This window comes from Pseudomonas sp. LBUM920 (genome assembly GCF_003852315.1).
Lineage (GTDB): Bacteria > Pseudomonadota > Gammaproteobacteria > Pseudomonadales > Pseudomonadaceae > Aquipseudomonas.
This window is the reverse complement of record NZ_CP027762.1, coordinates 3,751,486-4,212,858: the sequence shown is the minus strand read 5'-3', so window position 1 is coordinate 4,212,858 and position 461,373 is coordinate 3,751,486. Positions and strand designations below refer to the sequence as shown.

Below are 461,373 nucleotides of genomic sequence, written 5' to 3'. Positions count from 1 at the left end.
GATTATCGGCCCGCAACTGAGCGGCTATGTGTATGAAGTGCCGGTGCAGGACTTCCAGTTCGTCAAGGCCGGCGACCTGCTGGTGCGCCTGGATGATCGCATCTACAAGCAGCGCCTCGACCAGGCGTTGGCGCAACTGGCGGTGCAGAAAGCCTCGTTGGCCAACGTGGTGCAGCAACGCAACAGTGCCGAAGCCACCATCAAGCTGCGCCAGGCCGCGCTGGTCGACAGCCAGGCCCAGGCGCGAAAAAGCACCGCTGACTTGCGCCGTAACGAAGAGCTGATCAGCGATGGCTCGGTGTCCAAGCGTGAACTGGACGTGACGCGCGCCGCCAATGCCCAGACCATCGCCGCCGTGGCCCAGGCCCAGGCCAGCCTGGAAATCGCCCGGCAGGACCTGCAAACCGTGATCGTCAACCGCGGTTCACTGGAGGCCGCCGTGGCCAGTGCCGACGCGGCAGTGGAGCTGGCGCGTATTGACCTGTCCAACACCCGCATCCTCGCGCCGCGTGACGGCCAGCTCGGGCAGATCGGCGTGCGCCTGGGCGCCTTCGTCAACTCCGGTGCGCAGTTGATGGCATTGGTGCCGCCCCAGCTGTGGGTGATCGCCAACATGAAAGAAACCCAAATGGACAATGTGCAGGTGGGCCAGCCGGTAACCTTCACGGTGGACGCGCTGAACCACCGCAAGTTTCACGGCACGGTGCAGCACATTTCCCCGGCGACCGGTTCGGAATTCAGCCTGTTGCAGGCGGACAACGCCACCGGCAACTTTGTGAAGATCGCCCAGCGCGTGCCGGTGCGGATCACCGTTGACCCGGATCAGGCCGAGAGCGAGCGCCTGCGGCCGGGGTTATCGGTGGTGGTGAGTATCGACACGGCGGGGCGCCTGAAAGACACCCCGCCCTGACACAGCACAGGTCACCCTGCGGACGCGGGCGTGCTCGCAAAAGCGCAGTGCCGGAGAGCGCGTGGTTACCGACCCACGGCTTTCGCGGGCAAGCCCGCGTCCCCATGGGCACTGTATTTGAGGGTGAAATCGAGTTGGGTCGACTGGCCTTGCTCCAATAACCTCAGCCCCGGCCTGCCGGGCAGGTGATGGGCATTCACCGGATGGCTCACCGGCTCGATGCAAAAGAATGCCAACCCCGGCGGGCAATACAGCAGGAAGTAATCCGCCCCGGTCGCCCGGCATTCCAGGGTGTAGCCCAAGTGCGGCTGCTCGATCCGGCAATGCCCGTCCCACTGGCAGAACCCATTGTCCACCAGGCCTTCGGGCAGGGTGTTCAAAGTGCTGAAATCCCAAGCCTGCGGCACTGGCGCCAATCCTGTGGGCAGCTTTGAGGCATCACTCATCCACACCTGCCCAGCCTTGGCCTGCAACCGCGTGCCCGACGTACGCGGCAAGTACGGGTGCAAACCCAAGCCATGCCACGCCGCCTGTTCGGCCAGATGCGTTACGCGCAACGCGATGCTCAGCTCACCGTCGCGCAAGGCAAAGCGCTGTTCGGCGTGATAGGCGAACGGCGTGTCGCACCGCAGCCCCAGCACCACTTCATCCGCCGCCTGGCTGACCACGTGCCACGCCTGTTGCCAGGCCGAACCGTGAATCGGCAACGGATCGGTCAGGCTGTTGGCGGTGAGCGCCAGCCAGCCGTCGGGGTTATCGAAACCGCCTTGGGCGATCCGGTTGGACCAGGGCGCCAACGGGTAGCACCCCAACTTGCCCGGTAAACCGGTATTTACCGCGTGCTCGTCACTGTGTCGCAACAACGGCTGCCCGGTGGCGCGCACCGACCAATTGACGATGCTGCCACCCAGGGCCGGGGCCAGGGTGAGGTGGGTGAGTGGGTCGCTGAGCTCGATCAAGTCTGAAAGCATGGGTGTCCCGCCGCATGAATAAACCAACACAGAGGTGATTTGTGGACGCTGGCAAGCCTGCGTCCACCGTTGAACCTCGGCCTCGGATAAAGGGTTACAGCACCAGGCCCGGCAGCCACAGCGACAGCGCCGGAATGTAGGTGACGGCCATCAGCACCAGAAACAGCACGCCATAAAACGGCAGCAGGGCTTTGACGGTTTTCTCGATACTGACCTTGCCCACCGCCGCGCCGACAAACAGCACGGCGCCCACTGGCGGGGTGATCAGGCCGATGCCCAGGTTCACCAGCATGATCATGCCGAAGTGCACGGGGTCGACACCGATGCCGAGAATCACCGGCAGCAGGATGGGCGTGAGGATGAGGATCAGCGGCGCCATGTCCATCACGGTGCCGAGCAACAGCAGCATCATGTTGATGCAAATCAGGATCACGTAGCGGTTGTCCGACAGGGTCAGGAACATCGTGGTGATCTTCGCCGGGATCTGCATCAGGGTCATGATGTAGCCGAAGCTGGCGGCGAAGGCGATCAGGATCATCACGATGGATATGGTGCGCACCGTGCGGTGCATCAGCTTGGGCAACTCGCGCCATTTGTAGTCGCGGTAGATGAACATGGTCACGAAAAACGCCCACAGCACGGCAATCGCGGCGGACTCGGTGGCGGTGAAAATACCCGAGAGGATGCCGCCAAGAATGATCACCATCGCCATCAGGCCCCACAGCGCGTCGGCGCAGATTTTCAGCGCCTGCTTCAGCGGGATGACTTCACCTTTGGGGTAGTCGCGTTTCTTCGCGAAGATCAGGCACAGCACCATCAGGCACGCGCTCATCAGCAGGCCCGGGACCACGCCGGCCATGAACAGCGAGGCGATCGACACCGTGCCGCCGGCCGCCAGGGAATAGAGCACCGAGTTGTGGCTGGGCGGGGTCAGCAGCGCCTGTACCGAGCCGCTGATGGTCACCGCCGTGGCGAACTCCCTGGGGTAGCCGCGGCGTTCCATTTCCGGAATCAGCACCGAGCCGACCGAGGCGGTGTCTGCCTCTGATGAGCCGGAAATAGCGCCGAAAAACGTCGAGGCCATGATGTTGACCAACGACAGGCCGCCGCGCACAAAGCCCACCAGCACGCCGGCAAACGCCACCAGCCGGCGCGACATGCCGCCTTCGGCCATGATCGCCCCGGCGAGCACGAAGAACGGAATCGCCATCAGCGAAAACTTGTTCACCCCGCCTGCCACCTGAATCATCAAGGCCTGGAACGGAATGTCGATCCACCACGCGCCGATCAGCGCCGACAGCCCCAGGGCGTAAGCGACCGGCATGCCGATCAGGATCAACGCGATAAAGCTGCCCAACAGAATCAATGCGTCCATGTCAGGCAGCCCCTTCGCTTTCTTCAACCAGGTCAAAGCGCACCACGCGCCGGTGGCTCTGGTCGCCGAGCAGGAGTTTTTCCAGCACGAACACCAGGGTCAGCAAGCCGCCAATCGGGATCGGCATATAGGTGATGCCCACGCGCAGGGTGGGGATGGCGCTCATGAACTGGTTCCAGGTAGACAGGCACAGCTTGCTGCCCCAAATCGTCATGAACAGGCAGATGGTCGCCATCAACAGTTGCGAGACGATGCCGACGAGTTGGCGTTGGCGCGGTGGCAGGCGGTCGGTGATCATGGCCACCGACATATGCGCCCCGGCGCGGTAGCTGGCGGCGGCGCCGATAAAGGTAAACACCAGCATCAGCAGGATGGCGCTGGGCTCTGGCCAGCTTGCGCCTGTGCCGAGGATGTAGCGGGCGAAAATGCCCCAGGGGATGATCAGCGCGACGCCTAATACCGAGAGGCCGGCGACCCAGATGCAGGTCATGTAGAGGCGGTCGTTGAAGCGCAGCAGTTGATTCTTCATGGCGTTCACCGTAACCGGGCACGTCAAAGCGGACCGCGCCGGGCCTGACTAAGAGGAGGAGGGGGCTTACTCGACGGCGTCGATGCGCTCGATGATGTCGGCGTAAGCTGCGCCGTACTTCGCGCGAACAGGCGCGGTGGCCTCATAGAAGGGCTTTTTGTCGACAGTGATGAACTCTACGCCGGCGGCCTTGAGCTTGGTTTCGCTGCTGGCGGACTTGGCGTCCCACAGCACGCGCTCATCGGCCTGAGCAACCTTGGCGGCGTTTTTCACCATGTCCTGTTGCACGGGGGTGAGTTTGTTCCAGGTGATTTTCGACATCACGATGGGTTCGGGCAGGATCAGGTGTTCGGTGAGGGTGTAGAACTTGGCGTTCTGGAAGTGGTTGTGCTCCAGCAGGGTCGGCGGGTTGTTTTCCGCGCCGTCAATCACGCCGGTCTGCAATGCGCTGAAGATCTCGCCGGTGTCCATGGCAATGCCGTTGGCGCCCATTTCATTGAAAGCGTCGATAAACAGCGGGTTGCCTTGTACGCGAATCTTCATGCCCTTGAGGTCTTCGATCGTACGCACCGGTTTCTTGGTGTAGATATTGCGCGTGCCGCCGTCCATCCAGGCCAAGGCTACCAGGCCGAATTCGGAGTCGGTGATCTTGGCGAGGATCTCGTCGCCGATCGGGCCATCGATGACCTTGCGCATGTGCGCCTGGTCGCGGAACACGAACGGCAGGTTGAACACGTTCACGTCCGGCACCACCGGGCCGACGATGCCGAGGCTGACCCGGGTCATCTGGATCGCGCCGACCTGGGCCTGTTCGACGACTTCTTTTTCAGAGCCCAGGACACCGCCTGGGAAGTACTTGAAGGTCAGTTCGCCGTTGCTTTGCTGGGTCAGGGCTTTGCCCATGTTCTCTTCAGCGACGACGGTGGGGTAGCCGGCGGGATGGATGTCGGCGAACTTGATTTCCAGCGCGTGGGCGGCGCTGCTGAGGGCAACGAGTGTGGCGGCGAGCAAAGTGCGTTTGAAGTCCATGGAATGTCACTCCTGTGTTGTTATTTTTGTATTCAAGGCACAGCCATGCAGCTAGAGGGTGAAGCGGGGTTCGGGCAGTCCTTGTACGCCAGGGTTGAGGGCGAAGACGCCGCCGGACAGCGACTGTTCACTGTGGTCATCACGGATCGAGGTGACAAACAAGGTGTCCAGGCGGCTGCCGCCAAAGGCGCACATGGTGGGTTTTTTCACCGGCACGGTGAGGGAACGGTCCAGGCGACCGTCGGGGGTAAAGCGATGAATCAGCCCCGCGTCGTTGGCGCAGATCCAGTAGCAGCCGTCGGCGTCGACGGCCGCGCCGTCGGGGCGACCGAGAAACTGATGCATGTCGACAAACACGCGACGATTGGAGGGCGTGCCGGTCTGGGTGTCGTAATCGAAGGCCCAGATCTGCTGCACCAGCGGGTGTGAGTCCGAGGCATACATCGTGCGGCCGTCCGGGCTGAATGCCAGGCCGTTGAGGGTGATAAACCCGTCCAGTTGGGCATGCGGCGCGCTACCGCAGGCGTAGCGGTAGAGCGTGCCCTGGGCCGCATTCAAGCCCATGTTCAACACCATGCTGCCGGCCCAGAAGCGACCCTGGCGGTCACAGCGGCCGTCGTTGAGGCGCATGTCGGGGCGCGGGTGCTCGACGCTCGCCAGCGCGGTGGTGTCCAGGCTGCCGTCATCGTGTGGCGTGAGTTGGAAAAACCCGGTTTCCATCCCGGCGACCCAGTTGCCTGCTGTGGTGCGCGCAATGCAGGCGAGCATCTGCGGGGCTTTCCAGGCGGCACTGTGGCCGCTGGCAGCGCTCCAGCGCTGCAGGCCGCCGTTGGGGATGTCCACCCAGTACAGCGCGTTTTCCTCAGGCACCCACACCGGGCATTCGCCCACGGCATTGCGGGCGTCAACAATCAGTTCAGCAGTCATGGCAACTCATTCCCTTGGGTGTGCAGTCAGTCACCGAACGGCCCCGCCGCGCAGAAGGCGCCGCCCTGATAGACCTTGGCCGGGTCATCGGCGGCGACCGGTGGCTGGGTTTCGACCTGGGCGCGGAACACTTCGGAGCTGTCCTTGGGGGTGAAACCCAAGTGCGCGGCGTAGCGGTTGTCCCACCAGGTATCGAGGTTGTCCGACATGCCGTAGACCACCGTGTGACCGACGTTCGGCGTGTACAGCGCGCGCTCGAGCAGCTGAGTGAGGTCATCGAAGCTCAGCCAGGTGTGCATCATGCGGCGGTTCTGCGGTTCGGGGAACGAGGAGCCGATGCGGATGCTCACGGTCTCGATGCCGTAGCGGTCGAAGTAGAAACTTGCCATGTCTTCGCCATAGGATTTGGACAAACCGTAGTAGCTGTCCGGGCGGCGAGGCGAGCGGGCGTCGAGGGTTTCGCCTTGCTTGTAGAAGCCGATCACGTGGTTGGAGCTGGCGAAGATCACCCGTTTCACGCCGTGGCGGCGAGCGGCTTCATAGATGTGGAACACGCCGCTGATATTGGCGCCGAGGACCTCTTCGAAGGAGCGCTCCACTGACACGCCGCCGAAGTGCAGGATGGCGTCGACGCCTTCCACCAAGTGGTGCACGGCTTGTTTATCGGCAAGGTCGCAAGGTTGCACTTCCTCGGATGCATCGGCCGCTGGCGCCATGTTGGCGATGTCCGACAGGCGCAGGACTTGGGCGTAAGGGCGCAGGCGTTCGCGCAAGACTTTGCCCAGGCCGCCGGCGGCACCGGTGAGCAGCAGGCGGTTGAATGGAACAGGCGTGATGGTAGAGGTGGTCATGAGGGTTCCATTGTTGTTGTAGGTTGTCGTATGACTTGCTGGAAGTATCGTTAGGGATTCCCCAGGTTGTCAACGCTGCCAGACGACAGGTTTGAAAAAAGTGAGAGCTGGCTTGCCTGCGATAGCCGTCTGTCAGTGGATAGGCGTTTTGCTGAAACACCGCTATCGCAGGCAAGCCAGCGGCCACATTCATCGCATTACAGCAGCGAAATCGGATAGCTGATAAAAATCCGATTCTCATCAAATTCATTGTTGCTGAAGTCCCGACGCAGGGTCGAATTCCTCCATCGCACGTTCAAGTCCCTCAGCGCGCCGCTTTGCACGGTGTAGGCCAGTTCCGATTCGCGTCCCCACTCCTTGCCGTCGGTGATCGCCCCGGTGTGCACGTTACTGCCGCTGATATAGCGGTTCATCATGGTCAGCCCCGGAATGCCAAGCACCACAAAGTTGAAGTCATGACGCACCTGCCAGGATTTTTCCTTGGCGTTATCGTAGCTGGCGTTGTAACTGTCGTTGGCGAGTGTGCCGCCGCTGGTGCCGTTGACCCGCATCCACAGGCTGTCACCGGTGAGTTTTTGCAGGCCGACATAAAACGTGTTGCCGTTGTAGCGTGCCGAGAGCAGGGCGGACACGGTCTTGTTGTCGAGGTCTCCGGCCAGGGCGCTGCCGTCTTCCTTGCCGTTGAAATAACCGAGGTTGGCGCCCAGGGTCCAGTTGCCTACCGGCTGGCTGTGGGTCAGGTTGAAATACTGCTGCTGGTAGATATCCGTCAGCTCGGCATACCAGACGCCGACCTGTGTGCGCTTGTCGTTGAAGCTGTACTCGCCGCCGCCAAAGTTGAAACGGTCGGAGGTGAACGCGGCTTTACCGTTCATGAACATGTCTTCCATGCTCGCGTCATTACGGGGGCTGTTGCCGCGAAACTGTCCGCCGTAGAGCGTCAAGCCGGCAATTTCATTGGACGTGACCTGACCACCGCGAAAGGTCTGGGGCAGCGAGCGGCCGTCGTCCGATCGCAGGATCGGCAGCACCGGCATCCATTCGCCGACTTTCAGTTCGGTCTTCGACAGTTTGGTTTTCAGGGCCACGCCCAGACGGCCGAAATTGTCGGCGGGGCGGCCGTCGCTGTGGATCGGCAGCAGCTGCGTGCCGCCGGTGCCTTTGCCGCCATCGAGCTTTTGCGAATACAGGCCCAGCACATCAATCCCAAAACCCACAGTGCCCTGGGTGAAGCCGGATTTGGCATCGAGGATGAAGTTTTGCGTCCACTCTTCGGCCTTGGCCTGCGGGTAGGTCGGGTTGGTGAAGTTACGGTTGAAGTAGGCGTTGCGCAGGTTGAGCGTGGCTTTGGCATCTTCAAGGAAACCGTCGGCCTGGGCGCTGAGGGGCAGGGTGAACGCCAGGCTGCCGAGACCGATAAGGCCGATACGCGAGGAGGAATTGCGGGCGAATTGATTCACAGAGAAGCTCCCTTTTTCTTTTGTTGTTTTTATTATTTGTTATACGTTGTCGTACAACATTGGGCGGGATATTTACGGGGTTTTCGTGGGGTGTCAAGCGGAAGTTGTACGATGACGTGGTGTGTTTCGATCAAAAGCAGGCACAGTTAATGTAGGTGCTGGCTTGCCTGCGATGTAGACACCTCGGTGCATCAGGTGCACCGAGTGGATGCCATCTCAGGCAAGCCCGCTCCCACATCGATTGCATGTCAAAAGAGATGTTCAGTTGGCCATGACCATCGGCGGAAGGGTGCCCAGGAGCGAAACGGCGGCAACTGCACACACCCCCAATCCCCACTCCAGCATCACACTGGCCTTCAAACTGGCCCGGCGCTCTTCGCAGCGCTCAATACGCAACCGGTTCAGCAACGCCAACGCCAGCATGCCCAGCACTAGCAGCACTTTGATCAACAGAATCAGCGCGAACCCGTTGAACAGCGGTGTGGGCCACAGGTGCCCGGTCAGTACGCGCACGTTGATCAAGCCCGTCACCAGCAACCCGCCGACCAGGCCATAACCCACGCCGCTGAAGCGCTTGAGGATCGGCTGCAGCGCGTAGCCCTGCGGCTGCCTGAAGATCAGCACCAGCACGAGCAGCCCGCCGAGCCACGCGCCGACGCACACCAGGTGCACTACCTGGTTGAGGATCAGCAATTGTCCGCTCAAGCCATTGAGCATGGCGCCATGGCCCACAGGTGCCAGCGTTGCCAACAGCAGCGCAGTCAGTGGCAGGCGCAGGGCGGGCCAGGGTTTGATCAGCGCGATCACCAGCAACAGGTTCAGCAGCAGATGCCAGACCCACACCTGGCCGAAAAAGGTCTTGCCCAGCACCAACTGCACGGTGGCCGGTTGCAAGGCCGCGTCCCAGCTGCCGGCCATGCTGGCGGTGATCAGCAGCAGCCAGGCTACGCCAGAGCCCAGCCCCAGCCAGGCCAGCGCGCGGGTGAGGCGCAGCAGTTGCCGGTCCAGCGCCGGCTGCGGTTCAGCGCCAACTAGCCAGGGCCTGAACACACAGGCCCCGAACATCAACAGCACGACGATGAAATGCAGGAAGCGGCACAGCACCAGCAGGGTCGCCATGGGTTATTGGCCGACCTTGAAGCTGTAACTGCCTTCACTCTTGTGGGTGTCCACGGACACGGCGTGCCATTCCACTTTGTAGGTGCCGGCCGCTAGCGGTGCCGCCGGCGTGACCACCAGGACTTTCTTGTCGGCGTCCGGGGTTTCCAGGCCTTTGATCGCGACTTCGGTGCCGTCCTTGCTCAGGGACACTTTGGTGAACGTCGCTTCAACGCCTTCGGTGAAGGTCAGGCGCAGGTCGGCGGGCGCGGCGACGGAGCTGTCAGCCGCCGGTGTCGAACTCTTGAGGTGGGCATGGGCAAAGGCTGCCGAGGCGCCCAGCAAGGAGGCGAGCAGGGCGACGGTGGTCAGGGTTTTCTTGATCAACATTGTTCAATACCTTCAGGTTTAGGGAGTCGGTAAGGCCATGTGCAGCAAGGGAAAGGGTTTGCCTTCGCCATCCAGCGGCGAGCGCGCGACCTGGATAAAACCATAGTGCAGGTAGAAGCCCACGGCCTGCGGGTTTTGTTCGTTCACATCCACCGTCAGCGTGTCGTGGCGTGCGCGGGCGTGGTCGAGCAATTGGCGGCCGATGCCCTGGCCACGGCGATCGGGGTCGATAAACAGCATTTCTACATTGTGGCCGCCGGTGCCGATAAAACCGGCGATGCCGTTCTGGTCTTCATAGACCCAAACGTCGAGGGCCGGCATCGGCAGGTAAGCGTCGCGTACCAGTGGCAGCAAACGCTGGATGTCATCCTCGGGGAGGAAGTCATGGGTGGCCCGCACCGAGCGCTCCCACAGTGCTCCCAGCACTGGGTCGTCGGCGGCCACGCGAGGTCGGATAGTCATGGCAATGATCCTTCATGGGGATCGCGATCCTAACCAATCCGTTTTGCAGGGGAAAGGTTCGCGTAAGAAGTTTCATTATGCCCTGTCGCCGCGATCTAGAGCCGATGGTAGTCTTGAGGCCATGTTGTTGTCGGGGAGCCCTTATGGGCAATCACAAGATCGGAATTCGGCGGGTCAACGTCGAAAAAATCCTGCTGGCGGCGGAGAAAATCTTCGCTGAAAAAGGCTACGGCAGCACCGCCATGGCTGACATCGCTGAAGAAGTGCAACTGCCACGCTCCAACCTGCATTACTACTTCACCACCAAAAGCGAACTGTACAGCGCAGTGCTGTTCGACCTGCTGGAGCTGTGGAAGCAGGATGCCCTGAGCTTTGAAACCTTTGATGATCCGCGGGTGGTGCTCAGCAGCTACATCCGCGCCAAGATGCAGCGCTCGCGTACGCGGCCCTATGGCTCGAAAGTCTGGGCCAATGAAATCATCCACGGTGCGCCGACGCTCGGTGAGGCGCTGGACGAAAGCCTGTACGACTGGGCCAAGATGAAAGAAGCGAAAATTCGCCAGTGGGTGGAGGACAAACGCATCCTGCCGGTGGAACCGTCGAGCCTGCTGTACATGATCTGGGCATCCACCCAGCACTATGCCGACTTTGACCACCAGGTGAAGATTCTGAATGATCACCAGCCGTTGTCGGACATGCAGTTCGAAAAGGCGATTCAGACCGTGACCGCGGTGATTTTGCGCGGGATTGGGTTGGAGCCTTGAGCCTTGTGTGAGGGCTTATGGCCCTATCGCAGGCAAGCCAGCTCCCACAGTTGACCGCGTTTTGCCTGAAGGAATGCTGTCGGCTGTGGGCGCAGGCTTGCTCGCCAAGGCGGTCCAGTTGGGTTGGAGCCTTGAGCCTTGTGTGAGGGCTGATGGCCCTATCGCAGGCAAGCCAGCTCCCACAGTTGACCGCGTTTTGCCTGAAGGAATGCTGTCGGCTGTGGGCGCGGGCTTGCTCGCCAAGGCGGTCCAGTGGGGTTGGAGCCTTGAGCCTTGTGTGAGGGCTTATGGCCCTATCGCAGGCAAGCCAGCTCCCACAGTTGACCGCGTTTTGCCTGAAGGAATGCTGTCGGCTGTGGGCGCGGGCTTGCTCGCCAAGGCGGTCCAGTGGGGTTGGAGCCTTGAGCCTTGTGTGAGGGCTGATGGCCCTACCGCAGGCAAGCCAGCTCCCACAGTTGATGGGTGAACACATTCAAGTGTGGGAGCTGGCTTGCCTGCGATAGCGGTCTACAGGACTACACCGCCTCCCGATACGGATTACGTGGGTCCTGCGTCCAATTCAAAAACGGCTTGCCCGTCTCCATCGGCACCATCTCGATGCAATCGGCCACCGGGCAGGTGATCTGGCACAAATTGCAGCCCACGCACTCATCATCGATCACCTCGTATTTATGCGTGCCATCCAGTTGCTTCAAGCTCGCGATAGCCTGGTGCGACGTGTCCTCACAGGCAATGTGGCAACGCCCACAGCCAATGCAGGCTTGCTGGTCAATCTTGGCGATCACCTGATAATTGATATCCAGGTACTTCCAATCGGTGGTATTGCCCACCGCCCGCCCGGAAAATTCCTGCAGGCTTTTGTAGCCTTGGCTGTCCATCCACCGCGATAGGCCGTCCTTCATCTCTTCCACAATCCGAAAGCCATGCAGCATCGCCGCCGTGCACACCTGCACCGCGCCGCAACCCAGTGCGACGAATTCCGCCGCGTCGCGCCAGTTGCCGATGCCGCCAATCCCGCAGATCGGCAGGCCTTGGGTCTGCGGGTCGCGGGCGATTTCCGCGACCATGTTCAACGCGATCGGCTTGACGGCCGAGCCGCAATACCCGCCATGGGTACTTTGGGTGCCGACCACCGGCAGGGCGACCATGCGCTCAAGGTCGACACTGGTGATGGAGTTGATGGTGTTGATCAGCGATACCGCGTCCGCACCGCCGCGATACGCCGCACGCGCGGCCACGCGGATGTCAGTGATATTGGGCGTGAGCTTGACGATCACCGGCAGCGAGCAATACGTCTTGCACCAGCGCGTCACCTGTTCCACGTATTCCGGCACCTGGCCGACCGCTGCGCCCATGCCTCGCTCGGGCATGCCGTGGGGGCAACCGAAGTTCAGCTCGATGCCGTCGCAGCCGGTGGCTTCCACCAGCGGCAGGATGTTTTTCCAGGATTCTTCAACACAGGGCACCATCAGCGACACAATCAGCGCGCGGTCCGGCCAGTCCTTTTTCACCTGGGTGATTTCGCGCAGGTTGATCTCCAGCGAGCGGTCGGTGATCAACTCGATGTTATTGATGCCCAACACTTCACGGTTGGCGCCGAAGTGCGCCGAGTAGCGTGACGACACGTTAACCGCCGCCGGGTCTTCACCGAGGGTTTTCCAGACCACGCCGCCCCAGCCGGCTTCAAAGGCGCGGACCACGTTGTAGGCCTTGTCGGTGGGCGGTGCGGAGGCCAGCCAGAACGGGTTGGGGGCTTTGATACCGGCGAACACAATCGAGAGATCGGCCATTACGCAGCCTCCACATTCAGCATGAGTTGGGCGTGCATGGCTTCAGCCGCCAGCTTGCCGTGTTGTACCGCCTGCACGGTGAGGTCCTGGCCAAGGCTGACGCAATCGCCGCCGGCGTACACCCCGGGAATACTGGTGCGCAGGTGTTCGTCAACAAAGATGCGTTCGCCCACGCGATGCAGTTGCTGGGCCAGCGGGTCGTGCAATGCTTCGTTGTCGAAGCCCTGACCGATGGCTTTGAAAATCGCATCGGCAGCCAGTTCGAAGGTCTCGCCGGTAGGGTGCAGGCGGCCGTTGTCCAGGCGTGTGCGAGCGAAGCGCATGCCGCGCACGTGGCCTTGATCATCGAGCAACACTTCTTCGGGTTGGGCCCAGGTCAGCAGGCGCACCTGATTGGCCTTGGCGATGTCCTGCTCATGGTGGGTGGCGCCCATGTCCGCCAAGCCACGGCGGTACACCAGGTTCACATCGCGGGCGCCAAGGCGGGCCATTTGCACGGCCATGTCGATGGCGGTGTTGCCCGCGCCAAGCACGATGCAGCGGTCGGCCAGCGGCAGTTGGGTAAGGTCATCGGCCTGGCGCAATTCGCGGATGTAGTCGGTGGCGGCCAGCAGGCCGGGGGCGTCCTCGTGTGGCAGGCCGAGCTGTTTGCTGGCGGCGAGGCCGAGGCCAAGAAACACGGAGTCGAATTGCTGGTGCAGCTCGCTCAAGGTCAGGTTGTCACCCAGGCGCTGGCCGTGGCGGATCTCGATGCCGCCAATCTGCAGGAGGAAATCCAGTTCCTTCTGGGCAAAGTCATCCACCAGTTTGTACTTGGCGATTCCGTATTCATTCAGGCCGCCGGCTTTTTCCCGCGCTTCGAAAATCACCACGTCATGGCCGTGCAGGGCGGCGCGATGCGCACAGGCCAACCCCGCAGGCCCGGCGCCGACCACGGCGATGCGCTTGCCGGTGGGCGCGGCGCGCTGGAAGGGGTGTTCGCTGAAGTGCGCGTTGTCGATGGCGTAGCGTTGCAACAGGCCGATCAGCACCGGCGCGCATTCTTCGGCGTTGTTACGCACGCAGGCCTGCTGGCACAGAATTTCGGTGGGGCAAACCCGTGCGCAACTGCCGCCGAGGATGTTGGCCGAAAGAATCTTCTGCGCCGCGCCCTGAACGTTTTCAGTGTGGATATTGCGAATGAACGACGGGATATCGATCTCGCTGGGGCACGCATTGACGCACGGCGCGTCGTAGCAATACAGGCAGCGCGACGCTTCAAGTGCAGCCTGGCGCGCATTGAGGGGCGGCGCCAGGTCGGTGAAATGGCTGGCGAGTGTCGGCCCATCTTCATGGGGATGGGGGAGGTGGGTCAGGGTCTGGATCACGGTTTTGGCCTCACGGTTATTGAGGTGCTGCCTCTGATGGGCATTGGTTTTTGTGTTGCCTGGGCTGGCCTTGTCGCAGGCAAGCCAGCTCCCACAGTTGGATTGTGTAAACCCGATCGAATGTGGGAGCGGGCTTGCCCGCGATTGGCGGTATCAGCGTTTCACAGCGACAGGCCTGGAATGCTCCGCCCGCTTGCTCAACTGCTCGAACACCGACGGGTACGCCGGGCGTTCTACATACCGCCCGGCGCCGCGTTCGGCGCGCAGGTCGCCATCGGCCCAGACCAGCTTGCCCTGGCTGACGGTGTGGCTCGGCACGCCGCGTACGGTCTTGCCTTCGAAGATATTGAAATCGACTTTCTGGTGGTGGGTCTTGGCCGAAATCGTCCGCGTACCCTCGGGGTCCCACAGCACCAAGTCAGCATCGGCACCCACGCGAATCGCGCCTTTGCGTGGGTAAAGATTGAAGATCTTTGCAGTATTGGTGGAAGTCAGCGCGACAAATTCCTGCATCGACAGGCGCCCGGTGTTGACGCCTTCGTGCCACAGCAACGCCATGCGGTCTTCGATACCGGCAGTGCCGTTGGGGATTTTGCTGAAATCGTCACGGCCGGCGGCTTTTTGCTCGGCGCAGAAGCAGCAATGGTCGGTGGCGGTGGTGTGCAGGTTGCCCGATTGCAGGCCGTGCCACAGCGCCTCCTGATGCCCGCGCGGGCGGAATGGCGGGCTCATCACGTAGCCGGCAGCGGTTTGCCAGTCAGGGTGTTGGTAAACGCTGTCGTCGAGCAGCAGGTGGCCGGCGAGCACTTCGCCGTACACCGCCTGGCCCTTGCCACGGGCATAGGTGATTTCATCCAGCGCCTCCTTGGTCGATACGTGCACCAGGTACAGCGGCGTGCCGATGGTTTCGGCGATACGAATCGCACGGCTGGCGGCCTCGCCTTCGACCTGGGACGGGCGCGACAGCGGGTGCGCCTCCGGCCCGGTGATGCCCTGGGCCATCAGCTTGCGTTGCAGGTGATACACCAGCTCGCCGTTTTCTGCGTGCACCGTCGGCACTGCGCCGAGTTCAAGGCAGCGCTCGAAGCTGGCGACCAGGGTGTCATCAGCCGCCATGATCGCGTTCTTGTAGGCCATGAAATGCTTGAAGCTGTTAATGCCGTGGTGGCTGACCAGTTCGGCCATTTCCTCGCGCACCTGTTCGCTCCACCAGGTGATCGCCACGTGAAAACCGTAGTCGGAGGCAGACTTTTGCGCCCAGCCGCGCCACTGGTGGAAGGCTTCCATCAAGGATTGCTGCGGGTTGGGAATCACAAAGTCGATGATCGAGGTGGTGCCGCCCGCCAGGCCTGCCGCGGTGCCACTGAAAAAGTCTTCACTGGCCACAGTGCCCATGAAGGGCAATTGCATGTGCGTATGCGGATCGATGCCGCCGGGCATCAAATATTGGCCACCGCCATCGAGTATTTGAGTGCCGGCGGGAATATCCAGATCCGTGCCAATAGCGCGAATTAGACCGCCTGCGCAAAACACATCGGCGCGGTAACTTTCATCATGGGTAATAACGGTGGCGCCACGGATCAACAGCGACATGTCGAGTTCCTCACAGGCTTGACCGGCTTGTGCCAGTTCTAAGTGTTGTAATGCTGCTTGCCGATGAACAATTAAATCCTGTCATCGGTGACAGGAATAGAAACTAGCCGGAGTTTTTCGAATGAGCAAGAAGATTTTTTATAAGCTTATATTGGTTTTAACTCATTGATTAATAACGATAAAAATATAAATTCACCAAAATGTGGCGACCGTTAACCATTTTGACGCACTTGACAGGTTCTTGATTTGAGCAACATTTCTTATTGCAAATCAGACGCTTGAGACATGCCCCTTGACGGCGACAGGAAATAAAAATAATTGTGTTGCACCAGATTGAGTCCTGACAGTTCGGCAACTTCGCATTATGTAGCCTGAGTGAGGCGGCAAGTTCCGAAGGCGCAATCGGAAAGCTGATTAACATCAGCACGTTATATAAGCGGTGCGGGTTCAAGGTGGCAGGTCGGCACGGTTATTGAGTGCAGTGGCGGCTGGCCGGGCCCGTGATGTCATGTTGTTTACGAGGTACTCCGGCCACCCTGCGCTTAGCGTCGGGTGAGCAACAATAATTCGAAAAAACCGTGGAGCGGCCATGCAACAGAACAGATCGCAAGTCATTGAACGCAACGGCCTGTACGAACTCGACGCCGGCGCCGACGTCCTCGACAGCCCCCGCTACAACCACGACATGGCACCGACCAAGGTGCATGAACGCACCTGGAACACGTGGCACATCACCGCGCTGTGGATCGGCATGTCGATCTGCGTGCCCACCTACACGCTCGGCGGGGTGCTCACCGCCTACTTCGGCTTGTCGGTGGGCGAGGCGCTGATGGCGATTTTGCTGGCCAATATCGTGGTGCTGATCCCGCTGACCCTTAACGCGTTTCCCGGCACCAAGTACGGCATTCCGTTTCCCGTCTTGTTGCGTTCTTCGTTTGGCATCCTCGGCTCCAACGTGCCGTGCCTGATTCGCGCGCTGGTCGCGTGCGGCTGGTTTGGCATTCAGACAATGTTCGGCGGGCTGGCAATTCACCTGTTTCTGGGCTCGATTTTCGAGGGTTGGAAATCCCTTGGCGGTACCGGTGAAGTCATCGGTTTCATGATTTTCTGGTGCCTGAACCTGTGGGTGGTGCTGCGCGGCGCCGAGTCGATCAAACGCCTCGAAACCCTGTCTGCGCCGTTGCTGGTGGCGGTGGGGATCGGCCTGCTGGTGTGGGCAATGCCGAACGTGTCAATCAGCGAGCTGATGGCGATTCCACCCAAGCGCCCCGAAGGCGCGAGCCTCACCGGTTACTTCATGGCGGGGCTCACGGCGATGGTGGGTTTCTGGGCGACATTGTCGCTGAATATTCCCGACTTCAGCCGCTACGCCAAAAGTCAGAAGGACCAGATTCTCGGGCAGATTTTCGGCCTGCCGCTGACCATGTTCCTGTTCGCTGCCCTTGGCGTGATCATGACCGCCGCGTCGGTGAAACTGGTGGGCGTCAGCGTCTCCGACCCGGTGACCTTGATCGGGCACATCCAGAGCCCGGTGTGGGTGGCCATCGCCATGCTGCTGATCATCATCGCCACCTTGTCCACCAACACTGCGGCGAACATCGTCTCACCGACCAACGACTTCCAGAACATCGCGCCCAAGCTGATCAACCGCACCACTGCGGTGATCCTCACTGGCCTGGTGGGGCTTGCGTTGATGGGCCATGAACTGCTGAAAAAACTCGGGCTGATCGTCTCGGACGTGAGCCTGGAAACCGTGTATTCGAACTGGTTGCTGGGCTATTCAAGCCTGCTGGGGCCGATTGCCGGGATCATGGTGGTGGACTACTTCATCACCCGCAAACAGCAGCTCGACCTGGCCGGTTTGTACCGTGACGACGTGTACCCGGCGTGGAACTGGAGCGGTTTTATCGCCTTCGGCGTGCCCGTGGTGCTGACCTTGCTGTCGCTGGGCAGTGATGCGTTCAGCTGGTTCTACAGCTATGGCTGGTTTACCGGATCGGCGCTGGGTGGGTTGTTGTATTACGGGTTGAATGCCAAACGTGGTATCAGCCCAGTCACCGCTAAATCACCTTTGTAAAAACGGCCAATGTAGGAGCTGGCTTGCCTGCGATTGCATCACCTCGGCTCTGCAGGAATATCGAGCCGCCTGGAGCGCAGGCAAGCCAGCTCCCACACATACCGGCTCCCCCTATTTGAGCGAGTCAATTCATAAGAACAGTAGCCTGAGGAGATCCCCATGAACGCTGCCATCGACGTGCTGCAATCCACCCATCAGCACATCAACCGCGACCGCTTGTGGCAGTCGCTGATGGACCTGGCCAAATTCGGCGCCACACCCAAAGGCGGTGTGTGCCGACTGGCCCTCACCGACCTTGATCGCAAAGCCCGTGACCTGTTTGTGCAGTGGTGCGAGGAAGCCGGTTGCACCGTGACCATCGACGGCATCGGCAACATCTTCGCCCGTCGCCCGGGTCGCAATCCCAACTTGCCGCCAGTGATGACGGGCAGCCATATCGACACCCAGCCCACGGGCGGCAAGTTTGACGGTTGCTTCGGCGTGTTGGCGGGCGTGGAAGTGCTGCGCACGCTCAATGACCTCAAGATCGAAACCGAAGCACCGCTGGAAGTGGTGGTGTGGACCAACGAGGAAGGCTCACGCTTTCCGCCGTGCATGATGGGCTCTGGCGTGTTTGCCGAGAAATTTACCCTGGCCGAGACCTTGGCCAAGCTGGATGTGGAGGGCGTGAGCGTGGGGGATGCGCTCAATGCCATTGGCTATGCGGGCACGCGGCCGGTCAGCGGGCATAAAGTCGGGGCTTACTTCGAGGCGCATATCGAACAAGGGCCGATTCTTGAGGATGAAAAGAAAACCATCGGCGTGGTGTTGGGGGCATTGGGACAGAAGTGGTTCGACCTGAAACTGCGCGGTGTTGAGGCGCATGCCGGGCCTACGCCGATGCACTTGCGCAAGGATGCGTTAGTGGGCGCGGCGGCCGTGGTGGCGGCGGTGAATGCGGCGGCGCTGGGGCATCAGCCGCATGCGTGTGGCACTGTCGGTTGCCTGCAGGCGTATCCCGGCTCGCGCAACGTGATTCCGGGTGAGGTGCGCATGACCCTGGACTTCCGTCACCTGGAACCGGCACGCCTGGATTCGATGATTGCCCAAGTGCGCAAGGTGATTGACGAAACCTGTGCCAAGCATGGGCTGACGTTTGAGCTGGAACCCACCGCCGATTTCCCGCCGCTGTATTTCGATAAAGGCTGCGTGGACGCTGTGCGGGATGCGGCGAATGGGCTGGGGCTGTCGAACATGGACATTGTCAGCGGGGCAGGGCACGACGCGATCTTCGTCGCCGAACTCGGCCCGGCCGGGATGATCTTTGTGCCGTGCGAAGGCGGCATCAGCCACAACGAAATCGAGAACGCCGCACCGGATGACCTGGCGGCGGGGTGTGCGGTGTTGTTGAGGGCGATGGTGGCGGCTTCGGCGGCGATCGCCAGCGGCAAGCTGGCTGCCTGACCGGCGGTTGAAAAATGTGGGAGGGGACTTGCCCCCGATGGCAGTGGGTCATTTAGCTGAGCTGGCTCTGATACACCGCGATCGGGGGCAAGCCCCCTCCCACCTTTGAACGGGTTTGCTGGGCGCTAGATCCAAATCGCGTCCCATAAAGGGTAGTCGCCAATCCGTTCCACCAACCCGGCCCGCAGTGGATTGGCCACCACATACCTGGCCATCTTCACTACGTCATCTTCCTTGCGTAGCGCTCGGTCATGGAAACTTTCCTGCCAGAGCCTTCCCTTGCGCCCACTTGCGCCATTGACGGACCGCGTGCTCTTGGATTTCACATGCCGCATCAAATCCGCCAGCGAGCTTTTTTGCAGTTCGATAATCCAGTGGAAATGGTCCGGCATGATCACCCACGCCAGGGAGTTGGCGAGTCCTTGGTATTGGGCCAGCCGAAATTGCCAGACCACCAGGCGACCCAGATGGAAATTGCTAAAGATGGGAAGGCGTTCGTGAGTGTTGGTGGTGATGAGGTAGATGCGGTTGAGTTCGCTGAAGCGTCCAATGCGCAGGCGGTGTGAAGCGGGTAAGTCAGGCATTCCTTGGCCTCTCTCTGGATGGGTGTTGAGAGGCTAGATCGAGTAATCCAGGAGTGATCGACAGGCTTTTGGCAGGATGTGTCTGGAGGGACGCCATCGGGGGCAAGCCCCCTCCCACATTGGATCTGAGGTGTTCATACATTCTGTGTCTGGCGCAGAACCCCTGTGAGAGGGGCAAGCCCCCAACCAAATTGGATCTGAGGTGTTAATACATCGTGTGCCTGGCGCAGGCCCCCCTGTGGAAGGGGGCTTGCCCCCGATAGCGGTGTATCAGATACAAATAAGCCTTATGGCACACCGCCATCGGGGGCAAGCCCCCTCCCACATTGGCTCTGAGGTGTTCATACATGCTGTGTCTGGCGCAGAACCCCTGTGAGAGGGGCAAGCCCCCAACCAAATTGGATCTGAGGTGTTAATACATCGCGTGCCTGGCGCAGGCCCCTCTGTGGAAGGGGGCTTGCCCACGATAGCGGTGTATCAGATACAAATAAGCCTTATGGCACACCGCCATCGGGGGCAAGCCCCCTCCCACATTGGATCTGAGGTATTCATACATTTTGTGTCTGGCGCAGAACCCCTGTGGGAGGGGGCTTGCCCCCGATTGCGGTGTATCAGTTACAAATAAGCCTTATGGCACACCGCCATCGGGGGCAAGCCCCCTCCCACATTGGATCTGAGGTGTTCACACATTGTGTGTCTGGCGCAAAACCCCTGTGGGAGGGGGCTTGCCCCCGATTGCGGTGTATCAGTTACAAATAAGCCTTATGGCACACCGCCATCGGGGGCAAGCCCCCTCCCACATTGGATCTGAGGTGTTCACACATTGTGTGTCTGGCGCAAAACCCCTGTGGGAGGGGGCTTGCCCCCGATTGCGGTGTATCAGTTACAAATGAGCCCTATGGCGCACCGCCATCGAGGGCGAGCCCTTTCTCACCTTTACAACCGAGCTGAACCTCCAAGCGATCTCAGGCGCCCGGTTGCCACCCACCACCCAGCGCTGTGACCAACCCCACACTCGCCTGCAACTGCCGCGTCTGTACCGCTTGCAAGGTCCTTTGCGCCTGCAACGCCGCTGTCTGCGCCGTCACCACATCCAGGTAACTCACGGCTCCGGCCTGATAGCTGTTCATCGCCAGAGATTGCGTGTGCTGCGCCGCATCTGCCGCCGCTTGCTCATCCTGCGCTTCCTGCTGCAAATCCCTTAGCTGCGCCAGGTTGTCTTCCACCTCGCGCACGGCTTTGAGCACGTGGCTGCGGTACTGCGCCGAAGCCTCTTCAAACTCGGCTTTGGCCTGACGTTCATTGGCACTTAAGCGCCCGCCATCAAAGATCGGCAAGTTCACCAAAGGCCCCAGCGCCCAGTAGCGGTTACCGGCGGACAGCAGGTTGCCAACTCCCTGAGTTTGCCCGCCAATCAACCCGGTCAAGCTGAAGTCTGGGTACCATGCGGCCTTCGCCACGCCGATATTGGCATTGGCAGCAAACACTCGGCGTTCCGCCGCCGCAATGTCTGGGCGCCGTTGCAACAGGTGGCTGGGCAACTGCGACGGAATCCCTGGCAGCGCAATCAATTGCTGGCTGGGCGGCAAGCTGAAGTTACTGGCTGCCACACCCACCAATTCGCCAATCGCATGCTCGGTGAGGTTGCGTTGCCCGCGCACTTCGTCGAGTTGCGCCTTGGCTTCGGCCAGTTGGTTTTGCGCACGGGTGAGGTCCAGCTCTGAAGCAATCTGGCCCTCGTAACGGCTGCGCGTGAGTTGCAATGCCTGGTTGAAATCATCCAGTGAGCTGTTCAGAATCCGGCTCTGCGCATCCAGCCCGTTGAGCTGCACATACAGCGTCGCCAATTGATGTTGCAGGCTCAGGCGTGCCACCGCCAAGTCATCGCCGGATGCTTGCGCCTGGGCATCGCCGGCCGCGACCTGGTTGCGGATTTTACCCCACAGGTCCAAGTCGTAGCTCAGCGAGAAGCCCGCCGTATTGCTGTTGTACACCGACGGCTGTGTGTCCCCGCGCAGCGGCCGCGAATCCGATTGCCGCTGACGCAGCGGCTGCGCACTGGCGGTAATTTGCGGGAACAACCCGGCGTGCAACTGGCTGGCATACGCCTGGGACGCATCGAAATGCGCCAATGCCGCCGCCAGGTCCGGGTTGGCCTTGAGCAGTTGCTGTTGCAGGTCAGTCAGGCGCGGATCGTTGTAGAGCTTCCACCACTCGGGCGCCAGTTGGTCGGACGGTTGCGCGCTGTGCCACGGGCCATCGCTGGTCTGTTCGCGATAGCCGGCCGGCAGGTCCACCGACGGCACCTTGTAGGTGGGCGCCATCGAGCAGCCCTGCAACAGCAGCAGCATCAACGCCGCCAGGGGTTTAAGCCTTGGGCGCATGCGCACCTCCGGCGTCGGCCAGTTGCACGGGGTCGCCTTCGCGCAGGGCATCGGGCGGGTTGTCGACCACGCGGTCGGCGGGTTTCAGGCCTTGGTCGATCACCAGGCGTTCGCCGAGGTCGAGGCCGATGTGGATGTCTTGCAAGTGCACGTGATTTTGCGCGTCCAGCACCGCAACCTGGGTACCTTGGGCGCGGAAGATCAGTGCGCTGGCCGGGATGCTCACGCCGTGGGTGTCCGCCGGAATCGGCAGGGTGGCTTCGGCGTAATCACCGGGCAGCAATTCGCCGTTGGGGTTGTCGGCGACGAACTGCGCAAGCAGGGTGCCGGAGCGGCGGTCGATGGCGGTGGAGTCGCCGATCAGGCGCGCCTTGAAGTGTTCGCCGGGGTGCTCGGGCACCGTCAGCTCGGCTTCTAACCCTGGATGAATCACGGCTGCATAGTTCTGCGGCACCGGCACGTAGAGTCTGAGTTGATGGGTATCGGCAATGTTGAACAGCTCCAGGTCGCTGTCGGTGTCGGCCTTGATCAACTGGCCGATGTCGGTGTTGCGCGCGGTGATGGTGCCGGCGAACGGCGCGCGGATGGTCTTGTAGCTTTCCAGTGCCGACAGCCGTGCGTAGTCGGCGGCGGCCGCCTCGGCGTTGGCTTTGGCGGCGGCAGCGTTGGAGGTTTTTTCATCGGCCTCCTGACGCGACACCGAATGGCTGGCCAACAGGTTCTGCCAGCGCGTGGCGGTGGTTTCGGCCAGGCGTGCGTTGGCCTGCTCCTGCACCAGGCGCGCGTGGGTCTGCGCCATTTGCTGGTCGAGGTCGGGGCTGTCGATTTCGGCGAGCACTTGCCCGGCTTTGACCTGGGTGCCGATGTCGGCTTTCCAGTCCTTCAAGTAACCGCTGACCCGCGCGTGGATCGGCGCCTTGCTCCACGCCTCAAGGTGCGCGGGCAGGCGCAAGGTATCGCCGGCCACGTTCTGTTTGGGTTGGAACACCATCACTTGCGGGATCGCGGCGGTTTCGGTCCAGGCACTCACCGATTGTTCGTGCATCGTGCGGGCGTGCAGGCCGTTGGCGACCAACAGGGCGGCCAGTGTCAGGCCGCCGACACCCATGAGCATCAGACGCTTGCGCGAGGGTTTGTGATCAGACGACATGTGAAGTTTCTCCAGCAGCAGCGCGAGTAGGGTGACGACCGTGGACCAGGCTGAAGACCACGGGTACAAACAACAGGGTGGCGACGGTGGCGAAGATCAAGCCGCCGATCACCGCCCGGCCAAGGGGCGAGTTCTGCTCTTCGGACAACGCCAGCGGCAACATGCCGATGATCATCGCCAGGGCCGTCATGCACACCGGCCGGAAGCGCGTGTAACCGGCCTCCATGGCGGCCTTCAACGCATCGCCATGTTCGGCCAGGCGTTCACGGCAGAAGCTCACCACCAGGATCGAGTTGGCGGTGGCCACGCCCATGCACAGGATGGCCCCGGTCAACGCTGGCACCGACAGCGAGGTGCCGCTGAGGAACAGCATCCACACGATGCCCGCCAGCGCGGCCGGCAAGGCGGTGATGATCACGAACGGGTCAGCCCAGGATTGGAAGTTGACCACGATCAGCAAGTAGATCAGCACCACGGCGCCGAGCAGGCCGAAGCTCAAACCACTGAAGGCTTCGTGCAGCGCATCGATCTGCCCATGCAGGCTGATCACCGCGCCTTTGGGGCGCATGGAGGCGGTGTCATCCAGCACTTTTTGCACGTCGCGCGCCACGCCGCCGAGGTCGCGGCCCTGCACGTTGGCATACAGGTCCAGGGTGGGTTCGATGTTGTAGTGGGTCACCACCGCCGGGCTTTGCACGCGGGAGATGGTGGCAACGCCGCCGAGGATCTGCGACTGGCCATCGGCCCCGGTGACCGGCAAGGCTTCCAGTGACGGCAGGCTGTCGAGGCGGTATTGCGGCGTTGCGGCCACGATGGAGTACGACACGCCGTTGGCCGGGTTGAGCCAGAAGGTCGGCGCGGTTTGCGAGCTGCCGGCGAGGGAGGCGACCATGCTGTTGGTCACGTCCCGCTCGGTGATGCCCAGACCATTGGCGCGCATGCGATCAACATTGACTTGCAGCGACGGGTAGCCGGTGGACTGCTGGATGCGCAGGTCGGCGATGCCCGGAATGTGCGAAAGGCGACGTTCGAGTTCCACCGCGTAGGTGCGGTTTTCTTCATCGCTGCGCCCGGAGATTTTTACGTCCAGCGGGGCCGGTGCGCCGAAGTTGAGGATCTGGCTGCTGATGTCTGCCGGCAGGAACGCGAAGTGGCTGCCGGGGAAGCTTTCGGGCAAGGCTTCACGCAGTTTTTTCACGTAGTCGGCGGTGGGCGCGTGGTCCTTTTTCAGCGTGACCTGGATGTCGCCATCCTGCGGGCCGATGGTGCCGCTGCTGCTGTAGGCCATGTCGATGCCGCTGAGCGGAATGCCGATGTTGTCGACGATGGTGTCGAGTTCTTCGGCGGGTATCACTTCGCGAATCCGCGCTTCAATCCGGTCGAACGCCGCCGCGCTTTCTTCAATCCGCGTGCCCAGCGGCAAACGCACATGAAGGGCGAGGGCGCCGGCGTCGGTGGCCGGGAAGAAGTCCTGGCCCAGGCTGGGCAACAGCAGGAACGAGGCGAGCACGCAGGCCAGGAAACCGACGATAAAGCGCTTGCGGTTGCCCAGCGCAAGAATCAGCAAGCCGTGGTAGCTGTCGCGGATATTCGAGAAGTGGCGCTCGAAGCCTTGCTGAAAATTAAGCACCGATTGCAGCACGGCGTTGCGCGGTTTTTTGTGCTGATCGCCTTCGTGGTGGTTGATGAATGCATCTTCGGGGTGATGCCCGGCGCCTTGTTCCGGGGTGTGCGGCTTGAGCAGGAACATCGCCAGGGTCGGCACCAGGGTGCGCGAAAGGATGAACGAGCTGGCCATGGCGAAAATCACCGCCAGCGCCATTGGCCGGAACAGGTAGCCGGCGATGCCTTGCAGCAGGAACATCGGCACGAACACGATGCAGATGCACAGCAGCGAGACGAACGCCGGGCCGACGATTTGTGCGGCGCCGTCGAGGATCGCGGTCTTCACCGCCTTGCCTTGTTCCAGGTGCCAGTTGATGTTTTCGATGGTGACCGTGGCGTCGTCCACCAGAATCCCCACCGCCAACGCCAGCCCGCCCAGGGTCATGACGTTGAGGGTTTGCCCGGTGACCGCCAGCAGCGCGATCGCCGACAGCACCGCCAAGGGAATCGACGCGGCGATGATCAACGTCGAACGCCAGCTGCCGAGGAAAAGCAGGATCATCGCACTGGTCAGCAGTGCGGCGATGATGCCTTCCTGGGCCACGCTGCCCACCGATTGCTTGACGAACACCGAGGCGTCGCCCAGCAGCGAGGTCTTCAGCGACGGTGGCAGGGTTTCGTTGATGCGCGGCAACATCTGGCGGATGCCGTCGATGATCGACAGGGTCGAGATGCTGCCGTTTTTCAACGCCGGCATGAGCACTGCGCGGTGGCCGTCGACGCGCACGATGTTGGTCTGCGGCGGCGAGCCGTCACGCACGTGGGCCACTTGGCCGATGGTGATCAGTGCGCCATCGACGGTCTTGATCGGCAGGTCGTTGAGCTCATCAATCGCCTTGGGGCTGTTGTTGAGCAGGATCGTGTATTCGTCGGGGCCGAGTTTGGCGGTGCCCACCGGGATGATCTGGTTCTGCAGCGCCAGGGCGTTGCCCACGTCCTGCGCCGACAAGCCTTTGGCCGCCAGGGCTTGCGGGTCGAGGTCGAGGGTGATCTGGCGCTGCTTGCCGCCCATGGGCGTGGGCATGGCCAGGCCGGGCAGGGCGCTCAGCGGCAGGCGAATATTGTTCTGCACCAGGTCACGGATCTTGGCTTCCGAAAGGCTGGGGCTGGAGAACGCCATTTGCAGGATCGGCACCGTGGAGGCGCTGTAGTTGAGGATCAGCGGTGGCGTGATGCCCGGTGGCATCTGCTTGAGCACGGTTTGTGACACCGCGGTCACTTGCGCGTTGGCGGTGCGAATGTCCACACCGGGCTGGAAGAAGATCTTGACGATGCCCATGCCGGGCAGCGATTGCGATTCGATGTGTTCGATGTCGTTGACGGTGGTGCTCAGGGAGCGTTCGTAGGTGTAGATCACCCGACCGGCCATGGCGTCCGGCGACAAGCCGTTGTACTGCCAGACCACCGCGACGACGGGGATGCCGATATCGGGGAAAACATCCGTAGGGGTTTTCAGGGCCGCCATCGGCCCGACGATACAGATGAATATGGCCAACACGATAAACGTGTACGGCTTTTGCAGTGCGGTCTTTACCAGCCCGAGCATGCGTGAACCTCCGAGGGAGCAGGATTGCAAACCCCGGCAGTCTTGCCCGACCCACCTAACACGCACCTTTCAGCCAGGTGAAGGAACATTTAGTTAACGGCTGAAGATCGTTTCATATGTATTCATTTGTTCTACAAAGGGCAGCTCTCCAAGCTTGTCTCCCATCGGACGCGACACATTTGTACGCCGTCCAACGTTTTTTTCTGATGTCCTTTGGAGCCCTGCCATGTCACTTAAACCGTTGTTGTTGATTCCAGCCCTTGGTGCTGTTTTGTTGTTGTCGGCCTGCGCCGGTCCGATTCCCAAGGCTGACCCGAGCGAAGCCTGGATTGGTTTGAAAGAAGAGGCGCCGAACGACCTGATGGCCGAGCGTGTCGACGGCAAGCGCGTGGACGACGGGCGCTTTTTCGAGGTGACACCGGGTGACCATCGCCTGGATGTGACCTTATTCGAGGAGGAGGCAGGCGATGACAATCAGCAGGACTGCCAGGGCCGGGTCGAGTACAAGCATTTCCAGGCGGGTGAGCATTACACCCTGACCGAATCGAGCCTGGGCACCACCGTGCGTGCCGTCCTCAAGGACGGGCACGGCAAGGAAGTGGCAGCGACTCAAGACTTCAATTGCATGCCCGGCTAGGCGTGATGCGCTGCTGCCTTGGGGTGTTCGGCCGGTGCCGCGGGTTTGACGTGGGGGTGGTGATGCCGGCGAGTTACGCGCATGACCCCCCACAACATGGCGCTGGCTACCGCCAGCCAACCGCAGATCAACAGGAAAATCGTTGTTGCAAGGCTCATTAGGGCCTCCTTTCGCCCCGCAGGGGGCACACACAGTCTTCTCAATGGACAGTCTAGCTACCTGACGGTTGCCTGCTATTGACCAATGGTCGAGTCCATCCAACTTGTTTGCTCTATCCAGCGCATTTTACTGACGCCTCGGGCTATACCCGCCTTGCGGAGCATCCTATGATCAGGGCCCTTACCGGCAGTTGATCAAGAGAGTAAAAAATTGCGGTTACGGTCGAACGTTAAAACATCCCTGCTGCTGGCCTGCGCCCTGGGGCTCGCGGCCTGTTCCGGGCATCCGTCGAGGCTGGCGGGTCTGCCGGAGCGTGTCGAACTCAACGGCGTGCCGACCTTTCGCAGCGAGGCTTACCTGAGTGGCCCCTCGGCTTTAGCCAGCATGCTGTCGCAACAAGGCATTGTCATGACACCCGGTTTGCTCGATAAGCCCCTGCACTTGCCAGGCGGCGAGGCGGACCTGGAGCGCAACATGCAGGTGCTGGCGCGTGAATACGGGCTGATGGTGTATCCGCTGGACAACCAGCTGACGGCCGTGCTGGCGCAGGTGGCGGCCGGTTACCCGGTGATGGCGCGGATTAACCCGAGCTTTTGGTCTGGCACGCGCTATGTCGTGGTGGTGGGGTTCAATCAACAGAAGAGCACGGTGCTGTTGCGCTCGGGCATGGACCGGCGTTTGTTGATGAGCTTCAGCGACTTTGAGTCAGCGTGGAAGAGCGCAGGCAACTGGGCCATCCTGACTCAGCGCCCGAGCCAGTTGCCGGCGAATGTGGATGCGCAGCGCTGGCAGGCGGCGGCGAACGCCACCGCCCAAGCCGGCCAGGAGCAGGCGGCGGCGCAGGCGCTCAAGGTGTTGGCGGAAAGGAAGTAAAACTGCACAACGTCTGAAAATACTCTGAGCCCCATGTGGGAGCGGGCTTGCTCGCGAAAGCCGAGTGTCAGTCGATACATTCATGACTGATCCACGCGCCTTCGCGAGCAAGCCCGCTTCCACATTGACACTGTGGTGCCTAGCGACGCACTTCTGCGGCGTTAGGGCGGTTCTTCAGGTTTTTGTCAGCCTTGTAGCGCAGCGCTACGTCCGGCACTGAGCCGCTCTTGCCGGTTTCAACCCAGTTGCGAATACGCCCGGCATCGGCAAAGTGGGTGAACTTGCCAAAGGCATCCAGAATCACCAACGACACTGGGCGGTTACTCATGCTGGTGACCAGCACCAGGCAGTGGCCGGCCTGGTTGGTGAAACCGGTCTTGGTCAACTTGATGTCCCAGTTGGCGCGGTTGATCAGGTGGTCAGTGTTGGAGAAACCCAGGGTGTAGTTGGGTTTGCGAAACGACACGGTCTTCTCCTTGGTGGTGCTCAACTGACTCAGCATCGGAAACTTGCGCGCATAGGCCAGCAGCTTACTCAGGTCGCGCGCAGTGGACACGTTGTGAATCGACAGCCCGGTGGGTTCGACATAGTGCGTGCTGGTCATGCCCAGGGCTTTGGCCTTGGCGTTCATTGCGGCAATAAAGGCTGGATAGCCGCCTGGGTAGTGGTGGGCCAGGCTGGCGGCGGCGCGGTTTTCCGAAGACATCAGGGCAATCAGCAGCATTTCCTTGCGCGGCATTTCGCTGCCGATTTTCACGCGCGAGAACACGCCTTTCATTTCTGGCGTGTCTTTGATGTTGATGTCGATGTACTCGTCCATGTTCTGCTTGGCTTCAAGCACGATCAGGCCGGTCATCAGTTTGCTGACGGATGCGATGGGCACGACCACGTCGGGGTTGCTGGAATAGATGACTTTGTTGGTCTGCAGGTCAACCAGCATGGCGCTGCCGGAAGCGATCTGCAGTTTGGAGGTGTCGCGCGGCGCCAGAGTGGTTTCGGCTGCGTGCGCGAAGGTGCCTGTAAATACAAAAAATAGGCTGACAATAGAGAGACGAATTTTCACGCGGGTGAACTCGCTAAAAAGTAAGGAAATACCGTTCAGGAACGGGTTATATGACAAATGCCGTTACATTTTAGGAGTATGGATCAGAAAGCGATAGAGGCCTTTAAATAAAGGCTGTAAGCCGATGATTGGTCAGGGTTGTACTGATTTTTAGAAATCCTGCTAATCGCGCCAGCTTTTTTCAAAGCGGCTTTAGGCCGACGATTTCACCAGTGTGTGCCGGGTGAAGTTGCCCACAAAGTTAGGCAGGGTGCTTAAACATAAATAGCCCACTTTCAGGTCGAGCTCAAACGCTCGGTCATAGAGTGTTTCGATGAGGGGATCGGTGCTCTCCGGGCTGCGCGCCTGGTCCAGAGTGAACAGGCGTGTAAACGCGGTTCTGCCAGTGCCACCGGCGATAATGACGCCATCGTTGGAAGCGAGGCTGGCCAGGGGAGAGCATTGCGACCCGCTGAACAAGCTGCCAAGGCAGGTACGACGCATCGTCGTTCGTTAATTGCGCCCAATAAAAAGCCCCGCGATCAGGCGGGGCTTTTTATAACAGGCACTTATCAGTCGTGCAGTGTTTCTGCCGCGTACAAGGTGTTCTCCAGCAGGCATGCTCGAGTCATCGGGCCCACCCCGCCTGGCACTGGCGTAATCCAGCCGGCGCGGGGCAGGGCGGTTTCGTACACCACGTCGCCGACGAGCTTGCCGTCTTCCTGGCGGTTGATACCCACGTCGATGACGATGGCACCTTCTTTGATCCACTCACCTTTGACCAAGCCGGGTTTGCCGGCAGCCACGACTACCAGGTCGGCGCGGCCGACATGGCCAGCGAGGTCTTTGGTGAAACGGTGAGTGACGGTCACGGTGCAGCCAGCCAGCAGCAACTCCATGGCCATCGGGCGCCCGACAATGTTGGACGCGCCGACCACGACGGCATCGAGGCCGTACAGGTCGACACCGGTGCTTTCCAGCAGGGTCATGATGCCTTTCGGGGTGCACGGGCGCAGCAGCGGGATACGCTGGGCCAGGCGGCCGACGTTATAAGGGTGGAAACCGTCGACGTCTTTGTCGGGGCGGATGCGCTCAAGCAGTTTGGAGGCATCCAGGTGCTCGGGCAGTGGCAGCTGCAGCAGGATGCCGTCGATGCCCGGGTCGTCATTGAGGCTGTCGATCAGGTCGGTCAGGGCCTGCTGGGTGGTGTCTTCCGGCAGGTCGTAGGCCTTGGAAATAAAGCCGACCTCTTCACAGTCTTTACGCTTGTGCGAGACATAAACCTGAGAGGCAGGATCGCTGCCGACCAGGATCACCGCGAGGCCAGGCGTGCGCAGGCCTTGCTGGCTACGCTCGGTGACTCGTTTGGCGATCTGCTGGCGCAGGCTGGCGGCGATTGATTTGCCGTCGATAAGTTGTGCAGTCATTACGCGTGATTAACCATCGAGAGGGGGAAGAAAAGTGCGCGCATTCTCGCATGCCAAGACGTGAGGGCAAAGGCGCTTGGTCTGCAAATTGCCCTAACCCCTTAAATAAAATGAATTTTTTTCAAAAAAGATTTGACGGGTTTCCGAGGCGTCTATACTATTCGTCGCACTTGTCGGGCACAGCCTAGCACTGGTTAAGAAGGTCGAGCACAATTGTTGTCGTGCAAGGCTGGAAGCACTTAGTTTGTAATCCTCCAAGAGTACAGATTAATCAGGCGCCCGTAGCTCAGCTGGATAGAGCATCCGCCTTCTAAGCGGATGGTCGCAGGTTCGAGTCCTGCCGGGTGCGCCATTAGGCAGCTTTGGCACAAGTAGCGCTATATGGTGGGCGTAGCTCAGTTGGTAGAGCACGGGATTGTGACTCCCGTTGTCGAGGGTTCGATCCCCTTCGTCCACCCCATATTTTAAAAGGCGCCAGATTAATCATCTGGCGCCTTTGCTTTAAGAGCTTCAAGCGCGGATGTGGTGGAATTGGTAGACACACTGGATTTAGGTTCCAGCGCCGCGAGGCGTAAGAGTTCGAGTCTCTTCATCCGCACCAATTAAAGCTTTGCATCGCCGTCACGGGATGCGAAGTTCGACAAAGAAGATGGTTGAGTTCTTTGTTAATGCAATATGGTGGGCGTAGCTCAGTTGGTAGAGCACGGGATTGTGACTCCCGTTGTCGAGGGTTCGATCCCCTTCGTCCACCCCATATTCAGAAAAAGCGCCAGATCAATGATCTGGCGCTTTTTTTTGTGCTCAGAATTTCCTGTCTGTCGACGCTGTGGCTTGACGCCAAGAAAAAGCAAGCATTCTCAATGCCTTGGCGTTAGAATCGTTGCCGGTTTTGAGCGTGTAGAACTGATTCCCGGCTCTTTCGGGGTCAGTGCAGCTATTTAATAGCGAATAACGGCGCAGTACCTGAAAAGGGCTGTGCCGTTTTTGTTTAAGTGTCTTGAGTTTCCAGGGTGGGGCGTTTCGTCGTATTTGTGTTTCTCGATGCTGCTGCCGCGCCCTTCGGCCTTGCGTGCAAGGTCGGTCGCCAAGGTTGGGCGTCCACGCTCTTCTATATATAGAAGGCTGATGCAGAGCCTCGGCGTGATGAGCTGTATTTGCTAACGGGATGAAGTGCATGCGTGCACTTGAACCTATAAATGGCCTGCTGTTTTTCTACCCGTTTTCAGTAGGGTGACTTCTTGAGTTTGACCCACTAGAATGCATGCCCTTGATTCTGGGGTCGGAAACGGCCGGCTAACGTCTGTGCAACGAGGAATATCCATGCAAGTTTCTGTTGAAAATACTACTGCTATCGAGCGCCGCCTGAGCATCACCGTGCCGGCAGAGCGTATTGAGACTGCGGTCAACAAGCGTCTGCAGCAGACTGCCCAAAAGGCCAAGATCGCTGGTTTCCGTCCAGGCAAAGTGCCAATGAGCGAAATCAAGCGTCGTTTTGGCGCCGATGCGCGTCAGGAAGCTGTAGGTGACGTGATCCAGGCTTCGTTCTACGAAGCTGTTGTCGAGCACAAGCTGAACCCGGCTGGCTCGCCTTCGATCGAACCTAAATCCCTGGAAGCCGGCAAAGACCTGGAATACGTTGCCGTATTCGAAGTGTTCCCGGAATTCACCGTTGCCGGTTTCGAAGACATCGCTGTAGAGCGCCTGAGCGCTGAAGTGGCCGATGCCGACCTGGACAACATGCTGGAAATCCTGCGCAAGCAGAACACCCGTTTCGAAGCGGTCGATCGCGCTGCTCAGAATGAAGACCAGTTGAACATCGATTTCGTTGGCAAGGTTGACGGCGAAGTATTCGCTGGCGGCTCCGCCAAGGGCACTCAGCTGGTGCTGGGTTCCAACCGCATGATCCCTGGCTTCGAAGACGGCCTGGTTGGCGCCAAAGCCGGCGAAGAGCGCGTTCTGAACCTGACGTTCCCTGCTGACTACCAGAACCTGGACCTGGCCGGCAAAGCCGCCGAGTTCACCGTGACCGTCAACAGTGTTTCCGAGCCTAAGTTGCCAGAGCTGAACGAAGAGTTCTTCGCTCAATTCGGTATCAAGGAAACCGGGATCGACGGCTTCCGCACCGAAGTTCGCAAGAACATGGAGCGTGAGCTGCGTCAGGCCATCAAGTCCAAGGTCAAGAACCAGGTCATGGACGGTCTGCTGGCCGCCAACCCGATCGAAGTGCCTAAGGCTCTGCTGTCCAACGAAGTGGATCGCCTGCGCGTTCAAGCGGTTCAGCAGTTCGGTGGCAACATCAAGCCTGACCAACTGCCGGCCGAGCTGTTCGAAGAGCAAGCCAAGCGCCGCGTCGTGCTGGGTCTGGTCGTGGCTGAAGTGGTCAAGCAATTCGACCTCAAGCCTGACGAAGATCGCGTTCGCGAAATGATCCAGGAAATGGCTTCCGCCTACCAGGAGCCAGAGCAGGTCGTGGCTTGGTACTACAAGAACGACCAGCAACTGAACGAAGTACGTTCGGTTGTGCTGGAAGAACAAGTTGTGGATACTGTTCTGCAGAAGGCTAAGGTGACCGACAAAGCGGTCTCTTACGAAGAAGCAGTCAAACCGGCGGAAGCAGCACAAGCCGACTGATTGTCCAACTCGTTCGAAATACAACCATAAGCCAGCCTCGCGCTGGCTTATGCGTTTTCAAGACATGACTATTTGGGAGTAACTGCAGAGCATGTTCCGTAATTCCTATATTCAGCAGAACTCTGATATCCAGGCCGCTGGCGGCCTGGTCCCGATGGTTGTCGAGCAATCTGCTCGTGGCGAACGCGCCTATGACATCTACTCGCGCCTGCTCAAGGAACGAGTGATCTTTCTGGTCGGCCCTGTAGAGGACTACATGGCCAACCTGATCTGCGCGCAGCTGCTGTTCCTTGAAGCGGAAAACCCGGACAAGGACATCCATCTTTACATCAACTCCCCGGGCGGTTCGGTGACGGCGGGTATGTCGATCTACGACACCATGCAGTTCATCAAGCCAAACGTGTCGACGACCTGCATCGGTCAGGCCTGCAGCATGGGCGCGTTCCTGCTCACCGCGGGCGCCGAGGGCAAGCGTTACTGCCTGCCTAACTCGCGCGTGATGATTCACCAGCCGCTGGGCGGCTTCCAGGGCCAGGCGTCGGACATCGAAATTCACGCCAAGGAAATCCTGTTTATTCGTGAGCGCCTCAACACGTTGATGGCCAAGCACAGCGGGCACACCCTGGAAGAAATCGAGCGTGACACCAATCGCGACAACTTCATGAGCGCGGAAGCTGCACGCGCGTATGGGTTGATCGACGCAGTGATCGAAAAGCGCCCCGCTTAATATAAGCACCTCAAAATAGGGCTGGTCGGCATGTCCGACCACCGGCGGGCTTGAAAAAGCCCGCATAAGCCTTCATCTTGTGTTGCAAGCCTATCGGATTTGGATCGAACGAATGACTGACACCCGCAACGGCGAGGACAACGGCAAGCTGCTCTATTGCTCCTTCTGCGGCAAAAGCCAGCATGAAGTACGCAAATTGATTGCCGGCCCCTCGGTGTTTATCTGCGACGAGTGCGTCGACCTGTGCAATGACATCATCCGCGAGGAGGTGCAGGAAGCTCAGGCCGAAAGCAGCGCGCATAAATTGCCTTCGCCTAAAGAAATCAGCGGCATCCTTGATCAGTATGTGATTGGTCAAGAGCGTGCAAAAAAGGTTTTGGCCGTAGCGGTGTACAACCACTACAAGCGCTTGAACCAGCGTGACAAGAAAGGCGACGAAGTCGAACTCGGCAAGAGCAACATCTTGCTGATCGGCCCTACAGGCTCGGGTAAAACCTTGCTTGCAGAAACCCTCGCTCGCCTGTTGAACGTTCCGTTCACCATCGCCGACGCCACCACCCTCACCGAGGCTGGCTACGTGGGTGAGGACGTCGAGAACATCATTCAGAAACTGCTGCAGAAGTGCGACTACGACGTAGAGAAGGCCCAGATGGGTATTGTCTACATCGACGAAATCGACAAGATTTCGCGCAAGTCCGACAACCCGTCGATCACCCGCGATGTATCGGGTGAAGGCGTGCAGCAGGCTCTGTTGAAACTGATCGAAGGCACGGTTGCTTCCGTACCGCCTCAAGGTGGCCGCAAGCACCCGCAGCAGGAATTCCTTCAGGTTGATACGCGCAACATCCTGTTCATCTGTGGCGGTGCGTTCTCCGGTCTGGAAAAGGTTATTCAGCAACGTTCCACGCGTGGCGGCATCGGTTTCGGTGCGGAAGTGCGCAGCAAGGAAGAAGGCAAGAAGGTGGGCGAGTCCCTGCGTGAAGTCGAGCCTGACGATCTGGTCAAGTTCGGTCTGATCCCGGAATTCGTTGGCCGTCTGCCGGTCCTGGCCACGTTGGACGAGCTGGATGAGGCTGCTTTGATTCAGATCCTCACCGAGCCGAAAAACGCCCTGACCAAGCAATACGCCAAGTTGTTCGAGATGGAAGGTGTAGACCTCGAGTTCCGTACCGACGCACTCAAATCAGTGGCCAAGCGGGCACTGGAGCGCAAGACCGGTGCACGTGGTTTGCGCTCGATTCTCGAAGGCGTTTTGCTCGACACCATGTACGAAATCCCCTCGCAGTCCGAGGTGAGTAAAGTGGTGATCGACGAAAGCGTTATCGAAGGCAAATCCAAGCCACTGTATATCTACGAAAACAGTGAGCCGGCTGCCAAGGCTGCACCTGACGCTTAAGCGTTTTGCAGTTGCAGTACAAGCAAGGGGCCTTTCGGGGCCCCTTCTTTTTTGGGGCTGTTTTTTGCAGCAGTTTTTTTAATTCGCGTTTATTCATGCGTTTAACTGCTGGCATTGAGCTTGTTTTTTTTGCATGCAGCCCCCATCTTGTTTTCAAGCTTACTTTTCAACTGTCATAGAGGCGAAATCATGAAGACAACCATCGAATTGCCTCTCCTGCCGTTGCGTGATGTCGTCGTCTATCCGCACATGGTTATCCCGCTGTTCGTGGGGCGCGAGAAGTCTATCGAAGCCCTCGAGGCCGCGATGACGGGCGACAAGCAGATCCTGCTGTTGGCCCAGAAAAATCCTGCTGATGATGATCCAGGCGAAGACGCCCTGTATCGCGTCGGTACCGTTGCTACTGTCCTGCAATTGCTCAAGCTGCCTGATGGCACCGTCAAGGTGCTGGTGGAAGGTGAGCAACGTGGTGCGGTCGAGCGTTTCATGGAGGTGGATGGCCACCTGCGCGCCGAAGTGGCGCTGATCGACGAAGTCGAAGCCCCTGAGCGCGAATCTGAAGTGTTTGTGCGCAGCCTGCTCTCGCAGTTCGAGCAGTATGTGCAGTTGGGCAAAAAAGTCCCGGCTGAAGTCCTGTCCTCTCTCAACAGCATTGATGAGCCAAGCCGCCTGGTCGACACCATGGCCGCGCACATGGCGCTGAAAATCGAGCAGAAGCAAGACATCCTCGAAATCATCGACTTGCCGGCCCGTGTTGAACACGTACTGGCTTTGCTGGATGGCGAGATCGACCTGCTGCAGGTTGAGAAACGCATTCGCGGTCGCGTGAAAAAACAGATGGAGCGCAGCCAGCGCGAGTACTACCTGAATGAGCAGATGAAGGCCATTCAGAAAGAACTCGGCGACAGCGAGGACGGCCACAATGAAATCGAAGAGCTGAAAAAGCGCATCGATGCTGCCGGCCTGCCAAAGGACGCGCTGACCAAGGCCACCGCTGAGCTGAACAAGCTCAAGCAAATGTCGCCAATGTCCGCCGAAGCCACCGTGGTGCGTTCCTACATCGACTGGCTGGTGCAGGTGCCATGGAAGGCTCAGACCAAAGTGCGCCTGGACTTGGCGCGCGCTGAAGACATCCTCGATGCCGACCACTACGGCCTCGAAGAAGTCAAAGAACGCATCCTCGAATACCTTGCCGTGCAAAAGCGCGTGAAGAAAATTCGTGGTCCGGTGTTGTGCCTGGTTGGGCCTCCTGGGGTCGGTAAAACGTCTCTGGCTGAGTCCATCGCCAACGCCACTAACCGCAAATTCGTGCGCATGGCCCTCGGCGGTGTGCGTGATGAAGCGGAAATTCGTGGCCATCGCCGTACTTACATCGGTTCGATGCCAGGAAGATTGATTCAAAAGATGACAAAGGTGGGCGTGCGCAACCCGCTGTTCCTGCTTGATGAAATCGACAAAATGGGCAGCGACATGCGCGGCGATCCAGCCTCTGCATTGCTCGAAGTGCTTGACCCCGAGCAGAACCATAATTTCAACGACCATTACCTGGAAGTCGACTACGACCTGTCCGACGTAATGTTCCTGTGCACCTCCAACTCCATGAATATTCCGCCAGCGCTGCTGGACCGGATGGAGGTGATTCGTCTGCCGGGTTACACCGAAGACGAGAAGATCAACATCGCCGTCAAATACCTCGCGCCTAAACAGATTTCAGCCAACGGCTTGAAAAAAGGCGAGATCGAGTTTGAGGTCGAAGCGATTCGCGACATCGTGCGTTATTACACGCGAGAGGCGGGTGTACGGGGCCTTGAGCGCCAGATTGCGAAGATTTGCCGCAAGGCGGTCAAAGAACACGCGCTGGAAAAACGCTTCTCTGTGAAGGTTGTCGCCGACTCCCTTGAACACTTCCTGGGTGTGAAGAAATTCCGTTATGGTTTGGCCGAGCAGCAAGACCAGGTAGGGCAGGTGACGGGCCTGGCGTGGACGCAGGTGGGCGGCGAATTGCTGACCATCGAAGCCGCCGTGATCCCGGGCAAAGGCCAGTTGATCAAGACCGGTTCGCTGGGTGATGTGATGGTCGAATCCATCACTGCCGCGCAGACCGTGGTGCGCAGCCGCGCCAAGAGCCTGGGGATTCCCCTGGACTTCCACGAGAAGCACGACACCCATATCCATATGCCGGAAGGGGCGACGCCCAAAGACGGTCCCAGCGCTGGCGTAGGCATGTGCACGGCACTGGTATCGGCACTGACCGGCATCCCTGTGCGAGCCGATGTGGCAATGACGGGGGAAATCACCCTGCGTGGCCAGGTATTGGCCATTGGCGGTCTTAAAGAGAAATTGCTCGCTGCACACCGGGGTGGTATCAAGACGGTGATCATTCCTGAAGAGAATGTTCGCGACTTGAAGGAAATTCCGGACAACATCAAGCAGGATCTTCAGATTAAACCGGTTAAATGGATTGACGAGGTCCTGCAAATTGCGCTGCAATACGCGCCGGAGCCCTTGCCAGATGTGGCTCCGGAGATAGTCTCGAAGGATGAAAAACGCGAGTCTGATTCCAAGGAAAGAATTAGCACGCATTAATGCGATTAAGCCGGGTGGCTTCCTTGACAGCTTTTTAGAGCCCTTGTTATAAAGCGGCTCTTAAGTGTCTGTAGGCCATTCAGCACTGGTTTTTGCTTTCACCAAAAAACTTAGAATCATACTCAATAGATATATAAGGGGACTTAGAGTGAACAAGTCGGAACTGATTGATGCTATCGCCGCATCCGCTGATATCCCGAAAGCTGCTGCTGGCCGTGCGCTGGACGCAGTAATCGAATCCGTCACTGGCGCTCTGAAGGCCGGCGACTCTGTAGTACTGGTAGGCTTCGGTACTTTCTCTGTGACCGACCGCCCAGCTCGCACTGGCCGTAACCCACAGACTGGCAAAGCACTGCAAATCGCTGCTGCCAAGAAACCAGGTTTCAAAGCCGGTAAAGCCCTGAAAGAAGCCGTTAACTAAGCTTCGCTCAAGCCTTACCTACCCGGGTCAGACGCAGGTCTGGCCTGGCAGCGGAGCGGCAGCTGACCCACGTATCCATCGGGTCGCCAGGGCTTGGGGTGTGGTTTCAAACCCCCGTCCGCTCCGCCAGTTACGAGAAGGCGCATCCTCGGATGCGCCTTTCTTCTATCCGGACTCTACCCACGCTCCACGGTTGCCTAATTTTTGAAGATCAACCGTTTCTGGGGGACGCATGCTGCAAAATATCAGGGACAATTCACAAGGCTGGATTGCCAAGACCATTATCGGGATCATCGTCGCATTGATGGCGTTCACCGGTATCGAGGCCATTTTTCAGGCTTCGACCAACAACAAACAGGACGTGGCCAAGGTCAACGGTGAAGAGATCACCCAAACCGAATTGAGCCAGGCCGTCGACATGCAACGTCGCCAGCTGATGCAACAGCTGGGCAAGGATTTCGATGCTTCCCTGCTGGACGAAAAACTGCTGCGCGATGCAGCCCTCAAGGGTCTGATCGATCGCAAACTGCTGCTGCAAGGTGCTGCCGACTCCAAGTTCGGCTTCTCTGAAGCGGCGCTTGACCAAGTGATCCTGCAGACGCCGGAATTCCAGGTGGACGGCCAGTTCAACGCTGAACGCTTTGACCAGGTGATCCGTCAACTGGGCTATAGCCGTATGCAATTCCGTCAGATGCTGACCCAGGAAATGCTGATCGGCCAGGTTCGCGCAGGTCTCGCCGGCAGCGGCTTTGTCACCGACGCTGAAGTGCTGGCATTCGCCCGTCTGGAAAAACAGACCCGCGATTTCGCCACCGTCAACATCAAGGCCGACCCTGCGGCGGTGAAGCTCACCGACGATGAGGTCAAGGCTTACTACGACCAGCACGCCAAAGAGTTCATGACCCCCGATCAGGTGGTTATCGACTATCTGGAGTTGAAGAAGTCTTCGTTCTTCGATCAGGTCACGGTCAAGGACGATGAGCTGCAGGCTGCCTATCAGAAAGAAACCGCCAACCTCGCTGAACAGCGTCGTGCCGCGCACATTTTGATTGAAGTCAACGACAAGACCACCGACGCGCAAGCCAAGGCCAAGATCGAGGAAATCCAGGCACGCCTGGCCAAGGGTGAGAAGTTCGACGCCCTGGCCAAGGAGTTCTCCCAGGACCCAGGTTCGGCCACCAATGGCGGTGACCTCGGCTTCGCGGGCCCTGGCGTCTACGATCCTGACTTCGAAACTGCCCTGTATGCCTTGAACAAGGACCAGGTGTCAGCGCCGGTACGTACCACCTTCGGTTGGCACCTGATCAAGCTGTTGGGCGTTGAAGCACCGCAAGTGCCATCGTTCGCCAGCCTGAAAGACAAGCTGACGCGCGAGCTCAAGACTCAGCAGGTTGAGCAACGTTTTGTCGAGGCTACCAAGCAATTGGAAGATGCGGCATTCGAAGCCTCCGACCTGGCTCAGCCGGCGTCTGACCTGAAGCTGACCGTGCACACCTCGGCGCCGTTTGGCCGTGAAGGTGGCGAAGGTGTTGCCGCCAACCGCGCGGTGGTCACAGCTGCATTCAGCCCGGAAGTGCTGGATGAAGGTGCCAACAGCACCGCCATTGAGCTGGACCCGGAAACCATCATTGTGCTGCGGGCCAAAGAGCATCTGAAGCCTACGCAATTGCCGCTGGAAAGCGTCTCTGCCGCTATCCGTGCGCAGATGACCAAGGAGCGCGCCAGCGCGGCTGCCAAGGCTCATGCTGACGAGTTGATCGCCAGCCTGCGTGATGGCAAAACTGCGCTGAACCAGCCGATCGACGGCCAGGCCTGGAAAGTTACTGAAGCGGCTACCCGTAGCCAGGAAGCGATCGACCCGGCCGTGCTGCAAGCCTTGTTCCGCATGCCCAAGCCTGCGAGCAAGGACAAGCCGACCTTCACTACCGTGACCCTGGCGGACGGTAGTCTGGTGATCGTGCGCTTGAACGGCGTCAACGAAGCCGCTGCGCCTACGGACGAAGAAAAGGCGCAATACCGCCGCTTCCTCGCTTCCCGTATCGGCCAGCAAGACTTTGCTGCCTACCGCAAGCAGTTGGAAAGCAAGGCTGACATCAAGAAATTCTGATGTCGGTTTGCAGTATAAAGCCCCCGCTCTGAAAGGACCGGGGGCTTTTTATTACCTGCTCTTCAGACTGGCGATCACGGCCAATAGCATCAGCAGCACAACCGCCCACGCAAAGGCACCGACGCCCCAGCCTTGAAGTAATACACCACCGACCAACCCGCCGCCGGCAATGCCAAGGTTCCACACCGTGACCAGCATCGACTGCGCTGCATCCGCCGATGCACCGGCCGCCTTGGCCAGTGCGGTTTGCAGCAACGCTGGCAGGCCGCCGAACGCCAGGCCCCATAGCGCCACGGCGGCGTAGACAACCCCTGGCGACTCGATCCAGAACGCCAGCGCCAGGGCGATCAAACCAAACAGCGCACAGCTGGCCACGAGCAACACCCGCAACCATCGATCAATCAATACGCCCGCCAGCCAGATGCTCAGCAGCGCGGCGAGGCCAAATACCAGTAGCACACGATCAATCTCGGCGGCGATTCCGGCGGGCCCCAGCAGTGGCGCCACGTAGGTATAGAGAATGTTGTGGGCCAGCACGTAGGTAAAGGTCACCCACAGCACCGGACGAATGCCTGGCAAATTCAGGACCTGGCGCAGCCCCAGCCGTTCTCCCACAGGTTCGCCGGCAAAATCCGGCAGCTGCCAGCGCGCCCAAATCAGCAGTAACAGCGTGAGCCCGGTCATGATTGCGAAACTCAGGCGCCAGCCGACGGTGGTGCCCAGGAATGTGCCCGCCGGCACACCCAGAGACAAAGCCAAGGGCGCGCCGAGCATCGCCACGGCAATCGCCCGCCCTTGCAGGTTTGGCGCAACCATGCGGCTGGCATATCCCGCCAGCAGCGCCCAGAGTAGACCGGCGAAGACCCCGGCGAAGAAACGTGCCACCAGAGTCACCCCGTAATGGCTGGAAAACGCTGTCACGCTGTTGACCAAAGCAAAGCCGCCGATCGCAATCAGCAGTAACGGCCGTCGTCGCCAGCCTCGGGTCAGCAGCGTGAGAGGAATGGCTGCGAGCAATGAGCCGAGGGCATACAACGTGACCAGCTGGCCCACCAGGGCTGGCGAGACGCCCAGACCGTCGCTCATCTGCGGCAGGAGCCCGGCGGGCATTGCCTCGGTGAGGATGGTGATAAAACCGGCCGAAGCCAACGCCAGCAAGCCACCCAGCGGCAGAGCCTGACATGGGTTGGCAGAGGCGGAATCGGTTAATGCAGGGCTGTTGCTCATCGCACGCTATCCATGAAGAAAGACAAGGAAGCAGGGTAGGGGGCTGTGAGCTGCGGAAAAACAGGCTAAGGTTCCGAACTTATCGGACACCCACGTCCGCAATTGATAGGTAGCCCATTGGACAGCCTGAGCAGTCTTTTCGGTATTCGTGCAGGTCGCGGAAACCCGCAGCTTCACCGCCGCTGGCCGTGTGCTTGGCGTGTCTTCCTCGGCGGTGGGCAAGAGCATCGCACGCACCGAGGAGCGCCTGGGTGTGCGCCTGTTTCACCGCAGTACGCGCAGCATCACCTTGACCAGCGAGGGGGCGTTGTTTCTCGAGCGTTCGCGACGGATTCTCGCCGAAGTCGAGGCCGCGGAGCAGGAGCTGACCGAGGCCACTCTCACGCCGCGCGGCAAGTTGCGGATCAGCGTGCCGCAGGTGCGTGGGCTGTTGATGCCGGTGCTCAGCGATTTCATGCGTGCGTACCCGGACATTGAACTGGATGTGGATTTTTCCGACCGCATGGTGGATGTGATTGAAGAAGGCTTCGACGCGGTGATTCGTACAGGCAGGCCGGAAGATTCGCGCTTGATGGCGCGTCATCTGGGGCACTACCGTTTGGTGCTGGTGGGGACGCCAGGCTATTTCGAGCAACATGGCACCCCGCAGCAGCCCCGGGACTTGACCGGCCACGCGTGCCTGCGCCACAAATTCTGCGCCACCGGCAAGCTGGAACCATGGCCATTGCGTCCTGTGCCAGGCGCCGTAGAACCCGTTTTGCGCACACCGTTGGTCAGCACCACCATTGAATCGCTCAACCATGTGGTGCACGAAGGCCTGGGCATCGCTTGCCTGCCGGATTACATGGTCAGGGACGCGGTGCAGCAAGGGCATTTGCAGCGGGTGCTGGATGACTTTCTCGAGCACCGCGGCAGCTTCTGGATGTTATGGCCAGCAAGTCGCCATGCCTCAGCCAAACTGCGCGTGTTCATTGACCATATGGGCGCCGGGCTTTTTCCTGCGGGCACCGTCCTGTAGGCCTGTGACGTTTTACCGACAGGAATGCGCGCGCCAGGACCCCGTTCTGTTGCACAATACCGCCCGGACTGTTTTCCTCAGGATTTTCGATGTCGACATCATTTCACTTGCGTAGCCTCGGGTTGGCGCTGGTGCTGGCGGGCGCCGCGGGCTGCTCGTCACCCAAGACCGCTATTTATGAACATGAGAATTTCGACGACTCCGGTACGTTCTCCCGTGATTACCCGGTCAGCGACGTGGCGGCCTGCGAAGCGGCGCGGCGTGCCCTGCTGAGCCAGGGTTACATCATCACCAGCAGCGATCCGAAGCTGGTCGTGGGTAACAAGAGCTTTCAGCAGACCGGCGAGACGCACCTGCAGATCAGCTTCAACGTGGTGTGTGCCGATGACGGCAAAGGCAATAACCACTCGACGATGTTTGCCAACGCCTTGCAGGATCGCTATGCGCTGAAGAAGGTCAACAACTCCGCAAGCCTCGGTGTGGGTGTGCTGGGCTCGGTGTCGATGCCGATCGGCTCCACCGATGACTCGATGGTCAAGGTGGCGAGCGAGACGGTCTCGGCGCCCAAGTTCTACGACCGTTATTTCGCGCTGGTGGATGTATTCCTGCCGCAGGAAGTGAAGAAGGCCGAGCATATCCCCGAGAAGCCCAAGGCTGACCTCGGTGTGCCGGAACCCAAGGCGGCGCCGGTAGCCGAGAAGGTCGAGGCACCGAAGGAAGAACCGGCAGCGCCGGCTGCTTCGCAAACGGTGACGCCGCCCGCCGAGACGACACCGATTGCACCCAAGGAAGAGCCGGCCCCGACCCCGGCAAGCGAGCCGGCCCCGGCGCCGACCAATCCGAGCCTGCCGGCGCCGACAGAGGCGATTCCGCCGCTGCCCACGCCCGCGCAGTAACTCAGACCGTTACGGGATCCGCCTTGTCGACGTTGATCCCGTAGCGACTGATGGCCTGAGTGATGTTGTCCCGGCCGATCACGCCGTCATCGGCCAGTGCCTTCAAGGCCGCCAGCACGATAAAGTGCCGGTCCACTTCGAAAAACTCACGCAAGGTTTCGCGGGTATCCGATTGCCCGAACCCGTCGGTGCCCAGCGCTACAAAGCGACGGCCGTGGACGAAGGGGCGAACCTGATCGGCGAATAACTTCATGTAGTCCGTGGCCACCACCACCGGCCCGGGTTGCCCGGCGAGGCATTCCTCAACGTAACTCGCGCGTGGCTCGCTTTGCGGGTGCAGCAGGTTCCAGCGCTGCGCCGCGTGCCCGTCACGGCGCAGCTCGGTCAGGCTGGTGACGCTCCACACGTCGCTGTGCACGGCGAAGTCCTTTTCGAGCAAGTCGGCCGCGGCGATCACTTCGCGCAAAATCGAGCCACTGCCCATCAATTGCACCTGCGCTTGCGGGTGGCTGCTGAGTCGATACATGCCCTTGAGAATCCCGTGCTCCACGCTATCGGGCATGGCAGGGTGTGGGTAGTTCTCGTTGAGCAGGGTGATGTAGTAGTAAATGTCCTCTTGCTCGACGTACATGCGCCGCATGCCTTCGCGAATGATCACCGCCAGCTCGTAGGCAAACGTCGGGTCATACGATACGCAGCACGGGATCACTGACGACAGAATATGGCTGTGGCCGTCGTCATGCTGGAGGCCTTCGCCCATCAGCGTGGTACGCCCCGCCGTGGCCCCCAGCAGGAACCCGCGCGCCCGCGCATCGCCCGCCGCCCAGGCCAGGTCGCCGACGCGCTGGAAGCCGAACATCGAATAGAAAATGTAGAACGGCACGGTCATCAGGCCGTGGTTGCTGTAGGACGTACTGGCCGCGATCCACGAGGAAATGGCGCCGGATTCGTTCAGGCCTTCCTGCATTATCTGTCCGTCCTTGCTCTCCTTGTAGTAGCTCAGTTGCCCGGCATCCTGTGGGGTGTAAAGCTGACCCACCGCTGAATGGATGCCGATCTGACGGAACAGGCTTTCCATGCCGAAGGTGCGCGATTCATCCGGCACGATTGGCACGATCAGCTTGCCCAGGTGCGGGTCTTTGAGCAGCGTGCCAAGGATGCGCACAAAGGCCATGGTGGTGGAAATGGCGCGCTCGCCCGTGTCTTTGAGTTGGGACGCAAATGCGCTCAGTTCGGGGATTTGCAATGACTCGATGGCACTGTGGCGTGCGGGCACATAGCCGCCCAAGGCTTGGCGACGCGCGGCGAAGTAGCGGGCTTCTTCGCTGTCGGCAGCGGGCTTGAGGTAGGGGATGTCGTCGAGCTGGTCATCCGCCACTTCCAACCCGAAGCGGTCTCGGAAGGCTTTTACCGCCTCGGCGCCCATTTTCTTCAGCTGGTGGTTGATGTTCTGGCCTTCGCCGGCTTCACCCATGCCGAAGCCCTTGACGGTTTTGGCCAGGATCACCGTCGGTTGGCCCTGGTGGCGCACGGCAGCGGCGTAGGCGTTGTAGACCTTGTCCGGGTCATGGCCACCGCGTGAGAGTTTCCAGATTTCGTCGTCGGACATGTCTGCAACCAGTGCCAGCAACTCCGGGTATTTACCGAAGAAATGCTCGCGTACATAGGCGCCGTTCTGCGATTTGTAATTCTGATAATCGCCGTCCACGCATTCCATCATGCGCTGGCGCAGCAGGCCGCTCTGATCCTTTTCCAGCAGCGCGTCCCAGCCACCGCCCCAGATCACTTTGATCACATTCCAACCGGCAGCGCGGTACAGGCTTTCGAATTCCTGAATCACTTTGGCATTGCCGCGCACCGGGCCGTCCAGGCGTTGCAGGTTGCAGTTGACCACGAAGATCAGGTTGTCGAGTTTCTCGCGACCGGCGAGGGAGATGGCGGCGAGGGACTCCGGCTGGTCCATTTCGCCATCACCGAGGAAGGCCCAGACCTTGCGGCCCTGGTGTTGCTTGAGGTTGCGAAATTCCAGGTAACGCATGAATCGCGCCTGGTAGGCCGCCGTGATCGGCCCCAGCCCCATGGAGACGGTAGGGAATTGCCAGAAGTCCGGCATCAAGCGCGGGTGCGGGTAGGACGATAAACCTTTGCCACCGGCCTCACGGCGGAAGTTGTCCAACTGCGCTTCGCTGATGCGCCCCTCCAGATACGCGCGGCCATAGATGCCAGGAGAGGAGTGGCCCTGGATGTACACCAGGTCGCCGTCGAACGTGTCGGTGCGCCCACGGAAAAAGTGGTCAAAGCCTACGTCGTACAGCACAGCAGCTGACGCATAAGTCGCGATATGCCCACCCACACCGGAATGTTTGCCTGCGCGCAAGACCATGGCCATGGCGTTCCAGCGGATAAACGCATTGGTGCGACGCTCGATAGCCAGGTTGCCGGGGTAGGGCAACTGGCGGTCGGCGGGAATGGTGTTGACGTAGGGTGTGGTCACCCGCCCGTAGAAGTCACCATGGCGCGCTACGTCGAAATCCAGCAACTGATCTATCAGGTAATGGGCGCGCGGGCGGCCTTCGGTGGACAGCACCGATTCGATGGACTCCAGCCACTCGCGGGTTTCCTGTGGATCGTCGTCCAGTCTTACAGCGTTATTGGGGGTCATGTGAAGCTCCAGGGTAGGCGGATTTGAAGCAGCGAGCTCCTTGTGGGAGTAGCGCCAATGTAGTTGCAATTGCAACTACATGCCTGAATCTAGCGCGGGATGAGCTACTATTGCAACCTTCTTGAAATTTCCCGGATGGTGTTGCATGTCGTCGAATGAGCCTGATGTATGGTTCCGTTTTGTCAGGGCCCACAGGACGGTCATCCGTGAAATCGAGCGCCGGCTGGCTGAGGCGGGCCTGCCGCCGTACGCCTGGTATGACGCGCTGTGGGGCCTGGAAAGCGGCCCCGAGGGCACTCGCCGGATGCACGAACTCGCCGATGTGCTGGCGATCGAGCGCTATAACCTGACGCGCCTGGTGGACCGTCTGGAAAAGGACGGCCTGGTGGTGCGTTCACGTTCAGACGGCGACGGCCGAGCGGCGTTTGCCTCGATCACCGACGCGGGTCGGGTGCTGCGCAAAAAAATGTGGACGATCTACGAAAGCACCGTCGACGAGTTGTTCCTGTCGCAAATCGAGCCCGAGCAGCGCCAATTGTTTGCCGATGCCCTGGAGCGTACGGCGGGGTTGGCGGTGGAGGCGGGTGTGCACACCCGCAACCGACGCAAGATCTGAGATACGGTGCAGATCCAATGTGGGAGCGGGCGTGCTCGCCAAAGCGGTGTGTCAGAACCCTACCGGTTAACTGAACCACCGCATTGGCGAGCAAGCCCGCTCCCACATGTTTATGCCGTTTCTCATTCATTCAAGTGGATACCGTTTCATCGCTATTTCCACCTGGTGTGCGTCAATACACCCTTCATCCGCCAACGCCCTCAACGCACACACCACGATCCAAAAACGACTCGGCGCACATGCCTGCACTGAGCCGGCGCCCAGCGCCACAAAACGCGCGTCAACATACGGCCCCAGCTGATCGACAATCGGCTGCGGATAACCGGTGACGGCGATTACCGGCGTGGTATCCCCGGCCAAGCAATCACGCAAATGGCAGCTCTGCCGGGGCGCGATGGGGTGCAGCCGATTCCAGCGCGCAGCGGCCGCAGCCTCGCGGGCCAGTCGCGTGTAGCTGGGGCAACTCCACAGCTGCACCGTGATGCTCCAGTCCTGTTCAAGCAACTGAGCAGCATGAGCAACTTCCACCAGTGCCCGACCTGCACCGAGCAATCGCACGTCCCCTTGGCGACGTTGGATCGGGTACATGCCTCTGAGCGCATCTTCACGGTCTTGCGCATCCAGCGTCACGGCGGTCTCTTGATCATGCAGCGCCAGGTAATAAAACCCGGGCTGGCCGTCGACGTACAACGTGCGCAACCCGGCCAGTACTATCGCGCGGGCTTCTTCACCCGAGGCCGGATCATACGGTGTGCAACGCGGCTGGTTTGCCAGCCACAGCGGTAGCGAGGGTTGCGCGCCTTTGGGCCAGGGCGAAGGTTGGTTCTCGATGTCGTTGCACAGGATGCCGCGCTGCGCGGTCTCATCCGACAACGCACACAGCTGCGCCGACGACGCCGCGCTGTGCAGGTACAGCAGTGGTTTTTCGCCGGTATTACGCGCGAACCAGGTAGGCCAGCTCCCCACGCGTCGGCTGCGTGACTGGCCGCGAATTACCCAGGCTTGCTGGCTGAATTCCAGGGTATTGGCCATGGTCATCACCGTGTACAACGGCGAACTTCGCGATGGTTCGGCGGCGTTCAGTGCGTCAATACACAGCTGCGCGGCGTTAGCGGTAGAGGCGGGCATGGGTTGAAGCTCCAGGCAACAGAGGTTCGTACCCTAATAGAAATGTAGTTGCACATGCAATGATTGCAATCGCACGTCAAACGTTAAACGCTAAATCAACCCAGCGCTGCTACGTTTAATCAGGATGTGCAGGAACGTCATGGCGCAGACATTTTTTCGTCATCACGGCACTTTAGGCTGGCTGTGCGGGTCATTTATTGGCAGCCGCTTTAACTTCACAAGGAGTCCACCATGGACGATTACCAAGAAGAACTGCTGGAGTACCATGCGTTTGAATTGGACCCGCTGGATCCGGTCGATGACGCCACCGAGCTGTAATACCGACTTCAGGCGGAATGCCGCTGACTGCGGCGAAATTCCCCTGGGGTCTGGTTGTTCCATCGCCTGAACGCCCTTTGAAAGGCTTGGGCTGAGGCAAAACCGAGCAAGTAGGCGATTTCGCCGAACGCCAACTCCGTATCACGAATGTAGGTCATGGCCAGATCGCGACGGGTGTCGTTGAGAATCGCGCGAAACTGCGTGCCTTCTTCGGCCAGTTTGCGGCGCAGGGTCCAGGTGGGCAGCTTCAAGCGTGCCGCCACTTCCTCCAGGTCGGGTTCCCGGCCGCCATTGAGCATCGGCCCCAGCAAACGGGTAATGCGCTCGCGCAGGCTGCGGGTGCGCGTCAACTGCTCCAACTCTGCTTCACACAACTTCAACAACAGCTGCCAGGTACTCGGGCAATGCTGCGGGTTGCGCATCGCCAGGGTTTGCTGGCTCAGGCGCAATTGATTGGCGTCGGCGCCAAAATGCACCGGGCCGTCACCCAGCACGGCGTACTGGTCACAATACGGGGGCGCGTCAAATTCGATGTCGATGCGCTGCGCCTGCACCGGTTGTTGGGCCAAACTGGACAATTGCTGCAGCCAGCCGGCGATGATCGAATCCACCACAAAGCGGTTGTAGGCATTGTAGGGGCTGATGGAATAGAACCGCAGCCACGCCCCTTCGGCATCTTCGTGAAAACTCGACTGCCCGCGATAGTTGGAGCCGTACAGCGCCTCGAACCGGGTCAATGTGCGCGCCGCTTCACGCACGTTGGGCGCCTGCGCGGCGGTGACCCCTGCAAGGCCCGCCTGGCTCAAGCGGCTGAGCTGGCCCATGCGCAAGCCCAGGCCCGGGTCACCGGTCAGTTGGATGGCCGCATGGCCCAGGCGCATGTAACGCGGGATCGACAGACGCGCACCGGCTTCGGCGAGGCGCGCTGCGTCCAGGCCGTATTGCAGCAGCAGCGGTTGCGGGTCCAGGCCGTGGCTTTGAATGGCGTCCGCCAGGGTGTGCACGAAGCCCACTGACAAATCCCCGAGGCGCACCGGCTTCAAGGCGTTACAACCAGATATTCAGCAGGCGTGCGCCACGGGCGCCGCTGTCGGCGTTGACTCGCCCGTTGCTGCTGAGAAAGCTGTGCCCGGCAGTGCCCAGATCCCAGAACTGCCCACGCAGGAACACGCTCATGCCGGCGCTTGCCTGGCTGATCGGTTGTTGGCTGATCAGGGTCAGACGGTGCCAGGCTTCGCCTTCGCTGAGTTCCTCGGGCTTGAGGCTGATTTCGGGTGGCGTCGACACGCTTTTAAACCCGCGCCATGGGCGATCCCATGTCTCGCGGCCGGTCACAAACGCCGGCACGGCGACCAACTGCGCGCCTTGCTCGTTGAGTTTGCGGTAGTTGTCCGGGTACCAGCTGTCGCTGCCGATCAGGATGCCCAGGCGCCCGGCCGGGGTATCGACCACGTTGACGATATTTTCGTCGCCCGGTTGGATAAAACCGCGCTCATCATAGATCGGGTAGAACTGGCGCTGTGGCTGGCCCACTGGCAAACCGTCGGCACCGAACACCAGGCTGGCGTTATACAGCGGGCCATGACCGACATGCAGCTGGCCTTGTTCGACACTCGGGTTGGGCAGGGTGATGGAGCCGGCCACCAGCGTGACGCCAAACTCTTTGGCCAGGCCGCCGAACAACAGCTGGTAGTCGCGCGCCATCGCGGAGGCTTTCATACGCAGGTAGGCGTCATCCATGCGGTTGTCGCCGGTGGCGCTGATCCATGCGCGCGCAAACTGCAGAGGGTTGCTGGCCGACAGCCAGTTCATCGCGTCTTTTAAATGGACCGCCTGGTATAACTCGTTTTTTTCGCCGCTGAGCATCAGCCAGGTGCCGATATGTTCGGGCAGGACCACGATGGTCTTTTGATTGATCAGCCCCTGATCACGGGCCTTTTGCAGGTACGCCGCGAGCTTCAGGTGCAGGCGTTCCAGGCTCTGGTAATCGGCGGGAAACAACTCCGGCTGAATGCCGAGCAAGTTGCCACGATCGGCAGGTTCGCCTTCATTGACGGCCAGGGAAATGCGCAGGTCCGACAGGTAGTGCGCCACAGGGCGCTCCTGGGTCCAGACCAGATACGCGGTGACGGCGGCAACCAGGGCCATGACGAGGGTGAACGCTAGAAGTTTACGCATGGGGCAACAGACAACAGACCGTGTGCAGGGTTCGCCGACTAGGGTAGGGCCCAGGCACCTGCTTGCCAAGGGGCGCTGTGCATTTGGATCAATAAGTTGTCAGTTTCAGTCATTGAGCGGCAGTCCATCGCCTCTTAGTCTGTGGGACATAAACCGATGGCGGGCCATTCGAGCCTGCCACGTCCCGTGATGATCCGTTGTGGAGCTGTACCATGACCGCTGCTGCCTACCCGCACCTGCTGGCCCCGTTGGACCTGGGTTTCACCACCTTGCGCAATCGCACCCTGATGGGCTCGATGCACACAGGCCTTGAAGAAAAGCCAGGTGGTTTCGAGCGCATGGCCGCCTATTTTGCCGAGCGCGCCCGTGGCGGTGTCGGCCTGATGGTCACCGGCGGTATTGGCCCGAATGACGAGGGCGGCGTGTATGCCGGTGCAGCCAAGCTGACCACTGATGAGGAAGCGCAGAAGCACAAGATCGTGACTCAGGCCGTGCACGAAGCAGGCGGCAAGATCTGCATGCAGATCCTTCACGCCGGGCGGTATGCCTACAGCCCCAAGCAGGTCGCACCGAGCGCGATCCAGGCGCCGATCAACCCGTTCAAGCCCAAGGAGCTGGACGAGGAAGGCATCGAGAAGCAGATTCAGGACTTTGTCACCTGTTCGCTGCTGGCCCAGGTCGCCGAATACGACGGCGTGGAAATCATGGGCTCCGAGGGCTACTTCATTAACCAGTTCCTCGCCGCCCACACCAACCACCGCACCGACCGTTGGGGTGGCAGCTACGAAAACCGCATGCGCCTGGCGGTCGACATCGTGCGCCGCGTGCGCGAAGCCGTGGGCCCGAACTTCATTATTATTTTCCGCCTGTCGATGCTTGACCTGGTCGAAGGCGGCAGCAGTTGGGAAGAAATCGTGCAGTTGGCCAAGGCCATCGAGCAAGCCGGTGCGACCCTCATCAACACCGGTATCGGCTGGCACGAAGCGCGTATCCCGACCATCGCCACCAAAGTGCCGCGTGGCGCGTTCAGTAAAGTCACCGCCAAGCTGCGCGGTGCGGTGCAGATTCCGCTGATTACTACCAACCGTATCAATACGCCGGAAGTTGCCGAGCAGATCCTCGCCGAGGGCGATGCCGACATGGTCTCAATGGCGCGGCCGTTCCTGGCAGACCCGGATTTCGTCAACAAGGCCGCTGCCGGCCGCGCCGATGAAATCAATACCTGCATCGGCTGCAACCAGGCCTGCCTGGACCACACCTTTGGCGGCAAGCTGACCACCTGCCTGGTCAACCCGCGCGCTTGCTACGAAACCGAGCTGAACTATCTGCCGGTCAAGCAGATCAAGAAAATCGCCGTGGTCGGCGCCGGTCCTGCGGGCCTGGCAGCGGCTACCGTGGCGGCGGAGCGCGGCCATCAAGTGACCTTGTTCGATTCCGCCAGCGAAATCGGCGGTCAGTTCAATATCGCCAAGCGCGTGCCGGGCAAAGAGGAGTTCTTTGAAACCCTGCGCTACTTCAAGCGCAAACTGCAGACCACCCACGTCGAGGTGTGCCTCAACACCCGTGTGGATGTCGCGCAACTGGCGGCGGGCGGGTATGACGAGATTATCCTGGCCACCGGCATTGCGCCGCGTACGCCAGCGATTCCAGGCATCGACAACGCCAAGGTGCTGAGCTACCTGGACGTGATTCTTGAGCGCAAGCCGGTGGGCAAGCGCGTGGCGGTGATCGGCGCTGGCGGTATCGGCTTTGACGTCTCTGAATTTCTGGTGCACGCAGGCGTGTCCACCAGCCTGGACCGCGAAGCGTTCTGGAAAGAGTGGGGCATCGACACGCAACTGCAAGCCCGTGGCGGCGTGGCCGGCATCAAGCCTGCGCCGCATGCGCCGGCGCGTGAAGTGTTCCTGCTGCAACGCAAAACCTCCAAGGTCGGCGACGGCCTGGGCAAGACCACCGGCTGGATCCATCGCACAGGCCTGAAGAACAAGCGTGTGCAGATGCTCAACAGCGTCGAATACCTGAGCATCGATGACCAGGGTCTGCATATCCGCATCGGCGCCGACGGCGAGCCGCAGCTGCTGGCGGTGGACAACATCGTCATCTGCGCCGGGCAAGACCCGCTGCGCGAATTGCAGGACGGCCTAATCGCCGCAGGCCAGAACGTGCACCTGATCGGCGGCGCCGACGTGGCGGCCGAGCTGGATGCCAAGCGCGCCATCAACCAGGGCTCGCGCCTCGCTGCCGAGTTGTAAGACGAAAAAAGGGGCGGTGGTAGACTGCCGCCCCTTTTTTCGTTCAGAGGCCTCCCGATGGGCCCTTTCGACTGGCTTCCCCACGCGCCCCTTGAACTGTTGCAGCTGGATTGGCTGAACGGCGTCGAGGTGGCAGTGCTGCGCCTGGATTGCATCGACCCGCTGATCAGCGGCAACAAGTGGTTCAAGCTTACCCAGCACCTGGCCGATGCCCAGGCGGCCGGAGCCCGCGGAGTCATCAGCCTCGGCGGCGCGCACTCCAACCACCTGCACGCGCTGGCGGCAGCCGGCAAACGCTTCGGTTTTCCGACCGTGGGCCTGTTGCGCGGCCATCCTCAAGACACACCCACTGTGCTCGACCTGAAAGCCTTTGGCATGCAGCTGCATTGGCTCGGCTACGGCGGCTATCGCGCGCGGCATGCGGCGGATTTCTGGTTGCCGTGGCACGCACAATACCCGCAACTTCACCCAGTGCCGGAAGGCGGCGGTGCAATGGCCGGTGCCCTGGGTTGCGCGGTATTGGTCGATCAAGTGCACGCGCAATTGAATACCCTAGGCTGGGCCGACTACGACGCCTGGTGGTTGGCGGCGGGCACCGGTACGACCCTGGCCGGGTTGACGTTGGCCGAGGCGGGCGCGCACGCAGTCTTTGGCGCGATGGCGGTGCCGGATGACTACGGCGTCGCTCAAAACGTGCAGGCTATCGTGCAGCAAGGGTATGAATTGGTGGACGCAAGCCGAGGCGGTTTCGCCAAGGTCGATCCGTTATTGCTTGAGTTCATGCACGCCACGGAGCAGGCCAGTGGTTTGCCGCTGGAGCCGCTTTACACCGCCAAGGCCTTGGTGGCGCTGAAGCAGCAAATCGAGGCCGGGCGTTTTCCCCCCGGCACTCGTCTGATCTTCGTGCATACCGGCGGCCTGCAAGGTCGCCGTGGGTTTACTGCCTAGCGCAAATCCGTGGGGGGGAGCGGGCGTGCTCGCCAATGAGGTGGGTCAGTACAAATGAGCTGACTGACCCAACGCATTCGCGAGCAAGCCCGCTCCCACATTGGCTTTTCATTGCAGCCAGGTATATCCGGTGTTGCTGTGCTTTTTTCCAGCCATTGCTTCACTCCGGTCGGCTACCCGGCCGCGATTGCGCTGCATCAATCGACCCATTTGGTGGCTGATCCACCGCCCTTGCGCCCAAGCCCGCTTCCACCCGGCATCATGCGCAGCGCCGTGTTATCGCGGATCACGTAATGGTGCAGGATCCCCGCCAATGCATGCAGCCCGATCAGCCAGTAGCCGATCTTGCCGAACAGCACGTGCCAGCCCTCGATTTCTTTGGCCAGCGCCTTGTTTTCAGCGATCAACGGCGGCAGCTCAATGCCATAGAACATCACCGAATGCCCCTCGGCACTGACGATCAGCCAGCCAGCGATCGGCATGCCGATCATCAACGCGTACAGCGCAACGTGCATCAGCGTGGCCAACAGGCTTTGCCATTGCGGGGGCGCTGGCACGATTTTCGGCGCAACGCCCAGGCTGCGCGCGAACAGGCGTAGCCACACCAGCACGAATACAGTGAGGCCAAACATGAAGTGCATTTCGACGATCAACGTACGCGCGCCACTGCCTTTGGGAAACTGGCCGCGTAACTCTATGCAGGCGTAAACCACCGCCAGTAGCACCACCATCAACCAGTGCAGCGCAATCGACATGGTGCTGTAGCGTGTATCGGAGTTTTTCCACGGCATCGCTGTGTTCCTCACTCATCAGGGCAAACCTCCGTTCTTGGTGACGGAGTCCTTTAACTGTATGCCGGTTTTGAGCGCTTTGCCTGGCGTAAATGCCGTTGTTTTGACCTCTGTCAGTGGCTTTGCGGCATTTCACCGCGCGCCAGGCGCTGGTTGATATCGGTGATAACGGCGGGCAGGTCGTTGAGGGTGTCGATCAGATAGTGCGGGCGCGCGCCTTTGAACATCGCCTCGATGCGCTCGCGTTCGCGGGCCAGGGTGCTGCTGTCCAGGGCACGAAATTGCTCGTAGGTCAGGCCCAGGGCATTGCCCGAGCAGGTCAGCGCCACAGTCCACATTCCGGCGCGACGGCCTTCGAGAATGCCGGGCACGGTGTCGTCGACCTTCACGCAGGCCGCCACATCATCGATGCCCAGCGCGATCACGTTGGCCAGTGCCTGGGCCGGCCATGGGCGACCGTTGGGCACTTCATCGGTGGCGACCACGTGATCGGCGAGGTAGCCGTTGGTGGCGGCCAGGGCGACGACCTTGTCCATCACTTGCTTGGGGTAGCCGGAGCAAGAGCCGATCTTGATGCCTTGCGCACGCAGCCGGGCGATGGTGTCGAGTGCGCCTGGGATCAGCGCCGAGTGTTCGGCGATTTTCTCGATCTGCAGCGGCATGAAGCGCTCATAGAGGGCGGTCACGTCGTCGTCGGTCGGTGTGCGACCGAAGGCTTTGCGATAACGTTCGGCCACTTGCGGCTGATCGCAGAGGGTGCGGATATGGTCCCACTTGCCCATGCCCATCGGGCCTCGGGCTTCTTCGATGGACACGTGCACGTCGAACTCGGCGAAGGCTTCGACAAAAATCTGCGTGGGGGCGAAGGAGCCAAAGTCGACCACGGTGCCGGCCCAATCGAGGATAACGGCCTGGAGGGTGTTGGGGTTCTGGTAATTCATGGTGCAGATCCTGGGGGTAATGGGGGAAATCAAATGTCCAGCACTTCCATTTCTTGCAGCACCTGCGCGATCGCCTTGACCGCGGCGCGCATGCCGGCCGCATCGACGTGGCCGATACAGCCCACGCGGAAGGTTTCCACTTGGGTCAATTTGCCGGGATACAGGATGAAACCCTTGGCCTTGACCCGCTCATAGAACGCCTTGAACTGGTAACGCGGGTCCTTTGGCGCATGAAAGGTGACGATGATCGGCGCCTGGATCGCTGCCGGCAGGAAGCTGCGCAGGCCCAGTTCGGCCATGCCATCGAGCAGCGCCTGACAGTTGCGTGTATAGCGCTGGTGACGCGCAGGCAGGCCGCCTTCTTCGTGATATTGCAGCAACGCTTCGTGCAGGGCGGCGACCACGTGCGTTGGCGGGGTGAAGCGCCATTGCCCGGTCCTGGCCATGTAGCTGTGCTGGTCGAACAGGTCCATCGCCAGGGAGTGGCAGTGACCTTGGGCGGCGGCCAGCGACTGTTTGTCGGCAAACACAAAACCCATGCCCGGCACGCCCTCCAGGCATTTGCCCGAGGCTGCTATCAGTGCCTCGAACGGCACTTCGCGAGCGTCAATTGGCAGCGCACCGAAGGAACTCATGGCGTCGATGATCAGGCGCTTGCCGTGGCTTTTCACCACCTCGGCAATCGGCGGCAGCGGGTTGAGAATGCCGGTGCTGGTCTCGCAGTGGATCAGCGCCACGTGGGTAATGGCCGGGTCGGCGCGCAGCAGACGGTCCACATCGGCCGCAGTGGTCGGTTCATCCTCGGCGGTTTCAAAGGTACTGAATGGGCGGCCGAGCACTTCGCAGATCCTGGCCAAGCGCTTGCCGTAGGCGCCGTTGATCAATACCAGCACCTTGCCACTACGCGGCACCAGGGTGCCGATGGCGGCTTCGACGGCAAAGGTGCCGCTGCCTTGCAGGGGCACGCAGTGATGGCTGTCGGCAGCGTTGAGGATCGCCAGCAACTGCTCGCAGACGCTGGCGGTGAGTTGGTTGAATCGCTGGTCCCATGAACCCCAATCCACCAGCATGGCCTGACGCGTACGCACGGACGTGGTCAGGGGGCCGGGTGTGAGCAGAATGGGCGCGGCGGTGGTCATCTCAAGTCCTCGCAAGTCTTGGGGAAGCTACGGCGCCTAAAGTGCAGTTTGGCTTGTTATCAATCAAATTGTTTGTTGTTATGCGAGCTATCAGTGAGGCCGATAGCTATGAACTTGTTCCAACTGCGTGCATTCGATGCCGTAGCCCGCGAGGGCAGTTTCACCCGGGCGGCGGCGCGGCTGTTTATCAGCCAGCCGGCGGTGACCGGGCACATCAAGGCTCTGGAGGAGCACTACCAGATCCCGTTGTTACGGCGTACGGCGCGGCGGGTGGAGTTGACCGAAGAGGGCACGCGCCTGGCGGCGATCACCCGAGCGATCTTCGGTCTGGTGGACGAGGCCCAGACCCTGCTGGAAGCCAATCGTCAGTTGCTCACCGGGCGCCTGGAGGTGGCGGCCGACGGCCCGCATCTGGTGATGCCGATGATCGCCAGGTTACGTGCGCGCTACCCAGGCATCACCGTGAACCTGCGCTTGGGCAATGCTCAGGAAACCCTGGCGGCGCTGTTGTCCGAGCATGCGGATGTGGCGGTGCTCACCGAGGTGGAACCGCGCAATGGCCTGCACCTGCAAGCCCTGAACGAATCGCGCATCTGCGCCTTGGTGCCGGCAGGGCACCCGTGGCTGGCCGACCCGGCGGGCATTCGCCTTGAGCAATTGCACGAAGTGATCATGGTGCTTCGCGAGCCCGGCTCGATTACCCGGCGCACCTTCGACAGCGCGTGCGCCAGCGCCGCTGTGCAGCCCAAGGTCTTGCTGGAACTGGACAGCCGTGAGGCGGTGACCGAAGCCGTCGCCGCTGAACTGGGCGTGGGGGTGGTGTCGTCAATGGAGGTCAGCCGCGATCCGCGCGTGCATGCCATTCCCCTGCAGGGCGACGGGCTGGTCAACCGGCACATGCTCGGTTGCATGGAGCGGCGCCGTTCACTGCGCCTGATCCAGGCGTTTTTCGAGTTGGCGTCTTGACGGTTTTTTGCTGGAACGATTTTTTTTTGCCCTATAAACTCTGCCCCCAAAGCGCCGGCCAGTAGACGTCTCGGCGCGATGGACAAAAGAGAGTGAGTCATGGGCGCACAGTGGAAAGTCAAACATAAAGAAGCGGCATCCAATGCCAAGGGCAAGATCTTCGGCAAGCTGGTGAAGGAAATCACCATCGCCGCCCGCAACGGTGCCGACACCGCGACCAACGCCCACCTGCGTCTGGTGGTTGAGCAAGCCAAAAAGGCCTCGATGCCCAAGGAAACCCTGGAGCGCGCGATCAAAAAAGGCGCCGGCCTGCTGGGTGAAACCGTGCAGTACCACCGTGTGACCTACGAAGGGTTCGCCCCGCACCAGGTGCCGCTGATCGTCGAGTGCGTGACCGATAACATCAACCGCACCGTGGCGGAAATCCGCGTGGCGTTCCGCAAAGGTCAGTTGGGTGCTTCGGGCTCTGTGGCCTGGGACTTCAACCACGTCGGCCTGATCGAAGCGTCGCCGGACACCCCGGACGCTGATCCGGAAATGGCGGCTATCGAAGCCGGCGCCCAGGATTTCGAAGACGGCGAAGAAGAGGGCACCACCCTGTTCATCACCGAAACCACCGACCTGGATGCCGTGCAGAAGGCCCTGCCGGAGCAGGGTTTCACGGTGTTGTCGGCCAAGCTGGGCTACATCTCGAAGAACCCGGTGAGTGGTTTGACCGATGAGCAGATGGCCGAAGTCGAAGCCTTCCTGGAAGGGCTGGACAACCATGACGACGTGCAGGATATGTTCGTCGGCCTGGCTGGCTGATTTATCGCTGAATAGAACGCGGTAAAAAATGTGGGAGCGGGCTTGCTCGCGAATGCGTAGTGTCAGTCACTGATTGGGTGACTGACACATTGCATTCGCGAGCAAGCCCGCTCCCACATTTGATCAGTGGTGTGGCAGAGCTTGCAGCAAGGTCTCGATCTCTTCAAAGCCTGGTCGCGCCAGCACATCAGGCTGGCAGCAGCGTTTTTGCAGCGCCACCAACGCCTGGTCGTTGAACGGCGTGTCAACCCGCGCCAGCAACTCCCCCAGCAACACCCCAAACGCGCGCACTTCAATACGCTGCAACGCCTGGGTTTCCAAGGTGTCCGCCGTGGCATGGAACGACGCCGCGCCAAAATCCCCGAGCAAACAATCACCCTCGGCATTCCACAGAATGTTGTGGCCATACAGGTCGCCATGGGTAATGCCGTGGCGGTGCAGATGGGCCGCCACCGACGCTATGCCGCGCGCCATGCGCAAGGCCACTTGGGGGCTGAAGCGCGTGTCGGGCGCGTAGATATCGCGCGTACAGGACGCCAGGCTCGGCAGTGCAGCAAGGTTGCGATAACTCGGGTCGATCAGGTCCATCACCAGCGCGGCCTGGTCATCGGGATGGCCCACCACGCGGCCTTCCACCTTGATCAGGTTGGGGTGCAGCCCGGCGGCGATGCAGGCCTGCATTTCGTGCAGCGGAGAGCCGTCGCTGGTGATCGTGCCTTTGTACAGTTTGACTGCGACAGACATCCCCCGCGGTCGCCACGCCGCCTTGCGAATGATCCCCGAGGCGCCTTCGCCCAGCACGTCACCCAGTTCCAGTTCCGACCAGGGAATGTTCGGTGTCGCGTCATCGCCCGCCAGATCCACGGCCATTTCCACCGGGTTACCGGCATAGGCCAGCCAGGTCAGGCTCGGCAGCGTCAGCAGCCACTGCGGCAGTTGAGTCAGGCGGTTGGCGGCGATGCGGATCAGTTCCAGGTTGTGGCAGTTGGCCAGGCTTTGCGGCAGGTGCGCCAATTGGTTGCCGGCCAACATCAGTTTTTGCAGCAACGGCCGCTCGCCCAATTCATTGGGCAATTGGCTGATGCAGTTATCCGTGAGGATCAGCCAGCGCAACTGCGGCGGCAGCGCGGCGGCGGGCACGTGGCTGATCCGGTTGGCCTTGAAGCCGATCATGCTCAGCTGTGCGCACTGGCCCAGGCACGCCGGCAGCTCGGTGAAGGCGTTGTCGGAGCAGAACAGCACGCGCAGGTGCGACAGGCGATGCAGGTCGTCGGGCAGGCTGCTCAGGGCGTTGCCCGTGAGGTTGAGGATTTCCAGGGAGTCGGCCAGTTCGAAGATTTCCCGCGGGAATTCGGTCAGCCCGCAGGACAGGTCCAGGCGCGTGATGCCGGCCAGTTGGCCGGCCTTGAGTTGGGCGAGGGTATTCATGAACGGCGCAGTCACTCGGCAAGAGGGCGTAAAAAGGCGCTCATGATACCGGGTGAGGCGCCGGTTGCGGGCAGACGGTTTGCAATTGGTTCAGACGGCTCGCGGTGCGAGCCAGGTCGATGGCCTGCCCTTCAAGGGCATGCGCCAAGGGGTGTTGGCCGATCAGCGTCAGGCGTTTGTCCTGGTCGTACAGCACGTCCACCAGGTTGATAAACCGTTGTTGCACGGCGATCGGGCAGTCTGCCAACTGGGGCAGCCCGTCGACAATCCAGTGGTCGAAGTCCTCGCAGAGCAGCAAGTAATCCATCACGGCCGTGAGTTGTTCGCACAGGTCGTTGAAGGTGAACGCGATGGTTGGCGCCTGATGGTGGCGACATATCAGCTGACGATTGCCGACGGTCAGGCTTTGCGCCGGGCAATCGGTGGCGGGCAGCCCGAGCATTTCACGCTGGACGGGCGTGCCCGGCCAAACATACTGGCCAGCGGTGAAGTGCTGCTCGGCATGCGCTTGGGGCAAGCTGCGAAAATCCTCGGGTGAGCTGACCTCCAGCACGTCCATCCGCGCGGCAATCAGGTCGATTACCGGCTTGAAGCGTTCGTGGTACAGCGGGTTGGGCAGCAGCCCCTCGGGCGCATAGTTTGAGGTCACCAGCACCAGCACGCCGCGCGCGAACAAGGCTTTGAACAGCCGGCTGATGAGCATGGCATCGCCGATATCGTGAACATGGAATTCGTCGAAACACAGCACCCGGCATCCCGCCAACAGCTCATCGAGGGTCACGCCCAGGGCGTCGTCATGCTCACGGTGCGCAAACATGCCCCGATGCAGGCGGGCAAAAAACGCATGGAAGTGCACGCGCTGTTTGTCGGCAATCGGCAGCGCCTGGAAAAACCCATCGAGCAGCCAGCTTTTGCCGCGCCCCACCGGGCCGTGCAGGTACAGGCTGCGCGTTGCACGGTTGGCGAGCAGGTGCTGGGTCTCGCGGGCGAGGGCGGCAATCGCCCGGGTTTGGCCTGCGCTCAGGGTATAGCCCTGTTGCCTGGCCTTGTTCTCAAAGAACGCCGGGATCGGCGAGGGGTCAAGGACGGCGGTTTTTTTGCCCAGCAAACGCTGAATCAGGGGAAGCACAGCCAATGCAAGTCACTCTGTCGTGCGGTGGTCGCCCACTTTAGGGCGCCCGAGGCGATTTGACCAATAGAGAAGCGCGCCGCCAGCTATCTCGAAAAAGCATGGCGAGGGGGTAGTCCTAGGCAAACTGGCGGTTTCTCCTTAAATGGCTAACCTCATACACAGTTGTCACCCCTGTATAAGGAATTGGGGCAGTGAAGGGACGAGCAGTATTGGCAGTCATGGGCGCCATACTCTGTAACACGGTTTACGCTGCGCAACTTCAGGTAGAAGTGCGCATCGACGTGCAACGGGGCTGCCAGTTGGTGGGCATCACCCGCGATGCGGGTATCGAGCAGCTGGGCGTGTTGGACTTTGGCAGCGGCCCGCGTCTGGATGACCCGGCCGGCCCCTTGAGTGCGGCCTTGATCAGCCAGCGCCAGCCGCGCCTGGAATGCAACCCGGACACACCCTATCAAATGCGCGTTGACGGCGGCCTGCATGGCGGCGTCGGCGAAGTGCGCTACCTCAGCGCCGCGACCCCCTCGAGTAAACCTATTCCCTATCGCCTCTACGCCGACGCCGCGCGACGTATTGCCTTGCCCGTGAATGAACCGCTCAGTGGCCGCGTGCCGGACTCGGGCAGCGTCGACTTGCCCTTATATGGCCGCATCGAACCGCTCAAGGACATCCCCGCCGTCGGCCGCTACACCGACCTGCTCAAGGTCACGGTCACATGGTAAGCCGGGGCTGGGCCCTCGTGGCCATGGGCGGCCTGTTGCTGCTGGCAGAAGACGCCCAGGCGGCCGTGGCCGGGCAGATTCATGCGCGGCTGGTGATAACCGCCAGTTGTGAGGTGAGCAAAGGCGCCGCAAGCGCGCCCGTGAGCCCCGCGGGCGGCACGGCAGTGCTCGACTTTGGCAGCCAGGGCCCGACCTGGAGCAACCCACTGGGCGCAGCCGTTTCCGATGGCGACAAGGCGCCGCTGTCGGTGTCCTGCAATCCGTCGGTGGTCAGCAGTTTCACCGTGACGATCGACGGCGGCGCGCACGGCGATGGCACCACGCGACGCTTGAGCAACGGGCGTCAGACCATCCCGTATCGGCTGTCGGCCGATCCGCTGGGCCAGAGCACTTACAGCATTGGCCAACAACGCAATTTCGTCGTGACCAAGGGCACACAAGTACCGATCCCGGTATTCGGCTCGGTGGTGGCGAATACCAGGGCCCTACCGGCCGGCATCTACACAGACACCCTGACGGTGACTCTGGATTGGTAAATCATGAGGATTAACATCATGCATGCACTTGTATCGAAAGCAGTTTTTCCATTGATGGCGCTGGTGTGGGTGTCGGGTACGCAGGCGGCCACGGTCGCCGGCACCGTCACCGCAACGCTGGTGCTGACCAGCAGCTGCCAGGTCAATGGTGCGGCGGCCACCGGCGGGATGAGCTTCGGTAACTTGAACTTCGGTACGGCCAACAGCCTGTTCACTGAAGCCGACGGCCAGGTGCTGGGCGGCGGCGGTGGCGCGTTGTCGATTCTGTGTTCGGCGGGCACTTCACCGACGCTGACCGTGTCTGCCGGCGCCAACGACGGCAAGTCCGTGGGCGGTGGTCGCGCGCTGTACGACGGTGTGGCTAATTACGTGCCGTATGACCTGTTCACCGATAGTGGCCACTCCAATTTGCTCGCCATCGGTGGGGTGATCAACCTGGCACCCAGCACGGGCGTGGCCCAGGCCGTGAATATTTACGGTAAGGCCAACGGCAAGGCCGGGCTGCCGGCCGGGACTTACACCGACACGGTCAACGTGACGCTGACGTTCTAAGTGCCATGAGCCGGGCAGGGTGGGCGGCGTGTGTGGTGTGCATCGGCTGGGGCATGCCGGTGTCGCTGCTGGCGGTGACCAGTCAGTCGTTCCAGGTCAGCGCGACCATCACCCCTGGATGCCTGGTGGTGGGTGGCGGGACGAACTACGGCAGCCTGGCCTTTGGCACTTATTCGGCCCTGGCGACCAGCACGGCGTCTGTCGCACTCACGGGGGGCGTGACCCTGCAATGTACGCCGGGGGTTGCGCTGAGCATGAGTGTCGATGGCGGTTTGCACAACAACAGCGGTCGGCGGATGCAGCTCAATAGCGGCACTGCTCAAGTGGCTTATCAACTGTTTCGGGACGCGGCGTTCAGCCAGAGCCTGGGCATCAGCCAAAGCGTGAGCGTGGCCTACACCAACGCAGCCAGCATCACCTTGCCGATTTATGGGCGAGTGCAGTTACCGGGTAATACGCCTGGGGGGACGTACAGCGACACGTTGCAGGTGCAGCTGTCGTGGTAAGGCGATTGGCAATGAGGAGTAAGACTTATGTATGCAGCTTCCCGGCACTGGTGGGCAGCAGGTTTGAGCGCGTTGTGGGCGTTGACGGCAGGGCAGGCGCAGGCGGCCAGCTCGGTGCTGATCTGGCCGATTGACCCGGTGCTGGAGGCCGACCAACAGGCCAGCGCCCTGTGGCTGGAAAATCGCGGCACGGAGACCGCCAACCTGCAAATCCGCGTGTTTGCCTGGACCCAGAGCGGTTTTGATGAGCAGTACCAGAACCAGCGCGACGTGATCGGCAGCCCGCCGGTGGCGAAAATCGAGCCGGGGCAGAAACAGCTGGTGCGCCTGACCCGGACCAAAGAGGTGCCGCCGGGCCGGGAACTGGCCTACCGGATCATCATTGATGAAATCCCCCCGGCCGCGCCGCCTGCGGCCCCGGCTGATGGCAAGACGGCCGCTGCGATTCGCTTCCAGATGCGCTATTCGGTGCCGCTGTTCGCCTATGGCCCGGGCCTTTGGAGCAAGGTAGATGGCACCCGCGAGCGCGACCCCAAAAGTGCCGGCAAGCCGGACCTGAGTTGGAAAAAGGTCACAGTGGGTGGGCGCAACTATGTCGAAATGCGCAACCAGGGCGCCGTGCATGCGCGCTTGACCGACGCCACGTTCAAACAGGGCGGCCAGCCTCGGCCGCTGGTGGAAGGCCTGATGGGCTATGTGCTGCCGGGCGCAACCATGCGCTGGCCAGTGCCGGAGGGCCTGCCGGCTGATCAGCCGCTGCAGGTGCGAGTCAATGGTGCGACGCAATTGGAGAACCTTGCACCGGGGCGATAAATCAGTGCGGTAGGGCATGGAGCAGCCCCTGGTGTTAACGGATGGAGATGTCCATTGATGGACACAAAGCCTTGGTGAGCCATGAACGGGCGAGAGGTTTATGGCGATCGGTGTGGGTGGTGAGTGGCCTGTCTGGCCTGGTGCTTGCGGCGCCGGGTGTGGCCGCTCCATTGCCGCCCCCTCCCAGCAGTATGGAGGCTGTTGCCGATGCGCAGTTGTTTCTGGAACTGGTGGTCAATCAGATGGATACCGGGCGCGTGGTCGCCGTCAATCAGCGTGCCGGGCAATTGTTTTTGCCGGCGTCGGTGTTGCAGGAAATCGGTATGAAGCTGCCGGGTGAAGTGCCCGCCGAGGTTGCGCTGGAAAACCTGCCAGGCATGCACACCGATTACGACAGCCAGGGCCAGCGCCTGATGCTCAGCGTGCCGCCGGCCTGGTTGCCGGAGCAATTTATCGGCAATCGCAACAATTACCCGCGCACCCAGGCGCTGACCAGCTTTGGCGCGCTGCTCAACTATGACGCCTACCTCAACGACACCGATGACGCCGGCACCTACCTCGGCATCTTCAACGAAGTCAGGTTGTTCGACACCTGGGGCACCTTGTCCAACACCGGCCAGTACCGCACCACGCTTGGCCGGGAGACAGCCGGCGGCAGCCTGGACAACGGCTATCGGCGTTATGACACCACGTGGCGGTTTTCCGACGACGAGCGCCTGCTGACCTATGAGGCCGGCGACGTGATCAGCGGTGCCTTGCCGTGGAGCACCTCGGTGCGTCTTGGCGGTGTGCAGGTGTCGCGCGATTTTGGTGTGCGTCCGGATTTGGTCACCTACCCGCTGCCACAGTTTGCCGGTGAGGCCGCCGTGCCGTCGTCGGTGGACCTGTTTATCAACGGCTACAAAACCAGCAGCGCCGACCTGCAGCCTGGGCCGTACACCCTGACCAACGTGCCGTTCATCAACGGCGCGGGTGAGGCGGTGGTGGTGACCACCGACGCCCTGGGCCGGCAGGTCTCGACCACGGTGCCGTTCTACGTCACGAGTACGCTGTTGCAAAAGGGCTTGTCGGACTTTTCGGTGGCGGCGGGTAACCTGCGCCGCGACTACACCGTGCGCGATTTTGGCTATGGCTCCGGCGTGGCGAGCGGCACCTTTCGGTACGGGCTGTCGGATGCGTTTACCCTGGAAAGCCACGCCGAAGCCGCGGGTGACCTGGCCTTGGGCGGTGTCGGCGGCAACCTGCGCATGGGCAACTTCGGCGTGCTCAATACCGCCGTCAGCCAAAGCCAGTTCGACGGGCGCACAGGCCAGCAACTGAGCCTGGGCTACCAGTACAGCAATCAGCGTTACAGCGTGTCTTATCAACGGGTAGAGCGCCGCGATGAGTACGCCGACCTGAGCCTGGTCGACACGCCCTATGCCAGCCTCAGCAAGCGCAGCCAGCAAGCGACCTTGAGCCTGAACCTCAACGATTTCGGCAGTTTGGGCGTGGGGTATTTCGATGTGCAGGCGGCGGATGATTCTCGCACCCGCCTGGTGAACATGACCTGGAGTAAAGCGCTGTGGCGCAACAGCAGTTTCTACCTGTCGGCCAACCACGAGGTCGGTGACAGCAGCTGGGCAGTGCAGGCCCAAGTGGTGGTGCCCTTCGACATCTACGGCAGCCTCAGTGTGGGCAGCGAACGCAGCAAAACCGGACAAAGCCAGCAGCGCGTCAACTACAGCCGGGCAGTGCCGGCCGAGGGCGGCGTGGGCTTTAACCTGGGTTACGCCAGCGGTGACGGGCCGGCTTATCGGCAGGCCGACCTGACCTGGCGCTTGCAGTCGGTGCAGTTGCAGGCCGGCGTGTATGGCAACCGCGACGCCGAAACCCGCTGGGCGGATGCCAGTGGCTCGCTGGTATGGATGGACCACCACGTGTTCGCGGCCAACCGTGTCGACGATGCGTTTGTGGTGGTGAGCACCGATGGCGTCGGCGGCGTACCGGTGCGTTACGAGAACCAAGTGGTGGGTGAAACCGACCGCAACGGGCACTTGCTGGTGCCATGGACCAGCGCCTACTACCGGGCCAAATACGAGATCGACCCGCTGAACCTGCCGGCCAACATGCAAGTGCCCAACGTCGAGCAGCGCGTGGCCGTGCGCCGTGGCAGTGGTTACCTGCTGGAGTTTCCGGTGCGCCGGGTGCTCGCGGCGAGCATCACCCTGGTCGATGCCCAGCATCAGGACTTGCCCCTGGGCAGCCAGGTGCGACACGAGCAAAGCGGCGCGCTGGCGGTGGTGGGGTGGGACGGGCTGGTCTACCTGGAAAACCTGGCGGCCCACAACACCTTGCAGGTCACCGTCGGCGATGGCCAGACCTGCCAGGCGACGTTCGAACTGGATACCACACAGGAGCAGGTGCCGCTGATCGGGCCACTGGTGTGCCAATGACATAAGGAGTGTGCGTGTGCAGGTCAAGGATTGGCTGTTGCGGTTATTGCTGTTGGCGAGCCTGGGCGTGTCGGTGCAGGTGCAGGCGGTGTGCACGGTGGGCGCCACTGTGCCGGCCAGTTTCGGCACCACGGTGAGTTCTATGACCGTGCGCACCACCTCCCAGCCGAGCTCGACCACCAACGCTGGGTTGAGCTGCACGCCGGCGCTGCTGTCAGTCTTGACCTCCAATGACCATTTCTATGCGACCGTCACCGGCTCCTCGCAAGGCGGCCTGGTCGGGCCGACCGGGGATGTCATCAGCTATACGATCTACGCCAACAACACCACCGCATTCCCAATAACGCGCGGCACCGCGTTCGATTTTGGCGGCAGTGGTGGCATTGCCGCCTCCCTTGGCCTGGTGTTCGGGCCGGGTACCAAAATTGTGCCGCTGTATTTCGCCACCACCGTCGGCAGTAACGTGGCGGCAGGTGTGTACACCGAAAGCCTGAGTATCTTCTGGAACTGGAATTACTGTTCGGGCATTGGCATTGGTGGGATTTGCGCGGGCCGCGAGATCAACAACGGCACGACCACGCTGAATGTGAGCATGACCGTGGTCAATGACTGCCAGATCACTACGCCCGCCATCGCCTTTGGCAGCGCGCCGGTGGTCAGTGCATTTGCCACCGTCAACGGGCAGGCCAGCGTTGCCTGCACCAAGGGCAGCGCCTACACCGTGGGCCTCAGTGACGGGCAGAACCCGGTGAGTGTGGGTGGCCGCCGGCAGATGGTGTCCGCCGGTAACTTCCTTGCTTACGACATCTTCAAGAGTGCCAGCACGACCCGCTGGGGCAGCGTGGGCACGGCGCGTCGGGCCAGTTCAACGGCCGAGGTCAACCCTGGCAACGGCCTGGGCACCGGCAGCCAGGTGTTCAACTACAACGCCAAGGTCTACACCGACCAGACCACGCCGCCGGGCGGCACCTATCTGGACAACGTGGTGCTGGACGTGGGCTTTTAGAACTTCATCATCTGCGTGGTCGGCTGATCCACCGGGCTGACCATTGCGTAGTTGTAGCCGCTGCCGGACCAGTACTCGGCCTGCAAACCATCGGCGCTGCGGCTGCCGCGGGGCAGAAAGCCGTTTTCCGGGCCAGGCGGGCGGATGTAGAAGCTGATGCGCCGGCCCTGCGGGTCTTCGTACAGCACCATCGCGGCAGCGCCCTGCTCAGTGGTGAGCAAGCGCCCGCTGACCGGCTTGAAACCTGCCTGGCTCAAGTCCGGCAGGCGGTGCGCCTGGTTGAAGTAGCGATCCAGCCAGGCCTGCATCGAGCCGCCGTCCTGGGCGTTGTAGTCGGCGGGCATGATGCCGTCCTGAGCAAACAGGCGGAACGCTTGCATGGCGTCGGCCATCGGCAACAGGGCAGGCTGGGTCGCTTCGCGGGCGTGCCAGCCGCCAAAACCGCCCAGGCTGACGGCGATCAACAACACGGCAGCCGTGGCGAAGTGGCGACGCGATTGGTGTTTGATGCGTTGGCGAATCAGCGCCGGGTCCAGCGCGGGGTTGGTCGGTTGTTGCAAGGCCCCGCTCAATGACGCGCGCAGTGCTTGCGCATCCTGTTGCCAGGCATGCACCTGGGCAGCGACGTCGGGGTGGGTCGCCAAGTAGGTTTCAAGCACGCGGCGATCGCTCTCCAGCAGTTGGTGATCGACGTAGGCGTGCAAATCGCGTTCGCTGGGGGGCAGGCTGATCATTTGAGTATCCGCAGGGAAGGGCTGGCAATTTCGCCATCACTGAGTTGGCGCAGGGCCTGGCGCGCCCGGGACAAGCGCGACATGACGGTGCCGACGGGCACCTCGAGGATGACGGCAACCTCCTTGTAGCTTAAGCCTTCGACCGACACCCAGAGCAACAGGGCGCGCTGTTCGGTGTTGAGTTGGTCAAAAGCCTGCAAGGCCGATTGGGCCATCACCGTGCGCTCCACCGAAGGTTGCGCGTCGTCACGGCCGGTGAAGAAGTCGAGCATGCGCGCGTAACGCCGGCTGCGGCGGTGGGCGTCGAGGAATTGCCGGTAAAGAATCGAGAACAGCCACGCGCGCAAGTCGCCTTCGATGCGTTTGTCGGCCCATCGGGTGATTGCGCGTTCCAGGGTCGACTGCACCAGGTCGTCGGCGCTGCTGGTGTTACGGGTCAGGGACACGGCAAAGCGCCGCATCCTGGGGATCAGTTCACGTAACTGTTCGTCGAGTTCATGCATGGGAATCTGGCTGGTCGCTACGCTGGGACTAGAGAGACGTCTGACGTTGAAGGTTATTCCCAAGCCTGAAAAATAAACACAGGGCGTGGGAATAGAGCGGATCGGCGTTCGTCTTAATGCTCCGACCTTATGTTTCACCGCTTAGGCCTCTGGCCCTGGAGTCACTTCATGGTAGATCACTCATCACCGCCCCGTCCTCCGTTGAGTACCGCGAGCCTGATCGCACGGCTCGCCGGTATCGGTGCCGTGGTTGCCGTTGTTGCCGGGGCGTTTGCCTACGTCAACGGCACCCTCGACCCACAGCGCCTGCGCCCCAAAACCCTGGTTAATGCCCTGGAAACTAATAACGGCCTGCACCCTGGTTTTCGCCGCAACCATGCCAAGGGCGTGTGTGTGGCGGGTTACTTCGAGAGCAGCCCCGAGGCGCGGGCGTATTCCAGTGCCCAGGTGTTCAGCGAAGCGAGAACGCCGGTGATCGGCCGATTTGCCTTGCCCAGTGGCAACCCTTACGCGCCGGACAGCAGTGTGCCGATCCGCAGTTTTGCCTTGCAATTGAGCCAAGCCAACGGCCAGCAATGGCGCACCGGGATGAACAGCATGCCGGTGTTTCCGGTGGGCACGCCTGAAGCCTTTTACCAGATGCTCAAGGCGGGCGCGCCAGACCCGGCCACCGGCAAGCCGAACCCGGCGGGCATGCCGGCGTTTTTTGCCGCGCACCCGGAGACTGCGCCGTTCCTGGCGTGGGTCAAGACGGCCAAGCCGTCGGCCAGCTATGCGACAGAGACCTACAACGGCATCAATGCGTTTTATCTGGTCAGCGCTGACGGCAAACGCCAGGCAGTGCGTTGGGGCGTTGTGCCGCAGAGCCAGGATGCAGCGGGCGATACCGCACCGTCGGGCAGTGACTTTCTTGAAAAAGACCTGGTGCAGCGCCTGGCGTCCGGCCCGCTGCGTTGGCAGCTGAACATGACCCTGGCCAACCCTGGTGACCCGCTGGACGATGCGAGCAAAACCTGGACCGGCGAACACAAGGTGCTCAACGCCGGCACGCTGGTACTGCAGAGCAGCCAGCCGCAAGCGGACGGCGATTGCCGCGATATCAACTTTGATCCGCTGATTTTGCCCAGTGGTATCCAGGCCTCCGACGACCCGCTGCTGGCGGCGCGTTCGGCAGCCTACGCCAGCTCGTACGTGCGTCGCGCCGGTGAAGTCAGCCCGCTGCACAGCGCCCCTCAGGAGTCGAAGCCATGAATGTTCAACCACGCTATTTCGCGCCGCTGGCGCGCGTGCTGCATTGGCTGATGGCGCTGATGGTCATCGCTATGTTGTTTATCGGTGCGGGCATGGCGGCGTCGGTGTCGGAGCGCCATGAGTGGCTGATCCACCTGCATAAGCCATTGGGGATTGCGATTCTGGCACTGGTGATCGTGCGGCTGGTGGTGCGTTTTTCCACTCGGCAACCGCCGCTGCCTGATGATTTGCCGCTGTGGCAAAGGTTGGCCGCCAAGGCCTCTCATGTGCTGTTGTACGCGTTGATGCTGGTGTTGCCGCTGCTGGGCTGGGCGATGATTTCGGCGGCCGGTGACCCGGTAATGCTCAGCAGTTCAGTGCAGTTGCCGGCGTTGGTGGGGGCGAATGCGCCGTTGTTTGCGGTGTTGCGCAAGGCCCATGGGTATCTGGCGTATCTGCTGTTTCTGACGGTGCTGTTGCACCTGGCGGCGGCGCTGTTTCACGGGTTGATTCGCCGTGACGGCGTGCTGCAAAGCATGACCGGCACCAAGGACTGATGCCGGGGGCGGGACGGTTTAGCGCAGTGCCGTGACGATATCGGCAACCGTGCTCAAGACGTCCTTGCCCAGCTGTTTGGAGCGCTCACCTGACCAACCGGTTTTCGGGTTGGGCGCATCGTCGTTGTCCTTGAAGGGCATCTCCAGGGTCAGCGACAGACAGTCGAATTTCTCTCCGACGGCATTGCAGGCCAGCGTCATGTTGGCCTCGCCCGGCAGGTCGCGGGTGTAACCGTGGGTGGTTTGGAAGTCGCGAGTCAGCGCGCTCAAGTGGCTGCGGAAGTGTTTTTCCAGCGCTTCGAGGCGAGGCGTGTAGCCCGGGTTGCCTTCGCAGCCGGCGGTGAACACGTAGGGGATTTCTTCGTCGCCGTGAATATCGAGAAACAGATCGACGCCGTATTTTTCCATCTGCTGCTGGGCGAACAGCACTTCAGGGCTGATTTCCTGACTGGCGCTCTGCCAGGCACGGTTGAGGTCCTGGCCCATGGCATTGGTGCGCAAGTGGCCGTGGAAGGCGCCGTCGGGGTTCATGTTGGGGATCAGGTACAGGTCAGCGACGGACAGCAGTTTTTTCAGCTCGGCGTCACCGTCCTGTTGCAGGCGTTCAATGACGCCTTCCATGAACCATTCGGCCATGTGCTCGCCGGGGTGCTGCTGGGCGATGATCCAGACCTTGCGCTGGCCCTCGCCACCCTTGCCGCGGCGCAGCAGTTGGATATCTCGGCCTTCAGCACTTTTACCGGTGGCGAGTAACTGGGTGCCCGCGCGGGTCATGGCCTGCTCGATCAAGGCGTCGTGACGCTCGCGGCTGTAGGGTTCGAAGTAGGCGATCCAGGCTTGTTTTTCGCGGGTTTCCAGGCTGATGTGCAATGTTTCGCCATCGAAGCGCGTGGGGACGCGAAACCAGTTGATATGGTCGTAGGACGCCACGGCGTTATAGCCGCTCCAGGCATTTTTGTAAGAAGACTGACTCGCGTTACTCAGGCGGAAGGTGTGGGTGTGGCCCACGTGCATGCCTTCGGCCTTGAAGTGGAACCACTGGAAGTGTGCGCTGCGGGTGTCGGGTTTGATCGCCAGCAATAACTGATAGGCATCACTCGCATCCAGAACCTGGATGTTGCCACTGTCGAAGTCGGTGCTGATCTTGATGGAGGTCAAGGCCACGGTCATAGTCTGATTGCCTGAATATGAGTGTTGTGGCGGATATCTTACACAGGAGTCAGGCAAAATCTTGATGCAATATTTTTGCACGGAGGAGGGGGCGTCATCCTTGACGCAGCAGCAGCTTAGAATCTATGAGATTGATTCTCAAGCGCTATTTCGGAAAGATCGGGGCTAGAGCGCTCGTTCGGCTTTCTTTTGACGATGGTCTTTTGCTACCATGCGCGCCATCAAGCAACACACAGTCTTCATTAGCCTGAAGCCATGCCAGGGAAACTGGCAAAAAAAAGACCCGGCCAAAGAGCCGGGTCAAAAACCGTGATTAGCCTGATGAGGAGATATTCCAAGAGTCCGACCTAAGGTCCCTTGGTCTATCGACTGATCTCGCGATCAGCTGAGCCCAATAATAATCATTATCATTTGCAAGTCAAATGTTTTTATCCGCGGGATAGAAATATTTTTTCGTTGTGTCTGTTATACGCTTGCCTGAGCCACCGGCGACTGCAGCTTCCGCTCCACCATCACCTTCGCCATATCAATCAAATACACCACTGAAAACGCCAGGTCCCGCTGGTTGCCCTGACGGCTGCTCGCCAGTTCATAGGCCGCCGCTGCCGCGCTGCGTAACAGCTCCGAAGCATGCACCAGCGCGTCCTCGTGGCTGACGTTGGGCTTGATGTCGAAGAAACACTCATCCGGGAGCGGTGCCGACACATCGTCTTTCAAGTAATGATCCAATGCGCGCTGAGCCGCGCCGCTGGTGCGCAGCCCCGACAGTTGTTCGGTTTCAGCGGTGCCGGGCAGTTGATACGGGCGGGTCGTCATGAGGGTAGCTACTCTGAGTGAATGTCGAAAACCTGCGCCCGATACTAATACGAATCGTATTTATGTCATTTGATGGATTACTACAAACTGTTTATTGTCGTGGCCTTTGCACAACGTATTGTCACCGCCCATGGATAACTGGATAGCGTTGGTCAAAGCCAACATGAAAGACCGCAAGGTCACGCAGGATGAACTGGCTGAACGCCTGGGCATGTCCCAGGGTGGCGTGGGCCATTGGCTCAACAAGCGTCGCGTGCCAAGCCTGGCGGACATGAACCGGGTACTTGCCGAGTTAGGGTTGGAGTATCTGGAGGTTGCGCTCGAAATTCGGCCGAAAGCCGATCAGGCGCCGACCCTGGAAAAACACTACAACCCGTATTTTCGCTACCCGGTCAGCGACTGGAAGGGCGTCTGCGAAATACGCGAGGAGCGCCCGGCCTACGGCGCCGCGCGTTTTGAGCTGACCGATTACCACGCCCGGGGCGAAGTCTACTGGCTGCCTGTGACGGGAGATGCGATGACTGCCCCCAGTGGTTTGAGTATTGGCGCAGGCATGTTGATTCTGGTGGACCCGGCCATTGATGCCGAACCCGGCAAACTGGTGGTCGCCCAATGGGCTGACAGCCCCCAGGCGACCTTTCGCCAGTTAATGGAAGAAAGCGGCCAGCGCTACCTGGTGCCGCTCAATCCCACTTATCCCAAGCAGCTGTTTACCGATGACTGCCGAATCCTCGGCGTTGTCGTGCAAGCCACGGCGAAGTTTTAGTCCGCTGTTTCCAGCGCCACCAGGGCACTGCCTTCGGCAACCATCTCACCTTCCTGGCAAAACAGCGCCTTGACCACGCCGGCGTGCGGCGCGCGAATGCTGTGCTCCATCTTCATCGCTTCCAGTACCACCAATTGTGTACCGGCTTCGACGGCCTGGCCGACTTCCACCAACACCCGCACGATGCTGCCGTTCATCGGCGCCGTGAGCCCACCCTGATGAGATTGGTTGGCCTCGACCGCTGCAATCGGGTCGAACAGGCTCACTGCATGCATCTCGCCGTCCCAGCGCAGGTACACGCAACCTTCGCCGCGCACCGTCAGATGGGCACGGCGTACGCCGTTGTGCTCAAGCCACAACTGCTCGCCACAAAGCTGCGCAGCGCCTCCACCCAATGTCACCCGTCGATCCTGCGCGCCGCTGCTCAAATGCAGCGAGACCTCGGCAGGCAGCCCCGCGCGAAAACCCCGCGTGTCCGCCCACGGCCCATCACCTGGCGGCAGACTCTGCATAAGCGCTGAGCCTGCGGCCTGCCAGAATTCGTCGCTGAATTCGCCCGGCACTGGCAACAACTCAGCCTGGTAGCGCGGAATAAACCCGGTATCCAATTCAGCCGCCGCAAACGCCGGATGGCCGATGATGCGCCGCAAAAAGCCCAGGTTGGTCTTGAGCCCACCCACCGCGAACTCATCAAGCATGCTCAACAAACGCAGGCGCGCCTGTTCACGGTCTTCGCCCCAGGCAATCAGTTTGCCCAGCATCGGGTCGTAGAACGGCGAAACGCTGTCGCCTTGTTCTACCCCGCTGTCCACGCGACGGCCCGGGCCGGGTGCGCTTTCGCGGTACAGCGCGAGGTGCCCGGTGGCCGGTAGAAAATCATTGGCCGGGTCTTCGGCATACAAGCGCACTTCAATCGCGTGCCCGATCAAGGGCACCTGGTCCTGGGTGATCGGCAGCGGCTCGCCCTGGGCGACACGGATCTGCCAGGCCACCAAATCGAGGCCGGTAATCGCCTCGGTCACCGGATGTTCCACCTGCAGCCGCGTGTTCATTTCCATGAAGAAAAACTCGCCACGCGCGTCGAGCAAAAACTCCACCGTGCCCGCGCCCACATAACCGATGGCCTGGGCCGCGCGCACGGCGGCTTCGCCCATGGCTTTGCGCTGCGCAACGCTCAGGCCCGGCGCCGGCGCTTCTTCCACGACCTTTTGATGGCGACGCTGAATCGAGCAGTCGCGCTCATTGAGGAACAAACAGTGACCATGCTGGTCGGCAAAGACCTGGATTTCCACATGACGCGGCTTGATCAGGTATTTCTCCACCAGCATCTGCCCGTTGCCAAACGACGACAGTGCCTCACGCTGTGCGGAAGCCAGGGCCTCGGCCAGTTGGCTGACGTCCTCGACCACCTTCATGCCCTTGCCGCCGCCCCCCGCAGTGGCCTTGAGCAGCACCGGATAGCCGATGCGCTCGCAGGCCGCGCGGAAGGTGTCCAGGTCCTGAGCTTCACCGTGGTAACCCGGCACCAGCGGCACGCCGGCTTTTTCCATCAGCGCCTTGGCGGCCGATTTGCTGCCCATTGCATCGATGGCCGAGGCGGGCGGGCCGAGGAAGATCAACCCGGCCGCTTCAATCGCGCGAGCAAAACCGGCGTTTTCCGATAGAAACCCATACCCGGGATGGATCGCCTGGGCGCCGCTGGCTTGGGCGGCGGCAATCAGCTTGTCGATTTGCAGGTAACTGTCGGTGGCCTTGCTGCCACCCAGGTCGACACGGATGTCTGCCTCGCGGCTGTGGCGCGCATCACGGTCGATGGCGCTGTGTACCGCCACGGTGGTCAGGCCCATGGCCTTGGCGGTGCGCATCACTCGGCAGGCAATTTCGCCGCGGTTGGCCACCAGCACAGTTGTCAGTGGGCTCATGAACGCGGCTCCTGTGCTTGCCAGCTGGGCGGGCGTTTTTGCAGGAAGGCGCGCAAGCCTTCCTGGCCCTCGGCGCTGACGCGAATCCGCGCGATGGCGTTTTCGCAATAGCGGCGCAACGCCGGGGTGACGGCGCCGTTGCCCACTTCGCGCAACAAGTCCTTGCTGGCGCGCATCGCCGCAGGGCTGTTGAGCAGCAGGTTGGCGATCCAGTGTTCGACGTGCTGATCCAGCTCACCGGCGGGGTAACTTTCTGCCAACAGGCCAATGTCGCGTGCTCGCTGGCCGCCAAAACGCTCAGCGGTCAGGGCATAACGCCGCGCCGCACGTTCGCCGATAGCCTGCACCACGAACGGGCTGATCACCGCCGGAGCCAGGCCGATGCGCGCCTCCGACAGGCAGAACTGCGCGTCATCGGCGCCGATCGCCATGTCGCAGCAACTGATCAAGCCCAGCGCGCCGCCATAGGCCGCGCCCTGCACAACGGCCAGGGTCGGGATTTTCAGCTTGGCCAGGTTGTACATCAACTCCGCCAGCTCGCGGGCGTCGTCCAGGTTGGTGTGGTAGTCCAACTCGGCCGATTGCTGCATCCACGCCAGGTCGGCACCGGCACTGAAGTGCTTGCCGCGCCCGCGCAGCACCACGAAGCGCAGCGACGAATCGCCCTGCACCTGGTCGAGCGCGATGATCAGTTCGCGGATCATTTCGGCGTTGAACGCGTTGTTCTTGGCTTCGCGGCTGAGCCACAGCGTGGCAAAACCACGGCGGTCGGTGATCAGTTCGAGGGTGTTGAAATCGCTCATGGGGTACAGCTCCATTTACATGCGGAACACGCCGAAGCGGCTCGGCTCGATGGGGGCGTTCAGCGAAGCGGACAAGGCCAGGGCCAGCACGTCGCGGGTCTGCAGCGGGTCGATGACGCCGTCATCCCACAAGCGCGCGCTGGAGTAATAGGGATGGCCCTGGGTTTCATACTGGTCGAGGATCGGCTGCTTGATCGCAGCTTCCTCTTCGGCGCTGAAGTCTGCGCCGGCGCGTTCGGCTTGTTCACGCTTGACCTGCACCAGCACGCCGGCCGCCTGTTCGGCACCCATCACGCCGATGCGTGCATTGGGCCACATCCACAAAAAGCGCGGGTCGTAAGCCCGGCCGCACATACCGTAGTTACCGGCACCAAAGCTGCCGCCGATGATCACCGTGAATTTGGGCACCTTGGCACAGGCCACCGCGGTGACCAGCTTGGCGCCGTGCTTGGCGATGCCGCCGGCTTCGTATTTCTGGCCGACCATGAAGCCGGTAATGTTCTGCAAAAACAGCAGCGGAATCCCGCGCTGGCACGCCAGTTCGATAAAGTGCGCGCCTTTTTGCGCGGCTTCGGCGAACAGAATCCCGTTATTGGCCAAAATCGCAATCGGGTAGCCATGCAGGTGGGCAAAGCCACACACCAGCGTGGTGCCAAACAGTGCCTTGAATTCATCGAACACCGAGCCGTCGACCAGCCGCGCAATCACTTCGCGCACATCAAACGGCTGCTTGGCATCGGCCGGGATCACGCCGTAAAGCTCTTCGCTGCTGTACAGCGGCGCCACCGGCGGGCGTTGCAGCAACTGGCCCTGTTTACGCCAGTTGAGGTTGGCCACACTGCGCCGGGCCAGGGCCAGCGCGTGTTCATCGCTGTCGGCATAGTGGTCGGCCACACCGGAGATCTTGCAGTGCACGTCGGCGCCACCCAGGTCTTCAGCGCTGACCACTTCGCCGGTCGCCGCTTTCACCAGCGGCGGGCCGGCGAGGAAGATGGTCGCCTGCTGACGCACCATGATGGCTTCGTCGGCCATGGCCGGCACGTAGGCACCGCCCGCGGTGCACGAGCCCATCACCACCGCAATCTGCGGGATGCCCTGGGCGCTCATGTTTGCCTGGTTGAAGAAGATCCGCCCGAAGTGCTCGCGATCCGGGAAGACCTCATCCTGACGCGGCAGGTTGGCGCCACCGGAGTCCACCAGGTAAATGCACGGCAGGCGGTTCTGCTCGGCGATGGTCTGCGCGCGCAGGTGTTTTTTTACCGTGAGCGGGTAGTAGGAGCCGCCTTTTACCGTGGCGTCGTTGGCGACGATCATGCATTCGACGCCTTCTACACGGCCGATCCCGGCAATCACCCCGGCCGCTGGCACGTCTTCGCCGTACACCTGATGGGCCGCCAGTTGGCTCAGTTCAAGGAATGGCGAGCCCGGGTCGAGCAAACGATTGATCCGCTCACGGGGCAGCAGTTTGCCGCGCGACGTGTGCCGCTCCTGAGCCTTGGCGCCACCGCCTTGCTGCACGTGGGCGAGCAGGCTGTGCAGGGCGTCGACCTGTAGGCGCATGGCTGCGCTGTTGTCGGCAAATTCTGCCGAACGCGGGTTGAGTTGGGTGTGCAAGGTGGCCATGGGCGCTCCTTCAGCGGGTTTCGTTGAAGAGTTCGCGGCCGATCAGCATCCGGCGAATCTCACTGGTGCCGGCGCCGATTTCGTACAGCTTGGCGTCACGCAGCAGGCGCCCGGCGGGGAATTCGTTGATGTAACCGTTACCGCCCAGAATCTGAATGGCGTCCAAGGCCATTTGTGTGGCGCGCTCGGAGCTGAACAGGATGACCCCGGCGGCATCCTTGCGCGTGGTCTCACCGCGCTCGCACGCCTGCGCCACCGCGTAGAGGTAGGCGCGCCCGGCATTGAGCTGGGTGTACATGTCGGCGACCTTGCCTTGGATCAGCTGGAATTCGCCGATGCTCTGGCCGAACTGCTTACGGTCGTGGATGTACGGCACGATCAGGTCCATGCACGCCTGCATGATGCCGATCGGGCCGCCCGCCAGCACCACGCGTTCGTAGTCCAGGCCGCTCATCAGCACTTTCACGCCGCCATTGAGTGCACCGAGGATGTTTTCTTCGGGCACTTGCACGTCATCGAAAAACAGCTCGCAGGTGTTGGAGCCGCGCATGCCGAGCTTGTCGAACTTGTTGCTGCGGCTGAAGCCTTTCCAGTCGCGCTCGACGATAAATGCAGTGATGCCGTGAGGGCCTTTTTCCACGTCGGTCTTGGCGTAGATCACGAAGGTGTTGGCGTCGGGGCCGTTGGTGATCCAGGTCTTGCTGCCGTTGAGCACATAGTGGTCGCCGCGTTTTTCGGCGCGCAGTTTCATCGAGACCACGTCGGAGCCGGCGTTCGGCTCGCTCATGGCGAGGGCGCCGATATGTTCGCCGCTGATCAGCTTCGGCAGGTATTTGAGCTTCTGTTCGTGGCTGCCGTTACGGTTGATCTGGTTGACGCACAGGTTCGAGTGAGCGCCGTAGGACAGCCCGACTGACGCCGAGCCTCGGCTGATTTCTTCAATGGCTACCACGTGGGCCAGGTAGCCCAGGCCGGCGCCGCCGTACTCTTCCGGCACCGTAATGCCGAGCAGGCCCATGTCACCGAACTTGCGCCACATATCGGCGGGGAACAGGTTGTCACTGTCGATTTGAGCCGCGCGGGGCGCGATTTCCTTGGCCACGAAGGACTGCACCTGGTCGCGCAGCATGTCGATGGTTTCGCCGAGGGCGAAGTTCAGGGACGGGTAACTCATGGACAGGCACCTTAATGTGAGCTTTGTTGTTGTGTGGTTAAGCGCCGGGGAGGGCGCTCACCTTTACGTTAACGTAAGCTTGCGTTGCGAGGCTGTCAATCGTAGTTTACGTTTACGTCAAGCAGCCGCCGTCCACCTTACAAAAAAGACAAAAGGGGTCGTTATGGATCAACCGAATCAGAGCTACAGCCGTGGCGCTCAGGACAAGGCGTTGCTGGCCATGACCATAGGCCAGGCCTTCGATAACACGGTCTCGCGCTACCCCGAGGGTGAAGCGTTGGTGGTGCGCCATCAGCAACGCCGCTACACCTGGCGGCAACTGGCCGAGGCGGTTGATTTGCACGCCCGTGCGTTCCTGGCCCTGGGCATGCAAGCCGGCGACCGCCTGGGCATCTGGGCGCCCAATTGTGCAGAGTGGTGCATCACCCAGATTGCCAGCGCCAAGCTTGGCGTGATCCTGGTCAACATCAACCCGGCCTACCGCAGCAGTGAGCTGGAGTACGTGCTCAACCAGTCCGGTTGCCAATGGCTGGTGTGCGCCGGGTCATTCAAAGGCTCCGATTACCACGCCATGTTGCAGGCACTGAGCCCCAACCTGGGCGCCATGATCAGCCTCGATCCCAACCCACCCCAGGGTTTTTTGCCCTGGTCGCAGCTGGCGGCCCTGGGCGCTGGCGTCCCGCCCGAACAGCTGCACAGCCGCCAGGCCAGCCTGCATTTCGACCAGGCCGTGAACATTCAGTACACGTCCGGCACCACCGGGTTTCCCAAGGGCGCCACCCTCAGCCATCACAACATTCTCAACAACGGTTACATGGTTGGCGAAAGCCTGGGCCTCACGGCGCACGACCGGCTGGTGATCCCGGTGCCGTTGTATCACTGCTTTGGCATGGTCATGGGCAACCTTGGCTGCATCACCCACGGCACCACGATGATTTACCCGAATGACGGCTTTGATCCGCTGCTGACCCTCAGTGCCGTCGCCGAAGAGCACGCCACCGGCCTCTACGGCGTGCCGACCATGTTCATCGCCATCCTCGATCACCCTCGCCGCGGCGAATTCGAGCTGACAAGCTTGCGCACCGGGATCATGGCCGGGGCCACATGCCCTATCGAGGTGATGCGCCGCGTCATCAGCGAACTGCACATGGGTGAAGTGCAGATTGCCTATGGCATGACTGAAACCAGCCCGGTGTCACTGCAAACCGGTGCCAATGATGACCTCGAGCGCCGCGTCACGACTGTGGGCCGCACCCAGCCGCAGCTGGAAAACAAGATCATCGACACCGCTGGCAATACCGTCGCGCGCGGTGAAATCGGCGAGCTGTGCACGCGCGGCTACAGCGTCATGCTCGGCTACTGGAACAACCCCGATGGCACCCGTGACGCCATCGATGACGCGGGCTGGATGCACACCGGCGACCTGGCGACCATGGATGAACACGGTTACGTGTGTATCGCCGGGCGCAACAAGGACATGATCATTCGCGGTGGCGAAAACGTGTACCCGCGCGAGCTCGAAGAGTTTTTCTTCACCCACCCGGCGGTGGCAGATGTGCAAGTCATTGGCATCCCGGATGAGCGTTACGGTGAAGAGATCGTCGCCTGGGTCAAGTTCCATCCGGGCCATCTGGCCAACGAGCTGGAGCTGCAAACCTGGTGCAAGGGGCGCATCGCGCACTTCAAGACGCCCAAGCATTTCAAATTCGTGGAAGAGTTTCCGATGACGGTGACGGGCAAGATCCAGAAATTTCGCATGCGCGAAATCTCGATCGCGGAGCTGAAAAGCCAGTCCAACTGACAACCCTAACCCATCTGGCAGCGGGCTGGCTCGCGACTGCGCAGGGTCAGCCAGCCCATCTGACACTGACACACCGCCTTCGCGAGCAAGCCCGCTCCCACCTTTTGATCGGTGCCCGACACGCATTTGTCGAATCCCGGAAAGCACAAAGGGGACCCGAAGGTCCCCTTTAATTTGTCGTTGCGTGCTCTTTTTTATTATTGAGGGGCGGCCTGTTGTTGTTTTTAGCAGCCGTTACCCTTTACCGCTGTTTTGGGCGACCCCCATCCGGGGTCAAGAGCAAACGTATTTTTTTGAGCGCTGATCTGCTTCTTCGTTACCGATCCAACCAGTGGCAGCTACCTGAGGTAGTTTTATTTTTCTCTAACCGGTTGCGGGTTTCGGCATGCCGTACCCTGCGAAGCACATCTTCTCCAAAAAAATCTGTTAGCTGCGTCTCTGCCGTGTTGTTTTTGTTATGTCAGAGTCGTTTCGTCTTATTTTTATTAGGTTTGGCGCTTTTTATTCTTGTTATGCAATAGAGATAGCAGAAGCCGTGCCAACTTTTTAAATTCCTTTTAAATCAATGGCTTGAATTTTTAGTAGGGAAATACCTACGGCGAATGCGACAAAATATGTTCCCGTGTTACTCGATATGTAGCCGTGCGGTAACACATTGTCACAGCCGCTCTACTCAACTGGCGTTACGCGCCTTGGCAACCCGCGACCCGGTAGCCCGGCCAAGCACGCTGCTGATTTGCTGGCCCGCGAGAATCAGTGCCTGCAGGTCGATGCCGGTGTCGATACCCAGGCCGTTGAGCAGGTACACCACGTCTTCCGTCGCCACGTTACCGCTGGCGCCCTTGGCGTAAGGGCAGCCGCCGAGGCCCGCGATGGAGCTGTCGAACACCGTGATCCCTTCCAGCACACTGGCGTAGATATTCGCAATCGCCTGCCCGTAGGTGTCATGGAAGTGCCCGGCCAATTTGTCCCGTGGCACCTGCGCGCCGACCACCTCAAACAACCGCCGCGTAGCGCCCGCCGTGCCGGTGCCGATGGTGTCGCCCAGGGAAACTTCATAACAGCCCATGGCATACAACTCGCGTGCGACCGCCGCGACCTGTTCCGGCGCGATGTCACCTTCGTAAGGGCAACCCAACACACACGACACATACCCGCGCACGCTGACGCCGTGCTGCCTGGCCGCCGCCATGATGGGCGCAAAGCGCTCCAGGCTTTCGCCGATGGAGCAGTTGATGTTGCGCTGGGAAAACGCCTCGGACGCGGCCGCAAACACGGCGACTTCCTTTACGCCAGCGGCCACGGCGTCTTCAAAACCTCGCAGGTTCGGTGCGAGTGCGCCGTAGGTCACACCGGGTTTGCGCTGTATTTGCGCAAACACTTGCGCCGACCCGGCCATCTGCGGCACCCACTTGGGCGAGACAAAGCTGCCCACTTCGATATAGCTCAAGCCTGCGTCGGTCAGGGCATCCACCAGTTGGACCTTGTCGGCCACGCTGATGGGCTGGGCTTCGTTCTGCAGGCCGTCGCGCGGGCCGACTTCCACCAGGCGTACGTGTGAGGGGAGGGGCATGATGGCTACCTTATCGTTATTGGCCAACCTGGCTCATGGTCTGCGCCAGGGCCTGGGTGCAGCGCTCTTCGGCGGTGTCCAGTTCCAGCTTCATCTGTTCGATATCCAGCAGTTGTTGCTCAAGCTGCTCACGGCGTTCGGCGATTTTGGCGAGCATGCTGTTGAGCTGGATGTGGTTGCCGCTGCTGGGGTCGTAGAGTTCGATCAGCTCGCGGCACTCGGCCAGGGAGAAACCGATGCGCTTGCCACGCAGGATCAGTTTGAGGCTGACCTTGTCGCGCGCCGAGTAGATGCGCTCCTGGCCCCGGCGTTCCGGGGCCAGCAGGCCTTGTTCTTCATAGAAGCGAATGGCGCGGGTGGTGATGTCGAGCTCGCGCGCGAGGTCGGAGATGCTGTAAGTCGTGCTCATGGGGGCGCTCAAGAAGGTCTTGGCGCTAAGCTAATGTCAGGTTGACGTAAACGTCAAGCTGCCTTTCCAACCTTATGGGCGGGCGTGTTGTGGCGAGCAGGCTTGCCCTGCGTTGGGGGGGGACGCGCCCGCAATAAATATTGATTCAATTTTTCAGCAAAAACGCGGCACTTGGGGTTGGGGCTGCTACGCAGCCCAACGCTGGGCAAGCCTGCTCGCCACACAGAGCCTGTTTGCCACAGAGGGCCTGCTGGCCACAAAAGGTCTGCTTGCCACGGGTCAGGCTTGCTTACCGTCGAGCTTCTTCTCATGCGCCGTCACCTGTTGGCACAACTCGATCATTTGCTCGCGCATCCAGCGGTTGGCCGGGTCCTGGTCGGTGCTTTCGTGCCAGTACAGGTGGGTTTCCACCGGCGGCACGTCATTAACCGGCAGGTTGAACCAATGCAACTCATGACGGCGGGCGAAGCGCTCGGGCACGGTCATCACCATGTCGGTCTGCTGCAACACTTGCGAGGCCATCAGGTAATGCTGGGAGCGCAGGGCGATCTTGCGCTGGATACCCATCTTGCCCAGCGCCAGGTCCACATGGCCCAGGCCGTTGCGGCGGCTGGAAATATGGATATGCGTCAGCGACAGGTAGTCATCCAGCGTGAATTTGTCCTTGCCCGCCATCGGGTGGCCCTTGCGCATGGCGCACACGTAGCGGTCTTCCATCAGCTTGACGTGGCGCACTTGCGGGTCGGTGTTAAGCGGCGCATCCACGGCAAAATCCAGGCGCCCGGCCGCGAGCTCCTTGGTAGTTTCGCGGCGTTTGGACAGGAAACTCTCGATCACCACCGTCGGCGCCAGGCGGCGCAGGCGCTGGAACAACAGCGGCAGAATCACCGCTTCGGTGAGATCGGTCATGCTGATGCGGTAGGTCTTGGCGGCTTGCTGCGGGTTGAAAATCCGGCTTTCCTGCACCGACACCCGCAGCAACGACAACGCATTGCGCACCGGGCCGATGATGTTCTGCGCCATCGGCGTGGGCACCATGCCTTGGGCCGTGCGCACGAACAGCGGGTCATTGAAGGTTTCGCGCAAGCGCGCCAGCGCGTTGGACACCGCCGGCTGGGTAATGCCGACGATCTGCCCGGCACGGGTCAGGTTGGCTTCGGTGTAGATCGCGTCGAAGACAATAAAGAGGTTGAGGTCGACCTTGCTCAGATTCATTTCGTTGCGCTCTTATTGTTAGGTGGCGATTTGTCAGGTGTTCAGGCGTCGATCATATATCGGTGATGAATGTTAATACACGCCGAGAATAGGCTAGGTAAATTATCAGCGCTGTTCTAGCATCGATTGCATGACCTAAACAACCTCTCAGAGAAGGGAGCTGCTCATGGATTTCGCCTATTCGCCCAAGGTTCAGGAACTGCGTGAACGCGTCACCGCATTCATGGACGCTTACGTTTACCCGGCCGAGCCGGTGTTCGAACGCCAGGTCAGCGAAGGTGATCGCTGGCAGCCCACCGCCATCATGGAAACGCTGAAAGCCAAGGCGAAGGCCGAAGGCCTGTGGAACCTGTTCCTGCCCGAATCCGAACTGGGCGCCGGCCTGACCAATCTCGAATACGCACCACTGGCCGAGATCATGGGCCGCTCGCTGCTGGGCCCGGAGCCGTTCAACTGCTCCGCCCCCGACACCGGCAACATGGAAGTGCTGGTGCGCTACGCCAACGAAGAGCAAAAACAACGCTGGCTCGAGCCGTTGCTGCGCGGCGAGATTCGCTCGGCCTTTGCCATGACCGAGCCGGACGTGGCGTCCTCGGACGCCACCAACATGGCTGCCCGCGCCGAGCGCCAGGGCGACGAGTGGGTGATCAACGGCAAAAAATGGTGGACTTCCGGCGCCTGCGATCCGCGCTGCAAGATTTTGATCTTCATGGGCCAGAGCAACCCGGATGCGCCACGTCATCAGCAGCACTCGATGATCCTGGTGCCAGTGGATGCCCCCGGCGTCAAAATCGTGCGCCCATTGCCGGTCTTCGGTTACGACGACGCCCCGCACGGCCACGCCGAAGTGCTGTTCGACAACGTGCGCGTGCCGTACGAAAACGTACTGCTCGGCGAAGGTCGCGGCTTCGAAATTGCCCAGGGTCGTCTTGGCCCAGGCCGTATCCACCACTGCATGCGCTCCATCGGCATGGCCGAGCGCGCGTTGGAACTGATGTGCAAACGCTCCGTCAGCCGCACCGCGTTCGGTAAACCGTTGGCCCGCCTGGGCGGCAATATCGACAAGATCGCCGACTCACGGATGGAAATCGACATGGCCCGTCTGCTGACGTTAAAAGCGGCGTACATGATGGACACCGTGGGCAACAAAGTTGCGAAAAGCGAAATCGCGCAGATCAAGGTGGTGGCGCCGAATGTGGCGTTGAAGGTCATCGACCGCGCCATCCAGATTCACGGTGGCGCCGGCGTTTCCAACGACTTCCCGCTGGCCTACATGTACGCCATGCAACGCACCTTGCGCCTGGCCGACGGCCCGGATGAAGTGCACCGTGCGGCAATCGGCAAGTTCGAGATCGGCAAGTACGTGCCCAAAGAGCTGATGCGCAGCGGGCAGTAAGTGTGGCGAGCGGGCTTTGCCCCGTGTAGGGCTGCGCAGCAGCCCTAAAACCCTGCGACCGGTTCTGCCTGGCAAAGTGTGTGTGATTATGGGGCTGCTTCGCAGCCCAACGCGGGGCAAGCCCGCTCGCTACGAAGGCTTGCTCGCCAGGCGTCAGTGCACCCAAACCTCCACTCGCCGATTTTTGATCCGGCCCTCATCCGCCGTGTTCGCCGCCACCGGCATCTGCGCGCCGAACCCGAGAATATCGCGCAGCACCACGCCGTTCCTCACCAGTTCGCGGCGCACCGCCATTGCCCGCAATTTCGACAGTAGCGCGGCGCGTTGTGGGTCATTCTTGGCGTCGCCAAACCCTACGAGCGTCACCTGCTTGTCGAGCTTGTCGTGGCTTTTCAGGTACGCCACCACCCGCTGCAGATCCTGGCGTGCCTTGTTGTCGAGGCTGGCGCTGCCCTCTTCGAAGCGAAAATTCACGCTCAATCGCTGGGCCTCACGCGCGATGGCTTGATAGTCCGCAGGCATCGACGGGCGCGGCTCCACGCTGATCGCCTGCACCTGCTGCGCGATAAAACCGTTGGCTGCAACAATCGCCTGGCCTTTGCTGCTCTGGGTAAAGTCCACGAGCGCCTTGGCCCACGCGTTGTGGCTCGATGGCGGCAGGTAAAAGAACAGTCGGCGTGACAGCGGGTAGTCCTCGGTGGCAATCAGACTGTTCAACGGCAACATCGGTTGTGAGTCGCCATCGACGATTGCCACGGCCTTGGCCTGGCGCACATACGGCAGGCCGATGAAGCCGATGCCCTGAGCGTCCTGGCTTACGGCATCGGACAGTTGCTCACTGGACTCAAAACGCTTGGCAGGCGCCAGGGGTTTACCGCGCAGGCGTAGCACCAGTTCCTTAAAGGTGTCGTAGGTGCCGGACTGATCATCCCGGGCATACAAATGAATCGGCCCGCCGATGCCACCCAGTGCCTCCCACGTGTCGACTTCGCCATTGAAAATTTGCGCCAGTTGCTCGGTGTTCAGGGTATTCAACGGGTTTTTCGGATTGAGGATAATCGCCAGGCCATCAATGGCGATCACTTGCTCAGCCTCGGGGCTTTTCAGGTCGCCCAAGGGTTCAAGGTCCACCAGTTCGCTGTCCTTGATCGGGCGCGACGACGCGGCGAGGTCGGCGCTGAGGTTTTTCAGCGCGGCGAACCCGGTACTGGAGCCGTGGGCCGCCACCTCGATGGTGACCGTCCTGCCTTGGCGGGTCTTGCCGATCACGCGCTGTTCATTGGCGCCGTCGCCCGGTTCACTGTGCACCGCCTGCACGCCCTGGTGTTGCATCATGCCCATGACCAGCGCGGGCCCGAGCGCGGCGCCAATGGTGTTGGAACCCTGGATGCGCAACGCGGGGCCTTGGTCGGGAACGGGCAGGGGAGCGGCAACTGCGTAGAGGGGCAGGATCAACAGAAGCAGAACGCGCAGCATCATGCCGGCACCTTCTTAAGCCAAGGGGAGTGCCGGGAGATTAAGTCAGTAAAGTTTCAACGGTGTGACTGGCACACAACCAACCCAAAGGTGGAAGCTGGCTTGCCTGCGATAGCATCAACCCGGTTTAGCTGGAAGGCCTGGGTGCCTGCATCGCCGGCAAGCCAGCTCCCACACGAGCCAGCTCCCACTTTGAGTCGCGTCAGCTCAGTTCCAGCCAGATCGGCGCGTGGTCGGACGGTTTTTCCAGCGCCCGAAGCTCGTAGTCCACGCCGGCATCCTTGACCCGCGGCACCAGGCCGTTGGACGCCATGATCACGTCAATGCGCAGGCCACGCTTGGGCTCATCTTCGAACCCACGGCTGCGGTAATCAAACCAACTGAAGCGGTCGGCCACGTCCGGGTTGAGGTGGCGGAAGCTGTCCACCAGGCCCCAGTTTTTCAGGCGGGCCATCCACTCGCGTTCTTCCGGCAAGAAGCTGCATTTGCCGGTTTTCAGCCAGCGTTTGGCGTTGTCGGCGCCGATACCGATGTCGCAGTCTTGCGGGGAGATGTTGATGTCGCCCATCACCACCAATGCCTGGTCATTGCTGAACTGGCTTTCCAGCAGGTGCTGCAAATCTTCGTAGAAGCGTTTTTTGGCCGGAAACTTGGTCGGGTGGTCGCGGCTTTCGCCCTGGGGGAAGTAACCATTCATGATGGTCACGGGGTTGCCGTTCTCATCGGCGAAGGTGCCCCAGATGAAGCGGCGCTGGGCGTCTTCTTCATCGCTGGCAAAACCTTTGTGCACGCTCAGCGCTTCTTTGCGCGAGAGCAGGGCCACGCCGTAGTGGCCTTTTTGGCCGTGGTAATAAACGTGGTAGCCCAACGCCTGCACTTCGGCCAACGGGAACTGGTCATCATGAACCTTGGTTTCCTGCAGGCCGATCACGTCCGGTTGATGCTTTTCAATCAGCGCCGCCAGCTGATGAGGGCGGGCGCGCAGCCCGTTGATATTGAAGGAGACGATTTTCATGGTCGGCAGTCCAGTCTGGCAAAAGGGCGATGCTAGCCGACAAGTCCGACGGGGGCCAGCGTGGCGGTCGAGCAGATGCACTGCTAATGTCTGGGAACGACTGGTGCTGCGTAGGTTCGTACCCATAAGAACGCCATCTTCTGAATGGCGCCCAGGGAGATTGACTGTATGCCTGACACTTCGACGGCCCTTGCCGAGATCCGCCTGCTCAACAGCGGCTATTCGCGCGAAGCGCGCTCCATGCTCTACCAGGCTTATCGGCATGAGCCGACATTCGCCTACATCTTCGAAGCTGAACGCCCAGGCTATGAACAGCGGGTACGCGCCACGGTGCGTGAGCTGGTCAAGCAGCATTTCTTTCAGAAACTGCCCGCCATCGGCCTGTTCGTCAACGACCGGCTGATCGGCATTGCCCTGATTGCGCCACCCCAACGGCGCCTGGGCATTACCGAAAGCTGGGCGTGGCAATTGCGCATGTGGTTGAGCACCGGTGTACGCGGCACTCGCCGTTACCTGGAATACCATCACGCGGTGCTGGCGTGCCTGCCGACCGAGTCGGTGCACGTACTGCCGTTGTTGGGCATCCACCCGCAATTTCAGGGCAAGCACTATGGCGAGCAGCTGCTTGAGGCCGTGCACAACTGGTGCGCCGACGACCCGCACTCCTCAGGCGTAGTGCTCGATACCGGCAACTCACGCTACCTGGATTTTTATAAGCGTCAGGGCTATGAGGAAATCGGCGAAGTGGCGATAGGGCCTATCCTGGAACACGTGTTTTTTCACCCCAATCCGCAGTCGTTACATGCTGCAACGGCTTAACGCAGAATTATTCAGACTATTCCGGGTTCAAAGTCTCTCCCCAGCTCGTGTAGCATCCGCGCCTATGAAGCTTCCAGGAAGATTTACCAGCGGCTTGATTCTGCTGTTCACAAGCTGCGGCGCCTTGGCGCAAAGCGAATTGGACGTGCGGATCAAGCCTACAAACGACGCGTTGAAAGCCAACATCGAAGGCTATATCGGCGGGGTAGGCGATCGTGATGAAGAAGCCCTGTTGCGGTTCAGCCGCGGCGCCGAAGAGCAGGCCCGCAAGGCTGCCCAGGCGCTGGGCTACTATCAGCCACAAATCGTCAGTGATGTAAAAGGCGGCAAGAATCCACGCCTGATCCTCACCATCGACCCCGGCGAGCCGGTGCATTTGCGCAACGTGACCCTTCGGGTTGACGGCCAGGCCGCGAGCCTCAAGGCTTTTCGCGTGCCCGACAGCAGCGACCTCAAATCCGGTGCCGTGCTTAATCACGGCCACTACGAAGACGCCAAGCGTCTGATCCAGAACCAGGCCTCGCGCTACGGCTTTTTCAGCGGGCGCTTTACCAGCCAGAAACTCTCGGTTGACCCCAAAGCCGGCGTCGCCGATATCGAACTCATTTACGACAGCGGCCCACGCTACAGCATGGGCAAGGTCAGCTTTGCCGGCGACACGCCGTTTGATGAAGACCTGCTGCAACGCATGGTGCCGTTCAAAAGCGGCGACCCTTACGACTCCGAGCTGATCGCCGAACTCAACCAGAACCTGCAGGCGAGTGGCTTTTTCGAAGCTGTGCGCGTAGACGCAAGCCCCGCCGCCTCGGCCAACGATGTGATCCCGGTGGCGGTGCAACTGGACACCCGCAAGCCGCGCACCATGGGCCTAGGCCTGGGTTACTCTACTGACGTCGGCCCGCGCGGCAAAGCCAACTGGACGCGTCACTGGGTCAACCCACAAGGTCACAGTTATGGCTGGGAAGCCGAGCTTTCGGCGCCGCGCCAGAACGTCGGCCTGTGGTACGACATCCCGTTGGACCCGCCGCTTACCGACAAGCTGCGGTTTGCCGGCGGCTACCAGAATGAAGAAATCGCCAATACCGACACCCTGAGTAAATTGCTCACCCTCGGCCCTGAATGGCACAGCAAATTGCCCAGCGGCTGGACGCGGGTCATCTCGCTCAAATATCAGCGCGAAGAATACCGCCTGGGCAATGACTCGGGCCTCAGTAACTTGGTGATGCCGGGGATCAATTATTCCTACCTGCGCAGCGACAACCGCATCGACCCGCACAATGGCTATCGCCTGATGTTCGACGCCAAGGTCGCCAAGGAAGGCCTGGGTTCCGACACCAACCTGCTTTACGGCACTGCCACCATCAAGGGCTTGACCACCTTGTGGGACAACCACCGCTTTCTCGGCCGCGCGCAGTTCGGCGGCAGTGCCACCAATGGCTATAAATCGGTGCCGCCGTCGCTGCGCTTTTTTGCCGGTGGTGACCAGAGCGTGCGTGGCTACGAGTACCAGACGTTGTCACCCGAAAACGATCGCGGTGACCGCATCGGCGGCCGCTATATGGTGGCGTTGAGTGCCGAATATCAATATTCCATCGCCGAAAAATGGCGGATCGCGACCTTTGTCGACCAGGGCAACTCCTTCAACAGCCTGGACATGCCGAGCCTGAAAACCGGTGTGGGGGTGGGCGTGCGCTGGGTGTCGCCGGTCGGCCCGATTCGCCTCGACCTGGCCCATGCCCTGGAAGATCCGGGCGGCATTCGTTTGCACTTTTCCATGGGGCCTGAGCTGTGATGCGTGGTTTGAAAATAGCGGGGCTGGCCATCGTGGCAGTCTTCGCCGTGGTGTTAGTGGCACTGTGGGCGGTACTCGGCAGCCAAGCGGGCAGCCGCTGGGCCTTGAGCCAGGTGCCGGGATTGACGGTGGAGAATTTCCAGGGCCATTTGGGTGGCCAATGGCGTGTCGACCACCTGTTGTGGCAGCAAGACACCAGCCGGGTCGAGCTGAATGCGGCGAAGTTCGACTGGTCGCCAGCATGCATGCTGCGCATGACCCTGTGCATCAACCAGCTGGACGTGGAACAGGTCAGCCTGCAATTTCCACCCAGTACCGATGACAGCAGCAGCGGGCCGATCCAGCTGCCGGAGTTGAAACTGCCGGTGGCGATCCAGTTGGGCGACGTTCGCGTCGGTAGCCTGCTGTTCAATGGCAGCGAAGAGCTCAAGGGCTTGCAGCTCGCGGCGCACTGGACCGCCGCGGGCCTGCAGATCGACTCGGTGCACCTGCAACGCGATGATCTGGTGCTGGACCTGGCGGGTCTGCTGCAACCGACCGGCAACTGGCCGCTGAGCGCCACGGGCAACCTGAGCCTGCCGTACGCGCCCGGCGGCGCGCCGTGGAAGGTTGCGCTCAAGGTCGACGGAGACTTGCTCAAGACCCTCAAGCTCGACGCCGACAGCAGTGGCTACCTGCCCGCCAAACTCAGCGGTGAGCTGCAACCTTTGGTGGAGAACCTGCCCGCGCAATTGCACATCAGCGCCGACGGCTTCAAACCCAGCGCCGACCTGCCCGACACCCTGCAACTCAATCAACTGGACCTCACCGCCAAGGGCGACCTGAGCAGCGGTTATCAACTGCTGGGCAAGGCCGTGCTGCCAGCGGAAAAAGGCCCGGTGGACCTGCTGCTGCAGGGCAAGGTTGACGCCAAGGGCGCGCAGATCGCCGGCCTGGATTTGAATGTCGGCGACCAGCAAAGCCTCAAGCTCAGCGCCAATCTGGACTGGCAACAGGGCTTCAGCGCCGACGCCAGGATCGATTGGCTGGATTTTCCCTGGCACCGCCTCTACCCATTGATTGATGAACCGCAGTTCGCGCTGCATACGCTCAACGGCGAGATTTCCTATAAAGACGGCAATTACCTTGGCAACGTCAAGGCCGACCTCGACGGCCCGGCGGGCAAATTCAATGTGGTCACGCCGTTCAGTGGCGACCTCAAGCAACTCTTCCTGCCCGAACTGAAATTGACGGCCGGCCAAGGCAAGGCTGAAGGCCACCTGAGCCTGCAGTTTGCCGACGGCATTGCCTGGGACACCGCGCTGGACCTGTCGGCGCTGAACCCGGCGTACTGGGTCGCGGAGTTGCCGGGCACGTTGGCCGGGCCGCTGCGCAGCAAGGGCGAGTTCAAACATGAACAGCTCAAGCTCAACGCCGACCTCGACCTCAAGGGCCGTTTGCGCGGACAAACTGCCGTGCTGGCCGCCAAGGCGCAAGGCGCAGGCGAGCAATGGACCCTGGCCAACCTTGACATTCGCCTGGGTGATAACCGCATCAACGGTAGCGGCAGCCTGCAGCAACGTGTGGCCGGGCAGATCGATATCAAGCTGATGCGCCTGGCCCAGCTGTGGCCGCAACTGCGCGGGCAGATTAACGGGCGTGTCGATGTGGCCGGTACGTTGCAGGCGCCGCAAGGCAAACTCGACCTCAAAGGCCAGCAACTGGCGTTTGCCGACAATAAACTGCAAAACCTCACCCTGGACGCCACGCTCGACAACGCCCAGCGCGCGAAGATCGACCTCAAGGGCAGTGGCATCCAGGCCGGCGACACCCAGGTCGGCACCCTGACCGCCAGCGCTCAAGGTGATATCAAGCGCCAGAAAGTCCAGCTGGACCTGGCCGGGCCGCTGGTCAAGCTGGGCCTGGCGCTCGATGGCGACCTCGACAAAGGTAACTGGCGCGGGCGCCTGGCCAGCGGTGACGTTCAAGCCGGCGGCCAGGACTGGAAGCTGCAAGCCCCGGCCAGGATCGAACGCCTGGCGGACGGCAAGTTGACCTTTGCGGCGCATTGCTGGGTGTCCGGCCCTGCCAGCCTGTGCGGTGAAGATCAGCGCCTGATGCCTGAGCCGAAGTTGCGTTACCACCTCAAGCAATTCCCCATCGACAGTCTGGCTGCCTTCCTGCCCAAGGATTTCGCCTGGCAAGGCAAGCTCAACGCCGACGTGCAGCTCGACCTGCCCGCCAGCGGCCCTAAAGGCGTGATCGCGGTGGATGCCAGCGGTGGCACGCTGCGTGTCAAGGACAAGGCCCAGTGGGTGGATTTCCCCTACGACACCCTGAAGCTGGAAACCACCCTTAACCCTAAACGCATCGACACTCAGCTGACCTTCCGCGGCGGCAAGCTCGGTGAGTTGCTGGTGCAGGCGCAGATCAACCCGCTGCCCAACAACAAGCCGATCACCGGTAATTTCAGCCTCAACGGCCTGGACCTCGCCGTGGCCCGACCGTTTGTGCCGATGGTGGACAAACTCACCGGCAAGCTCAACGGCAACGGGCGTATCTCCGGTGGTTTGCTGGCACCGCAGGTCAACGGCAACGTGAATCTGGTGGGCGGTGAAGTCTCCGGGCCCGAGTTGCCGATCAGCCTCGAAGGCTTGAACGTGCAAGCACTGATTGCCGGCGAAAGCGTGCAGTTGAATGGCGCGTGGCGCAGCGGCAAGGCCGGGCAGGGCAGCCTCAAGGGGCAGATCGACTGGGGCCAGGCACTGGTGGTGGACCTCAGCCTGCAAGGCGCGCAACTGCCGGTCACGGTTGAGCCTTACGCCAAGCTGGAAGTGGCGCCGGACCTGAAAATCAGCCTGAAAAACGACAAGCTGGCGATTGCCGGCAAGGTGCACATCCCGCGTGGCGACATCACCGTGCGTGAATTGCCGCCGTCCACCGTCAAGGTCTCCGATGACACGGTGATCGTCGGCAGCCAGACCGCCCAGGGCAAGCCGCCGATGGCGATGGCCATGGACATCGACGTGGTGGTGGGCGAAGACCAGCTCAACTTTGCGGGCTTCGGGCTCACTGCCAAAGTGCAGGGCCATGTGCACATCGGCGACAACATGGACACCCGTGGCGAGCTGTGGCTCAACGACGGCCGCTACCGTGCCTACGGGCAGCGGCTTGACGTGCGCCGCGCGCGGCTGTTGTTTGCAGGGCCACTGGACCAACCGTTCCTGGATGTCGAGGCCGTGCGCGTCGTTACCGAACCGTCCAGAACGGTGACGGCCGGTATTCGCTTGAGCGGCAGCGCCGAGCAGCCGACCACGCAGATCTTCTCCGAGCCGACCATGCCTCAGGAGGATGCGCTCTCGTACCTGGTGCTGGGGCGTTCGCGCAACAACACCGGCGAAGACAACAACATGCTGGCCGAGGCCGCCCTGGGGTTGGGGTTGATGGGCAGCGCCGGGGTCACCTCGGATATCGCCAACAAGCTGGGCATTCAGGACTTCGACCTCGACACCCAGGGCACCGGCAATAACACCGCCGTGGTGGCCAGCGGCAAGATCACCGAAAAACTCAGCTTGCGGTATGGGGTCGGGGTGTTCGAACCGGCCAGTACGATTGCCTTGCGCTACCTGCTGAGCAAGAAGGTGTACCTGGAAGTGGCCAGTGGCGTGGCCAGTTCACTGGATATCTTCTACAAGCGCGATTTCTAAACCTTCACGCACAAACAGTGTGGGAGCTGGCTTGCCCGCGATGGCGGTCCATCAGTCGATGATTTATTGACTGACAGACCGGCATCGCAGGTAAGCCCGCTCCCACATGTGTTTGCGGTGCAGCCCACCTGTCGGTCAATTAGCAAGCAAGCTAATAATTCCATTTGACATTCGCTGCCTAAGCAGTAACATCTTGTCATACATTCACTGCCTAGGCAGTAATAAGGTGACTTTCGATGACCCACTTCACCCCTGACAGCTTTCGCAACTGCCACCTCGGCCTGTTGCTGGGCCGCGCCGCGCTGCTCAAGGACCGCATTATCGACACGCATATGGAACCGCATGGCGTCACCGCCGCGCAGTTCAAGGTGTTGATCATCATTGCCCAGTATGAGGTCGACACGCCCGCCGAGCTGTGTCGCAACCTGTCGCTGGACAGCGGTTCCATGACCCGCATGCTCGACCGCCTGGAGCAAAAGGGCCTGCTGGCGCGCAAGCGTTCCGAGCAGGACCGGCGCCAGGTGCAGCTGGTACTGACCGAAGACGGCCAGCGCCTGGCAGACATGCTGCCGCACATCGGTGCGCAGTCGATGAATGAGCTGGCCGGCGCCCTGCAGCCCGGCGAGTTGCAAACCCTGGAAAAAATCCTCACGAAAATTCTGGTAGCTGCCGGTGACGCCATCGTCATCCAGCGGGTAGGTAATCAATGAACACACGCGCACTTAGCCTGGTGCTGGTGGCGATGAGCATGGCCGGTTGTGCCAACTTCAGCGGCCTCGACACCCAGGGCCAACGCCTCGACGCCAACACGTTGCAAACCGGCAAGTCCCTCAGTGGCGTGACCTTGTCCAGCGCCGCTTGGCCGACGGCCGATTGGTGGAAGAGCCTCGGCGACCCGCAGTTGGACGGCTTGATCCATGAAGCCCTGCAAAACAGCCCTGACATGCAAGTCGCCAGCGCCCGTGCCCACCAGGCGCAGGCCGCTGCCTACGCCGCCGATGCCGCCCGCATGCCGACCCTGGATGCCAGCGCCGGCGTGAGCCGTTCGCGCCTGGCCAAGGATCAGGACCCGCTGGGGCAGGGCGATGCCTACGCCACCGTGCGTAACATCGGCGCCAGCTTCAACTACAACTTTGACCTGTGGGGTGGCCAGCGCGCCGCCTGGGAAGCTGCGTTGGGCCAGGCGCGTGCCGCCGAAGTCGATCAGCAAGCCGCGCGCCTGACCCTGGCCGCCAACGTGGCCAAGGCCTACAGCGACCTGGGCCAGGCGCACATCGTGCGAGACCTGGCCGCCGACGACCTCAAGCGCACCCGTCAGATGCTCGACCTGAGCAAGCGCCGCCTGAGTTCCGGCATCGACAGCCAGTACCAGTACCAGCAGACCGAAAGCCTGGAAGCCAGCTCTGAGTCGCAACTGATCGATGCAGAAAAACAGCTGCAAAGCGCCAAGATCGCCCTGGCCGTATTGCTTGGCAAAGGCCCCGACCGTGGCAGCGAGCTGACCCGCCCGAACGTGCTCAAACCCAGCGCCGTTGCCGTGCCTTCTGTGCTGCCGGCCGAGTTGCTGGGCCGTCGCCCGGACTTGATCGCCGCACGTTGGCGCGTCGAAGCCGCGAGCAAGAACGTCGCCGCGAGCAAGACCCGCTTCTACCCCAACCTCAACCTGAGCGCGAGCGCCGGGGCCGAGTCGTTGTTGGGCGACGCGATGTTTGGCTCGGCCAGCCGTTTCTTCAGCATTGCGCCGACAATCTCGTTGCCGATCTTCGACGGTGGCCGCCTGCGCGCCGACCTCGATGCCCGCGACGCCGATTACGACCTGGCGGTGGCCCAGTACAACAAAACCCTGGTGCAAGCCTTGGGTGATATTGGCAACACCCTTTCGCAATTGCGCGATACCGGTCGGCAGATCCAGGCCCAGCAACACGCCGCGGACATTGCCCAGCAGTCCTACGACACCGGGGTTCAGCGCTACAGCTCGGGGATCGGGAATTACCTGGATGTACTCAGCATCGAGCAGCAATTGCTGCAGGCCCAGCGTCAGTTGGCGGCCTTGAATGCTGCGCAGATCGATCTGTCGATTCAATTGATGCAAGCCCTGGGTGGCGGGTACAACGCCGATAACGTGGCCGTAACCACCCCAGCTACACGCACGGAATAATTTGAGGTATTTGTCATGGCCACTGCCGAAAGCAACAACGCAACAGAGCAACCCAAAGAGCAGCCTAAAGAGCAGCAGAAAGACAGCAACCCACGCAAACGCAAAATCATGCTGATCGGCCTGGCGCTGATCGTGATTCTCGGCGTGATCGGCGTGTGGGCCTGGTATGAGCTTTACGGGCGCTTCAACGAAAGCACCGACGATGCCTATGTGAACGGCAACGTGGTGGAAATCACCCCGCTGGTCACCGGCACCGTGGTCAGCATCGGCGCCGACGACGGCGACCTGGTCCACGAAGGCCAGGTGCTGATCAACTTCGACCCCAATGATGCCGCTGTCGGCCTGCAAAGTGCCCAGGCCAACCTCGCGCGCACCGTGCGCCAGGTACGGGGCTTGTACAGCAACGTTGATGGCATGAAAGCTCAGGTGCTGGCGCAGCAAGCCAACGTGCAAAAGGCCCAGGACAATTACAACCGTCGTAAGAACCTAGCCGCCGGCGGCGCGATCTCTCAGGAAGAACTGTCCCACGCCCGTGACGACCTGACCTCGGCGCAAAGCGCCCTGGCCAACGTGCAGCAACAGTTCAAGACCTCCAGCGCGCTGGTGGACGACACGGTGATTTCGTCCCACCCGGACGTGCAGGCCGCCGCCGCGCAACTGCGCCAGGCGTACTTGACCAACGCCCGCAGCACCTTGATTGCACCGGTAACCGGCTATGTGGCCAAGCGCACGGTGCAATTGGGTCAGCGCGTGCAGCCGGGTACCGCGTTGATGGCGGTGATCCCGCTGAACCAGTTGTGGATCGACGCCAACTTCAAGGAAACCCAGCTGCGCGATATGCGTATCGGCCAGCCGGTGGACATCGAGTCGGATATCTACGGCAGTGACGTGAAGTACAGCGGCACCGTGGACAGCCTGGGCGCCGGTACCGGCAGCGCGTTTGCCTTGCTGCCGGCGCAGAACGCCACCGGTAACTGGATCAAGATCGTGCAACGGGTGCCCGTGCGTATTCACATCAACGCCGACGAGCTGGCCAAGCACCCGCTGCGCGTGGGCTTGAGCACCGTGGTCAACGTGGACCTGCACGACAAGAGCGGCCCGGTACTGGCGCAACAGGCGCCGCAAAAGGCCTCGTTCACCACCAACGTGTATGACCGCCAATTGGCCGAAGCCGATGCCATGATCACTCAGCTGATCCATGACAACAGCCTCGCCGCGCCCAAGGCTGTGCAACGCTGATGAGCAATAACGCCTCGTTCACGCCACCCAGCCTGTTGATGGCCACTATTGGCCTGTCGCTGGCGACCTTTATGCAGGTGCTCGACACCACGATCGCCAACGTGGCCTTGCCGACCATTTCCGGCAACCTCGGCGTGAGTTCGGAGCAGGGCACCTGGGTGATCACCTCGTTTGCGGTGAGCAACGCGATTGCCTTGCCGCTGACTGGCTGGTTGAGCCGGCGCTTTGGCGAGGTGAAGCTGTTTTTGTGGGCGACTATCCTGTTTGTGCTGGCCTCGTTCCTCTGCGGTATTTCCACCTCGATGCCTGAGCTGATCGGCTTTCGGGTGTTGCAGGGCCTGGTGGCCGGGCCGCTGTACCCGATGACTCAAACGTTGCTGATCGCGGTCTACCCGCCGGCGAGGCGCGGCATGGCCCTGGCGCTGCTGGCGATGGTCACGGTGGTGGCGCCGATTGCCGGCCCGATCCTTGGCGGCTGGATTACCGACAGCTACAGCTGGCCGTGGATCTTCTTCATCAACGTGCCCATCGGCATCTTTGCGGTGCTGGTGGTGCGTTCGCAGTTGAAGAAACGTCCAGTGGTCACCAGTTACCAGCCGATGGATTACGTCGGGTTGCTGAGCCTGATCGTCGGTGTCGGCGCGTTGCAGATCATCCTCGACAAGGGCAATGACCTGGACTGGTTCGAATCCAACTTCATCATCATCGGTGCCGTGATTTCGGCGATAGCCCTGGCGGTGTTCGTCATCTGGGAAATGACCGACAAGCACCCGGTGGTCAACCTGCGGTTGTTTGCCTACCGCAACTTCCGCATCGGCACCATTGTGCTGGTGCTGGGTTATGCAGGGTTCTTCGGCATCAACCTGATCCTGCCGCAATGGCTGCAAACCCAGATGGGCTACACCGCCACCTGGGCGGGCCTGGCGGTGGCGCCGATCGGCATTCTGCCGGTGTTGATGTCGCCGTTCGTGGGCAAGTATGCGCACAAGTTCGACCTGCGTTTGCTGGCCGGGCTGGCGTTCCTGGCGATTGGCCTGAGTTGCTTCATGCGTGCAGGCTTTACCAATGAAGTCGACTTCACGCACATCGCCCTGGTGCAGCTGTTCATGGGTATTGGCGTGGCGCTGTTCTTCATGCCGACCTTGAGCATCCTGATGTCCGACTTGCCGCCGGCGCAAATCGCCGACGGCGCGGGCCTGGCGACCTTCCTGCGGACCCTGGGCGGCAGTTTTGCGGCCTCGCTGACCACCTGGATCTGGATTCGCCGGGCGGACCAGCACCATGCCTACATGAGCGAGAACATGACCACCTACGACTCGGCCACCCGTGACGCCTTGCAGGCACTCGGCGGGGCAGGGCACAAGGCCTATGCGCAGCTGGACCAGATTCTCACCAGCCAGGCGTACATGATGTCCACCGTGGATTACTTCACGCTGCTGGGTTGGATGTTCATGGGCTTGATCGTGATTGTGTGGCTGGCGAAACCACCGTTTGCGGCGAAGGCCGGGCCGGAGGCTTCGGGGCACTGACCGAAAGACCGAACTCGGTCAGTGTGGGAGCTGGCTTGCCTGCGATGCAGGCACCTCGGTACATCAGATACATCGAGGTGATGCTATCGCAGGCAAGCCAGCTCCCACATTTGATGGGTGTTGTGTTTGAGAATCAGGCGCCAGGCAGCGCCAGCTGCGGATTAACGAAGTCAAACGCCGCCAGCGCAAACCCTTGCTCGTCCACCTGCAACGCCCAGCCCTGCTTGTCCCAATCCCCCAGCACAATGCGCTTGGCCGCCTGATCACCAATCTGCAACTTGTGAATGGCGGGGCGGTGCGTATGGCCGTGGACCAGGGTGCGCACGCCAAACTGCTGCATCACCCGCGGCACTTCCTCGGGCGTCACATCGACAATGTCGTTGGCTTTCATGCGTGTCTGCGCGCGGCTTTCACTGCGCAGCTTGCGCGCCAGCTTGTGGCGGGTGCGCAATGGCAGGTGCCGCAGGATAAACAGCACAATCGGGTTACGCAGGATGCGCCGCAGCTTCATGTAGCCAACGTCGCGGGTGCACAGGCTGTCGCCGTGCATCAACAGCACAGGCTCACCGTAGAGCTGCACGACACTCGGGTCCTTGAGCAAGGTGGCACCTGCGGCTTTGCAGAACGCCTTGCCGATCAGGAAATCGCGGTTGCCGTGCATGATGAAAATCGGGGTGCCGCTGTCGCTCAGCTCACGCAATGCTGCGCAAATCGAACGCTGGAAAGGTGTCATCCCATCGTCGCCAATCCAGGCTTCAAAGAAGTCGCCCAGAATGTACAACGCCTGGGCGCCACGGGCGCGGCCGTGGAGCAAAGCCAGAAACGCCCGGGTGATGTCCGGGCGCTCCTCTTCCAGATGCAAATCTGAAATCAGCAGTATCACCCAACGATCTCGGCTTTCTCGACGATAACGTCTTCTACCGGAACGTCCTGGTGACCGGCTTTACCGGTGGTCTGCACGGCTTTGATCTTGTCGACGACGTCCTGGCCTTCGGTCACTTTACCGAATACCGCATAGCCCCAACCCTGCACGTTCTTGCCGCTGTGGTTCAGGAAGGCGTTGTCGGCGACGTTGATGAAGAACTGCGCGGAGGCCGAATGCGGCTCCATGGTACGGGCCATGGCGACGGTGTACTTGTCGTTGGAAAGGCCGTTGTCCGCTTCGTTCTGGATGCTTGGGCGCTTGTCTTTCTTTTCTTTCATGCCAGGCTCGAAACCGCCGCCCTGGACCATGAAGTTACCGATGACACGGTGGAAAACGGTGTTTTCGTAGTGGCCGGCTTTAACGTATTCGATGAAGTTGGCGACGGTGATCGGCGCTTTCTCGGCGTTCAGCTCGATGACGATGTCACCGTGGTTGGTGGTCAGTTTGACTTGAGTCATGTTCACTACTCTTTTCAGGGAATTCGTGGGTTTGGACGCCTGAGCGCCTCACCTGATTGGCTAAACAGAGGCCAAGGCGCGCAGTTTAGCGTGACCTGCAGGAATTTCGAGGTGGTTTTTTACCGCCGATGCATTAAATGCAGCAGTTTTCGACCACGCTCTGTCAGCGGCTTGACAGCTTCGGCTATCATAAGCCCTTTGTTTTATCGGCCCCACTTCTGGCCAAGCACTTCGTCTGTTCAAGGATCCTATGAGCAAGCCCACTGTCGACCCTACCTCGAATTCCAAGGCCGGACCTGCCGTCCCGGTCAATTTCCTGCGCCCGATCATCCAGGCGGACCTGGATTCGGGCAAGCACACGCAGATCGTCACCCGTTTCCCGCCTGAGCCCAACGGTTACCTGCACATCGGCCACGCCAAGTCGATCTGTGTGAACTTCGGCCTGGCCCAGGAGTTCGGTGGCGTCACGCACCTGCGTTTCGACGACACCAACCCGGCCAAGGAAGACCAGGAATACATCGACGCCATCGAAAGCGACATCAAGTGGCTGGGCTTCGAATGGTCCGGTGAAGTGCGCTATGCCTCCAAGTATTTCGACCAGTTGTTCGACTGGGCCGTCGAGCTGATCAAGGCCGGCAAGGCCTATGTCGACGACCTGACCCCGGAGCAAGCCAAGGAATACCGCGGCAGCCTCACCGAGCCGGGCAAGAACAGCCCGTTCCGCGACCGTTCGGTCGAAGAGAACCTGGACTGGTTCAACCGCATGCGCGCCGGTGAGTTCCCGGACGGCGCCCGCGTGCTGCGCGCCAAAATCGACATGGCCTCGCCGAACATGAACCTGCGCGACCCGATCATGTACCGCATCCGCCACGCCCATCACCACCAGACCGGTGACAAGTGGTGCATCTACCCGAACTACGACTTCACCCACGGTCAGTCGGACGCTATCGAAGGCATCACCCACTCGATCTGCACCCTGGAGTTCGAAAGCCATCGCCCGCTGTACGAGTGGTTCCTCGACAGCCTGCCGGTGCCGGCGCACCCGCGTCAGTACGAATTCAGCCGCCTGAACCTGAACTACACCATCACCAGCAAGCGCAAGCTCAAGCAACTGGTTGATGAAAAGCACGTGCATGGCTGGGACGACCCGCGCATGTCGACGCTGTCGGGCTTCCGTCGTCGCGGTTATACCCCGGCGTCGATCCGTAATTTCTGCGAGATGGTTGGCACCAACCGCTCCGACGGCGTGGTCGACTACGGCATGCTCGAGTTCAGCATCCGTCAGGACCTCGACGCCAACGCACCGCGCGCCATGTGCGTGCTGCGTCCGTTGAAAGTGGTGATTACCAACTACCCGGAAGACAAGGTCGACAACCTCGAACTGCCGCGTCATCCGCAAAAAGAAGAACTCGGCGTGCGCAAGCTGCCGTTCGCCCGCGAAATCTACATCGACCGCGATGACTTCATGGAAGAGCCGCCAAAAGGCTACAAGCGCTTGGAGCCGAATGGCGAAGTGCGTCTGCGCGGCAGCTACGTGATCCGCGCCGATGAAGCGATCAAGGACGCCGATGGCAACATCGTCGAACTGCGTTGCTCCTACGACCCCGAAACCCTGGGCAAGAACCCGGAAGGCCGTAAGGTCAAAGGCGTGGTCCACTGGGTGCCGGCGGCTGCCAGCATCGAATGCGAAGTGCGTTTGTACGATCGTCTGTTCCGTTCGCCGAACCCTGAAAAGGCTGAAGACAGCGCGAGCTTCCTGGACAACATCAACCCTGATTCCCTGCAAGTGCTCACCGGTTGTCGTGCCGAGCCATCGCTTGGCGACGCACAGCCGGAAGACCGTTTCCAGTTTGAGCGCGAAGGTTACTTCTGCGCAGATATCAAGGACTCGAAACCTGGTCAGCCGGTATTCAACCGTACCGTGACCCTGCGTGATTCGTGGGGCCAGTGATGCAGCCGTGAGCGGCTTTGCATACAGAGAAAAGGACGCATCGTGCTAACGATCTACAACACACTGAGCAAGACCAAAGAAGTCTTCAAGCCGCTGGATGGCAACAAGGTGCGCATGTACGTGTGCGGCATGACCGTGTACGACTACTGCCACATCGGCCACGGCCGCAGCATGGTTGCCTTCGACCTGGTGACCCGCTGGTTGCGTTTCAGCGGCTATGACTTGACCTATGTGCGCAACATCACCGACATCGACGACAAGATCATCAACCGTGCCAACGAAAACGGCGAGTCGTTTGACGCGCTGACCGAACGCATGATTGCTGCCATGCACGAGGACGAGGCGCGCCTCAACATCCTCAAGCCGGACATGGAACCGCGCGCCACGGATCACATTCCGGGCATGCACGCGATGATCCAGACCCTGATCGACAAGGGTTATGCCTACGCCCCCGGCAATGGCGACGTGTACTACCGCGTGGCCAAGTTCATGGGCTACGGCAAGCTGTCGCGCAAGAAAATCGAAGACCTGCGCATCGGCGCACGCATCGAAGTCGACGAAGCCAAGCAAGACCCGCTCGACTTCGTGCTGTGGAAAGGCACCAAGCCCGGCGAGCCGAGCTGGGAGTCGCCATGGGGCGCCGGGCGTCCGGGCTGGCACATCGAGTGCTCGGTGATGTCCACCTGCTGCCTGGGCGAGACTTTCGACATTCATGGCGGCGGTAGCGACCTTGAGTTCCCGCACCACGAAAACGAAATCGCCCAAAGCGAAGCCGCCACCGGCAAGACGTACGCCAACGCCTGGATGCACTGCGGCATGATCCGCATCAATGGCGAGAAGATGTCCAAGTCCTTGAACAACTTCTTCACCATCCGCGACGTGCTGGAAAAGTACCACCCGGAAGTGGTGCGTTACCTGCTGGTGTCCAGCCACTACCGCAGCGCCATTAACTACTCGGAAGACAACCTCAAGGACGCCAAAGGCGCCCTGGAGCGTTTCTACCACGCGTTGAAAGGCCTGCCAGCCGTGGCACCTGCCGGAGGTGAAGCGTTCGTTGCACGGTTTACCGAAGTGATGAACGACGACTTCGGCACGCCGGAAGCCTGCGCGGTGCTGTTCGAGATGGTGCGTGAGATCAACCGCTTGCGCGAGACTGATCTGGAGGCAGCGGCCGGGCTGGCTGCGCGCTTGAAAGAGCTGGCCAGCGTGCTGGGTGTGCTGCAGATGGAAGCCGATGACTTCCTGCAAGCCGGCGCCGAAGGGCGTGTGGATGCGGCGCAAGTGGATGCGCTGATTCAGGCGCGTCTGGCTGCGCGGGCTAATAAAGACTGGGCGGAATCCGACCGTATCCGTGACCAACTGACCGCGATGGGTGTGGTGTTGGAAGACGGGAAGGGCGGGACGACGTGGCGGTTGGCTGATCAGGCTTGATTGGTAATCGCTGAATGAAAAACGCCCCGACTGGTTCGGGGCGTTTTTTTTGCACATCGTTTTAACGGCTCACTCGATCCAGTGTGGGAGCGGGCTTGCTCGCGATGCAGACACCTCGGTACAGCAGCTATGCCCAGGCGATGCTATCGCAGCCGTGCGGCGATCCGACAAGCCAGCTTCCACATTTTTACCGGGTCCGCTTTACACATTCTTCGTTCTCAGATTTTCTCTGAGTTGGGTTCTCGTTGAAGCTCAATGCTTTTTCCACCAGCAACTGTATCCCCTCCAGCATCCTGCAAATGCCTAGTGCCACACTGCGAGGATTGCCGTCGATCTCAAAAGCCAAATGGCTTGCCAGCGTCTGAACCGATGCAAGATCCTCCGTTGCGTTGACCAGCAGCGTCTCGACGTCTAATCCTTCGCGCACGGTAAACACACCATGGCCCTCAGATGCTGGCTCTGGTTTCTCAGAAGTATTCAGATAATGGTTAATGGCTCGATGAGCAGCCGTGTGAAACGCGGCTGAATCCAGTGGTGGGTTTGGACTGTCTTTAATCATGGCGAGGCTCCTAGAGTATTGGAGTCACCACCCATCGCTGCGAAACGATATTTGGGTGGCAGCTGTACGCAGGTTCGCAGACCGGGACTCTAGGCACCCGGCATACCCGAAGGTATCCCGCGCACAGCCGCCATAACATCAGGCATAAAAAAGCGCCCGCTATCTTGAGGTGGACGCTGTGCGTCTAGAGTTTAACCGGGCTGCGAAACCCAGTCGCTGAATTTGCAGCGACCCCCGAAGATTAGGCAGTCATCTTCCGAGCGACAACCCTAAAATGCTGTCGGAAGTTTCTGTGATAGCGGGTGCAGGCACATTGCAGGTTCGGTGGTGTCCCCAATCCAAATGTGGGAGTTCAGCTCCCACATTTGGATTACTCCGGTAGCGAAGTCACATACAGCGGTGAGGCACTGACCTTATAAGCGCAATTCTGTGCTTCGCTGCGGATCAGTCTGTGGTATTGGTCATTTTTGAAATGCAGAGCAACGCCATCATCTACCGCGTAGGCAGGCTGTATACCCTGAAGACACACTAGCTCAACAAACGATGCTTTCCTTCCTGCCTCTGAGCTGAAATGGGGGCACAGAGCGCCCGGAAGTAGACCCAGACCGTCGATGAGAGCGAACGCTCCGCCCGAGTCGGAGTGCCCATGATCAAACCAACAAATGGCCCCGGCACTGACACCACAGAGCACGGTGCCGTTTTCCCATGCCGCTTTCAGAAGCCCGGTCACGCCAAACTCGCGCCACGTAGCCAGCATGGCTCGCGTATTTCCGCCCGCCACATAAATGATGTCGGCCTGTTCAATCAGCGATGAAACTCGGTCAGTGCTGGGGAAGGGCGCAATGAAAAACGTCAGCGTGGTGACGGTGCAGCCTGCGCTTTGATACTTGACGATGAAGTTGGAAATTTTAGTTCGGTCATCGCCATTGGCTGTGGAGATATAAAGAACATTCGGACGCGCTTTGCCTGATGACGCGACGATGTGTTTGTCGATAGGCGTCATGCGTGTCAGCTCAGCGTCGGATTCTCCGCCGATAACAATGATGTTTCTATCCATCTGGACCTCCAGCCTGTCCCAGAAAATTAAGCCACCTGATACCGACTCTGAACAAACCCATTCTCCGACACATCCGTGCCGACATGGCGCAGTTCGCGCTCACTGCCAAACTGGCTGAACAAGGGAAGCCCTTGACCCAACAGCACCGGAATACGGGTAATGATCAGTTCATCGATCAGGCCTGCTTCAAGAAACGCCTGGATGGTTTGGCCACCATCGATATACAGGTGTTTCATGCCGCGGTTGGCTAACTGTTGCACGAGGGTGGTGACGTCCGCCGCCATCACCTCAACCTTGCCCTGCACATGCGCGGGTAGCTGCAACGCCTGATGCGAAAGGGCGATGACGGGCGTGCCCTCATAGGGCCACTCCGAAAAGGACAAGACTTTTTCCAGGGTTTTGCGGCCCATCACCAGCGCATCGATCGTGGCGATAAAGCTTTCGTAGGTGACGCCGTTCAACGGCGTTGTTTCGTACTCCGGCCGGTGCAGCCACTCGATGCCACCGTCTGGCCGGGCAATGAAGCCGTCGACGCTGGCGGCGATAAAGACAGAGCATTTGATGACCATGAGGGGTAAGACTCCTTGAAAAATGCAGCGGCTGTATTCAATTCACTATAAACGTAGCGTTTCTGATCTCAATTTCGTAAGAGCTTTCGGAAAATTCTCTTTTGTTTTGACGCTTGCCCAATCATGGCTTTAGATGTTCGCCACGACCAAACCCATGATGAAACTGGCGGTGATTTAAATGGAGTGTATTTTCTGCAGCATTGTCCGCAAAACGTCCCCGGCCCACCTTCTGTGGGAAGACGAACACCACATGGCGTTCCTGTCGATCTTCCCTAACACGCCGGGTTTCAGCGTGGTAATCCCCAAGCAGCACTACGGCAGTTATGCGTTTGCGCAGTCGGATGAGGTGCTCGCCGGGCTTGCCGTTGCAGCCAAGAAAACCGCGCTTCAGATCGACCGTGCGTTTCCCGATGTGGCCCGAACGGGGATGATGCTGGAAGGGTATGGGGTGGATCATTTGCATGCGAAGTTGTTTCCCATGCATGGGACGGGCTCGGACAGTACCTTCAAGCCGTTGAGCTCGAAGGTGGATAAGTTCTTCGAGGCGTATGAGGGCTATATCTCGTCCCACGATCATGTGCGGGCGGATGATGCTGAGTTGGCAGAGCTGGCGGCCAGAATCCGATCCTTCGCCTAGCGCAAAATCAATGTGGGAGCGGGCTTGCTCGCGAATGCGCAGTGTCAGTCAATACATGTGTGACTGATGTACCGCATTCGCGGGCAAGCCCGCTCCCACATGTTTTACTGTGTTCGCCTGAGAAATCAGCGGCGGCTGCTGACCTCGGCGGGCACATCGTCCCCGGCCATGCGCTTGCGGAACAGTGCAGTGCGAGCCAGCAGCAGCGTGGTCACCGGCACCGTGATCGACAGCAGAATCGGAATCAACCAGCCGTGCAGCACCGGTGCGGACTTGAGCACCGAAAAGTAGATGATCGACGCCAACGCCACACACCACGCACCCAACGTGGAGGCCAGCGCCGGCGGGTGCATGCGCTGGAAAAAGTCCTTCATGCGCAGCAGACCGATCGCGCCGATCAGTGCGAATACGCTGCTCAGCACCAGCAATACCGCCACGCAGGCTTCAACCCATAACGGCATCATTCAATCACCTCGCCACGCAGCAGGAATTTCGCCAGGGCAAACGACCCGACAAAGCCAAACAGCGCAATCAGCAGCGCCGCTTCAAAATAGGTGTCACTGGCGTAACGGATGCCGAGCACCAGCATCATCAGCATCGCCAGGATGTACAGATAGTCCAGTGCCAGAACCCGGTCCTGTGCCGACGGGCCTTTGAACAGGCGTGCCAGTGTCAGCACCATGGCCAGCGAGAACAGGAACAGGCTGATCAGGATCGCGTTGGAGAGCAGGGCGCTCATTCGAAGATCTCCATCAGGGGCCGCTCGTAGGTGGTTTTGAAGTGCTCGATAAAGGGCGCTTCATCCTCAAGGTCGAACACGTGCAACAGCAGAATGCTGCGGTCCAGCGCCAGTTCCGACCAGACCGTGCCGGGTGTGACGCTGGTGATCATCGACAGCACGGCCAGGCCGTTGGCGTCGCGCAGGTCCAGCGGGATTTTGATAAAGCGCGACCGCGGCGCACGCGAGCCGCAGATCAGCACACCCCAGGCCACTTGCAGATTAGAGATGATCACGTCGCGGCCCACCACCAGGAACAGGCGCAGGATCACCCCAGGGCGGCGGATGCGGATCGGCAACGGGCGCAGCGGCGCCATCAGCAGCGGGGCAAGAAAGCCCAGCAACGCGCCGAGCAGCAGGTTGCCGGGGCTGACGGACAGGTTCAGCACCAGCCATAACAGCCACAACGCCAGCGATAACCAGGGGGCAGGGAACAGACGGCTCATGGCTGCACCTCCAGGGCGGCGGTCTTGGCTTCAGGGCTTGGCACCGGTCGCGTCGCCAAGACGGCCATCACGTAGTGTTCCGGGTTGTTCAGGCTTTCGGCAGTGGCCTGGGTGTAGCGCATCAACGGCTCGGCCTTGAACGTTAGGAGAATGCTCAGGCCGAGCAGGAAAAAGATCGGCAGGCACTCGTAGCGGCGCAGCAACGGCGAGGGGCGTTCTTCCGGCGTCCAGAAGCGCTGGATGCCCAGGCGGGCGAAGGCGATCAGCGACGCCAGGCCCGACAGGATCAGCAAGGTCACCAAGCCCCAGGCGGCGGGGCGTATGGGTTCATCCACGGCATTTCCCAGCCCCAGCGGGTTAACCAGCGCGCTCAACAGGCTGAGCTTGCCGATGAAGCCAGACAGAGGTGGCATGCCGATAATCAGCAATGCGCAGGCGACAAAGCTCAAGCCGAGGAAGGCCATCGTCCATGGAATCACCTGGCCGACCACGGCTTTCTGTTCATCGTCGAGGTTCACGCCGGGCCGTGGATGCAACGATTCCATGGCCTTGGGCAGCGCGTCGATTTCCTCGTCCAGCGGCAGGTCATTGGCCGAGCGCGAACGCTCGATCAGTTCGGCCAGCAGGAACAGCGCGCTCAATGCCAGCGTCGAGCTGACCAGATAGAACAGCGCTCCGGCCGTCAGGCTTGGCTGAGCAAAGCCCACGGCCGACAACAGAATCCCTGCCGACACCAAAATGCTCAAGCTGGCCATGCGTTCGAGCCGCTGCGCCGCGACCATCGCCAATGCGGCGCAAATGATCGTTGCCATGCCGCCGTACACCAGCCAGTCGCCGCCGAACAGTGCCGAAGCACCGGCTTGCCCCGAAAACAGCAACGTCCACAGGCGCAGCACGGTGTACACGCCCACCTTGGTCATGATCGCAAACATCGCGGCCACCGGCGCGCTGGCCGAGGAGTAGGCGGGCGCCAGCCAGAAGTTCAGCGGCCACATGCCGGCTTTGGCCAGGAATGCTGTTGCCAGAATCGCCGCACCGGCATGCAACAGGCCGCGATCGGCCTCTGGCACCAATGGGATTTTCAGCGCCAGGTCAGCAAAGTTCAGCGTGCCGGTGACGCCATAGATCATCGCCGCGCCAATCAGGAACAGCGACGAGGCCAGCAGGTTGATCGCGATGTAATGCAGCCCCGACGACACTCGCGCACGGCCCGAGCCGTGCAGCATCAAGCCGTAGGACGCCGCCAGCAGCACTTCGAAGAACACGAACAGGTTGAACAGGTCCGCTGTCAGGAAGGCGCCGTACAGGCCCATCATCTGGATCTGGAACAGCGCGTGGAAGCTGGTACCGGCACGGTCCCAACGGGCCATGGCGAACAGCAGCGCACTCACGCCGATAATCCCGGTGAGCACCAGCATCATCGCCGACAGTTGGTCCACCACCAGCACGATGCCGAACGGTACCTGCCAGTTGCCCGGCAGGTACACGCCGATCGAGCCGGGGCCGCCTTGTTGTGTCCAGTACAGCAGCAGGACGGCGATGCCCAGGCCGACGACGCTGGAGAACAGGTTGATTTTTGCCTTCAGCGGACGGCGTTTTTCGCCGAGCATCAGCATCAGCGCGGCGGTCAGCAACGGCAGCAGGATCGGCGCGACGATCAGTTGATTGATCCACGTCATTCCTTGGGCTCCCGACCGTCTACATGGTCAGTGCCGGTCAGCCCGCGGGAGGCCAACAGCACCACCAGGAACAGCGCGGTCATGGCGAAGCTGATCACGATGGCCGTCAGTACCAGCGCCTGGGGCAGGGGATCGGTGTAGTGGAGCAAGTCTTGCGGCACGCCGTCCTTGATGATCGGCTCCTTGCCGATAAACAGGCTGCCCATGCTGAAAATGAACAGGTTGACCCCGTACGACAGCAGGCACAGGCCCATCACCACCTGGAACGTCCGTGGCCGCAGGATCAGCCAGACGCCGGAGGCCGCCAGGACCCCAATGGCAATTGCGATGACTTCTTCCATCAGGCGGCTCCTTGCGTTGCGGCAACCACTTTTTTCGCCTGGTTGCTCGGTTTGTGGGCCCGCACGGACTGGTGGCCGAGGGCGGTGAGCATCAGCAGCGTGGAACCGACGACCATGGCGTACACGCCGACGTCGAAGAACAGCGCGCTGGCGATATGGATATCGCCGAGCACGGGCACGCTGAAATGCCAGGTATGGGTGGTGAGGAACGGGTAACCGGCAAACAGTGCGCCGAGCCCGGTCAGGGTGGCCGAAAGCAGGCCAAAACCCATCCAGCGCATTGGCCGCAGGCTCATCTGCGCCTCAACCCACTGCGTACCGGCAACCATGTATTGCAGGATGAACGCTACCGACATCACCAGGCCTGCGACAAAGCCGCCGCCCGGCTGGTTATGACCGCGCATGAACAGGTAGAACGACACCACCAGCGCAATTGGCAGCAGCAGGCGCACCAGCACCGCCGGCACCATCATGAAGCCCAGCGCAGTGTCGCTGGCCTGGCGCGGGTTGACCAGGTCGGTGGCCACGTCCGGCGCCAACTGGCGCTGTTGCGCGGGCAGTTGCATGCTTTCTTTGGACGGGCGGAAGCGCCGCAGCAGGGCATACACCGTCAGCGCCACGGCGCCGAGTACGGTAATTTCGCCGAAGGTGTCGAAGCCACGGAAGTCGACCAGCATCACGTTCACGACGTTGCTGCCGCCGCCTTCGGGCAGGGCGCGGCTGAGGTAGAACGAGGAGATGTCGTTAGGGGTCTGGCGGGTCAGCATCGCGTAGGACAGCAGCGCCATGCCGCCGCCCACCACGGTGGACAGCAGGAAGTCACGCAGGCGGCGAATGCGCGCCTTGCGCAACGAGCTGGGCAGTGGCGACACTTCTTCGATCCGCCGTGGCAGCCAGCGCAGGCCCAGTAGGATAAGCACGGTGGTCACCACTTCGACGACCAACTGCGTCAACGCCAGGTCCGGCGCCGAGAACCATACGAAGGTGATGCAGGTCATCAAGCCGCACACGCTGACCATGGTCAGGGCCGCCAGCCGGTGATACTTGGCTTGCCAGGCGGCGCCGAGGGCGCAGGCAATCGCCAGCAGCCACAGGGTCACAAACACAATGGAGCCCGGGATTTTCGGCCGGTCGCCCCAACTGAGGCCGCTGTTGAGCATCGGGATCAAACCTGCAATCACCGCTGCCATCACCAGCAGGAACAGCTGGGTCTGCAGGCGTTTGGTGCTGATGCGTTTTTCGATCCGGCGCACGCCGCGCATCATCACCACCAGGCTGCGTTCGAACATGCGCTTGCCGTTGAAGTAGCTGATGACCGGCGGGTACTTGAAGCGGCCCCGCTTGAGCTGTTTGCGCAGCAGCAGGTAGAGCACCACGCCGCCGGACATCGCCACCAGGCTCATGATCATCGGCGCGTTCCAGCCGTGCCAGATCGCCAGGCTGTACTCGGGCAGTACGCCACCGACCACCGGCAGTGCGGCAGCGGCGAGGATCGAGCCGACCACCTGGGCCGGGAAGATGCCCACCAGCAGACAGGTGAACACCAGCAGTTCTACCGGCGCGCGCATCCAGCGCGGCGGTTCGTGGGGCGTGTGCGGCAGGTCGGTTGCGGGCGGGCCGAAGAACACATCGACGGTAAAGCGCAGCGCATAGGCGACGCTGAAGGTGCCGGCGATGGTTGCAATCATCGGCAGGGCAATTTCCACCCAGGCGGTCGCCGAGATAAATACCGTTTCAGCGAAGAACATCTCTTTGGACAGGAAGCCATTGAGCAACGGCACCCCGGCCATCGACGCGCTGGCTACCATCGCCAGGGTCGCGGTAAACGGGATCAGGCGCACCAGACCGCTGAGCTTGCGAATATCGCGGGTGCCGCTTTCGTGGTCAATGATGCCCGCGGCCATGAACAGCGAGGCCTTGAACGTGGCGTGGTTGAGGATATGGAACACCGCAGCGACGGCGGCCAGCGGGCTGTTGAGGCCCAGCAGCAGGGTGATCAGCCCGAGGTGGCTGATGGTGGAGTAGGCCAGTAGGCCCTTGAGATCGTTTTGAAACATGGCGCAGTAAGCGCCGAGGAGGAGGGTGATGGCGCCGGCACCGCCGACGATCCAGAACCATTCTTCGCTGCCGGACAGCGACGGCCACAGGCGGGCCAGCAGGAACACGCCGGCCTTCACCATCGTCGCCGAGTGCAGGTAGGCCGAAACCGGCGTCGGTGCCGCCATCGCGTGGGGCAGCCAGAAGTGGAAAGGGAACTGTGCACTTTTGCTCAGGGCGCCGATCAGCACCAAGGCGAGCATGACCGGGTACAGCGAGTGCGCGCGAATCTGATCGCCCGCCGCCAGCACCTGGTCCAGGTCATAGCTGCCGACGATATGCCCCAGCAGCATCACGCCGGCCAACAGGCACAGGCCGCCCGCGCCGGTGACCATCAGCGCCATATAGGCACCGCGCCTGGCATCGGCGCGGTGGTGCCAATAGCCGATCAGCAGGAACGAGAACAGGCTGGTCAGTTCCCAGAAGAACACGATCTGGATCAGGTTGCCGGAAATCACCAGCCCGAGCATGGCGCCCATGAAGGCCAGGAAAAACGCGAAGAAACGCGGCACCGGGTCGTCCGGCGACATGTAGTAGCGCGCATACAGCGACACCAGCGAGCCGATGCCCAGCACCAGCATCGAGAACAGCCAGGCGAACCCATCCATGCGCAGCACGAAGTTCAACCCAAGGCTGGGCAACCACATGAATTCTTCGCGGATCACGCCACCGTGGGCGATCTGAGGGTAGAGCAGGGCGACTTGAATGGTGCCGACCAGGGCCACGAGGCCAGCCAGCAGGGATTCGGTGTTACGTGCATTGTGCGGCAGCAAGGCCGCCAGACAGCTGCCAATAAAAGGCAGAAGCAGTAGAACTATCAGGGACATAGGCTTCTAATCTGCGGGAGTTTGGGATGCATCATACGTGCCGCTTTCTCGATCACCAAACGCCAAGATGTGGCAGGATCCTACAAGGTAGGCTGAAAACACCCGTTTAGCATTGTTTCGGCTGGCTCCGTTGCAGCCGTCACCACGGCCCCCTGTGGGCGCCGGGCTCGCACGCGATGGCGATCTGACAGCCAGTGCAAGCGATCAGACCCTAGCCCTGCTGTTCCTGTTCCCTTTCATCCTGCAGGTCGATGGCCTTCTGCCCTTTAGTCTTCAGCTCACTCACAATCACTGCCGCCACAATCAACGCCGCCCCCACCATCGCGATCGGCGGGAAGCGCTCACCGGCCATTCGCCCGATCACGCCGGCCCACACCGGTTCACCGGCGTAGATCAAGGTGGCGCGTGTCGGCGAGACACTCTGCTGCGCCCAGTTCATCGCGACCTGGATCACCGCGCTGGTCAAGCCAAGGCCTACGGCACTGAATACCAGTAACCAGGAAAACCCTGGCAAGGGTTCCCCCATCGGTACCACCATCAGAAACGACAATAACGACGCCGTGGCCAGTTGCACCACGGTCACCCGGCGTACATCCACCTGCCCGGCAAACGCGCTGATCAGAATAATTTCGGCGGCCACCGCCACTGCACAGATCAGCGTGGCGATTTCGCCGGGGCTGAAGTTCAGCGACGCGCCTGCCGGGCCGGTGAGCAACATCAAGCCGGTAAATGCCAGCATGATGCCGATGGCCGGCATCAGCCCTGGGCGGCGACCCAGCACCAACCACTGCAGCAGCGGCACGAACGGCACATACAGCGCCGTGATGAACGCCGACTGACTGCTCGGAATAGTCTGCAGCCCGATGGTCTGCATGCCGTAGCCGAACATGATCGAAGTGCCGATGAAGGCGCCGGCTTTCAACTCGAACAAGGTCAGGCCGCGCAGGGTGCGCAACGAAAAGAACCCCACCACGATGGCCGCTGCGGCAAACCGCAGACCCACGAAAAACATCGGCCCGCTGACCGTCATCGCATGTTGCACGAGCAAAAAGGTGCCGCCCCAGATCATGGTGATCACCACGAGAATGCATTCGGCTTTGCTGAAACGGTTGAAGCGTGAGGAGGGGTTCGGGGCGGTCATGGCGGCTCGGTCTTGCAAGGGAAAGGCACGGACCGCACAATGCGCCGCACGCTGGGCAGTATACTGCGCACACCTACCTATTGAGCAATATAGTGCACAAAGAAAATCCACATCGGGCGTCGGTCCTGCAACACGTCAGCCAGAACGTCCGTCGTCTGCGGCATGCTGCCGACATGAGCCAGACCGCGCTATCGGAAAAGTCCGGCGTCAGCCGGCGCATGCTGGTGGCCATCGAGGCGGGCGAGAAGAATGTCAGCCTGTCCACCCTGGACCGCGTCGCCGAAGCCCTGGATGTGGCCTTCAGCGACTTGATCCAGGCGCCGGATGCCAGCGATCACAGCCGCATCAACGAGCTGGCGTGGGCCGGCGACATTCCCGGCAGTAAAGCCGTATTGCTGGCCAAGGCCACTGCTCGGCGCGAGGTGGAGTTGTGGGAGATGCGCCTGGAACCGGGCGACCGTTACAGCCCGGAACCCGACCCGGAAGGCTGGAGCGTGCAGCTGTTTGTGTTCGAAGGCCGCCTGACCCTGATCCTCGATGACGAAGAAAAACACGTGGCCACCGGTGAGTTCTTCATGTTCGCCAGCCGCCAGGCCCACGGCTATCGCAATGATGGTGAGGTGGCGGTGCGCTTTGTGCGCAACGTGGTGATCTAACTGTCTGCCTGGCAACAGTGGATGGACACTTTGCTCGCCTGCACACGCAGGCCTTTCAAGATTTTAGCCGCAACACCCTGATTTTATTGGCGATTACATTCAGGCACGACTCCTGCAATCACCCAGGTCATCTCACCGGAGCCTGGAGTCGGCCATGTCAGCCCACCCTCAACAACCTGCCCATATCATCCGCTCGGACGCCGAAGCCATCGAGGTCGCCACGCGCCTGGCCGCACGCTTTGCCGTCGACGCCAGCGCGCGCGACCGCGAGCGGCGCTTGCCTGTGGCCGAACTTGACGAGTTTTCTGCCAGCGGTTTGTGGGGCATCACCATTCCTGAAGCCTATGGCGGCGCCGAGGTGTCTTATGTGACGGTGGCCGAGGTGATCAAGTTGATCTCCGCCGCCGACCCATCGCTGGGGCAAATCCCGCAGAACCATTTGGGCGTGGTGGACATTCTGCTGCAAACCGCCACAGAGGAACAAAAGCGCCACTACTTCGGCAAGGTCCTGGCGGGCTATCGGTTCGGCAATGCCTTCTCCGAAGCCAAAAGCAAAAACGCCGGCACGTTTGATACCCAGATTCGTTTTGAGCACGACACCGCACACATCAACGGCGAGAAGTTCTACTGCACCGGCGCGCTGTTCGCGCATATCGTGCCCACCGTCGGCAACAATGAAAACGGCCAGGCCTTTATCGCGTTCGTTGAGCGCGATGCGCCGGGCCTCACGGTCATTGACAGCTGGGACGGCTTTGGCCAGCGCACCACCGCCAGCGGCGCGGTGACACTCGACGGTGTGACCGTGCCGCGCACCGCAGTGATCCCGGCTCACCTGGCCTTTGACCAACCCACCGCCAATGGCCCGATCTCGCAGATCATCCAGGCCGCCGTCGACACCGGCATCGCGCTTGGCGCGCTTGAACACGCCAAAATCCACGCCCGCCAGGCACGCCCCTGGATTGACAGCCAACAAGAGCATGGTTGGCAAGACCCCTTCACCATCGCCGCCATCGGTGACCTGCAATGGCGCGTGCACGGCACCGAAGCCATTCTCGCCAAAGCCGGCAAAGCGGTCGACCTGGCCCTGGCCGAGCCGAACGAAGACACCGTGGCCCACGCCTCGCTGGTCGTCGCCCAGGCCAAAGTGCTGTCGGCCGAAACCGCCTTGCTCGCCAGCAGCAAACTCTTCGAGCTCGCCGGCACTCGTTCGGTGACCGCCAGGCACAACCTCGACCGCTTCTGGCGCAATGCGCGCACCCACACCCTGCACGACCCGGCCCGCTGGAAATATCACCTGATCGGCAACTTCGTGCTCAACGGCGTGAAGCCCGCCCGCCACGCCTGGAACTGAGGAACCTGACCCATGACCGCACTGAATTACGCGCGCCAATTGCTGGAAAGCACCCGCCGTACGGTTGAGCGAAGCGATGACCCCTACGTGATCAGCCGCTTCGGCGATTGGCAGATCCGCGTCGATGTGGCCGCCGCCTTGCTTGAGCGCGCCGCCACCGACCCAAGCCCGGTGGCCCTCACCGAAGCGCAGATCGCCGCCGCTGAAGCGCTGATTTTCGCCAGCAATGCCGAGTTCGAACTCACCGGCCAGCGCACCGCGCTGCCGCCCAGCCTTGATGATCCGTTACGCACGAAATACCAGATCGTCGGCAACTACCACCTCAACGGAGCGCTTTGATGTCCCGTGAAATCCGCTTGAATGCCTTCGACATGAACTGCGTCGGCCACCAGTCGCCCGGCCTGTGGGCGCACCCGCGTGACCGTTCGTGGCAGTACAAAGACCTGGAATACTGGACCGACCTGGCCAAAATCCTCGAGCGCGGCAAATTCGACGGGCTGTTTATCGCCGACGTGCTGGGTATTTACGACGTGTACAACGGCAACGGTGATGCGGCGATTCGCCAGGCGGCGCAGGTGCCCGTCAATGACCCGCTGTCGTTGATCGCGCCGATGGCACTGGTCACCGAGCATCTGGGTTTCGGCCTGACCGCCTCGTTGTCGTTCGAGCACCCGTACCCGTTTGCCCGAAGGCTATCCACCCTCGATCACCTGACCAAGGGCCGCGTGGGCTGGAACATCGTCACCTCGTACCTGGAAAGCGGCGCCAAGAACCTTGGCCAGAAAGCCCAGACCGAACACGACGCGCGCTATGACTACGCCGAGGAATACCTGGAGGTTTGCTACAAGCTCTGGGAAGGCAGCTGGGAAGAGGGCGCGGTCCTGCGTGATCGCGAGCGCCGGATTTTCAGCGACCCGAGCAAAATCCACGAAATCCGCCACGTCGGCAAACACTTCCAGGTGCCCGGTATTCATCTGTGCGAGCCGTCGCCGCAGCGCACGCCGGTGCTGTACCAGGCCGGTGCGTCCAGCCGTGGCAAGCAGTTCGCCGCCGAGCAGGCCGAGTGTGTGTTTGTCGCGGCGCCGTCCAAGGTGTTGCTGAAAAAGACCGTGGCCGATATCCGCCGCCGCGCCGCAGAAGCCGGGCGCGACCCGAAGAAAATCCTGATATTCAACTTGCAGACGGTGATCGTCGGCGAGACCGACGCCAAGGCCAAGGCCAAGTTTGACGAGTACAAATCCTACGTCAGCTACGAAGGCGCAATGGCATTGATTTCTGGCTGGACCGGTATCGACTTCAGCCAGTTCAAACCCGATGAACCGCTCAAGCACGTGCACACCAACGCTATCCAGTCGGCGGTGGAGGCCTTCTCCACCGCAGATCCGAACAAAGTCTGGACGCCCAACGAACTGGCCGACTGGGTTGGCATCGGCGGCTTTGGCCCGTTGTTTGTCGGTGGCCCTGAAACCGTGGCCGACCTGCTGCAGGAATGGGTCGAGGAGACTGACGTGGACGGTTTCAATCTGGCCTATGCGCTGACCCACGAAACCTTTATCGACGCTGTGGACCTGTTGGTGCCGGAGCTGCAAAAGCGCGGCGTGTACAAGACCGAATACGCCCAGGGCACCTTGCGCGAGAAGCTGTTCGGCGACGGCGCGCGGCTGGGGGCGAATCATCCGGGCGCCGCTTACCGCGACTTATCGGGCTCATACAAAACCAAGGTGGGAGCGGGCTTGCTCGCGAATGCGGACTGACATTCAACATACATGTTGACTGAACCAGCGCTTTTCGCGAGCAAGCCCGCTCCCACATGTGACCTCGATTGTTGGATCAATCCCAGCCAGCGGACCACCGCACGCACACCCCTTTAATAGGAGCATCACCCCTATGAGCGTGCACGAACTCAAACGTCCGCTGGCCCTGGAATGGCCCGCCGAACTGCTCGGCAACCTGTGCGAGCCTTTGGAACACCTGCACCACTGGGCGCAAATCACGCCGTTGCAGACAGCCCTGCGCCACAAGCGCCAGGGCCAGTGGTATGCCTGGCGGTGGATTGACGCCTTGCGCGATGTCGAGCGCCTGGCCGATGGGTTGCGCCAGCAAGGCTTTGGCGAGCAGTCGCGGCTGGCGCTCAGCGGCGCGTTCGAGCCGAACCTGCTGTTGTTGGCGTTGGCTGCGCAATCGGTCGGCGGGCAGGTGGTGACCCTGGCCGATGACCTCGAGCCCGAAGTCCTGTACCAACAGCTGTGGCGTATTCGCCCGACCCATTCGTATGTGCAGGACCGCCGGCAAGTGCGGCACTGGGCGTCTGCCAACCGACTGGATTTCGCCCAGTTGCTCGGCCCGCTGGACCCGGCGCAGCACTTGCAGCGCTGGTGGCAACCCACCGGCGAAAGCGCGTTGTGGAGCGAGGAGGGCACTCACTGGCAGGGCGGGTTGGCCGTGGTGCTGGAGCAGTGGCTCAACAGCGGCCATGGCCTGGCGTTTCCGGAAAACCTCGCCTCGGCCCGCCGCGATCGCAGTGAAGTCGCGCCGACCGGCCTGCTGTTATCACCTGAGCGTTTGCGCCACCTGGCCGACGACATCGAAAGCCGCCTGGCGCCCCACGGTACCTGGCGCCGACGCCTGTGCGACTGGGCCATCGCCCACCCGCAAAGTGGCCTGCGCCGGTTGCTGAAAAACCGTGTGCGCAGGCTGCTGGGCTTTCAGCGTCTGTCCTACATCTGGCAACCGCTCAAATCCAAGGCCGAGCCGACATGGCTGGCCGAATTCAAACGGGACATCGCATGAGCCAGGCCATTCTCCAGGTGCGCGACATTTCGTTGTCATTCAAGGGCGTCAAGGCGATCAATGCCTTGTCGTTTGACGTGCAGCGCGGCGAGATTTGCGCGCTGATCGGGCCAAATGGCGCCGGCAAGAGTTCGTTGCTCAATGTGCTTAACGGTGTGTACCGCTTTGACGCCGGCGAGATCGTCTTCGAGCAACAACACTTCCACCGCATCGACCCATTGGGCGCGGCGCGTCGAGGCATTGGCCGTACCTTCCAGAACAACGCGCTGTTCAAAAAGATGAGCGTGCTCGACAACATCCTCACCGGCCTGTCGCGGCATATGCGCAGCACCTTTATCGAACAGGCCTTGGGCTTGCCGCGCGCCCGGCGTGAGGCCGAGGCCTTTCGCCTGCGTGCCCAGGGCATCCTTGAATTCCTTGAGTTGCAAGCCCACCGCGATGTGCTGGTGGGCAACCTGTCCTACGGCCTGCAAAAACGCGTGGAGTTGGGCCGCGCGTTAATCGCAGGCCCGAGCCTGTTGCTGCTCGACGAACCCATGGCCGGGATGAACGCCGAAGAAAAACAGGAAATGGCGCGCTTCGTCGCCGACGTGAACCGCGACCTGGGCACCACCGTGGTGTTGATCGAGCACGACATGGGCGTGGTCATGGGCCTGTCCGACCATGTGGTGGTGCTCGACTACGGGCGCAAGGTCGGCGACGGCACGCCCGCCGAGGTACAGGCCAACCCCGAGGTGATCAGCGCCTACCTGGGAGTCGCACACTGATGACGTTCTTTTTCGAAACCCTGCTCGGCGGCTTGCTCGCCGGCACCCTGTACTCGCTGGTCGCCATCGGCTTCGTGCTGATCTACAAGGCCAGCGGCGTATTCAACTTCGCCCAAGGCTCGATGCTGCTGTTTGCCGCGCTGACCTTTGTCAGCCTGCATGACCAGGGCGTGCCGTTTGCCCTGGCCGTGTTGCTGACGGTGATCGTGATGATCGTCGGCGCCTTGCTGATCGAGCGACTGGTGTTGCGCCCGTTGGTGAACCGTTCGCAGATCACCCTGTTCATGGCCACGTTGGGCCTGTCGTTCATTATCGAAGGCCTGGCCCAGGGCTTGATGGGTTCGCAGGTGCGCGCGCTGGATTTGGGCATCGACGACGTGCCGCTGTTTGTCGGGCCACTGATGCTCAGTCAGTTCGACCTTATCGCCGCCGCGGCCGCCGTGGTGCTGGTGACGGTACTGGCGCTGCTGTTCAACACGACCCGCATCGGCGTGTCGTTGCGCGCGGTGGCGGATGACACCACGGCGGCGCTGTCCATCGGCATCAACCTCAACCGCATCTGGCAGATCGTCTGGGCCGTGGCCGGCGTGGTCGGGCTGGTGGCGGGGCTGTTGTGGGGCGCGCGCCAGGGTGTGCAGTTTTCGTTATCGCTGGTGGTGCTCAAGGCCTTGCCGGTATTGATCATCGGCGGCTTCACCTCGATTGGCGGGGCGATTGTCGGCGGGCTGATTGTCGGCGCAGCGGAAAACCTGGCCGAGGTGTACATCGGCCCACTGATCGGCGGCGGTATCACGCCGTGGTTCGCCTACGTACTGGCCCTGGCCTTCCTGTATATCCGCCCCGCCGGCCTGTTCGGCGAGCGCGCCATCGAGCGAGTCTGAACCCATGTCGATTCCTGTCGTTCAACAAACCGCACCGCTGGTGTTGATCCAGCGGCGCGTGCCCTGGGGCCTGATCGGCCAGTTGGCGCTGGCCTTTATCGTCGTGCCGCTGTGGGGCAATGACTATTGGCTCAATGCGATCCTCGTCCCGTTTCTGGTGCTGTCGCTGGCCGGGCTGGGCTTGAACCTGCTGACCGGCTACACCGGGCAAACCTCGGTGGGCGCGGCCGGTTTCATGGCTGTCGGCGCGTTCGCCACCTACGGGTTTTTGCTGCGTCTGCCGGCGCTGGGGTTGCCGGTGGCGCTGCTCGGCGGTGGGGTGATCAGCGCGTTGGTGGGGCTGTTGTTCGGCCTGCCGAGTTCGCGGATCAAGGGTTTTTACCTGATGGTCACCACCTTGGCCGCGCAGTTTTTCCTGGAGTGGCTGTTCGTCAAATTTCCCTGGTTCTACAACTACGGCTCCTCCGGCACCATTTCTGCGCCGAAACTGGCGCTGTTCGGCCATGACCTGAACACGCCGCTGGGTCGTTACCTGCTGACGCTGGTCACGGTGTTGCTGCTGACCTGGACCGCCGTCAACCTGGTGCGCAGCCAGGTCGGCCGCAACTGGATGGCGATCCGCGACATGGACACCGCCGCCGCCGTGGTCGGTATCCCGGTGGTGCGCTACAAGCGCCTGGCGTTCGCCGTCAGTTCGTTCTACCTGGGCATTGCCGGTGCGCTGTGGGCGTTCGCTTACCTGGGCACGGCCAGCGCCAGCAGCTTTGATATCAACCGCTCGTTCCAGATCCTGTTCATCATCATTATCGGCGGCATGGGCAGCATTGCCGGCAACTTCGTCGGCGCGGCGTTTATCAGCCTGCTGCCGATTTTCCTCAGCCATGCCGGGCAAGCCTTGTTCGGCGGCTCGGTGGATGCGGGGCAATTGCAGAACCTGCAGAAGATCATCTTTGGCGTGTTGATCATCGTGTTCCTGATCAAGGAACCCGAGGGGTTGATTCGTCTGTTGCACAACCTGCGTGACCGTCTGCGGCAGTGGCCGCTGCGCTTCTAACATTCCCTCAAGAGAATCCAACATGCGTGCAACCTTGAAACGTTCCCTGGTCGGCGCCGCCCTGGCGCTGGCCGCGTTGGCGGGCGCCGTGCCCCAGGCGACGGCCTCGCCCGACCAGCAATTCATTCCCCTGGCCACCTACCGTGTGGGCGCGTACGCCTCCAGCGGCGTGCAGGTGTGGGCCGGGATGATCGACTACCTGCGTTATATCAACGAGGTCGAAGGCGGTATCAACGGCGTGAAACTGGTGTGGCAGGAATGCGAAACCGAGTGGACGGCGGAGAAGGGCATTGAGTGCTACGAGCGCTTCAAGAATGGCCTGGATGGCGCGCCGGTCGCGGTCTATCAACCCAATGGCGCCCCGGCCGCGTACGCGCTGAGTGAGCGTGCCGAGGTGGACAAGATCCCGCTGATCACCCTCGGTTACGGCCGCACCGAAGCCACCGACGGCACGGTGTTCCCGTACAACTTCCCGGTGATGCTGACCTTCTACAGCGAGGCCTCAACCCTGGTGAACTACATCGCCCAGCGCGAAGGCGGTTTCGACAAACTCAAGGGCAAGAAAATCGCCACGGTCTATCACGATTCGGCCTATGGGCGCGAAACCCTTGGCCCGCTGAAGTTGCTGGCAGAGAAATACGGCTTTGAAAATATCCAGATTCCGGTGGCCGACCCGGGCAATGAACAGTCGGCGCAGTGGCGCCAGGTACGCCAGGCGAATCCGGACTGGGTGTTCCTGCGCACCTGGGGCGTCTCGACGCCCGTAGCGGTGAAAACCGCCGCGCGTTTTGGCTTCCCGGTCGACCATATCATCGGCGATATCTGGGCCAGCTCCAGCGAAGACGTGCTGCCTGCCGGCGCGTCCGCCAAAGGCTATCTGGCGCTGACGCCATACCCGGCCGGTGCCGATTTCGAGATCCACAAACGCCTCCAGAAATACATCCTCGACAAGGGCCACAGTGACCTCAAGGACTTGAAAAACTTCGGCAGCGTCTACTACAACTCCGGCCTGGTGAACGCCGCCGTGGCCGTGGAAGCGATCCGTACCGGCCAGGCCAAATTCGGCAAGCGCCCCCTCAACGGTGAAGAAGGCCGTTGGGGCCTGGAACACTTGAACATCGACGACGCGCGCTTGAAGGACATGGGCTACCTGGGCCTGATGCAGAACCTCAAGCTGTCGTGCCGCGACCATGAAGGCGGCGGCTCGGCGCGTGTGCAGCAATGGGACGGCGCTAACTGGACGCTGATCAGCGACTGGATCGCCGCCGACCGCGCGTTGCTGCGCCCGTTGATCGATGAAAAATCCGCCGCCTTCGCCAAGGAAAAAGGCCTGACGCCGCGCACCTGCACTGGGGATGAATAACTCATGAGCCAACCCGCCGCCGAGTCCGCCAGCCAAGCGCTGTTGACGGTCGATGACATCGAAGTGATCTATGACGGCGCAATCCTGGCGGTGGCCGGGGTGTCCTTGAGCGTGCCCAAGGGCGCCATCGTTGCCTTGCTCGGCGCCAATGGCGCGGGCAAAAGCACCACGCTCAAGGCGATCTCGGGGCTGGTGCGTGCCGAACGGGCCGAGGTCAGCCGGGGCGTGATCGAATACGCCGGCCGCGACCTTGCCGGCATCGACCCCAGCCAGCGCGTGCGTGAAGGCATGGTCCACGTGTTGGAGGGCCGGCACGTGTTCGGCCAACTGACGGTCGAAGACAATCTGCGCAGCGGCGGCTTTGTGCGGCGCTTGAGCCGCAAGGCCATGGAGCATGACCTGGAACGCATCTATGCCTGGTTTCCACGCCTCAAGACCAAGCGTCACACCCGTGCCGGGCTGACTTCCGGCGGCGAGCAGCAGATGGTCGCCATCGGCCGCGCGTTGATGACGCGGCCCGCCCTGGTGCTGCTCGATGAGCCGTCGATGGGCCTGGCGCCGATGATCGTGCAGGAAATCTTCGCGATCATCGCCCAGCTCAACCGTGAGCAGCAGGTGAGCTTTTTGATCGCCGAGCAGAACATCAACGTCGCGCTCACCTATGCGTCCCAGGGCTACGTGCTGGATACTGGGCGGATGGTCTTGGGCGGCAGCGCCGCTGAACTGCGGGCGCGCGGCGATTTGCATGATATTTATCTGGGTAAACAGTAAGGGCGAATGTGCATGACTGAATCCATCCGCAACGCTGATGTCTTGATCATCGGCGGCGGCCTGAGCGGCACGATGTTGGCCGTGCAATTGCTGCGCCTGCCCGGGCAGCGCCGCATCCTGGTGATCGAACCACGCGCCGAGCTGGGCCGTGGCGAGGCGTACAGCGCGGTCGAACTGGGCCACACCTTGAACGGCAACGCCGCGCGCATGAGCGTCGACCCGGACAACGCCGACGACCTGACCCAATGGCTCACCGACTACATCGGCGCCGGTGGGTGGCCGCAGGCGCACCAGCAAGCCGTGCCGATCAGTGAGCTGTTTCCGCCGCGCGGGATCTTCGGGCTGTACGCGCAGCAGCGGCTGGCCGAAGCCAAGGCGTTGTCGGCTGCGACGGTGGAGCATGTGCGTGGCGAGGTCATCGACCTGCACGTGGATGAAAGGTCCACAGTGCTGACACTCGATAACGGCCAGCAACTGTGCGGCGCTTTCGCGGTATTGGCCACCGGCATGTTTCCCGCAGCGCGTACGCCGCAGACCGACTCCAGCGGCTTGAACGCGGCAGCCGTGGACCCGTGGGATGTGCAGGCGATGACCCTGATCGACCCGCAATCGACGGTACTGATCATCGGCTCCGGGCTGACCATGGTGGATGCCGTGGTGTCGCTGGAGCAGGCAGGCCATCGAGGCCCGATCGAGATTTTTTCGCGCCACGGGCTGCTGCCGCATGTACGGCGGCAGCCGCCGGGCTGGGTGGATTTTCTCGCCGAGGACCATCGCCTGCGCAGCCCCAGGCAACTGCTGCGCGAAGTGCGCCGCCAATGCCGCAGCGCGCTGCAGCAAGGCATCGATTGGCAGGCGCCGCTGGACACCGTGCGTGCGCATGTTGCCCGTTTGTGGAGCCAGGCCAGCGACGTCGAAAAACGCCAGTTCGTGCGCCATGTACGGCCGTGGTGGGAAAGTCATCATCACCGTTCGCCGCCGTTGAGCGCGCAATTGGTGGCACGGTTGCAGGACGAAGGGCGGTTGCGGGTTCACGCAGCGTCGTTCAAGGGCGTGGTGGCCTCGGACGGCGGCGTGACTGTCCGCTTGCGTCGTCGCGGCGAGCAGGAGGTGACGCACGTGCCGGGGGCGGCGTTGATCAATTCCAGTGGCATTGAGTACGACTGGCGCCGAGTGGCCCGGCCGTTGCCCCAGCAGTTGCTCAAGCGTGGGTTGATCCAGCCCGGGCCTTTGGCGTTGGGGATTGCGGCGGATGTGTCGGGCGCTGTGGTGGATGCTGAGGGCACTGTCAGCCGGCGCCTGTTCGCCATGGGCCCGCCGTTGCGCGGGATGTGGTGGGAAAGCACGGCGGTGACCGACGTGGCGATTCAGGCCAAGGCGTTGGCGTTGAAGCTGACAAATATCTAATGTGGGAGCGGGCTTGTTCGCGAAGGCGGTGTGTCAGTTGCACAAGAGCGGGCTGACCCACCGCCTTCGCGAGCAAGCCCGCTCCCACAGTTCAACCGAGTGCTTCTACCACACCGCGGTGCTCTGCCTTTTTGTGGGAACGGGCTTGCCTGCGATGCAGGCAACTCGGTGCATCAGGCATAAGCCGTTGATGCCATCGCAGCGGTGCGGCGATCCGACAAGCCCACTCTCACAGTTGATCGGCGTTTCAACTTCCAATCTTCACGAAACCAGGCTTGAGGCCAAACACTTCCACCCCCTGCGCGGTCGACTGCCCGGTGGTGACCTTCACCCGCTCCACCGGTTGGTCCATCGTCGCGCGGTACTCCACGGTCATGTCAGCGCGGTTGATCGCCTGGCTCGGCACCACAATCGCCTGCTCATTGTTGTAGGTGACAATGGTCAATCGCGCACTCATCCCCAGCCGCACGCGCTGCAGTTGCTGCGGCGTCAGCTTGGGAATCGACAAGGTCACTGGAAATTGCGCGCTGCCCTGGCTGTCGCTGGCAATCGCCAAGCCGCTGACCACACTCACCGAGCCGATCAGCCGCTCCCCGTCGAAGCCATCGCCCATCACTTCCACCGCCTGGCCCTGGTGCAGCTGGTTGATGTCCAGCTCCGACACCTTGGCCACGATTTTCAGCCGTTCGATGTTCGCCAGGCCGAACAGCACCTGGCCCTGGCTGACTTTGCTGCCGGCCTGCACCGGCGCGTTACTGTTGCCACCGCCTGGCGTCGACGTAGTGCTGCCGGGGGCGGGCACCACGATGCCGGAGAACGGCGCCTTGACCTCCTTGCCATCGAGCAGTTTGTGCAGGGCGTCGTACTTGACCGTGGCGTTGGTCAGTTCCATGTCGGCGATCTGCTTGTATTCGCCCTGGCCCTGGCCCTGCGCCTGCTGCAGTTCACTGCGGGCGGAGGCGAGGTCCAGTTGCTGCTGCTGAGTCTGCTGTTTGAGGTCGTCCAGTTCGTTGCGCGGAATGATGCCGCGCTTGAACAGGTTTTCGCTTTCGGTGAGTTTGCGCTGGGTGTTGCCGGCGGTCATTTCGGCGGTGCGCAGGCTGCGGCGCGCACGGCTGACGGCGGGGCTGCTGTCCCAGTCTTGCATCTCTTGCACGGTGCGCCGGGCCTTGAGCTGGGCCGACAATGCGTCGCGCAGCTGCACCTCGAGGGTGGCCGGGTCCATGCGCAACAGCACCTGGCCGGCGTCGACGCGCTGGCCTTGCTCGACCAGGTTGTCCAGCACGTTGCCGTCGAACGGCGCTGTCAGGGTGACGGTGGACTCGGGTTCGATCTTGCCCACCAGGCCGATCTGGTGCACGAGTGCGTCGGGTTTTACCGCCAGCCATTGCTCGGCCGTCCGGGTTTGCCCGGCGTCACTGCGATGGCTGAGCACGGCAATACCTGTGCCGGTCAGCAGCACGGCCAATACAGCGCCGAGCAGGCGTTTTTTATCAGTAGTCATTGAGGGCGATTTCCCAACTTTCCAGCGTCATGCCCAGCGTCAGGTCGAGCTGGGTCTGGGCGTTCAAATAAGCGATCAGCGCATTGAGCTGGGCGTTCTCGGCGTTGCGCAGGTCGGTCTCGAAACTCAACACCTGAAAGTTGGTGGAGCGCCCGGCACTGAGTTTTTCCCGCTCGATTTCGATCTTGCGCCGCGACAGCTCGACAGCGCGCTGGGAGATTTCATATTGGCGCCAGCGTGTGCCGAGGTCGCGCACCACGTCGTTGACATTGCGTTCCAGCTCCTGACGCGCATCGGTGATACGGATCTGCTGGTCCTCGACGTTGACCCGCGCGCGCACCTCGGCCTGTCGCGTGCTGATGTCACCGATAGGGATTTGCACCTGCACGCCAGCGTAGCTGTTCCACGTGCGGTTGTTGCCGTTGCCATTGCCGTTGTCGTTGTTGCTGTAGGCATCGCGGATCTGGTTGGCCCCGGCCACCAGGTCGACCTGCCAGCGCCCGGAATCCTTGGCGATCACCAGGTTGAGGTCGGCCTGTTGGCTGCCCAGCAGGGCGGCGAGGTATTCCGGCTGCTGGGTCTGCGCCAGGTTGAAGGCCTGGCGCTTGTCGATTGTCATCGGCCTGGCCTCCAGCGCCTCGCTGGCGCGGATGGGCGTCGACAGGTCCAGCGCCAACAGGCGCAGCAGGGCCAGGCGGCTTGTATCGAGCTGGTTCTGCGCTTCTTCGACGCCGAGTTGTTGGGTGGCGATGTCAGCTTCGGTCTGCACGATTTCGAACTCGGCCATGCGGCCTGCGCTGATCAATGCCTTGTTCACCTCCAGCAACGTGTTGGAGCGTTTGAGCGCATCCTGGACGATGCTCAACTGCTCCTGGGCACGCAGCAGTTCGCGGTACGTGGCGATGATCTGGCTGATGGTCTGCGCCACGGTAGCCTTGAGGTTGAGCCGGTTGGCCTGTTCCGACAGGCGCGACAGGCGCAGCGGCGCGGTGGTGGCGTCCCAACCGGCGCCGCGCGCCAGCGGCTGGATGAGCGCCAGGTCGAGGCCGTCACTGCGATAGCGGCCGGCGCGATCGGCGTTGTTCAGTTGTTGGGTCCAGGCCATGCTCAGCCGCGTGCCGTATTCGCCGAGCAAGGTGGCGTTCGGGGCCAGGTTGGCGTTGCGTGAGTTATCGGCGGTGCCGCGACTTTGGCGGTAATAACTGTTGAGCGTGAGCTTGGGGTTGAACACATCTTCGGCCACGCGCAGGTCGAACTTCTGCGCCACCCGTTGCAGGTACGCGCTGCGGATTGCCGGGTTGTTGCGCAAGCCCAGGTACACCGCATCACCCAGGGTCAGGGTGGTGACTTGGGCATTCAACGACACGCCGCGCTCGTAGCCTGTGCGGGTGCTGCTGGGCGCGGACGGGTTGATCACCACGTCGCCAGCCATCGCCTGCAGGCTTGCCATCACCAGTAACAGCGGCCATTTATTCATCACGCAAGGCCTCCACCGGCTGCAGCCGCGAGGCGGACACCGCTGGGTAGATGCCAAAGAACAAGCCCACCAGCAACGTACTGCCCACCCCAAGGGGCAGGGCGGCCGCGGCCAGGGCAAACGCCCAGCCCGACAGCCAGGCATAGAGCCAGGCGGCGCTCATGCCCAGCACGGCGCCGCACAGTGCGCCGACGGCCGTCAGGGTCACGGCTTCGAGCAGGAACAGGTTGCGGATGTCACGCTGACGCGCGCCCAGGGCCATGCGAATACCAATCTCACGGCGGCGCTCCGAGACATTCATCAGCATCACGTTCATCACACCGACGCCGCCGCCTACCAGCGAGATCGCACCCAGCGCCAGCAACAAATAGGCGAACGTGCGGCTTTGCCGGGTCATGCCATCGATCATTTGCTGGGGCACCTGGATGTCGACATCGTGGCCGGTGAGTTGGCGTTTCAAGGCGCTGGAGGCGTCGCGGGCGATGCGCTCCATGTCCTGGCCCGGCGTGGCGCGGATAATCACGTTGCCGATTTGCGGGGTCGGGTAGATGCGGCGCATGCCTTCGGCGGGGATGAACAGCGATTCGTTGGCCTGCACCGGCATGAGCATGGCGCGGGCCTGGTTGTGCAGGATGCCCACTACCAGGAACAGGTAGTCGTTGATGCGTATGCGGTCGCCCGGTTTCAGCGGATCACCCGGCATACCCAGAGCCTGAGCGAGCTGGTCGCCGATCACGGCGTAGGTTTCACTGGCGTCGAAGGGCGAAAGAAAGCGCCCGTCGCGCACCACCAGGCGCATGGCGTCCTTGATATCGGCTGTGGTGCCGACCAGGTTGGCGTTAGCCGTGCGGCCGTGGAACACGATCGGCCCACCGAACACGCTGAGGGCGCCGATATGGGCAATGCCGGGCACGGTGTCGCGCACGGCCTCAAGGTCGAGGCTGGCGCGCATCGGCGCGCTGCTGTTGCCTTTGGGCGGAAACTGGGCAACCAGGGTGTCGGTGCCCATGTCCTTGAAGATCATCGCGGCATCCACCGCCGCGTTATGGCCGATATTGATCAAGGCCACCACCGATGAGCTGCCGATGACGATGCCCAGCAGCGCCAGGACCGAGCGCTTGCCCAGGGTGCGCAGGCTCACAAACGCTTCGTGCAGCAGTTGGCTCAGGCTCTGCTCGACCCGCAAGCTCATAGGCGCCCGGCCTCATGCACCACGCCATTGCGTACCAGGATCTTGCGCTCCAGGCGCTCGGCGATATGCGGGTCATGGGTGACGATGATCAGCGTCACTTGCTGTTCGCGGTTGAGGCCCAGAAGCAGATCCATGATCTCCTGGGCCGTGGTGCTGTCGAGGTTGCCGGTGGGTTCGTCGGCAAGAATCACCGAGGGTTTGCCAACCAGCGCACGCGCAATCGCCACGCGTTGACGCTGGCCGCCGGAGAGGTCGGCGGGGCGGTGGTGGGCGCGCTCGGCCAGGCCGACCTGTTCCAGCATGCGCAATGCCTGTTCCACCGACTCGTGGCGCGACACGCCACGGTAACTCAAGGGCAGGGCGACGTTGTCCAGGGCACTGAGGCGCGGCAGCAGGTTAAAGCTCTGGAACACGAAACCGATCTGCTGGTTGCGGATCGCCGCCAGCTCATCGGGGCTGGCGCTGAAAATATCGTGGCCGGCAAAGCGGTATTGGCCGCAGTTGGGCAAATCCAGCAGGCCGAGGATATTGAGCAGGGTACTTTTGCCGGAGCCGGAGGCGCCGAGAATGCCGCAACTGTCGCCGCTGGCGATGGACAGGCACACATCATTGAGGATGGTCAGTTCCTGGCCGGCAAGCTGATAGCGTTTGCCGATGCCTTGCAGGGAAATCAAGCCTGGGTGCGCGGGGGTATCTGTCATCATGACTACGCCTGCAGTCTCGACGGTGCCGCTTGCGCCCGGTAAATCCTTGTAACAAGTTCGGGAGCTGCCTGGTACGCGTCACGGACTGGTTTTATTTCTTGTTTTTAAAATATTGTTTGAATAGTAACCGCGTTCCATGCGCTTCGCCAGCCATGGATGTAGAGCGGTTTTACCCTTTGAAACGAATTTATCGCGCACGCGTTCGAGCGACTTGCGATGCCCTCGGCGAGTCGCGGAAGTCCCGGTTATACAGGCTTTTAGATGGACAGCGCAGTGTCAGTACTTGCTTTCGAAGGGCTGCCCCGGTATAAAAAATCAAATTATTTTTTAAAACAATATTTCCCCCGTGGAACTCCTATGGTCGCGAAGAAACTCAGCGCTCCAAACGTTACCAAGACTCGACTGCTGGATGCGACAGAGGCTCTCTTCATCAAGTACGGCTACGATGCCGTTCTGCTCCGGCAGATTACCGAGCGCGCCCAGGTGAACCTGGCCGCCGTGAACTACCACTTCGGGGACAAGGATTCCCTGATGAAAACCCTGCTGATGCAGCGCCTGGAGCCGCTCAACGAGCAGCGCCTGGAACTGCTTGCGCGCTGCGAAGCCGAATCCGACGGGCCCCTCGATTGCGATACCTTGCTTGGCGTATTGTTCGCCCCGGCCATGGGCCTGGAGCGCAGTGACCCCGCCAGCGGGGAAGGGCGCTCATTCATTCGTTTCCTGGGTCGGGTTTACAGCGACACATCGCCGTTTATCCAGGAATACCTCAAGGTTCATTATCAGCCGGTGTTCCAGCGTTTTTTCGAAGCGTTCGCACTGGCCTTGCCGGACCTGCCCCGCAATGAGTTGGGCGTGCGCCTGCAATTTGCGCTCAAGGCGATTTCCGGGGTGATGGCGGGCACCGAACTGCGCCTGCTGATGAACTCCATGAGCCTGGGCCGCCCGGCCACGGACGCCGAGGTAATGGCCAAGTTGATCACGCTGGTGTCGGCCGCGATTCGTGTGCCGCAGCAAAGCGCTGAAGCTGAAACCGCGTTGGCCAAGGTGCTGGATACCCAGCGTGCCATTCGTGAACAAGCGGCAGCGCCCGCCACCAAGGCAGCGCGATAAGCCTTTATCCAACGCAAAAAAAAGCCCGCTGGGGCGGCGGGCTTGATGTGCAACGTTTGTAACGGATGAGGCTTCACCCTACGTCTGGGGATGTGAATAAATCGTGAAAAATATGTAAGAAAATGGGTGGGTAACAACAGATGTTCGATCCCGCGTGTGTCTGTCGGATTTTTCCTGCAAGCCTACCATTCGTCGCCACTGTCAGTTCTGACAGTAGATTCGATTAGAGCCCCAAGCGCCTCATTCACCTTGCCCGTCGCGCCGTTTCAGCGCGCTAAACCAGCAAGGTATGGCCATGACCACTCCCACTGAAGAACTCTCTCCACCCCCTTATTCGGTCTACCCTGCTGTCCGATTGGCTGAGGCGCTTTACCCGGAAACCGCGACGTGGGGCCTGGGCCAGCGTGAAACCGACCCCTACGCGCTCTTTACCTTCGAGAACTGGTACGCGGCCACCGTCAACGATCTTTATGCGCTCTACTGGCGCGATTCGAGTATGGCGGTGGCTTCGGCTGTCGTGACCAAGGTGGCTGATCGCTACAACCTGACGATCCCCAAGACCAAGATCCCGGAAGGCGAATTCCCGGTGTTCGGGCAGGTCACACGCGCGGCCAGCGGTCAATTGGTGCGCTCGCTTCCTGAAACCTACCTGGTCAAGAGCAAGCGTCCCGGTGGCCTCACGTTCTGGGCTGCGGAGCAATTTCACAGAGGCTTGATCCTGTCCATCGAGGGATTCCCGGCGGGTGCGATCCTTAATCCGACCAACATTACCGGTGGGTTGTGGTGCCTGATTACCAAGTACGAAAACATCCGCAAGAACGACAACATCACCGTCGCCTACGGCGCCACGACCATTGACCATGTTGTCAGCCCCGACGAGGCGGCTAGGCCGGGGCCGATCCGGGTTTTTATCAGCCCGACGATTATCCAGGCGGGCAACCTGCACGGTCCGGTGGGCGTGGCATTTATGGTGCGCGATGTGGTGAACAACACCTCCGGGGAGAAGTACGCCTATTCCCGGCCTTACATTCTCAACAGCGAACTGGACCCCAACCTGCTGGATCCGCCGATCTTCACGGTGAACGAGGTTGAGGCCTCTATCGTCGATCTTGATCTGTCCAGCGCGGCACATTTTGCGGCGCTGGTCACCTTGCCACGCAAGACGCCGACGCCGAGCCCCAGCAACCGGGTTGTGCTGATACTGGTGATTACCCAGGTAACCGAGTACGGCGAGTCAACCCGAACGCTTCGTTTGCCAGCGGTGACCGACAGAAACCTGCGGGGCGAGAGCATTCCCATCGGCAACGGCGTATTCAGCTCGCTGACAGATGCCAAGATCAGCCTGAGCTTTGAGTGGCAAACCGCTGGGGGAGTGGTGCTCAATCGCTCGGGCACCAGTGTGGTCCAAGTGGTCGGCACGTCGGCGTTGAGGCTCCTGGCACCTGCCTTCGATAACAAAACAGGGCCTCAGGTCGTCCTCGCCAGCAACTATCTGAGTGGCGCCGTTGTGGCCGTGGCGTACCAGGGCATGACCGAGGCGCAGATCATCAGGCTCAAATGGACCTTTGCCGATGGCACTGTTGCCAGTATTCCCGTGCAGGCCGGGGTGAGCAGCGGCCTGGTGCTGTTTTCCATCAGCGCGCAAATCATCGCGCAAAGCCCAGGCCAGCTCATCAAGCTGTCTTATGAGGTGACGACGGGGACCAAGACACAATCCTCGGCTATTCAGGAACTGACGTTTCAAGCCCAGGGCGGCGGGTTGACCGAGACGGTTGATGTCGGGATGGCCCCCCACGGGATCAGTATCACCAGCGATGGGCTGCGGGCCTTTGTAACCTGTCAGTTTAGCCATTCGGTTTCAGTCATTGATGTGAGGGCGCGTAAAGTCATTTACACCCTCTTCAACGTGAACTCGGCGTTCCTGTCGGTGCTCAGTCCAGACAACCGGCGTCTGTATGTGGGCAATTTTGACGGCTCAAGTTACACCGTCATCGACACCTCTACGTACAGGATTCTTTCGACGGTTCCGATCGCGGGCGGCAACGACCTTTCGGGACTCGCCATTACGGCGGATGGCTCGCGATTGTTTGTTGCCTGCACTCGAAATTCCTTTGTGTCCGTCCATGATACCGCCTCGGGCGCCGTTCTCGGTCGGGTCGCCGTTGGGGTGAACCCGTTCGGCGTGGCGGTCAACCCGGAACAAACACAGGTGCTCGTCGCTTCAGCCTCGGTGCTGGATATCATCAGCGCCGGTACCCGCAATGCGCTCGTGGCGAGAATCAGTGGTACCAATCGGCCCGTACAAATAGCCTTCAGTGCAGGCAGTCCGGCGCGCTACGCCTACGTCAGTGACGTGGATGGCGTCCTGGTTGTTGACCTGATGAGTAACCTCATCATCCAGAAAATCACGGGCATCAATTGGGCGTGGGGCATCACGCGTAACCCGAATGCGCCCGAGCTCTGGGTGGGAGGCGTGGGCCCTGGTGGGATTGGGTCCAATCGCGATTCGGTGTACATCATCAACACCAACACCAACCAGATTACTAAACGCCTCACCGGGTTCAGCAACGCTGCAAACATAGCCTTCTCACCCGCCGCCGGCGTAGTCCTGGTCGTCAATAACGGCTCGGACAGTGTGAGTTTCGTCCCGATTTAGGCCCTTCGGTACCTCAGGCAAAACGCACAAGAAGTGCAGGGGACAGCACTGCGTCAGCGCAGGCTGTCCCTTTTACGTTGCCGCTTGCAATGGCTCGCCAGCCTGGCCGCTGGCTGACGCGGTGCAACGCGCTCTACCATTTATCGCTACTGTCAGTTCTGACAGTAGATTCAATGACGGTCCCAAGCGCTTCATTGACCTTGCCCGTGACGCCATTTGCGTGCGTCCCAACCAGCAAGGTGATAGCCATGACCACCCCCACTGAAGAACTCTCACCGCCGCCCTATTCGGTCTATCCGTCTGTTCCGTTGGCTCAGGCCCTGTACCCGGAAACCGCGAAGTGGGGCCTGGGCCAGCGCGAAACCGACCCCAATGCGCTCTTCACCTTTGAGAACTGGTATGCCGCCACCGTCAACGATCTTTACGCGATCTACTGGCGGGACTCGAGCATTGCGGTGGCCTCGGCCGTCGTCACCAAGGTGAGTGATCGCTACAACCTGTCCATCCCCAAGACCAAGATTCCGGAAGGCGAGTTCCCGGTGTACGGCCAGGTCACGCGCGCTGCCAGCGGGCAGTTGGTGCGCTCGATGCCTGAAACCTACTTGGTGAAAACCAAGCGGCCCGGTGGCCTGACGTTCTGGGCGTCCGAACAATTTCACAGAGGCTTGATCCTGTCGGTTGAAGGGTTTGCGGCGGGTGCAATCCTTAATCCGACCAACATCACAAGCGGGCTGTGGTGCCTGATTACCAGGTACGAAAACATCCGCAAGAACGACACCGTCACCGTCGCCTACGGCGCCACGACGATCGACCATGTTGTCAGCCCGGACGAGGCTGCCGGGCCGGGGCCGATCCGGGTTTTTATCAGCCCGTCGGTTATCCAGGCGGGCAACCTGTACGGCCCGGTGAGTGTGCAGTTCATGGTGCGCGACGTAGTGAACAACACCTCCGGTGAGAAATACGCCTATTCCCGGCCATACCTCCTCAACAGCGAACTGGACCCCAGCCTGCTTGACCCGCCGATTTTCACGGTAAACGAGGTCGAAGCCTCTGTCGTCGATCTGGATCAGTTCAGCGCGGCACGCTTTGCCGCGCTGGTTGCGTTGCCGCGCAAGACGCCGACGCCGAGCCCGAGCAACCGCGTTGTGCTCATATTGGTGATTACCCAGGTTACCGAGTATGGAGAGTCAACCCGCACCCTTCGTTTGCCTGCGGTTACCGACAGAAACCTGCGGGGGGAGAGCATTCCTATCGGCAACGACGTGCTCAGCTCGCTGACGGATGCCACGGTCAGCTTAAGGTTCGAGTGGCAAACCGGCACTGGTTCGCCACTGGGGCATTCGGGCACCAGTGTGGTCAGGGTGGTAGGTACACCGACTCCCGATGTATTGCCCTACCCAACACTCAACGGCGCTTCAACCACTGCGCAAGTGACGACAGTTGATCCGCTGGCTATTCAATACAACACCGGTGTGACGGTTAAATACCCTGGCATGCTTGCCACGGACAGCATCACACTGAGTTGGATTTATCAGGATGGAAGTCAGTATCAAACCACCCTGAGTGGTCATGCGAGTGGCGCGGTAGTGTTCGACCTGACGGCGGCTCAGGTGCTGCATCACAGTGTCAATAGCCGGGTGCAGTTGAAGTATTCGATTCAACGAGGTGGAAGAACGGCTCAGTCAACCGTTCAAACCGTTACCGTCGGGGCTATTGCGCCATCCCTGTTGCCAACGCCCACAATTAATTATCAGGCCAACGGAACGGTCATCGACTTGAACAACTTTGCGGGCAATGCTCAGTTGACGTTGAGCCAATGGCCGTTAAGTAAAGCAGGGCAGCGTGTATGGATTACGTTGATGGGAGAGGGGCGATCGCAGGAGGTGCTGACGGATTATGTGATCAAGACTAACGACGCGATAAATGGCCTGGTGAACCAGGCAGTACTGCGTAACGTTTTGACAGCGCTGCCGAGGAACTCCCGGTTTCAGATTGAGACTCGAGTGGCCTACGATGGCGGCACGGACAAATGGCGAGCCGTAGTGTTTCCAACCGCGAGCTACATCATCAACGATTCGTGGACGGACGCTGTATCCAACTTTCCGGGTGGAAGCTATGGGCCCTGGAGTGCCGGTGCAGGTGCGGCGGGCGGTTATATGTCGGGCACCGGTTTTCAAGTCGTCACCGCACTCTGGCCAGCCTCGAACGCGGGTGTATTGTTCAATGCGGTGCGTAATTTCAACAGCGCTCACCGTTATCGGGTGGATGCAACTATCTATAATCAGTCGGGTTATAACGATCCGCTCTTGGCTATATATGTGGCAGGGCAGACCCTCAAAGGCCCAGTCTCTATACCCCGGCAGCAATGGTATGTCCTGGATGCCGAGTTTGTCGGCAGTATGGGCGGTGCGGAAGTTGTACTTTATAACTACCAGGCCAAAGGGGGCGGCAGTGGTGCGGAGGGTGGCAATGACTTCATCGTCAACTCGCTGCGAATCACCCGTCTGACCTGATCAGCAGTCATGTTTGAGCGTGGGGCGGGACAGCGCTGCTTAACCGTGCGCTGTCCCTTTTGCATGCCCGTCAAATCTTCCAGTGACTCGCCGTCTTGGCCAGCCGCTGGCGCATGGCATCCACATTCGCCGCCAGTTGCAACGTCAATAACCGATACCCGTCCAGCGCACTCTGTACCGGCGCTTCCAGTGCGTCGTCATCCGTTGTGTGCGTGGCAGGCCGTTCCAGCCGCTCGGTAAACCCCAGCTTCAATGCCCGTGCCATGCCCACCCACTGCACCCGAATCTGCCGGTGCTCCGCCTTCAACATCACCTGCATCCGTGCCATCGCCTGTGCATCGCGTGGATCGGGCCGGGTATTGCCGAGAATCTCCAGGGTGCTGATGCACATGCGCAGGTGCCGTTGGATCGCATCCAGTTCGGTCATGGAGATGCGCACTTCCTTGGACACTGACGGCATCAATGAGCGCAACTGCAGCATGGCCGCATTCAAGCGGTTGAGCAGCTTCAAGTGTTCATCATCGGTGACCGACTGGCCGCTGATGATTCGGCTATAGATTTGCGCGCAGTCACGCAACGCGCTGGCCAGGTTGTAGCGCCATGAGTACACCGCGTACAGCGGCAGGGCGAAGGAGAACGCCAGCGCCAAGACAATGCCGATCAGAATGTCGACGGTGCGCCACAAGCCATCGGATATCGGATTATCCCCGTGCCCTGCGACGATAAACACCGTGATCGCCGACAACAGCGCGATGTAACCGCCCTTGCCGATGGCGTGATAGGAAAAGAACCCGCACACCACCGACATCAACAGATACGTGAGCAATGGCTGACCGAAATAGGCCTGTTGCACCACCAGCAACAAGCCGACGCTGGCGCCGATCAAGGTGCCGTAGGCGCGCTCCACAGCTTTTTTGCCGATATTGCCGTGGTGCTGCAAACCGCCGATCACGATCAGCATGGTCACCGAGGCCCACTCGCCGTGCGGCAGGTTGATGCCGGTGGTGAGCAGGATGGTCGCCAGCAAACCGATGGACACGCGCACGGCGTGGATCAGTTTGGCATGGCGATAGCGGCGGTAGGGGTCCAGCAAGGGGCGCAACAGGCGCCGTGCGAACGCGGGCAAATGCAGGTTCATCGGTATTGACGTGGCCTTAGTAGTCAGTGCGAACGCGGTCTAAGTGGTGGGAACGGGCTTGCTCGCAAGTGCGCAGTGTCAGTCGAAGATGTGTTGACTGACACTGCGCTTTCGCGAGCAAGCCCGCTCCCACCTGTTGAACTGCGCCATCCTTAGAAAATGTAGTCGGTCGTCAAGAAGCTTGAGTCACGGTTGCGCAGGATATCGCTGACCAGCGCCTTGTTGCTTTCCTGGAACTTGGTCGCCACCAGCGTGCGGATCGAGAACACGCGCAATGCGTCATGTACCGACAGCGTGCCTTCGGCCGAGTTCTTGCGGCCGTTGAAGGGGAACGTGTCCGGGCCGCGCTGGCACTGGGCATTGATGTTGATACGGCCAACCTGGTTGGCAAACACATCTACCAGGCGCCCGACCTCCACGGCGTTGGTGCCGAAGATACTCAGTTGTTGACCGAAGTCCGAGTCCAGCACGTAGTCGATCACTGTGCCCAGATCACGGTAAGGCACAATCGGCACCACTGGCCCGAACTGCTCCTCGTGGTACACGCGCATCTGCGGGTTCACCGGGTACAGCACCGCCGGGTAGAAGAACGAACCGCGGCTGGTTGCGCCATTGGCATTCACCACCTTGGCGCCATGCTGCGCCGCATCGGCCACCAGCGCGTTGAGGTAATCGACCTTGCCGACTTCCGGCAGCGGCGTCAGCGAGACGCCGTCTTCCCAGGGCATGCCGGGTTTCAACGTGGCCAGCTTGGTGTTGAATTTCTCGATAAAGCGCTCGACGACATCTTCGTGCACAAACAGGATTTTCAGCGCAGTGCAGCGTTGACCATTAAACGACAGCGAGCCGGTGACGGCTTCGTTGACCGCATTGTCCAGGTCCACCTCGGGCAGCACGATGCCAGGGTTTTTTGCATCCAGGCCCAAGGCCGCGCGCAGGCGGTGTGGTTTGGGGTGCAGCTTTTTCAAGTCGCTGGCGGCCTTGTTGGTGCCGATGAACGCGAAGATATCGATCTTGCCGCTGGCCATCAGCGCACTGACGGTTTCACGGCCACTGCCATAGATCACGTTGATCACGCCGGCCGGAAAGCTGTCACGGAACGCCTCCAGCAGTGGGCGAATCAACAGCACGCCAAGCTTGGCCGGCTTGAACACCACGGTGTTGCCCATGATCAGCGCCGGGATCAGCGTGGTGAAAGTCTCGTTCAGCGGGTAGTTGTAAGGCCCCATGCACAGCGCCACGCCCAGCGCCACGCGGCGGATTTGCCCCAGCGTGTCCTGTTCCAGCTCGAAGCGGCTGCTGCGGCGGTCGAGTTCCTTGAGGGCATTGATGGTGTCGGTGATGTAGTCGCAGGTGCGGTCGAACTCTTTCTGCGAGTCCTTGAGGTTCTTGCCGATCTCCCACATCAGCAGCTTGACCACCGCATCACGCTGTTCGCGCATGCGTCGCAAGAAAGCTTCCACATGCTGGATGCGCTCGGCCACGCGCATCGTCGGCCATTCGCCCTGGCCTCGGTCATAGGCGCGCACGGCGGCGTCGAGGGCAGTCAGGGCGGTGTCGGCGTCCAGCAGGGGCGTGCTGCCGATATGCACGCGCTCATCGCCCAGTTGCACTGGGCTCAGTACCTGGGCCAATGGGCCGTTCCACACCTGCAACTGGCCGTCGACCAGGTAATCACGCTGTTCAATGGGCGCCGCCAGGCGAAATTGCTCGGGAATATCGGCGGCGGAGGTCGGAAACAGCTGGTCGAGCAGGTTACTGGTGGTCATGTCGCTACCCCTGGAATAGTTGCAAAACATGACTAGAGAGTCACCCATCCAAGGGCTGTGTGGCAAGCGCCAGACGCATTACAGCAGCGTCCCTGCCAACGCCACGCCCAGCGCTGCGCCGATTTGTCGCGCGGTGTTGAGGGTGCCGGCGGCAATTCCGGCCTGTACCGGGTGCACCGCGTTCATCAGCGCGGCGGTGGCGGCGGGAGTGATCAGCCCCGCCGCCAGGCCGATGATCGGCAGGGGCACCACGAGCAGGGCGTAGTCGGGGCATGTGCCGCTCATCAGCAACTGGCCGAAGCCGGCCACGTACAGCACCAGGGCGCCGCCGATCAGCCAGCGACTGCCGAACGCGCGCACCAATTGGCCGGCCATCAGGCTGCCAATGCTCACCAGCACCGTCAGCGGCAAAAATGCGACGCCGGTCCACAGTGGCGAGAAGCCCAACGTTCGCTGGAAATACAGGCCGAGTAAAAACATCAGGCCGTACAGCAGCAATGCAGATACCAGGGAAACCGCCGCGCACAGGCTGAACACGCGGCTGCCGAACAGTTGCACCGTAAGGCGCAGCCCGCCCGCTGCCCGCGGTTGTCTGGCACTGGCGGCAAGGCGCGCACTCAGTGCGACGGCGAGCAGTCCCAGTGGCAGATTGACGAGGAAGAGACTCCGCCACCCCAGCATCAGGATCAGCACGCTCCCCACCAACGGCCCGGCGGCTATGGCGATGCCGCCGCACCCGGCCCATACGCCGATAGCCGCCACGCGCCCGGCAGGGTTGTCGAGGTAGGCCTGATTGATCAGTGCCAGGGAGGCGGGCACCAGCAATGCCGCGCCGACGCCTGCAGCACGCGCGCGGCGATCAACATCAGAGCGCCCCCATCATTTGGCCGGGCCGCTGGGCGTGCAGTTGCTCAGCGCGTTGTGCGAAGCCGGATGGTTGCGCCGCTCGAAAGATTCTCGCGCGGTACGGGTCACGCCCACGGGCTGGACGCAGTTGAAGGCGCAATTGGGTCTGGACCCGCGTGACCTGGAAAAGCCTGAGCAAAAGCAGGCGTGCGGCGGTTAAACTACGCGGCTTTCTTGAAGGAGTTCACATGAGTCAGTACCAGCCGGGCATTCTTGCCGCACCGGTGCCCTTGCAGGCACGCCATCTGTTTTTTGCCGTGGATTGCCTGGCAGCCGTACCCGGCGCATTGGACGCGCTGGTGCAGTTGACCGATTCGTCCGCGGTGGTGGGTTTGGGTGAGCCGCTGGTGACTGCACTGGGCGCAACCATTGAGGGCTTGCGCGCGTTCCCTGCCGTCAGCGGCCCGGGCGCGCATAACCCCTCCACCCAGCAGGCGCTGTGGGTATGGCTGCATGGCGTGGATCGCGGTGAGCTGCTGTTGCGCAGCCGCAGTGTTGAAAAAGCCATGGCGCCGGCCTTTCGCCTGGTGCAGATGACCGAAGGTTTTCGCTACAAGACCGGCTTCGATTTGACTGACTATGAAGACGGCACTGAAAACCCCCACGACGACGCTGCGGTCGAAGCCGCGATGACCGACAGCGGCGCCAGCTTTGCCGCGATCCAGCAGTGGCAGCACGACCTCGACGGTTTTGCCGCTTTGCCTGCGCAGGAGCGCGACCACATCATCGGCCGCCGCCATGGCGATAACGAAGAGCTGGACGACGCACCCGAGTCCGCGCACACCAAACGCACCGCGCAGGAAAGTTTCACGCCGGAAGCCTTCGTGGTGCGCCGCTCGATGCCTTGGGCCGAGAACGGTCAGGCAGGGTTGATGTTCCTCGCCTTCGGGCATTCCTTTGATGCATTTGAAGCCCAACTGCGGCGCATGAGCGGGCTGGAAGACGGGATAGTGGACGGGCTGTACCGCATCAGCACACCGTTGACGGGTGGGTACTACTGGTGCCCGCCGCTGAAGGACGGGCACCTGGACCTGAGTGCGATCAGCTATACGCCGCACCTATAAACCGCTGGGCGCGGGCTTGTTGTGGGAAGCGATGTTGCTGTGGCAAACGGGCTTGCTGTGGCAACTGGATCGTCGTGGTGAGCAGGGTTGTTGTGGTGAGCGGGTTTGTTGTGGCAAGGGGGCTTGTTGTGGCGAGCGGGCTTGCCCCGCGTTGGGCTGCGCAGCGGCCCCAAAACCGGCTAGGCGGTTTGCCTGAAAAACCTGGGTGTTTGTAGCAGGGGCCGCTTCGCGCCCCAACGCGGGGCAAGCCCGCTCGCCACAACAAGCCCGCTCGCCACAGCAAGCCCTCTTGCCACAACAAGTGGGCTTGCCACAACAAAGACGCTTGCCAGAATAACGCCGCTCGCGGCACCTGTCGGTCAGCTGTTGTGCATACCCAGTTGGGCATACAGCGGCACCATCCCCGCGCCTCGGCAGTGGCGGCAACCATACGGGCTGAGAACCACCGGCGCTTTCAGTTGCGTGACGGGCGTACGTTCGACCCAAGTGGGCGCAACAAACCGATAACCCTGGCCCGGCACCGTGGCGATGTAGAACGACTCTTCGTCGCCGAGGGCGCGGCGCAGTGTCTTGATCTGCGTGCGCAGGTTGCATTCTTCCACCACCGTTTTCGGCCAGGCGATGGCCAGCAAGCGGTCTTTTTCCAGCAGTTCACCGGGCCGGGAGGCGAGGGCGATCAGCAAGGTCAGGGCGCGGCTGCCCAGGGCCACGGGTTGCCCGTGCTTGAGCAGCCGATGACGTTGGGGCAGCAGTTGGAAGGGGCCGAAGTGGATCTCGAGGGTGGCGTCATCGGTGAGGTGGCGGCGAGTTGAATACGTCATGTCATTGAACCTTTAGGCGTGGGAAACAGCCCGGCGCAGCTGCGTTTGCGCCAGGCTGTCGGGGGAGGTCAGGTGTTGATGGCGGGGATCGGGTCGGCGGGGTAATCGCCGTCCATGGTCGGGCCGCCGGTCAAACCGTATTGCTGCAGCACCGGCGCCAGTTGACCGTAGAACGCGTCTTGCGCCTTGCCGTGGGCATCGGCCAGGGCGAACGGCAGAAACGCGCTGCCGATCCCGCCGAGGATCGCCGTGGCCCCGCCGAGGATGCCGCTGATGGTGCCGGCCACTGCGCCGATCTCAGTGGCGCCATACAAGCCGGCGCCGGCTTCCACCAGGCCGGCGACGGCCGCGCCCGTGCCGAGTACGCCGGTGGCCACCGAGAAACTGCCGGTGAGGTAGTCACCTTTCTTCAGGGAATCGACACCGCCGATAATCCCGATCACGCCGCCGATGATCCCACCGGCCGAACCGATGATCTTGCCCGCCGCGCCGATATTGGCGATCTGTTCGGCTGACAACGGGCCTTTGCCCACCGGCACCTTGCCCGGGAAGTCGCCGATGGTGCCGCCGTCCGGACGGTTGACCCAGGTCACCCCGTAACCGGCTTCCTTGGCGTACTTGGTGCCGCCTTCCAGCAACAGACCGGCGAATTGCAGCCCCGCCGACACGCGGTTGGCGTCCGCCACCGGCGTATTGCTGCCGTTGGCCGAACGCGCCATCAGCACGCCGCTCATCAACACCGCGCTGCCGATGTGCAGCAGGCCTTGCTTGAACGCCGGGCTCACATCCCCGAACTTCATGCCTTCGATGGCCTTGGGCAAGGCGTCGGCAATCTTGTTGCCCTGGCGACCGATGTCCCACACCGAGCGCAGCATCGACACCACTTGTGCCGGGTCGATCTTGCCGCCATCGGCGGTGACAAACATCTCGGGGTTTTTCTGCTGGGCATCGTTGATCGCGGCGGTGACTTTGGCCTCGTCAAAATTGCCTTTGCCATCGCCCAGCGTCACATTGAGGGTGTCGGTGGTCGCGCCGCCGAGCAGGGCATCGCTGAGGTTTTCGTTGAAATTAACCTGCAAGGTCGCGGCGTCGTCTGCTGTGGCCTTGTCCCCGAGGAAGGCCTGGGCCGACGCGGCGCTGGCCGCAAAACTGCTGGCCGCCACGGTCGGGTCCATGCCACCGGCCACGGCGTCGGTGAAAGCTTTGCCGGTGACCAGTTCGTTCTTGTAGTAGCTCTGGATCGCGTCACTTTGCCCGGCGTTGGCGGCGACTTTGCTCAAGTCGACATGGCCGTTGCCGCCCAGTGCCAGGTTGGCGATGGTTGCATCGTTGGCGGCGTTTTGCAGGCCCATGCCCATGTCGATCTGCTTGCCGTTCTGATCCTTGGCATTGAGGTTGTCGTTGAGGTTCTTGCCCGACTCGATGCCATCGGCGAAGTAGTTCTGCAGGGCGACCTTCATGGTCGGGTCGCTGCTGACGATGTCGCTGAGTGCCGGGCCGCGGTTGTTCTGCAGAAAGCTCTGCACATCCGGGTCCGCCGACAGGGTCTCGATGCCGCTCTGCAACTGCGCCTTGATCTTGTCCTCGTTGGGGTTCAGGCCCCAGTTCGGCGAGGTGTACTTGTCCATCAAACCGGCATGGGGCACGTAGTCGCTGACCAGCAGGCGCGTCTGCGCATCGGTCAGTTGCACCAGCACCGCAGCCTTTTGTGCGCCACTGTAGTTCTGCGGGTTGGCCAGAATGTCGGCGGTCAGCTTGGAGGTGTCGACACCGGCCACGGCATCGCGGGTGGCGGCACCGTCGAGGAAGGTCAGCGTGTCGCTGTCGGTTTTCGGCGCCTGTTTTTCCAGCCACGCGCCGATGTTGTCGCGCGTACCGATGTTGTCCGACTTGCCGGTCGCCGGGTTGTCGCCACCGGTTTCCAGCGCGTGGAACATGCCGGGCCTGGACCACATGGCCGCAGCACCCGTTAGTTCGTTGCTCAAGGCCGAATCACTGCCCAGCGCCTCCAGGTTGTCGGGGCGAATCATGCCGTCGTTGCTGCGCTGGTTATCGCCTGGGCGCATCGCAGTGCCCGAACTTGCGACCAGGCTCTCGTTGGCCATCACGATGGCGGCGGACTTGGCGTTGGCGGTGGCCAGTTCGCCGGGCTTGCTGCCCATGAAACTGGCGAAGGATTTCGACGCCGCGCCAAGGTCCTTGTTGGCGTTGTCGATAAAGTGGTCGACGTCGGAATGGGTGATCACGTTGTCGGCTTTACCGCGACCGCCGCTGTCCAGCGCGGCCATCAGGTTCGGGCTGCTGGCCACGTATTTGAGCACCGCCTGGGCTTCGGGCGGCAGGCTCGTGGGCGGGTTGGCGAAGTCAATCGGCGCACCATGCAGGCCCCAGGCATCCCAGTTTTGCGAGAGCAATTGCGCAGCGGCGCGCGGGCGGTTCAGGTCGAGTTCTTCCTTGGTTGGCGTACCGCTGGTGTTACCGGTAATCGTGTCCCAGTCCTTGGCGCCGGAGACGCCGAACGACGAGGTGTCGATCCACGAGGTGTCCGAGGCGCCGGCCGCGCCAGTGGTGCCGGCATACAGCTTGGCCACTTGGTCGTACAGGGCGGGGGTGATGTCCTGGGACACAATGACTTTGTCGCCGGAAGCGGTGTTATAGCGAATCAGGCCCGGCCCGACTTCCTCGGGTGCGCCGATGTTGGCCGCCGGGTCCATGGTTTCGTTGGTTCCGGCCAAGCGATAGCCTTCGGCCTGGCTGGCGTTGATGGCGAACATTTTGCTCGAGTCGCCGCTGACCTGGGCAAACAACGTCGGGGTTTGTTTCTGGCTGACCACGATCTTGTCACCGGACGTGGTTTCGTATCGGATCAGGCCCGGGCCCAATTCCGTCGTGCTGCCAATCGCCTTGTAGTTGCCCAGCCCCGGCGCCACGGTACTGGCGTCGGCTTCGGTGTACCCGGCGGCCTTGCTGTCGGCGAGGTTTTTTTCGACGCTGGCGTCGGCCTGTTGTGCATTGTATTGGTCGACCAGTTTCTCGTAGAGCCGGGGGTTGTCGATTTGCTTGAGGGTTACCGGCTTGTCACTGCCCAGTGGCGTATAGGTGATGCTGTTGTTCACCGGCGCCTGCACATTCTGATAGGGCAGGGGAATCGAAGGGCCGCGGATCTTCGACGGATCGAACGTCGGCTGGTTGACGGCCGTGAACAACGCGGTTTCGAATTTTTTCTGCGAGCCGTCTGTGCCCGGGGTGTCAACAGGGTCACGACTACTTGGGATCGCTGGCATAAATGATCACCTGGAAGTTCTTTCATATATCAGGACCTGCGCACTAACGATTTCGGCTATTAGTGCAGCTGTACTAATTCGGCGCAGGCAATTAGTTGCTCGCGGGCATTAAGGCCACTCGCGCCGAGCTATCAAACGCGATGATCAAGTCGCTTTTGTTACAAATGGAAATATCCGCAAAGTTGGGCAAAAGGCTATTAGCGAAAAATGTGAAGTCGTCGCGAAAATAGCGCTGATAACGTCCCGGATCGAACACTCAACCACGGGCTGGAAGTTCGAAAACTGTCCAAATTATGCTGCGAAAGGCCCGCAAACACTGGGCTTTTTGCGTGTGTGTATTTTTTGAAAAAAGTTCCACGGCCCAAGATGCATGAGTTTTTCTCACTGCCAGGTTGAGCCAAACCTTTCACACCCTGTCAGCGAAACGTTTCACAAGCTTTCACAGCGAAGGCGTTTTGATCGTGAGTAGTATGGGTCCCATGCAAACCAACGACGGTTCGAAGGCTCACTGTCTGACGTTTTGGGCATTCACCGGTTTGCATACTTTCAGCTTGCTGTTGCGCAACTGAATAACTTCCCTATCGATGCAAGGAGATGAACATGGCTGATGTCCCACCAGTAAAAGCCGGCGGCGCCGACGACGCTATCGCGAAGATGGAAGCGACCTTCAACATGGCTATCGAGAAGTCGGCCAAGATCACTGAAATCAGCACCGCGAAAAAAGCGGAGCTCGACGCCACCAAACAGCGTCCGCAGAACTGATTCGCCAAAACGGGCGGCGCCGGCGCTGCCCGTTTACCTGCTGAGTGTTTTCACCTTCTGATTGTTGACCCCGTTGCACATGCTCAAGGGGGCAAACCCGAACATGACAGCCTTGATTTCCTTGGGTCCGGTCGCTGGTATTGGCGCACCGACCCTGACTGTGACCAGCGGTTTGCATCAGGGCAGTTCCCTGGTGCTCGACCAGCCTGTCTACATCCTCGGCGCGGACCTCGCGGCCGACCTGGTACTCAGCGATCCCGGCATCGCCGGCCTGCACCTGCGCCTGCGGTTTGAGGGTGGCCAGGTGGCAGTCGAAGCCTTGGGCGGCGATGTTGTGCTTGGCAACAATGTGCGTATTCCCCAAGGCAGCGGCCATCGTGCGCGACTGCCTTTGCAGCTGCGTATCGGCACGGCGGGAGTAAGCCTGGCCTCGCCTGAGGGGGCAGAAAAACCTTCGGACGCCACACGCACATTCACGCCCTGGATTGTCGCGATCGTCCTGCTGTTTTTGTGTGCGGGTGCGCTGGCGGTGCGCAACGACACGCCGCTCATTCACACCGCGGTCGCGGCGCAGGTGCCTGCGCTGAAAAAACCGTCGCGTGAACACGCCAAAACCTGGCTGGAGCAGCAACTCCAGGCTGCCCATCTGGAAGCTATAAAGGTCACTGACGCCAACGGCCAGCTCAGTGCCGTCGGCAGCTTCGAACAGTCGCAAAAACCTCAGTGGCTGGCCCTGCAACAAGCCTTCGATGAACGTTACGGCCAACAGATCGTCCTCAACCCTCGCGTCAGCGTACGCGCCGACGCCGCACGCCCGCGTGTGCGCTTCCAGGCCGTGTGGTTCGGCACCAACCCCTACGTGATCAACGACAGCGGCAAGCGCCTGTACCCCGGCGCGCCCCTGGCGGACAACTGGGTGCTGGAGCGCATCGAGAACAACCAAGTGATCCTCGCCCGCGGCGAAGAGCGCTTCACCTTCACCTTATGAGTCGCCCCATGGAACGCACCCAACCCACCCGTGGGACGTGGCTTGCCTGCGATGGCGTCCCCCCCGCCAACCCAATTCAACCCGCCGCCACGCCATTCAAATGTGGGAGCGGGCTTGCCCGCGATGGCGTTCTCCCGGCCAACCCAGTTCAACCTGACACCCCCACGCCCAACTGTGGGAGCGGGCTTGCTCGCGATGGCGTTCTCCCGGCCAACCCAGTTCAACCTGACACCCCCACGCCCAACTGTGGGAGCGGGCTTGCTCGCGATGGCGTTCTCCCGGCCAACCCAGTTCAACCTGACACCCCCACGCCCAACTGTGGGAGCGGGCTTGCCCGCGAAAGCTATCTGTCAGGCGCTGGAAGTCCTGGGTCGGAGCACCTATCCAGCCATAAACGCTGCTCGCAGGCCCACGCATGAAAGTCGAACCCCGCCCGCTCATCCCCAGCGACGTACGCAGCGCCCCCGTCGAAGCCGTTCGCCCGGTCAACTCACGCCAGGCCACTGCGTTCGAAGCGGTGCTCAAAACCCGCAAGACCCAAGCCCGCCGCTCGCTGCGCAGTGACCTCGAAGAACTCACCAGCGCCGCGGGCGTTGACTCCCTGCTGTTCGGCAGCGCCCGCTCCCTGGAGCTGCTGGAACACGTGATGGAACACATCCTGCCGTCCCTCGATGCCGAGACGGACATCAAGGAACTGGCCCATGACCTGATCAGCGAAGAGATCGAGATGCGCCGCACCCTCGAACAGCAACGCTCGGAGGTACATGCCTGATGGCCCGCGATAACGACGACGCCGTGCAATTGCTCAAAGGCATTGGCGAGCTGTACCGGCGCAACGGCCAGTCCCAGCGTGCGCTGGTGATGCTGCTGATCGCCGTGAGCGTCGCGCCCGAAGACGGCGTGCTGCTGCGCTCGCTGGTGCTCGCGTTCACCGACAGCGGCGACGCCACCCGCGCCCTGGGTGCCCTCGACCGGTTGGTGGCACTGGAAGGCGAGTCCGCCAGCCTGTTGCTGCTGCGCGCCCGCGCGCTGTGGTACGGCGAGCGCAAGGACGAAGCGCGCCAGTGCTTCAAACGCTACCTGGCTGCGCGCAGGGCCGGCGCATGAGTGCCCTCAACCGCCTGAACAACCTGGCGCGCATGGCGGCGCAGCGCACCGACGTGATCATCGTCGCGTTCATGCTCATGGCAATTGTGATGATGATCATCCCGCTGCCCACCTACCTGGTGGACATGCTGATCGGCCTCAACATTGCCCTGAGCATCCTGATCCTGATCGTTGCGTTCTACATCGGCCATTCCGTGGAATTCTCCGCGCTGCCGCCGCTGATTCTGCTCAGCACCCTGTTTCGCTTGTCCTTGTCGATCACCACCACCCGCTTGATCCTGCTGCACGGCGACGCCGGCCATATCGTCAAGGCCTTCGGTGATTTTGTGATCGCCGGCCAAGTCGTGGTCGGCATGGTGGTGTTTTTGATCATCACCGTGGCGCAGTTCGTGGTGATCACCAAAGGCGCCGAACGCGTGGCCGAAGTGGCTGCGCGCTTCACCCTGGACGCGATGCCCGGCAAGCAGATGAGCATCGACAACGACCTGCGCAATGGCGACATCGACCAGGCCGAAGCGCGCCGCCGGCGTTCGCGCCTGGAGCGCGAAAGCCAGATGTTCGGCGCGATGGACGGCGCGATGAAATTCGTCAAAGGCGACGCCATCGCCGGCCTGGTGATTCTGGCGGTCAACCTGCTCGGCGGCATGCTGATCGGCATGATCGAGCGCGACATGCCGTTCGGTGTGGCGGTGCACACCTACTCGCTGCTGACCGTGGGCGACGGCCTGATCGCACAGATCCCGGCGCTGCTGATTTCGGTGGCGGCGGGCACGGTGGTCACGCGGGTCAACAGCGACGGTGAAGCCGGCGACCTGGGCAGCGAGATCATCAAGCAGCTGGGCGCCAGCTACCGGGCACTGGGCCTGACGGCATTGATCATGATCGGCGTCAGCCTGTTGCCCGGTTTTCCGACCTGGGTATTCCTCGGCTTGTCCGCGGCCTTTGGCGGCGCAGCGTTCGTGATGTACCGCCGGCACACCCGCCAGCCCCAGGGCGAGCTCGAAGCCTTGGCCGAACCCCCGGAGCCGGAGGTCGAGGCGCAGGCAGAATTGGATGACAACCTGCTGCCCGATACTCGCGTGCTGCTCACCCTTGGCAGCGGCCTGTCCCAGAGCGCGCCGCGCCAGTTGCTGCGCCAACGTGTCGAAGCGCTGTGTCATGACATCCGTACTGACCTGGGCGTGGATGTGCCGGTGCCGGGCATCTACATGGAGGCCAAGGCCACACCGGGCAGTTTCCGCGTGTCGCTGGAAGGCGTGCCGGTGAGCGAAGGCGAACTGCCGATCAATTGCCTGCTTGTGCAGGACGACCCGGTGCACGTGCAACTGCTGGACATCGCCACCGTGCAAGCCGACTCACCGCTCAACGGCCGCAATGCCCACTGGGTCGAGCGCCAGCACGAAGAGACCCTGCGCAACGCCGGCATCGGTTTCCTGCTGCCCGACGAAGTCTTGCGCGGCGTGCTGGAACGCAGCCTGCGCCGCTATGCCGCCGACTTCCTCGGCATCCAGGAAACCCGGCTGCTGCTCGAACGCACCGAAGCCACGTATGGCGAACTGGTCAAGGAAGCCTTGCGCCTGGTCCCCTTGCAGCGTGTTGCCGAGACCTTGCGCCTGTTGGTCGGCGAAGGCGTGTCGATCCGCAATCAGCGCGCCTTGCTCGAAGCCATGGTGGAGTGGGGCGCCCGCGAGACCGATGCCGGGCGGCTGGCCGAACATTTGCGCGCGGCGTTGGCGCGGCAGATCAGCCATCAGTACGCCGACCGTAACCGCGTCATCGGTGCACTGGTGCTGGCGCCGGGCCTGGAAGACCAACTGCGCGCGTCCCTGCGTCGTCAGGAGCCGCAGCGCGAATTGATCCCCGAAGACGTCAGCCGCGCCTTGCTCGCGCAACTGCGCCAGGCCTGTGAAAACACTCGCGAGGTCAACAGCGCGGTATTGTTGGTGCACCCGGAGCTGCGGCGCAGCCTGCGCCGTCTGGTGTTGCGCGGTGAACTGGAGCTGGCGGTGCTGTCGTTCCGCGAGCTGGCCACCGAGTACAACCTGCAAGCGCTGGTGACCATCAGCTTCACCGATATTTCCAACCGCCGCGCGCCTGCCGCGGCTTCCGTCACCTCCCTGGCGTCTGCCTCATGATGCGTTTTTGTATGTTGTTGCTGGCTCTGGTCACCGCTGCAAGTCAGGCTCAGGACATTGCCAACGGGGCCTCGGGTTCGATCAACCTGGCGTCCGGAGAAGGGCGCATTCTGCATTTTGTGGCGCCGGTGGATTCGGTCCTGGTCGCCGAGCCGAATGTGGCCGACCTGCAAGTGGTGTCGCCGGGCACGATTTATATTTTCGGCAAGGCGCCAGGCAATACCAGCCTGATTGCCCTTGGCAATGACGGCAAACAACTGGCCAGCCTGACCTTGTCGGTCAGCAGCGGTACCGCCGCGGTGACCACGCCGATGCAGGCATTGCACCCCGGCAATGGCGCCCAAATCAGCGGGGCCGGCAACCGCCTGATCGCCAAGGGCACCGTCGGTTCGGTGGCCGAAGCGACGGACCTTAACGCGCTGCTCAACCCTCAGGGCCAGGGCTTCCAGAGCGCAATCAACACCACCGAATACGCAGGCGCGGCCCAGGTGAACCTGCGCGTACGGTTTGCCGAAGTCTCGCGCTCCGAATTGCTGCACTACGGCGTGAACTGGAACGCGATGTTCAGCAACGGCACCTTCTCCTTCGGCCTGATCACCGGCGGCGGTCTGGCAGCCGCAACGGCCGGTGGCCTGGCAACGGCAGGCACCGGCTCGGGCAATGTGAACATCGACGGCATGCTCGACGCGCTGCAGGCCAACGGCATTTTGCAGATATTGGCCGAGCCGAATATCACCGCCATGACCGGCCAGACCGCCAGCTTCCTCGCCGGTGGCGAAGTGGCGATCCCGGTGCCGGTCAACCGTGACCTGGTGGGCATCGAATACAAGTCGTTCGGCGTGTCACTGCTGTTCAACCCGACGCTGTTGCCCAACGGTCGCATCGCCCTGCAAGTACGCCCGGAAGTCAGCAGCGTGGTCAGCGGCGGCACCGTGGATTTCGGCAACTTCCATGTGCCGTCCTTCAGCGTGCGCCGCGCCGACACGCGGGTGGAAGTCGGCAGCGGGCAGACCTTTGCGATTGCCGGCCTGTTTCAACGTGAAAGCAGCCAGGACATCGAGAAGCTGCCGCTGCTTGGCGACTTGCCGATCCTGGGCAACCTGTTTCGCTCCAAGCGTTTCCAGCGCAATGAAACCGAACTGGTGATCCTGATTACCCCATACCTGGTGGAGCCGGTGCGCAGTCGCACACTCGCCACGCCGCTGGACGCACAACCGGCGACGGCCGCAGCCAGCGGACCGCGCAGCGGCGGCGCGTTCGGTTTTTACATGAATTGATGAGGGGGCCTGCGATGACTGCTTTGCGTGTGTTGATGCTCTTGCCCCTGGCGCTGATGGGCTGCCAGACCCACTTGGCGCCGGTGTATTACGCGCCGGAGTTTCGCGCTGATGGCTTGCCGAGCCAGTGCCAGCAACCGGCGGCCAAGGACGCAATCGGACTGGACGAAGATTTCAAACCGACGCTGCCGTTGGGCTGCGCGAACAATTTGAATTTGATGCAGATGGTCGAGCGCAGGCAGGACCTGACCCAAGGCCGCACCACCGGCCCGGCCATGGCCGCCCCGGTCGGCCGCGCCGCCCAGGTCTACATCGAAGGCTTCGACCGCGAGCAGCTGCAACGCCGCAAGGACCAACAAGAAGCCAAAGCCGGCGCCACCGGAGGCCAACAATGACCAGGTGCACACCTATCCCACGTGAAAGCTGGCTTGCCTGCGATGACGCCCGCCCAACCCACCCAAACCTCCCTGGCACCCTGCAATCCAAATGTGGGAGCTGGCTTGCCTGCGATGACGCCCGCCCAACCAACCCAAACCTCCCTGACACCCTGCAATCCAAATGTGGGAGCCGGCTTGCCTGCGATGACGCCCGCCCAACCCACCCAAACCTCCCTGACACCCTGCAATCCAAATGTGGGAGCCGGCTTGCCTGCGATGCCGCCCGCCCGACCCACCCAAACCTCCCTGACACCCTGCAATCCAAATGTGGGAGCTGGCTTGCCTGCGATGACGCCCGCCCGACCCACCCAAACCTCCCTGACACCCTGCAATCCAAATGTGGGAGCTGGCTTGCCTGCGATGACGCCCGCCCAACCCACCCAAACCTCCCTGGCACCCCGCAATCCAAATGTGGGAGCTGGCTTGCCTGGGATGACGCCCGCCCAACCCACCCAAACCTCCCTGGCACCCCGCAATCCAAATGTGGGAGCTGGCTTGCCTGCGATGACGCCCGCCCGACCAACCCAAACCTCCCTGACACCCTGCAATCCAAATGTGGGAGCGGGCTTGCCTGCGATGACGCCCGCCCGACCAACCCAAACCTCCCTGACACCCTGCAATCCAAATGTGGGAGCGGGCTTGCTCGCGAAAGCTATGTGACAGGCGGCATAGGTCTTGGGTCGGAATACATAGCCATGGCTGCGGTAACGGCCACTTATGGTTGCGCTCTTACAGCGGGTGACTGTTTGAAGGACCAGAACCAACACTCGGAACCTCGCCCAGGCTCAGTGTGCCCTCCCGCAGGCTTTGGAGCCTGTGCCGCCGCACTGGGCCATGCTTGGCCCAGTGCGCCAAAACCTGCGTTCGGCCAGCGTGGTTTAACGGTGCGCCTGAGATCACAATCAAAAGCAGATCAACAGCGGCCCGGTCGTGTCTCAACGCGGGTCCACCAACCCCAACTCTTTGGCCTGCACCACCGGATCACTGATCGCCTTAATTCGCTTGGCCTCCATCACCAATTGCGCGCGTTCCGCGGCGGGAATGTCGTCGAGGGGCAGGCTTGCAACCCGCTGCTCGTAACCGGCCAACACCATCACCAACAACTCATTGCGCTGATGCCGTGGCAATGCGCGCGGCGATTGGGTGACGGGCGCAATGGTATCCAGCGCCTGTTGCGGCTGCCCGCCAAGCGCATAAGCCAGGGCCAGGTTGCAGCGGCTGTCGAGGTCGTCGGGCTGCAGGCTCAGGCTTTTGGCGAAGGCGGTTTGTGCGGCACTGGCCTGGCCATTCAGCACTTGGGCGATGCCCAGGCGGGTGTAGGCCACCGGCAGGTGATTGATCTGGGCAGCCTGCCCCAACGCCGTCACGGCGCGCTGGGTCTTGCCCAATTGCAACTGCGCAGTGCCAAGGCCGAGCAGGGCGTCGGCGTTGTGGGCATCAAACCCCAGCGCCTGCTGGAAGGCGCGTTCGGCGCCCAGCGCGTCCTTGGCGTCGAGCCGGGCCTGGCCGAGCTTGAGCCACAGCTCAATGCCGGCACCCGGTTGCTGGGTGGCGCGCTCGTACAACGCAGCCGCGCTGCTGTAGTCGCCGCGCTTGCTCAGGTCGTTGGCCAGTTGCAGGGATTTGTCGGTATCGGTCGCAGGTTTGCTGGAGCAGGCAGCCAGCAGCAAGGTGCTGGCGAGCAGAAATTTGTGGGTCATCGTCACAACTCGTCGGGCGAAGGCGCAGGCCATGTAAGCATATTTTTGATGGCGCTCCTATGCCTGTTCGGTGCGGGTTTTGCCAACGCGGCCGAGGAGCCCGCGTGGTTCTCGCAGCCCTACGCCTACGTGCTGGTCGATCAGGACGTTCGCAGCGCGTTGGAAGAATTCGGCCACAACCTCGACGTGCCGCTGGTGCTTTCCGACAAGGTACGCGGCAAGGCGCGCAGCACCATCCGCGCAGCCACCGCCGGTGAGTTCCTGCAGACCTTGTGCAGCACCAACGGCCTGACCTGGTACTTCGACGGCAACCTGTTGTACCTCAATGCCAGCGATGAAATCAGCACCAAGCTGTTCAAGGCCAGCGCCCTGAACCTGGACCAGTTGCAGGCCTACCTGAACACCCTCGACGTGTTTGGCCAGCAACTCTCCATGCGCAACGGTCCCGAGGGCGATGAAGTGTTTGTTTCCGGCCCGCCGCCGTACCTTGCGCTGGTGCAACAGCATGTCGACCACCTGCAACCCACGGTCGTGGCCGCCCCGGTGGCGCGCGAGCGCGGGGTGCGAGTGTTCCGTGGCGCGCAAGTCAGTACCGAAACCCCAACCCAGTAAAGGAGCAGCACCATGTCCGTAACGGCCGTAGACAGCAACCTCGCCCCCGGTGGCGCCAGCCCTGAAGCCAAGTTCAACGCCGCGGTGGATAACGCCAAGGCCGCCGACAAACCGTCGGAGACCAGCGACGCCGAATTCAACGATGCGTTGATCACCCAGGCCGTCACCATCGGCGGTCAGTTCATCATCATGCCGAAGATGCAGGAACTGCTGAACGACGCCATGTCCGATGACGACGAAGAGTAGGGAGCCCCTATGACTATCAGTCTCGCCGCCGGCGCCACGGCCTTGCCGCCGTCCGCCGGTGCGGGGCCCGCCGGGGCCTCGCAGAACCTGTTCGAGCACATGGCCAATACCGCCAAGGGCATGCCCGAAGGCGCCAGCCCGCACCAGATCGGCTCGGGCCTGATGGAGCGCATGAACAGTTTCATCGACCGTACGCGCGCGTTTTCCGAACGCGCCGACGTGCTCACCAATAACCCGTCGGCGCCGCCGCCGGCCTCGGTGGAAATCCGCACGGCGAGTGCTTCGCCGCAGGGCGAGCCGGGCAAAAAAGTCGGCGAGCAGCAGGTCGACCAGATCGTGCACTCCCTGGGCAAGATGTTCGATTACTCCATCGAAACCCAGATGGTGGTGCGCGGTGCGACGCAGATTTCCGGGTCCGCCAACACGTTGCTCAAGGGTCAATAACGCCATGCCAAGCCCAAACCGCGCGCTGCGCCTGCTGCTGATCGGCCTGCTCGCCAGCCTCTTGCAGGCGTGCAACACCGACCTCTATACCAACCTCAGCGAGCGCGATGCCAACGCCATGGTCGCGGTGCTGCTGCGCGGTGGCATCCCGGCGGAGCGCAAGACCCAGGACAACGGCCAGCTCAAAGTGGTGGTGGACGAGGAGCGCTTTGCCGAAGCCATGACGCTGCTCGACAACGCCGGCCTGCCGCAACAGAGTTTTTCCAACATGGGCGAGGTGTTCAAGGGCAATGGCCTGGTGTCGTCGCCGGTGCAGGAGCGCGCGCAGATGATCTATGCGCTGAGCGAAGAACTGTCGCACTCGGTGTCGCAGATCGACGGCATCGTCGCCGCCCGCGTGCACGTGGTGCTTCCCGACAACGACCTGCTCAAGCGCGTGATTTCACCGTCGTCGGCCTCGGTGCTGGTGCGTTACGACCCGGGCACCGACATCAATACGCTGATCCCGCAGATCAAGACCCTGGTCGCCAACGGCATTTCCGGCCTCAGCTACGACGGCGTCTCGGTCACGGCGATCAAGGCTGCCGTCGCCATCAGCCAGAACCCGGCGCAACCGCGGTTGGCGCGCTTCATGGGGCTGTGGCTGCTGGAAGACAACCTGGCGCAGGCACGCGTGATGTTTGGCGGCTTGCTGCTGATTGCCCTCGGCGCGCTTGGGGTATTGGCTCGCCAACACTGGGCGCGGCGTCAGTCCCAGGCGATGTATGTGCTTAAGGAGGGTGAATGAGCCTGGTTGAACGCTGGCAGGGGCTGATCGCCGAGCCGCTGCAGTTTGTGCGCGGGCCGAGCCTGGGCGCCTGTTTCGCCGATGAGTTGCCCGATGAAGTGCTGCAGGCCATGCAAGGCCAGGCGCGTTTTCGTCAGCGCCTGGAGCAGTTGTTGGTCAACCATTATCAGCTGGCGCCGATTGCGCACCTGGTGACGCCGTCCGCCGCCGACCTGGCGGTGTTGCTGTTGTCACCTGCGCAGTTTTCACGCCTGCCGCGGTTGTGCGGTGCCATCTGGCATGCCTCGACCCTGAGCCGCGAGATCCGCCGTGAGGTGGTCAACGAATTGCGCGAGGGACTCGGTGCCGAGGTATTCAGCCAGGCGCTGGCGCAGCGCCAACTTGGCGGCGCCGCGGACCTGCTGCGCGAGCCATCGGAGCTGATCGAGGCCATCGACCGCGACGGCCAAGGCTGTGTTGCCGCCTGGCTGCAGGCCCAGCACGCCGACTTGCAGGGCTGGCTGCGCCTGCGTTTCGCCTTCCCCCAGGGCCACAGCGCACGCTTGCCCCGCGACCTGGAAATCGTCCAGGCCGCTGCTGCGAGCCTTGCGGCCGAGGACAACGCCCATGAGTGAATTACCGAGCCGGCCTACCGCGCGCATCCTGCGCGCCGAAGAAGCAGCGCTGTGGACCGATGGATTTGCTTTTCTGCAAGCCGCCAAGGACCAGGCCGAACAGATCAAGGCCGACAGCGACCAGTGGCTGCACGCCGCCCGCGCCGAGGGCTTTGAAAGCGCGCGCCAGGCAGGCGCCGAGCAAGTCGCGCAGTTGCTGGTGCAAACCCAATCCCAGGTGCAGCACTACTTGAGCAGCCTGGAAGCGTCGCTGGCCCACCTGGCCCTGGGCATCGTGCGCGAGGTGTTGGGTGAGCTGGACAGCGCCGACCGAGTGGTGCGTTGCACCCGCCAGGCCCTGAGTGCATTTCGTCAGGACCAGGCACTGACCCTGTGGGTGCCGCCGACCGAAGTCGAGGCCTTGCGCCAACGCCTCAAGCACGAAGGCCTGGCCATTGCCGTGGACGCCGATGAGCAGTTGAGCGCCGGTCAGGCGCGCCTCAACAGCCCAGCCGGGTCCGTCGAACTGGGCCTGGAGGCGCAGTTGCAAACCCTGCGGCGCAGCTTGCTGCCCTTTGCCGAAGAAGGTGTGGCATGAACCTGCAACAGCTGCTGCCGCGCCTGACTGAACGGTTGGCGCAAGCCCGTCCACGGCCGATGCACGGCACGGTATTGAGCATTCGCGGTGTCCTGCTGCGCGCCAGTGTGGCCGGTGCGAGCATCGGTGAACTGTGTCAACTGCGCGACCCCGGCAGCGGCCGCAGCTTGAGCGCCGAGGTGATCGGCTTTGATGGCGACGAGGCGATTCTGTCGCCGATCGGCTCCATGGAAGGCCTGTCGACGCGCACGCAAATCACGGCGACCGGCGAAACCCTGGGCGTCGCCGTGGGCGATGCGCAACTGGGCCGGGTGATCAGCCCCATGGGCGATTTTCTCGACGGCGACGGCGTCCCGCCGACCCTGGCCTTGCAGCGTTACCCCCTGCATGCCGAGCCGCCCGCACCGTTTTCGCGGCAACTGATCGTGCGTTCGATGGCGCTGGGCATTCGCTCCATCGACGGCCTGCTGACCCTGGCCCAGGGCCAACGCATGGGCATTTTTGGTGAGCCGGGCGTGGGCAAGTCGTCGTTGCTCGCCAGCATTGTCCGCAACAGCGAAGCCGATGTGATTGTGATCGGCCTGATCGGCGAGCGGGGCAGGGAAGTGCGCGAACTGCTCGACGTGCAACTCGACGCCCAGGCGCGCGCGCGTACCGTGGCAGTGGTTGCGACTTCGGACCGCCCGGCGGCCGAGCGCGTGCGTGCGGCGTTTGTCGCCACCACGCTGGCCGAGTACCACCGCGACCAGGGCCGCAATGTATTGCTGCTGATGGACAGCCTGACGCGTTTTGCCCGCGCCCAACGCGAAATCGGCCTGGCCGTGGGCGAACCGCCAACCCGTCGCGGTTATCCGCCGTCGTTTTTCTCGGCCTTGCCGCGCCTGCTCGAACGCGCCGGCCCTGGCCCCACCGGCAGCATCACCGCGCTGTACACCGTGTTGACGGAAGGGGATGCGGCCAGTGACCCGGTGGCCGAAGAAGCCCGTTCAATCCTCGACGGGCATATCGCCCTCAGCGCGGAATTGGCCCAGCGCAACTACTTCCCGGCAGTTGACGTGTTACGCAGCCGCAGCCGGTTGATGGAGCAGGTCGCCGGTGAAGAACACAAACGCCTGGCCATGCGCATACGTGAGCTGATGGCGCGCTACGGCGAAATCGAAATGCTCATCCGCGTCGGCGAGTACTCCGCCGGCAGCGACCCGCTGGCCGACGAAGCCATCAACCGCCATGCGGCCATTGAAGCGTTCCTGCGCCAGAACGCCGGCGAACCCAGCAGCCTGGACCAGACCCTGATCCGCATGCGCCAGGTGTTGGCATGAGATCAATGAACAACAGTGAACCTCAGGCCCATGCAAAACCCTGTGGGAGCTGGCTTGCCTGCGATAGCGGTATATCAGCAACACAAGGGCAAGCTGACCCACCGCCATCGCAGGCAAGCCAGCGCCCACCTTTGATTTTCATGGATTTACAGATTGCTGTGCTGGCATCAGAAAGGAGCAACCCCAATGAAAACCGACCAACTGCGCACCCTGCAAACCCTGCGGGTGCTGCGTGAACAACGTGCCGCCAACCAATTGGCCGCCCAACAGCAACGCTGCGCGCAGACTCACGACGTGTTGAACGACGCCAAGGAGCAACTGCGCCTGCACCGTGAAGCGATTGCCGAGGAAGCCCGCCAGGTTTATGCATCCCTGACCGAGGGGCTGTCGGTGGCCAGCTGGCAGGCGGCTCAGGAACGTTTGCGCGGCCTGTCGGATGACCAGCAGGTGCTCGAGAACGACGTGCACCACGTGTCCACCACCCTGCAAAGCCAGGAGCGCGAGCGTGACCTGTTTCGTCAGGAACGCCTGAGCCGTCAACGCCAGTCCGAAGCCTGGCAAAGCCTGCTGGAAGGGCGTGAAAGTGATGAGCGCCGCGTCGGTGAATTGCGCGAAGAAGGCACCGGCACATGATCACCGCCCTTGCCGACCCGTTGGCACCCTGGCTGACGCAGTACGACCCGGCGCTGTTGGCGCTGCATAACCAGCTGCACCGTCGCCGTCGCGCCTGGCAGGGCCGTTGCGCCGGGCAAGCGTTGCGCGTGAGTTGGGCCGCCCAAGCGCAAGGCCTGGGCAATTCGCGCGATGTGTTTTTGTTGCTCGGTCGCGCCCCGGTGCGCCTGCGGCTGTCGTCGGCCGCGCTGGAGCAAGTACTGGTGCCGCTGGCGTTGCAGTTCGATGCGCAATTGCTGCCATCGTTGCCACGCTCGTTGCTGCTGGAACTGGCGGTGCTCGACCTGATCGAGACCCTGGAACCCGTGCTCGGCCACCCGGTGCAGTTAGTCGAGGCCACTGACGATCAGCGCGCGTATGCCGTGCACCTGGCGCTCGAATTGACCTTTGGCAACCAGCCGGCCATGAGCGCGCAACTGGACCTGAGCGAAAGCGCTGCCGTGCTGGTGGCGCAGCTGCTGGCGCAATACGGCCAGATCGAACCCGACCCGCTGCCCGCCCTGCGCCAGACCCTGGCGGTGGTGGCCGGGCGGCAGTGGCTGACCCTGGGCGAATTGCGCAGTCTGCGGCCCGGCGATGTGCTGATGCTGGAGCAGGGCTCGGGCTTGTTGCTCGACCTGGACGGGCGCTTGCAGGCCCGCTGCCAATACCAGGGTGAAGCATTGCAGTTGCAGGAAGAACTACAAGCCCCCCTTTTGCACATGGAGAACACGATGACTGATGTTGATGCCGCCGCGGCCCTGGATGACTTGCCGCTCAAACTGGTGTGCCAGGTCGGCAGCCTGGAACTGACCCTGGCGCAATTGCGGGAGCTGGGTGCGGGCAGCCTGTTGCAGCTCAACACGCCCGGCGTGGACAGCGTTGACCTGATGGTCAACGGGCGTCGCGTCGGCCAGGGCCAACTGGTAAAAATCGGCGACGGCCTGGGCGTGCGCCTGCTGAGTTTTGCCACCCCATGACCGGTTATCAGCCGAACCTGATCGAGATCATCCTGGTCGTTGCGACGATCGGGCTGATCCCGTTGGCAGTGGTCACGCTCACCGGGTTCATGAAGATTTCGGTGGTGCTGTTCCTGATCCGCAACGCCCTTGGGGTGCAGCAGACACCGCCTAACCTGGTGCTGTACGGCATCGCGCTGATTCTGTCGGTGTACGTGACAACGCCGTTGATTGGCGACATGTACCGCCAGGTCGAGGGACGCGACCTCAATATCGAGCATGTCGAGCAACTCAAGGACCTGGGCGATGCGCTGCGCCCGCCGCTGCAGGCGCATTTGAAGCGTTTTGCGAATGAGTCCGAGCGCGGTTTTTTTGTGCAGGCCACCGAGACCATCTGGTCGCCGGAAGCCCGCGCCGACCTGCGTGACGATGACCTGGTGGTGCTGATTCCGGCGTTTGTCAGCTCGGAGCTGACCCGCGCCTTCGAGATCGGCTTTCTGCTCTACATCCCGTTCCTGGTGGTGGACCTGCTGGTGTCCAACGTGTTGATGGCGATGGGCATGTCGATGGTCTCGCCGAACCTGATTTCGATCCCGCTGAAGATCTTTTTATTCGTGTCACTGAGTGGCTGGTCGCGCTTGATGCACGGTTTGATTCTGAGTTACGGCTGAGGCACGACCCATGGGCCAGGACGTTTTCCTGTCATTGATGAAACAGGCACTGATGACCGTGCTGATGCTCTCCGCGCCGGCGTTGGGCGTGGCGATTATCGTGGGCTTGAGCGTGGGGCTGTTCCAGGCGCTGACGCAGATTCAGGACCAGACCTTGCCGCAGGTGGTGAAGCTGGTGGCGGTGCTGTTGACCATCGTGTTTCTTGGCCCGGTACTCGCAGGCCAAGTTGCGGAGCTGGGCAGCCAGGTGCTGGATAACTTCCCGCTGTGGACGCGCTGACTGCCCATGGATGCCAGCCTTACCGCGCAGTTTCTGGAGGTCGCCTACCCGGTGATCAGCGCCGCCTCGCTTGCCGCCTGCCGCGCCATGGGGGTGGTGGTGATCACCCCGGCGTTCAACCGCCTGGGCCTTACCGGCATGATTCGCGGCTGTGTGGCGGTGGCCATTTCGATCCCGATGTTCTTTCCGGTGTTCGACGCGCTGACCCGAATGCCCGAGCACGGCAGCGTGTTTATCGCCGGGCTGCTGATCAAGGAGTTCCTGATCGGCATCCTCATCGGCCTGTTGTTCGGTATTCCGTTCTGGGCCGCGGAAGTGGCGGGGGAGTTGATCGACCTGCAACGTGGCTCGACCATAGCGCAGTTGGTGGACCCGTTGTCATCCGGTGAATCCAGCGTGATGGCGACCTTGCTTACGGTGATGTTGATCACGCTGTTCTTCATGTCCGGCGGCTTTATCCTGATGGTCGACGGCTATTACCACAGCTACCAGTTATGGCCGGTGACTTCATTCACGCCGGTGTTTGCCAGCTCGGCGTTGCTGGCGGTGCTGTCGATTCTCGACCAGATCATGCGCGTCGGCGTGCTGATGGTTTCGCCCTTGCTGATCTCATTGCTGATCACCGACCTGATGCTTGCCTACCTGTCGCGGATGGCGCCGAACCTGCATATGTTCGACTTGTCGCTGCCGGTGAAAAACCTGTTTTTCTCGATCCTGATGGTGATCTACATCGGCTTTTTGATTCCGTTGATGCTCGATCAATTGGCGGAATTTCGCGGCACTGTCGAGTTGCTCAAAACCCTCGCCGGCATGGAGTAGCCCATGGCCGATACCAGCGAAGAAAAATCCCAGCCGGCCACGGACAAGAAGCTCAGGGACGCACGCCAGAAAGGCCAGGTCGCCAAGAGCCAGGACCTGGTGTCGGGCATGGTCATCCTGTTTTGCACGCTGTGCATCTCGATCCTGGCGCCGCGCGCCAAGGCCCAGGTCACGGCGCTGATCGACCTCACCGCGCACATCTACATTGAGCCGTTCGCCACGGTGTGGCCGCGAGTGCTCGACCATGCCGAGCAACTGGTCATCAGCATTACCTTGCCGGTGATGGCGGTGACCACCGGCGTGGTGATCCTGACCAATATCATCACCATGCGCGGCTTTGTGTTCTCGGTGGACCCGATCAAACCCGAGTTCAAACGCATCAACCCGGCCGAGGGCTTGAAGAAGATTTTTGCCCTGCGCAACCTGGTGGAGTTCATGAAGGGGCTGATCAAGGTGCATGTGCTGGCGATCGCGTTTTATGTGATCGGCAAGCATGCGTTGCAGGCGCTGATGGAGTCTTCACGCTGTGGCGCGGAGTGCATGGAGTCGACGTTTTTCCTGGTGCTCAAGCCGCTGGTGTTCACCGTGTTGTGCGCGTTCATTCTGGTCGGTGCGGTGGACGTGATCATGCAGCGCTGGCTGTTCGGCCGCGACATGAAAATGACCCGCAGCGAAACCAAGCGCGAACGCAAGGACATCGACGGCGACCCGCTGATCAAGAGCGAGCGGCGCCGCCAGCGCAATGAAATGCAGGCGTTGGCGACCAAGCTGGGGTTGGGCAGGGCGTCGATGATGATCGGCACCACCGATGGCTGGGTGATTGGCGTGCGCTATGTGCGCGGTGAGACGCCAGTGCCGGTGATCGTGTGCCGGGCGTCACCGGAGGAGGCGCTGCTGATGTTGCAGGAGGCTTATGACCTGGGGATTCCGCATGCGCCGGACAAGGGCTTGGCCGCTGACATCGCGCGCAAGACCGTGCCCGGTGATCCGGTGCCGGATGCTTCGTTCCAGGCAGTAGCGGACTGGCTGGTCGCGGCACGGTTGATTTAATCGCCGCGCGTACTACGCTTGTCTGGCGCTTTGGTACGGAGGGAGTATCTGCTCAGCAGGAGCTGAAGGTGTATCTGTCACGGGCGATGGACGCAGGCGTCAACCAATCGGGTGGCGCTGCATTGTTCCAATTTTCCCAGGAGATTCACCATGACAGATCAACACCGTGCATTGATCCAAGAGTGGGCCGACAGTTGGTCTACCGCCGACAAAGACCGGTTTCTCGCGATCTTTTCCGAGGCGACCGTCTATGAAGACAAGGCCGCAGGGCAAATCATGCGAGGGCGCCCGGCGCTGGGCGACTTTTTCGACCTGATCAGAAAGGCATTGCCCGACTTCGAGGTTGTCCGCGACTTGATCAGCCTTGGCGAGCGCGGCGGGACGATCCAGTGGCATATGACGGGCACCCATGAGGGCGAGCTGTTCGGCTATCCGGCGACTCACCGCAAGATCAATATCGACGGCACCTGTGTGATCAGGATTGAAGCCAACAAGATTGTCGAATGCACCGATTATTACGACATGAAAACGTTGTACCGCCAGTTGGGTTTCGACACCAACTGAATGCACCCCGCGAACGGGCCCCCATCCGATGGGGGCCTTATCCAACACGCCTCAGGGCTTGTCTACATCGTGATACTCACCGCCGTACCCGTCGCCCACGCGCCAGATAATGTCGTGGTTGTCGTTGGTCCACTCCGACGGCTTCAGTGAATACTTGTAGTCCTCCGAATTACGGTTGTTGCCATCGCCGATGTAGTCCGGGTGGTCACGCCGGTGATCGCCGCCCCGAATGCTTGAACGCGCATCCCATTCTTCCTTGCGAAAGTCAAAAATGCTCTGGTCCTGCGGCGCGTCGCGCTGGCCCCAGTCGGACAGGTAAGTCTGCAGCCACACATAGGCTTCATCGCCGTTGGGCTTGAGTAATCCGTCCTGCTTGAAGTCCTGGATCTGGTCCCAGTTCTGCATCGAGATCTTGTGCAGCTTGTGCGACTGGATGGTGCTGAGGATCGCGCCGACAAACGACAGAGCGCCAGAGATCAGGAAACCCACCGGCCCGAGAAACGGAATGATCCGCCCGGTGACGCCAAGGGTCGTCAATACCCCCCCGCCTGCGGCCACCAGGCTGCTGACACCGCCGGCCATCGACAAGGAACCGGAGGCGATTTTGACCGGGTCTTTTTCGCGCACGCCGTCACGCAGGGTGAATGCGGCCTGGACCACACTGATCACGCCACCCGCGACGTCGGTGGCCATGCCGATGACCTTGATCGCGCTGCTGGCGAACTTGGCGCCAAAGCCGGCACCGGCCACTCCGCCACGGCTGGCGATGCCTTTTTCTATGCCTTCCTGAACCTTCTTCGCGCCCTCGTCGCTCCAGCCGCCGCTGTTGAGCGCCTTGCCCACGTCCTTGCCGTCGTCCATGGCCTGGTCGACGATCTCGAAGTACTTCTTCTGCACCGCCTCGGCGTCTTTGGGCAGCGCATGGTAACCCTCACCGGGCTTGGCCCACAGGTCGGGCAGGGAGCGGTCAAAGCCCATCAGTTTGTAGGCGTTGGTGCCACGCAGCTTGTCGTACACCTTGAGGCCAAGCGTGGCGAAGTGGGAGCCGGTGCCGAGGAAGCCGAGAAAATCGTTGGCGATTCCCAGGCGTTTCATCGGTGTGTCGGCCAGCTTGCCGCCCTGGCCCGCCAGTTGGTAGACGATACGGCCCATGCCGATGGCGCCGCCGACCGAACCCAGTACGCCGTTGTCCTTGAGGAAGCTCAGGTTCTTCACAAAGGCGCTGCGGTTCTCGTCGCTGAGGCCGGGCATGATCTCTTTGCTTACCGCGTGGTCGATATCGCTGAAGCTGATCACGCCGTTTTTCTGCCAGGTGTCGCCCAACGAAATCATGGCCTTGCCGAAGTCGGCGGCAGCGCCTTTGTCCTTGAGCAGTTGATCGACAAACTTGGAATACACCCCCAACGCCTGGCGCGGCAGGCCGTCGGCGCCGCCCTTGAGCATCGACAAGATCGCCAGGGTGTTGTCCGTGGTGGCCAGGGCGGTGTTGTCGTCGCTGATTTTGCTCGGGTCGTCCATCAGCTTTTCAACGGCGTCGGTGTAGCCGTCGATCTGCAGGTTTTGCAGGAAATTGTCGGCCTTGGCCGGGTCCATGTCGGCCAGCGCGGTGTAGGCGGTCTGGATTTCCTGGGTGGCCAGTTCGGTCTTGCCGCCGTCCTGCAGGGCTTTGATGTACTGGGTGAAGTTTTCCGAGGAGGTGCTGTCGAGCAACTTCTGGTGAACCTCATCGACCTTGGCCTGGCCGCCGTCGACTTTGCCCAATGCTGCGTCGTGATTGGCCTTGATGTCGGCCTGGATGGTCGAGTCGCCGAGCAGTTCGCTGATGGTCTTGTCGATGGACTGCGTGTCGAAAATGTTGTCGCGTACATCCCGCGAGGTCACGTCGATAGGCGTGGTGGCAATGCCCTGGTTGCCGAAGCCATGTTCGGGAATGATCGACATGCCGTTATCGGCCATGCTCTTGGCTTCCACGGCGCGCAGGAACTTGGCGCGCGGGTCGTCCTTGCCGATGCTGCCGTCCTTGACCCCGGCACGGTAGCTGTCTACCAGGGTTTTCATCGACAGGTCCTGCACCGACAGCGGGTTGCCGCTTTCGTCTTTTTCGGTGGTGGTGAGGCTGTCGACGGAGACGTCCTTGAGCGGCGGCAGGCCGTTGCTGGCGCGCAAGGCGTCGACGTCGGTGGTTTGCTGGGCGATATCGGTGCGGTAGCTGGAAATCTGCTCGAACATCTGCGGGTTGCTGTCTTCGCTGACGACGATTTTCTCTTCGCTGCCGCCGGGCTTGTGCTGGGTGAAGGCGATCAGGCCGGGGCCGTAATCACCGACGCCGCCGACGCTCATGATGTCTTCGGTAGAGGCCAGGTAATCGTCCGGCCCGGCCAGGCTGTAGCCGTCGCCCTTGGCCTTCTCGATACCGGCCAGGGTCTGGCCTTTGGTGGTGTAGGCGGCGAAGGCCTCGGGAGTGATGTCTTTGGACACCACCAGCAGTTTGCCGTCGGCCTGGTTGACCACGAGGATGCCGTCCAGCGGCGCGTCGACTTTGCTGATGTCGCCCAGTGTGAGGCTGGTCTCATCTTTGCGCAGCAGTGCCTGGCCGGGCAGGGACTGGGCATTCTTGATGTAGTCGAAGGCCTGGGAACCTTCACTGGCGTGCACCGCATGCAGGAACTGATAGAACGAGCTGCCGGCGTTGGGGTTGGGGTTGTTGAGGTCGGCGCCGGGCTGCGGCAGGGCGGCCTCGGACTGGCTGATCATGTATTTTTTGCCTTGATGTTCGAACAGGATCACCGCGGATTTCGGGTCTTCGGATACCACGTTGAGCTGGCTGAAATCCAGGTCGCCGGGCAGGCTGGTGACTTCTTCATACCCCTTGGCCTTGCCGTCGGCGAGGGCCTCTTTGGTCACGCCTGCGCTGTTGTAGCTGGCGAAGGCTTGAGGGGTGAGTGTCTCGGAAATCACCAGGGTCTGGCCGTTTTCCAGGGCGACCTTGACCACGCCGTCTTTGGCTTGGCCCACCGATTTGATAGCGGCCAGCCGCACGCCGGGGTCGTCTTCACGCAGCAGTTGCTGGTCGGGGTTGCTCAGGGCTTCACGGATTGCTTTGCCGGCGGGGGTGCCTTGGGTGTCGGCGAGGGTGTGCAGCAGGTCATACAGTGGGGTGCCTGCGTCTGGCCCGCCCTGGTTGACGGGGGCTATCGCGTGGCCGAAGTGCAGGCCCTTGAGGGTGTCGAAGCCTTCCTGGACTTGTTCGGCGGCTTCGCGGGTGATCTTGAATCTGTTGCCGTCTTGTTCGAAATAGATCACCCCGGTGTCTTTGTCTTCGGACACGACCTTGAGCGTGTCGATATCGAGCTTGGCGGGCAGGGCGGTGACTTCCTTGTAGTCGTCAGGTTTGATCTGGCTGGCGGGTTTCAGAGGGGTGTCGGTGTGTGCGGCGAGTACCTTGGGTTTGAAGGTTTTATCGCCCGGCCCGGCGGCTGCCAGGGTTTTGGCCTGGTTGAGCAGGGCATTGAAGATACGCTCGGGGGCTTTGGGTTCGCCGGCGCGGGGGGAGGTTGTGGTGTCGGGGCGGTTGATCATTTTTCAGTCCATGTGAGGGGGCGCACTTGGGCTTGATATTAGGCGTTGGTGGGGTGTGAAAATGGGGTTTGGGGTGAGATCGCACAAGCTTTCACAGGTGTGAAATGAGGGGGGGGTGGTGGGTGGGGTGGGGGTACATATCCGTTGCTGCGGTCACGGCGGCTGGCGGTTCCGCTCTTACAGCGGGTCACTTTTGGCAAACGCCCCAAAAGTAACCAAAAGGTCTTTGCCCCACCACTCGGCCCCTCGCTTAGGCTCGGTGTGCCCTCACTCCGGCTTGAATCCGTGGGCCGCCGCGACGGGCCATCCATGGCCCAACGCGGCTAACCCGGCGTCCTGCCGGGTTACCCACGGATTCAAGCCTGCATTCGGCCAGCGTGGTTGACGGGGCCTGTCAGATCAAAATCAAAAGCAGAGCACGGCGGCCTAGTAGCCGACCTGAGTGGTTGAAGCAAAAGCGGATCAAGAGCACAGCAACACACTTCTATCTGATGCACTGCGATCCAAATGTGGGAGCGGGCTTGCTCGCGAAGGCGGTGTGTCAGTTAACTCATGTGTCACTGACCCACCGCCTTCGCGAGCAAGCCCGCTCCCACAAGTTGACCGAGTACAGACCGCCAGCACCGCACTGCTTTTGCTTTTCTGTGGGAGCTGGCTTGCCTGCGATGCAGACACCTCGGTCTATCAGGCACAACCAGTCGATGCCTTCGCAGGCAAGCCAGCTCCCACCTTTGATTGAGTTCAGCCTTCAAGATCAGGTCGGCTGTCAGGCCGCCTCGCGTCCGCTTATGATCTAACCACTCAGGTCGGCTACCAGGCCGCCGTGCTCTGCTTTTGATCTTGATCTGCTTTTGACTTTGATCTTAGGCGCCCCGTTAAACCACGCTGGCCGAACGCAGGCTTGAATCCGTGGGTAACCCGGCAGGACGCCGGGTTAGCCGTGTTGGGCCATGGATGGCCCGTCACGGCGGCCCACGGATTCAAGCCTGCGTGAGGGCACACCGAAGCGTGAGCGAGGTGCCGAGTGGTGGGGCAAGAGCCCTTTGGTTACTTTGGGGCTTTTCCAAAGTGACCCGCCGTAAGGGCGGAACCCATACCCGCCATCACCCAAATACCGGATATGCCCTCAGCGATGCTGAAACCTGGGCAAAGAAGCAATGCGTAACTTAGGCTCCTGCAACCGCGCCAAGTCCGTGGCAATCTGCGCCCGCCAGAAGTGCGCACCGGCCAGTTGCGCATCCACCCACGCCTGGCGCAGCAGCACCTTGGCCTTGTCCACCGACCCGTAGTTGCCCTGGCGCAGTGTCAGTTGGGCCTTGATCCGCAGCATCTGCGGCACAAACCAGCGCTCATGGCGGCCGATAGCCAATTGCAGCGTCTCCTCCAACACTTCCAGCGCAAGTTTTTCCAGGCCCAGGCGCGCCAACCCCAAAGCGTATTCACAACGAAACAGACTGTAGAGCTGACCATCGCCCTGGCCCTGCAGGTGCTGCAGGGCTTCGCCAAGTTGTGGCACGCCTTCTTCCGGCGAGCCCTGGCGGATCAGCAGGATGCTCTCGAAACACAGGCGGAATTGCCGCCAGATATGCAAGTCCTGGCGGGTGGTGCTGTCCTGCAGCAGGCCCAGGTAATACCGCATTTTCGGCAGATTGGACGCCAGCAGCGCCAGGGGGATCGCCCCCAGGCACAAGGTGTACCAGAGGGTCGCCGGGTGATCGAGTGAGACCGCTTCATCGACGCAGGTGCCGATCAGCCGCAGGGCCGGGTCGACGTCGCCTTCCATAAATTGCACCTTCGCCTTGAGGCAGCGTGCGGCGATGCGCTGATCAAACAGCGCGTCGATGATGTGCGAGCGCGGGGCCGACGGTGAACCCAGGGCTTCGTCGATGTTTTGTCGGGCGCCCGCCAGATCGCCCATGTGAAACAGCACCACCGCCCGCATGCGCTTGCCCAGCAGCTGCTGGTTCCCGCTGTTGTTCAATGCAATGTAGCGCTCGGCCAACTCCAGTGCTTCGGCGTACTGGTTACACGCACAGCGATCACCCCAGAGCCCCCACAGCGCGCGAAGTTTGTGCTCGGCATCGCCGAGTTCGCGGCCGTCCTCGCGCACCTGGCGCCATGCTTCACGCAACGGGCCGCCGGTGCCGTCGGTGAGCATCAGCGCGCTGGCCAGCGCGGTGTTCAGCAGCATGCGTTGGCGCGTCGGCAATGGGGTGCTGGCGTCGCTGGCCAGCCCCTGGTCAACCCAGCTGCGGCACTCACTGACCAGCGACAGGCGCAGCCATAACGGTACACCGCCCAACGTCAGTTCAATCCCCAGCGGCAGGTTGCCGGTCGTCGAGTAGGCCCAGTCGAGTGCCGACCGCACCGTGTTGATCTCGGGGCCATACAGCGCGACCCAGGTTTGCGGTGACAGGCCATCCAGGGTCTGCCCGGCTTCCTGCAACACCCCAAGGGCATAGCGCGCATGGCGTTCGGCGGTGGCGTTGGTTTCGCCCTGTTCGGCGAGCTTTTCCAGGGCGTAGGCGCGGGTGGTTTCCAGCAGGCGATAACGCTTGAGCAACTGCGATTCGCCGGCGATCAGCAGTGACTTGTCCATCAGGCTTTCGAGCAGGGGCAGGGCATTGCGCGGGTCGAGGGCGCTGCTGGCAGTCATGGCCTTGACGGCATCAAGGGTGAAGGAGCCGGTGAAGACCGCCAATTGGCGCAGCATCGCCTGCTCGTCGCCGCTGAGCATCGAATAGGTCCAGTCCAGGGTCGCGCTCAGTGAGCGATGGCGGGCGAGGGCGGTGCGCCGGCCGGTCATTTGCAGGCGGAAGCTGCCGTCCAGCAGGCCGACCAGGTCCTGGATGCCAAAGGTGCGTACCCGCGCGGCGGCTATTTCGATGGCCAGCGCATTGCTGTCGAGCTTGCGGCAGATGGCGCTGACGGCCGCCACGTCGGCGTCGTTGAATACAAAGTCGGGGTCAAGGGCGCGCACGCGCTCCACAAACAGGCGCACGCCGGACCATTTCAGGGCTTCGACGGCGCTGAGTGTCGTGTGTTCGTCGGGCACTTGCAGCGGCGCCAGGTCGTGCACGCGCTCGCCGTCGGCGCGCAGCGGCTCGCGGCTGGTGGTCAGCACGTAGCATTGAGGGGCACTGCGCAAGAGGGTTTCCACGGCATCGGCGGTGGCCGGCAACACGTGTTCGCAGTTGTCCAGTACCAGCAACAGGCGGCGGTCGGCCAGGGTGGCGGCGATGCTGTGCAGCGGCTCGTCGCTGACGGTCTGGATGCCCAGGGCGCTGGCAAGCATGCCGGTGACCCATTGCCCGCTGGTGGCCGGCGCCAGGTCAACGAAGCAGGTGTCCAGCTTGAGTTGGTTGGCTAACTGATGGGCCACGGCCATGGCGACGGTGGTCTTGCCGATGCCGCCAGGGCCGGTGATGGTCAAGAACCGCTGGTTCAGCACCTGGTCGGCAAGGCTGTCGACCAACTCATCGCGGCCAATCACTTCGCAGGACGGCGGCGCGACAGAGGGCTCATGGACGCGCGCGTGGGGCACCGGCAGATTGTCTTCGCCGGCCGCCTGCACGGTCACCGGCGCCACGAAGCGATAGCCGCGGCCCGGTACCGTGACGATATAGCTGAAGTTGCCATCGTCGCCCAAGGCCCGGCGCAGCGCGACGATCTGCGCGCGCAGGTTGCATTCCTCCACCACCACCTTGGGCCAGGCGAACGAGATCAGCTCGGCTTTCTCCAGCAGTTCGCCGGCGCGGGTGGCCAGGGCAATCAGCAAATACAGGGCGCGGCTGCCCAAGGTGACGGGCTCACCGTTTCGCAGCAATACGTGTTGGCGTGCGAGTAACAGGAAGGGGCCAAAACCAAGGGCGCTTTCGGCGCACGCCGGGGCCAGGGGTTCTGCGTCCATGAAGGACACTGCGTGGTTCTTGCTCGAGCTCATCAATTCGTCCTTTTTATAGTCAGGCTTGTTATTGGCGATCAGGCCATTCGCCCTTTTGGGTACAGATGTGCAGCAGCAGTCTTGGAAAGTTGATGTCGATCAAAAAGTCGGAAAGGTCGCCCTCCTTTGGGGCGTTGTCGTTTTTATTGGCGTGCCACGGATTGTGTTTCAGTTGATGAGACTGTCTCAAAGCTGAAACATTTTATTACCAGAAACAGGGATAAAGCAGAATGTATGCCAGTTGGCATGTAACAAAGATGACAACAACCGCATGAAATTTATGGTGATTTTTAGGGTCGTCGAGGCCGCCTGAAAGGCTTCGTTCGGAAAGGCGAATATTTCTAATTGTGTCGTTCGGGATGCCGAATAAATCGGCGCCTATTTGGCGGTGGGTTATTCACTGTGTATCGCTGTGTATCCGCGCACCACCTTGATACACCGGCATGACGTTCTGTCGTGTTTGCGACACAGAGCGGATACACGCCTGGCTTTAACTCTGTTCACCAGCCGGCGCTGGCGGTCACGCACCGCCATTTGCGCCCTGGTCACACTCAGTCAAGCCAGGAGATACACCGATGAAGCGTCCTTACGCTGCCCTTGCGGCAACCCTCGCCCTGTCCCTCAGCGCCTTCGCGGCGGTGGCTCATGCCGATGAGCCCAAACCTCAGGAAAAGTGCTTCGGCGTGTCCCTCGCCGGCGCCAACGACTGCGCCGCCGGCAAGGGCACCTCGTGCGCCGGCACCGCCACCGCCGACTATCAGGGCAACGCCTGGGTGCTGGTGGACAAAGGCACCTGCACCCAGATCAAGACCCCCAAGGGCTACGGCAGCCTGACGGAACAGCCGTGATCCAGCGCCTGCTGCCCCAGGCACTGCTGTTGCTGGTGGCGCGGCTCGGTATCGCCGCGGTGTTCTTCCTGTCGGGGCGCACCAAGGTCACGGGTTTTCTGAACCTCAAACCGTCGACCTACGCGCTGTTCCGTTCCGAATATGCCTTGCCGTTGATTCCGTCGGACTGGGCTGCGCACCTGGCCACCTACGCCGAACACCTGTTCCCGCTGCTGCTGGTGCTGGGCCTGCTGACACGTCCGGCCGCGGCCGCGCTGCTGGGCATGACCCTGGTGATCGAGGTGTTTGTGTACCCCGACGCCTGGCCGGTGCACCTGACCTGGGCGGGCCTGCTGCTGCCGCTGCTGGCCTATGGCGGCGGAGCCTGGTCGCTGGACCGCTTGCTGTTGAGCAAATCTTTACAACCCTGATGGAGAGTCCCGATGCGAATGCTTTCTTCCCTGGCCATTGCGATGGCAATGACCGTTCCGCTGTTGGCCCAAGCGGCCGACACCGCGCAGCCCGGCACCGGCAAAAGCGTGGTGATCGTGCCCGGCTCGTTTGTCGACGGGTCCGGCTGGCGTGTGGTGCACGACATCCTGATTCACAAGGGCTACAAGGTCACCGTGGTGCATCAAAGCCACGAGAACCTCGCCGCCGACGTGGCTGAAGCGCGCGAAGTGCTCGAGCAGCAAGTGGGGCCGGTGGTGCTGGTGGGCCACAGCTCCGGTGGTGCGGTGATCTCGATTGCCGGCGATCGCGACAAGGTCAAGTCGCTGGTCTACGTCTCGGCGTTCCAGCCGGAAGTGGGCGAGAACATGGCCCAGCTGATTGGCTCCATGCCCGCGCCCAGCGATGACATCAAGCCAAGCCGCGATGGCCACTTGTTCTTCGACCGCACTCGGTTCAACGCCGATTTTGCCGCCGACCTGACCACCAACCGCACCGACTTCATGGCCGCCTCCCAAGTGCCGGCCACCACCGCGCTGTTCGGCGGCACCGTGTGGGCTGCGGCCTGGCACAAGAAGCCGACCTATGCGGTGGTGTCCACCGACGACCGCGCACTGAGCCCCGCGCTGCAACGCTGGATGTACCAGCGGGCCGGCTCCAGGGTCACCGAAATCAAGGCCAGCCACTCGGTGTACATCGCCCAGCCTGAGGCTGTGGCGAAGGTCATCGAAGACGCCGCGTCTGTCATCAAGTAACCCACACACCCACACAGGAAAACACCATGAACACTGCACTCAAATCCCGCTTGAGCCTCGCCGCTGCCGCCGCCCTGATCGCTATGGCCTCGGCTTCATTCGCCAGCGCCGCAAGTGCCGCCGACCAGCAGGAAAAACCCGGCCGCTGCTACGGCGTCAACAGCTGCAAGGGCGAAAGCCTGTGCGCCACCGCCAAGCACGACTGCAAGGGCCTCAACAGCTGCAAGGGCGAGGGCGTGATCGTCAAGACCCCATCCGAATGCCTCAAGGCCGGCGGCACCCTGACTGAACCGAAATAAACCATCACCCCTTGCCGGCGCGGGCTTGCCCACGAAGCGCGTTAACGAGGACGCGGGCGTGCAGACAGTGCACAGCGTGCTCAAGTTTTTCGCGCAAACCCGCGCCTGCAGTTTTACTGGAGAGCCGCCATGCTGACATCCAACCCGCCCTTTTCGGGCTATGGCCTGGGCCTGCGCAAGGAACACTACTGCGATTTCCTGGAGACCTCGGTGCCCGTGGATTTCGTCGAAGTGATCTCCGAGAATTTCATGGTCGCGGGCGGCCAGCCCCGGCACATCCTGCGCCAGATCCGCGCACGGCACCCGGTGGCATTGCACGGGGTGTCGATGTCCATCGGCAGCGCTGAAGGGCTTGACCCGCACTACCTGCAGCGCCTCAAGGCGCTGGTCGATGAAATTGAGCCGTTGTTTGTGTCCGACCACTTGAGCTGGTCGCGCAGGGGCAATTTCAATGCCCACGACTTATTGCCGGTGCCCTACACCGAGGAGGCGCTGGACCGGGTCTGCGCCAATATTCATCAGGCCCAGGAAGTACTCGGCCGCACGCTGCTGGTTGAAAACCCGTCCAGTTACCTGGCGTTTGATGGCGCGTCCATGAGCGAATGGGACTTTATTGCCGCCATGGCCCGGCGTACCGGCTGTGAGCTGTTATTGGACGTGAACAATGTGTTTGTCAGTGCCAGCAATCATGGCTTCGATGCGCTGGCGTTTCTCGCGGGCATGCCTGCCGAACGCGTGCGCCAGGTGCATTTGGCCGGCCATAGCCAGGGCCGCGCGTTGTTGATCGACAGCCACGACCGCCCGGTGTGTGCCGGGGTGTGGGAACTGTATGCCCACGCCATCGCGTTACTGGGGCCGGTGGCGGTGATGATCGAGCGCGACGATGAGCTTCCACCGCTGGCCGAGTTGCTTCAGGAGCTGTCCACGGCCCGTGCCTTGGCAGCGCAGCAATGAACCTGGCCGAGTGGCAGCAGGCGTTTCGCACCTGGCTGGTGAGCGCCTCGGACGAGGCCGCGCAGGTGCTGGGCAATCACCGCGCAGGCCTGGCGGTGTACCAGAACAACTACCGCGCACAATTGGTGGGCTGCCTGGAGCAGGCGTTTCCGAACCTGCGTCGATGGCTGGGCGATGAGGCCTTTCTGGCGGCCAGCATTGCCCATATCGACCAGCATCCCCCGCATGCCTGGACGCTGGATGCGTATCCCGAAGGTTTCTACGCGACGCTGAAGACGGTGTTCCCGCACAACCCCGATGTGCATGAGTTGGCCTGGATCGAGTCGGCGTTGAATGAAGCGTTCGTCGCCGCCGATGCGTCGCCTGTGCCCGTGCACGCGTTGGCTGAAGTGGAATGGGACAGCGCGGTTTTGCAGCTGACCCCGTCGCTGCGTTGCCATGCCTTGACCACCAATGCCGAGGCCATATGGTCTGCGCTGTGGCAGGAAACCGAACCGCCCGAGGCGGTGATGCTGGAGGAGGCGGGCGGCTTGTTGGTCTGGCGGCGCCAGTTCACCTCGCGCTTGCGTCAGGTGCAGGCGCTGGAGCTTGACGCTTTGCTGCATGTGCAGGGCGACGGCCGTTTTGCAAGGTTGTGTGAATTTTTGGTGGCGCGCCTGGGCGAGGAGGCGGGCGTGGTCCGGGCCGGTGAATACCTGGCCGCATGGCTGGGCAGTGAGTTGATTGTGGGGGCCGTGGCGAGTGAATAACCTGTGGCGAGCGGGCTTGCTGTGGCGAGCAGGCTTACTGTGGGGAGGCTGGCTCAGCGTGGTGGAGGCTGAGCTTTTGTGGCAAGCCCGCTCGCCACGACGTTGGCGGTGGCAAACATGAAAACTCTGACAGCGAGGCAATTGGCCACTGAAAAAATCCGCGTCTGCCCGTACTCTAGGGGCCTTTGTTACCAGCGCCGGATTGTTCATGTCTTCTGTTGCCGATGGGTTGCCCTCCAATAAACGCTTGCCGGCCGTAATCGCCCTTTCTTTGGGGATCGGCATGGCGACCCTCGACACGGCCATCGTCAACACCGCGCTGCCCACATTGGCCGAAGGCATCGGCACCGACTCGGCCTCGGTGATCTGGGTGGTCAACGCCTACCAACTGGCGATTATCGCCACGGTGCTGCCATTCGCTTCGTTGAGTGATGTGTGGGGGCACCGTCGGGTATACCTCGGTGGGTTGCTGCTGTTTATTGTCTCGTCGCTGTTTTGCGGGCTGGCCGGGTCGTTGCTGACCCTGACGGCCGCGCGCGTGGCGCAAGGCCTGGGCGCGGCGGCGGTAATGAGCGTGAATACCGCGTTGCTGCGGCATATCTACCCGGCAAAAATGCTCGGGCGCGGCCTTGGCTACAACTCGCTGGTGGTGGGGCTGGCGTTCACACTCGGGCCGACTGCCGCGTCGGCGATTCTGTCGGTGGCAAGCTGGCACTGGCTGTACCTGATCAACGTGCCGCTGGGCCTTTTGGCCCTGGGGCTGGGCCTGCGTTCATTGCCGACATTGCCCATGACCGGTCACGCGTTCGACCGCCTCGCCGCGCTGCTGTGTGCCGGGTTGTTCGCCTTGCTGGTGCTTGGCCTGGGTACGGCGGTGCACGGCGCCCAGGGCGCACTCACCCTGGGCCTGATCGCCGTGGCGCTGGTCTGCGGTGCGTTACTGTTGCGCCGCCAGGCTGGGCACCCGGCGCCGATGCTGGCTCTGGATCTGTTCAAGCGCCCGGTGTTTGCGCTGTCTTCCCTGACTGCGATCTGTGCGTTCAGCGCCCAGGGTCTGGCCTTTGTGTCATTGCCGTTTCTGCTGCAGGCAGTGCTTGGTCATAGCCAGGTGGAAACCGGTTTTCTGATGACGCCGTGGCCGGCCGTTGTTGCGGTCATGGCCCTGGTCGCAGGGCGCCTGGCAGACCGCGTGTCGCTGGGCGTGTTGTGCGGCATCGGCCTGTTGCTGCTCAGTGCGGGGATGGCGGCGCTGGCAACCCTGGGCAGCGGCGCGTCGGCCTTTGATATCGGCTGGCGCATGGCGCTGTGCGGCGCCGGGTTTGGCTTTTTTCAATCGCCCAACCTCAAGGCGATCATGACCAGCGCACCCTTGGCCCGCAGCGGCGGGGCCAGCGGCATCGTGGCGATCTCGCGGCTGCTGGGGCAAACGCTGGGGGCGTCATTGGTGGCGTTGTGTTTTCACCTGTCCCTGGGCAGTGGCCCGCAATACGCGTTGTGGCTGGGTTGCGTGTTTGCGTTGGTGGGCAGTGTGGCCAGCGGTCTGCGTTTGCTGCCCTATGGGAAAAAGGCGTGATGGGGCGTTGTAAAGTCCGCCATGGGAAGGCTAACGTGGTGGCCTGAATATTTCAGGATGTTTCAGCTCTATGTCCAGCCTGGCCCACCGCACTGCCGATACCACGTCCCGACGCGCCGCGCTGACCCTCGCGTTATGCCTGCCCAGCGACGTGTTGCTGTACCTGCTGTTGCCGATGGAATCCCAGGCCTTTGGCATCACGCTGGCGCAGGCCGGGGTGTTGTTGGCAGCCAACCGCCTGGTGCGGATTTTTGGCTATCGGCATGTGCTCAATTTCTATGCGCGCAACGGTGACCGGCTGACGTGCATGATTGCTGCCGGCGCGGCGACGGTGTGCGCCCTGGGCAACTCGCTGCTGTCGGGGTTCGCTGCGCTGCTGGGCTTGCGGCTGATCTGGGGCCTTTGTTTTGCCGCGTTGAACCTGTCGACCCAAGTATTGGCAACGTCCGAGCCCGCTGGTGCAGCCCGCCGGGCGGGGCGTTCACGCGCGATGATCGCCCTCGGCCCGATGCTGGCACTGCCGCTGGGTGGCTGGTTGACCTTATGGGCAGGCCCACGCCCGATCTTTGTGATGCTTGCCGGCTGCTGCCTGGCGGGCTTGTGGGTGGCGCGTGGCTTACCCACCGCCGGGCATGATTTGCACAGCACCGGGCGGCGCTTCAAGTGGCCCGACAGTGTGGCGACCTGGTCGTTTATCGAAGGCGTGGCGCTGGACGGGCTGTTTATTTTTGGCCTGTCGATCCAGGCGCAGAAGATTCTCGGCGGCGATGCGGTGCTGATCGCCGGCGGTTTGATGGCCCTGCGGTACGCCTCGGAAATGCTCCTGAGCCCCCTGGGCGGCCGTGCGGCGCAACGCTTTGGCGCCACGTCGATGCTGTTGTTGTTTTCATTCTTGAGTGCCCTGGCCCTGACTGCGTTCGGCAGTTATTGGGTGATCGTCGGCGCGGCGGCGGTATTGGTGCTGCGCGCGCTGCAACTGCCGCTGGTGACCACCCTGGTGGCCGAGCGCAACCCAGGCTCGATGCGCGTCTCGGCACTGGCGTCGAACGCGGTGTGGCGCGATGTCGGCGCGGGCCTCGGGCCGTTACTGGCGGGCCTGTTGCTGCCGGTGGCGTCAGCGCCGTGGGTGTTCGGCCTGGCGGGCGCGGCCATCGCGGTGAGCGCGGTATTTTGCTGGCGCACTCAGGTTTCCAACTGACCAGGTGAGGTGGTGTGGTGTCCCTTCAAGAAGATTTCGTGCGGGTGCTGGATGAGTCGTATCAACACTGGAGCGGCCAGGGGCTGCCGGCGCCGGAACACCTCAACGCGCAGCAGCGCCTGAGCTGGCTGCACGCCCACGCACCCTATAGTCTGCTGGCCCACGACGGCGCCGCCGATCCGCGTTTTACCTACGCCAATGCGTGCGCGTTGCAGTGCTTCAAATACCCTCGCGAGACGTTTATCGGCATGCCTTCACGCTTCAGCGCCTCGGAACGTGATCGCGCCGAACGCCAGGTATTGCTTGAGCAGGTGACCGCCCATGGTATCGCCCAGGGCTACAGCGGCTGGCGCGTGGATGCGCACCATCAGCCGTTCATGATCTACGCCGGGGTGGTCTGGACCTTGCTCGACAAGGCCGGCGAGCCGTGTGGGCAAGCCGCGCTGTTCTGGCCGGATGAACAGCGCATCGGCGTGCTGGCTTAGGCGCTTTTAAGGCTGTCCAGCCATGCGGGGTCGAGGCGGGTTTGCTCGGTGTCGATGCCCAGTGCCTGCATCTTCGCCTGGTGGGCGTCGATCTCGCCGACCAATTGCGCCTGGGCACTGGAGTTGGCGTCCAGCGCATGCATCTGCGTGAGCCCCAAGTGGTAAAAACGCAACAGCTTGATCGCCGCCGGGTCGTTGGCCTGCACGCCTTCGGTGACCTTGTGCATCACGTTGGTCACGCTCATCAAACTGCGCTTGAGCTGCCAGCCATACACCGCCGGCGCGAGCCAGGGCTGGGTCCAGAACGGGCCGCGCACCAACGCGACGGTGATCAACACCCCGGCAAACACACCGCCGACGTTGAAGCGCAAGTTGTCACCGCCGGGCTCGCCGAACAGCATGACCGCCAGGCTCGACAGCAGCATTGCCAAGGCCACGAACAGCACGGCAATGATCAGGGTGCTGCGGCGGGTCTGCTGGCGGAAAGTGGCAGGGTCACAGGGTTTGAGCTCGAACATCCGGGTCTGGTCTCAAGAAGGGGCGGGGTGGCATCTTCGCATGCTTTGCGCAATCAAGTTGAACGATGGCTTCGCGCGGTTTCTCTAGATCTGTGTAGCCCCCGTGAGGTAAACCATCATGCCCGAATACAAACAGCCGCCGCCCGGCACCCCTGACCCTGACCGCACACCCGGTGAAGAGGAGCGCGACAACGATGCGTTGCGCCCCAACGACCCGGCGGAGCGTCAGGACGACGATGTGGAACAGGTCGAGCAAGACCTTGAACACCTTCATGACAAAGCCCGCCCGCTTTAAAACAAGGAGATCGCCGTGAGTAATCCCCCGCAAGGCCCGCGTTCAGACGAGCATGGCAGTGGCAAGGACGAACTGGGTTTTGACCCGGATTCCCCCGATGTGGCCGACCCGCAAGTCGACCCAGTCGGCCCTGCGATCGCGCCGTTGGACAAGGAAAAACAGCCGAAAAAAAAGCCGCCCTATGATCCGCTGGGCGACTTGAAAACTACTTGAAGAAACACGACAAGCCCCGCCATTGCGGGGCTTGTGCTTATTTGGGTGGCACCCAGGTGACGTCGGTAATACCGAACTTTTCCGCCCAGGGCCGGGTGGTTTTTTTCACCTGTTCGTGACCCACACGCCCGATGCGGCTGACATGGGCGATGTCGGCATCCACCGCGGCCCAATGCCACGCCTCGGCGTTGTTCATCACTTCCGCGCGCACCACAAAGGACTTCGGTTGGCCGTGAAGCTGGTAATTAATGGTGTAGATTTTTGCGGTACTCATGTTGCCTCCCTGTCTTGTTATAGATGGATAGGTGAGTGTTCAAAAAGGTTCAGTCAAAATGACAAGTCGCGCATTGGCCCGGCATAGTGAGCGCTTCGCCCCGCGCTCAAGGATCGCGCCATGCCCCGTTTGACTCATCGCCAGCTTTACCTGCAACGCCTGGGCTACGACACGCCGCCGCCGCCGACCCTGCAAACCCTGCAGCAATTGCAGCTGCGCCATGTGTGCACCTTTGCCTTTGAAAGCCTGTCGACGTTGCTGCGCTGCCCAGTGCCGATCGACTTGCCGAGCATCGAGCAAAAGGTGCTGCTCGATGGGCGTGGCGGGTATTGCTTTGAGTTGAACCACTTGTTTCTCGCGCTCTTGCAGGATTTGGGTTTCGAGGCGCGCGGTCTCACCGGCTGGGTCGTGATGGGCGGGCCGGTAGATGCGCGCACCGGGCGCACCCATCGCCTGAGCCTCGTCACCCTGGAGGGCGTGCGCTATGTCACCGACGTCGGCTTCGGCGGCATGGTGCCGAGCAGCCCCTTGCAACTGGACACCGAGGCGACCCAGGCCACCGCCCACGAACCCTATCGGCTGACGTTCAATGGCGCCGATTACACCTTGTGGGCCAAGGTGGGCGAGGAGTGGCGTGGCTTGTATGTGTTTGATCTGCAGGTGCAGGCGGACAGGGACTATGAAATCGGCAACTGGTACGTGTCGACGCACCCGGATTCGGTGTTTGTTGGCCAATTGAAAGCTGCACTGCTCGCGCCGGGTAAACGCTACACATTGAACAACGCCCACTATGCGGTCCACTGCCTGGATCAGCCCAGTGAAAAGCGCGCAATCGAGAGCGTCGATGAGCTGCTGGCAGTGTTGCATGGAACCTTGGGTATTCGCCTGCCGGCGCATCCTCTTCTTCGCGAGAGCCTTAATGGCCTAGTGATGGCAATTTCCAAAGAAGCTTGAGATAGAGCCTGCGCTGAAGCGTTTTTTCTCCAAATCGACGCAAATTAATTCGAACCTTTCGCGAAAGCCGAGGTTCAAAGCGATTCCTGAATAATTTGCTCACCAGACAAGGAGATTTAAAAAGATGTCCAAGCTATTCGGAAAATTCCTCAAGGGCTCCTCGCTGTTGGCGCTGGTCGCTGCGCCTGCCGTGGTGTTCGCCGCTGCACCGACAGGCCCGATTTCCGTTTTCGGTCTGCAGGGCAGCTACAACGACTTCAAACTTGAAGGCGGCAGCGAAAGCGACAAGGACCACATGCCTGAAGCGGGCCTGTTCTACAACTTCGGCAACAAGCTCACCGCTGAATCCGGCTTTATCTACCAGGCCGGGATCGAAGCCAAGTACGGCGAGAAGAGCGACAACAAACTCAAGGAAGGCCAGGCTGACCTGGACCTCGGCTGGCGTGCCGCGCTCGACGCGCGCAACTTTGTCGACGTGATTGTGGGTGGCGGCTATACCTGGACCCGCTACGAGCCGGACACCAATGACTACGACGTCAAGCTCACCAACAAGTCGCCGTTCGCCAAGGCGGCCCTGGGTTACAACCACCAGTTCGATGACATGACCCTGCGCGTCGAAGCCGGTGCCCGTCGTACCATCGACGGCCGTGCCAAGCTCAAAGTCGATGGCGTGGGCAGCGACACCGTGGACCTCAAGGACCGCACCAACCCTTACGCTGAAGTCAGCCTGCTGATGAACCAGAAAGGCGACCTGCCAGTGATGGCGGGCCTGTACTACACCCGTACCGAATACAAGCTGGACGACGACTCCTATGTCGCCGACAACACCAAGCTCAAGCGTGACGAGTACGGTTTCAAGGTCGGTATCGCGTTCTAAGCGAACCTCAAGGATGCGGGGTGGCCAACGCCCCGCATTCGACTGTCCCACCAAGCCCCCTTTGTGTCCGCCAAAACCCTCAACGCCGTGGCGTCGCTGCCTTAGTGTGCAAGCAGCTTCCACAGCCTAAGAAGAGAGGGTGGCCATGCGCCGCATTGCCTTATTGTTGGCCGTCCTCGGCCTGCTCACCGCCTGTGACGACACGCCCAAACATCCCCCCGAACGCGCCACTGCGGCCACTGCGATGCCGGCTGACCCGGCGTTGGCCCAGGTCTACGACACCAGTTGCAAGCTGTGCCACGCAAACCCTGCGTCCGGCGCGCCGCTGACCGCTGACAAGGCTGCGTGGAACCCGCGCATTGCCCAAGGCACCGACACGCTGCTCGACCACAGCATCAACGGCTACAACGGCATGCCGCCGATGGGCCTGTGCATGCAGTGCTCCGAGGCGCAGTTTGTGGCGCTGATCAGCTTTATGGCCGGTGTTGAACGCCAACAATAAGAACGGGGTGGTGGATGGCGCTCTCACGGCGGCAACTCTTGCAACAAACGGCTGCGGCCGGGGCGTTCCTGGCGCTGGCCGGCAACCCGGTGCTGGCGCAATTGGCCCGCGCGCCACGCCTGATTCCGTGGCGCAACTGGTCGGGGGCGCAGACGTGCCTGCCGCTGGCGCGCCTGGCCCCCAAAGACCTGGATGAACTGGTGCAGGTGATCCGTCAGGCGCCCGGCACTGTTCGGCCGGTCGGCTCGGCACATTCATTCAGCGCGCTGGTGCCGACTGACGGCACGTTGGTCTCGCTGAGTGGCTTCAATGGGCTGCTGGCCCACGACCGCGCGACCCTGCAAGCGACCTTCGCCGCCGGCACGCCGATGTCACGCATGGGTCCGGCGCTCAAGGCGGTGGGGCAAGCGTTGCCGAACATGGCGGACATCGATTACCAGACCCTGGCCGGGGCGATTTCTACCTCCACCCATGGCACCGGCGTGCGCTTCACCTCGTATTCGGGCTGCGTCACCGGGTTGCAACTGGTGACGGCCCAGGGCGAGGTGCTGGATTGCGACGCCCAGCGTCACCCCGAGGTCTTCAGCGCGGCGCGGGTTTCTCTTGGGGCCTTGGGCGTGGCCACCCGGATTCGTTCGCAAAACCGCGCGCCGTATCGCCTGCTGGAGCGCCAGTGGATCGCCAAGACCGAAGAGCTGCTCGAAGACGTCGACAAGCACACGCGTGAAAACCAGCACTGGGAAATGCTCGTGGTCACCCATTCCGACTACGCGCTGTCCATCGCCCTCAACGAAACCCAAGCGCCTGAAACGCCGCCGATTGACCCGGCCGAGGCGGGCGGCAACGCGTTTGTGTCGATTATCGAAAAGCTCGACAAATACGCCAGTGATTTCCCCGACACCCGTCGTACCTTGCTCAACAGCCTGCGTTTTTTTGCGCGCTTTGAAGACCGCGTGGCCGAGTCGTTTCAGGTCTACGCCAACGTGCGCACTGTGCGTTTCAACGAGATGGAGTACTCGGTGCCTGCCGAACACGGTCCGGCCTGCCTGCGCGACATCCTCAAGCTGATCACCGACAAGGACCTGCGCACCTGGTTTCCTATCGAGTACCGCTACGTCAAGGCCGATGACATCCCCTTGAGCATGTTCGAAGGCCGCGACAGCTGTTCGATCTCGGTGCACCAGCATTACGCCATGGACCATCACAACTTCTTTGCCGCCGTGGAGCCGATTTTCTGGAAGTACGCCGGGCGCCCGCACTGGGGCAAATTGCACACCCTCAACGCGCGCACCTTGCAGCCGTTGTACCCGCGCTGGGACGAATTCACGCGGGTGCGCCGTGAGCTGGACCCTGGCGGCAAATTTCTCAATGCGCACCTGTCATCCATCCTGGGAGTGGCCTGATGAACCGACGGCATTTTGTCCTGGGCACCGCTGCTGCACTGGCCGGCGGCGCCTGGCTGCTGCGCCCGAGTGATCGCGGCGGCCCGTACAGCGAGTATTTCCGCAGCCTGAATAATGAGCTCAAGGCGCATGGGCCGATGCGTCCGGTGATGCTGATTGACCTGGACCGCCTGGATCACAATATCGATGTGGTGATGCAGTCTGTGGGCCGTGGTGGCAAGCACTTGCGGCTGGTGGAGAAATCGCTGCCGTCGCCGGGGTTGCTGGCCTACATCGCCAAACGTGCGGGTACGCAGCGGTTGATGTCGTTTCATCAGCCGTTTCTGAATCACGATGCCCAGGTGTTTCCCGAGGCGGATATCTTGATGGGCAAGCCGCTGCCAGTGCGTTCGGCCGAGGTGTTTTATCACACCCATAAAGGCCCGTTCGAGCCCGCTCGGCAGTTGCAGTGGTTGTTGGATACGCCCGAGCGGCTGCAGCAATACCTGGCGCTGGCCCAGGGGTTGGGCACGCGCATGCGGGTGAATATCGAATTGGACGTGGGCCTGCATCGCGGCGGGGTCAGTGATAACGCGGTGCTGGCGCAGATGCTCAGGTTGATCGGTGCTCATCCGCAGCATTTGGCGTTTTCCGGGTTCATGGGCTATGACCCGTTCGTGGGGATGGGCGTGCCGGGCATTCTCGGCTCGCCCCAGGCGCTGTTCGAGCACGTGATGCAGCGTTATGACGGGTATGTCGATTTTACGCGTCGGCAATTTGCCGGGTTATGGGGCGAAGGGCTGACATTGAATACGGCGGGCAGCCCCAGTTATCGCATGCATGAGCAGGAACGCACCAGCAGCGAGGTGTCGGTGGGCACGGCGTTGCTCAAGCCCACCCATTACGATCTGCCGTCGCTGAGTGAGCATGTGCCGGCCGCGTTTATCGCTACGCCGGTATTGAAAAGCACCGGTCAGGTGACGATTCCGGCGTTGGAGGGGACGTCGCGGGTGTTTTCGTGGTGGGACCCGAATCAGCGCGAGACCTTCTTTATATATGGCGGTAACTGGATGGCGGAGTTTGAGTCGCCCTCGGGGCTGCAAAGCAATGGATTGTATGGGCGCAGTTCGAACCAGGAGATGGTTAACGGTTCGCCTGCGGTGGGGTTGAGGGTTGAGGATCAGGTGTTTTTGCGGCCCACGCAGAGTGAGTATGTGCTGTTGCAGTTTGGGGATCTGCTGGCGGTGCGCGGCGCAAAGATAGTGGAGACTTGGCCGGTTTATGGCTGACTCCAGGGGCAGGCTTGCGCTGAATGCCGGTGCGTTGCTGCCCTCGGACAGGCACTCGAGCGCTCCCGACTGACGGCTATTGTCAGAGATTTCCTACAAGAGTACAAATGTACTCCATGACGACCCTGACCCCCCGCCGCACTGCCATCCTGACCTTCATCCGCGACCGCATCGCGCAGCAAGGCCAGCCCCCCAGCCTCGCCGAGATCGCCGAGGCGTTCGGTTTTGCCTCCCGCAGCGTTGCGCGTAAGCACGTGGTGGCCCTCACGGAAGCCGGTTATATCGAGGTCAACCCTAACCAGGCCCGGGGCATCCGCCTGCTCAACCAGCCGGCACGCCCGGAATGGCTGGATGTGCCCGTGCTCGGCCGCGTCGCCGCCGGTTTGCCGATTGGCGCCGACGCCGAAGTGCACAACCGCCTGCAACTGGACCCCGCCACCTTTGCGAAAACCCCGGATTACCTGTTGCGGGTGCAGGGCGATTCGATGATCGAAGACGGCATTCTCGACGGCGACCTGGTCGGCGTACGCCGCAGCGCCGAAGCCTTGAACGGCCAGATTGTGGTGGCGCGCCTGGACGGCGAGGTCACCATCAAACGCTTCGAGCGCCATGGCGAGCACGTGCGCCTGCTGCCGCGTAACCCCGCGTATCAACCCATCGAGGTAGGCCCCGACCAGGACCTGGCCATCGAAGGGGTGTTCTGCGGCCTGGTGAGGCAAGGCTGATGGGCGCCGTCGTTGCCCTGGACTCGCTGTTCAATGGCGGCCGAGTCTGGAAGGGCCGGCCTGTTGCACCGCCGGCCAGCGTGCACCCCACCGGGCTGGCGGCGCTGGACGCGGTGCTGCCCAGCGGCGGCTGGCCGGAGGCGGCCCTGAGCGAAATCCTGATGGCCAAGGAAGGGGTCGGCGAATTGCAACTGGTGCTGCCGACCCTGGCGCGTTTATCAACGGCAGGCGAGCGCATCGTGCTGGTCGCGCCGCCTTACACGCCGTACCCGCACGCCTGGCAGAACGCCGGGGTGGATTTGCGCCAGCTTTCGGTGATCCAGGCCGAGGAGCGCGATACCTTGTGGGCCGTCGAACAATGCCTGCGTTCCGGCAGTTGCGGCGCCGTGCTGTGCTGGCCGCGCAAGGCCGATGACCGCGCCTTGCGCCGTTTGCAGGTGGCGGCCGAAACCGGCCAGACCCTGGCGTTTGCCTGGCGCTCTTTACACGAGGCAATCAATGCCTCGCCCGCTGCCTTGCGCCTGGCCGTTGAGGCAAAACCGGCGCAAGTGCGGGTGCTCAAATGCCGGGGCGGGCTGGCCCATCCGGCGCCGATTGCGCTGGCCGGGCACTGAGGTTGCCATGCGCTGGGTGTGTATTGTCTTCCCGCAATTGGCGCTGGACGGGGTGCAGCGTGTGCATCCCGAGCCCGACCAGCCGCTGGTGTTGCTGGCTGGTACGCCGCAGCGTCGCGTGTTGCAAACCGTCAATGCCGCCGCCCGCGCGTTGGGCCTGCGCCCCGGTCAATCGCTGACGGCTGCGCATGCGCTGGCCAAGACCTTCGCCAGCGCCGAATACGACCCCGCAGAAATCGAGCGCTGGCAGCAGTTTCTGGCGGCCTGGGCTTACCGTTTCAGTTCCCAGGTCAGTGTGTATTACCCGCGCGCCTTGCTGTTCGAGATCGAATCGAGCCTGGGGCTGTTCGGGCCGTGGGCGCAGTTCGAGGCGCGGTTGCGCAACGAGCTGACAGCGTTGGGGTTTCGCCACCGTATCGTCGCCGCGCCCAATCCGGCGGCGGCGCGGGTGCTGGCCAATATCTACGATGGCCTGGCCGTGGCCGATGATCACGCGCTGCACCAAGCCCTGGCGCCATTGCCTGTCGACCGTTCAGGCCTCGACCCGCAGGCCGCCACCGCCTTGTCACGCATGGGCCTGCGCACGCTGGCCCAGGTGCAGGCGTTGCCCCGCCACACGCTGGCGCGACGCTTTGATGCCGGCTTGCTCAAGCACCTGGATGCGTTGAGCGGGCAGCGGCCGCTGCCACTGGCGTTCTATCAGCCACCGGACCAGTTCGATGCACGCATCGAGCTGAATTTCGATGTGCAATCCCACCAGGCCTTACTGTTTCCGTTGCGCCGCCTGACCGGAGACCTGTCGGCCTTCCTTTGCGGTCGCGACAGCGGCGTGCAGCGTTTCGACCTGCACCTGGAACACGCCCAGGCGCCTGACAGCGTGATCAAGGTCGGCCTGCTCAGCGCCGAGCGCGAACCGGCGATGCTGTTCGAACTGGCCCGCGGCCGTCTGGAGCAGGTGCAAGTCACCTCGCCGGTACGCGGCTTTCGCCTGGTCGCCCAAGACCTGCCGGTGTTCGTGCCGCAACGCCAGGACTTGTTCGACGACCGCCCGCAACAGACGTTGCCCTGGGAGCAACTGCGCGAACGCTTGCGCGCACGCCTGGGCGATGAGGCTGTGCAAGGCCTGCGCTTTCATGCCGACCACCGCCCCGAATGCGCCTGGCAAGCCGCCGCCGATAGCCGCGCGTGCCCCACTTTGAACAAGGTGCAGCGCCCGGGTTGGTTGCTGCACGAGCCGACCTTGCTGGCCGAGCAGGGCGTACAGATTCTGATGGGCCCGGAACGCATCGAATCCGGTTGGTGGGATGGCGCCGATATTCGCCGCGACTATTACTTGATCCAGACCCGCGCCGGGCAGCAAGGCTGGGCCTATCGCTCCGTCGGGCAAAGCGATGGGCTGTGGCTGCAAGGCTGGTTTGCATGAGCTACGCCGAGCTGCATTGCCTGTCCAATTTCAGTTTTCAGCGCGGCGCGTCGAGTGCGCTGGAGTTGTTCGAGCGCGCCAAGCGCCAAGGCTACAGCGCCTTGGCGATCACCGACGAATGCACCTTGTCGGGCATTGTGCGCGCCTGGCAAGCGGCGAAGGCGGTGGACATGCCGCTGATTATCGGCAGCGAGGTGCGCATCGAGAATGGCCCCAAACTGGTGTTGCTGGTTGAAGACCTCAGTGGCTACCAGCACTTGTGCCGACTGATCACCCTGGCCCGACGCCGCGCCGAGAAAGGCCGCTATCGCCTGCTGCAGGAAGACTTCGACCAGCCTCTGCCCGGCCTGCTGGCGCTGTGGGTTGCTGACGACAGCGACACCCAGGCCTCGATCCAGTGGCTGCGCCGTACCTTCGCCGATCGCCTGTGGCTGGCGGTGCATCTGCATTGCGGCCAGAACGATGCGCGCCACCTGGAACAGCGCCTGGCCCTGGCCGCCAGCCTGCACATCAAGGCGGTGGCCTGCGGCGATGTGCACATGCATGCGCGCGGTCGCCGCGCCCTGCAAGACACCATGACCGCTATCCGTCATCACGTCACGGTGGCCGACGCCGGCACACGCCTGCACCCCAATGGCGAGCGGCATCTGCGCAGCCTCGACGCCCTCGGCGCGCTGTACCCGCACGCCTTGCTGGATGAAACCCTGGCCATCGCACGGCGCTGCACGTTCGACCTCAGCCAATTGCGCTACCACTACCCGCGCGAGTTGGTACCCGCCGGCCAAAACGCGACATCCTGGTTGCGCCAGCTCACCGAAGAAGGCATTGCCCAGCGCTGGCCGCAGGGTGTCGATGCCAAAACCTTGCAGCAGATCAACCATGAGTTGGCGCTGATCAGCGAGCTGGGTTACGAAAGTTATTTCCTCACCGTGCACGACATTGTGCGCTTTGCCCGCAGCCGTTCGATCCTGTGCCAGGGCCGGGGCTCGGCGGCCAACTCGGCGGTGTGTTTTGCCTTGGGCATCACCGAGATCAACCCGAGCCTGATGAACATGCTGTTCGAACGCTTCCTGTCCAAGGAGCGCAACGAGCCGCCGGATATCGACGTCGACTTCGAACATGAACGCCGCGAAGAAGTGCTGCAGTACGTGTTCCAGCGCTATGGGCGCACCCGCGCGGCCTTGACGGCGGTGGTCAGCAGCTACCACGCGGCCGGCGCGGTGCGCGATGTGGCCAAGGCCCTCGGCTTACCGCCGGACCAGATCAACGCCCTGGCCGAATGCTGTGGGCGCTGGAGCGACGATGCGCCGCCCCTGGAGCGCTTGCGCGAAGGCGGCTTCGACCCGCAAAGCCCGATCCTGCGCCGGGTGCTCACGCTGACGCAGCAGTTGATCGGCTTCCCCCGGCACTTGTCCCAGCACCCTGGCGGCTTCGTGATTTCCGAATACCCGCTGGACACGCTGGTGCCGGTGGAAAACGCCGCCATGGCCGAGCGCACCATCATCCAGTGGGACAAGGACGACCTCGACGCCGTTGGCCTGCTCAAGGTGGATATTCTGGCCCTGGGCATGCTCAGCGCGATCCGTCGCTGCTTCGATTTACTGCGCCGGCATCGCAACCAGGACCTGGCGCTGGCGACGATTCCCAAGGAGGACGCCGCCACCTACGCGATGATCAGCAAGGCCGACACCATTGGCGTGTTCCAGATCGAGTCGCGCGCACAAATGTCGATGCTGCCCAGGCTCAAGCCGCAAAAATTCTATGACTTGGTGATCGAGGTCGCCATCGTGCGGCCGGGCCCGATCCAGGGCGGCATGGTGCACCCATACCTGCGCAGGCGTAATAACGAAGAGCCGACGACGTATCCCTCACCGCAACTCAAGGCGGTGCTGGAGCGCACCTTGGGCGTGCCACTGTTTCAGGAACAAGTGATGCAGATCGCCATGGTCGCCGCCGACTATGGCCCCGGCGAGGCCGACCAGCTGCGCCGCTCGATGGCCGCCTGGAAACGCCATGGCGGGCTTGAGCCGCATCAGGCACGCCTGCGCGCCGGCATGCTCAAGAACGGCTACAGCGAGGCATTTGCCGCGCAAATCTTCGAACAGATCAAAGGCTTTGGCAGCTATGGTTTTCCCGAGTCCCACGCGGCCAGTTTTGCCTTGCTGACCTACGCCAGTTGTTGGCTCAAATGCCATGAGCCGGCGGCCTTTGCCTGTGCACTGATCAACAGCTGGCCCATGGGCTTCTACAGCCCGGACCAGATCCTGCAGGATGCGCGGCGTCATCGCTTGCAGATCCGCCCGGTCGATGTGCTGGCCAGTGACTGGGATTGCAGCCTGGAACCTATCGACGGCCAGCAACCGGCGATCCGCATGGGCTTGCGCATGATCTCGGGGTTTCGCGAGGAAGACGCGCGGCGCATCGAAGCGGCCCGCCAGCGCGGTACGTTCAGCGACATTGCCGACCTGGACGAACGCGCCGGGCTGGATGCGCGCGCCCAGGCATTGCTGGCGGACTCGGGCGCCTTGCGCGCGTTGGCCGGCAACCGGCACAAGGCGCGCTGGGAAGTGGCCGGAGTGCATAAACAGCTGGGGCTGTTCGCTGGCCTGCCCAGCCCCGACGAAGCGGCGGTGGTGCTGCCGGCACCAACGGTTGGCGAAGACCTGCAGGCCGACTACGCCACGGTCGGCACTACCCTTGGCCCGCATCCCTTGGCGTTGCTGCGTGATGAACTGCGTAAACGCCGCTGTCGCAGTTCCCTCGAGCTGATGGCGGTTGCGCATGGGCGCAACGTCAGCGTCGCGGGGCTGGTCACCGGCCGGCAACGCCCGGGCACCGCCAGCGGGGTTACTTTCGTCACCCTGGAGGATGAGTTCGGCAACCTCAATGTGGTGGTCTGGCGTGACTTGGCCGAGCGTCAGCGTCAGGCGTTGGTCGGTTCGCGCCTGTTGAAAGTCGACGGGCGCTGGGAGGCGGTAGGCGAGATACGGCACTTGATTGCCGGGCGCCTGACCGACCTGACGCCGCTGCTGGATGGGATTAATGTGCGCAGCCGGGATTTTCATTGACGGGAGTTGCTCAGGCCTTCTCGGATAAGCTATATGCAATGAAACGAATTATTGCAGTCAGGCTCCAAGTTTTTATCAGCGCAACTGCATCACTCATCCATTCTTCTCTTCGCCAAGAGCCCATAGATGCTTTTTTTATCCAACACCCATGGCTGCGAAGGCTGGGGCGGTGAAATGGCCCAGCGGATCCGCGCCTTTGACTGGTCGACCACTGACCTCGGCCCGATCCACGCCTGGCCGAAGAGTCTGGTCAGCGCCGTGCAGATGCTACTGGCATCCCCGATGCCGATGGTGATGCTGTGGGGGCGGCCGGGGTACATGATCTACAACGACAGCTACTCGGTATTTGCCGGCGGCCGGCATCCGTATCTGTTGGGCACGCCCGTGGAGCTGGGCTGGCCGGAAGTGGCCGAGTTCAACCGGCATGTGGTGGACACCTGTTTGGCGGGCGGCACGTTATCGTTCAACAACAAGGAACTGGTGCTGCTGCGCAATGGCAAGCCGGAAGATGTCTGGATGGATCTTTACTACAGCCCCGTCGCCGGCGACGACCAACAACCGGCGGGTGTGCTCGCGATTGTGGTGGAGACCACCGCCCACGTGAACTCCGAACGCTTGCGCCAGGAATTGACGCATAACCTGGAGCAACGCGTGGCGGCCGAAGTGCAGGCGCGCTCCTCGGCCGAAGCGCAATTGCGTCAGTCGCAAAAACTCGAAGCCATCGGCGGCCTGACCGGTGGCGTGGCCCACGACTTCAATAACCTGCTGCAAGTGATCGCCGGCAACCTGCACCTGCTGGCCCGGCACGAACCCGAGAATGCCCAGGTACAGCGCCGTGTCACGGCCGCCATCGCAGCGGTGGAGCGCGGCGCCAAACTGTCGTCGCAACTGCTGGCCTTTGCTCGACGCCAACCGTTGTCGCCGGCTGTTTACAACCCCCAGCGCATCTACGCAGGTTTGGGTGAATTACTGCAGCGGGCGTTGGGCGAAACCATCCATATCGATGTGCAATTGCCGCAGGATTCCTGGTGCATCAATGTCGACCGCAACCAGTTGGAAAACGCGTTGCTCAACCTGGCGATCAATGCCCGCGATGCCATGCAAGGCGAGGGCGTGATTCGCATCACCGGCGATAACATCATCCTCAACCCCGGCGACTGCGTGGGCAAGAGCGTCCTGCCTGGCGAATATGTGCGCCTGGCCGTCACGGATATTGGCGTGGGCATGTCGCAGGCGGTCCTGGCGCGGGTATTCGAACCGTTCTTTACCACCAAGCGTGAAGGCCATGGCACCGGCCTTGGCTTGAGCATGGTGTTTGGTTTCGTGCGGCAAAGCGGCGGCCATGTCGAGGTGTGGAGCGAGGAGGGCAAGGGCACGGTGGTGCAGATGTACTTTCCGCGCAGCCTCGGCGCCGAGGACCCGGACAGCCACCCCGTTGAGGCTGTGCCGCACGCGGGTGGCCAGGAAACCATTCTGGTGGTCGAGGATAACGTCGATGTACGGGTGACGGTGGTGGAACTGCTCGAGCAGTCGGGCTACACCGTGCTCACCGCCGAAGACGGCGACCGCGCGATGCAAGCGCTGCAGGGCGGCGTGCAGCCGGACCTGATTTTTACCGACGTGGTGATGCCCGGCCGGGTCAAAAGTACGGACCTGGCCGACTGGGCCCGCGCCCAGGTACCGCCGGTGGCGGTGCTGTTTACCTCCGGGCACACCCGCGACATTCTTTCCAGCAATCACCTGCTGAGCCCTGACATTCATCTGCTGAGCAAGCCCTACAGCCCCGAATCCCTGACACAACGGGTGCGCAGCGTGCTCACTGTCCGATAAGGTCTTTCATGACTTCACAGCGCAACATCCCTCCAGTCACCGGCCAGCACCCTGGCTTTGTGCGAGTGCGCGGCGCTCGCGAACATAACCTGCGAAACGTCGATGTCGACATTCCGCGGGACGCCCTGGTGGTGTTCACCGGCGTCTCGGGCTCCGGCAAATCATCCCTGGCGTTTTCCACGGTGTACGCCGAAGCCCAGCGTCGTTATTTCGAATCGGTAGCGCCTTACGCACGGCGCCTGATCGATCAGGTCGGCGTGCCGGATGTGGATTCCATCGAAGGTCTGCCTCCGGCTGTGGCCCTGCAGCAGCAGCGCGGCACGCCGAGTGCGCGCTCTTCGGTGGGCAGCGTCACGACTTTGTCGAGCCTGATCCGCATGTTGTACTCGCGGGCCGGCAGTTATCCGCCGGGCCAGGCCATGCTGTACGCCGAGGACTTTTCGCCGAACCTGCCCCAGGGCGCGTGCCCGCAGTGCCATGGCCTGGGCCGGGTGTATGAGGTGACCGAGGCGCTGATGGTGCCCGATCCGTCGTTGACCATTCGCCAGCGTGCGGTGGCGTCGTGGCCGTTGGCGTGGCAAGGGCAGAACCTGCGCGACATCCTTGTGACGCTCGGCTATGACGTGGACATTCCCTGGCGCGACCTGCCGAAAAAACAGCGCGACTGGATCCTGTTCACCGAAGAAACCCCGACCGTGCCGGTGTACGCAGGCTTCACGCCCGAACAGACCCGCGCGGCCTTGAAGGGCAAGCTCGAACCCAGTTACCAGGGCACCTTCAGCGGCGCGCGGCGCTATATCCTGCACACCTTCACCCACACCCAGAGTGCGCTGATGAAAAAGCGCGTCTCGCAGTTTATGCAGGGCAGCGCCTGCCCGTTGTGCGAGGGCAAACGCCTGACCCGGGCGGCGCTGTCGGTGAAATTCGCCGGGGTGGATATCGGTGAGTTGTCGCAACTGTCGCTGTCGCAGTTGGCGGAGTTGCTGCGGCCGGTCGCGGCGGGGCAGGACAAGATGAAACTGTCGGTGGAAAAACGCCTGGCCGCCCAGCGCATCGCCGAAGATTTGCTTGAGCGCGTGAGCACCCTGATCGAGCTGGGCCTGGGTTACCTGTCCCTGGAGCGCAGTACGCCGACGTTGTCATCCGGCGAGCTGCAGCGCCTGCGCCTGGCCACGCAATTGGGCTCGCAGTTGTTCGGGGTGATCTATGTGCTGGATGAACCATCGGCGGGTCTGCACCCGGCGGATGGCGAAGCGTTGTTCACCGCGCTGGAGCGCTTGAAAGCCGCAGGCAATTCGCTGTTTGTGGTTGAGCATGACCTGGAAACCATGCGCCGCGCCGACTGGCTGATCGACGTGGGGCCGGCTGCCGGCGAGCACGGCGGGCAAGTGCTGTACAGCGGCCCGCCCGCGGGCCTGGCGGATATCGAGGCGTCGCAGACGCGGGAATATCTGTTCGCCGAGCGGCGCCCGCCGAGCCAGTCGCGCCGTGAGCCCACCGGTTGGTTGAAGCTCGAAGGCGTGACGCGCAACAACCTCAATGACCTGAGCGTGGACTTCCCATTGGGGTGCTTTACGGCGGTGACGGGTATCTCGGGCTCGGGCAAATCCAGCCTGGTCAGCCAGGCGCTGCTGGAACTGGTGGGCGCGGGGTTGGGCCGTGTGGTGGAAACCGACGAAGAACCCAGCCTGGAAGACGACACCCCGCAAACCAGCGGCGGGCGTATCAGTGCGGGCCTGGAGTCGATCCGGCGCCTGGTGCAGGTAGACCAGAAACCCATCGGCCGAACGCCACGCTCCAACCTTGCGACCTACACCGGGCTGTTCGACAACGTGCGCAAACTGTTCGCCGCCACACCGGCGGCGAAGAAGCGCCACTATGACGCCGGGCAGTTCTCCTTCAACGTCGCCAAGGGCCGCTGCCCCAATTGCGAGGGAGAGGGGTTTGTGAGTGTCGAGTTGCTGTTCATGCCGAGCGTGTATGCGCCGTGCCCGACTTGTCACGGTGCGCGTTACAACCCTGAGACCCTGGCGATCAAATGGCAGGGATTGAGCATTGCTCAAGTGCTGGGGCTGACGGTGGAGCAGGCGGTGGAGGTGTTTGCCGAGCAGCCTGGGGTGCTGCGCTCGTTGCAGGTGTTGCGCGATATTGGCCTGGGGTATTTGCGGTTGGGCCAGCCGGCCACCGAGCTGTCCGGCGGTGAGGCGCAGCGCATCAAGCTGGCGACCGAGCTGCAACGCAATGCGCGAGGCGCCACGCTGTATGTCTTGGACGAACCCACCACCGGGTTACACCCACGTGATGTGGACCGCTTGCTCAGCCAGCTGAATCATCTGGTCGAGGCGGGGCACACGGTGGTGGTGGTAGAGCACGAGATGCGCGTCGTGGCGCAGAGTGACTGGGTGATTGATATCGGGCCGGGGGCCGGCACGCAGGGCGGGAAGGTGGTAGCCAGTGGCACGCCGCAGAAGGTGGCCAAAAGCAAGGTCAGCCGCACTGCGCCGTTTCTGGTACGAGAACTGACTTAACTGCCCATCAGGTCGAAATGCGCAAGCGGGCCAGCCCGCTTGCGCATTTTTTTATCAGGATTTAGCCAGCTGTTCCTTCGCCAGCTTCACCACATTCTCTGTGGTAAACCCAAACTTTTCCTGCAACTTGGCCAACGGCGCCGAGGCGCCAAAGGTGCTCATCACCACTTTCGCGCCGGTCTGCCCGACGTAACGGTCCCACCCCAGCGGGCCGGCTTGTTCCACGACGACCCGGGCTTTCACCGCCGGTGGCAACACGCTGTCGCGGTACGCCTGGTCCTGTTCTTCAAACAGTTCCCAGCTGGGCATCGACACCACTTGCGCGGCAATGCCTTCGCTTTTCAACTGCTCATAAGCCGCAACCGCCAGGCTGACTTCACTGCCCGTCGCCAACAGCAGGACTTCAGGGTTGTCCGCGCCCGCCAGGACATAAGCGCCCTTGGCCGCACCGGACGCCGGTGCGTATTTCGTACGATCCAGGGTGGGCAGCGCTTGACGCGACAGCACCACGCAACTTGGCCGATGGGTCTGCGCCAGCGCGACCTTCCACAGTTCCAGGGTTTCATTGGCGTCGCCGGGTCGCAGGGTCAGCAGCCCTGGCGTTGCGCGCAATTGTGTCAGGTGCTCGATGGGCTGGTGCGTCGGCCCATCTTCGCCAACGCCAATGGAGTCGTGGGTAAACACAAACACCACCGGCAATTCCATGATCGCCGCCAGGCGGATCGGCGGTTTCATGTAGTCGCTGAACACCAGGAAGGTCGAGGTGTAGGGGCGCAGGTACGACAGCGCCATGCCGTTGGCAATCGCGCCCATGGCGTGCTCACGGATGCCGAAGTGCAGGTTGCGCCCGCTGTAATCATCGGCACTGAAACGCCCGGCGCCATCAAAGGTCAGGTTGGTCTTGGTCGAGGGCGACAAGTCTGCAGAGCCGCCAAGCAGCCACGGAATCTGTTGGGCAAAGGCATTCAATACCTCGCCACCGGCTGCACGGCTGGCGACGCCCTTGGCGTCGGTGTCGAAGCTGGGCAGTTCATCCTGCCAGTGCTCGGGCATTTCGCCCGCGCGCATGCGGCGCAGTTCATCCGCCAGTTCCGGTTCGTACTGCTCCAGCTGCGACAAGTGGCGGGTCCATTCTTCATACTGCGGCTGGCTGCGTTCAAGCAGCGCATCGCGCAGCACGGTGCGGACCTCGTCGGGCACCAGGAAGCTGGAATCCTCGGGCCAGCCGTAGGCCGCCTTGGTCAGCCGGATCTCATCGGCACCCAGCGGTTCGCCATGGGCGGCGGCGGTGTTGTGTTTGTGTGGCGAGCCGTAGCCGATCACGCTGTCGACCACAATGAGGGTCGGTGCGCCGGTGTTGGCCTTGAACGTTTCCAGGGCGCTGCTCAAGGCTTGCAAGTCGTTGGCATCGGTGACGTGCAGGGTGTGCCAGCCGTAGGCCTGGAAGCGCTTGATCACATCTTCACTGAACGCCAGTTCGGTATGGCCCTCGATGCTGATGGTGTTGTTGTCGTAGATCCAGCACAGGTTGTCCAGCTTCAGGTGCCCGGCAATCGAGGCCGCTTCGCTGCTGATGCCTTCCATCATGTCGCCGTCGCCGCACAGCGTGTAGACGCTGTAATCGAACAGCACGGTGCCATCGCGGTTGAAACGCTGGCCCAGCCAACGCTCGGCCATGGCCATGCCGACACTGTTGGCGCAACCCTGGCCAAGTGGGCCGGTGGTGGTTTCAACGCCGGTGGTCATGCGGTACTCGGGATGGCCCGGGGTCTTGGAGCTCATCTGCCGGAACTGCTTGATATCGTCCAGGCTGATTGCCGGCTGGCCGGAGCGCTTGCCTTGAGCATCGATCTCCACCACACCGGCCAGGTGCAGCAGCGAATACAGCAGCATCGACGCGTGCCCCACTGACAACACAAAACGGTCGCGGTTAGGCCAGTCGGGATGCTGCGGGTGATAACGCAGGAAGCGGCTCCACAACGTGTAGCCCACTGGCGCCAGGCCCATCGGCGTGCCGGGGTGGCCGGAGTTGGCCTTCTGCACGGCATCCATGGCCAGGGTGCGAATCGTGTTGATGCATTGGGTGTCGACAGCAGTGGCAGCGTGATTCATGAAACCGTTCTCCCTCGGGTGGCGATCTACAGTGGAGGGCAGGGCGTGGCAAAGGTTTGATCGCATCGCCCGCATTACGACGAACGGGGATGTAATGACCCAGGACATGACAAGACCCCCCGCAATGGGCTAGCTTCAAACGCGTAGGCCATTGATCAACTTGCGGAGGTACTCCATGCCAGTGAAACACGACCTGTATCAGGATCTGGGTTTGACCAAGGAAGTCGTTCACGAACGCAGGAGGGGCGATGACCGTTTGAACACGCTGCTCGAGCAATACGACGCCGCCGACAAGGAGGTGCTGGCTTTCGAGTCATCAGGCGGGGCTGACGAAGAACTGGAAAAACTGAAGAAGAAGCGCCTTTTGGTCAAAGACAAGATTGTGCAGCAGTTGGTGTAGTTGCAGTCCGCGCTCCTACAGGGCGCGGACATATTTGTTCAGAATTGTCTGAGGGACAGAGCGCTTTTCACTGTCTATCATGCGCACCGCCCACCCGGCTCTGGGGACTGTTGCGGCGCAAGGATTGCGCTGGTGAGCCGGGTGGGCACTCTCATTTCATGCCTGCAGCGACTGGATGCATTCATCCATCGAGCGCTGTTGCGTCTCGCTGTACAGCTTCAGCTCATCAATCGTTCGGCAGCCCAGTGCTTTCTCGAATTCGGCCTGGTTCGAATTCGCCGCATAGTGACTCTGCGCCGCATCCCCAAGATTGGACTGAAAGATCCCCGCCGCACTCACCGGCAGAAAATCCTCATACACCAGCGGTTCCACGTCCACATGGCCGGCAGCAATGCGCGCCTGGAGTGTGTCCGGTTGATTGGCTTGGCCGCGCGCCGCCAGGCCTTGCTCGGTCACGAAATAGCGAAAGTACGCCAACCCTTGCTCGCGCATCTGGGTGTGGTTATCGGGGAATGCCTTGAAGTGCTGCTCCATCAACTGCACGTAACGCGCGGCGTTGGCCTCGTTCGGGAAGGCGCCCAGTTCGTCGCGCGCAGCGTTCAGCAGCTGGTCGTACAGGGCGCGGCCTTTGGGCGTCAGCGCGACGCCGCGTTGTTCGATTTCGCCGAAGCGCGCGCTGTGGCTGCCCTTCGCGTCGGTGAAGGCGATCGGCTCGTCCAGCGCCTTGAAGCTGGTCTGGCGTAGCAGGATCGGGCAGTGGCGACGCGGCGGCCCTTCGATCACGGCCTTGGGGGTGATGCCTTTGCCGGGCATGGCGGCCTGCACCTGGTCGATGTCGAGGGTGCGCGGGGTCAGGTGATTAATGTGCGGGCCCTTGAACGCGACCACGTCGGCGATCAGGCGATGCTGGTCGCTCAGTTGCTGGTATTGCGCGCCGGTGACGGTGGCGGTGTGGTGCCAGCGAAAGGTTTCCAGGGCTTGGCGAATAAATGCCTCGGCGTCGTCGGCGTTGAGGCCGCCGTCGCGTTCCGCTTGCTCAATCAACGCCAAGGCGCCAGGGGTGAAGATGTTGCGTTGGGCCAGGGCGTTTTCGGCAAAGGCGCGCAGCTCAGGGTTTTCAATCAGTTCCAAGCGCAGCAGTGAGGTAAATACACGGAACGGGCTGGCTTGCAGTGAGCGTTCATGCACGGCGCGAAAGGCCGTGGAATGCACCGGCACGCCAGCGGGCGTCAGGTCGTAGTAGCCCACCGGTTGCATGCCCATCACGGCAAAGAGGCGGCGGATGGTTGCCAGTTCCATGGCTGTGCCCAGGCGAATGGCGCCGTGACGTTCCATGTCCAGACGCTCGATTTCGCCCGTGCGCTGCAACTGCCGGGAAAGCCCAGAATCACTGGCCAACACCCGGGTATTGGTCTCGGCCACCAGCGCCATCAGCGCCCCGTACAGCGGAACTTCATCTCGGTACATGTCGGACATGGCTTTGGAAAAGCCTTTACGGATGTCGTCGGGGCTGACATGTGCGGTGGTTGGCATAGAAAAATTCCTGATGGCTAGGGGCGTGAACTTGGCCTATCGCTGGATTTTGTTGAGCTGGAGCCAGTGTTGCAAACGAAGAATCCTCTGGACTTCATTCTGCAAATGAATGAGATGACGTGAATATGACAAAAAACGCTGGCGGCGAAATTTCATTTTCACCGGCACTTTTCTAACAAATTCTTCACGAGGTGCGCCCCGGTCCTCATGAAACAATCGTCACGTTTGTAGGGATGAAAACGCCGTTTTGCACACAACGCACATAAAAAAATGTTTAGGGGCCGTCACACATGAAAATTTCTACACTGGCGTTATCCATCACCGCTGCATTGCTCGCGCAACACGCCTGCGCTGATGACTTCGGGCTCGGTTCTCTGGGCACCGGCACAGGTCACAGTGGCTTTCTTGAAGACAGCCACGCCGCCATCAGTTCGCGGACCATGTACTACAGCGCAGACAACCGCTCGGGGACCAGCAACGATCTGCGCGAAGCTGCGACATTGCTGCGCTTTGACTACAAATCCGGCTACACCCAAGGCACCCTTGGCGTCGGTTTCGACGTCATGGCGTTCGGCGCCTTGCGTCTTGATGGTGGCGACGGCCACGCCGCAGGCCCAGGGCTGGCAGGGAACGGCAACAGCTTCTTCCCGACCAAGAACAACGGCACCGAACCGGCCGACAGTTTCGGTCGCGCCGCCGGCAACGTGAAATTCCGTATTTCCCAGACCGAGTTGCACGTCGGCGGTGGTTTGGCCCCGGTGCTGCCTATTCTGGTCTCCAACGACAGCCGTGTTGCGCCACAGACCTTTGACGGCGGCATCCTCACCTCCAGCGACATTCCGAACGTGACCTTCACCGGCGGTGAGCTGAACAAGGCCGAAGGCCGTGCGTCCAGTAACTCCACGGGCCTGAGTGTGGCTGGCGGTACGCGCGACAGCGACAGCTTCAAGTTCGGTGGTGTGGACTACAAACCGTTCGGCTCGTCCGACAACGCCATCGCGAAAAACCTGACGCTGCAGTACTACTACGCCAACCTGCAGGACTTCTACAAACAGAACTATTTCGGCCTGGTCCACGTGTTGCCGTTGGGCAATGACCAATCGTTCAAGACTGACCTGCGCTACTTCGACAGCACCAGCGACGGCAAGAATGGCGAAAGCGGCTACGCGTTCAACAACAACGGTGGCTACGCCAAGCATGCTGGCGAGGTGGACAACAAAACCTACAGCGCCGCGTTCACCTACCAACTGGGCGGCAGCAGCCTGATGCTCGGCCACATCGGCGTGAGCGACGACGGCGGCTTCGTCTGGGTCAACCAGGGCAGCCTCGCCGACCCACAGCAACAAGGCGCGGGCGGCAGCGACTTCTACCTGTTCACCGACGCCGTGGTTGGCCAGTTCTCTCGTGCGGGCGAGCAAGTCAACTTTGGTCAGTATTCGTATGACTTCAAGGCCTACGTACCCGGCCTGAAAGCTTCGGTGGCTTACCTGGACGGTACGGACATCAAGTCCAAAGTCGCCGGCGGCCCTGACCAGAAAGAAAATGAAACCGACTTCCGCCTGGATTACGTCGTGCAGGCAGGCCCGCTCAAAGGCTTCGGCACTACCTTCCGGACCGGTACTTATCACGGTCACAACACCGGCACCGCGGATCAGGATCAAACCCGCCTGATCTTCAACTACACCTACGCGATCTTCTAAGCACGCTCGCACGTTTACCGCGTTGAAAAAACCGAGGCCGCCTGATCAGCGGCCTCTTTTTTTTGCCGGGGTGGATGAGACTTCATGTGCATCCGAGCGGGGATGGGTTCTACACTGCCCGTCACTGTGTCAGTGATGGAGGACCCAATGACGGCCACACCCGTAACCAACATCCTTGAAACGATTGAAGGCCAACGCCTGGCGACGCCAGAGGCCGAGCGTTGGCGCGAGTGGGGCCCGTACTTGAGTGAACGCCAATGGGGCACGGTGCGCGAAGACTACAGCGCAGACGGCGATGCCTGGGCCTACTTCCCGCATGACCACGCGCGCAGCCGTGCCTATCGCTGGGGCGAAGATGGCCTGGCCGGTTTCAGCGACAAGGCGCAACGCTGGTGCCTGGGCCTGGCGCTGTGGAACGAGCGCGACACGATCCTCAAGGAGCGGTTGTTCGGCTTGAATAACGCCGAGGGCAACCACGGTGAAGACGTCAAGGAACTGTACTTTTTCGTCGACGGCGTACCCAGTCATGCCTACATGCGCATGCTCTACAAATACCCGCATGCGGCCTTTCCCTACGCCGACCTGACCACCGAAAACGCGCGCCGTGGGCTTGCGGATGCCGAGTACGAAATCCTCGACACGGGCGTGTTCGAAGACAACCGCTACTGCGATGTCAGCGTCGAATACGCCAAGCATCAGCCCGACGATATTTTCATGCGCGTCACCGTGCATAACCGCTCGGACCAGCCGACGCGCCTGCAGGTGTTGCCCCAGGTGTGGGCGCGCAATGACTGGAGCTGGACCCTGGATGCGCCCAAGCCGCAGTTGCGCCTGGACGGCGAACAGGTGCTGGCCCGTCATCATGAACTTTCCGATCGCCACCTCAGCGCCTGGGGCCAGGACGGGGCGGAGTGGTTGTTCTGTGAAAACGAGAGCAACTATCAGCGCCTGGACGGGCAACCGGCACCCGGGCCGTTCAAGGATGGCATCAACGATTACGTGGTCGATGGCGTGCAGTCGGCGATTCGCCGCGATGCGGGCACCAAGGTCGCCGCGCGTTTCATCCTCGAACTGGCGGGCCTTGAAAGTAAAAGCCTGTACCTGCGGTTTGCGCCCACCGATGCGCCGCAGATCAACGCGCGCAAGCTGTTCGAACAGCGCCGCGAGGAGGCCGATCAGTTCTACGCGGCCTTGCAACACGGCATCAGCGAGGAGGATGCGCGCAATGTGCAGCGCCAGGCCCTGGCGGGTTTACTGTGGTCCAAACAGCTCTACTATTTCGACGTGAACCAGTGGCTCGACGGCGACCCTGCCCAGCCGGCGCCACCGCCCGAGCGCCTGCACATCCGTAATACCCATTGGCGGCACCTGTCCAACTTCGACATCCTCTCCATGCCCGACACCTGGGAATACCCGTGGTACGCCTCCTGGGACCAGGGCTTTCAGGCGGTGGCGATTGCGCTGATTGATCCCGGTTATGCCAAGCAGCAATTGTTGCTGTTGGTGAAGGACCGCTTCATGCACCCCAACGGCCAACTGCCGGCGTATGAATGGCGTTTTGACGATGCCAACCCGCCGGTGCATGCCTGGGCCAGTTGGCGGGTGTATCAGCAGGACAAGGCGTTGACGGGTGTCGGCGACATGGATTTTCTGGAGCGGATTTTCCACAAGCTGCTGCTGAATTTTTCCTGGTGGGTCAATCGCAAGGACGCCGAGGGCCGCAACCTGTTCCAGGGCGGGTTCCTGGGCCTGGACAATATTGCCTTGTTCGACCGCTCGGCGACCTTGCCGCCGGGTTACCAGCTGGATCAGGCCGACGGCACGGCGTGGGTCGCGGCCTACGCGCTGGACCTGATGCGGATCGGGCTGGAGCTGGCAAAGCGCAATGTCGTGTACGTCGATATTGCGGTGAAGTTTTTCGAGCACTTCCTGTACATCGCCGGCGCTATCAACCGCGTCGACGACAGCGCCGAAGGACTGTGGGATGAGCAGGACCTGTTCTTCTACGATGTGCTGCACCGCCCCGACGGCCAGAACGAGCCGGTGCGCTTGCGTTCCATCGTCGGCCTGATGCCATTGTTTGCCGTGCTGGTGCTGGAGCAGCGCGAACATGAAGGCCTGGAAGGCTTGCGTGAGCGGCTGCTGGGGTTCATGCATCACCGGCCGGACTTGGCCAAGTTGGTATCGCGCTGGAACGAGCCGGGGCAGGGCAATCGCCTGTTGCTGGCGCTGTTGCGTGGCGAACGGACCAAGGATTTGTTGCGCCGCATGCTGGATGACCAGGAGTTTCTGTCGGGCTTTGGTGTGCGGTCCTTGTCCAAGGCATTTGCCCAAGAGCCACTGGCGCTGAAGATGAATGGCGACACCTTGTGCGCACGTTACCAGCCGGGCGAGTCGGACTCACGGTTGTACGGCGGCAATTCGAACTGGCGCGGGCCCTTGTGGATGCCGGTGAACTACATGCTGATCGAGTCGTTGCGCGAGTTTCATCGCTACTACGCGGATAACTTCTCGGTGGAGTACCCGACCGGGAGTGGTTATCTGGCGTCCCTTGAAGAAGTTGCAGACAGCCTCAGTCAGCGTCTGACGCGATTGTTCCTGAGGGATGAGGACGGGCTGCGTCCGTCGATGGCGGGGTATGCGCAGCTGGAAGCGGACCCGACCAGTCGCGACCTGGTGCTGTTCCATGAGTATTTTCACGGGGAGACCGGGCGCGGTCTGGGCGCCTCGCATCAAACTGGCTGGAGTGCGTTGGTGGCGCTGCTGTTGCAGCCTCGTTAGGGCACGCTCCATGGCAGGGGGCACGGGGCGTCTCGGGCCACGATTGGAGGCTCAGGCCGCCGCGGCTGGGTGAGTGATCTTAGGTGCCCCCTGCTCAAAAAGCGGATTTGCCCAACGACCCGAATGCCTCACAAGGCAAACGGAATCGTCAGCTTGGCCCACAGCATGTCGCCTTCCGGCCGGTTTTTCACATCAAACTCCTTGGCCCAGCGCAGCTCTGCGCTGGCGTATTGGAGGAAGGTGAAATACACCGCCGGACCTATGGCAAACACCTGCCCACGTACGCCGTCATTCACATCTTCGCCGAAGATATTCACCACGGTGCGCCCGTACTGCTTATCGTCGGTGGTCTGCTTGAGGTAATAGCCGTTGACCCCAAGGCTCAGGTTGTCGGTGACCTTGTAGCTGGCCGAATAATCGAAGTGAAAAATCTGCCCGGAGCGGTAATCCGTGTCGTGGTTCTCTTCGTTGAAACTGTAGGTCGTCTTGATCGACAGCTCCGTGCGCGGGTTGGGCAGCCAGGTCGCCGATACCAGCGGCTTGTAGGTGTAGAAGTTGTTGCTGGTATTGGCCAGGCGCGCGGCGTCGTATTCGCCGGTGGGCAGGGTGATTTCCAGTGCGGCAGCCAGGGTCAGGTGCTTGCCCATGTCCCACAGGATGATCGGCGCCAGGGTGGTGTCACCCATGCTTTCGCGCGTGTCCGACATACCGAACAGTGACACCTGTTGCTTGAGGTACGGTTGGGCAATGTAGCCGCCCAGGCGCCCGCCGAACACGCGCACCGGGCTCAGGTAATCCAGGCGCGGAATAATGGCGTCCGACTTGATGCGCACCTCGGACACTTTTCCACCCAGCGAACTAATGTCCAGTGTGCGGGCCTCGTAGTGGTTGTAATACAGGTTGAACGCGAACATGTGGTCCGGCAGGTTGTTCACGTCCAGCGGCAGGATGTAAAAACCATCGGTGCCCGGACCGATATTATCGACGCCGCCTTCGGTGGCCAGCGCCGGCAGGCTGAGCAGGCTCAACAGCGCGACTTGCAGCGGGTGAAGCGCACGGGTGGGGTTCATGTCTGGCCTCATTATTATTGTTAGGGCACGGCTGGCCATTAGAAATAAGCCCTCAACGCCCGGCAGGGCAGGGTTTTGGCGGCCAGATAGGGGGACTTTGCCGGACAGGTTTCACTCAGGATGCAGCGGCACTTGCAAGCGCCTATGATTAACAGGATGTTTCTAAAACAAGAACTGAAGTACTCAGTCAGGAACCCGTGAGCCATGCAAAGGAAAGCCGTTGACCCGCAGTTCGAACTGGCGCAGGTGTCGCCGTTCCTGTTGCAAACCCTCGGGCAGGTGGTGACGCAGAGGGGCGCGAATGCCGAAGACCTCTGCCGTGGACTGGGGTTTGCCCTGGCCGACCTGGATGACCCCGCCCAACGCATTTCCTACCGTCAGGCCGCGGCGATGATCCAGCGTGCACTCAAGGTGTTACCCGATCAGGGCTTGGGTTTGTGGGTGGGCCATCAGAATGTGCTGGGCACCCTCGGCTTGCTCGGCCATGTGATTTCCCTGTGCAAGACCCTGCGCGATGCCTTTGCCATTGGCGAGCGGCATCAGCACACCTCCGGTGGCATCGCCACCACCCGTACCCATGAAAGCGCTGATGAAGTGTGCGTCGAGGTCGAATGCCTGCTGCCGTTTGCGCCAGTGCAGGTGTTTGCTGCCGAGGAGTTCTTTGCCAGCCTGATGGTCTACGGCCGCGCCTTGGTCGGCGCTGATTTCATGCCGCAACGGGTGGAGTTCGTGCACGCTGCGCCCCCTTATGCTGCTCAATATCAACGCCTGTTCGGGGCCGATGTGCGTTTTGGCTGCCTGCACAACCGAATGGTGTTGGCGCCTCATTGGCTGGACGTGCGCTTGCCCAATCACCATCCGTTGGCGTTGCGCCAGGCCCTGGCGTTACTCGAGCTGGAAAGCGCCCAACTGCACCAGAAGATGGACCTGATCCAGGCCGTGGAGCGCGCAATTTCGCGGGACTTGCACGCCAGCCAATTGGAGAAGGTCGCCAGTGACCTGAACATGAGTGGCCGCACCCTGCGCAGGCGCCTGACCGAACACGGGCTGACCTTCGAGGCCTTGCTTGAGCAAGTGCGACGCGCGCGTACGATGGGGTTGCTGGGGAATCCGGGGCTGTCTATCGAACGTATCACCGAGGCGGTCGGCTACAGCGATGTGCGCAGTTTTCGGCGAGCCTTCAAACGCTGGACGGGGGTAAGCCCCAGTGCGTTTCGCGGTGAGGGCGGCGGGGCGGCGTAGTCCGTCGGGTAGTCCCGTCAGGATGCCGGTTTAGAGCGGTTTCAGGACGCCGACGAGTTTTCTGGCCGAGCGCGCAAAGGTTTGCTTTTTGGCGAATCAAAAAGCGCGCCGATCGCCTGACGCGCACGCGACAACCGGCTCATGATGGTGCCGATCGGCAGGTCGAGCATCTCGGCGGCTTCCTTGTAGCTGAAGCGCTCCACACCCACCAGCAGCATGACTTCGCGCTGGCCTTCGGGAAGCTTGTGGACCGCTTCGATAATCTGCCGGTGCATCAGGTCGGATTCCGGATTGGGCGCCTCCGGGTCGCTGACGGTTTCCAGGAATTCATCGTTCCAGTCCATGCGCGAACGGCTGCGCACCTTGCGCGAGCGCAGCTCGTTGATCCAGGTGGAATGGACAATCGAAAACATCCAGCTCAGCACCGACGTATCGGGCTGCAACTGATGAGAGCGTTCCAGCGCGCGGACACAGGCGAGCTGAACCAGGTCTTCGGCATCGTGCTTGTCACCGGAAATGCGCAGCGCGAACGCCCAAAGGCGCGGCAGCAGTTCTGGAAGCAGTGCGGGTAAGTCAGCACCGGTGATCGACATATTTCCTCTTTTTATTTCTTGATGCCTAAAATGCTGAGGTCAGGCTACGAGGTCGATACCGTAGCGGATGCCTGTGTCGCGGCGTCCTTTTTGCGGTGCTGAGGGTCCTTGGGGTGATGGTGAATTGTATCAAGCCGTAAACAAAATGTGTCAATTCGACAGGCATTGAAAGGTTATTGACAGCTTATGCAGGTACTAGGCCAATAATTCTGACAATCGTGTCAGGAAAACTACCCCGACACATGGTGAAACATATAAGATTTATTCGGCCCTGGGAATATTTTCAATTCCAGGGTGTTCTCTTAAAGTATTTGTACGTGTCACAGAGTATTTGCCGATTGCTCTAAAGTTTTTTTGACCTGTTGCAACGGCAAAGTTGATGTCAATATGATGGCTTGTTGCTACCCGCTGACTCGCCGCTTCGACCCACAAGGTCGAGAATCACACAGCAGAAATTGATCAGGACAACGGAGAGATAACCCCATGGTAGCGGATGATGCCTTGCTAATGGCTTATGTTGACGGCGAGCTTTCGTCGCAACAGAACCAGGAGCTTGAGCGGCTCATAGAAGCTTCGCCGGACCTGGCTCAGCGAGTCTCTCGGTTGATGGCTTCCTGCCTGCCTTACGAGGAAGCGTTTGCCCACCAGAATGTGCCGCCTGTTCCGGAGAGCCTCAAGCTCAGTATTGCCGCGCTGGCAGCTCAGCATTCGGCGGCCGGGGAGGCTAAAACCACCGCTGCGCATCCCGCTGCCGAGAAGACAGACCGCGGTTTTTCTCGTCTGTTCGCGTTCCTCCAACCTAAATTTGCCTGGCCGGCGTTGACGTTCGTTGCTGGTGCAGCGTGCTATGCGCTGGTGCTTCAGGTTGGTGCGTTCAACGGCGCGCTCAAGCCTGGCATTGACGCGGCTGCACCGACGGTTGCCCAGACGTCGCCGTGGGTGCAACAAGCTGCGGCCTACCAGCATCTCTATACCCGCGAAACCGTTGCCTACGGCGCCCAGCCGACGGATGTGGTGACCAAGACCCTGGCCGATATCCGCGATATCGACGGCCTGGCCCTGCGCGTTCCTGACCTGAGTTCCGCGGGCCTGACCTTCAAGCGTGTGCAGCGCCTGCGCTTCAACAACAAGGCGTTGATTCAGCTCGTGTACCTGCCGGCCAATGGCGCGCCGGTTGCGTTGTGTGTGATGAAAGAGCCCAAGCCGGACCAGTCCATCGCTCAGCAAAGCGTTGCGCAGATGAACGTAGTAACCTGGCGCCAGTCTGAACTGGGCTACGCGCTGATTGGCGAGCCCGAACAAGGTGTAGACCTTAACGCCATTGCTCGACTTGTCGCCGACCGAAGTGCCGCCCCGCTGTTTGCTGACGTGCCTGCACCGATGTGGATCGCCTCCATCCAGAAATGACCATGCTGGGGTCGGGCATTGGTCCTCAATGTCGTGATCCCAGATAGCTTGATGAAAAAACCATCTCTGCTGAAAAATAGCCATCGCCTGCGTCTTGCCCTCGCTGCCGTAGTATTTGCAGGCCTCGGCGCCTGGCTGTTGCCTTCTTTCCATTCCCCGTCACCCACGGCCGCGAAAATCGTCGATGAGATGGAAGCTGTTGCCGGTGGTGCCCATCAGGGCTTTCGTCGTAACCATGCCAAGGGCCAATGCATCAGCGGCCATTTTGAAAGCACCGGTAATGCTCTAGAGATCTCACGCGCTTCCTTGTTACAACCTGGCAAGGTGCCGCTGATCGGCCGGTTGTCGGCAGCCGGCGGCGACCCGGCGCAAGCCGACGTGCACGGCATGATCCGCAGCATGGCGCTGCGCCTGGCCGGGGACGACGGTGAGACCTGGTACATGGCGATGAATTCCGTGCCGGTGTTCCCCGTGAATACGCCCGAGGGTCTGTACGAGCAGTTGCGCGCCTCGATCCCTGAATACGGCAGCACCGGGCCCGATCCGAAAAAGATGCAGGCCTTCAAAAGCGCTCACCCAGAAATGCGTCCGTTCGAGACGTGGCTTGCGGCCCATCCTGGCTCATCCGGGTTCGACAACACCGCCTATTACAGCGTCAATGCCTTCCGCATGACGAGCGCCCAGGGCCAGGTGCACTTCGTGCGCTGGAGCATGGTGCCAGAGACGCCTTACAAACCAATGACAGCCGCTGAGTCCAGCGACCCGGATTTCCTCGCCTTCGGCTTCGCCACGCAACTGGAGCAAGGCCCCGTACGCTGGCACCTGATGATTACCCTGGCCGACCCCGGCGATGTGACCACCGACGCCACCGTGCGCTGGCCCGAAGGGCGCCGCCAGATCGACGCCGGCGTGCTGGTCATCGACAGCCAGCAGTCCCAGGTGGAGGGCGCCTGCCGCGATGTGGACTTCAACCCCCTCCAATTGCCAACGGGTATCGGGCCGTCGGACGACCCGTTGCTGTTGGCACGCCAGGCGGCGTACGCGGAATCTCACCGCCGGCGCATCAATGAACAGAGCGCTCACTAAGAATTTTTCCCACGCTGCGGAATAAATCATTTCCCTCGCTTGTTCTATCCCCAGAACAACTTGAACGAGGGAAGTACGATGGGCCTGTCCACCGGCGCTCAACCACTGGATTTCACCGCACTGGCCCAGCCTTTGGCCGAAGCCGACGGCTGTGGCCAGAACTTCGAATACGACCCCCAGTTCCTTGAGCTCGAAGAAGAAGCCCTCGGCAAACCCGAGGTGCAGTATGGCGACACCATCACCCAGGCCATCGAGCCAAGCTGGAAACGGGTGATGCTGTTGGCGCTGCCATTGATGGAGCGCAGCCGCGACCTGCGCCTGGCGATCTGGCTGACCCGCGCTCAACTCAACCTGCACGGCATTCCCGGCCTGGCTGCCGGCCTTGGGCTGATCCATGGCTTGCTGGAAAACTGCTGGCAGGGCTTGCACCCGCAGCTCGACCCCGATGACGACAACGACCCGTTGCTGCGCATCAATATTCTGGCGTTCCTGTGCGAGCCTGCCGGTGTGTTGCGCGACGTGCTCGATGCGCCGCTGGTCAGCGGCCGTGGCGTGGGCGCGGTCAGCTTGCGTCAGGTTGAACTGGCGAGCGGCGAGGAGGGCGAGAGCGTCAGCCTGGCGATGATCGAAGGCGCGTTTGCCGAAGCCGACCCCGTCGAACTCAACGCCACTGACACCGCGCTGGCACAGGCGTTGGCACTCAGCGTGCAGATCGAACAGTTGTTGACGGAGAAGGTCGGCGTCGGCCGCGCCATCGACCTCAGCGGCCTGGCCACACTCCTGCGCCGCGCCGGTGACGTGATCCGCCGCCACTTGCCAGGTGCCGCGCCAGCCGAGGCGATGCCGGCTGGCGTTACAGCCGCCGCCGTGGCCGCCGTGGCCGTCGCCCCGCAGGCAGTGCGCGCAGAAATCAACAGCCGCGAAGACGCACGCCAGACCATCGACCGTCTGTGCACGTATTTCCAGACTTTCGAGCCCGCCAGCCCGGTGCCGTTTTTACTGCAGCGGGCGAAGAACCTCATCGACAAGAATTTCATGGAATTGCTGCAAGACCTCGCCCCTGATGGTCTCGCGCAACTGGCGCTGGTCAGCGGTATTCGCAACAGCGACACCTGAGCCTTTTTGTATCAACCCCACTCACCGGAGCTTTTCCTGTGGCCAAAGAAAGCAGTCAGAAGTTCATCGCCCGCAACCGTGCGCCGCGCGTTCAGATCGAATACGACGTGGAGATCTACGGTGCGGAAAAAACCGTGCAGTTGCCCTTTGTCATGGGGGTGTTTTCGGACCTCTCCGGCAAGCCGGCCGAGCCGTTGCCGCCGGTGGCCGAGCGCAAGTTCCTGGAAGTCGACATCGACAATTTTGACGATCGTCTCAAGTCCATGAAGCCGCGTGTGGCGTTCCAGGTGCCCAACACCCTGACCGGTGAAGGCAACCTGCCGGTGGAAATCACGTTTGAATCGATGGACGACTTCACCCCGGCTGCCATCGCCAGCAAGGTGCCGAGCCTGAACCAGTTGCTCACCGCGCGCAGCCAGCTGTCGAACCTGCTGACCTACATGGACGGCAAAGTCGGCGCAGAGGAATTGCTCGCCAAGCTGCTCAGCGATCCGAGTGTGATGCAAGCCTTGAGCAGTGCGCCCAAGCAGCCCGAATAACTGAATAACCGTTGCCTGCGCCGGCGCCTCGTTTGCCCCGGTACGGGGACGCTTTGCCCAAAATTTGAGGATACCGTCATGTCCACCCCGCAATCCGAACAGCCAGGGCAACTTGCCCCGGCCACGGAATTCGACGCTGGCGACTTCGCAAGCCTGCTGCAAAAAGAGTTCAAGCCCAAAACCGACAAGGCCAAGGAAGCGGTGGAAACCGCCGTGCGCACCCTGGCCGAGCAAGCGCTGCAAGGCACGCAACTGATGCCCCACGACGTGCTGGGCACCATCGAGGGCTTGATCGCCGCCCTCGACCAGAAGCTCACCGAACAGGTCAATCACATCCTGCACCACGAGGAATTTCAGGGCGTGGAAAGCGCCTGGCGTGGCCTGCACTACCTGGTCAACAACACCGAGACTGACGAAACCCTGAAGATCCGGGTGATGAACATCTCCAAGAACGAAGTGCACAAGACCCTGCGCAAGTTCAAGGGTGTGGCCTGGGACCAGAGCCCGATCTTCAAGAAGTTGTACGAAGAAGAATATGGTCAGTTCGGCGGCGAGCCGTATGGCGCCTTTGTCGCGGATTACTACTTCAACAACAGTGCGCCGGACGTGGAACTGCTGACCCAGATGGCCCGCGTCAGCGCCGCCGCTCACTGCCCGCTGATCACGGCTGCCGACCCCAGCGTGATGCTGATGGAGTCGTGGCAGGAACTGGCCAACCCGCGTGACCTGACCAAGATCTTCCAGACCCCGGAACACGCCGCCTGGCGCAGCTTTCGCGCCAGTGAAGACTCGCGTTACGTCGGCCTGGCCATGCCGCGCTTTCTGTCCCGCGCGCCCTACGGTGCCAAAACCAACCCGGTCGAAGCGTTCGATTTCGAAGAAACCACCGACGCGGCCGGCGCCAAGGATTTCACCTGGGCCAACGCCGCTTACGCAATGGCGGTGAACATCAACCGCTCGTTCAAACACTACGGCTGGTGCTCGCAGATTCGCGGCATCGAGTCCGGTGGTGTGGTGGAGGGGCTGCCGGTGCATACCTTTCCAACCGACGACGGCGGCGTGGACATGACCTGCCCAACTGAAATCGCCATCAGCGACCGCCGCGAAGCGGAACTGGCAAAAAACGGCTTCATGCCGCTGGTGCACAAGAAAAACAGCGACCTCGCCGCGTTCATCGGCGCGCAGTCGATGCACAAGCCTGCCGAGTACGACGACCCCGACGCCACCGCCAACGCCAACCTGGCCGCGCGCCTGCCGTACCTGTTCGCCACGTGCCGTTTCGCTCACTACTTGAAGTGCATCGTGCGCGACAAGATCGGCTCGTTCAAAGAGCGCGACGACATGCAGGTGTGGCTCAACAACTGGATCGGCCGTTACGTCGAACACAACCCGGCCACCGCCACCGACGCCGACAAAGCCCGTAAACCGCTGGCCGGCGCCGAAGTGGTGGTGGAAGAAATCGAGGGCAACCCCGGCTACTACGGCGCCAAGTTTTTCCTGCGCCCGCACTACCAACTCGAAGGCTTGACCGTGTCCCTGCGCCTGGTCTCCAAGCTGCCGTCCACCAAATCCAACTGATCAACCTGAAAGGTAACCACCATGATCCTGCTTAACTTCAAAGGCACCCAAATCAAGGGCACTTCCACCGTCGACGCGCACAAGGACTGGATCACCATCGACGCGATCCAGATGGGCGTGGGCCGCGCGATTTCCATCAGCGGCGGCGGCACCGACCGTGACACCAGCAACCCGTCGTTCTCGGAAATCTCCATGACCAAGGCCACCGACCTTGCGTCGGCCGACCTGTTCATGCAGGCGGTGTGCGGTAAAAGCCTGGGCGATGCCGAAATCCACTTCATCCAGACCGGCGGCCCGGACAAGAAACAGCAGGTGTTCCTCAAGCTGATTCTCGGCGAAGCCATCATCAGCTCCTACTCCGCCAGCAGCAACGGCGAGCGCCCCAGCGAAACCTTCTCGATCAACTTCACCACCATCAGCTACGAGTACGACTCCTTCACCGGCGACACCGTGATCACCGGCACGCCGAAGAAGTGGGACCTGGAGAAGAACCAGAAAATCTGACGCCGGGCCTCTGTGGCGAGCCGGATTGTTGGATGGAGGGTTTCCTGTGGTGCGCGGGCTTGCTGTGGCGAGCGGGCTTGCCCCGCGTTGGGCTGCGAAGCAGCCCCATCACACACACCGTGCTTCTACCGGATGCCCGCGGCGGCAGGTTTCAGGGCCGCTTCGCGCCCCAACGCGCGGCACGCCCGCTCGCCACGACAAGCCTGCATACCACAGCGGTAATGGAGATTGAGAACCATGGCTGAACTCACCAGTCGCGAACGCTTGCAGCCGTCCTTGCTCGATCGCCTGAGCGATGACGACACCGAGCACGCCGTGGAGCCGCGCGACAAGCGCGTGCTGTCCATGCGCGGCTTGCGCAAGGCGGTGTTGCGGGACTTGGGATGGCTGCTCAACAGCACCAGCCTGGGCAGTTTTCGTGACCTGAGCGCGCACCCGCTGGCAGTGCAGTCAGTGATCAATTTTGGTCTGCCGGATCTTGCCGGCAAGACCGCCGCCGGTTTGGACCGGGAAGCGCTGGGGCGGCGCATCCGCCAGGCGATCTGGGATTTCGAACCGCGGATTTTACGCGACAGCGTGCGCGTGGTGCCGGTGGCGCCCTCGGGCGTGACGGCCAGTCCCAACCAGATGGCCTTTGAAATTCATGGCGAACTCTGGGGCCAACCGTTGCCCGAGCGCCTGTACCTGAAGACCGAACTCGACCTGGAAGCAGGTGAGGCGAGGGTCTTTGATATCGAGACAAGGGACGTGCGGTGAACGCCAAACTGCTGCGCTATTACGAACGTGAATTGGCTCACCTGCGCGAAGTCGGCGGCGAATTCGCCCGTGACTACCCCAAGGTGGCCGGTCGCCTGGGGCTGGAAACCTACGCCTGTGCCGACCCGTATGTGGAGCGGCTGCTGGAGGGTTTCAGTTTTCTTGCGGCGCGGGTGCAGCTGAAGATCGACGCCGAGTTTCCACGCTTCACCAATCACCTGCTGGAACTGGTTTACCCGCAATACCTGGCGCCCACCCCGTCGATGACCGTGGTGCAGATGCAACCGGACATGAGCGAAGGCAGCCTGGCTGCAGGTTTCAAGGTGCCGCGCGATACCGCGTTGCACAGCCAGTTGGGCAAGGGCGACCAGACCGCTTGCGAGTTTCGCACGGCCCATGACGTAACCCTGTGGCCGGTGGAGTTGGTCCAGGCACGCTACTTTGCCTGCGGCGCACACGTAGCCGGCATCGACCTGTCACGCCTGGGCGGCGTCAAGGCGGCGCTGCGTCTGCGCTTGCGCGTCGGCGCCGGCCTGACCTTCAGCGACCTGGCCCTGGACAGCCTGCCATTGCACATTCGCGGCGGCGAAGCCATGCCCTCGCGCATCCTCGAACAACTGCTGGCGCAGGCCGCCGGTGTGTTGGTGATGCCAGTGCAGGAGCACGTGGACTGGCACCAGTTCCTGCCCAAAAGCGCGATTCGAAGTGTCGGTTATAGCGACGGCGAAGCCTTGCTGCCCAGCGGCCCGCGTTCATTCCAGGGCTATCGACTGCTGCAGGAATACTTCGCCATGCCGCAGAGGTTCATGTTTGCCGAAGTGGCGGGGCTGGCGAACAGTGTGAGTCGCTGCACCGCCGAGCAACTGGACGTGATCGTGCTGTTCAAGAAGCTCGACCCGGTGCTGGAACAAAGCCTCAGCGCCGCCAACTTCGGCCTGTATTGCACGCCGGCCATCAACCTGTTCCCGATGCGCACCGAGCGGGTGCACCTGTCGGACCAGCAATCGGAATATCACGTGATTCCCGACCGCACGCGGCCGATGGATTACGAGATTTACCAGATCGAAAGCGTCACCGGCTATGGCAGCGGCGCCGAGGCCAGCCAGACCTTCGAGTCGTTTTATCGCGCCAACGACTTGCACGCCCGTACGCCACCGAACGCGTTTTATCAGCTGCGCCGAGACGCGCGCGTACTGTCCGAGCAACAGCGGCGGCAAGGGCCGCGCTCCAGTTACATCGGCAGCGAACTGTTCCTGTCGCTGGTCGACGCCCAGGAGGCGCCGCACCGCAGCGATCTGCGCCAACTGGGCATCGACACCCTGTGCAGCAACCGCGACCTGGTGCTGAGCATGCCGGTGGGCAGCGGCCGCACCGACTTCACTGTCGAATCCGGCGCGCCGGTGCAGTCGGTGCGCTGCGTGGCAGGGCCTACGGTCCCGGCGCCATCGTTTGCCGAAGGCGAGACGGCGTGGCGGCTGGTCAGCCACTTGTCCCTCAACTATTTGTCGCTGCTCGATCAGGACAAGGAGCAGGGCGCCACCGCTTTGCGCGACCTGCTGCGCCTGTATTGCCGCGTTGACGATGAGGCCGCGCACAAACAGATTGAAGGCCTGCGCTCAGTCACCGCCGACAGCATCGTGCGGCGCCTGCCATTGCCGGGGCCGATCACGTATGGCCGGGGGTTGCAGGTGTGCGTGACCCTGGACGAGTCGGCCTTCGAAGGCGCCGGCGTGTTTGTATTGGGCTCGGTGCTGGAGCAGTTTTTTGCCAAGTACGTGTCGCTCAATTCGTTCACCGAAACCGTCATCAAAAGCACCGCGCGTGGCGTGATCATGCAGTGGCCGGCGCGGGTGGGCAGATGCGAGATCCTCTGACCCTGCTCAGTGCCCTTGAAGCGCATCCGGGGCGTTTTGATTTCTATGCTGCGCTGCGCCAGTTGGAGTGCGCCCACCCGCAATTGCCGCGGATCGGCCAGGCCGCGCGCCCGGCGGATGAGGCGGTGCGGTTCGGCCAGCAACCGTCGCTGGCGTTCGAGCCTGCGATGATCGCGGCACTCAAGCCTGGCGTTACGCCGAAACTGCTGCTGAATTTTTTCGGCCTGATGGGCGCCAATGGCCCGCTGCCGATTCATCTGACCGAGTACATTCGCGACCGCCAGCGCAACCTCAATGACCCAACGCTGGCCGCGTTCTGCGATGTGTTCCATCACCGCATGATCAGCCTGTTTTACCGCGCCTGGGCCAGCGCGCAGCCGGCGGTCAGCCTGGACCGGCCGGGGGCGGATCGCTTTGCCCAGTACCTCGGTTCGTTGATCGGCATCGGCCAGCCGTCGCTGCTCAACCGCAATGCCGTGCCGGACGTGGCCAAGCTGCATTTTGCCGGGCGCCTGGGCCCGCAGACGCGCAATGCCGAAGGCTTGGCGGCATTACTCAGCGACTACCTCGGCGTGCCGGTGCAGGTCGAGCAGTTTGTCGGCCACTGGATGACGCTGCCCGCCGATGGCCTGTGTGCACTGCGCAGCGGCCCCGACGCTGCCGTACTCGGCCAGACCACCGTGATGGGTAAAAAGGTCTGGAACACCCAGCACAAATTCCGCCTGCTGATCGGCCCTCTGGACCTGGCCCAGACCCGCCGCCTGTTACCCGGCGGCGACAGCCTGCAACGCGTGCAGGACTGGGTGCGCCAATACGTCGGCCTGGCCATGGATTGGGACGTCAACCTGATCGTCAAGAAAGACCAAGTACCCGGCCTGCGCCTCGGTTCCGCGCCTTTGGGCTGGACCAGTTGGCTGAGCAGCCAAACCCCCGAACACGATGATCGGCAGTTGCTGATCAACCCTCGCATCTCTTCTCAAGGACCTGCCCATGGCTGACATCAGTCGCGTCGCGCTTTTCGGCAAACTCAACAGCCTGTGCTACCGGGCGATCGAAAGCAGTACCGTGTTCTGCAAGCTGCGCGGCAACCCCTACGTGGAGCTGGTGCACTGGTTGCAGCAGATCCTGCAATTGAGCGACTCGGACCTGCTGCGCCTGGTTCGTCACTACGGCATCGACCCTGCCGTATTGGCCCGTGACCTGACCGCGGCGCTTGACCGCTTGCCACGGGGGTCAACGTCGGTCACCGACTTGTCGTCGCAGGTCGAAGAAGCCGTCGAACGCGCGTGGGTCTATGCCACCTTGATGCTCGGTGAATCCCAGGTGCGTTCCGGCCACTTGCTGCTGGCACTGCTGAAAACCCCGAGCCTGCGCAACGGTTTGTACGGCGTGTCCCGCGAGTTCAACAAGGTCGGCATCGATGACTTGAGCGAACGGTTCGCCGCGTTGCTCAACGCCTCGCCCGAGGCGCAGATGACCGCCAGCGATGGCTATCAGTTGCCCGGCGAAGACATCGGCGCAGTCGCGCCCGCCAAGCAGGAAGCCTTGAAGCGCTTTACTGTCGACCTCACGGAACAAGCGCGCGGCAACACGATGGACCCCATCGTCGGGCGCGACGAAGAGATCCGCCAGGTGATCGACATATTGATGCGGCGGCGCCAGAACAACCCGATCCTGGTGGGCGAGGCGGGCGTCGGCAAAACCGCCGTGGTTGAAGGGTTTGCCCAGCGCATTGCTCGCGGCGATGTGCCGCCGAGCCTCAAAGACGTGCAACTGCTCGCCCTGGATGTGGGCCTGTTGCAAGCCGGGGCCAGCATGAAAGGCGAGTTCGAACAGCGCCTGCGTTCGGTGATCGATGAAGTGCAGGCCAGCGTCAAACCGGTGGTGCTGTTTATCGACGAAACCCACACCCTGGTCGGCGCGGGCGGCGCTGCCGGCACCGGCGATGCGGCCAACCTGCTCAAGCCGGCGCTGGCGCGTGGCACGCTGCGCACCATCGGCGCGACGACCTTTGCCGAGTACAAAAAACACATCGAAAAAGACCCGGCGCTGACCCGGCGTTTCCAGACCGTGCAGGTCGATGAACCGGACGAGGCCCGCGCGTTGCTGATGCTGCGCGGCATCGCGCAGACCATGCAGAACCACCATCAGGTGCACATCCTCGATTCGGCATTGGCGGCGGCGGTGCGCCTGTCCAACCGTTACATCCCGGCGCGCCAGTTGCCGGACAAAGCCGTCAGCCTGATTGACACCGCCTGCGCGCGCGTCGCCATCAGCCTGCACGCCACCCCTGCGCAGGTGGATGACCGCCGTCGGCGCATCGAGGCTCTGGAAACCGAGCTGGAGATCATCGAGCGTGAAACCGCAATTGGCGTGGACACAACCAGCCGCCGCGCCTCGGTCGAGGCCCAACTCGCCAGCGAACGTGAGTGCCTGGACGAGGTGGAAGGGCGCTGGGACAACGAGCTGGCGCTGGTCGAGCAGATTCAACGGCTGCGCCGCCAGCTTGCGGACGCAACCGAGCGCGAGGCGGGCCTGGCGGAACTGCATCAGTTGCAGGACGAGCTGGCGGCGCAGCAGGGCGAACACCCGCTGGTGCTGATCAGCGTCGATGAGCAGGCGGTGGCCTCGGTGGTGCAGGACTGGACCGGCATTCCGGTGGGGCGCATGGTCAAGAATGAAATCGACAACGTACTGCGTCTGGCCGAGCGCCTGGGCCAGCGCATCATCGGCCAGGACCATGCACTGGAAATGATCGCGCGGCGCATCCAGACCTCCCGCGCGGGCCTGGACAACCCGGGCAAACCGGTCGGCGTGTTCATGCTTGCGGGCACGTCCGGGGTGGGCAAGACCGAGACCGCCCTGGCCTTGGCCGAGTTGCTGTATGGCGGCGAACAGAACGTGATCACCATCAACATGAGCGAATACCAGGAGGCGCATACCGTTTCCACGCTCAAGGGTGCGCCGCCGGGTTACGTGGGGTACGGCGAGGGCGGCGTCTTGACCGAGGCGGTGCGGCGCAAGCCTTACAGCGTGGTGCTGCTGGACGAAGTGGAGAAGGCTCACCCGGATGTGCATGAGCTGTTTTTCCAGGTGTTCGACAAGGGCTGGATGGAAGACGGCGAAGGACGGATCATCGATTTCAAGAACACCTTGATCCTGCTGACCACCAACGCCGGCACGCCGTTGATCAGCCGCCTGTGCCGTCACCCGCAGACCATGCCCTCGCCGGATGTCATCGCCAAGGCCTTGCGTGAACCGCTGCTGGAAGTGTTCCCGCCGGCCTTGCTCGGGCGCCTGGTGGTGATCCCGTATTACCCGCTGAGCGACGCCATGCTCGGCAGCATCATCGGCCTGCAACTGGGGCGCATCCAGAAGCGCATCGCCGATAACCACAACATCCCGTTCACCTGGAGCGAGGAGGTCGTGCAGCTGATTGCCAGCCGCTGCACCGAGCTGGAAAGCGGTGGGCGGATGATCGACGCCATCCTCACCAACGCGATGCTGCCGGCAATCAGTACCGAATTCCTCAATCGCTTGTTGCAGGGCACTCCGGCCACTTATGTGCGGGTGAGTGTCGAGGGCGGCGAGTTTGCCTACGCGTTCAGCGAGGCTGCGAGGTAACCCTTATGGCCACGACTCAGATTCATCGCGAGATCCAGGTTACCAGCACCCTCGGCGCCGATGTGCTGCTGTTTCGGCGCATGCAGGCGACGGAGGGGTTGTCCCGGCTCAGTGAGTACCACCTGGAGCTGTACAGCGAGCGCGCCGACCTGAATATCGACGACCTGCTGGCCACCCAGATGAGCGTGGCGGTGGACTTGCCCAAGGGCGGCAGCCGTTACTTCAGTGGGCATGTCAGCCACTTTTCGTTCAGCACGCGCCAGGGCCGCTACTCCACCTACAAGGCGGTGCTGCGGCCATGGCTGTGGTTCCTGACGCTGGCCAGCGACTGCCGGATCTTCCAGGAATTGAGCGTGCCGGACATCCTCAAGCAGGTGTTCGCGCCCTACAGCATCGCCGATGTCGACACCTCGGGCCTGAGTGGCAGCTACAAGGCGCTGACTTACTGCGTGCAATACCGCGAGAGCGATTTCAACTTTGTCAGCCGCCTGATGGAGCAGGAGGGCATCTACTACTGCTTCAAGAGTGCTGCCGGGCGCCACACGCTGGTGCTGGCCGACTCCTACGGCGCGCACTCGCCGGCGCCAGGTTATGCCCAGGTGCGGTTCATGCCCGCCGAAGACCACGCCATGCGCGAAAGCGAAGTGATCTACGACTGGCGCATGGGCGGCGATGTGGAGCCGGGCGGCTATACCTTGCAGGATTTCGACTTCGAAAAGCCCAGCGCCAACCTGTTGGCCAAATCGACCCTGGCCGGCAGTTACCCGCAGGCGCGCCATGAGCGATACGACTACCCGGGCAAATACACCGAGCGCAAAAACGGCGAAACCTACGCGCGCACCCTGATTGAGTCGCTGCACACCGGCACCCAGCGCGTCACGGGCGCCACCCGTGCGCGCGGGCTGTTTCCCGGCGCGCTGATGACCTTGACCGAGCACCCGCGCAGCGAGCAGAACGCACAGTTCCTGCTGCTGGAGGCGCGTTACACGTTGTCCTCCGACACCTATGAACCGACGCCGCCGGCCGACCCTGCGCCGGTGTTGAGCTGCGAGTTCGTCGCGCTGTCGCGCCAGCAGCAGTTCCGTGCGCCCTGTGTAACGCGCAAGCCGCTGATGCGCGGCCCGCAGACTGCCCTGGTGGTGGGCAAGCAGGGCGAGGAAATCTGGACCGATAAATACGGGCGCATCAAGGTGCAGTTCCACTGGGACCGCGAGGGCCAGCGCGATGAAAACAGCTCGTGCTGGATTCGCGTGGCCCAGGGCTGGGCCGGCAAGCGCTGGGGCAGCCTGTATACGCCGCGCATCGGCCAGGAAGTGGTGGTGAGTTTTCTTGAGGGTGATCCCGACCAGCCACTGGTGACCGGCAGTGTCTACAACGCCGACACCATGCCGCCGTATGCACTGCCGGAAAACGCCACGCGCTCCACCCTCAAGAGCAACTCGTCCAAGGGCGGCGGTGGCTACAACGAGCTGCGCTTTGAAGACAAAAAGGGCGCGGAGCAGGTGTTCCTGCACGCGCAGAAAAACCTCGACCAGCGCGTGCTCAAGGATTCTCTGGACTGGGTCGGTGGTGACCGCCATTCCAGGGTCGATCAGGACCTGCGCGAGAAAGTCGGCGGCGACCGGCACTCGGCGGTCGGTGGCCATCGCAATGAGAAGGCCAGCGGCGATGTGTCGATGGCCGCCGGCGCCAACATGATCATCAACGGCGGCCTGAAGACCGGCGTCACTGCGGGCCTGGACATGTACATCAAGGGTGGTGCCAACGTGGTGATCGAAGCCGGCGCCACCATCACGCTGAAAGTCGGCTCGACCTTCCTCACCCTGACCCCGGCGATGATCCTCGCCTCGATCATCCCCTTGCCGCTGCCCGAAGCCGCGTCGGCGGCGACCGCCCTGGCCCTGACCGCGGCCACCGGACCTGCCGGCGTGCCGCTGCCGCCCAAGGAGGCCGACGATGGCAAATAACCCTTTGTGGAGCCCGTTATGAACCTGATCCTGCTGGTTAAAAGCTACCGTGACCAACCGATGCCCGGCGAGGTGATCTGCCGCTTTACCGAGGTCGGTGGTTCTATCGGGCGTGGGCCGGACAATGACCTGACCCTGGACGATCCGGGCAAATACATCTCGCGCGTACACGCGCGCGTCGAGCAGCGTGGTGAGCAGTTTTACCTGACCGACACCGGCAGCAACCCCAGCCTGGTCAATGAGCGGCCGCTGGGCAATGGCCGGGAGCGGTTGCTGGAGGCGGGTGATCGTCTGGTGATTGGCGATTACGGCCTGGAAGTGCGCCTGGAGCAACCCGCAGCGCCGGTGCTCGAAGACGATGCTTTGGCGACGCGCATCCTGCCGCCGCTGTTTGTGCCGCCACCGGCCCCGGTCGCTGCGCCGTTGCCACCGTTGGAGGTGCCGTCACCGCTGTTGCGCGACCCGCACGTGGTGGTGCCGGTGGTGCTGCACGACGACCTGGCAGGCGCGCGGATTCTGGAAGGCCATTCGTTATTCGATGGGGCGATGCCGCTGTCGGACCCGCTGGGTTTAAATCCCTCGCTGACCCCGGTTTTTCGCGGCACCGAAAGCGACCATGTGGCGCCGCAGATGCAGGCGTTCAACAAGCCGCTGTGGCAGGCCGAGCCGCCAGTGATCCCGGATGATTACGACCCGCTCTTTGGCCTGTCCACCGAACCCACGGTCGCTCGCGATCCAAATGTGGCAGCCGGCTTGCCCGCGATAGAGATGAACGATAACGAGGTGATCCAGGAAAAACTCAGCGCCCCTGAGACCTTCGCGGGCAAGCCCGCTCCCACAGTGACCGCGCCCACCCGTGACAGCGCGGTGCTGCAGGCGCTGCTGACGGGCCTGGGTTTGCCTGACCTGCACACCGCCCGTGCGCCCACCGAACTTGCCCAACTGGTCGGCGAAATGCTGCGCGCCGCCACCGGCGGCACCATGGATGTGCTCATGGCCCGCGCGCTGACCAAGCGTGAAAGTCATATCGACATGACCATGATCGGCGCCTATTCCAACAACCCGTTGAAGTTCTTTCCCGACGCCGACAGCGCCCTGACCCAGATGCTTAACGGTGATTCGCCAGCCTATATGCGCCCGGTCAAGGCACTCAATGCGTCTTTCGACGACCTCAAGGCCCATGAGCTGGCGGTGATCGCCGGCATGCGTGCAGCCCTTGGCGCCGTGGTGCAGCGCTTTGACCCGGCGCGGGTCGAGCAGCGCCGCACCACCCACGGCGCGCTCGACAAATGGATGCCGGCGCGGCGCAAGGCGCGTTTGTGGGATCGCCTGGTGGAGCGCTACGAAGACCTGGCGCGGGATGCTGACGAGGATTTGCAGCGGCTGTTTGGGGAGCTGTTTTCCAAGGCTTATGAGGAACAGGTGGCGCGGATGAGGCAGTAGGGGGCTGCTGCGCAGCCCAACGCGGGGCAAGCCCGCTCGCCACAGCAAGCCCGCTCGCCGCAAGACCCCTGGTTAAGTTGAGAGAAGAATTTATGTCCTGGAATAACAAAGTAGTCTGGTCCGAAGGCATGTTGCTGCAGCCTCAGCACCTGCAGCAGCACGACCGTTTCCTGCAGGCCCAGTTGGAAGCTCGCGTGGCCAGCTTGCGTGCTTACGGCTGGGGCTTTTCCAACGTGCAAATCGACCCGCAACAGTTGGCCATGGGCAAGCTGTCGCTGCTCGCCTACAGCGGCATATTGCCCGACGGCACGCCGGTGGGCCTGCCGTTTGACGATGCCATGCCGCTGCCGCTGGAGATCCCCGACGACGCCCGTGACCTCAAGGTTGTGCTGGCCTTGCCGAGCCTGCGCCCCGGTGTGGCGGAGGTTGACGACAACCCAAGCTTTGAAAATTTCGCGCGCCACCGCAGCAGTGAATACGAAGCCTGGGACAGCAATGGCCTGGACAGCAGCGCGCTGATGAGCATCGGCAAACTGCGCTTGCGCCTGGCGTTTGAAGGCGATGTGGCCGATGCCTACACGGTGCTCGGCATTGCCCATGTGGTGGAAAAACGCGCGGATAAAAGCGTGGTGCTCGACCGCGAATACTGCCCACCGTGCCTGGACATTCGCGCTGCCGAGCGCTTGCGTGCGTTTGTCGATGAGCTGCTCGGTCTGCTGCAGCAACGAGTTGAGGCGCTGGCCTCGCGCCTGACCCGGCCGGATGGCAGCGGCGCGGCGGAAATCGCCGATTTCCTGCTGTTGCAGGTGCTCAACCGCAGCCTGCCGCTGGTGCGGCATTTGTCGGCCATGACCGGTTTGCACCCTGAGCAGCTGTACCGCGATCTCGCGGCCCTGGCCGGTGAGTTGGCGACCTTTACCCGTGACGATAAACGCGCGGCCGCGTACCCGGTGTACCGCCACGGCGCGCTGGCGGAAACCTTCGCCCCGGTGATGCTCGACCTGCGCCGCGCATTGTCGGCGGTGATGGATGTACGCGCCATCGCGATCCCGTTGGAGGAGCGCCAATACGGCATTCGCGTGGCCGTGCTGCCGGACCAGGAGTTGCTGCGCTCGGCCACGTTTATTCTGGCGGTGCAGGCGCAGATGTCCGCCGAAAGCGTGCGCAACGGCTTTCCGCCGCAGGTCAAGATCGGTTCGGTAGAGAAGATCCGCGACCTGGTCAACCTGCAATTGCCCGGTATTGGTTTGCGCCCCTTGCCGGTGGCGCCACGGCAGTTGCCGTTTCATGCCGGCTTTACCTATTTCGAACTTGATCGCAGCAGTGAATATTGGCAATTGCTGAGCCAGTCGGCCGGCTTTGCCATGCACATCGCCGGGGTTTTTCCGGGGCTGGACCTGCAGTTCTGGGCCATCCGCAACTAAGGCAAGGTGACTGACGTGAACGACGCTTTTGAAGGCGGCCAAGACCCTGACCGCACCTTGCTGATTCCCACGCCAGGCGGGCGTCGGGCCACGCCGCCGGTGCTGCCGACGGCCGATGTGCCGCGTGCCGCGCTGGTGGTTCATGGCCAGGGGCTCAACTCGCTGGTGCGCGCAGCCAACCCGTTGCTCGACCTGGTGGTGCCGCTGCGCACGATGACGGCAATGCCGGACATGGAGAGCTTGCGCCAGCGCTTGATCCAGGCGGTGCAGGCCTTTGAAGCCCAGGCGCGCGCCAGCCAGGTCGATGTGGAAACCGTGGCCGCCGCGCGCTACGCGCTGTGCACGCTGGTGGACGAAACCATCGCCAGCACCCCCTGGGGCGCGGGTGTGTGGGGCAGCCGCAGCCTGCTGGTGACTTTTCATAACGAGGCGTGGGGCGGCGAGAAGTTCTTCATGATCCTGCAGCGCCTGAGCCAGGACCTGCGCACCCACATCGACGTGCTGGAGTTGATGTATCTGTGCCTGGCGTTGGGCCTGGAAGGGCGTTATCGGGTGCTGGATCGCGGCCTGGATCAATTGGGTCTGCTGCGCGAGCGCCTGCTGCAGTTGATCAACCAGCAGCGCGGCAATCAGGAGCAGGAACTGTCGCCACGCTGGCGCGGCGCACAAGCACCGCAAGCGTCGATGCTGCGTCGGGTGCCGGTGTGGGTCATGGCGTCGGTGGCGGCGGTGCTGTTGCTGAGTGTGCAGCTCACGTATAGCTGGTTGCTCAACCGTGCCTCCGACCCGGTGTTTGCGCAACTGGGATCGATTCGTGTGGCCTCGCCGCTCAAGGTGGCGGTGCCGGCGACACCGGCTCCGGTGCGCCTGGCCGGTTTTCTCGCACCCGAAGTGGCCCAGGGCCTGGTGGCGGTCAAGGACAGTGCCGACCGCTCAGTGATCACCTTGCGTGGCGACGGCGTGTTTGCTTCGGGCAGCGCCGAGGTGTCGAGCAACTTCGACGGCTTGCTGGCGCGCATCGGCGATGCCCTGGCCACCGTGTCGGGGGCTGTGGTGGTGGTCGGGCATACCGACAACGTACGGCCATCGGCGACGTCGCGGCTGGGCTCCAACTTCGACTTGTCCCAGGCCCGCGCCAAGACCGTGGCCCGTTTGCTCGCCCAGCGCGCCGGGCCGGCCGAGCGTTACCGCAGCGAAGGCCGGGGCGAAACCGAGCCGCTGGTCCCCAACGATTCAGCGGCGAATCGCGCGCGTAACCGTCGCGTCGATATCACTGTGTTGATCCCTTCCCAGGCGCAATAGCCATGAACTTCTCTACGCTTTTTTCGTTGTTATGGTCCCCGGTGGAGCGCTTCATCCTGTGGCTGCTCAAACCGTGGTTGCTGTCGCTGATCGGCGTGGCGTTGCTGTCGTTGCTGGTGTGGTATGAAGGCCCGTTGCTGGCGTTCAACGGCAGCGAACCGCTGGCGCCGGAGTCACGGCGTTGGGCCTTGATCGCGCTGTTTGTGCTGATATGGGCCGGCTATTTTGCCTGGCGCCTGTGGCGGGCGTGGCGCGCCAACCGTGGCTTGATGGCGGGTGTGGCCGAGGCGCCGGTGGTGGCGCCCGGTGTGCGTGAAACCCAGGCCGAAGTGGCCGAACTGGGCGAGCGCATGCGTTCGGCCATGGCGGTGCTGCGCAAGGCCAACCCCGGCTGGAAGATGAGCGGGCAGTACCTGTATCAGCTGCCGTGGTACATGTTCGTCGGCGCACCGGGCAGTGGCAAAACCACTGCGCTGACCCATTCCGGCCTGCAGTTCCCGCTGCGTGAGGCGATGGGCTCCGGCGCCATCGGCGGCGTTGGCGGCACGCGCCATTGCGATTGGTGGTTCACCGATGAGGCGGTGCTGCTGGATACCGCCGGGCGCTACACCACTCAGGACAGTTACAGCGAAGTCGACAAGGCGGCGTGGGGCGGCTTTCTTGACCTGCTGAAAAAATACCGCCGCCAGCGCCCGGTCAACGGTGTGATCGTGGCCTTGAGTGTCAGCGATTTGCTGCAACAGACCGACGCCCAGCGCCAGGCCCAGGCCGTGGCGATCCGCACGCGCATCACCGAGCTGTATGAGCGTTTGGGCCTGCGGTTTCCGGTGTATGTGATCATCACCAAGTGCGACTTGCTGGCCGGGTTTTCGGAGTTTTTCGAGACCTTTGGCCGCGATGAGCGTGCGCAGGTGTGGGGCGTGACATTCGCGCTGCCACAACCGGCGCAGCCGGACAGCGGTTTGGCGTCGTTCCCAAGCGAGTTCGATGCGCTGGAGCGCCAGTTGCAACGGCGTGTGCTGGAACGCTTGCAGCAAGAGCGCGACCTGTCGCGCCGCGCCTTGCTCTACAGTTTCCCGCAGCAGTTCGCCAGCCTTGGCGATGGCCTGACGCGCTTTCTCAACACCGTGTTTGAAGCCAACCGTTATCAGGAGCCCGCGCTGTTGCGCGGCGTGTATTTCACCAGCGGCACCCAGGAAGGCAGCCCGATTGACCGGGTGTTGACCTCGCTGGCTGCCTCGTTCGGCCTGGGCCGCAAGGTCCTGGCGCCGAATGTCGCCAGTGGGCGCAGTTACTTCATTACCCGTTTGTTGCGCGAGGTGATCTTCAAGGAAGCCGGACTGGCCGGGGTCAATCATCAAGAGCAACGCCGGCGCCAACTGCTCGCAAGGGCTGGGCGGATAGCCGCAGCAGCCGTGTTCGTGCTGCTGCTGGCGGCGATGACCATCAGTTACAACCGCAACCTGCAACTGATCGCCGACGCGTCGAGTGCCGCCGCCCAGGTCGCGCAGTTGGCCAAGGCGCTGCCCACTGAAGGCGATGTGCTGGTGACGTTGCCCTTGCTCAATGCCGCACGCGCATTGCCCAGCGGCTATAGCGATGGCGATAACAGCGTGCCGTTGCTCAGCCGCATGGGCCTGTATCAGGGCAACAAACTCGGCGCTGGTGCGGTGACCCTGTATCGCCGCCTGCTTCGCAGCACGCTTATGCCGCACATCGTCGCCAATATGGAAAACGCCCTGCGCCGTGGCGACGCGAGCAATCAGGAGTTTTTGTACGAAACCCTGCGCGCCTACTTGATGCTTGGCGAGCGGCAATACTTCGACGCCGCGTCGGTGCAGGCGTGGGTCGATGTGGATTGGCGCCGTGAGCTGCCCCAGGCGACACCGGCGCAACTGCAGCAGTTGTCGGAGCATGTGTCGGCGTTGTTGGAGGCCGACGATGAGGCCGAGCCGGTGCCACTGGACAGCGCGTTGATCGCCAAAGTGCGCCTGGCGCTGGCCAGCATGCCGTTGTCTCAGCGCATCTATAACCGGGTCAAGCGCCTTGTCGAACAGCAGCACTTGCCGGAGTTGAGCGTCAACAGTGCGGTGGGGCGGGACGTGTCGTCGCTGTTTACGCGTGCCAGTGGCGAGCCGCTGTCCCGTGGGGTCAGTGGCGTGTACCGCCTCGCCGGATACCGTGAGCTGACCGACAAAACGCCACAAGCCGTGACTGACATGGCCAAGGACAGCTGGGTGCTGGACCGCCAGGAGTCGGCGCAGATCGCCGGTGGCAACCCGGCGATGCAGGCAGCGGTGCTGGAGCTGTATTACGCCGACTACATTCGCCAGTGGGATACGTTTCTTGCCGATGTGCACCTGTCGCCGTTGACCAGCCTGGGCCAGGCCTCGCTGGTGACCACGGTGCTGGCTGCCAGTGATTCACCGTTGCGGGCCTTGCTGCAGGCCGTGTCCAGGGAGACCACCCTGGACGGTGCCCTGACCTCGGCAACCAGCCAAGACACCGACCAACGCGTGCGTGACAAAATCGCCGCCGCCACCCAGAGGTTGCAATCGGCCTTGGGCGGCGACAGCCCCGCGGCGCCCGTGGATGCCCAGGCCAACCCGGTGGACCAGCATTTCGCAGCGTTGCATCGCCTGGTGGGCACGGGCACCGGGCCGCAACCGCTGGATGAGGTACTGGCCTCCTTGAAGGACGCCGGGCAGTTTTTCGACAGTGCTGACGCGGCCCGTCGCAGCGCCGCGCCGGCACCGTCCAACGAAGTGCTGGCGCGCCTGAAGCGCTCCGGCGATACCTTGCCAGCGCCGCTGTCGGCGCTGCTGCGGGATGTGGAATCGGGCGGTACGGCGTTGACGCTGGGCAATGAAAAGGCGCGGCTGAATGCGCTGTGGGAGGCCTCCGGCGCACCGTTCTGCCGGGCTGCGATTGACGGACGTTACCCGCTGGTGCGCAGTTCTGGTCGCGACGCCACTGCCGACGACTTCGGCAAGTTCTTCGGTCCGGGCGGCTTGATGGACGACTTTTTCAGCAAGAACCTTGCGGCCTATGTCGACATGAGCGGCAACCCATGGCGCTGGCGCTCCAGCGGTGTGACGCCGCTGAATATCTCCCAGGATGTGCTTAACCAGTTCCAGCGTGGCGCCAAACTGCGGGATATGTTCTTCGTGGCCGGCGCACGTCAGCCATCGATGCGCTTTGACCTGAAACCCCTGAGTGCCGACCCTGGGCTGACCAAGGTCAATCTGGACATCGATGGCCAGCCGGTGGTGTACGAGGCGGGCAGTGTGGCCGACTTCACCAGCCTGTCGTTACCCAGCGGCAAATCCGGCGGCCTGGTGCGTCTGGACGCCACCCCCGCGTTGGTCAGCCCCTTGCGCAGCGATGGCCCTTGGGGTTGGCTGCGGATGATGGACAAGGCCGTGGTCAGCGCCCAGGGCGAGCAGCTGCAACTGACGTTCACTGTGGAGGGCCATCGGGTGGTGTACCTGTTGCGCGCCAGCAGTGTGATCAACCCGTTCCGCCGTGATGGCCTGGAGTCTTTCCATTGCCCCGGCAGCTTTTAGGGATCAGCCATGAATGGATTTTTCGGCAAGGTCGTCAGCCATGGGGATTTTGTCAGTCGCCGGTTGCCTGCCGTGTTCTTGAACCGTTGGGATGCGTGGTTGCAGGGCGGTTTGCAATGCAGTCGGGAGCGCCTGGGGGCACAGTGGCTGGAGGCCTATCTGTGCAGCCCGATCTGGCGCTTTGCGCTGGCGGCGGGCGTGTGCGGTGAGCAAGGCTGGGCGGGCGTGATGATCCCGAGCGTGGACAGGGTGGGGCGTTATTTTCCGTTGACCCTCGCCTGCGCCGGGGACGATGCGCCGTTGTTGATGCGCCTGGAGCAGGATGCGCTGTGGTATGGCCGGTTGGAGCGGCTGGCGTTGTCGGCATTGAGCGAGACGTTTTCCCTCGAAGTGTTCGATGAGGCCATGGTGGCGATGCCGTCACCCGGGCGCTGGGCGCCAGCGCGTCATGCCAGCACGGTTGTTGTTGCTCCACGCTGGCTGGACCTGCCTGACCCGCAGCGTATCGGCGATGGCATGCCGCAACTGAGTGCGTGGATTGACCCGTTGGCCCTCGCGGGCCACTCGCTGTTCTGGACTGAGGGCTCACCGCGCGTGGCGCCGTCGGTGTGGGTGGGCGAGGGGTTGCCGGGCAGCGATACCTTTGCCGAGATGCTCGGCGGCCGCTAGACACCCGCCAATAGCCCCGGACCTGTCGGGGCTTGATTTATCAGCTTAGCGCAGCGGGCTGCGCCACTGTTTCCGGAAGCCGTGCCACCAGCCGAATCAAGGCAGCGGCCTGGGCATTCGGCCTGGCTCGGGCCTTGCTCCCAGTGCTCCAGGGGGCGCAAGAGCACAGCGGCCTAGTAGCCGACTTGGGGGGACAGAAGTAACAGCAGGGCAAAAGCTCATCTACCTGATGTACTGAAATCCAGATGTGGGAGCGGGCTTGCTCGCGAAGGCGCTGTGTCTGCCAGCTCATGTGTCACTGATCCAACGCATTCGCGAGCAAGCCCGCTCCCACAATTCAACCGAGTTCAGCCTCCAGCATCAGGTCGGCTGCCAGGCCGCCTTGGCCTTGCTTTTGATCCAACCACTCCAACTGGGTACAGCCGCCAGACGGTTGTGCTCTGTTTTTCTGTGGGAGCTGGCTTGCCTGCGATGCAGGCAACTCGGTACATCAGGTACACCGAGTTGATGCTATCGCAGGCAAGCCAGCTCCCACATTTGATTGGGTTCAGCTCTCGGGATCAGGTCGGCTGCCAGGCCGCCTTGGCTTTGCTTTTGATCTAACCACTCCAACTGGGTACAGCCGCCAGACGGCTGTGCTCTGTTTTTCTGTGGGAGCTGGCTTGCCTGCGATGCAGACAACTCGGGACATCAGGAACACCGAGTTGATGCCATCGCAGGCAAGCCAGCTCCCACCTTTGATTGGGTTCAGCCTCCAGGATCAGGTCGGCTGCCAGGCCGCCTTGGCTGTGCTTTTGATCTAACCACACCAACTGGGTACAGCCGCCAAACGGCTGTGCACTGTTTTTCTGTGGGAGCTGGCTTGCCTGCGGTGCAGGCAACTCGGTACATCAGGTACACCGAGTTGATGCCATCGCAGGCAAGCCAGCTCCCACTTTTGATTGAGTTCAGCCTCCAGAATCAGGTCGGCTGCCAGGCCGCCTTGGCTGTGCTTTTGATCTAAACACTCCAACCGGTTCCAGCCGCCAGACGGCTGTGCTCTGTTTTCTGTGGGAGCTGGCTTGCCTGCGATGCAGGCAACTCGGTCTATCAGGCCCACCGGGTTGATGCCATCGCAGGCAAGCCAGCTCCCACCTTTGATTGAGTTCAGCTTCCAGGATCAGGTCGGCTGCCAGGCCGCCTTGGCTGTGCTTTTGATCTAACCACTCCAACAGGGTACAGCCGCCAGACGGCTGTGCACTGTTTTTCTGTGGGAGCTGGCTTGCCTGCGATGTAGACAACTCGGTCCATCAGGTACACCGAGTTGATGCCATCGCAGGCAAGCCAGCTCCCACCTTTGATTGAGTTCAGCTCTCGGGATCAGGCCGGCTGCCAGGCCGCCTTGGCTGTGCTTTTGATCCAACCACTCCAACTGGGTACAGCCGCCAAACGGCTGTGCTCTGTTTTTCTGTGGGAGCTGGCTTGCCTGCGATGCAGGCAACTCGATACATCAGGTACACCGAGTTGATGCCATCGCAGGCAAGCCAGCTCCCACATTTGATTGAGTTCAGCTTCCAAGATCAGGTCGGCTGTCAGGCCGCCTCGGCTTTGCTTTTGATCCAACCACTCAGGTCGGCTACCAGGCCGCCGTGCTCTGCTTTTGATCTTGATCTGCTTTTGACTTTGATCTTAGGCGCCCCGTTAAACCACGCTGGCCGAACGCAGGTTTGAATCCGTGGGTAACCCGGCAGGACGCCGGGTTAGCCGTGTTGGGCCATGGATGGCCCGTCACGGCGGCCCACGGATTCAAGCCGGAGTGAGGGCACACCGAGCCCAGGCGAGGTGCCGAGTGGTGGGGCAAGAGCCCTTTGGTTACTTTGGGGCTTTTCCAAAGTGACCCGCCGTAAGGGCGGAACCCATACCAGCCCCAACCCAAATACCGGACATGTACCAAGAACTCCAGACACCTCGCCCAACACATTCCCCCAAAACGTAAAACGGCGCCCGAAGGCGCCGTTCTGTTTACCGCATAGACCTAAGCGATCAAACGCCCAGTACCGCGTGCTGCACCAGGGTGAGCAACGGTTGTGGGTACACACCCAGGAAGAAGGCAAGCAGGGCGATCGCCAGCAGCATCACGCCACCGGCTTTCTGTTCCCAGTGCAGCTCAGCGTCCACACGGCGCAGGTTTGGCTCGATCAAGTACAGGGTGACCATCACACGCAGGTAGTAGAACACGCCGATGGCGCTGCCCAGTACCAGGGACGCAACCAACCACCATTCGTGAGCCTCAACACCCGTAGCAACGATGTAGAACTTACCGATAAAGCCTGCGGTCAGCGGGATACCGGCCAGCGACAGCATCATCACCGTGAGCACGGCGGTCAGGTACGGACGGCGCCAGAACAGGCCGCGGTATTCGTACAGGGCGTCGGCGTCACGGCCTTTGAACGGCGAGGACATCAGCGTGATCACGCCGAACGCGCCGAGGCTGGTGATCACGTAGGTGACCAGGTACACGCCCATGGCTTCCACGGCCAGACCTTTGCTCGCCACCAGGGCGATCAGCAGGTAGCCGAAGTGGGCGATGGACGAATAACCGAGCAGACGCTTGAGGTTGTTCTGCGTCAATGCCAGCAGGTTACCGAACAGGATCGACGCAATGGCGATCACGGTCAGCACGTTGCTCAGCACGCCGGTGTTGGCAGCAGGCGAGATCTGGAACAGACGCACCATCACCGCAAACACCGCAACCTTGGAGGCCGTGGCCAGGAACGCAGCCACCGGCGCCGGGGCGCCTTCGTACACGTCCGGGGTCCACAGGTGGAAAGGCACCAAGGACAGCTTGAACGCCAAGCCGATCAGCATCATCGCCAGGCCCAGTTGGGCAATCGGCGCAGGCATGCTGGTGGTGGCCAGGGCGTGACCGATACCGGTGAAGCTCAGGCTGCCGGCTTCTGCATAAAGCAGGGCCATACCGAACAACAGGAACGCGGAACCGGCGGCCGACAGCACCATGTACTTGATGCCGGCTTCCAGGGAACGCTTGTTGAAGAAGGCGTAGGCCACCAGGCCGTAAGTCGGGATCGACAGCAGTTCCAGGCCGATGAACAAGCCGGCCAGGTGCTGCGCGCTGACCAGCACGATACCGCCGGCCGCAGCCAGCAGGATCAGCAGGTACAGCTCTTCCTTGTTGCCCGGGTAGCCCGTGCCGCCTTCGCCGAGGTAGGCGTGGGCGAGTGTCACGCACGCCAGTGTGGCGACCAGGATCAACGCGATGTACAGCAGCGCGAAGTCATCGATCATCATCAGCGGGGTGACCGCCAGTGGCGCAACCTTGAGTGCCGGGATAATCGACAGCAGGGCCAGGTTCAAACCGGCACAGGACAGCAGGAACGTTTGCGAGTGATTGCGGCGCCAGGCGATCGCCAGCATCACCACCACAATGGTGAGGCTGGTGATCAGCAGCGGCGCAAGCGCGATAAAGTGTTGGATCGTGAATTCCATAGCGCTCTTACCGTGCCGAAGCGAGTTGAGTGAAGGCGGTGCCGAACCACTGCTGCACGCCATGCATCGTCGCGGCAGAAGTGTCCAGGAACGGTTGCGGGTACACGCCGATGTAGATCAGCAGCACCGCAAGGCCGAGCACCATGATCAGTTCGCGAGCATCCATCCCGTGCAGCACGGTGTCGGACTTGGCCGGACCGAAGTACGCACGGTGGATCATGATCAGCGAGTAGACCGAACCGAATACCAGGCCGGAGGTAGCGATGGCGCTGATCCACGGCGTGTGCACGAACGAACCCATGAGGATCAGGAACTCGCCGATGAAGTTACCGGTGCCCGGCAAGCCCAGGGACGCGGCGGCAAAGAACAGGCTGATCGCCGGCAGGTAGGCGATGCGCGACCACACGCCACCCATTTCACGCATGTCACGGGTGTGCAGGCGCTCGTACAGCTGACCACTAAGGATAAAGAGGGCTGCGGCCGAAACACCGTGGGCCAACATCTGGATCACAGCGCCTTGCAGCGCCAGTTGGCTGCCGGAGTAGATGCCGATCAGTACGAAGCCCATGTGGGAAACGGACGAGAAGGCAATCAGACGCTTGATGTCGGTTTGCGCAAAGGCCAGGAACGCACCGTAGAAGATCCCGATCAGACCCAGGGTCATGGCGATCGGCGCAAACTCGGCCGAGGCATTCGGGAACAGCGGCAGGGCGAAACGCAGCAGGCCGTACGCAGCGGTTTTCAGCAGAATACCGGCCAGGTCCACGGAACCTGCGGTCGGCGCCTGGGCGTGAGCGTCAGGCAACCAGGAGTGGAACGGCACCACCGGCAGCTTCACCGCGAACGCGATGAAGAAGCCCAGCATCAGGATGTACTCGGTGGTCAGCGACATCTTGGTTTTCAACAGGTCGGCGTAGTTGAAGGTAATCACGCCGGTGTTGTTGAAGTTGACCAGTACCAGACCCAGGATCGCCACCAACATGATCAGGCCGGAAGCCTGGGTGAAGATGAAGAACTTGGTCGCCGCGTAGATCCGGGTTTTCTTGCCGTCCGAAGAACTGTGACCCCAGAGCGCGATGAGGAAGTACATCGGCACCAGCATCATTTCCCAGAAGAAGAAGAACATGAACAGGTCCAGCGCCAGGAACACGCCGACAACGCCGCCCAGAATCCACATCAGGTTCAGGTGGAAGAAGCCCACGTGACGCTGAATCTCTTTCCAGGAGCAGAGTACCGAGAGGATACCCAGCAGGCCGGTCAGCAGGATCATCAACAGCGACAGTCCGTCGAGGGCCAGGTGCACGTTGATGCCGAAGCGCTGGATCCACACGTGCTTGAATTCAAGCGCGAAGGTGGGATCGACGCCCGGTGCCGGAGCAAATGAATAGTCGCCATGCGCCCACAGCCAAAGGCCGAGTGCGAGTTCCAGGGACATGGTCAGCAACGCAATCCAGCGGGGGAGGGTGGCGCCGAAGCGTTCACCCATCCAGCAGAGCAGGCCGCCGATAAAGGGGATCAGGATTAGCCAGGGCAGAATCATGACGGGCTCGTTTCCTTTCGCAAGTTCGCAAAGTACGCAATGTTCATAGTCAGACCGCTACCACAACGATGGCGCCGATCACCAGCACGGCACCGACGGCCATGGAAGCTGCATACCAACGCAGCTGGCCAGTCTCGCTGCGGCTCAGGGCGGTGTGACCGGCCTTGGCAGCACGCGGGATCAAACCGATGGTCTGGTCGAGCGGGTCTTTGCGCAGAATGTGGCTGATAGCAAGGTATGGCTTGACGAACAGCTTGTCGTAGATCCAATCGAAGCCCCAGGCGGCGAACCACCAGGCCGACAGGAAACGGCCAATGCCGCTGTTGGCAACCGCCGTCACGAAGCGACGCTTGCCCAGGAACAGCAGTGCCGCCAGCAGGATACCGGCGATGGCGATGGCGCCCGAGGCGATTTCCAGGCTGTGCTTGGCAGCGCCGCCGGCATGGCCAGCGCTTTCCGGCAGTACGCCGGCCAGTGGTGGGGTGATCATGGCGCCGATGAAGGTCGACAGGATGATCAGCACCGACAGTGGCAACCAGTGGGAGATGCCGTGGCCTGCGTGTGCTTCGGTCTTGGCTTCACCGTGGAAGGTGATGAAGATCAGGCGGAAGGTGTACAGCGAGGTCATGAAGGCACCCACCAGGCCTGCGTACAGCAGGTTCTGGTTACCGCTGGCAAAGGCTTCCCAGAGGATTTCGTCTTTGGAGTAGAAACCTGCGGTCACCAACGGCAGGGCCGCCAGAGCGGCACCGCCGACGATGAAGCTGGCGTAGGCCAACGGCAGTTTCTTCCACAGGCCACCCATCTTGAAGATGTTCTGCTCGTGGTGGCAGGCAACGATCACCGCACCGGAAGCAAGGAACAGCAGGGCTTTAAAGAAGGCGTGGGTCATCAGGTGGAAGATCGCCGCGTCCCAGGCGCCGACGCCCAGGGCCAGGAACATGTAGCCGATCTGGCTCATGGTCGAGTAGGCGAGGATACGCTTGATGTCGGTCTGCACCAGCGCGGCAAAGCCGGCCAGTACCAGCGTCACGCCGCCGACCAGGCCCACCAGGTGCAGGATTTCCGGCGCCAGGGTGAACAGGCCATGGGTACGCGCGATCAGGTAGACACCGGCGGTTACCATGGTTGCCGCGTGAATCAGTGCGGAAACGGGAGTAGGGCCAGCCATCGCATCCGCCAGCCAGGTTTGCAGTGGCAGTTGCGCAGATTTACCGACCGCGCCGCCCAGCAGCATCAGGGTAGCCAGGGTGATCCAGAAGTCACCGATCTGGAATTTCTGCGGCGCCAGCACCAGCAGTTCCTGGATGTTCAACGTGCCCACTTGTTGGAACAGGATGAACAGGCCGATGGCCATGAACACGTCGCCGATGCGGGTAACGATGAACGCCTTGAGTGCCGCGTTACCGTTGTTGCGGTTGCTGTAGTAGAAACCGATCAACAGGTACGAGCACAGGCCCACGCCTTCCCAGCCGAAGTACAGGAACAACAGGTTATCGCCCAGCACCAGAAACAGCATGCTGGCGATAAACAGGTTGGTGTACGAGAAGAAGCGCGAGTAGCCCGCTTCACCGCGCATGTACCAGGACGCGAACAGGTGGATGAGGAAGCCCACACCGACCACCACGCCGAGCATGGTGATCGACAGGCCGTCGACGTAGAGGGCGAAGTTGGGCTTGAAGCCGTCCACCGACATCCACTGCCACAGCACCAGGGTGTAGTGGCCGCCTTCGGGCGGTGCCACGTTGAATTGCCAGATGACGTAGGCAGCGACAATCGCCGACAGGCCAATGGAACCCACACCGATCAGGGCAGACAGGTTTTCCGACCAGCGTCCACGGGAGAACGACAGCAGCAGGAAACCGATCAGGGGAAATACGAAAGTCAGAAAGATCATGTTCATCCGCGCATCTCACTGGCAGCGTCGATATCAAGCGTGTGGAAGCGACGATACAGTTGCAGCAGGATCGCCAGGCCAATACTGGCCTCGGCGGCTGCCAGGCTGATCACCAGAATGAACATGACTTGTCCATCCGGCTGGCCCCAACGGCTACCTGCCACGATGAAGGCCAGTGCCGCAGCGTTCATCATGATTTCCAGGCTCATCAACACGAACAAAATGTTACGGCGAACCATCAGGCCGACCAGGCCAAGGCAGAACAGGATGCCGGCGACCGCCAGACCATGCTCCAAAGGGATAGCAGGCATCGTCATTGCTCCTTGGCTTCGTTGCGGCCCAAGTGGAAGGCGGTGATGGCTGCAGCGAGCAGCAGCATCGAAGCCAGTTCGACCACCAGCAGGTACGGGCCGAACAGGCTGACGCCTACGGCTTTGGCGTCTACGGTGGTGTGGCCGATGGCCTGGCCGCTCTGGTGAGCGAACAAGACATACAGCAGTTCACCCAGCAGCAACGCTGCGAGGATTACCGGGCCAAGCCAGATGCCGGGCTTGAGCCAGACGCGTTCCTGGGCGACCGAAGCCGGCCCCAGGTTGAGCATCATCACCACAAACACGAACAGCACCATGATGGCGCCGGCGTAGGCGATCACTTCCAGGACACCGGCGAACGGTGCGCCCAGGCTGAAGAAGGTCATGGCCACGGCGATCAGCGAAATGATCAGGTAGAGCAGGGCGTGCACGGGGTTGGTGTTGGTGATCACGCGAAGCGTGGACACCACTGCAATACCCGACGCGAAATAGAAAGCGAATTCCATCTTTCTTCCTTAAGGCAGCAAGCTCTTCACGTTGATCGGCTCGGCTTCGTTTTGTGCGGCGCCCTTCGGCTTACCGGCAACGGCCATACCTGCAACACGATAGAAGTTGTAATCAGGGTTTTTACCGGGACCAGAGATCAGCAGATCTTCTTTCTCGTACACCAGGTCCTGACGTTTGAACTCGGCCATCTCGAAATCCGGTGTCAGCTGGATCGCGGTGGTCGGGCAAGCTTCCTCGCAGAGGCCGCAGAAAATGCAGCGCGAGAAGTTGATGCGGAAGAAGTCCGGGTACCAGCGACCGTCTTCGGTTTCAGCTTTCTGCAGGGAGATGCAACCTACCGGGCACGCCACGGCGCACAGGTTGCAGGCTACGCAACGTTCCTCGCCATCGGGGTCGCGGGTCAGTACGATACGGCCGCGATAGCGCGGCGGCAGGTACACCGCTTCTTCCGGGTATTGCAGGGTGTCGCGTTTGCGAAAGCCGTGACCGAAAACCATCACCAGGCTTCGCAACTGGGTACCGGTACCCTTAACGATGTCGCCAATATATTTGAACATGGGTCAAATCCTCACTGAACCGCGCCGGCTGGCGTGTTCAACAACACAACAGCAGCCGTCACCAGCAAATTGATCAGGGTCAGCGGCAGGCAGAATCTCCAGCTGAAATCCATCACCTGGTCATAGCGTGGGCGCGGAATAGAAGCGCGCAGCAGGATGAACAGCATGATGAAGAACGCCGTCTTCAAGAAGAACCAGAAGAACGCCAGTTGCGGCAGGATGTTGAACGGGCCGTGCCAGCCGCCGAAGAACAGCGTGACCAGCAATGCCGAGATCAAGATGATGCCGATGTATTCACCGACGAAGAACATGCCCCACTTCATGCCGGCGTATTCAATGTGGTAACCGTCGGCCAGTTCCTGTTCCGCTTCCGGCTGGTCGAACGGGTGACGGTGAGTCACGGCGACGCCAGCGATGAAGAAGGTACAGAAGCCAAAGAACTGCGGAATGATGAACCACAGGTTCTGCGCCTGGTACTCGACGATGTCGCGCATGTTGAACGAGCCGACCTGCACCACGATGCCCATCAGCGCCAGGCCCATGAACACTTCGTAGGACACGGTCTGTGCCGAAGCCCGCAAGCTGCCCAGCAGGGCGAACTTGTTGTTGCTCGACCAACCGGCGAACAGCACCGCGTAGACCGACAGACCGGCCATGGCGAAGAAGAACAGCAAGCCGATGTTCAGGTCCGCCACGCCCCAGGTCGGGGTGATCGGGATAACGGCGAAGGCGATCAGCAAGGCGCTCATGGCCACGACCGGTGCCAGGGTGAAGATCACCTTGTCGGCAAACGGCGGGGTCCAGTCTTCCTTGAAGAACATTTTGAGCATGTCGGCAGCGATCTGGAACATGCCGAATGGGCCGACGCGGTTAGGACCGTAACGGTCCTGCCACCAGCCCAGCAGGCGACGTTCGACGAAGCTGAGCAGGGCGCCCGCAACGACCACGGCCAACAGGATCACGATGGCCTTGACGACCGAGATGATCACGTCGATCACTTCAGGGGTGAACCAGGTCATTGCGCTGCCTCCTGCAGACCGTCAACGGTTTTGCCAAAGATCGCAGGCGGAATACCGGCGAGGCCTTTTGGCAGTGCAACCAGACCCGCGCCCAATTCGTCATTGATGCGCAGCGGCAGACGCAGAGTCTTGCCGTCGACGTTCAGGCTGAGCAGGGCACCGTCGTTGACGCCCAGGCGGTCGGCTTCGGACTTGGCCACGGACACGTAGGCGGCCGGGATGCGCTCTTGAACCGGCGCGGCTTTGGAAGAGGTCTCTTCGCTGCCGAACAGGTGGAAGAACGGCACAACCTGCCAGGTGCCCTGGGCCGGGTTGAACGGACGCGGTACGGCAGCGAACCAGTTCAGCGAATCACCGGTGCTTTCGATCAGGCGTGTGCCCGGGTCGCCTGCGCGGATGTGACCACCGACTTCGTCCTGGAACTTGTTCCAGGCCTGTGGCGAGTTCCAGCCCGGCGACCAGGCAAACGGCACCTGCTGACGTGGCTCGACCGAACCCGAGTAACCTTCCATGGAGAAGGCGAACGCGGTGTCGGGGTCTTGCGGGGTACGCGGTTCGTGCACGCTGATGTCGGCGCGCATGGCGGTACGGCCGGAGTAACGCAGCGGTTCACGGGCCAGTTTCAAGCCCTTGATGCGGAACGAGGCAGACGGTGCAGCATCAACGATACGTGCCAGCTGCGGGGCGCTTGCGGCGGCCGCTGCGGTGACGTGGTCGAGCTGGGTCCAGTCGATCGGCTGGTTCAGCAGGGTCGCGCGCAGGGCATGCAGCCAGCGCCAGCCTTCGTGAACCAGGATGCTGGCGTCCATGTACTTCGGATCGAACACCTGGAAGAAGCGCTGGGCGCGGCCTTCCTGGCTGACCAGCGTACCGTCGCCTTCGGCGAAGGTGGCGGCTGGCAGTACCAGGTCGGCGCGATCGCTGGTGGCGGTCTTCTGGTGGTCGGCAACGATCAGCACTTTGGCCGCATCCAGCGCGGCGTCGACCTTGGCCGAATCCGTGCGGGTGTACAGGTCGTTTTCCAGTACCACGATGGCGTCGGCTTTGCCGTCGGTCACGGCTTGCAGCGCGGCGTCAAGGGATTCACCGCCGAGCATGGCCAGGCCGAGGCTGTTGGCTTCCGGCACGACCAGGCTGATGGAACCGTTCTTGTCGCGCAGCTTCAAGGCTTTGGCGATGTTGGCAGCCGCTTCGATCAGTGCTTTGGAACCCAGCGAGGTGCCGGCAATGATCAATGGACGCTTGGCGGCCAGCAGGGCGTCAGCGATACGCTGGGCCAGTTCACCGGCTTCGGTGTCCAGGCCTTCGACGGCAGGCGCGCTGGCGTCGAGGGCGTGAGCCACGGCGAAACCGATGCGGGCCAGGTCGTCCGGTGCGGCGTGGACGCATTCTTCGGCGATGTCGTCGAGCTTGGTTTCAGCCAGGCTGGCGATAAACAGTGGGTTCAGCGCGTGCTGACCGATGTTTTTCACCGCAGCGTCGAGCCAGGGCTGAACGCGCATGGCATCGGCCATGTCTTCGGCCTTGCCTTTGACCGACTGGCGCAGCGACAGCGCGATACGCGCGGCGGTCTGGGTCAGGTCTTCACCAAGCACGAAGATCGCGTCGTGGTCTTCGATGTCACGCATGTTCGGAACCGGCAGCGGGCTGTCGTTCAGCACTTGCAGGACCAGGCGGATGCGCTCCAGCTCAGCGGCTTCGATACCGCAGTAGAAGTGCTCGGCGCCGACCAGCTCGCGCAACGCGTAATTGCTTTCGAGGCTGGCGCGGGGCGAACCGATACCGACGATGTTGCGGCCACGCAGCAGGTCGGCGGCTTTATCCAGCGCGTCGTCCAGGCTCAGCTTGGCGCCATCGGCCAGCAGTGGCTGACGTGGGCGGTCTTCGCGGTTGACGTAGCCATAGCCGAAACGGCCACGGTCGCACAGGAAGTACTGGTTGACCGAACCGTTGAAGCGGTTTTCGATGCGACGCAGTTCGCCGTAACGCTCGCCCGGGGAAATGTTGCAACCGCTGGAGCAGCCATGGCAGATGCTCGGCGAGAACTGCATGTCCCACTTGCGGTTGTAGCGCTCGGAGTGAGTCTTGTCGGTGAACACACCGGTCGGGCAGACCTCGGTGAGGTTGCCGGAGAACTCGCTTTCGAGCACGCCGTCTTCAACGCGACCGAAGTACACGTTGTCGTGGGCGCCGAATACGCCCAGGTCGGTGCCGCCGGCGTAGTCTTTATAGAAGCGCACGCAACGGTAGCAGGCGATGCAGCGGTTCATTTCGTGGGAAATGAACGGGCCGAGGTCCTGGTTCTGGTGGGTACGCTTGGTGAAGCGATAACGGCGCTCGTTGTGGCCGGTCATCACCGTCATGTCTTGCAGGTGGCAGTGACCGCCTTCCTCACAGACCGGGCAGTCGTGGGGGTGGTTGGTCATCAGCCATTCGACAACGCTGGCGCGGAACGCCTTGGATTCTTCATCTTCGATGGAGATCCAGGTGTTGTCGGTGGCTGGCGTCATGCAGGACATGACGATACGACCACGGGTGTCGTTCTCGTCGGTGTACTGCTTGACCGCGCACTGGCGACAGGCACCAACGCTACCAAGGGCTGGGTGCCAGCAGAAATAAGGGATGTCGAGGCCTAGTGAGAGACATGCCTGTAACAGGTTGTCTGCCCCATCGACTTCGAGCGCTTTGCCGTCTACGTGGATAGTGGCCATGGTTCAAAGTTCTTCGTTGGCCCGTTGTCAGCGGGCGTGGCTAATGGAATCTTGTTATTCATGTGCACCTACACAGCCTTAAAGGCGTCAGCACATGAGAAGGCGAAGCGCACGGGCCCTTCGCCTTTTTAAGCGTTACGCACCAACCATGGTCGGTGTGACCACCTGATTCAGATCGCCGGCGCGCGCAGGTGCGATGCCAGCCTCGAATTCAGAGCGGAAGTATTTGATTGCGCTGCCCAGTGGTTCCACGGCGCCCGGTGCGTGAGCACAGAAGGTCTTGCCTGGGCCGAGGAAGCCGACCAGACCCAGCAGGGTCTCGATGTCGCCTGGCTGGCCTTCGCCTTTCTCGATCGCCATCAAGAGCTTCACGCTCCAGGGCAAACCGTCACGGCACGGGGTGCAGAAACCACAGGATTCGCGGGAGAAGAACTGTTCCATGTTGCGCAGCAGCGAGACCATGTTCACGGTGTTGTCCACCGCCATCGCCAGGCCCGTACCCATCCGGGTGCCGACCTTGCCGATGCCGCCGGCATACATTTGTGCGTCCAGGTGCTCAGGGAGCAGGAAGCCGGTGCCGGCGCCGCCTGGCTGCCAGGCTTTCAAGGTGTAGCCGTCGCGCATGCCGCCGGCGTAGTCCTCGAACAGCTCGCGCGCGGTCACGCCGAATGGCAGCTCCCACAGGCCAGGGTTCTTGACCTTGCCGGAGAAGCCCATGAGCTTGGTGCCCATGTCTTCGCTGCCTTCGCGGGCCAACGATTTGTACCAGTCCACGCCGTCGGCGATGATCGCCGGCACGTTGCACAGGGTTTCCACGTTGTTTACGCAGGTTGGCTTGCCCCACACGCCTACGGCGGCAGGGAAGGGCGGCTTGGAGCGCGGGTTGGCGCGGCGGCCTTCGAGGGAGTTGATCAGTGCGGTTTCTTCACCGCAGATGTAACGCCCGGCGCCGGTGTGCACGAACAGTTCGAAGTCAAAACCGGAACCCAAGATGTTCTTGCCCAGAAGGCCAGCTGCCTTGGCTTCTTCCACGGCACGGGTGAGGTGCTTGGCGGCGGTGGTGTATTCGCCACGCAGGAAGATGTAGCCACGGTAGGTTTTCAGCGCACGGGCGCTGATCAGCATGCCTTCGATCAGCAGATGGGGCAGTTGCTCCATCAGCATGCGGTCTTTCCAGGTGTTGGGCTCCATTTCATCCGCGTTGCACAGCAGGTAGCGGATGTTGATGGATTCGTCTTTGGGCATCAGGCCCCACTTCACGCCCGTGGGGAAGCCTGCACCGCCGCGACCTTTAAGGCCGGCGTCTTTCACGGTCTGGACGATGTCGTCCTGAGCCATGTCGGCGAAGGCTTTGCGCGCAGCCGCGTAACCGTTCTTGGCCTGGTACTCGTCGAGCCATACCGGCTCGCCGTCGTCACGCAGGCGCCAGGTCAGCGGGTGAGTCTCGGCCGAACGCTTGATCAGGTTGGCCGGGCCGAAAGATGTAAGGGTCATGGGTAGCCCTCAAGCAATTGGGTCACGCCAGCAGGCTGCACGTCACCGAATGTGTCGTCGTCGATCATCAACGCCGGCGCCTTGTCGCAGTTGCCCAGGCAGCACACCGGCAGCAGCGTGAAGCGCCCGTCCGCAGTGGTCTGGCCCAGGCCGATGCCCAGCTTGTTCTGGATCTCGCTGACCACGGACTCGTGGCCACCGATGTAGCAGACCATGCTGTCGCACACGCGAATGATGTGGCGGCCCACCGGCTGACGGAAGATCTGGCTGTAGAACGTGGCCACACCTTCAACGTCGCTGGCCGGGATGCCGAGGATTTCGCCGATCGCGTAGAGGGCGCCGTCGGGCACCCAGCCACGCTCCTTCTGGACGATCTTCAAGGCTTCGATCGACGCCGCGCGCGGGTCTTCGTAGTGATGCAGCTCGTGCTCGATGGCCGAGCGCTCGGTTTCACTCAAGGTGAAACGGTCTGTCTGGATAAGCGTGCTGTTCATGCTTAGCGGTCCACGTCGGCCATAACGAAATCGATACTACCCAGGTACGCAATCAAGTCCGCGACCATCTCGCCTTTGATCACCGAAGGGATCTGCTGCAAGTGCGCAAAGCTTGGGGTACGAATCCGGGTGCGGTAGCTCATGGTGCCGCCATCGCTCGTCAGGTAATAACTGTTGATACCCTTGGTCGCTTCAATCATCTGGAAGGATTCGTTGGCCGGCATGACCGGGCCCCACGAAACTTGCAGGAAGTGCGTGATCAGGGTTTCGATGTGCTGCAGCGTGCGTTCTTTCGGCGGCGGCGTGGTCAGCGGGTGATCCGCCTTGTACGGACCTGCCGGCATGTTGCGCATGCACTGCTCGATGATCTTCAGGCTCTGGCGCATTTCTTCGACGCGCACGATGCAGCGGTCGTAGGCATCGCCGTTGGCCGCCAGCGGCACTTCGAATTCGAAGTTCTCGTAGCCGGAGTACGGGCGTGCTTTACGCAGGTCGAAGTCGCAACCCGTCGAGCGCAGGCCAGCACCGGTGACGCCCCATTCCAGGGCTTCTTTGGTGTTGTATTGCGCCACGCCGATGGTGCGGCCTTTGAGGATGCTGTTGTCCAGCGCAGCCTTTTGGTACTCGTCCAGACGCTTGGGCATCCAGTCGATGAATTCCTTGACCAGGCGCTCCCAGCCGTTTGGCAGGTCGTGCGCCACACCGCCGATGCGGTACCAGGCCGGGTGCAGACGGAAACCGGTGATGGCTTCGATCACCTTGTAGGCGCGCTGACGGTCGGTGAAGGTGAAGAACACCGGGGTCATGGCGCCAACGTCCTGGATGTAGGTACCCAGGAACAGCAGGTGGCTGGTGATCCGGAAGAACTCGGCCATCATGATGCGGATGGTGTCGACGCGGTCCGGCACTTTGATGCCGGCCAGCTTCTCGACCGAGAGCACGTACGGCAGGTTGTTCATCACGCCGCCGAGGTAGTCGATACGGTCGGTGTACGGAATGAAGCTGTGCCAGGACTGGCGCTCGGCCATCTTCTCGGCACCACGGTGGTGGTAGCCGATGTCCGGCACGCAGTCGACGATTTCTTCGCCGTCCAGTTGCAGGATGATACGGAAGGCACCGTGCGCCGAAGGGTGGTTCGGGCCCAGGTTGAGGAACATGTAGTCCTCGTTGGTGCCGGAGCGTTTCATGCCCCAGTCTTCCGGACGGAAGCGTGCGGCCTCTTCTTCAAGCTGTTGCTTGGCGAGCGTCAGGCTGAACGGATCGAATTCGGTGGCGCGCGCAGGGTAGTCCTTGCGCAGCGGGTGACCTTCCCAGGTAGGCGGCATCATGATGCGCGTCAAGTGCGGGTGGCCCGGGAAGTCGATGCCGAACATGTCCCAGACTTCGCGCTCATACCAGCTGGCGTTCGGCCAGATGCCGGTGATGGTCGGAACGCTCAGGTCGCTTTCTGACAGCGCGACCTTGATCATCACGTCGCTGTTACGCTCCAGCGACATCAGGTGATAGAACACGGTGAAATCGGCGCCGCTCGGCAGCCCCTGGCGCTTGGTGCGCAGACGCTCGTCCACACCATGCAAGTCATAGAGCATGACGTATGGCTTGGGCAGGTTGCGCAGGAAGGTCAGGACTTCGACGAGCTTGGCGCGCGCCACCCACAGCACCGGCATACCGGTGCGTGTGGCCTGGGCGGTAAAGGCGTCAGGGCCAAAACGGTTATTGAGTTCGACGACCACATCCTGGTCGTCTGCCTTATAAGGCGGGATGCGTCGAGCACTGCCTGTAGTCATGGTTTTTTATCGCTTTCGGTCAACGTAAAGAATGAAGCCAGGGTTTCGTTCTATAAAAGAAGCGGTGCTGGATCAGACTTCGTCAGGGCTGCGCAGGTTGGTGACTGCGATTCGCTGTTCGCGGCGCTGTTCCTTTTGCGAAGGCATCTCGGCGCGGTATACGCCTTGATCGCCGACGACCCAGGAAAGTGGGCGACGCTCCTTGCCAATCGATTCCTGCAACAGCATCAAGCCTTGCAGAAATGCTTCAGGGCGGGGCGGGCAGCCAGGCACGTAGACGTCCACGGGCAGGAACTTGTCCACCCCTTGAACGACGGAGTAGATGTCGTACATGCCACCGGAGTTGGCGCACGAACCCATGGAGATAACCCACTTTGGCTCGAGCATTTGCTCGTAGAGACGCTGAATGATCGGCGCCATCTTGATAAAGCAGGTTCCGGCGATAACCATGAAATCCGCCTGGCGCGGTGATGCCCGGATAACTTCGGCGCCAAAGCGCGCGATGTCGTGGGGCGCCGTGAAGGCGGTGGTCATTTCCACGTAGCAGCACGAAAGGCCGAAGTTGTACGGCCACAGGGAGTTCTTACGTCCCCAGTTGACCGCGCCACTCAGCACGTCTTCGAGCTTGCCCATGTAGATGTTTTTGTGGACTTGGTCTTCTAACGGGTCGGAAACGGTTTCGCGTTCGCCGATTGGGTACTGCTCGTTAGGAGCATCCGGGTCGATCCTGGTGAGATTGTATTGCATCGCCAAAGCCTCATTGTTTCAGCTTCGCTTGCCGCTTGCGACGAGCTTCCGGAGCCCAGTCAAGGGCGCCCACTCGAAATAGGTAGACAAGGCCTGCCAACAGAATTGCTATGAAAACGAGGGCTTCGACGAATCCGGTCCAGCCGCTTTCGCGGACGGACACAGACCAGGCAAAGAGAAAGAGGGCTTCGATATCGAAGATCACGAACAGCATCGCGACCAGATAGAATTTGGCTGAGAGCCGCAAGCGGGCGCCACCTGTAGGCAGCATGCCGGACTCGAACGGTTCATTTTTGCTGCGGCCCCAGGCTTTTGACCCGAGGAGGCTGGAGACACCAAGCATGAAGGCGCAAAGGCCGACAACACCGAGGAGGAAAATGGCAAAGCCCCAGTTGTGGGCCATGAGTCCTGTCGCTTCGGTCATGCTGGAAATCCTTAACAGAGAGCAAAGGTCTCTGAGCTCGAAAAAGTAACGATGCAGTGACGATATGTCGCACTGCAATCAATCGCGGTGATTTTATGGCTAAACACCGGGCAAGTAAAATTCCGATAGCGAAATTATTCGATGGAATAAGCACATAGTGCACCTTCTTGGGGCTGTAGCCCTTGTGGGGCGGGCATTAGCGGGCATTTCACCAATTATGTTTTGTTTAAGCTGTAAAGAAGTTTTCATGCTCTAAATGATAATGAATGTTGTTTGCGGGGGTTTTAAACAGCTGTTCGGGGTTCAGCGGAGGAAGTTGCTGTTACTTGTGCGGGTGGTGTTAGTTGGTAAAGCGGATCTTTTAACTGACTTTGCGGGCGCGGATACCGCTCTGGATCAATGTTTTGGTCGAAATTTGGTTGTGGGGGGCTGTGTACATATCCGTTGCTGCGGTAACGGCGGCTTATGGTTCCGCTCTTACAGCGGCTCACTTTGGAAAAGCCCCAAAGTAAGCAAAGGGCTCTGCCCCGCCTGTCGGCGCCTCGCTTAGGCTCGGCGTTCCCTCACTCCGGCATTGCTCCGCGGGCCGCCGCGACGGGCCATCCATGGCCCGGCGCGGCTAAACCGGCGTCCTGCCGGTTTAGCCGCTCCGCAATACCCGCTCCGCAATACCTGCGTTCGGCCTCGGGCTTATTGGGGCAGTCAGATCAAGATCAAAAGCAAGAGCACAGCGGCCTCCCGGCCGGCTTGAGTGTTAGAAGCCAGATCAAAAGCCAGAGCGAAAGCAAAGCTGCTTTTCTGTGGGAGCTGGCTTGCCTGCGATGCAGACAACTCGGTACATCAGGTACACCCAGTTGATGCCATCGCAGGCAAGCCAGCTCCCACATTTGGACCGTGCCCGCTTTAGATTTGATTTTGCTCTTCAACACTCAAGCCGGCCGGGAGGCCGCTGTGCTCTTGCTGTTGATCTTGATCTTGATCTTGATCTTAGGCGCCCCGTTAAACCACGCTGGCCGGAGTGAGGGCACACCGAGCCTAGGCGAGGTGCCGAGTGGTGGGGCAAGGGCGTTTTGCTTACTTTTGCGCTGTTCAAAAGTGAGCCGCTGTAAGAGCGGAACCAATAGAGGTCATCACCCAAATAACGGATATACACCCATTTCAGAGACGCAAAAAAAACGCCCCGAACCAGTCGGGGCGTCAGATCGTGCGGCAATGCGGTTAGGTCTTCCATGAGGCCGCAGTGGCCGTGTACTCGCTACTTAGTGGAACTGCTCTTCTTCTGTCGAGCCGGTCAACGCGGTCACGGACGAGGTGCCGCCCTGAATCACGGTGGTCATGTCGTCGAAGTAGCCGGTGCCCACTTCCTGCTGGTGCGCCACAAAGGTGTAGCCCTTGGCGGCGTCAGCGAATTCCTGTTCCTGCAGCTTCACGTAGGCGGTCATGTCGTTGCGGGCGTAGTCGTGCGCCAGGTTGAACATGCTGTGCCACATGTTGTGAATGCCGGCCAGGGTGATGAACTGGTGCTTGTAACCCATGGCGGACAGCTCGCGCTGGAACTTGGCGATGGTCGCGTCGTCCAGGTTCTTCTTCCAGTTGAAAGAAGGCGAGCAGTTGTAGGACAGCAGTTGGTCCGGGTATTCCTTCTTGATCGCTTCGGCAAAGCGGCGAGCTTCGTCCAGGTCCGGCTTGGCGGTTTCGCACCAGATCAGGTCGGCGTACGGCGCGTAGGCCAGGCCACGGGCGATCGCCTGGTCGAGACCGGCGCGCACTTTATAGAAGCCTTCCTGAGTCCGTTCGCCGGTTACGAATGGCTGGTCGTACGGGTCGCAATCGGACGTCAGCAGGTCGGCGGCGTTAGCGTCGGTACGGGCCAGGATGATGGTCGGGGTGCCAGCAACGTCAGCAGCCAAACGAGCAGCAGTCAGCTTTTGTACGGCTTCCTGAGTCGGAACCAATACCTTGCCGCCCATGTGGCCGCATTTCTTCACAGATGCCAACTGGTCTTCGAAGTGCACGCCCGCAGCGCCAGCCTCGATCATGCTCTTCATCAGCTCGTAGGCGTTGAGTACGCCGCCGAAACCGGCTTCAGCGTCCGCCACGATCGGGGCGAAGTAATCGATGTAGCCTTCATCGCCCGGGCCTTTACCGGCTTTCCACTGGATCTGGTCGGCGCGGCGGAACGAGTTGTTGATGCGCTTGACCACGGTGGGTACCGAGTCCACCGGGTACAGCGATTGGTCGGGGTACATGGATTCAGCGGAGTTGTTGTCCGCTGCCACTTGCCAGCCGGACAGGTAGATCGCCTGGATACCGGCTTTCACCTGTTGGACTGCCTGGCCGCCAGTAAGGGCGCCCATGCAGTTGACGAAATCTTTTTCGGGACGGAAGGACGGCTTGGCACCCTGGGTGACCAGCTTCCACAGCTTCTCGGCGCCGAGTTTTGCAAAGGTGTGCTCAGGTTGAACCGAGCCACGCAGGCGGACGACGTCAGCAGCGGAATAAGCGCGGGTTACGCCTTTCCAGCGTGGGTTTTCAGCCCAGTCTTTTTCAAGGGCTGCAATTTGCTGTTCGCGTGTCAGTGCCATGGGGGAAAACCTCGTCGCATAGGTCTAGGTGGAAAATTCCATTTGCCAGCCACGTACTCAGTGCGTGGTGATGGCTGCTCGCTGACCAGAAGCTTGGCGGTCAAGCCGGGTTTGGCGGGGAGGGCGACGGGATGAACGAGTGGCTCAGGGGGGAATTGAGCAGGTAAGGGCGAACTGTGAACGGTCTTCGGGCATCGTGGGCCTTGGTACGATTCGTCAGTGTGTAGCCGGGTTACCTGGTTAGCTTCCGTCCCTCGGGACAACTTCGTTCCAGTCGCAACCTCGTCAAACACACCTTGTGGGCGGTACAGACACGAATCGGCTCAGGTGGGTAGCTTAGAGCGGCGATCCGAAGGCCCTTGCCAGGGCCCCTGATTAGCGGGAGCGAGGCCATCATGCACAGGCTTTTTTGGATCGTCAAATGTTTTGTAGTGCTTTTTTTAAAGCACTACATCTTTAGTCCAAGGCGACTCATCAGTCAGTTTTTGGTGCTTTAGTTCAAGGTGTCGACCTTGACCCGTAAAGTCAGGTCATCACGGCCTTGAGTAGAGTAATTGCGGGTTGTAGAGGATTTGTCGGCCTGGGTCTCTCGGTTGATGCCGGCCAGGGGGATCCACTCGCCCAACCTGCCGCTGACAGTTGTGTCGGTACTTTGAACGTTCACTACATCGGGACGTTCCTGGCTCATGCGGTCACGGTTGGTACTGATGGCCAGGTGCACGGTCTCGCCGGTGACGCTGGCGGTGACGTAAAAGCCTTGGGTGACGTTGCGATACTGCGTCTGGTTTTGCGGGCGGCCGTAGGCGTCGGGCTCAGTAGTGGTCAGCGGTACGCTCTGGCCAACCTGGATCAAAGCGGGCACGCCCTCACTGGCCTGAATCTGCTGGATGCCGCCGTCGCGACTGGCAGTGCCGTAGCTGATGATGCGCGTTTGGCTGTCACCGGTGTTTTGCTGGTTGTTTTCATTGGTGTCGACGGTAATCAGCAGGCGCTTGGCGGGTGTGTCCAGCTGCGCGAGCAGCGCGCGCAGGTCTTCGATCTTGCCAGGGTCGGCTTTAACGATGAGCTGGTTGCCGTAGGCGCTGACGGTGCCGTCCTTGCCGATGAAGTTCTGCGCCACCGGCAGCAGGTCGGCGCTGGTGCGATTGTTCAGGTTGACGACTGCGGTGTCGGCCACGGCTGAGACGCTGGCGGTCAGGAGGAGGGCGGTGAGCAGGGTGCGTAGGGACATGTCCGTTATCTCTGCGAGTCATTTAGCGTGATAGTGCCAGTTTGTCGGCCTGGCGGGTCGCAAGTTGAATCGTAGACGGCAAAATGCCCTGGCATGGCAGGGCATTTTTGGGTGTTGCTGAAATTGTCTTCGCGAGCAAGCCCGCTCCCACATTCGACCGCATTCCAAAGGATCTACTTGGTCAAGTGTGGGAGCGGGCTTGCTCGCGAAGGGAGCGACTGGGTTTTGGATCAGCCCTCGCGCACCATGTCCACGTGCGGAATCCCGACTTCAAGAAACTCATCGCTGACAATCTTGAACCCCAGCCGCTCATAAAACGGCGCCGCATACACCTGCGCGCTGAGGAACTGTTTGGTCTGGCCACGCTTCTCGGCCATGCCAATCACGGCTTCCATCAGCTTGTCGCCAACCTTCAGGCCGCGCCAGTCCTTGAGCACCGATACGCGCCCGATCTCGCCGCTGGGCAGCAGGCGCGCAGTGCCAATCGGAAAATCGCCTTCGAACGCCAGAAAATGCACGGCGTCGGCGTCGTCCGCGTCCCACTCAAGTTCCGGTGGAACCGATTGTTCAGCGATAAACACCGCTTCACGAATGCGCCGTATCTCAGCGATATCCTTTTGCCAGTCCGCGACACTTACGTGAATCTTATTCATCGGCAAATCCCAGGCTTCCTTGCTTGACCAATTCGCACAGCAGGTCGCGACCGTCTTCGTCCGCGAGCCACTCGCCGAGGTTTTCGCTGTGCAGGGCGTCGGCCGAGCACACCAGCTTCAACAGTTCGCGCAGTTTGCCGGGCAGGTAACGGCTCTGGCCGCTGGCGAACAGCAGTACATCGTCATCGACTTCCGACCACGCCATGCGCGCGCTTGGGTTGCGCACCAGGATCGCGCCGCCTTCCAGGCTGTTGACGAAGTCCTCTTCGCCCAATTCTTCGCCCGCCACCAGTTCAGGGTAGCGCGGCTCGGTCATGAACTGGCCAAACCAGGTCAGCAGCATGCGTTCGTCGCTCATGTGCTCGGCCAGCAGGCTCTTCAGGCGGTCCAGCGCGTCACCCTGGATCTGGTGCGGGTCGCTTGCCGGCTGAGCGTCGGCGTCGGTGTAACGCTCCTCGTCTGTCAGGTATTGGCTGAGGAAGTCGGTGAAGTGGGTCAGGACTTCAGCGGCACTTGGCGCGCGAAAGCCTACCGAATAGGTCATGCAGTCATCTTCGGCGATACCGAAGTGCGCCAGGCGCGGCGGCAGGTAGAGCATGTCACCCGGTTCCAGCACCCATTCTTCGCTTTGTTCGAACTCGGCGAGGATGCGCAGGTCGGCATGCTGCAGCAGCGGGCTTTCGGAGTTGCACATCTGGCCGATTTTCCAGTTGCGCTTGCCTTGGGCTTGCAGCAGGAACACGTCGTAGTTATCGAAGTGCGGGCCAACGCTGCCGCCAGGTGCGGCAAAGCTGATCATCACATCGTCGATACGCCAGCTTGGCAGGAAGCGGAAGTGCTCCAGCAACTCGGCGACTTCCGGCACGAACTGATCGACGGCCTGCACCAGCAGGGTCCACTCACGCTCGGGCAGGGTGCTGAAGGCGTCTTCGGCGAATGGGCCGCGACGCAGTTCCCACGGACGCTCGCCGTGTTCGATCACCAGGCGCGATTCAACTTCTTCTTCCAGGGCTAAGCCGGCCAGTTCGTCGGCGTCGATCGGGCTTTCGAAATCAGGGATGGCCTGACGGATAAGCAACGGTTTTTTCTGCCAGTAGTCGCGCAGGAATTCGCGTGCCGTAATGCCGCCCAGAAGTTGAAGAGGAATATCAGGATTCATGTGTAACCTATTGAAAAAAAGCACTTTTAAGACAGGAATAAAAACGCCCGGCGCGGCCGGGCGTCTCAAGAGACCTTGCGCGAATCAGATGCGCTTGGCTTGGGCCGCCGCGTTGCCGATGTAGTTGGCCGGGGTGAGCAGTTTCAGCTCGGCCTTGGCGGCGGCTGGCATATCCAGGCCATCGATGAAAGTTTGCAGCGCCTCGGGGCTGATGCCCTTGCCGCGCGTCAATTCTTTGAGCTTCTCGTAAGGGTTTTCGATGTTGTAGCGACGCATCACCGTCTGGATCGGCTCGGCCAACACTTCCCAGCACGCGTCCAGGTCAGCGGCGATTTTCTGCTCGTTGAGCTCAAGCTTGCTGATGCCCTTGAGGCTGGCTTCGTACGCGATCACGCTGTGGGCGAAGCCCACGCCGAGGTTGCGCAGTACGGTGGAGTCGGTCAGGTCGCGCTGCCAGCGGGAGATCGGCAACTTGCTGGCCAGGTGCTGGAACAGGGCGTTGGCGATGCCGAGGTTGCCTTCGGAGTTTTCGAAGTCGATCGGGTTGACCTTGTGCGGCATGGTCGAGGAACCGATTTCACCGGCAATGGTGCGCTGCTTGAAGTAGCCCAGGGAGATGTAGCCCCAGATATCGCGGTCGAAGTCGATCAGGATGGTGTTGAAGCGCGCAATCGCGTCGAACAGTTCGGCGATATAGTCGTGCGGTTCGATCTGCGTGGTGTACGGGTTGAAGCCCAGGCCCAGCTCGTCTTCGATGAACGCGCGGGCATTTTCTTCCCAGTCGATTTCCGGGTAGGCAGAGAGGTGGGCGTTGTAGTTGCCCACGGCGCCGTTGATTTTGCCCAGCAGCGGTACGGCGGCGACTTGAGCGATCTGACGCTCCAGGCGGTACACCACGTTGGCCAGTTCTTTACCCAGCGTGGTCGGCGAAGCCGGCTGACCGTGGGTGCGCGACAGCATCGGCACGTCGGCAAAACGGATCGCCAGCTCGCGGATGGCGTTGGCGGTCTGGCGCATCAGCGGCAGCATCACGTCATCACGGCCTTCGCGCAGCATCAGGGCGTGGGACAGGTTGTTGATGTCCTCGCTGGTGCAGGCAAAGTGGATGAACTCGCTGACCTTGGCCAGTTCCGGCAGCTTGGCCGCTTGCTCTTTAAGCAGGTATTCGATGGCTTTAACGTCGTGGTTGGTGGTGCGCTCGATCTCTTTCACACGCTCGGCGTGCTCCAGAGCGAAGTTTTCCGCCAGGGCGTTCAGCACCGCGTTGGCTTCGGCGGAGAACGCCGGCACTTCGCTGATGCCAGGGTGAGCGGCCAGGCGCTGGAGCCAGCGCACTTCAACCAGAACACGAGCACGGATCAAGCCGTATTCGCTGAAAATAGGGCGCAGGGCCTGGGTTTTGCCGGCGTAGCGGCCGTCAACAGGGGAAACCGCAGTGAGCGAAGAAAGCTGCATGGGGTGTTCTCGGACAGTCGGGCAACGAAATGGGGCGCGTATCATACATGAAAAAATCCGCCGGTCCGTTGCCAACTGACCGGCGTATTACGCGTGAGGCGATAAAAATCCTGGTTGCTGCGACTTATTCGTTGCGCATCAACGGGTAAAGCTCTTTGAGCAATTTGCGTCGGCTGATCACCAGCTGCCAGCGATGACCACCCAACTGGCGCCACAACCGTGCCGAACGGATACCGGCCAGGAGCAGGGCGCGGATTTTCGAGGCGTTGTTCGGTTGCTGCAGGTTACGCATGTCGCCGTGCACCTGGATGCGTTGGCGCAAGGTGCTCAAGGTGTCCTGGTACAGCGCACCGCAGGCTGCGATCACGTTTTCGTGGGCCGGGCCAAAGTGCTCGACTTGGGATTGGATCTGCGGCAGGCGCTTGCCGATGGTCTCGAGCATGTCGTCACGCTTGGCCAATTGGCGCTCAAGGCCGAGCATCGACAGGGCGTAGCGCAGGGGTTCGCGCTGCAAGGTGCTCGGGTCGCGCTCCAGCGCGCCGATCAGCGCGCGATAGCCTTCGCGCAGCGCCAGGTCGTCGCCACCATAGACTTCCAGGGTGTCCTTGGGGTCGCGGATCAGCAGGCTGCCAAGCATGCAGGTCAGGCCTGCCTCGGTGACCTGGCCGGTCTTGGCGATCTTGTCGACCAGTACCGCAGCGAGGAAAACCCCGCCGAGTGCAGTCAATTGCTCCTGGGTCGGGCTCATGCCGGGTTGCTCCAGGGTTCGGCAACTTCAATCACACCGCCCCCCAGGCAAATTTCGCCGTCATAAAACACCACGGACTGGCCAGGCGTGACCGCGCGTTGCGGGTCATCGAACGTGGCGCGATAGCCACTGGCAGTCTTTTCCAGGGTGCAAGGCTGGTCGCTCTGGCGATAGCGCACCTTGGCGGTCAGGCGGCGCGGCGTGCTCAAGTCGATCGGGTTGACCCAATAGATCTCCGAGGCCAGCAGCGCACCCGAGAACAGCAGCGGGTGTTCATTGCCCTGGCCAACGATCAGCACATTGTTTTCCAGGTCCTTGACCAGCACGTACCACGGTTCTTCACCTGCGTCTTTCAAGCCGCCGATGCCCAGGCCCTGGCGCTGGCCGATGGTGTGGTACATCAGGCCGTGGTGGCGGCCGATGACATCACCTTCGGTGGTTTTGATGTCGCCCGGTTGTGCCGGCAGGTACTGCTTGAGGAAGTCGCTGAAGCGGCGCTCGCCGATAAAGCAGATGCCGGTGGAGTCCTTTTTCTTGGCGGTAGCCAGGCCGTGTTTCTCGGCGATCTTGCGCACTTCGGGTTTTTCCAGCTCGCCCACCGGGAACAGAGTCTTGGCGATCTGTTCGCCGCCGACGGCGTGCAGGAAGTAACTCTGGTCCTTGTTCGGGTCCAGGCCTTTGAGCAGTTCGGTGCGGTTATCCACGTCGCGACGGCGCACGTAGTGGCCAGTAGCGATCAGGTCGGCGCCAAGGATCATGGCGTAGTCGAGGAACGCCTTGAACTTGATTTCGCGGTTGCACAGGATGTCCGGGTTCGGCGTGCGGCCGGCCTTGTATTCGGCCAGGAAGTGCTCGAACACGTTGTCCCAGTACTCGGCGGCGAAATTGGCGGTGTGCAACTTGATGCCGATCTTGTCGCACACGGCCTGGGCGTCCGCGAGGTCGTCCATGGCGGTGCAATATTCCGTTCCATCGTCTTCTTCCCAGTTCTTCATGAACAGGCCTTCCACCTCATAACCCTGCTCCATGAGCAGAACGGCGGAAACGGAAGAATCCACGCCGCCGGACATACCGACGATGACGCGCTTCTTTTGTGTGTCAGAAGGGGCTGGATCACGCATAGGATTTCAACGGGTGTCTTTAAAAAGGACGCGATTCTAGCAGGCTCGCGTCCGCAAGGCTAAAGAGAAGGGCGGATCAGTTCCAGACTGTGGCGCTGGCCGCTCAAATAATCATCGATGCAACGGATGATCAACTCGCTGCGCCAGTCGTCGCGCAGGGCCATCAGCTCGTCGCGGGTCAGCCAGCGGGCGCGGACGATGCCGTCGTCGAGTTGATAGTCCGGGTGATGTTTCAGCGCCTTGGCGGTGAAGCAGACGCGCTGGTAGGTCACCCCATTGCTGGGCGCGGTGTACAGGTAGATCCCGACAATGCCGGTGGCCTCGACGTCCCAGCCGGTTTCTTCGAGGGTTTCGCGAACGGCGGCTTCAGTCAGGGTTTCGTTTGGGTCCAGATGGCCGGCGGGCTGGTTGAGCACGGCGCGGCCGCCTTTGAGTTCCTCGACCATCAGGAAGCGGCCGTTGTCTTCGACGAGGGTGGCGACGGTGATGTGGGGTTGCCAGGTCATGGGAGGCCTCGATTAAAGATATGACGCGGTGTTTGGGCGCGATGGCGGTCAGTGTAAGAGGGGGGCTTGCCCCCGATGACGGTGTATCGGTTACCAATAGCTCGACTGATCCATCGCTATCGGGGGCGAGCCCCCTCCCACATGTGATCCGGTTTCTTGCGTTGAACGGTAGAAACAGAAACCCCGGCACGGGGCCGGGGCTTCTTTGCATCCTTACAACCTTACTTCAACTTGGCAATGGCCGCGTTGAGGGTGTTGCTTGGGCGCATGGCTTTGCTGGTCAGCTCTGGGTTCGGCGAGTAGTAGCCGCCGATGTCCACTGGCTTGCCCTGTACGGCGTTCAGCTCGGCAACGATGGTCGCCTCGTTGTCGCTCAGGGTTTTGGCCAGTTCGCCGAACTGCGCTTGCAGTGCAGTGTCTTCGGTCTGGGCGGCCAGGGCTTGAGCCCAGTACAGCGCCAGGTAGAAGTGGCTGCCGCGGTTGTCGATGTTGCCGACTTTGCGCGATGGCGACTTGTTGTTGTCGAGGAACTGGCCAGTGGCCTGGTCCAGGGTCTTGGACAGCACCAGGGCTTTCGGGTTGTTGTAAGTGACACCCAAATGCTCAAGCGACGCTGCCAGGGCCAGGAACTCGCCCAGGGAATCCCAGCGCAGGAAGTTCTCTTCAACCAGCTGCTGCACGTGTTTCGGAGCCGAACCGCCGGCGCCGGTTTCGAACAGGCCACCGCCGTTCATCAGCGGCACGATCGACAGCATCTTGGCGCTGGTGCCCAGTTCCATGATCGGGAACAGGTCGGTCAGGTAGTCGCGCAGTACGTTGCCGGTCACCGAGATGGTGTCCAGGCCCTTGCGGGTGCGCTCCAGGGTGAACTTCATCGCGTCGACAGGCGACATGATGCGGATGTCCAGGCCGTCGGTGTTGTGGTCTTTCAGGTAGGCCTGAACTTTCTCGACCACCACGCCGTCGTGAGCACGCTTAGGGTCCAGCCAGAAAATCGCCGGGGTGTTGCTGGCGCGGGCACGGTTGACGGCCAGTTTGACCCAGTCCTGGATCGGCGCGTCTTTGGTCTGGCACATGCGGAAGATGTCGCCGGCTTCAACAGCCTGTTCCATCAGCAGGTTGCCCTTGCTGTCGCTGACGCGGACAACGCCGTCAGCCTTGATCTGGAAAGTCTTGTCGTGGGAGCCGTACTCTTCGGCTTTCTTCGCCATCAGGCCAACGTTTGGCACGCTGCCCATGGTGGTTGGGTCGAAAGCGCCATTGGCCTTGCAGTCTTCGATGACGGCTTGGTAGATGGTGGCGTAGCAGCGATCCGGGATCACCGCCTTGGTGTCGTGCAACTGGCCGTCGGTGCCCCACATCTTGCCGGAGTCACGGATCATGGCCGGCATCGAGGCGTCGACGATGACGTCGCTCGGCACGTGCAGGTTGGTGATGCCTTTGTCGGAGTTGACCATCGCCAGCGATGGGCGAGCGGCGTAGACCGCCTGAATGTCAGCTTCGATCTGCGCCTGTTGCTCGGCAGGCAGGGCCTTGATGCGAGCGTACAGGTCGCCGATGCCGTTGTTCAGGTTGAAGCCGATCTGTTCCAGCACGGCAGCGTGCTTGGTCAGGGCGTCTTTGTAGAACTCGGCAACGATCTGGCCGAACATGATCGGGTCGGAGACCTTCATCATGGTGGCTTTGAGGTGAACCGACAGCAGCACGCCTTGTTTCTTGGCATCTTCGATTTCGGCGGCGATGAACGCGCGCAGGGCTTTTTTGCTCAGCACGGCGGTATCAATGATTTCGCCGGCTTGTACCGAAGTCTTTTCTTTCAGCACGGTGGCGGTGCCGTCTTTGGCAACCAGCTCGATCTTCACCGCGTCAGCGGCTTCGATCTGTACGGCTTTTTCGCTGCCGTAGAAGTCGCCGTTGCTCATGTGAGCGACGTGCGACTTGGAGTCTGCAGCCCAGGCGCCCATTTTGTGCGGGTGCTTGCGTGCGTAGTTCTTGACCGACAGCGGCGCGCGGCGGTCAGAGTTGCCTTCGCGCAGTACCGGGTTCACGGCGCTGCCCTTGACCTTGTCGTAACGTGCACGGGTTTCTTTTTCCGCGTCGGTGGTTACGGTTTCCGGGTAGTCCGGCAGGGCGTAGCCCTGGGCCTGCAGCTCCTTGATCGCAGCTTGCAGCTGCGGGGTCGAGGCGCTGATGTTAGGCAGCTTGATGATGTTGGCTTCAGGCGTAACGGCCAGGTCGCCCAGTTCGGCGAGGTGGTCCGGGATAGCCTTGGTGCCCAGTTGCTCGGGGAAGCTTGCGAGGATGCGCGCGGCGAGGGAAATGTCGCGGGTTTCCACGGCAATATCAGCGGAAGCGGTGAAGGCCTCTACGATAGGCAGCAATGAATAGGTGGCGAGGGCTGGGGCTTCGTCGGTGAAGGTGTAGATGATCTTCGAGCGGGTGGGCATATTCGGATTAACTCTCTTCTTTGCTGAAAGCGTGCGCAGAAACTCGAGATGCGCCGGGTGGAGCGCGTTCGTTCAAAGTCATCCATGAGCGAAATGTCGAGGTTTCTTCGCGGTGATGTTGGGTTGCATCAGTCGAGCGTCAAGCGGGTGGACTATTGTAATAGTCCTGCTTTCTGGCTGAAGGCTACTGTCTAGAGCGGTCAGCTGTCGTGACTCTTGGGTCAGCGGCGGCATTATACATAGGTCGCTATGCTTACGCCGAGCCTTCATACAAAAGGTGCGTCGTCCATTGGTCTAAAGGTCGCAGGTTGCCAGGTGCTACTAACGTCGTACGATGTGCTCAAGATTGGCGATTTTGCCTTTGCTTTCAGGCTTGTAGGCGACCAAATATGCTGTTTTCGATGCAAATGAGCGTGGCGTGAGGTTTCAGTCGCCCTATATCTGGAGTAGGCTCGAACGCAGCCAGATGTTCAATCCATAGATGGAGTTCAGCATGGGATACAAGAAGATTCAGGTTCCGGCAGTCGGCGACAAAATCACCGTCAATGCAGACCATTCTCTCAATGTTCCTGACCAACCGATCATCCCTTATATAGAAGGCGACGGTATTGGCGTCGACATCAGCCCAGTGATGATCAAGGTGGTCGACGCCGCTGTTGAAAAGGCTTACGGCGGCAAGCGCAAAATCTCCTGGATGGAGGTTTACGCCGGCGAGAAAGCCACTCAAGTCTACGATCAGGACACCTGGCTGCCCCAGGAAACCCTGGATGCGGTCAAGGATTACGTGGTGTCCATCAAAGGGCCCCTGACCACGCCGGTCGGCGGTGGCATTCGTTCGTTGAACGTGGCCCTGCGTCAACAACTCGACCTGTATGTGTGCCTGCGCCCGGTGCGCTGGTTTGAAGGGGTGCCCAGCCCGGTCAAGAAGCCTGGCGATGTGGATATGACGATCTTTCGTGAGAACTCCGAAGATATTTACGCCGGCATCGAGTGGAAGGCCGGCTCGCCGGAAGCGATCAAGGTGATCAAGTTTCTCAAGGAAGAAATGGGCGTCACCAAGATCCGCTTCGACCAGGATTGCGGGATTGGCGTCAAGCCGGTCTCTAAAGAGGGCACCAAACGTCTGGCGCGTAAGGCCCTGCAATATGTGGTGGATAACGACCGTGATTCGCTGACCATCGTGCACAAAGGCAACATCATGAAGTTCACCGAGGGCGCCTTCAAGGAGTGGGCCTACGAAGTGGCCGCTGAAGAATTTGGTGCGACGTTGCTCGACGGCGGGCCGTGGATGCAGTTCAAAAACCCGAAAACCGGCAAGAACGTGGTGGTCAAGGACGCCATCGCCGATGCGATGCTTCAGCAAATTTTGCTGCGTCCGGCCGAATATGACGTGATCGCGACCCTCAACCTGAACGGTGACTACCTTTCCGATGCCCTGGCGGCGGAAGTAGGGGGGATTGGTATTGCGCCGGGGGCCAACCTCTCCGATACCGTGGCGATGTTCGAGGCCACCCACGGCACGGCGCCCAAGTATGCGGGCAAGGACCAGGTCAACCCGGGCTCATTGATTCTGTCGGCGGAAATGATGCTGCGCCATATGGGCTGGACCGAAGCGGCCGACTTGATCATCAAGGGCACCAATGGTGCGATTTCGGCCAAGACCGTGACCTATGACTTCGAGCGCTTGATGGACGGCGCGACGCTGGTGTCGTCATCGGGCTTTGGTGATGCGTTGATTTCGCATATGTAAATTACGCGCCATAAAAAACCGGCCATTCTGAAGTCTCGGAATGGCCGGTTTTTTTGAGGCACTTGCTGAAAAAACTGATCAGGCCGTTTGCTTCTTTTTCGATTGAGTGGGCTGATCTGTCTTGAGCTTCTTTTCGTGCATTTCTTCAGGTGGCAGCGCCTCTGTTTGTGCCTCAGCCGCCGAGATTGCAACGGCGTGCAGTCCCTTGGGCCCCTGAATGGTTTCAAATGTCACTGCTTGGCCCGCTTTCAGCGTCTTGTACCCGTCCATGGTAATCGCTGAATAATGCGCAAAGAGATCTTCTTCGGGTTTTCCTTCTGCATTTATGAAACCGTAGCCTTTGGCATTGTTAAACCATTTGACCTTGCCATTGATCTTGACGCCAGACATACCATATCCCTCTGCACCAGACTCCATCACTGGAGTATCATCCAGTTTATCCGTCCTAACCCGAATAAATAAGGTTGACTGCGCGGACCTTTTTTACCCACTGTGGGCTCTATTGGTTGTAACACTGATTCGCCGATAGTCAAGGCGACCATTGGGTCAGAGTTGAAATTCTGACAGGTCGCCCCCATCACTGTACTTGAACCACTGACGAACCTTTCTTTCCATGCATGCAAACAGCCAGATTCGACTAACATTCAATCAGGATCGCCCGGATCAGGAACATGACGACGACGGTTCTGCGGGCATTGCTGTTCAGGAAGCGAAGCCTGCCTTACAGGCGCCGCCGATGTACAAGGTGGTTTTGTTCAATGATGACTACACACCGATGGATTTCGTGGTCGAAGTACTCGAGGTGTTTTTTAACCTGAACCGCGAGTTGGCGACCAAGGTAATGCTGGCCGTTCACACAGAAGGACGGGCAGTATGTGGAGTGTTTACCCGCGACATCGCCGAGACAAAGGCCATGCAGGTCAACCAGTACGCCAGGGAAAGCCAGCATCCGCTACTCTGTGAAATCGAGAAGGACGGTTAACGCCGACCACTTGGGTATGAGGTGAAGCTATGTTAAACCGCGAGCTCGAAGTCACCCTTAATCTTGCCTTCAAGGAGGCCCGTTCGAAGCGTCATGAATTCATGACCGTCGAGCACCTGCTGCTGGCACTTTTGGATAACGAAGCTGCCGCCACCGTTCTACGTGCGTGCGGCGCCAACCTCGACAAACTCAAGCATGACCTGCAGGAGTTTATCGACTCCACTACGCCACTGATCCCCGTGCATGACGAGGACCGCGAAACCCAGCCAACCCTGGGCTTCCAGCGGGTCTTGCAGCGTGCGGTATTCCACGTCCAGAGCTCCGGCAAGCGTGAAGTCACAGGCGCCAATGTGCTTGTGGCTATCTTCAGCGAACAGGAAAGCCAGGCAGTGTTTCTGCTCAAGCAGCAGAGCGTTGCGCGTATTGATGTCGTCAACTACATCGCCCACGGTATCTCCAAAGTGCCAGGGCACGGCGATCATTCCGAGGGTGAGCAGGATATGCAGGACGACGAGGGCGGTGAGTCTTCTTCTTCAAGCAACCCGCTGGATGCCTATGCCAGCAACCTCAACGAGTTGGCGCGCCAGGGGCGGATCGACCCGCTGGTGGGCCGCGAGCTTGAAGTTGAGCGCGTAGCGCAGATCCTCGCGCGTCGTCGCAAAAACAACCCATTGCTGGTGGGCGAGGCGGGCGTGGGTAAAACCGCGATTGCTGAAGGCCTGGCCAAGCGAATTGTCGATAACCAGGTGCCTGACCTGCTGGCCAACAGTGTCGTCTACTCCCTTGACCTGGGCGCGTTGCTCGCCGGGACCAAGTACCGTGGCGACTTCGAGAAGCGCTTCAAGGCGCTGCTCGGTGAGCTGAAAAAGCGCCCGCAAGCCATCCTGTTTATCGATGAGATCCACACCATCATTGGTGCCGGTGCGGCTTCCGGTGGGGTGATGGACGCCTCCAACCTGCTCAAACCGTTGCTGTCGTCGGGTGATATCCGTTGCATCGGTTCGACCACGTTCCAGGAATTTCGCGGGATCTTCGAGAAAGACCGTGCCTTGGCGCGTCGCTTCCAGAAAGTCGACGTGTCCGAGCCTTCGGTTGAAGACACTATCGGCATCCTGCGCGGGCTCAAGGGGCGTTTCGAAGCGCACCATGGCATCGAGTACACCGATGAGGCGCTGCGCGCAGCGGCTGAACTGGCGTCGCGCTACATCAATGACCGGCATATGCCGGATAAAGCCATCGACGTGATCGACGAAGCGGGTGCCTACCAGCGCCTGCAACCTGTCGAGAAGCGCGTGAAGCGCATCGACGTGCCTCAGGTTGAGGATATCGTGGCGAAGATCGCGCGGATTCCGCCAAAACACGTCACCAGCTCCGACAAGGAGCTGCTGCGTAACCTGGAGCGTGACCTCAAGCTCACCGTGTTCGGCCAGGACGCGGCCATCGACTCGCTGTCTACCGCGATCAAGCTGTCGCGTGCGGGCCTCAAGTCGCCGGACAAGCCGGTCGGTTCGTTCCTGTTCGCAGGCCCTACCGGCGTCGGCAAGACCGAGGCGGCGCGGCAGTTGGCCAAGGCCATGGGCATTGAGCTGGTGCGCTTTGACATGTCCGAATACATGGAGCGCCACACGGTGTCGCGCCTGATCGGTGCGCCTCCAGGCTACGTCGGTTTCGACCAGGGCGGTCTGTTGACCGAGGCGATCACCAAGCAGCCGCATTGTGTGTTGCTGCTCGATGAAATCGAGAAGGCCCACCCGGAAGTCTTCAACCTGCTGCTGCAGGTGATGGATCACGGGACCCTGACTGATAACAACGGGCGCAAGGCGGACTTCCGCAACGTGATCGTGATCATGACCACCAACGCCGGTGCTGAAACCGCTGCGCGGGCTTCGATAGGCTTTACGCATCAGGATCACTCCTCTGATGCGATGGAAGTGATCAAGAAAAGCTTCACGCCGGAATTCCGCAACCGCCTGGACACCATTATCCAGTTTGGTCGCCTCAGCCATGAGGTCATCAAAAGCGTGGTGGACAAGTTCCTTACCGAGCTTCAAGCGCAGTTGGAAGACAAGCGCGTGCAGTTGGATGTAACGGACGCGGCACGCAATTGGCTGGCGGAGGGTGGTTACGATGCGGCAATGGGCGCTCGCCCAATGGCACGTCTGATCCAGGACAAGATCAAGCGGCCACTGGCCGAAGAGATCCTGTTCGGCGAGCTTTCCGACCATGGCGGCGTGGTGCATATCGATCTGAAGGACGGCGAGCTGACCTTCGATTTCGAAACCACGGCCGAAATGGCCTGATATCGCTGACCGCAACAAAGCAAAAAGGCGCCCAAGGGCGCCTTTTTGCTGTCTGTCTCAAACGCTGAGGATCAATTGTGGGAGCTGGCTCGCCTGCGATCGGATAGATCAGTCAGCGACGTGCTTACTGTGATTACGCTATCGGCGGTAAGCCAACTCCCTTATTAATCTCGCGCGTCTGGATAGACAGCGCACACACAAAAACGCCCGGCAGAACCGGGCGTTTTGTATTGACTTGATTAACGAGCGCGGTAAGTGATGCGCCCTTTGCTCAAGTCATAGGGCGTCAGCTCAACGCGCACCTTGTCACCGGTAAGAATACGAATGTAGTTCTTGCGCATCTTGCCGGAGATATGCGCGGTTACGACGTGCCCATTTTCCAACTCCACACGAAACATGGTGTTGGGCAGGGTGTCGACGACAGTGCCTTCCATTTCGAAGCTGTCTTCTTTCGACATGCAGTAAAGCCCTCGGTATCCAGTGAATGGCCCGGTGCAACTGCGCCAGGCAAAAGCGGCGTGCATTGTGCCCGAAAAAGGGTGTTTAAGCCAAGGGGTTCTAGTTAAGCGTGACCCATCTTTGATTAATAAGTAGCTCAATGGGCCGATATTGGGTCTTGTAGTTCATCTTTTTGCAGTTTTTTATCCAGTAACCGAGGTACACCGCCTCCAGTTCCAGACGCAAGGCTTCGCCGATTTGCCACAAAATTGCAAAGCGTCCCAGGCTGCGACGTTCTTCGCCTGGCTCGTAGAACGTATACACCGCCGACAGGCCGTTGGGCAGCAGATCGGTCACGGCCACCGCCAGCAGGCGTCCGTCCAGGCGAAACTCATAGAACCGAGAAAACGGCAGGTCGCGCACCAGGAACGTCGAAAACTGATCGCGACTGGGTGGGAACATGTCACCGTCGGCATGGCGTTGTTCGATGTAGCGCTGGTAGAGGTCGAAATATTCTTCGCTGTACTGAGGCTTGGTGGCAGTGACCGTCAGGTCGGCATTGCGCTTGAGGATGCGTTTCTGGTTACGGTCCGGCAAAAACTGCGCAGCCGGGATGCGTGCCGGTACGCAAGCATTGCAGTTCTGGCAATGGGGGCGGTACAGGTGATCGCCGCTGCGCCGAAAACCCATCTCTGACAGGTCGGCGTATACGTGCACGTCCATTGGCTGGCTGGGGTCGAGGAACAGCGTGGTGGCCTGCTCGTCGGGCAGATAGCTGCAAGAGTGGGCTTGAGTGGCATAAAACTTCAAGCGCGCCAGCTCGGTCATGATCAACCCTCGGGATAAGCTTTGAAATAAGTGTAAGCCACGTGTGAGGAAGTCGCCTAGGAAACCCACGGTCCAGAGCTGGGTTGGTCCAAATGGTTACGCAGGAAGGCCGCGAAATCACTGCGCGGTATGGCGCGCGCGCCAAGGCTGTGCAAGTGGTCATTGGGCATCTGGCAGTCGATCAGCACAAAACCCCAGGCCTGCAACTGCCGGGTCAGGGTGGCGAAACCGAATTTCGACGCGTTGTCGGCACGGCTGAACATGGACTCGCCAAAGAACAGTTGGCCCATCGCCAGCCCATACAGACCGCCAACCAGTTCGCCCCCATCCCACACTTCCACCGAGTGTGCGTAGCCGCGCTGGTGCAGCTCCAGGTAGGCGTTCTGGATGCCCTCGGTGATCCAGGTGCCATCGGCGTAGCTGCGCGGTGCGGCGCACGCCTGGATGACGGCAGCGAAGTCCTGGTCGAACGTCACGCTGTAACGCTGCTGACGCAGCAGTTTGCCGAGGCTGCGCGAGACATGCAGTTCGTCGGGGAATATCACGGTGCGCGGGTCGGGTGACCACCAAAGAATCGGTTGCCCTTGCGAGAACCATGGAAAGCAGCCATGCCGGTAAGCCTGGATCAGGCGTTCGGCCGACAGGTCGCCACCGGCGGCAAGCAGGCCATTGGGTTCGCGCATGGCCTTGGCCAGCGGCGGAAAAGTCAGGGAGTCGCGTTGTAACCAGGTCAGCATGGCATCCAGGCTTACGGAAGGGGAGGGGAGTGGCAGGCGGGTTGCCGGCCGCAGCAACGGTGATTATTGTCGACACAGCGCTGTGGGGCCAGCCCGAATCGGGTATCGGCGAGGATTAGCGTGAGCGCGTGTTTCTGCAACTCTGTGCCCGAGTCGCGGTCGTAATCGGGTCCAGACAATGCAGGCCATTTGCCAAGCTTGCCTGGATTGCTAAAAACAGCTCATAAGCCTTTGTCAGCAAAGACAATGCATGCTCAAATTGAACATGCTGTGACACTTCATTTGTCTATGCTGCTCAGTGATGGGCAAGGGCGTGGCATCGCGGGCGCAAACCCGTACAATGCGGCCATTGTGGCGTTATCGCCATTTCACCCTTTCATCACCCAGTGTTAAAAGTAGATTCAGCGACGTTCGTTCATTTTTCAGCCGCTCGGATTGAGCGGTAGTGTGCAGTCATTCAACAGATGGACGCGCTAAAGGCGCAGGAAAAGACCCGTTTTGAAGAAATCCGCCGCAACACCTAAAGCAGCAGTCGTGCCGGCCTGGCGCCAGCACCTGCACTACCGACTCAAGGAAGGGGCGCTGATCGCCATCGGCGCCCTGTGCCTGTTCCTGATGATGGCCTTGCTGACCTATGGCAAGGACGATCCAGGCTGGAGCCACAACAGCAAGATCGAAGACGTGCAGAACTTCGGTGGACCTGCCGGTTCCTACAGCGCCGACATTCTGTTCATGGTGCTGGGTTACTTCGCGTACATCTTCCCGTTGTTGCTGGCGATCAAGACCTGGCAGATCTTCCGCCAGCGCCACGAGCCGTGGCAGTGGAGCGGCTGGCTGTTCTCCTGGCGTTTGATCGGCCTGGTGTTTCTGGTGCTGTCCGGTGCGGCCCTGGCGCACATCCACTTTCATGCGCCCACCGGTTTGCCGGCGGGCGCGGGCGGTGCGCTGGGCGAGAGCCTTGGCGACCTGGCGCGCAAGAGCCTGAATATCCAGGGCAGCACCTTGATGTTCATCGCGCTGTTCCTGTTCGGCCTGACGGTGTTCACCGACCTGTCGTGGTTCAAGGTGATGGACGTCACCGGCAAGATCACCCTCGACCTGCTCGAATTGTTCCAGGGTGCGGCCAACCGCTGGTGGTCGGCGCGCGTTGATCGCAAACGCATGGTTGCACAGCTGCGCGAGGTGGACACCCGCGTCAACGAAGTGGTGGCCCCAAGCACACCGGACCGACGCGAACAGGCCAAGGTCAAGGAGCGCCTGATCGAGCGCGAGCAGGCACTGAGCAAGCACATGTCGGACCGCGAGAAGCAGGTGCCGCCGGTGATCGCCCCAGCGCCGCCCAAGGCTCCCGAGCCGAGCCATCGCGTACAGAAAGAGAAACAGGCGCCGTTGTTTATCGACAGCGCCGTGGAAGGCACCTTGCCGCCGATCTCGATTCTCGACCCGGCCGAAAAGAAACAACTCAATTATTCCCCGGAGTCCCTGGCGGCCGTCGGCCATCTGCTGGAAATCAAACTCAAGGAATTCGGCGTCGAAGTTTCCGTCGACTCGATCCACCCGGGCCCGGTTATTACCCGTTACGAAATCCAGCCCGCCGCCGGCGTCAAGGTCAGCCGCATTTCCAACCTGGCCAAAGACTTGGCCCGCTCCCTAGCGGTGACCAGTGTGCGTGTGGTGGAAGTGATCCCCGGCAAGACCACCGTGGGCATCGAGATTCCCAATGAAGACCGGCAGATCGTGCGCTTCTCCGAAGTGCTGTCGACGCCGGAATACGACAACTTCAAATCGCCGGTCACCTTGGCCCTGGGCCATGACATCGGCGGCAAGCCGGTGATCACCGACCTGGCGAAAATGCCGCACTTGCTGGTGGCCGGTACCACCGGTTCCGGTAAATCGGTGGGCGTGAACGCGATGATCCTGTCGATCCTGTTCAAATCTGGCCCGGATGACGCCAAGCTGATCATGATCGACCCGAAGATGTTGGAATTGTCGATCTACGAAGGCATTCCGCACCTGCTCTGCCCGGTGGTCACCGACATGAAGGACGCCGCCAACGCCTTGCGCTGGAGCGTGGCCGAGATGGAGCGCCGCTACAAACTGATGGCGAAGATGGGCGTACGAAACCTGTCGGGCTTCAACGCCAAGGTCAAGGAAGCCCAGGACGCCGGCACGCCGCTGACCGACCCACTGTACAAGCGCGAAAATATCCACGACGAAGCGCCGCTGCTGACCAAGCTGCCGACCATCGTGGTCGTGGTCGACGAGTTTGCCGACATGATGATGATCGTCGGCAAGAAGGTTGAAGAGCTGATCGCACGTATCGCTCAGAAAGCCCGGGCGGCCGGTATTCACTTGATCCTGGCGACCCAACGGCCATCGGTGGACGTGATCACGGGTCTGATCAAGGCCAACATCCCGACGCGCATGGCGTTCCAGGTTTCCAGCAAAATCGACTCGCGCACCATCATCGACCAAGGCGGCGCCGAGCAACTGTTGGGTCACGGTGACATGCTCTACATGCCGCCCGGCACAAGCCTGCCGATCCGGGTTCACGGCGCGTTCGTTTCCGACGACGAAGTACACCGCGTGGTGGAAGCCTGGAAACTGCGCGGCGCCCCGGAATACAACGACGACATCCTCGCCGGTGTCGAAGAGGCCGGCAGCGGCTTCGACGGTGGCAGCAGCGGTGGTGACGACGACGCCGAAACCGACGCGCTGTACGACGAAGCCGTGGCGTTCGTGCTTGAAAGCCGCCGTGCCTCGATCTCTGCGGTGCAGCGCAAACTGAAAATCGGCTACAACCGCGCCGCCCGCATGATCGAAGCCATGGAAAACGCTGGCGTCGTGACCGCAATGAACACCAACGGCTCGCGCGAAGTCATCGCCCCCGGGCAGATGCGCGACTGATCTCGTGCCGCGTGGCAGCACGCGGCTCGCCTTAACGACTCAATGAGGACTCCCATGCGTCTTATCCGCATGCTGTTGTTGCCGGCCCTGGCCCTGACTGCTGTTTCGGCCCACGCTGATCCGGCCTCCGTGGCCAGCCTGACCAACCTGTTGGACAAATCCAAGACCCTGACGGCGCGCTTCTCCCAGCTGACCCTGGATGGTGGCGGCACCCAGTTGCAGGAAACCGCCGGTGAGATGGCTGTACAGCGCCCGGGCCTGTTCTACTGGAAAACCGACGCGCCGAACGAGCAGACCATCGTCTCCGACGGCCAGAAAGTCACCTTGTGGGACCCGGACCTGGAGCAGGCGACCATCAAAAAGCTCGACCCGCGTTTGAACCAGACCCCGGCGCTGCTGCTGTCGGGCGATGTGTCGAAAATCAGCGACAGTTTTGATATCACCTCCAAGCAAACCAGCAACGTGATTGAGTTCACCCTCAAGCCCAAGTCCAAGGACACGCTGTTTGACAGCCTGCAACTGTCGTTTGGCAATGGCGTGATCAACAACATGCGCCTGATCGACAGCGTTGGTCAGCGCACCGATATCCTGTTCTCCGCGGTCAAGGCCAACGGCGTCGTGGATGCTTCCAAGTTCAAGTTCGTCATCCCCAAGGGTGCCGACGTGATCCAGGAATAAACTGTTTAGAGGTTTCAAGCGCTGCCCATGGATTTGTTTCGAAGTGACCCGATTGCTCAACCCTTGGCCGCGCGTTTGCGTTCGACCAACCTGGACGAGTACGTCGGGCAAGAACACCTGCTCGCTCGCGGCAAGCCATTGCGCGAAGCCCTGGAGCAGGGTGCGCTGCACTCGATGATTTTCTGGGGGCCGCCAGGCGTGGGTAAAACCACCCTGGCGCGCTTGCTGGCGAAGGTCTCGGATGCGCACTTCGAAACGGTTTCGGCGGTGTTGGCCGGGGTCAAGGAGATCCGTCAGGCGGTTGAGGTGGCCAAGCAGCAGGCCGGGCAATACGGCAAGCGCACCATCCTGTTCGTTGATGAGGTGCACCGCTTCAACAAGTCGCAGCAGGATGCGTTTTTGCCGTATGTCGAAGACGGCACGCTGATTTTTATCGGCGCCACCACCGAAAACCCGTCGTTTGAACTCAACAACGCATTGCTGTCGCGGGCGCGGGTCTATGTGCTCAAGAGCCTGGACGAAGCCGCGATGCGCAAGCTGTTGCAGCGTGCATTGAGCGAAGACAAGGGCTTGGGCAAACGCCAGCTCAGCCTCAGCGACGAAGGCTTCAAGATTTTGATGAGCGCCGCCGATGGCGACGGTCGGCGCTTTCTCAACCTGCTGGAGAACGCGTCGGATCTGGCCGAGGACCACAGCGAGATCGGCGTCGACCTCCTGCAGAGCCTGCTGGGCGACACTCGCCGGCGCTTCGACAAGGGGGGCGAAGCCTTTTACGACCAGATCTCGGCGCTGCACAAATCCGTACGCGGCTCCAACCCCGACGGCGCGCTGTACTGGTTTGCGCGCATGATCGACGGCGGCTGCGACCCGCTGTACCTGGCGCGCCGTGTGGTGCGCATGGCCAGCGAAGACATCGGCAATGCCGACCCGCGCGCGCTGAGCCTGTGCCTCGCCGCCTGGGAAGTGCAGGAGCGCCTCGGCAGCCCGGAAGGCGAGTTGGCGGTGGCGCAGGCCATCACTTACTTGGCCTGCGCTCCCAAGAGCAACGCCGTTTACATGGGCTTCAAGTCGGCCCTGCGCGCTGCGGCCGAACACGGCTCGCTGGAAGTGCCGTTGCACCTGCGCAACGCCCCGACCAAGCTGATGAAACAACTGGGCTACGGTGACGAATACCGCTATGCCCATGACGAGCCGGACGCCTACGCCGCCGGTGAAGACTATTTTCCCGATGAGCTTGAGCCGCAGCCGTTCTACCAGCCGGTGCCCCGTGGGCTGGAGCTGAAGATTGGTGAAAAGCTCAATCACCTCGCCCAACTCGATCGCCTCAGCCCCAAACAGCGGAGAAAGTAGTGCTCAAGACCATTCTTGCCGTGTCCGTAGCCGGCATCGCTGGTACATTATTGCGTTTCGCCGCCGGTACGTGGGTGAGCGCCAACTGGCCCAAGCATTTTTATGCGGCGACCCTGGCGGTCAACCTGGTGGGCTGCTTGATCATCGGGCTGTTGTACGGCTGGTTCCTGTTGCGCCCGGAAGTGCCGATTGAGATTCGCGCCGGCTTGATTGTCGGCTTTGTAGGCGGTCTGACGACCTTTTCATCCTTTTCACTGGATACGCTGCGCCTGCTGGAAAGCGGGCAAGCCCTGGTCGCCTTCGGCTACTTGGGCATCAGCGTGTTCGGCGGGCTGCTCGCCACCTGGGCTGGCCTGTCCTTGACCAAACTTTGATAACGAGAGACCGACATGCTCGATTCCAAACTGTTACGTAGCAACCTTCAGGACGTAGCGGACCGCCTGGCATCCCGTGGCTTTGCCTTGGATGTTGCGCGCATCGAAGCGCTGGAAGAACAGCGCAAGACCGTCCAGACCCGCACCGAAGCACTGCAGGCTGAACGCAATGCGCGCTCCAAATCCATCGGTCAGGCCAAGCAGCGCGGTGAAGACATCGCGCCGCTGATGGCGGACGTCGAGCGTATGGGCACCGAGCTGTCCGACGGCAAAGTCGAGCTGGAAGGCATTCAGAGCGAGCTGGACTCGATCCTGCTGGGCATCCCCAATCTGCCGCACGAATCCGTGCCGATTGGCGAAGACGAAGACGGCAACGTCGAGGTGCGCCGCTGGGGCACGCCTAAGGCCTTTGATTTCGAGATCAAGGACCACGTTGCGCTCGGTGAGCTGACCGGTGGCCTGGATTTTGAAACCGCCGCCAAAATGTCCGGCGCACGCTTTGCCTTGCTGCGCGGTCCTATCGCGCGCATGCACCGTGCCCTGGCGCAGTTCATGATCAACCTGCACACCGGCGAGCACGGCTACGAAGAAGCCTACACCCCGTACCTGGTGCAGGCGCCGGCGCTGATGGGCACCAGCCAGCTGCCAAAATTTGAAGAAGACCTGTTCAAGATCAGCCGCGACGGCGAAGCCGACCTGTACCTGATCCCGACGGCCGAAGTGTCGCTGACCAACATCGTCGCGGGCGAAATCCTTGACGCCAAGCAGCTGCCGATCAAGTTCGTGGCCCACAGCCCGTGCTTCCGCAGTGAAGCCGGCGCTTCGGGGCGTGACACGCGCGGCATGATTCGCCAGCACCAGTTCGACAAAGTCGAGATGGTGCAAGTGGTCGAGCCGTCGACCTCGATGGAAGCCCTGGAAGGCCTGACCGCCAATGCCGAACGCGTACTGCAACTGCTGGAGCTGCCGTACCGCGTCTTGGCGCTGTGCACTGGCGACATGGGTTTCAGTGCCGTGAAGACCTACGACCTCGAGGTGTGGGTACCGAGCCAGGACAAATACCGCGAGATTTCGTCGTGCTCCAACTGCGGTGATTTCCAGGCCCGTCGCATGCAGGCGCGTTTCCGCAACCCGGAAACCGGCAAGCCGGAGCTGGTACACACCCTCAACGGTTCGGGCCTGGCCGTCGGCCGTACGCTCGTAGCCGTGCTGGAAAACTACCAGCAGGCCGACGGTTCCATCCGCGTGCCGGAAGTGCTCAAGCCGTACATGGGCGGCGTTGAGGTCATCGGCTAAATGGAATTTCTGCCGCTGTTTCATAACCTGCGCGGCAGTCGTGTGTTGGTCGTCGGTGGCGGGGAGATTGCCTTGCGCAAATCCCGGCTGCTGGCCGACGCCGGTGCGTTGCTGCGGGTGGTTGCTCCCCAGATCGAAGACCAGTTGCGTGAACTGGTGCTGGGCAGTGGCGGGGAACTGATTTTGCGCGGTTATCAGGAGCCCGACCTCGACGGTTGCACCCTGATCATCGCCGCGACCGATGACGAACCACTGAACGCGCAAGTGTCCAGTGATGCCAAGCGTCGCTGCGTGCCGGTCAACGTGGTGGACGCGCCAGCCTTGTGCAGCGTGATCTTCCCGGCGATTGTCGACCGTTCGCCCTTGGTGATTGCAGTGTCCAGTGGCGGCGATGCGCCGGTACTGGCGCGCTTGATCCGCGCCAAGCTGGAGACCTGGATTCCGTCCACCTATGGCCAATTGGCCGGGTTGGCGGCGCGTTTTCGTGCTCAGGTCAAAGGTTTGTATCCGGATGTGCAGCAGCGTCGCGCGTTCTGGGAAGAAGTTTTCCAGGGCCCGATTGCCGACCGCCAGTTGGCCGGGCAGGGCGATGAGGCCGAGCGCCTGCTGATCGAAAAGGTCAACGGGAAACCGCCACATGCGCCGGGCGAAGTTTACTTGGTGGGCGCAGGCCCGGGTGATCCGGACCTGCTGACCTTCCGCGCCTTGCGCCTGATGCAGCAAGCCGACGTGGTGCTGTACGACCGCTTGGTGGCGCCGGCCATTCTCGAACTGTGCCGTCGCGATGCCGAACGGGTTTACGTGGGCAAACGTCGCGCCGATCATGCTGTGCCGCAGGACCAGATCAACCAGCAATTGGTGGACCTGGCCAAGCAAGGCAAGCGTGTACTGCGCCTCAAGGGTGGCGATCCGTTCATCTTTGGCCGTGGTGGCGAAGAGATCGAAGAGTTGGCGGCCCATGGCATTCCGTTTCAGGTGGTGCCGGGTATCACGGCGGCCAGTGGTTGCGCGGCGTATGCCGGAATTCCGCTGACCCATCGCGACTATGCGCAGTCAGTGCGGTTTATCACCGGGCATTTGAAAAACGGCACCTCGGACCTGCCTTGGCATGACCTCGTTGGCCCGTCGCAGACCTTGGTGTTTTACATGGGCTTGATCGGCTTGCCGATTATCTGTGAACAGCTGATCAAGCATGGTCGCTCGGCGGATACGCCGGCGGCGTTGATCCAGCAGGGCACCACCTCCAACCAGCGTGTCTTCACCGGCACCCTGGCGGATTTGCCGCGCATGGTGGCGGAGCATGAAGTGCATGCGCCAACACTCGTCATCGTCGGTGAAGTGGTGGTATTGCGCGAAAAGCTGAAGTGGTTCGAAGGCGCACAATCCCAGGTGTGACACCGCCCTTGAGTGCGTGATTTGAGTGTGGCGAGCGGGCTTGCCCCGCGTTGGGCTGCGCAGCAGCCCTAAAGCCAGACACCGCGGTTTGCTTGGTAGAACGCGGTGTTTTTACTGGGGCTGCTGCGCAGCCCAACGCGGGGCAAGCCCGCTCGCCACGAAAGCCCAATCGCTACCGGAAGAGGAGTTGTCAGTTCCACACGGCCTTACCGCTCAGCCGCTCGCGATCATGCCCGGCATCAAAATTGTGCAACGGCCCTTTCGGCACAATCCCCGTCGGATTGATGGTCCGGTGGCTCGCGTAGTAATGCCCCTTGATATGCGCAAAATCCACCGTCTCGGCCACGCCTGGCCACTGATACATCTCCCTTAGCCAGTTCGACAAATTCGGATAATCGGCCATCCGCCGCAGGTTGCATTTGAAGTGGCTGTAATACACCGCATCAAAGCGAATCAGCGTGGTGAACAGCCGCACGTCGGCTTCGGTCAGGTATTCGCCAGCCAGATAGCGGTGCTTATCCAAGTGCTGCTCCAGGTGGTCCAGCTCGGCAAACACATCGTCAAACGCGCTTTCATAAGCCTTTTGCGAGGTGGCGAAGCCTGCGCGGTACACGCCGTTGTTCACCGCGGGGTAGATGCGCTCGTTCAGCGCGTCAATCGCCTCGCGAAGCCCCTCGGGGTAGAAGTCCAGCGTGTTGCCGGTCAGGTGGTTGAACGCGCTGTTGAACATGCGGATGATCTCCGCCGATTCATTACTGACGATGCGCTTGAGCGTCTTGTCCCACAACACCGGCACGGTCACGCGGCCAGTGTAGTCGGCGGTGTCGGCGGTATAGCGCTGATGCATGTAGGCAAAATCATCGAGCTTGTCGCCGGTAGAGCCGTGGGCCTTGTCGAAGGTCCAGCCGTTTTCCAGCATCAACCAACTGACCACGGACACCTCGATCAAGCTTTCCAGGCCCTTGAGCTTGCGCAGGATCAGGGTGCGATGCGCCCAGGGGCAGGCGAGGGACACATACAGGTGGTAGCGACCGGCTTCGGCCTTGAAGCCACCTTCGCCACTCGGGCCGGGCTCACCGTCGGCGGTCACCCAATTGCGGCGCTGTGCCTGCTCGCGCTGGAAAGCGCCGTCTGCGCTACTTTCGTACCACTGGTCTTTCCAGTGTCCTTCGATCAGCAAACCCATGACTGGCTCCTTGGCTAATAAGCGTTGGAGGCCAGTCTAAAGGGATGAGTTCGAACTAAAAGCGCAAAGACTGCGGGGCAATGATCGATTAAATCGATGTGTCCCGCGCATCCCAGTATTGCTGGGCCAATGCGAACGCCTGCTCTCGCGGATGGCCGATGCCGCGTAAGGCCAGGGCCATGGTCGCGATCAGCGCCAGTTGCGGGTAACTGTCTTGAGCGTCACCACGCCACACGGCTTTCAAGTGTTCAGGTTCCAGGCTGGCAGGTTTGACGTGGCGTTGGGCCGAGAGGGCGGGCCATTCTTCATCCCAGCTTTGGCCGCCAGTGGTGCCATACAGGTGACTGATTGTGTCCGGGTTGATCTCGACTTCGCCGCCATCGCCCTTGACCACGATCACATTGTCGCCAAGCAGGCCGCTGGCATCGCGGTGTACGCCCTGGTAACCGGGATGGAAAATGCTTTGCAGGCCGCAGCGCGCATTCAGCGGGTTGAGCAGGCGCGCCAGCGAGTGGATCGGCGAGCGCAGGCCCAGGGTGTTGCGCAGGTCAATCATGCGTTGCAGTTGTGGTGCCCAGTCGCCCAGGGGAATAAACGCCAGGTTGCCGCGTTCGAACGCCGTTTCGACCTGCTGCCAGTTGCGGCACAACGGGATCTGTAAACCGTCCAGCAATTGCTCGGTGTACAACCGGCCGGCGGTGTGCGCACCGCCGCCGTGCATGAGGATGCGCACCCCGTTTTGCGCCAGGCACTTGGCCGCCAGTAAATACCACGGCAGATGGCGTTTTTTACCGGCGTAGGTTGGCCAGTCGACATCCACCTTCAGCGCCGGCGCGTTCAGGCGTTCGCGCACGGCTTGGGTGAAACCCGCGAGCTCTTCCGGGCTTTCTTCCTTGTGGCGCAGCAACATCAGGAAGGCGCCGAGCTGGGTGTCCTCGACCTTTTCGTCGAGCAGCATGCCCATGGCTTCACGGGCTTCCTCACGGGTGAGGTTGCGCGCGCCGCGCTTGCCTTTGCCCAGGATGCGTACGAACTGCGCAAACGGGTGCTCGGCAGGGGTTTCAAAGGTCAGCGGGGCAAAGTCGGTCATAAGCAATTCGTCGGCCTGGGCAGGCCCGCCAACTTGGCGGCGAGTTTGGCAGGAGTGCCGTTGAACAGTGTGTTGAGGTGCAGGCTGTTGCCCTTTTCCGGTCCCAGCTTCAAGGCGGTGTACTTGATCAGTGGGCGCGTGGCCGGGGACAGCTGGAACTCTTCATAGAACCCGCGCAGCAGTTCGAGGATTTCCCAATGGGCGGCGGTCAATTCCAGGGGCTCGGCGGCGGCCAGCGCGTTGGCGACCTCTGCAGACCAGTCATTGAGGTCGACGAGGTAGCCGTCCTTGTCCAATTCGAGGGTGCGTCCGCCTACGGTCAAGGTGTTCATAGCCAGCTGTTGACCTTGTCGTAGTCGATGGACAGCTGCACGAAACCCGGGTAGTCCACGCTGTCGGCCCAGTCCGGTAGCGGCAGATTGCGCGCCAGCATGTCTTCAGCCAGTACAAAAACCTTCACGCCCCTGGTTTGCAGCGCCGCGTTGTGCAGGCCGTAGGCGCCGTCGCCGCACAGCAGAATCGCGTCCGCATTGCCGCATACGCGCAGGCAACTGGCGAGGCGGCTATCGGTAAACGGTGAATGAGACACCACATGTAAAGTCGACATCAGAGGGTAATCACCTGATCGTAACGGTCAATCAATTTGCCAATAGCGTCGTTGCCCAGTGCCTGGGCGCTGGCAGGGGCTGTGAGCCCGCGTTCGGCCAGGCTGTGGCCGCAGGCGAACACGTCATCAATGCCAAACAGGCCCAACGCTTGCAGGTTGGCGCTCAGGTCCTTTTGCTGCACGGCTTTGGCGTTTTGCTGCGGCGCCAGTTGAAACACGCCGTCGTCCATAAACAGCAGGCCGATCGGCAAGTCGAACGCACCGCCGGCCAGCACAATATCCAGGGCTTCGCGCGCGCTTGGCCCGGACCACGGCGCCTGGCGGCTGATGACCAATAAGGATTTGGACATGTCACGGCCCTCCAAAACAGATCAGGCGGTCGGCGGCCTGGGCGGCATCGTGCAATTGCCCAAGGCCCGACAACGCCCACGGCGCATCCAGGTTCACCGCGCTGCGTTGGTAGCGCGTGGCTTCTTCGCCATTGAGCACGCCACGGCGCAAAGCGGCGGCAATGCACACGACGCCGTCCAGCTGGTGCGCGCTGACAAACTCGCGCCATTGCCGGGCAATATCTTGCTCATCCTGGGGCGCGACGATGTTGCTGGAGGCGCTGTACACGCCGTCCTGATAAAAAAACAGCCGCACAATCTCATGCCCACCGGCAATCGCCGCTTGGGCAAACAGCAAGGCGCGGCGCGAGGAGGGCGCGTGGGCGGCGGAAAACAGCGCAATTGCGAACTTCATGGAACACTCTGCAAGCAAACGTGGGCCAATGATAAAGCCGCCGCGGCGAAAAAGCCCGCCGTGATCAAAACGGTCACCCTCGCTGATCGTTCTGACGATTGCCGGTAGGATCAAGCCTGCCTACGCTGTGGGCATTCGAAACCGAAATGGAGTCTCCATGTCAGGTCCCTTGGCGTCCCTCAAAGTGCTGGATTTTTCCACCTTGCTACCTGGCCCGTTTGCATCCTTGATGCTCGCGGACATGGGCGCCGAGGTGCTGCGGATCGAATCGCCTACACGCGTGGATCTGTTGCGCGTTTTGCCGCCGCACGATCACGGCACGTCGGCCAGCCACGCCTACCTCAACCGCAATAAGCGCAGCCTGGCGCTGGACCTCAAGCAGGCCGAGGCGCTGGAGATCGTGCGTGAGCTGGTCAAGGACTACGACATCGTCCTCGAGCAGTTTCGCCCCGGCGTCATGGAGCGTTTGGGACTGGGCTATGCGGCGCTCAATGCGATCAACCCCAGGTTGATCTACGTGTCGATCACCGGCTACGGTCAGACTGGGCCCTATAAGGATCGTGCCGGACACGATATCAATTACCTGGCGCTGGCCGGCATTGCCAGCCACACCGGGCGCCAGGACAGCGGACCCCTGCCGCTGGGTGTGCAATTGGCGGATGTGGCCGGTGGTTCGCTGCACGCGGTGGTGGGGTTGCTGGCGGCGGTGATAGCGCGTCAGCACAGCGGCGTTGGCCAACACCTGGATGTGAGCATGACGGACTGTTCGTTCAGCCTGAACGCCATGGCCGGCGCGGGTTACCTGGCCTGTGGGGTCGAGCCGGATTGGGAGACCCAGGTGCTCAACGGCGGCAGCTTTTATGATTACTACCGCACGCGCGACGGGCGCTGGATGTCGGTCGGCAGCCTGGAGCCTGCGTTTATGCAGCAACTGTGCGAGGCGTTGGGCCGACCGGAGTTGGCAGCGCAAGGCCTGTCGCCCAGGCCGGAACAGCAAAGAGCCCTGAAGCTGGCGCTGCAGGTCGAGTTTGAAAAGCGCAGCTTTGAGCAGTTGTGCGACCTGTTTGCCGGGGTGGATGCGTGTGTGGAGCCTGTATTGAGTTTGAGTGAAGCGGTGGAGCATCCGCAGTTGAAGGCGCGGAAGCTGATCAGCCAGGTGCCACGCGGCGATGGCTCGACTCAGGCGCAAATCGCCTGCCCGTTGAAGTTTTCACAGGGGTTGCCAGAGCCTCGGCACACAGGTGCGGCGGTGGGGGCGCATTCAGATGAAGTGTTGGCTGAGCTGGGGCTCAGTGCGCAACGAATAGCAGCATTGCGGCAGGCCAAGGTGGTTGGGTGACTGCTCGGCCGCTTTCGCGGGCCAGCCAGCTCCCACCTTTGATCGGCGGCTCGGTCAACAGGTGGGCGCTGACTTGCCTGCGATGGGGCCCTCACTCCACCCGGGTTTCCCCGGTGTACACCAAGGTATGCCGGCAACGCCTGCACAAGTACCGTCGGCCCTGGTTCACCAACCCATGGCGCTGGGCTGAAAACGGGAAATCACTGTCGGCACATGGGCAGCGATAGATGTAACGCGTGACTTGCCGACCCTTGATTGCATAGGTGTGGCAGCGATCCGGCGGCAGTTCGTATACCCCGCGCATGATCAATTGCCATTCCTCGCCATGGGGCTGAATGCGTTCGCCAAACAATTGGTGGGCGATCAGGTGCGCAACCTCATGGGCCACGGTCTGCTTCAGGAAATGTTGGCTGTTTTCACGGTACAGCTGTGGGTTGAAGCGCAGCAGGTTCTCGTGCAAATGCGCGACACCGGCCTTCTGGCCCCGCAGCTTGAGGCTGACCTGGGGGCGTTTGAAGCTTCGTTTAAAAAAGGATTCTGCTTGCAGGAAACAATCTTCGACGCGGGTATTGAGTTGCTCGGGCATGCTGACCATATCTCCAGAGGCGCCCAGTATGCCGCAAAAACAGGTGTTTCCGAATCTGTCAGGCGCCGAATGGTCATGCATGACGCACAAAGCCACCTTGCGGTGGCTTTGCCTGCGGGGTCAGCCGCTCAGTTGGTGTAGATCGGGCCTACGCCCAAGCCCCAGACGATCACGGTGAACGCCATGATCGCCACCAGTACCACCAGGCCCACCGCCAGCACCGAGCTGGAAAACAGGAACCCCTCGTCCGGGTCGATGCTCATGAACGTGGGCAGCCCCACATACAGCAGGTACACCGTGTAACAGATGGCGGCCGTGCCGACGACCATGCCCAGCCACATATGCGGATACAACGCCGCCAGCCCACCGATAAACAGCGGGGTCGCGGTGTAGGTGGCAAATGCTACGCACCGCGCCATGCTGGGGCTGGCGTCGTAGGTACGGGCCATCCAATGAATGAACGCGCCCATGACCGCCACGCCGCCGAGCATGGCCGCGTACGACATTAGGGTCATCCACAGGGCGCTTTCCTGGGTCAGCATCACCGGCGCGCGGCTGCCGATGACCCAGCCCACCCGGGTAGTGCCGATAAACGCCGAAACGGCGGGGATCGCCGCGAGAATCAGGGTGTGAGTGAGGTACATGTGGCCGATGCTTTCTTCCTTATCGCCACGAATTTCCCGCCATTCCTGGTCGGGATGGGTAAACAGCCCCACGACGTGATGGATCATGCCAGTCACTCCTGTCGTTATTACCATCGCCCCCCATCGGAGCGCCCACGGGCCAAAGGCCTCAAAGGTCCCGGATAGCTGTGCGACCTTACGTCGCAGTATAGGAAGTGATGACCGGAAAAACTGTAGGGCTTTAGAGCAAATTGCGCTGTAAACAGTGGCGCTAATCGCGGTGAGGTCTGTCAGTAATGACGGGGTCCACCGTGGGAGCCGGCTTGCCGCGCCAGCGATGGGTCAGCCAGTTACACGTGGGTGTCACAGCGCCATCGCAGGCAAGCCAGCTCCCACATTGGAACTCGGTCGGTCATGAAGGTAAAATGCCGGGCTTTTCGTCACACACCTCTAGCGGATCCAAGCGCCATGGGCACTCTTACGGTCAACCAGAACAAACTGCAAAAACGCCTGCGTCGCCTGGCCGGTGAAGCGGTCGCCGATTTCAACATGATCGAGGACGGCGACAAGGTCATGGTCTGCCTCTCCGGCGGCAAAGACAGCTACACCATGCTCGACGTGCTGTTGCACCTGCAAAAGGTGGCGCCGATCAAGTTCGAGATCGTCGCTGTCAACATGGACCAGAAACAGCCGGGCTTCCCCGAGCACGTATTGCCCGCCTACCTGAAAGCGCTGGGCATCGAGTACCACATCGTCGAAAAAGACACCTATTCGGTGGTCAAGGAGTTGATCCCGGAAGGCAAGACCACCTGCTCGCTGTGCTCGCGCCTGCGCCGTGGCACGCTCTACACCTTTGCCGATGAGATCGGCGCAACCAAGATGGCCCTCGGTCACCACCGTGACGACATCGTCGAAACGTTCTTCCTCAATATGTTCTTCAATGGCTCCCTCAAGGCCATGCCGCCCAAGCTGCGCGCCGATGACGGCCGCAACGTGGTGATCCGGCCGCTCGCGTATTGCAACGAGAAAGACATCCAGGCCTACTCCGACTTCAAGCAATTTCCGATCATCCCGTGCAACCTGTGCGGCTCCCAGGAAAACCTGCAGCGCCAGGTGGTCAAGGAAATGCTCGTGGACTGGGAGCGCAAGACCCCGGGCCGCACTGAAAGCATCTTCCGCAGCCTGCAGAATGTGATCCCCTCGCAGCTGGCCGACCGCAACCTGTTCGACTTCACCAGCCTGAAAATCGATGAGAGCGCCGCGTCGCGCTTCGTCAATGTTGTGAACCTCTAACACGTTTCAACGCTCTGAAAGACGGCGCTCACGGGCGCCGTCTTCAATTCAATTACCAGGAGAGGGCATGCGCGATTACAAGTGGCTGCACGAATATTGTCTGAACCGTTTTGGTTCAGCGGCCGAGTTGGAAGCCCACCTGCCTGTTCCCAAGACCCCGGCACAGTTGCGCAAAATCAGTGACGACCGCTACCTGTCGACCCTGGCGCTGCGGGTATTTCGCGCCGGGCTCAAGCACAGTGTGGTGGATGGCAAGTGGCCCGCGTTCGAGCAGGTGTTTTTCGGCTTTGACCCGGAAAAGGTCGTGCTGATGGGCGCCGAACACCTGGAGCGCCTGATGCAGGACACGCGCATCATTCGTCACCTGGGCAAGCTCAAGAGCGTGCCGCGCAATGCGCAGATGATTTTGGACATTGAGCAGGAAAAGGGCAGCTTCGGCGCCTTTGTCGCGGACTGGCCGGTGACCGATATCGTCGGCTTGTGGAAGTACCTGAGCAAGCACGGCCACCAGTTGGGCGGGCTGTCGGCGCCGCGTTTTTTGCGCATGGTGGGCAAGGACACGTTTGTACCGAGCTATGACGTGGTGGCGGCGTTGAATGCGCAAAAGATCGTCGACAAAGTACCGACCAGCCTGCGCGATCTGGCGACGGTGCAGGGCGCATTCAACCAATGGCACGCCGAGAGCGGGCGGCCGATGTGTCAGTTGTCGATGATGCTGGCTTACACAGTGAATCATTGAGACCGAGGTGAGGCTATCGCAGGCAAGCCAGCTCCCACATTTTGACCGCGCCGCCGATCAAATGTGGGGGCTGGCTTGCCTGCGACAGCGGTCTTCAGGCCGGCTGCAAATCTGCCGCCAGCCGCCGATTCAACTGATGCCGCCACCGCACGTAAAACAGTGCGGTACAAAACACCGCCAGGCTCGCGAGCATTTCCAGCACCCCGAACCACTGCCGGTTCGGATCATAGGCCGCCAGCGCGCCCTTGATGAAATACAAATTCACCACAAAGCACATCCACGAATGCCCGCGTGCGCTGCCGAGCAGCATGCCCGGCGCCAGCACCAGCAGCGGCACCAGTTCGATCAGCAGGATCACCCACGGGCGCGCGCCGTGCAGGTCGGCGACGAACAGGTAATACCCGCACAGCAAACCCACTAGCCCAAAAAACGCCAGCAGGCTGAGCGCGCGTGCGACGTTGACCCGGGGTTCCAGCCAGGCCTGGGGCGGCAGGACCTTAGGCTTTCTGGGCACGGCCGTTCTCCAGCAACATGGCGGTGGTGGCCAGGCGCAGGCCGAGGGCGCGGCACAGGGTGATTTCGTGTTGGTCGAGCATGCGCTTGCCGTCGGGCCCCGAGTGATGGCTGGCGCCGTACGGCGTGCCGCCGCCCTGGGTGTCGAGCAGTGCTTGTTCGCTGTAGGGCAGGCCGGTAATCAACATGCCGTGGTGCAGCAATGGCAGCAGCATCGACATCAGCGTGGTTTCCTGCCCGCCGTGCAGGCTGGCGGTGGAAGTGAACACGCCGGCTGGCTTGCCGACGAGGGCGCCGGTCAGCCACAGGTTGCTGGTGCCGTCGAGGAAATACTTGAGCGGCGCGGCCATGTTGCCAAAGCGGGTCGGGCTGCCAAGGGCCAGGCCCGAGCAGTTTTTCAGGTCATCGAGGCTGGCATACAGCGCGCCTTCGTCGGGAATGCTCGGCGCCACCGCTTCGCACTCGGTGGAGATCGCCGGCACGGTGCGCAATCTTGCTTCCATCCCGCCTTGCTCGATACCGCGGGCAATCTGCCGGGCCATTTCGCTCACCGAGCCATTGCGGCTGTAATACAACACCAGCACATAGGGCGCGGTCACGGCAGCAACTCCAGCAGGTTTTCCGGCGGGCGGCCAATCACGGCTTTATCGGCGGTTTCCAGGATCGGACGTTCCATCAGCTTCGGGTGTTCGGCAATCGCGGCAATCAGTTGCGCTTCGCTGAGGCTGGCGTCGGCCAGGTTGAGGGCCTTGTATTCGTCTTCGCCGGTGCGCAGCAATTGGCGTGCGCTGATGCCCAGCTTGCCCAGCAGCGCCTTTAATTGCGCGGCGTTCAGCGGGGTTTCGAGGTAGCGCACGACGGTGGGCGTGAGGCCGCGAGCTTCCAGCAGTTCGAGCGCTCCGCGGGATTTCGAGCAGCGCGGGTTGTGATAAAGCGTCAGATCGGTCATGTGCGGGTCGCATCTTGCGTAAGGTGGCGGGTATTCTACCTGCGCAGCGTCCTGTCCTTAAACCGTAAGAGGCGATAGGTCGCAGCCAACGTTCATTTTTTTGCGAAGGATTACCCCATGACAAGGCGACTGATCGGTGCATTGGCGATCATCACAACCCTGCTGCTCAGCGGCTGCGGTAACGACTACGGCGTTGACCAATACGGTAACAAGGTCGCGTCAGAGCGCTTGGACAAACACTGGGTGGTGGTCAACTACTGGGCGGAATGGTGTGGCCCGTGCCGCACGGAGATCCCGGAACTCAATGCCTTGGCCGAGCAGCTGAAAGGGCAGAACGTTGGGGTTTTCGGGGTCAACTTTGACAATGTGCAGGGTGAAGAACTCAAGGCCGCCAGCGAGAAGCTGGGGATCAAGTTCACCGTACTGGCGCAGAACCCGGAAGAGATTTTCGATATCCCGCGCAGCGAGGCGTTGCCGGTGACCTACATCATTGATGACAAGGGCAAGGTGCGCGAACAGTTGATGGGCGAGCAGACGGCGCAAGGGGTGCTCGCCAAACTCAAAGCCCTACGCGGTTAACTGTGCGGGAGGCGGCTAGCCTGCGATGCGGGCGACCCGGTACGTCTGTGATACCGAGTCGATGCTGTCGCAGGCAGGCCAGCTTCCACAACAAAGCCCGTTTGCAATGATGTCGATCAGCCTTCTTCAAGCCACAGCCGAATAGGCTTGCCTTCAGCCGGCCAGAAACGCGTCTGCTCGATCGGCGAGATGTCCCAACGCTCGACGCCTTGCAGGGCCTGGAAGAAGCGGTGCTCCTGCTCCATCAAGGCCTCGGCGCAGAGTTTGCGCGTGCTGCCGATCTTGCCGAAGTTCAGCTTGTCACCCTCTACGGTGTACGGCGCAAACCAGTGGTTGCAACCGCCATTGCCGTAGGCGCGACCATCGGCGCCAAGGGTGACGGTCAGGTGCGCGTAATCCATCAGCGGCCGCTCACCAATCCATTCCACCACGTAGCTATGATCCTGCTTGAGCTTCACCGCATCGCCGGCGCAGCCGGTCAGGCCTATGCCGACGGCCGCGAGCAGCAGCGGGCCTTTCATTGCGCGGCCTGCTGGCATTTAGGGCAGCGATGCTTGTCGCCTTCGCTGGCCCAGCCCAGTGCCTTGATGCGCGCGTTGGCGGCAGGTTGCAGCGGCTCTTTGGTCAGCTTGGTTTCTACCGCGAATTCAAATTCCAGCACGGTGTCGCAGCTGTCGCAGTTGACCTTCCAGGTATGAATTTCCAGCTCGCCGAATTTCGGCCCCTGGGCCATGGCGACCCATTGGCCTGCCGGGCGGATGGAGTAGCGTGCATCACCTTCGACGGTCAGGCGCATCGACAGGGTTTTACTGCCACGCAGGGTGACGATCAGCACGTCGCCGTGTTTGATCGAACCACCGTTGCCGGTGACTTGATAACGGCCCGGCACCAGGGCGCGGCATTCGATCAGGGTGTGTTGCGGGCTCAGCAAGCTGAAGCGGAAATCGTGTTCGGCCATGGATCCTCCAAATAGGCGCGGCATCCTATCACGGGTGCCGGCCTATCATGAGCCTGGTATGTGACCGCCGATCATCCTTCGACCAGGTTCTGCGGCTGGCCTTTGGCCCACGCGGCAATATTGCCCAACGTGGTGCTGGCGATGGCCGCCAGGGCCTCGCGGGTGAGAAATGCCTGGTGGGCGGTGATGATCACGTTGGGGAACGTCAACAGGCGTGCGAGCACGTCGTCTTGCAGCGGCAGGTCGGAGCGGTCTTCGAAAAAAAGCTGGGCCTCTTCTTCATACACATCCAGCCCGAGGTAGCCGAGTTGGCCGTCCTTGAGGGCTTCGATCAGCGCCGGCGTGTCCACCAGGCCACCACGGCCGGTGTTGATCAGCATTGCGCCGCGCTGCATCTGCGCCAGGGAGCGGGCGTTGATCAGGTGTTTGCTGTCGGCGGTCAGCGGGCAATGCAGGCTAATGATCTGCGCGTGCGCCAGCAGCTCGGGCAGGCTTACGTAACGTGCGCCGAGGGCCTGCACCTGCGGGTTGGGGAAAGGGTCGTAGGCCAGCAACTGGCAGCCGAAGCCGGCCATTATCTTGGCGAACGTGGCGCCGATCTGCCCGGTGCCGACCACGCCGACGGTCTTGCCCACCAGGTCGAAACCGGTCAGCCCGTGCAAGCTGAAATCGCCATCGCGGGTGCGGTTGTAGGCGCGATGCAGGCGGCGGTTAAGGGCGAGAATCAGCGCCACGGCATGCTCGGCCACCGCGTGGGGCGAGTAGGCCGGCACCCGCACGATGGTCAGGCCCAGGCGCTGGGCGGCGGGCAGGTCGACATGGTTGTAACCGGCCGAGCGCAGGGCAATCAGACGCGTGCCGCCTGCGGCCAGCTGCTCCAGCACCGGGGCGCTGAGGTCGTCATTGATAAACGCGCAAACCACTTCGTGGTGTTCGGCCAGGGCCACGGTGTCGAGATTGAGCCGCGCAGGCTGAAATTGCAGCTCAAGGCCGGCCGGCAGTGGCTCGCCAAGAAAACTGTCGCGGTCGTAGGTCTGGCTGCTGAAAAGAATGACGCGCATTAAAAAGCTCCCTGCAAGTTGCGAGTTGCAAGCGCAGACCCTTGAAGACAGGAGCAAACCCGCGCCGCAAGTGCCCGCGCTTATAAAATAAACTCAGGCGCTGACGCGCGCCTCACTGGCCAGGCGGGCAATCGCCATGTCCAGTTCATCCAGGGCCGCCATGGCCTTGGCGTCGTCCTGCTTGAGCAAGGTCTCGGCGCGTTGGCAGGCGGCGCGTAATTGCGGCACACCGCAGTAACGGGTGGCGCCGTGCAGCCGGTGGACGCGCTCGATCAGGGCATTGTTGTCTTTGGCTTCGCGGGCGACGGTGATCGCCAGGCGGTCGGCTTCCAGAGAGGCCAGCAGCATGGCGAGCATGTCGGCGGCCAGATCGGATTTGTTGGCCGCCAGACGCAGGCCTTCCTCATGGTCCAGTACCAACAGTTTCACGCCTGTGCCCGAACTGTCGTTGGTGCGTTCCGGGCCTTGGTTGCGCAGGGCCAGGCCGGTCCACTTCAGCACCACTTGGGCCAGTTGGCGTTCGCTGATGGGTTTGGTCAGGTAGTCGTCCATGCCGCTTTGCAGCAGCGCGCGTTTTTCGTTGGCCATGGCATGGGCGGTGAGGGCTACCACCGGCAACGGCGTACCGTGGCGCTCGCTTTCCCATTGGCGGATAGCCTCTGTGCTTTGGCGGCCGTCCATGCCGGGCATTTGTACGTCCATCAGCACCAGGTCGAATGTTTCCTGTTTCACCGCGTCAATGGCGGCATAACCGCTTTCTACCGCCTGCACCTTGGCGCCCATGTCTTCGAGCAGGGTTTGTACCAGCAGCAGGTTTGCCGGGTTGTCATCCACGCAGAGCACGCGCGGCGCGCGGCTGGACAGCGGCTCGCCGGGTTCGCTGCGCAAGGGGCGCGGGCTGATCAGGTCGGCCAGTGCGCGGCGCAATTTGCGCGTGCAGGCGGGTTTGGCCTGCAACTGGCTGTTGGGGTTGGGCACTGATTGGTTGAACAGCATCTGTTCGGTGGTCGGGCACAGCACCAGCACTTTGCAGCCCAGGTGTTCCAGGTCCCACAAATGCTGGTTGAGGCGTTCGGGCGGAATATCATTGGCCGTGACGCCGAGTACGGCAAGGTCGATGGCCTGCTCGGTCTGATGCGCGCTGGTGATGCCGTTGGTGAGGCTTTCCAGGGTGTTGAACGGCGTCACTTCCAGGCCGCAATCTTCCAGTTGGTGTTGCAGGGCCTGACGCGCCAGCTCGTGGTTTTCCAGCACCGCCACGCGACGCCCCAGCAGTGGCGCAGAGGGCAGGTCGTCGACGTCATCGCGGGTTTTCGGCAGGTTGAGGCTGATCCAGAATTCAGAGCCTTCTCCCGGCGTGCTGTCGACACCGATCTCACCGCCCATCTGCTCGATCAGTCGTTTCGAGATCACCAGGCCCAAGCCGGTACCGCCCGGTTGCCGTGACAGGGAATTGTCGGCCTGGCTGAACGCCTGAAACAGTGCGCGCACGTCCTGGTTGGACAAGCCGATGCCGGTGTCTTGCACACTGATGCGCAGCTGTACGCTGTCCTCCTGTTCGTCCTCGACCATCGCGCGGGCCACGATAGTGCCTTCGCGGGTGAACTTGATCGCATTGCTGATCAGGTTGGTGAGGATCTGCTTGAGTCGCAACGGGTCGCCGACCAGCGCCAACGGGGTGTCGCGGTACACCAGGCTCACCAGTTCCAACTGCTTGGCATGGGCGGCGGGCGCGAGGATGGTCAGGGTGTCTTGCAGCAAGTCGCGCAGGTTGAAAGGCACGCTGTCGAGTACCAGCTTGCCGGCCTCGATTTTCGAGAAGTCGAGAATTTCGTTGATGATGCCCAGCAGGTTGTCGGCGGACTTTTCGATGGTGCCCAGGTAGTCCAGTTGGCGCGGTGACAGTTCGCTTTTTTGCAACAAGTGAGTGAAACCGAGAATGCCATTGAGCGGGGTGCGGATTTCATGGCTCATGTTGGCCAGGAACTCCGACTTGATACGGCTGGCCTCCAGGGCCTCTTTGCGCGCCAGGTCCAGCTCGATGTTCTGGATTTCAATGGTTTCCAGGTTTTGGCGCACGTCTTCGGTGGCCTGATCGATGCTGTGCTGCAACTCTTCCTGGGCATTTTGCAGGGTTTCGGCCATGCGATTGATGCCCGAGGCCAACTGGTCCAGTTCCTGGCTGCCCAAGGGTGGCAAGCGGGTTTCCAGGTTGCCGTCCTTGAGTTGGGCCACGGCCAGCTTGATCTGGCCAATCGGCGAGTTGATCGTGCGGCTGATCCGCAGCGCAAGCGCGGCGGTGCAGATCAGGCCGATGGCGATCAACAGCAAGCTGGCGAACAGGCTGCGGTAGCCGCGCAACAACATGCCATTGTGCGACAGCTCTACCTCGACCCAGCCCAGCAAACGATCGGCTTCATCGGGGATCAGCTCGCCTGCGAGGTTGCGGTGGCGGCCAAATACCGGCAGCAGGTAGCGCGTGGCGTCATTGCCGGTGCGCTGCAGCAGGTGGGAGCTGTTACCGACGGGCGGCTGGTTGAGCATGGTCGGGCCGGCGTGCGCCAGGGGCGAGCGGTCCGGCGCCAGAAACGACACGGCACGCACGTCGGGTTGTTCCAGTGACTGGGTGGCGATGCGTTCCAGCAGGTCGGTGTTCTTGCTACTCAGGGCAGGGGCTACCAGCGGCGCCAACTGCTCGGCAATCATTTCGCCACGCTGCAGCAATTGGGTTTGCAACTCCGAGAGCTGCATCCAGGTGAAATAACCCCCCAACAACAGGGCCATCAGGCTGGTCGGTAATAAGGTCAGCAACAGTACGCGGCCTTTTATCCCCATTCTTCTAAGCACGCCACTCTCCTGCTACCACATTGTTTTCGATTATCTGCGCGGGCATCCGGCCCACGCCACCTGCGCAGTGTAGCCATTTGCGCGGTCTGGAATCTCGCAAATTAATGACATACCGCAATCTTCGGGCCATTGAGAGCCGGGTGGCGATTGCCTGGGGCAGTTTAATCTTGAATAATCAGCGATTGAGAATGACTTGCAGACGCTAATGACTCCCGCAGCTGGCTCACCCAGTATCCTGACAATCGAAGATGACCCTGTGCTGGGTGCTTATGTGCATGAGCATCTGGGCCGCTGTGGCTTCCAGGTGACCTGGTGCCAGAACGGCCAGCAAGGTCTGCAAATGGCCCGCGACCAGGCGTTCGACGTGGTGTTGATGGATATCCTGCTGCCCGGGATGGACGGGTTGTCGATCCTCACCCACCTGCGCCAGAGCCATGCAATCCCGGTGATCCTGATGTCGGCGCTGGGCGCAGAAGCCGACCGTATCAGTGGCTTTCGCCTCGGTGCGGACGACTATCTGCCCAAGCCGTTCAGCATGATCGAGCTGCGGGTGCGCATTGAAGCGATCTTGCGCCGCGTGGCCCTGGATCGGCGCCCGCTGCCCACGCCTCGGGCGGTGCGCGACGACACTCGCACGCTGCGCTTTGACGACGAGCTGTGCGATGTCTTTTATCAGGCGCACTGGGCCGGGCTGACCCGCAGCGAATACCGCCTGTTGGAAACCCTGCACCGCAATGCTGACGAAGTGCTCAGCAAAGCCTTCCTCTATCAGCATGTGTTGCAGCGCGGTTATGCGCCCCACGACCGCAGTCTGGACATGCACGTCAGCCAGATTCGCCGCAAGCTCAAGGCCATCGGCTACAGCGAGTGTGAAGTGCGCACGGTGTGGGGCAAGGGTTACGTACTGAGCGGCCATGATGAAGGGCTTTGAGCGGTTGCCGGGCAAGCATTCGTTATTCTGGAAACTGGCCTGCCTGCTGATCGCTTTCTGTTTGCTGATGATTTGGCTCAGTTGGTCCTGGGGCCGCTACATGGAAGAGCAGAATGCCTACGTGGCCGAGGAGTCGCGCGAGATTCTGCGGGGTTATGCCGCGGGCGCCGAACTGGCCTGGAGTACCCAGGGCAGGGCAGGCGTGGATGCCTGGTTAGCGCTTATGGCCAAGCGTGAGTCCACGTGGATCGGTGTAATCGGCAACGACTTGCAGTCTCTGAGCAGCACGCCACTGAGTGACAAGGAAAGCCAGCGCCTGACCTTTCTGCGCGGGTTGGAGTGGCCGGTCAGCCGGCATGTCAAAGGCCTGCCGTGGATGAAAATCCCGTTTCCGGTCGACCCAGGCGCGGGTTCACTGGTGATTGAACTGCCCCAGCGTTTCATGCCTGGGCGCTACCAGTTGTTTTGGCGCGTGGTGACCAATGGCGTGATTCCAGGCCTGTTTACGCTGTTGCTGTGTATTGGGCTTTACCGGCTTTTGATCATGCCCCTGAATCAATTGCGTGAGCAGGCCAATGCCTGGCGCGCCGATCAATTGAATACGCGCATGTCGCGCGAGGCTACCAGCCGTCAGGACGAGCTGGGTGAACTGGGCCGGGCCTTTGACCATATGTCCGAGCGCTTGCAGGGCACGGTGGTGTTGCAGCAACAACTGTTGCGGGACATGTCCCATGAGCTGCGCACACCGTTGAGCCGTTTGCGCGTGGCCTGCGACAGCGAACAGGATTTGACGCAGTTGCGTGAGCGCCTGGGCCGGGAAATCGATGCCATGCAGCGCCTGGTGGAAGACAGCCTGCAGCTGGCCTGGCTGGACAGCGAGCGCACGCCATTGCCCAATGAAGATATTCAACTTCCGGCCCTGTGGGACATGCTGAGGGAAAACGCCTGCTTTGAAAGTGACTGGCCGGCGTCGCGTTTACCTTGCCGGTTGCCCGCAGACTGCTGGGTACAGGGCAACCTGAACGCGCTGGCTCAGGCCCTGGAAAATATCCTGCGTAACGCCATTCGGCATTCGCCCCCGCACGGGCGGGTGCAGCTTGATGGCTGTCGAGACGCTGATTACTGGCATATCTGGCTGGAGGATCAGGGCGCCGGTATTGATGAGCGCGACCTGGAGCGAATTTTCGCGCCTTTCACACGCTTGGATGGGTCACGGCCCGGTGATGGCGGTTTCGGCCTGGGCCTGAGCATCGCCCGTAATGCCCTACAGCGTCAGGGCGGGCGTTTGTGGGCGGAAAATACCGGGCAAGGCCTGCGGGTCCATTTGCGTCTGTTGGCGCGTTAGCTTTTTTTCACGCGCGACGCTGCTTGCGCTTCTTCCACTGGTGCGCGACCCACCAACGCCAATAGCCCATGGTCAGGCAGTAGGCCAGCGCGCCCAACACCAGCCCCAAGACCACCGACCCCAACAGGAATGGCTGCCACAGCGTGCTCAACTGGCCGCTGATCCACTCCCAGGTGAGGTTGTCCGGCAGGCTGCGCGGCGGCACGTTCATCAGCCAGGCACCGGTCAGGTAAGTGCAGATAAACACCACCGGCATGGTGATCGGGTTGGTCAGCCACACCAGGCTGACGGCGATAGGCATATTGCCGCGCACCACAATCGCCAGGATCGCGGCCAGCAACATCTGCAGCGGAATCGGGATGAATGCCGCGAACAGGCCCACCGCCATGGCGCGCGCGACGGAGTGCCGGTTCAGGTGCCAGAGGTTGGGGTCATGCAGCAACGTGCCGAGAAATCGTAAAGACTTGTGTTCCCTGATACTCGTGGGATCGGGCATGTACCGTTTGAATAAGCGCCGGGGCATAAGGGGTCCAGGTCAGTTCGAGGGGCAAGTATGCCCGCATTCTATAAACAGAAAATTCAGACTTTGTGACAAAACATCATCGGCAGCGCTGGGCGAGCGACTAAGACTGAGTGGATCACTTGCAAAGGATGATTCATGAAAATCGGCATGTTTGCGCTCGGACTTGGCCTGCTTTCGTTGCGACTTTTGCCCGCACTGCCGCCTACCGGATGGTTACTGGCCATTTGTGTGATTGCATTGATGTTGTTGCCTTTTCGCACCTACCCGGTGGCCTTTTTCCTCTTCGGATTGGGCTGGGCGTGCCTGAGCGCGCAGTGGGCGCTGGACGACCGTCTGAAGCCGGCGCTGGATGGCCAGACGCGCTGGGTAGAAGGCCGCGTGACCGGGTTGGCGCAGCAGACGAGCACCGGCGTACGGTTTGAACTGACCGACAGTCGGTCACGCACAGCCCGCTTACCCAAGCGCATTCGGGTGTCCTGGCACGGTGGCCCGCCAGTCAACAGCGGTGAGCGTTGGCGCCTGGCGATCACGTTGAAGCGGCCAACGGGGCTGCTCAACTTTCACGGTTTTGACCACGAAGCCTGGCTCCTGGCCCAACGTATCGGGGCCACGGGATCGGTCAAGGACGGCCAGCGCCTGGCGCCAGCCCGCAATGCCTGGCGCGATGCTGTCCGGCAACGCTTGGCGGCGGTGGACGCCCAAGGGCGCGAGGCGGGTTTGGCGGCGTTGGTATTGGGCGATGGCTCTGGGCTGGCTGCCAGCGACTGGCAGGTATTGCAGGACACCGGAACCGTGCACCTGCTGGTGATTTCCGGCCAGCACATCGGCTTGCTGGCGGGGTTGATCTACGGTCTGGTGGCCGGGCTCGCCCGCCACGGCTGTTGGCCTCGAGCCTTGCCGTGGCTGCCATGGGCGTGTGGCCTGGCGTTTGCCGCCGCGCTGGGATACGGCCTGTTGGCTGGGTCTGGTGTGCCGGTACAACGGGCCTGTGTGATGGTTGGCCTGGTATTGCTGTGGCGTTTGCGCTTCCGGCATTTGGGGATCTGGTGGCCGCTGTTGTTGGCGCTCGACGCTGTGCTGGTGCTGGAACCGTTGGCGAGTTTGCAGCCGGGGTTCTGGTTGTCGTTCGCGGCCGTCGCGGTGCTGGTACTGGCCTTCAGCGGGCGCTTGGGTCCATGGAGTCTTTGGCACGCATGGACGCGTCCACAGTGGTTGATTGCCATCGGTTTATTTCCGTTACTGCTGGTGCTGGGCCTGCCTGTAAGCCTGAGCGCGCCAGTGGCGAATCTGTTTGCCGTGCCATGGATCAGCCTGGTGGTATTGCCATTGGCGCTGCTGGGGACTGCGCTGCTGGCGATTCCGTTTGTGGTTGAAAGCTTGCTGTGGCTGGCCGGCGGCGCACTCGATGGGCTTTTCAGGGCCCTGACGCTGCTGGCGAGCCAGCAGCCGGCCTGGATACCGGCCGAGGTGCCCCTGGTGTATTGGTGGGTAAGCCTGGCGGGCGCGGTGTTGTTGCTGCTGCCCCAAGGCCTGCCGTTTCGGCTGCTGGGCTGGCCAATGCTGCTGCTGGCGGTCTTTCCACCCAGGCAGCCCGTGCCTGTTGGGCAGGTTGAAGTGGTGCAGTTGGATGTCGGCCAGGGACAGGCGCTGGTCCTGCGCACGCGTCATCACACCTTGCTTTACGATGCGGGGCCGCGTTCCGGCGAGTTTGATCTTGGCGCGCGTGTGGTGCTGCCCGCGTTGAAAAAGCTCGGGGTCGAGACCTTGGACCTGTTGGTGATCAGCCATGCTCACGCGGACCACGCGGGCGGTGCGGCAGCAGTTGCCCAAGGGCTTGCAGTCCAGCGGGTAATCGGAGGAGAAACCCAAGGCTTGCCGGCATTGCTCGATGCCCAACCCTGTGTCAGTGGCGAGCAATGGGAGTGGGACGGTGTGGCGTTTGAACTGTGGCAGTGGCCTGGCGCCACTAGCAGCAATCCGAAATCCTGTGTATTGGGTGTAAGCGCCAACGGCGAACGCCTGCTGTTGACCGGCGATATTGACCGCGCTGCCGAAAGGGCCTTCCTCGCGTCCCCCCTGGCGGTACGGACCGATTGGCTGCAGGCGCCGCATCATGGCAGTCGCAGTTCTTCATCCTCGCCCTTGCTGGAACAACTTGCGCCCAAATCGGTCCTGATCTCACGGGGGCGTGGCAACGCGTTCGGTCATCCGCACCCGCAAGTGCTGGCGCGTTATCAGGCGTTGGGCAGTCGCGTGTACGACAGCGCCGAGCAAGGCGCCGTGCGGGTGCAATTGGGCGCCTTTCAACCACCTGATGTTGCTCGCAGTCAACGCCGCTTCTGGCGTGACGCGTTACCCTAAACCCACATCGCCCAGGGCCCAGGCCCGCGACGGGCGGGCCGGTGGCTGACGAGCCACGCTGACGAACCTATATGGTAAAGTGGCGCACTTTTTCGAGGGGACATTCACTGTGTGGGAATTGGTCAAATCCGGCGGCTGGATGATGTTGCCGATCATCTTGAGCTCCATCGCCGCACTCGGCATCGTCGCCGAACGCCTGTGGACCCTGCGTGCCAGCCGCATCACGCCCGAGCATTTGCTGGGGCAGGTGTGGGGCTGGATCAAAAACAAGCAACTGGATAAAGACAAACTCAAGGAATTGCGCGCCAACTCCCCTCTGGGTGAAATCCTGGCTGCCGGCCTTGCCAACTCCAAACATGGTCGCGAGATCATGAAAGAGTGCATTGAGGAAGCCGCCGCCCGGGTCATCCACGAGATGGAGCGCTATATCAATGCGCTCGGCACCATCGCGGCCATGGCGCCATTGCTCGGCCTGCTGGGGACGGTGTTGGGCATGATTGATATTTTCAGCTCGTTCATGGGCTCAGGCATGACCACCAATGCCGCGGTATTGGCAGGCGGTATCTCCAAGGCCTTGATTACAACGGCTGCGGGTCTGATGGTCGGTATTCCTTCGGTGTTTTTCCACCGTTTCCTGCAACGCCGCATCGATGAACTCGTCGTCGGTATGGAGCAGGAAGCGATCAAACTGGTGGAAGTGGTGCAGGGCGATCGTGATGTCGATTTCGTCGAGGGCCGGGTGTGAAATTTCGCCGCAAGCAACGGGAAAACGTTGATATCAACCTCGCGTCGCTGATTGACGTGGTGTTCATCCTGCTGCTGTTCTTCGTCGTCACCACCACGTTCACCCGGCAAACCCAGCTGCGTGTCGACTTGCCGGAAGCGGTGAGCGGCTCGCCGGCCGAGGACCAGGATGCCAAGCAATTGGATATTGCCATCAGCGCCGACGGGGTGTTTTCGGTGAATAACCAATTGCTTGAGAAAAATGACCTCACCAGCCTGATGGACGCCTTGCAGAAAGAATCCGGCGGCGATACAAACATGCCACTTTCGATCAGTGCAGACGGCAAAACCCAGCATCAAGCCGTGATCACCGCGATGGATGCTGCCGGCAAGCTCGGCTTCACGCATCTGCGCATGACCACCGTAGAGGCGGCGGCCCAACCCTGATGACCATGTCCGATCGTTTGCTCAAGGCCTGGTACGAAGGCCACCCGGCACTCACGCTGCTGCGGCCGCTGGAGTCTTTGTATCGCCGCGTGGTGCAGCGCAAACGTGCGCGTTTTCTCGCGGGCGAGGGCGCGATCTATCAATCGCCGGTACCGGTGGTGGTGGTCGGTAATATCACTGTGGGCGGCACGGGTAAAACGCCGCTGATTCTGTGGCTTATCGATCACTGCCGGCGCAGTGGTTTGCGGGTAGGGGTGGTCAGTCGCGGTTACGGGGCCAAACCGCCGCAGTTGCCGTGGCGGGTCGAGGCGAGCCAAAGCCCTGAAGTGGCCGGTGACGAGCCGTTGCTGATCGTGCAGCGCAGCGGCGTCCCGCTGATGATTGACCCAGACCGCAGTCGCGCGGTGAAAGCGCTGCTGGCCAGCGAGCCTCTTGACCTGATTCTTTCCGACGACGGCCTGCAGCACTACCGCCTGGCCCGAGACCTTGAACTGGTCTTGATCGACGCTACCCGTGGCCTCGGCAACCGCCGTTGCTTGCCGGCCGGGCCCTTGCGTGAGCCGGTCGAGCGTCTGCAGAGTGTCGACGCGCTGCTCTATAACGGTGCCGCGTCCGATCGCGAGGATGGCTTCGCCTTCCGTCTGCAACCCACAGCGCTGATCAATTTGAAAACCGGTGAGCGCCAGCCCGCCGATTATTTTCCGGTGGGCCAGCAGGTCCATGCGGTCGCGGGTATTGGCAACCCGCAGCGTTTCTTCACTACCCTTGAAACGCTACACTGGCTGCCGATACCGCATGCGTTTGCCGACCACGCGCCCTACAGCGCCGATGTCTTGAATTTTACGCCGGCATTGCCGCTGGTCATGACCGAAAAGGACGCGGTGAAGTGCCGCGCCTTTGCCCGTCCCGACTGGTGGTACCTTGCAGTGGATGCGCTGCCGTCACCGGCGTTTGTCGCCTGGTTCGACACGCAACTGATGCGCTTGCTGCCCGCCCGACTCTTGCCTTAAATCGCTTTTACCCAGGAAACGCTCATGGACACCAAACTGCTCGACATCCTCGCTTGCCCGATCTGCAAAGGCCCGCTCAAGCTAAGCGCCGACAAAACCGAGCTGATCAGCAAAGGCGCCGGCCTGGCTTACCCGATCCGCGATGGCATCCCGGTGATGCTGGAGAGTGAAGCCCGTACCCTGACCACCGATGAGCGTCTGGATAAATGACCACCGCCTTTACCGTTGTCATTCCTTCGCGCTACGCATCGACCCGCTTGCCGGGTAAGCCGCTGCAATTGATCGGCAACAAGCCGATGATCCAGTTGGTGTGGGAGCAGGCCTGCAAAAGCAGCGCCGAACGGGTCGTGGTGGCCACCGATGACCCGCGCATCATCGAGGCCTGCAAAGGTTTTGGCGCTGAAGCGGTGTTGACCCGCGAAGACCACAATTCCGGCACCGACCGCCTGGCCGAAGTCGCCACACAGCTCGGCTTGGCGGCGGATGCAATTGTAGTCAACGTGCAGGGCGACGAGCCATTGATCCCGCCGAGTGTGATCGATCAGGTCGCCGCCAACCTGGCTGCCCATGGCGAAGCGCGCATGGCGACCCTGGCCGAGCCTATTGAAGACATCGACACCCTGTTCAACCCGAACGTGGTCAAGGTGGTCAGCGACATCAATGGACTGGCGCTGACCTTCAGCCGCTCGACCCTGCCCTGGGCGCGCGATGCGTTTGCCAAGCGCCGCGACGTCTTGCCGGAGGGCGTGCCTTACCGCCGCCACATCGGTATCTATGCCTATCGCGCAGGTTTCCTGCATGACTTTGTCAGCTGGGGCCCGTGCTGGTTGGAAAACACCGAATCTCTGGAGCAACTGCGTGCCTTGTGGCATGGCGTGCGTATCCATGTAGGCGACGCGCTGGAAGCACCGCCGGCCGGTGTCGATACTCACGAAGACCTTGAGCGCGTCCGGCGCCTGCTGGGGGCCTGATGGAGGTTCTGTTTGTCTGCCTGGGCAACATCTGTCGTTCGCCCACCGCCGAGGGCGTATTGCGCCATAAACTGCGCGAAGCGGGCTTGGCAGGCCAGGTCGAAGTGGCGTCTGCGAGCACCGGTGAATGGCATGTCGGCAACCCGCCGGACCAGCGTAGCCAGCGTGCGGCGTTGCTGCGCGGGTATGATCTGTCGGCTCAGCGTGCCCAACAGGTCTCGCGTGCCGACTTCGCGCGTTATGACCTGATTCTGGCCATGGACCACAGCAACCTGCGCAACCTCAAGGCGCTGCACCCCGGGCAGGGTAAAGCAGAGCTGGACTTGTTCCTGCGCCGTTTTGAGTCTGAAGTGGACGAGGTGCCAGACCCTTACTACGAAGGTGAACAAGGCTTTGAACGGGTTCTTGACCTGATCGAGCGCGCCTGTGATTTATTGGTGATCGAATTGAAGGGGCGGTTATGACCTTGCACGTGCTTGCGCAGGTATCGCTCAAGCCATTCAACAGCTTTGGCATCGACGTACGCGCCCAATTGTTTGCCGAGGCCCATAGTGACGCCGATGTCCGCGAGGCCCTGGCTTATGCGACTGCGCACGCAGTGCCGCTGCTGGTGATCGGTGGCGGCAGCAACTTATTGCTGACCCAGGACATTCAAGCGTTGGTGTTACGCATGGCGACCCAAGGCATTCGCGTGTTGCAGGATGATGGGCAGCAGGTGGTGGTCGAGGCCGAAGCGGGCGAAGCGTGGCACCCGTTTGTACTGTGGACCCTGGAGCACGGTTTCTGCGGTCTGGAAAACCTCAGCCTGATCCCCGGCACTGTCGGTGCCGCGCCGATGCAGAACATTGGTGCCTATGGTGTAGAGATCAAGGATGTGTTTGCCGGCCTGACTGCTCTGGACCGCCAAACGGGCGAGCTGCGCGACTTCAGCCTGCAAGAGTGCAACTTCGCTTACCGCGACAGCCTGTTCAAACACGAAACCGGGCGCTGGTTGATTCTGCGCGTGCGTTTTGCCTTGAGTCGCACCAGTCACCTGAAGCTCGACTACGGCCCGGTGCAGCAACGCCTGGCCGGGCAGGGGATCACCGAGGCGACGCCCAGCGACGTCAGCCGCGCAATCTGCAGCATCCGCCGCGAAAAACTGCCGGACCCGGCGGAGCTGGGTAATGCCGGGAGCTTTTTCAAGAACCCGCTGGTGTCTCAAGCGCTTGCCGCAGAGCTACAGGCGCTGTATCCGGACCTGGTGGCTTACCCGCAGCCTGACGGGCAGATGAAACTCGCGGCCGGCTGGCTGATCGATAAGGCCGGCTGGAAGGGCTTTCGTGATGGCGATGCGGGCGTGCATAAGATGCAAGCACTGGTGCTGGTCAACTATGGTGCGGCGACAGGGCACGATATTGCCGACCTGGCGCTGCGTATCCAGCAGGACATTGCTGAACGCTTCAAGGTTGAGCTGGAAATGGAACCTAATCGGTATTGAACCGTTAGAAACAAAAAAGCCCCGCATCTTTCGATGCGGGGCATTTTTTATGGCGCTAGCAATCAGTCATCACGGCCCATGATGCCGAAGATCTGCAACAGGCTGATGAACAGGTTGTAGATCGATACATACAGGCTGATGGTCGCCATGATGTAGTTGCGCTCACCGCCGTGGATGATGGCGCTGGTCTGGAACAGGATGCAAACAGAGGAGAACAGCACAAACCCTGCGCTGATCGCCAACTGCAGGCCGCTGATCTGGAAGAACATGCCTGCGACCACTGCTGCCAGCAACACGAAGAAGCCAGCGGTGATGAAACCGCCCAGGAAACTCATGTCCTTGCGGCTGATCAGCACGTAGGCCGACAGACCACCAAAGACCAGGGCCGTCATGGCAAACGCCGAGCTGACCACTTCCGCGCCGCCGGCCATGCCGAGGTAACGGTTGAGGATCGGGCCGAGGATAAAGCCCATGAAACCCGTCAAGGCAAACGCCGACACCAGACCCCAGGCCGAGTTACGCAGCTTGTTGGTCAGGAAAAACAGACCGTAGAAACCGATCAATACGACAAAGATATTCGGGTAGCCAACGCGCATTTGCTGCGCTACATACGCCATTACGCCGCTGAATGCGAGGGTAAGGGCGAGCAAGCCGTACGTATTGCGCAACACGCGGCTGACTTCAAGCTGCTCAGCCTGCGCGTTACCATTCACTGCGTAATTCTGTTCGCGCATGGCGACACTCCTTCAGTTTTGAAACGTTCAGTCGCAAAGATCATAACAGACGCTCTGTAACAAGCGATGCCGAGAGTTTGACAGTGTGTTTCATTCGGGTATTATGGCGCCCGCTGACACGGGAAGGGCTACTATAATCCTGTGATGCAAAAGGGAAATTGGCAGAGTGGTTGAATGCACCGGTCTTGAAAACCGGCGAACGTTAATAGCGTTCCCAGGGTTCGAATCCCTGGTTTCCCGCCAAGATTTACACAAAAGCCTCGCGAAAGCGGGGCTTTTGCGTTTCTGGGGTTTGGTGTCGCCGCCATCTTAACGGCTGATCGTTTCCGCATCATTTCAGGCAGTTTCCGCAACTTGTTGCAAATTGCGGTCACCGAGTTGGCTTCACGATCTCTCCGACACGTCGATAAACTGTTTCGGTTATCCGCTTGTCCGTGTGTCCCAACAGTCGGCTTGCATCCCCCAGGTCGAGGATCTCGCTTGCCGCTTTCGGCCGAATATCACGGAATTGGAATTGGCGAATGCTGGCCGCCAACACCCCGTCGCCTTTCTCTTTGGCGGTTGCGATAGCCTTGTCGCGTGCGTCGTCGAAGCGAAGGCGAAGCATGTGCTTGGTAACCTGCCGGCCATCCTCGGTGATGATCAGATATGGATTTCGGACACCGCGTGTTGACGCGGCTCACTACCGGTCGACGCGAGCGGGTCAGCACATATTTCCAGCCGTTTCGATTGAGCCATGCGATCTGGCCTGACGGGATCATGTAGCCAGTGATTGCCGCGATCTCTTCCTCGGCAAGGGTTTCGCTTTGAATTTCCATAGTGGTGTCCTTGCCGCGCTGGGCGGCAGAAGGTGGGTTAGGAGGGGAGCAGGCCTTTGGCCTTCGCTTCTGCCAGGCACTGCGCTCGGAACTGCCGAGCGGACTCCGTGGCCTGCTGCTTCGTGGATGCCTTCCAGGTCGGACCGATTTGCACAAACTTCCCGCGTAGCTTTCCGCACCAGTGATTGACGAAGTTGCCGTTTTCGATCTGGCTGATGATTCCAGCGGTGGCTTTCGGCGCTGTCGCGTAATCGACCAGTTTTTGTTCGTACGTTAATTCGGGCATAGGAATACCTCGCCCGCCGCTCACCGGCAGGCATGTAGGGGGATTGGGGTTAGTAGAACGGCGCATCGGGTGTGGCAGTAGGTACGTTGGCTGTATCCAACGAGGTCTCGGTAGAGCTTCCGGTTCGTGGAATTCGTTGCCGCACCGGTGTGAGCGGGGCTTATAAAGCGCAGTCCTATAATTTCAACTGGACTGGCTCCAACGTCGACGTGTACATCGGCGCAACGTACGTGGGCACCATGACACTGTTCGGCTCTGACTACCGATTCAAGAAATACATCAAGGACGCGCCGAAGACATCTTACCTGGACCGTGTCGACGCTTACCGGATCGTCACCTACCAGCGCAAAGCGTTTGGTGATGTCTTCAAAGGGGATGACGTCGTTTACCAAGGCCTGATCGCGCACGAGGCACAGGCGGTTAATCCGCTTGCCGTTACCGGCGAAAAAGATGGGATTGGCGACGACGGCCAACCCCGCGTCCAGCAACTCGAACCGATGGCGCTGATCACGGACTTGATGGGAGCCGTCAAAGAATTGCGTGCAGAGCTCGCTGCGTTGAAGGGTGCACAGGCTTAGGCAGAGCCCGCCCACCCCAAACAAGCACACCGATACCGCCTTGAGCGGTTTTTTTCGCCTGGAGAAAAGCTATGCCGATCACTGAAACCCGCGGCGTTCGCAACCGCAACCCCGGCAACATCGACTACAACCCAGCCAACCAGTGGCAATGCCAGCTCAAGCCCGATCCGCAGATTGAGAAGCGGTTCGCCCGGTTCGATACGCCCGAGAATGGCATCCGTGCCCTGGTTACTAACCTACCAACGAAAGCATGGGCTGGAGACGATCATCAGGGGTGCAAGGCTGGCTGGAGGCGGGTTTTTATCCTGCGAAGAAATATCGAGCCGGCTTTGACGCCATAACGCTCAACGGTTCTATAGGCCAGATAACAGAAGACGAGAAGCGAGGGGGGTGGTCAGCGGCAGGGCCACACTGGGCTGTACCGAGATCATGGACACTACTGAGTAAATGTATTCCCACAGCCAGTTGTGGAACAAATAAACCGAATAGGTCAGGTCAGAAAGCAGTCTCAACACTTTGCTGTCCGCCAGCAACTCGCGGCAGAAGAACGACACCAGAAAGATTCCCACCGCCAACTACGCCGCGTGCGGTGAAGCACTGGGCCTGGATCTGATCAACAAGCCGGAACTGCTCGAGCTGCCCCAGCACGCGGCGATGTCTGCGGCCTGGTTTTGGTCCACCAAGGGGCTCAACACGCTGGCGGATCAGGGTGAATTCACGAAGATCACCCGCCGCATTAACGGTGGGCTCAACGGCCTGGAAGATCGCTTGCAATTGTGGGAGCGGGCGAAAAAGGTGCTGGCATGACGCCGGTGCAGAAGCTGGCGAGTCTGGCGCTGCTGATTCTGATGCTGATGGCCGGCGCCGCGGGCGTGACCTGGCAGGTGCAGGACTGGCGCATGGGAGAGAAGCTCGCCGAGCAGGCCGGCCTGCACAAGGACGATTTGGCCGCGATCAGCAATGCCGCAGCGGCCCAGGCCCGAGCAGAACAGGAAAAGCGCCTGGCCATCGAGAAAGAACTCGCCACCCAGGACCAACAACACACTCGAGAACTATCCGATGCCCAACGCAACCAGGCTCTTTTGCGCGATCGCCTTGCCACTGCTGATGTGCGGCTGTCAGTCCTCCTTGCCGACGATCCAGCCAGTGGCTGCAACGTGCCTACCGCCGCCAGCGCCGTCGGCGTGGTTCATGCAGCCCGTCGAGCCCAACTTGACCCAGCGCATGCGCAACGAATTATCGCCATCACCGACGATGGGGATAACGGATTGATAGCGCTGCGTGCGTGCCAGGCGTATGTCAGAGCTATCACGCACTGAACTTCGCTTAACATCGAAAAGGTGGCAGACGCGGCCGCGGCCGGGGAGGGCCGCACCTATGAAAAAACTATTCGGCGTCGCTGTTCTGCTCGCCCTTGGCGGGTGCGCAAACCATCCCATTGGATTGCGCAATTGGCATCATCGCCTGGGATGACTGTTTGCCGGGGACCAAAGGATATGAGGTGCGGCAGCAAAGCCTGAAGAATCTCTCAGCAGCCCGAGCGGAAAAGAGCGCAACTGACGATGCCCTGTGCCAGTCCTATCGAGCCAAGCCAGGGACAGACGCTTACATCAATTGCAGGGTACAGCGGGACAAGTAGGCGCTTCCTACACTGCGGGCCTTATCAATTCTGGCCCTTTGTTCCGCACGTTCCCCACGGCCGTATCGACTTTGAACCACTCGAAGACTTCTGACGGCTCTCCCTGATGCAGCACCATCTGATCGGCGCGCTCCTTGGGCGTGGCCGGGTCAAGCCATTCACGAGCCAGGTCGGGCGTCAACACCACCGGCCGCCGGTCGTGGATGTCCACCATGCCCCCAGCGCTGTCGGCGGTGATGATCACGAACCCGTCGTGCTCGCTTGGGCCTTCATCAGCGTCGGGCAGCTGGCCGATGGCAGCGCAGAAGATGGGAGCGCCATCGCGCCGCCGGATTAGGTAGGGCTGCTTCTTCGGTCCGCCTTCGTCCACCCACTCAAACCAGTTGTCGACCGGCGTGATGGCGCGATGCGGCCAGATCGCCCGGAAGAACGGGCCGTGGGCCACCTTCTCAACACGGGCATTGATCGGCGCGGCGCGGTCCTTGGCCCAGTGCGGCCGCCATCCCCAGCGCACCAGGTCGGCGTGCAGCAGGTCACCCTGCAGGTGGAGCAGGGCGACTTGGGATGTCGGGGCGACGTTGTAGCGTTCGAGCGGCAATTCGCCGACGGAGTTCGCCAGGGCATTAGGCATGTTCAACGCTGCCACGAAGTCGTGAATCCCCCGGTACTGTGTAAGTCTTCCGCACATGATGCTCTCCGCTTGTCGGACCTGCTGAACACCTGGGCGCTGGCCAATCTCTACACTGTAGACACTGACCTCGAGTATTCGTCATGACGATCAACATTGAGCAAGTCAACGCGATGGAGGCGTGGTCCGCCTTGCGCACTGATCCTGAATTCATCTCAGCCACTCCAGAGGATCGCTACGAAACGCGGCTCTCACTGGCTGATGATCTGCAACAGAAAGGCCTTATCGACAGCGGCGAGTGGCGTGAGCTGGTAGAGCAAGCGCAGGCCGCGTATGTAGACGAGCTGGGCTGACGCGCCTGCTGCCAGATATTTCTCAGAGGATTTGATATGGATGAACTTGACCGGCTCAAACGTTGACGTGTATGGGCGCAACGTACGTGGGCACGATGACACTGTTCGGCGCTGACTACCGCTTCAGAAATACATCAAGGAAGCGCCCAAGGCATCATGCTTGGACCGTATCGACGCTTACTGGATCGTTACCTACCAGCGCAAAGCGTTTGGCGATGTGTTCAGAGGGGATGACGTCGTTTATCAAGGTCTGATCGCGCACGAGGCGCAGGGATCAATACGCTTGCCATTACCGGCGAAAAAGATGGGGTTGGCGACGATGGCCAACCCCGCGTTCAGCAACTCGACCGATGGCATTGATCACGGACTTGATGGGAGCTGTCAAAGAATTGCGCGCAGAGCTCGCTGCGTTGAAGGCTGCACAGGCCTAAGCAGCGCTCAACCGCGGCAAACAAGCACGCCGATACCGCCTTGAGCGGTTTTTTTTTCGCCTGGAGGAAGGATCAGCTCAGCGCTTCGAACTTTAAAAGCCGCTACCACGAATGAAAAAATGGTCAGGGAGCTTGGTCCACCAAGAGGGGGGCGGGGTGTAGCATCCGGGCTGATTGGCTGGGGTTGCATTGCAACTGACCTGAAGTCCGCCAGCCTTAATGTCAGGGCCATCTTGGCCACCGCTATAAGTTTTACAGCCGCTAAAAGTAAGGACGGCTAAGAGAAGTATTCCGTATTTCATGGGATCCATCCCTGTTCGCTCCGATAATTAATCGGAGTATATCGAAAGAGTCTCGCCCGACAAGGCGCAGGCTTTTTTTGTCTGGAGAAAAAATTGCTGGAGCAGCCGAAATACGCCGCAATATCAGCAGCATAGTTCTGGTCTACACGCGGACTCAATACTCTGGCTGATGCCGGAGACTTCGCGAAGATCACCCGGCGCATCAACGGTAGACTCACTTGCCAGGATGACCGCAAGGCACTGTATGAAAAGGCACCGGGCGTGCTTTCATGATCTCTGTGCGGATGCAGATCCTTTCCTACTTTGCGGCGCTTCTACTCGCACTTGCGACGTTATTTGGCGCCTACAACCATGGCGTAACTACGGCAGACGCAACATGTGAGACCGAATGGAACGCCGCGCGATGCGGACGCCCAGGCAAAAGCAGCCAACGATGCGTCTACACGGGCTCTTGAGCAGTCTTATCAACGCTCAATCGACAGGCGGTACAAGATGGCCAAATCACCGCTGATATTGCTAATGAGCGCGCTTCTCGTATCAGCGTGCAGCGAACGGCAGATAGCCTTGCCACTCGATTCACAGCACTTAAAGCCAGCAGCCATTCCTGCACTGCCGCCTCAAGCGCGCCAGCCACCCGTGCCGTCTTGGTTTGCCCACGTATTCAAGCGCGCTGAAAAGAGAGCGGGAGATCTGGCAGGACATGCTGATCAAAGCCACGCCCCAGGAGAGACCTGTGAGAAGGCATATGGTGGACTATCGAATTAGGATGTGTATGATCGCCGGCGCATCCAAAAAAAATATAGTGTTCGGTAGAATAGAATTAAGGATCACAGACTGTGCGTCAGGAATATAATTATGGTAATGCTGAAAAATTTAACAGGGAAAAGCTCTATCGCTTAGCAAGTCGCGCGATATGCATGGTAATTGTGGCGTTACCCATCATAAGCTTTCTCATGAGCATAGTGGGCTGGCTCTCGTTTGGCATCGATCTTCCATTTCTGGACGATATGCGACAGTACGAAACCGGCAGTGCAGGTCGCATGGATTTCGACTATATAAGTCAGCCGGCTAATGATACCTATTATTCGGTTGGTCTATTTCTCGATAGCTTGGCATTTAGAGTTCTTGCTGGAAATAGTATTGCTTACCAAGCAATATCGTTGTTTTTTGTTTTAGGTTCAATTCTACTTATGCAGTGGAATTTGTTAGGTCGAGTGGTCGAAAATCGAACTGTAAAAGCTATTGCATTCTCAACTACCATATTTATGCTCCAGCCAGATTCATACTGGGGTTGGCAAAATATGGCTTACCATCAGGCTCTACCATTAGTCTGCTCTTTAGGTATTCTCAGTGTCGCACTCTCTCGACTTGATAAATGGGTGTCTGGTTGCCTTATTGCTGTAATGGCTTTGCTGTCTGGTTTTTCATATACAAGTGGAGCATTTGCCAATCTTTCCATTTTTATCGGGTTTGTCATTTTTTTTGTAATAGCAAAAAATAAATTGTCCGACCGTATTAAGGTGTGCGCGGCATATTTGTTGTTGCCCACTGTTATAACAGTATTTGCACAGCTTTGGGTGATTTTAGCAATCCAGCACGGAACGCATCGACCAGACGCGCCTATGGCCTACCCATGGGAGCCTGATTTCTGGCTTTTCATGCTTGGCAAGGTAGCACGTTCACTTATGCTCCCTAGCCAATACCCTAAGCTATCATTGACGCTGTCAGTAATGATGATGGTGATCGCTACCTTTTTTGCTGCGCGTTCACTTTTTGACTTTATTTTCAATAAGGGAAATAATAAAGTTCTTAGGGTTGCTTTTATTTACCTGTGCTTATATGGGGTGTGCATTTCATATCTAATGATTGTATCAGCAGGAAGAGCGAATCTACGTCCTGATTTCATTAGTGCGCCAATTGATGTGTTTGTTTATGGTTACGGGAGATTTCATTTTTTTTGGCTTACAATATTGTGGCCTTGGCTTGTGATGCTTGGGTTGATGAATTTTAAGTTAGAGCTAAAGTCTAGATGCTTTCAGCTTTCGGCTGGCGCCGTTTCTTTGATTGCTTTGATGGCGTTGGTCTTGTGCACTACAATAATGTCGCATGCCGATTTCTACAAAAAAACAATGGTGGTGCGTGAGTCTATATTCAAGTGTCTCCAGAATGGATTGGACAATAGAGCGCCTTTTGAATGCAGCGATCTCCACCCCGGCCTCAACATGCAAAAGGTGTTTTACATAAGTAGGGAGGCGGGTGCCTCTTATACGCGTCTCATAAATGCTAGGCCTGTTCCTATTGGATCTAATACACCGCCTCCTATCTTTCGACTAACAAGTGATAATGGCTTGGTCGAATTCAAAAATTCACATATTTTGTCTTCGGGGGGTGACGGTGTTTTTATAGATTCGCAAAATGATCCAATGCTGATAATTTCTATAGGTCACGATGAGCTGATGAGGAATTGCTCTGAAATTGAAGTGAACGGTTCATATGATATCGGTCATCAAGACTTGGCCCAGCTATTTTATCTTCCGTCTGGTGTAACTGCATTCTCTGAAGAATTATCAAGCAGAGTTTCGCTACAGGCCGGTAAGGGTACGTTCTCACTCTCTGCGAGAAGCAGCACTGGATTTTCGAGCCTGCTACGCTTTGATCCGACCGTGGGAGCTACAAAAATTCGCCTTATGCAGCTTGAGGTCCGATGCACAATGGACCATAGATCGGGAACGAAGATGCATTGAGGTAAGGGTTATCGCATATTTATTAAGTATCCATGTGCGGGAGGAGTTGACTGTGATGTGGGGTAACTTGAAAGAGTTACACCCACCAGCTAAGTGGATAGGTATTATGCTGCCATGAGTAGATGGTCTAACTGAAGGTCACTATGGACAAGCGGCATGCGGGTGTGTCAATACTGCTGACCTTCGGTGAGTCGTCACAGTGGCGACTGATGTGGTACTTCTACGGCAATTAGTCTAAAGGCCAGAATCAGTTCTGGCCGCTTGTTCCTCACTTCCCCATAGCTGTGTCCACTTAGAACCATTCGAAGACATCCGACGCTTCTCGCTGATGCAGCGCATCTGTTCCAAGCTGTCAATTCAGCGCTCTCAGCCCGGCGTACCTGTTGCACCTCAGCCATTCGGCTGTTCGACGCGCGGCGTTCACGACGCTGTGGGTTGTCGCTGATCTTCGAGCGCATGGCGATTCTAGGCAGGAACTGAAGCCCTCGCTGACCATTCATGGTTTACCGCCAACATTTGGGGGGAGAGTGGGGGGCGTGCAAAATCAGCACAAACCGTTTGATTAGCAGTCTTGCAGTGTTGATCATCAAGCGCTGAATCCGAATGGAGCGGTTATGACTAGGGTATGGAAGATCTCAGCACTTGTCTGGTTAGGGCTACTCAGCGCCTGCACGATCACAGGGCCAACATTTACCCCTCTTGAAAACGTGGGTTCCCAACGGGGTGTCATCTATGTCTACAGGCCCAGTAACTACGACATGGGTTTAATGTCTGCCTTGATTTCTTTGGATGGCAAGCCAGTAGCGTCTCTGGAGAACGGTGGTTATGTAGCCGTACCTGTTACGCCAGGTGAGCACACGGTCACTCAGAAATGGAAAGCTGGAATTCTGGGGAATGCTGATCTTGAGGGCGACACCACCGCCGTTGTCATCGACGTTAAAAGTTCAGATGCCTCGTATATCAGCCTCACGTCCAGCAGCGCCAGAGTGCGTGTAAACCAATCAAACGCTGTCAAGCTGCATTGGCAGCTCAATAAAGTCTCTGCCGATCAGGCATTGTCCGAGATTTCTGAATGTAGAAAGGTTGAGGCGCTCTAGTTCCCATCGGGTCGCAAAACCAACAGCCAAATTGCGCGCAAAGAAAAGCCCGCGATGGGGATTAGCGGGCTTAAAGGGATGTTCACCAGGAGCTTGGGTTCACCATAGGCGCTTGACTGTGAAAAGTTTGTGAGCGCCTGGCGAGGTCACTGTCTGGAGTGCGATATAAGGCCAATGGCGTCCAGTCAGCCATGCCAAGGGCTTGAGGCGGGCTACAGTGCAACAATGCGCCGTGATGAAATAAAGGCGTTACTCTTGGAACAGGCGACGCAACCTGGCGCCGCCGCTTCGCTCCTATCCGCCGGTGTTGCACCAGGAGATCCTGTGTCCACTTCCACGCTGACCTCGTACATCTTCAGCACGCCCCGTCATACGACCCACTATGTGGCGTCGGGACCTGCCGAGGGGCCATTGATGATGTTCCTGCACGGCTGGCCGCAGCTCAGTCTGATCTGGCGCGCGCAGATGCAAGCGTTCGCTGCTCAGGGCTGGTACTGCGTTGCACCCGACATGCGCGGCTATGGCGGCTCTTCTGTGCCGGCGGACACCCACGCGTATACCCTTGAAAACATCGTGGCAGACATGGCAGAGCTTCATGACCACCTCGGTGGAATGCCCGCCATTTGGGTGGGCCACGATTGGGGCAGCGTTGTTGCGGGTGAATTGGTCGCCCATGAACCCCAGCGCAGCCGTGGCGTTGTGCTGATTTCGGTCCCGTACTTCCCCACCACGAACGCGCTGCCGACGCTCGTCTCGCTGGTTGACCGAACGATCTATCCGGCAGACGAGTATCCAGACGGTCAATGGGATTACTACCGCTATTACAACACGCACTTCGCGTCCGCCGTCGCTGACCTTGATGCCGATAAAGCCGCATCACTGGCTTCGATCTATCGACGAGGCGACCCTGCGAGCATCACCAAAGTCGCATCAAACGCCCAAGTCACCAGCAGAGGAGGGCGGTTTGGTGAAGCACACCGAGCCCCGCCCACCCAGCCCGACCCCGCGCTTTGGCCGCAGACGGACTTCGCGGCACTGGTGCGCAGATTTGAGCAGCATGGTTTTCGCGCGCCCTGCGCATGGTATTTGAACGACGATGCCAACATCGAGTACGCCGATCGAGCGCCCAATGGCGGCCGCCTGTCCTTGTCCGTACTGTTTGTAAACGGTGACTACGACCCGATGAATACCATCAAGGGTAACCAGTTGGGCGAGCCAATGCGTGCCGCCTGCGCAGACCTCACCGTAACGAGTTTATCTGGCGGGCATTGGTTGCCGGTGGAGTGCAAGACCGAACTCGTCGAGGCAATCAGTACCTGGCTTCATTGCAGAAACTTACGATGAGTATCGAGACTTTAATGTTGCGGTGCGCCTGCTAAGGCTTGTGAAAGTTTCGGCGGGTAGAGAAGGGGCTGATGAGCTCACCCAAGGGTTTCTTGGTTCGGATGCGATGATCATCGCCGTTCGCCACATCGCGCGTCGTTGAACTGACCGTGACCGGCTATTGGCAAACCCCGCTACCCGGCAAACTGCGCGTCTGCCGGGCTTGAGGAGCATTTAAGGCATCAAGACCGAGTCAACAACGTGGATCACGCCGTTGGACTGCATCACGTCTGCGATGCTGATACTTGCCTTACCGCCTTTGGCATCTACCACCCAAAGCTTGCCATCGTGCAGCTTGATATTCAGCGACTCACCTTGAACTGTTTTCAACACAACGGTGCCGCCGTTCTTTTTGGCGTCGGCCATCAGTTGTGCCGATGTGTGAGTGCCGGGTACGACATGGTAGGTCAGGATTTTAGTCAGGTCGGCTTTGTGTTCAGGCTTGACCAGCGTATCGACGGTGCCTGCAGGCAGCTTGGCAAAGGCTTCGTTTGTCGGTGCGAATACGGTGAATGGGCCTTTGCTATTGAGCGTATCAACCAACCCGGCAGCCTTGACGGCTGCAACCAGCGTCGTGTGGTCCTTTGAATTGACCGCGTTTTCCACGATGGTTTTACTCGGGTACATCGCTGCGCCTCCGACCATCACAGAGTCGGCGGCGAAGCTGACGGTTGCGGTTACGGAGAGAATAGCGAAGCAGGCTGCTGCAGCAATTTTTTTGTAAAAGGCGTGCATGGTGTATCTCCTTGGCTCGTATGCCCTCCGAGTGAGGGTATTGAATCTACGAACCAGCGAACAAAGTGGATGCACCCGTTCATAAATAAACTTGTGAGCGTCGGCGTGTTCGCTCAAGTCTCTTCCTGAAGCGGCAGCTAATGGCCGAAAACTTCAAGGTTTGAACGCCGAACGAATTTTTTCCGCTGTAGTACAACCCTCGCCAAGAGCGTGTGTTTTGCATCGGTCACTTTACGGGCGTGGCGGCTCGGCTTCATGATAATTCTTCATTCGCACCGGGACCCTGTCATGAACCCAGCACAAGGACGTATCGATTTTTCAGGGCTGACTTGCCGCACGCTTGAGGTCAATGATCTCGAAACCATCTGCATGCACCGGCAAAGCATGTTCCTCGACGCGGGTGGCGATCTGGATAAGTTACAGGTGATGACCCAACATTTTCGACCATGGCTGACGCAACGTTTAAGTGATGGCCGCTACTTTGGGTTCTTGCTGCTTGACGCCGGGCGGCCGGTTGCCGGTATTGGGCTGATGTCCATCGAATGGCCGCCGCACCCATCACATCCTACGTCGGACCAGCGAGGTTATGTGCTGAACGTCTACGTTGAGCCGCAATATCGGCGGCGAGGCTTGGCATCAGCGCTGATGCAGGCAGCTGAAGCGGAGTTTTCTCGACGAGAGATCACATTTGCCGTACTGCATGCTACCCGGATGGGGCGGCCTATTTATGAGCAAATCGGCTGGGCCGGTACGTCTGAAATGGCAAAGTTACTGTCTTAGCTCGATTGCCATGCCTAGACTTTTTCACCGGCGTAAGCCTCACAGCGCTACATTCCAGTCAACTTAGAGCGCAAAAAAATTTTCAATGAATGATGAACTCTGGCTGGAGCCTGACGGTGAGCAGACATTTTGTCTCGCCGGCCCTCAGGGCGAAGATGCACGTAAGCTTTTACATAACGAGGCAGTACTTACTTGGCAGGTCGAGGCCTCAAACCATTTTGAAGCGATGAGTAAGTGCTATTCGTACAGATTAAAAAACCGACTTTCCTGAACAGGACAAGGTTTCCTATAAGGACCTTGATTGGGAGTAAAACACGCTCAGTAATTGACTTTCCCTTAGCGGCGCTCGCCCATTTAGTTTGGGGGGGCGCACCCCGTCGAGTCAGTTGGGTTGGGCGGGGGCGTCTGCGGCGTGTCGACTCGTTGGGCGTTGTACCTAGCAGTTCCCTGCGTGCATTCACCGTCACCATCTGCCTCGGAAAACCCCCATATCGAGCCAGCGTCACTGGCGCTGAATGCTGGGGCGTGCACCGCACGTCATAGAGAGGGTGGGCTAAGTCTCCAACCCCGCATTTTACTAACAGTGTATAAAACGTGATCAATGAATGATTAATAGCATCCGGGAATTCCAGGGAAACATGGATTTGTCATCATCACTCTCGAACAGCCATCGCATTGGCACCCCGCATTCTGTTTATCACGATGCCGTGTATCAAGAACGCAAGGGGCCTTGAGGGAGCGAAAACCCCGTTGCCACCCTGCGCAGGTCATACCCGATAGAAGCGTTCTCTCTCAGTGCCCGCCCATCCAACGGCTCCATGAAAAAGTGTGAGAACGGCCACCGGGCCGTTCCCGCACTCTTGTACTGTGCTGCCAACCGCTACATAATCCCACCGCTGAGGTTGATGTCTTTAGCAGCAAGGACGAAGACTGTGCCACTTATGAGTCGTGCATTTTTCGAGCTGCGCCGATTGCACTGCCAAGCATTTATATATTGAAGAAATCAACGCTACACACATTGACGCCCCTCAGGAATAAACATGTACAAGATGATTGCGGCACTGAGCTTTCTCGCTATAACTTCAGCGACAATGACTGGATGCAATGAAAAGGAAGGAAGCAAGGAAAACGCGGCAGCCGCCAAAACCACCTATAGCCCGTCTGATAAATGCGCCATTGACAACATCGCCGGAAAGACCGGTGCAAGTATTTACGTTCCGCGCAGCGTTGTACAATTCAACGGCTGGGCTTTCGATAGCGTTAACCAAAGTGCTTCGAAGGAAATCAAACTTCGCCTGAACGGTTATAAGGGCAATCCTGTCGCATTCAAGGATCATACTGTTGTTGATCGCCCGGACGTGGCAAAAGCATTCAACAATCAGAAGCTCTTGAAGTCAGGGTTCTCCTTCAGCGCAGATTTGTCTTCGTTGGAGCCAGGTGGCTACAGCATCTCCATTGAGATCCCTGGAGAGAACTCGTCTCTTCTATGCCAATCCAATGTCTTACTTGTAATCGAATAACCCAACATTCGCTGCCAGCCTCGAAGCCACTTCAAATGAAGCCATTCAAATGAAGTCGCGAGTATGAGCGTTGAGGCTCGCAGCGCTTGATTTAAAAAGTCCCCAGTCGATTGAAAAAGCAAAATTCAGCACCACAGAAAAAATGCCTAATATTGCTCACTTAAGCGCAGCAACCCTACAATCCCGCTTCGAACGGTGATTCAAAAACGTCCCGATTACACCTGCCTACAGCCTTCACCATTCGTAAAAATAGTATTGAATGCAGCTGTTACAGTGGGCTGCCCCGTGACGTATTTGCCTGAATTTAAAGCTTGCATCTGCCTGCGTTCGGGCTAGCGACTGCGTGGCCAAAAGCCTCAGCGCAGGTCGTGGATTCGAGTCTAATCAAAACCGCGAAGATCAACGCCCAAGAGCCTGTGTGTTTAGGTGCTGAAGCATTCGCCACACGCTTCGTGGTAGAAGGCTACGAAGCTTAGTCGATGCAAGTGCCACATTATAAAAAGAAGGTCGCTTGCGGCTGTAGGTGCAGCTGGATGAGGGCTGCACTTATCATTCAAGTCCGAGAAGTAATTCTTCAACTTCGGGTGGTTCTGCCGCTCGCTAATATCGCGCAAGTGAGAGCGCCAGACGGTGATGGAGCACAGTTCAGCGCTAATTAGTGCTCGATAACTTGATCAGTCGCAAGTGTTTAGCAAAGCTGCAAGTAGCCCCGGTAAGGCTTTTGCTGCGGTTTCAAAGTGCATGAGAAAGGCTCTTGCTTGATTCACACAGAAGCCCCGTTCAGGCGGGGCTTCTGCATTTCTGGGCTTAAAGACGCTCGACGCTGGAGCCTCCGATTGTTTCTTCTTACTTGAACAAACCACCGATGGCATTGATGGCATCCGCGGCCTTGTTCATGTTTTGCTGGCGTTGAGGATGGGTGTCCACTTGTGCCTGAGCGTTGTAGTTGGAATTATTGCAGCTTTTGTTGGTTTGTGTCAGCGCCGCCTGGAAGGCCGTTGCGCGCAAGCTGTCACCCTTGCCTTTGGCCGCGTTTATGTTGGCCTGCAGGTCGCGCATCTGTTGCTGGCAGGAGGCGTTATTCGTGCTGAGGGTGTTGCTATTGCTGTTGCTGGCGCCGCCCAAGGCCGATGACAGGGCGCCCGTCAGGGCGGTCAGGTCGGCAGCGTGGGTGGGCAGGGTAAACAGGCTGAGCAGGGCGGCGGTTGGCGCGAGTTTGGAAAGATGCATGGCAAACCTCAATGTTTGATTGCCTGCGCTCAGGTGGGGACCCGAGCTGGCGCAGAACAATATCCGTATAGAGGTGAGCGCTCGGGTGGAGCGAAATATAGGTTGGTCAATTATTGACCTTCAATATCGGCGTTGCATAAATGTGAGTTGTTTCACGTTGTTCGTCGGCCATCGCCGGCGGCCCATCAGGTTTTTTTGCGTTTCTGCCAGCGTTCGGCAGTAAACATCCCAAGCTTAGAGCCTCAATGCCAAGCATTGATTGGCACCATTCGTCTAATGCTTTGCACTCTGAATGCTGCGCCGTCTCTCAAGCTTAAGTGCGCATTTCCCGTGCGCCGAAGCGGAGAGTCAACATGGAAATCAATGAGAAGGCGCCAGGAAACCTTTCCCAGCAAGCCGTGACGCGCGGCACAGACAACGAAACGGGCCATGATTCGCGTCGAGACGAGGACGCGCTCCCATTGCCGCCTGATGACGACGCGCCGTTGGAAGAAGATATGTCGGATGTCGACGCGGCTGATTCGGTCGCGAGTGAACACCCTGATAACTGATCATTTCACGTCAGCGAACCCGGCCCCAGCGCCGGGTTTTTTATTGCCTGCAGAACGCGATCACCCAAGCAACCCGTCTAGGTCAATGGTTTTAAGCCGATTCGGGGTTGCCATGCGGGGTTTTGGCGATTAACCTGAAAATGTTCGAATTGTTACGAATAATTTCGGGTGCGACCGATTTCGGTTCGCACGACTTCAGGATGAGGAACGAAAAATGTTTTCACACGAAGGTCCCGCACTAGAGCTGTTGCTGTTCGTTTTTGGCTTGGCAGGCCTGCTTCTGGTCGTCTGGTTCTGTCATCACCAATACGAGCGAAAAACCGGGAAGGGCGTTAAAAAACAACAAAATCGTAACGAAAGCCGCTCGACGTAGGGTGATCAAAGCGGTGCCAGCGGTCGGCCATTAAGCCTGACCGCCGGCAAAATGCAGCATTACGCGACGGTGCAAATCCAGCGGTGGTTCTGCCGGTACGGCGCGCGGGTGAAGTGCACATCTGAAACCAGATTCAGGCCGCGTTCCTGAAGCGCTTCGGTCAGTTCTACGAGTGTCTCTGCTTGGATAGTCATCACTGTTACCTCGTCAGATTTACTGCGTTCATAGTTCTTGACCGGGCGGGCAACTGACTAATTCAAATTTTCTATGCGCGTGTTTGATTTATCGCGCTGGGTTGCGATGGGTTCAGCGTCATCGCCAAGTCACGCGGTTCAGTCAACGGATGAAGCGGAGCAAAAAACCGCGCTGGGTGAGTTTACTTAAGCTTGGGCGCAGAAGCGTTTGAGCGATGGGCTACGTAAACGCTGAGTTCTGGCGTGTGATGGATAAGGGATTAACCGCCGCGCATTCAGAATCGCAGACAAAGAAAAGCCCACGATGGGGGCGCGGGCTTAAAGGTGTTCACTTAGGAGCTGAGTTGAGCCTATGCGTGCGACTGTGAAAACCCTGTGAAACGCGCCCCTCGGTTAAGCTTTTTTTGCACCTGGTTGGTGTGCTCACGTACTGTGCGACTTCCTTAACCAACCTTTGCGGTGGTGTTTGCATGTCAGATGAAGTGCGGCTTGTCGTCATAATCAATACGCAGCCCGGCAAGGGCGCCGAGCAACGTGCAGCGTTCGCGAAACTGGCCCCATTGGTCAGGGCCGAGCATGGCTGTCTGCACTACGATTTGCACCCCGTGGTCGGCAACCCTGACAGTTTTGTCTTGATCGAAAAGTGGGCCTCGAAGGACGCCCTGGGCGCCCACCATGTGGCCGCTCATATGGTCGAAGCGGCCCGGCACAATCCGTCTTTTCGCGCCGGCCCCGCGACCGTTTTGCTGTTGGAGGATGCGGTTTAGGCTCATAGCTGCACCCGCCGCAGCCTGCCACTGAGCGGCGCCACACTGCCGTCGGGTGTCGGCAGCGGTCGGCCCGTCAAGCCCATGCCTTCGCTCACCACTACCGCGTCCTGCACCACACACAGGTTGGAGGGCGTATCCAGCCCGCGCGCGAGCACTTCAACCGTTGCGTTGTGCAGGTCACAGCGCAACAGCCGCCCGGTAAAGCGCGTAAAGCCTCCGTGCAGCGGCTCGCCATTCCAGTTCGGCAGCAAGGGTTGTTGCAAATGGCTGCACAGCTCCAGCACCAGTAGATTGCCTTGCGGGCACAGCGCCAGCCCGGTGGGCAGTTGCAGGCCGCGAATCACCACCTCGGTCTGCCCGCTGGCCGGGTGAACTCGAATCACTTGCCCGGCGTAGTCGGCAAAGTCGATGCCTTTGCGCGCGGGGTCGCCGTGCAATTCGCCGGAGAACAGGCTGATCAACACGGCGCCTGTGTGCGGTTCGTACACCAGGGTGACAGGCACAGCCTCCTGACCCTCATCCAGAACAGGCAATTGCGCGAGCACGCGTTCTTGCTCACCGTGGCTGAACTCCACCAGTTGATTGGTATCCGGTTTCACCGCCAGCCAACTGCGTCGCGTCGGGTGGTAGCACAGCGCGTTCAGGTTGCCACGGCTGTGGAACACCGGCTCGGGCGGGCTGTATTGCAGATCGAGCAGTCTGGAACCGCCGACGTAATCGGTCTGGCTGGCCAGGCAACGTCCGTCACCGCAGGCGATGTCGGACAGGCCCATGATTTCATCCCGCAGCATGCGCGCCTGCAGGTTCATGCTGCGAAAACCCTGAGCGAGCACTTCGCCGGGCAGATAGGCGCCCGGCCTTAGAGGGTCGGGCGGCAGTCGACTGATGCGACTGCTCAAAGGCTGGTCTGCCGAGCCTGAGCCGGCTTCGGCCAGCAACAGGCTGCCATCGGCCTGCAGGCACACACCACGCGGGTTGAGCAGGCCTTCGGCGATAACGCTGCTCGGGCGCAGGGATTCGATGGGCTGTACGGGAATATGGAGTGTCATAGCGTTTGCCTCCTATTGCGGTGGCTGCCACGGGCTGCCGGTGAGATAGGCCCGCAGCAGTGCGCGCTGGGCGGGGGACATCGAGCGCACGACCGGCATGAACAACGTGGTGCCTTTGTAGGCGTCCGAGGTGCGCGCGAGGATGGCGTTCTTCGCGCCCATGATCGCGTCAGGATGGTTCAACGGCACGTAGCGCGACATGGCGGGGAACGCCAGGTAGTGAAAGCGCAGCACATTCGGGTACACCTGTTGCCAGGTAATGACGCTGCCCCTGGCGATGCCAAAGTCTGTCTGAGCGTATTTTCGAAAGTTGGTGAAAAAGGCGCCGTTGTCCACGCCATTGGCCGTGCAGGTCAGGGCCACGAAGCCCGCCTGGGCGGCGCTGCCGGATGTGAGCGTCACGGGAAAACTCACCGTCTGTTGGCCCGCATTCACGGTCAGCGAGGGCGGAAAGTTGAGAAAGTCCGTGTATTGCTTCTGCTCGTAGACGCCCGGTGCGCTCGCTGCCAGGCCGATCGTGGTGGCGCCGGGCACCGGCCCGCCGAGGTAGCGAACCTGCAAGGTGATCGTCAGGCCGTTGGGGTAATCCTCCAGGTACACATTGCGCTGATCCGCATACACCCGATAGGTCGACTCGGTCGCCTGCAACTGAGTCCCGGCCACCTGGCCAGGGGCGTTGATCGCCAACGGCGTGGTCCTGACGGCCTGCTGCTGGCTGGTGGTCAGCGCCACATCGACGATGCCGCCATACACGTAGTAATTGACCAGTGGGCTGGCAGTCGGGTTAAGGGTGATCAGCGGCGCGGCACCGGCCGAAATGGTCACCGGCCCATAATTCGCATTCGGCCCGATCGGGCTGGTGATGTCGTCCCGTACCGCACGGAAGGTTTGCTTGGGAATCACGTTGACCATGTCCAGGCTCAACAGCCCGTTATTGCCCAGCGCCGCATAGGCGGCGTTGTTCGTGGCCGCATTGATCAATTGCCGCCCCGGCTGGCAGCTCAGCGGCTCGCCGGCAAAGGCCGGGGCCAGCGTGCCGATGACCCGGCCGATGCTCGGGTTGGGCGTGTATTTGCCGGCAGCATAATCGGCATCAAGCTGCGCGGTGGTCATCTGCGGGCACATCTCGAACATCACGAAGCGCAGGACGATGCCCGTCGCGCCCGGCGCCTGGATGATCGCCTTGAGGCCGCTGCTGTTCGGGTTCCAGCTGACGATGCTGCTCAGCGGGAACGTCAGCTGGAACGTGCCGCTGGCATGGAACGACCCTGGAGCGTCCATCTTTGCCGGCTCGAGCACGCGCCCGGTCACGTCGAAACTGCTGCACACCGCATTGCAGCGAATCAGCAGCTGGATATTGTCATTGCTGCCGATTTGCAGGCCGCCGACAAAAATCTGCGTGGTGGTCGTGGCGCTGGGGTCCAGATCCACCATCATCGGCCCGGACACCGGTGCCTGGCCGCTCACCGGGTCTACTGACCCGAGCAGGTACACCGGCTGACCGACCTGGTCACCCGTTGTACTGATGTTGCCGGGGCTGCCCTGGGAACTGATCAAGGCGTTCTGCAGGTCCACCACGTGCTGGCCGTAGTGGTTCCAGCCGCCGGCGGTGTAGTAGTTGCCGGCGGGCGCGTTGATCATGCTGTTCAACTGGTCGTCGGTGTAAGGCTGCGCGCCGGGTGCCAGGGTCGAAGTGGTCAGGTCGAAGAGCGGCCATTGCTTGTTGCCATTGAAAGGGATGGTCGGCGAGTTATTTGGCAAGCTTACGTCCGTGCGGATGCCGCCCCAGAAATTCAGTCGTGGTCCGTTGAGGATGCTCATGGTCTATTCCTTGCCCGTGGCGTGTGGGGTGATGGGGCTGTTGGCAAATTTGAACAGGTAGGAGAAGTCGGACTTGAACGGGCTCTTCACCGGTGTCGCCATCGAGTGGCAGTTCATGCAACTGCTGGTGGGCTGGATATAGCTTTCCATGGTCACGTTGGCCGACAGCGCCGGGGTCGGCTGGCCCAGCGGATTGCCTGGGTTGTTCGGCATCAGCGGGCGCTGGGTGGTGATCAACTGGTAGTACTTCAACACGCTGCGTTGCAGGCTCGGATCGTTGCGGTAGTTGTTGTTGACCCAGTTCGTCACATCCGCGATGGGCGTCACGCGGTTCAGCGGGTTGGGCGTCTGGAACGTGGTGCCGGGCCTGGGCACGCAGACCAGCTGGGTGCCTTGTGTTTGCCAATTGCAGGGCGACTGGTTCAGCGCGGCGGCGGGCGCGGCCGCATTGAAGTAGGAATAGGCGGTGCCGGGCGCCGGTTGATCGACCCATTGGCCGTTGACTTTGGCTTTGGGCGGCACGTTTTCGACCTGCTCGAAGGTGGACCAGATCCACTGCGGGTAGCCGTTGACCTTGGTGATGATGTGCAAGCCCACCAGGCCCAGGTACGCCTCGCCGACGCCAATGCGTTGCCCCTGGCTGTTGAACCGCGCGACGCGGGCAAACTGCGTGAGGTAATGGCTGGCATTGTCACGGGCGGTGAGCACGCGCCAGCTGGATTTGACCTCGATCACCCCATTGGGGAAGTTGATGGTGTTGGCCTTGGACACCACATTCGCGTTGTAGAAGTTATTGCCGACGATGTAGTTGTAGGACGCCTGGTTGGCCGAGATATCGTAGTAGGTCGGGTTGCCTGCCTGATCGATCAACCAGCCGCCCACCGCCTGGTCGATGGAGTTGACCAGTGAGCTGTTTTTCAGCGCTGCGATGTTGATGATGCCCAGGCTTCTGGCGATCAGCGGGCTATTCCACGGCCCGGGGTTGGCGGCCCCCGGCAGGAAAATTTCGCTGACGGTCTTGTAGGTCTGCCACACGGTATAGCCGGGGTCGCCGGGCTGTTTGCTGCAATTGGGCGCGCCGCGCTGCCCGTCCTGTGCCGGCCAGTTCAAGGCAACAAAAAGCTGCCAGCTGTATTGATCGAACTGGTCCTGGCTGGCAGTGGCTGCGGGCGCGCTCGTGGGCGGCTGGCAATTGAGTTGCGTGGCCAATGCCAGGGGCTTGCCGCTGTCGTCCCTGGCAAAGGCGCCGGGGCTGAGCAGCATCAGCAATAGCAACAATCGGCTCAAGCGGCTGGCGTTCATACAACACTCCTTTGAAAACCGGATGACAGGTGCGTCACCCGGTGGTCCTCTGCGCGGTTTACGCGTAGTCGTTCATGCTCAGCGGGACGGGCGGGTAGTTACGCTTCACCAACGCCTGCGCCCACAGTTCCAGCACCGCGCGACGGCTCTGCGGCATGTCCCGCGTGATGGGCATCGCCAGCGTGCTTTCCTCCTGATAGGCCTTGCTGATCAACACGATCAGTTGGTCGACCGCGCCCTCGATGCGCGTCAGGTTATTGAGCGGCATGTACTTGCTCATGATCGGGTAGAGGTAATAGAACGGCTGCAGGATGAATGGGTAGATGAAGGTCTCCCAGATCAGCTGGCCGGCATTTTCACGCTGATAAATCAGGTTCCAGGCGTTGACGAAATCCTGCTGCATTTGCGGTTCCAGCGGCAGCACACGCAGCGGCGCGAGAAAATCGGTAAAGGCCTGGTTGAGCGGAAAGCTGAAGGGGATCTCCGGTTCCTGACCGTCCTGGACAAAGAAACGCAAGGTCGGAAAGCCCGGCGCCTGGGCCGTGACCGTCAGGTTGGCGATGCCATTGGCGTCGGTCTGGATCTTGGTCAGGCTAAATTGCACCGGGCTGTTCAGCGGGTCTTGCAACGTGCGTTGCAGGGTGATCGGGTTGGCGAACGTCAGCGTCGGGCTCAGGGCGACAGCGGCGGGCGTCGGCAGAAATTGCTGGTAGGTCACCGGCACGGTTTGATCGGCGGGCACCGCCAGCCGGGTTGCCATGAGCTGGCGACCCGTGCCTTCGGTGATCTGGCCGGCCAAGGTCTTCGCCCCGGCAAATTGCGGCAGGCAGGGGCTGTTGTTGGTCGGGTTCTGCGGGTCGTTGTTGAACAGCGAAAAGTCCGCTGCGTTACTGAACGCCAGGTAGTAATCGGTGGTGCACAGCATGTAGGCATTGCCGTATTCGGCCACCCACAACGTGGTGCCGGCCGGTGCGGGCTGGCCGTCGTATTGCACCATCACTTGCAACGTCTTGGTGTCGCCCACGTCGATAAAGCTGGCGCTCTCTACCACCTCGGCGGTCCACAATTGCTGGGTCGCGGCGATGATCGGCGTGGTGCCTTGCTGTTGCAGCTCCAGCGTGCCGGATTGCAGCTGCGCCTGGGCCTCGACGGTGAGGGCCAGGTCGAGGATGCCGGCGCGCTTGTCAAACGCCAATTGCTGGTAATCGTCATAGCCAAAGCTGGCCAACGGGCTGAATTGCGTGCCTTGGCGGATGCCGATCTGGTAGTCGCCGGCCTGGTACTTGGCCGCGACCGGGATGTCGGCCTTGCTGTCGATGGGGTAGAACGGAAAGGCGTTGCCCAGGTCCAGCGACAAGGTATTGCCATGGGCCTGGGCCGAGATCACGCCCAGTTGGACCTGGCTGGTGGTGCCCGGTGAGGTTTTGTAGATCGCCACCTTGGCGGCCGGCACCAGGCGCCTGCCTGCCGGCGCGGTGGGGAATTCGTCCTCAAACCACAACCCCAGGCTGCCCACGGTACGGCTATAGGCCGGGTTGAAGAAAATATCACCGACGTTATCCAGCGCCTGCTGATACATGGCCTGTACCTTGGCCTGGGCCTCGGGCGTGGAGCTGTGGGTGTCGATGGGTGGGTAGTTGTTGAAGATGCCGTTCTTGTCGTAGCAGGTCAGGTAGGTGGTAAAGCGGAACATCAGCCCCTTGGCGTTTTGTTGCGCCATCTGCGCCTGCAGGTTTTGCAGCAACGCCGAGTTGCCGATCACCCACGCCAGGTTTTCCTTCGGGAAGCAGGTCTGCCAGGTGGTGGTCACGTACGCCAGGCCGCCGAGGTTGGCCCAATTGAAATTGAGGAAACGGTCGAGCATGCGGTGTTCGCGGTTGAGCGTCAGGCCGCATTGCGCATTGCCCAGCACCAGCTTGTCGAAGTACAGCGCGGTGAAGGTGTTCTGCCACGGGCTCACGTCGACAAACCGTGCCGGCGACGTCGGCGCGCCGCCAAACGGATTGCCGAGCAACTGATAACTTTGATTGATCAGCGGGTCCTGGCTGACGTAACCACCGTCGGGCAACTCGCCACCGGTGATCACCGACTGGGTCTGGTTGTAGCTCACGGTGCCGCAGGCGTTATCGCCGAACAGGTTCCATTCGCCGGGAATCATCGGGGATGCCAACTGCCCGGCATTGCCCGGCACCTGCATCACGTAGTCCGGCACGGCGGCCGGTGCCAGCGGCGCGATGGTCCAGGGCAGCAATTGGCTGGCGGCGTTCAGCGGCGTGATCTTGAAGGCTTCCAGGAACCGCCAGTTCATCTGCATTTTGACCGCATCGTAGAGCGGGTACATGTCGTTGTTGTTGGCGGTCGGCGGGTTCCAGAACATATGGCCGCCCAGGTAGATACGCGGGAAATTCAATACGCTCATGTGAGGCTCCTTAGCGTTGCCACTGGGCGCGTTTGAGCGACCAGACAAAGTCCAGTTTGTGATACCCGACAAAGTCGGAAGCCGGCAGTGCAGCGGTGGGGTAGACGATGCCGCCGTCTTGTTTGAGGGCGAAGTTGAAGTAGCCCTTGGTCGGCGAATACGCGGCGGTGCCGTGGCAGGCGAAACACGACGACTGGTTCTGGAACGCCGATTCCAATTGGGAGTTGGCGAGCAGGGTCGGCGTGGTATTGGACTGCACGCCGATCAACTCGTATTGCGCCAGTGTCGGGTTGCTCGCCTGAAAACTCGTATTGACCGGTTGCGCCGCCGCGGTCGGCCCGGTGCTGTTGGTCATCGGCGTGGGCGGGATCGCGTTGGTCACGGTGTACTTGCTGTTGTTGCGGTTTTCGAAGGTGGTCCACACCCAGTCGGGGTTCAATTTGTTGATCACATGCAAGCCGCTCAACGCGGCATAGCCCACCACGTACTCAGTGCCTTGCTGGTAGTAGGTCTGGGCGATGTAGTAGCCATCGTTGGCCAACTGCTGCTGGTAGGTCGGGTTGTTGCCGATCCACAGCCAGGCGGCCTTCAGTTCCCAGGCCGTGGAGGGAAAGTTGAGGTCGCTGGTCAATGCGGCCTGGCCATTCACGTTGTAGACCTTCTGCTGCACGATGTAGTTGAAGGTGTCCGGACCCATCAGCAGTTGAAACCGCACCGCCTGGCCTTGCTGGGCTTGCGGCACCTGGCCGCCCATTTCCAGGATCAGCCCGTCCACCTGTTGCGTGGCGTTGAGGTTGTGGAACAGACGATTGACGTTCATGCCCATCGCCTGGGCTTGCGTCAGCACCGCGGCGGGCACGGGTGTGCGCTGGGCGTAGGGCAGGGGTTGCGTACCATTGGCCAGGTAAACCTGGTCTGAAGGCTTCATGGTTTCCCAGGCCCGATCAGGGCTTTGTGCCGCAGCCGGTTGGTTGAGGCAGACAAACCAGTTCCAGGCCAGGGTCTCGGGGCTTTGGGTGAAGGTGGTTCGCGTCTTGTCGATATTGCCGCCAAACTGCAGAAAATCCGTGCAGTCGAAGGCCGTGTTTGCGCCTTGGGCCTGGGCCAATCCGGCCAGTGCACTCAGGACAGTGATAGATAAGGCTCGCCGCATGGAAGCTCCTTGGCATTGGCCAGTTCGAGGTGTGGGCGCCCCAGGAAGTGTTCCAGGAGCAGTTGCTTGACTGCCGTCGCCGCAAGCTGCTGCGGCAACGCCAGATCGCAATTGGTGATCAGCAATGGGCCGGTCTGTGCGCTGCTGGGCAGGCGCCCGTGGCTGCCACGCACCAGCGTGGTGTCCAGCGGAATCAGGTCCATGTAGTAGCGAAAGCCGAGCTTTTTTTGCAGCAGGCGGCGCGCCATTTTTAGTTTGGGGAAGCGAATCGCCGGGTCGATGAACAGCTCGACCGGGTCGTAGCCAGGCTTGCGGTGGATGTCCACGGTGCGCGCAAAGTCCGGCGCCTTGCGCTCATCCAGCCAGTAGTAGTAATCGAACCAGTAGCCCGCGGCGGCCACGGCCACCAGCTCGCCGCTGCGCGGGTGATCGAGCTGCCAGGCACGTTGCTCGGCTGTATCGAGCACCTGCTCGATACCGGGCTGGCGCTGCAGCAAGGCTTTGATCCGCGCAATGTCCTGTGCCTGCTTTACGTAGATGTGCGCAACCTGATGATCGGCCACCGCAAACGCCGCACTGGCGCCCGGGTCGAGCAGTTCCCAGCTCAAGGATTGGCGCACCTGCAACAGGCCTTCGGCGCGCAGCACGCGGTTGATCGACACCGACTGCTCGACCGCTTCGATGCCGTACTCGGACAGCACCATCACCGCCGCCCCCTGCGCCTCGGCGAAGGCCAGCAGGCGCCCCACCTCGGCGTCGATGGCGCGTACTTCATCGGCAATCGAGGGATGTTCAGGCCCCACGCGCTGCAAGCTGTAGTCGAGGTGAGGCAAGTAGATCAATTGCAGGTGAGGGCGATTGATCTGGAACTCGGCCATCGCGCAGTCGACGATCCAGCGGCTTGATGCAATGCCCGCCGCCGGCCCCCAGAAGCCATGGAAAGGGAACTCGCCAATCTGCGCCTCGATCTGCTCATGCAGCCCGGGCGGTGACGAATACAGCCCGAACTGTTTGCGCCCATCGGCCGGGTAATGCGGGCGCGGGGTGATGGCGGCGTCCACGTCGGCGTACATGTTGTACCACCAGAACAACTGGCTGCAGCGAAAGCCCGGGAGCTCGCGCTTGAGCGTGTGCCAGACCTTTTCGCCCTGGATCAACCCATTGGGTTGCAGCCAGAAACGCACCTCGGCCTGATCGCGAAAGTACCAGCCATTGCCGACAATCCCGTGCTGCGACGGCGGTGCGCCAGTGAGGATCGAGGCCTGCACCGTCGAGGTTACGGCGGGGAACACCGGTTGCAGGCTGGCCATCTTGGCGGTCTTGAGCAGGGTGTTGATGTGCGGCGTCGCTTCGCCCAACAGCGAGGGCGTGAGCCCGACCACATTGATCAGCAGCAGCGGTTGTTCAGAGGGCATCGGCGTAGGCCTCCTGCACGTGCAACAGGTTGCGCTGGCGCAGTTGCTCTTCGACCCAGCGCAGCTCAGCGGCGATGCCGGCCAATTGAGCGGCCTCGGTAGCGGGCCGCAATTCAACGGGCAGCACGCCCCAGCTGTAGGTTTCCACCTCCAGCACCGGGCGCACATCGGCATGCGCCGCCAGGTAGTCGAAGGTCTGCGCCAGGGCAATCTGGCTGCCGCTGAGTTCGGGCAGCAACAGGTGGTCGCTGAACAGCGGGATGTGGAAGTGGATGCGCAGTTCGCCGAACCCGGCGCAGTCCTTCAGGGCGGCCGGCAGGTCTGGCCAGGCCACTCGATGGCCCTGGGCCGTGAGCGCTTTCACCTGATGTAAGTACGTGAGTTCGGCGAAGGTGCTCAGGGTCGTGAGCACGTGTTCGCGCCGGCTGGCGTCGTCCGATGGCAAGCGGCAAATCATCGCGTTGGACAGCTGGATCTTGCCCACCGGCACCTCGGCCGCGCGCAGCCGTTCCAGCGACTGGTAGCAGTCTTCGAACATCACCGCCTGATGGCACACATCGAAGCACAACGCCAAGTAGGCATGGTTGGGGTCCATGGATTGCCGGCGCTGGAAAAACGCGATGGCCTGCTCGGTGTTTTCCAGCACGCAGTCCGGTTCCATTTCCAGGCAGAACACGATTTTTTTGCCGGTTTCCCAATGCAGGTGGGCGAGTGCGGCGGTGAGTTGGCTCAGTTGCTCGTCGGCGCGCGCCTGCAATGCCGGCGTCCAGGTGGCGGCATAGCCCAGCGGTACCGTGGAGATCACGCCGTGGACGCAGTCGTTTGGCAAGGCATGGGCGAGGAGGCGCGCCAGGTCCAGGCTGTAGGCCAGGCGTTGCGGGTCGGCCCAATTGGGCAGGTAGACGTCGGCTTTGACGGCGCCCTGATGAAATTCGCCATAGGGAAAACCGTTCAGCGAGGTCAGGCGCAGGCCGCTGTGCTTGAGCAATGCCAGGAACTGCACGCGCGCCGATTCCTGCTGCAGCTGCGCCGCCGCGTGAGCGCAAATCCACAGGCCGCTGTCCTGTTGCTGCAGCCCGCGCAAATTGCGCACGCCTTGAAAATGCTGCTTGATCGAGGCCCGTAATCCGGCCAGGTCACGCGTTGGGTGCACATTGCTGCAATACCCGAGCTGGGCGGCCGTCCAGCCGCTGCAGGCACTCATTTGACCACCGGTTCCTGGCCGCGCAGGGCCGAGTTTTCCTGCCATTGCTTGCGCTGGTCGATGGGCAGTGGCGTGCTCACCAGCGCCTTGTCGAGCTGGCCACTTTGGGCAAAAAAGTCCACCGGGTTATGGAACAGCACCTGCTCGACCTGGGCTTCCGTGAAGCCTGCGGCCAACATCGCCTGGCCGGTCTTGGGCACTTTGAGTGGGTCGCTGATGCCCCAATCCGCCGCGCTGTTGACCACCATTTTTTCGGTGCCGTATTCCTTGAGCAGCGCGACCATGCGCTGCTCCGACATCTTGGTGTTGGGGTAGATGGAATGGCCGCGCCAGCACTCGCTGTCGAGCACCAGCGGCAAGGTCAGTTCGTTGAGGTGGTCGATGATCACCAGGTGTTCGGCGATGCCCACTTCACGGATCACCGCGAGGGTGCGTTTGGTGCCGCCGATCTTGTCGCGGTGCGGCGTGTGCACCAGCACCGGCAGGTTGAATTGCTTGGCCAGCTCCAGCTGCGCGGCGAGAAAGCGGTCCTCTTCAGGGGTGATGTCGTCGTAGCCGATTTCGCCCACTGCCACCACGCCGTCCTTGACCAGGTAGCGCGGCAGAATCTGCAGCACTTCATTGGCGATCGACAGGTCATTCGCCTCTTTGGGGTTAAGGCCGATGGTGCAGAAGTGATGAATGCCAAACATGCTCGCGCGAAAGCGTTCCCAGCCGAGCAGCGTGTCAAAGTAGTCGACGAAACTGCCGACACTGGTGCGTGCCTGGCCCTGCCAGAACGCCGGCTCGATCACGCCGGTGATGCCGGCGGCGGCCATGTTCTGGTAGTCGTCGGTGGTGCGGCTGACCATATGAATATGCGGATCGAAGTACTTGAGCATGGTGAATCCTCGTCAAGGGCAGGGGCGGCGTTGTGCGGTGTCAGTTCAGGTAGGCGAGCCATTGCGGCGGCAGGCTCAGGCTTCGCAGGCGCTGGCGTTGCGCGGCGCTGAGCAGGTCAAAGGCGATGACGGTGGGCAGCCCTGGGGACACGGTTCGCTCGGCCGCGAGCTGTTCATCGAGCAGGTCAAGGGCCAGTTGGTTGAGCGTGACGCCCTGGCGCTGCGTGAGCCCCATCACGCGCCCCACGTCGAGGCCCATGCCGAGCGCTTTGAGTACCAGCTGGTGAAAGGCGCGCTCCGGGTAATGGCGTGACGGGTAGGCCGTGTCGAGGGCGAGGGCGGCGAATACCTGCGGGTTGCTGGTGCGCCCGGCCTGCAGGGCCAGCGCCACGCAAAGGCCGTCGCTGTCGAGCCAGTCGAGGGCACCCAGCAGGGCGATTTTTTCCTGGTCGTCACCCCACAGGAACAGCTGACGCAGCAGCGGTACCTGCTCGGTTACCGGGGTGTGTTCGAGTGCTTTGGCCAGCACCAGTGCACGTGCCAACTCCACGGCCGGCGCGGGCAGCATGCGCTTGCATTGGCCGCTCAACAACGCCGCCAGGGTGGCGCTGGGTTGCTGGGCGAGCTGCGCCTGCGCCTGCTGCCACCACTCCAGTTGGGCGGCGGTCAGTTGCTGGGTCAGGGCTTGAAGGTGTGCGGCGAGGCCATCCTGGCGCATGTTCATGTCGGCTTGATCCAACGCTGGAAGTGGGGAAGCAGGAAAAACACCACCACGCACAACAGACTGCCCATCGGTTGATTGGCCACCGCCAAAACCAGTGCGTCAAACAGCGGCAAGGCGGCCAGCCCCGCACCGATAAACGCCCTGACTTGCCGGTGTTCCGGGTTGGCCAGGTGCTTGCGGTAATGCCAGCCCAGCCAGCCCAGCCACAGCAGCAGCACCGGCCAAAACCACAGCGTGTTGGAGTAGAACGCCAGGGCCAATGGGCTGAGCATCAGCAGCAATGGCAAGCGGCTGATCAGCTGGTTGCGGTGTTCCTGGCGCGCCAGGTAGGTCAGGCCGCTGATGTACACGCCGAGCAGAATCGCGCACAGCCAGATCGGCTCCGGCGGCACCGCCAGGCTGGCCGCCGCCGTGAGGTACAGCGCCGAGCGACAGGCGCCCATCAGCCACACGCTGTGGGCGTATTTCTTGTGCAGCAGGTTGTAGCCGACGATGCAGCCCACCAACAGCACCACGCTGCCAAGCAGCCAATGCGGCTCGTCGATCAAGCGGCTCAGGCCCAGCACCGCCGCGGCGGCGAGTATCAGCAGCAGCGCTGTGGCCAGGCCGACTTGCTGCCGGCTGGCCAAACCCAGCGTGATCGGACGCGGGTTGTGGTGTTGCCGGTCCCAGTCGGCGTCGAGCCAGTCGTTCAACAGCATGCCGGCCAGGTACAGCAACGACAGCGTGATCAGCAGCAGCCCCCACACCAGCGACGACGGCGGCGCCAGGGCGCCGGCGCTGCTGGCGAGCAGGGCCGCAGCGAGGGTGTTGGTCCATACCGTGGGCAGGTTGGAGACGCGGCCCAGGGTCATCCAGGTTTTCATCGGGCTCATTGTGCGTAACCCTCGTCCAGCGTCAGCGCTGCCTCGCTTGCGGTCGACAAGCGTTGCAGCGCGGCCTCCATCGTCGCGCTGTCGATTTCATGCAGGTCCACCGACTGGCCGATGCGGTTGAGCATGGGGATCGACAGTTGCCCTCCCAGGTGCTGGCGGAACTCCTCCAGCCCCAGCAACAGCGGCGAGCGGCCCTGCGCATCTCTCAAGGTCAGTTCAGGCGGGCACAGGTTGAACCCCAGTTTGCGCAGCAGGCTCATCACTCGCTCAGTGTCGGTATCGCTCAACAACCCCAAGGCATTCGCATACAGCCCATCCAACGCCATGCCCACCGCGACCGCTTCGCCATGGCGCAGCCGGTGGTGGCTGAGGTTTTCCAATTTGTGCGCGGCCCAGTGGCCGTAATCCAGCGGCCGACCGTTGCCGCGTTCGAACGGGTCGCCGGCGCCGGTGATGTGCGCCAGGTGCAGCTCGGCGCAGCGGCGAATCGCGTGGCGGCTGGCCGGGTGATCAAAGCGGGCGAGGGAATCGGCGTGTTGTTCCATCCACGCGAAAAACGCCTGGTCCTTGATCAGCGCTACCTTGACCGCTTCGGCCAGCCCGGCGATCTGGTCGCGGCGGGTGAGGCTGGTGAGCAGTTGGAAGTCGTTGATCACCGCCGTGGCAGGGCAGAAGGTGCCCAGCAGGTTCTTCTGGCCGAAGGCATTGATACCGTTTTTCACGCCGATGCCGGCGTCGTTCTGGGCCAGCACCGTGCTGGGAATACGGATCAGGCGGATGCCGCGGTGGAAGGTGGCGCAGGCGTAGCCCACCGCATCCAGCACCGCGCCGCCGCCCAGGGCCAGCACGTAGCAATGCCGGTCCAGGCCGTGTTGCAGCATGTCGGTGTAGAGCTGCTCCAGCACGCGTGCGGTTTTGCTCAGTTCACCTGCCGGCACGGCGATGGGGGCGGTTTGCAAATGCAGGTCTGCATGGGCAGCGAAATAGGCGTCGATTTGAGCCAGCAACTGTGGGGCGCTGTGCAGCAGTTGCGCATCGGCGAACACCATCACCGTCACCGGTGCCGCGTGCTGGGTGATGAGCGCGCGGTGCAGGCACGGGTTAAGCGGATCAAACACGTGATCGGTGAACATCACCGGGTAGTCGTAACTGACCTCGAACCGTCCGCGCAGCGGCTGCTGCCCAGCGGGTTTGCGTTTGAGCAGGCTATAACCGGCCATAAACGCCAGCGGCAACACCATGCTGGCGAGGAGGGTGACCAGCAGTGAGTTCTGCTCGATCAGCAGCGTGCCGATGGCGGTGTAAGCCAGTGCCAGTCCGGCATTGGCCAGGGTGGTGATCAGCAAAAATGCGCGCAGCGGATAGCGTTGCATGCCGGCGGCGACCACCGAGGTTTCCGCCAGCACCGGCACGCCACGCAGGCAAATCAACGACAACGTGCTTAACCGATACGCCAACTGCCCTGGCTGGCGCTGATGCAAGCCAAGGCGGCCGGACAGCAAGCGCAAATAGCCGGCGCCCAGCACATAGCCCAGCCCGGCGCCCAGGCACAGCCCAATGAAAATCACCAGGTAACCGCCGAGGCCGCCGAGCATGGCCACCGCCAGCAACGCCACCAAGCTTGACGGCACCGGCAACACCACATCGAGGGCGAGCAGGGCGAGCAGCAGCAGTGCCAGGTTGAATGCCTGGGCAGGCGTCGAAGGTTGATACAGGTTGAGGTGAATCAGGAAGTCTTGGATCTGTTGTTCAAACAACAGGAAGCTGGCGATCACCAGCACAGCAAAGCCTATCAACGACAGCCAAAAATGTTCGGCTGGCCCCTTTTTCGAGAACGCACGGTACCACCGGCTGCGCTTCATCAAAGCATCCCTTTTGAGAGTTAAGACTAAGTTCCGTGTCAGTGTTAAGCGCTGTTTTCAGAGCAATAGAGTCCCTCGCCCGTTGGGCTGGCTGTGTGCGTAATGGCTGATGGCTTTCACGGTATTCATGAACGTAGCCGGTTGTGGTTTTTTTGCAAGTTTGCGCATCAAGGAGTTTAAAGCCGGGAGGTTGGCGCGGTTTAAAAAGCGCTGTTTATTTACGCTTTACAATTAGTTGTATGGCTTTTTTCAAAGCGTCAAGAACCCGTTGTTGCGGGCTTTCGCCGGTAACAAGTTCACTACAAGGTCTTGAAGTTTGTTATTTGGATTATTGCCGCTGGCTATAAGTAGATCGGTAATAACTACTTGTCGAGAATGGTTCCGCTTAAGTTGTCTGCATGAGTGTGTTACTTACCCACAAATCGAAAACCGCCGGATAACTTATCCTTTAGATAGCCCACTAACGTACTGACCGATTTCGGTACATGGGGCGAGTACGGTCGAATCAGGTAAATCTCATCGGCAAACGCGCCCTTGAGCGTCCAGCCCGTGAGCACCTGCACCAAGTTGCCATGGGCCAGGGCGGCCTGCGCGCTGAAATCCGGAAGCAGGGCAATGCCCAGGTGGTTCATCGCTGAGTCGCGCAGCGCTTCACTGTTATTGGTCGAAAAACTCCCAGAGATCGGCACGGTCACCCGTTCAACCTGTTTGCCGCCGCGTTCAAAGGTCCATGCCGGCTGGTCGGTGCCCCGAGGGTAGTACAGGCAGTTATGCGCGGTGAGGTCGCCAGGTTCGCGCGGTTCGCCGTGCTGTTGCAGGTACTCGCGCGTGGCAACCAGCACCGAGCCGGTGTCGCACAGCTTCCACGCTACATGGGTTTCCGGTACCTGGAAGCCGTGCCGTACCGCCAGGTCGTAGCCTTCGGCCGCCAGCGAACTCAAGGCATCCGAGACGTCCAGCTGGATGCGCACCTGCGGGTAAAGTTGCAGGAATTCGGACAGGTGCGGCACCAGTTGCTGGCGGGCAAATGCCACCGGCGCGGTGAGGCGTACCAGGCCGCGAATTTCCCCGGCAGCGTCACGCACCGAAGAGAAACTACGGGCGATCTGCGCATAGGCGCTGCGCACTTCGCGGGTCAGTGACAGGCCCGCATCGGTCAGCCGCACGCTGCGCGTGGTGCGGGTGACCAGCCGGGTGCCGGTGGCTTTTTCCAGGTCTGAAATGCGCTGGCTGACGGCGGATTTGCTCACGCCCAGGCGCGCGGCGGCGGCGGTGTAGGTGCCTTGCTCCTCAAGCACCGACAGCCAATGAATGTGAGTCCACAGCCCTTCGATCTCAGCCTTTTCCATGATTCTATTGTTCGCTTATGAGGACAATCAGTTCTGGATTCTGCTCTGGTTCGGAACAAACTGAAAGCCTATCGTGGGCTCCAACGTTTACCAACCTGGGACCCATTGCCATGAGCATCCTCGAGCATTACATCAACGACCAGCGCGTTTCCCGCGATGATCGCTATCAGGACGTCTACAACCCGGCCACCGGTGAGGTGACCGGTCGCGTGGCCTTGGCCAGCCGCCAGACCGTGGGCGAGGCCGTCGCCGCCGCCCAGGCCGCCTTCGCCGGTTGGGCCGACACCCCGCCGATCCGCCGTGCCCGCGTACTGTTCGAATACCTGCACCTGCTGCGTGAACGCAAAGACGACCTGGCGCGCATCATCGTCGCCGAACACGGCAAGGTGTTCACCGACGCCCAGGGAGAAGTCGACCGGGGCATCGACATCCTCGAATTCGCGTGCGGCATTCCCAACCTGCTCAAGGGCGAACATTCCGACCAGGTGTCACGGGGCATGGACAACTGGACCCTGCGCCAACCCTTGGGCGTGGTGGCCGGCGTGACGCCGTTCAACTTCCCGGTGATGGTGCCGATGTGGATGTACCCGATCGCCATCGCGGCGGGTAACACCTTCATCCTCAAGCCCAGCCCGACCGACCCGAGCGCCTCGCTGTTCATGGCTGAGTTGCTGCGCGAAGCCGGCTTGCCCAAAGGCGTGTTCAACGTGGTGCAGGGCGACAAGGAAGCGGTGGATGCCCTGCTCGAACACCCGGACGTCAAGGCCGTGAGCTTTGTCGGCTCCACGCCGATTGCGCAATACATCTACGAGACCGGCGCGCGCAATGGCAAGCGTGTGCAAGGCCTGGGCGGCGCGAAAAACCACATGGTGGTGATGCCCGACGCGGACATCGAAAAAACCGTCGACGCGCTGATGGGCGCCGCCTATGGCAGTGCCGGCGAGCGCTGCATGGCGATTTCGGTGGCGGTGCTGGTGGGTGATGTGGGCGATAAGATCATCGCCGCCTTGACCGAGCGCGCGAAGACATTGCGCATCACCGACGGCCGCGATTTGAAAGCCGAGATGGGCCCGATCGTGTCGCGGGCTGCATTGGAGCGCATCAGCGGCTACATCGAACAAGGCGTGCAAGCCGGGGCAAAACTGCTGCTCGACGGGCGCGACTATGTGCCCACCGAACCGGGCCTGGAAAACGGCTTCTGGCTCGGCGCAACCTTGTTCGACCACGTGACGAAAGACATGAGCATCTACCGCGAAGAAATCTTCGGCCCGGTGCTGGCCTGCGTGCGCGTGAATGACTTCGGTGAGGCGATCAAGCTGGTCAACGACCACGAATTTGGCAACGGCGTCAGCTGCTTCACCCGCGACGGCAACATTGCCCGCGAGTTTGCCCGGCGTATCGAAGTGGGCATGGTCGGCATCAACGTGCCGATTCCGGTGCCGATGGCCTGGCACGGCTTTGGCGGCTGGAAGAAGAGCTTGTTTGGCGACATGCACGCCTACGGCACTGAAGGCGTGCGCTTCTACACCAAGCAGAAGTCGATCATGCAGCGCTGGTCAGAGAGCATCGAGCAGGGCGCGGAGTTTGCGATGCCCGTGTCCAAATAACCTCAGCGCGCTGTAGATCAACGGTGGGAGCTGGCTTGCCTGCGAAGGCGGTGTATCAGTAACAGATCTTCTGACTGACACACCGCAATCGCAGGCAAGCCAGCTCCCACATTTTTTTGACCGCGTTTATTCAGGCCGTGGTTTTTGTTGGGTTCAGGCATTCGCTGGAGCGATCCACCGTGGTCTTGGCCATCTCCAGCAAATGCCATACCGCCGAATCTTCCCCCGCCCGGGCTTTGGCTTAACCAAGGGGCCGGTTGGGGGCGACTTTATCCATGGTGCAGCCGCTATTGAATAAGGACGCTAGCGCCAACGCGGCTTAACGAGGGTGGCGGCTGTAGGCGGGCTAGCAGAGCGGTCAATAGGAAAACCGGCGCACCCGAAGGTGCCTCACGCACAGCCACCGTAGGAATTGGCGAAAACACCACGTAACAAACGACGTTTTCAGTGAGGGAACCTATTCACTCTGGCGTACGACTGATTGGTCGCTGGTGTAGGTAAGTTCGTGCGGTTTTTGTACGAAAAAACAACACCGGTGAACGAGGCTCCCCAAACGCCCTATCAACAGGAAGCATCCGGTGCTTGATCCGGCCCGGATCTTCAATTGCGGGGGGGGGCTTACCCAGGGCAACAGTCAGAAAAAGTCAGCCGATGATGAATATAAGTCCGTCTTCCCCCGTTCCTCCAGCCGCCAACGCCAACCCCTTTGGCGCCGGTATCGGACCCGCTCAAGGGCAGAGCCGTAATCCCCGAGCAGTCGACGCGTCGCCACCTTTGCAAAACAGTGTTCCGGGAGAAATGACTGGTTCTGAGGATAAACAGGTCAGTCTTGGGCAGAAACCGATTGCCCCTCCAGCCCCCAATCACGAGTCTGATGTTGCCAAAGCGGTGATCTATGGAGCCGTTACCGTCACTCCGCCGACGGCGAGCTATACGCAACAGGAGCGACTGAAGCGCATCGATGCCTATGCCGGTCGTGTCGTGACGCAAATCCAAAACATAGAAAGTGCTAGCGAAGGCGAAAGCAATATCAGGTTCCAGAAGGTGCGCCAGTTCCTGGAACCGGCGGGTTACTTCAGCGGTGGGTTATTGGCGGCAGGGTACGACCCGCATGAAAAGGTCACAGTGACGTTCACTTCCTACACCGGGAAAGGGCGACCCGAAGCACTGACCAACACCGACAAACGCACCTACTTTGCCTGGGAAATTGCAGCCGGCGCCCTCGCGCATGACAAAGTGCAGCGAGGAGGCCCGGTCAATTTCCAATTCATGGAAATCGAAAAACAAGACCTGACCAAGGTCGCCGATCTGGAATTACAGGGCAAGCAGCTTCAGAAACATTGGGAAAATGAAATAGCAACGCCCATGCGGGATGCTAACGGCGCGCTGTCCAAACGCTCCGGAAAAGCGGACGCCTATGCGGTACGCGGCACCTTGCAGCACCTGTCTAACGATAAAGAAAGTTTCGAAAAGTTAAGCCTTGAAGGTCAAGAGGCTATCAAGCGAACGTTGCAAAAAAATGGGCAGGTCATTATTCCCAACCTGTATGGCTATCCATTGGCAGGGTATGCCTTTATTCCCAATACCCCCTATGACGGTAAGCCTGAGCACAGGCCTAACCAGGGCGTGATGGTCGACTTAAAGAACGGCACGGTCCATGAAATAACGGGCGACGAGGCATTCGCCCAGTGGGCTAAAAACAATCGAAGTGATCTGCTGCGCGGTTTCAATGCCAGCGACAGACAAGGCAGGCACGATGCACATTGGCCAAAGGCGGAACGTGTGCTTGATAGTTTTATTGAGGGCACTAATGCCCACTATCCGGGGTACGCCAGTTTTCTCAAAGATAAAGGGGTGCCGGTCTGGGAGACGTTTAACTACACCGAGTCGCGAGCGACGGATTATCGGTTGAAATACGGCGATTTGAATGCCGGTATTGCCACCCAATACCAAGAGGTCAACGCCAAAAATGCCGTGTGGTCCGACCAAACTGAAGTATTTGGTTCCTCACAGCAAAACTGGAAGTCTGCGAAAGACTTTTGGGGCAATACCTTCGGTTACCTACCTGTGGTGGGCAATGTGGGTAATGTGGTCTTTGGCGTCCATGACGCCATCTATGGCATGACCGCCGACGACCGTGTAGGCGGCAGTGCGGCGGCAGTGTTATCAGGCCTGCAACTGGTACATGAACTTGCCTCAATTGGCGTGGAAGTGGGGTTAGGTGAACGACCTGCCGCCGCAACTCCTCTGAAGTACTTCTGGAAACACAACGCTGAGACCAACGATTTCGAATTGGTGCGCGTTAACAATGCGTTGAAAAATACCGAGGCGGTGTCCGTTCCCCTTGAGGGTGCGCCTAAGGTGAGTCCTGCGGCTGATACGTCGGGCGCTATCGGGCAGATGCGAGAAGTAGAGTATGCGGGGCAAAAGTACTTCGTCTCTGATAAGCCAGATGCAGGGGACGGCTATTTTCTATTGCGTGTCAAAGACCCGCACAACCCCGGGAAACTAGTCAGTAGCGGGAAAATTGCCAAGCCGGACAACGCCGGTATTTGGAAACGAAGAGGGGTTGCCGGCGGGGGCAGAACTGAATTCGTTCCACTCAAAGAACACATTGCAGGCACCACGCAACAAAGACCCGCGGCCCCTGAACAAATATTGGAGCTCAATCGAAGGCCAAGTGGACGCTATACGCTGACTTCGCAAGACCCGCGGGACGCCAATCCGTTTATTGCCGATGGTGCGTACGCATTTGTTATACGTGCGGATGAACCTGACAGGGTGTATGTCGGCTCGATGAACAAAGGCCTCACGCCTCAAGGCAAGCCTTACCCCTACAACTTGCGAACCAACCCCGGCTGGGTGGAGGGGCACTCAGCACTGACCAGCGGGCTGAAATCACTGAAGGGAGGGACTACTGATGTGATGTATGCGGGGACTGTTTACATAAAAGATGGCCAGCCCGAGTTTTGGACAAACTCGAGCGGTCACTACACGCCTTCCGCCGAACTGCGCGATACGAACCTCACACCCGAAGTCAAAAACCTACTGCCGGCAGAACGATTTGTGGATGAAGATGACCTGACGCCCGCACAACGAAGACTGTGGGCTGAAAGCACACACCTGACCCCTGCGGAGAAAGAGGAAAACGACCAGTTCATGCTCGAGCAATACAGTGCGCAGGATAGCGGCAGTGACGATAGCGACGATGACTATGATTGATTCGGCAGCGAATGTTGCTGCGTTGCGCAACAGGGGTGAGCTGAAGCACCGCCTTGGCGCGCAGAGCCCTGGCCTGGGTTTTGTCGATACCGGTGCCCAATTTAACCAAGGCGGTTGATGCCAGGGCTTGTTTCGCAAATGCAGCGTGTCAGTCGCCGACTAGATCGACTGATCTACCGCTATCGCAGGCAAGCCAGCTCCCACACTGTTTACCGTGTTCAGGCGGTGGTTTTGCGCCAGCAGAAGATCAATGTGGGAGCGGGCTTGCCCGCGATGTGGGTGTGTCAGTCAAGCTGTTGGGGACTGGTCTACCGCTATCGCAGGCAAGCCAGCTCCCACATTTTTTACCGTGTTCGGGTGGTGGTTTTTGCGTCAGCGAAAGATCAATGTGGGAGCGAGCTTGCCCGCGATGAGGGAGTGTCAGTCAAGCTGTCGGGCACTGGTCTACCGCCATCGCAGGCAAGCCAGCTCCCACATTTTTTACCGTGTTCAGGCGGTGGTTTTTGCGTCAGCAAAAGATCAATGTGGAAGCGGGCTTGCCCGCGATGAGGGCGTGACGGTCAGCCTGTTGGGGACTGGTCTACCGCTATCGCAGGCAAGCCAGCTCCCACATTTTTTACCGTGTTCGGGTGGTGGTTTTTGCGTCAGCGAAAGATCAATGTGGGAGCGGGCTTGCCCGCGATGAGGGTGTGTCAGTCAAGCTGTTGGGGACTGGTCCACCGCCATCGCAGGCAAGCCAGCTCCCACATCTTTTTACCGTGTTCAGGCGGTGGTTTTGCGCCAGCAAAAGATCAATGTGGGAGTGGGCTTGCCCGCGATGAGGGTGTGACGGTCAGCCTGTTGGGCACTGGTCCACCGCCATCGCAGGCAAGCCAGCTCCCACATTTTTTACCGTGTTCGGGTGGTGGTTTTTGCGTCAGCAAAAGATCAATGTGGGAGTGGGCTTGCCCGCGATGTGGGTGTGTCAGTCAAGCTGTTGGGGACTGGTCTACCGTTATCGCAGGCAAGCCAGCTCCCACATTTTTTACCGTGTTCGGGTGGTGGTTTTTGCGTCAGCGAAAGATCAATGTGGGAGCGGGCTTGCCCGCGATGAGGGCGTGACGGTCAGCCTGTTGGGCGCTGGTTTACCGCTATCGCAGGCAAGCCAGCTCCCACATTTTTTACCGTGTTCGGGCGGTGGTTTTTGCGTCAGCAAAAGTTCGAATGTGGGAGCGGGCCTTGGGCATGCGGTACCGGCGGCGTTTTGTGGCTGAACGGCGCGGCTTAGAACACTGCCTTGACCTGCAAGCCCACCACCAGTGCATTGTCGATCTCTGTACCCGAAAACGCCCCCGGCTCAATGATGTATTGCACATCCGGACGCAACGTCAGCCACGGCGTGGCCTGGTAGCCATAACTGAGTTCGATCAACTGCTCGGCATTGTTCAGGTTCGGATAGTCGGTCCCCGCGTTGAACGCTGCCAGTTCCTGCACGTCGCGACTGCGCGGGTTCGGCACCGCGCGGCCGTAACCCAGGGCGACGGTGTCGCGCGGGCGGCCTTCGAACGGTTTGTACAGCACCACGCCCGCGCCATACCACTTGCTGAACGGCGAGGCGGCCTCACTGGCGGCCGAGTATTGGCCGAAGGCGTGCAGCACGCGACCGGCGGATGTGCTGGACGACCACACGGCCTGGTCGACCAGCAGGTAGTGACCGCCGCGACCGCTGACGGTTTTATTGCTGCCGATGCGTTTCACATCGGAGCTGTCGTAGTAATACCCCAGCTTGTATTCGCCCGGCAGCGTGCCCGCGTGTTTGTAGACCAGCTCGATAGGCACCACGGTGCCGGTGGTGTGCTTGGGCCCCAAGTGCCAGGCGCGGCTGGAATTGCCGTTGCTCGACGGGTCGACATTGAACGCCGCCACGCGCAGTTGCCACGCCGGCGAAAAGTCGTATTTCACCCGTGCGCCCAGGTGTGCGTTGGGGTAGTTGGCCCAGCCACTGCCGCCGGACATGTTCAGCGGGTGCCCGCAGAAACCGGCGTTCATGAAGTTGCACAGGATGCCGCTGTCGAGGCCGCCGAGGTCGTTGCCCATGGCCATGTAGCCAAGCTTGACGTTCAGCGCGGGGGTGAACAGCGTGCGTTCGTAGCTCAATTCGGTGAGGCGGGTGTAGAGGCCGCCGTAGTTTTCCTGGATCGGCAGACGGTTGCCCACCAGGTCTTCGGAGGCGCTGTTGCCGCGCCGGTCGTTGATGGTCAGCTGGATGCGGTCGCCATTGTTCAGGCCGTAGAGCTTGCCCAGGTCGAACTGCACGCCAAGCTTGATGTTTTGCGAGTAGCGCGCCGAACGGTGTTGGCCGCCGTCGGCGTTGTAGGCGGTTTCGCCGCTGTAGTCGCCGGTGAAGCGGATGCCTTGCTCGTCGAGTTCACGGCGCAGGCCGCCCCAGTCGCCGGTCAGGGTGGTGTCGTCGGCTTGAACGGGCAGGGCGGCAGCAAAGGCCAGGCCCAGCACCAGGCGGCCAAGGGGCAAATGAGAAGTGGGGGTCATGCGTGGTTTTCCAGACAAAAAGCGCGGTGCCGGGGGCGGCACCGCGCGAACACAGGGTTATGGCAGGGCGTAGGCGATCACGTAGTCGCCACGGTCAGTGGACTGGCGCGCGCCGCCGGCGGTGATGACGATGTATTGCTTGCCGGTTTTCGGCGACACGTAGGTCATCGGGCCGCCTTGGCTGCCCACCGGCAGGCGGGCCTTCCAGACTTCATCGCCGTTGCCGCTGTTGAAGGCGCGCAGGTAGAAGTCCTGGGTGCCGGCGATAAAGATCAGGCCGCCTTGGGTGGACAGCGTGCCGCCGAGGGTCGGCAGGCCAATCTTGATCGGCAGGTGCATGCGGACGCCCAGCGGACCGGTGTCTTCAACCGTGCCCACCGGCACTTGCCAGGCGATCTGCTGGGTCTTCATGTCGATGGCGGTCAGGGTGCCGAACGGCGGCGCCTGGCACGGGATGCCGGCCACCGACAGGAAGCGGTTTTTGTTCACCGCATACGGCGTGCCCTTGAGTGGCACCGCGCCCATGCCGGTGTTCAGCGCTTCGCCACCGGACGAGGCCTGGGCCTTGTTCTGCGACGGCACCATCTGGATCCACAGGCCCAGGCGCATGTCGTTGACGAAGATAAAACCGTGCACCGGGTCGGTGGAAATGCTGCCCCAGTTCATGCCGCCCAGCGAGCCCGGAAAACTCAGCGATTTATCGGTGCCCGGCGCGGTGTACAGGCCTTCGTAGCGCATGCCCTTGAAGTCGATACGGCACAGCAATTGGTCGTAGGGCGTGGCGCCCCACATGTCCGATTCGTTCAGGGTTTGCGCGCCGATCTGCGGCATGCCCACCGATTTAGGCTGGGTCAACGAATACGGCTCGTTGGGAATGTTCGCGGCCTTGACCGGCACTTCCTTGACGTCTGTCAGCGGCTTGCCGGTGGCGCGGTCGAGCACGTAGATCTGCCCGGCCTTGGTGCCGATCACCACAGCCGGTACTGCCTTGTCGCTGCCCGGTGGGGTGAAATCGATCAGGCTCGGCTGCATCGGCAGGTCGAAGTCCCACAGGTCATTGTGGACGGTCTGGTACACCCACTTTTCTGCGCCGGTGGAGGCGTCCAGCGCCAGCACCGAGGCGCCGTATTTGTGATTCAGTTGGGTACGTTCAACGCCATAGATGTCGGTGGACGAGCTGCCCATCGGCAGAAAAACCGTGTTCATCAGCGGGTCGTATGACATTGGCGCCCAGCTGTTCGGCGTGCTGCGCACATAGGTGCTGCCGGCGGCTGGCGCTTGTTTGTCTTCGGGATTGCCCGGGTCGAAGGCCCAGCGCATTTGGCCGGTGATCACGTCGAAACCACGGATTACGCCGCCGGGCATGTCGGTTTGTACGTTGTCGGCGACGCGGCCACCGACGACGACGGTGGTGCCGGCCATCAACGGTGCCGACGACAATTGGTAGTAGCTGTCTGGCACATCGCCCAGGCCGGCTTTCAGGTCCACTTGGCCGTGGGTGCCGAAGTCTTCGCAGAACTTGCCGGTGTCGGCATCCACCGCAATCAGGCGTGCATCAATGGTGTTGGTCAGCAGGCGACGCTGGCATTGCGCACCGGTTGGCACGCTGGCGGCCATGATCGGCGAGCTGTTGGGTTGGGTCGGCTGAGCGAGGGGCGCGGTGGCGTCGAAATACGCCATGCCACGGCAACGCTGCCACACCGCCGATTTGGCATTGACTTCGTTCTTCCACAGCTCTTTGCCGGTGTCGGCATCCAGCGCGATCAGGTTGTTGTGCGGCGTGCAGATAAACACCTTGTTGCCGATCTGCAAGGGAGTCAGTTGGTCTTCGGCACCGTTGCCGTCGCTGATGGCAACGTCGCCGGTGTGGTAGGTCCACGCCACTTTGAGCTTGTTGACGGTGTCGCGGTTGATCTGGTCCAGCGCTGCAAAACGGCTGCCGCCTTCGGTGTTGCCGTAGTGGGCCCAGTCTTTTTGTGCATCGGCTGCAGCCACTGGCGTGATGCCTGGGCCTTTACCGGTGGGCGCCACGCTTGGGTGCGCCACGAACATGTTGCCTGCAGCGACGGCCACGCCTACTGCCAACACGGCAGCAATGCCATACGCGCCGCGAGCGGGCTTGCCCACCAGCAACGGATACACCAACGCCACCACCACGCCGATCACCGCAAACATGAACAGCCGCGAAAACAGCGGCCAGTACACCAGCCCTACGTCCGCCACTGCCCAGACAGCCGTGCCCACCAGAAAAGCGGCGAACAGCCACGCGCCAGCCGGGTTGCGCCGCGCGATCAACAGGCCGGAAACGGCCATGGCCACGCCACCGATCAGGAAGTACCAGGAACCGCCCAGGCTGACCAGTTTGGCGCCGCCAACGGCCAGGGCCACGCCGAGCAGGGCAATGATGATGCCCAGGCCCAGCAGAAGATATCGTGAGGCGCCAGCGGCGCGGGATGCTCGTTTCATGTCGACAGGACTCGAAGGTGAGTGACTAAAGGTCGAATGTTAGCAAGATAAGTAACTGGTTAGTACATTCTACTGGGTAATAGTCTTTTACAGCCTTTGGGATGATGTTGTTGCAAACCGGCTTGGAGGGCCCAGCAGGCTTTGTGTGGCGAGCAGGCTTGCCCTGCGTTGGGCGGCGAAGCAGTCCTGAAAACAAACACCGCGTTCTGGCTGGCAGACCGCGGTGTTTTTATTGGGGCCGCTTCGCAGCCCAACGCAGGGCAAGCCTGCTGACCACTTCAAGGATGCTTGCCAGTCAAAGCCTGCCCATCACAGAGCGTTGTGTTTTCACTCAAGGGAGGCAAGAAACTCGGCTACACACGTCATGCACGCGTCACGCTCTTCAACATGCGGCATATGGCTGGACTGCTCGAAAATCTGCCAGCGCACGTCGCTGATGCCGTCGGCAAACGGCTGCACCGTGGCCGGTGTGGCTTCGTCGAAGCGGCCGGAGATCAACAGCGTCGGCACCTGGATCTGCGGCAGCCGATCAATGATCGTCCAGTTGCGCATGCTGCCGATCACATGGAACTCAGTGGGGCCATTCATCGCGTGGTAAACGGTGGGGTCTTCTTCGATGGCGGCATTGGTGCGCTCAACTTCGGCGGGCACCGGCAGGGTACGGCACACATGGCGCGCGTAAAACACCTCCGCCGCGGCGAGGTATTCAGCGGTGTCGGTGGTGCCGGCGGCTTCATGGCGCAGCAACGTGGCCTGTACCTCGGGCGGCAGCGCCTGGCGCAGCTCATTTGCTGCTTCGCACCACAAATCCATCGAGGCTGGCGAGTTGGCAATAATCAACGCTTTCAAGCCGGCAGGCTGGCGCACCGCATGCTCGGCGCCGAGCATGCCGCCCCAGGATTGGCCCAGCAGCGCGTAGTCACTGATCTCAAGGTGCTCGACCAAGTTGTCCAACTCTGCCAGGAACAGCTCCACGCTCCATAAATCGACGGAGGCGCCGGGTAAGTGGGTCGAGCGGCCATTGCCGACCTGATCGTAGTGCACCACCGCGCGGCCAGTGGCGGCCAGGTCTTTGAAACTGTCGACGTAGTCATGGGTGCAGCCCGGGCCGCCGTGGGCAATGATCAAGGGCAGGCGCCCTGAACTCAAATCGCCAGTGACCCGGAACCATGTCCGATAGCCACGGAAATCGGCATAACCTTCGCGAACCTGCATGCTGTGTACCTCCTTGGAATTGGTGCGGTACAGGCTAACCAAAACTGCGCGTCAGGTGCACTGGTAGAAATGATAGGTTCTACGCGTGCAGCAAACGGTCACCGCCCAACGCATCACGCTGCATCGATTGCAGGTTTTTCTCGATGGTCTCGCAGAGGGTTTCCATCTGGATCTGGTGTTCGCTGGAGTGAAACGGGCTTTGCAGGTCGGTGCCGATGCGTTCGATCGCCAGCAGCATAAAGCCCACCACCGTCGACGCCAGCGGCGTGAACCAGCCCAGGGATTCCACCAGGCCCACCGGCACGATCAGGCAGAACAGCGAGATAAACAGCCGTGGGAAATACACGTAAGGGTAGGGCAGCGGCGTATTGGCGATGCGTTCCATACCGCCCTGGGCGTTGGACAAGTCCACCAGAGTGGACTCCAACCGAGCCAGGCGAATGCTGTCCAGGTGCCCAGTCTTGTATTCACGCGCCAATAACGCTGCGGAGCCGGTGAGGATGTCATTGGCAAAGTTATTGGTGGCGCCCTTGCGCGCGAACTCTTCAGCCGGGATAAACGCACGCACCTCGTCCGGGCATGGATTGCCCCTGAGGTGCGCCGCCAGGCAATTCACATACGCCACATGGCGGCGCAACAGCGTGGCCTTGGTTGGGTTCACCTCGCCTTCAGGGTCGTCGAGCAGGGTCAGTACCTGGCGTGCAAAGCTGCGCGAGTTGTTCACCATCGCGCCCCACAGCGTGCGGGCTTCCCACCAGCGGTTATAGGCGCTGCTGTTGCGAAAACTGATCAGCACCACCAGGGCCGAACCCAGCAATGTCAGCGGCATCAGCGGCAGATTGATCTTGGTGGTCAGAAACAGCATGAAATCCACCGTGACGGCGACATCCCACAACAATAGCCAGAACAGGGACCAGCCCACATAGCCCATGGTCTTGATGACCAAGCGGTATTTTTTGATGATGGCGGCTTTCAAACGTGAACCTCGAAGCGGGCGATAAGCAACAGTGCTTAAGCTCGGACGCCCGTTTGCGGAGAAAGGTTCGCCTTGGGCCTGAATCGTTTAAGTTACGGGTTGTCAGGTTTCACACGCTGATTTATAGGCCGGGGCGGTCGGCGTACGTGGTCCGCAGCACAGACGCCGTTGATGTTTACCCTGCAAATCCGGCGATTTGGATAAATGGGAGCCTGAAAGTGAGGCGTTTATCTGCCCATTGCATGAGTGTGGGTTGAAACGGCGAGGGTGTTATCTGATCGACGTGCCAACCACGAATGTCTCTTGCCTCTTGAAATTCAAGATGCGCCTGGCGGCAGCTACTGCATGCTTGGAGAGCGCTTCCATGCGTGGAGATTGCAAGGCCCAGGCGTGCCAATACAACGCAACGTCGGTGAAATGCCCAGGGACCAGATCCACGAGATCTCCACTTTTAAGCAAGGTACTGGCTTTCATCTGCGGAACCATGCCGTAGCCGAGGCCATGACGTATCGCCCGAAAGCGCGCTTCGGGCAGCGACAGGTAGTGGCTCGGAAAGGCATCTGCATGCAGGCCCAAACGCGACTGTAAAAATTCTGACTGCAATGTGTCTTTGCGAGAGTAGGCAAGCACCGGTGCCCTGCGTGCGGCGTCGCGTGTCAGCCCGGACGGGAACCATCGCGCCTGAAAGGCCGTCGATGCCACCAATTGGTAGCGAACCGACCCTAGCGGTTCTGCAAAGCAGCCACGCATCGGCACTGGACGCGTGCCTATGCACCCAATGACTTGCCCACTTTCCAGCAGGGCATACGTATGGTCCTGATCATCGACCACGAGCTCCAAGAGAATCTTTTCGCTGACAAACGTCTCTGCCAATGCCGGGAAAAACCATGTGTTCAAGGTGTCCCCGTTCACGCCTATTACCAACCGTACATAGTCCTCGCCAGTTCCTGCTATATCGTTGAGCAATTCTTCCTCCAGCACTGTCGCGCGACGCAGATAAGTCATCAACTTCCTCCCAATCTGAGTCGGCTCGCACGGCCGCCCCCGTACCACCACGGAGCTACCCAGACGCGCTTCCAGTGCATGTATCCGCTGTGAGACGGCTGACGGAGTCACTTTCAGGTATTCGGCTGCCTTTTCGAAGCTGCCACCTTCGATGACGGCCAGAAACGCCTGCATGTGCTTCGCATCGAGCTTCATTGTCGAATTCCTGATTAAGTATTTCTTATGGGTACTGAAATATACTTCGTTTTACTTCACTTTTATTTCAATGCATTCAATGATGACTTCAGGGCGACACAAGGTAATTTCCCGGTGCAGTGCCCGATCCGATCTTCGCCCACAGGTTAAAGGTGGCGCAGGGGAGGTACTGTTTAACCCGAGGAGTTAAGCATGAGATGTGTGTTTATGATTTTGCTCGCGTTGACGTTGTGCGCGTGCACAACCTCTGTCCGCAATTGGACGAGAATAGACGGGCAAACCACGGATATAGCGCAAGACAAAGCCCGTTGTCAGTACGAGGCCAAAGCGGCGACGGCAAGCTATCACTCCTCGCCCTCGGCCGACGACAAAACGTCCGGCATGGGCAATGCCGTGGGTGACGGGATTGTTATTGCGCAAAAACAAGTTGAACTGATCAACGACTGCCTGCGGGTAAAGGGTTATGTCGGGCAGTAAAAAATAGACACAGGGTGGGACGTTGATAGTCGCCTGGCTGTGCTGTCGAGTTGTGTGCCAGTGGTTTTATACCGCCGGTGTTTTCCTGATTATTCAAGATTAAGGCATTTGGTTTTCAGCAGGGCGCAGTCAATTTAATTGGTCAGTGCTCGCGTTATCGGCCGCCTTGATTTTGTTTATGTGTTTGTTATGGAAGTTTGCCTCCAAAGGATTTTACAGAAGTAGTTGTAAAGGTGTTTCAAAATGAAAGCCGAAAAAGTTCTGGTGCTGCGAACGTGCGCAAATAATATGGCCGACCACTGTGGTCTGATCTGGCCTGTTTCAGGACGGGTCGAATGCAAGTTTTGGGAAGCCACCCTAAAGCTTGAAAATGGGTTGACTGGCGTGTTGTGGGGGCAGGGCGCGAGTGCGCAGTTGAGCCCGCAGGCAGACGCGAGATGGGTAGTGTGTGAAGTGGCAGTGAGTGACCTGATTTTCCTCGACGAGGATGAAGGCGTGAAATTTTCTCGTGCTGAAGTTGTTCATGTCGGTACGCGAAGCAGTGCACTGGACTTTATTCAGGACAATGCCTGCAAGTATGAAGCCTCCACGACAAATTTGATTGAGGCCTTGGTTATTCCTGATGCGCAATCAGGGACGAAGGCTGTTCTTCCCGCCTTGCCGGTTGTGACCAAGACTCCTGCCGATGTGGTCACTCGCCGTACTACGGTGCGTTCTACGCAAACGCTGGAAACGGCCGTTTATGGCAGTACGCTCACTGGCGCTAATCAGAGCCAACTCATTGCAGGCTACGGCAGCACTGAAACTGCCGGAGACAGCAGCACATTGATTGCAGGCTATGGCAGTACCGGAACGTCGGGTTCTGATAGCTCAATCATTGCCGGCTACGGCAGTACACAAACCGCGGGCGATGAAAGCTCCCTGATGGCGGGGTACGGCAGTACACAAACAGCCCAGGTGGGCAGTGATCTCACCGCCGGCTACGGCAGCACTGGCACTGCCGGCTCCGACAGTTCGCTCATTGCCGGGTATGGCAGCACGCAAACGGCAGGCGGCGAAAGCTCGTTGACCGCCGGTTACGGCAGTACCCAAACGGCTCAGGTGGGCAGCGATCTTACCGCCGGCTACGGCAGCACCGGCACTGCAGGCTCCGACAGTTCGCTCATTGCCGGGTACGGCAGCACGCAAACGGCAGGCGGCGAAAGCTCCTTGACCGCCGGTTACGGCAGTACCCAAACGGCCCAAGTGGGCAGTGATCTCACCGCTGGCTACGGCAGCACCGGCACCGCCGGCTCCGACAGTTCGCTCATTGCCGGGTATGGCAGCACGCAAACGGCAGGCGGCGAAAGCTCGTTGACCGCCGGTTACGGCAGTACCCAAACGGCTCAAGAAGGCAGTGATCTCACCGCCGGTTATGGCAGTACGAGCACCGCCGGCTCCGACAGTTTGCTGATCGCTGGCTACGGGAGCACGCAAACTGCCGGCGGTGAAAGCTCTCTAACCGCAGGGTATGGCAGCACCCAAACAGCCCGCTTAGGCAGTGATCTCACCGCCGGTTACGGCAGTACCAGCACTGCGGGTTCCGACAGCTCACTGATTGCCGGCTATGGCAGCACGCAAACTGCCGGCACAGCCAGCTCTCTGACGGCCGGTTACGGCAGTACCCAAACGGCTCAAGTGGGCAGTGACCTTACGGCCGGTTACGGCAGTACAAGCACTGCGGGTTCCGACAGCTCACTGATCGCCGGTTATGGCAGCACGCAGACTGCCGGCACGGACAGCTCTCTGACGGCCGGTTACGGCAGTACCCAAACGGCTCAAGTGGGCAGTGACCTTACCGCCGGTTACGGCAGTACCAGCACTGCGGGCTCCGACAGCTCACTGATCGCCGGCTATGGCAGCACGCAAACTGCCGGGGGAGACAGCACCCTGACGGCCGGTTATGGCAGTACGCAAACAGCTCAATTGGGCAGTGACCTCACTGCCGGCTACGGCAGCACGAGCACTGCGGGCTCCGACAGTTCGCTGATCGCGGGTTATGGCAGCACCCAAACTGCGGGCGGCGAAAGCTCCCTGACTGCTGGTTACGGCAGTACTCAGACGGCTCAGGAAGGCAGTGATCTGACTGCCGGTTACGGCAGCACGGCCACCACCGGACCTGGCAGTATGGTGACTGCCGGTTACGGCAGTTCGCAGACTGCCGGTCACGCGAGTGCGTTGATTGCCGGTTATGGCAGCACCCAGACGGCCGGTTACAAAAGCATTCTGACTTCGGGTTATGGCAGCACTCAGACCGCCCAGGAAAGCAGTGATCTCATCGCCGGCTACGGCAGTACTGAAACCGGTGGTTACGACAGTTCGTTGATCGCCGGTTACGGCAGTACCCAGACAGCCGGTTACGCAAGCATTCTGACTGCCGGATACGGCAGCACGCAGACAGCACAAGAAGGCAGTTCACTCACCGCAGGTTATGGCAGTACGAGCACCGCGGGCGCTGACAGCTCGCTGATCGCAGGCTACGGCAGTACTCAGACCGCAGGACACGAAAGTACACTCACTGCAGGCTACGGCAGCACCCAAACAGCGCAGGAGGACAGTTCGCTTACTGCAGGATACGGCAGCACCTCAACTGCCGGATTCAACAGTTCATTAATCGCCGGCTACGGCAGTACGCAAACCTCGGGCTATGAGAGCACCCTGACGGCCGGCTATGGCAGTACACAAACGGCCCAGGACAATAGCTCGCTCATCACGGGTTATGGCAGTACCTCCACGGCGGGATATCAAAGTTCGTTGGTTGCGGGTTACGGCAGCACCCAGACCGCAGGTTATGAGTCGACCCTGACAGCCGGCTACGGCAGTTGCCAGACGGCTCAGGAGCAAAGTTGGTTAACTGCCGGCTACGGCAGTACATCAACAGCGGGTTATGAAAGCAGACTGATTGCCGGCTATGGCAGTACGCAAACCGCCGGCTACAAAAGTACCCTGACCGCAGGCTACGGCAGTACCCAGACCGCCCAGGAAGAAAGCTCGCTGACTACCGGTTATGGGAGCACTTCAACGGCGGGCTACAACAGTACGCTGGTCGCCGGTTACGGCAGCACTCAAACCGCCGGCTACAACAGCAGCCTAACGACGGGTTATGGCAGCACCCAGACTGCGGGTTACGACAGTGTCATGACTGCGGGGTATGGCAGTACGCTGACCGCTCTGGACAGCAGTACGCTGACTGCCGGCTATGGCAGCACGCAAACCGCCGGATTTGGCAGTTCGTTAATGGCCGGCTACGGCAGTTCGCAGACCGCCGGTTGTGAAAGCACATTAACGGCCGGTTATGGCAGTACCCAGATGGCGGAGCGCGACAGCACGCTCACCGCAGGTTATGGCAGCACCGGTACTGCCGGGCAGGACAGCTCGCTGATTGCCGGTTATGGCAGCAGCTTGACCAGCGGCACGCGCAGCTTTTTGACCGCGGGCTACGGCAGCACACTCATCAGTGGACTGCACAGTGTACTGACGGCGGGCTACGGCAGCAGTCTTACCTCAGGCATGCGCAGCAGCCTGACGGCGGGATACGGCAGCAACCAGATTGCGAGCCATAAGAGTTCGCTGATTGCGGGCCATGAGAGCACCCAGATTGCAGGGCACAAAAGTATGTTGATCGCCGGCAAAAACAGTTCGCAAACAGCGGGTTCTCGCAGCACGTTGATCGCCGGCGCTAAAAGTGTCCAGATGGCGGGCGACCGCAGCAAGCTGACTGCCGGTGCAGACAGCACCCAGACAGCCGGCGATCGCAGCAAGCTTTTGGCCGGTAGCAACAGTTACCTGACGGCTGGTGACCGGAGCAAACTCACTGCCGGCGACGATTGTGTGCTGATGGCCGGGGACCGTAGCAAGCTGACGGCTGGCAAGAACTGCGTATTGACCGCTGGCGCTGACAGCAGGCTCATAGGGAGTCTGGGCTCGACGCTTTCAGGCGGGGAGAACTCGACACTGGTTTTCCGCTGCTGGGACGGTAAGCGCTACACCAACGTGGTCGTCAAGACCGGCAGCGACGGCGTGGAAGCTGATGTTCCGTATCAAATTGACGAGGACAGCAACGTTCTAATCAAGGCTGAGGACAGCCACAGTGTGGCGGACCCGGCTCAGCTTCAGCCATGAACTTGCTCTCTAAACCCGCCTGCGGCCGAGCGCTGAAAACCTATCCCCCCAGGTGCTTTCAATCATTCTTGTGAAGGGCAACATGACGCTGTGACGAAGCCCTGATGAAGGCCAATGCAAAACGCCCCGACTTGTTTGGGGCGTTTTGTTATCAATCGGCGAAAGGCAGGTAGAGGAAACGAACACGGTGATCCTCGTCGTCTGCCATCTTCTTCAATGATTATGCAATTGTGCATTTATATGATTGCGTTAATGCATATTAGCGCCTAGGGTTAGGTCGAGCCAGATCGGAACGCGCCCTCTAATCCGGGCATCTCGGAACGTCGATAGCTCAGCAGCACCGCTGTACCTTTACACGCTGGATGCGTGTTTTCATTCATGGAGGATTGAAAAATGTTAACCCCTGAAACAACCCGATTCACCGGCGACACACAGCCCAACTGCCTGATCGGCCATCTGCTCGACCCGCAACTGGTCGAAGCGGCGCATCAGACTAAAGCAATGGCTGGCGCCAGCCTGAATTTCAGCATGCAGAAACAAACCCAGACCAACTGGTGCTGGGCGGCGGTTTCCGCGTCGGTCGGCAACTACTACGGCACCGGGTCCTGGACCCAGTGCGGTGTCGCCAGCAACGCGCTGGACCGCAACTGCTGCAACCAGCCCGGCCCGTGCAACGTCTACGGCTATCTGGATTCCGCCCTGCGAATCACGCGCAGCTACAACGGCATGAATCAAGGCTCGCTGCAGATGTCGGCCATCCAGAACCAGCTCAACATGGGCCGCCCCATCGGTTTGCGTTGCGCCTGGTACGGTGGCGGTGCGCACTTTCTGGTGATCTATGGCACCAACGGCAACTACCTGTTGATCGCAGATTCGATCTACGGCTATTCGACTCGCGCATTGAACTCGTTCCCCGGTTCGTACAACGGCGGCGGCAATTGGACCAACACTTACTTCACCGTAAAGAACTGAGGAGGGCTGCATCATGCAACTGACTTATCCAAAGGCGCCTTCCAACGGCGTACAGGTACTGCGTCCAGCGCTGCAAGCCGCGCTGCAAACCCAGGGCTTCGGCGTCAATCGCCAATTCGCAGCCGCCGTGCCAGGCCAAATCAGGCTGAGCGAAGGCTATCGTGGCTACTCGCTCAGCCTGGAGGACCTGAGTCTCGGTAAGGGCCTCAAAGACGCTGAAGTCGGCGATTGGCATTACCTGGTATTTGCCGATGGCGCGACGATTGCCGACGCGCAATTGGCCGACGTACGTGGGCATATCGAGTTCGCGTCGCTCAACCACGGGACGTTGGCAGCGGCGACGGTGGATGCGCTGAAACTGGCGGAACAGTCGCCGCAATTGCAGGGTAAAACCGTGGAACTGCGCGTGTTGTTTATCTCGGCACTGCACGTTGTGGCCATCTGGCTGCACGCCGACGGCGAAGAGGTGCTGATCCCGATTGAGCCGACCCCCAAGGAACTGGCGGTCACTCAGTTGTACAGTGAGGCGGCGCTGCTCGCTTTGCTCAAACCGGCGGCTGATCAGGCCCGTCAGCGCTTCGACGCCGACACCCGTGGCGAGTTGGGCAGTTGATAAAACCCTAGGGTAAAAAAACCCGTACATTGTCCGGGTTTTTTATCGAAACGGCTCAGCGAATCAGGGTCAGTCAGACGTGATACGCAGCCTGGGGCGGCGGAGAAAAAATCACATGGGTTTTTCGAGATCATCCGGCGTTGATTTTCGACCGGACTGGGCTGATGTTTTTTCATTTTTCCACTGACGGCGTAAAGCGCCTATTTTCTGAAACGCACGCTGGGTGGTATTGATCCAGCCAGTGGGTCTGGGATCGACCAGCATGCTGAGCGCCCGCGCATAATCCAGTGCCAGGCCCGGCGTCCACGCCATGGTTTGCGCGCGTTTACGAATTTGAATGGCCACCCATAATTCCGGCGTGGTGAATATTTTTCCCAGAATACGGTAGAGACCGTAATGCCCCCATATACGCCCTAGCGATCCTTCCAAAGCCGCTTCAAGAACCTGTATGACGCTGCTGGAACAATTGCGGTGGGTGAGGTTATAGGTGGTGTCTTGACGGTACGCCGCCCAAAAGCTCTGCAAGTGCTGCGGGTCATAGTTACGCAGGTGTACTTGAACGGTAGAAGGGCACCATGCCTGGGATTCCGTGAGGTAATCGGACTGGAATTCTCCCGGCACATCGTTATCTTCGGTGGCCCGCAACAGGCGCATGAACTGGTCCGGTGAATGGTCGATGTCCTGCGCCGGGTAAAGGCTCACATACAAACCATCGGGCGCTTCCAGTGCGGCATGCCCCGTTGATATCACCCCGTTCTTGTCCACGGCGGCGATATACCGTTCTATCAATGGGCGGCGTACCACTTCAGCATTCGCTACACCCAGCGGCGTCCAAATATGGACGATAAGGGACCGAGCATTCTCTCCTGTGGGACGCTCACACGTGGTTTGCTCTGTGTGACCTGGCCCAGGCATGGGACGATCAGCATCCTCGTTTAGCGCCGGGTTAGAGATCATTCGCCGGGCGCGGCCCGCAACAAGCAACATATTCCAACCTGCAAAAAACAATCCCAGCCCGAGGCAGTAGGGGACCGTGCCGATATAGTGTGTTGGGTAGGGTTGGAAGAAGAACACGGCCAGGGCGATTTCGACCCCGCCGCCGAACATTGCGATACGAAAGGTTCGGTAGCGGACAACGTAAGCGGACACGATCTGCAGCAAGCCGTCGGCTAAAAACAACGTGCCGAAGATCATCGAAAGAATAAAGTTGCCGTGGTGGTGGCCCGCCAGGATCAGTGATGCAGCCGTCACGAAAGACAAGCCTTTGAGGTAGCGAAGCTTGCGCTGCCCGACGATCCCGCTGTGTGCCACGACCAACGTCGCACTGCCCTCGATCAACAGTAACCAGGCGAAAGGATTTATCGGGAAGTACAGTGCGTCATCCAGTGCATCAATGAATAGGATGCTCCCGCACAGGGTGCCGACAACCCCAATGGCTGTCAGCGTGCGCCAATATGACCGAAGGTAATCAACCCCCAATAGCAGTATGACAAGCCTGACCATTGCACCGTCCTCTACCCTTGAACCAGCGTATTGAGCCGGCAGTGGTCACGTTCCCATTCGGGTGTTGAGTCTCCAGCACAACGCGATGTGCACCGCCGCTTGACGGGCAGCCTGCGGTTCTGAGAACAAAGCGTGTTCTCAGCCAGAAGACAGAAAGCGCGGTCGGCGTGCAGCAGGTCATTTTCAAGCTGCAGCAGGGCGAGAGGCGTGGAGGACGCCGCGAAGGGGTATTGCGAGCGTCGTGCGCACATGGCCGGTTCCTCGAACTGACCTCCTGAGCGTAGACGATGAATTTACAGCGGCGTCAGCACGTTCATCACCGTGTCCAGCGCCACGCGCGTGTCATCCAGCTGCACCAGCGAGGCGTGCCGGGCGCCGAGGGCATCACGGTTCTGGATCGCCGTGAGAATGGCCTTGTGGCGGGGCAGGCTCAGGCCCTGGATGTCCGGGCGGCGATTGGTGATGTTGATCGACTCGCGCAGCGGCAGCGACAGCATGTTGCACATGTAGGCGAGCAAGTCGTTGCGGGTGGCGTCAGCAATCGCGCGGTGGAAGTCCAGGTCGGCCTGCAGCAGGTCGTCATGGGTCTTCGCGGTTTCCATGCCCAGGTAGGCTTTTTCGATGGTGGCGATGTCTTCATCGGTGGCGGTAGTCGCGGCCATGGCGGCGATTTCCGGTTCGAGGATGCGTCGCACGCCGGCCAGGGTGTTGAAAAACTCACTGTGAGGCGTGGTCTGCATCAGCCAGGACAACACATCAGGGTCGAGCAAATGCCATTTCAAGCGCGGGCGCACCACCGCGCCCACCCGAGGTTTGGAATACACCAGGCCCTTGGCGCTGAGCACGCGCGTCGCCTCGCGCAACACCGAACGGCTGACCTTGTACTCCTCGCACAGCGTGGCCTCCATGGGCAGGCGTTCTTCGGGTTTGAAGCGACCGGAAACGATGTGCATGCCCAAGTCCTGGACGATCTGGGCATGCATGCTCTTGCGCGGCTTGGACGGCTGGTGATCCATAACGAACGGGAGGCCCTGGCTAAATAGGCGGCATCATAGCATCCCAATTAGTGGGAATGACGCGGGACTTCAGCCCCACGGCAGCCCACCAGAAAGTCAAAGTCACAGCCTTGGTCGGCCTGCAACACGTGGTCGATATACAGCTGACGGTAGCCGCCGACGATCAGCTTCTGCGGTGGCGGCAGGTCGGCCATGCGGGCTGCCAGCTCTGCGTCGGGGATGTCCAGGTGCAGGCGGCCATTGGCGCAATCGAGTTCAATCCAGTCGCCTTCCTTCACCGTGGCCAACGGGCCACCGGCGGCGGCTTCGGGTGCCACGTGCAATACCACCGTGCCGTAAGCGGTGCCGCTCATGCGCGCATCGGAAATCCTCACCATATCGGTCACGCCCTGGGCCAGCAGCTTGGCGGGCAAGCCCATGTTGCCGACTTCGGCCATGCCCGGGTAACCCTTGGGGCCGCAGTTTTTCATGACCAGGATCGAATCGGCATCCACGTCCAGCTCCGGGTCATTGATGCGCGCCTTGTACATGTCGAAGTCCTCGAACACCACAGCCCGGCCACGGTGCTGCATCAACTCGGGGCTGGCGGCCGATGGTTTGAGCACGGCGCCCAACGGCGCCAGGTTGCCACGCAGCACGCAAATGCCGCCGTCGGCGCGGATCGGGTTGTCGAGGGTGCGGATCACTTCGTCCTGGCCGTAAATCGGCGAGTCCTTGGTGTTCTCGCCCAGGGACTTGCCGTTGACGGTCAAGGCGTCCGGGTGGGGGATAAGGTTGGCTTCGCCAAGACGGCGCAGCACAGCGGGCAGGCCGCCGGCGTAATAGAACTCTTCCATCAGGAAGCGCCCAGACGGCTGCAGGTCGACGATGGTCGGCACGCCGCGGCCCATGCGCGTCCAGTCATCCAGGTCGAGCTCGACACCGATGCGCCCGGCGATGGCTTTCAAATGAATCACCGCGTTGGTTGAGCCGCCGATGGCGGCATTCACGCGGATCGCGTTTTCAAACGCTTGCTTGGTGAGGATCTTCGACAGCTTCAAGTCTTCGCGCACCATTGCTACCGCACGCATGCCGGACATATGCGCCAGCACATACCGGCGCGCATCCACCGCCGGGATCGCCGCGTTGTGGGGCAGGGAAGTGCCCAGTGCCTCGGCCATGCAGGCCATGGTGGAGGCCGTGCCCATGGTGTTGCAGGTGCCGGCAGAGCGCGACATGCCGCCTTCGGCCGCGAGGAAATCGTCCAGGGTGATGGTGCCGGCCTTGACCTGTTCGCTGAGCTGCCACACCACCGTGCCCGAGCCGATGTCCTGGCCTTTGTGTTTGCCATTGAGCATCGGCCCGCCGGTGACGACGATGGCCGGCACGTCGCAACTGGCCGCGCCCATCAGCAGCGCCGGGGTGGTTTTGTCGCAACCGGTCAGCAGCACCACGCCGTCGATGGGGTTGCCGCGAATCGCTTCCTCCACGTCCATGCTCGCCAGGTTGCGGGTGAGCATGGCGGTGGGCCGCAGGTTGGACTCGCCATTGGAAAACACCGGGAATTCCACCGGGAAGCCACCGGCCTCGATGACACCCCGTTTGACATGCTCGGCGATCTGGCGGAAGTGCGCGTTGCACGGCGTCAGCTCCGACCAGGTATTGCAGATACCGATGATCGGTTTGCCATGGAACTGATGGTCGGCGATGCCCTGGTTCTTCATCCAGCTGCGGTACATGAAGCCGTTCTTGTCGGCGGTGCCAAACCACTGGGCGGAGCGGAGGGTGGGCGTTTTATCAGGCATGGTGGTTTCTCTTATTGTATGACTATATCTTCTATATACGGCTAAACATAAGCGCAAAATCGAGGCTTTGGAAGTGTTGTTTTGAAAATAGTCATACTATATAGTCCGACTTAACTGAGGCATGACCCTCGCGGTTTTTCGCGAGAGGCGCCCCCCGAGCTTCTATAAAAACAACAATCGGAGATCGACCCATGAGCCAGGAGCTGCGGCTTATTCGGCGCATCACGCTGAAACTGATTCCCTTCCTGATCCTGCTCTACCTGATCGCCTACGTGGATCGCTCGGCAGTGGGTTTCGCCAAGCTGCACATGGGCGCCGATGTCGGCATTGGCGACGCCGCCTATGGCCTGGGCGCGGGGCTGTTCTTCATTGGCTACTTCCTGTTCGAGATCCCCAGCAACCTGATGCTCGACCGCTTCGGCGCGCGGCGCTGGTTTGCGCGCATCATGCTGACCTGGGGCGCGATCACTATCGGCATGGCCTTCGTGCAAGGGCCGCACAGTTTCTACCTGATGCGCTTTTTGCTCGGCGCGGCGGAGGCGGGGTTCTTTCCGGGCGTGCTGTACTACATCACCCAATGGTTCCCGGTGCGCCATCGCGGCAAGATCCTCGGGCTGTTCATCCTCTCCCAACCCATTGCGATGATGATCACCGGCCCCGTGTCCGGCGGCTTGCTGGGCATGGACGGCATCCTCGGCCTGCATGGCTGGCAGTGGTTGTTCATTGTCATCGGCACGCCGGCGCTGTTGCTGACCTGGCCAGTGCTGCGCTGGCTGCCGGACGGCCCCCAGCAGGTCAAGTGGATGAGCGAGGCCGAGAAAACCTGGCTCACCGGCGAGCTGAATAAAGACCTGCAAGCCTACGGCCAGACCCGTCACGGCAACCCGCTGCATGCGCTGAAGGACAAGCGAGTGCTGCTGCTGGCGCTGTTCTACCTGCCTGTAACCCTGAGCATTTATGGGCTCGGTCTGTGGCTGCCGACGCTGATCAAGCAGTTCGGCGGCAGTGACCTGGTCACCGGTTTTGTCTCGGCGGTGCCGTATATCTTTGGCATCCTCGGCCTGTTGATCATCCCGCGCAGCTCCGACCGTTTGAATGATCGCTACGGCCATCTCGCGGTGCTGTATGTGCTGGGCGCCATCGGGCTGTTCTTGAGTGCCTGGCTGAGCTTGCCGGTGCTGCAAATGGCCGCGCTGTGCCTGGCGGCGTTCGCGCTGTTTTCCTGCACGGCGGTGTTCTGGACCTTGCCGGGGCGCTTTTTTGCCGGCGCCAGTGCGGCGGCGGGCATTGCGTTGATCAACTCGGTGGGCAACCTCGGCGGCTACATCGGCCCGTTCGTGATCGGCGCGCTCAAGGAGTACACCGGCAACCTGGGCTCGGGCTTGTACTTCCTGTCGGGTGTGATGGTGTTCGGGTTACTGCTGACCGGCGTGGTGTACCGCGTGCTGGAACGCAAGCACGTGCTGCCCGCCGAGCAATTTGCCGCCAGCGCCCGGGGTGCCACGCGTACTTAATCGAGGAGAAATTTCATGCGTTTAGTTCAGTTTGAGTTACGCAACGGTGAGCGCCGTGTTGGCGTCGTAGAAGGCACCCAGCTGCGCGAAGTGCAAACGGCCCGCAGCGTGCGTGAGCTGGCGTTGGCGGCCATCGAGGCGGGCATCAAGTTGGCGCAGCAGGTCGACAGGTTGGGCCTGGGCGACAGCTACGACTACGGTGCACTGCTGGCCGACCTGAAAATCCTGCCGCCGCTCGACCACCCGGACCCGGCTCACCTGTTGATCAGCGGCACCGGCCTGACCCACCTGGGCAGCGCCTCGGCGCGGGACAAGATGCACCAGCAGGCCGGTGACGACAGTGCGATGACCGACACCCTGCGCATCTTCAAATGGGGCGTGGAGGGCGGCAAGCCCGCGTCTGGCCAAGTCGGTGTGCAACCGGAGTGGTTCTACAAAGGCGACGGCAGCATCGTGGTACGCCCGGGCCAGGCTTTCCCGGTGCCGCCGTTTGCCGAAGACGCCGGTGAAGAACCGGAAATCGGCGGCCTCTACGTGATCGGCCACGACGGCAAACCCTATCGCCTTGGTTTTGCCATGGGCAACGAATTCTCTGATCACGTGATGGAGCGCAAAAACTACCTGTACCTGGCCCATTCCAAGTTGCGCAGTTGCAGCTATGGCCCTGAGTTACGCGTTGGCGAGTTGCCGCAGCACCTGGCGGGCACCAGCCGCATCCTGCGTGACGGCGAAGTGATCTGGCAAAACGAATTCCTCAGCGGCGAGGCCAATATGTGCCACAGCCTGGAAAACCTTGAGTATCACCACTTCAAATACAGTCAATTCCTCACACCGGGCGACGTGCACGTGCATTTCTTCGGCACCGCCACCTTGTCATTTGCCGACGGTATACATACCCAACCGGGCGATGTATTCGAGATCAGCCAGGCCGAATTCGGCGCGCCGCTGGTCAACACGGTCGGCAAGGCCGACGCGGTGTTCGAGCCCGGCAATGTCATCACCCTTTAAGGAGATCTACATGACCCAATTCCTCGGCCACAACTACATCGGCGGCCAGCGCAGTGCGCTCGGCAGCGTGACCCTGCACAGCGTCGATGCCAGCACCGGCGAAGCCTTGCCGCAGGATTTTTTCCAGGCGACCCCCGAAGAAGTCGACGCCGCCGCCACGGCGGCCGCCGCTGCTTACCCGGCATACCGCGGGTTGAGTGCTTCGCGGCGCGCGCAGTTTCTCGACGCAATAGCCGACGAGCTGGACGCGCTGGGTGATGAGTTCATCGCGTTGGTCTGCCGCGAAACCGCGCTGCCCGCCGCGCGCATCAACGGTGAGCGCGGCCGCACCAGCGGCCAGATGCGCCTGTTCGCAACGGTGCTGCGGCGTGGCGATTTCTACGGCGCACGCATCGACAAAGCGTTGCCCGAGCGTCAGCCGTTGCCGCGTCCGGACCTGCGCCAGTACCGCATTGGCCTCGGCCCGGTTGCCGTGTTTGGCGCGAGCAACTTTCCCCTGGCATTTTCCACCGCCGGTGGCGACACCGCAGCCGCGCTGGCGGCGGGTTGCCCGGTGGTGTTCAAGGCCCACAGTGGGCACATGGCTACGGCCGAGCAAGTCGCCGATGCAATCCTGCGCGCGGCCCACGCCACCGAAATGCCGGCGGGCGTGTTCAATATGATCTTCGGCGGCGGCGTCGGTGAGGCGCTGGTCAAGCACCCGGCGATCCAGGCGGTCGGCTTTACCGGCTCGCTCAAGGGCGGTCGCGCCTTGTGCGACATGGCTGCAGCCCGGCCGCAGCCGATCCCGGTGTTTGCCGAGATGTCGAGCATCAACCCGGTGATCGTATTGCCGCAGGCGTTGCAGGCGCGGGCGCCCACCATCGCCCGCGATCTGACGGCCTCGGTGGTGCAAGGCTGTGGTCAGTTCTGCACCAATCCAGGCCTGGTGATCGGCATCGCATCGCCGCAGTTCAGCGCGTTCACCCAGCAGGTGGCCCGCCTGATCAATGATCAGCCGGCACAAACCATGCTCAACGCCGGCACCTTGAGCAGCTATGGCAAAGGCCTGGAAAAACTGCTCGCGCACCCAGGTATCCAGCATCTGGCGGGCAGTGCCCAAGCGGGCAATCAGGCGCAGCCGCAGCTGTTCAAGGCCGACGCCCGCCTGCTGATCGACGGCGATGACGTGCTGCAGGAAGAGGTGTTCGGCCCGACCACAGTGGTGGTCGAAGTGACTGATCAAGCCCAACTCGGCGCCGCCTTGCAGGGGCTGCACGGCCAACTGACGGCGACGATTATTGGCGAGCCGGCCGACTTTGAGCAGTTCACCGAACTGACCCCGCTGCTGGAACAAAAAGTCGGCCGCATCCTGCTCAATGGCTACCCAACCGGCGTTGAAGTCTGCGACGCGATGGTCCACGGCGGGCCCTATCCGGCCACCTCGGACGCGCGCGGCACTTCGGTCGGTACCCTGGCCATCGACCGCTTTCTGCGTCCCGTGTGCTTCCAGAATTACCCTGATAGCCTGCTGCCCGACGCGTTGAAAAACGCCAACCCGTTGCGCATCCAGCGGCTGGTCGATGGCACGCCATCGCGCGAGCCGCTGTAAAAAACAGGAGTTCACATGCCGTTCAATGCCGTCACCGCACACCGTGCACAGTTGGGCGAAGGCCCGTTTTGGGATGCGCCGACCCAGGCGCTGTATTGGGTCAATATTATCGGCAAACAGGCGTTGCGCCTGAAGGACGGGCAGTTGCAGATCTGGCAGTTGCCCGAGCACGTCTCGGCGTTTATTCCGTGTGAAAGCGGCGATGCGCTTGTGACCTTGAGCAGCGGCGTCTACCGGCTCGACCTGGTGACCGAAGCGCTGACGCTGCTGTGTGTGGCCGACCCACAACCCGGCAACCGGGGTAATGAAGCGCGCTGCGATGCCCAGGGCCGCCTGTGGCTGGGCACCATGCAGAACAACATTGGCGAGCAGGGCGAAGACCTGCCGATCACCCGACGTTCAGGTGGCCTGTTTCGCATCGACGCCGATGCGCAGGTCACGCCGCTACTGCGCGGCCTGGGCATTCCCAACACCTTGTTGTGGAGCGAGGACGGCAGTCAGGTGCATTTCGGCGACAGTATGGACGGCACGCTTTATCGGCACGTGATCCAGGAGGGCGGCCAGCTCGACCCGGCGCAGGTCTGGTTTGGCCCGCACCCACGCGGTGGGCCGGACGGCTCGGCAATGGACAGTCAGGGTTATGTCTGGAATGCACGCTGGGACGGCAGTTGCCTGCTGCGCCTGACGCCCGACGGTGCAGTGGACCGCGTCATCGAACTGCCCGTCAGCCGCCCCACCAGTTGCGTATTTGGTGGGCCCAATCTCACCACGCTCTATATCACCAGCGCCGCCAGCCCATTGGATCACCCCCTGGATGGCGCGGTATTGGCCATCGAGGTCGATGTACCCGGTACACCCTGTCACCGCTTTGCCGGTTAAATCCTGACATTCAAAAACAACAACAAGGAGTCACCCGTATGAATCGTCGTCGTGGTTTGCGTTCCCTGTGCTGCGCCGCTGTGGCGGTGTCAGCCCTGAGCCTGAGCGGCCTGCTGCTGGCTGCTGAAGAAGTGAAGATCGGTTTTCTGGTCAAGCAGGCTGAAGAGCCGTGGTTCCAGACCGAATGGGCGTTTGCCGAAAAAGCCGGCAAGGAACATGGCTTCACCGTGATCAAGATCGCCGTGCCCGATGGCGAGAAAACCCTGGCCGCCATCGACAGCCTGGCGGCCAACGGCGCCAAGGGCTTTGTGATCTGCCCGCCGGACGTGTCCCTCGGCCCGGCCATCGTCGCCAAGGCGCGCGCCAACGGCCTGAAAGTGATTGCCGTGGATGATCGCTTTGTCGATGCCAAGGGCAACTTCATGGAGGACGTGCCGTACCTGGGCATGGCCGCTTTTGAAGTCGGCCAGAAGCAGGGCGCGGCGATGGCGGCTGAAGCGAAAAAACGCGGTTGGGACTGGAAGGACACCTATGCGGTGATCAACACCTTCAACGAACTCGACACCGGTAAAAAGCGTACCGACGGCTCGGTCAAATCCCTGGAAGATGCAGGCTTTCCCAAGGATCACATCCTGTTCACCGCCGCCAAGACCCTCGACGTTCCGGGCAGCATGGACGCCACCAACTCGGCCTTGGTCAAACTGCCCGGCGGCGCGAAAAACCTGATCATCGGCGGCATGAACGACAACACTGTGCTCGGCGGCGTACGCGCCACCGAAACCGCAGGCTTTGCCGCGGCCAATGTGATCGGCATCGGTATCAATGGCACCGACGCCATCGGCGAATTGAAGAAAGCCAACAGCGGCTTCTTCGGCTCGATGCTGCCCAGCCCGCACATCGAAGGCTACAACACCGCGAAGATGATGTTCGACTGGGTCACCACCGGCAAGGAACCGCCCAAGTACACCGCCATGGATGAAGTGACGCTGATCACCCGCGACAACTTCAAGCAGGAACTGGAAAAAATCGGCCTCTGGAACTGAGGGTTGGCCAAACCGATGAACCACTGCTGAGTCACGCCGAGACATCACTGAATGTGGGAGCGGGCTTGCTCGCGAAAGCGCAGGGTCAGTCACTGCATCTGTCACTGAACCAGCGCTTTCGCGAGCAAGCCCGCTCCCACAGTTCAGTCGGCGGAGAACTTGAACACGGTGTTCTGGGTGTAGGTCTGCCCAGGGTTCAATCGGGTCGAAGCAAATGTTGGCTGGTTGGGTGCATCCGGAAAGTGCTGGGTTTCCAGGGTAAACGCGCTCCAATGCGCATACGCCTTGCCGGCCTTGCCCTTCACCGTGCCATCCAGGAAGTTGCTGGTATAGAACTGCACGCCGGGCTCGGTGGTGTAGAGCTGCAAGCGGCGGCCGGAGGCGGGGTCGTGCACCTCGGCGGCGAGTTGCTTGATATTGCCTTTGGTGTCCAGCGCCCAGTTGAAGTCAAACCCACCCTGTTTGGGCTCGGCGAACTTGAGCTGCGGATGGTCGTCCTTGATGCGCTGGCCGATTGGCGTGGGTGTGAGGAAATCCATCGGCGTGCCTTTGACCGGTGCCAGTTCGCCAGTCGGAATCAACGTGGCATTCACCGGCGTGTAGTGGCTGGCATGCAAGGTCGCCACTTGCTTGAGGATGTCGCCATTGCCCGCGCCGGCGAGGTTGAAGTAGCTGTGGTTGGTGAGGTTCAGCACCGTGGGTTTGTCGGTGGTGGCCTTGTAGTCGATGTGCAGTTCGTTTTTATCGTTGAGGCTGTAGGTGACCTCGGTCTTGAGGTTGCCGGGGAAGCCCATTTCACCGTCCTTGGACAGGTAGCTCAGCTTCACGCCGACCGAATCCTTGCCCTTGACCGGTTCGGCTTGCCACACGTGCTTGTCGAAGCCCTGAGCACCGCCGTGCAGCGAGTTGGGCCCATCGTTGAGCGGCACCTGGTAACGCTTGCCATCGAGTTCGAACGCCCCGGCGGCCAGACGGTTGCCGAAGCGGCCGATGCTCGCGCCGAAAAAGGCCGTACCGCTCTGATAGCCCTGCACGTCGTCGAAACCGAGTACGACGTCATCGACCTTGCCGTTTTTATCCGGCACTTTCAGCGACTGCAATACGCCGCCGTAAGTGATCACCGTGGCTTGCATGCCATGGCTGTTGCGCAAGATGTATTGCTCGACGGCAGTGCCGTCGTTGGTTTTGCCGAAAGGCTTGTGTTCACTGCTAAGCCCGGCGGCCTGGGCGCCACCGCTGGCAACCAGCATGGACAGGGCGAGGCCCGAAAGCAGGTGTCGAGGGTGCTTCATGGTCGAACTTCCTTTTGTTGTTTTCAGTGGAATAGTTCTACTAATGTGCGATATTTCGTCGAGTTGACAGCGAATTTATAGCCTTAAACCCCAGATACGCAAAATAAAATAAGACTAATTGATTGAGGCAAACGTTATATGAGTACTGCACACGCCGTTTATCCCGACCTGAAGGGTAAGACCGTACTGATTTCCGGAGGTGCCTCGGGCATTGGCGAATTCATGGTGCGCGCTTTCGCCGCGCAAGGCGCCAAGGTGGCCTTTGTGGACCGCGCGCAGAGCCAGGGCGAGCGTCTGGCGGCGTTGTTGAGTGACCAAGGGCATCGCGTTGAGTTCGTGTGCTGCGACATCACTGATGAAATCGCCTACAAAGCGGCGATAGCCCGTTTCGAGCAAACGCTGGGGCCGATCACCGTGTTGGTGAACAATGCGGCCAATGACGTGCGTCATACGCTGCAAGAGGTCGATTCGCAGATGTTCGACAGGCTGATTGCCGTCAACCTCAAGCACGCTTTTTTTGCCGCCAAGGCGGTGGTGCCGATGATGAAAAGCGCGGGCGGCGGGGCGATTATCAACCTCGGCTCGGTCGGCTGGATGATGGCGTCGGCGGGCTACCCGGTGTATGCCGCCAGCAAGGCGGCGGCCCATGGCATGACCCGAGCGTTGGCGCGGGAACTGGGCCCCAGCCGTATTCGGGTCAACACCCTGGTGCCCGGCTGGGTCATGACCGAAAAACAGCTGGCGATGTGGGTGGACGATGCGGCCAGGGAACTGATCAGCCGCAGCCAGTGTTTGCCAGGCAGTGTGCTGCCGGAACACATCGCCAACATGGCGCTGTTTCTTGCCTCCGATGCGTCGGCGATGTGTTCGGCACAAAACTTTATTGTGGATGGGGGCTGGGTGTAGGCCAGTTATTCGATGGGGTATTTCCTGAACGCCGGGTGCTGTTCCAGCTGATCGGCGTGGCGTTGCAGGTTGGGAAACGCCTGAGCCTTGAGCACCGTCGGCAGTTTTAACTGAGTGAACGACCAGGCGACGGCCGCCGTCAGCGCGGCCTGGTTCAGGCGTTCACCGCTCGCCTGGGCCAGGTGTGTTTCCAGCAGCGAATAAGCGGCCAGCAGCTGCCCGGTCACGCGATCGAGCCACGGTTCATGCAGTTTTTCCGCTGGGCGCAAGTGGTGCTCGTAGACGATCTGCACGGTTTTCTCACACGCCGCCAGGGCCAGGCCGAGCACTTGCAGTTCTTTGGCGCGGGCACCGGCGTTGTGTGGCAGAAGCTTCTTGTCGGGCGGCGCCAGGGTTTCGAAGTAGTCCAGGATCAGGCTGGAATCCATCAGTACCGTTGCATCATCGAGCACCAGCGTGGGCGCCTTGACCACTGGGTTGATCGCGGAAAATTCAGCGTAGGTGCTGAACACCGAGAGCGACTCGTGTACGAAATCCACCCCGTACAGTTCAAGGGAAATTGCGACGCGACGCACGTAAGGCGAGTCCAGCATGCCGACTAGTTTCATGCAGCCTCCAAGGCTCTCGGGGTGTTTGGCTCAAGAGATTAAGGGCACCGGGCCGGCCTGCGCAATGGCCGCGCGCAGCGGCTGATAGGCTTGCACGAGTTGCTCCAGACTGAACGCCAGGTTGCGCCCGCTCGGGTTGGGCAACACCCACACTGAGGCACCGCCCACTAACTGCGGCTGCAGCCCCCAGGCGATCTCGCGCTGGCCGGACAACGCGCTGTAACCGGGCTTGCCGAGGAACGCCACGATGCGCGGCCGGCAGTGGCGGATCTTGTGTTCAAACGCCGTCGCCGCTTCGGTGAATTCATGCCGCGCCAATTCCCCTGCGCTCGCCGTCGGGCGCTCGACCAAGGTGGTCAGGCCACAGTGATAGTCAAGCAGGCTGCGCCCATCCTCCGGGCGAATTTCATGCGTGGTAAAACCCGCCAGGTGCAACGTGCGCCAGAAACGGTTGTTGCGATTGGCGAAGTGCTGGCCGAGGGCGGCAGAGCCCTTGCCCGGGTTGATGCCGCAGAACACCACGTGCAGGTGGTCGGCAAGGATGTCTTGGAGTCTGTCGCTCATGCTGGGCTCCTGGCACGACTCGCCCCGGGCGGTTGCCCGGTAATGCGCTTGAAGGCGCGGCTGAAGGCGGCCTGGGAGGTATAGCCCAGGCGCTGCGCGACTTCTTCGATCGGCAACCGCTCCAGGGTCAGCCATTGGCTGGCCAGGCGCATGCGCAGTTCCGTGGCGTAGCGCAGTGGCGGAATACCGAGGGTCGCCTGGAAACGGTCGGCGAACACCGAGCGCGAGGTGTGCCCCTGCGCTGCCAACTCCGCCACGCTCCAGTCGCGGCCCGGTTGCTGGTGCAAGGCGAGGAGGGCGCGCGCCAATCGCGGGTCACGCAACGCGGCCACCAGGCCCGACGCGTTGCCACAGGCGCATTCGACCCAGCCGCGCACAATCATCGCCGCCACCACATCGGCAAGGCGCGCCAGGATGCCCGCGTAGCCGATACGGGCACTGCAGACTTCGCGCTCCATGGTCGCCAGAATCGGCATCAGCCCCGGATAACGCTGGCCCCGCGCATCGATCAGCATCATCGCCGGCATCAGGCGACCCAGCCCCTGGATGCTGCCCAATTCAAATTCCATGCAGGCGCTGAACAGCAAGCTGCCAGCTGAACTGTCGGCGTCGGCGGGGGCCTTCACGGCGCACACCGCATCACCGAGCGAGGCCGCTTCGAAGCTGCCGATATCCCACACCGCTGCGCCCGGGCTCGACAAGAGTTGATGAGCGCCGCCATGGGAGATGAACACCGCATTGCCGGCCGACAGCCCGTAGAGGCTGCCATCGTCCAGGCGCAAGGTGGCGCAACCCGCGGCCAGGAAGTGGAAATACGCGTGCCCGGGCTTGGCCTCAAAACCGACGCCGAACACAGGCCCGGCTTCGATGCGACGGTACTGCACCCCGCGCAGGCGCATGCCCTGCAGCAGCTCATTGATGAGGTCGGAAGAGACGGTAAACGCGTCAGTTGAAGTCATACTCGGGGTTTCGGTCAAAAACTCAAGGGTTTGCATCATAGATCATCCTGGAGGGCGAACCTAGACTGGCGACCTCGCTCATTTCCTGAGGATGTTTTGTGATGAATGATTATGCAGCCCATGTCGGCACTAGGGCGCAGCCGACCACCCCGGCCTGGATGGCGGTGTTCTCCCTGGCAATGGGTGTGTTCGGCCTGCTGACTGCGGAATACTTGCCGGCCAGCCTGTTGACGCCGATGGCCTTGGACCTTGGGGTCTCGGAGGCATTGGCCGGCCAGGCGGTCACGGTGACGGCGGTGGTGGCGTTGTTCGCCGGCTTGCTGGTACCGGGCTTGACCCGTGGCCTCGACCGGCGCCTGGTGTTGCTGGGCTTTTCCACTCTGATGATTGCGTCGAACCTGCTGGTGGCGCTTTCGTCCAGCCTGGCCGTATTGCTGTTGATGCGCATCCTGTTGGGCATCGCCCTTGGTGGTTTCTGGAGCATGGCGGCGGCCGTGGCGATGCGCCTGGTGCCGCCTGCGCTGCTGCCACGGGCGTTGTCGATTATTTTCAGCGGGATTGCGGTGGGTACCGTCGTCGCCGTGCCGTTGGGCAGCTACCTTGGCGGTGTGTATGGCTGGCGCAGTGCGTTTGTCGCGGCGGCTGCGGTGGGGGTGGTGACGCTGGTGTTTCAACTGTTCACGTTGCCGCGCCTGGCGCCGACCGACACCGCGCGCCTGCGCACCGTGCTGGAGGTGCTGTTGCGCCCAGGCATTGCCATGGGCATGTTCGGCTGCGTGCTGGTGCACACCGGGCATTTCGCGCTGTTCACTTATATCCGGCCGTTTCTGGAAAGCACCACAGGGGTTGGCGCCCAGGGGCTGGCGTTGATGCTGCTGGGGTTTGGCGCGGCCAATTTCGTCGGCACGCTGCTGGCCGGGTGGATGCTGGTGCGCAACCCGCGCGGTACGTTGGTGCTGATGCCGGTGTTGGTGGGCGTTGCGGCGCTCGCGTTGGTGCTGCTGCCGGCTTCGCTGCCGGGGCAAGCGATGCTGCTGGCGTTATGGGGGATGGCGTTTGGCGGCGTGCCGGTGGCGTGGTCGAACTGGGTGGCGCGGGCTGTGCCGGACCAGGCGGAAAGCGCCGGAGGCATGGTGGTTGCGTCGGTGCAGTCGGCCATTGCAGCGGGGGCCGCGGGGGGCGGCGCGATGTTTAGTCTGAGTGGGATTGGTGGCGTGTTTGTTGCGGCTGGGGTTTTGATGCTGCTGGCAGCTTTGTTGATTGCGTGGCGGGTGCGGGTGCCTGGGGGCTAGGCGAGTAGGTTTTAGTACATATCCATTATTTGCGAGAAGGCGGATATCGGTTCCGCTCTTACAGCGGGTCACTTTTGGAAAAGAGCCCCAAAAGTAACCAAAAGGGCTCTTGCCCCACCACTCGGCACCTCGCTCACGCTTCGGTGTGCCCTCACGCAGGCTTTGGAGCGGGGGCCGCCGCGATGGGCCATCCATGGCCCAGCGCGGCTAAACCGGCGTCCTGCCGGTTTACCCCCGCTCCAAAGCCTGCGTGAGGCCAGCGTGGTTTAACGGGGCGCCTAAGATCAAAATCAAGATCAAGATCTACAGCACGGCGGCCTAGTAGCCGACCTGAGTGGTTGAAGCAAAAGCAGGGCAAAAGCAGAGCAAAAGTAGAGCAAAAGCAGAGCTGCTTTCTGTGGGAGCTGGCTTGCCTGCGATGCAGGCACCTCGGTACATCAGGCAAACCCAGTTGATGCCATCGCAGGCAAGCCAGCTCCCACATTGACCGAGTACACACACATCTACCTGATGTACTGAGCTCCAAATGTGGGAGCGGGCTTGCTCGCGAATGCGGTGGGTCAGTTACAAATGAACTGACTGACACACTGCCATCGGGAGCAAGCTACCTCCCACATTAAACTCAGTTCAGTTTCCAAGATCAGGTCGTCTGTCAGGCCGCCTCGCTCTTGCTTTTGATCTAACCACTCAGGTCGGCTACTAGGCCGCCGTGCTGTAGATTTTGATTTTGATCTTAGGCGCCCCGTCAAACCACGCTGGCCGAACGCAGGTAGTACGGAGCGGGTAAACCGGCAGGACGCCGGTTTAGCCGCGACGGGGCAGGGACGCCCCGTCGCGGCGGCCCGCTCCGTAGTACCTTCGTTCGGGCACACCGAGCCTAAGCGAGGTGCCGAGTGGTGGGGCAAGAGCCCTTTGGTTACTTTGGGGCTTTTCCAAAGTGACCCGCCGTAAGGGCGGAACCCATACCCGCCATCACCCAAACAACGGATATGTACTCAAAAGCCCCGCTTTCAGTCTTCCAAGTTGGCCAGCAACGTCTTGGCAAAGTCATCGGAGGCGATAAAGTCCAGTGTCTGGCGCAACTGCGCCGCCGCTTCCCGGCCGAACGCCTGATCAAAACGCTCCGCCATTTTGTTCGAAATACGCTTGGCCGCCGCATGTGTGCGCTTGCCCTGTTCGGTCAGCAACACCCGCCGTGTGCGGCGGTCGAGTTCGTCCACCTGCAGTTCCACCAACCCATCGCGTACCAGCGGCTTAAGCGTATGGCCGAGAGCGGAAAGGTCCATCACCAAGGCTTGGGCCAGCTCGCCCATCTTCGGCGTACCCGCCTTGGCAATACGGTTGAGCACCGCAAATTGGGTAGCTTTCAACCCGCAGGGCGCATACGCCTCGTCATAGATCTGACCCAGGCGACGGGACGTACGGCGCACGGCACCGTTCACGCAGGCGCTGGGGCTCTCGGAGCAAGGCGGGGCAGATTTCAAGGGCAGATACTCTCTGATACAAAACACGACGCGGGTGATTATGCCTGCGCGACCTGTCAGGACAAGGCCTTTCAGACCGAAGATAGCTCGCAGATGAAGACTGAGACAGCTTGAAACAAATTAGTTGCGTACGCCACTAAATTAGATATCGTGGCATATGCCTCTTTGTGACCCGGATGTCGTTACAAACTCCCCAGGAAACGCATGGGGCGAGGCGGGAAAACGGCACGGCTCTGCCTGCTTGATCATCCAACCCCTGTCTGGATCACCTCCTATGCTGAGCCTCGTGCGCATCGCGTTGCGGCGCCCCTATACCTTTCTGGTATTGGCTATTTTCATCCTGATCATCGGCCCATTGGCGGCCTGGCGCACGCCGACCGACATCTTTCCCGAAATCCGTATCCCCGTCATCGCGGTGATCTGGCAGTACACCGGCCTGCCGCCCGACCAGATGGCGGGGCGCATCACCTCGCCGTTCGAGCGCGTGCTGACCACCACGGTCAACGACATTCGCCATATCGAGGCGCAGTCGATGAATGGCTACGGGATCGTGAAGATCTTCTTCCAGCCCGGCGTCAACATCAGCACGGCCAACGCTCAGGTCACTTCGGTGTCCCAGGCGATCCTGCGGCAACTGCCGCCCAGCACCGTGCCGCCGCTGGTGCTCAATTACAGCGCCTCGACCGTGCCCATCGTGCAACTGGCCCTGTCGGGCCCCGGTTTGAGCGAGCAGCGCCTGGGCGATATTGGCCTTAACCAGGTGCGCCTGATGCTCACCACCGTGCCCGGTGCGGCGCTGCCATACCCCTTTGGCGGCAAGAGCCGCCAGGTGCAGATCGACCTTGATTCGGCGCGCATGCAGGCGCGCGGCCTGTCAGCGCAAGACGTCGCCACCGCGCTGGCCACGCAGAACCTGATCACGCCGGTGGGCACGCAGAAGATCGGCAGCTACGAATTCAACCTGCAACTGAACAACGCACCGTCGGATTTCCATGACCTGGAAAACCTGCCGATCAAAACCGCCGACGGCACCACCGTGTTGATCCGCGATGTGGCTACCGTGCGCGACGGCAACCCGCCGCAAACCAACATCGTGCACGTGAACGGCAACCGCTCGGTGCTGCTGCCGGTGCTCAAGACCGGCTCGGCCTCGACCTTGGGCGTGATCGCCGGGATCAAGGAAAAGCTCGCGGACAACAAGGCCGCCTTGCCGCCTGACCTGAACATCGACCTGATTGGCGACCAGTCACTGTTCGTGCGCTCGGCGATCAGCGGCGTGGCCCGTGAAGGTTTGATCGCGGCGGCGCTGACCAGCCTGATGATCCTGCTGTTCCTTGGCAGCTGGCGTTCGACGGTGATCATCGCCACGTCGATTCCGTTGGCGATCCTGGCTTCGATTGCCACGCTTTCGGCCCTCGGCGAAACCCTCAATATCATGACCCTCGGCGGCCTGGCGCTGGCAGTCGGCATCCTGGTGGACGACGCCACGGTGACCATCGAGAACATCAACTGGCACCTGGAGCAGGGCAAGCCGGTGGAGACCGCTATCCTCGACGGCGCGGCGCAAATCGTCACGCCGGCGTTCGTTTCGCTGCTGTGTATCTGCATCGTGTTTGTGCCGATGTTCTTCCTCGACGGCGTGGCGCGCTTTCTGTTCGTGCCGATGGCCGAAGCGGTGATTTTCGCCATGATCGCCTCGTTCATCCTGTCGCGTACGCTGGTGCCGACCCTCGCTAACTACCTGCTCAAACCGCATGGGCACGCTGAGGACGGGCACGCGCCATCGCGCAACCCGCTGGTGAATTTCCAGCGCGGTTTCGAACGGCGTTTTGAAGGGTTTCGCGAGCGCTACCACAGCGTGTTGGACAGTGCCTTGCACCATCGCCGCACAGTGGTGATCGGCCTGCTGGCGTTTGTTGCGGTGTCGTTTGCGCTGGTGCCGTTCCTGGGGCGCAACTTCTTCCCCGAGGTCGATTCCGGGCTGATCCTGCTGCACGTGCGTGCCCCGGTGGGCACACGGGTGGAAAGCAACGCGCATTTGATCGCCGACATCGAAAACGCGATCCGGCGCAAAGTCCCGGCCAATGAGCTCAAGGCGTTGGTCGACAATATCGGCCTGTCCATCAGCGGTATCAACGTGGTGTACAACAACACCGGCACCGTGGGTTCCCAAGACAGCGACATTCAGATCAGCCTCAATGAAGGCCACCGCCCGACGGCGGAATACATGCGCATATTGCGTGAAACCCTGCCACGCGAGTTCCCCAGTGCGGTGTTCTCGTTCCCGGCATCGGACATCGTCGGGCAGATTCTCAACTTCGGCTCGTCGGCGCCGATTGACCTGCAAATCACCGGCAATAACCTGGCGGGCAACTTCACTTACGCAAGCGCGTTGCTGCGCGATATTCGCCGCGTGCCGGGCGTGGTCGATGCGCGTATCCAGCAGTCGCGGCAACTGCCGACGTTCAATATCGACGTGGACCGCACCCGTGCGCAATTGGTCGGCCTTACCGAGCGTGACGTGACCAACAGCCTGGTGGTCAACCTCGCCGGTTCCAGCCAGGTGGCGCCGACCTTTTGGTTGAACCCGGCCAACGGGATCTCTTACCCGATCGTCATGCAAACCCCGCAGTACAGCCTTGAAAGCCTGGCGGCGCTGCACAACCTGCCGTTGAGTGGCAGCAGCGGGGCGGCCACCGACCAGACGTTGGGCGGCCTGGCGAATATCCAGCGCAGCCACAGTAATTCGGTGTTCACCCAATCGGATATCCAGCCGGTGGTCGAAGTGCTGACGGCGATCCAGGACCGCGACCTCGGTGGCGTTGCCGCCGATATCCAGAAGATCACCGCCGCCCACGCCGGTGAAGTGCCGACCGGCTCCAAGGTCATCCTGCAAGGCCAGGTGCAGACCATGAACGCGGCGTTCAGTGGCTTGCTGTTCGGCCTGCTCGGCGCAGTGGTGCTGATCTACTTGCTGATCGTGGTCAACTTCCAATCCTGGGCCGACCCGTTTGTGATCATCACCGCATTGCCGGCGGCACTTGCAGGCATTGTGTGGATGCTGTTTGTCACCCACACGCCGCTGTCGGTGCCGGCGCTGACCGGGGCGATCATGTGCATGGGGGTGGCCACTGCCAATGCCATTCTGGTGGTGAGCTTCTGTCGCGAACGCCTGGCGGTGCACGGCGATGCGGTGCAGGCCGCGCTCGAAGCCGGCTTCACCCGGCTGCGGCCGGTGTTGATGACGGCCATTTCGATGATCATCGGCATGGCGCCCATGGCCTTGGGCCTGGGCGAGGGCGGCGAGCAGAACGCGCCACTTGGCCGTGCGGTGATCGGCGGCCTGGCCTTTGCCACCATTGCCACGTTGATTCTGGTTCCGTTGATTTTCAGTCTTGTCCACGGGCGTCGCCAGCACGCCACGCGTGCGACCACCGTTACCCAAGGGGTTTGACATGTCCGTTTCCGTTTCTAAATCCAAGTCTTCCCGTGGCCTGTTGTGGCTGATCGGGGGCGCGGCCGTGGTGGTTGTCATCGTCGGTGTCGGCATCGGCGTGCGCGCCAGTGAATCGCGCGACCTCAAGACCTGGACCGACGCCCAGGCGCTGCCCAGCGTCAACCTGATCAAACCGGTGGTGCAAGCCCAGGGCCCGGTGCTCAACTTGCCGGGGCGGATGGAGGCGTATTCACGCGCGTCGATCTTTGCGCGGGTCAACGGCTACTTGAAATCCTGGAATGTCGACATCGGCACCCGCGTCAAAGCCGGGCAAGTGTTGGCGGAAATCGACACCCCGGAACTCGACCAGCAACTGCTGCAGGCCCGTGCCACGTTGGCCTCGGCCCAAGCCGATGAGCACCTCGCCGACACCACCGCCAAACGCTGGCAGGCCATGCTGGCGAACGACTCGGTGTCGCGCCAGGACGTGGACGAGCGCACCGGCGACCTGACCGCCAAGCAGGCCAAAGTGGCGGCGGCCAAGGCCAATGTCGACCAGCTGGTCGCAACCAAGGGCTTCCAGCATCTGGTCGCGCCGTTTGCCGGTGTGGTCACCGCGCGCAGCACTGACGTAGGCGCGTTGATCAGCGCCGGCGGCACCGCCGGCAAAGAGCTGTTTGCGGTGGCCGACGTCAGCCGCCTGCGCGTGTATGTGCAGGTGCCGCAAACCTTCTCGCCACAGATTCGCGAAGGCACCACCGCGCGCCTCAGCGTGCCGGAGTACCGCGGCGAAACCTTTACCGGCAAAGTGATTGCCACCGCCGACGCGGTCAACGCCGCCTCTGGCAGCACGCTCGTGCAACTGCTGGTGGACAACCCCGGTGGCCGCTTGCTGCCCGGCGGCTACACCAGCGTGCAGTTTGACCTGCCGGTGCAGGCCGACGTCATCCGCGTGCCGTCCAGCGCTTTGGTGTTCGATGACAAGGGCATGCGCGTCGCGACCCTGGACGCCAACAACCATGTGCACTTCAAGAACGTCAGCATCGCCCGCGATTTCGGTGACAGCGTTGAAATCGCCAGTGGCCTGCAGGCCGCCGACCGCGTGATCGACACGCCGCCCGATGGCCTGGCTGATGATGATTCGGTGCAACTGGCTGTCGCCGCCACTGAGGTCAAACCCCATGGCTAAGCGCAATGTGCTGGGCCTTATCGCCACGTTGAGTTTGGGCGCCTGCTCGTTGGCGCCACCGCTGAACGTGCCGCAAACACCGATGGCCGCGCAGTTTCACACCCAAGGCCCGTGGACGGTCGGCACGCCGAACGATCAGGCCAACCGGGATGGCTGGTGGCGCGTGTACAACGACCCGCAACTGGATGCGATGCAGCAGCAGTTGCTGAAAAACAACGCCGACCTGAGCGCCGCGCTCGCGCATTACCAGCAGTCTCAAGGGCTCCTGGCTCAGGACCGTTCGGGGCTGTTCCCGAAGATCTCGGCCATTGGCAACGGCCAGCGCATTCGCCAGTCAGACACCAAACCGCTGCGCTCGGCCACTTCACCGGATGTCTACAACTCCGCGACCCTGGGCCTGGAAGTCGACTATGAAGTCGACCTGTGGGGCCGCGTGCGCGACACCGTGGCAGCCGGCACCAGCGATTCGGATGCGGCCAGGGCAGATCTGGCGTCGGTACGCCTGAGCCTGCAGGCGCAATTGGCCGACGGCTACATCCGCCTGCGCGGCATCGACTGGCAGAACCAGTTGCTGGAGCAGACGCGCGACGCTTACGCCAGGGCCCTTGGCCTGACCGAAGGTTTGCATGGCGGTGGTATCGTCTCCGGCCTGGATGTGGCGCGGGCGCGTACGCAGTTGTCGACGGTCAAGTCGCAGTTGAACCAGAGCCAGGTGCAGCGGGCGCTGCTGGAGCATTCGATAGCGGCGATGCTCGGTGAGTCGGCTTCCACTTATAGCGTCGCCGTGAACGTGGCGCCGATTGTCTTGCCGAATGTGCCGACCGGCGTGCCTTCCAGCCTGTTGCAGCGCCGGCCGGATATTGCGGCGGCCGAGCGTCGCATCGCTGCGGCCAATGCGCGGATTGGCGTCGCCAAGGCGGCGTGGTTCCCGCAGATCACGCTGAGCGCCCAAGGCGGTTATCAGAGTGACGAGTTTGCCCGCTTGCTCAGCGCGCCCAACCTGTTCTGGGCCATCGGCCCGTCGCTGGTAGGAACTCTGTTTGATGGCGGTGCGCGTCAGGCCCAGGTGGATATCGCCAAGGCCGCCACCGATGAAGCAGCGGCCAAATACCGGGGCGTGGTGTTGGGTGCGTTCGAGCAGGTGGAGGACAACCTGTCGCAAATCGCCGGACTGGGCGCTGCGCTGGATGATCAGCGCGATGCGGCGGCGGCGGCGCAATACGCCGAAGACCTTTCCACCTCGCGTTATCGCCAGGGCGCCGTGGCTTATCTGGATGTGGTGACCGCCCAAGTGGCGGCGCTGGAAGCCAAGCGCAGCGTGTTGCAATTGCAAACCCAGCAGTTGAGCGCCAATGTGGGCCTGATCAAGGCGCTGGGCGGCGGATGGAACGTGGCTCAATTGGCTGCGTCGACCCCTAATGAAACCAAGGAGAAGTGAGCATGACCGAGTACGTACCCCCGAAAGTCTGGACCTGGGACACTGAAAGCGGCGGCACCTTTGCCAGTATCAACCGGCCTATCGCCGGTGCGACCCACGAGCAGGAATTGCCGGTTGGCAAGCACCCGTTGCAGCTGTATTCACTGGCCACGCCCAATGGTCAGAAGGTCACGATCCTGCTGGAAGAGCTGTTGGCCCTGGGGCATACCGGCGCGGAATACGACGCCTGGCTGATCAAGATCGGTGACGGTGATCAGTTTGGCAGCGGGTTTGTGGCGGTGAACCCGAATTCGAAGATCCCGGCGTTGCTGGATCGCAGTGGGGATACGCCGATTCGGGTGTTCGAATCGGGGGCGATATTGCAGTACCTGGCGCAGAAGTTTGGGGCGTTTTTCCCGACTGAGCCGGCGGCGCGTGCGGAGTGTTTGTCGTGGTTGTTCTGGCAGATGGGCAGTGCGCCGTACCTGGGCGGTGGGTTTGGGCACTTTTATGCGTATGCGCCGAGCAAGATGGAGTACCCGATCAATCGGTTCGCTATGGAGACCAAGCGCCAGCTGGATGTGCTGGATCAGCGGTTGGCGGTGAGTGAGTACATTGCCGGGGATGAGTACACCATTGCTGATATTGCGATCTGGCCTTGGTATGGCGGGTTGGTCAAAGGCCGGTTGTATGGGGATTCGGCGCAGTTTTTGTCGGTGCATGAGTACAAGCATGTGTTGCGTTGGGCGGACGCGATTGAGGCGCGGCCGGCAGTGCAGCGGGGGCGGCGGGTGAATCGGGTTTCCGGGGAGGTTTCGGAGCAGCTGCGTGAGCGGCATGATGCGAGTGATTTGGACTGACTTTTTTTTGGGGAGGGAGTACATATCCGTTGCTGCGGTAACGGCGGCTTAGGGTTCCGCTCTTACAGCGGGTCACTTTTGGCAAACGCCCCAAAAGTAACCAAAAGGTCTTTGCCCCACCACTCGGCACCTCGCTTAGGCTCGGTGTGCCCTCACTCCGGCTTGAATCCGTGGGCCGCCGCGACGGGCCATCCATGGCCCAACACGGCTAACCCGGCGTCCTGCCGGGTTACCCACGGATTCAAACCTGCGTTCGGCCAGCGTGGTTGACGGGGCCTGTCAGATCAAAAGCAAGATCAAGAGCAGAGCACGGCGGCCTAGTAGCCGACCTGAGTGGTTGAAGCAAAAGCGGATCAACAGCACAGCAGCACATCTGTATCTGATGCACTGCGATCCAAATGTGGGAGCGGGCTTGCCCGCGAAGGCGGTGGTTCAGTCAGCTCATGTATCACTGGCCCACCGCCTTCGCGAGCAAGCCCGCTCCCACAGTTTGACCGAGTGCAGCTGCCAGCATCGCACTGCTTGGCTTTTCTGTGGGAGCTGGCTTGCCTGCGATGCAGGCACCTCGGTCTATCAGGCACACCCAGTTGATGCCTTCGCAGGCAAGCCAGCTCCTACCTTTGATTGAGTTCAGCCTTCAAGATCAGGTCGGCTGTCAGGCCGCCTCGCTTGCGCTTTTGATCTAACCACTCAGGTCGGCTACCAGGCCGCCGTGCTGTAGATCTTGATCTTGATCTTAGGCGCCCCGTTAAACCACGCTGGCCGGAGTGAGGGCACACCGAGCCCAGGCGAGGTGCCGAGTGGTGGGGCAAGAGCCCTTTGGTTACTTTGGGGCTTTTCCAAAGTGACCCGCCGTAAGGGCGGAACCGATATCCGCCATCACCCAGCTAACGGATATGCCCCCCCAAAGAGCCGCCAACTCAATTCCCCCCAGAGCGCCCAACTACCCAGACCCAAGAACCCGATAAAACCCACCTCAACCCCCACTAACAACGCGGAAAAATCCCCAGCGAATCAAGCGGCCAACCTCAGGCCTGCACAGACGCCACCTGCTTCCAATCCAGCGCAAACCGCGCCAGGTACTTACGCAAACGGTCCGCGTCATTCGGTTGCGCCTTGGCCTGACGCGACACACCGAACAACCGGCGCCCCGCATCCGAGAGGCTGTCGGACTGCCGACACACCTCAATCACCGCCTTCAGTTGCACCTGATCAAACAGATCCAGCTCCGCCGGCAGTAAGGCTTGCCAATCAGCCTGCGGCGCAGACACCCCCCAGGCATAACGCAAACGCTGAATTTCCTCTTCAGCCTGCGCCTCATCAATACGCCCACTGTCCGCCAGCGTGGCCATGCGGGTGATCGAGGCCGACAACTCACGAAAGTTACCCAGCCAGGCGGCTTCGCTGGAGCAGGCAAACGCCAGGTAACGCCGCCGCGCCTCCAGGTTAAAACGCACGCGCCGGCCTTGCTCGCGGGCATGGCGCTCCAATTCGAAATCGATATTGGGTTCGATATCCTCACGCCGGCCCGCAAGGCCCGGCAGGTCAAAGGTCCACAGGTTGATCCGCGCGTAAAGGTCTTCGCGAAACAACCCTTGCGCCACCCGCTCGCGCAGGTCGCGGTGGGTGCCGGCGATGATCAGGAAGTCGCTGCCCACCTCTTGGTCGGCACCCAATGGGTAGAAGCGTTTTTCTTCGATGGCCTTGAGCAGCATCGCCTGCTCATCCAGCCCCAGTTCGCCGATTTCATCGAGAAACAGCATGCCGCCATCCGCCGCGCGCAGCAGGCCGTCGCGGGCATTTTGGGCGCCGGTGAAAGCGCCCTTGATGTGACCGAACAACGCCGACATCGCGCCATCGCCGCGCAATGTCGCGCAGTTCACTTCAACAAAACGCCCCTGGATTTGGTGGCGGCTGCGCTTGAGTGCGTAGATGCGCCGGGCGAGGAATGACTTGCCGGCACCGGTGGGGCCGATCAGCAGCATCGGCGCCTTGGAGCGCACGGCCACGCGTTCGATCTGCTCGATGGAGTGGTTGAAAGCGCTATTGCGCGTGGCGATGCCTGACTTGAGAAACGCCAGGCCTTCCAGGCGCTTGTGGGCAAAGCGCGACGCGATGCGGTCGTAGCGCGACAGGTCGAGGTCGATCAGCGTGTGCGTGCCGGTGGCGGGCGCGGTGTCGTCACGGCGGCGGGCCGGTGCGGTTTGGATCAGGCGCGCCGGCAGGTTGCGCGCCTCGGTCAGCAGGAACCAGCAAATCTGCGCCACGTGCGTGCCGGTGGTGATGTGGACCAGGTAGTCCTCGTGCTCGGTGTTAAAGGCATAGTCGGTGGTGAAATCGTGCAGCGCGGCATAGACCTCTTCGAAATCCCACGGGTTTTGCAGCGGCATCGCGTGCAGGCGCACCTCGGTGTGCGGGGAGATCTGCAGGATGTCGGCGCGCACCCGTTCGGCGAGGCTGACGTCGCGGGCATCGACGTCGTGGATCAGCTCCAGACGATCAATCAGTACATCGGCCTGCTGGCACAGACCGACGCTGGGGCGCCAGTGGTTCCAGCGGTTGGCGCCTTTGCCGACGCGGTCCAGCTTTGACCCGATAAACCCGATGGCGACGGTGCGCTTGTGCTTCATGGCTAGACCAAAATATAAGTGACGATAAGCAAGGATATGAATTGGCAAAGATGCTTGCCATCGATTTTCGGCGTTTAAATTCCATACCGGATGAATATCTATACAAAACAATGAGATAAAGATTTTATCTGGGTTTCGTAAAAAACTGGCACGCCCGCTGCTATAGCCTGTTCAACGCCGCGATGACGGCTTTCCAAAAAAAGAATCGAGATCATGCAAGAGAAAACCTACCAACTGCTGGAAGTGGCCAACGGCAAGCCGATCAAACTCTGGACCCAAGGTGTGCCGGTTGAGCCTGAAGCCCGCCAGCAGTTGATGAACACCGCCAAGATGCCGTTTATCTTCAAGCACCTCGCGGTGATGCCGGATGTGCACCTGGGCAAGGGTTCGACCATCGGCAGCGTAATCCCCACGGTGGGCGCGATAATCCCGGCGGCGGTGGGCGTGGACATCGGCTGCGGGATGATTGCCGCGCGCACCACGCTGACCGCCAGCGATTTGCCCGACAACCTCCACGGGCTGCGTTGTGCCATCGAGGCCGCCGTGCCCCATGGTCGTACCCGCAGCCGTAAAGGACGTGACAAAGGCGCCTGGGAGGACGTGCCGGCCCAGGCCGATCAGGTATGGGCGACGCTGCACCCCGGGTTCAAGGCAATTACCGATAAGTACCCGCAGCTTGAGCACAGCAACAACCGCCAGCATTTGGGCACGCTCGGCACGGGTAACCACTTTGTCGAGGTGTGCCTGGATGAAGCCAACCGTGTCTGGTTCATGTTGCACAGCGGTTCGCGCGGCGTGGGCAACGCCATCGGCAACCTGTTTATCCAGTTGGCGCAGGCGGACATGCGCCAGCACCTGGCCAATTTGCCGGACCGCGACCTGGCCTATTTCGAAGAGGGCAGCCAGCACTTCGATGACTATGTGCAAGCCGTGGGCTGGGCGCAGGATTTTGCCCGGCAGAACCGCGAATTGATGATGCGCGCGGTGGTTCAGGCCACGCGCCAGGTGATCAGCAAGCCGTTTGAGGTGGTGCTGGAAGGAGTGAACTGCCATCACAACTACGTGCAAAAAGAGCGGCACTTTGGTGAAGAGATCCTGGTGACGCGCAAAGGCGCGGTGTCGGCGAAGAAGGGCGAGCTGGGGATTATTCCGGGTTCCATGGGCGCAAAAAGTTTCATCGTGCGCGGCCTGGGCAACGAAGAGTCGTTCTGCTCGTGCAGCCACGGCGCCGGCCGCACCATGAGCCGCACCAAAGCGAAAAACACCTTCACGGTGGCCGACCAGATCCGCGCCACGGCCCACGTGGAGTGCCGCAAGGACGCCGATGTGATCGACGAAATTCCGATGGCCTACAAGGACATCGACGCCGTCATGCATGCCCAGCGCGAGCTGGTTGAAGTGCTGCACACCCTGCGTCAGGTGGTGTGCGTAAAAGGTTAAGAGGAGCACAACGATGGAAAGGGAAGAACGTCACCCACTCAGCGACGCCATGCGCGCGCGGGTGCTGGATGAGTTGGAACGCATAGAGCGCGAGCGCAACGTGAGCGTGCTGTATGCCTGTGAGTCGGGCAGTCGCGCCTGGGGGTTTGCGTCTACCGACAGCGATTACGACGTGCGCTTTGTCTACGTGGAAAAGCCTGATTGGTTTATGCAGGTGGATGCGCCGCGGGATGTGATCGAGCGCCCGCTGGATGACGAGCTGGATGTCAGCGGATGGGAGCTGCGCAAGACCTTGGGGCTGTTGCGCAAGTCCAACCCTACGTTGCTGGAGTGGCTGGATTCGCCCCTGGTGTATCGCCAGGAAACTGAGGCGACGGCGCAATTGCGGGCCTTGGCCGAAACGTTCTACAGCCCGCCGGCGGCGCGTAATCACTACTTGTCGATGGCCAGGAAGAATTTTCGTGGTTACCTGCAAGGCGAGGAGGTGCGGTTCAAGAAGTACTTCTACGTGCTGAGGCCGTTGCTGGCAGTGCGTTGGATCGACCTGGGCCTGGGACGCCCGCCGATGACGTTCGCCGACTTGCTTGGCACGGTGGATGACCCGCAACTGCTCGACGAAGTGGCAACGCTGCTGGCCCTCAAGCGCAATGCCGGCGAAGCCGCTTATGGACCACGGCGCCCGGCGCTGCACGCATTTATCCTGCGTGAGCTGGAACGCGAAGTGCCGGTTTTGCCACGCACGCAAGCAGACGCAAAGCGCCTGGATCATTACCTTCGACACACGGTTAACCGCTACGCATAAGGACGAACATGAAACAGGACGTGATTGAACTCGACGGCGCCATTGGCGGTGGCCAGGTGTTGCGCAGTGGCTTGAGCCTGGCAATGGTGACCGGGCTGACGTTGCGCATCAAAAACATCCGCGCCAGGCGCAGTCGGCCAGGCTTGATGCGCCAACACCTGACCGCCGTGCTGGCCGCCGCCCACGTGTGTGGCGCCACGGTGCAAGGGGCTGAGCTGGGCTCGCAGAACCTGCTGTTCGAACCCGGGCCGATACAAGGCGGCGAGTACCGCTTTGCGATCGGCACGGCCGGCAGCTGCACCCTGGTGCTGCAGACGTTGCTACCGGCGCTGTTGCGCGCGCCAACCGCCAGCCGCGTGACGATCAGCGGCGGCACCCATAACCCGCTGGCGCCGCCGGTGGACTTTTTGCAGCGGGCCTGGCTGCCGCTGTTGCGGCGCATGGGGGCGCGCGTGGAGTTGAACCTCACACGCCATGGTTTCGTCCCGGCGGGCGGCGGCGAAGTGGAGGCGTTTATCCAGCCATCGGACCTGCAGGCGTTGCAGCTGATGCAGCGCGGCAAGCTGCTGGAAAAACGCGCCATCGTCCTGAATGCCGGCCTGGCGGATCAGGTGAGTGAGCGTGAATTCAAGCGCGTCCGCCAGCGCCTGGGGTTTACCGAGGCGCAGCTGTTCCCGGTAGACATTGACCCGCAGCAAGGACCGGGCAATGTGCTGATGCTGGAATACGTCCACGCGCAGGTCACCGAAGTATTCAGTGCGTTCGGCATGACCACCGTGCGAGCCGAGGCCGTGGCCGATGAGGCCATCAACCAGGCGATGGAGTGGCAGGGCACCGACACCGCGGTGGGTGAGCACCTGGCGGATCAACTGCTGTTGCCGATGGCGTTGGCCGGCGGCGGACGTTTTACCACGCCACACATGAGCGAGCACTTGCACAGCAATATGACGGTAATTCAACGCTTCCTGCCGGTGGTGATCGAAAGCCGTGTGCGCGAGGAGGGCGGGTTGCTGGTCGAGTGTCGCGGGGTCTGATCTGCTAACCTGCGCGGGTCAAAACCGCCCTTAGCCTGTGGATGTTCATCATGAATACGTGCCCCGTTCAGCCACCCCTTGAACCGCAGTCCGTTTGCCACCCCATCACCAGCAGCGCGATTTTCATGGTCGCCACCCTGACGCCCGGCAATCTCGACACTGTGCGAGGCTGGTGCGGTGACATTGCCGGGCTGGTGCGTTCGGTCGGCAAGCGCGTACCGGCAGGCAACCTGACCTGCGTCTGCGGGTTTGGCTCGGATGCCTGGGACCGGCTGTTCGGCGCCCCACGCCCGGCGGCGTTGCATCCATTTCGCGAGTTTGGTGTGCAAGGGCGCAAGGCCGTCTCGACCCCTGGCGACATCCTGCTGCACATCCGTGCCGAGCAGATGGACCTGTGCTTCGAGTTGGCCACCCAACTGATGGCGGCCCTGGGCGACAGCGTCCAGGTCGTGGATGAGGTCCAGGGTTTTCGCTACTTCGATATGCGCAGCATCATCGGCTTTGTCGATGGCACCGAGAACCCGGTGGGGCGCAAGGCGGTGGGTTTCACAATCGTCGGCGACGAAGACCGCGAATTCGAAGGTGGCAGCTACGTGCTGGTGCAGAAATACCTGCACAACATGGCGGCCTGGAACGACCTGACCGTGGAAGCGCAGGAGAAGGTGATCGGGCGTACCAAGCTGGCGGACATCGAACTGGATGAAGAGACCAAACCGAGCAACTCACACAGCGCGTTGACCGTTATCACCGACGAGCACGGTGAAGAGGTGAAGATCCTGCGCGACAACATGCCCTTTGGCCGCCCGGGCGCCGGTGAGTTCGGCACCTACTTTATCGGCTACGCGCGCTCGCCGAAGCCGCTGGAGCAGATGCTGGAAAACATGTTTGTCGGCCGCCCCGTGGGTAATTACGACCGCTTGCTGGACTTCAGCACGGCGGTCACCGGCGGCCTGTTTTTCGTGCCCTCGGCCGACCTGCTCGAAGCGTTGGCCGACCGCCAGCCCGGGGCTTAGCTCGGCACGGTTTAACTCAAGAAGCCGGTGCTGACCGCCACGATCAGGAAAATCCCCAGCAGCGCGCGGTAGATCACGAACGGCCAGGTGGAGAACCGCTCCAGGAACTTCATCAGGCCCCAGATGGCAAAGAATGCCGAGACGCTGGCGACCACCAGCCCAAAGATCAAGTGCGACCAGGCGTGGGCGGGCATGTCGGCGTGCAGCAGCACCCACAGTTCTTTCAAACCGGCGAGGGCGATGGCCGGCAGGCCCAGCAGGAAGGAAAAGCGCGCAGCTTCTTCACGCTTGAAGTTCAGGAACAGCGCGGCGGTGAGTGTCGAACCGGAGCGCGACACCCCAGGAATCAGCGCGCCAATCTGCGCGATACCGACAATCAGCGCATCGCGCAGACGCATTTCGCTCATCTCACGGGTGTGGCGCGCGCGCACTTCGGCCACTGCCAGCAATACCGCCATCACCACACAGGCAATCCCGATCACCATCAGGCCGCGTAGCGGCGAGTTGCAGGTATTCAAGGTCGAAGACAGCGCCAGGCCGGCAATCCCAATCGGGATAGTGGCCAACACAATCGCCACGGCCAGTTTGAACCACCGGTCGTTGTAGTCGCCGCGGCGCACCGCGCTGATGCTGCCGGTGGTCACCTGGCGCACGTCACGCCAGAAATAACTGACCACCGCCGCCAGCGCCGCCAACTGCATGGCCGCGGAAAACGCCGAGCCCGGGTCTTGCCAGCCGAGCAGGGCGGGCACCACTCGCATATGGGCTGTGGACGACACCGGCAACAGCTCGGTAATGCCCTGGATTACGCCCAGGATAAAGATCTGCAGGTAGTCCAGGGAGGCAAAGCCCACATCCAGGCCGGCGGAACAGACGTTTGTCAAAATACGTGTCCTTGAAAAAAGGGGCTTTTGAAGAATCAGTGGGCGAAGTTTATTCTAAATGTTTCAGGATATTGGACGCGGAAAAGCAAATTCGCAATCGGTTCAGCAAACAGAAAGGTTATGCAATGTATTGGCGTGTGTATCACTTTTGTGAACAATGGGGCCTTGCGTATTTTCACCGAGAGCCCAATGCCTGAAACCACCGTCGAATTGATCCAGACCGGCCCCGATGCGTCTGAGCTGATCCGTAATCTTTACCAGTACTATGCCTATGAGTCGTCAGACTGGGAGCAGGAAGATGTGGAGTCGGATGGCCGTTTCTACATCCATGACGAGCACCTGACCCGCTACTGGCACGACCCGCAATGGAGCGCCAACCTGCTGCTGGTGGATGGCTACATCGCCGGTTTCCTGCTGATCGAAGGCAGCGAACTGCCGGGCATCGACGCGCTGGAACTGGCCGACCTGTTCATCCTCAAGCGCTACCGCCGCAAGGGCATTGGCCGCGCTATCGCCACCCAAGTGCTGCGCAGTGGCGAGGCCAATTGGCTGGTGCGGTTCTACGATCAGGATGAAGTGTCGCAGGCGTTCTGGCGCGCGGTGCTCGATGACCTGCCGCGCCCGGTGCAGATGCTTGAGCTGGATGACGATCCGCAGTTGGTCAGTTATTTGATTACGCGGGCCGCGCTGCATTAAACACGATGTTGAACTTAGCCGGGCACGGCCGCACTTGAACTCGTCGGCCGGTTTCGCCCTGAATGGCACACGCCCAAGAGCGTCGCATCTGCTCTATTCGCAGTGCGTTTTGCTTGAATATCCGAAGTGCACGGTGACCAGCCCTGACCGGGATACGGGTAAACAACCTAAAAGCCAAAGCCCTGATCACTGCCGCTAGGCACCCGCGTTGAACAACACTTGCTGCATCGCTTGCGGCGGCTGCCCGAATGCGCGCAGAAACGCCTGGCGCATGCGCTCGCGGTCACCGAAGCCGGTTTCGCGGGCCACCACTTCGACCGGGTGACGGCTGGTTTCCATCATCGCCCGGGCAGCTTCCACCCGCAGCGACTCGATGGCCTTGGCCGGCGTTTGGCCGGTTTCTTCGCGGAATACTCGGCTGAATTGACGTGGGCTCAGCCGGGCCACCTCGGCCAAGGCTTCCACCGACAGGTCATGGGTCAGGTTTTCGCGCGCGTAGGCCAGGGCCAGTTGCACGCGGTCGGATTTGGGGTCCAGTTCCAGCAACGCCGACAATTGCGATTGCTCACTGCCGCGGCGCTGGGCAATCACCAGCTTGCGGGCGATACGCCGGGCGAGGTCGCTGCCCAGATCGGCTTCCACCATGGCCAACGCCAGGTCGACTCCGGCGCTCATGCCGGCGCCGGTCCAGACCTGGCCGTCAACCACGAACAGTTTGTCTTCTTCGAGCTGAATATCCGGGTAGCGCTTGCGAAACGCCGGCGCGTGGATCCAGTGGGTGGTGGTGCGCTTGCCTTCGAGCAAGCCGGCTTCGGCCAGCACAAAAATGCCCATGCACAGCGAGGCCACGCGCCGCGACTGGGCAGAGGCGGCTTTGACCAATTCCAGCAGGTTGGCCTCGGGCAGGCGAAATTCCAGGTAGCCGCTGACGATCAGCGTGTCATAACCCTGTGGCCGAATTTGGCTGGTATTCACCGAAAAGCCCTGGGAGGTCATGACGGCGCCGCCGCTCTCCGAGACCAGATGAAACTCATAAGCCGGCTCACCGCGCAGCAGGTTCGCGCACTCGAACACCGAACCCAGGCTGAGGCTCAGGGACTGGAAATTCGGGTAAACCATCAGCGCAACGCTGTGCATCGTCATTCTCCAAAGGGCGCGGGAGAGGGGATTGTCGGCGGGTGCCAGGCAAACGGCAACCGACTTTGTGCCATGTCCGAAATCCTTGCGGATATGACATTGTTGAAGCTTTTCTCGACGCCTAACATCCCCTCAACGAACTAGACGACTGGTCTAATCGGGACGGGATAAATAATGACTAACGCGACTAACAGTACAAGGCAGACCATTCTGGATACGGCGCAATTGATTGTGAGCCGCAAAGGATTTTCTGCGGTGGGGTTGAACGAAATACTTCAAGCCGCCGATGTACCCAAAGGTTCGTTTTATCACTACTTCCATTCCAAAGATGCATTTGGCGTGGTCTTGCTCGATACCTATTTCGACCAATACCTCAAAGGCATGGAGCAACTGTTCCAGCAACCCGGACTGTCCTGGGCCGCCAGGTTGATGCGCTATTGGCACACCTGGATCGACAACCAGACCGGCTGCTCCGACGCGGGCAAATGCCTTGCCGTCAAACTCGGTGCCGAGGTGTCAGACCTTTCAGAGCCAATGCGTTTGTCCCTGCAGCGCGGCACCACTCGCACCATCGCCTTGCTGGCCGAGGCCTTGCAGCACGGCATCCAGGACGGCTCGCTGGCGGTTCGGCAACACCCCGACAGCCTGGCTCGGCGCTTGTATGCGCTGTGGTTGGGGACCAGCGTCATGAGCAAGATCACCCGAACATCCGCGCCTTTTGACGAGGCGCTGCTGCTGACCCGACAGTTATTGGGTTGCCCTGAACCTGCTGATGCATACACCTACTGAAACCATCGATCGAGGCACTGGAAAATGAAAGTATTAATGGTACTGACCTCTCACGACCAGCTTGGCAATACCGGTCGTAAAACCGGCTTCTGGCTCGAAGAATTTGCGGCGCCCTATTACACCTTCAAAGACGCCGGTGCCGAGCTGGTCCTGGCATCCCCGGCCGGCGGCCAACCACCGCTGGACCCGGTCAGCGATCAGCCGGATGCACAGACCGAGCAAACCCGTCGTTTCGCTGGCGACCCGGCAGCCCAACAGGCCCTGGCCAACACCGTCAAGCTGGACACGGTCAACGCCGACGACTTCGACACCGTGTTCTACCCAGGCGGTCATGGCCCGTTGTGGGACTTGGCCGAATCGCAAACGTCGATCGCACTGATCGAGGCCTTTGAGCGTGCCGGCAAGCCGATCGGTTTTGTCTGCCATGCACCGGGCGCTCTGCGTCATGTCAAGGCCGTGAATGGCGAGCCGCTGGTCAAGGGCCGTCGCGTTACCGGCTTCTCCAATGCTGAAGAAGCTGCGGTTGGCCTGACCGATGTGGTGCCGTTCCTGATTGAAGATGATTTCAAGGCGCTCGGCGGCCACTATGAAAAGGGCGCTGACTGGCAGTCTTTTGTGCTCGAAGACGGCTTGCTGGTGACCGGGCAGAATCCTGCCAGTTCCAGTGCCGTGGCCGAGGCCCTGCTCAAACTCACCGCCTGAATTAATCACACGCGTTATTGATTGGCGGCTCCTTGGAGCCGCCAATGCTTTGCTCGCCCTGAATTTGGAAGTTTCACATGACTCATCATTTAAATACCCCGGTAAAACTGGGGCATCACACGCTCAATAACCGAGTTGTCTTGCCGCCTCTGACGCGTCAACGCAGCGCGCAACCCGGCGATATCGCCACCGACCTGATGGCCGAGTATTACCGCCAGCGCGCCACGGCCGGTTTCATGATCAGCGAAGGCACGCAGATCGAACCGCGCGGCCAGGGTTACGCCTGGACGCCGGGTATCTACAGCCCGGCGCAAATCGACGGCTGGCGCAAAGTCACCGACGCCGTGCATGCCGAAGGCGGCGTGATCTTCGCCCAGCTGTGGCATGTGGGGCGTGTGTCCCATAACGCGCTGCAACCGGAGGGCGCTGCACCGGTCGCGCCGTCGGCCATTGCGGCGGAACAGGCGAAAGCCTTTATCGAAACCGGGCCCGGCGTCGGCGAGCTGATGCAGCCGCCCGTGCCGCGTGCCTTGAGCAGGCTGGAAATTGAAGAGTTGGTAGGGCACTACGCACAGGCGGCGCGTAATGCGTTGGACGCCGGTTTTGACGGGGTGGAAATCCACGCCGCGAATGGTTACCTGGTCAACCAGTTCATCTCCGCCCACGCCAACCAGCGTGACGATGAATACGGTGGTTCGCTGCACAACCGCCTGCGCTTTCTGCGCGAGATCGTCGAAGCCGTGACCGCCGTGGTCGGCCCGCAGCGCCTGGGTGTGCGTTTTTCTCCGTTGTTCAGCGGCACGGACCAGGACCGCGTGTACATCGGCCTGGTCGAGGAAGATCCGCATCACACCTACATTGAAGCGATCAAGGTGCTCGAGGCATCGGGCATTGCCTATGTGTCTATCGCCGAGGCTGACTGGGACAACGCTCCCGACCTGCCCGAGACTTTCCGTCAGGCGGTGCGCAGCACGTTCAGCGGGCGCATCATCTACGCCGGTCGCTATACCGCTGAGCGCGGGGCAGCACTGGTGGAGGCGGGGCTGGCAGACTTGATTGCCTTCGGCCGTCCGTTCATTGCCAACCCGGACCTGCCGCAGCGACTGTTCAACGGCTGGCCGCTGAACCCGCTGCGGGCGCAGGGCATGTACGGCGGCTCGGAACAGGGCTACACCGATTACCCGGCGTTCGCCGAGTAACCATTCGATGCCCCGGCACAGCTGCGTTGTCGGGGCCGTCGAGCAGTAGCACGGCGGCGAAGGCGGCGGGGCAGGCGACAACAGGGTGACCCTGCCGCCGCCATCGCAGCCTCGCTGGCTCTACAGCTGCCACCGTTAATCTTCAGCAGGGCAGATGAGCGTCATTCCACACGCAATACGATCTTGCCAATGTGATCGCCGCCTTCCATCCGCGCATGGGCCTGGGCGGCGTCGGTGTATTCGTACACCTTGTCGATCATCGGCAGGCAGCGTCCGGCGGACAGCACCGGCCACACGTATTCGCGCAGTTGTTCGGCAATGGCAGCCTTTTCGTCCTTGGTGCGTGCGCGCAGCAAGGAGCCGGTGATGACTGCGCGCTTGCCGAGGATGGTCAGCAGGTCGACGTCATTGGCCTTGCCGCCGCCGAGGAAGCCCAGCATCACCAGGTGCCCGTCCATGGCCAGGGACTTGAGGTTATTGTTCAGGTACGAGGCGCCCATGATGTCGAGGATCACATTCACGCCCTTGTTGTCGGTCTTCTGCGCGATGACCTCGGCGAAGTCCTGCTCGCGGTAGTTGATCGGCTCGGCGCCCAGCTTGGCGATCGCCGCACATTTGTCGGCGCTGCCGGCGGTGGCGAACGCCTGGATACCGTATTCGCGGCACAGCATCAAAGCGGTGGTGCCGATGCCACTGGTGCCGCCGTGGATCAGCACGCGCTGGCCGGTATGAGCGTCACCCAGGCCAAACAGGTTGGCCCAGACGGTGAAAAAGGTTTCCGGCACGGCGGCGGCTTGAATCCAGTCCATGCCATCCGGAATCGGCAAGGCCTGGCTGGCAGGCACTGCACAAAATTGTGCATACCCACCGCCGTTGGTCAGGGCACACACCTTGTCACCCAGCGCGTACTCGCTGACACCTTCGCCCAATGCAACCACTTCACCGGCCACTTCCAAGCCTGGAATGGGGCTCATGCCGGGCTTCATCGGGTATTTGCCGGCGCGTTGCAACGCATCCGGGCGGTTGACGCCGGCTGCGTGCACGCGAATCAGGATTTCACCGGGACCTGCCACCGGCACATCGGCCCGGCGTGGTTGCAGGACCTCGGGGCCGCCAGGGGCGGTGATTTCGATCAGGGTCATTTCTTTTGGCAGTGACATGTGCGATTACCTGCAGCGATGAGCGTATGGGTTGGGACCGCGTCGGGCAGTCGCCGGTTCAGCCGCATCATACCGAGGGTCAGCGCCGGTCGAAAAAAAAGCCGGGCAAGCCCGGCAAAATAAGGAGAGGGTGATTCACTCGCTTCAGCGATTGAGGAACGCCAACAAGTCTTCGTTCAACTGCTGGGTGTGGGTGGCGGCAAAACCGTGCGGCGCATCCTTGTACACCTTCAGTTGCGCGCCCTTGATCATCGCGGCCGCGACTTTGCCGGTGGTTTCGAACGGCACGATCTGGTCGCCGTCACCGTGGATCACCAGGGTTGGCACCTCGATCTTGGCCATGTCCGGGCGGAAATCGGTCTCGGAGAACACGGTGACACAATCCACGGTCGATTTAAGCGACGCCAGCAGCGCGACCTGCAAGGTCTGCGTCAGCACGCCCTGGGAGACTTGCTGGCCCTTGTTGATGCCATAGAACGAGACATTGAAGTCGCTGATAAATTGCGCGCGATCCTTCAGCAGCCCGGCCTTGATGCCATCGAACACTGCGGTAGGCACGCCCTGCGGGTAATCCGGTTTTTGGCCGAAGATCGGCGTGACGGCGCCCAGCAGCACGAGGCCGGCCAAACGCGAGTTGCCGTGGCGAGCGATGTAGCGCGCCACATCGCCGCCGCCCATCGAGAAGCCCACCAGGGTCACGTCTTTAAGGTCCAGGTGTTCGATCAGTTGGGCGATATCGTCGGCGAAGGTGTCGTAGTCGTTACCGGTCCACGGTTGGTCCGAGCGGCCAAAACCCCGGCGGTCGAAGGCGATGGTGCGAAAGCCACGGCTGCTCAGGTATTCCATCTGGTATTCCCACATGTCGGCATCCAGTGGCCAGCCGTGGCTGAACAGCACGGGTTTACCGCTGCCCCAGTCCTTGAAATAGATCTGGGTACCGTCTTTGGCAACGAATGTGCTCATGGAAAACTCCTTGGGGGTCAGGGGGCAAAAGCTCAGTCTCACTATCGCGTTAAACCGGCTCAGGGGCTTGTACGGATGTGCTCGGTTGAACGCTTGCGCGTCTGCGTTGGTCCACTGACCTCTACCGTCAGTTCAACAGGTGAACCAAATGGCCAAGACTTACAGCTACGCCGCTCGGGATTCCAAGGATGCACTCAAGCCTTTTACCTTCGAGCGCCGCGCGCCGGGGGCGGACGACGTTCAGATCGATATTCTCTATTGCGGCGTGTGCCACTCCGACCTGCACACCGTGCGTAACGAATGGCACAACACCTTGTACCCGTCGGTGCCCGGCCACGAAATCGTCGGCCGCGTCACGGCAGTCGGTGCCAACGTGAAAAAATTCAAGGTCGGTGACCTGGCCGGTGTCGGTTGTATGGTCGACAGCTGCCAGCACTGCGCATCCTGCGCCGAGGGCGAGGAGCAATACTGCGAGAACGGGTTTACCGGCACCTACAACGGCCCGGTGTTCGGCGGCGAAAATACCTTTGGCGGCTACTCGGACAATATCGTGGTCAAGGAGAAGTTCGTGCTGCGCATCTCCCACGATGATGCGAACCTGGCGGCCGTGGCGCCGCTGCTGTGCGCCGGCATCACCACTTACTCGCCGCTGCACCACTGGAAGGTGGGGCCCGGCAAAAAAGTCGGGGTGGTCGGCCTCGGCGGGCTAGGGCATATGGCAGTGAAGATCGCGCATGCCATGGGCGCGCATGTCACGCTGTTCACCACCTCGCCGAACAAGCGCGAAGACGGCCTGCGCCTGGGTGCCGACCAAGTGGTGGTGTCGAAGGACCCGGACGAGATGGCCAAGGTCGTCAACAGCCTGGACTTCATCCTCAACACCGTTGCCGCGCCGCACGACCTCGATGCGTTCCTCAATCTGCTCAAGCGCGATGGCACCATGACGCTGGTCGGCGCCCCCGACAGCCCGCATCCGTCGCCGACGGTGTTCAACTTGATCTTCAAACGCCGCAGCCTGGCCGGTTCGTTGATTGGCGGTATCCAGGAAACCCAGGACATGCTGGACTTCTGCGCCAAGCACAAGATTGTCTCGGACATCGAGATGATCGACATCCAGGGCATCAACGAGGCGTACGAGCGGATGCTCAAGGGCGACGTGAAGTATCGCTTTGTGATTGATATGGAGAGCTTGAAGAAGGAAAGTCACGCGGCTTAAACGCTGCAGACCTGCTGTGGGAGCGGGCTCGCTCGCGAAGGCGCAGGGTCAGTCAAAAAATGCATCGACTGATTCGCCGCCTTCGCGGCAAGCCCGCTCCCACATTTGTTCAGTGCGAGCCGTTAAGCCGATAAATGCTCGTAGAGAATCGTCGCACCCACCAGCATCAACACCACGCCGCCGACCATTTCGGCGCGCTTGCCCACCACCGTGCCCAGCACCCGCCCGAGCATCATGCCGATGGTTACCATGGTCATGGTCGCCAGGCCGATGGCTGCCGACGCCACCAGAATATTCACATCAATGAAGGCAAGGCCCACACCGACGGCCATCGCATCAATGCTGGTCGCAAAGGCGGTGAGGGCCAGGATCATGAAGGAATGCTGGGTAGGCTTTTGCGCCTCCTCATCGTCCGCCTTGAGCCCGTTATAGATCATGTGCAAGCCCAGCGCGACCAGCAGGGTAAAGGCGATCCAGTGATCCCAGTCCTGCACCCAACGCGTGGCCGCATGGCCGATGGCCCAGCCGATCATCGGCGTAATGGCTTCGATCACACCAAAGATCAGGCCGGCGCGCAGTGCTTCGACCAGACGCGGTTTGTGCAGGCTGGAGCCTTTGCCGATGGCCGCCGCAAAGGCGTCCGTGGACATGGCCAGGGCGAGAAGAATCAGGGAAATAGGGTTCACGGTGAGGCTTCCAGTCGGGCTGTATGAGTCAACGACACAACCACACGCCCGACTTTAGGCATGGATGTGTCGCTGGTCTCACCAACCTCAACGGTGTTCGTACCACGGCAGGTTGCCGAATATGTTGATACGAACGCTTCTGAGCGGGTCAGAAGCCGGTTACTCCCCAACGAAGGGGCGCATCATAGACAGCCCAATATGAAAATTGCGTCAACGCCCTTCAAATACCGGTGGACGGCGCTCGGCGAACGCCGCCAGCCCTTCACCGAAATCAGCACTGGCGCACGCCTGGCGGCGCAGTTCGGCGATGTGCTCCATGGCTTGCACGGGCGGCCAGACCTTGTACCGACACGCCGTCGACCTGTTGCGCCAGGCCGATGCCACCCATGAGCTGTTGCGCCAGGACGCCGAGTACCCGCAGGGCAAGGTCTCGGTGGGCATGCCCTCGAGCACCGCGCGGATGCTCGCGATGCCGCTGGCACGCACGATTCGCAGCCGTTATCCGGGGATCAAACTGGAGCTGATCGACGCGCCAAGCGCCGACCTCGCAGGCCTGATCACCGTGGGGCGCGTGGCGCTGGCGGTCGAAGTTGATGGCGTGCCGACACGCGGCGTGGTGTCCCAGCGGTTATTCAGTGAAACCCTGTACCTGGTGGCATGGCCGGAATTTGAATTGCCGCAGACGTCGGTGAGCCTGCAGAGCCTCGCGCAGATGCCGTTGGTGTTGCCCTGCGCGCCCAACACCATTCGCAGCCGCGTGGAGTCCGCCATGCAGGAAGCGGGGCTGCCATTCGCCGTGGAGTTTGAAGCCAATTCCACTGATCTATTGTTCTCGGCGGTACAGGCGCGGCTTGGGGTAACCATCCTGCCGTGGGCGGCGGCGCACGTGGAGTTGGCGCAACAGTCGCTCAAGCTGGCGAGCATCGATCACCGCTTGTTCAGCCGCGAACTGTCGTTGTGCTGGCCGGATACGGCGGTGCACAGCAATGCCGTGCAGAAAGTCAAAGAGACGATTCTGGAATTGTTCGAAGCGTTTGAGCAGCAACAGGGCTGGGCGGCGGCTGGCTGATTGCGAACCGGCCGCCGCCGCCCCTTGGATCACTTGGGTTTTTGGGTGTCGAGTGCCGTTGCAATCACGCTGCCCATGGGCGTCGGTTTGGGCGACTGACGGTGCAGCACGGCATTCACGGCCCACTCTTCAAGGCGTACGCGGTCACGCTGGAACACCATCATGTGAGTCGAGCCGCCGAATTCGAAGTGACCGATTTCGGTGCCGCGTGTGATCTTCACCGGCGTGCTGCCTTCGTCGACGATAAACCCCGGTTCGATGATGCAGGTCGACACTTCAACCATGCCAATGCAGATCAGCGCCACGTACCCGCAGGTGGGGTGTTCGAAGATGAAAATGGCGCGCGCAGCCACATGGCCCAGATAGGGCTGCGACTCGGTGCCTTCCCACGTGCCCGGGCCTTCTTTCTGCGCCGGGCGTTGGGCGAAGTAGGTGCCAGGTTGCACCCACGAACGCAGCAGCGTGCCGTCCAGCGGCGCGTTCCAGCGGTGGTAGTGGGTGGCGGAAAGGAAACCCTGATACAGCTGCCCACCTTCAAAGTGCTTCGCCCAGTCACGTTGGCCGGCGAACAAGTCCAGCAGTGAGTAGTTGACGTCCTTGATCCAGAAGTCGCTTTCGAAGGCGATGTTGTTCTGGTATGCCCACGGCGTGGTTTCGCAGCCGATATCGACCTGCGTTTGCGCGTCGCCCTGGAACGGTCGGGCGCCGGGCACGAACTTGCGGATGAAAAACGCGTTCCAGGAATCGTAGCCGTAGCCAGGCTTTTTCGGGTCGCATTCCATCTGGTCCCATACACCGGCTGCCCAGGCGGCCTTGGAGATCCACGAGCCGGGTTTTTCCGGGTTGTTGATGTCGAGTTTGTCCAGGGATTGCGGGCTTTTGAGGTAGGCGTTCCAGGTGTTGAGCACGTTCTTGAATTGCTCATTGAAGGTGGTGTCATGGAACAGCGCAACGCCGGCTTCGGTGGCCATGGAAATCGCCAGGAAGGCATTCATGGGCGTGCCGACCTGGGCAGTGTCGTTGAACGAGGACGAGGTGGTGACAATTTCGTTGAGGATCTCGAAAAAACTGTCGTAGTCCTTGATCCACACGACGTCGCCGTCCTGGGTCTTGATCTGGTCGCGAGTGTGCGGCGGCAGGGTCAGCACGAACGCGTTGGACTGCTCGATCAGCGACATGATCCACATGCGGTACACGCTGTGGGTGGTCACCCAGTGTTTGAATTCCACCAATTGCGGCTGCATCGGCGCGAGGGTGCCAGCCTTTTTCATGGCGTCGATGTAGTCGCGCAGTGGCACCAGGAAGTTGGCGGTGGCCCACACGCGGTTGGGCACCCAGAAGCCCATTTGCACGGGGCCGGCGTTGTCCAGGGTGAGCAGGTTTGAACCGCTGCCCTCGACGGGTGGCGGAGTCTTGCGAGGTTGGGTGGCGGGCGAAGAACGGTCGGAGTGCGCCATATCATTAGTCCTTTAAGCGTAACTGCGTGGGAAAGCTCCTTTTGAGCATTCTCAGCGTAGCTAGCGCGGGACCGGGGTTTGTAATGGTTGGCTATAACCAGGCGCGCCCGCCGACGAAAATCATTTTCGACACCAGCTCCACGATGTTTTTCACCTCGAGTTTCTTCATCAGCCGTGCCCTGTGCACTTCCACCGTACGGTGAGAGATCGCCAGGCGCTGGGCGATTTCCTTGGATTTAAGGCCGTTGACGATGTGCATGGCGATTTCCCGCTCACGTGGCGTCAGGTCGCCGGTGCCTTGGTGCGTACGGTCCAGGCGCTCGAAGTGCCAGATCATCAGCTTGAACGGGTCTGTGGGCGTGAGGGTGTAGCCGTGGGACTTGGCCCAGAACACCTCGCCGCTTTTGTGCTGCATGAAGCGCTCATCGGAGTAGAAGCCGTTCTCGCTCTCCAGCAGCCAGTCGTGGCTACGCTTGCCGATGGCGTGATAATCGGCCTGGGACGGGTAGATCAGCAGGGTCAGTTGGTTGACCAATTCGTCGCGCGAATAGCCGAACAACTGCAGGAAGGCCTCATTGCAATCGACCATCACGCGGTTGCGCGTGACCAGTTGCGGGGCCGGGGAGAGCTGGAACGCCAGGCGTTCGATATCTTGAAGTTGCTGGGTAAACGCGTTCATTGGGCATCCTGCCTCGTTGCTTTTCTCACCGGGCCTACTTATCCATGTAAGTAGTTACACGAATTGGCGAGCGCTCAGCGGTGCGTCATTGTAGGTAAATGTCCGCATCAAAAATAGAAGAAAATTGATTATGCCAGCTGATTGCGTCTCCATTGTTGCCGCCGGTCATTCGCGTTTTGGTCGCCTGGAAGGCACCACCCTTGAAGACCTGATCGTGCAGGTTACCCGCGAAGCCCTGGCCGACGCGGCCATTGATGCGTCACAAATCGATGCGTTGTTCCTGGGTCACTTCAACTCGGGGTTGGTGCCTGACGGGTTTGCCAGCTCCTTGCTGTTGCAGGCCGACCCGGGCCTGCGCTTCAAACCGGCCACGCGCTGTGAAAACGCTTGCGCCTCCGGCTCGGCGGCGATCCAGGCCGGGGTCAATGCGATCCTCTCCGGCAGCGCCGACCTGGTGCTGGTGGTTGGCGCCGAGAAGATGACCCACACGTCCACCGCCGAGGTTACCCAGGCCCTGGCCGGCGCCGGTTATCAGAATGACCCGGCCGAAGCCGGCTTGAGTTTCCCGCAGCTGTTCGGCCGTGCGGCGCGCCAATACACCGAACGCTACCACTGCCCGCTGGGCTCGATGGCCGCCATCGCCACCAAGAACCACACCAATGCCATGGCCAACCCGCTGGCGCAAATGCACCGGGTAATGGATTTCGAACACTGCAACAACGTGTCCAAGAGCAACCCCTTTGTGGCCGAGTCGCTGCGCCTGACCGATTGCTCGTTGATCAGCGACGGCGCCGCCGCGATCATCCTGGCCTCACCCAAGCGGGCGCGCGCGTTTCGTCGGGATGTGCAGATTCGCGCGATGACCCAGGTCAACGACTGCTTGCCCATCGCCCAGCGCGACATCCTGGCGTTTGAAGGCCCGCAACGGGCCATCCACTCGGCGCTGCGCGGGGCGAATATCACCCTGGCCGACCTGAGTTTCGCCGAGGTGCACGACTGCTTCACCATCGCCGAACTGCTGATCTACGAAGCCATGGGCCTGGCGCCCAAGGGCGAGGGCCATCGCGTGCTCGACAGTGGCGTGGTGCGCGCCGGCGGGCGGCTGCCGGTGAATCTTTCGGGTGGGCTCAAGGCCAAGGGGCATCCGGTGGGGGCCACCGGCGTGTCGATGCACGCCTTGGCGTTCCGCCAATTGACCGGCGAACCGATTGGCCTGGCGGTGCCCAACCCGGAGTTTGGCCTGGTGTTCAACATGGGCGGCATGGCAGTGGCCAACTACGCCTCGGTCCTGCACGCGCGCCGGTACTGACCCATGAACATTGCCAACTGGTTGCACGACACCCAGCGCCGCGACCCGCAGCGACCGGCATTGTTCGAAGGCACGCGGCAGGTGGCCGACTACGCCACCTTTGCTGCGCATGTTCGCCAGCGCGCCGCACACTTGGTAGACCAGCACGGCGTGACGGCCGGTGATGCGGTCGCCGTGCTGATGAAGAACAGCTGCGATTACCTGGAAGTGCTCTACGCCATCTGGTGGCTGGGCGCAGTGGTTGTGCCGATCAACGCCAAATTGCACCCGGCTGAGGCGGCCTGGATCGCCGATAACGCCCAGGCGCGCCTGATCTTTACCGACGGCGGCCGAGTATTTTCGGCGTCGCGGGACTTGCCCCAGCCCTGTAAGGAACTGGACGGCCACACACTGCCGCCGACACGTGGCTGGCCAACCCTGGCGCAGCCCGAGCCACGCCAGGACCAGGACCTCGCATGGCTGTTTTACACCTCCGGCACCACCGGGCGCTCCAAGGGCGTGATGCTGTCCCATGGCAACCTCATGGCGATGTCGTTGTGTTACCCCACAGACGTGGATCCGGTCAGCGCCGATGACGCGGTGCTGTATGCCGCGCCAATGTCCCACGGCGCCGGGCTCTACAACTTCATTCATGTGCGCTGCGGCGCGCGGCATGTGGTGCCGGCCTCCCACGGTTTCGACGCCGCCGAGCTGTTTGGCCTGGCGGCCGAGCTGGGCAACGTCTCACTGTTTGCAGCGCCGACGATGGTCAAGCGCATGGTCGAACAGGCGCGGCGCCAGGGCTATCGCGGCGAAGGCATCAAAACCATCGTTTACGGCGGCGGCCCGATGTACGTGGCCGATCTGTGTGAGGCCGTCGACACCTTTGGCCCGCGGCTGGTGCAGATCTACGGCCAGGGCGAGAGCCCGATGACCATCAGCGTGCTGCCTCGCGCGCTGATCGCCGACCGCCAACGCGCAGACTGGGCCACGTTGGCTGCCTCCGTCGGCCACGCGCAATCGTGCGTTGAAATCCGCATTCTCGACGCACAGCACCAGCCGGTGCCGACGGGCGAGCGCGGCGAAATCGCCGTGCGCGGTGCCACGGTGATGCAAGGCTACTGGCGCAACCCCGAGGCATCGCGCCAAACCCTGGTCGAGGGCTGGCTGTTGACCGGTGACGTCGGCTTTCTCGACGCGGCGGGTTACCTCACCCTCACGGACCGTTCCAAGGACGTGATCATCAGCGGTGGCAGTAACGTGTACCCGCGTGAAGTCGAGGAAGTGTTGGCGCAACATCCTGAGGTGTTCGAGGTGTGCGTCGTGGGGGAGCCGGATGCGCAATGGGGCGAATCGGTGGTGGCGTTTGTGGTGACGCGCAGCGGCCAGCCCCTCGATCAAGCCGAGCTGACGGCATGGTTTTTACAGCGCATGGCCTCGTTCAAGAAACCCAGGAAGTACCTGTTTCCCGGCGAATTGCCAAAGAACAGTTACGGCAAAATCCTCAAGACTGACTTGCGGCAGTGGCTGAAAGCAGCGAGTATCGCCGCGCTTCCCTAGACCCGTTTTTCATGGACAGAACATCAGACAAGGAGTCCCTTCGATGGGCAATCAAGCGCAAGACACGGTCCGCAAGCGGCGCCGTGCGTTTCTCGGTGCCACTTCCGGTCACTTGATCGAGTGGTACGACTACGGCGTCTACGGCTTTCTCGCCGTGTACATCGGCCAGGCATTTTTCGTCTCCGATGACCCGACCACCAGCTTGCTGGCCAGCTTCGCAGCGTTTGCCCTGAGCTTTTTCATCCGGCCACTGGGCGGGCTGTTCTTCGGTCCGCTGGCGGACAAGATCGGGCGCCGCAAAACCCTGATCATGGCGCTGGTGATGATGACCGGTTCCACCGTCATGCTCGGCCTGTTGCCCACGTACGCCACGCTGGGCATTGCTGCGCCGGTGCTGCTGATTCTGGTGCGCTGCGTGCAGGGTTTTTCGGCGGGCGGCGAGATCGGCACAGTGACCAGCTTTATCTCCGAATACGCCGGCCCCGGCCGACGCGGCTTTGCCACCTGCTGGCTAATGGTCACCGCCGTGCTCGGCCTGTTGCTGGGCGGCGCCGTAGCCAATGGCATGACCTGGATCCTGGGCGCCGAGGTGATGCAGGAATGGGCCTGGCGCGTGCCGTTCCTGATCGCCGCACCGTTGGGTTTTATCTCCATGTACATCCGCCTCAAGCTGGAAGACAGCCCGGAGTTTCTCGCCTTGCAGCGCGCCGGGCAGACTTCCCGTGCACCGTTGCGCGAAGTCTGGCAGTGGAAGCGCGCGATTGCCCTGGTGTTCTTCATCATCACCTTGCACAGCTCGATCTTTTACCTGGTGCTGACCTTCGCCTCGACCTACATGGCCAAGATCCTCAAGTTCGACAGCGGCACCACGCTGCTCTATGTGTTCGTCGCGAGTTTCTCGGCCGCGTTCGTGATGCCGTTTGGCGGTGCGTTCACCGATAAATACGGACGTAAGCCGTTTCTGATGGTGATCGGCACCCTGGCTACGCTGGCGATGTTCTGGCTGTTCAAGTCGGCGCCGACCGCCACTGCTGCATCGTTCTTCGCGCCATTGATGGCGGTGGCGATCCTGTTCGGGCTGTATGCCTCCTCGACCTATGCGCTGATGAGCGAGCTGCTGCCCACGCGCATCCGCTCCACCGGGATTGCCGTGGCGTACAACGTGCCGGTCGCGGTGTTTGGCGGCAGCGCGCCGCTGATCTCCACCTGGCTGATCAAGGTGACGGGCGACATCACCTCACCCTGGTATTTCTATGTGGCAACCGGTGTGGTGTCGTTGATCGCCCTGGTGGTGCTGCGCAAGGAAGATTTCGTCGCCAGTGGCAGCCCGTTGTTGGCGCCGGCGGGGGCCGTGCTGGCCACTGCCGCCTGATCGACTGCGGTTTTCGAAAACCCGGCTACGCTGTTTCAGGCGCCTATCATTGATCTTCAAGGAAGACCTGACCATGAGTGAACTGATCAACAGCGTTACCCCGAAAAGCCTGACTGAATTGCTGCAGGAAGCCGGCTATCGCGTCAACCAGACCGAACAGAACGGCATCGTGCAATTGCTCAGCGCGAGCCAGGGTATCGGCTTTGCCGTGCGCTTCGGCAACCCGGCGGCGGAGCAGGGCAGTTACGTCGACTTCACCTACAGCTGCGCCCTGCGCGTGCAAGGCGAATTGCCCGAAGGCCTGGCCCAGGTATGGAACGCATCGCGCCGTTTTGCGCGGTTGTCGGTGCAGGGTGAGTTCCTGCTGATGGAAATGGATGTGGTGGTGGCCGGTGTTGGCACCACGCACCTGCGCAGCCAGCTGGAACTGTGGGATCGCCTGCTGCAGGAGTTCATCGTCTACCTGCGTGACTACAGCCAGCAGGCGGCTCAGTTGCAGGCCCAGGCCGCCACCGCTGTGGCCAGCGAAGAAGCGCCCGTCGCCTGACACTCAGCGCTGCAGCACACCGCGAAACGTTGCGCTCAACGCGCGCAACGTTTCGCGCGAGCGTGCATCACTGATCCGGCTGTACAGCAGCACTTCACTGACGGGTAATGCGGGCAGGCCGTATTGCTCGCTCACGTCCACCGCCCCGGCCGGGGCCACGCGTGGGGCGAGGGCGGCGACCCCCAATCCGGCGCTCACGGCCGCGCCTACCGCCATCACACCACCGCCGACAAACACTTCGGTCCAGTCGATCCGCGCTGCATCCAGTGCTCTGACCGCCAGGTGCCGAACGCCACAGGGCGCGGCCATGGTCGCCATGCGCAGCGGTGTGCCGGGGCTGTGTTGCCAGTGGGGCGCGGCGAACCAGCCAAAGCGTTCGACCGCCAGCACTTCGCCGTCCTGGCGATCGCCTTCGTTGCGCACGATCACCGCGTCCAGTTCATTGCGATCAAACGCGGCCACCAGGTCGCGGGACGAGGCGATGCGCACCTCGAGAATCACCAGCGGGTCGTAGGCCGCGAGGCGGCTGAGCCAGGTGGGCAAGTCCGGCCCGGCCACGTGGTCGCTGATGCCGATCACCAAACGCCGTGGCGCGTGGGTGCCCAGGTCCGCCAGTGCCCGCTCATGGGCATTGAGCAGGACACGCGCGGCCACGATGAACTGCTCGCCTTGGGGCGACAGTTGCACATGGCGAGGCGTGCGTAGCAACAGGCGGTAACCGAGGCGTTCTTCCAGCCGCTTGAGCTTCAGGCTGATGGCGGCCTGGGAGGTGTCGAGCGCCTCGGCGGCGCGGGTGAAGCTGGCAAAATCAGCCACCAGCACGAAGGCGTGCACGGTGTCGATGTCCAGGGGTTTGAGCGCGTCAGTCATATCCAATCCTTATCGCACTTATATTCGGCCATATCTTGTTGAAATCATCGCCAGTGCGCAAGCTCAGTCCACATCTTGCACAGGAGCTTTGCCATGTTTGCCAAACAATATTCACACCGCCTGCCTGCCGACTACGACATGGACGTGATACGCCGGCGCGCCGCGCAACTGGGGCCGTTGTGGGATGACGCGCAAGGGCTGCTGTTCAAGGCGTTTATCGCGCAGACGCGTGGGCAGGCGCCGGGCAATGTGTATGCGTCGGTCTACCTGTGGGCCGACCCGTTGCAGGCCGCCGACTTTCTACTGGGCGAGCGTTTTCAAAAGGTGCTCGACAGCTTTGGCCGTCCGCACATCGAAAGCTGGTTGCCGCTGGATGTGCAGCGTGGGCCCGCGCAGCACGCGTTGAGCCTGTACCGAGAGGAGTGGCCGCTGGTGCCGGGGGCGGATCGGGCCGGGATCGTCGCCGAGGAGAAACGGCGCAATCAGCAGGTGGCCGACAGCCGCGACACGTTCGCGGTATGCCTGGCGCTGGATGTGCAGGCGTGGCGGCTGGTGCGCATCACCTTGTCGGGCAAGGCGCTGGATGCGGCGCATCCCGGAACGGGCTATGACGTGTTGTACCTGGCCCGCCCCGGGAGTCAGTTCAAGGGTTGAAGCGCGCTTTTGGCTGGCTGAGCTTGCGCTCGGCCACCGCGCCAAACACCAGGCCGAGGGTGGTCCACAGCACCAGCTGGATACCCAGCGACGCTACGCGGAACTTCCACAGCAGCACAGCCGAAAACGCCTCCGGCACTTCGTTGATCACCGGGAACAGGCTGCCGGCCACCGACACAATCACGATGTACAACGCCGCACCCAGAATCGCCCCGGCCCAGATGCCACGGCGGGCAATCAGCTTGCGTGCGGCGTTGATCGCAATCACCGCGGCCGCCACTGACACCAGCAGCATGAGGAAGAACAGCTTGGTGCGCTGCGCGATGGTTTCGGGGTCGCCCACCGATGGCGGGTTGGCCGGGTACTTGAGCCCTGGCACCACGGTAATTGCCACACATGCCGCCAGTGCCAGCAGCGCCGCCAGGCCACGCGGGCCGACCTTGCCGATGCGGCCCAGGGCGTAAGCGAACACCAGGGCGAAGAGGCCGCCCAGTGACACGCTGTACACCACCACGCCGGTGAACAGGCCGAAGGTGCTTTGCACCTCGCGGCTTACCAGTTCCTCTTCCGGCGCATCGCCGTGCATCTGTGCCATGTGGTCTTCAAAGGCGATGGCCTTGTCGATCTGCGGTTCACCAAAGGCCTTGGCGAAGCCGAAAGCCAGCACGCCGGCGAGCAAGCCCACCAGCATCCCGCGTAGGAGTAAATGCCCTGTCATGTCGTGTCTCTCTTATCGATTAATGGCAGGGGAAACCCAGCAGGTGGCGGCCGTCGTGCACAAATTCATGCACATACATGCCTTTGAACACAGCGGTGGCGCCTTGCTCGGCGCCGACAAAATAGAGCGCCAGCAGCAACAACAGGCCACCGAAGATCGCCCAAGGCAGAATTTCGCCCAAGGGCAGGGTGGGTCCATACACATCAGGGTTCGTTGCAGCGGTGTTAGCCATGAAGACCTCCAGGGATGACGCGTCCCGAAATGGATTGCGATTGGGCTGAAACAGGGTCTGGCTTACGGCTAAAAGGCCGAATACAGTGGCGCGACCGCGCCGGATTCGAACCGGCTTCCTCTTTCATGTTCGTTGTAACATGTTGAAACAACTTTGCCAGTCTACGCCGACTGCGCGTCGAAACAGAGTGAATTGTGATGCAGGCCACCCGCTTGACCTTGATATGCCATGCCGCCACGCCGTTGCAAAAACAGGGGCGGTTTCCCGATGACGAATCGGTGGCGATGCAGTGGCAGCCCGCGGCGTTGTCCCTGGCGGGGCGTTTCAAGAAACGCTCGCGACTGGTGTGTGGGCCCGAGGCCCGAACCCGACAAACCGCGGGCTTGTTCGGCGACAACGCGCAGGTCGAAGACGCGTTGCGCGACGGTGATTTTGGCACCTGGAAAGGCCAGGCCATCGCCCAGCTCGACAGCCATGCATTGAGTGACTGGATGACCAACAGCACCAGCGCGCCTCACGGCGGTGAGTCGGTGGAGCAGATTTGCGTGCGAGTCGCTGACTGGATGAAAAGTCTCGAAACCCAGCCCGGGCAGGTAGTGGCCATCACCCACCCGTTTGTGATTCGCGCCGCGATGCTGTACGTGTTGCAGTTCCCTATGTCGATGTTCTACCTGATTGACGTCGAGCCGCTGTCCGCCACTGAACTGCGCTTTAACAACGTGTGGCGCCTGCGTCTGGAAACTCACGCCTGAGCGCGTGAACATGGCAAAATCCACGCCCCGCAATGAGAGCAACCCATGAAACGCATCCTGATCATCGGCATTGGCGCCGGCAACCCTGACTACATCACGATGCAAGCCGTCAAGGCGCTGAACCGCACTGACGTGTTTTTTCTGATGGACAAGGGCCAAAGCAAAGACAAGCTGATCGACCTGCGCCGCGAGATCTGCCAAACCTACATAACCGAGCCTGGCTACCGTTTCGTCGAGGCCGACTGCCCCGAGCGCGTGCGCGGCGATATCGACTACACCACCGCCGTGCAGGACCTGAATCGCGACAAGCAGCAGACCTTCGAGCACATGATCAACGAGCAGATGGCTGACGGTGAAGTGGGCGCGTTCCTGGCCTGGGGCGACCCTGCGCTGTACGACAGCACCATCCGCATCCTGCAGGCGATTCTGGCCAGTGGCCGCAGCGTCTTCGAGTTCGAAGTGATCCCCGGCATCACCAGCGTGCAAGCCCTGGCCGCCCAGCACAAGGTGGCGCTGAACCGCATCGGTCGGTCCATCGAGATCACCACCGGGCGCCGGTTGGCGGCGGGGCAGGCGAGTGATGCGGACACTTTGGTGGTCATGCTCGACGCCGAAGATTCCTACCGCAGCGTGGCCGATCAGGATATGGATATCTACTGGGGCGCCTACCTGGGCACGCCGGACGAAATCCTCATCAGCGGCAAGGTCAGTGAAGTGGCTGAGCAAATCCAACAGGTGCGCAAGGCGGCGCGTCTGGAAAATGGCTGGATCATGGACACTTACTTGTTGCGCAAACCCTGAGGTCACTTTCCCATGCTCAAACTCTTTGCCCTGGCACTGACCCTGATGGCCAGCGCCGCCCACGCCGACGCCACGCTGCACACCGATTTGCCCCTGTCTTATCTGGAACAGACCCAGAGCGATGCGCGCAATCAGCCGTTGGTGATTTTCCTGCACGGTTTTGGCAGCAACGAGGAAGACCTGTTTGGCATCAAGGACGCGCTGCCGTCCACCTGGACCTACCTGTCGGCACGTGCGCCGATGCCCGTGGACCCCCAGGGTTATCGCTGGTTTACCAAGACGCCGGATGACGGCGACTACAATGGCGAAACCGCCGACCTGCAACGCAGCGCCGCGCTGATCGAAGACTTTGTGGGCAAGGCCACAGCCAAATACCACACGCACAGCGATCGGGTGTTTCTGGTGGGGTTCAGCCAGGGCGCGATCATGTCGTACGAGGTGGGCTTGCGAAAGCCCGCGTTGGTGCGCGGCATCGCGGCCTTGAGCGGCAGTGTATTGCCGGTGCTCAAGGCTGAACTCAAGCCCAGCGAATCCTTGGGCAAATTGGCGATCTTTATCGGTCACGGCACTCTCGACCAGGCGCTGCCGTATGCCTCGGCGACGCAGGCCAATGAGGTACTGGTGGGCCTTGGATTGACGCCGGAGTTTCACGGGTATCCGGGCATGCCGCACACCGTCAGTGAGACCGAAGTGCAGGACCTTAAAGCCTGGTTGGAGAACAGCCTGAAGTGAACCGGCGGGTGAGGGCTGCTGCGATAGTCATTATTCGTTTGCTAGCTTTGAGTGCCTGCTGGTTGCTGCGCTAATGGCCTTTCTGTGCGAGCAGGCTTGCTCGCGAATGCGGTGTTTCAGTCAGCTCATGTATCACTGGCACACCGCCTTCGCGAGCAAGCCCGCTCCCACAAGTTGACCGAGTTCAGCTGCAAGCACCGCACTGCTTGGCTTTTCTGTGGGAGCGGGCTTGCCTGCGATGCGAGCGCCTCGGTACATCAGACATACCCAGGTGATGCCATCGCAGGCAAGCCAGCTCCCACATTTGACCGGGTACACCTTTGATTGGGTGCACCAAGATCCAACTGTGGGAGCGGGCTTGCTCGCGAATGCGGTGTTTCAGTCAGCTCATGTATCACTGGCACACCGCCCTCGCGAGCAAGCCCGCTCCCACAAGTTGACCGAGTTCAGCTGCAAGCACCGCACTGCTAGGCTTTTCTGTGGGAGCGGGCTTGCCCGCGATGCAGGCGTCTTGGTGCATCAGGCATACCCAGTGGATGCCATCGCAGGCAAGCCAGCTCCCACATTTGACCGGGTTTACCCTTGATTGGGTGCACCAAGATCCAACTGTGGGAGCGGGCTTGCTCGCGAATGCGGTGTTTCAGTCAGCTCATGTATCACTGGCACACCGCCTTCGCGAGCAAGCCCGCTCCCACCAGTTGACCGAGTTCAGCCGCCAGCACCGCACTGCTTGGCTTTTCTGTGGGAGCGGGCTTGCCTGCGATGCGAGCGCCTCGGTACATCAGGCATACCCAGTGGATGCCATCGCAGGCAAGCCAGCGCCCACATTTGACCGGGTACACCCTTGATTGGGTGCACCAAGATCCAACTGTGGGAGCGGGCTTGCTCGCGAATGCGGTGTTTCAGTCACCTCATGTATCACTGGCACACCGCCTTCGCGAGCAAGCCCGCTCCCACAAGTTGACCGAGTTCAGCTGCAAGCACCGCACTGCTTGGCTTTCTGTGGGAGCGGGCTTGCCCGCGATGTGGGCGCCTCGGTACATCAGGCATACCCAGTGGATGCCATCGCAGGCAAGCCAGCGCCCACATTTGACCGGGTACACCCTTGATTAGGTGCACCAAGATCCAACTGTGGGAGCGGGCTTGCTCGCGAATGCGGTGTTTCAGTCAGCTCATGTATCACTGGCACACCGCCTTCGCGAGCAAGCCCGCTCCCACAAATTGACCGAGTTCAACTGCCAGTAGCGCAGTGCTTGGCTTTTTTGTGGGAGCTGGCTTGCCTGCGATGCAGGCACCTCGGTGTATCAGGCACACCCAGTTGATGCCATCGCAGGCAAGCCAGCTCCCACCTTTGATTGAGTTTAGCCTTCAAGGTCAGGTCGGCTGTCAGGCCGCCTCGGCTGTGCTTTTGCTTCTACCACTCAGGTCGGCTACTAGGCCGCCGTGCTCTGCTTTTGATCTTGATCTGCTTTTGACTTTGATCTTAGGCGCCCCGTTAAACCACGCTGGCCGAACGCAGGTAGTACGGAGCGGGTAAACCGGCAGGACGCCGGTTTAGCCGCGACGGGGCAGGGACGCCCCGTCGCGGCGGCCCGCTGCGTACTACCGGAGTGAGGGCACACCGAGCCTAGGCGAGGTGCCGAGTGGTGGGGCAAGAGCCCTTTGGTTACTTTGGGGCTTTTCCAAAGTGACCCGCCGTAAGGGCGGAACCCATACCCGCCATCACCCAACCAACGGATATGCCCCCGGCCCCCTGCAACACCCCGCACTACTCACCGCCCATCACCCCTCAATCACCCGCAAAACCCGACTACTTACCCCCAGTAATCTGCTTCACCAACTCCGCATGCCCCTTCACATCATCCGCCCGTGAAATCGCCTGAATCACCAGCAAGTGATTGCCCGAGCCACCCAGGAATGTCGAGTTCAACGTCTTGCCGCCACCCTGGGTGGCCGTGCTGTCGACCTGACGCAGGCCAAGACCTTTGAAGGTCAGTTTCTTCTCGTTCTGCTTCTTGAAATCAGGCAGGGCAGCGCTCTGGTCCTTGACGAAATCAGCCACGGCGCCATCCAGAAACTGCGGGTCATTGTCTTTGATTGTGGCCCCGTCGTTGCGCACCGTTTCAGCCACGATCACCACACTTTTCGTGGTCGAGTTGGCGTACAGCGTGCCCTGGGTGTCGGCGGTGCCATCCTCAACCTTGCCGGTCGGCAGCGTGTCGGCGACGTAAGCCTTGGGCAAGTTGAAGGTGAACTTGCCACCCAGCGTCGAAATGGTTTGTGTAGCGGTCGGCTTGGTTGCCGCAAACACGCCGCCGGCGGTAAGCGCCAGGGCCAGCAGGACGGCGGTCTTGGTGAAAGTGGCCATGAAGCGCTCCAGTGGATGAACGAAATTGCGGCGTATTCTGTCAGAAAACTCGCCAGATCGTTCATCCCTGTCCTCACACTTTGTCGGACTCTTCCTCAAGCCGATCCATCTCAAACAGCCGCGCCAGTTCCGTACGCGCTTCCTGGGCGGTTTGCATGACCTTGGCCGCATCGTCATATACCGCATGTTGCGCAGCGAGCACTTGCAGGTCGTGGTTTTTGAAACGGGTGATGCGCGCATCGGCCTGGGCCTGGGTCAGACCGAGACCCACCAGGGTGCGGCGGCTCATTTCCAGGCTGGAGTAAAAGGTTTCGCGCACCGGTGACGCGTCCAGGTCGACCAGGCGGTGTACGTGTTGGCGGTTACGTGCACGGGCGATGATTTTCATGTGCGGGTAGAGGTTGCGCACCAGTTCGGCGGTCTTGATGTTGATCTCCGGGTCGTCCATGGCAATCACGAAGAACTCGGCCTGATCGACCTTGGCCGCGTGCAGGATTTCCGGACGCTGCGGGTCGCCGTAGAACACCGGCATACCGCCGAAACTGCGGGTCAGCTCGATGGTTTCCACCGAGGTGTCGAGGGCGATAAACGAGATGTTTTGCGCACGCAGAATCCGCGCCACGATCTGGCCCATACGGCCCATGCCGGCAATCACCACACGCGGTGCATCGCTTTCGATGGCGCGGTATTCCTCCGGCACTTCCACCGGTTTGACCTTGGGCTTGAACAGCTTTGGGCACACCAACAGCAGCAGCGGCGTCACGGCCATGGACAGCGTGATGGTCAGCACCAGCACATCGTAGAGGTGCGGTTCGAACAGGCCCTGGTCGCGCCCGATCTTGAACACCACAAAGGCAAACTCACCGCCGGCGGCCAGCACCACGCCCAGGCGCAGCGCGCTCTCGCGATTGAGGTCGCCTGCCATCCGGCCAACCGCATACAGCAGCGGCAACTTCAAGCCGATCAACAGCAGGGTCAGGCCGATCACCACCAGCGGCGAACTGAGCAGCAGGCTGAGGTTGGCGCCCATGCCCACACTGATGAAAAACAGGCCGAGCAACAGGCCTTTGAACGGTTCGATCTGCGCTTCGAGTTCGTGGCGGTATTCGGAGTCCGCCAGCAGCAGCCCGGCGAGGAAGGCGCCGAGGGCCATCGACACGCCCACCAGCTCCATCAACCAGGCCGTGCCGATCACCACCAGCAGCGCGGTGGCGGTGGACACTTCGCGCAGGCCGGTCTTGGCGACAATGCGAAACACCGGACGCAGCAGGTAGCGTCCGCCGATGATCACCACCGCGATGCTGCCGAGTATCTGCAACACGTGTTGCAAGCCCTGGGCTTCAGTGGTCGGATGATCACTGCCGGCCAGCAGCGGCACCATCGCGATCAGTGGAATCGCAGCGATGTCCTGGAACAACAGAATCGCAAACGCCAGGCGCCCGTGCGGCTGATTCAGCTCTTTGCGTTCGGCCAGGCTTTGCAGCCCAAACGCGGTGGAGGACAGCGCCAGGCCCAGGCCCAGCACAATCGCACTGTTCCAGGCCTGGCCAAACAGCCACAACGCCACCACCGCCATCACCAGCCCGGTCAGCAGCACTTGGGCCAGGCCCACGCCGAACACCGCTTTGCGCATCACCCATAAGCGCTTGGGCGACAGCTCCAAACCGATGATGAACAGCAGCAACACCACGCCCAATTCAGAAAACTGCGCCACGCTTTGCGGGTTGCCGATCAGGCCCAATACAGAAGGGCCGATGATCACACCCGCGAACAGATAACCCAGCACTGCGCCCAGTTGCAGACGCTTGGCCAACGGCACGGTCAGCACGGCGGCGAGCAGGAACACCACGGCTGCTTGTAACAGGTTGCCTTCATGGGGCATTGCGAACTCCAGGATCTTTAAAACAAATCAACAGGGCGCCATTAGAGCGCTTTTTTACATTTCGAAACTTGTATTTTTGACGCGACAGGCAATGGATATTGGCTGTAGTCCCATTCTTACCGGGCGCTTACGAAAGTATTAATACCATTTAATTCAATGACTTTTCTGTAGGTCTACTACCGTTTCGACAAACTAGATCAGTTGTCACCACGGTCAGGTATTTCGAATTCGATGCGTGTGGGTCAATAGCGTTGGGCTTCTGCGCATTCATGGATGAAAGCTTGGACCACGAAGGAGTTGGGCGTGGATAGAAGACTTGCTGCTGCCGGTGTATCGCGTATCGCCCCTCTGAACATGGCCATTCGACTCGGGATTGTCGGGTTGATGGTTGGCCTGGCAAGTCCTGAGGCATTAGCCACCTGCTCAACGGCAGGTTCTACCGTGACCTGTACGGGCGTGCCGAGCCTGCCGCTGTTTCTGAATAACTTCAGCAGCGCCACCAACGGCTTGACCGTGAACGTCAACGCGGGCGCGCAGATGAATGCGACGCTGGGCGGCCACGTGCTGGACCTCACCGGCGTCAACATCAGCTTGAACAACTCGGGCACCCTCGACCCGGCACTTCTGGGCCTCGTGTCGGTACTCAGTGGTGGCGCTTTCATCGGCACTGGCGCGTCGAGTACGGTCAGCGTACTCAACAATGCCAGTGGCATCATGCGCGGCACCGGGATGTTGCTTGGGCTCAATCTCACGAGCCTCGGCGGCCTGGCGCTTTCAGTTAACAACGCAGCGACCGGCACCACGAGCATCACCAACAACGGCACGATTACCTCCACCGGTTTGTCGGTGGGCGGCATAACGCTGGCCGACACGCCGGTGGTCGGGGTATACGGCGGTTCCCAAGTCAACATGGTCAACAGCAGCACCGGCGTTATCAATGGTCGGGTGGCGTTCGAAACCTCTGCGGCGGGCAACACGTTCACCAACGCCGGTGCGATCACGGGCGGCGTCTCGATGGGGGCGAACGGCGCCAACACCTTCACTGCCGTTACCGGCTCCAGCGTGAGCGTGGGCGACGGTGTCCAGGTCAGTGTGGGGTTGGGCGGCCTGGCTGGGATCAATTTGACCTTTGGCCCGACGGGCACGGTCGATGGCGGTGCGGGGGGCGTCAACTCACTGATTCTGCAGAACCCTGTCGGCGTCGGCGGCGGTACTACGGGCGTGGGCACTGCGTCGAGCGCCAATTACGTCAACTTCAACAACCTGACGATCAACAGTGGCACCTGGACCCTGCAAGGTCCGCTGGTGTCGGGCAGTACCACGCTCAATGGCGGGGTTGCGCAGTTCAATAACAATGCGTCGTTTGGCAGCGGCGTGCTGACCTCCAACGGCGGGGTCCTGCAGGCGAGCAACGCGGGCTTGAACGTCAGTAATCTGGTGTCGCTCGGCGCGGGCGGCCTGACGGTCCAGGGTACCAACGCCACGACGTTGTCCGGCGTGGTCTCAGGCGCCGGGGGTTTGACCAAGGTCGGCAGCGGCCAACTGTCCCTGACCGGCATCAACACCTACCTCGGTAACACCACGCTCAACGGCGGCACGGTGCAACTGGGCAATAACCAGGCTTTCAGTACCGGCACGGTGACGTTCACAGGCGCGACGTCACTGTCGGCGCCTGGCACGATCAACCTGAACAACCTGATCACCCTCAACGGTGCCATGACGGCCACCGGCACCGGCGCCCTGACGCTGGCCGGCGCGATCAGCGGCGCGTCGGGCATCAGCAAAACCGGCACCGGCAGCCTGACCCTCAGCGGCAACAACAGCGGCTACACCGGCACCACCAGCCTGGGCGCCGGCACGTTGGTGTTGACCAGTGGCAATGCCCTGGGCAGCGGCGCCTTGAGCGTGACGGGCAATGCCAACCTGGACGCCATCGGGGCGCCGACACTGAACAATAACCTGGCCCTGACCGGCGACCTGACGCTGACCGGCACCAACCCGCTGACCCTCGCTGGCGTGATGTCCGGCGCCGGTGGCTTGATCAAAACCGGCGCAAGCCTGCTGACCGTGACCGGCAACAACACCCGCAGCGGGCTGACCTCGCTTAACGGCGGTGGCCTGGTGGTGGGTTCCAACACCGCCTTGGGCACGGGCGCGCTGAATACCGCAGCGGGCACCTCGCTGGACGCCAGCACCGCTGTCACCCTCGGCAACGCCGTCAATCTGACGGGCGCGTTGACGGTTGGCGGCACCCAGGCGCTGGGCCTTGGCGGCGTCATCTCCGGCAACGGGGGCCTGATCAAAAACGGCGCCGCTGCATTAAGCCTCACGGGTGCCAACACCTTCACCGGCAACACCAGCCTGAATGCCGGTGCGCTGGTGCTGGGCAACAACACGGCATTGGGCACAGGCGGCACGCTGACCACCGCCGACAACACCACGCTGGATGCCAGCAGTGCAATCAACCTCAACAACGGCCTGAACCTGACTGGCAACCTGAACATTGCCGGTAGCAATACCCTTGGCCTGACGGGCGTCCTCAGTGGCGCAGGCGGGCTGACCAAGAATGGCACGGCCGCGCTGATTCTCAGCGGCGCCAACACTTTCCTCGCCGGCACCACGCTCAATGGCGGCACGTTGAACGTCGGTAACGACCTGGCCTTGGGCACTGGCGCGCTGAGCGTGGCCGGTGTTTCGACGCTGGATAACGCGGCGGGTGTCAACCTGGCAAATGCCATCAACCTGGGCGCCGACCTGACCCTGGCCGGCACCACCCCATTGACCCTCAGCGGCGTGATTGATGGCGCCTCGGGCCTGATCAAAAACGGCGTTTCCAGCGTCGTGCTCAATGCTGCGAACACCTTCCAGGGCGGCACCACGCTCAACGGCGGTACGCTCACAGTGGGCAACGCAAGCGCGCTGGGCACCGGTGCCCTGACCGTAGGCGGCGCAGCCAGCTTGAACAGCAACGCGGGGCTCGCCCTCAATAACGCGATTACCCTCAACGCCAACCTGACGGCAGGCGGCGTCAGCCCGCTGACCTTGAACGGCATCATCAGCGGCGCGAATGGTTTGGTCAAAACCGGCACGTCGAGTCTCATCCTCAACGGTGTCAACACCTACACCGGCCCCACTGCACTGAGCGCCGGTTCGTTGGTTGTTGGTTCCAACACCGCGCTGGGCACCGGCGCGTTGAGCGCAACGGGCGGCACCACGCTGGACGCCGGTGCTGCGGTGAGCCTGAGCAACAACGTAAACCTGGGCGGCACCGTGACCGTGGGTGGCAGCAACGCGCTGACCCTCAATGGCGTCGTCGCGGGCATTGGTGGCTTGATCAAAAACGGCCCGGCCGACCTGGTCCTGAACGGTGCCAATACATTCCTGGGTGATACGGCGCTCAACGCCGGCAAGCTGGTGGTCGGTGCCAACACCGCGCTCGGCGCCGGTACGCTGAATGCCGCCGCCGGTACCGGCCTGGACGCCAGTACCGCAGCCAGCTTGAACAACGCGGTCAACCTTGCCGGTGCGTTGGGTATCGGCGGCACTGCCGACCTGACACTGACCGGGCTGGTCAATGGCGCAGGCAGCCTGGTCAAGAATGGCGCGGCTAACCTGATTCTCAATGGCGCCAATGGGTTTCTGGGCGGCACCACGCTCAATAACGGCACGTTGACGGTCGGCAATAACACCGCCTTGGGGCTTGGCGACTTGACGGTTGGCGGCGCCGCTACCCTGGACAGCAGCGCGGCTGTCAACCTGGGCAATAACGTAGCCCTCAATGCCGGCCTGAGCGTGGGCGGCACCAATGGCCTGACCCTGGGCGGCGTGATCAGCGGCACTGGCCCCTTGATCAAAAACGGTGCCGCCAACCTGACCTTGAATGGCATCAACACCTTCAGCGGCGGCACCACCCTCAATGCCGGGGCCTTGACCTTGGGTAACGCTAATGGCCTGGGCAGCGGCGCGTTGACTGTCGGTGGCGCGGCGACCCTGGACAACAGTGCATCCTTCGGCATCGGCAATGCCATTGCGCTGAATGCCGACCTGACCGTCGCCGGTAACAACAACCTCAACCTGAACGGTGTGGTCAGCGGCGCCGGCAACCTGATCAAAAATGGCCTGGCTGACCTGACATTGAGTGGCACCAACACCTTTACCGGTGCGGTGAATATCCTCTCCGGCAGCGTGACCACGCTCAGCGCCGGTGCCCTGGGCAACACCTCCGGCGCCAACATCAGCGCCGGGGCGGCACTCAACCTCGGCGTGGACAGCAGCCTTGCAGCGTTGACCGGCAGCGGTTCGGTGCAGCTCGGCACAGGCACCACACTGAGCGTCGGCGGCCTCAACACCACCAGCACCTTTGACGGCGACCTCAGTGGCGGCGGCGGCCTGACCAAAGTCGGCATCGGCACCCTCAACCTCACCGGCATCAACGGCCTCACCGGCAACACCGCCATCAATGCGGGCACCCTGAACCTCAGCGGCTCGTTGGGCAGCAACCTGGTCGATGTCAACAGCGGCGGCACCCTGACCGGCACCGGTTCGCTGTTGGGCACAGTCAACATCAACACAGGCGGGCACCTGGCGCTGAGCAGCGGCAATACCTTGTCGGCCGGCGCGCTGGCATTGGGGGCAGGCGCCAATCTGGATGTGGCCCTGGGCGCACCGTCGACGACATCCTTGCTGAATGTGGGCGGCAACCTGACCCTCGCCGGCAACCTGAACGTGACGGATGCCGGTGGTTTCGGCGTTGGCGTCTATCGCTTGATCAACTACACCGGCGTGCTCACCGACCTGGGCCTGAATGTGGCGAGCGTACCGGTCGGATTTGGCCTGGGTGACCTGGTGGTGCAAACCTCTGTGGGCAACCAGGTCAATGTGCTGGTATCGGCGCCCAACGCCAATATTCGTTTTTGGGACGGCAGCCAGACCATTCCTAACGGTACCGTGGATGGCGGCACCGGTATCTGGACCAGCGCCGGCACCAACTGGACCAACGTCAACGGCACGCTCAACCAGGCATGGGCCAGCGACTTTGCGGTGTTCCAAGGCGCGGCGGGCACCGTCACGGTGCAAGGGCAGCAACTGTTCACGGGCATGCAGTTCGCCACCGACGGCTACACCCTGGTCAGCGGCGCCGGCGGGCAATTGACGGCTGTCAACGGCACCACCGGCAACACTGCCATTCGTGTTGACCCAGGCGCCACCGCGACCATCGGCGTGAACATCGACGGCATCGGCACGCTCAATAAACTCGACACCGGCACCCTGGTCCTCAGTGGCGCCAACACATACAGCGGCGGCACCACGCTCAACGGCGGCACGCTGGTGGTTGGCAGCAACACCGCGCTGGGCAGCGGTGTGTTGACGACGGTGAGCGGCACGACTCTGGACAGCAATGCCGCAGTGACCCTGGGCAATGCGCTGCTCCTGAACGGCAACCTGAGCGTGGCCGGCAGCAATGCGCTGAGTCTCAATGGTGCGGTCAGCGGCGTCGGCGGCTTGATCAAGAACGGCACGGCCAACCTGACATTGGGCGGCACCAATACCTTCCTCGGCCCGGTGGCCTTGAACGCGGGTGGGCTGATCCTGGCCTCTAACACGGCGTTGGGCAGCGCCACCTTGAATGCGGCCAACGGCACGACGCTGGACGCCAGCACTGCGGTCACGGCCAATAACGCGATCAATCTTGCCGGTAACCTGGGCATCGGCGGAACGGCCGACCTGATACTGGCGGGCAGCATCAACGGTGCAGGCAGCCTGACCAAAAACGGCGCGGCCAACCTGATACTCAGTGGTGCCAATGGCTACCTCGGCGGCGTGACGCTGAACGCGGGTACCCTGACCCTGGGAACGGGCACCGCCCTGGGCCTGGGTAACCTGAGCGTCGGCGGCGCCTCGACCCTGGACAACAGCGCCGCGCTGGCCGTGGCCAATAACGTGGCGTTGAACGCCGCGCTGACGGTGGCCGGCAGCAATGACTTGAACCTGGGCGGTGTGCTCAGCGGCAACGGGGCGCTGGTCAAGAACGGCGCGACCAACCTGACGCTCGCTGGCGTGAATACCTATCAAGGCGGCACCACCCTGAATGCAGGCACCCTGACCCTGGGCACCGCAGCCGCCCTGGGCACTGGTGCCTTGACCGTCGGCGGTGCAGCCAGCCTGAACACCGCTGCTCCTTTGGTGCTGGCCAATGCGGTCAACGTCAATGCCGCGTTGACGGTGGGCGCTCTCAATAACGATCTGGGCCTGACCGGCGTGCTGGCGGGCAGCGGTAACCTGATCAAGACCGGCACCGGCGACCTGAATCTGGCCGGCAACAACAGCTTCTCCGGCCTCTTCGATGTACAAGCCGGCAGCCTGACCACGTTGGGCAATGGCGCGCTGGGCGTAGGCGCCGGGGTCAACCTCGGCAGCGGCACGCAACTGAACCTGGGCGGCTCGGCCAGCCTCGGCGCCCTGAGCGGCAACGGCGTGGCCCAGGTCGGCACCGGCAACACGTTGAGTGTGGGCGGCAACAACCTGGATGGCAGCTTCGGTGGCGTGCTCACCGGCGCGGGCAACTTCACTAAAATCGGTAGCGGTGCATTGACCCTCGGCGGCATCAGCTCGCTGACCGGTGATACCCAGGTCAATGCCGGCAGCTTGCTCGTCAACGGTTCGCTGGGCAGCGCCACTGTGGGCGTCGCCAGCGGCGCCACCCTGGGCGGTACCGGCACCCTGGCGGGCAACGTGAACATTGCCGATGGCGGCCATCTGGCGGTGAACTCGGGCAATGCCCTGACCGTCGGCTCGCTGGTACTCAATGGCAACTCCAACCTTGATGCGGGCCTGGGCGCGGCGTCCACCGGCGGCACGGCACTGATCAATGTGGGCGGCAACCTGACCCTCGACGGCACGCTGAATGTGCACGATATCGGCGGCTTCGGCGTCGGTCTCTATCGCCTGATCAACTACACCGGTAGCCTGACCAACAACGGCCTCGCACTCGGCAGCGTGCCGGTGAACGTGTCGCTGGGCGATCTGGATATGCAGACCAGCATCGGCAACCAGATCAACTTGCTGGTCAATGGCAGCACCAACGTGCAGTTCTGGGATGGCAGCCAATTGTTGCCGAACGGCACTGTCGATGGCGGCACCGGCAGCTGGAATGCCGGCGGCACCCACTGGACCAGCCTCAACGGCCTGGCCAACACTGCCTGGAGCCCCAACAGCTTCGCGATCTTCCAGGGCGCGGCGGGTACCGTCACCGTGGACGGCGCTCAAGCAATTACCGGCCTGCAATTTGTCACCGACGGCTACAACCTGGTCGGCGGCGCGGCGGGGGCCTTGACCTTGTTCAACGGCACGGGCGGCAATACGGCCGTGCGTGTTGACCCTAACGCCACTGCGACGCTGGGCGTCACGCTCAACGGTGGCGGCACGTTGGCCAAACTGGACGCGGGCACCCTGGTGCTCAACGGCGCCAACACCTATACCGGCGGCACCGTGCTCAACGGCGGCACCTTGGTGGTCGGCAATAACAGCGCGCTGGGTACCGGTGCGCTGACCACGGCCAACGGCACCACCCTGGACAGCAACGCTGCGGTCAGCCTGGCCAACGACGTGACTGTCAACGGCGCGCTGACGGTTGGCGGCAGCAATGCGCTGACCCTGGCCGGCACGGTGGCGGGCACCGGCAGCCTGATCAAAAATGGCATCGCCAGCCTGACCTTGAGTGGCAACAACAGCTATGCCGGGCCTACCGCGCTGAATGCTGGCGGGCTGATTCTGGCTTCCGACACCGCGTTGGGCGCCGGCGCCCTGAATGCCGCTGCCGGAACCACCCTCGACACCCGTTCCGCCGTGACCCTGGCCAATGCGGTGAACCTGGCGGGCAACCTGGGCATTCTCGGCAGTGCCGACCTGACCCTCAACGGCCTGGTCACCGGTGCCGGTGGCATGACCAAAACCGGCGCGGGCAACCTGACGCTCAACGGCAACAATGCCTACCTCGGTGGCACGCAGTTGAATGCAGGCACCTTGACCCTGGGCAACGGCGCGGCACTGGGCAGCGGCGCGCTGGCCGTCAACGGTGCGGCAACGCTAGACACCAGCACTGCACTGGCGCTGGCCAATAACACCACGCTCAATGCTGCGCTGACCGTCGGCGGCACCGATGGCCTGAGCCTTGACGGCGTGGTGGATGGCAGCGGTTCGTTGAGCAAAAACGGCACCGCCAACCTGACACTCAATGGCGCCAACACCTACAGCGGCGGCACCACCCTCAATGCCGGTACGCTGACCGTTGGCACCGCCACCGCCCTGGGCTCGGGCGCGCTGACCGTGAGTGGCGCGGGCACGCTGGACAACAGTGCGCCGCTGGTACTGGCAAACGCGGTGAATCTCAACGCCGACCTCAGCGTGGCCGGCAGCAATGACCTGACCCTGGCCGGTGTACTGGCGGGCAACGCGGCGCTGATCAAGAACGGCGCTGCAGACCTGCTGCTCAGCGCCAACAACACCTTCACCGGCCCGCTCACGGTGGTGGGCGGCAGTGTGACCACCGTGGGCAATGGAGCGCTGGGTAACACGTCGGGCGTCAACGTTGGCGCGGGCACCCGTCTCAACCTGGGTGGCAATGCCAACCTCAACAGCCTGGCCGGCAACGGCACGGTTCAGGTGGCGGGCGGCACTACCCTGGCGGTGGGCGGCAGCAACCTGGACAACACCTTCGCGGGTGCGCTGAACGGCGCCGGTAACCTGGATAAAAACGGCACCGGCGCGCTCAACCTGACCGGCGCAAACGCCATCAGCGGCGCCGCCAACGTCAATGGCGGCACCTTGAATGTCAGCGGCTCGCTGGCCAGCGGCACCGTCGCGGTCAACAACGGCGCGACCCTGACCGGCACCGGCTCGTTGGCGGGCGCCGTGACGGTGGCCGACGGTGGTCACATCGGCCTGAACACCGGCAGCACCTTGTCGGTGGGCTCGTTGGTGCTGGGCGGCAACGCCAATCTGGACGTCGGACTCGGCGTTCCGGTGGTGGGTGGCGGTAATGGGCTGCTCAATGTCGGCGGCGACCTGACCCTGGGCGGCAACCTTAACGTCACCGATGTTGGTGGTTTCGGCAGCGGCGTCTATAACATCATCAATTACGGCGGGGCCTTGACCAATAACGGCCTGACCCTCGGCACGCTGCCCGGCAGTGTGATCCCGGGTGACGTAGAGGTGCAGACGGCCATCAGCAACAAGGTCAACGTGTTGGTGACGGCGCCCAATACCACCGTGCAATTCTGGGATGGCGGCAACCTGATCGGCAATGGCGCCATCGAAGGCGGCAACGGTACCTGGGGCACCGGCCTCACCAACTGGACCAATGTCGATGGCACGCTCAACCAGAATTGGGGCAGCAGTTTTGCAGTGTTCCAGGGCGCTGCGGGTAACGTGAGCGTGGATGGCACGCAAACGATTACCGGCATGCAGTTCGTCACCGACGGCTATAACCTGGCCTCCGGCACGGCGGGCGTGCTCAATCTGGTCAACGGCGGCACCGGCAACACCGCGATTCGGGTCGACCCGAACGCCACCGCCACCCTGGGCGTGACCCTGGCTGGCGCGGGCACCCTGGCCAAACTCGACAGCGGCACCCTGGTGCTCAACGGCAGCAACACCTACACCGGCGGCACCGCGCTCAATGGCGGCACGCTGGTGGTGGGCAGCAACAGCGCGCTGGGCACGGGCACGCTGACGGCCGCTGACGGCACCACGCTGGACAGCAACGCAGCCGTCACGCTCGACAACGCTGCGGTACTCAACGGCGCATTGGCCATTGGTGGCAGCCGTGCGTTGACGCTCAACGGTCGGTTCAGCGGCAACGGCAGCCTGTTGAAAAAAGGCGCGGCGACACTGACCCTCAACGGCGCCAACACCTACAGCGGTGGCACCGGCTTGAATGCCGGCCAACTGGTCCTGGGCAACAACGCAGCGCTCGGCACCGGCGCGCTGACCGTTGGCGGCGCTGCCGCTCTGGATACCAGCACCGACCTGCAACTGGCCAATGCCATCAACCTGGGTGGCCCGCTGACGCTGGCCGGCAGCCATGACCTGGCCCTCAACGGCGCGGTCAGCGGCACCGGCAGCCTGGTAAAAAATGGCACTGGCGCGTTGCTGCTGACCGGCGCCAACACTTACAGCGGTGGCACCACACTCAATGGCGGCAACACCACCGGCAATACCACCAGCCTGCAAGGGGCGATTGTCAACAACGCGACACTGACCTTCGAGCAGGGCGCCGATGGCACCTACACCGGCAACCTCACCGGCGCCGGCGTGTTGAATAAAACCGGCACCGGCGCGTTGCTGCTGACCGGCAATAACACCTTCACCGGCAACACCAACGTCAACGCGGGCAGCGTGCTGGTCAATGGCACGTTGAACAGTGCGGCGGTACAGGTTGCCAGCGGTGCGACGCTCGGCGGCAGTGGCACGCTGGGCGGCGCAGTGAACATGGCCGATGGTTCGGTACTCAAGGCCGGGGCGGCGACGCCGCTGTCGGTCGGTTCGCTGGCGTTGTCGTCCGGCACCACGCTGGACTTCACCCTCGGCGCACCGGGTGCGTCGACCACGGCGGTGAATGTGGCGGGTAATCTGACCCTGGATGGCACGCTCAACGTCACTGACGCGGGCGGCTTTGGTGCCGGCGTTTATCAACTGTTCCGCTACGGCGGCAGCCTGACCGACAACGGTTTGACCCTTGGCACACTGCCCGTCGGCGCAGGCGATCTGACCTTGCAGACGGCACTCGCCAACCAGCTCAACCTGCTGGTGCAAACCGCACCCGGGCAGATCCAGTTCTGGAACGGCGGCACCACCAACCCCGACGGCACCATCACCGGTGGCAGCGGCACCTGGGGCCCTGGCACCAACTGGACCGATCCGACCGGCACCCAAGGCCAGGCGTCGAACAACCAGTTTGCCGTGTTTGGCGGGCAGGGCGGCACGGTCACCGTGGTCGGCAACCAAGGCTTTACCGGGCTGCAATTTCTTGACCCTGGCTACACGCTGACGGCGGGGGCAGGGGGCACCTTGTCGCCTACCGGCACGGCGGTGGTGCGGGTCAATTCGGGCGTCACCACGGAGATTGCTGCGCCGATCGTGGGCGGCGGGGCGATCAACAAACTTGATGCCGGCACCTTGTTGCTGACCGGCGCCAACACCTACACCGGTGGCACTACCGTCAGCGGCGGTACGTTGGCCGGTAACACGCTCAGCTTGCAAGGCCGGTTCTTGAACAATGCGCGCATGCTGTTCGTGCAGGCCACCAATGGCACCTTCAAGGGCACGTTGACCGGCACCGGCAGCCTCACCAAACAAGGCGCCGGGGCGCTGTTGCTGACCGGTAATCAGCCGTTCAGCGGCACCGTGGCAGTGGATCAAGGCGTGCTGCAAGTCGGCAACGCGGCCAATCCGGGCACGGTGTTCGGCGGGCAGGTGACGGTCGCCAATGGCGCGGGCCTGACCGGTAACGGCAGTGTCGGTTCGCTGGTCAACAACGGCAGCGTGACACCCGATGGCGGCAAGCTGACAGTGGCCGGTAACTTCACCAACGCCAGCACGGGCGCACTGAACCTGGTCATCACGCCTTCGGTCAGCGGTTCTCTGGCGGTCGGCGGCACGGCTAACCTGGGCGGCACCCTGAATGTGATCAACCTGGCGCCGTACACCGGGGCAACCACCTACACCCTGCTGACAGCCGGCGCGGTGAACGGCACGTTCAGCAACACCAACCTGGAGAACCTGGCGTTCCTCTCCACCTCGCTGGACTACAGCCCTACCCAAGTGGCGTTGGCGGTCAGCCGCAATAACGTCAGTTACGCCAGCGTAGCGGCCACCGGTAACCAGCGTGGCGTGGCGGCTGCACTCGACAGAGGCGCCGCCGTGGGCGGGGCCGCGGTGCAAAATGCGTTGCTCAACACCGATGCTGCCGGGGCGCGTGCCGCTTTTGACAGCTTGTCCGGCGAGATCCACGCCAGCACCGCCAGCGCAATGCTTGAGGATTCGCGCTACATCCGTGACGCGGTCAACGAGCGCCTGCGCCAACCTGGCTGCTATCGCGAGGACGACCCACGCAACAGCCTGGCGCCAAGCGAAAACCGCCTGAGCAGTGCCGGTTGCCATGGCGAGATGGTCGGCTGGATGCGCGTGCTTGGCACCTGGGGCCATATGGGCGGCGACAGCAACGCTGCCAAGCTGGACCGCAACCTTGGCGGCTTCCTGCTTGGCACCGACAAGCAAGTGGATGACGCCTGGCGTGTCGGCGTGGCCGCCGGCTACACCCGCAGCGACCTGGAAGCCAAGCGCCGCAGCTCCAGCGCCGACGTCGACAGCTACCACTTGATGGCCTACACCGCTTACCAACAGGAAGCATTCGCCGCGCGTATGGGCGTGGCCTACAGCTGGCATGACATCGAAAGCAAACGCGACGTGGCGGTCGCTGGCGAAGGTCAGCGTCTGAAAGCCGATTACAAGGCACGCAGCGCGCAAGTGTTCGGTGAAGTGGGCTATACCCTTACAGCCGGCAGCGTGGCAGTCGAACCGTTCGCCGGCCTGGCCTACGTCAACTACGACAGCGACACACTCAAGGAGAAAGGCGGGTCGGCGGCGCTGCGCGGCGATGCTGATCAGGACGTGACCTTCTCCACCTTGGGCGTGCGTGTTGGCCAGACCATCACCCTGGGCAACGGCTCGAAAATCACCCCTCGGGGCAGCATCGGCTGGCGCCACGCCTTCGGCGATACCAAGCCCGATGCCGACTTGAGCTTTATCAACGGCGGGGGTTCGTTCAGCACCCAAGGTGTACCGATTGCCAAGGACAGTGCGGTTCTGGAGGCGGGGCTGGATTACCAGATCAGCCAGAACGGCAAGCTGGGCCTGGGCTACTCGGGTCAACTCTCGCGTAACGATAAGGACCACGCGATGACCGTCAGTTTCTCCCTCGGTTTTTGATCAAGGCCGAGCACCTTTAACCGCCCGTAAGGGCGGTTTTTTTTGGGATTTTTGATGAGCCCAGTGCCGAGGCACGCTCTTTGTGGCGATGGGGCTTGCCCCCCGTTCGGTTGCGAAGCAGCCCTTCAAACAAGGATGCGATGTGTCAGATACTCCGCAGCGGCTGAATCCGGGGCTGCTGCGCAACCCAACGCGGGGCAAGCCCGCTCGCCACACGCTGTGTTTCAATCTGGGAATACGCCCATTAAAAATAGTGAATCGCGACGTTTGCCGGTGGCGAGGTCATGATCGACAACTTCGCTGACTAAGTCGCATTGAGGCACTCACATGAACCAACTTCTCGCCCTGCGCGCCTTCGTCCGTGTCGTCGATACCGGTTCGTTCAGCCGTGCGTCCGACCAGCTGGCGCTGCCACGCTCCACGGTCAGCAAGCTGATCACCGACCTTGAAAAACACCTGGGCCTCAAGTTGATACACCGCACCACCCGCGCCTTGGCGCCGACGTCCGAAGGGCTCGAATACTATGGCCATGCACGGCGGCTGGTGGCTGAGCTGGATGAAGTGGACAGCGCCGCGCGCGGGCAAATTCTCAAGCCCGGCGGGCATCTGCGCGTGGACGCACCGGCCTCGTTTGCCAATTGCCTGTTGATCCCGGCGCTGGTGGATTTTCATCGGCAGTACCCCGACATCACTATTGCCTTGGGGATCAGTGACCGTGCCGTGAACATCGTCGGGGAGGGCGTTGACTGCGTGATCCGTGCCGGCACGCTGGACGACATGGCAATGATCGGGCGCAAGGTGGCTGACCTTGAGTACCTGACCTGCGCGGCGCCCAGTTACGTTGCCCGCAGGGGGCTGCCGGCCTCGCCCGAGGACCTGCAGAACAACCACCTCAAAGCCGGTTATTTCTTCACCGGCTCGGGCAAGCCGGAGCCGCTGATTTTCGAGAAGGGCGGGCAGCGTATCGAGGTCAACGGCTGCGCCTTCTCGACCAACGAAGGCAATGGCCTCAAGGAAATGCTGCTCGCCGGCCTTGGCGTCGGCCAGCACTTCACCTCCATCGTGCAGTACTACCTGGACACTGGCCAATTGGTCAGCGTATTGCCGGACTGGTCGCGCCCGCCCACGGCGCTGCACATCCTTTACCCGCCCAACCGTCACCAGAGCGCACGGCTCAAGGTATTTACCGAATGGGTGATGCATACGTTCGGTGTCAGGGAATAATCGCGGTCACACGAATCTCTACACGCATGGTCGGCAGACCCAGCGCCTGCACGCCGACCTGCGTCCAGATCGGCGCGTGGTCGGGCATGTAGCGCCGGTACTGCTTGACCATCGCCTCGTTGACCTCCGGTGGGAAGCCACCGACGTGGTAGGAGTTGACGTGAATCACATGCGCCCACTGCGCGCCAGCGCTGGCCAGGGTGCGCTCCAGGTTATGAAAGGCCCGGGCGATTTCTTCGCCGAGGTCGGCAGGGATCTGGAAGTCATCATCCCAACCTCCCTGGCCGGAGGTTTCCACGCGGTTACCGACTTTGACCGCCTGGGAATAGTGCAGGTGTTCGCGCAGGTAATCGCCATAACCTGGGGTGACAAAAAACTCGGGCGTGCTCATGGTGTTTCCTCGGTTCAGTACTAGACAGGGCGAATGCTAGTGGACTGAATGCGCGAACAACATCCCGGTTTTTTGCCATGACTATCTATCGGTTTGCACAATCGGCTTGCGGAAAAGCCCTATCGCCAAGCCGCTGATGATGACCGTGATGAAGACCAGGTGGGGCGTGGAAATGCGCTCGCCCAGTATCAGCATCGAACTGCCGATGCCGAATACCGGTATCAGCAACGACAGCGGCGCCACGGTTGAAACGGGGTAGGCCTTGAGCAACGAATTCCAGCCCCAATAGGCAAAGTGCGTGGCCAAGTAGACCTGAAACAGGATCGACATCACCGCCGTGAGGTCGAGGCTGGCGGGCACGTTCTCGAACGCGGTGCTGCCGTGCATCCACCAGGCCATTAGACACAACGGCACCGGCGGAAACAGGCTGGCCCACACCATGAACGAGAAAATTTCCTTCACCCCCGACGCTTTGATGATGATGTTGCCGATGCTCCATGCCAACGCGCTGAGCACGATCAGCAGCACGCCGAGCACCGCATGCTCGCCGTCCTGGGTGCAGATGATCCCCGTCAGGCCAATCAGGGCGAGCAAAGCGCCGACCCACTGCGCACGGCGAATATGTTCCTTGAACAACAGATAGCCCCAGCCCAGCGTGAAAAACACGCTGAGCTGAATGATCAGCGAGGCGATTCCAGGGCTGACGCCTGCCTGGATGCCGTAGTTGATCACGCCCCACATGCCCAGCCCGAAGATAACGCCATAGGCCGCCACATAGCCGAACTTGACGGCGGGGCGCTTGATGAAGAACACCAGCGGCAAGGCGGCGAGGGTAAAGCGGATGCCGGTCAGTACAAACGGGTCGATTGAGCGCAAGCCCAACTGGGTAATGGGGAAGTTCAAACCCCACACCAGGGTGACGAGCAGGGCGAGGGCGAGGTGTTGCTTGTGCATGGGCGGGCCTTTGAATGGGTTGATCCGGGCCATCATGCTAGGGCGGGGCCGTATGGCCCGCTTGCTATGTCAGGTCATAATTTGACACTATCGGGCCATGATCCCGACATTTGAAACCACTGACCCTGAAGCCGTCGTCACGCTGCGCGACTATGCGTGCGGCACTGTCTTCGAGCGGCATACCCATGCACGCGGGCAATTCGCCTATGCCTCTACCGGCGCGTTGAGAATGTTCACCGACCTCGGCAATTGGGTGGTGCCGCCGCAGCGGGCGATCTGGGTGCCGGGCGGTGTGCCCCATGAAATGCACATGCGCGGCGACGTGGTGATGCTCAATACCTACCTCGATGACCAGGCTGCCAAGCGGGCAGGGCTGCGGGATCGTTGCCAGGTATTCGAGGTGTCGCCATTGCTCAGGCATCTGTTGGAAGCGGCACTGGCGATCGCGCCGTCGGCGGCGATTACGGTCCGTCAGCAGTGCATATTGACGCTGTTGATCGATGAAATAAGCGCCATGCCCGAAGTGCCCCTCAGCGCGCCGTTGCCTGCCGAGCCACGTCTGGCCCAGGCTTGCCGGCGTTTTCTGCAGGCCCCTGCGCAGACCATCTCCCTGGATGAGATGGCCCAATGGTCGAACATGAGCCGACGCACCTTCACTCGCCATTTCCACGAAGGCACCGGCATGACGTTTGTGGCCTGGCGTCAGCAGGTCTGCCTGCTTGAAGCCACTGCGCGGCTCAGTCATGGCGCCTCCATTACCGAGGTGGCGTTGGGGTTGGGTTTCAGCAGTTCCAGCGCCTTTACCGCGGTGTTCCGGCGAAACCTGGGAGACGCGCCCGCGCGCTACCTGGCCAAATCCAGGGCAGCGTCTGCGTTCTGAAAACGGCACACGTCGGTCAGGATTCACCTTCACCAAGGTCATGCTTTGTTACTATCGCCGTCCATCGTTACCAGGAGTCACCGGCCCATGCAACACCAGTGGGATGAAATGCACCGCACCCGCAAGCCCACGTTTGTACTGTGCGGCGAGCCTCAGGGGGATGTGCTCAATCTCTACGTTCACGGTTATTCGGCCTTCTTCAACCGCCAGCAACTGGGCAATTTCAAGCAGCAGCTGGCGAGCATCGAAGGCTCGACCAACCTGATGCTGTTCTGGCCGGCGGGGCATTTTCTCGAAAACCTGTTTGCGCCCTTCAAGGATGTGATCACCTCGATGCTTGGCGGCGGCGGGCTGGGCGCCGCAACGGTGGGCGTGGGCAAGGCGATTGCCTATTTCCTCGACCATTACAAAAGTGTCGAGGCGCGCGTCGATGAAGTGGCCAAGACCCTGTTGCCTGAACTGGCCAGTTACCTGCACGCGGAGTCGCTGGAGGTACGGCGCATCAACCTCATCGGGCATTCGCTGGGCGCGCGCATTCTGGTCAAGAGCGTGCTGGCCAGCCCCGAGGTGGCCCGCGAACTGCCGCTGAACAACCTGTTGCTGATGGGCGGGGCGATCTGTACGTCGAGCCCGTGGGATGAAGTGTCGGCGCCGCTCAAGGGCCGTGTGATCAACTGCCACTCCAGCAAAGACTGGGCGCTGGCCATGAAACCGGACACCGAACGTTGCATTGGGCGTTATGCAATTGATGTCACGCCGGCGCTCAAGGCCAAGGTCACCAATGTGCACCTGGCGACGTTCGACCATGCCGCTTACTGGCCGCAGCTGAAAACGGTGGTGCAATACACCGACCTGTTGCAGGAACGGCGCGGCATGATCCGCGCCGATCAGCGCAGCACTGAAGTGCGCTTTGCCGAGGAGGACGTGGAGTTGTTCCCGGCGTTGGTGCAGGCGCGGCCGGACGAGTTGAAGTTCCTGGCCGAATTGATGGCGCAAAAACGCAGTGCATCGATCGATGCCGGCGTGCGCGAACCGCTGAAACTGGCCATCGAGTTGCAGCGCATGGGCGGTGACAGCTTTATGAACCTGGCCCGTGGCCATGGCGTGAGTTATCGCCAGATCGCCGAAGATGTGGCGCAGCGCCTGGGGATCAAGTTTGACCAAGCGCTGGAAACCGTTGCGCTGGCGGACATCGAGGCCCAGGTCGCGGAGAAACTGATCGAGCAATACAAGGACAAGCTCAGCCGTGCGGACCGTCAAGCCTTCGACGCCGAACTCAAGGCGGCCGCGCAAAAAGAGCAGGGCTTGTTCAACCGCTTCGATGTAGGCCGCTCGGCCACCACGGCCTTGAGTGGCACGGCGTTGGCGGGGTTGACCGGGTTTATCGTGCGCCGCGGTGCCGCCACGGCGATTCCGGTGGTGGGCCAGGCATTGGCCGCGGCGATGCTGCTGGTGACGGGCGTGCGGGCGTTTTCCGGCCCGGCGTACTCGATTACCACTTTATCGGTGTTGATGATCGGCATGATTCGCCAGCGCATGGAGCGCGAGGCGCTGAACCAGGAGATGGACCTGGTGGTGCAGGTCGTGGACACGTTCCACCTGCCGCGGGAGACGGTGATGCGCACGGTCGTGTCGGACTGATAAGCTGCGGCTCTGACTTGTATGTTTGCCTGGGATACCGCGTGAAATTCAGCCTGCCGAAAATCGCTACTGCCCCATTCTGCCCGCCGGAAGTGGCCGGCTCCGTCATCGTTGACCCCAAGGCTTCGTTTTTCAAACGGGCGCTGATGTTCGCCGGCCCCGGCCTGCTGATTTCGATTGGCTACATGGACCCCGGCAACTGGGCCACGGCCATCGAGGCCGGCTCGCGCTACGGGTACAACCTGTTATTCGTGGTGCTGCTGGCCAGCCTGGCAGGCATGGCTGTGCAATGCCTGTGTTCACGGCTGGGCATCGCCACCGGCAAAGACCTGGCGCAACTGTGCCGTGAGCGCTACAGCAAACGCTCGGCGCGCACGCAGTGGGTGCTGGCGGAAATTTCGATCATCGCCACCGACCTTGCCGAAGTGCTCGGCTGCGCCCTGGCGTTTCACCTGTTGCTGGGCGTGTCGCTGACCACCGGCATCGTCATTACCGCGTTCGACACGCTGTTGATCCTGGCCTTGCAAAACCGTGGTTTCCGCCGACTGGAAGCGATCATGCTGGCGCTGGTCGCGACCATCGGCGTGTGCTTCTTTATCGAACTGGTGCTGATCAAACCCTACTGGCCGGACGTGTTGAGTGGCTTCGCCCCGTCACTGTCGGCCATCAGCGACGCTGCGCCGTTGTACCTGGCCATCGGGATCCTGGGTGCCACGGTAATGCCGCATAACCTTTACCTGCACAGCTCCATCGTGCAAACCCGGCTGATCGGCAAAGACCTCGCCAGCAAACAGGACGCGGTCAAACTGGCGCGTATCGACACCATCGGCTCACTGGCCCTGGCCTTGCTGGTCAACGCGGCAATCCTGGTGCTGGCCGCCGCTGCGTTCTACAAGACTGGCCACACCGACGTGGTCGAGATTCAGGATGCTTACCACCTGCTCGACCCACTGGTGGGCGGGGCTTTTGCCAGTGTCCTGTTTGGTATCGCGTTGCTCGCCTCCGGGCAAAGTTCGACCTTCACCGGCACGATTGCCGGGCAGGTGATCATGGAGGGTTACCTCAACCTGCGCATTCCCTGCTGGCAGCGCCGCCTGATCACCCGAGGCCTGGCACTGATCCCGGCGTTTTTGGGGGTGTGGCTGATGGGCGACGATGCCATTGGCAAGTTGCTGATTCTGAGCCAGGTGGTCCTCAGCCTGCAGTTGCCGTTCGCGCTGTACCCACTGATCCGCATGACGGGTGACAAGCAATTGATGGGGCCGTTTGTGAACCGTCTGCCCACGCGGCTATTGGCGTGGTTTCTGTTTGCAGTGATCAGCGGGGCGAACGCGTGGTTGATTGGGCAGTGGTTGTTTTGAATCACCGGTCCCAATACGGCACCGCGCCAAAACACTCGACAAAATAATCAATCACCGTGCGCACCTTCAATGACAGCCGGCGGCTGCCGGGCCATAACGCGGCAATCTGCTGCGGCTCAAGCGTCGTCGCCACGTCGTACTCGGTCAGCACCGCCTGCAAGGTGCCGGCGCGCAAGCCTTCGCCGATCAGCCAGGACGGAAACACCACCAGCCCCAGGCCTTGTTCAGCAGCGTGGGTGAGGGTGTCGGCGTGGTTGCCGGTGATCGGGCCTTTGACGCTGTAGGGCGTCCAATCGCCCTGGTCGCGGCGGAAAAACCAGCGTTGCTGGCCGGTGATGCCCTTGTAGGCCAGGCACTGATGGTTGACCAGCTCGTCGGGGTGGCGCGGTGTGCCATGCCGGGCCAGGTAGGCAGGGCTGGCGGCGATGCGAAAGCGCTGCGGCGCGAAGATGCGGGCCTGCATGCCGGAATCGTTGAGCACGCCGATACGAAACAGCAAGTCGGTGCCGTCTTGCAGTGGGTCGACGTAGGTGTCGGTTTGCTGGATATCCAGTTGCAACTTGGGATAGCGCCGGCACAGCTCGCCCAGCCACGGCGATAGATGACGCTGGCCGAACACCATCGGCGCGTTGATGCGTACCAGGCCGCTGGGTTCGCTTTCCTGTTCCTGCAACGCCTGGCCGGCTGTTTCCAGTTGTTCCAGCATCAAGCGCGCATGATGCCCGAGCAGGCGCCCGGCCTCGGTAGGGCTCACGGCGCGGGTGTGGCGGTACAACAACTGTTGGCCGAGTGCCTGCTCCATCAACTGGATCTGCCGAGAAATGGAGGAGGGCGCCAGGCTTTCCCGGCGCGCGACTTCAGAAAAGCTGCCGTGATCCAGCACCGCGACAAACAGGCGCAACGCCTTGAAACTCAATTCATTCAAGCCCTGCATCATGGTCTCCAAGCTGTGCGTTTTGCGCAAAGGTGTTATCCGCATGCTCCCATTTATCGCACAGCACGGCCACCGGATAATGCGCGCCATGTCTACTTCTTGAAGCGCAGGTGATGTATGCAGGCAAGTTCGATCGAGGGTGTGGCTCAGGCCACGCCGAAGAAAAACCTTCTACGGCTGTTGTTGTTGCCATTGGTGATATTGGCGGGCATGGGCCTGTCGGTGGAGGCTGGTTTGCTCGGGCCGCTGGGCGTACAGGTAGGCCACTTGTGGGCGACCTTGAGCATCTTCGGCGTGGGCACGGCGATCCTGTTTCTGCTGTTGCTGTTCAGCGGCCCGCAAAAAGGCCCGGCGCTGACCGACCTGCCACGCTGGCAGTTGATCGGCGGCTTCCTGGGGCCGATGTATGTGGTGGTGTTGACGTTGGCCACGCCGCATATCGGTATCGCCATGACCATGATCGCGATCCTCTCGGGCCAGGTGGGCAAGAGTGTGTTGATCGACCATTTCGGCTGGTTTGGCACGGCGCGCAAGCGGGTCAATGGTGAGCGCTGGATTGCGTTGGCGCTGATTGTGGCGGCACTTGTTCTGATTGCACGAGGGTAAGGCGATGAATCTGATTCTGTTGTTGGTACTGGTGATTGCCGCCGGTGCGGTACTGAGTGTGCAAGCGGCCATTAACGGCCGCCTGGGCCAGGCAGTGGGCGTATTGCGCAGCAGCTTGCTGACCTTTGCGGTGGGCGCAATCACCACGGCGCTGTTGATTTTCTTTTTCGAGCCGGCCCAGGCCGTCAGCTTGCTCGAGGTGCCCAAGTGGCAACTGACCGGCGCGCTGTTCGGCGTGGTGTACATGATGGTGATGGTCGGCGCGGTGCCCATCGTCGGCACGGCGGTGGCAACGGTGGCGGTGATCGTCGGGCAGTTGGGCATGGGCATGCTGATCGACAACTTCGGCTGGCTGGGTAACCCGGCGATCGAACTGTCGGGCAGCCGTATCGTGGCGATGCTCTGTCTGGCGCTGGCGCTGGTGTTCATGTACCGCAGCAATACCCGTCAGGCCGATTAATGGGCTGAACCTTGCTGCGTTGCCGGGAGTCATTGCTTAAGGTGCTGCGTTCGCAGCACTTGGACGACCATGAAAAGGAGTCTGACCATGCCAGATAAAACCTGTGCTTGCCCACACTGCAAATGTGTACTGGGCGCCGACGCGGTAATGAAGGACGGTAAAGGCTATTGCTGCCAAGGCTGTGCCGAGCACCATGCCCATGGTGAGCCGTGTATGGCGCCAACGGGCTGTGAGTGCGCCAAGTCGGCTCACGGCTAAGCGTGTTGGCGGGAGGCCGGGTGTTACCGGCCTCTTTTCAGTGGGGTTTGAGTTCGAACCTGACGCTGTGGTCGGCCAGGCGCTGACGGCCTTTGACCACCGCGCTGATCCGCCGCCCCTGGAGCGCAAACACCACGGTTTGCGCCGCGTGCAGATCATCCGGCAGCGGCTGGAACACCCGCAGCACGGTGCGCTCCGGTGTGCGCTGAACACTCACCTGGCACTCGGCATGCTTGGCCATCGGCCCGAATAAGGTGTCCTGGGTGTAGTCGATGCGCGCCTTGCCATTGACCGGTTCTGATCCGTCCATTGTTAGAGCTCCCTACTCTCAAGGTGTAAGCAAGTGATCGTTGCGGGCAGTAAAAATTCACTCGGATTGTGGGGCGCCGGTCATTACCATGGCGGCTCACCCTTGATGATGTGTAGCCCATGGCCCTGGCCGCGCCCCCCGACCTCAGTGATCACGCCGTGCCCGTGCAACCCCTGGCGCGCACCTACCCGCGTGGGTTGTACGTCGAGCCCCACAGCCACGACTGGGGCCAGTTGCTCTACGCCATGAGCGGCGTGATGTGGGTCGAAACGCCTCGCGAAGCGCTGGTTGTGCCGCCCCAGCGCGCGGTGTGGCTGCCGCCGGGCGTGGAACATGGCATCCGCGTGGTCTCGGACCTGCAGATGCGCAATATCTACCTGCGCCCGGCCCTGGCGGCGACGCTGGACAGCCAGGTGCAGGTGATTGAAGTCGGCGGGCTGTTGCGCGAGCTGATCGTCACCTTGGTCGACCAGGGCGACAACGGCGATACGGCCTACTACGACGCCGTCGTCGGCCTGGCCCTGCTGGAATTGCAGCGGGCCCGTCGTTCGCAGATCCGCATCGCCATGCCGGTGGGCGCCGACCGTCGCTTGATCAACGCCTGCCAGGCGGTGATGGCGGCGCCGTCGCTGGAGGTCCCGTTCGAGCAACACGCCGAGGCCGCCGGTGCCAGCGTGCGCACCCTGGCGCGGCTGTTCCAGAACCACCTGGGCATGGGCTTTGCCGAATGGCGCCGCCAGGTGCAACTGGCCACGGCGGTGGCCGAGTTGATCCAGGGCCAGTCGGTGAGTGGCATTGCGCGGTCTCTGGGCTATTCGCCCAGCAGCTTCAGCGACATGTTCCGGCGTGAACTTGGCGTGGCGCCGTCGCACTACACAGGTTGAGGGTTTGGCCGAAATCCTGAAGCACTTGGCCGATGCTTCAGGCAGGCGCTCACTACACTGAGCGCATCAACCTACAAGGCGCCGTCCTCATGAACTACCTGCTTTCCCTCGCCATCGGCCTGTTTGTCGGCGTGATCTACGGCGCCTTGGACTTCCGCTCACCCGCGCCGCCCGCCATTGCCCTGGTGGGCCTGATGGGCATGTTGCTTGGCGAGAAACTCTGGCCCATGGGGCGCGAGTGGGTCAGCGGTTGGTTGTCCTGATTCCCTTTTTCCCTTCGATGGATATTGGCCATGAAAGCACTGCAATTTTCCGCCACCGGCGACCTTGCCGCCCTGAGTTTCGTTGACGTCGCCAAGCCGGTGCCGGCTGCCGGTGAAGTACTGGTGCAAATCAAGGCTGCCGGCCTGAACCCCAGCGACGTCAAGAACGTGCTCGGTCGTTTCCCATACACCACATTGCCGCGTATTCCCGGCCGGGATTTTGCCGGGGTTGTGGTCGAGGGGCCGCAGGCACTGGTCGGTCAAGAGGTGTGGGGCACCGGGCGCGACCTCGGTTTTTTCGCCGATGGTTCCCACGCTCAATACCTCACCGTGTCGGCCAAGGGTGTGGCGCATAAGCCAACGCATTTGAGTTTTGCCCAGGCCGCCAGCCTCGGTGTGCCGTACACCACCGCATGGGATGCGCTGGAGCGCAGCGGTGTGGTTAAAGGCACGCGGTTGTTGGTGATTGGCGCCAATGGCGCCGTGGGCAGCGCGGCCTTGGCATTGGCGAAAATCCGGGGTGCGCAGGTATTGGCGGCGGTGCGCAAGGCTGATCAGGTCGAGGTGCTGCAGGCTCAAGGGTTTGAGGCAATTACGCTGGGCAAGCCGGAAGAGTTGGGCGCGCAGGTTAATGTCGTGTTCAAGGGCGGCGCGGATGTAATCTTCGACACCACCGGTTTCTGGTTGCCGGCGTCTGTTGCCGGTTTGGCGCCGTTCGGCCGTATTGCAATTATCGCCGCGCCGGTGGATGGGCATGTGCAACTGCCGGCCCTGGCGCTGTATCGCAAAGGCGGTTCGGTGGTGGGGATCAACTCGTTGCTCTACAACTGCGAGCAGTGCGCGGTGATGCTGGAGCAGTTCGGGCGCTTCTTTGATGAGGGGGCGTTGCCGTTGCCCACTGGCTTGCGCGAAGTGGCGTTGGCGGATGGCGTGCAGTGCTACGAAGAAGTGAACACGGGCAGTGCGGACAAGATCATCTTTGTGCCTTAACTCACTCGCCAATGTGGGCGCTGGCTTGCCTGGGATGGCATCACCTTGGTTTGAGTACATATCCGTTGCTGCGGTAACGGCCGCTTATGGTTCCGCTCTTACAGCGGGTCACTTTTGGCAAACGCCCCAAAAGTAACCAAAAGGTCTTTGCCCCACCACTCGGTGCCTCGCCTAGGCTCGGCATGCCCTCACTCCGGCTTGAATCCGTGGGCCGCCGTGACGGGCCATCCATGACCCAACACGGCTAACCCGGCGTCCTGCCGGGTTACCCACGGATTCAAGCCTGCGTTCGGCCAGCGTGGTTGACGGGGCCTGTCAGATCAAAGTCAAAAGCAGATCAAGATCAAGAGCAGAGCACGGCGGCCTGGTAGCCGACCTGAGTGGTTGAAGCAAAAGCAGGGCAAAAACAGGGCAAAGGCAGAGCAAAGGCAGAGCAAAGGCAGAGCAAAGGCAGAGCAAAGGCAGAGCTGTTTTTCTGTGGGAGCTGGCTTGCCTGCGATGCAGACACTTCGGTACATCAGGCATAACCAGTTGATGCCATCGCAGGCAAGCCAGCTCCCACCTTTGACCGAGTACACACATCTACCTGATGTACTGAGCTCAAAAATGTGGGAGCGGGCTTGCTCGCGAATGCGGTGGGTCAGTTACTAATTAGCTGACTGACACACCGCCATCGGGGGCAAGCCCCCTCCCACAACTCAACCGAGTTCAGTTTCCAACATCAGGTCGGCTGTCAGGCCGCCTCGTCTTTGCTTTTGATCTAACCACTCAGGTCGGCTACTAGGCCGCCGTGCTGTAGACCTTGATCTTGATTTTGATCTTAGGCGCCCCGTTAAACCACGCTGGCCGAACGCAGGTTTTGGAGCGGGGGTAAACCGGCAGGACGCCGGTTTAGCCGCGCTGGGCCATGGATGGCCCATCGCGGCGGCCCCCGCTCCAAAGCCTGCGTGAGGGCACACCGAAGCGTGAGCGAGGTGCCGAGTGGTGGGGCAAGAGCCCTTTTGGTTACTTTTGGGGCTCTTTTCCAAAAGTGACCCGCTGTAAGAGCGGAACCCATATCCGCCATCACCCAAACAACGGATATGTACCCAGCGGCCCCCGCAACCCCCACAGAACTAAATTCGTAAAAAAGATGTGTAGAAACCTATGCCGCGACAGCGGTGAGTCAGCCAACAATTTTTACCTGATAGGCCGCCATCGCGGGCAAGCCCGCTCCCACATTTTGATCCTCATTGGGCTTCAGGAGGCGCGCTCGATCAGACGTTTCCCACAAGGGTTTCAGGTTGTCGCTCGGAAGGGCGCTGACTAACCTCACTGCCGTCGCTGCCCATTCAGCGGCCGGATTTGACCGTCCGATTAATTGAAGTACTGCTACGGCAAAAACCTATTTCAGGTGTTTTTTTTACGCCTGAGGTATCGTGTTGCGGTGGCTGTACGCGGGATACCTTCGGGTATGCCGGATTTCCTTTGATTGCCGGTCGGTCAACCCGCGTACAGCTGCCTCCCTCTTTGCTTGACCGCGAATGTTGGCAGCTCCACTCAATCTTAGGATCTTGACCATGATCAAAGACAGCCCAAATCCCCCAGGCCAACCAGACTTCGATACCAGCACCCTGCACGAAGTGGCCTACCGCGCGATCAACCACTACCTCAACCCCGCAAAACCCATCCCCGAAGCTGCCGACGGACTCTTCACCGTGCGCGCCGATCTGGGCACGGAAACCTTGCTGGTCAATGCTTCCCAGGATTTGGCGTCCATCAGCGAGATTGCTAACCATATGGCGTTTGAAATCGAAGGGTCGCAACGTAATGTCGCGCTGGGCATCTGCCGGATGCTGGAAGGGGTGCAGCTGTTGGTGGATAAGGCGCTGAATGTGGCCCATCCGACGGCATAACGATTGTTAACACGGTCGAAAAAATGTGGGAGCTGGCTTGCCTGCGATGGCGACGCATCAGTCAACCACTCTCGGACTGACAGATCGCTATCGCGGGCAAGCCCGCTCCCACAGTTTGATTTGTATCAGGCGTCGGGGACGCCTTTTTCCCAGGCGGACCAGTTCTTGAGAATCGCCTGTACCAGCGGATTGCCCGTGCGATACAGGTTTTCCAACGCCGGCACAAACCCGCCTTGGTCGGCATATTTCAGCAGGTTGTCCACTTCGCTGTAGCCAGGGTACGGCCGGTCGAAATCGGACCCGGCACGCACCACGGCCAGGCGCTGGATATCCACCAACCCTTCGCGGCTGGCGCGCAGCAGGGCTTCATAGGTGGAGTTGTCTTCCTGCTGAGTGGTGCAGTACTCGCCTTTGTTGTCGGTGAGCAGCTTGGTCCAGACTTCGGCGCGCTCGCTCAGACGTGTACCGGAGAACCAGGTGTTGCCCGCCACGGTGTCACACTGGGTCACTTGCGGCGGCTGATTGGCCGGGGCCGCCGGGTAGTGTTTGCGCCAGGCGGTGGATTCCTTGCTTTCGCTCAACTCAACCTTGTGCGACAGGGCAAATGCCTTGGCTTGCAGCTTGGGGTTGAGCTCAAACACTTCGGTTTTGTAGTCCAGCGGCGGTTTCTCGTTCGGGCCTTTGGTGTTGATGCCGATGTAACCGGTCGGCCAGCCTTTAGGCGCATCGCGCGAGTCGATTTCCCACTGGGTGCCGAACTCCACCAGGTAATGCGCCCAGGCGGCGGTGCCGATGGTGCCGTGTTTGGGGCTGATGCCGGCAATCCCGGCAATCAGGAAATAGCTCTGGCGCAGGTCGAACTTGGGCGACAAGGCCAATGCCAGGGTGGAGGCGGCGGCGTTGGTTTGGCCCATGCCGGTGACCAGCAGGCACACGTCCTGGGTGTTGCAGCGGATCACCGGGTATTCGGCGGACAGGCCGGGCACGCGCACTTCCTGCTTGAGTTCCAGGCGATCGATCCAGGTTTGCGCCTCGGGGGCAAACATGGTGATCAGCATCACTTTGGGCTTGATCGGCGCGGTGTCCGCCAGCACCACATGGGGCAACACAGCCAGGCCGACGGCCAGCGAAAGACGGGTTAATGCGTTCATCTAATACTCCTTGATCAGAATTGGTAGCCGACACCGGCGTAGTAGCCCCAGCCATCCGAGCGGGCGCGGAAGTTGCCTTCGCCAAAATTCAGCTCGCTGCCGTCCTCCCAGTTGCCGCCGTTGTGAAAGTAACGGCCGACCAGGGTGAAACGCAGGTGGGTAAACGAGTACAGCAGCACGTTGGTGGCCACCACCGAATTGGCGGTGCGTGCCGGGTTGTCCTTGTGCAGGTCCGAGCCGAAGTCGTAGTTGGTGAAGCCGATGTAGGTCAGCGACGCGCCGTTGTCGAACTTGCTGATGGGCACGATGTACTTCATTTGCGCACGGTAGCCATCCCACTGGTATTCATTGCTCGCGCCATAGTTTTCCCACTGGTAACGCCCATAGAAGTTGGCCGACAGGTTGACCCGCGAGTGCGTGTCGATGTCGGTGCCCAGGCCGCTGTACAGGGTGTTGGCGCGGTTCGACTTGTTGCTGCCGTGGTCGTAGATCCAGTCAAACGCCACGTACCATTCCTTGAACGGCCCGATGGCCAGGCTGCGACCGGCCAGGTAGTCGATGGAGATGCGCGGTTCGTGCTCCATGAACACCGGCGAGCCATGGTCCCATGCGCCTTTGTCATTACTGTTACCGATACCGAGAATTTTCGGCACGTCGATATAGCCATACAACTCGAACGGGCCCTTGCGACCGAAGTACTCGTATTCCAGGTACACGTCATCCTGCGGTTTGGGGCCGAAGCTGATGTCTTTGCTGCCGATCAGTGTCAGGTCCTGGTTGAACCATTCCGACAGGTACGCGCCTTTTTTCGTCGGGCTGGCTTCAGGGGCCAGGGTTTCGCCCTGTGCTGAGTCATCGGCGGGTTTTTCCTGCGCCAAAATGGGTGCGCTGAGTACTCCCGTAACGGCGGCCAGTAGCAAGGAAACACCAAAGGAAGCAGGACGCCTTGAGGTGGGGTGCATGGAAAATCCCTATTCGTACGCGGTTTGACCCGATTCCTCGGGCAAAGGAGAACTTGCCTACCAAGTTCGTTCCGCAAACGTTTGCACAGGCTGTACCAACTTTGCTCAATGGCTTGAATAAAATGGAGAAAAGCAGAATTAGTCGACGCTTTGATCAAAAATGACTGGGTGTCATTTTCTCGATCCGGTTAAACAAATGCATCGCCGTCTCCCGTCGATACTCGCTCGGCGTCTGGTTCATCTCGATCCGAAAATGCCGGTTGAAGTTGGACAGGTTGGCGTAGCCCACTTCAAAACAGATATCCGCCACCGACATGTCGCTTTGCAGCAACAGCCGGCAGGCGCGCTGTACGCGAAACTTGCGCATCAGGTCGATAAAACCGTGGCCGGTGTTGCGTTTGAAAAACCGCGAGAAGCCCGGCTCGCTCATGTCCAGCTGTTGCGCGATGACGGACAAACGCAGGTCGCCGGTCAGTTCCCTCATCAGGTAATCGAAGGCCTTGTTGATGCGCTCGGCGCTGCGTGCGTCCAGGGTGGGGGCGTAGCAGGGGCTGGCCAGCGCCTGCACGTTTGCCACCGGGGCGTTTTTCAGGGTGTCGAGCAGTTGCAGGAACAGGATCAGCCGTTGCAGGCCATGGGCGCTGCCGATGTCTTCGAGCAAGCGCGCGGCGTGCACGGCGGTGTCGCCGCTGAATTGCAGGCCGCGCCGGGCGTGTTCGAACAGCGGTTGCAGGTCGCCGAGTTCCGGCAGGGTTTTGCGCAGGGCGAGGAGGGCGGCGCCGTCGAATTGCAGCACCACGTCGCGCCCGGTCAGGTATTCGCCGGGGGCCAGGTCGCCGATCCAGTCGTGGGGCAAGTCCGGACCGATCAGCGCGACATGCCCGGCACTGAACGCGCCGATGTAGTCGCCGGCCACCAACTTGCCGCTGCCCTGGCGGATCAGGTGAATTTCGAACTCGGGGTGGTGGTTCCAGCGCGCCAGGTCATAGGGGTAGTCGTGTTCGAACCAGCGAAAACACTGGTCCGGCTCGGGCAGGATGACTTCGAGTTCGGCGGGGCGGTGCTCGAACAGTTTGGCGCGGCTGATGGGCATGGTGATGCCTCTTTTACGGCTGGAATCCCAGCAAAATACCCGCGTTGGCAGCGGCTGCGCTACCCCCGGTTTCGCTCGGCACTGATACTTTTTTGATCTGCGAGACTGGGTTAAAAAAGTATCAGTGGCGCATTCGCCATTCGTTTGTGAGGGCTTGGCCAAGCTGTTGTAATCGGCGCTCGACAACAAAAACAACAGGTGGATACCGCCATGTCAAAGCTCCCGCAAGCGCTTTTCCTGCTGTCCGGCCTGGCCTTGGCCCTGCCCAGCTATGCCGCCGACACCGTCACCATCGCCACCGTCAACAACAGCGACATGATCCGCATGCAACGGCTGTCCAAGGTCTTTGAGGCCCAGCACCCGGACATCAAGCTCAACTGGGTGGTACTGGAAGAAAACGTGCTGCGCCAGCGCCTCACCACCGATATCGCCACCCAGGGCGGCCAGTTCGACGTGCTGACCATCGGCACCTACGAGACGCCGTTATGGGGCGCCAAGCACTGGCTGGAACCCCTGACCCAACTGCCGGCCGACTACGACGCCGAGGATATTTTCCCATCGGTGCGCCAGGGCCTGTCGGTCGATAACACCCTGTACGCCTTGCCGTTCTATGGCGAAAGTACGGTCACCTACTACCGCACCGACCTGTTCAAGCAAGCCGGGCTGAGCATGCCCGCGCATCCCACCTGGACCCAGCTGGGTGAGTTCGCCGCCAAACTCACGGCCAAAGACAAAGACCAATACGGCATGTGCCTGCGCGGCAAGGCCGGCTGGGGCGAGAACATCGCGCTGCTGAGCACCATGGCCAACGCCTTTGGCGCACGCTGGTTCGACGAACAGTGGAAGCCGGAACTGACCAGCCCCGAGTGGACCGCCGCCGCCAACTATTACGTCAACACCCTGAAGAACTACGGCCCGCCTGGTGTTTCCAGCAATGGCTTCAATGAAACCCTGGCGCTGTTCAACAGCGGCAAGTGCGCGATCTGGGTCGACGCCAGCGTCGCCGGCTCCTTTACCACCGACAAGAGCCAGAGCAAGGTCGCCGACGACGTAGGTTTTGCTGCGGCCCCCACCGAAGTCACCGACAAAGGCTCTTCCTGGCTCTACGCCTGGTCCCTGGCGATTCCGGCGACCTCCAAGCACAAAGACGCCGCCAAGGCCTTCATCACCTGGGCAACGTCCAAGGATTACATCCAACTGGTCGCCGATAAGGAAGGCATCACCAACGTACCGCCGGGCACCCGCCAGTCCACCTACAGCGAGGCTTACCTGAAGGCCGCGCCGTTTGCCCAGGTGACCCTGGAAATGATGAAGCACGCCGACCCCGCGCACCCCTCGGCCAAGCCGGTGCCGTACGTGGGCATTCAGTACGTGACCATTCCGGAATTCCAGGCCATCGGCACCTCGGTCGGCAAGCTGTTTTCGGCGGCGCTGACCGGCGGCATGACGGTTGACCAGGCGCTGCTCGAAGCTCAGTCCACCACCGAGCGCGGGATGAAACGCGCCGGCTACCCGAAATAATTTCTACAGGACAGCCCCATGAAACGACTCGAAGGTAAGAGCGCGCTGATCACCGGATCGGCGCGCGGCATCGGTCGCGCCTTTGCCCAGGCGTATATCGCCGAAGGCGCTACGGTAGCCATCGCCGACATCAACCTGCAACGCGCCCTGGCCACCGCCGCAGAGCTGGGCCCACAGGCGTATGCCGTCGCGATGGACGTCACCGACCAGGCCTCCATCGACGCCGCGATTGCCGCCGTGGTGGCCCATGCCGGCAAGCTCGACATCCTGATCAACAACGCCGCGCTGTTTGACCTGGCGCCCATCGTCGACATTACCCGCGACAGCTATGAGCGCCTGTTCTCGATCAACGTCGCCGGCACGCTGTTCACCCTGCAGGCCGCCGCCCGTCAGATGATCAGCCAGGGCCACGGCGGCAAGATTATCAACATGGCCAGCCAGGCCGGGCGGCGGGGCGAGCCGTTGGTGGCGATCTATTGTGCGACCAAGGCGGCGGTGATCAGCCTCACGCAATCGGCGGGGCTGAACCTGATCAAGCAGGGCATCAACGTCAACGCCATTGCCCCAGGCGTGGTGGACGGCGAGCATTGGGATGGCGTGGACGCGCTGTTTGCCCAGCATGAAGGGTTGGCGCCGGGCGAGAAGAAGAAGCGGGTAGGGGCCGAAGTGCCGTTCGGGCGCATGGGCACGGCAGAGGATTTGACCGGGATGGCTATCTTCCTGGCTTCCAAAGAGGCCGACTATGTAGTCGCCCAAACCTATAACGTCGATGGCGGCAACTGGATGAACTAGCGCCTTGCACCAATCAAAAATGTGGGAGCGGGCTTGCTCGCGAATGCGGTGGGTCAGCTAATCCATCCGGTGACTGACACACTGCTTTCGCGAGCAAGCCCGCTCCCACATTTGATCTTCATTGTTGGTGATATCGAGTCAGTCAGCAAAACTGCGATCAAAAAAATACACTTCCCCAGGCTTCAGGTTCTCCACCGTCGCCTGGGGCCTGCCGCCTTCGCCATTCTTCTTGCGCCCCGTCTCACGCAAATACCCTGCCTCAGTCAGCTTCAACAAACGCTGGCGAATACTGGTCTTCAACACCGGCCGCGCCAGCACCAGCGAGAAGATCGTGGTCGCTTGCGGCGCGCTAAATTCGTTGCCCAAAAACATCAACGGCAAGTTGCTGTACAGCGACTTGGACAACAGCCGCTCCTGCACGGCGGCGACGATCAGGTTGTGATCGAACGGCAGCTTGATACTGCCGTCGGCCACTGCATTCAGCGAAAACCAGGCCTGATGCTCACCCAACGCCACGTCATCGGCCACGATCGCCAGGTAGTAGGTGGACGACGACCAGCAGCGCGGGTCGCGAAACGCATCGCCCACCGTGCCGACTTGCTCGCTCCAGGCCAGATCAAAGCCGACCTTGTCACTGGCCCGCAAGCGCTCCACGGCGTCCTTGAGGCTCAGATCTTGCACGCCGCCGTTGACCACCACGCCCGGTAACGCCCAATGCCCGGCAAACGGCTCGGCTTCGCGCTTGTTCAGCAGCAGCTTCAATTCCCCGGAGGCGCGGCAGTAGAACAACACGCACAGGTCGACGGTGTGGAGGTAGGCGCTAAGGGGCATGTGACATCCTTCTGAACAGCGGTGGGGCACAGTCTAACGGATCGAACAGCGATGTCATGTACTTGCTCCAGGATAGATAACTAAATGTTTCTTGCAATGAAAGTACATGACGTGTACTTTTGTTTTCAGGCCACCGGAGAATCACCATGACCCTCGTGAAAACTGCCATTGCTTCATTCGACGTCGACGCCCAGAAGAGCTTCACGCCGCTGTGCCCCGACGAATTGCCGGTGGTGGGCGGTGACCAGATCGGTGCCGAACTCAACTACATGGCCAGCCTCGCCGGCCACCGTATCGGCAGCAAAGACGCGCACACCCCGCACGCCCCATGGGTGGTCACCCAACACAGTGAGATGCTGCAACCCACCGGGCTGGCCCACGCCGATGTCACCTGGGTCAGCCACTGTGTGCCGGGCACCGAGGGTTTTACGCTGCTGGACGAATTGCCCACGCCGTATGACTACGACTACTTCATCTGGAAAGGCGTCGAGCCCGATCTGCACCCCTACGGCGCCTGCTACCACGACCTGCACGACAAGCTGTCGACCGGCGTCATCGAATATTTGAACGCCCAAGGCGTGCGCCGCGTGATCGTCGGTGGCCTGGCCCTGGATTACTGCGTCAAGACCACCGCGTTGCAACTGCTCAAGGCTGGCCTGGAGGTGGTCGTGCACTTGCCGGCCTGCCGAGGTATCAGCGAGGAGGGCGGCGTACAGGCGGTGAATGAGTTGCTCAAGGCCGGTGCTGTCATCAGCAGCACCCGCGAAGAACTGGCCGCGATGGCCACGCGCTAAGGAGAAACACCATGGAAAGTGCCTACGACTACGAATCCCCGGTAATCCAGGGCTTGCTCGACACCGACTACTACACCTTCACCATGATGCAGGCCGTGTTGCACCAGCACCCGAATGTCGACGTGGAATACAACTTCATCGTCCGCGCCAAGGAAAAGCTCGGTCACCTGATTCCGCAATTGCGCGACGAGCTGGAGAAACTCGCCGGCCTGCAGATGCGCGAAGGCGAACTGCGTTTTCTGTTCAACCCACGCTTTCGCGAATACCTGACCCCCGATTACGAGCGCTTCCTGGGCCTGTTCCGCTTCAACCTGCGCTACATCCACGTCAGCGAAGTCGATGGCCAACTGAACATCCGCGTGGTCGGGCCGATGCTGCACTGCATCATGTTCGAACAGCCGGTGCTGGCGTTGGTCAGCGAATTGCGCAACCGCGACAAATACCCCGACGTGACCCTGGAAGACGTCACCCGCAAGCTCTACCAGAAGTTCGACTGGCTGGAGAAAAACCTCAGCCGCGACGAACTGGCCGACCTGCGCGTCTCGGACTTTTCCACACGTCGGCGCCTGTCGTTCAAGGCCCAGCGCGAAGTGGTGGACATCATGCGCCGCGACTTCCCCGGGCAGTTCATCGGCACCAGCAACGCGCACCTGGCCTACGAATTCGACCTGCCGCTGATCGGCACCATGGCCCACCAATGGCTGATGGTGCACCAGCAACTGGGGCGCCTGCGCGAGAGCCAGAACGCCGCATTGGAAAACTGGGTGCGCGAATACCGCGGTCGCCTCGGCATCGCCTTGACCGACTGCATCAGCACCGATTTTTTCCTCAAGGATTTCGACCTGTACTTCGCCAAGCTCTACGACGGCCTGCGTCAGGACTCCGGTGATCCCATCGTCTGGGCCGACAAAGTCCTGGCGCGCTATAAGCAGCTGGGCATCGACCCGATGACCAAGGACCTGATGTTCTCCGACGGCCTGAATTTCGAAAAATGCCTGCCGATCCTGCGCCACATCCGTGGCAAGGCCAGGTTCGGTTTCGGCATGGGCACCAGCTTGGCCTGCGATGTCGAGGGTGTGGAGCCGTTGAGCATCGTGATGAAACTGGTGCGTGTGCACGGTGAGCCGGTGGTGAAGTTTTCCGATGACCCGATCAAGAACGTCTGTGAAGACGCCTCGTTTTTACAGTACGCGGCGAAGGTGTTTTCTGTGGGATGGGGCTTGCTCCCGAAGGCGGTGGCTCAGCCATGAAGGTGTTGACTGACACGCCGTCTTCGCGGGCAAGCCCGCTCCCACAGGTCAATCCACGTGATATAGAGAGGTGTGATATGCAAACTCAGGCACGTATCGCCCAAGAACTGAACATCAACCGCGCGCTCGTCAAGGGCGGCGAGCCGCAGGAGATTCAGCGACGCATCGATTTCATCAAAAGCACCTTGCGTAGCTCCGGTTGCAAGGCGCTGGTGCTGGGCATCAGCGGCGGTGTCGATTCCCTGACGGCGGGGCGCCTGTGTCAAATGGCCGTGGAGCAACTGCGTGCCGAAGACTACGTCGCGCGTTTTATCGCCATGCGCCTGCCGTACAAAACCCAGGCCGATGAAAGCGACGCCCAGGCCTCCTTGGATTTCATCAAGCCGGATCACATCGACACCCTGAACATCGCCGCCAGCGTCGACGGCCTGATGGCCAGCCTCACCGCGACCGAAGCCAGCGCCGCGCATGTGGATTTCATCAAAGGCAACGTCAAGGCGCGCACACGAATGATCGCGCAGTACGCCGTGGCCAACTTGCACAGCGGCCTGGTGGTCGGCACCGACCATGGCGCCGAAGCGTTGATGGGCTTCTTCACCAAGTTCGGCGACGGCGCCTGCGACCTGGCACCGCTGTCGGGCCTGACCAAAACCCAGGTTCGGCTGTTGGCTACGGCCCTCGACGCTCCCGCGAATCTGGTGCACAAACACCCGACCGCCGACCTCGAAGAATTGGCGCCGGGCAAGCTGGATGAGCATGCCTATGGCTGCTCTTATGCAGAGATCGACGCGTACCTGATGGGCGAGCCAGTGAGTGAGCGGGTGCGGGCGATTGTTGAAGGCGCCTACGGCAAGACAGCGCACAAGCGAGCACTGCCGATTGCCCCGTGATCGTTCCCACGCGTGGGAACGATCATCAGCGCTCGATCGAGCGACTCCACCGCGCGTTCCACTCCGGCCGCGCCTGATTCACCTGGTCCCAATCAATCGAAATCGCCGTCTGCAAGTAACCCTGCATGGCCTCCACCCGCGCGCGGGTTTTATCGGTGGTCGGCGTGGTCGGGTTCGACGGGATCTGGTCACCTTCCTCCAACGCCGGCGCCTGGGCTTGCGCGGTCAGCAGGAAAGCTGCGAGTTTCTGCGCCAATTCCGGCTGGTCGTTACGCGCGATCACGCACTCGGCCACGTTCAGCACCACGGCGCCTTCCTTGGGTTGCGCATATTCCATCGGGATGCCCAGCAGTTTCTGTGTGGTCACCTGGGTCGGCGTCAGAGGGAAGATTGCAGCCTCGTCGGTTTGCACCATCTCGGAAATCTTCGCCGAGCTGGCGATGTATTCCAGCACGTTGGGGCCGATGGTTTTCGGCCAGGCCTTGAAGCCCGGTTCTACGTCTGTTTCGGAGCCGCCCTGGATACGGTTGAACATCAAAAAGCCGTGCAGGCCGAAGGTGGAGGAGGCCAGGGACTGGAACACCACCTTGTCTTTGAAGCGTGGGTCGGCCAGGTCCATCCACGAAGTGGGCGCGGCCCAGCCTTTTTCCTTGAACATCTTGGCGTTGTAGCCAAGGCCGGTGACGCCCAGGGTTACCGCCACGGCTTCGTCCTTGATTTTGGCCTTGGCCGGGATCTGGTCCAGGGGCGCGCTCGGTGCAAGTTTGTCGCACAGGCCCATGGAGATGGCGCGGTACATGATGCCGTCGTCGAGGAACATCACGTGCATTTGCGGGTTGTCTTTGTTGGCCTGGACCTTGGCGAGGATGTCCGACGAGGTGCCGGGCACGATCACCACCTTGACGTTATTGGCCTTCTCGAATGCGGGCAGCACCTTGTCGGCGTACACCCGCTCCATGGTGCCGCCGTTCATGCCCAGGTACAGCGTGGGCGCGGCATGCGCGGTGGAGGCGAGCAACGCGAGGGACAAGCAGGACAGCGCGATACGTGTGTGCATGGGGGTTTTTCCTCTCAGGCTTGGAAACGACGGATGGAAAACGCTTCGATGGGTTGCCGGCTGGCCCCGCTGCAGACGATCTCTGCCAGGGCTTCACCGACCGCAGGGCCGAGCTGGAACCCGGCGCCGGCAAAGCCGAAACCGTGAAGCAGGCCAGGCTGGGTGCTGCTGGGGCCGATCACCGGTTCGTGATCGGGTAAGTAACCTTCGGTGCCGCTCCAGGTACGTATCGCCTGGGCACCTTTGAGAAACGGGTACAACTCGCCGGCGTTGCGCAAAATCTCCAGCACCGCCGCCTGCCCCGGACGCGCCGTCAGCGGGCCAAGGGCAAAGCCCCGGCCGCCGCCAAGAATGCAATTGCCACGGGCAACCTGGCGCGCATAAATGCCGCCGCCTTCAACGCCGGTACTCACGTCCATGACCACCGGCAGCGGCTCGGTCACCAGCATCGCCGGGTGCGCCGAGGTGATCGGCACCGGTTCGCCAAATTGCGCGGCGACGGTCCCGGCCCAGGCGCCGGCGCAGTTGAGCAGCCACGGCGCTTGCAGGTGCAGGCCGTTGGCGCAGCGCACCTGAAACCGCTGGCCGTCATGTTCGATGCGCACCACTTCGGCCTGCTCGTGTACCTCAGCACCCTGGCGCTGCGCGGCGCGGGCAAAGGCGGGCGACACCAGGCGCGGGTTGGCGTGCCCGTCTTCAGGGCACAATGAAGCGCCGACCGCGATATCGCCGACCCAAGGGAATCGCGCGCGCAGTTGCGCGTGATCCAACAACTGCAAGCCCAGCCCAAAGCCTCGGGTTTGCTCGGCATAGGTGTGCAGCGCGGCAAAATCGGCATGGCTGCGCGCCAACTTCAAATGCCCGGAGCGCACGTACTCGCCGTCGATGCCGATCAGCCCCGGCAAGTCGGCCCACAACTGATGGGCGCGCTGCGACAGCGGCAATTGATGCAATGGCCGACCCTGACGGCGTACGCCTCCGTAGTTCACACCGCTTGCGTGCGAGCCGCAAAAGTCGCGCTCTACCAACGCCACGCGCTGACCTTTTTGCGCCAGCATCAAGGCCGCCGAAGCGCCGACGATGCCGCCGCCCAACACGATCACGTCGATCATGGCTGCACCTCTACGCCAAACGGCAGCGGCTTGATCGGCGCCTGGCCGCGCAGGCGCCCGACGTGTTCAATCCCGCGGCCACTGCGCTCGGCGACAATTTCCGCCGCTGCCAGCCCGCACATGCGGCCCTGGCAGCGGCCCATGCCGACGCGGCAATGGGCTTTGACCCGATTGATTTCCCAGTGGCCTTCATCCACCACCGCGCGCACCTCGCCGACGCTGACTTCTTCGCAGCGGCACAGCATCAGTTCATCCGGCGCCTGCGAGGCCCAGTGTTCGGGGAAGGGGAATGCGGTTTCCAGGCCGTGGCGAAAGCGCTGGATGCTCGCCAGTTGCTGTTCCAGGACGGCGATGCGGCGATGATCAGTGGCCATACCAGCGTCTTCCAATACCGCCAACGCGGCGCGCTCACCGGCCATCTGCGCCGCGTCGGCGCCCATGATTCCGGCGCCATCGCCTGCCAGGTACACGCCGAGGATGCTGCTGCGCCCGGCGCTGTCGCGCTCCGGCAACCAGGCTCGGTTCAAGCTGTTCCAGGCAAATTCGCAGCCGAGCAAATCCGCCAGCTGTGTCTCGCTGCGCAAGGCATGGGCGAAGGCCACGGCATCGCAGTCCAAGGTGTGCTCGCCCCAGCGAATTCCTTTAACCCGCTGTTCGCCGTCGATCTGCGTGAGCGTCGCGCCCTGGTGCACGGGAATGCCATGGGCCGTGAGCCAGGCGCGGTAATACACTCCCTTGGCCAGCGTCGCCGGTTGCCCGAGCAATGCAGGCAAGGCGCGGCATTGCGCGCTGAAGGGTGCGCTGTCGAGCACCGCGACCACCTTGGCCCCAGCCTTGGCGTATTGATACGCCACCAGGTACAGCAACGGTCCGCTGCCGCAAAACGCCACGCGCTCACCGATGGCGCAGCCTTGATACTTCAAGGCGATCTGCGCCGCGCCCAGGCTGTAGACGCCGGGCAAGGTCCAGCCGGGCACCGGCAGGATGCGGTCGGTGGCGCCCGTGGCGACGATGAGTTGCGCGTACTCGACGCTCTCGGCACGGCCGTTGTTGAGCATATCCAGGCGCCCGTCCTCGGCGTTCCACACCAGGGTTTGCGGCCGGTAGTCGATCAAAGGTGCCAGCTCATCCATGGTGCGGTGCACGGCCTCGGCCTTGCTGGCGTCAAACCCGTAAAGCTGCTTGGCCGAGCGCTGGAAGTTGGCCGGTTGGCGCCGGTAAATCTGCCCGCCGCCGCGCAGGCTTTCATCCACCAGGCACGGCGTGACGCCGTGGTCGAGCAGGGTGCGCGCGGCACTGATGCCGGCCGGCCCTGCGCCCACAATCACAATCGGCTTCATGCTTGGCGCCCCGGATCACGGCTGATCGCCTGGCCTTCTTCCAATAACGTCGCACAGGCCCGTACGCGGCGCCCATCTTCCAGCCGCACCCAGCAGTCCTGGCAGGCGCCCATCAGGCAGAACCCGGCCCGGCGTTCGGCGCTGAAATCGCTGCCCCGCAGGTGCTCGGCACAGGTCAGCACGGCGGTCAGTAACGTGTCACCGAGCAAGCCCGTAGCGGGTTGCCCATCCAGGGTGAAGGCCACAGCCGGGCGCTGGGTTTCGGCCAATCGTTTGAACAGCGCCATCAATGTTTCCCCACCAGCACGCGGTCCAGGCCGTAGACCCGGTCGAGCAGAATCATGGTTGCTGCGGTCAGCGCAATCACCAGCGCCGACACCGCCGCCATCATCGGGTCGATGGACTCGGTGGCGTACACGTACATGCGCACCGGCAGGGTTTGCGTGGCCGGCGAGCTGACGAAGATCGACAGCGTCACTTCATCGAAACTGTTGATGAACGCCAACAACCAGCCGCCGGCCACACCGGGCAGAATCATCGGCAGGGTGATTTGGCGAAACAGCGTAAAGCGGCTGGCACCCAGCGACTGCGCCGCCTGTTCGGCGCTGCGGTCAATGCCGATTGCCGCCGCCAGCACCAGGCGCAGCACGTACGGGGTGATGATCACCACGTGGGCGAGCATCAGCCAGGTGAAGCTGCCATTTACGCCCATCAGCGCAAACAAACGCAGCATCGCTACGCCCAGCACCAGGTGCGGGATGATGATTGGCGACAGGAACAACGCACTGAAAAAGTTGCGCCCCGGAAACTGATAACGGCTGATCGCCAAGGCCGCCGGTACTGCAATCAGCGTGGCCAGGGTAGCGGCGGTAAACGCCAGGATCAGGCTGTTATAGAACGCCTGGATAAAGTCGGCGCGCTCGAACACCGCGCGAAACCAGCGCAGCGAGAAGCCCGACGTCGGCAGGCTCAAGGTGTTTTCCGGGGTGAACGCCACCAGGCACACCACCACCAGCGGCGCCATCATGAACAGCACCACCACACCATGAAAGCCGAGGGCCAAAGGACCGTTTCTGGACATGCGCTTAAACCCCCAGGGACTTTTTGTAGCGGCTTTCGACCATGCGGTTCCAGCTCAGCATGATCAGCAGGTTGACCAACAGCAGCACCACCGCGATGGTCGCGCCCATGGGCCAGTTGAGTTCCGAGAGGTACTGGTCGTACACCACCGTGGCGACCATTTTCAGGCGGCGCCCGCCGAGCAGGCCGGGGATCGCAAACGAGCTGGCCGCCAGGCCGAACACAATCAACGTGCCGGACAGCACGCCGGGCATCACCTGCGGCAACACGATCCTGCGCATCACCGTGGCCTGGCTGGCGCCGAGTGACAGCGCCGCCTGTTCTGCCGACGGGTCGAGTTTTTGCAGCGAGGTCCACACCGGAATGATCATGAACGGCAGCATCACGTGCACCAGCGCGATGATCACCGCAAACGGTGTGTACAGCAGTTTCACCGGGCGCCCGCCGAGGGCCTGGATCACTTGGTTGACCAGCCCGTCGGCGCCGAGCAACAGGCTCCAGCCGAAGGCGCGCACCACCACCGAAATCAGCAACGGCGTGAGGATCAGGATCAGGAAGATCGAGCGCCACGGCGTGCCCATGCGGCTCAGAATGTAAGCCTCGGGCACGCCGATCACGACGCACAGCAAGGTCACCAGCGCGCTGATCCAGAAGGTGCGCCAGAAGATTTCATAGAAGTACGCATCACTGAACAGCGACAGGTAATGCGCCAAGGTCCATTCATCCGCCTTCACGCCCACCTGGTAGTCGAACACGTTGAACGACAGCACCAGCGTCATCACCAGCGGCAGAATCAACAGCCCGGTGAACAGCGCCAGGGCCGGCAACGACAGCAGATAACCCCGACTCATGCGCGCACCTCATCCGTCGCCAGCACGCGCAGCAGGCCGGCGTGCCAGTCCAGGCCGACTGCCGCGCCGCAACCGAGCGGCGCGCTGCCGTCGTTGCTGCGCACCACGGTGATTTCGCCAAGCGAGGTGTGGACGCGGTACAGCCATTGGCTGCCGAAAAAGTAGCTGTCGAGGACCTTGCCTTGCACGCGCCCGCTGCCTGCGGCCACCAAGGTGATTTTTTCCGGGCGCAGGCTCAGGGTCAGCTCCCCGTCGCCGCTGGCGTGGCGCACTTGTGGGGTACCGAGTTCGTCGTAGTCGCCCGGCAGCAGGTTGGCCTTGCCGACGAAGTCCGATATGAAGCGCGTGCGCGGGTGTTCGTAGAGCTTGTAGGGTGCGTCGATCTGCGTGACGCGTCCGGCCTGCATCACCACCACGCGGTCGCTGATCGACAGCGCTTCGGCCTGGTCGTGGGTGACCATCAAGGTGGTGATGCCCACGGCGCACTGGATGCGGCGGATTTCAAACTGCATTTCCTCGCGCAGGTTGGCGTCGAGGTTGGACAACGGCTCATCGAGCAGCAGCACCGGCGGCTCGATCACCAGCGCGCGGGCCAGCGCTACACGCTGGCGCTGGCCGCCGGAGAGCTCACGCGGGTAGCGCTCGGCGTGCGGCGCCAGGCGCACCAGTTCCAGCACGGTCTTGACCTTGCTGGCGATTTCGGCGGCCGGCACTTTGCGCATCTTCAGGCCGAAGGCGACGTTGTCGCGCACGGTCATGTGCGGGAACAGCGCGTAGCTCTGGAACACCACGCCCAGGCCACGGCTGGCGGGTTTGGCGTGGGTGATGTCGCGGCCGTCGAGCAGGATCTGCCCGCCGCTCACGTCGACGAAGCCGGCGATCATTTGCAGGGTGGTGGTTTTGCCGCAGCCCGAGGGACCGAGCAGGGAAACGAACTCGCCTTTTTCTACCGCAAGGTCAGTGGCGACCACCGCGTCGACGGCGCCGTAACGTTTGCTCAAGGCGTTGAGTTGGAGAAAAGCCATGTCTGCGTTCCACCTTTTTGAGTCGCGTCGAAACGCGCTTTTTTGTTTTGGGCAGATGCGAAAAGAGTGTTGCGGGTGCGGTGGCGCTCGATCTCGAGTCGGCTGCCGTTTGTTGTTCATTTCGCCCCTGTGGACGCAGATTAGGACGAAGACTAGGATGGGCGGAAGATGGAATTTCACTCAACGGACTATTATTTTCCAATTTATTCATTCAGCAGAATTTACGCCGAGATTATGTGATATGGATTCCACTGAACGGAATGACAGCGGCAAAGAAGTGGGTTCGGGCAGTGTGTCGCGGGTGTTCGCGCTGTTGCGTGCATTGGGCGACGTGCCCGAAGGCGGCGAACGCGTGACTCAACTGGCGCAACAGGTGGGCCTGTCGCAGCCCACCACCCATCGGCTGTTGCGCAGCCTGATGGACGAGGGGATGGTCGAGCAGGACGCGCGCAGCAAGCGTTATCGCCTGAGCCTGGAGTTCTTCGCGCTGGCGGCGAACGCAGGCAAGACCGGCAACCTGCGCGACCTGGTGCGGCCGAGCATGTTGCGCTTGAGTGCGTCGTTGGGTGATTCGCTGTTTTTGCTGGCACGCAGTGGTTTTGATGCGGTCTGCCTGGACCGCAGCGAAGGGCCGTACCCGATCCGCACTTTTACCGGGGATATTGGCGGGCGTGTGGCGTTGGGCGTAGGGCAGGGCAGTTTGGCGATTCTGGCGTTCTTGCCGCAGGAGGAGCGTGAGACGGTGATTCGCTACAACTTGCCTCGGCTCAAGGATTTTCACCTGTATGACGAGGTGCTGCTGCGTTCGGAGGTGGAGAATGTGCGCAGCCTGGGGTATGCCGCGCGCAACACCGGCGTGCTGGAAGGCATGGCGGGGTTGGCGGTGCCGATTTTGAATCGCGAGGGGTATGCGGTGGCGGCGTTGAGTGTGGCGACCATCAGTGATCGTCTGGGGCCTAGCCGGTTGCCGATGGTGGTGGAGTTGCTCAAGCGTGAGGCGGCGGCGATCGGGCCGAGGATTAATCCGTTTGATCCGACGTTGCGCCGGCCTTCGCAGACTTTTGGTGGGTAGCTTGGGTGTGTTGCCGACGGGAGGCCGTGGGTGGTTTTGGTAGATATGAGTGCGTATCCGTTGCTGCGGTAACGGCGGCTGGCGGTTCCGCTCTTACAGCGGGTCACTTTTGGCAAACGCCCCAAAAGTAACCAAAAGGTCTGTGCCCCACCACTCGGCCCCTCGCTTAGGCTCGGTGTGCCCTCACTCCGGCTTGAATCCGTGGGCCGCCGCGACGGGCCATCCATGGCCCAACACGGCTAACCCGGCGTCCTGCCGGGTTACCCACGGATTCAAGCCTGCGTTCGGCCAGCGTGGTTGACGGGGCCTGTCAGATCAAGATCAAAAGCAGATCAAGAGCAGAGCACGGCGGCCTGGTAGCCGACCTGAGTGGTAAAAGCAAAAGCACAGCAACAGCACAGCAACGCGCTTCTATCTGATGCACAGAGCTCCAAATGTGGGAGCGGGCTTGCTCGCGAAGGCGGTGTGTCAGTCAGCTCATGTGTCACTGACCCACCCCCTTCGCGAGCAAGCCCGCTCCCACAATTTGACCGAGTGCAGCCTCCACCACCGCAGTGCTTTTGCTTTTCTGTGGGAGCTGGCTTGCCTGCGAGGCAGACACCTCGGTGCATCAGTAACACCCAGTCGACGCCTTCGCAGGCAAGCCAGCTCCCAAATTGACCGAGTTCAGCTGCCAGCACCGCAGTGCTTCTGCTTTTCTGTGGGAGCTGGCTTGCCTGCGATGCAGACAACTCGGTGTATCAGTAACACCCAGTCGATGCCTTCGCAGGCAAGCCCGCTCCCACATTGACCGAGTTCAGCTGCCACCACCGCAGTGCTTTTGCTTTTCTGTGGGAGCTGGCTTGCCTGCGAGGCAGACACCTCGGTGCATCAGTAACACCCAGTCGATGCCTTCGCAGGCAAGCCCGCTCCCACAAGTTGACCGAGTTCAGCTGCCAGCACCGCAGTGCTTTTGCTGTTCTGTGGGAGCTGGCTTGCCTGCGATGCAGACACCTCGGTGTATCAGTAACCCCCAGTCGATGCCTTCGCAGGCAAGCCAGCTCCCACATTGACCGAGTACAGCTGAGAGATCAGCACAGTCTTTACGTGATGTACTGAGGTCCACACAAAACCCACACCCATTCAGATTGCGGCCAACGCTACTGAGGTGGCGGCTGTTCGAGTCTCTACGCCGAGCTTCACATACACATGCTCCAAATGCTTGTTCACCGTCCTGGGGCTCAACCCCAGGATGTCGCCGATATCCCGATTGGTTTTGCCACACGCTACCCAACGCAGCACTTCCACCTCACGCTCGGTCAGTTGAAATCGGGCGGATAACAGTCGTTGCGCCGGGGCGTCCTCCAGGGTCAGCATGCTCGGCTGCGTCGCGGCACGCGCCGAGAGCAGGATCCGTGATGTACGCAAATGCGCTGCTACCCGCGCCAATACCTCATCCGTCTGGATCGGCTTGGTCACGTAATCGCTGCCACCCACCTCAAACCCCTGCACCACGTGCTTGCTGTCGGTCAGCCCGGTCATGAACACCACCGGGATGTCTGCGCTGGCCGGTTGGGCCTTGAGCCGACGGCAGGTTTCGAAACCGTCCAGCCCGGGCATCATCGCGTCCAGCAGGATCAGGTCCGGGCGCCGGCGTTGCACGCGGTTCAACGCGCTGAGGCCGTCCAGTGCCACCAGCACCATGTAGCCGGCGTCATCAAGGGCGTCGGAGAGCATGGCGAGGTTGTCCGGGGTGTCATCGACGATCAGCACCACGCCAGGTTCAGTGCTGCGGGTGAGCGCATTCATCTTCGGCCTCCTTTAAGGTTCGGTTGAGTTCATCCAGGCGGAACCCCTTGAGCAGCCCGCGCACTTTGGCGATGAAAGGCGCGGCGTCCGGGCGATGTTCCAGGATGGTGTCGAGTTTTTCGTGCAAGCCGCGCACGTAGCCGATGGCGCTGAGTTCGGCGAGGGCGGCGAGGTCTTCAGGGCTGGGCAATACGCTGGGCGGTGCAGGCGGCGTGGACGTTCGGGTACGCCGCAACCACTGCAGGTCCAAGTGCTGTTGCAGGCACCCGAGCAGTTCCGGGGTGCGCACCGGTTTGGCCAGGTAATCGTTGCAGGCGGCGGCGATGCTGCGTTCGCGGTCGTCGGTAAAGGCGTTGGCCGAGATCACGATGATCGGCGCGCTGGACAGCGCATTGCGGCGGATCAAGCGGCTGGTTTCCCATCCATCCAGAGTTGGCATCGACAGGTCCATCAGGATCAGGTCCGGCGCCAGCAGCGCCACCTGGCGGATCGCGTCCTGGCCATTGCTGGCCTGGATCACTTCAAACCCCAGCGGTGTGAGCATGCCACTGAGCACCTTGCGATGGTCCACATGGTCGTCCACCACCAGGATGCGCCGGCGCACACCGTGATAACCGATGATGTCGTGCTCCACGTGCACCATCGCCTGCGGCGCGCGCACTTGCGAGAGGAACAGCCGCACCTGGAAACACGTGCCTTTGTCCAGCTCACTGGTGACGCGCAATTCGCCGCCCATCAGCGAGGTGAGCATGCGCGTGATGGTCAGCCCCAGGCCCACGCCCTTGTCCTGGCGCATCAGATCGCCGCGCTCGAATGGCTGGAAAATCCGCTCGATCTGCCCAGGGTCGATGCCGATCCCGGTGTCGATGATTTCAAAGTTGGCGGTCTCGCGCCGATAGCTGACCCGCAGGCAGACCTCGCCGCTGTCGGTGAAATTCACCGCGTTGCCGAGCAGGTTGATCAGGATCTGGCGCACACGCTTTTCATCGCCACGCACCACGGCCGGGATCTTGCCCACGCAGTCCAGGCGAAAGCGCAGGCCCTTGTCCTGGGCTTGTGGGGTGAACATCTGTTCCAGGTCGTGGATCAACTCGGGGAAGGGGATTTCCGTGAGTTCCAGGCGCAGTTTGCCAGCCTCGATCTTGGCCACGTCGAGCAGGCCATCGATCAGCGACAGCAGGTGCGAGCCGCTGCGCAGGATAGTCGCCAGTGCGTCCTGATGCTGCTCGGGCATGGCGTTGTCGCGCTGCAGGATCTGGGTAAAACCAAGGATGCTGTTCAGCGGCGTGCGCAGCTCGTGAGACAGCCCGGTGACGTAACGGCTTTTGGCGGCGTTCGCGGCTTCGGAGGCCTCTTTGGCGTGTTGCAGGGCTTGGTCGGTGAGGCTGTGGGCGTCTATTTCCTGCATCAGCAGCAGGGTCTGGCGGTCGGATTCTTCCTGGGCGACACGCCGGCTTTCGCGGGTCAGCACTACCCACCAGGCGAGCACGGCGGCCAATACCGATAGGGTGAGGAACGCCTTGAAAAACGCCTGATACAAGGTCTCCGAATGCGGCAACCCTTGGGCGGCCTGTACGTAGATCAGCGCCAGCGCGCCGGCGAGCAGCAGCACCAGCACCAGCAACAACCCCAGGTAGTGCGCCAGCCGCGTATGCAGGCGCGGCATCAGGGTGGTGGGCAGCAGCCAGCGCAATACGCCTTCGAACTGCGTGACGAGGCGCGCATGAGGTTTGCACCGGTCACCGCAACGCGCATCCAGCGAGCAGCACAGCGAACAGATGGGCGTGCTGTAGGCCGGACAAAACGCCATGTCGGCGGTTTCGAACGGGTTGCTGCACAGCCCACACACCGCGTGGGTGGCGGGGGCCACCGGGTGAATCAGGGTCACGTCGCTGGTACGCTCGATGTAGTACTTGCCCTGGGTCAGCCAGGCCAACAGCGGCGCCATGATCAGTGCCGTGCCCAGCGCGACGAAGGGCGGCGCGGCCTGGGCAAGGGCACCGAACAGGCCGAAATGGGCGAGGATCGACAGCAGCGAGGCAATCAGCATCGAGCCGACGCCCACAGGGTTGATGTCGTAAAGGTGCGCGCGCTTGAACTCGATGTGTTTGGGCGACAGGCCCAGCGGCTTGTTGATCACCAGGTCGGCCACCAGCGTGCCGATCCAGGCAATCGCGATGTTGGCATAGAGCCCCAGCACCTGGTCGATCACATCGAATACGCCCAGCTCCATCAGCATCAGCGCGATGGCCACGTTGAACACCAGCCACACCACGCGGCCGGGGTGGCTGTGGGTCACGCGGGCGAAGAAGTTCGACCAAGCCAGGGAGCCGGCGTAGGCGTTGGTCAGGTTGATTTTCATCTGTGAGATGAACACGAACAGCACCATCGCGCCGAGCGCCCATTCCGGCGAGCTGAACACATAGCGGAACGCGACCAGGTACATCTGCGTGGGCTCGGCGGCGCGCTCCATGGGGATTTCATGTTGCAGGGCGAGAAACGCCAGAAACCCCCCGGCGAACATTTTCAACGCGCCGGGGATGATCCAGCCGGGCCCGGCGCAGAGCAGGGCGGCCCACCAGCGTTTGCGGTTGGCGGCGGTCTTTTCCGGCAGGAAGCGCAGGTAGTCGACCTGTTCGCCGATCTGCGTGACCAGCGACAGCGCCACGGTGCAGGCGGCGCAGAACGACAGCAAATTAAAACCGCCGCCGTCGCCACTGCGTCCGACAAAGCTGGTCCAGTCGCTGAAGGCGTCGGGGTTTTTCCACCAGACGAAGCCGTAGGGCAACACCAGCAACAGCAGCCAGAGCGGTTGCGTCCACAATTGCAGGCGGCTGATCAGGGTTACGCCGTAGGCCACCAGCGGAATCACCAGCAATGAGCAGATCACATAGGCGATGGCCAGCGGAATGTGGAAATACAGCTCCAGGGCCAGGGCCATGATTGCCGCTTCCAGCGCGAAGAACAGGAACGTGAAGCTGGCATAAATCAACGAGGTGATGGTCGAGCCGATATAGCCAAAGCCGGCGCCGCGGGTCAGCAGGTCCATGTCCACGCCGTAACGGGCGGCGTAATAGCTGATGGGCAGGCCGGTGAGGAAGATCACCAGGCTGATCGCCAGGATCGCCCAGAAGGTGTTGGTGAAGCCATAGCTCAAGGCGAGCACGCCGCCAATGGCTTCCAGCGCCAGAAAGGACACGGCGCCCAGGGCAGTGTTGGCGATGCGCAGTTCCGACCACTTGCGAAAGGATTTGGGCGTGTAGCGCAGGGCGTAGTCTTCCATGGTCTCGTCGGCGACCCAGGTGTTGTAGTCGCGGCGGATCTTGACGATGCGCTGGGTGCCGGAGAAAGGGTGCACGGTGGTTAACTCCAGAGGAGGGCGAGGTTGGCGAGCAAGTTCCATGCCCTCAAGTGCGCTGAGATGCAAATGTGGGAGGGGGCTTGCCCCCGATCGCGGTGGGCCAATGGCAAATGCACTGACTGCCAGGCCGCTATCGGGGGCAAGCCCCCTCTCACAGTTGATCTCCAGTGTCAGGGCGGGCGTGATCCTGCGCCGAAATGGTGCACAACGGCATACGTCAAATGACGTACAGGGTTACGTCAGGCTGCGTATACCCGCGATGGCCGGCTGCCGCCATGCTGACCCCCTCATTGCAGAGGAGTCGCCCCATGGCACCACGATTGATCCGCTCCACACCGCTGTTGGCCTTGTCTTTACTGGCGGCCGCTCTGTTCAGCCAGGGCGTGCTGGCCGATAACGAAGGCCTGGCCGTGACCCCGACCGAAGTCACCGTCGGCCAGTTGCACTCGGCCACCGGTACCATGGCGATTTCCGAAACCGGCTCGATCCAGGCCGAGCGCCTGGCCATCGAACAGATCAACGCTTCGGGCGGGATCCTGGGACGCCAGATCAAAGTGATCCAGGAAGACGGTGCCTCCGACTGGCCGACCTTTGCCGAAAAAGCCAAGAAGCTGCTGGTCAACGACAAGGTCGCCGCCGTGTTCGGCTGCTGGACGTCGGCTTCACGCAAAGCCGTGCTGCCGATCTTCGAGAAAGAAAACGGCTTGCTCTATTACCCGACCTTCTATGAAGGCCTGGAACAGTCGAAAAACGTAATCTACACCGGCCAGGACGCCACCCAGCAGATCCTCGCCAGCCTCGACTGGATTGCCAAGACCAAGGGCGCCAAGACCTTCTACCTGGTCGGCTCGGACTACATCTGGCCACGCACCTCGATGAAGATCGCGCGCAAGCACATTGAAAACGTGCTGCACGGCACGGTGGTTGGCGAAGACTACTACCCGCTGGGCAACACTCAGTTCGGCTCGTTGATCAACAAGGTCAAACTGAAGAAGCCGGACGTGGTGTTTGCGGCCGTGGTCGGCGGCTCCAACGTGGCGTTCTACAAACAACTCAACGCGGCGGGCGTGAATTCGTCCAAACAAACCCTGCTGACCCTGTCGGTCACCGAAGACGAGCTGCTCGGCATCGGCGGCGAAAACATGGCCGGTTTCTACGCCTCGATGAAGTACTTCCAGAGCCTGGACAACCCGAACAACAAAGCCTTCGTCGAAGCCTTCAAGGCCAAGTACGGCAAGGACGCGGTGATCGGCGATGTGACCCAGGCGGCGTACCTCGGTCCTTGGTTGTGGAAAGCAGCGGTGGAAAAGGCCGGCAGTTTCGACGTGGATAAAGTCGTGGCGGCAAGCCCTGGCATCGAGCTGAAAAACGCGCCGGAAGGCTACGTGAAGATCCATGAGAACCATCACCTGTGGAGCAAATCGCGTATCGGCGAAGTGCAGCCTGACGGCCAGTTCAAGGTGATCTACGAGTCGGATCTGATCGAGCCGAATCCATTTCCAAAGGGTTACCAATAACCCTCAGGCACGTCGAGTTTCAAACTGTGGGAGGGGGCTTGCCCCCGATAGCAGTGGGTCAGTCACAGCTGTATAAGCTGACCCACCCTCATCGGGGGCAAGCCCCCTCCCACATAAAGCAAAACGGCAAAAGCCTGCATTTCATCTCTCTGTAGGAGACCATCATCATGGAATGGCTATCGGAATTTGGAGCCATCGCGGCGATGCAGGGGTTCAACGGTTTGTCCGTGTTCTGCGTGCTGTTGCTGATGGCATTGGGGCTGGCGATCATCTTTGGCCAGATGGGCGTGATCAACATGGCGCACGGGGAGTTCCTGACCATTGGCGCCTACACCACCTACGTGTGCTCCAGCCTCACCGCGCACTTTGCGCCAAGTTTTCAACCCTATTACTTCTTCGTTGCCATTGCCCTGTCATTCCTCGTCGCCGGCGCCATCGGCTGGCTGGTGGAGTGGGCGATGATCAGCCGGTTGTACAAGCGCCCGCTGGACACCTTGCTTGCCACCTGGGGGTTGTCCCTGGTGATGCAGCAAACCTTTCGTTCGGTGTTCGGCGCCCGTGAAGTCAGCGCCGAACCGCCGGCCTGGCTGATGGGCTCGGTGAATTTCACCGATGCCATCGAAATCCCGCGCAACGGCCTGTTCATGATGGGCCTGACCCTGCTGCTGACCGCCGCGATCTTCCTGATGCTGTACCGCTCGCGGTGGGGCCTGCAGGTGCGCGCCACCGTGCAGAACCGTCTCATGAGTCGCGCGGTGGGGATCAATACGCGCAAGGTCGACCGCCTGACCTTCGCCCTCGGCTGCGGCGTCGCCGGTGTCGCGGGCGCAGCATTTACCACCATCGGCTCCACCGGGCCGACGGCGGGTTCGCAGTACATCGTCGACACCTTCCTGGTGGTGGTGTTCGGCGGCGCGCAGAGCCTGTTCGGCACCATCGCCTCGGCGTTCGTGATCGCCCAGACCCAATCGCTGTCGGAGTTTTTCCTCAGTGGCTCAATGGCCAAGGTACTCACGTTGTCCTCGGTAATTCTGATCCTGATGCTGCGCCCGCAAGGGTTGTTCTCCATCAAAGTGCGCAAGTAGAGGCGAGCAGATGAAGGCTTTAGACAAGCTGCTGGGCGGCCAGCAAAACCTGATCGGTATCGTGTTGTTGGCGTTGCTGGTGCTGGTGGTGTTTCCCCTGACGTTGGACGCGTTCCGCCTGAACATGGTCGGCAAATACCTGACCTACGCGTTCGTCGCCGTGGGCCTGGTGCTGTGCTGGGGCTATGGCGGCATTCTCAGCCTGGGGCAGGGTGTGTTCTTCGGCGTCGGCGGTTACTGCATGGCGATGTTCCTCAAGCTGGAAGCCTCCGACCCCGAGAGCACCAAGATCCAATCCACACCGGGCATCCCGGACTTCATGGACTGGAACCAGATCACCGAACTGCCCTGGCTGTGGCAGCCGTTTCACAGTTTCATCTTCACGCTGGTAGCGGTGATCGCGGTGCCGGTGCTGCTGGCATTTATCATCGGCATGGCGCTATTCAAACGGCGCGTGGGCGATGTGTATTTCTCCATCGTCACGCAGGCGATTGCGCTGATCCTTACCGTGCTGATCGTCGGCCAGCAAGGGTTGACCGGTGGCGTCAACGGCATCACCGACCTCAAGACCCTGCTGGGCTGGGACCTGCGCACCGACAGCGCGAAAATGATCCTGTATTTCATCAACGCCGGCCTGCTGTTCGGCTGCATCTTTATCGGCCGTTTTATCCTCGCGTCCAAGCTGGGCCGGCTGCTGATGGCGATGCGCGACAAAGAAGAGCGCGTGCGGTTTTCCGGCTATGACGTGGCCAGTTTCAAGATCTTCGTGTTCTGCGTGGCCGCCGCGTTTTCGGCGATTGGCGGGGCGATGTTCGCCTTGCAGGTGGGCTTTATGTCGCCGTCGTTCGTCGGCATCGTGCCGTCGATCGAAATGGTGATTTTCGCCGCGGTGGGCGGGCGCATGTCGCTGCTTGGCGCGGTGTATGGCGCGCTGCTGGTGAACTACGGCAAGACGTATTTTTCCGAGTCCTTTCCTGAATTATGGCTGTACCTGATGGGCGGGCTGTTCATCGCCGTGGTCATGTACTTCCCCAATGGCCTGGCCGGGTTGTGGGACAGCCACGGTCGCCAGGCATTGGCCAAGCTGCTGCGGCGCAAACCCGTGGCGGCGCCCCCGGTGAGTCCGGCAATTAAACCCAAAGCCAAAAGCAACATTCTGGAGACCCAGCCATGACCGCCGTCGGTTTTGAAATGAAAAAACCGGTGCTGGCCATCGAAGGCCTCACCGTGTCGTTCGACGGCTTCAAGGCGGTCGACAACCTTAACCTGTACATCGACCGCAATGAAGTGCGCGTGGTGATCGGCCCCAATGGCGCCGGCAAAACCACGGTGCTCGACCTGATCTGCGGCAAAACCCGCGCTACCAGCGGCAGCATCCAGTTCGACGGTCAGGAACTGACCAGGATGCGCGAGTACAACATCGTGCGCGCCGGCGTGGGGCGCAAGTTCCAGAACCCGTCGATCTACGAAAACCTCACGGTGTTTGAAAACCTCGAGATGTCTTACCCCGCCGGGCGCAAGGTGTGGGGCGCGCTGTTTTTCAAGCGCGATGCCCAGGTGATCGCCCGGGTGGAAGAAGTGGCGCGGGAAATCTTCCTCGGTGATTTGCTGCAGCAACAGGCCGACCTGCTGTCCCACGGGCAAAAGCAGTGGCTGGAAATCGGCATGTTGCTGATGCAAGACCCCGAGTTGCTGATGCTGGATGAACCGGTGGCGGGCATGAGCGTCAACGAGCGCGCACAAACCGCCCAGTTGCTCAACCGCATCAGCCAGGGCCGCTCGGTGCTGGTGATCGAGCACGACATGGAGTTCGTCAAAAGCATCGCTCACAAGGTCACGGTGCTGCACCAGGGCAAGGTGCTGGCCGAGGGCAGCATGGAGTCGGTGCAAAGCAACCCTAAAGTCATCGAAGTGTATTTGGGCCACTGAGGAAACCGGCATGTTCAAGATCGACCAGTTGTCCTGTGGTTACGGGCAGAGCCAGATCCTCCACGATCTGCACCTGAATGTGGCCAAGCGCGAGATCGTTGCGGTGATGGGCCGCAATGGCATGGGCAAGACCACGCTGTTCAAGAGCCTGATGGGCATTCTGCCGCAGTGGCAAGGCCAGGTCAGTGTGGACGGGCACGATGTGTCGGCGCTGGAGACCCATGAGCGTGTAGCGCGTGGGATTGCCTATGTGCCACAGGGCCGCATGATTTTCCCGAGCATGACGGTGCTGGAAAATATCCAGACCGGGTTGCCGGCGTCGGCCCGCGGCAAGGTGCCGGAGGACTTGTATGCGCTGTTTCCGGTGCTGCATGACATGCAGTCGCGCAAGGGCGGCAACCTGTCCGGTGGGCAGCAACAGCAGTTGGCGATTGCGCGGGCGTTGGCCACCAACCCCAAGGTGTTGTTGCTGGATGAGCCGACCGAGGGCATTCAGCCGTCGATCATCAAGGACATTGCGCGCACGCTGAAGGAGATTCGCAACCTGCGCGATTTGACCATTGTGGTGTCCGAGCAAGTGCTGTCGTTCACCCTGGAAATCGCCGACCGTTTTCTAGTGATCGAAAAGGGCCGGTTTGTGATTGAAGAGACTCGGGATCGGGTGGATGAGGCGACCATAAGCCGCTACCTGTCCGTCTAAAACAACACAGTTCTAATGTGGGAGCGGGCTTGCTCGCGAATGCGGTGTACCAGTCGACTTATCTGTTAACTGACACACCGCTTTCGCGAGCAAGCCCGCTCCCACAGTTGTTTTGTGTCTGCTCTGAAAATCTCATACGTCATCCAACGTATTTCCCGTTTCCCCTGGCTCCCCGAGACTGGATTCCACGCACCAGACCATCCGCCCAGGAGCCAGCCCATGACCGAAACGCTGATCAAAGTCGACCTCAACCAGCCCGTCACTGAAAACGAAAATATTCATAACCGCTGGCACCCGGATATCCCGATGGCGTGCTGGGTCAAACCCGGTGATGACTTCATCCTGGAAACCTACGACTGGACCGCCGGCGCAATCAAGAACAATGACGATGCCAGTGATGTGCGCGACGTGGACCTGTCCACCGTGCATTACCTGTCAGGCCCGGTGGGTGTGCACGGCGCCGAACCGGGTGATTTGCTGGTGGTGGACTTGCTCGATATCGGCGCCAAGGCTGACTCGCAGTGGGGCTTCAACGGCTTCTTTTCA

General features: G+C 61.4%; 387 protein-coding genes, 5 tRNA genes, 9 pseudogenes and 2 riboswitches (2 of these 403 cut by a window edge). Of the genes and pseudogenes, 221 read left to right on the top strand and 180 right to left on the bottom strand.

All coding sequences use genetic code 11. The features are described from left to right. A protein-coding gene (locus C4J83_RS19450) for an HlyD family secretion protein (RefSeq protein ID WP_119735698.1) crosses the window boundary here: on the top strand, window positions 1–910 show its 3' portion. Its footprint begins 236 nt before the window's first position; the window shows 910 of its 1,146 coding nt (coding positions 237–1,146); the start codon falls outside the window, past its left edge; the stop codon is at window positions 908–910. A gap of 65 nt (window positions 911–975) precedes the next feature. Here the strand turns inward: C4J83_RS19450 and C4J83_RS19445 are convergent, their stop codons facing one another. The 10 genes from C4J83_RS19445 to C4J83_RS19400 form a co-directional block, all read right to left on the bottom strand. Next, a complete protein-coding gene (locus C4J83_RS19445; protein WP_177416158.1) occupies window positions 976–1,881 on the bottom strand; it encodes an aldose 1-epimerase in 906 nt (301 codons plus the stop codon). Between the two features lie 94 nt (window positions 1,882–1,975). Continuing rightward, complete coding sequence (locus C4J83_RS19440; RefSeq protein WP_124417945.1) at window positions 1,976–3,256, bottom strand: TRAP transporter large permease; 1,281 nt, start codon at window positions 3,254–3,256, stop codon at window positions 1,976–1,978. Window position 3,257: 1 nt separating this feature from the next. Next, a complete protein-coding gene (locus C4J83_RS19435) occupies window positions 3,258–3,785 on the bottom strand; it encodes a TRAP transporter small permease (protein WP_106578868.1) in 528 nt (175 codons plus the stop codon). A gap of 66 nt (window positions 3,786–3,851) precedes the next feature. Further along, complete coding sequence (locus C4J83_RS19430; protein ID WP_124417944.1) at window positions 3,852–4,814, bottom strand: TRAP transporter substrate-binding protein; 963 nt, start codon at window positions 4,812–4,814, stop codon at window positions 3,852–3,854. A 51-nt stretch (window positions 4,815–4,865) separates the two neighbouring features. Continuing rightward, entirely contained in the window at window positions 4,866–5,741 is an 876-nt protein-coding gene (locus tag C4J83_RS19425) for an SMP-30/gluconolactonase/LRE family protein (RefSeq protein ID WP_119735694.1), read from the bottom strand. 26 nt (window positions 5,742–5,767) lie between these two features. Beyond that, complete coding sequence (locus tag C4J83_RS19420) at window positions 5,768–6,592, bottom strand: NAD-dependent epimerase/dehydratase family protein (RefSeq protein ID WP_106578865.1); 825 nt, start codon at window positions 6,590–6,592, stop codon at window positions 5,768–5,770. A gap of 197 nt (window positions 6,593–6,789) precedes the next feature. Further along, the gene (locus tag C4J83_RS19415) at window positions 6,790–8,052 is read right to left on the bottom strand and encodes an OprD family porin (RefSeq protein ID WP_106578864.1); all 1,263 of its coding nucleotides are present in this window, start codon (window positions 8,050–8,052) and stop codon (window positions 6,790–6,792) included. Window positions 8,053–8,313: 261 nt separating this feature from the next. Continuing rightward, on the bottom strand, window positions 8,314–9,171 hold the full coding sequence (gene copD, locus C4J83_RS19410; protein WP_124417943.1) for a copper homeostasis membrane protein CopD: 858 nt from the start codon (window positions 9,169–9,171) through the stop codon (window positions 8,314–8,316). 3 nt (window positions 9,172–9,174) lie between these two features. Then, window positions 9,175–9,540: a copper homeostasis periplasmic binding protein CopC gene (gene copC, locus C4J83_RS19405; protein WP_106578862.1), complete on the bottom strand. Its 366-nt coding sequence runs from the start codon at window positions 9,538–9,540 to the stop codon at window positions 9,175–9,177. Window positions 9,541–9,558: 18 nt separating this feature from the next. Continuing rightward, window positions 9,559–10,002 carry a GNAT family N-acetyltransferase gene (locus C4J83_RS19400; RefSeq protein WP_106578861.1) on the bottom strand — a complete coding sequence of 148 codons (444 nt, stop codon included), beginning with the start codon at window positions 10,000–10,002 and terminating at the stop codon, window positions 9,559–9,561. A gap of 143 nt (window positions 10,003–10,145) precedes the next feature. On the opposite strand from C4J83_RS19400, the gene C4J83_RS19395 reads away from it, so the two are divergent. Then, window positions 10,146–10,766, top strand: coding sequence for a TetR/AcrR family transcriptional regulator (locus tag C4J83_RS19395; RefSeq protein ID WP_119735688.1), 621 nt, complete (start codon window positions 10,146–10,148; stop codon window positions 10,764–10,766). Window positions 10,767–11,281: 515 nt separating this feature from the next. On the opposite strand, the gene preA is transcribed toward C4J83_RS19395, so the two are convergent. The 3 genes from preA to hydA form a co-directional block, all read right to left on the bottom strand. Then, window positions 11,282–12,556, bottom strand: a complete 1,275-nt coding sequence (gene preA / locus C4J83_RS19385) for an NAD-dependent dihydropyrimidine dehydrogenase subunit PreA (protein ID WP_124417941.1) — start codon at window positions 12,554–12,556, stop codon at window positions 11,282–11,284. Further along, a complete protein-coding gene (locus tag C4J83_RS19380; RefSeq protein WP_124417940.1) occupies window positions 12,556–13,923 on the bottom strand; it encodes an NAD(P)-dependent oxidoreductase in 1,368 nt (455 codons plus the stop codon). Before C4J83_RS19380 ends, preA begins: the two co-directional genes overlap by 1 nt. A 153-nt stretch (window positions 13,924–14,076) precedes the next feature. After that, window positions 14,077–15,516 carry a dihydropyrimidinase gene (gene hydA / locus C4J83_RS19375; protein WP_124417939.1) on the bottom strand — a complete coding sequence of 480 codons (1,440 nt, stop codon included), beginning with the start codon at window positions 15,514–15,516 and terminating at the stop codon, window positions 14,077–14,079. A 589-nt stretch (window positions 15,517–16,105) separates the two neighbouring features. On the opposite strand from hydA, the gene C4J83_RS19370 reads away from it, so the two are divergent. Next, complete coding sequence (locus C4J83_RS19370; RefSeq protein WP_124417938.1) at window positions 16,106–17,593, top strand: NCS1 family nucleobase:cation symporter-1; 1,488 nt, start codon at window positions 16,106–16,108, stop codon at window positions 17,591–17,593. A gap of 159 nt (window positions 17,594–17,752) precedes the next feature. Next, the gene (locus tag C4J83_RS19365; RefSeq protein WP_124417937.1) at window positions 17,753–19,036 is read left to right on the top strand and encodes a Zn-dependent hydrolase; all 1,284 of its coding nucleotides are present in this window, start codon (window positions 17,753–17,755) and stop codon (window positions 19,034–19,036) included. A 125-nt stretch (window positions 19,037–19,161) separates the two neighbouring features. Here the strand turns inward: C4J83_RS19365 and C4J83_RS19360 are convergent, their stop codons facing one another. The 4 genes from C4J83_RS19360 to C4J83_RS19345 form a co-directional block, all read right to left on the bottom strand. Beyond that, window positions 19,162–19,620 carry an REP-associated tyrosine transposase gene (locus C4J83_RS19360; RefSeq protein WP_124417936.1) on the bottom strand — a complete coding sequence of 153 codons (459 nt, stop codon included), beginning with the start codon at window positions 19,618–19,620 and terminating at the stop codon, window positions 19,162–19,164. A 965-nt stretch (window positions 19,621–20,585) separates the two neighbouring features. Continuing rightward, on the bottom strand, window positions 20,586–22,004 hold the full coding sequence (locus C4J83_RS19355) for an efflux transporter outer membrane subunit (RefSeq protein WP_124417935.1): 1,419 nt from the start codon (window positions 22,002–22,004) through the stop codon (window positions 20,586–20,588). Continuing rightward, the gene (locus tag C4J83_RS19350) at window positions 21,988–23,154 is read right to left on the bottom strand and encodes an efflux RND transporter periplasmic adaptor subunit (protein WP_124417934.1); all 1,167 of its coding nucleotides are present in this window, start codon (window positions 23,152–23,154) and stop codon (window positions 21,988–21,990) included. The genes C4J83_RS19355 and C4J83_RS19350 overlap by 17 nt, the downstream gene beginning before the upstream one ends. After that, window positions 23,144–26,365, bottom strand: coding sequence for an efflux RND transporter permease subunit (locus tag C4J83_RS19345; RefSeq protein WP_119735669.1), 3,222 nt, complete (start codon window positions 26,363–26,365; stop codon window positions 23,144–23,146). Before C4J83_RS19345 ends, C4J83_RS19350 begins: the two co-directional genes overlap by 11 nt. Before the next feature lie 226 nt (window positions 26,366–26,591). Here C4J83_RS19345 and C4J83_RS19340 point away from each other — a divergent pair, with 226 nt between their 5' ends. Then, a complete protein-coding gene (locus C4J83_RS19340) occupies window positions 26,592–27,002 on the top strand; it encodes a PA0061/PA0062 family lipoprotein (protein WP_106578850.1) in 411 nt (136 codons plus the stop codon). Here the strand turns inward: C4J83_RS19340 and C4J83_RS30540 are convergent. Beyond that, window positions 26,999–27,160, bottom strand: a complete 162-nt coding sequence (locus C4J83_RS30540; RefSeq protein ID WP_164487950.1) for a hypothetical protein — start codon at window positions 27,158–27,160, stop codon at window positions 26,999–27,001. The two genes, C4J83_RS19340 and C4J83_RS30540, sit on opposite strands and share 4 nt — an antisense overlap. Window positions 27,161–27,371: 211 nt before the next feature. Between C4J83_RS30540 and C4J83_RS19335 the strand changes: the two genes are divergently transcribed. Further along, entirely contained in the window at window positions 27,372–28,034 is a 663-nt protein-coding gene (locus tag C4J83_RS19335) for a peptidase C39 family protein (protein WP_119735666.1), read from the top strand. Window positions 28,035–28,173: 139 nt separating this feature from the next. Here the strand turns inward: C4J83_RS19335 and pbpG are convergent, their stop codons facing one another. From pbpG to folD, 3 genes are all read right to left on the bottom strand, one after another. Further along, window positions 28,174–29,097, bottom strand: a complete 924-nt coding sequence (gene pbpG / locus C4J83_RS19330; protein WP_106578962.1) for a D-alanyl-D-alanine endopeptidase — start codon at window positions 29,095–29,097, stop codon at window positions 28,174–28,176. 192 nt (window positions 29,098–29,289) lie between these two features. Next, the gene (locus tag C4J83_RS19325) at window positions 29,290–29,580 is read right to left on the bottom strand and encodes a hypothetical protein (RefSeq protein ID WP_124417933.1); all 291 of its coding nucleotides are present in this window, start codon (window positions 29,578–29,580) and stop codon (window positions 29,290–29,292) included. 68 nt (window positions 29,581–29,648) lie between these two features. Further along, window positions 29,649–30,503 (bottom strand): bifunctional methylenetetrahydrofolate dehydrogenase/methenyltetrahydrofolate cyclohydrolase FolD, encoded by an 855-nt coding sequence (gene folD / locus C4J83_RS19320; protein ID WP_106578848.1) that lies wholly within the window; start codon window positions 30,501–30,503, stop codon window positions 29,649–29,651. A 275-nt stretch (window positions 30,504–30,778) separates the two neighbouring features. Here folD and C4J83_RS19315 point away from each other — a divergent pair. From C4J83_RS19315 to C4J83_RS19270, 10 genes are all read left to right on the top strand, one after another. Continuing rightward, window positions 30,779–30,855 (top strand) — tRNA-Arg (locus C4J83_RS19315). A 32-nt stretch (window positions 30,856–30,887) separates the two neighbouring features. Then, window positions 30,888–30,963, top strand: a tRNA-His gene (locus tag C4J83_RS19310). A 56-nt stretch (window positions 30,964–31,019) separates the two neighbouring features. Beyond that, window positions 31,020–31,104: transfer RNA gene (locus tag C4J83_RS19305), tRNA-Leu, on the top strand. Window positions 31,105–31,181: 77 nt separating this feature from the next. Then, window positions 31,182–31,257, top strand: a tRNA-His gene (locus C4J83_RS19300). 566 nt (window positions 31,258–31,823) lie between these two features. Then, a complete protein-coding gene (gene tig, locus C4J83_RS19295) occupies window positions 31,824–33,134 on the top strand; it encodes a trigger factor (protein ID WP_106578847.1) in 1,311 nt (436 codons plus the stop codon). A gap of 91 nt (window positions 33,135–33,225) precedes the next feature. Beyond that, window positions 33,226–33,861 carry an ATP-dependent Clp endopeptidase proteolytic subunit ClpP gene (gene clpP / locus C4J83_RS19290; RefSeq protein WP_083357884.1) on the top strand — a complete coding sequence of 212 codons (636 nt, stop codon included), beginning with the start codon at window positions 33,226–33,228 and terminating at the stop codon, window positions 33,859–33,861. Between the two features lie 112 nt (window positions 33,862–33,973). Beyond that, the gene (gene clpX, locus C4J83_RS19285; RefSeq protein ID WP_017136464.1) at window positions 33,974–35,257 is read left to right on the top strand and encodes an ATP-dependent Clp protease ATP-binding subunit ClpX; all 1,284 of its coding nucleotides are present in this window, start codon (window positions 33,974–33,976) and stop codon (window positions 35,255–35,257) included. A gap of 189 nt (window positions 35,258–35,446) precedes the next feature. Then, window positions 35,447–37,843, top strand: a complete 2,397-nt coding sequence (gene lon / locus C4J83_RS19280) for an endopeptidase La (RefSeq protein WP_119739770.1) — start codon at window positions 35,447–35,449, stop codon at window positions 37,841–37,843. 148 nt (window positions 37,844–37,991) lie between these two features. After that, window positions 37,992–38,264: an HU family DNA-binding protein gene (locus C4J83_RS19275; protein ID WP_003174819.1), complete on the top strand. Its 273-nt coding sequence runs from the start codon at window positions 37,992–37,994 to the stop codon at window positions 38,262–38,264. Between the two features lie 232 nt (window positions 38,265–38,496). Continuing rightward, entirely contained in the window at window positions 38,497–40,371 is a 1,875-nt protein-coding gene (locus tag C4J83_RS19270) for a SurA N-terminal domain-containing protein (protein WP_106578844.1), read from the top strand. Window positions 40,372–40,422: 51 nt separating this feature from the next. Here the strand turns inward: C4J83_RS19270 and C4J83_RS19265 are convergent, their stop codons facing one another. Next, entirely contained in the window at window positions 40,423–41,598 is a 1,176-nt protein-coding gene (locus tag C4J83_RS19265; protein ID WP_124417932.1) for an MFS transporter, read from the bottom strand. A 117-nt stretch (window positions 41,599–41,715) separates the two neighbouring features. Here C4J83_RS19265 and C4J83_RS19260 point away from each other — a divergent pair. Together C4J83_RS19260 and C4J83_RS19255 are read left to right on the top strand one after the other, a co-directional pair. Next, window positions 41,716–42,616 (top strand): annotated as a pseudogene (locus tag C4J83_RS19260) (LysR family transcriptional regulator). An 89-nt stretch (window positions 42,617–42,705) separates the two neighbouring features. Further along, window positions 42,706–43,512 carry a DUF2242 domain-containing protein gene (locus C4J83_RS19255; protein ID WP_124417931.1) on the top strand — a complete coding sequence of 269 codons (807 nt, stop codon included), beginning with the start codon at window positions 42,706–42,708 and terminating at the stop codon, window positions 43,510–43,512. Between the two features lies 1 nt (window position 43,513). On the opposite strand, the gene aceE is transcribed toward C4J83_RS19255, so the two are convergent. Next, window positions 43,514–46,174 carry a pyruvate dehydrogenase (acetyl-transferring), homodimeric type gene (aceE, locus tag C4J83_RS19250; protein WP_124417930.1) on the bottom strand — a complete coding sequence of 887 codons (2,661 nt, stop codon included), beginning with the start codon at window positions 46,172–46,174 and terminating at the stop codon, window positions 43,514–43,516. Window positions 46,175–46,319: 145 nt separating this feature from the next. On the opposite strand from aceE, the gene C4J83_RS19245 reads away from it, so the two are divergent. After that, window positions 46,320–46,790 (top strand): MarR family winged helix-turn-helix transcriptional regulator, encoded by a 471-nt coding sequence (locus C4J83_RS19245; RefSeq protein WP_106578839.1) that lies wholly within the window; start codon window positions 46,320–46,322, stop codon window positions 46,788–46,790. Window positions 46,791–46,916: 126 nt separating this feature from the next. Here the strand turns inward: C4J83_RS19245 and C4J83_RS19240 are convergent, their stop codons facing one another. From C4J83_RS19240 to C4J83_RS19230, 3 genes are all read right to left on the bottom strand, one after another. Continuing rightward, window positions 46,917–47,918: a transketolase-like TK C-terminal-containing protein gene (locus C4J83_RS19240; RefSeq protein ID WP_124417929.1), complete on the bottom strand. Its 1,002-nt coding sequence runs from the start codon at window positions 47,916–47,918 to the stop codon at window positions 46,917–46,919. A gap of 326 nt (window positions 47,919–48,244) precedes the next feature. Further along, entirely contained in the window at window positions 48,245–49,279 is a 1,035-nt protein-coding gene (locus tag C4J83_RS19235; RefSeq protein WP_106578837.1) for an AraC family transcriptional regulator, read from the bottom strand. A gap of 4 nt (window positions 49,280–49,283) precedes the next feature. Continuing rightward, window positions 49,284–50,414, bottom strand: a complete 1,131-nt coding sequence (locus C4J83_RS19230) for a carbon-nitrogen hydrolase family protein (RefSeq protein ID WP_119739785.1) — start codon at window positions 50,412–50,414, stop codon at window positions 49,284–49,286. A gap of 212 nt (window positions 50,415–50,626) precedes the next feature. Between C4J83_RS19230 and C4J83_RS19225 the strand changes: the two genes are divergently transcribed. Further along, on the top strand, window positions 50,627–52,666 hold the full coding sequence (locus C4J83_RS19225; RefSeq protein WP_119739787.1) for an NADPH-dependent 2,4-dienoyl-CoA reductase: 2,040 nt from the start codon (window positions 50,627–50,629) through the stop codon (window positions 52,664–52,666). Between the two features lie 57 nt (window positions 52,667–52,723). Next, a complete protein-coding gene (locus C4J83_RS19220; protein ID WP_124417928.1) occupies window positions 52,724–53,614 on the top strand; it encodes a 1-aminocyclopropane-1-carboxylate deaminase/D-cysteine desulfhydrase in 891 nt (296 codons plus the stop codon). 197 nt (window positions 53,615–53,811) lie between these two features. On the opposite strand, the gene C4J83_RS19215 is transcribed toward C4J83_RS19220, so the two are convergent. The 3 genes from C4J83_RS19215 to C4J83_RS19205 form a co-directional block, all read right to left on the bottom strand. Next, on the bottom strand, window positions 53,812–54,405 hold the full coding sequence (locus C4J83_RS19215; RefSeq protein WP_106578833.1) for a cytochrome b: 594 nt from the start codon (window positions 54,403–54,405) through the stop codon (window positions 53,812–53,814). Window positions 54,406–54,518: 113 nt separating this feature from the next. Continuing rightward, a complete protein-coding gene (phnX, locus tag C4J83_RS19210) occupies window positions 54,519–55,346 on the bottom strand; it encodes a phosphonoacetaldehyde hydrolase (RefSeq protein WP_119739791.1) in 828 nt (275 codons plus the stop codon). Window positions 55,347–55,375: 29 nt separating this feature from the next. Continuing rightward, a complete protein-coding gene (locus C4J83_RS19205; RefSeq protein ID WP_124417927.1) occupies window positions 55,376–56,485 on the bottom strand; it encodes a 2-aminoethylphosphonate--pyruvate transaminase in 1,110 nt (369 codons plus the stop codon). 108 nt (window positions 56,486–56,593) lie between these two features. On the opposite strand from C4J83_RS19205, the gene C4J83_RS19200 reads away from it, so the two are divergent. Both C4J83_RS19200 and C4J83_RS19195 read left to right on the top strand, forming a co-directional pair. After that, window positions 56,594–57,451, top strand: a complete 858-nt coding sequence (locus C4J83_RS19200) for a LysR substrate-binding domain-containing protein (protein ID WP_106578830.1) — start codon at window positions 56,594–56,596, stop codon at window positions 57,449–57,451. Window positions 57,452–57,550: 99 nt separating this feature from the next. Beyond that, window positions 57,551–58,258 carry a YebC/PmpR family DNA-binding transcriptional regulator gene (locus C4J83_RS19195; RefSeq protein ID WP_090402660.1) on the top strand — a complete coding sequence of 236 codons (708 nt, stop codon included), beginning with the start codon at window positions 57,551–57,553 and terminating at the stop codon, window positions 58,256–58,258. A 123-nt stretch (window positions 58,259–58,381) separates the two neighbouring features. Here C4J83_RS19195 and C4J83_RS19190 read toward each other — a convergent pair whose 3' ends face one another. Both C4J83_RS19190 and zapE read right to left on the bottom strand, forming a co-directional pair. After that, on the bottom strand, window positions 58,382–59,686 hold the full coding sequence (locus tag C4J83_RS19190) for a protein kinase (RefSeq protein WP_124417926.1): 1,305 nt from the start codon (window positions 59,684–59,686) through the stop codon (window positions 58,382–58,384). A gap of 40 nt (window positions 59,687–59,726) precedes the next feature. Beyond that, window positions 59,727–60,821: a cell division protein ZapE gene (zapE, locus tag C4J83_RS19185; RefSeq protein ID WP_124417925.1), complete on the bottom strand. Its 1,095-nt coding sequence runs from the start codon at window positions 60,819–60,821 to the stop codon at window positions 59,727–59,729. 188 nt (window positions 60,822–61,009) lie between these two features. Between zapE and C4J83_RS19180 the strand changes: the two genes are divergently transcribed. Genes C4J83_RS19180 through C4J83_RS19150 form a run of 7 tightly spaced genes read left to right on the top strand, consistent with a single transcriptional unit; the run spans window position 61,010 to window position 67,385 of the window. Then, complete coding sequence (locus C4J83_RS19180; RefSeq protein WP_106578827.1) at window positions 61,010–61,537, top strand: Csu type fimbrial protein; 528 nt, start codon at window positions 61,010–61,012, stop codon at window positions 61,535–61,537. Beyond that, entirely contained in the window at window positions 61,531–62,073 is a 543-nt protein-coding gene (locus tag C4J83_RS19175; protein WP_124417924.1) for a Csu type fimbrial protein, read from the top strand. The genes C4J83_RS19180 and C4J83_RS19175 overlap by 7 nt, the downstream gene beginning before the upstream one ends. Window positions 62,074–62,091: 18 nt before the next feature. Beyond that, window positions 62,092–62,625: a Csu type fimbrial protein gene (locus C4J83_RS19170; protein WP_106578825.1), complete on the top strand. Its 534-nt coding sequence runs from the start codon at window positions 62,092–62,094 to the stop codon at window positions 62,623–62,625. Between the two features lie 5 nt (window positions 62,626–62,630). Continuing rightward, the gene (locus C4J83_RS19165) at window positions 62,631–63,131 is read left to right on the top strand and encodes a Csu type fimbrial protein (protein ID WP_371924160.1); all 501 of its coding nucleotides are present in this window, start codon (window positions 62,631–62,633) and stop codon (window positions 63,129–63,131) included. Window positions 63,132–63,158: 27 nt separating this feature from the next. After that, complete coding sequence (locus C4J83_RS19160) at window positions 63,159–63,944, top strand: fimbrial biogenesis chaperone (RefSeq protein WP_106578824.1); 786 nt, start codon at window positions 63,159–63,161, stop codon at window positions 63,942–63,944. A 41-nt stretch (window positions 63,945–63,985) separates the two neighbouring features. Next, window positions 63,986–66,379 (top strand): fimbria/pilus outer membrane usher protein, encoded by a 2,394-nt coding sequence (locus tag C4J83_RS19155; RefSeq protein WP_119739804.1) that lies wholly within the window; start codon window positions 63,986–63,988, stop codon window positions 66,377–66,379. A gap of 16 nt (window positions 66,380–66,395) precedes the next feature. Next, window positions 66,396–67,385 (top strand): Csu type fimbrial protein, encoded by a 990-nt coding sequence (locus C4J83_RS19150; protein WP_372239280.1) that lies wholly within the window; start codon window positions 66,396–66,398, stop codon window positions 67,383–67,385. On the opposite strand, the gene C4J83_RS19145 is transcribed toward C4J83_RS19150, so the two are convergent. Next, window positions 67,382–68,119 (bottom strand): anti-sigma factor family protein, encoded by a 738-nt coding sequence (locus C4J83_RS19145; RefSeq protein ID WP_119739808.1) that lies wholly within the window; start codon window positions 68,117–68,119, stop codon window positions 67,382–67,384. The two genes, C4J83_RS19150 and C4J83_RS19145, sit on opposite strands and share 4 nt — an antisense overlap. Continuing rightward, on the bottom strand, window positions 68,116–68,622 hold the full coding sequence (locus C4J83_RS19140) for a sigma-70 family RNA polymerase sigma factor (RefSeq protein WP_106578821.1): 507 nt from the start codon (window positions 68,620–68,622) through the stop codon (window positions 68,116–68,118). Before C4J83_RS19140 ends, C4J83_RS19145 begins: the two co-directional genes overlap by 4 nt. 168 nt (window positions 68,623–68,790) lie before the next feature. Here C4J83_RS19140 and C4J83_RS19135 point away from each other — a divergent pair, with 168 nt between their 5' ends. Next, the gene (locus C4J83_RS19135) at window positions 68,791–69,873 is read left to right on the top strand and encodes a catalase family peroxidase (RefSeq protein WP_106578820.1); all 1,083 of its coding nucleotides are present in this window, start codon (window positions 68,791–68,793) and stop codon (window positions 69,871–69,873) included. After that, window positions 69,870–70,409 (top strand): cytochrome b, encoded by a 540-nt coding sequence (locus C4J83_RS19130; RefSeq protein ID WP_106578819.1) that lies wholly within the window; start codon window positions 69,870–69,872, stop codon window positions 70,407–70,409. Before C4J83_RS19135 ends, C4J83_RS19130 begins: the two co-directional genes overlap by 4 nt. A gap of 18 nt (window positions 70,410–70,427) precedes the next feature. Here the strand turns inward: C4J83_RS19130 and C4J83_RS19125 are convergent, their stop codons facing one another. Beyond that, window positions 70,428–71,579, bottom strand: coding sequence for a M14 family metallopeptidase (locus C4J83_RS19125; RefSeq protein WP_106578818.1), 1,152 nt, complete (start codon window positions 71,577–71,579; stop codon window positions 70,428–70,430). A gap of 465 nt (window positions 71,580–72,044) precedes the next feature. Further along, on the bottom strand, window positions 72,045–72,395 hold the full coding sequence (locus C4J83_RS19120) for a DUF6124 family protein (RefSeq protein ID WP_124417922.1): 351 nt from the start codon (window positions 72,393–72,395) through the stop codon (window positions 72,045–72,047). Between the two features lie 130 nt (window positions 72,396–72,525). On the opposite strand from C4J83_RS19120, the gene C4J83_RS19115 reads away from it, so the two are divergent. Further along, window positions 72,526–73,161: a LexA family protein gene (locus C4J83_RS19115; RefSeq protein ID WP_124417921.1), complete on the top strand. Its 636-nt coding sequence runs from the start codon at window positions 72,526–72,528 to the stop codon at window positions 73,159–73,161. Here the strand turns inward: C4J83_RS19115 and C4J83_RS19110 are convergent. Genes C4J83_RS19110 through C4J83_RS19095 form a run of 4 tightly spaced genes read right to left on the bottom strand, consistent with a single transcriptional unit; the run spans window position 73,158 to window position 78,683 of the window. Continuing rightward, window positions 73,158–75,083, bottom strand: a complete 1,926-nt coding sequence (locus tag C4J83_RS19110; protein WP_124417920.1) for an acetyl/propionyl/methylcrotonyl-CoA carboxylase subunit alpha — start codon at window positions 75,081–75,083, stop codon at window positions 73,158–73,160. The two genes, C4J83_RS19115 and C4J83_RS19110, sit on opposite strands and share 4 nt — an antisense overlap. After that, window positions 75,080–75,886: a gamma-carboxygeranoyl-CoA hydratase gene (locus C4J83_RS19105; RefSeq protein ID WP_124417919.1), complete on the bottom strand. Its 807-nt coding sequence runs from the start codon at window positions 75,884–75,886 to the stop codon at window positions 75,080–75,082. The genes C4J83_RS19110 and C4J83_RS19105 overlap by 4 nt, the downstream gene beginning before the upstream one ends. A 15-nt stretch (window positions 75,887–75,901) precedes the next feature. Further along, window positions 75,902–77,509, bottom strand: a complete 1,608-nt coding sequence (locus C4J83_RS19100) for a carboxyl transferase domain-containing protein (RefSeq protein WP_106578813.1) — start codon at window positions 77,507–77,509, stop codon at window positions 75,902–75,904. Window positions 77,510–77,519: 10 nt separating this feature from the next. Beyond that, window positions 77,520–78,683: an isovaleryl-CoA dehydrogenase gene (locus C4J83_RS19095; RefSeq protein ID WP_106578812.1), complete on the bottom strand. Its 1,164-nt coding sequence runs from the start codon at window positions 78,681–78,683 to the stop codon at window positions 77,520–77,522. A gap of 163 nt (window positions 78,684–78,846) precedes the next feature. Here C4J83_RS19095 and C4J83_RS19090 point away from each other — a divergent pair, with 163 nt between their 5' ends. Continuing rightward, complete coding sequence (locus tag C4J83_RS19090) at window positions 78,847–80,484, top strand: AMP-binding protein (RefSeq protein ID WP_124417918.1); 1,638 nt, start codon at window positions 78,847–78,849, stop codon at window positions 80,482–80,484. A 673-nt stretch (window positions 80,485–81,157) separates the two neighbouring features. On the opposite strand, the gene C4J83_RS19085 is transcribed toward C4J83_RS19090, so the two are convergent. The 3 genes from C4J83_RS19085 to C4J83_RS19075 form a co-directional block, all read right to left on the bottom strand. Then, window positions 81,158–82,057, bottom strand: a complete 900-nt coding sequence (locus C4J83_RS19085) for a hydroxymethylglutaryl-CoA lyase (protein ID WP_124417917.1) — start codon at window positions 82,055–82,057, stop codon at window positions 81,158–81,160. A gap of 16 nt (window positions 82,058–82,073) precedes the next feature. Further along, window positions 82,074–82,466 carry a MerR family transcriptional regulator gene (locus C4J83_RS19080; protein ID WP_106578810.1) on the bottom strand — a complete coding sequence of 131 codons (393 nt, stop codon included), beginning with the start codon at window positions 82,464–82,466 and terminating at the stop codon, window positions 82,074–82,076. 279 nt (window positions 82,467–82,745) lie between these two features. After that, on the bottom strand, window positions 82,746–83,681 hold the full coding sequence (locus tag C4J83_RS19075; protein ID WP_017136514.1) for a LysR family transcriptional regulator: 936 nt from the start codon (window positions 83,679–83,681) through the stop codon (window positions 82,746–82,748). A 166-nt stretch (window positions 83,682–83,847) separates the two neighbouring features. Between C4J83_RS19075 and C4J83_RS19070 the strand changes: the two genes are divergently transcribed. Beyond that, entirely contained in the window at window positions 83,848–85,077 is a 1,230-nt protein-coding gene (locus C4J83_RS19070) for an acyl-CoA dehydrogenase (RefSeq protein ID WP_124417916.1), read from the top strand. 153 nt (window positions 85,078–85,230) lie between these two features. Here C4J83_RS19070 and C4J83_RS19065 read toward each other — a convergent pair whose 3' ends face one another. Together C4J83_RS19065 and xthA are read right to left on the bottom strand one after the other, a co-directional pair. Next, a complete protein-coding gene (locus C4J83_RS19065; RefSeq protein WP_119739825.1) occupies window positions 85,231–86,556 on the bottom strand; it encodes a substrate-binding domain-containing protein in 1,326 nt (441 codons plus the stop codon). A 199-nt stretch (window positions 86,557–86,755) separates the two neighbouring features. Next, a complete protein-coding gene (xthA, locus tag C4J83_RS19060; RefSeq protein ID WP_106578806.1) occupies window positions 86,756–87,568 on the bottom strand; it encodes an exodeoxyribonuclease III in 813 nt (270 codons plus the stop codon). A 168-nt stretch (window positions 87,569–87,736) separates the two neighbouring features. Here xthA and C4J83_RS19055 point away from each other — a divergent pair, with 168 nt between their 5' ends. From C4J83_RS19055 to C4J83_RS19025, 7 genes are all read left to right on the top strand, one after another. Further along, on the top strand, window positions 87,737–88,387 hold the full coding sequence (locus C4J83_RS19055; RefSeq protein WP_106578805.1) for a GNAT family N-acetyltransferase: 651 nt from the start codon (window positions 87,737–87,739) through the stop codon (window positions 88,385–88,387). A gap of 64 nt (window positions 88,388–88,451) precedes the next feature. Then, window positions 88,452–90,179: an autotransporter assembly complex protein TamA gene (locus C4J83_RS19050; RefSeq protein WP_106578804.1), complete on the top strand. Its 1,728-nt coding sequence runs from the start codon at window positions 88,452–88,454 to the stop codon at window positions 90,177–90,179. After that, on the top strand, window positions 90,179–93,865 hold the full coding sequence (locus C4J83_RS19045; RefSeq protein ID WP_124417915.1) for a translocation/assembly module TamB domain-containing protein: 3,687 nt from the start codon (window positions 90,179–90,181) through the stop codon (window positions 93,863–93,865). The genes C4J83_RS19050 and C4J83_RS19045 overlap by 1 nt, the downstream gene beginning before the upstream one ends. A gap of 236 nt (window positions 93,866–94,101) precedes the next feature. Next, window positions 94,102–94,575, top strand: coding sequence for a MarR family winged helix-turn-helix transcriptional regulator (locus C4J83_RS19040; protein WP_106578802.1), 474 nt, complete (start codon window positions 94,102–94,104; stop codon window positions 94,573–94,575). Further along, window positions 94,572–96,023: an efflux transporter outer membrane subunit gene (locus C4J83_RS19035; RefSeq protein WP_119739829.1), complete on the top strand. Its 1,452-nt coding sequence runs from the start codon at window positions 94,572–94,574 to the stop codon at window positions 96,021–96,023. The genes C4J83_RS19040 and C4J83_RS19035 overlap by 4 nt, the downstream gene beginning before the upstream one ends. Before the next feature lie 15 nt (window positions 96,024–96,038). Continuing rightward, on the top strand, window positions 96,039–97,262 hold the full coding sequence (locus tag C4J83_RS19030) for an HlyD family secretion protein (protein ID WP_106578800.1): 1,224 nt from the start codon (window positions 96,039–96,041) through the stop codon (window positions 97,260–97,262). Beyond that, window positions 97,262–98,791, top strand: coding sequence for a DHA2 family efflux MFS transporter permease subunit (locus C4J83_RS19025; protein WP_106578799.1), 1,530 nt, complete (start codon window positions 97,262–97,264; stop codon window positions 98,789–98,791). Before C4J83_RS19030 ends, C4J83_RS19025 begins: the two co-directional genes overlap by 1 nt. Before the next feature lie 133 nt (window positions 98,792–98,924). On the opposite strand, the gene lpxH is transcribed toward C4J83_RS19025, so the two are convergent. After that, window positions 98,925–99,674, bottom strand: a complete 750-nt coding sequence (gene lpxH, locus C4J83_RS19020; RefSeq protein ID WP_119739833.1) for a UDP-2,3-diacylglucosamine diphosphatase — start codon at window positions 99,672–99,674, stop codon at window positions 98,925–98,927. Next, a complete protein-coding gene (locus tag C4J83_RS19015) occupies window positions 99,671–100,174 on the bottom strand; it encodes a peptidylprolyl isomerase (RefSeq protein ID WP_106578797.1) in 504 nt (167 codons plus the stop codon). The genes lpxH and C4J83_RS19015 overlap by 4 nt, the downstream gene beginning before the upstream one ends. A gap of 250 nt (window positions 100,175–100,424) precedes the next feature. Here C4J83_RS19015 and C4J83_RS19010 point away from each other — a divergent pair, with 250 nt between their 5' ends. Continuing rightward, complete coding sequence (locus C4J83_RS19010) at window positions 100,425–102,125, top strand: glutamine--tRNA ligase/YqeY domain fusion protein (RefSeq protein WP_106578796.1); 1,701 nt, start codon at window positions 100,425–100,427, stop codon at window positions 102,123–102,125. 42 nt (window positions 102,126–102,167) lie between these two features. Further along, window positions 102,168–103,556: a cysteine--tRNA ligase gene (cysS, locus tag C4J83_RS19005; RefSeq protein ID WP_124417914.1), complete on the top strand. Its 1,389-nt coding sequence runs from the start codon at window positions 102,168–102,170 to the stop codon at window positions 103,554–103,556. A 187-nt stretch (window positions 103,557–103,743) separates the two neighbouring features. Here the strand turns inward: cysS and C4J83_RS19000 are convergent, their stop codons facing one another. The 3 genes from C4J83_RS19000 to C4J83_RS18990 form a co-directional block, all read right to left on the bottom strand. Continuing rightward, window positions 103,744–104,115, bottom strand: a complete 372-nt coding sequence (locus C4J83_RS19000) for a DUF6124 family protein (protein ID WP_119739839.1) — start codon at window positions 104,113–104,115, stop codon at window positions 103,744–103,746. 370 nt (window positions 104,116–104,485) lie between these two features. Continuing rightward, window positions 104,486–105,172, bottom strand: a complete 687-nt coding sequence (locus tag C4J83_RS18995; protein ID WP_124417913.1) for a Type 1 glutamine amidotransferase-like domain-containing protein — start codon at window positions 105,170–105,172, stop codon at window positions 104,486–104,488. A gap of 26 nt (window positions 105,173–105,198) precedes the next feature. Beyond that, a complete protein-coding gene (locus tag C4J83_RS18990) occupies window positions 105,199–105,741 on the bottom strand; it encodes a dihydrofolate reductase family protein (RefSeq protein WP_119739843.1) in 543 nt (180 codons plus the stop codon). A gap of 178 nt (window positions 105,742–105,919) precedes the next feature. Here C4J83_RS18990 and C4J83_RS18985 point away from each other — a divergent pair, with 178 nt between their 5' ends. Further along, window positions 105,920–106,378 (top strand): HIT family protein, encoded by a 459-nt coding sequence (locus C4J83_RS18985; protein ID WP_106578794.1) that lies wholly within the window; start codon window positions 105,920–105,922, stop codon window positions 106,376–106,378. 125 nt (window positions 106,379–106,503) lie between these two features. Here the strand turns inward: C4J83_RS18985 and C4J83_RS18980 are convergent, their stop codons facing one another. The 7 genes from C4J83_RS18980 to C4J83_RS18950 all read right to left on the bottom strand — a co-directional run bounded on the left by C4J83_RS18980 (window position 106,504) and on the right by C4J83_RS18950 (window position 113,687). Beyond that, a complete protein-coding gene (locus C4J83_RS18980) occupies window positions 106,504–106,842 on the bottom strand; it encodes a Na+/H+ antiporter subunit G (protein WP_106578793.1) in 339 nt (112 codons plus the stop codon). Beyond that, window positions 106,839–107,117, bottom strand: coding sequence for a K+/H+ antiporter subunit F (locus tag C4J83_RS18975; protein ID WP_106578792.1), 279 nt, complete (start codon window positions 107,115–107,117; stop codon window positions 106,839–106,841). Before C4J83_RS18975 ends, C4J83_RS18980 begins: the two co-directional genes overlap by 4 nt. After that, complete coding sequence (locus C4J83_RS18970) at window positions 107,114–107,602, bottom strand: Na+/H+ antiporter subunit E (RefSeq protein ID WP_106578791.1); 489 nt, start codon at window positions 107,600–107,602, stop codon at window positions 107,114–107,116. The genes C4J83_RS18975 and C4J83_RS18970 overlap by 4 nt, the downstream gene beginning before the upstream one ends. Further along, complete coding sequence (locus C4J83_RS18965; RefSeq protein WP_106578790.1) at window positions 107,599–109,281, bottom strand: monovalent cation/H+ antiporter subunit D; 1,683 nt, start codon at window positions 109,279–109,281, stop codon at window positions 107,599–107,601. Before C4J83_RS18965 ends, C4J83_RS18970 begins: the two co-directional genes overlap by 4 nt. After that, the gene (locus C4J83_RS18960) at window positions 109,278–109,622 is read right to left on the bottom strand and encodes a Na+/H+ antiporter subunit C (RefSeq protein WP_007986256.1); all 345 of its coding nucleotides are present in this window, start codon (window positions 109,620–109,622) and stop codon (window positions 109,278–109,280) included. The genes C4J83_RS18965 and C4J83_RS18960 overlap by 4 nt, the downstream gene beginning before the upstream one ends. Continuing rightward, the gene (locus C4J83_RS18955) at window positions 109,622–112,546 is read right to left on the bottom strand and encodes a monovalent cation/H+ antiporter subunit A (RefSeq protein ID WP_124417912.1); all 2,925 of its coding nucleotides are present in this window, start codon (window positions 112,544–112,546) and stop codon (window positions 109,622–109,624) included. Before C4J83_RS18955 ends, C4J83_RS18960 begins: the two co-directional genes overlap by 1 nt. Window positions 112,547–112,757: 211 nt before the next feature. Next, window positions 112,758–113,687, bottom strand: coding sequence for a DMT family transporter (locus C4J83_RS18950; RefSeq protein WP_119739848.1), 930 nt, complete (start codon window positions 113,685–113,687; stop codon window positions 112,758–112,760). A 92-nt stretch (window positions 113,688–113,779) separates the two neighbouring features. On the opposite strand from C4J83_RS18950, the gene C4J83_RS18945 reads away from it, so the two are divergent. The 11 genes from C4J83_RS18945 to C4J83_RS18895 all read left to right on the top strand — a co-directional run bounded on the left by C4J83_RS18945 (window position 113,780) and on the right by C4J83_RS18895 (window position 124,727). Then, window positions 113,780–114,343: a helix-turn-helix domain-containing protein gene (locus C4J83_RS18945; protein WP_124417911.1), complete on the top strand. Its 564-nt coding sequence runs from the start codon at window positions 113,780–113,782 to the stop codon at window positions 114,341–114,343. 154 nt (window positions 114,344–114,497) lie between these two features. Beyond that, the gene (locus C4J83_RS18940; protein ID WP_124417910.1) at window positions 114,498–115,694 is read left to right on the top strand and encodes an SfnB family sulfur acquisition oxidoreductase; all 1,197 of its coding nucleotides are present in this window, start codon (window positions 114,498–114,500) and stop codon (window positions 115,692–115,694) included. Window positions 115,695–115,706: 12 nt separating this feature from the next. After that, window positions 115,707–116,033, top strand: a complete 327-nt coding sequence (locus tag C4J83_RS18935; RefSeq protein ID WP_106578785.1) for an acyl-CoA dehydrogenase — start codon at window positions 115,707–115,709, stop codon at window positions 116,031–116,033. Then, complete coding sequence (locus tag C4J83_RS18930; protein WP_119739852.1) at window positions 116,033–117,448, top strand: LLM class flavin-dependent oxidoreductase; 1,416 nt, start codon at window positions 116,033–116,035, stop codon at window positions 117,446–117,448. The genes C4J83_RS18935 and C4J83_RS18930 overlap by 1 nt, the downstream gene beginning before the upstream one ends. Window positions 117,449–117,581: 133 nt before the next feature. After that, window positions 117,582–118,484 carry an acyl-CoA synthetase family protein gene (locus tag C4J83_RS18925; protein ID WP_124417909.1) on the top strand — a complete coding sequence of 301 codons (903 nt, stop codon included), beginning with the start codon at window positions 117,582–117,584 and terminating at the stop codon, window positions 118,482–118,484. Further along, entirely contained in the window at window positions 118,481–119,251 is a 771-nt protein-coding gene (locus C4J83_RS18920; RefSeq protein WP_106578781.1) for an ABC transporter ATP-binding protein, read from the top strand. The genes C4J83_RS18925 and C4J83_RS18920 overlap by 4 nt, the downstream gene beginning before the upstream one ends. Continuing rightward, window positions 119,251–120,132, top strand: coding sequence for a branched-chain amino acid ABC transporter permease (locus tag C4J83_RS18915; protein ID WP_106578780.1), 882 nt, complete (start codon window positions 119,251–119,253; stop codon window positions 120,130–120,132). The genes C4J83_RS18920 and C4J83_RS18915 overlap by 1 nt, the downstream gene beginning before the upstream one ends. A 4-nt stretch (window positions 120,133–120,136) precedes the next feature. Then, window positions 120,137–121,186 carry a branched-chain amino acid ABC transporter permease gene (locus tag C4J83_RS18910; protein WP_124417908.1) on the top strand — a complete coding sequence of 350 codons (1,050 nt, stop codon included), beginning with the start codon at window positions 120,137–120,139 and terminating at the stop codon, window positions 121,184–121,186. Window positions 121,187–121,208: 22 nt separating this feature from the next. Further along, window positions 121,209–122,549 (top strand): ABC transporter substrate-binding protein, encoded by a 1,341-nt coding sequence (locus C4J83_RS18905; protein ID WP_124417907.1) that lies wholly within the window; start codon window positions 121,209–121,211, stop codon window positions 122,547–122,549. A gap of 3 nt (window positions 122,550–122,552) precedes the next feature. Next, complete coding sequence (locus C4J83_RS18900) at window positions 122,553–123,320, top strand: ABC transporter ATP-binding protein (RefSeq protein WP_124417906.1); 768 nt, start codon at window positions 122,553–122,555, stop codon at window positions 123,318–123,320. Between the two features lie 12 nt (window positions 123,321–123,332). Then, window positions 123,333–124,727: an FAD/NAD(P)-binding protein gene (locus tag C4J83_RS18895; protein ID WP_124417905.1), complete on the top strand. Its 1,395-nt coding sequence runs from the start codon at window positions 123,333–123,335 to the stop codon at window positions 124,725–124,727. A 247-nt stretch (window positions 124,728–124,974) separates the two neighbouring features. On the opposite strand, the gene C4J83_RS18890 is transcribed toward C4J83_RS18895, so the two are convergent. From C4J83_RS18890 to C4J83_RS18875, 4 genes are read right to left on the bottom strand one after another with little or no spacing between them, the layout of a single operon-like run. Then, window positions 124,975–126,231 carry an efflux RND transporter periplasmic adaptor subunit gene (locus tag C4J83_RS18890; RefSeq protein ID WP_124417904.1) on the bottom strand — a complete coding sequence of 419 codons (1,257 nt, stop codon included), beginning with the start codon at window positions 126,229–126,231 and terminating at the stop codon, window positions 124,975–124,977. After that, complete coding sequence (locus tag C4J83_RS18885; protein WP_124418895.1) at window positions 126,221–127,708, bottom strand: TolC family protein; 1,488 nt, start codon at window positions 127,706–127,708, stop codon at window positions 126,221–126,223. The genes C4J83_RS18890 and C4J83_RS18885 overlap by 11 nt, the downstream gene beginning before the upstream one ends. Further along, complete coding sequence (locus tag C4J83_RS18880; RefSeq protein WP_124417903.1) at window positions 127,701–128,900, bottom strand: ABC transporter permease; 1,200 nt, start codon at window positions 128,898–128,900, stop codon at window positions 127,701–127,703. Before C4J83_RS18880 ends, C4J83_RS18885 begins: the two co-directional genes overlap by 8 nt. Further along, window positions 128,897–129,604, bottom strand: coding sequence for an ABC transporter ATP-binding protein (locus tag C4J83_RS18875; protein WP_119739874.1), 708 nt, complete (start codon window positions 129,602–129,604; stop codon window positions 128,897–128,899). The genes C4J83_RS18880 and C4J83_RS18875 overlap by 4 nt, the downstream gene beginning before the upstream one ends. Before the next feature lie 357 nt (window positions 129,605–129,961). On the opposite strand from C4J83_RS18875, the gene C4J83_RS18870 reads away from it, so the two are divergent. The 3 genes from C4J83_RS18870 to C4J83_RS18860 all read left to right on the top strand — a co-directional run bounded on the left by C4J83_RS18870 (window position 129,962) and on the right by C4J83_RS18860 (window position 135,883). After that, window positions 129,962–130,714 (top strand): TetR/AcrR family transcriptional regulator, encoded by a 753-nt coding sequence (locus tag C4J83_RS18870; protein WP_106578771.1) that lies wholly within the window; start codon window positions 129,962–129,964, stop codon window positions 130,712–130,714. Between the two features lie 295 nt (window positions 130,715–131,009). Continuing rightward, the gene (locus C4J83_RS18865; RefSeq protein ID WP_124417902.1) at window positions 131,010–133,370 is read left to right on the top strand and encodes a YncE family protein; all 2,361 of its coding nucleotides are present in this window, start codon (window positions 131,010–131,012) and stop codon (window positions 133,368–133,370) included. Between the two features lie 248 nt (window positions 133,371–133,618). Next, window positions 133,619–135,883, top strand: a complete 2,265-nt coding sequence (locus C4J83_RS18860) for a hypothetical protein (protein ID WP_124417901.1) — start codon at window positions 133,619–133,621, stop codon at window positions 135,881–135,883. 70 nt (window positions 135,884–135,953) lie between these two features. Here the strand turns inward: C4J83_RS18860 and C4J83_RS18855 are convergent, their stop codons facing one another. The 3 genes from C4J83_RS18855 to C4J83_RS18845 form a co-directional block, all read right to left on the bottom strand. After that, window positions 135,954–137,015: an FUSC family protein gene (locus C4J83_RS18855; RefSeq protein WP_124418894.1), complete on the bottom strand. Its 1,062-nt coding sequence runs from the start codon at window positions 137,013–137,015 to the stop codon at window positions 135,954–135,956. Window positions 137,016–137,173: 158 nt separating this feature from the next. Then, the gene (locus tag C4J83_RS18850) at window positions 137,174–138,790 is read right to left on the bottom strand and encodes an NADP-dependent glyceraldehyde-3-phosphate dehydrogenase (protein ID WP_124417900.1); all 1,617 of its coding nucleotides are present in this window, start codon (window positions 138,788–138,790) and stop codon (window positions 137,174–137,176) included. A gap of 78 nt (window positions 138,791–138,868) precedes the next feature. After that, complete coding sequence (locus tag C4J83_RS18845; RefSeq protein ID WP_164487948.1) at window positions 138,869–139,609, bottom strand: MFS transporter; 741 nt, start codon at window positions 139,607–139,609, stop codon at window positions 138,869–138,871. On the opposite strand from C4J83_RS18845, the gene C4J83_RS18840 reads away from it, so the two are divergent. Continuing rightward, complete coding sequence (locus C4J83_RS18840) at window positions 139,584–139,856, top strand: ArsR family transcriptional regulator (RefSeq protein ID WP_237266738.1); 273 nt, start codon at window positions 139,584–139,586, stop codon at window positions 139,854–139,856. The genes C4J83_RS18845 and C4J83_RS18840 overlap by 26 nt on opposite strands. 28 nt (window positions 139,857–139,884) lie before the next feature. Continuing rightward, a complete protein-coding gene (locus C4J83_RS18835; protein WP_124417897.1) occupies window positions 139,885–140,760 on the top strand; it encodes a Dyp-type peroxidase in 876 nt (291 codons plus the stop codon). A gap of 359 nt (window positions 140,761–141,119) precedes the next feature. Here the strand turns inward: C4J83_RS18835 and C4J83_RS18830 are convergent, their stop codons facing one another. Then, on the bottom strand, window positions 141,120–141,581 hold the full coding sequence (locus tag C4J83_RS18830; protein WP_119739889.1) for a winged helix-turn-helix domain-containing protein: 462 nt from the start codon (window positions 141,579–141,581) through the stop codon (window positions 141,120–141,122). A 68-nt stretch (window positions 141,582–141,649) separates the two neighbouring features. Beyond that, on the bottom strand, window positions 141,650–144,865 hold the full coding sequence (locus C4J83_RS18825; RefSeq protein WP_124417896.1) for a type III effector HrpK domain-containing protein: 3,216 nt from the start codon (window positions 144,863–144,865) through the stop codon (window positions 141,650–141,652). A 600-nt stretch (window positions 144,866–145,465) separates the two neighbouring features. Here C4J83_RS18825 and C4J83_RS30535 point away from each other — a divergent pair. From C4J83_RS30535 to C4J83_RS18795, 7 genes are all read left to right on the top strand, one after another. Next, the gene (locus tag C4J83_RS30535; protein WP_016969018.1) at window positions 145,466–145,627 is read left to right on the top strand and encodes a hypothetical protein; all 162 of its coding nucleotides are present in this window, start codon (window positions 145,466–145,468) and stop codon (window positions 145,625–145,627) included. A 103-nt stretch (window positions 145,628–145,730) separates the two neighbouring features. After that, window positions 145,731–146,615: a SctD/MshK family protein gene (locus tag C4J83_RS18820; RefSeq protein WP_124417895.1), complete on the top strand. Its 885-nt coding sequence runs from the start codon at window positions 145,731–145,733 to the stop codon at window positions 146,613–146,615. 415 nt (window positions 146,616–147,030) lie between these two features. Further along, window positions 147,031–147,387, top strand: coding sequence for a hypothetical protein (locus tag C4J83_RS18815; RefSeq protein ID WP_124417894.1), 357 nt, complete (start codon window positions 147,031–147,033; stop codon window positions 147,385–147,387). Then, window positions 147,387–147,722, top strand: coding sequence for a tetratricopeptide repeat protein (locus tag C4J83_RS18810; RefSeq protein WP_106578760.1), 336 nt, complete (start codon window positions 147,387–147,389; stop codon window positions 147,720–147,722). Before C4J83_RS18815 ends, C4J83_RS18810 begins: the two co-directional genes overlap by 1 nt. Continuing rightward, window positions 147,719–149,857, top strand: a complete 2,139-nt coding sequence (gene sctV / locus C4J83_RS18805) for a type III secretion system export apparatus subunit SctV (protein WP_124417893.1) — start codon at window positions 147,719–147,721, stop codon at window positions 149,855–149,857. The genes C4J83_RS18810 and sctV overlap by 4 nt, the downstream gene beginning before the upstream one ends. Further along, window positions 149,854–151,134: a type II and III secretion system protein family protein gene (locus tag C4J83_RS18800; RefSeq protein ID WP_119739900.1), complete on the top strand. Its 1,281-nt coding sequence runs from the start codon at window positions 149,854–149,856 to the stop codon at window positions 151,132–151,134. The genes sctV and C4J83_RS18800 overlap by 4 nt, the downstream gene beginning before the upstream one ends. 14 nt (window positions 151,135–151,148) lie before the next feature. Then, complete coding sequence (locus C4J83_RS18795; RefSeq protein WP_106578757.1) at window positions 151,149–151,529, top strand: hypothetical protein; 381 nt, start codon at window positions 151,149–151,151, stop codon at window positions 151,527–151,529. 977 nt (window positions 151,530–152,506) lie between these two features. On the opposite strand, the gene C4J83_RS18785 is transcribed toward C4J83_RS18795, so the two are convergent. After that, entirely contained in the window at window positions 152,507–153,271 is a 765-nt protein-coding gene (locus C4J83_RS18785; RefSeq protein WP_119739905.1) for a tetratricopeptide repeat protein, read from the bottom strand. A 48-nt stretch (window positions 153,272–153,319) separates the two neighbouring features. Here C4J83_RS18785 and C4J83_RS18780 point away from each other — a divergent pair, with 48 nt between their 5' ends. The 14 genes from C4J83_RS18780 to C4J83_RS18715 all read left to right on the top strand — a co-directional run bounded on the left by C4J83_RS18780 (window position 153,320) and on the right by C4J83_RS18715 (window position 162,864). Beyond that, the gene (locus C4J83_RS18780) at window positions 153,320–153,883 is read left to right on the top strand and encodes a type III secretion protein (RefSeq protein ID WP_119739907.1); all 564 of its coding nucleotides are present in this window, start codon (window positions 153,320–153,322) and stop codon (window positions 153,881–153,883) included. A 12-nt stretch (window positions 153,884–153,895) separates the two neighbouring features. Beyond that, window positions 153,896–154,129 carry a hypothetical protein gene (locus C4J83_RS18775; protein ID WP_119739909.1) on the top strand — a complete coding sequence of 78 codons (234 nt, stop codon included), beginning with the start codon at window positions 153,896–153,898 and terminating at the stop codon, window positions 154,127–154,129. A gap of 9 nt (window positions 154,130–154,138) precedes the next feature. Continuing rightward, window positions 154,139–154,573: a hypothetical protein gene (locus tag C4J83_RS18770; protein WP_106578753.1), complete on the top strand. Its 435-nt coding sequence runs from the start codon at window positions 154,139–154,141 to the stop codon at window positions 154,571–154,573. Between the two features lie 4 nt (window positions 154,574–154,577). Then, window positions 154,578–155,360 (top strand): type III secretion system inner membrane ring lipoprotein SctJ, encoded by a 783-nt coding sequence (gene sctJ, locus C4J83_RS18765; RefSeq protein ID WP_106578752.1) that lies wholly within the window; start codon window positions 154,578–154,580, stop codon window positions 155,358–155,360. After that, entirely contained in the window at window positions 155,357–155,974 is a 618-nt protein-coding gene (locus tag C4J83_RS18760) for a type III secretion protein (protein WP_119739913.1), read from the top strand. The genes sctJ and C4J83_RS18760 overlap by 4 nt, the downstream gene beginning before the upstream one ends. Further along, window positions 155,967–156,551, top strand: coding sequence for a type III secretion system stator protein SctL (gene sctL / locus C4J83_RS18755; RefSeq protein WP_124417891.1), 585 nt, complete (start codon window positions 155,967–155,969; stop codon window positions 156,549–156,551). Before C4J83_RS18760 ends, sctL begins: the two co-directional genes overlap by 8 nt. Beyond that, on the top strand, window positions 156,548–157,870 hold the full coding sequence (locus C4J83_RS18750) for a FliI/YscN family ATPase (RefSeq protein WP_119739915.1): 1,323 nt from the start codon (window positions 156,548–156,550) through the stop codon (window positions 157,868–157,870). Before sctL ends, C4J83_RS18750 begins: the two co-directional genes overlap by 4 nt. A 186-nt stretch (window positions 157,871–158,056) precedes the next feature. Next, the gene (locus tag C4J83_RS18745; protein ID WP_124417890.1) at window positions 158,057–158,503 is read left to right on the top strand and encodes a hypothetical protein; all 447 of its coding nucleotides are present in this window, start codon (window positions 158,057–158,059) and stop codon (window positions 158,501–158,503) included. After that, window positions 158,500–159,501: a type III secretion system cytoplasmic ring protein SctQ gene (gene sctQ, locus C4J83_RS18740; protein WP_124417889.1), complete on the top strand. Its 1,002-nt coding sequence runs from the start codon at window positions 158,500–158,502 to the stop codon at window positions 159,499–159,501. Before C4J83_RS18745 ends, sctQ begins: the two co-directional genes overlap by 4 nt. Then, entirely contained in the window at window positions 159,498–160,151 is a 654-nt protein-coding gene (gene sctR, locus C4J83_RS18735; RefSeq protein WP_017137580.1) for a type III secretion system export apparatus subunit SctR, read from the top strand. The genes sctQ and sctR overlap by 4 nt, the downstream gene beginning before the upstream one ends. A gap of 10 nt (window positions 160,152–160,161) precedes the next feature. Continuing rightward, window positions 160,162–160,431, top strand: a complete 270-nt coding sequence (sctS, locus tag C4J83_RS18730) for a type III secretion system export apparatus subunit SctS (RefSeq protein ID WP_003208314.1) — start codon at window positions 160,162–160,164, stop codon at window positions 160,429–160,431. A 6-nt stretch (window positions 160,432–160,437) separates the two neighbouring features. Next, complete coding sequence (sctT, locus tag C4J83_RS18725) at window positions 160,438–161,250, top strand: type III secretion system export apparatus subunit SctT (RefSeq protein ID WP_124417888.1); 813 nt, start codon at window positions 160,438–160,440, stop codon at window positions 161,248–161,250. Window positions 161,251–161,253: 3 nt separating this feature from the next. Next, a complete protein-coding gene (locus C4J83_RS18720) occupies window positions 161,254–162,300 on the top strand; it encodes an EscU/YscU/HrcU family type III secretion system export apparatus switch protein (protein ID WP_124417887.1) in 1,047 nt (348 codons plus the stop codon). A 150-nt stretch (window positions 162,301–162,450) separates the two neighbouring features. Next, window positions 162,451–162,864, top strand: a complete 414-nt coding sequence (locus C4J83_RS18715) for an ester cyclase (protein ID WP_124417886.1) — start codon at window positions 162,451–162,453, stop codon at window positions 162,862–162,864. A gap of 51 nt (window positions 162,865–162,915) precedes the next feature. Here C4J83_RS18715 and C4J83_RS18710 read toward each other — a convergent pair whose 3' ends face one another. Both C4J83_RS18710 and C4J83_RS18700 read right to left on the bottom strand, forming a co-directional pair. Beyond that, window positions 162,916–166,443 (bottom strand): hypothetical protein, encoded by a 3,528-nt coding sequence (locus C4J83_RS18710; RefSeq protein WP_124417885.1) that lies wholly within the window; start codon window positions 166,441–166,443, stop codon window positions 162,916–162,918. A gap of 1,126 nt (window positions 166,444–167,569) precedes the next feature. Further along, window positions 167,570–170,386, bottom strand: a complete 2,817-nt coding sequence (locus C4J83_RS18700) for an ATP-binding protein (protein WP_164487947.1) — start codon at window positions 170,384–170,386, stop codon at window positions 167,570–167,572. Between the two features lie 575 nt (window positions 170,387–170,961). Here C4J83_RS18700 and C4J83_RS18690 point away from each other — a divergent pair. The 9 genes from C4J83_RS18690 to C4J83_RS18650 all read left to right on the top strand — a co-directional run bounded on the left by C4J83_RS18690 (window position 170,962) and on the right by C4J83_RS18650 (window position 177,676). Next, window positions 170,962–171,234 (top strand): BufA1 family periplasmic bufferin-type metallophore, encoded by a 273-nt coding sequence (locus tag C4J83_RS18690; RefSeq protein WP_106579920.1) that lies wholly within the window; start codon window positions 170,962–170,964, stop codon window positions 171,232–171,234. Continuing rightward, entirely contained in the window at window positions 171,231–171,644 is a 414-nt protein-coding gene (locus C4J83_RS18685) for a DoxX family protein (protein WP_124417884.1), read from the top strand. The genes C4J83_RS18690 and C4J83_RS18685 overlap by 4 nt, the downstream gene beginning before the upstream one ends. Window positions 171,645–171,656: 12 nt before the next feature. Beyond that, window positions 171,657–172,418 carry an alpha/beta fold hydrolase gene (locus C4J83_RS18680; RefSeq protein ID WP_106579918.1) on the top strand — a complete coding sequence of 254 codons (762 nt, stop codon included), beginning with the start codon at window positions 171,657–171,659 and terminating at the stop codon, window positions 172,416–172,418. A gap of 26 nt (window positions 172,419–172,444) precedes the next feature. Then, window positions 172,445–172,717, top strand: coding sequence for a BufA2 family periplasmic bufferin-type metallophore (gene bufA2, locus C4J83_RS18675; RefSeq protein ID WP_017137586.1), 273 nt, complete (start codon window positions 172,445–172,447; stop codon window positions 172,715–172,717). Window positions 172,718–172,846: 129 nt separating this feature from the next. Continuing rightward, on the top strand, window positions 172,847–173,671 hold the full coding sequence (gene bufB / locus C4J83_RS18670) for an MNIO family bufferin maturase (protein ID WP_124417883.1): 825 nt from the start codon (window positions 172,847–172,849) through the stop codon (window positions 173,669–173,671). After that, complete coding sequence (locus tag C4J83_RS18665; RefSeq protein WP_124417882.1) at window positions 173,668–174,420, top strand: HvfC/BufC N-terminal domain-containing protein; 753 nt, start codon at window positions 173,668–173,670, stop codon at window positions 174,418–174,420. Before bufB ends, C4J83_RS18665 begins: the two co-directional genes overlap by 4 nt. A 208-nt stretch (window positions 174,421–174,628) precedes the next feature. Beyond that, window positions 174,629–175,993: an MFS transporter gene (locus C4J83_RS18660; protein WP_124417881.1), complete on the top strand. Its 1,365-nt coding sequence runs from the start codon at window positions 174,629–174,631 to the stop codon at window positions 175,991–175,993. A gap of 70 nt (window positions 175,994–176,063) precedes the next feature. Further along, complete coding sequence (locus C4J83_RS18655; protein ID WP_119736346.1) at window positions 176,064–177,191, top strand: MFS transporter; 1,128 nt, start codon at window positions 176,064–176,066, stop codon at window positions 177,189–177,191. A gap of 17 nt (window positions 177,192–177,208) precedes the next feature. After that, complete coding sequence (locus tag C4J83_RS18650) at window positions 177,209–177,676, top strand: MEKHLA domain-containing protein (RefSeq protein ID WP_256660608.1); 468 nt, start codon at window positions 177,209–177,211, stop codon at window positions 177,674–177,676. On the opposite strand, the gene C4J83_RS18645 is transcribed toward C4J83_RS18650, so the two are convergent. Beyond that, window positions 177,673–178,194, bottom strand: coding sequence for a DUF3087 domain-containing protein (locus tag C4J83_RS18645; RefSeq protein ID WP_106579912.1), 522 nt, complete (start codon window positions 178,192–178,194; stop codon window positions 177,673–177,675). The two genes, C4J83_RS18650 and C4J83_RS18645, sit on opposite strands and share 4 nt — an antisense overlap. Before the next feature lie 118 nt (window positions 178,195–178,312). On the opposite strand from C4J83_RS18645, the gene C4J83_RS30530 reads away from it, so the two are divergent. Then, a complete protein-coding gene (locus C4J83_RS30530) occupies window positions 178,313–178,489 on the top strand; it encodes a hypothetical protein (protein WP_164487946.1) in 177 nt (58 codons plus the stop codon). A gap of 15 nt (window positions 178,490–178,504) precedes the next feature. Then, window positions 178,505–178,702, top strand: coding sequence for a DUF6021 family protein (locus tag C4J83_RS18640; protein ID WP_124417880.1), 198 nt, complete (start codon window positions 178,505–178,507; stop codon window positions 178,700–178,702). Between the two features lie 37 nt (window positions 178,703–178,739). On the opposite strand, the gene C4J83_RS18635 is transcribed toward C4J83_RS18640, so the two are convergent. Then, on the bottom strand, window positions 178,740–178,976 hold the full coding sequence (locus C4J83_RS18635) for a DUF6555 family protein (RefSeq protein ID WP_106579910.1): 237 nt from the start codon (window positions 178,974–178,976) through the stop codon (window positions 178,740–178,742). Window positions 178,977–179,096: 120 nt separating this feature from the next. Between C4J83_RS18635 and C4J83_RS18630 the strand changes: the two genes are divergently transcribed. The 11 genes from C4J83_RS18630 to uvrA all read left to right on the top strand — a co-directional run bounded on the left by C4J83_RS18630 (window position 179,097) and on the right by uvrA (window position 194,168). After that, complete coding sequence (locus C4J83_RS18630) at window positions 179,097–179,930, top strand: arylamine N-acetyltransferase family protein (protein WP_124417879.1); 834 nt, start codon at window positions 179,097–179,099, stop codon at window positions 179,928–179,930. A 124-nt stretch (window positions 179,931–180,054) separates the two neighbouring features. Then, window positions 180,055–180,807 carry an outer membrane beta-barrel protein gene (locus tag C4J83_RS18625; RefSeq protein ID WP_119736339.1) on the top strand — a complete coding sequence of 251 codons (753 nt, stop codon included), beginning with the start codon at window positions 180,055–180,057 and terminating at the stop codon, window positions 180,805–180,807. A gap of 145 nt (window positions 180,808–180,952) precedes the next feature. Then, window positions 180,953–181,309 (top strand): c-type cytochrome, encoded by a 357-nt coding sequence (locus tag C4J83_RS18620; protein WP_124417878.1) that lies wholly within the window; start codon window positions 180,953–180,955, stop codon window positions 181,307–181,309. 74 nt (window positions 181,310–181,383) lie between these two features. Then, the gene (locus C4J83_RS18615; protein ID WP_164487988.1) at window positions 181,384–182,712 is read left to right on the top strand and encodes a D-arabinono-1,4-lactone oxidase; all 1,329 of its coding nucleotides are present in this window, start codon (window positions 181,384–181,386) and stop codon (window positions 182,710–182,712) included. A gap of 59 nt (window positions 182,713–182,771) precedes the next feature. After that, the gene (locus C4J83_RS18610; RefSeq protein WP_164487987.1) at window positions 182,772–183,980 is read left to right on the top strand and encodes a DSD1 family PLP-dependent enzyme; all 1,209 of its coding nucleotides are present in this window, start codon (window positions 182,772–182,774) and stop codon (window positions 183,978–183,980) included. Window positions 183,981–184,087: 107 nt separating this feature from the next. Continuing rightward, window positions 184,088–184,705, top strand: a complete 618-nt coding sequence (lexA, locus tag C4J83_RS18605) for a transcriptional repressor LexA (protein WP_106579904.1) — start codon at window positions 184,088–184,090, stop codon at window positions 184,703–184,705. After that, complete coding sequence (imuA, locus tag C4J83_RS18600) at window positions 184,705–185,319, top strand: translesion DNA synthesis-associated protein ImuA (RefSeq protein WP_106579903.1); 615 nt, start codon at window positions 184,705–184,707, stop codon at window positions 185,317–185,319. Before lexA ends, imuA begins: the two co-directional genes overlap by 1 nt. 7 nt (window positions 185,320–185,326) lie before the next feature. After that, a complete protein-coding gene (locus C4J83_RS18595; RefSeq protein ID WP_124417875.1) occupies window positions 185,327–186,742 on the top strand; it encodes a Y-family DNA polymerase in 1,416 nt (471 codons plus the stop codon). Continuing rightward, the gene (locus C4J83_RS18590; RefSeq protein WP_218569108.1) at window positions 186,718–189,810 is read left to right on the top strand and encodes an error-prone DNA polymerase; all 3,093 of its coding nucleotides are present in this window, start codon (window positions 186,718–186,720) and stop codon (window positions 189,808–189,810) included. Before C4J83_RS18595 ends, C4J83_RS18590 begins: the two co-directional genes overlap by 25 nt. 126 nt (window positions 189,811–189,936) lie before the next feature. Continuing rightward, window positions 189,937–191,640 carry an ATP-binding protein gene (locus C4J83_RS18585; RefSeq protein WP_119736326.1) on the top strand — a complete coding sequence of 568 codons (1,704 nt, stop codon included), beginning with the start codon at window positions 189,937–189,939 and terminating at the stop codon, window positions 191,638–191,640. A gap of 8 nt (window positions 191,641–191,648) precedes the next feature. Continuing rightward, a complete protein-coding gene (gene uvrA / locus C4J83_RS18580) occupies window positions 191,649–194,168 on the top strand; it encodes an excinuclease ABC subunit UvrA (RefSeq protein WP_124417873.1) in 2,520 nt (839 codons plus the stop codon). A gap of 54 nt (window positions 194,169–194,222) precedes the next feature. On the opposite strand, the gene tkt is transcribed toward uvrA, so the two are convergent. Continuing rightward, window positions 194,223–196,280 carry a transketolase gene (tkt, locus tag C4J83_RS18575; protein ID WP_124417872.1) on the bottom strand — a complete coding sequence of 686 codons (2,058 nt, stop codon included), beginning with the start codon at window positions 196,278–196,280 and terminating at the stop codon, window positions 194,223–194,225. A 175-nt stretch (window positions 196,281–196,455) separates the two neighbouring features. Between tkt and C4J83_RS18570 the strand changes: the two genes are divergently transcribed. Further along, entirely contained in the window at window positions 196,456–196,680 is a 225-nt protein-coding gene (locus C4J83_RS18570; protein WP_106579897.1) for a DUF465 domain-containing protein, read from the top strand. A gap of 156 nt (window positions 196,681–196,836) precedes the next feature. Here the strand turns inward: C4J83_RS18570 and hglS are convergent, their stop codons facing one another. Beyond that, window positions 196,837–198,213, bottom strand: a complete 1,377-nt coding sequence (gene hglS, locus C4J83_RS18565) for a 2-oxoadipate dioxygenase/decarboxylase HglS (protein WP_124417871.1) — start codon at window positions 198,211–198,213, stop codon at window positions 196,837–196,839. Between the two features lie 290 nt (window positions 198,214–198,503). Here hglS and C4J83_RS18560 point away from each other — a divergent pair, with 290 nt between their 5' ends. Next, a complete protein-coding gene (locus C4J83_RS18560; protein WP_106579895.1) occupies window positions 198,504–199,913 on the top strand; it encodes an OprD family outer membrane porin in 1,410 nt (469 codons plus the stop codon). Between the two features lie 147 nt (window positions 199,914–200,060). Then, the gene (locus C4J83_RS18555) at window positions 200,061–202,694 is read left to right on the top strand and encodes an MGH1-like glycoside hydrolase domain-containing protein (protein ID WP_124417870.1); all 2,634 of its coding nucleotides are present in this window, start codon (window positions 200,061–200,063) and stop codon (window positions 202,692–202,694) included. A 128-nt stretch (window positions 202,695–202,822) separates the two neighbouring features. Here C4J83_RS18555 and C4J83_RS18550 read toward each other — a convergent pair whose 3' ends face one another. Beyond that, the gene (locus tag C4J83_RS18550) at window positions 202,823–203,764 is read right to left on the bottom strand and encodes a SphA family protein (protein WP_124417869.1); all 942 of its coding nucleotides are present in this window, start codon (window positions 203,762–203,764) and stop codon (window positions 202,823–202,825) included. Between the two features lie 204 nt (window positions 203,765–203,968). Between C4J83_RS18550 and C4J83_RS18545 the strand changes: the two genes are divergently transcribed. Beyond that, window positions 203,969–205,006 carry an AraC family transcriptional regulator gene (locus C4J83_RS18545; protein ID WP_124417868.1) on the top strand — a complete coding sequence of 346 codons (1,038 nt, stop codon included), beginning with the start codon at window positions 203,969–203,971 and terminating at the stop codon, window positions 205,004–205,006. 41 nt (window positions 205,007–205,047) lie between these two features. Here C4J83_RS18545 and C4J83_RS18540 read toward each other — a convergent pair whose 3' ends face one another. Next, a complete protein-coding gene (locus C4J83_RS18540) occupies window positions 205,048–205,599 on the bottom strand; it encodes an RNA polymerase sigma factor (RefSeq protein WP_106579891.1) in 552 nt (183 codons plus the stop codon). A gap of 606 nt (window positions 205,600–206,205) precedes the next feature. Between C4J83_RS18540 and C4J83_RS18535 the strand changes: the two genes are divergently transcribed. The 16 genes from C4J83_RS18535 to tagF all read left to right on the top strand — a co-directional run bounded on the left by C4J83_RS18535 (window position 206,206) and on the right by tagF (window position 228,454). Then, window positions 206,206–207,006 carry an anti-sigma factor gene (locus C4J83_RS18535; RefSeq protein ID WP_177416157.1) on the top strand — a complete coding sequence of 267 codons (801 nt, stop codon included), beginning with the start codon at window positions 206,206–206,208 and terminating at the stop codon, window positions 207,004–207,006. A gap of 51 nt (window positions 207,007–207,057) precedes the next feature. Further along, the gene (locus tag C4J83_RS18530) at window positions 207,058–208,092 is read left to right on the top strand and encodes a catalase family peroxidase (RefSeq protein ID WP_177416156.1); all 1,035 of its coding nucleotides are present in this window, start codon (window positions 207,058–207,060) and stop codon (window positions 208,090–208,092) included. 78 nt (window positions 208,093–208,170) lie between these two features. Next, on the top strand, window positions 208,171–209,208 hold the full coding sequence (gene tssA, locus C4J83_RS18525) for a type VI secretion system protein TssA (RefSeq protein WP_124417866.1): 1,038 nt from the start codon (window positions 208,171–208,173) through the stop codon (window positions 209,206–209,208). A 38-nt stretch (window positions 209,209–209,246) separates the two neighbouring features. After that, window positions 209,247–209,747: a type VI secretion system contractile sheath small subunit gene (tssB, locus tag C4J83_RS18520; RefSeq protein WP_106579888.1), complete on the top strand. Its 501-nt coding sequence runs from the start codon at window positions 209,247–209,249 to the stop codon at window positions 209,745–209,747. Between the two features lie 78 nt (window positions 209,748–209,825). Further along, window positions 209,826–211,325 carry a type VI secretion system contractile sheath large subunit gene (gene tssC / locus C4J83_RS18515; RefSeq protein WP_106579887.1) on the top strand — a complete coding sequence of 500 codons (1,500 nt, stop codon included), beginning with the start codon at window positions 209,826–209,828 and terminating at the stop codon, window positions 211,323–211,325. A gap of 21 nt (window positions 211,326–211,346) precedes the next feature. Further along, window positions 211,347–211,829, top strand: coding sequence for an Hcp family type VI secretion system effector (locus tag C4J83_RS18510; RefSeq protein WP_078743332.1), 483 nt, complete (start codon window positions 211,347–211,349; stop codon window positions 211,827–211,829). A gap of 237 nt (window positions 211,830–212,066) precedes the next feature. After that, the gene (tssE, locus tag C4J83_RS18505; RefSeq protein WP_119736306.1) at window positions 212,067–212,585 is read left to right on the top strand and encodes a type VI secretion system baseplate subunit TssE; all 519 of its coding nucleotides are present in this window, start codon (window positions 212,067–212,069) and stop codon (window positions 212,583–212,585) included. Further along, window positions 212,582–214,459, top strand: coding sequence for a type VI secretion system baseplate subunit TssF (tssF, locus tag C4J83_RS18500; RefSeq protein ID WP_124417865.1), 1,878 nt, complete (start codon window positions 212,582–212,584; stop codon window positions 214,457–214,459). Before tssE ends, tssF begins: the two co-directional genes overlap by 4 nt. Next, complete coding sequence (gene tssG, locus C4J83_RS18495; RefSeq protein ID WP_218911083.1) at window positions 214,444–215,457, top strand: type VI secretion system baseplate subunit TssG; 1,014 nt, start codon at window positions 214,444–214,446, stop codon at window positions 215,455–215,457. The genes tssF and tssG overlap by 16 nt, the downstream gene beginning before the upstream one ends. Beyond that, entirely contained in the window at window positions 215,450–218,083 is a 2,634-nt protein-coding gene (gene tssH / locus C4J83_RS18490) for a type VI secretion system ATPase TssH (protein WP_124417863.1), read from the top strand. The genes tssG and tssH overlap by 8 nt, the downstream gene beginning before the upstream one ends. A 5-nt stretch (window positions 218,084–218,088) precedes the next feature. After that, complete coding sequence (locus C4J83_RS18485; RefSeq protein ID WP_124417862.1) at window positions 218,089–220,050, top strand: type VI secretion system Vgr family protein; 1,962 nt, start codon at window positions 218,089–218,091, stop codon at window positions 220,048–220,050. A gap of 18 nt (window positions 220,051–220,068) precedes the next feature. Further along, window positions 220,069–221,493, top strand: a complete 1,425-nt coding sequence (tagH, locus tag C4J83_RS18480; RefSeq protein WP_124417861.1) for a type VI secretion system-associated FHA domain protein TagH — start codon at window positions 220,069–220,071, stop codon at window positions 221,491–221,493. A 92-nt stretch (window positions 221,494–221,585) separates the two neighbouring features. Further along, a complete protein-coding gene (gene tssK / locus C4J83_RS18475) occupies window positions 221,586–222,917 on the top strand; it encodes a type VI secretion system baseplate subunit TssK (protein WP_106579880.1) in 1,332 nt (443 codons plus the stop codon). A 15-nt stretch (window positions 222,918–222,932) separates the two neighbouring features. After that, window positions 222,933–224,219 (top strand): type IVB secretion system protein IcmH/DotU, encoded by a 1,287-nt coding sequence (gene icmH / locus C4J83_RS18470; protein WP_124417860.1) that lies wholly within the window; start codon window positions 222,933–222,935, stop codon window positions 224,217–224,219. A 2-nt stretch (window positions 224,220–224,221) separates the two neighbouring features. Next, window positions 224,222–227,785, top strand: coding sequence for a type VI secretion system membrane subunit TssM (gene tssM / locus C4J83_RS18465; RefSeq protein ID WP_124417859.1), 3,564 nt, complete (start codon window positions 224,222–224,224; stop codon window positions 227,783–227,785). A gap of 9 nt (window positions 227,786–227,794) precedes the next feature. After that, a complete protein-coding gene (gene tagF / locus C4J83_RS18460; protein WP_124417858.1) occupies window positions 227,795–228,454 on the top strand; it encodes a type VI secretion system-associated protein TagF in 660 nt (219 codons plus the stop codon). Window positions 228,455–228,494: 40 nt separating this feature from the next. Here the strand turns inward: tagF and C4J83_RS30810 are convergent. From C4J83_RS30810 to C4J83_RS18335, 23 genes and pseudogenes are all read right to left on the bottom strand, one after another. After that, window positions 228,495–228,612: pseudogene (locus tag C4J83_RS30810) on the bottom strand (helix-turn-helix domain-containing protein); the annotation flags it as partial. A gap of 1,864 nt (window positions 228,613–230,476) precedes the next feature. Next, on the bottom strand, window positions 230,477–231,940 hold the full coding sequence (gene nuoN / locus C4J83_RS18445; RefSeq protein ID WP_106579876.1) for an NADH-quinone oxidoreductase subunit NuoN: 1,464 nt from the start codon (window positions 231,938–231,940) through the stop codon (window positions 230,477–230,479). A 7-nt stretch (window positions 231,941–231,947) separates the two neighbouring features. Then, on the bottom strand, window positions 231,948–233,480 hold the full coding sequence (gene nuoM, locus C4J83_RS18440) for an NADH-quinone oxidoreductase subunit M (protein WP_106579875.1): 1,533 nt from the start codon (window positions 233,478–233,480) through the stop codon (window positions 231,948–231,950). A gap of 49 nt (window positions 233,481–233,529) precedes the next feature. Next, the gene (gene nuoL / locus C4J83_RS18435; protein WP_124417856.1) at window positions 233,530–235,383 is read right to left on the bottom strand and encodes an NADH-quinone oxidoreductase subunit L; all 1,854 of its coding nucleotides are present in this window, start codon (window positions 235,381–235,383) and stop codon (window positions 233,530–233,532) included. Further along, window positions 235,380–235,688, bottom strand: coding sequence for an NADH-quinone oxidoreductase subunit NuoK (gene nuoK, locus C4J83_RS18430; RefSeq protein WP_003219560.1), 309 nt, complete (start codon window positions 235,686–235,688; stop codon window positions 235,380–235,382). Before nuoK ends, nuoL begins: the two co-directional genes overlap by 4 nt. 2 nt (window positions 235,689–235,690) lie before the next feature. Continuing rightward, window positions 235,691–236,194: an NADH-quinone oxidoreductase subunit J gene (gene nuoJ, locus C4J83_RS18425; RefSeq protein ID WP_017137519.1), complete on the bottom strand. Its 504-nt coding sequence runs from the start codon at window positions 236,192–236,194 to the stop codon at window positions 235,691–235,693. Window positions 236,195–236,203: 9 nt separating this feature from the next. Beyond that, entirely contained in the window at window positions 236,204–236,752 is a 549-nt protein-coding gene (gene nuoI / locus C4J83_RS18420) for an NADH-quinone oxidoreductase subunit NuoI (RefSeq protein ID WP_003174725.1), read from the bottom strand. Between the two features lie 11 nt (window positions 236,753–236,763). Beyond that, window positions 236,764–237,771, bottom strand: a complete 1,008-nt coding sequence (gene nuoH / locus C4J83_RS18415; protein ID WP_053256843.1) for an NADH-quinone oxidoreductase subunit NuoH — start codon at window positions 237,769–237,771, stop codon at window positions 236,764–236,766. After that, window positions 237,768–240,482, bottom strand: a complete 2,715-nt coding sequence (gene nuoG, locus C4J83_RS18410; protein WP_124417855.1) for an NADH-quinone oxidoreductase subunit NuoG — start codon at window positions 240,480–240,482, stop codon at window positions 237,768–237,770. The genes nuoH and nuoG overlap by 4 nt, the downstream gene beginning before the upstream one ends. A 135-nt stretch (window positions 240,483–240,617) precedes the next feature. Next, window positions 240,618–241,976, bottom strand: coding sequence for an NADH-quinone oxidoreductase subunit NuoF (gene nuoF, locus C4J83_RS18405; protein ID WP_106579872.1), 1,359 nt, complete (start codon window positions 241,974–241,976; stop codon window positions 240,618–240,620). Next, window positions 241,973–242,470: an NADH-quinone oxidoreductase subunit NuoE gene (nuoE, locus tag C4J83_RS18400; protein WP_056861694.1), complete on the bottom strand. Its 498-nt coding sequence runs from the start codon at window positions 242,468–242,470 to the stop codon at window positions 241,973–241,975. Before nuoE ends, nuoF begins: the two co-directional genes overlap by 4 nt. Before the next feature lie 2 nt (window positions 242,471–242,472). Next, window positions 242,473–244,257: an NADH-quinone oxidoreductase subunit C/D gene (nuoC, locus tag C4J83_RS18395; protein ID WP_124417854.1), complete on the bottom strand. Its 1,785-nt coding sequence runs from the start codon at window positions 244,255–244,257 to the stop codon at window positions 242,473–242,475. Window positions 244,258–244,329: 72 nt separating this feature from the next. Continuing rightward, on the bottom strand, window positions 244,330–245,004 hold the full coding sequence (locus C4J83_RS18390) for a NuoB/complex I 20 kDa subunit family protein (RefSeq protein WP_003174719.1): 675 nt from the start codon (window positions 245,002–245,004) through the stop codon (window positions 244,330–244,332). A gap of 10 nt (window positions 245,005–245,014) precedes the next feature. Beyond that, window positions 245,015–245,428, bottom strand: a complete 414-nt coding sequence (locus tag C4J83_RS18385; protein WP_003219575.1) for an NADH-quinone oxidoreductase subunit A — start codon at window positions 245,426–245,428, stop codon at window positions 245,015–245,017. 1,259 nt (window positions 245,429–246,687) lie between these two features. Then, window positions 246,688–248,013 carry an isocitrate lyase gene (gene aceA, locus C4J83_RS18375; RefSeq protein ID WP_003219577.1) on the bottom strand — a complete coding sequence of 442 codons (1,326 nt, stop codon included), beginning with the start codon at window positions 248,011–248,013 and terminating at the stop codon, window positions 246,688–246,690. Between the two features lie 493 nt (window positions 248,014–248,506). Further along, window positions 248,507–249,244, bottom strand: a complete 738-nt coding sequence (locus C4J83_RS18370; protein WP_124417853.1) for a secretin N-terminal domain-containing protein — start codon at window positions 249,242–249,244, stop codon at window positions 248,507–248,509. Window positions 249,245–249,474: 230 nt separating this feature from the next. Further along, window positions 249,475–249,897, bottom strand: a complete 423-nt coding sequence (locus C4J83_RS18365; protein ID WP_124417852.1) for a GNAT family N-acetyltransferase — start codon at window positions 249,895–249,897, stop codon at window positions 249,475–249,477. Next, complete coding sequence (locus C4J83_RS18360) at window positions 249,890–251,056, bottom strand: ribosomal protein uL16 3-hydroxylase (protein ID WP_124417851.1); 1,167 nt, start codon at window positions 251,054–251,056, stop codon at window positions 249,890–249,892. Before C4J83_RS18360 ends, C4J83_RS18365 begins: the two co-directional genes overlap by 8 nt. A gap of 84 nt (window positions 251,057–251,140) precedes the next feature. Further along, window positions 251,141–252,511: an adenylosuccinate lyase gene (gene purB / locus C4J83_RS18355; RefSeq protein WP_124417850.1), complete on the bottom strand. Its 1,371-nt coding sequence runs from the start codon at window positions 252,509–252,511 to the stop codon at window positions 251,141–251,143. 124 nt (window positions 252,512–252,635) lie between these two features. Further along, entirely contained in the window at window positions 252,636–253,259 is a 624-nt protein-coding gene (hflD, locus tag C4J83_RS18350; RefSeq protein WP_046068637.1) for a high frequency lysogenization protein HflD, read from the bottom strand. Beyond that, window positions 253,256–254,380, bottom strand: a complete 1,125-nt coding sequence (gene mnmA / locus C4J83_RS18345) for a tRNA 2-thiouridine(34) synthase MnmA (RefSeq protein ID WP_124417849.1) — start codon at window positions 254,378–254,380, stop codon at window positions 253,256–253,258. The genes hflD and mnmA overlap by 4 nt, the downstream gene beginning before the upstream one ends. A 59-nt stretch (window positions 254,381–254,439) precedes the next feature. Further along, the gene (locus C4J83_RS18340; protein WP_124417848.1) at window positions 254,440–254,886 is read right to left on the bottom strand and encodes an NUDIX hydrolase; all 447 of its coding nucleotides are present in this window, start codon (window positions 254,884–254,886) and stop codon (window positions 254,440–254,442) included. 221 nt (window positions 254,887–255,107) lie between these two features. Further along, window positions 255,108–257,333, bottom strand: coding sequence for an NADP-dependent isocitrate dehydrogenase (locus tag C4J83_RS18335; RefSeq protein ID WP_124417847.1), 2,226 nt, complete (start codon window positions 257,331–257,333; stop codon window positions 255,108–255,110). Between the two features lie 493 nt (window positions 257,334–257,826). Between C4J83_RS18335 and icd the strand changes: the two genes are divergently transcribed. Next, window positions 257,827–259,083 (top strand): NADP-dependent isocitrate dehydrogenase, encoded by a 1,257-nt coding sequence (icd, locus tag C4J83_RS18330; RefSeq protein ID WP_028616796.1) that lies wholly within the window; start codon window positions 257,827–257,829, stop codon window positions 259,081–259,083. Window positions 259,084–259,161: 78 nt separating this feature from the next. Here icd and cspD read toward each other — a convergent pair whose 3' ends face one another. Next, on the bottom strand, window positions 259,162–259,473 hold the full coding sequence (cspD, locus tag C4J83_RS18325; protein ID WP_119736261.1) for a cold shock domain-containing protein CspD: 312 nt from the start codon (window positions 259,471–259,473) through the stop codon (window positions 259,162–259,164). Between the two features lie 223 nt (window positions 259,474–259,696). Here cspD and clpS point away from each other — a divergent pair, with 223 nt between their 5' ends. Both clpS and clpA read left to right on the top strand, forming a co-directional pair. Next, the gene (gene clpS, locus C4J83_RS18320) at window positions 259,697–260,065 is read left to right on the top strand and encodes an ATP-dependent Clp protease adapter ClpS (RefSeq protein ID WP_005789091.1); all 369 of its coding nucleotides are present in this window, start codon (window positions 259,697–259,699) and stop codon (window positions 260,063–260,065) included. A gap of 29 nt (window positions 260,066–260,094) precedes the next feature. Continuing rightward, on the top strand, window positions 260,095–262,365 hold the full coding sequence (gene clpA, locus C4J83_RS18315; RefSeq protein WP_106579861.1) for an ATP-dependent Clp protease ATP-binding subunit ClpA: 2,271 nt from the start codon (window positions 260,095–260,097) through the stop codon (window positions 262,363–262,365). A gap of 239 nt (window positions 262,366–262,604) precedes the next feature. On the opposite strand, the gene infA is transcribed toward clpA, so the two are convergent. The 3 genes from infA to aat all read right to left on the bottom strand — a co-directional run bounded on the left by infA (window position 262,605) and on the right by aat (window position 264,368). Beyond that, a complete protein-coding gene (gene infA, locus C4J83_RS18310; protein ID WP_002553999.1) occupies window positions 262,605–262,823 on the bottom strand; it encodes a translation initiation factor IF-1 in 219 nt (72 codons plus the stop codon). 100 nt (window positions 262,824–262,923) lie between these two features. Further along, window positions 262,924–263,631, bottom strand: a complete 708-nt coding sequence (locus tag C4J83_RS18305) for an arginyltransferase (RefSeq protein ID WP_106579860.1) — start codon at window positions 263,629–263,631, stop codon at window positions 262,924–262,926. A 56-nt stretch (window positions 263,632–263,687) separates the two neighbouring features. Further along, entirely contained in the window at window positions 263,688–264,368 is a 681-nt protein-coding gene (aat, locus tag C4J83_RS18300) for a leucyl/phenylalanyl-tRNA--protein transferase (RefSeq protein WP_119736259.1), read from the bottom strand. 498 nt (window positions 264,369–264,866) lie between these two features. On the opposite strand from aat, the gene C4J83_RS18295 reads away from it, so the two are divergent. From C4J83_RS18295 to cysG, 6 genes are read left to right on the top strand one after another with little or no spacing between them, the layout of a single operon-like run. Beyond that, window positions 264,867–267,275, top strand: a complete 2,409-nt coding sequence (locus C4J83_RS18295) for a DNA translocase FtsK (RefSeq protein ID WP_106579858.1) — start codon at window positions 264,867–264,869, stop codon at window positions 267,273–267,275. Window positions 267,276–267,329: 54 nt separating this feature from the next. Next, window positions 267,330–267,953, top strand: coding sequence for an outer membrane lipoprotein periplasmic chaperone LolA (gene lolA, locus C4J83_RS18290; protein WP_106579857.1), 624 nt, complete (start codon window positions 267,330–267,332; stop codon window positions 267,951–267,953). Window positions 267,954–267,980: 27 nt separating this feature from the next. After that, window positions 267,981–269,303, top strand: a complete 1,323-nt coding sequence (locus tag C4J83_RS18285; protein WP_106579856.1) for a replication-associated recombination protein A — start codon at window positions 267,981–267,983, stop codon at window positions 269,301–269,303. Beyond that, on the top strand, window positions 269,303–269,677 hold the full coding sequence (gene crcB, locus C4J83_RS18280; RefSeq protein WP_124417846.1) for a fluoride efflux transporter CrcB: 375 nt from the start codon (window positions 269,303–269,305) through the stop codon (window positions 269,675–269,677). Before C4J83_RS18285 ends, crcB begins: the two co-directional genes overlap by 1 nt. A 15-nt stretch (window positions 269,678–269,692) precedes the next feature. After that, complete coding sequence (gene serS, locus C4J83_RS18275; protein ID WP_106579855.1) at window positions 269,693–270,973, top strand: serine--tRNA ligase; 1,281 nt, start codon at window positions 269,693–269,695, stop codon at window positions 270,971–270,973. Beyond that, window positions 270,974–272,368: a siroheme synthase CysG gene (cysG, locus tag C4J83_RS18270; protein WP_119736257.1), complete on the top strand. Its 1,395-nt coding sequence runs from the start codon at window positions 270,974–270,976 to the stop codon at window positions 272,366–272,368. It begins immediately after the preceding gene. Between the two features lie 190 nt (window positions 272,369–272,558). Here cysG and C4J83_RS18265 read toward each other — a convergent pair whose 3' ends face one another. The 6 genes from C4J83_RS18265 to tusD all read right to left on the bottom strand — a co-directional run bounded on the left by C4J83_RS18265 (window position 272,559) and on the right by tusD (window position 275,995). Beyond that, a complete protein-coding gene (locus tag C4J83_RS18265; RefSeq protein ID WP_124417845.1) occupies window positions 272,559–273,554 on the bottom strand; it encodes a glutathione S-transferase family protein in 996 nt (331 codons plus the stop codon). 88 nt (window positions 273,555–273,642) lie between these two features. After that, on the bottom strand, window positions 273,643–274,644 hold the full coding sequence (locus C4J83_RS18260) for a glycosyl transferase family protein (RefSeq protein ID WP_124417844.1): 1,002 nt from the start codon (window positions 274,642–274,644) through the stop codon (window positions 273,643–273,645). Next, window positions 274,641–274,976 (bottom strand): TusE/DsrC/DsvC family sulfur relay protein, encoded by a 336-nt coding sequence (locus C4J83_RS18255; protein WP_106579851.1) that lies wholly within the window; start codon window positions 274,974–274,976, stop codon window positions 274,641–274,643. The genes C4J83_RS18260 and C4J83_RS18255 overlap by 4 nt, the downstream gene beginning before the upstream one ends. Continuing rightward, window positions 274,973–275,251 (bottom strand): sulfurtransferase complex subunit TusB, encoded by a 279-nt coding sequence (gene tusB / locus C4J83_RS18250; RefSeq protein ID WP_124417843.1) that lies wholly within the window; start codon window positions 275,249–275,251, stop codon window positions 274,973–274,975. The genes C4J83_RS18255 and tusB overlap by 4 nt, the downstream gene beginning before the upstream one ends. Beyond that, a complete protein-coding gene (gene tusC, locus C4J83_RS18245) occupies window positions 275,251–275,601 on the bottom strand; it encodes a sulfurtransferase complex subunit TusC (RefSeq protein WP_106579849.1) in 351 nt (116 codons plus the stop codon). The genes tusB and tusC overlap by 1 nt, the downstream gene beginning before the upstream one ends. Before the next feature lies 1 nt (window position 275,602). Then, entirely contained in the window at window positions 275,603–275,995 is a 393-nt protein-coding gene (gene tusD / locus C4J83_RS18240; protein ID WP_106579848.1) for a sulfurtransferase complex subunit TusD, read from the bottom strand. 157 nt (window positions 275,996–276,152) lie between these two features. On the opposite strand from tusD, the gene C4J83_RS18235 reads away from it, so the two are divergent. Continuing rightward, entirely contained in the window at window positions 276,153–277,334 is a 1,182-nt protein-coding gene (locus C4J83_RS18235; protein WP_124417842.1) for a CaiB/BaiF CoA transferase family protein, read from the top strand. Window positions 277,335–277,425: 91 nt separating this feature from the next. On the opposite strand, the gene C4J83_RS18230 is transcribed toward C4J83_RS18235, so the two are convergent. Both C4J83_RS18230 and C4J83_RS18225 read right to left on the bottom strand, forming a co-directional pair. Then, entirely contained in the window at window positions 277,426–277,920 is a 495-nt protein-coding gene (locus tag C4J83_RS18230) for a SprT family zinc-dependent metalloprotease (protein WP_124417841.1), read from the bottom strand. Between the two features lie 128 nt (window positions 277,921–278,048). After that, the gene (locus tag C4J83_RS18225) at window positions 278,049–278,651 is read right to left on the bottom strand and encodes a Yip1 family protein (protein ID WP_106579846.1); all 603 of its coding nucleotides are present in this window, start codon (window positions 278,649–278,651) and stop codon (window positions 278,049–278,051) included. Between the two features lie 360 nt (window positions 278,652–279,011). Here C4J83_RS18225 and ttcA point away from each other — a divergent pair, with 360 nt between their 5' ends. After that, window positions 279,012–279,836 (top strand): tRNA 2-thiocytidine(32) synthetase TtcA, encoded by an 825-nt coding sequence (gene ttcA / locus C4J83_RS18220; protein WP_106579845.1) that lies wholly within the window; start codon window positions 279,012–279,014, stop codon window positions 279,834–279,836. A gap of 67 nt (window positions 279,837–279,903) precedes the next feature. After that, the gene (locus C4J83_RS18215) at window positions 279,904–280,575 is read left to right on the top strand and encodes a DNA-3-methyladenine glycosylase I (RefSeq protein WP_119736245.1); all 672 of its coding nucleotides are present in this window, start codon (window positions 279,904–279,906) and stop codon (window positions 280,573–280,575) included. Between the two features lie 94 nt (window positions 280,576–280,669). Here the strand turns inward: C4J83_RS18215 and C4J83_RS18210 are convergent, their stop codons facing one another. Genes C4J83_RS18210 through arsC form a run of 3 tightly spaced genes read right to left on the bottom strand, consistent with a single transcriptional unit; the run spans window position 280,670 to window position 282,037 of the window. Beyond that, window positions 280,670–281,089 carry a DUF2069 domain-containing protein gene (locus C4J83_RS18210; RefSeq protein WP_124417840.1) on the bottom strand — a complete coding sequence of 140 codons (420 nt, stop codon included), beginning with the start codon at window positions 281,087–281,089 and terminating at the stop codon, window positions 280,670–280,672. Beyond that, window positions 281,073–281,687, bottom strand: coding sequence for an NAD(P)H:quinone oxidoreductase (gene wrbA, locus C4J83_RS18205; RefSeq protein ID WP_124417839.1), 615 nt, complete (start codon window positions 281,685–281,687; stop codon window positions 281,073–281,075). Before wrbA ends, C4J83_RS18210 begins: the two co-directional genes overlap by 17 nt. Beyond that, window positions 281,684–282,037 (bottom strand): arsenate reductase (glutaredoxin), encoded by a 354-nt coding sequence (arsC, locus tag C4J83_RS18200; RefSeq protein ID WP_119736241.1) that lies wholly within the window; start codon window positions 282,035–282,037, stop codon window positions 281,684–281,686. Before arsC ends, wrbA begins: the two co-directional genes overlap by 4 nt. A 117-nt stretch (window positions 282,038–282,154) precedes the next feature. Between arsC and C4J83_RS18195 the strand changes: the two genes are divergently transcribed. After that, window positions 282,155–282,616, top strand: a complete 462-nt coding sequence (locus C4J83_RS18195) for a TlpA disulfide reductase family protein (protein ID WP_106579840.1) — start codon at window positions 282,155–282,157, stop codon at window positions 282,614–282,616. Window positions 282,617–282,732: 116 nt separating this feature from the next. Here C4J83_RS18195 and C4J83_RS18190 read toward each other — a convergent pair whose 3' ends face one another. The 4 genes from C4J83_RS18190 to C4J83_RS18175 all read right to left on the bottom strand — a co-directional run bounded on the left by C4J83_RS18190 (window position 282,733) and on the right by C4J83_RS18175 (window position 287,482). Next, entirely contained in the window at window positions 282,733–283,137 is a 405-nt protein-coding gene (locus tag C4J83_RS18190; RefSeq protein WP_106579839.1) for an META domain-containing protein, read from the bottom strand. Continuing rightward, entirely contained in the window at window positions 283,134–283,574 is a 441-nt protein-coding gene (locus tag C4J83_RS18185) for a hypothetical protein (protein WP_106579838.1), read from the bottom strand. Before C4J83_RS18185 ends, C4J83_RS18190 begins: the two co-directional genes overlap by 4 nt. Before the next feature lie 71 nt (window positions 283,575–283,645). Continuing rightward, the gene (locus C4J83_RS18180) at window positions 283,646–284,635 is read right to left on the bottom strand and encodes a 2-hydroxyacid dehydrogenase (RefSeq protein WP_124417838.1); all 990 of its coding nucleotides are present in this window, start codon (window positions 284,633–284,635) and stop codon (window positions 283,646–283,648) included. A gap of 93 nt (window positions 284,636–284,728) precedes the next feature. Beyond that, window positions 284,729–287,482, bottom strand: coding sequence for a response regulator (locus C4J83_RS18175; protein ID WP_124417837.1), 2,754 nt, complete (start codon window positions 287,480–287,482; stop codon window positions 284,729–284,731). A gap of 205 nt (window positions 287,483–287,687) precedes the next feature. Between C4J83_RS18175 and C4J83_RS18170 the strand changes: the two genes are divergently transcribed. Further along, window positions 287,688–288,413, top strand: coding sequence for a response regulator transcription factor (locus tag C4J83_RS18170; protein WP_124417836.1), 726 nt, complete (start codon window positions 287,688–287,690; stop codon window positions 288,411–288,413). Next, a complete protein-coding gene (locus C4J83_RS18165; RefSeq protein ID WP_124418890.1) occupies window positions 288,400–289,758 on the top strand; it encodes a sensor histidine kinase in 1,359 nt (452 codons plus the stop codon). The genes C4J83_RS18170 and C4J83_RS18165 overlap by 14 nt, the downstream gene beginning before the upstream one ends. A gap of 7 nt (window positions 289,759–289,765) precedes the next feature. On the opposite strand, the gene C4J83_RS18160 is transcribed toward C4J83_RS18165, so the two are convergent. Next, complete coding sequence (locus C4J83_RS18160; RefSeq protein WP_106579834.1) at window positions 289,766–290,281, bottom strand: DUF2062 domain-containing protein; 516 nt, start codon at window positions 290,279–290,281, stop codon at window positions 289,766–289,768. Window positions 290,282–290,416: 135 nt separating this feature from the next. Here C4J83_RS18160 and C4J83_RS18155 point away from each other — a divergent pair, with 135 nt between their 5' ends. The 8 genes from C4J83_RS18155 to murB all read left to right on the top strand — a co-directional run bounded on the left by C4J83_RS18155 (window position 290,417) and on the right by murB (window position 297,273). Then, a complete protein-coding gene (locus tag C4J83_RS18155) occupies window positions 290,417–292,642 on the top strand; it encodes a DNA internalization-related competence protein ComEC/Rec2 (protein WP_124417835.1) in 2,226 nt (741 codons plus the stop codon). A 109-nt stretch (window positions 292,643–292,751) separates the two neighbouring features. Further along, entirely contained in the window at window positions 292,752–293,387 is a 636-nt protein-coding gene (locus C4J83_RS18150) for a MotA/TolQ/ExbB proton channel family protein (protein ID WP_106579832.1), read from the top strand. Continuing rightward, entirely contained in the window at window positions 293,384–293,812 is a 429-nt protein-coding gene (locus C4J83_RS18145; RefSeq protein ID WP_106579831.1) for an ExbD/TolR family protein, read from the top strand. The genes C4J83_RS18150 and C4J83_RS18145 overlap by 4 nt, the downstream gene beginning before the upstream one ends. After that, entirely contained in the window at window positions 293,812–294,822 is a 1,011-nt protein-coding gene (gene lpxK / locus C4J83_RS18140; RefSeq protein ID WP_124417834.1) for a tetraacyldisaccharide 4'-kinase, read from the top strand. The genes C4J83_RS18145 and lpxK overlap by 1 nt, the downstream gene beginning before the upstream one ends. 24 nt (window positions 294,823–294,846) lie before the next feature. Next, complete coding sequence (locus C4J83_RS18135; RefSeq protein WP_003174668.1) at window positions 294,847–295,032, top strand: Trm112 family protein; 186 nt, start codon at window positions 294,847–294,849, stop codon at window positions 295,030–295,032. After that, the gene (gene kdsB / locus C4J83_RS18130; protein ID WP_106579829.1) at window positions 295,029–295,793 is read left to right on the top strand and encodes a 3-deoxy-manno-octulosonate cytidylyltransferase; all 765 of its coding nucleotides are present in this window, start codon (window positions 295,029–295,031) and stop codon (window positions 295,791–295,793) included. Before C4J83_RS18135 ends, kdsB begins: the two co-directional genes overlap by 4 nt. After that, complete coding sequence (locus C4J83_RS18125) at window positions 295,793–296,257, top strand: low molecular weight protein-tyrosine-phosphatase (protein WP_124417833.1); 465 nt, start codon at window positions 295,793–295,795, stop codon at window positions 296,255–296,257. Before kdsB ends, C4J83_RS18125 begins: the two co-directional genes overlap by 1 nt. Next, on the top strand, window positions 296,254–297,273 hold the full coding sequence (gene murB / locus C4J83_RS18120) for a UDP-N-acetylmuramate dehydrogenase (protein WP_124417832.1): 1,020 nt from the start codon (window positions 296,254–296,256) through the stop codon (window positions 297,271–297,273). Before C4J83_RS18125 ends, murB begins: the two co-directional genes overlap by 4 nt. Window positions 297,274–297,335: 62 nt before the next feature. On the opposite strand, the gene C4J83_RS18115 is transcribed toward murB, so the two are convergent. Further along, complete coding sequence (locus tag C4J83_RS18115; RefSeq protein ID WP_124417831.1) at window positions 297,336–298,007, bottom strand: Bax inhibitor-1/YccA family protein; 672 nt, start codon at window positions 298,005–298,007, stop codon at window positions 297,336–297,338. 152 nt (window positions 298,008–298,159) lie between these two features. Between C4J83_RS18115 and C4J83_RS18110 the strand changes: the two genes are divergently transcribed. Continuing rightward, window positions 298,160–298,250: transfer RNA gene (locus tag C4J83_RS18110), tRNA-Ser, on the top strand. 127 nt (window positions 298,251–298,377) lie between these two features. Here C4J83_RS18110 and C4J83_RS18105 read toward each other — a convergent pair. Both C4J83_RS18105 and C4J83_RS18095 read right to left on the bottom strand, forming a co-directional pair. Then, window positions 298,378–298,674 (bottom strand): annotated as a pseudogene (locus C4J83_RS18105) (site-specific integrase); the annotation flags it as partial. A 188-nt stretch (window positions 298,675–298,862) separates the two neighbouring features. Then, entirely contained in the window at window positions 298,863–299,111 is a 249-nt protein-coding gene (locus C4J83_RS18095; protein WP_003215376.1) for a hypothetical protein, read from the bottom strand. A 137-nt stretch (window positions 299,112–299,248) separates the two neighbouring features. On the opposite strand from C4J83_RS18095, the pseudogene C4J83_RS18090 reads away from it, so the two are divergent. The 4 genes and pseudogenes from C4J83_RS18090 to C4J83_RS18075 all read left to right on the top strand — a co-directional run. Beyond that, window positions 299,249–299,689 (top strand): annotated as a pseudogene (locus tag C4J83_RS18090) (tail fiber domain-containing protein); the annotation flags it as partial. 71 nt (window positions 299,690–299,760) lie between these two features. Further along, window positions 299,761–299,956: pseudogene (locus C4J83_RS18085) on the top strand (structural protein); the annotation flags it as partial. A gap of 303 nt (window positions 299,957–300,259) precedes the next feature. Continuing rightward, window positions 300,260–300,496: pseudogene (locus C4J83_RS18080) on the top strand (glycoside hydrolase family 19 protein); the annotation flags it as partial. After that, window positions 300,493–301,008 carry a lysis system i-spanin subunit Rz gene (locus tag C4J83_RS18075; protein ID WP_124417829.1) on the top strand — a complete coding sequence of 172 codons (516 nt, stop codon included), beginning with the start codon at window positions 300,493–300,495 and terminating at the stop codon, window positions 301,006–301,008. The pseudogene C4J83_RS18080 and the gene C4J83_RS18075, both read left to right, overlap by 4 nt. Window positions 301,009–301,335: 327 nt before the next feature. On the opposite strand, the gene C4J83_RS18065 is transcribed toward C4J83_RS18075, so the two are convergent. Beyond that, on the bottom strand, window positions 301,336–302,016 hold the full coding sequence (locus C4J83_RS18065; RefSeq protein WP_124417828.1) for an SOS response-associated peptidase: 681 nt from the start codon (window positions 302,014–302,016) through the stop codon (window positions 301,336–301,338). 83 nt (window positions 302,017–302,099) lie between these two features. Here C4J83_RS18065 and C4J83_RS18060 point away from each other — a divergent pair, with 83 nt between their 5' ends. The 6 genes and pseudogenes from C4J83_RS18060 (at window position 302,100) to C4J83_RS18025 (ending at window position 308,227) form a co-directional block, all read left to right on the top strand. Then, window positions 302,100–302,309, top strand: a complete 210-nt coding sequence (locus C4J83_RS18060) for a hypothetical protein (protein ID WP_124417827.1) — start codon at window positions 302,100–302,102, stop codon at window positions 302,307–302,309. 43 nt (window positions 302,310–302,352) lie between these two features. Then, window positions 302,353–302,740: pseudogene (locus C4J83_RS30805) on the top strand (tail fiber domain-containing protein); the annotation flags it as partial. Between the two features lie 392 nt (window positions 302,741–303,132). After that, window positions 303,133–303,315 (top strand): annotated as a pseudogene (locus C4J83_RS30800) (glycoside hydrolase family 19 protein); the annotation flags it as partial. Window positions 303,316–303,878: 563 nt separating this feature from the next. Further along, window positions 303,879–305,786 carry a hypothetical protein gene (locus C4J83_RS18035; RefSeq protein WP_124417825.1) on the top strand — a complete coding sequence of 636 codons (1,908 nt, stop codon included), beginning with the start codon at window positions 303,879–303,881 and terminating at the stop codon, window positions 305,784–305,786. Between the two features lie 614 nt (window positions 305,787–306,400). Continuing rightward, complete coding sequence (locus tag C4J83_RS18030) at window positions 306,401–306,883, top strand: DUF2846 domain-containing protein (protein ID WP_124417824.1); 483 nt, start codon at window positions 306,401–306,403, stop codon at window positions 306,881–306,883. Window positions 306,884–307,207: 324 nt separating this feature from the next. Further along, window positions 307,208–308,227 carry an alpha/beta hydrolase gene (locus C4J83_RS18025; protein ID WP_124417823.1) on the top strand — a complete coding sequence of 340 codons (1,020 nt, stop codon included), beginning with the start codon at window positions 307,208–307,210 and terminating at the stop codon, window positions 308,225–308,227. 213 nt (window positions 308,228–308,440) lie between these two features. On the opposite strand, the gene C4J83_RS18020 is transcribed toward C4J83_RS18025, so the two are convergent. Further along, window positions 308,441–309,001 carry a fasciclin domain-containing protein gene (locus C4J83_RS18020; RefSeq protein WP_106579822.1) on the bottom strand — a complete coding sequence of 187 codons (561 nt, stop codon included), beginning with the start codon at window positions 308,999–309,001 and terminating at the stop codon, window positions 308,441–308,443. 288 nt (window positions 309,002–309,289) lie between these two features. Between C4J83_RS18020 and C4J83_RS18015 the strand changes: the two genes are divergently transcribed. Together C4J83_RS18015 and C4J83_RS18010 are read left to right on the top strand one after the other, a co-directional pair. Further along, entirely contained in the window at window positions 309,290–309,781 is a 492-nt protein-coding gene (locus C4J83_RS18015) for a GNAT family N-acetyltransferase (RefSeq protein ID WP_124417822.1), read from the top strand. Between the two features lie 1,040 nt (window positions 309,782–310,821). Further along, window positions 310,822–311,301 carry a hypothetical protein gene (locus tag C4J83_RS18010; protein WP_106579820.1) on the top strand — a complete coding sequence of 160 codons (480 nt, stop codon included), beginning with the start codon at window positions 310,822–310,824 and terminating at the stop codon, window positions 311,299–311,301. An 846-nt stretch (window positions 311,302–312,147) separates the two neighbouring features. Here C4J83_RS18010 and C4J83_RS18005 read toward each other — a convergent pair. After that, window positions 312,148–312,531 (bottom strand): DUF1090 family protein, encoded by a 384-nt coding sequence (locus C4J83_RS18005; RefSeq protein ID WP_124417821.1) that lies wholly within the window; start codon window positions 312,529–312,531, stop codon window positions 312,148–312,150. A gap of 353 nt (window positions 312,532–312,884) precedes the next feature. Here C4J83_RS18005 and C4J83_RS18000 point away from each other — a divergent pair, with 353 nt between their 5' ends. Further along, a complete protein-coding gene (locus C4J83_RS18000; RefSeq protein WP_119736188.1) occupies window positions 312,885–313,082 on the top strand; it encodes a hypothetical protein in 198 nt (65 codons plus the stop codon). Between the two features lie 432 nt (window positions 313,083–313,514). Here the strand turns inward: C4J83_RS18000 and C4J83_RS30795 are convergent, their stop codons facing one another. Next, a complete protein-coding gene (locus C4J83_RS30795; RefSeq protein ID WP_256660607.1) occupies window positions 313,515–313,649 on the bottom strand; it encodes a hypothetical protein in 135 nt (44 codons plus the stop codon). A 470-nt stretch (window positions 313,650–314,119) separates the two neighbouring features. Here C4J83_RS30795 and C4J83_RS17995 point away from each other — a divergent pair, with 470 nt between their 5' ends. Next, entirely contained in the window at window positions 314,120–314,416 is a 297-nt protein-coding gene (locus tag C4J83_RS17995) for a putative quinol monooxygenase (RefSeq protein ID WP_124417820.1), read from the top strand. Window positions 314,417–314,418: 2 nt separating this feature from the next. Here the strand turns inward: C4J83_RS17995 and C4J83_RS17990 are convergent, their stop codons facing one another. The 12 genes from C4J83_RS17990 to C4J83_RS17935 form a co-directional block, all read right to left on the bottom strand. Beyond that, complete coding sequence (locus C4J83_RS17990) at window positions 314,419–315,468, bottom strand: hypothetical protein (protein ID WP_124417819.1); 1,050 nt, start codon at window positions 315,466–315,468, stop codon at window positions 314,419–314,421. Window positions 315,469–315,480: 12 nt separating this feature from the next. After that, a complete protein-coding gene (locus C4J83_RS17985) occupies window positions 315,481–317,289 on the bottom strand; it encodes a hypothetical protein (protein ID WP_124417818.1) in 1,809 nt (602 codons plus the stop codon). Between the two features lie 3 nt (window positions 317,290–317,292). Next, complete coding sequence (locus C4J83_RS17980; RefSeq protein ID WP_119736180.1) at window positions 317,293–318,591, bottom strand: hypothetical protein; 1,299 nt, start codon at window positions 318,589–318,591, stop codon at window positions 317,293–317,295. A gap of 58 nt (window positions 318,592–318,649) precedes the next feature. Then, entirely contained in the window at window positions 318,650–321,010 is a 2,361-nt protein-coding gene (locus tag C4J83_RS17975) for a hypothetical protein (protein ID WP_124417817.1), read from the bottom strand. A gap of 10 nt (window positions 321,011–321,020) precedes the next feature. Next, the gene (locus C4J83_RS17970; protein ID WP_106579812.1) at window positions 321,021–322,163 is read right to left on the bottom strand and encodes a hypothetical protein; all 1,143 of its coding nucleotides are present in this window, start codon (window positions 322,161–322,163) and stop codon (window positions 321,021–321,023) included. After that, a complete protein-coding gene (locus C4J83_RS17965) occupies window positions 322,133–323,578 on the bottom strand; it encodes an alkaline phosphatase family protein (RefSeq protein WP_124417816.1) in 1,446 nt (481 codons plus the stop codon). The genes C4J83_RS17970 and C4J83_RS17965 overlap by 31 nt, the downstream gene beginning before the upstream one ends. Further along, the gene (gene eboE, locus C4J83_RS17960; RefSeq protein WP_124417815.1) at window positions 323,568–324,782 is read right to left on the bottom strand and encodes a metabolite traffic protein EboE; all 1,215 of its coding nucleotides are present in this window, start codon (window positions 324,780–324,782) and stop codon (window positions 323,568–323,570) included. The genes C4J83_RS17965 and eboE overlap by 11 nt, the downstream gene beginning before the upstream one ends. Further along, complete coding sequence (locus C4J83_RS17955; protein ID WP_106579809.1) at window positions 324,779–325,663, bottom strand: TatD family hydrolase; 885 nt, start codon at window positions 325,661–325,663, stop codon at window positions 324,779–324,781. Before C4J83_RS17955 ends, eboE begins: the two co-directional genes overlap by 4 nt. Before the next feature lie 40 nt (window positions 325,664–325,703). After that, entirely contained in the window at window positions 325,704–326,387 is a 684-nt protein-coding gene (locus C4J83_RS17950; RefSeq protein WP_124417814.1) for an EboA domain-containing protein, read from the bottom strand. Further along, window positions 326,384–327,253 carry a UbiA family prenyltransferase gene (locus C4J83_RS17945; protein WP_124418889.1) on the bottom strand — a complete coding sequence of 290 codons (870 nt, stop codon included), beginning with the start codon at window positions 327,251–327,253 and terminating at the stop codon, window positions 326,384–326,386. The genes C4J83_RS17950 and C4J83_RS17945 overlap by 4 nt, the downstream gene beginning before the upstream one ends. Before the next feature lie 5 nt (window positions 327,254–327,258). Continuing rightward, entirely contained in the window at window positions 327,259–329,124 is a 1,866-nt protein-coding gene (locus C4J83_RS17940; RefSeq protein ID WP_124417813.1) for a 3-dehydroquinate synthase, read from the bottom strand. 407 nt (window positions 329,125–329,531) lie between these two features. After that, window positions 329,532–330,473 carry a LysR family transcriptional regulator gene (locus tag C4J83_RS17935; RefSeq protein WP_124417812.1) on the bottom strand — a complete coding sequence of 314 codons (942 nt, stop codon included), beginning with the start codon at window positions 330,471–330,473 and terminating at the stop codon, window positions 329,532–329,534. A gap of 110 nt (window positions 330,474–330,583) precedes the next feature. On the opposite strand from C4J83_RS17935, the gene C4J83_RS17930 reads away from it, so the two are divergent. After that, window positions 330,584–332,080, top strand: coding sequence for a CoA-acylating methylmalonate-semialdehyde dehydrogenase (locus C4J83_RS17930; protein ID WP_124417811.1), 1,497 nt, complete (start codon window positions 330,584–330,586; stop codon window positions 332,078–332,080). 130 nt (window positions 332,081–332,210) lie between these two features. Here C4J83_RS17930 and C4J83_RS31285 read toward each other — a convergent pair. Then, window positions 332,211–332,294 (bottom strand): annotated as a pseudogene (locus C4J83_RS31285) (DUF6124 family protein); the annotation flags it as partial. A 584-nt stretch (window positions 332,295–332,878) separates the two neighbouring features. Between C4J83_RS31285 and C4J83_RS30595 the strand changes: the two are divergent. After that, complete coding sequence (locus C4J83_RS30595; RefSeq protein ID WP_177416155.1) at window positions 332,879–335,302, top strand: hypothetical protein; 2,424 nt, start codon at window positions 332,879–332,881, stop codon at window positions 335,300–335,302. 1,263 nt (window positions 335,303–336,565) lie between these two features. Here C4J83_RS30595 and C4J83_RS17920 read toward each other — a convergent pair. The 5 genes from C4J83_RS17920 to argP all read right to left on the bottom strand — a co-directional run bounded on the left by C4J83_RS17920 (window position 336,566) and on the right by argP (window position 343,688). Continuing rightward, the gene (locus C4J83_RS17920) at window positions 336,566–337,831 is read right to left on the bottom strand and encodes a carbohydrate porin (protein WP_124417810.1); all 1,266 of its coding nucleotides are present in this window, start codon (window positions 337,829–337,831) and stop codon (window positions 336,566–336,568) included. Window positions 337,832–337,888: 57 nt separating this feature from the next. Beyond that, window positions 337,889–340,297 carry a glucose/quinate/shikimate family membrane-bound PQQ-dependent dehydrogenase gene (locus tag C4J83_RS17915; protein WP_124417809.1) on the bottom strand — a complete coding sequence of 803 codons (2,409 nt, stop codon included), beginning with the start codon at window positions 340,295–340,297 and terminating at the stop codon, window positions 337,889–337,891. A gap of 327 nt (window positions 340,298–340,624) precedes the next feature. Beyond that, a complete protein-coding gene (locus C4J83_RS17910; protein ID WP_124417808.1) occupies window positions 340,625–341,512 on the bottom strand; it encodes a proline iminopeptidase-family hydrolase in 888 nt (295 codons plus the stop codon). A 79-nt stretch (window positions 341,513–341,591) separates the two neighbouring features. Beyond that, window positions 341,592–342,488, bottom strand: a complete 897-nt coding sequence (locus tag C4J83_RS17905) for a bestrophin family protein (protein WP_124417807.1) — start codon at window positions 342,486–342,488, stop codon at window positions 341,592–341,594. Between the two features lie 270 nt (window positions 342,489–342,758). After that, window positions 342,759–343,688, bottom strand: coding sequence for an HTH-type transcriptional regulator ArgP (gene argP / locus C4J83_RS17900; RefSeq protein ID WP_124417806.1), 930 nt, complete (start codon window positions 343,686–343,688; stop codon window positions 342,759–342,761). 192 nt (window positions 343,689–343,880) lie between these two features. Here argP and C4J83_RS17895 point away from each other — a divergent pair, with 192 nt between their 5' ends. The 4 genes from C4J83_RS17895 (at window position 343,881) to C4J83_RS17880 (ending at window position 349,911) form a co-directional block, all read left to right on the top strand. Beyond that, the gene (locus C4J83_RS17895) at window positions 343,881–344,165 is read left to right on the top strand and encodes a hypothetical protein (protein WP_106579798.1); all 285 of its coding nucleotides are present in this window, start codon (window positions 343,881–343,883) and stop codon (window positions 344,163–344,165) included. A 666-nt stretch (window positions 344,166–344,831) separates the two neighbouring features. After that, a complete protein-coding gene (locus C4J83_RS17890) occupies window positions 344,832–348,326 on the top strand; it encodes an Ice nucleation protein (RefSeq protein WP_372239275.1) in 3,495 nt (1,164 codons plus the stop codon). Between the two features lie 393 nt (window positions 348,327–348,719). Beyond that, window positions 348,720–349,298, top strand: a complete 579-nt coding sequence (locus C4J83_RS17885; protein ID WP_119736146.1) for a papain-like cysteine protease family protein — start codon at window positions 348,720–348,722, stop codon at window positions 349,296–349,298. 13 nt (window positions 349,299–349,311) lie between these two features. Continuing rightward, window positions 349,312–349,911 (top strand): hypothetical protein, encoded by a 600-nt coding sequence (locus C4J83_RS17880; RefSeq protein WP_119736144.1) that lies wholly within the window; start codon window positions 349,312–349,314, stop codon window positions 349,909–349,911. A gap of 111 nt (window positions 349,912–350,022) precedes the next feature. Here the strand turns inward: C4J83_RS17880 and C4J83_RS17875 are convergent, their stop codons facing one another. The 3 genes from C4J83_RS17875 to C4J83_RS17865 all read right to left on the bottom strand — a co-directional run bounded on the left by C4J83_RS17875 (window position 350,023) and on the right by C4J83_RS17865 (window position 354,214). Beyond that, on the bottom strand, window positions 350,023–351,414 hold the full coding sequence (locus C4J83_RS17875) for an HdeD family acid-resistance protein (RefSeq protein WP_124417804.1): 1,392 nt from the start codon (window positions 351,412–351,414) through the stop codon (window positions 350,023–350,025). A 293-nt stretch (window positions 351,415–351,707) separates the two neighbouring features. Beyond that, window positions 351,708–352,430 (bottom strand): FadR/GntR family transcriptional regulator, encoded by a 723-nt coding sequence (locus C4J83_RS17870; RefSeq protein WP_106579793.1) that lies wholly within the window; start codon window positions 352,428–352,430, stop codon window positions 351,708–351,710. Window positions 352,431–352,477: 47 nt separating this feature from the next. After that, window positions 352,478–354,214 carry an IlvD/Edd family dehydratase gene (locus tag C4J83_RS17865; RefSeq protein ID WP_124417803.1) on the bottom strand — a complete coding sequence of 579 codons (1,737 nt, stop codon included), beginning with the start codon at window positions 354,212–354,214 and terminating at the stop codon, window positions 352,478–352,480. A 191-nt stretch (window positions 354,215–354,405) separates the two neighbouring features. Between C4J83_RS17865 and C4J83_RS17860 the strand changes: the two genes are divergently transcribed. Genes C4J83_RS17860 through C4J83_RS17840 form a run of 5 tightly spaced genes read left to right on the top strand, consistent with a single transcriptional unit; the run spans window position 354,406 to window position 360,249 of the window. Continuing rightward, window positions 354,406–355,728 carry an MFS transporter gene (locus tag C4J83_RS17860; protein ID WP_119736140.1) on the top strand — a complete coding sequence of 441 codons (1,323 nt, stop codon included), beginning with the start codon at window positions 354,406–354,408 and terminating at the stop codon, window positions 355,726–355,728. A gap of 15 nt (window positions 355,729–355,743) precedes the next feature. Next, window positions 355,744–356,736 (top strand): AraD1 family protein, encoded by a 993-nt coding sequence (araD1, locus tag C4J83_RS17855; RefSeq protein ID WP_124417802.1) that lies wholly within the window; start codon window positions 355,744–355,746, stop codon window positions 356,734–356,736. A 10-nt stretch (window positions 356,737–356,746) separates the two neighbouring features. After that, entirely contained in the window at window positions 356,747–358,327 is a 1,581-nt protein-coding gene (locus C4J83_RS17850; RefSeq protein WP_124417801.1) for an aldehyde dehydrogenase (NADP(+)), read from the top strand. Window positions 358,328–358,342: 15 nt separating this feature from the next. Beyond that, window positions 358,343–359,206 (top strand): SMP-30/gluconolactonase/LRE family protein, encoded by an 864-nt coding sequence (locus C4J83_RS17845; RefSeq protein ID WP_119736134.1) that lies wholly within the window; start codon window positions 358,343–358,345, stop codon window positions 359,204–359,206. A gap of 38 nt (window positions 359,207–359,244) precedes the next feature. After that, complete coding sequence (locus tag C4J83_RS17840; RefSeq protein ID WP_124417800.1) at window positions 359,245–360,249, top strand: substrate-binding domain-containing protein; 1,005 nt, start codon at window positions 359,245–359,247, stop codon at window positions 360,247–360,249. A gap of 143 nt (window positions 360,250–360,392) precedes the next feature. On the opposite strand, the gene C4J83_RS17835 is transcribed toward C4J83_RS17840, so the two are convergent. Continuing rightward, window positions 360,393–361,541 carry an aldose epimerase family protein gene (locus C4J83_RS17835; protein ID WP_124417799.1) on the bottom strand — a complete coding sequence of 383 codons (1,149 nt, stop codon included), beginning with the start codon at window positions 361,539–361,541 and terminating at the stop codon, window positions 360,393–360,395. 138 nt (window positions 361,542–361,679) lie between these two features. Between C4J83_RS17835 and C4J83_RS17830 the strand changes: the two genes are divergently transcribed. Continuing rightward, window positions 361,680–362,447: an SDR family NAD(P)-dependent oxidoreductase gene (locus C4J83_RS17830; RefSeq protein ID WP_119736128.1), complete on the top strand. Its 768-nt coding sequence runs from the start codon at window positions 361,680–361,682 to the stop codon at window positions 362,445–362,447. A 5-nt stretch (window positions 362,448–362,452) separates the two neighbouring features. On the opposite strand, the gene C4J83_RS17825 is transcribed toward C4J83_RS17830, so the two are convergent. From C4J83_RS17825 to C4J83_RS17815, 3 genes are read right to left on the bottom strand one after another with little or no spacing between them, the layout of a single operon-like run. Next, on the bottom strand, window positions 362,453–363,055 hold the full coding sequence (locus C4J83_RS17825) for a glutathione S-transferase (protein ID WP_124417798.1): 603 nt from the start codon (window positions 363,053–363,055) through the stop codon (window positions 362,453–362,455). Window positions 363,056–363,085: 30 nt separating this feature from the next. Next, window positions 363,086–363,619 (bottom strand): G/U mismatch-specific DNA glycosylase, encoded by a 534-nt coding sequence (mug, locus tag C4J83_RS17820; protein WP_124417797.1) that lies wholly within the window; start codon window positions 363,617–363,619, stop codon window positions 363,086–363,088. Next, window positions 363,616–364,614 (bottom strand): AraC family transcriptional regulator, encoded by a 999-nt coding sequence (locus C4J83_RS17815; protein WP_124418888.1) that lies wholly within the window; start codon window positions 364,612–364,614, stop codon window positions 363,616–363,618. Before C4J83_RS17815 ends, mug begins: the two co-directional genes overlap by 4 nt. Before the next feature lie 65 nt (window positions 364,615–364,679). Here C4J83_RS17815 and C4J83_RS17810 point away from each other — a divergent pair, with 65 nt between their 5' ends. Further along, entirely contained in the window at window positions 364,680–365,870 is a 1,191-nt protein-coding gene (locus C4J83_RS17810) for an MFS transporter (RefSeq protein ID WP_124417796.1), read from the top strand. Window positions 365,871–366,880: 1,010 nt separating this feature from the next. On the opposite strand, the gene C4J83_RS17800 is transcribed toward C4J83_RS17810, so the two are convergent. Then, on the bottom strand, window positions 366,881–367,354 hold the full coding sequence (locus C4J83_RS17800; RefSeq protein WP_218876584.1) for a MarR family winged helix-turn-helix transcriptional regulator: 474 nt from the start codon (window positions 367,352–367,354) through the stop codon (window positions 366,881–366,883). A gap of 274 nt (window positions 367,355–367,628) precedes the next feature. Here C4J83_RS17800 and C4J83_RS17795 point away from each other — a divergent pair, with 274 nt between their 5' ends. Genes C4J83_RS17795 through yghU form a run of 4 tightly spaced genes read left to right on the top strand, consistent with a single transcriptional unit; the run spans window position 367,629 to window position 374,256 of the window. Next, window positions 367,629–370,808, top strand: a complete 3,180-nt coding sequence (locus C4J83_RS17795) for an efflux RND transporter permease subunit (protein ID WP_124417795.1) — start codon at window positions 367,629–367,631, stop codon at window positions 370,806–370,808. A 1-nt stretch (window position 370,809) separates the two neighbouring features. Then, window positions 370,810–371,979 (top strand): efflux RND transporter periplasmic adaptor subunit, encoded by a 1,170-nt coding sequence (locus C4J83_RS17790; RefSeq protein WP_124417794.1) that lies wholly within the window; start codon window positions 370,810–370,812, stop codon window positions 371,977–371,979. Beyond that, window positions 371,972–373,417, top strand: a complete 1,446-nt coding sequence (locus C4J83_RS17785; RefSeq protein WP_124417793.1) for an efflux transporter outer membrane subunit — start codon at window positions 371,972–371,974, stop codon at window positions 373,415–373,417. Before C4J83_RS17790 ends, C4J83_RS17785 begins: the two co-directional genes overlap by 8 nt. A gap of 2 nt (window positions 373,418–373,419) precedes the next feature. After that, entirely contained in the window at window positions 373,420–374,256 is an 837-nt protein-coding gene (gene yghU, locus C4J83_RS17780) for a glutathione-dependent disulfide-bond oxidoreductase (protein WP_106579777.1), read from the top strand. A 1,028-nt stretch (window positions 374,257–375,284) separates the two neighbouring features. Here yghU and rtcR read toward each other — a convergent pair. Further along, window positions 375,285–376,886: an RNA repair transcriptional activator RtcR gene (gene rtcR, locus C4J83_RS17770; RefSeq protein WP_124417792.1), complete on the bottom strand. Its 1,602-nt coding sequence runs from the start codon at window positions 376,884–376,886 to the stop codon at window positions 375,285–375,287. A 213-nt stretch (window positions 376,887–377,099) separates the two neighbouring features. Between rtcR and C4J83_RS17765 the strand changes: the two genes are divergently transcribed. From C4J83_RS17765 to C4J83_RS17750, 4 genes are read left to right on the top strand one after another with little or no spacing between them, the layout of a single operon-like run. After that, window positions 377,100–378,326 (top strand): RtcB family protein, encoded by a 1,227-nt coding sequence (locus tag C4J83_RS17765; protein WP_124417791.1) that lies wholly within the window; start codon window positions 377,100–377,102, stop codon window positions 378,324–378,326. Window positions 378,327–378,339: 13 nt separating this feature from the next. After that, window positions 378,340–379,128, top strand: a complete 789-nt coding sequence (locus tag C4J83_RS17760; protein ID WP_124417790.1) for a nucleotidyltransferase domain-containing protein — start codon at window positions 378,340–378,342, stop codon at window positions 379,126–379,128. 8 nt (window positions 379,129–379,136) lie between these two features. Continuing rightward, window positions 379,137–380,162, top strand: coding sequence for an RNA 3'-terminal phosphate cyclase (gene rtcA / locus C4J83_RS17755; RefSeq protein WP_124417789.1), 1,026 nt, complete (start codon window positions 379,137–379,139; stop codon window positions 380,160–380,162). Between the two features lie 50 nt (window positions 380,163–380,212). Then, a complete protein-coding gene (locus C4J83_RS17750; protein ID WP_124417788.1) occupies window positions 380,213–381,175 on the top strand; it encodes a Dyp-type peroxidase in 963 nt (320 codons plus the stop codon). Window positions 381,176–381,186: 11 nt separating this feature from the next. On the opposite strand, the gene C4J83_RS17745 is transcribed toward C4J83_RS17750, so the two are convergent. Next, the gene (locus C4J83_RS17745; RefSeq protein WP_106579591.1) at window positions 381,187–382,059 is read right to left on the bottom strand and encodes an undecaprenyl-diphosphate phosphatase; all 873 of its coding nucleotides are present in this window, start codon (window positions 382,057–382,059) and stop codon (window positions 381,187–381,189) included. Between the two features lie 189 nt (window positions 382,060–382,248). Between C4J83_RS17745 and C4J83_RS17740 the strand changes: the two genes are divergently transcribed. Next, window positions 382,249–382,755: a GNAT family N-acetyltransferase gene (locus C4J83_RS17740; protein ID WP_119736118.1), complete on the top strand. Its 507-nt coding sequence runs from the start codon at window positions 382,249–382,251 to the stop codon at window positions 382,753–382,755. 195 nt (window positions 382,756–382,950) lie between these two features. Here the strand turns inward: C4J83_RS17740 and C4J83_RS17735 are convergent, their stop codons facing one another. Next, window positions 382,951–383,892, bottom strand: coding sequence for a GlxA family transcriptional regulator (locus C4J83_RS17735; protein ID WP_124417787.1), 942 nt, complete (start codon window positions 383,890–383,892; stop codon window positions 382,951–382,953). Between the two features lie 174 nt (window positions 383,893–384,066). On the opposite strand from C4J83_RS17735, the gene C4J83_RS17730 reads away from it, so the two are divergent. From C4J83_RS17730 to C4J83_RS17720, 3 genes are all read left to right on the top strand, one after another. Next, window positions 384,067–384,681 carry a TetR/AcrR family transcriptional regulator gene (locus C4J83_RS17730; RefSeq protein WP_124417786.1) on the top strand — a complete coding sequence of 205 codons (615 nt, stop codon included), beginning with the start codon at window positions 384,067–384,069 and terminating at the stop codon, window positions 384,679–384,681. A gap of 24 nt (window positions 384,682–384,705) precedes the next feature. After that, entirely contained in the window at window positions 384,706–385,383 is a 678-nt protein-coding gene (locus C4J83_RS17725; RefSeq protein ID WP_124417785.1) for a type 1 glutamine amidotransferase domain-containing protein, read from the top strand. Window positions 385,384–385,460: 77 nt separating this feature from the next. After that, complete coding sequence (locus C4J83_RS17720) at window positions 385,461–386,582, top strand: alkene reductase (RefSeq protein ID WP_124417784.1); 1,122 nt, start codon at window positions 385,461–385,463, stop codon at window positions 386,580–386,582. Between the two features lie 161 nt (window positions 386,583–386,743). Here the strand turns inward: C4J83_RS17720 and C4J83_RS17715 are convergent, their stop codons facing one another. Both C4J83_RS17715 and C4J83_RS17710 read right to left on the bottom strand, forming a co-directional pair. Next, complete coding sequence (locus C4J83_RS17715) at window positions 386,744–387,742, bottom strand: NAD(P)H-quinone oxidoreductase (RefSeq protein WP_106579596.1); 999 nt, start codon at window positions 387,740–387,742, stop codon at window positions 386,744–386,746. A 144-nt stretch (window positions 387,743–387,886) separates the two neighbouring features. After that, window positions 387,887–388,705: an alpha/beta fold hydrolase gene (locus C4J83_RS17710; protein WP_124417783.1), complete on the bottom strand. Its 819-nt coding sequence runs from the start codon at window positions 388,703–388,705 to the stop codon at window positions 387,887–387,889. Between the two features lie 148 nt (window positions 388,706–388,853). Here C4J83_RS17710 and C4J83_RS17705 point away from each other — a divergent pair, with 148 nt between their 5' ends. Further along, window positions 388,854–389,921, top strand: coding sequence for an NAD(P)-dependent alcohol dehydrogenase (locus C4J83_RS17705; protein WP_119736086.1), 1,068 nt, complete (start codon window positions 388,854–388,856; stop codon window positions 389,919–389,921). A 122-nt stretch (window positions 389,922–390,043) separates the two neighbouring features. Here the strand turns inward: C4J83_RS17705 and mntP are convergent, their stop codons facing one another. Continuing rightward, complete coding sequence (mntP, locus tag C4J83_RS17700) at window positions 390,044–390,607, bottom strand: manganese efflux pump MntP (protein WP_124417782.1); 564 nt, start codon at window positions 390,605–390,607, stop codon at window positions 390,044–390,046. Window positions 390,608–390,619: 12 nt separating this feature from the next. Continuing rightward, window positions 390,620–390,787, bottom strand: a riboswitch (yybP-ykoY riboswitch). Window positions 390,788–390,923: 136 nt separating this feature from the next. Here mntP and C4J83_RS17690 point away from each other — a divergent pair. Continuing rightward, complete coding sequence (locus C4J83_RS17690; protein ID WP_256660606.1) at window positions 390,924–391,676, top strand: LysR substrate-binding domain-containing protein; 753 nt, start codon at window positions 390,924–390,926, stop codon at window positions 391,674–391,676. 29 nt (window positions 391,677–391,705) lie between these two features. On the opposite strand, the gene C4J83_RS17685 is transcribed toward C4J83_RS17690, so the two are convergent. Both C4J83_RS17685 and C4J83_RS17680 read right to left on the bottom strand, forming a co-directional pair. Then, on the bottom strand, window positions 391,706–393,133 hold the full coding sequence (locus C4J83_RS17685) for a phosphatidylserine decarboxylase family protein (RefSeq protein ID WP_124417780.1): 1,428 nt from the start codon (window positions 393,131–393,133) through the stop codon (window positions 391,706–391,708). 91 nt (window positions 393,134–393,224) lie between these two features. Continuing rightward, on the bottom strand, window positions 393,225–393,812 hold the full coding sequence (locus C4J83_RS17680; RefSeq protein WP_106579605.1) for a LuxR C-terminal-related transcriptional regulator: 588 nt from the start codon (window positions 393,810–393,812) through the stop codon (window positions 393,225–393,227). 130 nt (window positions 393,813–393,942) lie between these two features. Between C4J83_RS17680 and C4J83_RS17675 the strand changes: the two genes are divergently transcribed. The 4 genes from C4J83_RS17675 (at window position 393,943) to C4J83_RS17660 (ending at window position 398,579) form a co-directional block, all read left to right on the top strand. Then, a complete protein-coding gene (locus C4J83_RS17675; protein WP_106579606.1) occupies window positions 393,943–395,121 on the top strand; it encodes an acetyl-CoA acetyltransferase in 1,179 nt (392 codons plus the stop codon). 3 nt (window positions 395,122–395,124) lie between these two features. Next, entirely contained in the window at window positions 395,125–396,660 is a 1,536-nt protein-coding gene (locus C4J83_RS17670) for a class I adenylate-forming enzyme family protein (protein ID WP_124417779.1), read from the top strand. Window positions 396,661–396,703: 43 nt separating this feature from the next. Next, window positions 396,704–398,032 (top strand): MFS transporter, encoded by a 1,329-nt coding sequence (locus tag C4J83_RS17665; protein WP_124417778.1) that lies wholly within the window; start codon window positions 396,704–396,706, stop codon window positions 398,030–398,032. Between the two features lie 73 nt (window positions 398,033–398,105). After that, window positions 398,106–398,579 carry a YbjN domain-containing protein gene (locus C4J83_RS17660; protein ID WP_177410121.1) on the top strand — a complete coding sequence of 158 codons (474 nt, stop codon included), beginning with the start codon at window positions 398,106–398,108 and terminating at the stop codon, window positions 398,577–398,579. A gap of 3 nt (window positions 398,580–398,582) precedes the next feature. Here the strand turns inward: C4J83_RS17660 and C4J83_RS17655 are convergent, their stop codons facing one another. Further along, window positions 398,583–399,449 carry a LysR family transcriptional regulator gene (locus tag C4J83_RS17655; protein WP_124417777.1) on the bottom strand — a complete coding sequence of 289 codons (867 nt, stop codon included), beginning with the start codon at window positions 399,447–399,449 and terminating at the stop codon, window positions 398,583–398,585. Between the two features lie 93 nt (window positions 399,450–399,542). Here C4J83_RS17655 and C4J83_RS17650 point away from each other — a divergent pair, with 93 nt between their 5' ends. Beyond that, window positions 399,543–400,103 carry a DUF4865 family protein gene (locus C4J83_RS17650; RefSeq protein ID WP_124417776.1) on the top strand — a complete coding sequence of 187 codons (561 nt, stop codon included), beginning with the start codon at window positions 399,543–399,545 and terminating at the stop codon, window positions 400,101–400,103. On the opposite strand, the gene C4J83_RS17645 is transcribed toward C4J83_RS17650, so the two are convergent. Further along, window positions 400,093–400,794, bottom strand: a complete 702-nt coding sequence (locus C4J83_RS17645; RefSeq protein WP_234452516.1) for a CbtA family protein — start codon at window positions 400,792–400,794, stop codon at window positions 400,093–400,095. The two genes, C4J83_RS17650 and C4J83_RS17645, sit on opposite strands and share 11 nt — an antisense overlap. 46 nt (window positions 400,795–400,840) lie before the next feature. Beyond that, a complete protein-coding gene (locus C4J83_RS17640) occupies window positions 400,841–401,053 on the bottom strand; it encodes a CbtB domain-containing protein (RefSeq protein ID WP_119736068.1) in 213 nt (70 codons plus the stop codon). 46 nt (window positions 401,054–401,099) lie between these two features. Beyond that, a riboswitch (adenosylcobalamin (AdoCbl) riboswitch) is annotated at window positions 401,100–401,179 on the bottom strand. Between the two features lie 71 nt (window positions 401,180–401,250). On the opposite strand from C4J83_RS17640, the gene C4J83_RS17635 reads away from it, so the two are divergent. The 3 genes from C4J83_RS17635 to C4J83_RS17625 are packed head-to-tail and all read left to right on the top strand — an operon-like array spanning window position 401,251 to window position 403,338. Next, window positions 401,251–401,805 (top strand): histidine phosphatase family protein, encoded by a 555-nt coding sequence (locus C4J83_RS17635; RefSeq protein ID WP_124417774.1) that lies wholly within the window; start codon window positions 401,251–401,253, stop codon window positions 401,803–401,805. A gap of 45 nt (window positions 401,806–401,850) precedes the next feature. Next, on the top strand, window positions 401,851–402,606 hold the full coding sequence (gene cobF / locus C4J83_RS17630; RefSeq protein WP_124417773.1) for a precorrin-6A synthase (deacetylating): 756 nt from the start codon (window positions 401,851–401,853) through the stop codon (window positions 402,604–402,606). A 12-nt stretch (window positions 402,607–402,618) separates the two neighbouring features. Then, window positions 402,619–403,338, top strand: a complete 720-nt coding sequence (locus C4J83_RS17625) for an alpha/beta hydrolase (protein ID WP_124417772.1) — start codon at window positions 402,619–402,621, stop codon at window positions 403,336–403,338. Window positions 403,339–405,148: 1,810 nt separating this feature from the next. On the opposite strand, the gene C4J83_RS17605 is transcribed toward C4J83_RS17625, so the two are convergent. Both C4J83_RS17605 and C4J83_RS17600 read right to left on the bottom strand, forming a co-directional pair. After that, window positions 405,149–405,706 (bottom strand): DcrB/PsbP domain-containing protein, encoded by a 558-nt coding sequence (locus C4J83_RS17605; RefSeq protein WP_124417768.1) that lies wholly within the window; start codon window positions 405,704–405,706, stop codon window positions 405,149–405,151. 73 nt (window positions 405,707–405,779) lie between these two features. Then, window positions 405,780–407,588 (bottom strand): monovalent cation:proton antiporter-2 (CPA2) family protein, encoded by a 1,809-nt coding sequence (locus C4J83_RS17600; protein WP_106579619.1) that lies wholly within the window; start codon window positions 407,586–407,588, stop codon window positions 405,780–405,782. A gap of 303 nt (window positions 407,589–407,891) precedes the next feature. Between C4J83_RS17600 and C4J83_RS17595 the strand changes: the two genes are divergently transcribed. Together C4J83_RS17595 and C4J83_RS17590 are read left to right on the top strand one after the other, a co-directional pair. Beyond that, the gene (locus tag C4J83_RS17595; protein WP_372239274.1) at window positions 407,892–420,575 is read left to right on the top strand and encodes an autotransporter-associated beta strand repeat-containing protein; all 12,684 of its coding nucleotides are present in this window, start codon (window positions 407,892–407,894) and stop codon (window positions 420,573–420,575) included. Between the two features lie 327 nt (window positions 420,576–420,902). Next, the gene (locus tag C4J83_RS17590) at window positions 420,903–421,799 is read left to right on the top strand and encodes a LysR family transcriptional regulator (RefSeq protein WP_124417767.1); all 897 of its coding nucleotides are present in this window, start codon (window positions 420,903–420,905) and stop codon (window positions 421,797–421,799) included. Here the strand turns inward: C4J83_RS17590 and C4J83_RS17585 are convergent. Continuing rightward, the gene (locus C4J83_RS17585; protein ID WP_106579622.1) at window positions 421,789–422,190 is read right to left on the bottom strand and encodes a RidA family protein; all 402 of its coding nucleotides are present in this window, start codon (window positions 422,188–422,190) and stop codon (window positions 421,789–421,791) included. The genes C4J83_RS17590 and C4J83_RS17585 overlap by 11 nt on opposite strands. Window positions 422,191–422,271: 81 nt before the next feature. After that, window positions 422,272–423,144, bottom strand: a complete 873-nt coding sequence (locus tag C4J83_RS17580; RefSeq protein WP_124417766.1) for an EamA family transporter — start codon at window positions 423,142–423,144, stop codon at window positions 422,272–422,274. A gap of 97 nt (window positions 423,145–423,241) precedes the next feature. Here C4J83_RS17580 and C4J83_RS17575 point away from each other — a divergent pair, with 97 nt between their 5' ends. The 3 genes from C4J83_RS17575 (at window position 423,242) to C4J83_RS17565 (ending at window position 427,026) form a co-directional block, all read left to right on the top strand. Continuing rightward, window positions 423,242–424,024, top strand: a complete 783-nt coding sequence (locus C4J83_RS17575; protein ID WP_124417765.1) for an AraC family transcriptional regulator — start codon at window positions 423,242–423,244, stop codon at window positions 424,022–424,024. An 87-nt stretch (window positions 424,025–424,111) separates the two neighbouring features. Next, complete coding sequence (locus tag C4J83_RS17570) at window positions 424,112–425,665, top strand: DUF726 domain-containing protein (protein ID WP_124417764.1); 1,554 nt, start codon at window positions 424,112–424,114, stop codon at window positions 425,663–425,665. 41 nt (window positions 425,666–425,706) lie between these two features. Further along, window positions 425,707–427,026 carry an Nramp family divalent metal transporter gene (locus tag C4J83_RS17565; RefSeq protein ID WP_106579625.1) on the top strand — a complete coding sequence of 440 codons (1,320 nt, stop codon included), beginning with the start codon at window positions 425,707–425,709 and terminating at the stop codon, window positions 427,024–427,026. A gap of 1 nt (window position 427,027) precedes the next feature. On the opposite strand, the gene C4J83_RS17560 is transcribed toward C4J83_RS17565, so the two are convergent. Further along, window positions 427,028–427,960, bottom strand: coding sequence for a LysR family transcriptional regulator (locus C4J83_RS17560; RefSeq protein WP_124418885.1), 933 nt, complete (start codon window positions 427,958–427,960; stop codon window positions 427,028–427,030). A gap of 117 nt (window positions 427,961–428,077) precedes the next feature. On the opposite strand from C4J83_RS17560, the gene C4J83_RS17555 reads away from it, so the two are divergent. The 3 genes from C4J83_RS17555 (at window position 428,078) to C4J83_RS17545 (ending at window position 429,284) form a co-directional block, all read left to right on the top strand. Next, window positions 428,078–428,566 (top strand): DMT family transporter, encoded by a 489-nt coding sequence (locus C4J83_RS17555; RefSeq protein WP_094952967.1) that lies wholly within the window; start codon window positions 428,078–428,080, stop codon window positions 428,564–428,566. Window positions 428,567–428,570: 4 nt separating this feature from the next. Then, the gene (locus C4J83_RS17550) at window positions 428,571–429,026 is read left to right on the top strand and encodes a DMT family transporter (protein ID WP_106579628.1); all 456 of its coding nucleotides are present in this window, start codon (window positions 428,571–428,573) and stop codon (window positions 429,024–429,026) included. Window positions 429,027–429,113: 87 nt separating this feature from the next. Next, window positions 429,114–429,284 carry a metallothionein gene (locus C4J83_RS17545; protein ID WP_106579629.1) on the top strand — a complete coding sequence of 57 codons (171 nt, stop codon included), beginning with the start codon at window positions 429,114–429,116 and terminating at the stop codon, window positions 429,282–429,284. A gap of 37 nt (window positions 429,285–429,321) precedes the next feature. Here C4J83_RS17545 and C4J83_RS17540 read toward each other — a convergent pair whose 3' ends face one another. Then, on the bottom strand, window positions 429,322–429,594 hold the full coding sequence (locus C4J83_RS17540; RefSeq protein ID WP_119736037.1) for a hypothetical protein: 273 nt from the start codon (window positions 429,592–429,594) through the stop codon (window positions 429,322–429,324). A 119-nt stretch (window positions 429,595–429,713) separates the two neighbouring features. Between C4J83_RS17540 and C4J83_RS17535 the strand changes: the two genes are divergently transcribed. The 4 genes from C4J83_RS17535 to C4J83_RS17510 all read left to right on the top strand — a co-directional run bounded on the left by C4J83_RS17535 (window position 429,714) and on the right by C4J83_RS17510 (window position 433,626). After that, window positions 429,714–430,478 (top strand): AraC family transcriptional regulator, encoded by a 765-nt coding sequence (locus tag C4J83_RS17535; RefSeq protein WP_124417763.1) that lies wholly within the window; start codon window positions 429,714–429,716, stop codon window positions 430,476–430,478. Between the two features lie 89 nt (window positions 430,479–430,567). Continuing rightward, window positions 430,568–430,741 carry a DUF1427 family protein gene (locus tag C4J83_RS17530; RefSeq protein WP_106579632.1) on the top strand — a complete coding sequence of 58 codons (174 nt, stop codon included), beginning with the start codon at window positions 430,568–430,570 and terminating at the stop codon, window positions 430,739–430,741. Between the two features lie 30 nt (window positions 430,742–430,771). Next, complete coding sequence (locus C4J83_RS17525; RefSeq protein WP_124417762.1) at window positions 430,772–431,731, top strand: quinone oxidoreductase family protein; 960 nt, start codon at window positions 430,772–430,774, stop codon at window positions 431,729–431,731. A 1,559-nt stretch (window positions 431,732–433,290) separates the two neighbouring features. After that, a complete protein-coding gene (locus C4J83_RS17510) occupies window positions 433,291–433,626 on the top strand; it encodes a DUF6124 family protein (RefSeq protein ID WP_124417761.1) in 336 nt (111 codons plus the stop codon). Between the two features lie 125 nt (window positions 433,627–433,751). Here the strand turns inward: C4J83_RS17510 and C4J83_RS17505 are convergent, their stop codons facing one another. The 3 genes from C4J83_RS17505 to C4J83_RS17495 all read right to left on the bottom strand — a co-directional run bounded on the left by C4J83_RS17505 (window position 433,752) and on the right by C4J83_RS17495 (window position 436,832). Next, window positions 433,752–434,777 carry a purine-nucleoside phosphorylase gene (locus tag C4J83_RS17505; RefSeq protein ID WP_124417760.1) on the bottom strand — a complete coding sequence of 342 codons (1,026 nt, stop codon included), beginning with the start codon at window positions 434,775–434,777 and terminating at the stop codon, window positions 433,752–433,754. 14 nt (window positions 434,778–434,791) lie between these two features. Next, window positions 434,792–435,739 carry a nucleoside-specific channel-forming protein Tsx gene (locus C4J83_RS17500; protein ID WP_106579636.1) on the bottom strand — a complete coding sequence of 316 codons (948 nt, stop codon included), beginning with the start codon at window positions 435,737–435,739 and terminating at the stop codon, window positions 434,792–434,794. A 154-nt stretch (window positions 435,740–435,893) separates the two neighbouring features. After that, a complete protein-coding gene (locus C4J83_RS17495) occupies window positions 435,894–436,832 on the bottom strand; it encodes an AraC family transcriptional regulator (protein ID WP_124417759.1) in 939 nt (312 codons plus the stop codon). A gap of 210 nt (window positions 436,833–437,042) precedes the next feature. On the opposite strand from C4J83_RS17495, the gene C4J83_RS17490 reads away from it, so the two are divergent. Further along, entirely contained in the window at window positions 437,043–438,353 is a 1,311-nt protein-coding gene (locus tag C4J83_RS17490) for an ABC transporter substrate-binding protein (RefSeq protein WP_124417758.1), read from the top strand. An 18-nt stretch (window positions 438,354–438,371) separates the two neighbouring features. Next, window positions 438,372–439,145 carry an L-iditol 2-dehydrogenase gene (locus C4J83_RS17485; protein ID WP_124417757.1) on the top strand — a complete coding sequence of 258 codons (774 nt, stop codon included), beginning with the start codon at window positions 438,372–438,374 and terminating at the stop codon, window positions 439,143–439,145. A 138-nt stretch (window positions 439,146–439,283) separates the two neighbouring features. Here C4J83_RS17485 and C4J83_RS17480 read toward each other — a convergent pair whose 3' ends face one another. Then, a complete protein-coding gene (locus C4J83_RS17480; RefSeq protein ID WP_106579640.1) occupies window positions 439,284–439,976 on the bottom strand; it encodes an NUDIX hydrolase in 693 nt (230 codons plus the stop codon). A gap of 146 nt (window positions 439,977–440,122) precedes the next feature. Between C4J83_RS17480 and C4J83_RS17475 the strand changes: the two genes are divergently transcribed. The 3 genes from C4J83_RS17475 to nadE all read left to right on the top strand — a co-directional run bounded on the left by C4J83_RS17475 (window position 440,123) and on the right by nadE (window position 442,910). Further along, window positions 440,123–440,770, top strand: a complete 648-nt coding sequence (locus tag C4J83_RS17475; RefSeq protein WP_124417756.1) for a nicotinamidase — start codon at window positions 440,123–440,125, stop codon at window positions 440,768–440,770. A gap of 11 nt (window positions 440,771–440,781) precedes the next feature. Next, window positions 440,782–442,020 (top strand): nicotinate phosphoribosyltransferase, encoded by a 1,239-nt coding sequence (pncB, locus tag C4J83_RS17470; protein WP_124417755.1) that lies wholly within the window; start codon window positions 440,782–440,784, stop codon window positions 442,018–442,020. Window positions 442,021–442,097: 77 nt separating this feature from the next. After that, complete coding sequence (nadE, locus tag C4J83_RS17465; RefSeq protein ID WP_124417754.1) at window positions 442,098–442,910, top strand: NAD(+) synthase; 813 nt, start codon at window positions 442,098–442,100, stop codon at window positions 442,908–442,910. Window positions 442,911–442,935: 25 nt separating this feature from the next. On the opposite strand, the gene C4J83_RS17460 is transcribed toward nadE, so the two are convergent. From C4J83_RS17460 to C4J83_RS17430, 7 genes are read right to left on the bottom strand one after another with little or no spacing between them, the layout of a single operon-like run. Continuing rightward, the gene (locus C4J83_RS17460; protein ID WP_119736011.1) at window positions 442,936–443,967 is read right to left on the bottom strand and encodes an ABC transporter substrate-binding protein; all 1,032 of its coding nucleotides are present in this window, start codon (window positions 443,965–443,967) and stop codon (window positions 442,936–442,938) included. Between the two features lie 14 nt (window positions 443,968–443,981). Continuing rightward, on the bottom strand, window positions 443,982–445,079 hold the full coding sequence (locus tag C4J83_RS17455; RefSeq protein ID WP_124417753.1) for an NAD(P)/FAD-dependent oxidoreductase: 1,098 nt from the start codon (window positions 445,077–445,079) through the stop codon (window positions 443,982–443,984). Next, complete coding sequence (locus tag C4J83_RS17450; RefSeq protein WP_124417752.1) at window positions 445,076–446,419, bottom strand: FAD/NAD(P)-dependent oxidoreductase; 1,344 nt, start codon at window positions 446,417–446,419, stop codon at window positions 445,076–445,078. The genes C4J83_RS17455 and C4J83_RS17450 overlap by 4 nt, the downstream gene beginning before the upstream one ends. Further along, window positions 446,416–446,706, bottom strand: a complete 291-nt coding sequence (locus C4J83_RS17445; RefSeq protein WP_124417751.1) for a (2Fe-2S)-binding protein — start codon at window positions 446,704–446,706, stop codon at window positions 446,416–446,418. The genes C4J83_RS17450 and C4J83_RS17445 overlap by 4 nt, the downstream gene beginning before the upstream one ends. Then, window positions 446,706–447,500: an ABC transporter permease gene (locus tag C4J83_RS17440; protein WP_124417750.1), complete on the bottom strand. Its 795-nt coding sequence runs from the start codon at window positions 447,498–447,500 to the stop codon at window positions 446,706–446,708. Before C4J83_RS17440 ends, C4J83_RS17445 begins: the two co-directional genes overlap by 1 nt. Window positions 447,501–447,504: 4 nt before the next feature. After that, complete coding sequence (locus C4J83_RS17435; RefSeq protein ID WP_106579701.1) at window positions 447,505–448,350, bottom strand: ABC transporter permease; 846 nt, start codon at window positions 448,348–448,350, stop codon at window positions 447,505–447,507. Then, a complete protein-coding gene (locus tag C4J83_RS17430) occupies window positions 448,347–449,375 on the bottom strand; it encodes an ABC transporter ATP-binding protein (RefSeq protein WP_124417749.1) in 1,029 nt (342 codons plus the stop codon). Before C4J83_RS17430 ends, C4J83_RS17435 begins: the two co-directional genes overlap by 4 nt. A 241-nt stretch (window positions 449,376–449,616) precedes the next feature. Here C4J83_RS17430 and C4J83_RS17425 point away from each other — a divergent pair, with 241 nt between their 5' ends. Further along, entirely contained in the window at window positions 449,617–450,447 is an 831-nt protein-coding gene (locus C4J83_RS17425) for an IclR family transcriptional regulator (protein WP_124417748.1), read from the top strand. Between the two features lie 1,122 nt (window positions 450,448–451,569). On the opposite strand, the gene C4J83_RS17410 is transcribed toward C4J83_RS17425, so the two are convergent. Both C4J83_RS17410 and C4J83_RS17405 read right to left on the bottom strand, forming a co-directional pair. Next, window positions 451,570–452,235: a response regulator gene (locus C4J83_RS17410; RefSeq protein ID WP_119735995.1), complete on the bottom strand. Its 666-nt coding sequence runs from the start codon at window positions 452,233–452,235 to the stop codon at window positions 451,570–451,572. After that, the gene (locus tag C4J83_RS17405) at window positions 452,210–455,593 is read right to left on the bottom strand and encodes an ATP-binding protein (protein ID WP_124417746.1); all 3,384 of its coding nucleotides are present in this window, start codon (window positions 455,591–455,593) and stop codon (window positions 452,210–452,212) included. The genes C4J83_RS17410 and C4J83_RS17405 overlap by 26 nt, the downstream gene beginning before the upstream one ends. Window positions 455,594–455,904: 311 nt before the next feature. On the opposite strand from C4J83_RS17405, the gene urtA reads away from it, so the two are divergent. The 6 genes from urtA to fmdA all read left to right on the top strand — a co-directional run. Next, window positions 455,905–457,113 (top strand): urea ABC transporter substrate-binding protein, encoded by a 1,209-nt coding sequence (urtA, locus tag C4J83_RS17400; protein ID WP_124417745.1) that lies wholly within the window; start codon window positions 455,905–455,907, stop codon window positions 457,111–457,113. A gap of 167 nt (window positions 457,114–457,280) precedes the next feature. Beyond that, window positions 457,281–458,198, top strand: coding sequence for an urea ABC transporter permease subunit UrtB (gene urtB, locus C4J83_RS17395; RefSeq protein WP_164487945.1), 918 nt, complete (start codon window positions 457,281–457,283; stop codon window positions 458,196–458,198). A 10-nt stretch (window positions 458,199–458,208) separates the two neighbouring features. Continuing rightward, the gene (gene urtC, locus C4J83_RS17390) at window positions 458,209–459,372 is read left to right on the top strand and encodes an urea ABC transporter permease subunit UrtC (RefSeq protein WP_124417744.1); all 1,164 of its coding nucleotides are present in this window, start codon (window positions 458,209–458,211) and stop codon (window positions 459,370–459,372) included. After that, window positions 459,369–460,127 carry an urea ABC transporter ATP-binding protein UrtD gene (urtD, locus tag C4J83_RS17385; RefSeq protein WP_124417743.1) on the top strand — a complete coding sequence of 253 codons (759 nt, stop codon included), beginning with the start codon at window positions 459,369–459,371 and terminating at the stop codon, window positions 460,125–460,127. The genes urtC and urtD overlap by 4 nt, the downstream gene beginning before the upstream one ends. Before the next feature lie 10 nt (window positions 460,128–460,137). Next, a complete protein-coding gene (gene urtE / locus C4J83_RS17380) occupies window positions 460,138–460,827 on the top strand; it encodes an urea ABC transporter ATP-binding subunit UrtE (RefSeq protein WP_124417742.1) in 690 nt (229 codons plus the stop codon). 219 nt (window positions 460,828–461,046) lie between these two features. After that, a protein-coding gene (fmdA, locus tag C4J83_RS17370; protein ID WP_106579713.1) for a formamidase crosses the window boundary here: on the top strand, window positions 461,047–461,373 show its start. It continues 903 nt past the right edge of the window; 327 of the gene's 1,230 nt are visible here — the first part of the coding sequence; its start codon is at window positions 461,047–461,049; its stop codon lies off the right edge, out of view.

Bases quoted from the DNA above. Each gene is read 5' to 3' on its own strand.
- C4J83_RS19445 (WP_177416158.1), bottom strand. From the start codon at position 1,881: ATGCTTTCAGACTTGATCGAGCTCAGCGACCCACTCACCCACCTCACC.
- C4J83_RS19440 (WP_124417945.1), bottom strand. From the start codon at position 3,256: ATGGACGCATTGATTCTGTTGGGCAGCTTTATCGCGTTGATCCTGATC.
- C4J83_RS19435 (WP_106578868.1), bottom strand. From the start codon at position 3,785: ATGAAGAATCAACTGCTGCGCTTCAACGACCGCCTCTACATGACCTGC.
- C4J83_RS19430 (WP_124417944.1), bottom strand. From the start codon at position 4,814: ATGGACTTCAAACGCACTTTGCTCGCCGCCACACTCGTTGCCCTCAGC.
- C4J83_RS19425 (WP_119735694.1), bottom strand. From the start codon at position 5,741: ATGACTGCTGAACTGATTGTTGACGCCCGCAATGCCGTGGGCGAATGC.
- C4J83_RS19420 (WP_106578865.1), bottom strand. From the start codon at position 6,592: ATGACCACCTCTACCATCACGCCTGTTCCATTCAACCGCCTGCTGCTC.
- copD (WP_124417943.1), bottom strand. From the start codon at position 9,171: ATGGCGACCCTGCTGGTGCTGTGCCGCTTCCTGCATTTCATCGTCGTG.
- copC (WP_106578862.1), bottom strand. From the start codon at position 9,540: ATGTTGATCAAGAAAACCCTGACCACCGTCGCCCTGCTCGCCTCCTTG.
- C4J83_RS19400 (WP_106578861.1), bottom strand. From the start codon at position 10,002: ATGACTATCCGACCTCGCGTGGCCGCCGACGACCCAGTGCTGGGAGCA.
- C4J83_RS19395 (WP_119735688.1), top strand. From the start codon at position 10,146: ATGGGCAATCACAAGATCGGAATTCGGCGGGTCAACGTCGAAAAAATC.
- preA (WP_124417941.1), bottom strand. From the start codon at position 12,556: ATGGCCGATCTCTCGATTGTGTTCGCCGGTATCAAAGCCCCCAACCCG.
- hydA (WP_124417939.1), bottom strand. From the start codon at position 15,516: ATGTCGCTGTTGATCCGTGGCGCCACCGTTATTACCCATGATGAAAGT.
- C4J83_RS19370 (WP_124417938.1), top strand. From the start codon at position 16,106: ATGCAACAGAACAGATCGCAAGTCATTGAACGCAACGGCCTGTACGAA.
- C4J83_RS19365 (WP_124417937.1), top strand. From the start codon at position 17,753: ATGAACGCTGCCATCGACGTGCTGCAATCCACCCATCAGCACATCAAC.
- C4J83_RS19360 (WP_124417936.1), bottom strand. From the start codon at position 19,620: ATGCCTGACTTACCCGCTTCACACCGCCTGCGCATTGGACGCTTCAGC.
- C4J83_RS19355 (WP_124417935.1), bottom strand. From the start codon at position 22,004: ATGCGCCCAAGGCTTAAACCCCTGGCGGCGTTGATGCTGCTGCTGTTG.
- C4J83_RS19350 (WP_124417934.1), bottom strand. From the start codon at position 23,154: ATGTCGTCTGATCACAAACCCTCGCGCAAGCGTCTGATGCTCATGGGT.
- C4J83_RS19345 (WP_119735669.1), bottom strand. From the start codon at position 26,365: ATGCTCGGGCTGGTAAAGACCGCACTGCAAAAGCCGTACACGTTTATC.
- C4J83_RS19340 (WP_106578850.1), top strand. From the start codon at position 26,592: ATGTCACTTAAACCGTTGTTGTTGATTCCAGCCCTTGGTGCTGTTTTG.
- C4J83_RS30540 (WP_164487950.1), bottom strand. From the start codon at position 27,160: ATGAGCCTTGCAACAACGATTTTCCTGTTGATCTGCGGTTGGCTGGCG.
- C4J83_RS19325 (WP_124417933.1), bottom strand. From the start codon at position 29,580: ATGCGTCGTACCTGCCTTGGCAGCTTGTTCAGCGGGTCGCAATGCTCT.
- folD (WP_106578848.1), bottom strand. From the start codon at position 30,503: ATGACTGCACAACTTATCGACGGCAAATCAATCGCCGCCAGCCTGCGC.
- tig (WP_106578847.1), top strand. From the start codon at position 31,824: ATGCAAGTTTCTGTTGAAAATACTACTGCTATCGAGCGCCGCCTGAGC.
- clpP (WP_083357884.1), top strand. From the start codon at position 33,226: ATGTTCCGTAATTCCTATATTCAGCAGAACTCTGATATCCAGGCCGCT.
- clpX (WP_017136464.1), top strand. From the start codon at position 33,974: ATGACTGACACCCGCAACGGCGAGGACAACGGCAAGCTGCTCTATTGC.
- lon (WP_119739770.1), top strand. From the start codon at position 35,447: ATGAAGACAACCATCGAATTGCCTCTCCTGCCGTTGCGTGATGTCGTC.
- C4J83_RS19270 (WP_106578844.1), top strand. From the start codon at position 38,497: ATGCTGCAAAATATCAGGGACAATTCACAAGGCTGGATTGCCAAGACC.
- C4J83_RS19265 (WP_124417932.1), bottom strand. From the start codon at position 41,598: ATGAGCAACAGCCCTGCATTAACCGATTCCGCCTCTGCCAACCCATGT.
- C4J83_RS19255 (WP_124417931.1), top strand. From the start codon at position 42,706: ATGTCGACATCATTTCACTTGCGTAGCCTCGGGTTGGCGCTGGTGCTG.
- aceE (WP_124417930.1), bottom strand. From the start codon at position 46,174: ATGACCCCCAATAACGCTGTAAGACTGGACGACGATCCACAGGAAACC.
- C4J83_RS19245 (WP_106578839.1), top strand. From the start codon at position 46,320: ATGTCGTCGAATGAGCCTGATGTATGGTTCCGTTTTGTCAGGGCCCAC.
- C4J83_RS19240 (WP_124417929.1), bottom strand. From the start codon at position 47,918: ATGCCCGCCTCTACCGCTAACGCCGCGCAGCTGTGTATTGACGCACTG.
- C4J83_RS19230 (WP_119739785.1), bottom strand. From the start codon at position 50,414: ATGCGTAAACTTCTAGCGTTCACCCTCGTCATGGCCCTGGTTGCCGCC.
- C4J83_RS19225 (WP_119739787.1), top strand. From the start codon at position 50,627: ATGACCGCTGCTGCCTACCCGCACCTGCTGGCCCCGTTGGACCTGGGT.
- C4J83_RS19220 (WP_124417928.1), top strand. From the start codon at position 52,724: ATGGGCCCTTTCGACTGGCTTCCCCACGCGCCCCTTGAACTGTTGCAG.
- C4J83_RS19215 (WP_106578833.1), bottom strand. From the start codon at position 54,405: ATGCCGTGGAAAAACTCCGATACACGCTACAGCACCATGTCGATTGCG.
- phnX (WP_119739791.1), bottom strand. From the start codon at position 55,346: ATGAATTACCAGAACCCCAACACCCTCCAGGCCGTTATCCTCGATTGG.
- C4J83_RS19205 (WP_124417927.1), bottom strand. From the start codon at position 56,485: ATGACCACCGCCGCGCCCATTCTGCTCACACCCGGCCCCCTGACCACG.
- C4J83_RS19200 (WP_106578830.1), top strand. From the start codon at position 56,594: ATGAACTTGTTCCAACTGCGTGCATTCGATGCCGTAGCCCGCGAGGGC.
- C4J83_RS19195 (WP_090402660.1), top strand. From the start codon at position 57,551: ATGGGCGCACAGTGGAAAGTCAAACATAAAGAAGCGGCATCCAATGCC.
- C4J83_RS19190 (WP_124417926.1), bottom strand. From the start codon at position 59,686: ATGAATACCCTCGCCCAACTCAAGGCCGGCCAACTGGCCGGCATCACG.
- C4J83_RS19175 (WP_124417924.1), top strand. From the start codon at position 61,531: ATGGTAAGCCGGGGCTGGGCCCTCGTGGCCATGGGCGGCCTGTTGCTG.
- C4J83_RS19170 (WP_106578825.1), top strand. From the start codon at position 62,092: ATGCATGCACTTGTATCGAAAGCAGTTTTTCCATTGATGGCGCTGGTG.
- C4J83_RS19165 (WP_371924160.1), top strand. From the start codon at position 62,631: ATGAGCCGGGCAGGGTGGGCGGCGTGTGTGGTGTGCATCGGCTGGGGC.
- C4J83_RS19160 (WP_106578824.1), top strand. From the start codon at position 63,159: ATGTATGCAGCTTCCCGGCACTGGTGGGCAGCAGGTTTGAGCGCGTTG.
- C4J83_RS19155 (WP_119739804.1), top strand. From the start codon at position 63,986: ATGGAGATGTCCATTGATGGACACAAAGCCTTGGTGAGCCATGAACGG.
- C4J83_RS19145 (WP_119739808.1), bottom strand. From the start codon at position 68,119: ATGATCAGCCTGCCCCCCAGCGAACGCGATTTGCACGCCTACGTCGAT.
- C4J83_RS19140 (WP_106578821.1), bottom strand. From the start codon at position 68,622: ATGCATGAACTCGACGAACAGTTACGTGAACTGATCCCCAGGATGCGG.
- C4J83_RS19135 (WP_106578820.1), top strand. From the start codon at position 68,791: ATGGTAGATCACTCATCACCGCCCCGTCCTCCGTTGAGTACCGCGAGC.
- C4J83_RS19130 (WP_106578819.1), top strand. From the start codon at position 69,870: ATGAATGTTCAACCACGCTATTTCGCGCCGCTGGCGCGCGTGCTGCAT.
- C4J83_RS19125 (WP_106578818.1), bottom strand. From the start codon at position 71,579: ATGACCGTGGCCTTGACCTCCATCAAGATCAGCACCGACTTCGACAGT.
- C4J83_RS19120 (WP_124417922.1), bottom strand. From the start codon at position 72,395: ATGACGACCCGCCCGTATCAACTGCCCGGCACCGCTGAAACCGAACAA.
- C4J83_RS19115 (WP_124417921.1), top strand. From the start codon at position 72,526: ATGGATAACTGGATAGCGTTGGTCAAAGCCAACATGAAAGACCGCAAG.
- C4J83_RS19110 (WP_124417920.1), bottom strand. From the start codon at position 75,083: ATGAGCCCACTGACAACTGTGCTGGTGGCCAACCGCGGCGAAATTGCC.
- C4J83_RS19105 (WP_124417919.1), bottom strand. From the start codon at position 75,886: ATGAGCGATTTCAACACCCTCGAACTGATCACCGACCGCCGTGGTTTT.
- C4J83_RS19100 (WP_106578813.1), bottom strand. From the start codon at position 77,509: ATGGCCACCTTGCACACCCAACTCAACCCGCGTTCGGCAGAATTTGCC.
- C4J83_RS19095 (WP_106578812.1), bottom strand. From the start codon at position 78,683: ATGAGTTACCCGTCCCTGAACTTCGCCCTCGGCGAAACCATCGACATG.
- C4J83_RS19090 (WP_124417918.1), top strand. From the start codon at position 78,847: ATGGATCAACCGAATCAGAGCTACAGCCGTGGCGCTCAGGACAAGGCG.
- C4J83_RS19085 (WP_124417917.1), bottom strand. From the start codon at position 82,057: ATGCCCCTCCCCTCACACGTACGCCTGGTGGAAGTCGGCCCGCGCGAC.
- C4J83_RS19080 (WP_106578810.1), bottom strand. From the start codon at position 82,466: ATGAGCACGACTTACAGCATCTCCGACCTCGCGCGCGAGCTCGACATC.
- C4J83_RS19075 (WP_017136514.1), bottom strand. From the start codon at position 83,681: ATGAATCTGAGCAAGGTCGACCTCAACCTCTTTATTGTCTTCGACGCG.
- C4J83_RS19070 (WP_124417916.1), top strand. From the start codon at position 83,848: ATGGATTTCGCCTATTCGCCCAAGGTTCAGGAACTGCGTGAACGCGTC.
- C4J83_RS19065 (WP_119739825.1), bottom strand. From the start codon at position 86,556: ATGATGCTGCGCGTTCTGCTTCTGTTGATCCTGCCCCTCTACGCAGTT.
- xthA (WP_106578806.1), bottom strand. From the start codon at position 87,568: ATGAAAATCGTCTCCTTCAATATCAACGGGCTGCGCGCCCGCCCTCAT.
- C4J83_RS19055 (WP_106578805.1), top strand. From the start codon at position 87,737: ATGCCTGACACTTCGACGGCCCTTGCCGAGATCCGCCTGCTCAACAGC.
- C4J83_RS19050 (WP_106578804.1), top strand. From the start codon at position 88,452: ATGAAGCTTCCAGGAAGATTTACCAGCGGCTTGATTCTGCTGTTCACA.
- C4J83_RS19045 (WP_124417915.1), top strand. From the start codon at position 90,179: ATGCGTGGTTTGAAAATAGCGGGGCTGGCCATCGTGGCAGTCTTCGCC.
- C4J83_RS19040 (WP_106578802.1), top strand. From the start codon at position 94,102: ATGACCCACTTCACCCCTGACAGCTTTCGCAACTGCCACCTCGGCCTG.
- C4J83_RS19035 (WP_119739829.1), top strand. From the start codon at position 94,572: ATGAACACACGCGCACTTAGCCTGGTGCTGGTGGCGATGAGCATGGCC.
- C4J83_RS19030 (WP_106578800.1), top strand. From the start codon at position 96,039: ATGGCCACTGCCGAAAGCAACAACGCAACAGAGCAACCCAAAGAGCAG.
- C4J83_RS19025 (WP_106578799.1), top strand. From the start codon at position 97,262: ATGAGCAATAACGCCTCGTTCACGCCACCCAGCCTGTTGATGGCCACT.
- C4J83_RS19015 (WP_106578797.1), bottom strand. From the start codon at position 100,174: ATGACTCAAGTCAAACTGACCACCAACCACGGTGACATCGTCATCGAG.
- C4J83_RS19010 (WP_106578796.1), top strand. From the start codon at position 100,425: ATGAGCAAGCCCACTGTCGACCCTACCTCGAATTCCAAGGCCGGACCT.
- C4J83_RS19000 (WP_119739839.1), bottom strand. From the start codon at position 104,115: ATGATTAAAGACAGTCCAAACCCACCACTGGATTCAGCCGCGTTTCAC.
- C4J83_RS18995 (WP_124417913.1), bottom strand. From the start codon at position 105,172: ATGGATAGAAACATCATTGTTATCGGCGGAGAATCCGACGCTGAGCTG.
- C4J83_RS18990 (WP_119739843.1), bottom strand. From the start codon at position 105,741: ATGGTCATCAAATGCTCTGTCTTTATCGCCGCCAGCGTCGACGGCTTC.
- C4J83_RS18985 (WP_106578794.1), top strand. From the start codon at position 105,920: ATGGAGTGTATTTTCTGCAGCATTGTCCGCAAAACGTCCCCGGCCCAC.
- C4J83_RS18980 (WP_106578793.1), bottom strand. From the start codon at position 106,842: ATGATGCCGTTATGGGTTGAAGCCTGCGTGGCGGTATTGCTGGTGCTG.
- C4J83_RS18975 (WP_106578792.1), bottom strand. From the start codon at position 107,117: ATGAGCGCCCTGCTCTCCAACGCGATCCTGATCAGCCTGTTCCTGTTC.
- C4J83_RS18970 (WP_106578791.1), bottom strand. From the start codon at position 107,602: ATGAGCCGTCTGTTCCCTGCCCCCTGGTTATCGCTGGCGTTGTGGCTG.
- C4J83_RS18965 (WP_106578790.1), bottom strand. From the start codon at position 109,281: ATGACGTGGATCAATCAACTGATCGTCGCGCCGATCCTGCTGCCGTTG.
- C4J83_RS18960 (WP_007986256.1), bottom strand. From the start codon at position 109,622: ATGGAAGAAGTCATCGCAATTGCCATTGGGGTCCTGGCGGCCTCCGGC.
- C4J83_RS18955 (WP_124417912.1), bottom strand. From the start codon at position 112,546: ATGTCCCTGATAGTTCTACTGCTTCTGCCTTTTATTGGCAGCTGTCTG.
- C4J83_RS18950 (WP_119739848.1), bottom strand. From the start codon at position 113,687: ATGACCGCCCCGAACCCCTCCTCACGCTTCAACCGTTTCAGCAAAGCC.
- C4J83_RS18940 (WP_124417910.1), top strand. From the start codon at position 114,498: ATGTCAGCCCACCCTCAACAACCTGCCCATATCATCCGCTCGGACGCC.
- C4J83_RS18935 (WP_106578785.1), top strand. From the start codon at position 115,707: ATGACCGCACTGAATTACGCGCGCCAATTGCTGGAAAGCACCCGCCGT.
- C4J83_RS18930 (WP_119739852.1), top strand. From the start codon at position 116,033: ATGTCCCGTGAAATCCGCTTGAATGCCTTCGACATGAACTGCGTCGGC.
- C4J83_RS18925 (WP_124417909.1), top strand. From the start codon at position 117,582: ATGAGCGTGCACGAACTCAAACGTCCGCTGGCCCTGGAATGGCCCGCC.
- C4J83_RS18920 (WP_106578781.1), top strand. From the start codon at position 118,481: ATGAGCCAGGCCATTCTCCAGGTGCGCGACATTTCGTTGTCATTCAAG.
- C4J83_RS18915 (WP_106578780.1), top strand. From the start codon at position 119,251: ATGACGTTCTTTTTCGAAACCCTGCTCGGCGGCTTGCTCGCCGGCACC.
- C4J83_RS18910 (WP_124417908.1), top strand. From the start codon at position 120,137: ATGTCGATTCCTGTCGTTCAACAAACCGCACCGCTGGTGTTGATCCAG.
- C4J83_RS18905 (WP_124417907.1), top strand. From the start codon at position 121,209: ATGCGTGCAACCTTGAAACGTTCCCTGGTCGGCGCCGCCCTGGCGCTG.
- C4J83_RS18900 (WP_124417906.1), top strand. From the start codon at position 122,553: ATGAGCCAACCCGCCGCCGAGTCCGCCAGCCAAGCGCTGTTGACGGTC.
- C4J83_RS18895 (WP_124417905.1), top strand. From the start codon at position 123,333: ATGACTGAATCCATCCGCAACGCTGATGTCTTGATCATCGGCGGCGGC.
- C4J83_RS18890 (WP_124417904.1), bottom strand. From the start codon at position 126,231: ATGACTACTGATAAAAAACGCCTGCTCGGCGCTGTATTGGCCGTGCTG.
- C4J83_RS18885 (WP_124418895.1), bottom strand. From the start codon at position 127,708: ATGAATAAATGGCCGCTGTTACTGGTGATGGCAAGCCTGCAGGCGATG.
- C4J83_RS18880 (WP_124417903.1), bottom strand. From the start codon at position 128,900: ATGAGCTTGCGGGTCGAGCAGAGCCTGAGCCAACTGCTGCACGAAGCG.
- C4J83_RS18875 (WP_119739874.1), bottom strand. From the start codon at position 129,604: ATGATGACAGATACCCCCGCGCACCCAGGCTTGATTTCCCTGCAAGGC.
- C4J83_RS18870 (WP_106578771.1), top strand. From the start codon at position 129,962: ATGGTCGCGAAGAAACTCAGCGCTCCAAACGTTACCAAGACTCGACTG.
- C4J83_RS18865 (WP_124417902.1), top strand. From the start codon at position 131,010: ATGACCACTCCCACTGAAGAACTCTCTCCACCCCCTTATTCGGTCTAC.
- C4J83_RS18860 (WP_124417901.1), top strand. From the start codon at position 133,619: ATGACCACCCCCACTGAAGAACTCTCACCGCCGCCCTATTCGGTCTAT.
- C4J83_RS18850 (WP_124417900.1), bottom strand. From the start codon at position 138,790: ATGACCACCAGTAACCTGCTCGACCAGCTGTTTCCGACCTCCGCCGCC.
- C4J83_RS18835 (WP_124417897.1), top strand. From the start codon at position 139,885: ATGAGTCAGTACCAGCCGGGCATTCTTGCCGCACCGGTGCCCTTGCAG.
- C4J83_RS18830 (WP_119739889.1), bottom strand. From the start codon at position 141,581: ATGACGTATTCAACTCGCCGCCACCTCACCGATGACGCCACCCTCGAG.
- C4J83_RS18825 (WP_124417896.1), bottom strand. From the start codon at position 144,865: ATGCCAGCGATCCCAAGTAGTCGTGACCCTGTTGACACCCCGGGCACA.
- C4J83_RS30535 (WP_016969018.1), top strand. From the start codon at position 145,466: ATGGCTGATGTCCCACCAGTAAAAGCCGGCGGCGCCGACGACGCTATC.
- C4J83_RS18820 (WP_124417895.1), top strand. From the start codon at position 145,731: ATGACAGCCTTGATTTCCTTGGGTCCGGTCGCTGGTATTGGCGCACCG.
- C4J83_RS18815 (WP_124417894.1), top strand. From the start codon at position 147,031: ATGAAAGTCGAACCCCGCCCGCTCATCCCCAGCGACGTACGCAGCGCC.
- C4J83_RS18810 (WP_106578760.1), top strand. From the start codon at position 147,387: ATGGCCCGCGATAACGACGACGCCGTGCAATTGCTCAAAGGCATTGGC.
- sctV (WP_124417893.1), top strand. From the start codon at position 147,719: ATGAGTGCCCTCAACCGCCTGAACAACCTGGCGCGCATGGCGGCGCAG.
- C4J83_RS18800 (WP_119739900.1), top strand. From the start codon at position 149,854: ATGATGCGTTTTTGTATGTTGTTGCTGGCTCTGGTCACCGCTGCAAGT.
- C4J83_RS18795 (WP_106578757.1), top strand. From the start codon at position 151,149: ATGACTGCTTTGCGTGTGTTGATGCTCTTGCCCCTGGCGCTGATGGGC.
- C4J83_RS18785 (WP_119739905.1), bottom strand. From the start codon at position 153,271: ATGACCCACAAATTTCTGCTCGCCAGCACCTTGCTGCTGGCTGCCTGC.
- C4J83_RS18780 (WP_119739907.1), top strand. From the start codon at position 153,320: ATGGCGCTCCTATGCCTGTTCGGTGCGGGTTTTGCCAACGCGGCCGAG.
- C4J83_RS18775 (WP_119739909.1), top strand. From the start codon at position 153,896: ATGTCCGTAACGGCCGTAGACAGCAACCTCGCCCCCGGTGGCGCCAGC.
- C4J83_RS18770 (WP_106578753.1), top strand. From the start codon at position 154,139: ATGACTATCAGTCTCGCCGCCGGCGCCACGGCCTTGCCGCCGTCCGCC.
- sctJ (WP_106578752.1), top strand. From the start codon at position 154,578: ATGCCAAGCCCAAACCGCGCGCTGCGCCTGCTGCTGATCGGCCTGCTC.
- C4J83_RS18760 (WP_119739913.1), top strand. From the start codon at position 155,357: ATGAGCCTGGTTGAACGCTGGCAGGGGCTGATCGCCGAGCCGCTGCAG.
- sctL (WP_124417891.1), top strand. From the start codon at position 155,967: ATGAGTGAATTACCGAGCCGGCCTACCGCGCGCATCCTGCGCGCCGAA.
- C4J83_RS18750 (WP_119739915.1), top strand. From the start codon at position 156,548: ATGAACCTGCAACAGCTGCTGCCGCGCCTGACTGAACGGTTGGCGCAA.
- C4J83_RS18745 (WP_124417890.1), top strand. From the start codon at position 158,057: ATGAAAACCGACCAACTGCGCACCCTGCAAACCCTGCGGGTGCTGCGT.
- sctQ (WP_124417889.1), top strand. From the start codon at position 158,500: ATGATCACCGCCCTTGCCGACCCGTTGGCACCCTGGCTGACGCAGTAC.
- sctR (WP_017137580.1), top strand. From the start codon at position 159,498: ATGACCGGTTATCAGCCGAACCTGATCGAGATCATCCTGGTCGTTGCG.
- sctS (WP_003208314.1), top strand. From the start codon at position 160,162: ATGGGCCAGGACGTTTTCCTGTCATTGATGAAACAGGCACTGATGACC.
- sctT (WP_124417888.1), top strand. From the start codon at position 160,438: ATGGATGCCAGCCTTACCGCGCAGTTTCTGGAGGTCGCCTACCCGGTG.
- C4J83_RS18720 (WP_124417887.1), top strand. From the start codon at position 161,254: ATGGCCGATACCAGCGAAGAAAAATCCCAGCCGGCCACGGACAAGAAG.
- C4J83_RS18715 (WP_124417886.1), top strand. From the start codon at position 162,451: ATGACAGATCAACACCGTGCATTGATCCAAGAGTGGGCCGACAGTTGG.
- C4J83_RS18710 (WP_124417885.1), bottom strand. From the start codon at position 166,443: ATGATCAACCGCCCCGACACCACAACCTCCCCCCGCGCCGGCGAACCC.
- C4J83_RS18700 (WP_164487947.1), bottom strand. From the start codon at position 170,386: ATGAGCTCGAGCAAGAACCACGCAGTGTCCTTCATGGACGCAGAACCC.
- C4J83_RS18690 (WP_106579920.1), top strand. From the start codon at position 170,962: ATGAAGCGTCCTTACGCTGCCCTTGCGGCAACCCTCGCCCTGTCCCTC.
- C4J83_RS18680 (WP_106579918.1), top strand. From the start codon at position 171,657: ATGCGAATGCTTTCTTCCCTGGCCATTGCGATGGCAATGACCGTTCCG.
- bufA2 (WP_017137586.1), top strand. From the start codon at position 172,445: ATGAACACTGCACTCAAATCCCGCTTGAGCCTCGCCGCTGCCGCCGCC.
- bufB (WP_124417883.1), top strand. From the start codon at position 172,847: ATGCTGACATCCAACCCGCCCTTTTCGGGCTATGGCCTGGGCCTGCGC.
- C4J83_RS18665 (WP_124417882.1), top strand. From the start codon at position 173,668: ATGAACCTGGCCGAGTGGCAGCAGGCGTTTCGCACCTGGCTGGTGAGC.
- C4J83_RS18660 (WP_124417881.1), top strand. From the start codon at position 174,629: ATGTCTTCTGTTGCCGATGGGTTGCCCTCCAATAAACGCTTGCCGGCC.
- C4J83_RS18655 (WP_119736346.1), top strand. From the start codon at position 176,064: ATGTCCAGCCTGGCCCACCGCACTGCCGATACCACGTCCCGACGCGCC.
- C4J83_RS18645 (WP_106579912.1), bottom strand. From the start codon at position 178,194: ATGTTCGAGCTCAAACCCTGTGACCCTGCCACTTTCCGCCAGCAGACC.
- C4J83_RS30530 (WP_164487946.1), top strand. From the start codon at position 178,313: ATGCCCGAATACAAACAGCCGCCGCCCGGCACCCCTGACCCTGACCGC.
- C4J83_RS18635 (WP_106579910.1), bottom strand. From the start codon at position 178,976: ATGAGTACCGCAAAAATCTACACCATTAATTACCAGCTTCACGGCCAA.
- C4J83_RS18630 (WP_124417879.1), top strand. From the start codon at position 179,097: ATGCCCCGTTTGACTCATCGCCAGCTTTACCTGCAACGCCTGGGCTAC.
- C4J83_RS18625 (WP_119736339.1), top strand. From the start codon at position 180,055: ATGTCCAAGCTATTCGGAAAATTCCTCAAGGGCTCCTCGCTGTTGGCG.
- C4J83_RS18620 (WP_124417878.1), top strand. From the start codon at position 180,953: ATGCGCCGCATTGCCTTATTGTTGGCCGTCCTCGGCCTGCTCACCGCC.
- lexA (WP_106579904.1), top strand. From the start codon at position 184,088: ATGTACTCCATGACGACCCTGACCCCCCGCCGCACTGCCATCCTGACC.
- imuA (WP_106579903.1), top strand. From the start codon at position 184,705: ATGGGCGCCGTCGTTGCCCTGGACTCGCTGTTCAATGGCGGCCGAGTC.
- C4J83_RS18595 (WP_124417875.1), top strand. From the start codon at position 185,327: ATGCGCTGGGTGTGTATTGTCTTCCCGCAATTGGCGCTGGACGGGGTG.
- C4J83_RS18585 (WP_119736326.1), top strand. From the start codon at position 189,937: ATGCTTTTTTTATCCAACACCCATGGCTGCGAAGGCTGGGGCGGTGAA.
- uvrA (WP_124417873.1), top strand. From the start codon at position 191,649: ATGACTTCACAGCGCAACATCCCTCCAGTCACCGGCCAGCACCCTGGC.
- tkt (WP_124417872.1), bottom strand. From the start codon at position 196,280: ATGAATCACGCTGCCACTGCTGTCGACACCCAATGCATCAACACGATT.
- C4J83_RS18570 (WP_106579897.1), top strand. From the start codon at position 196,456: ATGCCAGTGAAACACGACCTGTATCAGGATCTGGGTTTGACCAAGGAA.
- hglS (WP_124417871.1), bottom strand. From the start codon at position 198,213: ATGCCAACCACCGCACATGTCAGCCCCGACGACATCCGTAAAGGCTTT.
- C4J83_RS18560 (WP_106579895.1), top strand. From the start codon at position 198,504: ATGAAAATTTCTACACTGGCGTTATCCATCACCGCTGCATTGCTCGCG.
- C4J83_RS18555 (WP_124417870.1), top strand. From the start codon at position 200,061: ATGACGGCCACACCCGTAACCAACATCCTTGAAACGATTGAAGGCCAA.
- C4J83_RS18550 (WP_124417869.1), bottom strand. From the start codon at position 203,764: ATGAACCCCACCCGTGCGCTTCACCCGCTGCAAGTCGCGCTGTTGAGC.
- C4J83_RS18545 (WP_124417868.1), top strand. From the start codon at position 203,969: ATGCAAAGGAAAGCCGTTGACCCGCAGTTCGAACTGGCGCAGGTGTCG.
- C4J83_RS18540 (WP_106579891.1), bottom strand. From the start codon at position 205,599: ATGTCGATCACCGGTGCTGACTTACCCGCACTGCTTCCAGAACTGCTG.
- C4J83_RS18535 (WP_177416157.1), top strand. From the start codon at position 206,206: ATGGCTTCCTGCCTGCCTTACGAGGAAGCGTTTGCCCACCAGAATGTG.
- C4J83_RS18530 (WP_177416156.1), top strand. From the start codon at position 207,058: ATGAAAAAACCATCTCTGCTGAAAAATAGCCATCGCCTGCGTCTTGCC.
- tssA (WP_124417866.1), top strand. From the start codon at position 208,171: ATGGGCCTGTCCACCGGCGCTCAACCACTGGATTTCACCGCACTGGCC.
- tssC (WP_106579887.1), top strand. From the start codon at position 209,826: ATGTCCACCCCGCAATCCGAACAGCCAGGGCAACTTGCCCCGGCCACG.
- C4J83_RS18510 (WP_078743332.1), top strand. From the start codon at position 211,347: ATGATCCTGCTTAACTTCAAAGGCACCCAAATCAAGGGCACTTCCACC.
- tssE (WP_119736306.1), top strand. From the start codon at position 212,067: ATGGCTGAACTCACCAGTCGCGAACGCTTGCAGCCGTCCTTGCTCGAT.
- tssG (WP_218911083.1), top strand. From the start codon at position 214,444: ATGCGAGATCCTCTGACCCTGCTCAGTGCCCTTGAAGCGCATCCGGGG.
- tssH (WP_124417863.1), top strand. From the start codon at position 215,450: ATGGCTGACATCAGTCGCGTCGCGCTTTTCGGCAAACTCAACAGCCTG.
- C4J83_RS18485 (WP_124417862.1), top strand. From the start codon at position 218,089: ATGGCCACGACTCAGATTCATCGCGAGATCCAGGTTACCAGCACCCTC.
- tagH (WP_124417861.1), top strand. From the start codon at position 220,069: ATGAACCTGATCCTGCTGGTTAAAAGCTACCGTGACCAACCGATGCCC.
- tssK (WP_106579880.1), top strand. From the start codon at position 221,586: ATGTCCTGGAATAACAAAGTAGTCTGGTCCGAAGGCATGTTGCTGCAG.
- tssM (WP_124417859.1), top strand. From the start codon at position 224,222: ATGAACTTCTCTACGCTTTTTTCGTTGTTATGGTCCCCGGTGGAGCGC.
- tagF (WP_124417858.1), top strand. From the start codon at position 227,795: ATGAATGGATTTTTCGGCAAGGTCGTCAGCCATGGGGATTTTGTCAGT.
- nuoN (WP_106579876.1), bottom strand. From the start codon at position 231,940: ATGGAATTCACGATCCAACACTTTATCGCGCTTGCGCCGCTGCTGATC.
- nuoM (WP_106579875.1), bottom strand. From the start codon at position 233,480: ATGATTCTGCCCTGGCTAATCCTGATCCCCTTTATCGGCGGCCTGCTC.
- nuoL (WP_124417856.1), bottom strand. From the start codon at position 235,383: ATGAACATGATCTTTCTGACTTTCGTATTTCCCCTGATCGGTTTCCTG.
- nuoK (WP_003219560.1), bottom strand. From the start codon at position 235,688: ATGCCTGCTATCCCTTTGGAGCATGGTCTGGCGGTCGCCGGCATCCTG.
- nuoJ (WP_017137519.1), bottom strand. From the start codon at position 236,194: ATGGAATTCGCTTTCTATTTCGCGTCGGGTATTGCAGTGGTGTCCACG.
- nuoI (WP_003174725.1), bottom strand. From the start codon at position 236,752: ATGTTCAAATATATTGGCGACATCGTTAAGGGTACCGGTACCCAGTTG.
- nuoH (WP_053256843.1), bottom strand. From the start codon at position 237,771: ATGACCTGGTTCACCCCTGAAGTGATCGACGTGATCATCTCGGTCGTC.
- nuoG (WP_124417855.1), bottom strand. From the start codon at position 240,482: ATGGCCACTATCCACGTAGACGGCAAAGCGCTCGAAGTCGATGGGGCA.
- nuoF (WP_106579872.1), bottom strand. From the start codon at position 241,976: ATGACCCTTACATCTTTCGGCCCGGCCAACCTGATCAAGCGTTCGGCC.
- nuoE (WP_056861694.1), bottom strand. From the start codon at position 242,470: ATGAACAGCACGCTTATCCAGACAGACCGTTTCACCTTGAGTGAAACC.
- nuoC (WP_124417854.1), bottom strand. From the start codon at position 244,257: ATGACTACAGGCAGTGCTCGACGCATCCCGCCTTATAAGGCAGACGAC.
- C4J83_RS18390 (WP_003174719.1), bottom strand. From the start codon at position 245,004: ATGCAATACAATCTCACCAGGATCGACCCGGATGCTCCTAACGAGCAG.
- C4J83_RS18385 (WP_003219575.1), bottom strand. From the start codon at position 245,428: ATGACCGAAGCGACAGGACTCATGGCCCACAACTGGGGCTTTGCCATT.
- aceA (WP_003219577.1), bottom strand. From the start codon at position 248,013: ATGGCACTGACACGCGAACAGCAAATTGCAGCCCTTGAAAAAGACTGG.
- C4J83_RS18370 (WP_124417853.1), bottom strand. From the start codon at position 249,244: ATGTCCCTACGCACCCTGCTCACCGCCCTCCTCCTGACCGCCAGCGTC.
- C4J83_RS18365 (WP_124417852.1), bottom strand. From the start codon at position 249,897: ATGAATAAGATTCACGTAAGTGTCGCGGACTGGCAAAAGGATATCGCT.
- C4J83_RS18360 (WP_124417851.1), bottom strand. From the start codon at position 251,056: ATGAATCCTGATATTCCTCTTCAACTTCTGGGCGGCATTACGGCACGC.
- purB (WP_124417850.1), bottom strand. From the start codon at position 252,511: ATGCAGCTTTCTTCGCTCACTGCGGTTTCCCCTGTTGACGGCCGCTAC.
- hflD (WP_046068637.1), bottom strand. From the start codon at position 253,259: ATGAGCCCGACCCAGGAGCAATTGACTGCACTCGGCGGGGTTTTCCTC.
- mnmA (WP_124417849.1), bottom strand. From the start codon at position 254,380: ATGCGTGATCCAGCCCCTTCTGACACACAAAAGAAGCGCGTCATCGTC.
- C4J83_RS18340 (WP_124417848.1), bottom strand. From the start codon at position 254,886: ATGACCTGGCAACCCCACATCACCGTCGCCACCCTCGTCGAAGACAAC.
- C4J83_RS18335 (WP_124417847.1), bottom strand. From the start codon at position 257,333: ATGCCCACCCGCTCGAAGATCATCTACACCTTCACCGACGAAGCCCCA.
- icd (WP_028616796.1), top strand. From the start codon at position 257,827: ATGGGATACAAGAAGATTCAGGTTCCGGCAGTCGGCGACAAAATCACC.
- cspD (WP_119736261.1), bottom strand. From the start codon at position 259,473: ATGTCTGGCGTCAAGATCAATGGCAAGGTCAAATGGTTTAACAATGCC.
- clpS (WP_005789091.1), top strand. From the start codon at position 259,697: ATGCATGCAAACAGCCAGATTCGACTAACATTCAATCAGGATCGCCCG.
- clpA (WP_106579861.1), top strand. From the start codon at position 260,095: ATGTTAAACCGCGAGCTCGAAGTCACCCTTAATCTTGCCTTCAAGGAG.
- infA (WP_002553999.1), bottom strand. From the start codon at position 262,823: ATGTCGAAAGAAGACAGCTTCGAAATGGAAGGCACTGTCGTCGACACC.
- C4J83_RS18305 (WP_106579860.1), bottom strand. From the start codon at position 263,631: ATGACCGAGCTGGCGCGCTTGAAGTTTTATGCCACTCAAGCCCACTCT.
- aat (WP_119736259.1), bottom strand. From the start codon at position 264,368: ATGCTGACCTGGTTACAACGCGACTCCCTGACTTTTCCGCCGCTGGCC.
- lolA (WP_106579857.1), top strand. From the start codon at position 267,330: ATGCGTCTTATCCGCATGCTGTTGTTGCCGGCCCTGGCCCTGACTGCT.
- C4J83_RS18285 (WP_106579856.1), top strand. From the start codon at position 267,981: ATGGATTTGTTTCGAAGTGACCCGATTGCTCAACCCTTGGCCGCGCGT.
- serS (WP_106579855.1), top strand. From the start codon at position 269,693: ATGCTCGATTCCAAACTGTTACGTAGCAACCTTCAGGACGTAGCGGAC.
- cysG (WP_119736257.1), top strand. From the start codon at position 270,974: ATGGAATTTCTGCCGCTGTTTCATAACCTGCGCGGCAGTCGTGTGTTG.
- C4J83_RS18265 (WP_124417845.1), bottom strand. From the start codon at position 273,554: ATGGGTTTGCTGATCGAAGGACACTGGAAAGACCAGTGGTACGAAAGT.
- C4J83_RS18260 (WP_124417844.1), bottom strand. From the start codon at position 274,644: ATGACCGACTTTGCCCCGCTGACCTTTGAAACCCCTGCCGAGCACCCG.
- C4J83_RS18255 (WP_106579851.1), bottom strand. From the start codon at position 274,976: ATGAACACCTTGACCGTAGGCGGACGCACCCTCGAATTGGACAAGGAC.
- tusB (WP_124417843.1), bottom strand. From the start codon at position 275,251: ATGTCGACTTTACATGTGGTGTCTCATTCACCGTTTACCGATAGCCGC.
- tusC (WP_106579849.1), bottom strand. From the start codon at position 275,601: ATGTCCAAATCCTTATTGGTCATCAGCCGCCAGGCGCCGTGGTCCGGG.
- tusD (WP_106579848.1), bottom strand. From the start codon at position 275,995: ATGAAGTTCGCAATTGCGCTGTTTTCCGCCGCCCACGCGCCCTCCTCG.
- C4J83_RS18235 (WP_124417842.1), top strand. From the start codon at position 276,153: ATGTCAGGTCCCTTGGCGTCCCTCAAAGTGCTGGATTTTTCCACCTTG.
- C4J83_RS18230 (WP_124417841.1), bottom strand. From the start codon at position 277,920: ATGCCCGAGCAACTCAATACCCGCGTCGAAGATTGTTTCCTGCAAGCA.
- C4J83_RS18225 (WP_106579846.1), bottom strand. From the start codon at position 278,651: ATGATCCATCACGTCGTGGGGCTGTTTACCCATCCCGACCAGGAATGG.
- ttcA (WP_106579845.1), top strand. From the start codon at position 279,012: ATGGGCACTCTTACGGTCAACCAGAACAAACTGCAAAAACGCCTGCGT.
- C4J83_RS18215 (WP_119736245.1), top strand. From the start codon at position 279,904: ATGCGCGATTACAAGTGGCTGCACGAATATTGTCTGAACCGTTTTGGT.
- arsC (WP_119736241.1), bottom strand. From the start codon at position 282,037: ATGACCGATCTGACGCTTTATCACAACCCGCGCTGCTCGAAATCCCGC.
- C4J83_RS18195 (WP_106579840.1), top strand. From the start codon at position 282,155: ATGACAAGGCGACTGATCGGTGCATTGGCGATCATCACAACCCTGCTG.
- C4J83_RS18190 (WP_106579839.1), bottom strand. From the start codon at position 283,137: ATGAAAGGCCCGCTGCTGCTCGCGGCCGTCGGCATAGGCCTGACCGGC.
- C4J83_RS18185 (WP_106579838.1), bottom strand. From the start codon at position 283,574: ATGGCCGAACACGATTTCCGCTTCAGCTTGCTGAGCCCGCAACACACC.
- C4J83_RS18180 (WP_124417838.1), bottom strand. From the start codon at position 284,635: ATGCGCGTCATTCTTTTCAGCAGCCAGACCTACGACCGCGACAGTTTT.
- C4J83_RS18170 (WP_124417836.1), top strand. From the start codon at position 287,688: ATGACTCCCGCAGCTGGCTCACCCAGTATCCTGACAATCGAAGATGAC.
- C4J83_RS18165 (WP_124418890.1), top strand. From the start codon at position 288,400: ATGAAGGGCTTTGAGCGGTTGCCGGGCAAGCATTCGTTATTCTGGAAA.
- C4J83_RS18160 (WP_106579834.1), bottom strand. From the start codon at position 290,281: ATGCCCCGGCGCTTATTCAAACGGTACATGCCCGATCCCACGAGTATC.
- C4J83_RS18155 (WP_124417835.1), top strand. From the start codon at position 290,417: ATGAAAATCGGCATGTTTGCGCTCGGACTTGGCCTGCTTTCGTTGCGA.
- lpxK (WP_124417834.1), top strand. From the start codon at position 293,812: ATGACCATGTCCGATCGTTTGCTCAAGGCCTGGTACGAAGGCCACCCG.
- C4J83_RS18135 (WP_003174668.1), top strand. From the start codon at position 294,847: ATGGACACCAAACTGCTCGACATCCTCGCTTGCCCGATCTGCAAAGGC.
- kdsB (WP_106579829.1), top strand. From the start codon at position 295,029: ATGACCACCGCCTTTACCGTTGTCATTCCTTCGCGCTACGCATCGACC.
- C4J83_RS18125 (WP_124417833.1), top strand. From the start codon at position 295,793: ATGGAGGTTCTGTTTGTCTGCCTGGGCAACATCTGTCGTTCGCCCACC.
- murB (WP_124417832.1), top strand. From the start codon at position 296,254: ATGACCTTGCACGTGCTTGCGCAGGTATCGCTCAAGCCATTCAACAGC.
- C4J83_RS18115 (WP_124417831.1), bottom strand. From the start codon at position 298,007: ATGCGCGAACAGAATTACGCAGTGAATGGTAACGCGCAGGCTGAGCAG.
- C4J83_RS18095 (WP_003215376.1), bottom strand. From the start codon at position 299,111: ATGCCCGAATTAACGTACGAACAAAAACTGGTCGATTACGCGACAGCG.
- C4J83_RS18075 (WP_124417829.1), top strand. From the start codon at position 300,493: ATGACGCCGGTGCAGAAGCTGGCGAGTCTGGCGCTGCTGATTCTGATG.
- C4J83_RS18065 (WP_124417828.1), bottom strand. From the start codon at position 302,016: ATGTGCGGAAGACTTACACAGTACCGGGGGATTCACGACTTCGTGGCA.
- C4J83_RS18060 (WP_124417827.1), top strand. From the start codon at position 302,100: ATGACGATCAACATTGAGCAAGTCAACGCGATGGAGGCGTGGTCCGCC.
- C4J83_RS18030 (WP_124417824.1), top strand. From the start codon at position 306,401: ATGACTAGGGTATGGAAGATCTCAGCACTTGTCTGGTTAGGGCTACTC.
- C4J83_RS18020 (WP_106579822.1), bottom strand. From the start codon at position 309,001: ATGCACGCCTTTTACAAAAAAATTGCTGCAGCAGCCTGCTTCGCTATT.
- C4J83_RS18015 (WP_124417822.1), top strand. From the start codon at position 309,290: ATGAACCCAGCACAAGGACGTATCGATTTTTCAGGGCTGACTTGCCGC.
- C4J83_RS18010 (WP_106579820.1), top strand. From the start codon at position 310,822: ATGTACAAGATGATTGCGGCACTGAGCTTTCTCGCTATAACTTCAGCG.
- C4J83_RS18005 (WP_124417821.1), bottom strand. From the start codon at position 312,531: ATGCATCTTTCCAAACTCGCGCCAACCGCCGCCCTGCTCAGCCTGTTT.
- C4J83_RS18000 (WP_119736188.1), top strand. From the start codon at position 312,885: ATGGAAATCAATGAGAAGGCGCCAGGAAACCTTTCCCAGCAAGCCGTG.
- C4J83_RS30795 (WP_256660607.1), bottom strand. From the start codon at position 313,649: ATGACTATCCAAGCAGAGACACTCGTAGAACTGACCGAAGCGCTTCAG.
- C4J83_RS17995 (WP_124417820.1), top strand. From the start codon at position 314,120: ATGTCAGATGAAGTGCGGCTTGTCGTCATAATCAATACGCAGCCCGGC.
- C4J83_RS17990 (WP_124417819.1), bottom strand. From the start codon at position 315,468: ATGACACTCCATATTCCCGTACAGCCCATCGAATCCCTGCGCCCGAGC.
- C4J83_RS17985 (WP_124417818.1), bottom strand. From the start codon at position 317,289: ATGAGCATCCTCAACGGACCACGACTGAATTTCTGGGGCGGCATCCGC.
- C4J83_RS17980 (WP_119736180.1), bottom strand. From the start codon at position 318,591: ATGAACGCCAGCCGCTTGAGCCGATTGTTGCTATTGCTGATGCTGCTC.
- C4J83_RS17975 (WP_124417817.1), bottom strand. From the start codon at position 321,010: ATGAGCGTATTGAATTTCCCGCGTATCTACCTGGGCGGCCATATGTTC.
- C4J83_RS17970 (WP_106579812.1), bottom strand. From the start codon at position 322,163: ATGCGGCGAGCCTTATCTATCACTGTCCTGAGTGCACTGGCCGGATTG.
- C4J83_RS17965 (WP_124417816.1), bottom strand. From the start codon at position 323,578: ATGCCCTCTGAACAACCGCTGCTGCTGATCAATGTGGTCGGGCTCACG.
- eboE (WP_124417815.1), bottom strand. From the start codon at position 324,782: ATGAGTGCCTGCAGCGGCTGGACGGCCGCCCAGCTCGGGTATTGCAGC.
- C4J83_RS17955 (WP_106579809.1), bottom strand. From the start codon at position 325,663: ATGCTCAAGTACTTCGATCCGCATATTCATATGGTCAGCCGCACCACC.
- C4J83_RS17950 (WP_124417814.1), bottom strand. From the start codon at position 326,387: ATGAACATGCGCCAGGATGGCCTCGCCGCACACCTTCAAGCCCTGACC.
- C4J83_RS17945 (WP_124418889.1), bottom strand. From the start codon at position 327,253: ATGAAAACCTGGATGACCCTGGGCCGCGTCTCCAACCTGCCCACGGTA.
- C4J83_RS17940 (WP_124417813.1), bottom strand. From the start codon at position 329,124: ATGAAGCGCAGCCGGTGGTACCGTGCGTTCTCGAAAAAGGGGCCAGCC.
- C4J83_RS17935 (WP_124417812.1), bottom strand. From the start codon at position 330,473: ATGGAAAAGGCTGAGATCGAAGGGCTGTGGACTCACATTCATTGGCTG.
- C4J83_RS17930 (WP_124417811.1), top strand. From the start codon at position 330,584: ATGAGCATCCTCGAGCATTACATCAACGACCAGCGCGTTTCCCGCGAT.
- C4J83_RS30595 (WP_177416155.1), top strand. From the start codon at position 332,879: ATGACTGGTTCTGAGGATAAACAGGTCAGTCTTGGGCAGAAACCGATT.
- C4J83_RS17920 (WP_124417810.1), bottom strand. From the start codon at position 337,831: ATGACCCCCACTTCTCATTTGCCCCTTGGCCGCCTGGTGCTGGGCCTG.
- C4J83_RS17915 (WP_124417809.1), bottom strand. From the start codon at position 340,297: ATGAAACGAGCATCCCGCGCCGCTGGCGCCTCACGATATCTTCTGCTG.
- C4J83_RS17910 (WP_124417808.1), bottom strand. From the start codon at position 341,512: ATGCAGGTTCGCGAAGGTTATGCCGATTTCCGTGGCTATCGGACATGG.
- argP (WP_124417806.1), bottom strand. From the start codon at position 343,688: ATGAAGCTCGATGCGAAGCACATGCAGGCGTTTCTGGCCGTCATCGAA.
- C4J83_RS17895 (WP_106579798.1), top strand. From the start codon at position 343,881: ATGAGATGTGTGTTTATGATTTTGCTCGCGTTGACGTTGTGCGCGTGC.
- C4J83_RS17885 (WP_119736146.1), top strand. From the start codon at position 348,720: ATGTTAACCCCTGAAACAACCCGATTCACCGGCGACACACAGCCCAAC.
- C4J83_RS17880 (WP_119736144.1), top strand. From the start codon at position 349,312: ATGCAACTGACTTATCCAAAGGCGCCTTCCAACGGCGTACAGGTACTG.
- C4J83_RS17875 (WP_124417804.1), bottom strand. From the start codon at position 351,414: ATGGTCAGGCTTGTCATACTGCTATTGGGGGTTGATTACCTTCGGTCA.
- C4J83_RS17870 (WP_106579793.1), bottom strand. From the start codon at position 352,430: ATGGATCACCAGCCGTCCAAGCCGCGCAAGAGCATGCATGCCCAGATC.
- C4J83_RS17865 (WP_124417803.1), bottom strand. From the start codon at position 354,214: ATGCCTGATAAAACGCCCACCCTCCGCTCCGCCCAGTGGTTTGGCACC.
- C4J83_RS17860 (WP_119736140.1), top strand. From the start codon at position 354,406: ATGAGCCAGGAGCTGCGGCTTATTCGGCGCATCACGCTGAAACTGATT.
- araD1 (WP_124417802.1), top strand. From the start codon at position 355,744: ATGCGTTTAGTTCAGTTTGAGTTACGCAACGGTGAGCGCCGTGTTGGC.
- C4J83_RS17850 (WP_124417801.1), top strand. From the start codon at position 356,747: ATGACCCAATTCCTCGGCCACAACTACATCGGCGGCCAGCGCAGTGCG.
- C4J83_RS17845 (WP_119736134.1), top strand. From the start codon at position 358,343: ATGCCGTTCAATGCCGTCACCGCACACCGTGCACAGTTGGGCGAAGGC.
- C4J83_RS17840 (WP_124417800.1), top strand. From the start codon at position 359,245: ATGAATCGTCGTCGTGGTTTGCGTTCCCTGTGCTGCGCCGCTGTGGCG.
- C4J83_RS17835 (WP_124417799.1), bottom strand. From the start codon at position 361,541: ATGAAGCACCCTCGACACCTGCTTTCGGGCCTCGCCCTGTCCATGCTG.
- C4J83_RS17830 (WP_119736128.1), top strand. From the start codon at position 361,680: ATGAGTACTGCACACGCCGTTTATCCCGACCTGAAGGGTAAGACCGTA.
- C4J83_RS17825 (WP_124417798.1), bottom strand. From the start codon at position 363,055: ATGAAACTAGTCGGCATGCTGGACTCGCCTTACGTGCGTCGCGTCGCA.
- mug (WP_124417797.1), bottom strand. From the start codon at position 363,619: ATGAGCGACAGACTCCAAGACATCCTTGCCGACCACCTGCACGTGGTG.
- C4J83_RS17815 (WP_124418888.1), bottom strand. From the start codon at position 364,614: ATGCAAACCCTTGAGTTTTTGACCGAAACCCCGAGTATGACTTCAACT.
- C4J83_RS17810 (WP_124417796.1), top strand. From the start codon at position 364,680: ATGAATGATTATGCAGCCCATGTCGGCACTAGGGCGCAGCCGACCACC.
- C4J83_RS17795 (WP_124417795.1), top strand. From the start codon at position 367,629: ATGCTGAGCCTCGTGCGCATCGCGTTGCGGCGCCCCTATACCTTTCTG.
- C4J83_RS17790 (WP_124417794.1), top strand. From the start codon at position 370,810: ATGTCCGTTTCCGTTTCTAAATCCAAGTCTTCCCGTGGCCTGTTGTGG.
- C4J83_RS17785 (WP_124417793.1), top strand. From the start codon at position 371,972: ATGGCTAAGCGCAATGTGCTGGGCCTTATCGCCACGTTGAGTTTGGGC.
- yghU (WP_106579777.1), top strand. From the start codon at position 373,420: ATGACCGAGTACGTACCCCCGAAAGTCTGGACCTGGGACACTGAAAGC.
- rtcR (WP_124417792.1), bottom strand. From the start codon at position 376,886: ATGAAGCACAAGCGCACCGTCGCCATCGGGTTTATCGGGTCAAAGCTG.
- C4J83_RS17765 (WP_124417791.1), top strand. From the start codon at position 377,100: ATGCAAGAGAAAACCTACCAACTGCTGGAAGTGGCCAACGGCAAGCCG.
- C4J83_RS17760 (WP_124417790.1), top strand. From the start codon at position 378,340: ATGGAAAGGGAAGAACGTCACCCACTCAGCGACGCCATGCGCGCGCGG.
- rtcA (WP_124417789.1), top strand. From the start codon at position 379,137: ATGAAACAGGACGTGATTGAACTCGACGGCGCCATTGGCGGTGGCCAG.
- C4J83_RS17750 (WP_124417788.1), top strand. From the start codon at position 380,213: ATGAATACGTGCCCCGTTCAGCCACCCCTTGAACCGCAGTCCGTTTGC.
- C4J83_RS17740 (WP_119736118.1), top strand. From the start codon at position 382,249: ATGCCTGAAACCACCGTCGAATTGATCCAGACCGGCCCCGATGCGTCT.
- C4J83_RS17735 (WP_124417787.1), bottom strand. From the start codon at position 383,892: ATGCACAGCGTTGCGCTGATGGTTTACCCGAATTTCCAGTCCCTGAGC.
- C4J83_RS17730 (WP_124417786.1), top strand. From the start codon at position 384,067: ATGACTAACGCGACTAACAGTACAAGGCAGACCATTCTGGATACGGCG.
- C4J83_RS17725 (WP_124417785.1), top strand. From the start codon at position 384,706: ATGAAAGTATTAATGGTACTGACCTCTCACGACCAGCTTGGCAATACC.
- C4J83_RS17720 (WP_124417784.1), top strand. From the start codon at position 385,461: ATGACTCATCATTTAAATACCCCGGTAAAACTGGGGCATCACACGCTC.
- C4J83_RS17715 (WP_106579596.1), bottom strand. From the start codon at position 387,742: ATGTCACTGCCAAAAGAAATGACCCTGATCGAAATCACCGCCCCTGGC.
- C4J83_RS17710 (WP_124417783.1), bottom strand. From the start codon at position 388,705: ATGAGCACATTCGTTGCCAAAGACGGTACCCAGATCTATTTCAAGGAC.
- C4J83_RS17705 (WP_119736086.1), top strand. From the start codon at position 388,854: ATGGCCAAGACTTACAGCTACGCCGCTCGGGATTCCAAGGATGCACTC.
- C4J83_RS17690 (WP_256660606.1), top strand. From the start codon at position 390,924: ATGGCTTGCACGGGCGGCCAGACCTTGTACCGACACGCCGTCGACCTG.
- C4J83_RS17685 (WP_124417780.1), bottom strand. From the start codon at position 393,133: ATGGCGCACTCCGACCGTTCTTCGCCCGCCACCCAACCTCGCAAGACT.
- C4J83_RS17680 (WP_106579605.1), bottom strand. From the start codon at position 393,812: ATGAACGCGTTTACCCAGCAACTTCAAGATATCGAACGCCTGGCGTTC.
- C4J83_RS17675 (WP_106579606.1), top strand. From the start codon at position 393,943: ATGCCAGCTGATTGCGTCTCCATTGTTGCCGCCGGTCATTCGCGTTTT.
- C4J83_RS17670 (WP_124417779.1), top strand. From the start codon at position 395,125: ATGAACATTGCCAACTGGTTGCACGACACCCAGCGCCGCGACCCGCAG.
- C4J83_RS17665 (WP_124417778.1), top strand. From the start codon at position 396,704: ATGGGCAATCAAGCGCAAGACACGGTCCGCAAGCGGCGCCGTGCGTTT.
- C4J83_RS17660 (WP_177410121.1), top strand. From the start codon at position 398,106: ATGAGTGAACTGATCAACAGCGTTACCCCGAAAAGCCTGACTGAATTG.
- C4J83_RS17655 (WP_124417777.1), bottom strand. From the start codon at position 399,449: ATGACTGACGCGCTCAAACCCCTGGACATCGACACCGTGCACGCCTTC.
- C4J83_RS17650 (WP_124417776.1), top strand. From the start codon at position 399,543: ATGTTTGCCAAACAATATTCACACCGCCTGCCTGCCGACTACGACATG.
- C4J83_RS17645 (WP_234452516.1), bottom strand. From the start codon at position 400,794: ATGCTGGTGGGCTTGCTCGCCGGCGTGCTGGCTTTCGGCTTCGCCAAG.
- C4J83_RS17640 (WP_119736068.1), bottom strand. From the start codon at position 401,053: ATGGCTAACACCGCTGCAACGAACCCTGATGTGTATGGACCCACCCTG.
- C4J83_RS17635 (WP_124417774.1), top strand. From the start codon at position 401,251: ATGCAGGCCACCCGCTTGACCTTGATATGCCATGCCGCCACGCCGTTG.
- cobF (WP_124417773.1), top strand. From the start codon at position 401,851: ATGAAACGCATCCTGATCATCGGCATTGGCGCCGGCAACCCTGACTAC.
- C4J83_RS17625 (WP_124417772.1), top strand. From the start codon at position 402,619: ATGCTCAAACTCTTTGCCCTGGCACTGACCCTGATGGCCAGCGCCGCC.
- C4J83_RS17605 (WP_124417768.1), bottom strand. From the start codon at position 405,706: ATGGCCACTTTCACCAAGACCGCCGTCCTGCTGGCCCTGGCGCTTACC.
- C4J83_RS17600 (WP_106579619.1), bottom strand. From the start codon at position 407,588: ATGCCCCATGAAGGCAACCTGTTACAAGCAGCCGTGGTGTTCCTGCTC.
- C4J83_RS17590 (WP_124417767.1), top strand. From the start codon at position 420,903: ATGAACCAACTTCTCGCCCTGCGCGCCTTCGTCCGTGTCGTCGATACC.
- C4J83_RS17585 (WP_106579622.1), bottom strand. From the start codon at position 422,190: ATGAGCACGCCCGAGTTTTTTGTCACCCCAGGTTATGGCGATTACCTG.
- C4J83_RS17580 (WP_124417766.1), bottom strand. From the start codon at position 423,144: ATGCACAAGCAACACCTCGCCCTCGCCCTGCTCGTCACCCTGGTGTGG.
- C4J83_RS17575 (WP_124417765.1), top strand. From the start codon at position 423,242: ATGATCCCGACATTTGAAACCACTGACCCTGAAGCCGTCGTCACGCTG.
- C4J83_RS17570 (WP_124417764.1), top strand. From the start codon at position 424,112: ATGCAACACCAGTGGGATGAAATGCACCGCACCCGCAAGCCCACGTTT.
- C4J83_RS17560 (WP_124418885.1), bottom strand. From the start codon at position 427,960: ATGCAGGGCTTGAATGAATTGAGTTTCAAGGCGTTGCGCCTGTTTGTC.
- C4J83_RS17555 (WP_094952967.1), top strand. From the start codon at position 428,078: ATGCAGGCAAGTTCGATCGAGGGTGTGGCTCAGGCCACGCCGAAGAAA.
- C4J83_RS17550 (WP_106579628.1), top strand. From the start codon at position 428,571: ATGAATCTGATTCTGTTGTTGGTACTGGTGATTGCCGCCGGTGCGGTA.
- C4J83_RS17545 (WP_106579629.1), top strand. From the start codon at position 429,114: ATGCCAGATAAAACCTGTGCTTGCCCACACTGCAAATGTGTACTGGGC.
- C4J83_RS17540 (WP_119736037.1), bottom strand. From the start codon at position 429,594: ATGGACGGATCAGAACCGGTCAATGGCAAGGCGCGCATCGACTACACC.
- C4J83_RS17535 (WP_124417763.1), top strand. From the start codon at position 429,714: ATGGCCCTGGCCGCGCCCCCCGACCTCAGTGATCACGCCGTGCCCGTG.
- C4J83_RS17530 (WP_106579632.1), top strand. From the start codon at position 430,568: ATGAACTACCTGCTTTCCCTCGCCATCGGCCTGTTTGTCGGCGTGATC.
- C4J83_RS17525 (WP_124417762.1), top strand. From the start codon at position 430,772: ATGAAAGCACTGCAATTTTCCGCCACCGGCGACCTTGCCGCCCTGAGT.
- C4J83_RS17510 (WP_124417761.1), top strand. From the start codon at position 433,291: ATGATCAAAGACAGCCCAAATCCCCCAGGCCAACCAGACTTCGATACC.
- C4J83_RS17505 (WP_124417760.1), bottom strand. From the start codon at position 434,777: ATGAACGCATTAACCCGTCTTTCGCTGGCCGTCGGCCTGGCTGTGTTG.
- C4J83_RS17500 (WP_106579636.1), bottom strand. From the start codon at position 435,739: ATGCACCCCACCTCAAGGCGTCCTGCTTCCTTTGGTGTTTCCTTGCTA.
- C4J83_RS17495 (WP_124417759.1), bottom strand. From the start codon at position 436,832: ATGCCCATCAGCCGCGCCAAACTGTTCGAGCACCGCCCCGCCGAACTC.
- C4J83_RS17490 (WP_124417758.1), top strand. From the start codon at position 437,043: ATGTCAAAGCTCCCGCAAGCGCTTTTCCTGCTGTCCGGCCTGGCCTTG.
- C4J83_RS17485 (WP_124417757.1), top strand. From the start codon at position 438,372: ATGAAACGACTCGAAGGTAAGAGCGCGCTGATCACCGGATCGGCGCGC.
- C4J83_RS17480 (WP_106579640.1), bottom strand. From the start codon at position 439,976: ATGCCCCTTAGCGCCTACCTCCACACCGTCGACCTGTGCGTGTTGTTC.
- C4J83_RS17475 (WP_124417756.1), top strand. From the start codon at position 440,123: ATGACCCTCGTGAAAACTGCCATTGCTTCATTCGACGTCGACGCCCAG.
- pncB (WP_124417755.1), top strand. From the start codon at position 440,782: ATGGAAAGTGCCTACGACTACGAATCCCCGGTAATCCAGGGCTTGCTC.
- nadE (WP_124417754.1), top strand. From the start codon at position 442,098: ATGCAAACTCAGGCACGTATCGCCCAAGAACTGAACATCAACCGCGCG.
- C4J83_RS17460 (WP_119736011.1), bottom strand. From the start codon at position 443,967: ATGCACACACGTATCGCGCTGTCCTGCTTGTCCCTCGCGTTGCTCGCC.
- C4J83_RS17455 (WP_124417753.1), bottom strand. From the start codon at position 445,079: ATGATCGACGTGATCGTGTTGGGCGGCGGCATCGTCGGCGCTTCGGCG.
- C4J83_RS17450 (WP_124417752.1), bottom strand. From the start codon at position 446,419: ATGAAGCCGATTGTGATTGTGGGCGCAGGGCCGGCCGGCATCAGTGCC.
- C4J83_RS17445 (WP_124417751.1), bottom strand. From the start codon at position 446,706: ATGGCGCTGTTCAAACGATTGGCCGAAACCCAGCGCCCGGCTGTGGCC.
- C4J83_RS17440 (WP_124417750.1), bottom strand. From the start codon at position 447,500: ATGTCCAGAAACGGTCCTTTGGCCCTCGGCTTTCATGGTGTGGTGGTG.
- C4J83_RS17435 (WP_106579701.1), bottom strand. From the start codon at position 448,350: ATGAGTCGGGGTTATCTGCTGTCGTTGCCGGCCCTGGCGCTGTTCACC.
- C4J83_RS17430 (WP_124417749.1), bottom strand. From the start codon at position 449,375: ATGGCTTTTCTCCAACTCAACGCCTTGAGCAAACGTTACGGCGCCGTC.
- C4J83_RS17425 (WP_124417748.1), top strand. From the start codon at position 449,617: ATGGATTCCACTGAACGGAATGACAGCGGCAAAGAAGTGGGTTCGGGC.
- C4J83_RS17410 (WP_119735995.1), bottom strand. From the start codon at position 452,235: ATGAATGCGCTCACCCGCAGCACTGAACCTGGCGTGGTGCTGATCGTC.
- urtA (WP_124417745.1), top strand. From the start codon at position 455,905: ATGGCACCACGATTGATCCGCTCCACACCGCTGTTGGCCTTGTCTTTA.
- urtB (WP_164487945.1), top strand. From the start codon at position 457,281: ATGGAATGGCTATCGGAATTTGGAGCCATCGCGGCGATGCAGGGGTTC.
- urtC (WP_124417744.1), top strand. From the start codon at position 458,209: ATGAAGGCTTTAGACAAGCTGCTGGGCGGCCAGCAAAACCTGATCGGT.
- urtD (WP_124417743.1), top strand. From the start codon at position 459,369: ATGACCGCCGTCGGTTTTGAAATGAAAAAACCGGTGCTGGCCATCGAA.
- urtE (WP_124417742.1), top strand. From the start codon at position 460,138: ATGTTCAAGATCGACCAGTTGTCCTGTGGTTACGGGCAGAGCCAGATC.